This window comes from Paraburkholderia sp. RAU6.4a, from assembly GCF_050435625.1.
GTDB lineage: Bacteria > Pseudomonadota > Gammaproteobacteria > Burkholderiales > Burkholderiaceae > Paraburkholderia > Paraburkholderia tuberum.
The window spans coordinates 57672-519044 of the sequence record NZ_JBNDKQ010000002.1 but is presented as its reverse complement, the minus strand read 5'-3'; the positions used below and the strand labels follow the sequence as shown (position 1 = coordinate 519044).

Genomic DNA, 461373 nt, shown 5'->3' with positions numbered 1-461373 from the left:
GGGCGAGCGACTCGCGAACGAGGCCTCGCAGAGAGGGCTGATTTTCCGCAGCGCGCGCTTAAGACAGCCTTAACGTCGAATCGCGCGACCCGGGCCGTGCGAAATCGACGCGTCGTCCGTACCCCCGTAAGGGTTCGTTAAGCTGCGACGGCCGATAATGCGGCGGCCAAAACCGCACCAAGGAGAGGAGAGGCCATGCGCCTGCTACTGGTCGAAGACGACGACATGATCGCGGAATCGGTGCTGGGCGCGATGCGCCGCGCCGGCTACGCGATCGACTGGGCCGAGGACGGCCGCGCGGCGGAACTGTCGCTCGATAACGGCGTGTACGACCTCGTGCTGCTCGACCTCGGCCTGCCGAAAAAAGACGGCATCGACGTGCTGAACGCGTATCGCCGCAACGGCGGCGCGGCGCCCGTGATCATCCTGACCGCGCGCGACGCGGTCGACGAGCGCATCCGCGGTCTCGACGCCGGCGCCGACGACTACCTGATCAAGCCGTTCGATCTCGACGAACTGGCCGCGCGCATTCGCGCGCTGCTGCGCCGGCGCACCGGCCAGAAGCAGCCGGTCTACAGTCACGGCGAACTGACGCTCGACCCCGCCGCGCATGAAGTGACCAAGGACGGCATGCCGCTGCCGCTGGTACCGCGCGAATTCGCGTTGCTGCAGGCGCTGATCGAGGAGCCGACCCGCGTGTTCACGAAGGCCGAGCTCGAAGAAAAGCTGTACGGCTGGGGCGAGGAAGTCGGCAGCAATACGATCGAAGTGCATGTGCACAGTCTGCGGCGCAAGATCGGCGCGGACCAGGTCGTGACCGTGCGCGGGGTCGGCTACCGCCTGAAGAGGTGCGGATGACGTCGATTCGCCGCTGGCTACTCGGCTGGCTGATCTTCGGCATGGCGGCGGCGTCGATGATCGCGGCTTTCGCGATCTTCCATACCGCGCGGCGCGAGGCGAGCGAGCTGTTCGACTACGAACTGCGCACCGTCGCGCTGTCGCTGCCGTCGGCGCTGAGCGGCGCGGGCAGCCGCGAGCGGCGGGAACCCGACCTCGGCGATCTCGCCGACGACCGCATCGTCATCGAAATCTGGGACCGCGGCGGTACGCTCGTCTATCGCTCCGCGCGGGCGCCGGTGTTCGAGCGTCTGCCGCCGGGCTTTCACACAGTGCCGCGCGGCGAATACCACTGGCGCATCTTCGGCGTCGCGCAGACAGACCGCTACGTGCAGGTCGCGCAACCGGTCTCGGTGCGCGAAGAACTCGCGTTGCAGCTCGCGCTGCACACGCTGTGGCCGCTCGGCGTGCTGCTGCCGGTGACGATCGCGCTGGTGCTGCTGGTGGTCGCGCGCGGGCTCGCGCCGATCGGCGGGCTGTCGCGCGCGCTCGCGACGCGTTCGATCGATTCGCTCGAACCGCTGCGGCTCGACGGCAACCTGCCGGTCGAAATCCGGCCGCTCGTCGAAGCGCTGAACGATCTGCTGCAACGGTTGCATACGGCGTCGCAGGCGCAGCGCACGTTCATCGCCGATGCCGCGCACGAGTTGCGCTCGCCGCTCGCGGCGCTGAAGCTGCAACTGCAGGCGGCGTCGCGCGATGGATCGCTGAGAGGCGAGGGGCAGACGCTCGAGCGCGTCGAAAATCGGGTGAACCGGATCATCCACCTCGTGCAGCAACTGCTGACGCTCGCACGCGAAGACGCGCAGCCGGTCACGTCGACGGTGCCGGTCAGCCTGCGCCGCATCGGCGAGCAGGCGGTCAGCGACTGTTCCGTGCTCGCGGAGTTGCGCGAGATCGATCTCGGCCTCGAATGCGAACACGCGCGCACGCCGAACGACGCCTATACGGTGCTCGCGGAGCCGCACAGTATCAGCGTGTTGTTAGGGAACCTGATCAATAACGCAATCCGTCATACGCCGGCGGGCGGCCGTGTCGACGTGGTGCTGCGACGCACGGGCGAGCGCGTGGGCTTCGAGGTCGTCGACAGCGGCTCGGGAATTCCCGAGGCGGAACTCGAACGCGTGTTCGACCCTTTCTATCGCGGCGAGGAGTCGAAGGGCGAGGGCAGCGGGCTCGGTCTCGCGATCGTCGCGCGGATCGCCGAGCGGCATCAGCTCGGCCTGTCGCTGAGCAACAATGTCGGGGCGCCCGGTTTGCGGGTGTCGGTCACGGGGCTGCGCGCGCCCGCCGCCCACGCGCCCGTCACGGCCGCGAATTGACGATCGTCACTGCGGTTCGGGGTTGTCACAAGCACGTGAGCGCACGCTGCTACAATCTCGTTTTTACAGATCGACAGATTGGTTGTGCACTATGGGTTTCGAACAACTCGCTGAACTGAAGAAGCAACTGGCCGCGGCGCGCGCCGCCGCAGAGTCCGCCGGCAAGCCCGATCGCAAATCGGCCGCGCGCCCCGCTTCGAAGTCCGCTGGCAAGCCCGCTTCAAATTCAGCGGCACATCCTGGTTCACATGCCGAGCGTGGCGCCAATCCGGGCACGAAGCCCGGAGGCCGGCCCGGCGCGAAGCCGGCCGCAAAGGCCGGCGCTCGCCCGGACGGCAAGCCGGGTACCCGAGCCGGCGGCCCGCAGCCGGCGCGCCACACCGCGCCCGCCAAGCCGGCGGTGGACGCCAAGCCGGTGGACCCGGTGGTGCGCTCGATCGGTCGTCTGCAAAAACGTTTCCCGGTTGCTTTCCCGAAGAATCCGGCCCCGAAGCTGCCGCTGAAGATCGGCATTTTCGAAGACCTCGTCGTGCATGCGAAGGAGCTGTCGCTGAGCGAAGCCGAACTGCGCGACGCGATCAAGACGTGGTGCCGTGGCGGACGCTACTGGAAGAGCCTCGTCGAAGGCGCGGCGCGCGTCGACCTGGCGGGCGTCGAAGCCGGCAAGGTCACGGCGCAGGAAGCGGCGGGTGCTCAGCGCCTGCTTGCGCATCGCGCGGCGAAGGGCGCGCAGAAGGCCGCCACCGCGACGGCAAGCGCGAATGCGCCGACCGATGCAGGTACACCGGCCGAGGGCGCGGCCGCTGAAGCGCCGCAGGCCGAAGCAGCGGTAGCGGCAGTCGCGGAACAAGCGGCCCGCCAGGCGGATGCCGCTGCTGCGTCGCCGGAAGCCGTAGCGGCGGATGCCGCCGGGAGCGCGGACACCCAGGCGCAGACCAGCGCGCAACACGAACCGCAAGCCACCGCTCCCGCCTCGCCCCCCTCCCAAGCCTAACCTTGGCACAGCCCGTCATGGCCTCGATCACGAGGCCATGACGGGCGGCGCAGCCGTCAACCGGCTGCGCACGAATCCCACATGCTCGCGCAGCACGTAAAACGCATCCGCATACGCGAGCGGCATGCGCAGGTGGCTCAGCGCCGCCTCGATCTCGTCCAGTTGCCCCAGTAGCTGGGTGCGCTCCTCGTCGGTTGCGCCCGCGAGCGCGTGCCGCTCGATCGCGATCAGCGAACCGTAATAACGATAGATGCGCGAGCGCACCCGCCACCGGTACAGCGCCGGAATCACGCGCATGGCGGGCAACAGCAGCACGGCGACCGGCAATAGCAGGAAGAGCGTACGATCGCCGATGCTCGCGAGCCAGAAAGGCAGCGTCCGATACAACAAGCCCTTGCCGGTCCGGTAATAGCGCTGCGCGTCGTCGCTGATCGGATATTCGTGCTCGACCGGGTTCGGGAACTGGCCGGCGTGCTGCAACAGGCCCGCGGCGCCGTGCACTTCCTGCGCCGCCTCGATCAATAGATCCGAAATCGCCGGATGCAGCGTGCTGCGCGCGACGAGTTCGACCGTCGGACTAATCAGGTGAACGGTCTCGGGCGGAATGCGCCGCTTCAGATCGAGCACGCCGGGCGGCAAGTCGATCTGGTCGAGAAACGGAAAGACGCGTGTATAGGCGCTCGCTTCGTCGAAATTCATCACCGAGATGCCGGGTACGCGCAATAGCCGCAGCATCAGGCCGCGCGTGGCCGAATCGCCGCTCAGAATCGCCGCGTCGACCTCGCCGGCAACCAGCTGCGTGGCGGCCTGCAGGCCGTCGCTCGGCACTAGCGTCGTGGCGCCGCCCGGCTCGATGCCGTTCGCCGCGAGCAGTTGCAGCGCGAGCAGCCGCGTGCCGCTGCCTTCGCGGCCGACCGCGATCCGCTTGCCTTCGAGCTGCGCCAGTTGCGTGAGCGCCGTGCCGCGATAGAACACGACGATCGGCACATAGAACACGCTGCCGAGCGAGACCAGCGACGAAGTATCGAGCCCTTCGGCCACCCCGCCCTGCACGAGAGCGATATCGACGTGCTGCTTCGGATCCAGCAGCCGCTGCAGGTTCTGCACGGAACCTTCGGATTCGAGCACGTTCAGGCGGATGCCGTTGCGCGCGAGGATCTTGCGGTACTGGTTCGCGGTGACGACGAACGAGCTGTCGCGCGGGCCGGCGCTGATCGTGATCGTGCGCGGCGGCGCCGGATTGGCGATCCAGACGATCAGCACGATCGCGAACGCGATCAGCAGCGCCGTGACGAAGTAGGGCAGCAGGTGCTCGCGCCATTCGGCGCGCGTAGGTTCGGCGGGAAAGTGCGGAGGCCGCGGACGCTGCGCTTTCATGAAGACTCCGTGCGGGAAGCCAGGTGAAGGCATTGTCGCCTGTGCGGGGCGGCTTTGCCGTCGACGGTTCGCTCTATTGACCGGGCGCGCGGCGCCGCGTCGCCGTGCTCACGCACGCGGCGCTCAAACGCGCTTGAACAACTGCCGCGCGAGCGAGCACATCAGCAGCGTCGCCGGCGATTCGTCCTGCAGGCGCCGGCTCATGATGATCGGCGACGCGGCGCTTGCCGACGGAATCGGCCGGTACGCGACGCCATGCGCGCGCAAGCCCTCGACGCTCTCCGGCACGAGACACACGCCGACCTGCGCGGCGACCAGCCCTAGCGCGGTCTGCAACTCCCGCACTTCATGGATTGCTTTCGGCTCCAGCGCCTGATCGTGCATTGCCGAGATCTGCTGGTCAGCATAGCTCGGCCGCGGCGTGCTCGGATAGACGATCAGCGTTTCCTCGGCGAGCGCGGCAAGCGTCAGCGGCTTCTTTTGCCGCGCGAGTGGATGGTCCTGCGGCAACGCGGCGATCATCCGTTCCTCGACCAGCACTTCGCGTGCGAGTTGCGCATCGTCGAAGCGCAGCCGGCCGAAGCCGACGTCGATGCGGCCACCTTTGAGCGCGGCCAACTGCTCGATCGTGAACATCTCGATCAGCGACAGCTCGATGTGCGGCGCGGCCTCGCGAAACGAGCGGATCACCGCGGGCAGCGCGCCATACAGCGTCGACGGTACGAAACCGATCACGATGCGTTCCGCGAGTTGCGCGAGCCGGCGCGTGAGCGGCGCGAGCTCGTCGGCTTCATCGACCAGACGTTTCGCCTGCGTGTAGAAAATGCGGCCGGCTTCGGTGAGCCGCAACGGCCGCGAGCCGCGCTCGAACAGCGGCAGGCCGACACTTTCCTCGATCTGCTGGATCTGCCGCGACAGCGGCGGCTGTGTCATATGCAGACGATTGGCCGCCCGCGTGATGTTCATCTCCTCGGCGACCGCGATGAAGTAGCGAAGTTGGCGAAATTCCATGCATGCCTCTGAGATGTGATGCGTCGGCGATTGGTGTTGCGTTGGTCTGCTGCGCCTTGGGCGCTGCCGGTTGCGGTACGGTGCTGCCGCCGCGGCGCTGCGCGAGGGCAACGAATGATAGCAACAGCGCCGCTAAATACCGGCCAGATGGCGCACGAGCGCCTTTTCCGCGCGCGGCAGCGCATTCAGCTCGCGCATGCTGTTGCCGTCGTTCGTCACCAACGGGTGGCAGCTGTTTGCGGGATCGGGCGTGCGCGCGCTCGTCGGACGCTTATGGCCGATGCTGGCGGGCATCGTACTCGGCACGCTGGTTGCGGCAGCTCGGTCAGCGCGTGCGCGGGCGTATCAGTGCGGCGAGTTTTCGTCGCTGGTTCTTTATCTGTCTGCTCGGCCCCGGCGTTCAATCGATGGCGCGCGCATCCGTTTAAAAGACGTTGGGAGCAGCGGATCGCGGAGGAGGGAGATCGTGTGGCCCATTATTCTCGATACGCTCGGCGCGCTCGCGGTGCTCGCGAGCGTGGCCGCGCACATCGCGCTGCTGCTCAGCAGCGAACAAAAGCGCGATGAATAAAAGCGCTTTGAGTGTGTAGCGCCTGATCGTGGCGTCTGCCCGTAGGAGTCTTGAGCGGTTGCACGTCTCTGCTGCCGCGTGCCGCTCTTGCAGTCGGTCAGCGCGCGCTTGCGCGACGCCGACGCCGACGCCGACGCCGACGCCGACGCCGCGGCGCAAGCCAAACAGCGTCAATCGTCGTAAGCCACGCGGAAACGGGGCCATCGAGGTCTGATGCGAATCGATTGTTCGTCGGAAGCGGCGTATCAATTCGTCTCGAGCCGCTTTATCCGGCCTCGCGCCATGCCTAAATTAACGACCAGTGACAGCGCCACTGCATTTCCGGCTTTTATTGGCGTGGACCCCGCGGCTTCTCGCGGGGCATGCCGGCGCGAACCATTGAAAGGACACGATGATGAGCAAGCTCACAGGCAAGGTAGCGGTTGTAACGGGTGCATCGAAAGGCATCGGAGCGGCGATTGCGAAGGCATTGGCGGCGCAAGGCGCGTCGGTCGTGGTGAACTATGCGTCGAGCCGCGCGGGCGCCGACAAGGTGGTCGCCGATATCACGGCGGCGGGCGGCAAGGCGGTCGCGGTTGGCGGTGACGTGTCGAAGGCCGCGGACGCGAACGGCATTATCGATACGGCGATCGAAACGTACGGGCGGCTCGACGCTCTCATCAACAACTCGGGTGTCTATGAATTCGCGGCGCTCGAAGAGATCACCGAAGCGCACTTCCATAAGCACTTCGATGTCAACGTGCTCGGGCTGCTGCTCGTGTCGCAGGCGGCGGCCAGGCATCTGGGCGAAGGCGGCAGCATCGTCAACGTGAGCTCGGTCGTGACCCGCATCACGCCGGCGACCACCGCGGTCTACACGGCGACCAAGGGCGCGGTCGATGCGATCACCGGCGTGCTCGCGAAGGAACTCGGACCGCGCAAGATCCGCGTGAATTCGGTGAATCCGGGCATGGTCGAGACCGAGGGCACCCACAGCGCCGGCGTGATCGGCTCGGACTTCGAAACGTGGGCGATCAGCACGACGCCGCTCGGCCGTATCGGCCAACCCGACGATATCGCGGATGTCGTCGCGTTCCTCGCGTCGGATGACGCGCGCTGGTTGACGGGCGAGAGCCTGATCGCGAGCGGTGGGTCGCGTTAAGTCTGAAGGGGTTGCCAACGCTGGTGGCAACCCGCGCAACAATTCGAGCGCGCTCGCGGGCGGCGGGGCCGACAGCATGAAGGCCACGCCGCTCCTCGCAGCGACGGCGCGCGAGCTACGCGCGTTGAACATCGCCCCCCAAGACCTCTGTTTCGGCTCCCGGCAACTCCACCGCAAAAAACGCGTCGAGCAGATTCGAACCCGGCCGCTCGGCGAGCCGCGTCAGCGATTCGATCATCTGCACGCGGCAATCGAGCAGCGGCACCATCCGGATCCGCCGCGACTCGTTGAACTCTGCGCGCGCAATGACGCCGACGCCGATTCCCTGCGCGACCGCTTCCTCCAGCGCCTCGCGGCCATCCACGTACATGACCGGCTCGACTTGCAACGACTCGCGCACGAGCTCGATTTCGAGCAGTTGTTGGGTGACCGATTGCGGCTCGCGGAAGATCATCGGCTGGTCGACGAGCTCAGCGTAACTCAGCCGGCGCTTCTTCGCGGCCGGGTAGCTCGCCGGCACCATCGCGACCAGCGGATCGCGCCGCAACACGCGCGACTGCAAGCGGCTATGCACCTGCGGCGCGGCCGTGATCGCCGCGTCGACCGCGCTCGACAGCACGCGCTGCATGCACTCTGCCGCATTGGCGATCGACAGCGTGACGACGATGCCCGGGTGCCGCTGGCGAAACGCGCCGATCAGCGCGACGGCGAGATCGGGCGCATCGGCCGCGAGCGATAGCGAACCCGACTCCAGCCCGCCCGCTGATTCGAGCAGTTGGCGCGCCTCCCGCTCGCAACTGAGCATGTGCCGCGTCACGCTGAACAGGCGCAGCCCGAGTTCGGTCGCCGCCACGCCGCGCGGCCCGCGCTCGAACAGCTTGACGCCGTAATCCTGTTCGAGCCGCCGCACGTGATCCGACACCGCCGGCTGCGTCAGCGACAACGCCTGCGCCGCTTTCGAAAAGCCGCCATGTTCCGCGACCGCATGGAACGCCCGCAATTGCGCGTATTGCACGTGTGCCTCGCCAGCAAATAAGTTTTTGCGATACCGTCATCGATTATATCGATTTTGCCGATGGACAACGCTTCTGTATCGTGTGAGCTATCGACATAGCGATATCGGAGTGGCGGACATGGAAAGCGCGATCGGCGGTTCGGCGGCGACATTGGCCGTGGCAGCCGCGGCAACATCGACCCGTTGCACCACACCCTGCGCCGCGCCGGCTGGCGGCGAGCCTTATCTGCTGACGCCGGGCCCGCTGACCACGGCACTATCGACGAAACAGGCGATGCTGCGCGACTGGGGCTCGTGGGACGGCGACTTCCGCGCGATGACCGCCGAGTTGCGCGCGAGCCTGCTGGCGATCGCCGGCGACACCGCGGGCGACTACGACTGCGTGCCGCTGCAGGGCAGCGGCAGCTACTGCGTCGAAGCGATGCTCGGCAGCCTGATTCCGCGCGACAGCCACGCGCTCGTGCTCGCGAACGGCGCGTACGGCAAGCGCGCGGCGATCACGCTTGGCTATCTCGGCCGCGCCTGCACACTGCTCGACAAGGGCGACTACCTGCCGCCGCGCGGCCTCGAAGTCGAGCGCATGCTTGCCGCCGATCCATCGATCACGCACGTGGTCGCGATCCATTGCGAAACGAGCTCGGGCATCCTCAATCCGCTCGATGAGATTGCAGCCGCGGTCGCGAGGCACGGCCGCAAACTGCTGATCGATTCGATGAGCGCCTTCGGCGCGGTGCCGCTCGACGTGCGGCAGATCGCGTGCGAGGCGTTCGTGTCGTCGGCGAACAAGTGCATCGAGGGCGTGCCGGGTTTCGGCTTCGTGATCGCGCGCAAGAGCGCCCTGCGCGAGGCGAAAGGCCGCAGCCATTCGCTCGCGCTCGATCTCTACGATCAATGGGACGTGATGAATCGCACGGGCCAGTGGCGCTTCACGCCGCCCACGCATACGGTGGCCGCGTTCCTCGAGGCGCTGCGTCTCTACCAGCTCGAAGGCGGGCAGCCCGCGCGGCTCGCGCGCTACGCCAACAATCGCGACGTGCTGGTGGCCGGCATGCACGAGCTTGGCTTCGAGCCGCTGCTCAACGGGCGCTGGCGCTCGCCGATCATCGTGACGTTTTTTTCGCCGGCGCATCCGTCGTTCGAGTTCGCGCGCTTCTATGAACTGATGAAGGAGCAGGGCTTCATCATCTATCCGGGCAAGCTGACGGTGGTCGACAGTTTCCGCATCGGCTGCATCGGTCAGGTCGACGAGCAGGTGATGCGACGCGTGGTCGATGCCTGCGCGCAAGCGCTGCGCACGATGGGCGTCACGCACGCGGGGCCGCCGCCCGCCGCGCTCGACGAACGCAAGGCGCTCGCGCAGGCGGCCTGAGCCGCGACAGCAAACCCGCGACGGCAAACCCAATACATTCGGATTCCTGGGGAGTCAAGCAGATGAAATACGTGAAGGCAGTGATTTTCGATTGGGCCGGCACGGTGGTCGACTACGGTTCACGCGCGCCGATGGGCGCCTTCGTCGAGACCTTCGAGCAGTTCGGCGTGCCGATCACGATCGACGAAGCGCGCGGCCCGATGGGCATGGCCAAGCGGCCGCACATCGCGGCGCTGATGGCGCTGCCGCGCGTCGCGCAGGCTTGGGCCGAGCGCCACGGCCATACGCCGACCGACGCCGATATCGACGCCGTGTACGACGTGTTCGTGCCGAAGAACATCGCGGTCGCGGCGAGCTATAGCGCGGTGATCCCGGGCGTCGCCGAAGTCGCGAGCGCCTTGCGTCAGAACGATATCCGCATCGGCACGACGACCGGCTATACCCGCGAGATCATCGACGAAATCGTACCGGGCGCGGCCGCGCAAGGCTTTGCGCCGGACAGCATCGTGTGCACCGGCGATACGCCGGAAGGGCGGCCGTCACCGTACATGATCTACCGGACGCTGCCGCTGCTCGGCGTGTGGCGCGCGAAAGAGGCGATCAAGGTCGACGACACCGAGGTCGGCATCGAAGAAGGCATCAACGCCGGCACGTGGGCGGTCGGTGTCGCGGTGAGCGGCAACGCGTTCGGCATGAGCGAGGCGGAGGTGAAGGCGTTGCCGGCCGACGAATTCGCCGCGCGCCGCAACGCCGCGATGGCCAGGCTGAAGGCGGCGGGCGCGCATTACGTGATCGATAGCGTCGCGGATCTGATGCCGGTCGTGTACGACATCGACGCACGGCTCGCGCGCGGCGAGCGGCCTTGAAGCGTCACTTGAAGAAACCGACTGCGAGATCGATGAACTCGCGCACCTTGCGCGGCACGAACTCGCGGCTCGGATACACCAGCGACACGGCCACGTCGCCATTGAGCACCGCATAGCCGTCGAGCACGCGCACCAGCGTGCCGGCGCGCAACTCGTCCTCGACCATTTCGAGCGGCAGCAGCGCGATGCCCATCGCGCCCAGCGCGGCCTGCTTCTGCATGATCATGCTGTTGACCGTGAACGATGCATCGATGGCGATGCTCTCGCCGCTATCGTCGCCGTCCTCGCTCGCGCTTTCGGCATCGCCGTCACCCTTGCGGAAGATCCACATCGGGCCGGTCGTGTCGAACGGCGCGGCAATCAGCCGATGCGCGTCCAGTTCGGCCGGCGTTTGCGGATGACCGGCCTGCGCGAGATACGCGCCCGCTGCCACCGGCACCGCGTGCGAGTTGATCAGACGCCGCGCCACCAGCGACTCCGAGCGGATCATATGCTCGGTCACGATGCCGACATCGAAGCCGCCTTCGAGCAGATCGACCCGTTTTTCCGTCAGCGTGACGCGCAGGTTGACTTGCGGAAAGCGCGCCTGATATTCGGCGAACAGCGGCGTTAGCCGAAACAGCGAAAAACTGCCGAGCGCGACGATGCGCAGGTCGCCGGCCACGTCGCGCGAGGCCGTGGTCGCGCGCGACTCCACTTCCTCCAGTTCGGCGAGCAGCACGCGGCAACCGTCCGCGTATTGCGCGCCGGCCTCGGTCAGCACGACCTTGCGCGTGGTGCGCTGAAACAGGCGAATGCCGAGATGCTGTTCGAGGCTCGACACATGACGCGTGACGACCGACGTCGACACGTTCAGTTGCCCGGCGGCCTGCGCGAAGCTGCCGACATCGGCCACCTTGACAAAGGCCTGCATGGCCTGAAAAAGATTGATCATTCGAGTCCAAAAAACGTCTTTGTTGTAGCGGACGGCGTGGCGCATGCGCGCGCGGCGGTGCCGCTTTCGGCTCGCCAGCGGCGCTCGTTTTCGATGCGATCGGTCAGCTTCGGCCCGACTTCGTTGCGATACCAGCGCAAGCCCCAGTTGGTCTTGTCCAGATGCGTATGCCCTTCGACGAAACCGGGCAGCAGCAGCGCGTCGCCGCCGTCCTCGACCGGCACACCGGGCTCGCATGGCAGAGCGGCGCCGAGCGCGGCGATCCGGCCATCGACGATCGACACCTCGGCGCGCTTGCCGTCGGCGAGCCGCACGTGGGTGACCAGCGAGGCGTTCGTCGTGGGTCGCGGGGCGGTCGTGGTCATGGGCGGCGGGCAAGGGGAATGAACGGGATGAAAGGGGTGAACGGCCGGTGCGTTGACGCAACCGGCGATGCTACCCTTAGACGATAATAAATCCGCCCCCGTTACGGCAAATACAGCGTGAATTAATCCGGAAATTCGGCGCGGCGAGATTGCGGCGCGAGGCCGCGCCGACCGGCATAAATCCAAGGCCGGACGGCGGTTCACGGTATACTCCCGCGTAACTTGCCTGATCGCCAGGCTTGCCCGATACTCAGCTGTTACCCCCAAATCTCCCCGTACGTCGAGTTTAACGCTACTGCTTATGAGTACAATCCTTGAAAGTCTTCCGATCGGCCAGAAGGTCGGTATCGCGTTTTCCGGCGGCCTCGACACTAGCGCTGCGCTGCACTGGATGCGCAAGAAGGGCGCCGTGCCGTACGCCTACACGGCCAACCTCGGTCAGCCCGACGAAGACGATTACGATTCGATCCCGCGTCGCGCCACGCAATATGGCGCCGAAGGCGCGCGCCTGATCGACTGCCGCGCGCAGCTGGTCGCGGAAGGCATCGCGGCGCTGCAGTGCGGCGCGTTTCATATCTCGACGGCGGGCGTCACCTACTTCAACACGACGCCGATCGGCCGCGCCGTGACCGGCACGATGCTGGTCGCCGCGATGAAGGACGACGGCGTCAACATCTGGGGCGACGGCAGCACGTACAAGGGTAACGACATCGAGCGTTTCTACCGCTACGGTCTGCTCGTGAATCCGGACCTGAAGATCTACAAGCCGTGGCTCGACCAGCTGTTCATCGACGAACTCGGCGGCCGCTCGGAAATGTCCGAGTTCATGCGCCAGTCGGGCTTCGACTACAAGATGTCGGCGGAAAAGGCGTATTCGACCGACTCGAACCTGCTCGGCGCGACGCACGAAGCGAAGGACCTCGAAAGCCTCGAGTCCGGCATCAAGATCGTGAACCCGATCATGGGCGTCGCGTTCTGGCGCGACGACGTGCAGATCGCGAAGGAAGAAGTGACGATCCGCTTCGAGGAAGGCCAGCCGGTCGCGCTGAACGGCCAGACGTTCCCGAACGCGGTCGAGCTGCTGCTCGAAGCGAACCGGATCGGCGGCCGTCACGGTCTCGGCATGAGCGACCAGATCGAAAACCGCATCATCGAGGCGAAGAGCCGCGGCATCTATGAAGCCCCGGGCCTCGCGCTGCTCAACATCGCATACGAGCGTCTGGTCACTGGCATCCACAACGAAGACACGATCGAGCAGTTCCGCGAGAACGGCCGCCGCCTCGGCCGTCTGCTGTACCAGGGCCGCTGGTTCGATCCGCAGGCGATCATGCTGCGCGAAACCGCGCAGCGCTGGGTCGCGCGCGCGATCACCGGCGAAGTGAGCGTCGAGCTGCGCCGCGGCAACGACTACTCGATCCTCAGCACGAAGTCGCCGAACCTCACGTATCAGCCCGAGCGTCTGTCGATGGAAAAGGTCGCATCGACGTTCTCGCCGCGCGACCGCATCGGCCAGCTGACGATGCGCAACCTCGACATCACCGACACGCGCGACAAGCTGCGCATCTACTCGCAGGTGGGCCTGCTGTCGTCGAACGAGACGTCGGCGCTGCCGCAGGTGAAGGGCGACAAGGAGTAAAGCGGCGCGTCTGATTACCTGAACGTCGCATCGATGGATGGGCCGGCTCGCGAGAGCCGGCCCATTTTCTTTGGGGCTCCCGGATGCGCTCCGGCGCCTGGGCGCGATCCCACATTCTGTGCTCAAGTTTCGCGTGCCTATGCCGTTGACATAAGCTAAGCCCATTCTGGAACCCTTCCGTGCAACTCGCTTACAGTAACGACCGCCTCGCCAGCCGGATGCCAGTCGACTCGACCGCCGCCGGCGAACCCGAGGTCGAGTCTTCGGTCATCGAGTGGCTGTTGCACGACGACCAGGTGATGCGCGAGTGCTTCACGCATGCGGCGGAGATTCTGAAGAGCGTGACCGGCGCGGCAATTACCGCGATCGTGCTGCTCGACGAGGAGCATCAGCACTATCGCGCCGAAGTCGGCATGGCGATGCCGCTCGTCACGCGTGCGCGCTCGCTCGCCGACTACGCGGTGCGCGATGCCGACCTGTTCGTGATCGAGGATGCGCACAACGACAGCCGCTTCGGCGAATGCATGCTCGTCAAGCGTCATCCGTTCGTGCGCTTTTACGCGGCGATCGCATTGCGCGCGCCGAACGGCGAGATCGTCGGCGCGCTGTGCGCGATGGACCCGGCGCCGGGCCGGCTCGACGCGGGCCGGCGCGGCGTGTTTTACCACCTGCGCGCGATGATCGAAAACGATCTGAAGATGCGCACGGCCACCGCGATCGATCCGCTCACCCAGTTGTACAACCGGCGCTTTCTGCTCGAAACCATCGCGCGCCGCTGGAAGGAGGCGCGCGACGGCGACGTGATGGGCTCGGTGGTCGTCGACGTCGACTGGTTCAAGCAGTACAACGACACCTACGGTCATCAGGCCGGTGATCACTGTCTGAGTCTGGTCGCCTCCGTGATGCAGGCCGCCGCCGACAGCGAGCGCATCGTGGTCGGGCGCATGGGCGGCGAGGAGTTCGGAATGCTGGTGCTCGAAGCGCAACCATCGATGCTCGAAGACACGCTCGAAACGCTGCGCCAGCGCGTGGCGGACCTCGCGATCGAGCATCGCGCGTCGCCGCTTGGGGTGGTGACGGTCAGCATTGGCGCGTCGCTCACGCGTATTAGCGACCTGTCGCGACCCGCGCATCGCGACGGTTTCGCGAGCGCTGACCGTGCGTTGTATCGCTCGAAGCATCAAGGACGAAATCGCGTGACGATGGCGTAGCGGGCGTTGGCGATTGCGTCGGTACGGCTCTATCTTCAGTCATGGCGCATTGCTTATAGGACCATCGTCCCATTTTCACCCGTTGCCAGCGTGGCAATATGGATGCGCGTAGTGAACGTCGACGCAGTCGCCGGGTGCGACAGCAGGGTGTTTTACGATGCGCATCATTCAAACGTTGCTGTCCATCGCGGCGTTCTGCTCAGGCATGATCGTCGGCCCCGCGGCGTGCGTCGCCGCCCAAAGTGCCGCCGCGCAGCCGGCCGCCTCGTCGGCCCTCCCGTCATCCCCAACCGCCGCGGCGTCGGCTCCCGCAGCGCGCCGTATCGATCTCCGGCAATCAACCGTTCACGGGCGATTTCGACGCCATGCTCGACCGGCGTCTGATCCGCGTGCTGGTTCCCTACAGTCGAACGCTCTATCTGAATGAGCAAGGTCACGAACGTGGGCTGACCGCCGGTCTCATGCGGGACTTCGAGCGTTATGTGAACAAGAAGTACCGGGCGACGCTCGGCAAGCGTCCGCTCACCCTGGTCATCATTCCGACGACTCGCGACCAGTTGCTCCCGGGGCTGATAGCGGGCCGGGGCGACATCGCCGCGGGCAATCTGACGGTCACGGAGGTCCGCCTGAAGCAGGTCGACTTCGTGGCGCCGCGTGACCGGACAGCAGTACGCGAAGTGGTCGTGACCGGGCCGAAGTCGCCGGCCCTCGCGAAGCTCGACGATCTCAGCGGTAAGACGGTCCATGTGCGGCCCAGCAGCAGCTATTACGAGAGCCTGAACGCGTTGAACGCGCGTTTTGGCAAGGAAGGCAAAGCTCCGGTGAAACTCGTGCCGCTGCCCGACGCGCTCGAGGACGAGGACGCAATGGAGATGCTCAATGTCGGGCTGCTCCAGATCCTCGTCGTGGACGACTGGAAGGCAAAGGTATGGGCGCCGGTACTGGCTGGAATCGTCGTGCATAACGATATTTCGGTGCGCGACGCAGGCTACATCGGCTGGGCGGTGCGCTTCAAGAGCCCCAAACTGCGGGACGCGATCAACGACTTCTACCTGAATTACGTGAAGAAGCAGAGTGTCGCGGAAGTCCGTCTGCAGCAGGAAATGAAGCGCATCAAGCAGATCTCCAACAATACGGAGTCAGCGGAGCTGAAGCGGTTCGGGCAGACGGTCGGTCTTTTCGAAAAATACGGTGCGCAGTACCGCTTCGATCCGCTTTTGCTGGCGGCTCAAGGCTATCAGGAATCCCAGCTGAACCAGAGCGCCCGCAGTCATGTTGGCGCAATCGGGATCATGCAGTTGATGCCAGCCACGGGGAAGGAACTTGCGGTTGGCGACATCAGGGTGGCGGAGTCCAACATACATGCGGGAGCGAAATATCTCGATGTGCTGATGGCCCGTTACTTTCCCGATGCTCACTTCTCGGAACGGGACCGCTCGCTGTTCGCATTCGCAAGCTACAACGCAGGACCCGCAAAGATCGCCAGAATGCGCAAGGAAGCGGCGGCGCGCGGTCTCGATCCTAACAAGTGGTTCAACAATGTCGAAATCGTAGTCGCCGAGAAAATCGGTATCGAGCCGACGACGTACGTGCGCAATGTCTTCAAATATTACGTTGCGTACCGGCTCGTCCGGGAGGCCGAGGCTGCACGCGCTCGCGCTATCGGGCAGATGCGCAAGCAGGGCGGAGCGTGAGGGAAGCGGGCATCTGAAAGCGCTGTCACCGCAGCGACGTGCCGCAGCCACGCCGCTGCGCGATTATCGAGGCGCGCGCGCGAATAAACGCCGTCGGGCGTTCACGTGGAGTCTGAATATGTCGACCGTTGAAGATCGCTTGGACGCACTTGGCTACGTCTTGCCGGAACCGTTGCGGCTTCCTCCCGGCCTGACGCTTCCGTTCCCATGGGTGCGGATAGTCGGCCACAGGGCTTGCATCTCGGGCCATGGACCGACCAACGCGGACGGCTCGCTGGCCGAGCCACTTGGCAAGGTGGGCAGTCAGGTCTCGCAGGAGCAGGCCTTCGTGGCGGCTCGTCTCACCGCGCTCGCTATTCTGGGCAGCCTCAAGCGCGAGCTCGGAAGTCTGGAGCGCATCGCCTGTTGGACGAGGGTGTTCGGCATGGTCAACTCGGCACCCGGGTTCAACCGACAGCCCGCGGTGATCAACGGCTTTTCGGAACTGATACTCGCTGTCTTTGGCGAGGAGCGCGGCGGTCACGCTCGCAGCGCGGTGGGACTGGCCGAGCTTCCCTTCAACATTCCCGTGGAGATCGAGGCTGAAGTCGAACTTTTTCCACGAGACACTCGAGCGCTTGCATCGAGCGAGGCGTGAGCTCGTGCCGCCACCGCTGTCGCGAGCGATCGTCTGAGGCCAGCGTCGATGCAATTCGCGTGAATGCGAATCTGCATGGCAAGCCGACCATCACCGTGCAAGGATGCGCGGATGCGCTGGTGCCGATCAATCACGCGTCGCGGCCGTATCTCGGATTGAATCAGGTGGCCGAGGGCGGCGCGAGCAAGCTGGCGCTGTACGAAGTCACGAACGGACAGCACTTTGACGCGTTCCTCGGCGTCGCCGGTTTCGATACGCGTTTCGTGCCGTTGCATTACTACGATCTTCAGGCGCTCAATCTGATGTGGGCTCATCTGAAGAACGGCACGCCGTTGCCGCCGTCGCAGGTGATCCACACGATACCGCGCGGCGGCGTGCCCGGAGCCGCACCGGCGCTGACCACGGCCAACCTGCCGGCGATCGCGGCGACCCCGGGTGTCAATGCGATTTCCGCAACGAATGGCGCCGTGAACGTGCCGAATTGAGCGGCGCGTGCTGAAGCAATGCGCGCACACGGGTATCCGCCTGGGTGCGCGTTGCTGTGCATCTGGACGCCGCACGAGCGGTGCTGAGCTTCGCGCCGCGCAAAACGCTTTAGCCGCCGATCAGCTTCAACCCGACCGGCAGCGATTCGCCGAACACGCGACCTTCGTCGGCGTTATCGAGCGCGACGACTTCGCTGACCATCGTGACCCAGGCGCGCGGCGCGCTCGCCGCTTCGAGGCGTCGCACGACGCTCGCGCGCAGCGCGTCGGGCAGATCGCGCGAGCGGTCGCCGCTCATGCGGGCGATCTGGACGGCCGCGAAGGCGGCGGGGTCGACCTTCTTCCAGTCGAGCGCGAGGATCGCATCGAGCCATTGCGCGGCGACCTCGGGCGGCACGACGCTATGCGCGCTGCCGTAAAACGGCTGGCGCGCGCCGATCCGTCCGACCGCCCACCAGCTTTGATGGTTTTCCGCAGGCTTTTTCAGGCGAGCGAGCACCGCCTCGCCGAGTTCGATCTTGCGTTCGGCCGGAATCCGTTCGAGCGATGCGCACAGGCGCACCATATCGGCGAAGCCGGTCTTCGCGACATCGAACGGCAGCTTGTGACGCGATTGCGCGGCCTTCTGCAGATAGTCCATCGCGTCGAGCACGCGCAGCTGCGCATCTTCGCCGAGGCCGCCGGCCGCGCGGCGCCACAGCGTCCACCATTCCGACCATACCTGGCTGTCGGTCACGTACTGGATGCCATCGTCGAACAGCGTCCACAGTTGCTCGACGCGCCATTCGTCGAGCGGATAACCGAAGCCGGGCCGCACGCAATAGCCGGCCAGATTCAGCCACAGCCGTTCGTGATCGGCCGAGCGGCGGCGGCGGCGCGCGCGCTCCCACAGCGCGCCGAACAGTTCGCGCAGCAACGCGCTGTTCCAGCTGTCGCGCGGGCCGAGCAGATGTTCGAGCTGCGCGCGCAGTCGTTTGATCTCCTTCGGGTCGACGTTTTGCGCGCGGGCGCCGAAGCAACGGTCGATCAGTTCGATCGCGCGATCGAGCGCCGGGTGGCGTTGCGGTGCGCCCTCGGCGGATAGCTCCACTTGCGCGTCGGCGTGGCGCAGCTGGAATTCGAGCAGCCAGCGTTGCAATGGCTCGTCGAGTTCGATGCAATGGACGTCGAGCGTGCCGACCTCGGTCAGCGACGTCGCGATGCGCACGGCGGTTTCGCGAGCGCGATGGCCGTCGCGTGGCTGGACGATCGTCGCGATCGGCGGCAGACGCACGAAGTCGCCGCCCGCGAGGTCGACCAGTTCGCCGGGCTGATACGCGGTGTCCGCGCTCGACGACACCAGGTGAAAGCGCACCGGATGCCCGAGCCGCAGCGCGAACGTGCGCTCCGCGATCAGAATCTCGTGACCTTCCTCGGTGCCGCGCGGCAGCAGGCAGATGCCGCGTTGCGCCGGCGCCGCGTCCGGCTCGGCGTCGTCTTTGCCGGCCGGCGTTTCGTCGAGCACCAGAAAATAGCTGCGCGGCGAACCGCCGCCGATTTTCGGCGCGAAGCCTGCGCGCGCGAGCGTATAGGCGACCGCGCCGCGCGCGACCGCGACGTCGGGGTTGTCGTTGTGCAGCACGTTGAGCGGCGCGCCGCGCCACCCGCCGAGCGTGTCGGCCAGACGCCGCGACAGCGCGTCGGCGCGGAACACGCCGCCGTTGAGCAGCAGCGTGTCGGGTACGGGCAGGGCGGCTGTGCCGGATGCGTCCGGCGTGCTGGAATCCGCGCCCAGGGCCTTGCGCGACTGCGCGGCGAAACGTTCGAGAAATGCCGCGATATGCCGCGTGACCGCCGCATCGGTCGCGTACGGCAGGCCGAATTCGACGATCGCGCCGCGCGGCCGGCCCGGACGCTCATCGGCGGCCACCCGCGGCAAGAAACCATCGACGATGATCTTCTCGACCTCGTCGCGCGTGACCTGCGTCGTGCGCGCGCCGCCGATCAGCTTCGAGCCCGCGCCGAGCAAGGTGACCGGCGCCGACTCGGGCGCCTGCGCGCCGAGCAATTGCTCCTTCGCGACGCGGCATCGCTCGACCAGCTGCGACAGGCTTGCCGCCGATAGCCGTTGCGGCGCCTGCGCACCGCCGCCGGCACCACCCAACAGCCGCGCCTCGACCAGATGCGCGAGCGCGAGGTCCATGTTGTCGCCGCCGAGCATCAGATGATTGCCGACACCGACGCGCGTCAGGCGCGGCTCGCCGTCGTCGGACAGGCCGACTTCGATCAGCGTCAGATCGGTGGTGCCGCCGCCGACGTCGCAGATCAGCACGAGCCGGGTGTCCGCCAACTCGTCGGCAAGCGTGTCGCGATGCCGGAACAGCCAGTCGTAGAACGCGGCCTGCGGCTCTTCGAGCAGCCGCAGCGACGGCAGCCCCGCGAGCCGCGCCGCTTCGACGGTCAACGCGCGCGCGCCTTCGTCGAACGATGCGGGCACCGTCAGCACGACGTCCTGCTGTTCGAGCGGCGCCTTCGGGAAGTGCTGGTTCCATGCGGCGCGCACGTGCGCGAGGTAGCTCGCGCTCGCCTCGAGCGGCGAAATCTTGCGGACGTCGTCGGGCGCGCCCCACGGCAGGATCGGCGCGACGCGATCGACCGACGCGTGCGACAGCCAGCTTTTCGCGCTCGCGACGAGCCGCCCCGGCACCTGTGCGCCGAGCAGCCGCGCGAGCCGGCCGACCACGACCGGCTGCGTCGCGTCCTTACCGTGGCCCGACGCCGCACGCGCACCGGACCACGGCAACTGCAGATCGGCCGCGCTCAGTTCGCCGTCGGCCGCCTGATAGCGCACCGACGGCAACAGCGGCCGCGCGGCGACTTCGCCGGGGCTCACGAGTTGCTCGATCTCGAACACACGAATCTGCTGCGATCCGGCTTGCGCGTACGCGAGCACCGTGTTGCTGGTGCCCAGATCGATGCCGACGCTGTACCGCTTCATGTCAATCACGCATTCGCGTTGCCGCGCACGTCGAATTCGACTTTCCAGCGCTCGTCGGAGCCGCGCGGGATCGCTTCGAGTTCGAGCGTGCCCGCTTCGGTCACACGCGCGTGCAGCTTCACCGGCACGACTTCGCCGGCGGTGCGGCCGGCCGCCGGCAGCGTCGCCTCGATTTCCTCGAGTTCCTGCAACTCCTCGGGGCCCCAGTAATCGAGCAGCGTGCCGACCTGATCCTGACGACGCACCGACGAGCCGAAGAAGCGGAAATGCACGGGCTCGCCGACGACCAGCCCGAACTCCTGCGCGGGCAGCTCGGCGTCGGTGCCTTCTTCCATGCCGAACGGCGCGACGCACAGCGCCTGCACCGGCGGCTCGAGCCCGGGCACGGCCGGCATCGCCGATTCGATCGCGATGTAGTACGCGCGCGCGGTGCCGCCGCGAATCCGCACGCCGCGGCCGCGCCGCACGTAGCCGTAGTAGGCCGCGCCGCGCGCGACCGCCAGATCGAGGTCCGCGCCTTCGAGCAGACGGGCCGGCGCCGCGCCTTCGGTCGCGAGCCAGCCGTTCAGCGTGCCCATGATCCGTTCGACCAGCAGCGTCGACTTGAACACGCCGCCGTTGAACAGCACCGCGGTCGGATGCAGGAAGCTCGCGTTGGGCGCGACATGCTCGCGCAGCCCTTCGAGTTCCGCCAGCGCGCCGACCTGACGCCCGAGGAACGCCGCCAGATGCCGCGTGATGCCCGCGTCCTGCGCATACGGCAGGCCGAGCTGCGTCAGACCGACCCGCGCGCGGCTCACCGGACGCGCGGCGCTGTCGACCTGCGGGAAGAAGCCGTCGAGGATCGTCTGCGTCAGTTCGGCGCGCGTCAGCTCGGTGCGGATCGAGCCGCCGATCAGCTTCGAGCCGCGGCTCGGCACGACGAGCGGCACGGTGTCGGTGGCGGGGTCGCTGAGCAGCGTTTCCTTCGCCGCGCGGCACGCGTAGGTGAGCGCGCGCAGTTGCCACGCGTCGGCCTGGGTACCCTGCGCGGCGAGCTTGCGCGCGACCACGTGCGCGAGCGCGAGGTCCATGTTGTCGCCGCCGAGCAGGATGTGATCGCCGACCGCGACGCGATGCAGTTCGAGATTGCCGTCGCGCTCGATCACCGCGATCAGCGACAGGTCGGTCGTGCCGCCGCCGACGTCGACGACGAGGATGATGTCGCCGATCTTGACCTGCTTGCGCCACTGGCCGCCGCTCTTCTGGATCCAGCTATAGAGCGCCGCCTGCGGCTCTTCGAGCAGCGTCATGCGCGTGAAGCCGGCGGCCTCGGCGGCCTCCGCCGTCAGCTCGCGCGCCGCGGGGTCGAACGACGCGGGGATCGTCACCGTGACGTCCTGCTCGCCGAACGGCGCGTCCGGATGCGCGTGGTCCCACGCCTCGCGCAGGTGCGTCAGGTAGCGCACCGAGCTTTCCAGCGGCGACACGCGCGCGACTTCGGGCGGCGCATCGTTCGGCAGAATGCCCGCGCGCCGGTCGACGCCCGGATGGCACAGCCAGCTTTTCGCGCTCGACACGAGCCGGATCGGCGTGCCGGCGCCGCGGCTGCGCGCGAATTCGCCGACCGCGAATTCGCGCTGGCCGGTCCACGGCAGGTAGAGGTCGCCGGAGGCCAGTTCGTCGGGATGCGGCAGGTACAGGAACGAGGGTAGCAGCGGCAGATTATCGATTGCGCCGGGGCCCGTGAGCTGGGCGATCGACAGCACGTCCTGGGTAGTTTTCTCGCCGTCGCTCGCGTGCGTGTCCACGTAGGACAACGCGCAGTGCGTGGTGCCGAGATCGATGCCGATCGAATAGCGTGCGTCGCTCATAGCTCCACCTCCGCCGGTGCGATGACTTTTGCGTTATGACCGTCCGCCAGCTTCGGCAGACGCACATCCTCGACGCGCCAGCCGCGATGGCTGATGCTGCCGTTGAACGGCGCACTGCCGACCACGTTGCCGGTCAAACGGACCGAGCTCGCGTCGAAGCCTGCGGGCAGCGTCACGCGGCTGCCTTCGGCTTCGTCGCGCACCGGGCGGATCGTGAAGTGCTCGCGCAGCGTCGCGCGGCAGCCTTCGTGCACGAGGCGCGCGGCCGCGCCGATGTCGGCGTCGCTATAGGCCTTGATGTCTTCCTCGACGAAATCGATGAAGCGCGCGTCGCGTTGCAGCAGACCGAGCAGTTGCAGCGCGGCGTCGGGGGAGGCCTCCTTCAGCACCGGCGCGGGTTGCGGCTTCGGTTGCGGGGCGGCGGCGGGGGCCGGGGTTGGCGTGGCGGCGGGGGCGGCTGCCGGGGCCGCGCCGATCTTTTCGCCGTTGCGCAGGCGCAGGACGTCGGCGGCGAAGTCGCCATTGCCGAGAATGCTGAAAAACGTCCCGACGGCCAGCGAAATGCGGCCGAGGAAGGATGGATTCGAATCGCTCATAAAGGCTCCTGATCTGCTCTGTTGGGGACGAGCGGTCCTCGCCGCGCCGCGTGCGCCGGGCAGCGAAGCTGACGGGCCGGGCGGGGCTGTGATGTTGCGGGTCGGCGCGCGGCCCGGGGCGACGATGCAACCGCCGGGCCCGAAAACGGCTTGGGGACGCTTCGCGACCGGGTCGGCCGCGCGTGCGGCGCGCGCAAAACCCGTATTTTGCCTTGCGGCGCGCCCGACGCGGGCAAAGCCGGCAATTCTAGCGGGCAATGGGGTGGGATTGGCGGGGAGTTGGGGGAAGCGGGCGATGCAGGAAGGCGCTTTGGCAGCGCGCCTATCAGCGACGTTACGACTTCTTCGGATCCTTCGACACCCGCTTTGCCGATGGTGCGGGCGCGGGCCTGACCGGCCCGGCGACGTGCATGTCGGCGCGGCGCGGTTGTCCGTGCGCGGCCGTCGCGGGCGCAGACCTGACCGGTCCGGCGGCGTGCCTGTCGGCTCGCGGCGGCTGTCCGTGCGCGGCCATCGCCGGCGCGGGGCCGCCCGGGTGCCCGAGCGGCGGATGCTCGCCGCCCGGATGCGCACCGCCCGGATGCGCGCCGCCGCCCGGATGCTCCGGCAGATGACCGTCATGGCTCGCCATCACACGATGCAGTTCCTCACGGCGATGGAAAACCTCGGCGCGATGATCGCCATGAGAATAGAACTGGCGATGCCGGACGCCGTCCCGGCCGACGACCCAGATATACGTATCGCCGCCGACGATCACCACATCGCGATCGACCACATTGGCGACGTACCCATCGGTCGGCAACGGCTGATACGCGGTCACGCTCACTTCGTTGACCCGGTTCGGGGCGCTGACGAGCCGGCCTTGCCCACTGGTCACGCAGCCCGCGAGAAAGGTAGCGCACGCAGCCGACGCCAACAGCGCGTTGGTGATGGTTTTCAAGTTCATTCCCCGGTTTGTATTGGTTATTTGTCGAGCGACGCCCGTTTAACGGTCGGCGTTTTGCATTCTTGAGATATGAATCGACGACCAGGGAAACGAGCGGGGAAATGAGCGGTGAAACGCGCAGGCGCAAACGCATGCCCGGCGCGCATCGCCTGATGAATTGAGCCAACTGGGAAATAGAAAGAAATAACGCAAAAATTCCGGCGCGTTTCACCCGCCCGATCCGCGCTTAATTGCCGCCCTCATTGCCGTCTTCAGACTTCGCGTCGTCCCAGTTCATCCGGTGTCGATTAACGGTCTCGGTATGCCGCGCGTCGTCCTCGGTGTGGAGGTAAAGAGTGGTCGTATTCAGCGAAACGTGGCCGAGGTTGTCGCGGATCGTGCGCAGATCGACGCCGCCGTCCGCCTGATGCGAACCGGCCGTATGCCGCAGCCAGTGCGCCGACGCGCGCTCGAGCTCGTCGGCGCGATCGGCGAATTCGGGACCGCGCGCACGCAGCCACTTGGCCGCGCCCGCGAAGATGCCCTTGATCGCGTCGTGAATCGCCGAGCGCGACAGGCAGCGGTTGCGGCCCTTGAACGGCAGCACGAGCGGCGTTTCCTCGGCGCGGGTCGGCAGGGCGGCGAGGCCATGGAGCGTGCGGTAGCCGCGCAGCTCCTGAACCAGTTCGGCCGACACCGGCACGATCCGCTCCTTGTCGCCCTTGCCGAGCGTCTCGAGCCACCACTGGTCCTGACCATCGGCGCTGAGCCTTCTGAAGAACTGGCCCATCTGCCCGCCGGCCACCTCGGAAATGCGCATGCCCTGCAAATAGAACAGCGTGGTCAGCCAGCGGCAACGCGCGTAGTACGCGCGTTGCGCATCGGTATCTTGCGGCAGCTGCTCGACGAACAGCTTCACTTCGTCCCACAGCGAGGTCGACAGATAGCGGGTGACGCGCGGCGCCGAGCGCTTCGCGCGTTGTCGCAGGAGCGCCATCGGATTGCCGCGCAGATAGCCGGCATTGACGAGCCACGTGAACATCGCGTTCAGGATGATCAGCGCCTGGCGCTGGCTGGCCGGCGACAGCGGGCCGTTGAACGGCCGCCAGCGTGCGTCGCCGCGCGCGTACTTGCCGCCGTTCGCCGACACCCAGCGCGCGGCCGGCTGCGGATCGGCGATGAACGCCTTGAACAGCAGCAGATCCTCGTGCGTCAGCGACGACAGCGGCTTGCCGAGCTGCACGACGGCCCACAGCAGCAGCCGCTCCGCTTCCTTGCGGTAGTTGTCGAAGGTGGTCTTGGTGTCCGCGTAATTGGACAGCCAGGCGCGCACGGCGTCGAGGTCGTTGCGCGCCGATAGCTGCGAGTTTTCCGCCGCGCCGCGATTGGTGCCGTCGCGGCCATCGAGCAGTTCCGGCACGACGAGCGATTCGACGGGCTGGACGGTGGCGAGCTCAGCGTTCGGGGCAGCTTTCGGCACGGCTTTGGACACGGTTCGGGACACTCCTCGGGCGCACGCCGGTTGGCGTCATTCTGCTCCGCTCAGGTGCTCTCAGAAGCGCTTGCCTGAAAAGAAAGCAGTGCCCACTCTGTTGCGGACGAAACGCGAAACCCTATCACACAGTCGGCTGCGCCTGGCGCAAAACAGCCGGGTGCGCTCAAGCTTCGACGCGGTGACGATCGATCGGCATATAGTGATGCAGGGCGGCGCTCGTTTTGCGCCCGCTATAGTCGCCGTCTATTAGTGGCATTGCCGTATTCGAATTCTATTGAACTTTGTCCTCGCCTATATTCGAATAGGAGTGGAGCGCCGACCGGAGTCAGCCGTTACGGACATCGGCTGCGTTGCCCTCGACCCTGGATTTCATGAGTGCACTGCCGAGCCATTCGGCCGACTGTCGGGTTTTCGGGTCGTCAAATTGCCACGCAAGCCTGACACGATGACAAACGCATAACAAGTACCTTGCATGGGATTGGAGAAAGTACCCAGGCACCGACTCCGATCGACAACGGAGACATCCTCCAAAGGAGAGAACGCATGTCAAACGAAGCAAAGTGCCCGTTCATCCATACCGCCGGCGGCGGGACGACCAATCGGGACTGGTGGCCGAAGCAATTGCGCCTCGACCTGCTCAACCAGCATTCGAACCGCTCCAATCCGCTAGACAAAGACTTCAACTATGCCGAGGCATTCAAGAGCCTCGACTACGCCGCGGTCAAGAAAGACCTCGCCGCGCTGATGACCGATTCGCAGCCCTGGTGGCCCGCGGATTTCGGCCACTACGGCCCGCTGTTTATCCGTATGGCATGGCATGCCGCCGGCACGTACCGCATCGGCGACGGCCGCGGCGGCGCAGGGCGCGGCCAGCAGCGTTTCGCGCCGCTCAATAGCTGGCCGGACAACGTGAGCCTCGACAAGGCGCGCCGGCTGCTATGGCCGATCAAGCAGAAATACGGCCAGAAAATTTCGTGGGCCGACCTGCTGATCCTGACCGGCAACGTCGCGCTCGAAACGATGGGCTTCAAGACTTTTGGTTTTGGCGGCGGCCGCGCGGACACATGGGAACCGGATCAGGACGTCTACTGGGGCAATGAAAAGACCTGGCTCGGCGGCGACGTGCGCTACGGCAAGGGAGCGGCCGGCAGGGAAGACGACGAAGGCGTGCTGGTCGCCGACGAGGAGCTGCACGGCACCGAAAAGAGCCGTACCGATCCGCCCGGCCGCAACCTCGAAAACCCGCTCGGCGCGGTGCAGATGGGCCTGATCTACGTGAATCCGGAAGGCCCGGACGGCAATCCCGATCCGCTCGCCGCGGCAGTCGACATCCGCGAAACGTTCGGCCGCATGGCGATGAACGACGAGGAAACGGTCGCGCTGATCGCCGGCGGCCACACGTTCGGCAAGACGCACGGCGCGGCGCCGGCCGATAACGTCGGTCCGGAACCGGAAAGTGCCGGTCTCGAGGCCCAGGGGCTCGGCTGGCGCAACAGCTTCGGCACCGGCCGGGGCGGCGACACGATCACGAGCGGTATCGAAGTCACGTGGACCGGGACGCCGACGCAGTGGGACATGAGCTACTTCCAGAGCCTGTTCGGCCACGAGTGGGAGCTGACGAAGAGCCCGGCGGGTGCGAACCAGTGGGTCGCGAAGGACGCGCAGGCCACGTATCCGCACGCGCACGACCCATCGAAGAAAGTGCTGCCGACGATGCTGACGACCGACCTGTCGCTCCGCCTCGACCCGATCTACGAAAAGATCTCGCGCCGCTTCATGGCCAACCCCGACGAGTTCGCCGACGCGTTCGCGCGTGCGTGGTTCAAGCTGACGCACCGCGACATGGGTCCGCGCGCCCGCTATCTTGGCCCGGAAGTGCCGTCGGAGCAACTGCTGTGGCAGGACCCGATTCCGGCCGTCGATCACCCGCTCGTCGACGACAAGGACGTCGCGGCGCTGAAGCAGAAGATCCTCGCGTCGGGGCTGTCGGTGTCGCAGCTGGTCACGACCGCGTGGGCCTCGGCCTCGACGTTCCGCGGCTCGGACAAGCGCGGCGGCGCCAACGGCGCGCGCATCCGGCTCGCACCGCAGAAGGACTGGGCCGTCAACCAACCCGCTGAGCTCGCGAAGGTGCTGAAGGTGCTCGAAGGCATCCAGAGCGAGTTCAACGGTGCGCAGTCCGGCGGCAAGAAGATTTCGCTTGCCGACCTGATCGTGCTGGCGGGTGGCGCCGGCATCGAGCAGGCCGCGAAGAACGCCGGCCAGCAGGTGACGGTGCCGTTCTCGCCGGGTCGGATGGATGCGTCGCAGGAGCAAACCGACGTCGTATCGGTCGGGATGCTCGAGCCGGTCCACGACGGCTTCCGCAACTATCTGGGCGGCAAGTTCCCGGTGGCGGCCGAGAAGCTGCTGATCGACAAGGCGCAACTTCTAACGTTGACGGCGCCAGAGATGACGGTGCTGATCGGCGGCCTGCGCGTGCTGAAGGTGGGCGCTGGCAAAGAAGGTGTGCTGACGAGCAAGCCGGAAACGCTGTCCAACGACTTCTTCCGTAACCTGCTCGACATGGGCACGGAATGGACGCCGGTGTCGGAGGCCGCGGAAACGTTCGAAGGTGCCGACACGAAGAGCGGCGAGGTCAAGTGGACCGGTACGCGCGTCGATCTGGTGTTCGGCTCGAACTCGGTGCTGCGCGCCTTGGGCGAGGTCTACGCGAGCGAGGACGGCAAGGAGAAATTCGTGCGCGACTTCGTTGCCGCGTGGGTCAAGGTGATGAATCTGGATCGTTTCGATCTGGCTTGATCCAGCCGGTGCTGGCGAGTGGTTCTTTGCCACGTCGACGCAGTTTTTGACGGTGGATTTGCGAAGTCATCGAGCGCGCTTGCCGGGATGCCGGCAAGCGCGCTTTTTCTTCGCCTCGTCACTGCTTCTGCGCCGCCGCCTTTCAGATGTGCGAGCACCGGGTGCCGATGACACCCGTGCTGCCCGTAACCAGAATGGTCATGCAATTTCCATTGCCCCACCGGAGGCTGCCACTCAGACCATCTTCAACACCACCCTGAAACGCGCGTGACCGCTCATCATCCGGTCGAAGGCCTGCGCTGCCTCGGCGAGCGGATACTCTTCGATCATCGGCTTGACACCGGTGAGCGCGCTGAACGCGAGCGTGTCCTGCGAATCGGCCGAGGTGCCGGAGGGCCAGCCTTGCACCGAGTTGCGTCCCATGATGAACTGCACGATCGGCACTTCGACCGGCTCTTCGGACACGCCGACCATCACGAGCTTGCCGTTCAGGCCGAGACCGCCGAGCGTCGCGGTCATCGCCTTGCCGCTCGTCACCGTGGCGAGTATCAGCTTCGCGCCGCCCAGTGCCTGCAGCTTCTCGGCGACGTTTTCCGTTTTGCTGTCGATGTAGTGATGCGCGCCCAGTTGCTGCGCGAGCGGGGCCTTGTCCTGACCCCGCGCGATCGCCACCGTGCGAAAGCCCATCTTGCGCGCGAACTGCACGCCGAGATGACCGAGGCCGCCGATCCCGAGAATCGCGACCACGTCACCAGCGCGCGCGCCGCTATTGCGTATCGCGTTGAACGTCGTGATGCCCGCGCAGAGCAGCGGCGCGGCATCGACGTCGGACAGATCGTCGGGAATGCGCGCCAGGGCTTCGACCGGGGCCACCATGTATTCGGCGTAGCCGCCGTCGTAGCTGATGCCGGGGATGAGGGCGAACTTGCACAGCACGAAATCGCCCTGGCGGCAGTGTTCGCATTTGCCGCAATGCCCGCCGTGCCAGCCGACCCCGACACGCTGTCCGACCTGCCAGCCCTCGACACCCGCACCGACCGAATCGATCACGCCCGCGATCTCGTGACCGGGCACACGCGGATAGGCCAGGCCCGGCCACAGGCCTTCCTTGGTCATCGCATCGCTATGGCAGATGCCGCAAGCCTGAATCCTGATACGCACGTGACCCGCGCCCGCCTCGGGCACTTCGCGTTCGACCAGTTCGAGCGGGCCGCCGGCCTGCTTCACTTCGACTGCTTTCATTGTGGGCATGATGTTCTTCCTTTCCAGTGACGAACGGGACAAGAGGGGAACAAACTCCAACATGATATTCCGCGTCCAGGCGGCTCGCCAGAAAGAAGCCGCCGCCGCATGGCTGATGGCGATGACATCCGATGTAATTGGCGAGCCGCGCGGCTGCCTCTACTCTTCGACTACCGCGCCGTCGCTCCGATGGCGCACACGTCAAGGAGATACCATGTCCAGCTATCCCGTTCACACGATCGAGTCCGCTCCCGAGCAATCGAAACCCGTGCTCCGCAAACTGCAACAGGCGTTCGGCCTGATTCCGAACATCGCGGCCAAGATGGCGGCTTCACCGGTGCTGATCAACGGCTTCATCGGCCTGTTCGAGCGCGTGCATGCGAGCAGTCTGACCGAACCGGAGATCCAGACGCTGCTGCTCACCAACGCCGTGACGAACGCGAGCGAATGGGCGGTTGCGTTTCATACCGCGCTCGGCTTGAACGCGGGCCTGCGTCGCGCCGATGTCGAGGCGATCCGCCACGGCGGTCTGCCCGACGACACGAAGCTCGCGGCGCTGTCGACGCTTGCGCGCACGCTGATCGAAAAACGCGGCCGCCTCGCCGATGAGGACCGGCAACGCTTCCTCGCGGCAGGTTTCAGCGCGGAGCAGATTCTCGAGGTGGTTGCGGCGGTCGCCGCGTCGACGATCACGAACTACACCGGCAGCGTGACCGAGCCGCCGCTCGAAACGCAGTTCGCCGAATTCGCGTGGCACGCGCCCGCGCGTTGAAGCGATCCCGTTCAGGCATCAACCGGAGGGCAACACCATGAACGTCACGAGTCACGATCCGAAAGTGCAGCCAGGCGATCTCGGCAGTCTGTTGCGCTATTGGCGTGACGTGCGTGGCGTGAGTCAGCTCGATCTGTCGCTCGAGGCCGGCATCTCGCAGCGGCAGATCAGCTTCATCGAAAGCGGGCGCAGCGTGCCGGGCCGCGACACGCTGCTGACGCTTGCGCAGACCCTCGACGTGCCGCTGCGCGAGCGCAATGCGCTGCTGCTTGCCGCGGGTTATGCACCGATCTATTCGGAAGCACCGTGGAATGCGCAGGAAATGCACGGCGTGGTTCGCGCGCTCGAACGGGTCGTGCGTCAGCATGAGCCGTTTCCGGCGCTCGTGATGGACCGCGACTGGAATGTGCTGATGTCCAACGACGCGGCCCCGCGCTTCTTCAACTGCTTCATCGACATGACCGCGCGCGAAGGCCCGCGCAACATGCTGCATCTGATCTTCGATCCACATGGCATGCGTCCGTTCGTCGCCGATTGGCAGGAGGTCGCGCGAAGTCTGCTGCAACGCGTGTATCGCGAGTCGGTCGGTCATGTAATCGGCGCCAACACGAAGCGTCTACTCGATGAACTGCTTGCGTATCCCGACGTGCCGCGCGACTGGAAGACGCATCATGGCTCGTCCGCGACACCCGCGACGCTGCCGATGGTTCCGCTCGGCTTCATCAGCGAGGGCGTGGTGCTGCGCTATTTCTCGATGGTCACGACCGTGGGCACACCGCAAAACGTGGCCGCGCAGGAGTTGCGCATCGAATGCATGTTCCCCGCCGACGACGCCACCGAAGCACGTCATCAGCAGCTGCTCGCGGCGCACGCGTCCCCGCAACCTCCAATATCGGCAAACCGTATGCCGTGATATAGCGATGTCTTCGGTTTTTGGGCAATCATCCGAGCCGATCAGGTCGAGCGATCCGACGCCACTCTGGTTCCGCCGCGCGCCCAGTTCGCACGCGGCCATCATCTCCGACTTCGGCGACGTGACCGAGGTGCTCGCGCGTGCAGCTTCTTCGCGGCCGATGTGCAGGCAGGCGCGGGCCCCTTTCCCGGCCTCTATCTGCAAGAACTCGAGAAAATGGCCGACATCGACGCGTCGGCGTTGTTTTCGTAGTGCTTGACCCAGATCAAGCCGCCCGCCACGCTGGGGCTCATGATGCAAGCGCGTGACGCATTACGTTCCCGCCGGCGCTAGCCGACGCATGACACGACCAGGTTCAGGCGCGAACACGTTTGCCGCCACGCATCGTGTCTCATTCCGGCCATAGGAGAAGTCCGTCATGAAAGCACTCGTTTATCACGGTCCCGGCGAAAAGTCGCTCGACGAACGGCCGATACCCGAACTCACGGCGCCCACCGATGCAATCGTCAAAGTCACCCGCACGACGATCTGCGGCACCGATCTGCACATTCTCAAAGGCGACGTGCCGACCTGCGAACCGGGCCGCATTCTCGGCCACGAAGGCGTCGGTGTCGTGCACCAGGTCGGCGAGGCGGTGAGCGGGCTCGCGGCCGGCGATCACGTGCTGATCTCGTGCATCACCTCGTGCGGCCGCTGCGACTACTGCCGGCGCGGCATGTATTCGCATTGCACGACGGGCGGCTGGATTCTCGGTAACCGGATCGACGGCACGCAGGCCGAATATGTGCGCATTCCGCATGCGCAGAGCAGTCTGTACCGCATTCCGGCTGGCCTCGACGAAGAGGCGCTCGTGATGCTGTCCGACATTCTGCCGACCGGCTTCGAGTGCGGCGTGCTCAACGGCAAGGTTCAGCCGGGCTGCACCGTGGCGATCGTCGGCGCCGGGCCGATCGGTCTCGCTGCGCTGTTGACCGCGCAGTTCTACTCGCCGGCGCAGATCATCATGATCGATCCCGACGCGAACCGGCTCGAGGTCGCGCAACGCTTCGGCGCGACCGCTTGCATCGACAACGCGCGTGCCGATGCGGTCGCGCAAGTGCTGAAGCTGACCGAATCGGTAGGCGCCGACTGCGTGATCGAGGCGGTCGGCATCCCGCCGACGTTCGAGCTTTGCCAGCAACTGGTCGCGCCGGGTGGAACGATCGCGAACATCGGCGTGCACGGCGTCAAGTGCGATCTGCATCTGGAAAAACTGTGGCACCGTTTCGGCGAGGCGGCTCGAAACGACACGCAGTTTGCCGAGAGCCAATAGCGCAATGGCAGGCATCGATGCGGGCGTTGACAATGACACACAAAGAAAGCGGCCCGCATGAGAGTGGACCGATTCAACTCTTTTGAGGCGCGCTCTGCGTTGCGTCGGGGCCTTCGGAACGCTGGCCATTGAGCTGGGACGTGTGTGCGCTGCACGCGGTATCCGTCCGGGGGACGTCAATACAGAGGGGTTTTTTGGGATGGTGTCCTGTTGCAAAATCGGGCCTCTTGAATTGACTGTGAGGCACGATGACTTCGCTTTTTCTCGACGCTTACCACAATGCCCGTGAGGGGTCACACGGACATTTCTTCTCGCGCAGCGTTCGCAAGTCGCAATACCTTCACATCCAGTCTCCCTGGATGTTCGATGTGATACGGTGGTTTCATTTTGCACTGCCGGCCAGCGCGCCTCGCGAGGGACGCGGCGATCTGGAGCAAGGCATGAAGGAGGCCCTAGCCGCGTGGTTGCGGTACGCCCCGTCCATATTGCTGTCCCACCAGTCGCACGAACTGCGCGATATGCTCGGTCGAAGTGACATCCGCGTTCATATGTACAGGATGAAGAATCATGAGGTTGCCAAAGCCCTGTACAACGAAGTGAAGGACGGTAGGCTGATCTTCGTCCCTGAGCGTGACGAGATGCGCGAGTGCGTGCAGGCGATACGGGAGCAGCGGGAAAAGGCTTCCCAGTCAGGCCTCGCGCGCGTGCAACAACCGGCCGACACGGACATGGCAAGCTCGCTATATGGCAACAGCCCGCGCGTGCCGCAGAATCTCGGCAATGCACAGCCGTTCGAGTACCAGCCAAATGCAATAAGTGATGATGTGCAAGACATCGCGGCGCGCGGAGTGAATGAAGTGCAGGAGGCGCAATGCTTCGCGGAGTATGAGCGAAATCTCGCCGAATGCAATCTCTACAAGGCAATGACTAACGTTGCCTATACCTTCATCGCTTGCAAGCAAAACGCCTTCACCCTCTATAACCAGTGCCGAGGATACTAAGAATGGTCGCCCCAAAATCGTTTGTTGTTTCGTATAACTCTGAATTGCAGCAATTCGAAGTATTCTCGGTCAAGGATGAGGACCTCGCCGCACTACGCGACAAAAATGTCATCGCGCCTTGGCGCCTCGAAGACATTCCCGGAGGTGAATTGACAGAAAACGTCGCAAATCGGCTCGGTGCGACAGCGCTCGGCATCCTCGCGATATTTCACCCCGAAGTGAAGCGGCGTTTGCGTGTGAAGCCGGATCAGTTCCCTCTGCCATAAGCCGCAAGGCATCAGCGCAGCGGGCTTTCTTACGGTCGCTTGGCGCGACCGGCTCGCTATCTGATCGAACGCTTGGCGCTACCGTGACCGGATTTGCCCGAACTGCTCAGACGCACTGGTGCGCAGATGCGTTTTTTTTGCTATTGGGATAACGAGAGCGGCGACCGGGTGCCGGATATCCCGAATGATATCCGCACGATGATGGAAGCCCTTGGCGGGACTATCTAGATTGACGAATACCGCGATTAGCGACGCGGGTGAAAATGCATTCGAACACGCGCAAATGATGGTGCCCAGTGTGTTGCAGCAAGCAAGGGGCACGATTGACTCAGATCAATCGCGGGTGCGGCGCGTGGTCGCGCCGTAGGCCTCTATACTGTGCGTCGTCAAACACGAAGCCCGCCGGCTCTCGAAATCGGCAGCGCTCGAACCCGCACATCCATGGATACTGATTTGTCGTCGCCGCGCCGCTCACGGCTCACGCGCGTGATCGAGGTTTTCATCGTCTTTCTGAAACTCGGGCTGACCAGTTTCGGCGGTCCGATCGCTCACATCGGCTACTTCCGGCGCGAGTTCGTCGAGCGGCGCCGCTGGCTCGACGATGAAGCCTTCACCGACCTGATCGGCCTGTGCCAATTTCTGCCGGGACCCGCGAGCAGCCAGGCGGGGTTTTCGATCGGGCTGCTGCGGGCCGGGTGGGGTGGGGGGCTAGCGGCCTGGTGCGGCTTCACGCTGCCGTCGGTACTCGTGATGCTGGCCTTTGCCGCGATCGCGCCGGACCTGGGCGGCGCGCTCGGCACGGGCGTGATTCACGGCCTGAAGCTCGTCGCGGTGGCCGTCGTCGCGCAGGCCGTCTGGGACATGGCGCGGCGTCTGTGTCCGGATCGCCGCCGCGCGGCGATCGCGCTCGCATCGCTCGGATTGCTCAGCGTGCCTGGCACCGTCTACGCCCAACTGATCGTGATCGGCGCCGGCGCCGTGCTCGGTGTCGCGCTGTGCCGGACCACGGTGGTGCAAGCGCCACGCGCCATTCCTCTGCGGGCCGGCGATTTTCAGGTGTCGCGTACGGCAGGCATCGTCGCGCTAGTGCTCTTCTGCGCGTTGCTGTTCGCGTTGCCGCTATGGGCGGCAAGCGGGACCTTGCAAGGCATCCGCGTGTTCGATGCGTTCTATCGCTCCGGCGCGCTCGTGTTCGGAGGCGGCCACGTGGTGCTGCCGTTGTTGCAGCGGGCAACCGTCGCGACCGGATGGGTCGCGCCCAACGACTTCCTGGCCGGCTATGGCGCGGCCCAGGCCGTACCCGGACCGCTGTTCACGTTCGCGGCGTTTCTCGGCTGGATGATGGCGCTGCCACCCAGACACTGGAGCGGCGCACTGCTGGCGACAGTGGGCATCTTTCTGCCGGGTCTGCTGCTCGTTCTCGCCGCATTGCCGTGGTGGCAGGCGCTGCGCGCGCGTGCGGCGATGGCGGCGGCGCTTGCCGGCGTCAATGCCGCGGTGGTCGGCCTGCTGGCCGCCGCGCTCTATTCGCCGGTGTGGACGAGCGCGGTCCTGTCGGCGACGGATTTCGCCGTGGCGTGCATCGGCTTTTTGCTGTTGCTGCGCTGGAAGGTGCCCCCGCTTGCGGTCGTCGTGCTGTGTGTGGCGGCCGGCGTCGCGCAAGCGGTGCTGCACCCGCTCTGACAGGCTGATCGCATTGCACCAGCACTGATCTGCATCAAGGCTGACAGCCGGGGGTCGGTTAGCCTGCAACGATGATCGCGCGGCCTCGGTGCGTTTGCGGCACCACGACGGTATCGCGCGAAACCCGAAACCCGACAGGCCGGAAGCCATTCGCGCGATGACGGACCACATGATCGACCACGGCCTCGGCGGCTACGGATTGGGCGGTGCCAGCGCACACGACGGTCCTCGCGCCGTGCGGGCATGGCGCCAACTGCGCTGGGGGTTGTGCGCGCTGAGCTTTTGCGCGATCCCCGCGTTCTACGTCGAACTGACGGTGCCCACCCCGCTGGCGCTGAGCCTGTCGCGGACACTATACGTCGGCATGTTCGCCGGCTTCGCGTTGTCGTTCACCTGGCTGGCCCATCTGAGCAGACGGCCGAAGACGCTGCTCGCGAACAACTGGCTCGATCTGCTCATCGCGTTGGGCGCGGCGCTCAGCACCGGTTTCGGAACGCCGCCGTGGCAGCCCGTCGAATGGCTGCTGCGGCTGTCGTTCATGGGTGTCGTCGCGTTGCGCATCGTGCTGTCGCTGCGCGAATTCGTCACGCCGAACCGATTGATGTGGCTGCTGCTCGCCGGCGCGCTCGTGCTCGCGATGGCCGGCGCCGGATTTTACTGGCTCGAACCACACGTGCACTCGTACTCCGAAGGGCTGTGGCTTGCGTTCGAAAGCAGCGCGACCGTGGGCTATGGCGACATCGCGCCGACGACGCCCGCATCGCGTGTGTTCGCGGCATTTGTCGTGCTGCTCGGCTACGGCATGTTGTCGCTGGTCTTCGCGAGCATCGCCGCGGCATTCATCGGCAAGGAAGAGAGGGCGTTGCGACGCGAGATGCATCGGGATATCAAGCATCTGAACGATGAAATCGTGCGCCTGCACGCTGAACTGAAGGCGTTGCGGCAGACGATCGACGCCGCCGCGCGACGCAGCGACGCCGCTGCGGGTTCCGTGACGCGCACGGGCGAATGACCCGTTCGCGCTGACAGGGCCGCGGCAAACGGGGCCTGCGCGGACCGTCCGCGACTCCGCCTTGACGTACGTCAAATCCGCCGTGGATTGCGTGATTAAGCTGGAGACGTCGCGGCGGGTCCGCTACCTCGCATCCGCCGATGCGGCACTTCATGCCCGTGGGGGGCGTCACCATGCACATTTCCTTTCCGTCCTGCATGCCCGAATACTGCGCCCGCGATCTGGTGCTGGCGTTTGCGGCGCTCGTCGACGATCGGCCCGTGCAGTGCGCGATCACGGCCGAGGCGCTCGAAGACCATTTCGGCGCGCGCTCGCTGCGGGAAGACGATCTGCTCCAGGCGTTCCTCGCGCACCGTTCCCAGATCGAACAGGCCGCCCGGCGTCTGCTCGACGAGATCGGCGCCAGGCCCGTGCTGCTGCATAGCGGGTTTTTCAGGTTTTGCGCGTGACGGGTCGGGCGGGCACGCTTGACGTGGATCAACGACGCGTCGTCGCGGCGGGTGATCCGCCGCGAGCGCTACGCCGGCACCTTCAGCCGCTCGTTCGCGCTCGGCGGCGAGGTCGAGGAGGCGAACGCGAAGCCGAGTACAGGGATGGCGTGCTGTCGCTCAGCTTGCCGAAAAAGGCGTCGGGCGATCGCAAGCGGCTGACCATCGACTGACACGCGAGGATGGCGCGCTGTCACGGGCGCGCCTTTTTGTTGCGGCGAAGGTCCGGCTGAAGCGCGCGCCAGTCTGCAGGAAAGCGCTCGCGCACCTTCGCACCCGAATGGGTGTGCTTCAGCGCGAGCAAGCCGATTGTTTCGTTATCGGTCGAGCGCCGGGCGGGCAAGTGAGCGGCTTACGCGTCGCCCGCTTTGCGCGGCAGCATGCGCTTGAGCACGTCGTCGCGCAGCACATAGTGATGAAACAGCGCGGCGGCGGCATGTCCCGCCGCGATGACGATGATGGCCCAGCCGACGAAATCATGAGCCTCACCAATGGCGTGATGCGTCGCCTTACTGGTCGGCGCGAAAGGAGAGGGCATCAGCAGCCCGAAAAAGCTCATCGATTCGTTGCCGGACCATCGCAGTACGAAACCCAGTACCGCTTCGCCGACCAGCAGCGCGTACAGAACATAGTGGACGCCTTTCGCGGCCCGCTCGACCCATCCCGCGGCAGACACGGGAGTTTGATGTCCGGGCATCAGACGCCACCCAATGCGCACGATCAACACGGCCGAAAGCAATATTCCAAACGACATGTGGGAAACGATCATCAGGTGACGCGTGGGTTTAGGCGCAAACCCCCAGGTTTGGGCGAGTCCAAATTGGGCCAACACCAGAATCACCGTGATCCAATGCAACAGGATCGAGAAAGAGTCGTATTGCGTGCGGTCATCGCCGGCTGCGATTCGCGTCGCCGTCGCGGTCGCGGATGAATGTTTGAGGTTGGTCATCGGGTCGAGCGAACGGGATGGAAACGTTGAGGCTGAGACGCCACAAAAAACGCTGGCTGAGCTTGCACGCGGAGTGCCATCACCAAGGGCGCAGCAAGCTCGCGGTGCTCGCGACATTTGACGTACCCAGCCCGCTAGCGGCAGCGGAGCGTACCAGGATCTGCTGAACAACTTCTTCAGGGTATGCCAAGCGCCGCACTAGCGCCACATTCAGTCTTACGATTGTGCAGCCGTGCATGCCACGCTGTCGCTTCTCGTATTCCGCTAAGATCGTGCCGGAACTCACCGCCCTAAAAGACTGCGGCGCCACCTAGGCCCAATCTCAAGCTCAAACACGCAATGGACCGTATCGACGCCATGAAGGTATTCGTCGCCACGCTCGACGAGGGCAGTCTGGCGGGCGCAGGCCGTCGGCTGGGCCGCTCGCCCGCGGCTGTGAGCCGGGCCATCGCGTTTCTGGAGACGCACACGGGCACGCCGCTGCTACACCGCACCACGCGCACGATCCGGCTCAGCGAGGCGGGCGAGCGCTATGCGCTGGCGTGCCGGCGCATCCTCGGGGATCTGGAGGAGGCGGACCTGCTCGCAGCCGACGAGCGCTCCGCGCCGCGCGGACTGCTAGGCGTGACGGCGGCGGTGGCGGTGGGCGAGGAGGTGCTGCGCCCGATTGTCGATTCGTTTCTCGATCGCCATCCCCAGGCGTCGATCCGCCTGCACCTGCTCGACCGGCCCGTGAGCCTCGTCGACGAGGGCATCGACGTGGCGTTGCGCATCGCTCATCTACAGGACTCCACGCTCGTCGCCATTCCGGTGGGCGAGGTGAGGCGGGTGGTGGTCGCTTCGCCCGACTATCTCGCCACGCACCCGGCCATCGATGTCCCCGCCGATCTGGCCAGCCATCCGATCATCTCGATGACGCATTTCGGGCTCGATTCGTGGAGCTTTCCGGCGGCCCGTCTAACGGCGCTGCCGCAGGTCGTGCGGTTCACGCCGCGCTTCATCGTCAACACGATTCGCGCTGCGCTGTCTTCGGCCGTGGCCGGGCATGGCGTCACGCGGCTTTTCTCCTATCACGTGGCCGAGCAGGTCAAGGCCGGCGCGCTGAAAATCGTGCTGCGCGACAGCGAGCATGCGCCGTTGCCCGTCAACCTGGTGACGCCGCACGGGCGCCTTGCGGTCCCGAAGGTGCGCGGTTTCGTCGATTTCGCCACGCCGCTGCTGCGCGAGTATTTCGAGCGGGCTCAGCAAATCACCGACGCCGATCGACGCTGATTCGATCGCCGCGCGGAAGAATCACTTACGCAGTGCGGTGATTCTCCCGAGATGCGAGTCGTTCTAGACTGGCTCCCATATTCATCGGGTGCTTAACAGCACCGGTCCATGGGAGTCGTCATGCAGCAAGCCATCTCGAATCCGGCCGCTCCGGCCGGCTACAACGTCTGGCGGGGCACGCTCGCCGGGGCCAGCGCGAGCCTGATCGGCATCGGTCTCGCGCGCTTTGCCTATACGCCGCTTTTGCCGGCTATCATCGGCGCGCACTGGTTTCCCGCCTCGAGCGCGACCTATCTCGGCGCGGCGAACCTCGGCGGCTATCTGGCCGGCGCACTGCTGGCGGGCGCGATGGTACGCGTGGCGAAACCCGCCACCGTGCTGCGCGCGATGATGCTGCTCGCGACCATCGCCTTCGTGGCCTGCGCGGTGCCCGTGTCGTTCCTGTGGTTTTTCATCTGGCGCCTGGCCTCGGGGCTCTCGGGCGGCGCGTTGATGGTGCTCGCCGCACCCACGATCCTCGCGCACGTGCCGGCGGCGCGCCGGGGCTTCGCGAGCGGTGGCATCTTCACGGGGATCGGGCTCGGCATCGCGGCCTCGGGCACGATCGTGCCGATTCTGTTGCGTCAGGGGCTCACGTGGACGTGGCTCGGGCTCGCGGCCGTTTCGCTCGTGTTGACCGCCGTGGCGTGGAACGGCTGGCCCGAGCACGCGGCGCCCGCGCACGCCGGTGCTCATTCGCGCTTCGAAACAGCGCCTGCGTATCCCCGCGCCGGCCTGCGCGCGCTCTATGTCGAATATGGCCTGAACGCCGTGGGGCTCGTGCCGCACATGCTGTTCCTCGTCGATTTCGTGGCGCGCGGGCTGGGCCGCGGCGTCGATGCGGGCGCCGAGTTCTGGGTGCTGTACGGCTTGGGCGCGATCGTCGGGCCGCTCGCGGCAGGGCATCTCGCCGATCGCGCGGGTTTCGGCCGCGCGCTGCGCGTCGCGTATCTGGTGCAGGCCGCTGCGGTCGCGATTCTGGCCGCGGGCTTATTCGGGTCGACGGGGCTGATGGTCTCCGCATTTGTCGTGGGCGCGTTCACGCCGGGCATCGTGCCGCTGGCGCTCGGTCGCGTGAACGAGCTGCTCGCGCACCATCCGTCCGCCGTCAAGGACGCATGGAGCCGCGCGACGACGAGCTTCGCCGTGATGCAGGCGTTGGCGGCCTACGGTCTTTCGTTCGTATTCGCTTCGAGCGGCGGCAATTATCGCGCGCTCTACGCGATTGGCGCGGTGGCGCTTCTGCTCGCACTCGCCGTCGAGCTGTTTTCCGCGCGGAGCGCGAAATGAATACCACGCATTCTTCTGCACCGGCGGCGCTCGCGCGGCCGTATGCGCAGCACGACGCGCGGCCGCGCGGCTATGCGGAGCGCAACGTCCAGTACTGGCGTCGCAATCTCGTCGTCTGCGTGTTCGGCTCGTTCACGACGCTCGTGAGCCTGAGCATGCTGCTGCCGTTCCTGCCGCTCTATGTGCGGCAACTCGGTGTCGGTTCGCCGTCCGCGGTGATCCAGTGGTCGGGCATCGCCTTCGGCGCGACCTTCCTCGGCACCGCTCTTACCGCGCCACTGTGGGGGCGTCTGGCCGACCGTTTCGGCCGCAAACCCATGCTCGTTCGCGCGGCGATCGGTATGGCCCTGGTGATGTCGTTGATCGGCGTGGCGCACAATGTCTACGAACTGGTCGCGCTGCGTCTGATCGCAGGTCTGGTGGGCGGCTATGCATCGGCTTCCACGGTGATGGTGGGCACCCAGGCGCCGCGCGAGCGCGCGGGTTGGGCGCTCGGCATACTTTCGACGGGCGCGCTCGCGGGCAATCTGGTCGGGCCGCTCATCGGCGGCGTGCTGCCAGACTGGATCGGCGTTCGCGGCACGTTCTTCGCGGGCGGCGCGATGATCGCGGCGGCGGCGCTGCTCACCATCTTCGTGGTGAAGGAAGAGTTTCACCCGGATAGCGACGCGAAAGCTCATGCGCGCGGCACCGCCGACGCGCCCGCCCGACGCACCAATTACGCGGTGGTGGCCGCGCTGCTCGTGACCGCGATGATGGTGCTGCTCGCCAACATGTCGATCGAGCCGATCATCACCGTGTATATCGGCGGCCTTGGCGTGAATGCCACGCATCTTGCGCGCGTGGCCGGCGTGGTTATGGCATGCTCGGCGCTCGGAAGCATGCTGACGGCCGCGCGCCTCGGCGCGCTGGCCGACCGGTTCGGGAGCTGGCGCGTGATCGTTGTCTGCCTCGTGCTCACGGGGCTGGCGATGGTGCCGCAAGCCTTCGTCACGCACTGGTGGCAGCTCGCGGCTTTGCGCGTGCTGATGGGGATGACGCTCGCGGGCCTGTTGCCCTCGATCGGCAAGCTGGCGCGGCAATCGGTGGATGAAAGCAGGACCGGCCGCATGCTCGGTTATCTGCAATCGGCGCAATTCAGCGGCCAGGTGGTGGGACCGGTGATCGGCGGCGTGATCGGCGTTCATCTCGGGCTGCACGCGGTGTTCTTCGTGACCGGCGCGCTGCTGATCGCTTGCGGCGGCCTCGCGGGCTGGGCGCACCGCCGCGCTGGGGCCTGACATGCTGGCAAGCTGGCAAGCTGGCAGGCACATCGAATCGTTTAACGCATCCGGTGGGAAGGGAACATGAGCACACAAGCGGATAATCGCGCGTTACTGCGCACGCTCGGCATCGACAAGCCGATCATTCAGGCGCCCATGGCCGGCGTCACCACGCCGGCGCTGGCCGCCGCGGTGTCGAACGCGGGCGGCCTCGGCTCGCTCGGCGTTGCCGCGATGAACGCGGAGAACGCGCGCCGCGCGATCCAACAGACTCGCGAGCTAACGACGAAGCCTTTCAACATCAACGTGTTCTGCCATCGCCCGGCGACACCCGATGCGGCCGTCGAGCGTGCATGGCTCGACTGGCTCGAACCGGTGTTCCGGCAATACGGCGCGACGCCGCCGCAGGCGCTCTGCGAGATCTACACGAGCTTCGTCGCCGACACCGCGATGCAGGCGATGCTGCTCGCGGAGAAGCCGGCCGTCGTGAGCTTCCATTTCGGCTTGCCGCCCGATGCGGTGATCGCGCAACTGAAGCACGCGGGCATCCGTTTGCTGGCGAGCGCGACCAATCTCGACGAAGCGGCGGCGGCCGTCGAGGCGGGTGTCGATGCGATCGTCGCGCAGGGCATCGAAGCGGGCGGTCATCGCGGCGTGTTCGACACGACCGGGCGCGACGAACGCCTCGGCACGTTCGCGCTGACGCGCCTGCTCGCGAGCGAGTTCGACCTGCCCGTGATCGCGGCGGGCGGCATCATGGACGGCGCCGGCATCGCGGCCGCGCTCGCGCTGGGCGCGCAGGCTGCGCAATTGGGCACGGCGTTCGTCGCGTGCCCGGAAACCTCGATCGACGACGGCTATCGCCGCGCGCTGCTCAGCGATGCAGCACGCTCGACGACGTTCACGTCGGTCATTTCGGGGCGGCTCGCGCGCAGCATCGTCAATCGCTTCACCGCGCTCGGCGAGGACCCGCAAGCCCCGCGCACGCCGTCCTATCCGATCACCTATGACGCGGGCAAGGCGCTCAATGCAGCCGCCAAGGCCAAGGGTGAATTCGGCTACGGCGCGCAATGGGCGGGCCAGGCCGCGCCGCTTGCGCGCTCGTTGCCGGCCGGCGAACTGATGGCGCAACTGGAACGCGAAACGCGAGAAAGTATCGAGCGGTTGCAATCGGTGTGGAACTAGCAGTCCAGCTTCAATACCAGCGCACAGATGGAACACATCGGCACGCGTGGGCATGCGCGGGCCGATGTCCGATTAGCTTCCCGCCTCAGTTCCGCACCCCATGCATTCGGTCCAGCACGGCCGCGATCGACGGGTTCTCAAGCCAACAAAACAAAGGCGGACAGGCATGCAACGCAAATTCGACGATCTCCTGCTGGGCAGCATCGAGCTCTTCTGCCTCGCGGCGGAGCTGGGCAGCTTCACGCTGGCGGCCAACGCCGCGAGTGTCACACCGGCGGCGGTGAGCCGCTCGGTGGCGCGGCTCGAGGAACGGCTCGGCGTGCGCCTGTTCGTGCGCACTACACGCCAGATCCGTCTGACCGACGCGGGGCGGCGCTACTTCGAGCAGTGCCGGCAAGCCCTGTCGCAACTGATGGACGCCGAGCGCGAAGTGACGGGCGAGCAGACCACGCCGGCCGGCGTGCTGCGCATCAGCATGCCGACGCCGTATGGACACTATCGCGTGTTGCCGCTGCTGCCGGCGTTTCGCGAGCGCTATCCGCAAGTCCAGGTCGAGACGCACCTGAGCAATCGCAACATCGACTTTGCGGAACAAGGTTTCGATCTCGCGATACGCGGTCGCGCGCCGGCCGATTCAAATCTCGTCGCGCGCAAGCTCGAAGACGCGGAAATGGTCGTGGTGGCGGCGCCCGCCTATCTGAAGCGCGCGGGCGTGCCGAAAACCGTCGAGGACCTGCGGGCGCACGAGTGCATCCAGTTCGAACTGCCGAGCAGCGGGCGCCATCTCGCCTGGACCTTCGAGGGTTCGCCTGAAGATGGCGACGTGCTGACGCAGGGCAGCTATGGAACCTCGGGCGACGCGCTCGCCGGCGTGACGCTCGCGCGTGCCGGCGCGGGCCTGTTTCAGACGTATCGCTTCGTCGTGGAGGACGACCTCCGCGAAGGTCGGCTCGTGGAAGTGTTGCGCGAAGCGGGCGGACGCACGCGGCCATTCATCCTGCTTTATCCGCACGCGCGCTACCTGACCTCGCGCGTGCGGGCTTTCGTCGAATTTCTCGTCGAGCAGTTGGCCAAACCCGCTACGCCCGCGCCGAGCACGCGCGCGCATTGAGCGGCGCGCGCCGCTTCATCGCATGGCCCGCTCAGTGGCCGGCGCTCTGGCCGCCGTCCACATGCAGGATCTCGCCGGTCACGAACGGCGCCGAGTCGAGATAGAGGATCGCATTCACGATGTCGCTCATCTCGCCCATATGACCTACTGGATGCAATGCGCCAAGCGCCGCATGCGTTTCGGGCGCGTGCATCGGTGACTTGATGATGCCGGGCGAAACCGCGTTGGCGCGAATTCCGCGCTTCGCATACTCGATCGCGAGCGAGCGGGTCGCGGCGGCGAGGCCCCCCTTGGTCAGCGAGGTCAACACGGACGGTACGCCGTCAATCGCGTGATCCACGAGGCTCGTCGTGATGCTGACCACGTGCCCGCGCTCATGCTTCTCCATCTCGGCGATCGCGAACTGCGTGATGTGGAAGAAGCCCGCGAGATTGATGCCGGTGATCGTCGCGTAATCTTCCGCGGTGTATTGGGTGAACGGCTTGGCCACGAAAATGCCCGCATTGTTGACGAGCGTGTCGACACGACCGAAGCGCGCCACGGCCGTCTCGATCACCCGTCGAGCCGTGGCCGGATCGGCGATGTCACCGGCCACGGTGACGAGGTTGGGATCGTCGGACGGCTTGATGCCGCGCGATGTCGCGACCACGTTATGGCCGAGCTTGCGAAATGCCTTGACGGTTTCAGCACCGATGCCTTGCGATGCACCGGTGACCACGATGACTTTGGGAGACTGACTCATAGTGAACCTCGAAGTAGGTTGGATCAGCAATCTGTGATCGGACTGATGGCTCCAATGGCTACTAATTTATGCGGTCGTGCTCCGCTTTTGCACACAAGGCACGGACAAACAGTTGTGAGCCGCAGGAACAAGCGGTGAGTGATGGCGCGTAGCGGCAGTGGTCCTGTTGGTGTCGGCCGGTCTGTCGCGCGCATCCGCGTTCACGATGCCTGCGTTCGCGGGTCGTGATCGAATTCGAGTCTGATGCCGCCCGGCTCGTACACCATCGTGTGGCGTTTGGGCCCGCCGCCGAGGTCTTCGGGCGCGAATTCGACTTTGACGCCCGGCCAGGCGGACACGCGCGCGAAGATGTCCTGCAGTGCTGCCTCGCTGCCCACGCGCAGCGCAAGATGATGCAGTCCGACATGGACCTTGCGATCGAATTCGACGAGGCGGCTTGAATCGGTGACCTGCCAGAGCGTCACCACCACGTGTCCGTCCGACACGAACGCAGCCGGATAGGCAGGCCTTTCTCCCACCTGCTGCCAGCCCAGACACTTCACGAAGAAGTCGCGTGTGAGGTTCAGATCGCGGACGGTGAGTCCGACGTGATCGATACCCAGCGTAAGCGGTTTGTCAGTCATCCTTCTGTCACTCCTGAAGTGAGAGCGGGCAGCGCCCGAATCCGCGCCGGAAAGATTTTCGCCCCAAGGAATCGCGACAATAGTCGCCGGCAGTTCAATTCAGTTTTTACACCATGTAGCGCATACGGCGAGGAAATCCGCTTGCATCAATCTGCATAGTCAAATATATTAAAGTCAGATATCGAGGAGGCGACCGATGGATGATTCGATCAACGAAGACTTTGAGCGCACGCAGAAGCTGGTGTCCGTGCTGGGTCAGGCGCGTCAGCTGATTGCAAGCGAACTCGAGGCGGGGCTCGCGGATGCAGGACTGAATCTGCAGGAGCGCGGCGTTCTGCTTACGCTAGCGCGCGGGAGAGTGAAAACACCGGCCGCACTGTCGAAATTGGCGGGCGTCCACCCGGCTCGGATGACCCGAGTGCTGGACAAGCTCGAAAACAGCGGACTGATCGAGCGCGCCCGCAACGGCAGGGATCGTCGTCTCGTGGATGTGTCGTTGACGCAGGAAGGGCAGACCGTCGCCGCCCGGAACACACGGGTTATCCAGGGAGCATGGAGCGAGCGGCTTTCGCATTTCTCGAAGTCCGATTTCGACGCGTTGAGCCTGCTGCTTTCAAGACTGCTCGACCGCTGAGGCGGCATTTTTTTAACCATTTATCTGACATTGCAGATAATCGCCCGCGACTGACGGGCGCTTCGAACCGAGACGAGGACGCAACATGAATCCATCGAGCAACCCAGCCGCGCCGGCCCAGCTGACTGGCGCAAAATTTGCACTCGGCACGTTTGCGGTGGCGCTCGCCACCTTCATGAATGTGCTGGATTCGTCGATCGCCAACGTCGCGATTCCTACGCTCTCCGGCAACCTCGGTGTGTCGATCGACGAAGGCACATGGGTCATCACGCTGTTTGCCGCGGCCAACGCGGTGTCGATTCCGTTGACGGGGTGGCTCACGCAGCGCGTCGGCCAGGTCAAGCTGTTCGTCTGGGCAATCCTGCTGTTCGTGCTGTCATCGGCGGCGTGCGGTCTCGCTCCGAACCTGATGGTGCTGCTCGCCGCCCGCGTCGTGCAGGGCGCCGTGGCGGGGCCGCTGGTGCCGCTTTCTCAGGCTTTGCTGCTCGGCTCGTTTCCGAAGGAAAAAAGCTCGAGCGCGCTCGCGCTGTGGGCGATGACGGCGACGGTCGGGCCGATTGCGGGCCCGGCGCTCGGCGGCTGGATCACCGACAGCTACAGCTGGTCGTGGATCTTCTACATCAACGTGCCGGTCGGCCTGTTCGCCGCGGGCGCGATCTGGGCGATCTACCGCGACCGCGAGACGCCGGCCCGCAAGCTCCCGATCGACAAGGTCGGCCTGATCTCGCTGATCGCATGGGTCGCACCGCTGCAGATCATGCTCGACAAGGGCCGCGACCTCGACTGGTTCAGCTCGCCGGTGATCTGGGCGCTGACGATCGTCGCCGTGGTGAGCTTCCTGTTCTTCCTGATCTGGGAATTGACGGAGGAAAAGCCGATCGTCAACCTGCGGCTTTTCGCCAGACGTAACTTCCTCGGCGGCACGATTGCGATTTCGGTCGCCTACGCGATCTTCTTCGCCAACCTCGTGATCCTGCCGCAGTGGATTCAGGGCTTCCTCGGCTACCGAGCGGTGGACGCGGGGCTCGTGACCGCGCCGCTCGGCATTTTCGCCGTGATCCTCGCCCCGGTGATGGGCAAGATCATGCCGCGCTCGGACATGCGAGTGCTTGCCACGCTTGCGTTCGTCGGATTCGCCGGCGTGTTCTTCATGCGCTCGAACTACACGACCAGCGTCGACGCCTGGACGCTCGTGCTGCCCACCTTGCTGCAGGGCATTCCGACCGCGCTGTTCTTCACGCCGCTCACCGCGATCATCCTGTCGGGTCTGAAGCCGGAGGAGATTCCAGCGGCAGCGGGTCTGTCCAACTTCGTGCGCATTTTTGCGGGAGCGGTGGGCACGTCACTGATGAGCACCGCGTGGAACGACCGCACGATTCTGCACCATGCGCGACTTGCCGAACAATCGAGCGTGGACGATCCTGGCTTTACCGGCGCGATCGCGCACCTGCAGGCGGCGCTGGACGCGGGCGTTCCCAAGGCCACGGCCTTTTACGAAGCCTCGCTGAACGCGCAGGCGACGATGCTCGGCCTGAACGACATCTTCTGGATCTCGGCGGTGATCTTTGTCGTCATCATCCCGCTGATCTGGGTGACGAAGCCGGCCAAGGGTGGTGCCGCGGGCGCGGCAGCCGCCGGCGGACATTGAATCCAATTTGGCAACCCGGTTCGGACGGAAAATGAAACAGACCATCCTCTCCTTGACATTATCTGATAATGCAGATATTGTTCAAATCAACGAGGAGGACACCGCCATGGACCATTACACGACGAAGAACTTCATGCTTACGAACAGTATCGGCTTCAGGCTCGTCAAGGCCCGTAACGTCGTCGTCGCGGAAATGGACGCGGCGCTCAAGGACCTCGAAATCAACGGCCAGCAGATGGGCATCCTGCTTTCGCTGAAGCAGGGTGTGGCAACCACGCCTTTCGAGCTGTCGAAGCTGCTCGGAATCGACACCGGCCTGATGACGCGGATGCTGGACAAGCTGGAATCGAAGGGGCTGCTGGTACGATCGCGCGACCCGCAAGATCGCCGCGTGGTCAATCTGACCTTGACCGCGGAGGGGCAGAAAGTCGCCGCACGGATTCCGGAAGTCGCGCCGCATGTGTTGAACGCCCGCTTGCGCAAATTCACGAAGGCCGAGTTTGCCGAGCTGGACCGCCTGCTTCGCAAGTTCACAGGCGATTGAACGGCGCGGCCGTGTGCCGCGCTTTTTTTCACCATTAATCTGATTTGTCAGAAAATGAAAACGCAGACTTCTAGAGCAAACACCGTCGCCCGTTCGCTGAAGCTCGGTGTTTCGGTGATCTCCTTCGCGGTGCTGGCGGCATGTGCAAACTATGCGGGCATCCACAGCGACAAGCAGATCGATCAACCACGGCAGCTGGAAACGTCCCAGAGCCTCCCGCAAGAGCAGGGGCACTGGCCATCCGCCGACTGGGTCGACCAGTTCGGCGACGCGCAACTGAAAGCATTGATCGCCGAGGCACTGCAAGGTAGCCCGACGCTCGGCCAGGCGCGCGCGCGAGTCGAGCAGGCGCAAGCCTATAGCGAAACGGCGAAGGCGAACACGCTGCCGCGCGTCGATGCGTCGTACACGCTGACGCGCCAGCAGTACAGCAGCACCGCGTTGATTCCGCCGCCGTACGCCGGCTCCTGGCAGACGGAGAACAAGGGGCTGCTGAGCGCTTCTTACGATCTCGACCTGTGGGGCAAGAACCGCGAGGCGCTGCGCGCGGCTGTCTCGGAGGCGTCCGCGAGCGAGGCCGACGTGGAAGTCGTCAGGCTCACGCTCGACACCTCGATCGCCCGCACTTACAACGAGCTGGCGCGGCTCTACGCATTGCGCGACATCGCGCAGCAGGAAGTCGCGCGGCGCGAGCAGATCGACCGCATCACCGCGAGCCGCATCGCAAACGGCCTCGATACCGAAGTGGAGCGCAAGACGGCCGAGGCGAATCTGTTCACGAGCCGTGCGCGCGTCAGCGCGCTCGACGGCAGCATCCTGACCACCCGGTATCAACTGGCGGCGCTGCTTGGCAAGGGTCCCGACCGTGGACTCGCGATCACGCGGCCGACGCTCGGCGTCGGCGACGACGTGCGTCTGCCGGACAACCTGCCGGCTGATCTGCTGGGCCGCCGGCCCGACATCGTCGCGGCGCGCTGGCGCGTCGATGCGATCACGCACGAGGTGAAGGAAGCGAAGGCCGAGTTCTATCCCGACATCAACCTGAGCGCCGCGATCGGTTTCGACGCGTTCGGCTTCGGCCGCCTTTTGAGCGCCGCGAGTCGCACGGCCTCGGTGGGCTCGGCGATCCATCTGCCGATCTTCGATGGGGGTGAGTTGCGCGCGCAGTTGAAGGGCCGCTACGCCGAGTTCGACTATGCGGTGGCGACCTACAACCAGACGCTGATCGGCGCGCTGAGCGGCGTGGCCACGCAGATCGCGCAGATCCGCTCGAGCGACGCGCAGCTCGGCGATGCGCAGGCCGCGCAGCAGGCCGCGAGCGATGCCGATCGACTGGCGACCACGCAATACAAGGCCGGCCTCACCAACCAGCTGACCGTACTCAATGCCGACGTCACCGCGCTGAACGCCGACGAGGCGATCGCCAATCTGAAGATGAACCGCCGCGACCAGCAGATCGAGCTCGCGTCGGCGTTGGGCGGCGGCTATGTCGATACGTCGGCGAGCACCGTCCATCACGCCGACGTCGCCGCCGTCCCCACCAGTCAAGCCAATCCCGCGGTTGCCGCACGTTGAACGGCACGTCGCGAACCCTATCAGGAGAATTGCAATGAGCGATTCGATCACGACCGACCGCGAACTGGCGGATCAGGAAGACGAACAGAAGACCGGCGCGCAAGCGTCCGCCACGCCCCAAGGCGACAACAAGGCCACGCCCCCGGCACGCCGCAAGCGCCTGATCGCGCTGCTCGGCGCCACGGTCGTGGTCATGAGCGCGGCTTACGGCGCGTACTACTTCACCGAGGGCCGTTATCACCAGGAGACCGACGACGCGTACGTCAGCGGTAATCTCGTGCAACTGACGCCGCAGGTCACCGGCACGGTGATCGCCGTCAACACCGACGACACGCAGATCGTGAAGCAGGGCGACCCCGTCGTCACGCTCGATCCGGCCGATGCGAAACTTGCGCTCGCCGATGCCGAAGCGCAGCTCGGCCAGACCGTGCGACGCGTGAGCGGCCTGTATGTCAACAACGACTTCTACGCGGCGAACGTCGCTCAGCGCGAAGCGGATCTGGGCCGCGCCCGCGACGACCTGCATCGTCGCGAGGCCGTCGCGGACACGGGCGCCGTGTCCGCCGAAGACATCGCGCACGCCCGCGACGCGGTCAGCGTCGCGCGGGCAGCGCTCGACGCCGCGCGCCAGCAGGGCGAAGCCAACCACGCGCTGACCGACCGCACCACGGTCGAACAGCATCCGGACGTGCAGGCCGCCGCCGCGAAAGTGCGGACCGCGTGGCTCGCCTATGCGCGCGATACGTTGCCGGCTCCGGTGACCGGCTACGTCGCGCAGCGCCGGGTTCAGGTCGGCCAGCGCGTCGCGCCCGGCACGCCGCTGATGGCGATCGTGCCGCTCGACGGCGTATGGGTCGACGCGAACTTCAAGGAAGTGCAGCTCAAGCACATGCGGATCGGCCAGCGGGTCACGCTGACATCGGACGTCTACGGTAGCGGCGCGCGATATCACGGGCGTATCGAGGGCTTTTCGGCCGGCACCGGCAGCGCGTTCGCGACACTGCCGGCGCAGAACGCCACCGGCAACTGGATCAAGATCGTGCAGCGGCTGCCGGTTCGCATCGCGCTCGACCCGGCCGAGCTGGCCGCGCATCCGCTGCGTATCGGCCTGTCGATGGCGGTCGACGCCGACACGCGCGACGAATCCGGTTCGCAGTTGGGCGCGGCGCAGAACACGCGTTATCGCACCGATGTTTTCGCGCACTACGATGCGCAGGCCGACGCCGAGATCGACAAGATCATCAAGCAAAACGAAATGATCTCCCGCGCGATGGCCGCGCAACCGCAATCGCCATCGCCATCGCAATCGCAACGCGTGGCGTCGCACGAACACAAGGCAAATGCGGGTTGAAGCGCGTCGAGCGCAGCCTGTCGCGACACAGCGTGAAGCGGCAGGTCACCGAGGCGGGGCTCAACGGCCGAGCGCCGCCTCGTCCTCGGCCAATGCCGTCGGTACGGCCTCGCGCAGGAAATCCACGAAAGTCCTGATTTTGGCGTCCAGATACTGGCGCGACGCATGGACCGTGAAGGCCGTCAGTTTCTGCAGCCGATACTGCGGCAGCACGCGCACCAGTGCGCCGCTGTCGAGCGAGGGCAGCGCGCTCGACATCGGCAGCGCTCCGATACCCACCTCTTCGCGCAGCGCGACACCGAGCGCGTCAGGAAGGTTGATTTCGACCGCCGCCTTCGGAAGCTCGACCGTTTCACGGCCGTCGGGTCCGTCCAGATGCCAGCGATCGCGCGGGAAAATCGACATAACGAACTGTAGGCAAGTGTGACCCCGAATGTCCTGTACCGTGTGCGGCGTACCGCGCGCGTGCAGATAAGCGGGCGCTGCACAGAGCACGCTGTGGACCTCTCCGAGCCGATGCGAAACGAGCCCCGAGTCGGGCAGCTGCGTCGCACTCAATCGAAGCATCAGGTCGTAGCCATCGTCGAGAAGATCCGGCGTGCCTGACGATAACGTCAGCTCGACCGACACGGCAGGATAGCGCTCCTGATACCGGACCGCTGCCGGCACCAGACAGGTCGTGCCAAAGCCTGGCGACGCATGCACGCGCAGCCGCCCCGAGGGTCTGACTTGCGCATTGGCTGCCTCGGCTTCGGCCTCGTCGACAGAGGTGAGTATCTGTTGGCAGCGGTCCAGATATCGCTCGCCCGCCTCGGTCAGCGCGACGCGCCGGGTACTTCGGTGCAGCAGACGCGTGCGCAAATGCGTCTCGAGTTGCGCGACCGCCCGCGACGCGTTGGCTGTCGGAATGTTCAGGCGCGAGGCCGCTGCCGTGAAGCTTCCTTCTTCGGTGATGCGGACGAATATCCGCATCATGTTGAGCTTGTCCATTACAAATGCACGCGAACCTGTTCCGTAAATGTCCGTATCGCTTCTTCATTGCGCGACAGGAAAATCCATTGGCCGACTCGCTTCGGAACCAGAAGTCCCGCTTCGACGAGCACGGCGATATGCATTGATACCGTCGACTGGGCCAGACCGCTGCGTGCCTGGATGACGTGCACGGGTACGCCGCGGCCATGGTTGAGATAGCCGTTCGGAAAGGTCTCGGCGGGGGCTCTCAACCACGCGAGGATGTCGCGCCGCAGCGGATTCGCGAGAGCCTTGTGAATCAGGTTCGTGTCGATCATCAATTATTTCGTGTGTGCCCGGCGCTTCGTGCCGGCGGCGTCAGCAACGCCGTGGCGATCGTTCCCGCGGCATGTTCGCCGAGGTCTTCCCGCACCAGCGACAGGGCGAGATGGATGCCCGCACTCGCGCCGCCCGACGAGTACAGGTTGCCATCCTTCAGGCAGCCAAGATTCGACATCACATGGACCAGCGGATATTCGGCCGCGAGGCGGTCAGCGTCGCGCCAATGCGTGGTCAGCCAGCGGCGATCGGCGAGACCGGCTCTTGCAAGCAGAAACGCGCCGTTCGAAATGCAGGCGAGCCTGTGGGTCCTTGGTCCCGCATCGCTCAACCAGTTCACGAGTTTGCGATGCTCACGGGCAGAACCGACCACCGGGGAGCCAGGCACCACGACAATATCGAAGGGCGGGCGCGTATCGAACAGGCACTCGGTCGTACCCACGGCCGTCCCGTTCGACGAAAACACCGGCCCCGGCGACGGCCCGATCAGATGCGCCTCATAGAGGACGCCGCCATACAGGCGGTTGGCCTGATGAAACACATCCATCGGACCACTGACCTCGAGCAGCTGAAATCCCGCATAGAGCATCATCGCGACACGCATGCGCACTCAGCCGGTGAACGCTCGCGACACGAGCGCGGATTGTGTCGCCACATGCGCCGCATGCGATCCCGGCGCGGTCGATGCGCAAGCATCAGGTCCCGCGTACAGCAGCGTCGTGCCGGCAGGCAGAATCTCGCGTAGCAGCGGCTCGACGAAACTCCATGCGCCCTGATTGCGCGCTTGCTCCTGGCACCAGACCACGCTCTTCAGGTTCGGATAGCGAGCGAGCTCGGCGGCCAGTTGTTGCGCCGGAAACGGATAGAGCTGCTCGACGCGGATGATCGGGGTGTCGGTCATACCGGCGCTGCGGCGATGCGCGAGCAATTCGAAGTAGACCTTGCCGCTCGTCACGATCACACGCTCCACATCAGTCGCGCGCGACGCGTCGATCTGGGTGTCCGGCAGAACCTCCCGGAATTCGCCGTGACTCAACTCGTCGAACGTGCTGGTCGCTTCCGGGTGGCGCAGCAGCGACTTGGGCGTCATCACGACGAGCGGGCGCCGTTCAGAGGCGCGGGCCTGCATCAGCAGCAAATGGAACAGTTGCGCGGGCGTGGTCGGTTCCGCAACCCGCATATTGTTTTGCGCACTCAATTGCAGGTAGCGCTCGAGCCTCGCCGACGCGTGCTCGGGACCCTGGCCTTCCTGCCCGTGAGGCAGGAACAGCGTCAGGCCGCTGTGTTGTCCCCACTTGGCCGCGCCCGCCGCGATGAACTGGTCGATCACGACCTGCGCGCCATTGGCGAAATCACCGAATTGCGCTTCCCAGATCACCAGCGCATTGCGATTCACCGTCGAATAGCCATACTCGAATGCCAGCACGGCGGCCTCGGAGAGAATCGAGTTCGTCACGGTGAACCGGCCCTGGGTTGCGCCGAGATGATCGAGTGGAACATAGACCCCATCGGGACGATGTATCCGTGTCTGATCGTGCAGAACGGCGTGCCGGTGGTTGAACGTCCCGCGTGCGCTGTCCTGCCCGCTCAGTCGGATACCGACCCCGGCCGCGAGTAACGATGCGAATGCCAGATGTTCGCCCATGCCCCAGTCGAGCAGGCGTTTTCCGGATGCCATCTCCTGACGCCCGTTCATCATCTTCCTGACGAGCGCATGCAGCGTCAGGTCCGCGCGGACGGTCGAGATCCGCTGCGCGAGGCCGCGCAGATCGTCGGCCGACGGGGCGAGGTGGCGGGCCGGGCCGGTTTGCGCGGCTGAGCGCGAGCGCTCGCCGGCTTCCTCGTGTAGCGGCGAAGCATAGGAACCCACGGTCTCGTGCGCGCGCTCGAGAAGTTCGCGACGCGCGCTGACGTAGCGTTGCGCCTCGTCGGCCGTCAGCACGCCTTGCTGGATCAGCCGGTTCGCGTAGCGTGTCCTCACGCCCGGATGACCCGCGATCGAGCGATACATCAGCGGTTGTGTGATGCCGGGCGTGTCCTGTTCCTGATGCCCGTACCTGCGAAAGCAGACGAGATCGATCACGACGCTGCGCTTGAACTTGCTGCGATAGTCGAGGGCGAGCCGCGCCGCCATCGCGACCGCTTCAGGGTCGTCGCCATTGACGTGCAGGATCGGCGCCTCGATCATCTTCGCGACGTCCGTCGTATAGAACGACGAACGCGTGTCGCGCGGATCGGAAGTCGTAAAACCGATCTGGTTGTTGACGACGACGTGGACGGTGCCGCCCGTGCCGTGTCCGCGCGTGTAGGAAAGGCTCAGCGTTTCCATGACCACGCCCTGTCCACTCATCGCCGCGTCGCCGTGGATTTCGACCGGCAGCACGTCGTCGCCGTCGGCGCTGCCGGCGAGATCCGCCTTCGCGCGCGCCATGCCTTGCACGACCGGGTTGACGACTTCCAGATGCGACGGGTTGAACGCGAGCGTCACCTCGACCGGTCCGGCGTCGGTCTCGACCGAACTGGCAAAGCCCTTGTGATACTTGACATCGCCGGCCGTCAGTTTTTCGGCGTCCTTGCCGTCGAATTCGTCGAACAGCGCGCGCAGCGGCTTGCCGACGACATTCACGAGCACATTCAGGCGGCCGCGGTGCGCCATGCCCATCACGAGCGCGCGCAGCTTCTTCGACGCGCCATACCGGACCAGTTCGTCGAGCAGCACGATCAACGACTCGCCGCCTTCGAGCGAGAAGCGCGTTTGTCCGACATAGCGCGCGTGCAGGTGTTTTTCGAGCCCTTCGGCTGCGCTCAAACGCTCCAGCAGCCGCAGTTTCTCAGCGGCCTGCAGCGACGGCGTGGCGCGGGAGGATTCGAGCCGTAGCTGCCACCAGCGCCGCTGCTGCGCGTCGGCGAGGTGCATGAACTCGGCGCCGAGTGTGCCGGTGTACGTTTGCTCGAGCGCGGCAACGATATCCTTCAGCGTCGCGTCGTCCTCGAAGAGAAACGTGTCGGCGGTGCTGAACGTGGTCGACATGTCGGCGGCCGTCAGGCCGTAGTAGGCCGGCGTCAATTCGGCGTAGGAGCGTGGCGGCGTCCACGCCAGCGGGTCGAGATCGGCCACGCGCGTGCCGATCATCCGGAACGCGGCAATCAGCGTTTGCACCGCCACCTGCTTTCTCGCGAGGCCCAGCGCGTCGGCGGCCTCCTTGTTGGCCTGCTTATTGGGTTGCTTATTGGCCTGCTTATCGGGCTCGCTACCGGCTTCGTTGCTGGCCGCGACGACGGCACGCGGCGTTCGTTTAGCCAGCTCGACGAAGCTGGAGATCACCGGTGCGTGCGGCTGGTCGTCACGATCGCTGCCATCGATGGCGGGGGTGTCGCGCAACGCGTCGAACCACGTCCGCCACTCGGCTGTGACCGCATTCGGGTCAGCCAGGTAAAGTTCATATTGCTCTTCGACGTAGGGGGCGTTGCTCCCGAACAGGAAAGAGCTCTGACGTTCCTTCAACATGATGAATCTGCCCTTGCTCGCTGTGCGGCCGTGAGCCGGCCGCAACATATGGAGTGACGACTATCGTTGCTTGTAGCCACCCACCGAACAGCCAGGCATCGACGCGCGTCACAAGCGCCGTCCTTGGCGGGAGACCTCCCGGCACGCCCGGGTGATATCCCCAGTCGCAGTCGTGTAGACAGTCTAGTTAATCGATGCTGTGGCGGAAATGCGCGGATGGTGCGTTCGTCTGCCAACTAGTCGAAGTTTTGGGCCACGCGCGCAGTGCTGGCTTACCTCGTGTCGGGCATCGTTGCGGCGAGAGATTTGTTACGCCCAGACACAATAGTTTTTCCGGGCGCTGACGGCATCAGCGGCCGATGATGCGGTAAGCTGCGCCACGGCATCGCAAACATAGTTTCCACCATGAAGGTCACGGCATGAAAGTCGCCATTGTTGTATTCGATGGTGTGCAGGCGCTGGATGTAGCAGGCCCACTCGATGTGTTCGCCGAGGCGAACACGTTTCTTCCCGAGCATCAGCGCTACGAGGTCTCGCTGGTCGGACGCGAAGCGGGCACCGTGACGTGCTCGAATGGCATGCAACTGGCGGTTTCGTTTGGCTATGCCGACCGTGACATTCAATGGGACCTGCTGCTGGTCGCGGGCGGACCTCAGTTGCCCGATGCGCAGCCTTCGAATGAATTCCTGACCTGGTTGCAGAATCAGGCGCGCAGCGCGAGCCGCTTCGGCTCCGTATGCAATGGTGCATTCGTGCTCGCGCATGCGGGGCTGCTCGATGGCAAGGAAGTCACGACGCACTGGTCGGACGCGAATCGGCTGTCCAATGAATTTCCGCAAGCCAACGTGCGGCCGGACAGGATCTTCGTTCGCGACGGTCGGCTTTTCACGTCAGCCGGCGTGACCGCGGGCATCGATCTGTGTCTGGCGCTCGTCGCCGAGGACTGGGGGCACGAGCTCGCGGTGCGGGTCGCGAAGCGTCTGGTCGTGTATATCCAGCGGGAAGGCGGTCAGTCGCAGTACAGCCCCTATATCGGCGCGGGCAAGGACGAAGATCCGATCCTCCACAAGGTCTATCGATATGTGAGCGAGCATATTACCGGGACGCTGTCGATCGAGGAGCTCGCGAGCGCGGCCTCGGTGAGCCGCCGTACATTGTCGCGGGTATTCGCGAAGCACGCGAAGGTGACGCCCTCGGTATTCGTCGAGCAGGTGCGCGTCGATACGGCGAGAAAACTGCTCGAGGATACCGATGCTCCGCTGAAGACGGTCGCGTTCAAATGCGGCTTTCACAACGCCACGCATATGCGCACGACATTCTCGCGGCGGCTCAACGTCACGCCGAAGCAATATCGGATGCGATTCAGAGGGGAGGCAAGTACACAAGAGTGAGCCCACCGCGGCGCTGGCGGACGTGTCGTCGTTGACCAACGACGATTCGGCGCAATTGCTTCCCGACATCATTCAGTCCGGCTTGTCGATCCTCTTCTGCGGCATCAACCCGGGATTACGCGCGGCGTCGACAGGGCACCACTTCGAAGGCAGGGGTAACCGGTTCTGGAGAGTTCTCCATCGCGCCGGTTTCACGGACGAGGAGTTTCGCCCCGAGAACGACCGGCAACTGTTGAATCGTGGATACGGTCTTACCACGGCGGTCTTACGTCCCACGGCTCGTGCGGACCAACTGTCGAAGGCGGAGATTCAAGCCGCCGCGGCGCAGTTCGAACTGAAGATTCGACACTACGCGCCGCGCTTCATCGCGTTTCTTGGCAAGGTGGCGCTCGCCGAAATGTCCGGCCAGCGTGATATCGAATGGGGCTTGCAAGCCCGTGATTTCGCCGGTGCGCGCGCATGGGTCCTGCCAAACCCAAGCGGACTGAACCGATCGTTCAGCCTCGATGCACTCGTGAGCGCCTACCGTGAGCTCCGGTTGGCTGCGAAACTGGCGCTTCCCGACTAGACGGCGATTGCCGCCATAGGCGGGCGTTGCTGCCTTTTGCGGCGCGCTAAGCCGCGTCTCACGCTTTTGCCCGAGCCCATGCGGGTCGGTTCCACGCAGCCTGTAACGGCTGGTCGCGCATCAGCGTTCCGCTTGACTCAAACCAGCGCCTGAATCGCATGGCCCGTGACGAACCACCATGGTTCGTCACGACGCACGCTTTTCCGCCCATGCCGCGCGAGCGGCGCACAGCCGGTCGACACAGCACGGCCTGGCCAATTTTCCGTACTGGATGGCCCAAAACCCGCCTAGCCGAAGCTTTAAGAAATCGGTCCGATCTCTGACAATTAAGCAATCGGTGAACAGCAACGAAGAGCGGTGAGCCGACAGCTGACTGTCCGCGTCGGGCAGTACAGCTAACTAAACCAGAGCGGGTTGAAACCTATGACGACTGAAACGGAAGCGCCGAGTCTCCCGCGATCGCTGGAGAGCGGTCCTGTACGCGTGGTAGCGGCGCCGCCCCGGACGGCTCCTGCGCAGTTGGCTTTTACCAGGCGTATTGCGCTCGGGCTCGTCGGCATGCTGTTCGCGTCGTTGCTGGCGATCCTGAACGAGCAGGTCACCGCGGCCGCGCTGGCCGATATCCAGGGCGCGTTCCTGATCGGACATGACGACGGCACCTGGCTCACTTCGCTGTTCGAAGCAGCGAACGTCGCGACGATGGTGTTTGCGCCGTGGTTCGGCATCACGTTCACGCTGAAGCGGTTCACGATCGGCGCCGTACTCGCGACGATGTTCTTCGGCTTGCTGTGCCCGTTCGCTCCCAATCTGCCGACGCTTTACGTGCTGCGCATTCTTCAGGGAATCGCGGGCGGATGTCTTCCGCCGATGCTGATCATCGTGGCGCTGCGCTATCTGCCGCCCAATCTCAAGCTGTATGGCCTCGCCGGCTATGCGCTGACAGCGACCTTCGGGCCGGCGCTGGGCACGCCGCTCGCCGCGGTGTGGACGGAGTTCGTCAGCTGGCGCATGGCGTTCTGGCAGATCGTTCCGCTCGGCGTGCTGTGCTGCATCGCGATTCAGCGGGGGCTTCCCGCGGACCCGATGAAGCTCGAGCGGTTTCGCTCGTTCGACTGGATCGGCTTCGTGACCGGATTTCCCGCCGTCGCGATGCTGGTGACCGGTCTTTTGCAGGGCGATCGTCTCGACTGGTTCGATTCGGGGTTCATTTGCGTGATGTTCGGCGCGGGGGTGCCGCTGCTCGTTGCATTTCTCGTCAACGAATGGTGTCAGCCGGTGCCGTTTTTCAAGCTTCAACTGCTTGCGCGCAGGAATTTCACACATGGACTATCGACCTTGCTCGGCACCGTGATCCTGCTGGTGGGCATGGCGGCAATACCGGCCCAGTATCTCGCGATAGTCCATACGTACCGCCCGTTGCAGACCGCGCCGCTGTCGTTGTTTCTGGCCGTGCCGCTGTTGATCACGCTGCCGCTGACGGCCGCTTTGCTGAACACACGCCGCGCCGATCACCGCTGGGTAATCGCCACGGGTCTCGCGCTGATGTTCGTGACCTGCGCGATGGGAAGCTTCATCACGACCGAGTGGATTCGCGACAATTTCTACCTGCTGCAATCGTTGCAGATTGTCGCGCAGCCGATGGTGATCATGTCGATCCTGATGGGCGTGACGACGGGGCTGCCGCCCACCGAGGGTCCGTTTGCTTCGGCGATGTTCAATTCCCTGAAGACGTTTTCCGCGGCGGTGGCGAGCGGGCTCATCGAAAGTGTGGGGACCGCGCGCGAGCATTTCCATTCGAGCATGCTGGTCGACCAACTGGGCAACCGCCCACTGATAGCGAATCAGGGCGTCGACGCGAACTACGGTCTGGGTCAGCTCGCGCACCGGATCCACGAACAGGCGGTCGTTCTGACTTCCGCCGATCTGTACCGCCTGATGGCGTGTGTCGCCGTTGCGCTTCTTCTGCTGGTTCCAGTGCTGCCGGTGCGCATCTATCCGCCGTGGAGCACGACGCCGCCTGCTTCGCATTGAGGAACGATTCCCATGTCATCGACTATGCCATCCCCATTGAAGATCTTTCGTGCTGCCGCGGTCATCGGCGTCGTCGGCCTCGCTGCATGGGGCTGCACGAGGCTGCTCGCGAGCCCGAATACCGAGTCCACCAACGACGCCTACGTCACCGCGGACTTCACGCTCGTCGCGCCGCGCGTCCCGGGTCAGATCACGGACGTACTGGTCAATGACAATGAGGACGTGAAAGCGGGCCAACTGCTCGTGCGCATCGATGACCGCGACTTTCGCGCGGCGTTGATGAGCGCCGAGGCGGAAGTGGTCGCGGCGAAGGCATCGGTGGCGAACTTCGATGCGGAAATTGCGCGTCAGCCGTCGCTGGTGGAGCAGGCGCGCGCGACGCTGCGCGCCGACGACGCATCGATCGGTTTTGCGCGGGCCAACGCGTCGCGCTACCAGAACCTGTCCGACGCCGGCGCGGGGACGGCGCAGGAACAACAACGCGCTTCGAGCACGCTCGCGCAGCAGCTTGCGCAGCAGTCGCACGACCAGGCGGCGTTGCTGGCCACCGAGCAGAATCTGGACGTGCTGCGCACGCAGCGCGACAAGGCCGCGGGCGCGCTGGAACACGCCGAGGCGGCGCTCGAGCAGGCGAAGCTCAACCTGTCGTACACGGAGATCCGCGCACCCGTCGACGGCAAGGTCGGCCGCCGTTCGGCGCGGGTCGGCGCATTCGTGACGCCCGGCGCGCCAGTCCTGGCGATCGTGCCGCTGTCGGACGCGTACGTGGTCGCCAACTTCCAGGAGAGCCAGATCACCAATATGCGACCGGGTGAAGGCGTACGCGTGACGGTGGATAGCCTGCCCGGCATCGTGATCCGCGGCCGTGTCGATAGCCTCGCGCCGGCGACCGGCGTGAGCTTTGCGCCGATCGCGCCCGACAACGCCACCGGCAACTTCACGAAGGTCGTGCAGCGGGTGCCCGTCAAGATCACGATCGATCGCGGCCAGGCGAGTGCAGCGGCATTGAGCGTGGGGCTCTCGGTCGAAGCGGACGTCGTGGTGGGCCACAGTGGCGAGGCGACGGCCGAGGGAGCGCAAAGAGAATGAACACGAGCAACTACTCTGCGCGCGCGATCGTCGCAGCGCTTCTGACCTGTGTCGCGCTGACGGCATGCACGGTGGGTCCGAATTTCGAACGTCCACAGACGGCCACGCCGCAGGTCTTCGAGCGTACGCAAACCGCGCAGTCGCCGAGCCGGGCGGTGGAATCCCAGTTCGGTCCGGATTGGTGGACGCTGTTCAACGATCCGGTACTCAACCAGCTGGAAAAGCAGCTGGCCGACGCCAACCTCGACGTGGCCGCGGCCTCCGCGCGTTTGCTGCAAAGCCGGGCCGAGCGGCGCGTTGCCGGCGCCGCCGAATACCCGACGCTCGACGGCGCCGCCTCGTACAACCGCGAACGCGGCAGCCAGAACGGCATCCTGTCGCTGCTCGGCGTCACGCCGACGCAAAGCCAACCGCAATCGGCTTCCGGCAGCGCGCCGCTGGGCGTGGCTCCGTTGCCCGGCTCGGCGGGCTCGCCCGCCTATAACCTGTATCAGGCCGGGTTCGATGCGTCGTGGGAGATCGATCTGTGGGGGCACGTGCGACGCAGCGTCGAAGCGGCGAGCGCGCTGTCCCAGGCGTCATACGAGGACCGCAACGCGGTGCTGTTGAGAGCGCGCGCGGAACTGGCGCGCGACTATATCGAGCTGCGCGACACGCAGGATCTGCTGCAGATCGCGAGACAGAACCTCGACATCGCCAACGATGTGCTGAAGCTCACGCGGGTTCGCGCGCATGAAGGCGTCACGACCGATCTCGACGTGTCGAACGCTGCCGCACAGGTGGAAAACATCGAAAGCCTGATTCCGACGCTGGAGTCGCACTGCGAGACCACGATCAACGCGATCGGGCTGCTGCTCGGGCAGGAACCCGGTGCGCTGCGGCAGACGCTTGCCGAACCGCGCGAGGTGCCGGTGCTGCCCGCGCAGGTGCCGATCGGCTTCCCGTCCGAGCTCGTGCAGCGCCGGCCCGATATCCGCAAGGCGGAGGCGGACCTGCATGCGGCAACCGCGACCGTCGGCGTCGCGAAGGCCGATTTCTATCCACGCATCACGCTGAACGGCAGCGCGGGGTTTCAGAGTCTTCAACTGTCGAATCTCGCCAGCTGGGCGTCCGGGCAGTTCGTCGTCGGGCCTTCGATTACGTTGCCGATATTCGAGGGAGGCCGTCTGAAGGGCACGCTGCAACTGCGTGAAGCACAACAACAGGAAGCCGCCATCGTCTACCGGCAGACGGTGCTGCGCGCGTGGCGGGAAGTCGACGATTCGCTCGTCACCTACGACGCCGAACAACGCCGCCGCGATCGGCTCGCCACGGCCGTCAGCATGAACGAGCGCGCGCTGGCCGTTGCGCGGGAACGCTACAAGGCGGGCGCGCTCGACTATCTCGACGTGCTGAACGTGCAGCGGCAATTGCTCGAAGCGCAGAGCAATCTGCAGAAGAGCAAAGCCACCGCCGCGACCAATCTGATCACGCTCTGTAAAGCGCTGGGAGGGGGATGGGAGTCGACCTACGGCGGATAACGGGCAACGTGCCGCCCGCCGTTCAATACTGGAACCGGATCGCGGCATGTCGCTGCGGAATACCGGAGCGAACGAACAACAAGGAGCTTGTCATGCGCGATTCAACCCATTCAGCCGATAGTGCCGCCACGCCCGCATTCGCATCGCGCGGCAAGATCGTCATGATGGCGATCATCGCCGGCGCGGTGATCACCAACATTTACTGCACGCAGCCGATCCTTCCGCTGATCGCCGCGGGTCTGCGCGTCGACGTGACGACGGTCGATCTCGTCGCCGCCGCGGCACTGCTCGGTTTTTCGAGCGGGCTCGCGTTGCTGCTGCCGCTCGGCGACCGGTTCGATCGCCGCAAGCTGGTGCTGATCCAGATCGCGCTCGCCTGCGTGTTCGGCGTCGCCGCGGCCGTCGCGCCTGGCATCCGGGCGCTCGTCGCGGCGTCGTTCGGCCTCGGCATCGTGAGCTGCGTTCCGCAGCAGCTGGTGCCGTTCGCCGCCGTGATGTCGTTGCCAAGCGAGCGCGGGCGTAACGTCGGCACCGTCGTGAGCGGGATCATGGTCGGCATCCTGAGCGGCCGTACCATCGCCGGCGTGATCGGCGCGGCGTATGGATGGCGCGCGGTGTACGTCGCCGAAGCGGCCTTCATGGTGCCGGTCTGGATCGCGGCCGCGGCGCTGCTGCCGCGCGGCGTGCCGTCGACGAATCTCTCCTATGGGCGCCTGCTCGCTTCGCTGTGGCCGCTCGCGCGGGACAATCGGCCGATCCGCGAATCGATGCTGATCCAGGCCCTGCTGTGGGCCTGCTTCAACGGGTTCTGGGTCAATCTCGCCGCGCTTCTCGCGAGCGGACCGTGGCATCTCGGCAGCGCATGGGCAGGCGGCTTCGGCGTGATCGGCGCGGCCGGCGCGTTCGCCGCTTCACTGGGCGGCAATGCGACCGATCGGGTCGGGTTCCGCAAGGTGATCGGCGCTAGCATCGGCATCGTCACGCTCGCGTATCTGCTGCTGTCGGGCGCGGCGAACTCGCTGACGCTGTTGATCGTGGGCGTGATCGTGCTCGATATCGGCGTGCAGTCCGGTCTCGTATCGAACCAGACGCGCGCGTTCGCGGTCGATCCGAAAGCGCAGGGCCGCATCAATAGTCTTTATATGACGGCCACCTTTTTCGGCGGTGCTGTCGGCGCGACGGTCAGCGGCTGGTTGATGACACGCTATGGCTGGACGGGCATCGTCGCGTTCGGTATCGCGCTCGGCATTCTCGCCGCCGCGATTCACTGGATCGGCACGCCTCGCGGGATGGTGGTCGAGGTTCAGGCGAGCCGGGATTGATCGCGAGCCGCCGCCTGGTTCGAACGTTGCTGACTGGGGAGGTGAAACATGAAGTTCTCGATGAAAACTGAAATCCGTGCAGATGATGTGACCAAGCTCGAGCATGCGATGAAGTCGGTCGATCCCGACGCGAAAGTCGAGGTCGACGTTGGCACGCAAAGCGTGAGCGTCGACTCGTGGCTGATGCCCGAGGAGTTTCTCGTCGCGTTCTACGACGATAACTACGAGGTGGCCGTCAAGGAGTGGTGACTCCAACGACGCCCGCGCGCGTATCGCGGCGGGCGGATCGCTGACGCCAGGCATGGGCCGCGGCGCGATTGCCGCCGCCATCCGAAGCCGCTTCGTCGTAACCGACCGCCGCGCCGACGAATCGCTCGCTGAACTGGAACAGAAACTCAGGCGTTCATCGAATTCGCCGGACCGGCGTTCCTCGAAGTCATGATCGACCAGAACGCCGATGTGTTTCCCATGGTCGGGCCGGGACAAAGCTATGCGGAGATGATCACCGGGCCTTTCATCCCGTCTCGCGATCAGCGGGAGGCTGGCGGCAAGCACGTTTGGAGGCGTTTCGAGGCCCGCGCCGCCAAGCGGGAAGGGCGTGCGTCACGCCTGGCGCGCGTCGATCAGGCGGGCAGGAATTCGGCGATGACGACGATCACGACAGCGGCGTCGGCGGGACCCTGGCTATGCGAGAACGCTGAACGCGCATGTCCCGCTTTGTCGCCGAGCACGGCAGCGAACAGATCCGAAGCGCCGTCGACCACGGCGGGCTGCCCGTAGAATCCATCGGCGGAACTGACGTGCCCCTCGACGCGAACGATGTGATGCAGGCGCTCGAAACCGCCGAGATGACGCGAGATCTGCGCGAGTACGTTGAGCGCGGCGAGTTGGGCAGCCTTGCGGCCCTCTTCGAGCGTCAGGTTCTCGCCGACACGCCCCGAATAGACCATTTTGCCGTCGGACAGCGGCACCTGTCCCGAGATGAAAAGCAGGTTTCCGGCTTCGCTGACAGCCGTATAGCTGCCCAGCGGTTGCGCAGGAGAGGGCAGTTCGAGACCGAGTTCTGCGAGTTTCTGTTGGACGGACATGGTGGGCTCCTTGAGTGGGGCGTCGAGCGCGCGAATCAGATCATGCGCGCAATGTGCGGACACCCGCACTGACGATGAATCGCGTCATGGGTGCGGTGTGGGTCGGCTTGCCGGGCGAGTGCGGGTGACGCCAGACCATTTACTGGCCTGCGCTCTGGCCGCCGTCCACATGCAGGATCTCGCCGGTCACGAACGGTGCCGAGTCGAGATAGAGGATCGCATTGACGATGTCGCTCATGTCGCCCATGCGCCCGACCGGATGCATCCCGGCGAGCGTCGCGTGTGATTCGGCGGGATGCATCGGCGACTTGATGATGCCGGGCGACACCGCGTTGGCGCGGATACCGGCGCGCGCATATTCGATGGCGAGCGAACGCGTCGCGGCATTCAGGCCGCCCTTCGTCAATGACGCGAGCACCGACGGAACCTTGCTGTTCGCCTTTTCGGCGAGCGTCGTGGTAATGCTGACCACGTGACCGCTGCCGTGCTTCTGCATCGCGTCGATCGCGTACTGGGTAATGTAAAAGAAGCCGTTCAGGTTGACGTTCAGGACCGCCGCGTAGTCTTCGGCGGTGTACTGCGTGAACGGCTTCGCGATGAAGATGCCCGCGTTGTTGACGAGCGTATCGACGCGTCCGAAGTGCTCGATGGCAGCGTCGACGACGCGGCGGGCGGTAGCGGCGTCGCCGATGTCGCCGGCCACGGCGACATAGTCGGCCTCGACGGCCGGTGCGATGGAACGAGCCGTGGCGACGACGCGATGACCCTGCGCGCGGAAGGCTTTGACGGTTTCAGCGCCGATGCCTTGCGATGCGCCGGTGACGATGACGACTTTGGAAGTGCTCATGGTTTGTCTCACAGTGTGATTGATCTGGCCTGCTGGCCGTTCGAATCGATGGACCCGATGGAGGGCACTGTAGGCGCATCCGCCGCGAATTCGAACACACACCGTGGACAAAGAGTCTTGCGCCACGAGAACAAATCTCGTGGAACCGTGCGGCTAGAGCCAGCGCCAGATGCCCGCCGGCCAACCGGAGAGCGGGATATGAGCCCACGTCGCCACGAGCCAGAAAACGACGCCGCCCACCAGCGCGTGCATGCCGAACCCGCCCAGCCGCGCGCGGCCGGCGGCGATCGCCGCGAACGGCAGATAGCTCGTCTTCGATTCCCATGCGGGCCACAGATCGGGTTGCAGCCGCCGTTTCTTGCGGTCCTGTAGCGCGGCACCGACCAGCGCGAGGATGATGATCGCCCCGGCAAGCACGATGTTCCGGGTGACCGGGAACACGGCGATATGGCACAGTCCCCAAAGCGCGAACGACCACATCATCGGGTGACGGGTCACTGCGTACACGCCGCGCGCCGCGTCGGGAAACGCGGTGGGCCGGCCGCCGGTGGGCAACGCCGGGTTGCGGATCAGGGAGCCCATCAGAAGGATCGACGCGATCAGCATGAGCACGGTCACAACTGCCCACAGCGCGTTGCCTGCCGGCCATAGCGGCGCGGAGACGGGCGTCCTGTCGTAAGCCATGACCATCCAGCCGAACGTCAGTATCGCAATCAGCGAATAGACGCCCATGGCACCCCGTTCGCCGATTACCCGGACCATACCCGCCCGCAGCGGATGGGACAGGAGAAAGTGGCTGCCGACAAAAGCGAATGCCGCCACGACGAGTGTGTCGATGCTTCCCATTGGCCCGGCTCCTCAAGTCAGATGATCGGTCGACCGCGTGCATTGCGAGAATACTACTTCGCGCGCCACAAGGAATGCAGCGATCGCTTCGCGAGTTTCGATTGCCGCGCGCCGCAAAACCTTGATTGGCAGTGTCGTCGTCGCGATGGCCGGGACACTCGCCATCGCATCGACTGCGCAAGCGGGGCAATGGGCCGCCAACCATCCCCGGCGCGTCGAAGTGAACAACCGTCTTGCCAACCAGAACAATCGCATCCGTCGAGAGGTTCAGGATCGGCAAATGTCGAGAGGCGAGGGCGGGCGCGCGTGGTGCGGTCTTCCGCAAGCGGCGAAGAGCGGCCCCTTGGCGGCGGAGTTAAGGTCTGCGTTGAAATTTGACTCGCACAACAACTCGTCGCAAGGCGTAGCGGCGGGTAGAGCCGTTAGGCGGCAACGGTCCTGGAAGGCATTGTCGACCGGTTCTGGTGCGCCGTCGTTGGCTACAGAGCGGTATCCTGCCTCGACGACAAGCGATCGCATGCTCGGCCTCGCGCAACCCTGCAACGGGAGGACAACCACTCGCCAGATCGGCCCAGCTGCGCCTTAAGAACACCGAATAAAACTCGTCCGTGTTGTACTCCACCTTCGTGGCGCGCCCCTGCTGTTGGCCCCGCGCTTTGATGTAAAGCTGGTCGGCATAACCCCGGACGTAGGAGGAGGTATGCGAGATGGAAAACGCGAAGTCTCGCTGATCCTCCGCTGTCGATGGATACAGGTAACCCGTTTCAACCACGCCGATTTGTCCCGCAGCGTTTCGGCACGTGAACACGGCTTGCTCCTCGACGGTCACATCAGGTCGATACGTTCGCATCTGCGCCGAGACGTGGGTGATGGGGCTGTTTGTGAGGGATGAGATCAGGTCAATGAAATGAACCCCGACATTCAACGTGGACCCTCCACCTGCGTGCCGTTTATCCAGCATCCAGCTGCACCCGCCGCGCTCATACCGAGCTATCGGCCAACGATGAACCTGAACGCGAGATGCTGGAATCCCTCCGGCGTAAATCCATTCGCGGGACGCTTCCATTCGTCCCGCTGCGCCTCTGTGGCGCAACGGGCCTTGGCGCCAGTTCGCTTGATCCACGAGCGGCAGAAACGAGCACCGCAGCGACAACACCATCGGGCGGACGCTCAAGGCGGACGCGAGGGCAGCGTATGCGTCACATCCCGCTGCCGCACGGCGACAGCAACAGCCCATCGCCGAACGGAACATGGTCGTTGCTCGAAAGACATGTTGTGTAGGTCCAGCTCAATAGCGAGGCGCCGGACGAAGGGGCGCCGTATTGTCCGGGCAGCATCACCTGGAGGCGCGGCGTGGGGCTGATTGCAGCAGTTCCTGCAACTCGGCTTTGTAGAAACGCGCCAGGCCGTTGGTACCGTGGCCGCACGTATCCTCGCTGGCAGGGATCAAAAGCAGCCGGCCGTGGCGCACATGCTGCATCGCGTGCTCCATCAGACCGGTCTCGGGCGGATAGCGTTCGTCATCGGCCGCGTTGATGGCGAGCACCATAGCCCGGATCTGCTCCAGGCCGGGTGCCGGGTTATAGCCGCGCGAGGCACCCCATTGATATAAGAAGTCGTTGGCATCCAACGTGAAAGGCTGGGCCAACAGGGTGTCCAGGAAGTTGTCGGCCAACTCCATTGTCGGAGCTGCTTTCTGGTAGGCCAGCGTTCCGCCGTTGGTGGCCAGCGCGAAGAACGCGCTAGCAATGCGCAAGGAGCGGGGCGGGCTGGCGTAATTGCCATCCAGGTACTCCGGGTCGTCGCGGACCATCTCGGTGAGCATGCGGCGCAGCATCCAGTTGCGGCCGGACATCTCGGTCGGTTGCGACGCCATTGGCACCAGCGCGTCCATGAAGTCCGGATATCGCACCGCCCAGATCCACGCGTGCATGCCGCCCATCGAGTTGCCGATCAGCAGGCGCAAGTGCCTGATGCTCAGGCCCTCGGTCAGGAGCCTGTACTGCGCGAGCACCATGTCGTCGTAGTTGTAAGCCGGGAACCGCGTGCGCAGCCCGTCCGACGGCCTGGACGATCCGCCGGCTCCAATTCCGTCCGGGAGGACGATGAAATAATTGTTGGCATCAAGCGGCTGTCCGGGCCCGAACAGCTCTCCCGCGAACGCGGGCGTCAGCATGCTGGCGCCTGTGCCCGTCGTGCCGTGCAGGACCAGGACCGGCTCGCCGGACGGGTCGCCGATGGTTCGGTAGTGTAGCCGCACCTCCGGCATCACCTCCCCGGTGTGGAAACGGAAGTCTCGCGCGATCCAGTCGCCTTCCTTCGGTGCAGGATAATCGGCCAAATTGCAATATCTCGTTAGCGGCATAGGCGTGCGACGCAATCCGATGGCCTGGATTACCCGGAAATCGGTTCAAGAGTCTGAAGCGCACCACCCTGCCGAGCAGAAGCGTAGGCCGCATCCATGACCTGCATCATCGCCTCGGCGTCGCGCAAGGACGCGATCGGCCTTGCACCTGTGCGGCATTCACCAAGCACTCGCTTGACGAACAGTGGGTAGTAAATGTCGGTCTCTAACTGGAGACGGCGACTGCGAGTGCCGGCGGCAAGATTGTTCCGGTCCCGAATCTCGATGCGGTCGGGGCCCGATTTTGCGTACATGCGATCGGATGAAAGGGTGAAGGAGAATTCGCGCTGCTCGTCTTGAGTACTGGGAAAGCTGTATCCGGTCTCCACGAGCCCGATCACGCCGTCTTCGGTTTGCATTGTCAGCAACGAGTAGTCCTCGACGGCGCCTCGATGCGTTCGGGAGTTCATGGTGGCGGAGACTCGCGCGACTTCTTTGCCGGTCAGTAATCTGAAGAGATCGATGAAGTGGGTTGCGACATTGATCGTGGATCCGCCTCCGGAAAACACAGGATCGAGTGCCCAACCTGCGCCTGCAGCTTCGTAACGACCAGGCGCACCTACAATGAAACGGAAAGACATGTAGTTAAAGTCCGACGGTATGCAATCCTCCGCATCTTCCAGTGCGCCGAGCAACTCGCTCATCCGGAAGATCAACGGTACGGCGCAATAAAGATTGGCTTCCTCGGTCAGTTTGCGCAGCCGCGTGACCTGCGACATGTTTACGCCGCAGGGTTTCTCCAGCGCGAACGGAATTTTTCGTTCGATCACCGCCTCCGCGAGCGTCGGCATTTCGGAATGCCGCCCAAACACAAACGCGAAATCGACATCCTCGCGCTCGAGCAACTCATACGCCGAAGAGTACAACGTGCTCCCAAAGCGCGCGGCAATTGCCTGTCCTTTTACTTGCTCCGCATCTGAAACGGCTACCACCTGGATACCGGGCGCCTCAAGCGCATCGAGATAGAGTGGGACATGCCAATGGCTGGCCTCCAGCAATGCGACTTTCATGCGTGTTCTCCCTTCGCACCGTCGACGAATCGACTCCGTGCTTGCGCGATGCGCGCATTAAAGCTGGCCGCACATACCAATGTGGAAACGTTGAAACTGTTCATCGCATCTTCCCTCCATTCAAACTGGTAAAACTGTCGATTCCGGGCGCTTTCCCAGAGGCGTTAGGGCATTAACGACTTGCGTTCGTTGCAGGCGCGAAAAGCACGCCGTCGTCTGGTGCTGACCTGCCAGCAGGGTGGTAATCGAACCCAAGGAAGCGTAGGGCATGCACTGCCTGCCCTTCATGCATCGGCCCCCCGTCCTGGGTACGACAGCCGCGCGCATGCGCGGCGCGGCGAAGCTGCGTCGGCTCTGGCGCATTGATGATGTCTACGACGATGGTGCCGGGTGCGAGCCGCTCGGGATTTACCGGCATGGCGTCATTCGCGTTCATGCCGAGCGGTGTGGCATTGATCACGACTTCGAAACCGTGCGGGTCGGGAGGTCCGGAATGCGTGATGCAACCGGTTTCGGCAGCAACGGATTCCGCGAGCTCGCCAGCCCGCTGCTCGTCGACGTCGGATATGGTTAACGTTCGGGCGCCCGCCGCCGCGACTGCAAATGCGATAGCCCTGCCCGCGCCTCCGGCACCGACGAGAAGAACGGACTTATTCGCCGGATGATTGCCTTCCCATTGCATGCCAAGCACACAGCCCACGCCATCGAATATGGCGCCGACCCAGCGTCCATCTTCGTTGCAACGTATCACGTTGAGTGCGCCGACCCTGGAAGCAGTGGGATGGAGTTCGTCGACAAAATCCAGCATCCGTTGCTTATGAGGCATTGTGACCAGCAGGCCGGAAAGATTGCGTAACGCTCGTGCGCCGGCGACGAATGCGGACAGGTCTTCCGCTTTGACCCAAAACGGAACGCAGACCGCGTCCGCGCGCTGTTCGATAAAAAGCTGGTTCAGCAGTTGCGGCGACCTGGCTGCCGTCAGCGGATCGCCCACTAACCCGTAAAGTCGCGTTCTTCCCGTGATATGTGGATGCATTGCGGCCTCATGTCCGATGTTGACGGAAGGTGCAGTCATAGCTTACTGCTCACTTCCAGGGTGCCGGGGCTTCGGCGAGATCCCATGTTCCGTAGACAGCGGGCTCGTTAATCTCGATGACTTCAAGGTCATCGGAGCGCCAGATCACATTGTGCGGAACGCCGGCGGGTTGCGAGAGGTCGTCCCCGGCATTGAGAGTCACATCGCCCTCGACGCCGGCGAAACGGAACGTCACCGATCCGCGCAGCACATACAGATAGTGCGCAGTCATGTCGTGCCAATGCCAGCCCGTGGCATCGGTGAACGGGGTCAGTGCGCGAATGTGCTTGGCGCCGATGCGACCGTTGGTCACCGCGGCGAGTCCGAGGTCGCGATACTCGGAGTCCGCGCGCAGCCCTTCCTTGTTCCAGACCGCTGCGGATGCGCTCACACGTGCGAACGGAGTCAGGGATTGCGCGAGTTCGCGCGGGCCATCGTAACGTGGCGTACCTTGGTTGTGCATGTGTCTTTCTCCTGTGTGGCATCAGATATTGGCGAGTGCCGCGGCCGCGTGTTCCTGCCCGGCTCGTCCGAACAGCGCAAGTTGCGCCGGGCGGTCGCTGCCGAGATGGCCCTTGCTTTCGGCTACGAGCGCAGTTGGTTCGTCAGATCCTGTGAGTCGGCTGTTCCGGTCGCCTCACGCAACATCTCGGCGCGCAGACGATCGTATTCGCCTTTGGGTACAGGGACCGCGTTGCGGTCGCCGAGATCGTGGAGCCGGACCCGGTACGTCTCGCGCGTGGTAAAGGCGGCGATCGCGGCCACGACACAGATGCCGAATGTCAGGGCTCCGATCTTCAGTGGAATATTGGCGGAGCCGGGGGGCGCGACCGCGACGAAGAATGCCGGGAGCAGCGCGGAAAGCGTCGTCCCGACGTTCTGTCCAATGGCCATCCCGGACACGCGCACGCGCGTGTGGAACAGTTCGGAGAACAGGCTCGGGAATACGCCGTTGAAGCCCTGATAGGCGATGCCCCACATGAGCACCGAGAGAACCATCGCCAGCCACACGTTATGGATGCTGATAGCGTACAGATACACGAACGAGAGCAGTCCGGCGCTGAGGGTGCCGACAAGGACTGGCGGCCTGCGACCAATCCTGTCTGAGAGGTTGCCGACGAAGGGAATCAGGATCACTGCGCAGATATTGCCCAGAACAGGGATCCACAGATACATGCCGGGAGGGAAGCCGATGCCGTACGCCGGCTGAACCGCGTAGGCGGTGCCGAAGACCGCGGCGACAAGGGCGATTACGGCGGTAAGCGCCATGCAGACCACGCGCACGACATCGTCCCAGCTCTGCCGGAGCACTTCGACGACTGGCGAGGCGGGAATTTCGCCGTGCACGCGCTCCTCGGCGAACGCCGGGGTCTCATCGACTTTGCGGCGAATGACGTAGCCCGCGATGAGAACGACAATGCTGAGCAGGAACGGAATCCGCCAGCCCCAGGAGGTGAACTGGTCCCTGGGCATGAAATGCGCGAGAGGCAGGAAGATCGCTGCCGCCATGAGCTGTCCGGCCTGCACCCCCTGGAGGGTAAAGCTCGCGAAGTAGCCGCGCCGACCGAACGGTGCGTGCTCGAGAATCATTGAACTGGCGCCGGAGAGCTCCCCGGCGACCGCGAAGCCCTGGATGAGGCGAAGAACCACGAGCAGCACCGGCGCCCAGATGCCGACCTGCTTATAGGTTGGCAGGACCCCGACGGCCATCGTTGAAAAGCCCATGAGGAACATGCAGAGGAGCAGCACCGTCTTGCGGCCGTGGCGGTCGCCCCAGTGGCCGAGGACGACGGCGCCCACCGGGCGGGCGATATAGCCGACACCGAAGGTTGCCAGTGAGGCGATGATGGCGACCGTTGGATTATCAGACGGAAAGAAGAGCTGCGGGAACACCAGCGACGCCGCAGTCGCGTAAATGAAGAAGTCGTAGTACTCCAGCGCCGAGCCGATCCAGCCGCTGGCCGCGGCGATCTTCGACTGGCGCTTGCCGTGAGGCTTAACCCGGGTGTTCCGATTCATGCTTGTCTCCATCGTGATTGACTTTCCGGTGCTGTTTGTCTATTGTTGTAACACCGTTCCATTAAGAATCATGTTACGTCAATTATGAGAGTTGTCAAGGGAGCAGTTGACCGGTCGCTGCAGGCGATCGAGTTGCTCGCACGTGAGGCGCGCTGGATGCGCATCTCCGATATCGCCGCCGAACTCGGGCTGGAGAAGGGCCCCGCGCATCGCGTACTCGCGCAACTGTGCGAGCAGGGCTGGGCGGAACAGGATGAACAGACCTCCCAGTACCGTCTGACCTTGAAGCTGTCCCTGCTCGGTCAGCGGTACCTGCATGGGCTTGGTCTGCCGGGTCTGGTGCAGCCGATCCTCGATGAGGTCGCGGGTCAGTGCCGCGAGCTGGTCCGGCTGACGGTGGTCAACGAAGGAACACTCGCATGGCTGGCAGCGTCCCAGGGCGCGGCACCGGGCCTGATGTATTCGCCGTCCATGCATAGTCCCATCGTCTTGCATGCCACATCGGTTGGCAAGGCGTGGCTGGCTGGAATGCCGAACGACCAGGCGATCGAATACGCCCTGCGTGGTGGACTCGGAAAAGCGACCGCCGCGGGCGCATGGACGCCGAAGGCCATTACCAGCGTCGAGCAGCTGATTCCGGAGTTGGAGCGGACCAGGCAGCGTGGCTATGGCCTTGTCGTCGAAGAGGCCGAGCCGGGTGTCGTCGCATTGGCGGTGCTGGTGCGCGCGCTGCCTGACGGTGCGGTGGTCGGCACCATGAGCATTGCCGGGCCGGTCACACGGGTTCAGCCGGAGCGTTACGAGGCCTTTTACGCGCTATTGCAGCAAGCGTCCGCGAAGCTGGGTGCCGTATGGCCGCGCCAGAGCGTCGGTGCACATGCGAGCGAGGCGGCATGAACGCGCCGGGCGCAGCTCAGGCTCTCGAGCGACTCACCGCGTTGGATGAGCAGGCAGCACGTGTCCTCGTCGCGGCGCGCCGGCAAGGCACGCTCGTGGAGCGCCTTCCCATCGAGCTGCGGCCCGCGAATCTGGACGAGGGTTTCGCGATCCAGCAACAGGTGGGCGATCAGCTCGGCCGGCAGGCTGGCGCGTGGAAATGTGCGCTGCCGCCGGCGGGCAAACTCATCGCTGCGCCAATCTACGACGCCGTCATCCATCGAGGCGCCCAATGCCGCATTCGCGCCATGCCTGGGCAGTCCTTGGTAAGGGCAGAGCCTGAACTCGCCTGTTTGCTGGCTCGCGATCTGCCGCCACGGCGCGAATCGTATGGCGAAGCCGAGGTGCTCGACGCTCTCGGGAATGTTCACCTCGCGCTCGAACTGCTGGGCAGTCGCTATGCGCATCCAGAATCGCTGACGTTTCCTGAATTGCTGGCAGACGGTCTGTTCAACGCCGGTCTTGTCATGGGGCCGCGCGTTCAATTGCGCGAGGGCGCGACGCCGGCCGATCTCCCGGTCGAATTCACCGTCAGTCTGACTCGCGCCGGACACGACACGGTCAGTTTTGCTGGCCGCCACCCTGATCGCAGCGTGCTCGCGCCGATCGTTTGGCTCGTCAATTTTCTCCGCGTCCGCGGCCTTGGATTGCATGCCGGCCAGGCAGTGATCACGGGCTCTTACGCGGGCGTGCTCGAGTTACCGATTGGTTGTGAGTTGCATATCGGCTTCGGTGATCTCGGCACGTTGCCGATACTTTTTTTGTCTTGATAGGAGTCTTCAATGCGTCTCGTCCGTTTCGGCCAGCCTGGTCAGGAGCATCCCGGTGTCATCGATTCGAGCGGCGTGATCCGCGATCTGACCGGCGTCGTCGACGACATCGACGGAACGACTGTTTCGCCTGCCGCCCTTGCGAAGCTGAGCGAACTCGATCTGAATCGCCTGCCCGTCGTGGAAGCGGGCACGCGCCTCGGCGCCTGTATCGGCAATGTCCGTAACCTCGTGTGCATTGGTCTGAACTACACCGACCATGCCGCTGAAACCGATACGCCCATCCCGCGGGAACCTGTCGTATTCAACAAGCATACGGGTTCGATCAGCGGTCCGAACGATCCGGTTATCTTGCCGGCAGACGCGCAAAAGCTGGATTGGGAGGTTGAACTGGGCGTGGTGATCGGCAAACCCGCCTGGCAGATCGATGAAGCCACCGCGCTCGATCATGTGGCGGGTTACTGCCTTGCCAATGACGTTTCCGAACGCGCGTATCAGCTCGAACGCGAAGGCCAATGGACCAAGGGCAAAAGCGGCTTCTCTTTTGCGCCGCTCGGCCCGTGGCTCGTAACGCGCGATGAAGTGCCCGACCCGCAGGTGCTCGACCTGTGGCTCGACGTCAACGGCACACGTCGTCAGACGGGCAACACACGCACGATGATCTTTAACGTCGCGCATATCGTGGCGTATCTCAGCCGCTTCATGCCACTGATGGCTGGCGACGTCATTATTACCGGGACGCCTCCCGGTGTCGGCCTCGGTCAGAAGCCGCCCGTCTTTCTGAAAGCGGGCGACACCATGACCCTCGGCGGCAGCGGACTCGGCGAGCAGAGCCAGAAGGTCGTGCGGTATGCGGATTCGCTTGGCACGGCATGGGGCCGTGGCGAATATCCGTTGGCACGATAAAACGATTCGATCTGTAGAAGGAGGAGATATGAGCCTTGCTGGAACGGGCGTCGTCGCAATCTGGCATGACCTGCTGCCGGAAGCGAAGGATGAATTCTACGAGTGGCACAACCGCGAGCACATGCCGGAACGCGCCGGGATTCCGGGGTTCAGGCGCGGGCGGCGCTACATTGCGCTGGATGCGGGCCCCGAGTACTTCAATCTGTACGAAGCCGACACCGTGGAGGTGCTCGGCGCGCAGGACTACCTGCTTCGGCTCAATTCGCCGACGTCGTGGACGAAGCAGGTCGTCGCCTCGTTTCGCAGCGTGGCCCGCTCGATCTGCCATGTGGCGTATTCGGAAGGTGTTGGGCAGGGAGTCAATTTCATGACGGTGCGCTTCGACGTGCCTTCCGCGGCGCGGGCCGATGTCGTGAAGGGATTGCGTCAACGGGTCTTGCCGCCGCTCGTCGACCGGCCAGGGATCACGGGCGTGCACCTGTGTCTGGCCGATGAGGCCGTCAGCAAGGTCGAAACTGCTGAGAAGAAGGCGCGTTCGGAAGGCACCCAGGTGCCGACATGGATCGTGATGATCGAAGGATGCCGTGCCGACTACGTCCGCACAACAGTGGACGCTTTCCTTGCCGGGCTCACTGCTTTGCCAGGGGCCGCTGCGGTTGCGCCGGACTCCACGCTCTATCAACTCGAGTACACGCGCTGCAAGACGCCGTGGAGCGCTGGCTGAAACGTCGTTTGAACACGGCTGCACCGCGCGTAATGCGACGTCGTGCAGCCGATCCTGAAACCGTCGTTACGCATTGAGAAACGAAGGAGTAGTTCCATGTCGTCCCCTGTTGCGGGCAAGTCTGTCGCATCGACCGCGGTCGGACCGGTTCGCGTCATTCGACTCAATCCCGCTGACGATGTCGTCATCGCCCTCGATCAGCTCATGTCCGGCACGGTGCTGGATGAGGAAGCGGTGACGGTCTCGGGATTGATCCCGCCCGGTCACAAAGTGGCGACACGCGACATCGGTGAAGGTGACGCGGTGCACCGTTATGGCCAGATCATCGGCTTTGCGAGTCAGCCGATCCGCGCGGGGCAGCACGTTCACACCCATAATCTCGCGATGGGCGAATTCGCCCGTGACTACGCATTCAGTCAGGGCGTACGTGCCACTGTCCCGTCAACTGAATCGGCGACATTTCGCGGCATTGTGCGTGAAGACGGCCGTGTGGCAACGCGCAATTACATCGGCATCCTTACCTCGGTGAACTGCTCCGCCACGGTCGCGCGAGCCATTTCCGACTATTTCCGCCGTGACATTCGTCCTGAAGCGTTGGCCGCGTTTCCGAACGTCGATGGCGTCGTCGCGCTCACCCATGGTTCGGGTTGCGCTATCGACTCCGAAGGCGACGGCCTCGCGATCCTCCAGCGCACACTTGGCGGCTATGCGTGCCATCCCAACTTCGCGAGCGTGCTGGTTATCGGCCTGGGCTGTGAAACGAATCAGATTTCGCGGCTGCTCGAAACCCAGGGGCTCAGGGAACACGACCGCTTGCGAACCTTCACGATTCAGGACACCGGTGGCACGACCCTGACAATTGCAAAAGGTATCGAACTGGTTCGGCAGATGTTGCCCGACGCGAATGACGTTAAGCGGGAAACGGTTTCGGCAAGTCATCTCACGATTGGCCTTCAATGCGGTGGGTCGGACGGATATTCGGGCGTCACGGCCAATCCTGTGCTGGGTGCAGCCGTCGATTTGCTCGTGCGGCGCGGCGGTACTGCGATTCTCTCGGAGACGCCGGAGATTTATGGCGCCGAGCACTTATTGACCCGCCGCGCGGTAACGCCCCAAGTGGGACAGAAACTGGTCGATCGCATCAGGTGGTGGGAAGCATACGCGCAGCGGCAAGGCGCGCAGATCAACAACAATCCGTCGGCGGGCAATAAGGCCGGCGGTTTGACGACCGTCCTCGAGAAATCGTTGGGCGGCATCGCAAAGGCAGGCTCCACGAACCTGGTCGAGGTGTACGAATACGCTCAGCCGGTCAAGGCGCGCGGTCTCGTGTTCATGGACACGCCTGGCTACGATCCGGTGTCGGCGACCGGCCAGGTTGCCGGCGGTGCGAACCTGATCTGCTTTACGACGGGACGCGGTTCGGCTTACGGCTGCGCGCCCTCGCCATCGGTAAAGCTCGCGACAAACACCGCACTGTGGCAACGGCAGTCCGACGATATGGACCTGAACTGCGGAGAAGTGCTGGAAGGCAGCACAACGATCGAGCAACTTGGCGCGGTGCTGTTCCAACTGCTGCTCGACGTAGCATCCGGGAAACGCTCTCGTAGCGAGCAGCACGGTTACGGGCAAAACGAATTCGTGCCTTGGCAAATCAGCGCAATCATGTGAGCCGCTGTTGTCCGGCACAAGTACAGCGTGCTCCGCACTGATGCTCAGCAATAACCCATACCAGGTTGGAAAAAGATTAGATGCCATTGAATGACCGATCCGCGTTGCCTGACGATCTGGAGCAGGCGGTGCTCGTGGGGCGCGCGTGGTGCCCCGATATCGGCGCGCCGTGTCCTGTTGCCGTTATCGGTGGCGAACTGGTGGATGTGTCGTCGTTCGCGCTGACGACCAGCACGCTGCTTGAGCAGCCAGGAATCGGCCTTCGGCTGAAGGAGGCCGCTGCGAACCTGCCGAGACTTGCGACACTGGACCTGGTTCTTGCCAATTCCGCCTTCGATCGGCGCGATCCGTCGACTCCTTGGCTCATCGCGCCATGTGACCTTCAGGCGGTCAAGGCGAGCGGTGTGACGTTCGTCGAAAGCCTTCTGGAGCGGGTGATCGAGGAGCGCTCGGGAGGCGACGCGAGCCGGGCCGACGAAGTGCGCGCGCGTGTCATGTCAGTACTGGGCGATCGGCTCGCAAGCGTTCGCCCGGGGTCTGCCGAAGCCGAAGCGGTGCGCCAGGTACTTGTTCAGGAAGGAATGTGGTCGCAGTATCTGGAAGTCGGCATCGGTCCCGATGCGGAAATTTTCACGAAAGCGCAGCCCATGTCCGTTGTCGGTACCGGCAGCGAAATCGGAATTCATGAAAATTCGCAGTGGAATAACCCGGAGCCTGAAATCGTGCTGGCGGTGACCAGCCGGGCGGAAATCGTCGGCGCCGCGCTTGGGAACGACGTCAATCTCCGGGATTTCGAAGGCCGGAGTGCGCTGCTGCTCGGTAAGGCGAAGGACAACAACGCGTCGGCCTCGATTGGCCCGTTCATTCGCCTCTTCGACAGTAGATTCGGTCTCGATGATGTTCGGGCTGCGGAGCTTTCGCTACGCGTAGAAGGAACAGATGGATATGTTCTGACAGGGGCGAGCTCCATGAAACGCATCAGCCGGGACCCGACAGAACTCGTTGCGCAAGCGATGGGCTCTCACCATCAATACCCGGACGGAATGATGCTTTATCTCGGGACGTTGTTTGCACCGACCGCGGATCGTAGCGTGCCAGGGCAAGGATTCACGCATCAGATCGGCGATACGGTGACGATATCGAGCCCGCGATTCGGTGCGCTCATCAACACGGTCAACCATTCGCATCGCATTGCGCCCTGGGAGTTTGGGGTCGGCGCACTGCTCGCCAGCATTCTTCGTGGGCATACCGGGAAAGCGGAGTCGTAGTCGCTCCATTGCCCGTTGGTGCGCTGATATTTCATTGACTATCAGCGGACCGGCGGCTGTCAACGCAGTTGTCGCGTCACTTCAAGCAATCTGCTTTAAACGCATCCTCAAACTGGACCGTTTGCGGCTGCGTGGTCCAAGCGGTGCCCATATCGGATCTTGCCCGCGCGCGATGCGGCCAGGGATCTATATGAAGCTTGCGCCTCCGTTGACGGGGATCGTTTGGCCCGTGACGAATGCGTTGCCGACGACCATCAGCACGACCTCCGCGACCTCGCTCGCTTCGCCCAAGCGCCCGACGGGCAGCCTTTCTGCGACGTTGGACGCCTTGAGCGGTCCAGCCATTTCGGTGTCGATCGGTCCCGGTGCAACGGCGTTGACGGTGATCCCTTCGCGGGCGAGCCGTGCCGCATAGCCGCGCGTCAAGCCTTCGAGCCCGGCTTTCGATGCGTTGTAGTGAACGCCAACCAAGCCGGGGCCGCGGGCGGCGGCCGACGAGACGTTGACGATGCGGCCCCAGCGCCTCGCGCGCATGCCGGGCAGCACTGCCTGCGTGCAGAGAAACGCCGATTTCAGATTGACGGCGAGCGTTCGATCGAACTCCGCTTCCGCGAGATCGTCGATGTCGACGATCGTCGCGGTGCCCGCGTTGTTCACGAGCACGTCGATCAGGCCGAGGCGGTTTTCCACCTCGGCGATCATCGCTTCGACGTCGTCTGCGACCGATACATCGGCGCATACCGCGATCGCGCGGCCTCCGGCGCGTTCGATTTCCGCGACGACGTCGGCCGCGTCGTTCTCGCGTTGCCGATAGTTGACGGCGACTGCTGCGCCGGCTGAGGCAAGCGCGATCGAAATGGCGCGTCCGATTCCGCGCGAGCCGCCGGTCACCAAGGCGACACGATCGTTTAAGTTGAGCGAATGAGCTGGCATCGTGGAACTCCTCGGTTGCGGGGGGTCGAACCGGTTGTGGCCTCGTCTGCGAGGCGTGGTGTCGCCGAGCGAGGCGTTGCCGGAAAGCATCCTGGTTTGCCCCCTCCAAAGCGTCTTCGCCGGAAAGTCGCCCTCATGCTTTCATCGATCTTTCGGCCGTTCTGGCTTGCGGATTCAACCGGTCGATGCAACAGTTTGATGAAATCGCTCAGCTGGTGTGTCGAAGTTTAATGTTTTCCGGGGGCGTTCATTGAGCCGCCTTGCTACTGCATTAAGCCGCGCCCGTGAGTAGACGGAGAGAGCGGCAAGAAGCATTGGTCGCCGGCAAAAGCGATAGAATGCCCGCTCTGCAAAAGACAATATTGACGGGGTACACGGCATGGAGCGGCCGGGCGCGCAGCGTTGGCATGAGCAAACGTTTCTAGGTGTCTTTCGCGGACAACCTGAGAAGGAGCAGGCGCTCCTCCGGATATGCCTGGGCATGGTCGTGTTGATCGGCTATATCGCCGTCGCCGCGCTCCAACGCACGGCCGCCGCGTATGACACTCTGGGCGTGGTTTTCGCATACGTGGTATTCGGCGTGGCGACATACATAGCCGCGACCGCCGCGACAGTTCGGCCGCGCCTTCGATTGACGGTCACCACCATTGCAGACCAGGCGCTTGTCATGACTGCCTTGGCGCTCGGCGGGCGCGTGGCGCTGCCCTTGCTCTGGGTCGTGTTCTGGTTCCTTGTGGGTGCCGGTTGCCGCCACGGCAAGCGGCCGTTGCTACTTTCATGTGCAGTTGCGCTTGCAGGCGTCGTGATTTTGATGCGCGTCGAGCCGTGGTGGAGAGAAAACCTCGCGGTGGGATTGGGCATCATGCTCAGCATCGCGGCGACTTCCGTGTACTTGATGGCCCTCGTGCATCGGCTCGAACGGCAGGCTGCGACGGACCCTCTGACAGGACTCAGCAACCGCATTCGCCTCGAGCAGGCGATCGCTAAAGCGACTGCGGCGCGAGACGACGATAAAGGACAGTCTGTCTTGATGTTCATCGATCTCGACGGCTTCAAGTACGTCAATGACGCTTATGGGCATGCGGTGGGTGATGAACTGTTGCAGTGCTTCGCCAACGGTCTGCAGACACGCATTCGCCGCGGCGATACGGTTGCCCGCCTGGGAGGCGACGAGTTCGCGGTGCTCGCCCGCCACGTGCATGGCGACGCCGGCGCGCGCGCGATTGCCGACGGTATTCACGACATCCTTCATGGGCTTCGAGAGATCGGCGGTCATCCCGTCGCCGTATCGGCCAGCATTGGCGTGCGCATGCTCGGTAGCAATAACGCGGACGAACGTCTTGATGTACACGCCCTGATGCGCCAGGCCGATAGCGCGATGTATCGCGCCAAAGCGAACGGGACGGACAAAACCTCATTCTTCGATGAGACGGGTGCCGGCGTGTAAGCGGACAGGGTTCCCGGCGGTGTCCTGCTCGTGTTGGCGAGCGCATTTGATGCAGGTGCCGGGCCGCGGACGCGGCCGGGCGCGCGTTGCACGACGAAGTGCGCGAAGCGGCCAGCGGGACCGTCGCGCACTTCGCGGTCGGCTTGACGGATGGCATTTCGAAGCTGGCCGTCCATGCCATTCTTGCTCCTTTGACGCAAAAGGTGTTGAGTGCGGCGCATGCGTGAGCGCGTTCGTGATCACGAAAAAGAAGGTTCGGTTTTTCCGAAGCTGCATTTCCGTTATTTCTGCTTTTTCCTCGACGCCTTCTCACCGTACTCTTGAGCCGTACCCACGAAGGAGGTGTCTCATGCAAGTCCTGTTCAAGTCCCGCGACCGTGAAGCCGTCCGTCTGCGCAGCTTCGCGCGCCAACGCATCCGGTTCGTGTTTCGCCGCATGGACTGGCTGATTTCGAAGGCGACCGTCAGCATGTCGGACATCAACGGCCCGCGCGGCGGACTCGACAAACGCTGCCAGGTGCAGGTGCAGACGCCCGATGCGACGCCTGTCGTCGTGACGTCGATCGCAAGAGACTGGCGCGGCGCACTCGATCTCGCGCTGGCCCGCGCGGCGCGTTCGATCATCCGCAGGCAGCAGGCGCGCATTGCGACTCGGGGTCCCCGTGATTTCGATGCCGTTTACCGGGGTAGCGGCCTCTAGGCGCGACAAGGCCTAGCGGACTGCCCCTAAAACAATGCCGCTCGATTCGTTCTGGAAGGCTCGGATAGCAACGCACCGCTGGGCGCTACCTATCACCGGAGCTTGGTGGCCGCCGGGTAATTCGCTTCCTGGCATTGCCATATCGGGCCCCTCAGTCGGTTGCAACCGGCGAACGCGGCGACGAATTGCCGGGACGTCGCCGCGATAAAGGCGAGATCGATTGTGCGACTGCAGTCAATATCCGCGAAACAGCGTACTGCCGGCTTTCCACCAACATCCGTTGGTAAAGTAGTGAACGAACGACCGCAGTACTTCAGAAAGAGACGGTGGCAAGCGCTGTTGTCGAATGACATAAAGGGTCGATGGGCGACCTTTGCACGGTTCCATTTCTCGGCTCGCAAGGCGCGATCGGCCCAATGGAACTATCGCATTGCGATCATCGTCAGCGCAGCCGTATCGCGGACGCCGCCGGCGCCTTAGTCGGGTTCCGCCTGCTGGCATTCCGCCTGATACCAACGCCACCGTTTTGCTGGAGCCTATTCATTTATCGCCGCTGCTCAATTCGTGGTGCTCATGCGAGTGCGTGGCCATCCGGCCGGGTGCGGCCATCGCCACCCACCGGCACGTGCTCTCACGAGGACATTCGAACGTCGCGTTCACATCGGAAACGGCCCCGCTAAACGTTGAACAGTTCGCTACGCGCCGCGTCCATGATCATCGCCACAGCCGGGTGGCTGACGTGGCGCTCGATAGAGATTGCAAAAAATTCCTCGACGATCGAATTGATCTGCCCGACTATCGTCAGGTTGTGCTCTGTCTGCAACTGGCTTTCGAGCACGGTTGGCGCGAACAGCAGGCCGCGGCCTTCGCGGCCGAATGCCATGGTCATCGCTCCGTCGTCGAACTCGCCGACGATGCGCGGCGAAATGGCGTGCGAGGCGAGCCAGTGATCCAGCTTGCGCCGCACGGCGGATTCCGTGCCGGGCAGTAGCACAGGCAGCTTGTCGAGCGACATCGGGAAGCGTTTTTTGCTGCTTTGAATCAACGCCTGGGTTCCGAAGCAGCTTAGCGTCGAACGTCCGAGGCGGTGATTGAACGCCTTGATGTTGACGTCGACGGGAATGGGGGCGTCCGCGATGATCAGATCGAGGCGGTGCACGGCCAGTTGCGCGAGCAGCGCGTGCAGTTTGCCTTCGTGACAGATCATGCGCAGCGACGCCGACGCGCTCAGCGCGGGTTCCAGCAGCCGGTACGCAATCGCCTTGGGGACCGAATCCGCGATCCCGACGCGAAACCGCGTTTGCGCACCGGATTCGCTTTCGCGCCGCACAGCGCTTTCGAGTTCCGAACCTAACGAAAATATCTCGTCGGCGTAGTCGAGCGCGAGGCGCCCCGCATCGGTCAGTTCGAGCGTGCGGCCGGTTTTCCTGAACAGCTTCTTATCCAGCGCCTCTTCGAGAAGCTTGATCTGGCCACTGAGCGTTTGCGGCGTGATGTGCAACTGCTCGCCCGCGCGCACGATGCCGCCCGCGCGAGCCGCGACCCAAAAGTAATAGAGATGCTTGAAATTCACGAACCCTCCACCGATTACGGAAAGATACGTTTTTCTCGAAGTATCAACAATAAAAATACGAATTTTATGTTGGCATGAGCTCAGTTAGATTAAAACCTCGCCCCGAAGCGTCGGCGGGCGTTTCATGACAGCTGACAGAGGTGACATATGGCATCGGTTGCAGAATTGCTGCGTGCGAAAGCTTCCCGGACAGTGTGGTCGATCGAGGCATCCGCTTCGGTTTGCAACGCGATATCGATCATGGCTCACAGGGAGGTTGGAGCGCTCATCGCCACGCACGACGGGCGCATAGCCGGCATCGTGACGGAGCGCGATTACGCCCGGAAGATCGTTCTGATGGAACGCTCGTCAACGAATACGCCTGTGCGCGACATCATGTCGACGGCGGTGCGTTATGTCAGTCCGGAGCAGACGACGGACGAGTGCATGGCGATCATGACAGAACATCGGATTCGCCATCTGCCTGTGCTCAGCGCAGGGCAGGTGACAGGAATGGTGTCGATCGGCGACCTGATCAAGAACCTGATTTCCGAGCAGGAACACACCATCCGGCAACTGGTGCACTACATCCACGGCAACGGTTTTCACGCCGCTTTTGATGGATCGAAGGCACCACCGGCGGCGAGCTTGCGTAGCTAAAAATATTACTGTTCGTAATGTACTTGCGCGCGCAAATGGAGCGCGTTGCGGGCAGTTTCGCGACTCATCGAAAGAGGTTTTTATGTACACGCAAATCATCAGCAAATTACGACTTGCTGCCGGTGCAGTCACGCGCGGGACGGCCGCGCTGGGTCTGGCGGGACTGCTGGCGCTGGGCGCCGTGGCGTCGAACGACGCCGAGGCGAAGCGCGTAGGCGGGAGTCAAAGCATCGGGCGGCAGTCGCAGACGGCGTCGCCGTCTGGACAAGCGCAGCAAAGCCAACAGGCACAACAGGCACAGCCGGCACAACAGGCCGCGCAGGCGCCTGCTGCGGCAGCGGGTAACCGCTGGATGGGCCCGCTGGCGGGTCTCGCTGCGGGCCTTGGGATTGCAGCATTACTGTCGTCGTTTGGCCTGGGCGAAGGGCTGGCGCAGATGCTGTCGAATGCGTTGCTGATCGGAGCGGTGATTTTCGCCGGCGTGATGCTATTCCGCTTTATCGCCAACCGGCGTCGTCCGGATCTTGCCTATGGACACGGTCCCGTGAACCGCCAGCAAACGAACGGCTCACGGTTTCTGAATCAGATCCCGCAAGCGCGGCCTGAAGCGAACTTGCGGGGCTGGCCGAACGCGGCGATGGGTTCGACGGGAGCAGCGGACACGGAGAGGACAACGGGACTACCACTCGAGCAAGATCAGGCGGCGTTTCTTGTATCGGCAAAGACCTTGTTCATGCGCCTTCAAGGTGCATGGGACCGGAACGAGCAGGGTGACCTGTTCGAATTGACGACGCCGGAGATGTTCGCGCAAATCAAGCGGGACCTCGAAGCTCGGGGTCGCCAGGTGAGTCATACGGAAGTCACGCAACTTGACGCGGAAGTGCTTGGCACAGAACGCAATGCGGATGAAACGCTGGTTAGCGTTCGCTTTTACGGTCAAATGCGGGAAGACGATGCGCCGACTGCCCAGCCGTTCCAGGAAGTCTGGAACATGGTCAGCGACGCACGTGGCAACCAGGCGTGGCGACTGGCCGGCATTCAGCAAATTGACGGATGAGAGTGTAGTTGAAACCGGCAGCGGCCTGCTGCCGGTTACTCGTGAGGGTGGCGCGCGCTGCGGAACTACCTGAGACCAACCTGAGACCAACCTTTCGCCAGCGACCGTGCGTGAGAAAGTCGAGCGCCACTTGCGGAGTGGCAAACGCTGGGCGCATGAGGCGATAGTCGGCCAATTGCGGACCGTCCTCTGCGGCTCGGTGCGGACATTTGACGGTCGCCTACAATTCTGTAGCGGCCACTCGGGGATGGACTTGGTCAACCTTTCCATCGTGTGCATGTCGGTGTTGTTTGTCCCGTATCAGGTCGCCGTGCCTCGCAAATCTCTAATATGCTGATAGACAGTGGCACGTCCCATCCCCAACACATTCGCGACGTAGTTGGCAGCGCTCTTCCCCTTGAACGCCCCTTCGGCCCACAGCGCTTCGACGATCTCGCGACGATGGTCGCGAGTCAGCGAATTCAGCGCCAACTGACGTTCCTGGAGCCACGTGTGAAGGAACGTGTTGATGCGTTCCTGCCAGTCGTCCTTGAACAGCTCTTCGGGCTGCTTAACCACGCCGGCGCCGGAGATCACACGATCGATCACATGTTTGATGTCTTCGAACACGGCGATGTTGTAGTTCACGCACATCACGCCGACAGCGCTACCGGCATCGTCGAACAACACCGTGCTGACGCACCGCATCCGCCTCCCATCCCAATTGATTTTCTCATACGGCCCGACCGTACCGGACTCCGCGGAATGGTCGATCTCTTCCAGCGCGGAGTCGTCGCCGAGTTCGCGCTTCGACAGATTATTGGCGATATAGGCGATCGTTTGACTTTGCAGGTCATGAATGACGATTTCGACGTACGGGAAAAACAGCAGCGCAATGCCATCGGCGACACGGCTGTAGCGATCCAGAAGTAGCCGACGTGCGGCCGTTGTCTTGGGCTTTCGCATAGGGATGGGTGCTTGCAGGTTTCTGAAAGTCCACTCGGGTGGGCGGGCGGTATTGCAGGTCCGAAAATGTCCCGCATTTTGCCATGAGCGATACGGTACTTCTGCTCGATAGCACGACGGCCCGGAGGCGAAGCGACTGAATCGGCCGGCTTGGATGAGTCATGCAGCAGTTTTCCTTCAATGCGTTCGGGAAGTACGGCATTGCGGGCGATCATCGCGATACGCTGGCCCGGTGTCGCGAGATGAAGGTGCGCCCGTGCGATAAGAACACCGGGGGTCGAGCACGATGTCATGTTGGATCGCCAGCTTCGCGAGTTCCAGCTTCAGTGCTTGCGACGGACTGGTCGCCGTGGACCGGACCAGCATGTCGGCGAACAGCCTTTGCCATTGCTCCGGCGACTTGGCGCGATCTGGCGCTTCGGCAAGATCGTGGCGATCACTTCCATGCCCGCTCGAGCAGTCAGATATTTGAACAGTTCATAGGCAATCGCCACGTCTTCAAGACCCAGCCCGATCGAGCGAAAAAACGTATGCTTTTTTCGATAGGATGGCTTGATCGCTTCGCCGCACATGAGTTCAGCGAGATCGCCCAGCACGGCTTCGGGGCGCCAGCCATGGTGTTCCGAAGCCAGCTTCATCTCGCCCGCACTGGCTGGGGTGGTACGGCGGTAGTCGCAATAGACGTCCATGTCGGCAAGCCATGCGGGCGGAATCTCGTGAGCGTTCGCCACGTTGGTGCTGATAGACGTGATGAGCGCTGGCTTGCCGAGCATGTTTTCGTGCAGCACCGGGGTGCCCGACGAGGTACACAGCGCAACGACGTCGGCGTCGGCGACACAGTCTTCGATCCTTGTGCAGATGGAGACTCTTTCATCGAGCGCCGCGAGCTGCGCACGTTTTTCGGTGTCGTTCGCAAGTCCGGGCGAAGACACCCGAATCGATTGCCACGGCCGCACCGACGCCAGATGGCGCAAATGAGCCTGTCCCACCGCACCCGCGCCGACAATCGCGAGCCGGCTCGCATGATCAGCGGCGAGTTGCTCTACCGCGAGTGCGGTCGCCCCGGCGGTGCGCTCGATCGTCAGCAGACCTGAATCACACCACATCAGCGGTTGTCCCGTTTCCATCGACATCAATGCCGTCCACGCGGTAATGATCGGCTTCGCCTGCGTGACGATGTATGGCGACAGCTTCGCGCCGAACACCTTCGCGTCCGCCATCACGCCCAGATATGTGATGAAGTCGCCTGCGCCCTCCGGAAAAAGAGTCAGCGTCTGTGGCGGTTGCGCCGCCATGTGGCTTCCCAGCGCGCGAAACATCTGCGCCAACACGCTGCGCACGTCGAGGTGAGGTAGTGCCTCGCGAACGCCTTGCTGGTCGACGATCAGGGGCAATGCGTTTTCTGACTGGCTCATTGAACTGCGCTCCAAAACGTTGCCGGGGTTCGGCGGTGAGGCGATTCTAAGCAAAAATGTCCAGTCTGGACATTAATTTTGAAAATGGCTTGCTTTTCTATCTGTCCAGAATAGACTGTCAATCCAGAGCAGGAGTGAGCCCGGCGCGTCAGCCGCCTCATGCGATGTCTCGGAGCGGGTCGGTCAACCGTCGCGCATGCCTTCAATTGTCGTCGCCCAAACACACAGGGAACCTCTTATGTTTCGGAAGCTTCAACTTTCACTTTTCGTCGCTGCTGCGTTGGTGGGCTCGCTCGGGACCGTCGGCGCGCAGGCTCAGGACACCTTGCGCTTCGGCATCGAGGCAGCCTACCCGCCGTTCGAAAGCAAGTCGCCGAGCGGGCAGTTGCAGGGCTTCGACGTCGACGTCGGCAATGCGGTCTGCACGAAGCTGGGCGTGAAGTGCGTGTGGGTCGAAAATGCGTTCGATGGACTGATTCCCGCGTTGGAAGCCCGCAAATTCGACGTGATCAATTCCGCGATGAACATCACGGACAAGCGCAAGCAATCGATTGAATTCACGAAGCCGATCTATATCGTGCCGATCGTGATGGTGGCCCGACGTGGCTCCGGCCTGTTGCCCGACGTGAAAAGTCTGCAGGGCAAACGGGTGGGCGTGTTGCAGGGGTCGTCGCAGGAGGATTTCCTCAAAGCTCACTGGGCGAATGCCGGCGTAACGGTCGTCTCGTACCAGGACCAGGATCAGGTCTACGCCGACCTGATTGGTGGGCGCCTCGACGCTGCCGTTCAGGAAGCGCAAACTGCTGAGGACGGTTTCCTCGGCAAGCCCGCGGGCCACGAGTATGCGATCGTCGGCAAGCCGCTGAGCGATCCGGCAACGCTCGGCGAGGGCACCGGCTGGGGCTTGCGCAAGACCGACAAGGCGCTGGTCGCGAAAGTCGATGCCGCGCTCGACGCGCTGAAGAAAGACGGCACGTTGAGCAGTCTTTCGCAGAAGTATTTCAACCGCGACATCATCGCGAAGTAACGGATCCACGAGCCGGCGCCAGAGGTTTCGCACCGGCTTGCTGCGCAGAACGCGGCAGTCCGGCGTCCAGTCCCGACGGAAAGAAGAGCGAAGCGAGCTTATGGATTTCGATGTGATAGTGCTGGGTGCCGGGATCGTCGGCGTGTCGTCCGCGCTGCAGTTGCAGGATCGATGCCGCCGGGTGGCACTGGTGGACCGGCGCGCTCCCGGCGAAGAGACCAGCTTCGGCAACGCGGGGCTGATTGAAAGCTCTGCGGTCGTTCCCTACGGTTTCCCGCGCGATTTCGGCACGTTGCTGCGCTATGCAAAGAATCGTTCGACCGACCTGTACTGGGACTATCGGGCGTTGCCGCACTTTGCGAGCTGGCTGGCGCGCTTCTGGTGGGAATCGTCCCCCGAGCGATTGATGGCCGCCGCGCGCGACATGTTGCCGTTGATCCAGCAAAGCGTTGCGGAACATGATCGGCTTATCGAGCGCGCGCAACTCGGCCATCTCGTTCGCGACAGCGGCTGGATCGACACCTATCGCACCCCAGCGGAATTTTCGCGGCAGGCGGCGGCCGCCGCGATGACTGCCAAGACCTATGGCTTGCGGGTCGTGGTGCTGGATTCGGCGGCGCTGGCCGCGCGCGAGCCGGGCCTCGCGGACGGCTTTTGTGGCGCGTTGCATTGGCAGGACCCGAAGAGCATCGTCAATCCCGGGGCACTGACCAAAGGTTATGCAGATCTTTTCGAAGCAGGCGGCGGGACGGTGTTCACCGGCGACGCCACCACGCTAACGGCGCAAGCGGGGGCCTGGACGGTTCAGACGTCATCGGGCAGGATCAGCGCAAAAGAAGTCGTGGTGGCGCTCGGTTCATGGTCTGACCGCGTTTTCGCGCCGCTTGGCTACCGCATTCCTTTGCGCGCGAAGCGCGGTTATCACATGCACTACCGTCCCACCCGGCAGATGCTGTCGATGCCGTTCGTCGACGCGGAGCAGGGCTACGTGGTAGCGCCGATGGAAGGGCGCTTGCGGCTGACCACGGGGGTCGAGATCGCACGGCGCGACGCCAGGCCCACGGGCATCCAACTCGACCGCGCGGAGCGCACCGCCCGGCCGAGCTTCGGTCTGGGTGAGCGACTCGACGCGAGTCCGTGGCTCGGCCTGCGTCCTTGCACACCCGACATGCGGCCCGTCATTGGGCGCGCGCCGCGCCATCCCGGGTTGTGGTTCGCATTCGGTCACAACCACCATGGCTTGACCCTGGGTCCTGTGACCGGGCGACTGCTGGCGGAGATGATGACAGGGACACCGACCTGTGCGGATGCGCGTCCGTTTCGCGTTGAACGGTTCCGTAGTTAGCGACAGGAACGGCCCGGCCCTAAAGATCTAGTTGGGTGGACTACGATCAACTTTTGTGCACGTCGAGGAGCCGCGCAAATGCTGGGATTCCGATGCTCCTCCCTATTTGCGTTCTTTTCCTGATCGGGACCGTGACAGACATTGTGACCGCCGGTACTGTCAACGGCTGTTGAGCATTCAGCAGCAGTCAACCACGGTATAACTGACGACCGTCCGGCATGGGTCGATGCCGGCCTCTCGTTGCCACGCACGCCGCTCGCTCAACATACGCAATCACCGATCCGGGCACGACGCCGACAGCCACGTCGGTCCCGATGATGCCCCACCTTTCTGGCCTAAAATATCTCAAAAGAGCATCCGCCCGGGGGCATCATGAAAGCACTTATCGTTGCTGCGACATTGACGGCTGGCTGTTCCCTCGCCTACGCGCAGACTTACCCGCAGGAAGCGCTGGCTGACCAAAGCACGGGGGCCTATAGAGCGCAATTGGAAGCGCAGAAGCAACAGATCGAACTCCAGAACGAACAACTCCAATTACTGAAACAACAGCGCGACCTGGATTTGGTGAGGCAGCAGCGCGAACTGAATTCGCTGAGACAACAGCGCCAATTCGACTTGCTGAGACAGCGGCGCTAGATCGCTGTGAGGCGCGGCACCCGCCTCAAGATCCGGCTTGGCAACGGCCATTGCAGCGCCGAACGCTCTGCTCGCACCAGCCGAACGTCGCGACCGACATCGTGTTCGAAGCGGAGAAGAACTGCTTGTAATATCGATCGAGGGCGGCGGGGCGGATCAGCGCAGATGTCCCCGCCGTAGGTCGCTCTCGCGCGCGGCGACCGCTCACATGACGTGGACGAGATCAATGTAACTGCTTCTTCAGATCGCTCAGTTCGGCGGGGACGGGCAAAAATAGCCTTCCACCTCGCCCCGACGGCCATAGCCATAAGTAAAGCGGACCCATCATCGGCTTTTTTATTGCTTTACCCGCTCCTCGTTCTAACCGACAGTAACCTCAGCGCGCCGCCACGGCAGCTTGCAGCCGAAACGCGATTGATCAGTGCTGACGGCTACCGACGACAATGATGACCTGCATTGCAGCAAATCTGCGGGTCCGGGAGACGAGACGATGAGTCATGTGGAAGCTTAATCAACTATCGGCTTACGAAGTCAGGGCCATTCACTTCGGGCAACGCACGGTCGGCCCGGCCATGGGCATATCACTTTGCCGCTATCTCTGTTAATGACGCTGGATTTATTGCGTCATCGCGATGCACGCCTGCAGGGACCTCTCGAAAAGGTGATGCCTAACTGGGAATTAACGAACACCGAAAACCATACCGCTCCGGCAAGTTTCACCATTCCCAATAGCAAAGATATCGATGTCTGGTTATCTAAATTATCAGAAAAACAAGGCATCGAGATGAAGACTTCAATTAATGATTAGATCCCGGATTGCTTTTTATTTTTAACCGACATTCATACTGGATTCGATATGTCTAACCATGTGATTTTGCCGCGCATCCTCCAGGTCGGCGCCAACGCCAGCGAGACAGTTCCCACGGTTCTGGCGACTCTCGGCTGCAGTCGACCTCTGATCATCACCGACAAGATGATGGTGCAGTTGGGCTATGCCGGGCGCATTCAGGAAAATCTCGCCGCCAATGGCATGACAGCCGAAATTTTCGCTGATACGGTCCCCGAGCCCACGGTTGACTCGATTCGAGCTGGCGTGGAGAAGGCTCGCGCAGGAGACTACGACAGTATCATTGCACTGGGCGGCGGCAGTCCGATCGACAGCGCCAAGGCGATTGGCATTCTTGCCAAGCATGGCGGAGAAATGCGCGACTATAAATTTCCGCGCATTGTTACCGAAGTTGGGTTGCCCATTATCGCGGTGCCCACCACTGCGGGAACCGGCTCGGAAGTGACCCGTTTCACGATCATCACTGACCAGCAGAACGACGAAAAAATGCTCTGTGTGGGCATCGGCTTCATGCCCGTGGCAGCCTTGGTCGACTATAACCTGACCCTCAGCCTGCCGCCGCGCGTCACCGCCGATACGGGTATTGATGCGCTGACCCACGCGATCGAAGCCTACGTCAGCCAGAAAGCCAACCTGTACAGCGACAGTCAGGCCCTGGCGGCCATGCGCTTGATTGGCCCCAATCTGCGTAAAGCCTATCGATCCGGCCAGGATACAGCCGCCCGCGAAGCCCTGATGCTCGGTTCGACGCTCGCCGGCGTGGCGTTTTCCGCTGCGTCCGTGGCGCTGGTACACGGCATGAGTCGACCGATCGGCGCCTTTTTCCACGTTCCCCATGGGCTGTCCAACGCCATGCTGCTGCCCAGTGTGACCGCGTTCTCGATCCCGGCGGCGGAAGAACGCTACGCTGATTGCGCTCGTGCCATGGGCGTGGCCGACAGGCAGGACAGTACGCAGACCGCCAATGCCAGGTTGCTCGCTGAATTGCGGTCGATCAACGCTGACCTTCAGGTGCCGATGCCCGAACAATTTGGTATCGACCGCGAGCGCTTCTTCAGCTTGATGCCGACCATGGCACGGCAGGCTCTGGCCTCCGGCTCGCCTGGCAATAACCCACGCGTGCCCTCGGTCGAGGAAATGGTCGAGCTCTACCGCGGTCTCTGGTAAGCAAATTCCCCCCTCAAAAAAATCGCATCTGAGCGATCGAAGTGAAGGTCATTCAGATGCGACAACAACTCTTGGCATCGGGAAGCAGAACCCTATTCCCATCGCCAATTTTGTGGCCCTTAGAGCCTGTTCCGATCCCAGCAAGGAGTATGAAATGCAGCCCTTCAACGACGACGCAGACGTGGTTCACTTCATCAACGGTCGCCGCGTGCCAGGCACCGGCACTCGAAAGCAGCCGATATTCAACCCCGCGACCGGTTCTCCGGCACGCATGCTGCACCTCGGCGACGCGTCCGACGTAAGTGCCGCCGTAGCGTCGGGGAAACAGGCGTTCCAGGGATGGAGTAATACGCCACCCATCCGTCGCGCGCGCGTCATGCGCCGCTTTCTCGAACTGATGAACCAGCACAAGGACGAACTGGCAGCGATCATGACCGCCGAGCACGGAAAAGTGTTCAGCGATGCGCAAGGCGAAGTGGCACGGGGCATCGATGTGATCGAGTTTGCCTGCGGCATTCCGCAATTGCTGAAGGGTGACCATACGGAACAGGTGTCGACCGACATCGACAACTGGACGACCCGCCAACCACTCGGCGTTGTCGCGGGAATCACGCCTTTCAACTTTCCGTGCATGGTGCCTTGCTGGATGTTTCCGATCGCGATTGCCGCAGGCAATGCGTTCATTCTGAAGCCCAGCGAGCGTGATCCCTCAGCGTCGCTCTACATGGCCCGCTTGCTGCAGGAAGCCGGGTTGCCTGACGGAGTGTTCAACGTCGTGCAAGGGGACAAGATAGTCGTGGATGCTCTGCTCGAACATCCTGACGTAAAAGCGATCAGTTTCGTCGGTTCGACGCCGATTGCCAACTACATCTACGAGACGGGGGCAAAGCACGGAAAACGGATCCAGGCGCTCGGCGGAGCGAAGAATCACATGGTTGTGATGCCCGACGCTGACATTGATCAAGCCGTCGACGCTTTGGTCGGCGCAGGCTACGGCTCCGCGGGTGAACGGTGCATGGCGATCTCGGTCGCAGTCCTCGTAGGCGACGTTGCGGACAAGCTGATTCCGCGACTCGCTGATCGAGCACGCTCCGTAATAGTAAAGAACGGCACGGAGCCCGACGCCGAGATGGGGCCGATCGTCACGCGTCAGGCGCTGGAACGCATTGAAAACTACATCGCGATTGGCGTCGAAGAGGGCGCGTCGCTGGTTGTCGATGGACGTGGCCTCAAAGTTCCGGGGCACGAGGAAGGCTTTTTTACCGGTGCCACGTTGTTCGACCACGTCACGCCCGAGATGCGAATCTATCAAGAGGAAATCTTCGGACCGGTGCTGTCCTGCGTCCGTGCGAAGGACTTTACAGAGGCCGTCGACCTGGTCAACGCGCACGAATTCGGCAATGGCGTCGCCTGTTACACTCGCGATGGACACATCGCGCGCGAGTTTGGCCGGAGAATTGAGGTTGGAATGGTTGGCATCAACGTACCGATTCCGGTACCGATGGCGTGGCACGGATTTGGCGGCTGGAAGCGTAGCTTGTTCGGTGACACGCACGCGTATGGCGAAGAAGGCGTCCGGTTCTATACGCGTCAGAAGTCAATCATGCAACGCTGGCCGGAGAGTATCGAGCAAGGTGCCGAATTCGCGATGCCGACGGCGAGGTAGTCTTTCCACTGCAAAACCCGCTACAGCTCCCGTGCTGCCACATCCCGGCACGGGAGAGCACACCACCGGTCCTGAAGTCGCAGACCTTCAAATCCGAACGGATGCGCCCGACATCATGCGCTGCGGCAAATGTCGACAACCGTGCGACCGCTCAGCTTTCCATCCATCATTTGCACGGCTGCCTCCGGCACGTCGTGCAACGCTATTCGGTGCGTGAGTTCGGCGAGCTTTGCTCGATCCAGGTCCGCAGCGAGCCGATTCCACGCTATCTGACGATGAGCGATCGGACACATAACCGAGTCGATGCCCAACAGTTTTATACCGCGCAGAATGAAAGGCGCAACGTTCGCCGGGAACTCCATGCCTTGCGCGAGACCACATGCCGTTACGGCGCCGCCATATTTCGTCTGTGCGCATGCGTTGGCAAGCGTATGCGAGCCGACAGAATCCACCACCGCCGCCCAGCGCTCTTTCTGCAACGGCTTGCCGGCTGCCGACAGCGAGTCCCGATCGACCACATCGGCGGCGCCGATACGCTTCAGAAAATGCGCCTGCTCCGGCTTGCCCGTCGATGCCACGACCGTAAATCCCCAACTGCTCAATAGCGAGATTGCCACGCTGCCCACACCGCCGCTCGCGCCGGTCACGAGGACTTCACCGTCGGCCGGCTTGACACCGGCCTGTTCCAGCGCAAGGCAGGATAGCATCGCCGTGTAACCGGCCGTCCCGATTGCCATGCTTTCGGCCGTTGATAGTCCCGGCGGTACCGCAATCAGCCAGTCGGCCTTCAGGCGGGCTTTCTCTGCGAGGCACCCCCAGTGTGTCTCGCCGAGGCCCCATCCGTTGACGAGGACTATATCTCCCGCTTTCCAGCGAGAATCTGTCGATGTCACCACCTCGCCGGCGCCATCGATACCCGCGACCATTGGCCAGGCGCGTACGACCGGACCGCGGTTCGTGACCGCTAGCGCGTCCTTGTAGTTAAGCGTCGAGTGCGCGATACGAATGAGCACTTCGCCGGCTGCGAGGGGATGCTCGTCGAGGGTTCGGTCATCGAGGCTGGTAACCCCGGCCGAAAAACCGCTGTCATTCTGCTGCAGATAAAGGGCTGAAAAAGCCATGCTTGACCTCCTTGACGGTAAACGCAGGCGATCAGGCATGGCGAAGTGATACATCCGGACAACATAAACCATGCAAGGATGTACCACTGCGCCATGCCTGACGGCTTCCACGGGCATAAGGCGACCGGTGCCGCGGCAAGCAATGTCACGTCGCTATCTGTCGCGCCGCGCTTCTGGACCTCAGCCACTCCATCGTCACCAGAAGCAGGCTCGAAAATACAATCAGAATTGTCGCAAGGGCAGCAATCGTCGGCGTAATGTTTTCCCGGAGGCCGATGAACATCTGCAACGGCAATGTACCTTGTGTCGGACCCGCGATGAACATCGTGATGACGACATCATCGAGCGACGTGGCGAATGCAAACAGGGCTCCAGAAATAACGCCCGGCGCAATGATCGGCAGGGTGACGGAGAAGAACGTCCTGACGGGCGACGCACCGAGGCTCAGGCTCGCGCGCACGTAATTCTGGTTGAACCCGGCAAGGGTGGCGTTGACAGTGACCACCACGAATGGAGCAGCGATAGCGGTATGACCCAAAATCAGACCAAGGTACGACCCGGCTAAGCCCCACTTCGCAAAGAACAGATACATCCCGACGGCAGTGACGATCACCGGCACGATCATCGGCGAAATCAAAATGCCGATCAGCGCGCCCTTGCCTTTGAACGTCGCCTTGTTGAGGCCCAACGCGGCCAACGTCCCGAGGACAGTGGCCAGGATCGTGGCAAGCGGGGTTACGATGAAGCTGTTTTTTCCGGCACGAAGCCAGTCAATGGACGTAAACAGATTGTGGTACCACTTGAACGAGAACTTGTGTATCGGATAGACCAGGAATGTATTGTCCGTGAAAGAAAGCGGGATGATCACCAGTATCGGCAAGACCAGAAAAAGCAGGATCATGACATTGGTCGATCGCAAAAAGTAGTGCCACGCGATCTCGGGAGCCGATGTATAAGGTGCAAAACGCAATACGGTCGTTTTCATGGTCCTAACCTACCTTCAGTTCGTTGCCAACGATCTTTCGATAAACAGCGAAGAGTATCAACGTCACGAGAAGCAGAACCGCTCCCAGTGCGCACGCCATGCCCCAGTTCAAGGCCACATTCGTGAAATAGGCGATGTAGTAGCTCACCATCTGGTCGCCGGCTCCGCCCAGCAATGCCGGAGTGATGTAGTAGCCCAAAGCCGTGATGAATACCAGCAGTCCGCCGGCGCCGACTCCTGGCAGCGTTTGCGGAAAGTAGACCTTCCAGAACGCGCCGAACGGGTGACTACCCAGCGAGATCGCTGCCTTCGTATAGCTGGCTGGCACTGATTTCATGACGCTGTACAGCGGCAGAATCATGAAGGGCAGGAGGATATGAGTCATCGAGATCAGCACCCCCGTCCGGTTGAACAGCAGTGTCAATGGAGACGATATCAGGTGCAGCGACAGCAACGCCTTGTTGACGAGGCCCGATCCTTGAAGGATGACGATCCAGGCGGAGATCCGCACGAGGATCGAAGTCCAGAAGGGAAGGAGCACCAGGATCATCAGCAGATTTGCCTTACCCGCCGGCAGACTGGAGATCCAATATGCCAGGGGGTAGCCGAGGAGCAGCGCGGCGAGCGTTACCAGGCCGCTAATCACGAACGTTCGCTTGAATACCTCCCGATATGCCGAGGCGCCTGGATCAACCGGAACGATGTCACCGGCAGAATTGCGACGGAAGTCCATCGTCGCGAGGAGATACTGGCTTGTGTATCGGGATGAATCTTTAGCGATTACCTGCCAGTAACCGGGATCTTCCCAACGCCGGTCGATTTCGATCAGCTTTTGTCGCACCTCGTGCGCAGGCAGCGCTGAATCATCGTCGCCGAACGGAAGTGCGCTGGAAGTCTTGTAAAACAGCGAACGGAAACCCTCCTTCTGCCCGTTCAGTCGACCGGCAGCGGTACCCGAACTGTTGTTCCCGCCGTTGCGCTCGATATCCAGCATCAGCCCGCGAAAAGCGTCATCCGGAACTGCCGATTTCCGATCCCAGTTTCGCAGCGCCGCCGTCGTGTCTGGCAACGCGTCAACGACTTCCGGACTCTGAATCGACCGCGAAATCATGGATGCAACGGGCATCACGAATACCAGAAAAATGAAAATAGCAAGAGGAGCGACCAGCGCCAGCGCCGCCATCTGTTTACGTAAATTCACGTTCCTAAGCGATCGCTTGAGCTCACGCAAATGCCAATCCTGCTGCTGAGTAGTTACCGCGCTCATGTCTCTCTCCTTCGCGTACCCATGTGTTCGAGCGATGGGTACGCGATTCGCGTTATTGCGCTGCCCACGCGGTGAAACGCTGTTCTAGCGCATCACCATGGTCGGTCCAGAACCCTACGTCGTTGGGGATAGCATCTTTGCCATTCTTCGGCGAGTTAGGCAGGTTTGCAAGAGTGGTTGCATCAAGCAACTTTAAGGCGCCCTTGTTGGTTGGCCCGTACGGAATGTGCTGCGCGAACGCAGCTTGGGACTGCGGTTCGAGCACGTAGGCAAGGTACTTCTCGGCTGCGTCCTTATTTTTCGAGCCCTTCGGAATTACGAAATAGTCCAGCTCATAGATGCTTTGGTACCACGAAATACCCAGGTTCTTGTTCCCCGCCCGCATTGCGGCATCGATGCGGCCGTTATACGCGGTGGACATCGAAACATCACCGGCGACCAGGAACTGGGGCGGCTGCGCGCCAGCCTCCCACCACTGAATGTATGGCTTGAGCTCGGCCATCTTCTTGAACGCCCGATTGACGCCAGCCTCCGTGCCCAGCACGGTGTACACGTCTTTCGCCGGAACGCCATCTGCCATCAGTGCGAATTCGAGGTTATAACGCGCCTCCTTTTTCATGCCACGCTTGCCAGGAAATTTCTTGACGTCCCAAAAATCCTTCCAGCCCTGTGGCGTGCCCTTCGTCAGCGTCGGGTTGTATGCCAGCACGGTCGACCACACGAATGTACCGGCAGCGCAGGGAGTCACCGATCCAGGCACCAGATCACCCTTTTTCGCGATCTTCGACCAGTCGAGCTTCTCGAAGAGTCCGTCCTGACAGCCGCGTCCGATGTCTGCCGACTCGACTTCAACGACATCCCACGTGACATCTTTGGCGTCGACCATCGCTTTGACTTTGGCCATTTCGCCCGTGTACTCAATCGCATTCGTCGCAATACCGCTCGCTTTCGAGAACGGTTCAACCCAGGCAGCCTTCTCGGCGTTCCCCACGGCGCCACCGTAATTGACCGTCGTAAGGCCGTCGGCCAATGCGAAAGCGGAACAACACATCATGGCAGCCACGCCGACCGTATTTCTAAAGAACCTCATTTCGTTCTCCTTGGCACAAGGTGATTTCGCTACGCGTGGTCAATTGAAAACTCTCAGATGATCTTCATGAAACGACAACGCGATTCGATTTCCCGGTTGGACATGGGCCGCGCCGTCCTGCCCGAGCGGAACCTTCACGAAACACTCTGTTTCTCCGGGGCAGCGGCAGCGTAGCCGGACGTGATCGCCGAAGTAGATCATCCCAAGCGTTTCGCTGTTGATGACATTGCGCTGCTGTTCGGATTGCCGTCCAATCGAGAGCCGCTCGGGACGGATCACCCCTGTGGCGTGGCTACCGACATTGAGCCCGGCAACATTCAGCGCGCGTACGGTCGTACCGTCTGCAATGCGCAATTCGCAATAATTACCATCCCGGCTTACGACGGTGCCTTCCACCCGGTTACTGTCACCAATGAAGTTGGCTACAAACAGATTCCTCGGCGATTCGTAGAGCGAGTCGACCTGGTCGAGCTGTTGGATCACCCCCTGATCAAAGACCGCTACTCGATCAGACATCGTGAGCGCCTCACCTTGATCGTGTGTGACGTACACAAAGGTCAGGCCAAGAGATTCGTGCAATGCCTTGAGCTCTATCTGCATGTGCTCGCGCAGCTGTTTGTCCAGCGCGCCAAGCGGTTCGTCCATCAGCACAAGCTTTGGGTTGAACACCAACGCACGCGCAAGCGCCACTCGCTGTTGCTGACCGCCTGAGAGCTGACCTGGCATTCGCTTACCCAGCTTTTCCATGTGGACCATCTCGAGCGCCCGCTTGACGCGCGCGGCCCGCTCGTCTGGCGGCATCTTGCGAACCTTGAGGGGATACTCGAGGTTCTGTCCGACGGTCAGGTGTGGAAAGAGTGCATAGTTCTGAAATACCATTCCAATGTCGCGTTTATGCGGCGGAATACGATTAAGTAACTGACCATCCAGCCAGATTTCGCCATCGGTTGGGTATTCAAACCCGGCGAGCATCATGAGACAGGTGGTCTTTCCCGAGCCAGACGGACCAAGCAAAGTGAGAAACTCCCCCTTCTGGATGTCGAGATTCAGGTCTTTGACGACGAGTGTTTCTCCGTCGTATGTCTTCCGAACATTGCGGAAGCTCACAAATGTGTTGCCCTGGTCTTGCATGATCGTTACCCTCAATGTCTTTCGGTGCGGAAGGCACCTGGCAGCGCAGGCGGTAGTGCTGTGTCTGCAGATCGGCTGCGGCGACAGGGCGGCGCACAGGGTACCTCCTTCCCCGTGCCTCGCCATGGGCGTTTTCGCGCCATGTGCTGCGTAGCTCGATTGAGGTTCTCGATAACGATTTCTGCGCCTCGCCGGGTGTTTTCGGTACCCGGGAGCTTGCGGTGTCGTACGTGCATCTTCGTCTCCAATCTTATAAATATTCGAACACCCCTTCGCTACAGCCTTTTTTCTTCCAGGGTGCTTGCTGCTATCGGCCGCGCCCACACATCAGCGGAGCGGTCGCGATTTGTTCCGGCTTGCCCGCAACGGTGACGTGTTCAGCTGGGCAAGTACTCCTCGCTCCAGCTTTCGCCGACTGCCCCTCGCGCAATCAACGTCGCAATCTGGGTATCGCTGTAGCCCATCTTGCGCAGCACCCCTCGGGTCGAGGCACCAAACTTTTCTGCTGGCGCCAGTGCGCGGATCGGAGCAACGTGAGGGCGAATCGCAAAAGGATCGAGTTGGATGACGCGTCGTCCACTCGGATGCTCGGCATACACACTGAATGAATAGCTGGCGTTATCGATACCCGGACGATTGTCTGCAGGGCGGCTGTAGCGTTGGCGCAAGTTGTCGATATTGTCCGGAATGGCTGCCGCCACATTGGCCGCTTGCAACCGCGTCTGCCAGGTTTCGGCGGAGGCCGTGGCGAACGCGGAGCTGAGAAACGCTGCGGGATCTGCCGCGTCGCGGATGCCCGTCAGCCCCTCTACGGCGTTTAGCTTGTCCAGTTCCTTTTCGCTGGCGTCCACATACAACCAGTCATCCGCGGCCCGAAAGAAGCGTGACAGGTTGCCAAAGCCCTGGGCGCTACGGCCGGAAGGCTCATCGAACGGGGCCCGCCGTGGGTAGTCGTAGCAGAAGGGAATCTGCACCAGGTTGCCGAGCGATGCCAGGGAGGTCCGGGCACGGCTGATCTGGCCGGTTCTGGCTTTGCGATATAACGCGGCGGCAACGCCGAGCGCTGCAGCGAACCCGCAATTCACGTCGATGGTTCCGACGTGAGCGTGTTCCTCTGGCGTTGCCATGCCGCCGCCGAAGCGCAGCATGATGCCGGTGCTGGCCTGGATCAAGTCGTCGTAACCGAGATAATCGGTCCGCGGGCCGCGACGCGGTCCCCCAAAGCAATCCAGTTGACAGAAAATCACGCCAGGGTTGACGGCCTGGAGACTGGCTTCGTCAAGACCCAAAGGTGCCAGTTGACGATCCGGTGCATTCATCACGATCACATCAACCGAACGAACCAATTGGTTAAACACCTCGCGTCCGTCAGGGTGGTTCAGGTCGACCAGGACGCTTTGCTTGCCGCGGCCCGAAGACATGCCAAAGACCACTGTGTTCCAGGGATCATAGTTGGGCGTTACGGGGTCGAGCTTGATAACCTCGGCGCCGAACCGGCCGAGGTAGGAGGTCGAATGCGGACCCGCGATGACATTGGTCAGATCGAGGACACGCACACCGTCAAGCCAGCCGCCAACATGCTGTTCAGATGGGGGCGGCAGTGCCGTGGGCGCGCACTTATCCAGGATGGCCAGGGCTTCTTCGAGACTCACCGTGCGGCGTGAGTCGGGCGAGAGCATCAAGTCGGCACTGTCTTCCAGCCAGGCGATCGCGCCGGGCTGTTTCATGTTGCCGTACTGGTGGTCGTCGACATCGACCACCAGACCCGCGGCGTTGGCGTGTTCGTCATGCAACCATTCTTGAGTCGATCGGTGGGGCGCACCGGGAAACCGGCCTTCGCCGAAAATTTTTTCCCACTCGGTCGCTGTCCTGGTCAGGAACACCTCCTTCATGCGTGCCGAAATGCGCCGGGCCCAATGGTCAGGCAACGGGTAGACACCGAGCGAGGCGTCCCCCTCCCACTGAGAGATAGGAAGGTAGGGGTCGCTCACTGTCGGCAGCCCGGCAGATAGCATTTCCTCGTACAACCCCATCGCCTGAAGGCAACGCCTGGCGTGCGAGCGGTGTGACGGGCATACCGCATAGAACTTGCGACCGTCCGCGCACTCGTAGGTGCGGTAAAAGGGGTCGAGATATTCTTGCAGTTCTTCGTAGCTGAGGTTCATCGGAAGATTTTCCGAGCGCCGCCGCTCAATTTCCTTTTCGCGCAAGGTCTTGTAGCGTTCGGGATAACCGTCGATCTTGATCGAGTTGTAAGACAGCCCCTCCATCACCGCCGCGGCCAGAGCCACCTCGATTTGATCACCCACTCCCGTGCGCTCCCGCGCTTGCAGAGCGAGTGCCACCGCGGAGACAGCCAGCATGGTGCCGTAGGACGAGGCAAGCGGCAGCGGCGAAAAGCTCGGGTTTATCCCCATCAGTACGCGGTTCTGACCCATATCGGTGAATACCCCGGAGGCCGACGCAATAATCGGCTCGAGGGCGCGCCAGTGACGACGCAACTCGTCGTTGCTGGCGAAGCCAGGGATGGACAGCGTAATGAGCTCGGGTCTTTGACGACGCAGCTCGGCGAAGTCCAGGCCCAACCGGGTCATGACGCCCGGCCGGAAGTTCTCGATCACGATATCGGCACGCGCGATGAATGCCATGGCCGCCTCGAGCCCCTGCGCGGACTTCAGGTCAAGCTGCAAGCAATACTTGTTGCGGTTCAGTACGGCATTGGCCGGGCTGTCCCAAAGCGGCCCAGCAGGGGGATCGATGTGAATGACGGTGGCGCCGAGATCCGCCAGGATCATCGCCACGGCCGGGCCGGCGATGTACTGGCCAAAGTCGATGACTTTCACGCCGCTAAAAGGCAGTTGATCATGCTTTCCCATGGCTCACCGACTCATCTCCAGGACCTGCGGATCTTCCGAAACGCAGGTCATCATTGTGGTGGGTCGCCGCCAGCACCAATCAACCGCATTTCGAATGCGAGGCGAGGGGCCTTGGCGACGAACTGGGGATCACTGTCGGATACAACGGGGAGCCGGTAAAGCAATAAAAAAACCGAGGATGGGGCTATTTTATTTATGGCTGAGGCCGGCGGAGTGAATGCGCCGGAAAATGACCAGTCGATCACTGGCAGCCCGGCGAAATGGACGTGCGATGTCCACCTGCCTGATCAGTTCCGCGCACGCCCCTCCTGAACCTTCGCACTCAGCCAGGCCACGAACGCCGCGGCATCAGGGTTGACGATGCTGTGCGGAGAATAGACCAGGTAGAAAGCTTCACTGGTCGTAAGCCGGGATTCGAAAGGCGCTATCAGTTGCCCGGTGTCCAGCATCGACTGGACCAGCGACGAGCGCGCCAAGGCCACCCCTTGACCAAGTTCGGCCATTCTCAAAGCAGAGATCAAGGTATCGAACTGCATTCCCTTCGAAGAGTCGACCTGTCCCGCGCCTGCTTTCTTCAACCAGTATCCCCAGCCCTCCTCGTAGCCGAGGACGTGGAGTAGTTCGTGGTAACGGAGATCCTTCGGCGTAGCCAGTGGCGCCTGTTCGGAGGGCAAGAATGGGGCGCAGACCGGCAGCAACGTATCCCAGGTCAGCCGCTCGGCCTTGAGTCCCGTCCATTCTCCATGTCCATAGCGGATTTCCATATCGGCTTCGACGTCGGTCACGCTCGAATCGCCCCCCCATATGTTGCTGGTGATACGCAGATTGACCTCGGGGTGGCGTTCACGAAAGTCGGGTAAGCGCATTGCCAGCCAATGGGTAAAAAACACCAGGCTGACCCGAACGGTAAGGACTCTGCCGTGACCTTGCCCGAAGATCTCTTCAGTTGCGGCCGCCAGTCGCTCTACGGCCTCGTGGACAACCGGCAAATAGGCTAGCCCGGCCTCAGTGAGCTCGAGTCCTCTTGGCAAGCGCTTAAAGAGGACTGCCCCCAACTGCGACTCGAGTCCCTTCACCTGTTGGCTTACCGCCGCCTGGGTCAGGCTCAACTCGGTCGCCGCATGGGTGAAACTGAGATGCCGGGCAGAGGATTCAAATGCGCGCAACCAGTTAAGCGGAGGTAATCGTTTTCTCATTCTGCAGACCGTTTGACTAAAGCTGTCCGACTTCGTGGATTAGTTGCGTGTTGCGGCAACTCAGGATCCACCAGACCCGCGGACGCGGCGGCGTTCCCAGGCGTCGACGAGTGCGTACGCACTCCAATTGGGCAATCGAACATATGTTAGCGCGGAATTTCGAACACTCTGAAATGACAAGCCTGGTGGGGCGGTTTCAAGAGCGTTCTCACAGGCACTCGCACGCCCGCGAGCATAAAAAAACCTTGAGCTTGCAACAAGAATCTTTGGCTTTGACGGGCGGCGCGCGCCCCTTAGACTGGCTTCGCAATCATTCGAACCTCAACGGTCACGATGCGAACCACTCCCCCGCAACTCAAGGTCGACGTCTGGCGCGGTAACGACGAAGGCAGCTTTCAGCGCTTCGACGTGCCGCGCATGGAAAGTCAGACCGTGCTCGACGTCGTGATCCACATCCAGCGCCATCTGGATGCGACGCTGTCCTATCGCTTTGCGTGCCGGGTCGGCATGTGCGGTTCATGCGCAATGACCGTCAACGGCCGCGCGCGATGGACCTGCCGCACGCACGTCACCAAAGTCATGAAGCACGCCGGTGACGTGCTCGAAATCGCGCCTCTCAATCACCTGCCCGTCATCAAGGATCTGGCGACGGATATGACCGCCTTCTTCGACAAATGGCGCGACGCGAAGGGCTATTTCAAGGGCGAGCACACGCGTAACGAACCTGCCGCTTGCGTCGATCCCGCCTCCGCCGAACGCAAGGCGGCCGACGCGGGGATGGAATGCATTGGCTGCGGCGTCTGTTATGCGAGCTGCGACGTCGTCGCATGGAACCCCGACTATCTCGGACCCGCCGCGCTCAACCGTGCGTGGACGCTCGTCAACGACGTACGCGACATCCAGCAGCAAACCCGCGTCGCAGCCGTCTCCAACGACGCAGGCTGTCATTCGTGCCATACGCTCGGCTCGTGTACCGAACGGTGTCCCAAGTCGCTGCAGCCGACGGCCAGCATTGCTGGCCTGAAGCGGCTTCGCGGCCATGCGCCGAAAGGAGAACCGCGATGATGAGCGGCTGGCAGTTGCAGCGCCTGTCGGCGATGGTGCTGACCTTATGCGTGGCCGTCCATCTTGTCACCATGATTATCGTCGTGCATGGCGGGCTGAGCGCGGCGAACGTGATCGCGCGTCTGCACGGCAATACGGCGTGGGCGGTGTTCTATTCAGTGTTCGTGCTTGCGTCGTCCGCGCATGTGCCTGTCGGCTTGAGAAGGATCGCCGAGGAGTGGCTCGGCTGGCGCGGGCGCAGCGTCGGGGTGGCGAGCGTGATCGTCGGCATTGCGTTGGCGATTGCCGGTCTGCGCGCGGTCTTCGCGCTGGTAGGAGGGCCGCAATGAGCGACATGGCACGCGCAGCGAAACCGGCAACAGACACGAACCACGCCGGACACCGCACCCCTGGCCGGCGCGCCGACTCGCGCGCGCGCAACCATCCCGCGTGGTGGGCCTTTCTTGTGCACCGTCTGTCCGGACTCGCGCTCGCCTTCTTTCTGCCGCTGCACTTCTGGGCGCTCGGCACCGCTTTGCACGGCGCAGCATCGTTCGAGTCGTTTCTCGCCGTGACGAGGCAACCCGCCTTCGTATTCGCCGAGTGGGGCCTCGTCACGTTGCTGGCCGCGCATCTGTTCGGCGGCGTGCGCATTCTGCTCATCGAATACCGGCCATGGAGCGGTTTGCGCAAGAACCTGATCGCGGCGACAGCGGGCGGCGCATTGGTCATCGGGCTGGCGTTTGCGCTGTCGCTCACGTCGTGAACGCACGGTCCCCCGACGGAGATTCATCAATGGACATGCAGCAGATCGAAGAGGTCGCGAAGCAGTTGTACATACGCGCGCTGAAGCATTTGCCGCCCGACATCAAGGACGGTATCGCGCGCCTCGAACGCGCTGAAACCGACGACACCGCGCGCCGCGTGCTGGGCACAATGCGCACCAATATCGCGATTGCCGAAGATCAGGACAACCTGCTGTGCCAGGACACCGGGCTGCCGATCTACAACGTGACGATCGGCACGGGCCTCGCGCTCGACGGCGTCGCGTTGAAAGCAGCGATCCGGCGCGGCTGCGAACGGGCCACGCGCGAGCATCCATTGCGCTCGTCGGTCGTGCATCCGTTGACGCGGAACAACGAACATTCGTCTTGCGGCGTGCTGATGCCCGCGATCCATATCGACTTCGACTCGACAGCCGACACGCTCGTGATCGAAATGATTCCGAAGGGCAGCGGTTCGGAAAACAACTCGTTTCTGAAAATGGCGATTCCGGCGGAAGGTGTCGACGCGATCAAACGCTTCGTGATCGACTGCGTGGTCGATGCGGGCGGCAAGACGTGTCCGCCGACGATTGTAGGCGTGGGCATCGGCGGAACATCGGATCTGTGCGTGTGGCTCGCCAAGCGTGCCGCGACGCGCGCGCTCGGTACGCATTGCGACGATCCGGCGGCGGCCGCGCTGGAGGAGGAACTGTCGGCCGCGGTGAACCGCCTGGGCGTCGGCCCGCAGGGGCTCGGCGGCGACGCGACATCGTTCGCGGTCCACCTCGAACTGGCGGCGACGCATATCACGATGAATCCGGTTGCCGTGAACATGCAGTGTCATTCGGCCCGCCGCGCGCGCGCCACGCTGACGCCGGCGGGCGTCGAGTACGGCTACTGACACGCGGGCTGTCCGCATCGGCACGCACACCGTCAAGGAACGATCGATGACTCATCACACCCTGTCCATGCCCGCTAGCGAAGCGCAGATTCGCGCGTTGCGCACGGGCGACACCGTTACGTTGACAGGCACGCTGTTCGGCATCCGCGACGCCACGCAGATCCACATGTTCGACCGTGGCCGCACGACTCGCTTCGATCTGCGCGGCCATGCGGTGATTCACACCGCGCCGAACGTGCGCAAGGTGCCACGCTCGGACGCACATCCGGCGGGCTACGAGCCTGTCTGCGTCGGCACGACGACGTCCGCACGCATGGAGCGCTTCACCGCGGCGCTGATGGCGCAATACGGCGTGCGCATCGTGATCGGCAAGGGCGGGCTCGGGCAGGCGTCGAGCGATGCGTTCGCAAAATACGGCGGCGTGTATCTCGCGATCGTCGGCGGCACGGCGGCGCTGGAGACGACATGGATCGAACAGATCGAAGACGTCGATCTCGACGACCTGAACCCCGAATCGCTATGGCGCTTCAGGATCGGCGAATTCGGCCCGCTGCTCGTCGCGATGGATAGTCACGGCGGCAGCGTCTACACGAAGGTCCAGCAGAGCACGCGTGAGCGGCGCGAAGCGGTGCTCGCGTCGCTGGGCATCAGAAGCTGAACGAACGCAGCGTCGTTCATCACGGGAACCGACCATGAAGCACGTGGATACCGACATCCTGATTCTCGGCAGCGGCGGCGCAGGCCTGTTTGCCGCGCTGCATGCGCAGGCCGACGCGCCGCAGTTGCGCATCACGATCGCCGTGAAAGGATTGCTCGGCAAATGCGGCTGTACGCGCATGGTGCAGGGCGGCTATAACGTCGCGCTGGCACAGGGCGATTCGATCGAACGTCACTTCATGGATACGATCGAAGGCGGCAAATGGCTGTCGAACCAGGAACTCGCGTGGACGCTGGTGACACGCGCGGTCGAGCGGATCAACGAACTCGAAAACGAACTGGGCTGCTTCTTCGACCGCAACCCGGACGGCACGCTGAAGCAGAAGGCATTCGCCGGGCAAACCTTCGACCGCACGGTGCACAAGGGCGATCAGACTGGCATCGAGATCATCAGCCGGCTTGCCGAACAGGTGTGGGCGCGCGGGATCGAGCGGCTCGAAGAACATCGCGCGGTGGAATTCATCGAGTCCGAAGACGGCAGCGCACTGGCCGGCGTGCTGATGATCGACATTCGCAGCGGCGAATTCGTCTTCGTGCGCGCGAAGGCCGTGCTGCTCGCGACGGGCGGCGGCCCCACGATGTACAAGTACCACACGCCGAGCGCAGACAAGAGTTGCGACGGCATGGCGATGGCGCTGCGTGCCGGCCTCACGTTGCGCGACATGGAGATGGTGCAGTTCCACCCGACGGGCTTGCTGGCGGGCACTCATACGCGCATGACGGGCACCGTGCTCGAAGAAGGGCTGCGCGGCGCGGGCGGCTATCTGCTGACGGGCGACGGCGAGCGCTTCATGCACCGCTACGATCCGCGCGGCGAGCGCGCGACGCGCGACATCGTCTCGCGCAGCATTTACCGTGAACTGCGCGCGGGCAACACGACGCCGAACGGCGGCGTCTATCTGCGCATGGATCATCTCGGGCCCGACAGCGTGCGCCAGCGTTTCAAGGGCATGGTCGAACGCTGCGCGGATTGCGGCTTCGATCTGGCGGGCGGCCAGGTCGAAGTGGTGCCGACCGCGCACTACATGATGGGCGGCGTGTTGTTCGAGACCGACTGTTCGACGACGCTGCCGGGCCTCTTCGTCGCGGGCGAGGATGCGGGCGGCGTGCACGGCGCGAACCGGCTGGGCGGCAACGGCGTCGCGAATTCGACGGTGTTCGGCGGCATTGCGGGTGAGACGCTCGCGCGCTGGGTGCCGCGCCATGGGCGCCTCGCCACCGCCGATGCCAGCCAGATCGAGCGCGCCATCGAACGTTGCACGCGGCCGCTCGGCCAGCCTGCGGGCGAGCTCGAATCGATACGCGACGACCTGTACGAGTTGATGTGGCGCGACGTCGGCATTCTGCGCGACGAGCAGGGCTTGCTGCGCGCGAGAAGCGCATTGATCGACATCGGCGAACGGCTGGACCGCACGGGTGTCGATGGACGCGATCTGCGCTTCAACCTGTCGTGGCACGACTGGATGAACCTGCACAACCTGATGCTCGTTAGCCGCGCGATCACCGAGTCGGCCTTGCTGCGCGAGAATTCGCGCGGCGCGCATTTCCGCGAAGACTTTCCCGACGCCGGAGATCTGGACACATCCGAGTATGTATGCCTGCGGCTTGAGCAGAACGCCTTCGAAACCAGCCGCCGGCGCGTGCAGTTCACGCGCGTGAAGCCTGGTCAGTCGCTGCTCGACGAATCATTGCCACTGGCGGAAACGTCGGCCGCCGTCGTGAAGTGACGCTTCACGGCGGCCGTGAACGCTTCGCGTCCGTGTTCGCGCCGTTCCAGCAGGCCGACGCGGCGCGGCGCGATCCGCTCGGGCAACTCGGTCACGCGCAGCCCTGATTCGTGATTCCAGTTCGCATTCGCGAGGCGCGGCACTACCGAAACGCCGAAACCGCGCTTCACCATTTCGCAGATCGATTCGAGCGAGTTCAGCTCCATGATGTCGTGCACGGAAGCGTCGAGGCCGCGCAGCGCGTCGTCGATCAGCATGCCTGTCCACGTCTGCCGGTCGAAACGGATGAACGGCTCACGCAGCAGCATGTCGACGTGCGCGCGCGGATTGTCAGCCGACGAGATCAGCACCATCGGCTCGTGATACAGCACCGTCCACTTCAACGCGGCGGGAAAGCCGGTGGGCGACTGCGTGACGATGGCGGCGTCGAGTTCTCCGTTCTCCACGCGTAGCGTGAAGTCACTCGACAGGCCCGTGAAAAGCTTCAGTTCGAGGCGCGGGTAGCGGCGTTTCAGATTCAGCATCGCATCGGCGAACGCGCCCATCAGCGACGACACCAGCGCGCCGACCCGCACGACGCCCGCCAGTTCGTCGCGGCCCGCCGTGGCCAGAATCCGCCGATAGTTGGCGACCAGCGTTTCGGCGAGCGGCACGATCGTGCGTCCCTGTTCGCTCAATGCGACCGAGCGCGCGCCCCGTTCGAACAGCACCATGTCGAGATCGCGTTCCAGTGAACGCATCTGCAGGCTCACGGCGGCCTGCGTGAGACACACTTCGTCGGCGGCTGCGGCGAACGAGCCGTGGCGCGCGACGGACAGAAACGTGACGAAATAGCGAATCGCACTCATGACGCTCACTCCGCTTGACGTTGCCGCATCGGCATTACTTTATCGCGTGAACAAGCGATGAGCCCAGCAGCGCCACGCCCGAAGCGAACAGCAGCGCAAGCAGCACCCGGCGAAACGCGGTGTCCGACAGACGCCGATAAAGCCGTGAGCCGAGCCACGCAAACAGCAGCGACGACGGCAGCATCCAGCCGAAGAGTACTAACGTCTGCTTGCCGATCAGGCCCGTCAGTGCATACGTGACGAGCGTCAGCGATTGCATCGCGATGAAAAAGCTTTGGCAGATCGCGCGCTGCGTATCTTTGTTGTGACCGCGCAGCATGCACCATATGGTCGGTGCCGGACCGACGAGCCCCGCAATGCCGCCCAGAATGCCCCCGACCACACCGACGCCGCCGTCCGCCCAGGCACCGCCTGCCGTCACCGTCGGCAGATCTTTCGCGGCGAGCATCACGCCGCAATAGACGATCATCAGCAGACCGGCGCCGATCCGAAAGCCGACGGGATCGATGAACGGCAGCAGCATCGCGCCGATCGGCACGCCGACGATGCCTCCTGCGATGAACGGACCGATGATCTTCGGCCGTATCTGCGAGCGCACCGTATGCACGGTTAGCATCTGTCCGACCAGCGAGCCGACCACGAGCATCGGCCCGATCGCTTGCGGCGGCAGCGCCCATGCCCAGAACACCATCGCGACGAGACCGAACGCAAATCCCGCCAGCCCCGACACGAAGCCCGCGACCGCGCTGCCTCCAATCACCAGCAGCGCGATGTCGGCGCTTAGCAACGAGCCTCCCGTGCGTGCACGTCATGCTTCACGACTGCATGCCCCAGCGTTGCACGGTATGGCGTTCGAGTACGCGGAAGATCAGGTTTTCGACGGCGAGGCCAATCAGAATCACCGTGAACAGACCCGCGAACACGTTCGCGATGTCGAGCAGGTTCTTGTTTTCGTAGATGAACCAGCCGAGGCCGCCGGAACCCGAACTCACGCCGAACACGAGTTCCGCCGCGATCAGTGTGCGCCACGCGAAGGCCCAGCCGATCTTCAGGCCGGTCAGAATGCTCGGGAACGCAGCGGGCACCAGAATCGCGGCGACGTAGCGCCCGCCGCGCAACCCATAGTTGCGCCCGACCATTTTCAGCGTGTTGCTCACCGACAGAAAGCCCGAGTGCGTATTCAACGCGACCGACCATGTCACCGAATGCACGAGCACGAAGATCAGGCTGCCGTTGCCGAGCCCGAACCAGATCAGCGCGAGCGGCAGCAGCGCGATGGCGGGCAGCGGGTTGAGCATCGAGGTCATCGTTTCGAGAAAGTCCGTGCCGATGCGCGAGGTGATCGCGGCGGCCGTCAGCAACGCGGCCAGCAGCAGACCGCAGCCGTAGCCGAGCAGCAATACGTGGATCGACGCCCATGCCTTGCCGGGCAGTTCGCCGTTTGCGATGCTCGTGCAGAACGCGTCGACGGTCGCGCTGAAAGTGGGAAACAGCAACGGATTGTTGAGCCAGCGTCCGTAGACTTCCCAGACCAGCGCGAGCAGCGCGAGGATCAGGAACTTGCGCAGCCAGCTCTGGTTGTACAGGCGCTCGAACAGTGACAGCGGCTTTTCGACGACGCTGAAATGCTGTGCATCGCTGGGTTCGCGAATGATCTCGCCGCGCGGCGCGCGCGTGATCATGTCGTCACGGGGCGGATGGACGGATGCGGAACCGTGTGCGGTAGCGTCAGACATTTTCTGCCTCGTGGATTTCGTCTTCGAACAGCATGTGCTGGATGCGTTTTTCGAGCGTGGCAGCGGATTCACCTGCCGCCGCCGTATCGAGTTCTGCCTTGACCTGCCCCGGGTGCGGCGACAGCAACAGAATCCGGCTGCCGACCTTGATCGCTTCCGGAATCGAATGCGTGACGAATAGCACGGTGAAGCGCGTTTCCTGCCATAGCGTCAGCAGTTCGTCCTGCATCTTGCGGCGCGTGAGCGCATCGAGTGCGGCGAACGGCTCGTCCATCAGCAGGATGTCCGGTTCCATCGCCATGCCGCGCGCAATCGCCACGCGCTGCTTCATGCCGCCCGATAACGTATGCGGGTGGCTGTCCGAGAATTTCGTGAGGTTGACCTTGTCGATGTAATGCATCGCGCGCTGTTCCGCTTCGCGCGGCGACAGCCGGTGCGAAGCGAGCAGCGGAAACATCACGTTCTGCTTGACCGTCTTCCACGGCAGCAACTGGTCGAATTCCTGAAAGACCATCATCCGGTCGGGGCCCGGCTTCGTCACCGTCTTGCCCTTCAGCGTGATCGAACCTTCCGTCGGCAGCAGATAGCCGCCGACGCTCTTGAGCAACGTCGACTTGCCGCAACCCGATGGCCCAAGCAAAACGAAACGGTCGCCTTCGAATACCTGAAAGTCGACGCGATACGTTGCCATCACGAGATGCCGCGGCGTCTTGTATTGCAGCGTTACGCCGGCGACATCCAGTAACGGCATGCCGCTCGGCGAGGATGTGGCGCGGGTGGCTCCAGCACGCGTGCGATGCATGATCAACTCCCTTGAAGCGATTGGGCGGTCGGAAAGAACATGTCCTTCCACGAGGCGGGTTTGGTCTTGATCAGGCCCGTGCGTGCCATGAAATCCGCGTATTTGAGCGTGTTTTCGGGCGTGGTCGTGAAGGCGACATCGGGCGACGAAATCATCTTTTCGATGTCGGCGACATTGCTCTTGTCCTTGCTGATGCGCAGGTAGGCGAGTGCGGCCGCGTGCTTGTCCCTGGTGATCTGCGCTTCGGCATCGTCGAGCGCGGCCATGAAGGCTTGCACGAGTTTCGGATTCTGTTGATAGAACTTCGTCATGCACCAGACCAGATTGAATGTCGACTTGCCGCCCAGAACGTCGTACGAATTCACAACGGTGCGCACGCCAGGGTGGGCCAATTCCTGTTCCTGAAACGGCGGCGAGCCGAAATGCGCGGTCACTTCGCTATTGCCCGACAGCAGCGCCTGCTGCGCATCGGGATGAGCCAGCGAGACAGTGTATTTATCGAGCTGCCCCTGGTTGCCGGCGCCGAAGGCCTTTTCCGCGGCCATTTGCAACGTGATTGCCTGGATCGACACCTTCGCTGCGGGCAGCGCGATCTTGTCCTTGCCGGTGAAGTCTTTCAACGTTTTCACCGTCGGATTGTTGGTGTTCAACAGCAGCGGCATCGAATTGATCGCCGACAGCGCCTTGACCTCGACGGGCGTGCCGCGCGTACGCGCCCACAGCAGCACGAGCGGCGCGACGCCGCCTGACGCGATCTGCAACGAATCGGACAGCAGCGCGTCGTTCATCACGTTGCCGCCCGCGAATTCGACCCATGACACTTTCAGATTCGGCACGCCCAGTTGCGCGGCGTGCTTTTCGACCAGCTTCTGATCCTGCATCAGCATCAGCGGCAAATAGCTGACGCCGTATTGGCGCGCGATCCGGATCTCCGACAGTTCGGCGCGGGCGGGCGCACTGGTGAGAGCTGCGCCGAGAGCGAGCAGCGTTGAGAGAAATACGGCAACTTTACGAAGGCTCATCGCTGGACACTCCTTGCGACAGGAACGGCACGGCCAATCTGTTGAAATGCGACACCGGATAAACCGGATGGGTGGGGGCTGCGTGTGCTTATTCGGTCTCGCGTGGCTGCGGCCGACGCAACGCATGCGTCACGCGGCAAGGCGCGACATGAAGGACATGAGCGGGATGACGATGAGGCGGGGTACGCATCGTGAGTGTCTCCTTGTTGCCGGCCTGCTCGCGACAAAACGGTTTGCGCGACGCGGCCGGAATCAGGTTCACAGATGGTGTGTTGTGGGCAACCGGATTGCGCGTGAAATGCCTTGCTTCGGTGACGGTGGCATTCAGCGAATTCAGCGCCGTGTGATTTAACTCATCTGTATGAGTAGCGAGTGTAGGTGATCGTACTGTTGATTGCAAATGCGGGAAAACGTGACATATGCGGCGCGCGGCCGGCGGCTTTTGGCGCTGCGCACCGCGCTTGGCTTCTGGCCTTGTCAGAGCGGCTCTTCGTGCGATGCCGAAGCACCGACGTATTCGTAGCGTGCGGTATTCGCATGCGAGATCCGCACTTCGACGGGCGCCTGATGGTACGAATACGCGACGCGCCGCACTTCAAGAAGCGGCGTGCCGTGCGGCACTTCCAGCAGCTTGCTTTCGAGTTCATTGGCTACCGCGACGCGCACGCGTTCCTCGGTGCCGAGCACGTTGATGTTGAACGCATCCTGATAGAAGTTGTACAGCGTGCTCGGCCGGCTGCGCAGCGCGGCTTCCGTCAGGCCCGGAAAACGCGCCTCGGGTACGGTGATGTTGTCGATCATCACCGTTTCGCCATGCAGCGCCAGACGGTTGATGAACGTGAACACGCGCGCGCCCGTTTCGACTTTCAGCAGCGTCGCGATATCGCGCGTAGCCTTGGCCTTCCTGAACTGCACGAGCGTTACGCTCGGGTAGGTCTTGTCGCCGTCCTGGCGGACGATGCGGAAGAAGCGGAAGAAATGACGATCACGCTGGTGTTGCGCGACGAAAGTACCGAGCCCCTGATGCCGCACCAGAATATTGTCGGCCACCAGTTCGTCGATTGCCTTGCGCAGCGTGCCGATCGATACGCCGAAGCGTTCGGCCAGCCGCTTTTCCGAAGGAATCGTTTCGCCGCCCTTCCATTCGTGCGCGGCCAGCGCGGCCAGCATCGCATTCTTCACTTCCTTGTAACGCGTGCCGCCGATTGCCGGCGTGGCGGCCACGCCGTTCGGTAGATTGATACCCGTCGTCAACGTATTCATCGATCTCATCCTGTCGTTGCATCTTCATTGCTGCTGTCTTTCAATTGATTCTACTTCATACGGTTCATCAAACACATATAGATGATCTGGTTGACATATGCAAATGTGCCGCCTAAGATGGGTTCACGCAGGCGAACCAAACCGTACCAACAGACTGGAGACAACTGATGAGCCACACCGCAGCAGGTGCACCGCGACAATCCGGTGAAGGATCTTCCGCCAGCCCTTCGTCAGACCGAAAAACGATTCATATCGTGCTGCACGAAGCGAAAGACACCGTCGGTGTGGCGGTTGTCGAAGGCATCAAGGCGGGGACCCAATTGAACGCGTGGATCATGGACGACGACGAGCTCGTGACGATCTCGGCGAAACAGAACATTCCGATCGGTCACAAGGTGGCGCTAAAAGACATGGCGGTCGGCGACACGGTGTTCAAGTACGGCGTGGACATCGGCAAGGTCGTTGCGCCGATCCGCGCGGGTGAACATGCGCATGTTCACAACATCAAGACGAAGCGCTGGTAGCCGGCGCGAGGATCGACCAGCTCGCGCATCGACATTGCGAGCGAGCTTCCCCACTCAACAGAGCCAGATCGAAGAGAGCCACCATGAGCGTGATTGACCAGAACACCACTTTCCGCGGGTTTCGCCGTTCCAATGGACGCGTCGGCGTGCGTAACCATGTGATCATCCTGCCCGTCGACGATTTGTCGAACGCCGCCGCGCTGGCCGTCGAAACGGCCATCAAAGGCACGATGGCGCTACCGCATCCGTACGGCCGCCTGCAGTTCGGCGCCGACCTCGATCTGCATTTCCGCACGCTGATCGGCGCCGGCTGCAACCCGAATGTCGCGGCGGTCGTCGTGATCGGGATCGAGGAAGGCTGGACCAAACGCGTCGTAGACGGCATTGCGAAGTCAGGCAAGCCGGTGATGGGCTTCGGCATCGAACTGCATGGCGATCACGATACGATCATGCGTGCCTCGAAAACCGCGAAAGAGATGGTGCAGTACGCCACGTCGCTCGATCGCGAAGAATGCCCGATTTCGGACCTGTGGGTATCCACGAAGTGCGGCGAATCCGATACCACGTCCGGCTGCGGCGCGAACCCGACTGTCGGCAATGCGTTCGACAAGCTCTACGGGTTGGGCACGACGCTCGTCTTCGGCGAGACGTCCGAACTCACGGGCGGCGAGCAGATCGTTGCCGCGCGTTGCGCGAACGACCAGGTGCGCGAGCGCTTCCAGTTCATGTTCGACCGCTATCAGGACATGATCAACCGCTGGAAGACCGACGATCTGTCGGAGTCGCAGCCGACCAAAGGCAACATCGCGGGCGGCCTGACGACCATCGAAGAAAAAGCGCTGGGCAATATCCAGAAGATCGGCAAGAAGTGCAGAGTCGACGGCGTGCTCGACAAGGCCGAGGAACCGACGGGGCCGGGCCTGTGGTTCATGGATTCGTCGTCAGCCGCGGCCGAGATGGTTACGCTGTGCGCCGCGTCGGGCTTTGCCGTGCATTTCTTCCCGACCGGGCAGGGCAACGTGATCGGCAATCCGATCGTGCCTGTCATCAAGATTTGCGCGAACCCGCGTACGGTGCGCACGATGAGCGAGCATATCGACGTGGATGTGTCGGGACTGTTGCAGCGCGAACAGAATCTCGATCAGGCTGGAGACAAACTGCTGGAATCGATGCTGCGCACCGCGAACGGGCGCTTTACGTCGGCGGAAGCGCTGGGCCACCGCGAGTTCGTGTTGACGCGCCTGTTCGAAAGCGCGTAATTTCTCCGGGCCCGTCCTCGCGACGGGCCGCGCTGCATAGCGCACGAATCCTGATCGCGCAGGCGGCTGCGATGACAGTTAGCTTCGGGTCAGCTTCGGATCCCCTGTATTCAATGGAGTTTTCGCAGCAGCGCGCACACGCGTGACGTCTCGGGCCCGAGAAGCCCGGCACGCGCCGCACGGCGCTGTTCCATTTTCCAGCAGCAGCGAGTGGAGGAGACACCATCTTGCGCGTGCTAAAACATCTTTACGTGCAGGTTCTGATCGGACTTGCGGCAGGCATTCTCGTCGGTTATTTCTGGCCGGATCTCGGCGTCCAGATGAAGCCGTTCGGTGATACCTTTATCCGGCTCATCAAGATGCTGATCACGCTGGTGATCTTCTGTACCGTCTCCGTCGGCATCGCGCGGATGGAGAATCTCAAGCAGGTCGGGCGCGTCGGCCTCAAAACCATCGTGTACTTCGAAGCGGTGACGACGGTGGCGCTCGTCATCGGCCTTGTCGTCGCCAATCTGCTGCACCCCGGCTCCGGGCTGAACATCGATCCGAAGACGCTCGATACGCATGCAGTCAGCCATTACGTGACGGAAGTTCACGCGCAGTCGAACACCAGCTTCCTCGAAGAGATCGTGCCGAATTCGGTCGTGGGCGCGTTCGCGCGGGGCGATCTGTTGCAGGTGTTGCTGTTCTCGGTGTTGTTCGGCATCGCGCTATCGATTATGTCGCGGCGCAGCCGCTTCCTGTCGCGCGTGATCGAACAGAGCGGCGAAGCGCTGATGCGGATCGTCGAAATGATCATGCGCCTGGCTCCCCTTGGCGCGTTCGGCGCGATGGCGTTCACAGTCGGAAAATATGGCATTTCGACGTTGCAGCAACTCGGTCTGTTGATCGTGTGCTTCTATCTGACGAGCTTTCTCTTCATCGCCCTGGTGCTGGGCACGATCTGCCGCTGGGCGGGCGTGGGGTTGTGGCCGCTGCTCAAGTATCTGCGTGAGGAACTGCTGATCGTATTGGGCACGTCTACAACGGAATCGGTGTTGCCTCGTTTGATGGAAAAGCTCGAACGGCTTGGGTGTCCGAAGCCGGTAGTCGGGCTCGTGCTGCCGACGGGCTATTCGTTCAACCTCGACGGCGCCGCGATCTATCTGACCATGACCTCGCTCTTCATCGCGCAGGCCACCAATACCCATCTCACGCTACTGCAACAGATCGGGCTGCTGGCGATATTGATGGTGACGTCAAAGGGCGGCGCGGGCGTGGCGGGTGCGGCGCTGGTCGCACTGACGGCGACACTGTCGACGCACAACATCATTCCGGTTGCGGGCATTACGCTGATACTCGGTATCGATCGTGTGCTCAACGAGATTCGCGCGATCGTGAACATGATCGGCAATGCGGTGGCGACGATTGTCGTCGCCCGCTGGGAAGGCGCATTCGATGTGCAGGCCGCGCGCAAACTGCTGGCCGCGCCGCCGGAAGTTCAACGCGGCGAGCCGCAAGCGAACGCAAGCGATGTCAACGACATGGCGCCGCCCGCGTATCTACAGGAGCGCTCGAATTGAGCACGAACCTGAGTACGAATCCGCGCGCGACGCGCAAGAAGATCGTCATCAGCGAATTCATCGACGCTTGCGCAGTCGCAGCGCTCAGCGAGCACTTCGACGTGCATGCCGATGCGTCGCTCGTCGATCAACCCGTTGCGTTGAACGCGTTGCTGGCCGATGCCGACGCGCTGATCGTGCGCAATCGCACGCAGGTAAGGGCCGCGCTGCTCGATGCCGCGCCGCGTCTGAGCGTAGTCGGGCGTCTGGGCGTCGGGCTCGACAACATCGATCTGGACGCATGCGCGCAACGCAACGTATCGGTGTTCCCGGCGACGGGTGCGAATGCACGCGCGGTGGCCGAGTACGTGCTCGCCACGGCACTGATGCTGCTGCGCGGTGCATACCGTTCGAGCATGGAGGTCGCGGCGGGCAAATGGCCGCGCGCGGCACTTTCGAATGGCCGCGAAGCGGCGGGTAGCACGCTTGCCGTCATCGGCTTCGGCGGCATCGGGCAACTCGTTGCACAGCTCGCGCGCGCGCTGGGCATGCAGGTGCTCGCCTACGATCCGCTGCAGCCGGCCGACGCGGCGTGCTGGGCCGCGACCGGCGTACGCCGCGTGAGCATCGACGAAGCGTTGCGTGCCGCCGATGTGATCACGCTGCATGTGCCGCTCGTCGACAGCACGCGCAATCTGCTCGGCGCATCGCAACTCGCGGCGCTGAAGCGCCACGCGATTATCGTCAACACGTCGCGCGGCGGGATCGTCGATGAAGCGGCGCTTGCCTTGGCGTTGCGCGAAGGCCGCATTGGCGGCGCGGCGCTCGACGTTTTCAACGATGAGCCGCTCGCCGCCCGTTCCCCGCTGGCCGACGCACCAAACCTCATTCTCACGCCGCACATTGCGGGGCTGACCATGCAGTCGAACGAACGTGTCAGCACGCTCGTTGCGGCGCGCGTGACGGAGGCCCTGCTTGCGCAGCGTGATTCACACGTAACCGAAGGAATCTCACGATGACGCGAGTCTCAGCCGACGAACTGCTCGAACTCGCGACGCGCGCCGTCCGCAACGCGGGCGCAACGCCGGAGACCGCGACGGCCACGGCCCGCGCGTTGGTGTATGCGGACTCGTGCGGGTTGTCGTCGCACGGTGTTTCGCGTTTGCCGATGTACGTCGCGCAGTTGCGCAACGGGCGCGTCGATCCGCAGGCGAAGCCCTCCATTGTTGCGACGCGCAACGCCGCCGTGCTCGTCGATGCCGCCGATGGCATGGCGTTTCCCGCCTGCGCGCTTGCTGTCGAGACCTTGATCGGCCGTGCGCGCGAACACGGCAGCGCAGTGGCGAGCGTGACCCGCAGCCATCATTTCGGCGTCGGCGCATATCACCTGGAGGCGATCGGCGCGGCGGGCATGGTGGGCCTTGCGTTCAGCAATTCACCGGCGGCGATGCCCGCGTGGGGCGGGCGTCATGCGCTATTCGGCACCAATCCCATTGCCGCCGTGTTTCCGCGCCGCAATGGCGACGCATTGATAGTCGACCTGTCGCTGTCGCAAGTGGCGCGCGGCAAGATCATGGTTGCGGCGCGCGAAGGCAAGCCCATACCGTCCGGCTGGGCGACCGCCCGCGACGGTACGCCGACCACCGACGCCAAGGCGGCGCTCGACGGCATGATGCTGCCGTTCGGCGGCGCGAAAGGCGCGATGCTCGCGCTGATGGTCGAACTGCTGGCGGCGGCGCTGGCGGGCGCGAACTTCGGCTATGAAGCGGGATCGTTCCTGACCGAGGAGGGGGCACGCTCGCGGATCGGCCATCTGTTCTGGGCCATCGATCCGGGCGCGCTGGCGGGCAATGAGATGTACGTAGAACGGGTCGAGGCGCTTGTCGCGGCGATGTTGCAGGATGCGGATGTCCGTTTGCCAGGGCAACGGCGGCATGCGTTGGCCGACGCGGCAAGCCGCGATGGAATCGAGATTCCCGATGCGTTGCTCACACAGTTGCAGACCTTGGTCGCGTGATGCGCGAATGCGCCGAAAGGAACCAGGCGCACTTCACGCGGGCGCCGGGCCGCTCGTGCCACGCACGATCAGTTCGATCGGCAGACACTCGCGCTGCGGCGGCACGCCGTCCGAGAGCCAGCGCAGCAGTGCGCGGGCGACGCGTTCGCCGAGTTCGTAAGTGGGCAACAGCACGGTAGTGAGACCTGGTGTGATCTGCGAGACGATGGGCAGATTGTCGCAACCGACAATCGATAACTGCTGCGGCACGGCGATACCGGCCGATTGCGCTTCGAACAGGCAACCCAGCGCGAGCACGTCATTGCCGCAGAAAATGGCGCTTGGAGCAGGGCGCAATTGCGTCAGTAGCTTGAGCCCGGCGCGACCGCCTTCGAAGCCGAACGGCTGTTCGATGATGTTCGCATCAGGCAGGCGGATATCGTGCTGTGCAAGGGTTCGCCGGAAGCCTTCGATCCGCTGACGCGCGCGGTCGTTATGGCGCGTGAAGCCCGAGATCACGCCGAAGCGGCGATGACCGAGTTCGAGCAGATGTTCAGCGGCCAGTTGCCCGATCAACTGGTTGTCGAAGCCAATCGACGGCGGTGTATCTGCGTCGCCGCTGCCGGCTGCGCCGGGGCGCTCGGCGTGCGACCAGGTCAGCAGCAGCGCGACGTGGCTCGCGCGAATCAGTTCATAGGTTTGCGGCGCATGGTCGGTGCCGACCAGAACGATTGCGTCGACAGCACGTTCCAGCAGCGCGCGCACGACTTCGATTTCCGCGGACAGGTTGTACTCGTGCGCGGAGATCAGCAACTGATAGCCGGAATTCGACAGTGTGGTTTGCAAGCCTTGCACCGCACGCGCGAAGATCGCGTTGTCGAGCGTCGGCACGATTGCGCCGACCATTCGCGCACGGCCCAGCGCAAGCGCGCGCGCCGCGCCGTCGGGCACATATCCCAGCGTGGCGATCGCATCACGGATGCGCGCGCGCGTGTCCGCTTTCACCACGTCGGGGTTGGAGAGAGCGCGCGACACAGTTGCCGTCGAGACGCCGGCGAGTGTGGCGACATCGCTGATACGGGCGCGTGGCAAGGTATTCATTGCGGCAGATCAGACCGGTTTGGATAGGCTCAATTGATTGTAGTGCCCGATTGCAAGCGAACGACAGTACAACATCATTCGAATCGGTATAAATCCCGATGTGACCCGTGATCATAGCGTCTATATTCAAATGCAAGCGGTTACATTTCATTGCGCGGCGCGTTGCATTTCACGCCGCTGAACAGGCAGGAGACAATGTGTTCCCCGCAATCCGTTCACCGCGCTTCCTGTGCAGCATCGGCACGCTCGCAGCAACGCTCGCCGCGTGGTACGTGCTGACGGCTCTCACAGGCATCGTCGCAGCGTCGAGATTCCCCACTCCGTTCGATACCTGGCAGGCGCTTGCCCAGGTGGTGACGGTCGGTTATGCCGACGGCCGTCTCGACCAGCACATCGTGCAGAGCGTGAAGCTCGTTCTATACGGCTTCGCGACGGCGGCGGTGACGGGCGTGCCGCTCGGCCTATGGATGGGCTACTCGGCGCGTGCGCAAGCGTTCTTCAACCCGATCTTTCTGCTGTTGCGACCCATTCCGCCGCTCGCGTGGATTCCGCTCGCGATCGTCTGGCTTGGACTCGGCGACTCCGCGAAGGTGATGGTGATCTGGTTCGCGGCGTTCGTGCCATGCGTGATCAACAGTTTCGCGGGCGTGCGCAATCTCGACGTGCCGATGCTCGAAGCCGCCGAGATGCTGGGTTTGCGGCGTTCGCGCTTCGTGCTGGAAGTGATGATTCCCGGCGCGCTGCCGATGATTTTCACAGGCTTGCGCCTGTCATTGCAGGCTTCATGGACGACGCTCGTGGCGGGCGAACTGATCGGTGCGGTCAGAGGTCTCGGGCATCTGCTGACGCAAGGCTCGCTCGACATCTATCCGGCGATGATCGTCGTTGCAATGCTGACGGTCGCGCTGTGTGGATGGTTGATGACGCTCGCGCTTGGGCAAATCGAACGGCAACTCATGCCTTGGAGAGCGAACAGATGAAACCGGGTCATCTGCGCGGTGTCGCGCATCCTGACATCGAGCCCGTCGGCGTCAATCGCGAGTCCGGCAGTGCGGCACGCACGTTGCGCCAGCGCAAGATGGTCAGCGAGCCTGGGCGTGCTGTGGCTCGACGCAACGTGCCGCTCTGGACGCTGAATGCCGCGGGGCTGATCGCATTCTTCGGCATCTGGTGGCTGGCATCGGCAGCAGAACTCGTCCCCGCGATCTTTCTACCGACGCCGCTTGCAGTCGTTCACAAGTTTGCCCATCTGCTCACGCATCCGTTTGTCGGTTACACGCTCGAAGTGCATCTGTGGGCGAGCTTGCAGCGCTATCTGATGGGCTTTTTGCTGGCCGTCGCGCTGGGTGTGCCGCTCGGTCTGATGATGGGCTGGTTCCGCTGGCTCGACTACTGCGTGACGCCGCTCTTCGAAACCGTGCGTTTCATCGCGCCGATTGCATGGGTGCCGTTTGCCGCGTTGTGGTTCGGCACGGGCATCGGTGGCCCGGTGCTGATCATTTTTGCGGGTGCGTTTCCGCCGTGCGTCGTCAATGCTTATCGCGGTGCGCAGCAGGTCGACGTCAGGTTGCTCGAAGCGGCGCGCATGCTCGGCGCGTCGAACCGGATGATCGTCTGCGAAGTGCTGCTGCCAGGCGCGTTGCCGTCGGTGATCGCAGGTGTGCGCGTCGCGGCGGGACTGGGCTGGATGTCGCTGGTCGGCGCCGAACTGATCGTCGCGTCGAGCGGCATTGGCTACATGATGGTCAAGGGACAAGCGGCAATCGACACGGCGACGGTGATGAGCGCGATGATCGCAATCGGTATGGTGGGCGCGGCAATCGACCTGCTGCTTGGACGCATCGAAGCGTACGCGATGCGCAACCGGCGCGTGGCCCGGCACTAGCACCGTGGCTTCACTCTCTCAACCGTGACGGAGCGCACGATGAGCATGATTCGTTTCAATGACGTGTCCCGCATGTTCAGGCGCGACAAGGCGAGCGTCGTCGCGCTGGAACACGTCGAACTGGAAATCGCCGACAAGGAATTCGTTGCGATCGTCGGGCCGTCGGGCTGTGGCAAGACGACGTGTCTGCGGATGGTCGCGGGTCTCGAGTTTCCGACTTCGGGCAGCGTGACGGTGGCGGGCCGCAAGGTGACACGGCCAGGACCCGATCGCGCGGTCGTCTTTCAGCAGTTCGCGCTGTTCCCGTGGAAGACAGCGTGGGACAACATCGATCTCGGCTTGCGCGCGAAGGGCATGGCCGCCGACGCAAGACGCGAAACGATCGAACGCTATCTGTCGCTGATGAATCTGCGCGGCTACGAGCAGGCGTATCCGCATCAACTATCGGGCGGCATGCAGCAGCGCGTCGCGATCGCGCGCGCGTATGCGCTCGACCCCGGCGTGCTGCTGATGGACGAGCCGTTCGGCGCGCTCGATGCCCAAACCCGGGTCGTCATGCAGGAAGAACTGGTGCGGCTCACGCGCGTGAATCCGCGCACGGTGCTGTTCATCACGCACGCGGTCGAAGAGTCGGTGTATCTCGCGGATCGCGTCGTCGTGATGACGGGCCGGCCGGGGCGCGTGAAAGAAGTGATCGATGTGAAGTCCGTGCGCGAGCAGCATGGCTGGGACGCGTGCAAGCGGATCGAAGACGTGATGGATCTCGAATCGTTCGTCCGGTTGCGCACGCATATCTGGAAGTCGTTGCGCGACGAACACGGCGCTGTCGAACGTGTCGCTGCATGAAGCTGCATAAAACTGCCACCGGTTCCAACGGCTGAGCGCAATACCCCATAAAACAGGAGACCAGCATGAAACGTCTGCGTGCGATCCCTTTCATCGCGTTGCTCTGCGCGGGCAGTGCGGCGTTGCCGGGCACGGTGTGGTCCGCCGATCTCACTCTGATCAGGGTCAGCTATCAGCCCGCGCTGTATTGGGCGTTGCCGTTCTATGTCGCAACCGAAAAAGGGTGGTGGGCAGAGGTCGGATTGAAGCCCGAGTTTTCGGTGTTTCCCGCCGGCGTGCCGCAGATTGCGGCGGCGGCGTCGAAATCCTGGGACGTGGGCGGCACGGGTTCCGTGCCGGCCGTGCTCGGCTACAAGCGCTTCGGCATTCAGGTGATCGGCCTGACAAACGACGAATCGCAGGGCAACGTTCTGATGGCGAGCAAGGCGCGTTATGACGCGGTGCGCCGCAATCCGGCGTCGCTGAAAGGCCAAACCATCGTGTTGACGTCCAACTCGACGGGTGATTACGCGGTACAGGCATGCCTGAAAAAGTATGGGCTGACGAAGGCTGACGTGACGCTCAAGAACATGGGCCAGGCCGAGATCATTTCCGCTGTGTCGTCGGGCAATGCTGATTACGCGGGCGTGTGGGCGCCGTATGACTATACGCTCGAAGAGAAGGCGGGCGCGCGCGTGTTGTGCTCCGGTAAGGACGGCGGCGCATCGGTGCCCGGCGCGCTCGTCACGCGTGGCGAATTCGAGAAGCAGCATCCCGATCAGGTGGCAAAGTTTCTCGCCGTCTATCTGCATGCATGGGCGTGGATGAAGGCGCACCCTGACCAGGCCGTCGCGATGATGAAGAAGTTTTACCAGGAGGGCGGCGTCAACATCAGCGACGATTCGATGCGCAAGGAATTCGCTACGCGCCCGACCTTCGACCTGAAGCAGCAACTCGCCGCGATGGACCGCACGAAAGGCGCATCGCAGGCCGACGATTCGTTCACGAAGATCGCGCAGTTCATGCATGCATCGGGCGCGCTCGCGTCCGTCCCCGAAGCAAAAGACTATATCGACGACAGCGCGATGAAGCGTGTGTTGGGCGACCCTAAACTCGCGGCGTTCGCAATGGACGGCAGCAAATAACGCGCGGTCGCGATCGCGCAAAAAGGCCACGGTGTGGCCTTTTAAAAGCCCCTCGCTGCAAGCGCTTGCATTATTTTTAACATCGATGAAGGAGAAGGCGATGAGCGTGACTTACCTGAAGAAAGCAGCCAAGACGCCGGAAACCGAGACCGCGACGGCGCAACAGGTCGTCGGTGAAATGCTTGCGCAGATTCAGGCGCATGGCGAAGACGCCGCGCGTGCGTATGCGAAGAAACTCGATAACTGGGACGGTCCGATCATCGTCTGCGCCGATGAGATCGAACGGCGTGCGCTCGAAGTGCCCGCGCACGTGAAGGCCGATATCGATTTCGCCGCGCAACAGGTATTCGACTTCGCGCTCGCACAGCGGCGCTCGATTGGGGATTTCTCGGTCGAACTGTATCCAGGCGTGACGGCAGGGCAAAAAGTGGTGCCGGTCAACGTGGTCGGCTGTTATGCGCCTGCTGGCAGGTACGCGCATATCGCGTCGGCATACATGGGCGTTGCGACTGCCAAGGCAGCGGGCGTGAAAACGGTGATTGCCTGTTCGAGCCCGTTTCGCGGAGGCGGCATCCATCCGTATGTGCTGTATGCGTTCAAGGCGGCAGGCGCCGATGTCGTGATGACGCTGGGAGGCGTGCAGGCGATTGCGTCGATGGCGTATGGGCTTTTTACCGGCAAGCAGGCGGACGTTGTGGTGGGGCCGGGCAACAAGTTCGTCGCGGAGGCGAAGCGCGCGCTCTTTGGCAAGGTTGGGATCGACGTCTTCGCGGGGCCGTCGGAAGTTGCGGTGATCGCCGACGCCAGTGCCGACCCGGCGATGGTCGCGAGCGATCTGGTCGGCCAGGCCGAGCATGGCCACGAGTCGCCGGCATGGTTGTTCACGACGTCGAAGGCGCTCGCCGACGAGGTCATTGAGCGGGTTCCGCAACTCATCGATGCGTTGCCGCCGACCGCACACGATGCCGCAGGCGCCGCGTGGCGCGATTACGGCGAAGTGATCCTGTGCGACACGCGAGAGGAAGTGGTGGACGTGTCTGACCGCTATGCATCGGAACACCTCGAAGTGCAGGCTGCCGATCTGGACTGGTGGCTCGAACATCTGACGTGCTACGGCTCGCTCTTTCTCGGCGAAGAAACGACGGTCGCATTCGGCGACAAGGCGAGCGGTCCGAATCATGTTCTGCCCACCAACGGCGCAGCGCGCTATTCAGGGGGGCTCTCGGTGCACAAGTTCGTGAAGACGCTGACGTGGCAGCGCATGACGCGCGATGCGGCGAAGCGCATCGGCGAAGTGACGGCGCGTATCTCGCGGCTCGAAGGCATGGAAGCCCACGCCCGTACCGCTGACGACCGCCTGCAGAAGTACTTTCCCGACGAAGCATTCGTGCGTGGCGAACCGGTACAGGTATGAACGCCATCGGCATGTGCAATCGGTACGACGAAGGAGGACACCGTTGAATATCGCTCGACTATTCGACCTGAATGGCAGAACCGCGCTCGTGACCGGCGGCAACTCGGGCGTCGGCGAAGCGATGGCGCGCGCGTTGGGCGGGGCGGGTGCGCGCGTCGTGCTGGTGGCGCGGCGAAGTGATGCGCTCGACGAAGCGGCAATGCGGCTGCGGGATGACGGTATTGATGCTCACATGCACGCATGCGATCTGAGCGACGCGCATGCGGCGCGCGCCTGCGCGCTCGATGCAGCGGCACAGCACGGCCAGATTGACATTCTCGTCAACGCGGCGGGCGTCAATCTGCGTCAACCATTCGATGAAGTGACGCCGCAAGCGTGGCAACAGCAGCTCGCACTGCATCTTGGCGCGCCGTTCTTCATGACGCAGGCGCTCGCACCCTCGATGAAGGCGCGCGGACATGGTCGCATCATCAACATCGCGTCGCTGCAGTCATACCGTGCATTCAACGATAGCGCGCCATACGGCGCGGCGAAGGGCGGTGTCGTGCAATTGACGCGTGCTATCGCGCAGGCGTGGTCACGCTACGGCATCACGTGCAACGCGATTGGGCCGGGCTTTTTCCCCACTGCGCTGACGGCTCCCGTTTTCAACGACGCGCGCGTCGCGGATATGCACGCGCAGAACACGTGCATCGGACGCAATGGACAACTCGACGATCTGTATGGCGTCACGGTGTTTCTTGCGAGTGACGCGTCCGCGTACGTCACGGGCCAGACCATCATGGTCGACGGCGGGTACACCGCGCGGTAGGCGGTAACGCAATTGCACGACGGAGAACGCTTGTGAAAGCACTTGTCTACACGCAGCCCAATGAGCTCCAGTTGCTGGATCGGCCCGAACCGCTGGCAGCCGACGGCGAGGTGATACTCAGGATCGATGCGGTCGGTATTTGCGGCTCCGATATGCATGCATTCCACGGCCACGATCCGCGACGCAAACCCGGCCTCATTCTCGGTCATGAGTTCGCCGGCACGATCGTGGAGACGCGCGCACCGCATCTGATGAAAGGCTTGCGCGTCACGGGCAATCCGTTGATCACCTGCGGGCACTGTGAATATTGTGTGCAGGGGCGCGACAATCTGTGCGCGAACCGGACGATGGTCGGCATGACGCGTCCGGGTGCATTCGCACAATATATGTCGTTGCCTGCGGGATGCGTTGTCGAAATTCCGGAGGAGATGCCCGCAACGCACGCCGCGCTGACCGAGCCGGCTGCTACGGCGCTGCATGCGCTGAATCTGTCGATGCGCGCGCTGCAAAGACCGTTGCCGGAAACCCGCGCGCTGGTCATTGGCGGCGGGGCGATTGGATTGCTGTCGGCGTTGTTACTGAAATCGTACGGCTGCCGGTCGGTTGAAATGGCGGAGGTCAATCCGCTGCGTCGACGATCGGCGGAGCAGCATGCGCAGTGCGAGACATGGGATCCGTTGGACGCGCCGGCGCCTGAAAGCCGGTTTGAGTTCGTGATCGATGCCGTGGGCGCAAAGCCGACACGCGCGCTCGCGTTATCGTCGGTGAAGCCTGGCGGCGTCGTGATGCACATCGGCCTCCAGGACTGGGCAAGCGAAATCGATATGCGCAAGCTGACGCTCGCTGAAATCACGCTGCTGGGTACGTACACCTATACGATGGCGGATCTTCGCGCGACGGTTTCGGCGTTGCACGAAGGCGCGTTCGGTTCGCTGGATTGGCTCGACGTGCGGCCGCTCGATGCCGGAAGCCAGGCGTTCGACGATTTGCAGAACGGCAGGACGGCGTCAGGGAAAGTCGTCCTGACGCCGGGCTTCTAAATTTAGTATCCCGTTCCGCTGATAACGATTGAACAATCCGCACGCCAATCATAAACACGACATTATAGTACTAATGTCGTGTTGAGGATTGAATTGTGTAGTATATGGTACGTTTTACGTTGTATTATCAACACATCCATATTCCCCAAAGCCGCTTCCACATGACCCTCGAAGCCGACATCGAAGTCGTCCGTCAAAACGCGTCCGACACGCAGACGCTTTATCGCGAGGTCTGCGCGTTGCTGTTTTTCCGTTACGGCGAAACACCGACCGCGAACCGCCTGTACCAGCTGGTGCGCAAAGGCAGCATGAGCGCGCCGGCCAAGGCGTTGCGCGATTTCTGGACCGACGTGCGCGACAAGACGCGTGTGGACGTCGGCCGTCCGGACTTGCCGCCCGAGGTCGCAGCGGCTGCCGGCGAATTGGCGGCCCAGCTGTGGCGTCTGTCGAGCGACGCCGCGAACGCCGCGCTCGACGTGTTCAGGCAGGACGCGGACGCGCAAATCGCCGCCGCGCAAGAACAGGCCAAGCAACACGACAGGCAGCGTCAGGACGCCGTCGAGAAAGCCGAACAGGCGGCCAACGATGTCGCGACCCTGCGCGCGCGGATTGCCGGACTCGACGCGCGCATCGTCGAGCTGCAGACGGCCAACGACATGCTGACGGCGCAACTGGCGACATCGAAGGAAGAAATCGCGGCAGGAGCCGCCGCGCTCGCCGATGCCCGCCGCGATTTCGCCGACGAACTCGCGAAGCTGCGCCGCTCGCACGAGCAGAACGAGCAGCGGCTCGCCGCGGCGGAAAAGCGCGCCTTGCTCGAAATCGACGGTGAACGAGCGGCGGCGCAACGTCTGCGCAAGGAGCTCCAGGCGAGTCACGAGCGGGCGGCGACGCTCGAAGCCGAATCGCGGGCCGAGCGGGACGCGATTCGGGACGAGTTGGCCGCATCAAAGGCAGAACTGGCTGCCTCCGCTGCGCGGCATGCCGCGACCCGCGGGCAGCTTGCGGAAAAGGATGCGTTGCTGGCTGAACGGGTGGCGGCGACCGACCTGTTGCGCCAGCGTATCGACACGCTTTCGCGGCAGATCGAGACGGCGCGAACAGAAAAAACGTCCGCGCGCCCTGCCCGCCGCGCCCGCGAAACATCGCCCGTGCAGGGCCGCGCGATGGCGGGCTTCTCGGGCGCACCGTTCGTCAAACGTTCGACCAACGCCAAACCACGCGAAGACTGAGAAGTGGTTACACCTGGTGACGTTCGATAAAAAGTGATCTTCATGGGGCGGCGGCACCCGCCGCCCGCGCGCAACGCTGCGTCAGAACCGCGGATGACACTCGAAACTGACCGACGACCCGTGCTCGGTCATCGCGCTGACGCCGCTGACCGTCTCCGTCTTCACGCTGCTTTGCATACCGAGACGATCGCAGTAGTCGCGCGCCTCGTTCATCGCGAGTTCGTGCGCGCGCGCCCAGGCCATGCGTCCTCCGGTCGCGCTGGCGGCGACCGTGTAGCTGCCGGGCTTGCCGCTCGCGACCACATCCGTGCTCGACGCGCACCCGACGAGACTCGCGCACGCGAGCGCCACCGCCGCCACCGCGCGCATGCGCGTGGGCAGCGGCGCCCTCTTCCTGTGCGTGCTTTCCGCTCGCGCGACGGACGCGACTTCGCGTACCCGCACCGTTTTGCGCGCCTCAGCGAGCATGTCCGAACCCTGATTCGACATCGTGGATCACCTGCATTTTTAACTGATTAGTCAGGCAGCAATTATCCGGAATCGTTCGCCCAAGATCAGCCGATACAACCGAAAACACTGTTGCGCGAGTCCTAACAATGGACGCGAGCGCCACGCCGCGACGGCGTCGGCAATGAGCGGACCACATGGTTCACAAAAGACCTTCCGGAATCCCTTTTGAGCGTCTAGTCTGTAACGATGCCTGTTCGACGGACAGGCATTTCGAACCGCAGACGGACCCCACCACATAGCGGCATACACCGGTCGCCGAACCGGAGGAGACATATATGGATCTCGAGGCACGTACCCTTCAGCGCGTCACGGTTCGGCTCGTGCCGTTCCTGATCCTGTGCTATTTCATCGCCTATCTCGATCGCGTCAACGTCGGCTTCGCGGCCTTGCAGATGAACAAGGCGCTCGATCTGTCCGCGAGCGCGTTCGGCTTCGGCGCGGGCGTGTTCTTTATCGCGTACTTCTTTTTCGAAGTGCCGTCGAACCTGCTGCTCGAACGATTCGGCGCGCGCCGCTGGATCGCGCGGATCATGTTTACGTGGGGTATTCTCGCGGGCGCGATGGCGTTTATCCCGGACATCGCGCGCTTCACCGGGCTCTCGCCCGCGCACGTGTTTTTCGGCCTGCGCATTTTGCTTGGCGTCGCCGAGGCCGGCTTTTTCCCGGGCATCATTTTTCTGCTGACCTTGTGGTTTCCGGCCGCGTATCGCGGGCGCGTGGTCGGCTATTTCATGGCGGCGATTCCGCTGTCGACGGTGATCGGCGGCCCGATCTCCGGCGCGCTGCTATCGCTCGACGGCCGCGGCGGACTCGGCGGCTGGCAGTGGCTGTATCTGATCGAGGCGGTGCCGGCGGTATTGCTGTCGGTCGCGGTGCTGTTGTATCTGACCGACAAGCCCGCCGACGCCACCTGGCTCAGCGCCGAGGAGCGCGACTGGCTGATCGCGCGGCAGAAGCAGGAGCGCGAGCATCGCGAGGCGGTGCGCCACTTCAGCGTGAAGGAGGCGCTGATCAATCCGCGCGTGCTCGCCATCGCGCTGATCTATTTCGGGGCGAACGCGACCAACTACGGCCTGAGCTTCTTCCTGCCGCAGATCGTGAAGTCGTTCGGCCTCACTAATCTGCAGACGGGTTTCGTGACGTCGCTGCCGTACGTGGTCGGCCTCGTCAGCATGATTTTGTGGGGACGGCATTCGGATCGCCACCTCGAACGCCGCTGGCACGTCGCGATTGCGCTGTTCGTCGCGGCGGCCGGCATCGCAGCCGCGGCCGGGCTCGACAATCCGGTGCAGAAGATGATCGCGCTATCGATTGCCGGCTTCGGCATCTTCGGTTGCCTGCCGGTAATCTGGACTTTGCCGGCCGCGTTCCTGTCGGGCGCGGCGGCCGCGGGCGGCATCGCCGCGATCAACTCACTGGGCAACCTGGCGGGTTTCTTCGGGCCGTTCGCGATGGGCTGGATCAAGGACAGCACCGGCGGCTTCGGCGCCGGGCTGCTATGCCTGTCGGGCGCGGGACTCATCGGCATGGCGGCGGTGTTGCTGCTGCATCACGACACGTCGCTCGAGACGACGCATGGCAATCCGCATGCGCGACCGCCGGGTGAAGCGGGGGTCGCGAGGTCTTAGCGCTAGTCCCACGCGCCGTTCAATACGCACCCGGGCAGCCTGCCCGGGTCGCCTTCAATTCGCCCCGCTGCCGTTATTCGACCCTTCTGTGCCCTGACCGCCCGCATCGGGCGGCACGATGTCGTCCGGCGTCGGGGTTGGCGCGAGCGCTGCCGCACCGCCGCCGTGCGCTTCACCGTCGACGGTATTACCCGGCGCCGGCGCGGGAGCCGACCCCGCCCCCGGCGCCGGCAGCAACGGCGGCAACGCGCGCGCTTCGCCCTGCACCGCGGACGCGCCCGCTGCCTCTGACGCCGCCGCCGGTGCCGCCACGGCAGACGTCGGCGGCTGCACCGACGCCACCGGCGCGCGCCGCGCCGGAGCACGCGCCACGATCTGCTTGTCCGGCTGCGCCGGCGTGCGCGTGAACAGGTGCCCGATCCAGTCGCGCAAGCGTTCGGCGCGCTCGGCGAACCAGCCCGGCTGCTGCGCGGTATCGAACTTCATGTGGCTGTCGACGAGCCGCGAGCGCTGCGCGCGCTGGAAGAAATCGCCGACGATCGGCAGCGCGCTATGCGCACCCTGCCCCCAGTAATCGCTGCGCAGCGTCACACGGCTGTCGTTGAAGCCGACCCACGCCCCCGCCACCAGTTGCGGCTGCATCAGGATGAACCAGCCATCCGCGTTGCCCTGGGTCGTGCCGGTCTTGCCCGCGACATCGCCGCGCACGCCGAAGCGCGTGCGGATGCTCGCGCCGGTGCCGCGGCTGATCACGTCGCGCATCACGTCGACGAGTGTGCGTGCCGTGTCGGCGGGCAGCTCGCGACTCGGCGTGGCCGGCTTGAATTCGGCGAGCAGGTTGCCGTTGCGGTCCTCGATGCGCGTGACCATCAGCGGCTCGACGTAGCCGCCGAGGTTCGCGATCGTGCCGTACGCCGACACCATTTCCTTGAGCGTGACCGGGCTCGTGCCGAGCGCGAGCGACGGCACCGGGTCGAGCTGGCTGTCGCGCACACCCATCGCGCGCGCGAGCCTGGCGACCCTGTTCGGACCCACCGACTCCATCACCTGCGCGGTGATGCGGTTGCGCGAATAGGCGAGCGCGTCGCGCAGGCTGATCATGCGGCCGCTCGGCTCGTCCTCGTCGTTCGGCTTCCAGATTTCGCCGCCGGCGAGTTCGATCTGAACCGGATTGTCCGGCAGTTTGTCGTCCGGTTTCGCGCCGGCCTCGAAGGCCGCCGCGTAGACGAACGGCTTGAAGGTCGAGCCCGGCTGACGGCGCGCCTGCTGCACGTGATCGAACGGATCAACGCCAAAGTCGCGGCTGCCGACCCACGCCTTGATCTCGCCGGTACGTGGGTCCATTGCGAGGAAGTCGGCCTGCACGCGCGTCTTCGTGTCGCACACGCTCTGCACGAGCTTGCGATCGGCGAGCAGGCGTTTCAGCGCGTCGTCGTCGGCGAGGCCCGTGTCTTTGGCCGCGCGGAAGTCAGGCGTTTCGCGCAGGAACGTGCGCAGCAGGTCCTTGTCCGCCGAGCAGCCCGCGCGCGTGCCCCACGCGGAGTTCGCGATGTTCTGCAACTGATTGCCCTGCAGCGTGACCGCCTGGGTCGCCATCGTCTGCAGACGCGAGTCGATGGTCGTGCGCACGACGAGTCCATCGGAATAGATGTTGTAGTCGTTGCGATCGGCCCACGCGACGAGCCATTTGCGCAGTTGCTGCGTGAAGTGCGGCGCGGGTCCGGGCGGCTCGATCTGGCGCTCGAAGTCGAGACGCAGCGGCTTGCGGGCGAGCGTGTCGTACTGGGCGGGTGTCAGCTTGCCGTACTTGACCAGCTGCGCGAGCACCGTATTGCGCCGCTGCAAGGCGCGCTCGGGGTTCAGCACCGGGTTGTAGTACGCGTTGCCCTTCAGCATGCCGGTCAGCGTCGCCGCTTCGAGCACGTTCAGGTCGGATGCGGACTTGTCGAAATAGGTGCGCGCAGCCATCTCGATGCCGTACGCGTTGTACAGGAACGGGACCGTATTCAGGTAGGTTTCGAGGATCTCGTCCTTCGTGTAGAACGCCTCGATCTTCAGTGCGGTGATCGCTTCCTTCAGCTTGCGCGTCAACGTCGGCGCGCGGCCGATTTCGTCGGGATACAGATTGCGCGCGAGCTGCTGCGTGATCGTCGAGCCGCCCTGGCGGTCGCCGGAGAACGTGTGCAGCGCGGCCGAAGCGGTGCGCCGCCAGTCGAGCCCGAAATGCTGATAGAAGCGGTGATCCTCGGTGGCGATCAGCGCGTTCACGACGTTCGGCGAGATGTCCTTCAGCTTGACCCACTCGCGGTTCGACGGCTTGAACTCGGCGAGCAGCTTGCCGTCCGCCGACAGGATCTGCGCGGGCTGCTCGATCTTGGCCTTGCGGATGTCGCCGATGCTCGGCGTGAACGGAATCAGCAACAGCACGTACAGTACGAATAGCACCGGCAGCGCGGCGAGCCCCCACGCGAACGTGCGGCGGGTCGGATGGCGCAGATGCCATGCGGCCTTCGCGAACAGCGGGTTCGCGAGCGTCAGCCCTTTGTCGAGGGCCGCCAGAAAGGAGGAAAAGAGGCGCTTCACTTGCTGTCGTCGGCTGGGAAAGGCGCAATCGTACCAAGATGTGGGGGGTGCGCCGGTTTTTGCCTCGTTCGCGGCATGGAGTGCGGCTCCGGCGGGGCCACTATAATGTCGCCAATTCCGACAAGAGGTGCTTCATGATCATCAAACCACGTGTGCGTGGCTTCATCTGTGTATCGACCCATCCGACCGGCTGCGAAGCCAACGTCAAGGAACAGATCGAGTATGTGAAGGCACGCGGCCCCATCGCCAACGGCCCGAAGAAGGTGCTCGTGATCGGCGCGTCGACCGGCTATGGCCTCGCCGCCCGCATTAGCGCAGCGTTCGGCTCGGGCGCGTCGACCCTCGGCGTGTTCTTCGAGCGCGCCGGCAGCGAAACCAAGGCTGGCACGGCCGGCTGGTACAACACCGCGGCGTTCGAGAAGTTCGCCACCGCCGAAGGCCTGTACGCGACCAGCATCAACGGCGACGCGTTCTCCGACGAAGTGAAGGCGCGCACGATCGAAGTGATCAAGCGCGATCTCGGCCAGGTCGATCTGGTCGTCTATAGCCTCGCGGCGCCGAAGCGCCAGCACCCGAAGACCGGTGAAGTGTTCAGCTCGGTGCTCAAGCCGATCGGCAAGGCTGTCAATTTGCGCGGCATCGACACCGACAAGGAAGTGATCAAGGAAACCGTGCTCGAACCGGCGACGCCGGAAGAAATCGCGCACACGGTCGCGGTGATGGGCGGCGAGGACTGGCAGATGTGGATGGACGCGTTGGGCGAAGCCGGCGTGCTCGCCGACGGCGCCAGGACCACCGCGTTCACCTACCTCGGCGAGAAGATCACCCACGACATCTACTGGAACGGCTCGATCGGCGCGGCCAAGAAAGATCTCGACCAGAAAGTGCTCGGCATCCGCTCAAAGCTCGCGGCCAAGGGCGGCGATGCGCGCGTCGCGGTGCTGAAGGCAGTCGTCACGCAGGCAAGCTCGGCAATTCCGATGATGCCGCTCTATCTGTCGCTGCTCTTCAAGGTGATGAAGGAAAAAGGCACGCACGAAGGCTGTATCGAGCAGGTCTACGGCCTGTACAAGGACAGCCTCTATGGCAGCCAGCCGCATCTGGACGACGAAGGCCGTCTGCGCGCCGACTACAAGGAACTCGATCCGCAGGTGCAAGGCCGCGTGCAGGAGCTGTGGAACCAGGTGAGCAACGACAACATCTACGAACTCACCGATTTCGCGGGCTACAAGACCGATTTCCTGCGCCTGTTCGGTTTTGAAATGAAGGGCGTCGATTACGACGCGGACGTCGATCCGGACGTGCAGATTCCGAATCTCGTGCAGGTTTGATCCACCGGGGGGCGGGCCCGCTTCGCGAGTTCGCCCCTGAGGTTGCCCCTCCTCGCCTCCCTCCCCTCACTCCTTCAACACGTCAGCACGGATACGCGCCCTGCAACGCGCGCAGAATCGCGAGCCCGATTGGAAAATCCTCGGAAATGCCCGGATGGTTCGCGAAGAACGCGTCGAGCAACGGATAGACCGTCTGGTTGCCGATCGCGAGCGTTGGTGGCGGACAGAACAGCTGCGGCTGTTTCCTCGCGACCAGATCGCCGTTCGCCCAGCCGAACGCGTTGATCGTGCCGGTGATGTACGCCGCATAGATCGAGTTGTTGTCGGCGTGTGCCCAGCGCTTGTATTGCGCGGCCGTCATTTCCGCGCTCGCGTTCAGAGTGAAGCACGCCGCCAGCAAAGCCAGCGCGAATTTCGTTAACCGCATCGTTGAACCTTCAATGTCGCTAGATGGCCGCCATTGTAGGCGACGCGGGGTGCACCGCGCAGAAGCCGTCGAGCGCGGGAATTCACAAGCAGAGCGTAAGCATTGAAGGCGGATTCTGTAAGCACCGACAGATTGCAGAAGCGCGCGAATCAACGATCACGGTGTGCCGTTTCGGCAATGCTTGCGATACCCGTCGCGCCCGGCCAGGCGCGCAATATAAGCGGCCAGCGCCGGCAAATCGTCGTGCTGCTGCGGCGTTTCGAGCCAGCGGTTCGCGGACAGCGCGATCGGAATATCGGCGAGCGAAAACGCGTCGCCCGCGATATACGCACCGGTGCGCGCGAGTTGCTGCTCGACGATCGCCATATGCTTGGACCAGTTCGCGCACGACGCGGCGATCTGGCGCGGGTCCTGATGCTCGGGCGAGTGCCGCACGAGCGCGAGAAACGCGTAGCTCCACGAGCGGTTCAATTCGCTCGCCTGCCAGTCGATCCATTGATCACAGCGCGCGCGCTCGACCGGATCGGCCGGATACAGCCCGTCACCGCGATAACGGTTCGCGAGGTAACGGATGATCGCGTTCGATTCCCACAACACGAAGTCGCCGTCGCGGATCACGGGGACCATCGCGTTCGGGTTCAGCGCGCGGAATTCGGCGACCTCGGTCGAGCGAAAGCCCGAGCCCCAGTCTTCCTGTTCGAACGCAAGCCCAAGTTCCGCGCAGGTCCACAACACCTTGCGCACGTTGATCGAGGGGGTCTTGCCGAGTATCTGCAGCATAAGTAGTTGGGCACCGCGTGGATCGAACGGGTTGAAGGAATGAAACTCGGAAGCCAGCCAGTTTGCCTTGCGCGCGGCGCGCCGTCATCCGGTTTTCAGCGTCGCCTGTTCGCGGATCATGTCGTACAGCGCCTGCGCGGCCGGTGACAACTGCGCGGTCTTGCGCGCGACGAGCACCAGCGTGCGCGACACGGTGGGGTGCGTGAGCTCGACGGTGCGCACGCTCGGATACGCGCCGTTCTGCAGCGCGAGCGCGGGCACCACGGCCGCGCCGACGCGTTGCGCGACGAGTCCGACGGCGGTCGAACTGCGCTGCACCTCGTAGAACGAACGCAGCGCGAGCTCGCTCGATTCCAGCGCGACGTCGAGCAGCGCGCGATTACCGCTGACCTCGCCGGCGAAAATCAGCGGGAACGGCTGCAACTGCCGCCATGCGATGCGCCGCCGCTTCGCGAGCGGATGGTCCTCGTGGCAGATCAGCACGTAGCGGTCTTCGGTGAGCGGCACGGTGGCGAGATCGGGATGATGCTCGCGCGCGATGTTGATGCCGAACTCGACCTCTCTGCGCAACACGGCCTCCTCCACCGCCGACGACGCGTGATCGAGAATCTTGATGCGATTGTGCGGATAGCGCGCCGAATACGCCTGCAGGATGCGCGGCAGATACTGCACGCCGACGGTCGGCACGCACGCGATCGACACGTCGCCACGTCGCGCGATGCCCGTTTCGCGGATCTCGACGAGCGCGTCCGCCAGCTCGCCGAGCAGCCGACGCGCCTGCGGCAGAAAATTGCGACCGATTTCGGTGAGCGCCATCGAACGCGTGGTGCGCTCGATCAGCGTGACGCCGAGATAGCTTTCGAGCTTGCGCAGCCGCTGCGTGATCGCGGTTTGCGTGACGTGCAGCGAATCCGCCGCGCTCTGGAAGCTGCCGCGATCGGCAATCGCGACGAAAGCCTGCACGCCGAGCGTGTCGATTTTCATTAGAAAAATGAAGTAATCGGGATCATAAATTCATTTTACTCCGGGCTGTCAGCGGCCGAGAATGGCCGCAACGAACCCCGCGAAGGAGCAAAAGATGACCGACAAAACCACGAACGAGCATAGCGATTGGCACGCGAAGCAGTACATGCTGTTCGAGAACGAGCGCACGCGGCCGGTCCGCGATCTGCTCGCGGCGGTGCCCTTGAACGGCGCGCGGCTCGCGGTCGACATCGGCTGCGGCCCGGGCAACTCGACCGAGGTGCTGGCCGAGCGGTTGCCGGGCGCGTCGGTCAGCGGCATCGACAGCTCCGCCGACATGATCGCGGCGGCCCGTCGGCGGCTGCCGCAATGTCGCTTCGACATCAGCGACGTTTCGACGTGGGACGCGCACGGCCCCTTCGATGTGATCCTCGCGAACGCGGTGCTGCAATGGGTGCCGGACCACGAGCGGCTGTTCCCCGCGCTGGTGGCAAAACTTGCCAGGGGCGGCAGCCTCGCCGTGCAGATGCCCGACAATCTCGACGAACCGGCGCACCGGCTGCTGCGCGAAATCGCCATCGACGGGCCTTGGGCGACGAAGCTGAACGGTATCGAGCGCACCATGCGCTACGACGCAAACTGGTACTACGCGCTGCTCAAGCCGCTGTGTGCGCGCGTCGACGTGTGGCGCACGGTCTATCACCACCCGCTCGCGGGCGCCGACGCGGTGGTCGAATGGTTCAAGGGCAGCGCGCTGCGGCCGTTTCTCGCCGCGCTCGACGACGCCGAACGCGGCGCGTTTGTGCAACGCTATCGCGACGAAATCGTCAGAGCCTACCCGGCGCTCGCCGATGGCACGGTGCTGCTGCCGTTTCCGCGGTTTTTCATCGTCGCGACGCGCGGCGAACGTTGAAGCCGCGCCGGGAACCGCTGCGAGCCGGTAAATGCCGGCGCTTCGGCTGCGGCGGGTCGTCCCGGGGCGATCAGATCGCCGGCGCACCACGCTGACGCACCGCCCGAAAACCGCACCTGTGGCGGCGCCGCACGCTAAGGGTGGTCAGGAATTGCCGCCCGGGAATTCCGCATGCTACTGTTTGTAAAAAGCGTGTGTAAAAAGCGGAGGACGGCGCCCGCCGGCCTCACCGGGAAGCCATTTACTGCAGCGAGCGTCGCCATGAGTGATGTACGCCAACATCTGAGTCCCCGTGACCGCCTGGAGCTGTTGTGCTGGCTCACATGCGGAAGCCTCGGCGCTTATTATCTGAACGAAGACTGGCCCGACGCGGCGTTTCACGTGCAGTCCGCGCACAAGTGGCTCGACCGCCGCGCGCGCGAAGCCGACTGGCTGTGCGTCGCGAAGCTGTCGGCCACCGCGGTCGAAATCGCGCGGCGCCACGCGCGCTTCGTCGATACCGACTGGGCGCGCGACGCGGTTGAAGAAATTCTCGATACCGACGAACTCGACCCGCAAGCCCGGCTCGTCCGGCAGGTTCTGGCCGACTGCCAGAACGCGCTGGCCGACAAGCGGATCGCCGATTAGTCGCGGGCTCGTTTTTCTTCCTTTTTTTCAGCGGATTGGGGGCCAATTTTTTGGCCCCTTTTTGCGTTGTTCCGCGCTTCCGCGCACGATGTGCCGCTCGCAGTCGGTAAAAAATGCGGCACCCGCCCTCGCGTACCGCCTACCGGCAGGCGGCCAATCCGCGTGCCGGCTCGGTTCGTGCAATCACCACGGACGCCCGCCCTTCATTCTTCGACCATCGTCTTCAGCTTCAGCAGCGCCTGATCCCACTGCCGCGAAATCGCGTCGAGCGCGCGGCGTGCCGCGTCGAGATGCGCGGGCTCGAACGCCCACAGGCGCTCGCGTCCGACCTTCACGTCGTGAACGAGGCCCGCGTCGGCCAGCACCTGCAGATGCTGCGTGACCGACTGCCGCGTGATGTCGGTGCCGGCCGTCAGTTGCGCGATCGACATCGCGCTGCCCGCGCACAACGCCGCGACAAGCCGCAGACGCGTCTCGTCACCGAGCGCCGCGAACACCGCCGCCGAACTGCGCAGTGTCGCCGCCTTGAGGCCCGCCCTCGCGGGGGCCGCCCTAGCTCGCGCCGACATATCGCTCGACGTTGACCATCTGCTGCTCCCAGCCGCCGTCGTTCAGCCGGAACGCTTGCGCGCGGCGCCCGATCGGCAACTGGTCGAAGCCCGATTCGACGACGCGCAGCAGCGTGCCCGACTCGACGTCGCTCAGATCGAATTCCACGAGCGTGGTCGGCTCAGGCGTGTAGTCGATCGTGATGTCGATCGCGGCCGGATGCCAGCGCCACGACAGATGATGCTCGGGCTCGACACGCTCGACCAGCACGTTCATCAGCAGATGCTCATAGCCTGGATAGGTGATGTGCCCCTGCGTGGATTGCCCCGGGACGAACTGCTTGCCGGTGAGATTCACGCCGAACCATTTGCCGAATTCCTCGGCGTTGGACAGCGCACGCCAGACGCGCGAGCGCGGCGCCTTCAACAGAACCTGCTTTTCGATGCGATCGGTCGATGAGTTCATATGCAGCCTCCTGACTGCATATTAGAAGCACCGCCTCCGATATGCAAGCATTCGACTGCGCTTTGTTCAGAGCGTGATGCGTGCGGCGCCGGCACGACCGGACGCCGCGCGCCGCGCCTTACTCCGTCGCATGCGCGTGCATGACGCCGGTTTGCATCGACCACGCCATCCACGGCCGGCGCAGCGCGACGATCGCAAGGAACGCGCAAGCCGACAGTGTGCCGAACGTCGCGAAGCCCATTTGATAGCTGCCGGTGCTCTCCTTCGCGATGCCCATCACGACCGGCAGATAGAAGCCGCCGATGCCGCCCGCCGCGCCGACGATGCCGGACATCAGCCCGGTGCGGCCGGCCCAGCGATGCGGCACGAGCTGGAACGTCGCGCCATTGCCGAGTCCGAACGCGACATAGAGGCACAGCAGCAACGCAATGCCGCCCGCGAGCGACGGCATCGCCGCCGCGAACAGGAAATCGCAAACCGCGATGATCGCCAGCAGCACGGTCAGCGCGCGCACGCCCGACACGCGGTCGGCAATCAGGCCGCCGAGCGGGCGCACCATCGCGCCGGTCGCGGCGAGCAGCGCCATGAACAGGCCCGCGTCGATTTTCGACAGTTGATACAGGTTGGTCAGCAGCAGCGACACATACGAGGACATACCGACGAAACCGCCGAACGTGATGCTATAGACGAGCATGATGACCCACGTATCGCGCTCGGCGAGCACCGAGCGGTAGCGTTGCGGCAGCACCGCGATCGCCAGCAGCGCACCGATCACCGGCAGCAGCAGCACGCCGGTCTTGCCCGCGCCGAATAGCCCCGCTTCGACGAGCAGCACGAGCGCGATCAGGCCGACCAGCGTCGTCGCGAAACTGCCGAAGGCGCGCAGCACGCTGCCGGTTTTGACGCCCGCGTCGTTGGCCCAGAAGTACAGCGTGATCGCGGCGATCGCGAGCAGCGGCAAGGCGCCGCCCGCGGCGAGCTGCCAACCGTAGCGCGTCGCCAGTTGCGGGAACAGGAAGCCGTCGAGCACCGCGCCGATGTTGCCGGCCGCGGCCAGCCCCAAGACGAGGCCCTGCACTTTCGGCGGATAGTTACTGCCGGCCATCGGCAGCGCGACCGCGAAGCTGGCGCCGCCGACGCCAAGGAACACGCCGAGCACCAGCAGCATTTCGTACGACGGCACCGATTGCAGCAACGGCAGCACGATCGTCGGCACCGCCGACAGCAGCACGCCCATCAACGCAATGCGTTTGCCGTGCGCGGACTGATACAGATTGCCGAGCGTCACGCGCAGAATCGCCGCGGACAACACCGGCACCGCGACGAGCAGACCCTGCTGCGCGGGCGTCATCGCGATGCTCTTGCTGATGAACGGCGCGAGCGGCCCATACAGCACCCAGACGGTGAAGCCCGTGTCGAAATACAGAAAGCAGGCGACCAGTGCGCGCCAATCACCGCTTCGCAGGGAGTGCATCACGTTTTTCATCAGAGATCCTCAGTAAATAAAATGACGGGTAGTCCAGTTGCTGCGTTACTTGTGTTTTGCGCCGGCATGTCGCCCAGAGTCTTCACTGGGACTCGACACGCAAGCGTCATGCCATCGGGCTGTCTGTTACGAGGCCTTTTTAAAGGCATCTTCTGCAACGCATCGGCGGCTCAATACACGTCGCGTGCATAACGCTTTTCGCGCGTCAGACGGCTCACGTATTCGAGTGCTTTCTCTTCGCTCATGCCACCGTGAGTCGTGATGACGTCCTTCAGCGCCGCATCGACATCGCGCGCCATCCGGTTCGCGTCGCCGCATACATAGAAATGCGCACCGTCTTCGAGCCATGCCCACAGTTGCGCACCGTGTTCGCGCATGCGGTCCTGCACATAGATCTTGTCGGCCTGGTCACGCGAGAACGCGACGTCGAGCCGGGTCAGCAGACCGCTCGCGCGCATCGCTTCGAGTTCGTCGCGATAGTAGAAGTCGGTCGCGGCATGCTGTTCGCCGAAGAACAACCAGTTGCGTCCGCGCTCGCCGCGTGCCTGCCGTTCGTGCAGAAAGCCGCGAAACGGTGCGATGCCGGTGCCCGGTCCGACCATGATCATCGGCGTGTCCGATTGATGAGGAGGACGAAAGTGCGCAGACTTCTGCACGAACACGGGCACGTCGGTGTCGCTTGCGCGATCCGCGAGAAACGTCGACGACACGCCCTTGCGGTGTCGCCGCCCGTTGCTGTAACGCACCGCCGATACCGTCAGATGCACTTCGCCCGGATGCGCCTTCGGGCTCGATGCGATCGAATACAGACGCGGCTGCAGGCGTTTCAGCATGCCGGTCAGCTCGGCGGCTGAGAGGCTCACCGGAAACTCGTGCAATACGTCGGCGAGCTGCTGTCCCCATAGCCATTGCTTCAGATCCGCCTTGCGTTCGGGCGCGAGCAGATCGCCCAGCGCGCCATTGCCGCTGCGCGCCGCGACGAACGCGAGCGCCTCGGCGCTCGGCCGCGCGATCTCGTAGTGCTTGCCGAGCGCATCGGCGAGCCGCATGTCGCCGATACCCGCGACGTGCACCGATGCCTCCGCGTGCAAACCGCTCAGCGTGATCAGTTCGTCGACGAGTTCGGGGCAGTTGCTCGGCCACACGCCGAGCGCATCGCCCGCTTCGTATTCGAGGTTCGTCCCGCCCGTTTGCAGCGACACGTAGCGCGTATCCTTCGCGGCGCCCTGCCGGTTCAGGCGCAGATTGCCGACGACGCGCGACGCGGCCGGCCGCGCCTTGGTCGGCACCGCGCCTACCACCGCGTTGATCATGCCGCCCGGCGGCACCGCGTACAGCGCGGCATCCGCCTGCTTGATGCAGACGATCACGCGTTCGAGCCATGCATCGGCGCCCTGCTGATATTCAATATCGCAATCGACGCGCTCGCTCAGACGCAGCGCACCCTGCGCGGCGAGCCGCTCGTCCAGACGGCGGCCGTGACCGCAGAACTGATCGTAGTTGCGATCGCCGAGCGCGAGCACCGCGAAACGCACGCCGTCGAGGCGCGGCGCCGTGGCGGCGTTCAGTTGCGTCCAGAAGTCCTGCGCGTTGTCGGGCGCATCGCCGTCGCCGAACGTGCTCGTCATCAGCAACACGTATTGCGCCTTCGCGAGCGTCGCGAACGAATAGTCGGCCATGCACGCGGTGCGGATTTCGAAGCCCGATTCCATCAGACGCGTCGCGTAACGCTCGGTCAGCGACTCGGTGTTGCCGGTTTGCGAGGCCCACAACAGCGTGACCTTCGGCCGCACGCGCACGATGCGCACGCCCGATTCGCGTGGCTCTTCCTGTGCGAGATTCGGCCGCAAGGCAGCGGTCGACGTCTGGGCTGTCGTCGCGCTGCGGCTATACAGTCCCGCAAGCAGACCATCGACATAGAGCCGCTTCACCGCATCGAACGGTGCGCTGTGCGGCAGCACCGGCACGTTGACGAGACCTTGCGCTTCGGCCGAACGCAGGCCACTGACGAAACCCGCCAGATACGCGCGCTCCGCGTCGCTGAGCGACGGCACGGGCGCGGGCTCGGGCGGCAGTTGCAGCAAAGTGGTGAGGGCTTCGATACGAGGCATGGGTTGATCCTTGGCGCTGGGCGCTAAAACCGCTGCGTCGGCGGGGGTAGAGAGCGCATCGTCGTCATTGCGAGTGCTCGCGTCGCGATCCGCCGTCACCGGACTCAGCGCGACCGCGCAGACTTTCAGTTCGGGCTGCAGAGAAACCGGATCGACCGCGTCGTTGGTCACCGCATTGATGCACAGTTCGTCGCCGAACACGTCGTTCCAGTGCATCGGCGCGAAGCACTGACCCGCGCTCACACGATCGGTGACGACGGCGGGCAGGACCGCGCGGCCGCGCCGCGAACGGATCTCGACCGCGTCCTTCGCGCGAATCCCGAGTTCGGCCGCGTCGTCCGGATGAATTTCGACGAAGGGTCCGGGGTTCAGCTTGTTCAGCATCGCGACCTTGCCGGTCTTGGTCATCGTGTGCCACTGATGCTGCAGACGGCCCGTGTTCAACACGATCGGAAACTCGCGATCGGGCAACTCGGCCGCGGGCTGATACGCACGCGCGAAAAACTTCGCCCTGCCGCTCGCGGTCGGAAAAGCAATGCGCGGGTGGCCGCCATCTTCCGACTCCCTGAGTGTCTGGCTCACGCCGTCATTCAGATAGCGAAGCGGATTGCGCTCGGACGAATCGGCCGACGCGATCGGCCACTGCAGTGGCGCGTCCTTCAAGCGGCGATGGCTCGCGCCGCGCAGGTCGTAGCCGGTCGCCGGATTCGCCGCGCGCGTGAGTTCGGCGAACACTTCGTCGGCGCTCGCATAACTGAACGCATCGGCAAAGCCCATTTCACACGCGATGCGCGCGATGATCTGCCAGTCGGGCAGCGCCGCGCCGGGCGGTTCGATGGCCTGCTGCATCAGCGTCAGATTGCGCTCCGAGTTGACCATCACGCCTTCGGCTTCGGCCCACAACGCGCCGGGCAGCAACACGTCGGCGTAGCGGTTTGTTTCGGTATCGAGGAACGCGTCCTGCGCGATCACGAGTTCGGCCGCGCGCAAACCGGCGATCGCGGTCTGCCGGTTCGCGACGGTCGCGACCGGATTCGTGCAGATGATCCAGCACGCCTTGATGTCGCCCGCGGCCATGCGCGCGAACATGTCGATCGTGCCGTGGCCCGCGTCCGCTTTGAGCGTGCCCGGTGCGATGCCCCACAGTGCTTCGACGAACGCGCGATCTGCGGCGACCAGCGCCGAACGCTGCCCCGGCAGACCATGGCCCAGATAGCCCATTTCGCGGCCGCCCATCGCGTTCGGTTGGCCCGTCAGCGAGAACGGTCCACTGCCGCGCCGGCAGATGCGGCCCGTCGCCAGATGCAGATTGCACAGCGCGTTGGTGTGCCACGTGCCGTGCGTGCTCTGGTTCAGGCCCATCGTCCAGCAACTCATCCAGTCTTTGGCCGACGCGATCATCTGCGCGGCGCGACGGATGTCGTCGGCGGCGAGGCCCGTAATGCGGGCGACGTTCTCCGGCGTGTACCCGGCCAGAAACGCGGGCATCGCGTCCCAGCCTTCGGTGTGTTCGGCGATAAAAGCCGCATCCGTTGCGCCGTTTTCGTGCAGCAGATGCAGCAGACCGTTCAGCAGCGCGAGATCGGTGCCGGGTTTGATCTGCAGGAACAGATCGGCTTTCCCGGCGGTCGTATTGCGGCGCGGATCGACGACGATCAGCTTCGCGCCCGCCTTCACGCGATCCATCATGCGCAGGAACAGGATCGGGTGGCAGTCGGCCATATTCGCGCCGCTGACGAAAAACAGATCCGCGTGATCGAAGTCTTCGTACGAGCCGGGCGGACCGTCCGCGCCGAGCGACAGCTTGTAGCCGCTCGCCGCGCTCGCCATGCACAGGCGCGAATTCGCTTCGATATTGTTCGTGCCGATAAAGCCCTTCGCGAGCTTGTTGACCAGATACTGCGCTTCGAGCGACATCTGCCCCGACACGTAAAACGACAGCGCATCGGGACCATGCTCGTCGAGCACGCGCCGCAGACGCGCGGCGGTATCGCTCAGCGCCTGCGCCATCGGCAGCGGCACCGGGTCTTCGTCGCGCGCACGACGCACGAACGCGCCTTCGAGACGACCCGACTTGCGCAGCGCGACGTGGGCCGACTGCCCTTTGGTGCAGAGCCGGCCCAGGTTGGCCGGATGCTCCTTGTCGCCAGCGATCTTCACGACCTGGCCGTCCTCGACGTGCAGCACCATGCCGCAGCCGACGCCGCAATACGGACACACGCTCTTTACGCTGGTAGCAGACATGCGCGAATGATCGGGTTGAAACATCAGAACCGTGGACAAAGGCCGCTACCTCAAACGGCGACCCACACCTGGCCGTTTTCGACGCGCGTGGCAAATGCGCTGACCGAATACGACGGCGTTTCGAGGCATTCGCCGGTGCGCAGATCGAAGTGATGCTTGTAGATCGGCGAAGCGACCACGATGCGCTTGCCGAGGCTGCCGACGAGTCCGCGCGACAGCACCGCCGCGTGCGAACCCGGATCGAAGTTTTCGATCGCGTAGACCGTGGGCTCGGCCGCCGACTCGACCTGGCCGCCATCGACGTGAAACACGGCCACCTGTTCGCCATTGACGAGCGCGCAAACGCCGGTGTTCGGCACGATGTCGTCGAGTGCGCAGATCGCGGTCCAGGCGCGGGGCAAGCGTTCGTTCTTCATGACTGGGCTCCTTTTGAGTTAAGCGGGAATCGGATGAGGTCAAACCGTCTCGACGACAACGGGAATCTCGATGCGCTGCACCTGCCGCTCAGCGAGCGTTGCCGGCCGGATCTGTCCGCGCTCCTCGACGAACGCGACGTTGCTATCGGACTCGCCGCTGTTGACGAAATGGCGGAAGCGCTTGCGCGTTTCGGGATCGGTGACGGCCTTTTTCCATTCGCACTCATACGTGTCGACCACATGCTGCATCTCCACTTCGAGCTCGGTGGCGACGCCAAGGCGATCGTCGACGATCACGTCGATCAGATAGTCGAGCCCGCCTTCGAGGTTGTCGCGCCACACGCTGGTGCGTTGCAGTCGGTCGGCGGTGCGCACGTAGAACATCAGGAAGCGGTCGATATAGCGCACGAGCGTCGCCTTATCGAGGTCCGCGGCGAGCAGTTCCGCGTGACGCGGCTTCATGCCGCCGTTGCCGCACACGTACAGATTCCAGCCCTTCTCGGTCGCGATTACGCCGACGTCCTTGCCCTGCGCTTCCGCGCATTCGCGGGTGCATCCCGACACGCCGAATTTGATCTTGTGCGGCGTGCGCAGGCCCTTGTAGCGATTCTCGAGTTCGACCGCGAGACCGACCGAATCGCCGACGCCATAGCGGCACCACGTCGAGCCGACGCACGACTTCACCGTACGCAGCGATTTGCCGTACGCGTGACCCGATTCGAAGCCGGCCGCGATCAGCTCTTCCCAGATCGACGGCAATTGCTCGACGCGCGCGCCGAACAGATCGACACGCTGGCCGCCGGTGATCTTCGTGTAGAGGCCATATTTCTTCGCGACCTGCGCGACCGCGATCAGGCCGTCGGGCGTCACTTCGCCGCCCGGCATGCGCGGCACGACCGAATAGGTGCCGTCGCGCTGGATGTTCGCGAGGTAGTAGTCGTTGGTGTCCTGCAGCGACGCGTGCTCCTTCTTCAGCACGAATTCGTTCCAGCACGACGCGAGAATGCTCGCGACCGCCGGCTTGCAGATGTCGCAACCGAGTCCGCGGCCATGCTTGGCGAGCAGCGCGCCGAAACTGCGCACTCCCTCGACGCGCACGAGGTGATACAGATCCTGGCGCGAATACGGGAAGTGCTCGCAGACGTGGTTGTTCACCGCGAGGCCCTGCTTCTTCATCTCGGCCTTCATCACCTGCGTGACGAGCGGCACGCAGCCGCCGCACGAGGTGCCCGCGCCGGTCGCGCTCTTCAACGCGCCGATGTCGGTCGCGCCCGCGCGTACGGCTGCGCACAGCTCGCCCTTCGACACGTTGTTGCACGAGCAGATCTGCGCGGCCGCGGGCAACGCCTCGACGCCGAGCGCCGGCTTCGCGCTGCCGTCCGCTTGCGGCAGGATCAGGAATTCGGGGGACGCTGGCAGCTCGATGCGGTTCAGCATCATCTGCAGCAGCGTGCCGTATTCGCTCGCGTCGCCGACCATCACGCCGCCGAGCAGATGCTTGCCGCAATCGGACACGACGAGCTTCTTGTAGATCTGCTTGCGTTCGTCGCTGAACTGGTAGGTGCGGCTGCCCGGCGTATTGCCGTGCGCGTCGCCGATGCTGGCGACGTCGACGCCCATCAGCTTGAGCTTCGTGCTCATGTCGGCGCCGGCGAATTCGGCCGGGTCGCCGAGCAACTGCTTCGCGACCACGCGCGCCATCTCGTAGCCGGGCGCGACGAGCCCGAACAGCTGGCCGTGCCACAGCGCGCATTCGCCGATCGCATAGATGTGCGGATCGCTGGTGCGGCACGCGTCGTCGATGGCGATGCCGCCGCGCGCGCCGAGTTCGAGGCCGCATGCGCGCGCGAGATCGTCGCGCGGACGGATGCCGGCGGAGAACACGATCATGTCGGTGTCGAGATGGCTGCCGTCGGCGAACTGCATGCGGTGCGTGCCCGCTTCGCCGTCGACGATCGCCGTCGTGTTCTTCTGCGTGTGCACCGTGACGCCAAGCTCTTCGATCCGGCCGCGCAATACGCGGCCGCCGCCGTCGTCGACCTGCACCGCCATCAGGCGCGGCGCGAATTCGACCACGTGCGTTTGCAGACCCATGTCGCGCAGCGCCTTCGCGCATTCGAGACCGAGCAGGCCCCCGCCCACGACCGTGCCCGTTTTCGAGCGGGCGCCGCATTCGCGCATCGCTTCGAGATCGTCGATCGTTCGATAGACGAAGCAGTCGCCGCGCTCGCGGCCCGGCACCGGCGGCACGAACGGATAGGAGCCGGTCGCGAACACGAGGCGGTCGTACGGCAGCGTTTCGCCGGTCGCGACCGTCACCGTGCGCGCGTCGCGATCGACCGCGACCGCCCGCGCGTTCAGCTTCAGTTGCACGCCGTGGCGCTCGAAGAAGCCCGGCTCGACGAGCGACAGGTCATCGGCGGTCTTGCCCGAGAAGAACGCGGACAGATGCACGCGATCGTAGGCCGGTCGCGATTCTTCGCCCAGCACCGTGATGTCGAGATCGTGCGCGGCCCGTTGCGCCAGGCATTCGACCAGTTTGTGGCCGACCATCCCGTGGCCGATAACGATGATTTTCATGAGCGCGCTGTCCTCTGGTGTCTGGCGAAAGCGATTGCGGAAATAAAAACGGCGTCCCGCGAATCCAGCCGAGGGGCCGAATTCGGGGGACGCCGTTGTCCTGTTGGGTGCTGCGGGGCGCGTGCAGTTGTGCTGCAAGCGCGACGAACCCACGTTGGTCCGATGGCAACGCTTATCGCAAGGGCTGTGCCAATTTCGATAAATGCGCCCGAAAGCGCGGTGTGGCGGGGATTTGCGGCAAGTCGCGCGGCTTCGGACCGGATCCCGCGCGCGACGCGTTTTGAGGCGGCCAGGCACAGGGATGGTGCGACGCAGCACTGTCGACGTGCGAAACGAAGGCGCACGGGCGTGCGATCGCCGTCATGTTTTCCGCGTGAATCGCAATGTGTGGCAACGGCTTGCGCGCCTTGATCGGATCGATGGCGTGGTCCTTGCATTGCTCTTGCGCAACCTCATCGCGACAACGTCGTCGCGACGCGCAGACTCAACCGTCGACAGGCAATGCAATGGACAACGGCGTCCCCTCGTGATCTTCACGGGCGGGCGCCGTTTTCGTTTCGGGCCAACGGAAACCAACGGCATAAGGACACCGACATGAACACCAACACCGGCAAGGTCACGCTGCTGAGCGCCGGCCCGGGCGACCTCGACTTGCTGACGCTGAAGGCCGTCAAGGCGCTCGCGGCCGCCGACGTCGTGCTGCTCGACGACCTCGCGAATCCCGACATCGTGACCCTCGCGCCGCAGGCGCGCGTGATTCGCGTCGGCAAACGCGGCGGCTGCCGCTCGACGCCGCAGGCGTTCATCGAGCGGCTGATGCGGCGTTATGCGCTGAAGGGTCTGCACGTGGTGCGCGTCAAAGGCGGCGAAGCGCTGCTGTTCGGTCGCGCGGGCGAGGAACTCGCGGTGCTGCGCGATGCGGGCCTCGCGGTCGAGATCGTCAACGGCATCTCGTCGAGCTTCGCGGCCGCCGCGGGTCTCGGCATGTCGCTCACGCATCGGCGGCATTGTCACGGCGTGAGCTTCGTCACCGCGCACACCGAAGATCACGGCGAGCCGGACTGGGCCGCGCTCGCCGCGACGCGCACGACGCTCGCGATCTATATGGGCATGCGGCGCATCGACGGCATCGCCGCTGCGTTGCTCGCGCACCTGCCGGCCGAAACGCCGGCCGCGGTCGTGCAGTGGGCCGGCGGCGGCGACGAGCGGCGCCTGTTGACGCGGCTCGATCGGCTCGCCGCCGATGCGCTCGGCGCCGGCTTCGGCAGTCCGGCGGTGATTCTGGTGGGCAATGCGGTTGGCGAGAGCGCCGAAGCGCCTTGCTGGGAACGCGAAGCTCGCGGCAATCGAGATGGGCAAACACTACCCGCGTCGGCCATGGCGCGGGCAGCCTGATCGGCGCTCGAAGCGGGCCTCGCCCGCCTTTCATCCCATCAATCGCCGAACCCGAGTTCCGCGTCGAGCTGCTGCCCGACGCGCAGCCAGGCCCCCGCCCCGCTCGCGACCAGCGCGTTGTTGCCGAACGTGACCGCGCCGTCGAAGCGTTCGCTGACTCGGTAACCGAGCATCGTGTCGGTCGGTTCGTTCGGCCAGTCGGGATCGGGCGCGCCGCGCGCCTGATCGATGGTCGGCATCGGACAGCGCGTGCACAGCTTGACGAGCCGTAACTCGACGCGCGCGCTCGAGTCCGCATTCGCGCCGACGGCGAGTGTCTCGACATAGTCCTCTTCATAGGCATCGAGGCCGCTGAGCACGATATTGGGCCTGAAGCGATCGATTCCGATCGACGGTGCGCCTTTGCCGTTCAGGCGCGCGTTCAGATCGTCGAGCGAGGCCTGGCCGACCACCAGCAGCGGAAAGCCATCGGCAAAAAAAGTCGTGGCGCCCCCCGTGCTGTCCGTATAGTCCGGATCGACGACGCGTTCCCGCTCGGGATCGAAGCGCAGCAAGCGCGCGGGCAGACCGAGGAACTCCGTGAACCAGGCCGCCGTTTCTGCGCCGGTGTCGAGCCCGTAGGCCGCGTCGCGCCACACCGCGGTAGCGACCCTGGGTGCCGCGGCGAGCCGCGCGGCATCGAGCGGCGTGCGCAGCTCACGCATGCCCGGCGCGCTGACGATCAGATCCTCTGCGCCGAGTTCGACCTTGATCAGCGCCATGCGTGGATACGCGCGCTGCGTGAACATCGCGCCTTCGGGATCGACGATCATCCAGTTGCGGTCGTATTCGAGGCCCGTCGCCAACAGCCGCGCCTCGGTGAGCGCGATGCCCGCGCAGGATTTGATCGGATAGACGAACAGTTCGTTGATGGTAGGCATGGTTGCACGCGCGTCGGGAGCGCAGTTCCGGCGAAAATCGGGGACTGAAAGTAGATCCGTATAGTACCGAAATTAGCGTTGACGGGGACGTGCGAGCCGGACCCTCTCATCGGGCTTTTTTAAGCTTGTTTTAAAAGTGGCGACCTAGAGTCGAATCACAGCAGCATGGAGAACGCATCGGACAGACGCGTTACTCCGACTCAACCGACTCAACTGCTCGTGTCGGGGGGCATGTGATGCGACGCGACAACCTCAAGTACTTCCTGATCGTGGAATGCCTGACCGTGGCGGTGTCCGCGGGCTGCATGGCGCAATCCCCTCCGAACAACGTAAGCTCCGGCGCGAATGTGCCGGCTGCCAGGCTTCCAGGCCACGACACGGCGCCCGCGATAGTGACGGACTTCTCGCGCCTCGTCAGCGAAGAAGGCAAAGCAGTCGTCAATATCAGCGTGACAGCGGCTCAACCCGTCGCCACCTTCACTCCCCTCTGGCCGCCGGCCGGCAGCGAAGACGATCCTTTTACCCGGCAGTTCCAGCAGTTCGCCTACGCCCCTCCTGGCGCGCCAGGCCTGGCATCGCAACGCAGCGGCTCTGGATTCATCATCGCCGCCGATGGTTACATTCTCACCGACTCCAGCCTGATAACCAAAGCAACCCGAATCAGCGTGACGCTAAAGGACGGTCGCAAGTTCAAGGCCAAAGTGGTCGGCGACGACCCAGCGAGCGGTATCGCGCTGCTCAAGATTCCCGCCACCAAACTGCCGACAGTCAAAATTGGCTCACCGTCCGCGAACAAGGCCGGTCAGTGGGTCGTCTCGATCGGTTCCCCTTATGGACTGAACGACACGGTGACGGCAGGCATCATCAGCAACATGTCGCGGGCTTTGCCAGGCGAGTCGTATGTACCGCTTATCCAGACTGACGTGACCGAAAATGCGGGCGATGCAGGCAGCCCGGTGTTCAGTCTGAACGGCAACGTCATTGGGATCGAAATGCCTGTCACGAAAGAGATCGGCGACGTTGAAGGAGCCGCTTTCGTGCTGCCGATCGATGAAGCGATGAAAGTTGCCCGACAGTTGCAACTGCACCACGAGGCGGAACACGGACGCCTCGGCATCACGATTCAGGATGTCAGCTGGCCGCTTGCGCAATCTTTCGGTCTGAACAGGCCGCAAGGGGCGCTCGTCAGCTCGGTCGACCCGCGAGGACCGGCTGCCAGGTCCGGTCTCAGACCAGGCGACGTCATCATGAAGGTCAATGGCGTTGATATTCCAGATTCGACCCAGTTGCCCGTCACAGTAGCCGATCTCAAACCGGGCACGTCCGTCCATCTCGTGTACTGGCGCGATAACGCCACGCACGATACGACAGTCGCGCTTGGCAGTCTGAATGCCACTCCTGCCGAGATCCCGGCCATTGCGCACGTCGCAGCTCCCGATGGGTTGACCGTGCGCGGTTTGACCGCACAGGAGCGACACGACGCAGGTGTCGAAGGTGGTGTCCTGGTCGAAAAAAGCACGGGGGCCGGCGCGCTCGCCGGCATCGAACCGGGAGACATCATCCTGATGGTCGACAGCACTCATGTAGCAAGTCCCGCCCAGTTCCGGCGGAAAGCGGCGAACAGCGGTAACGCGGTCGCGCTATTGGTCCAACGCGACGGACAGCGCATGTTCGTCACCATCGACATGGGCTAGGGTCTGTTTATATATGTAAATAGACCCTGGCAGCGCAGTGGCGGCGCGTACCTCATCGCCACACCTTACGAGGAGCTCGAAATGAACCAGCACGCAATCGTCAAAGTTGGCTTGACGGCACTCGCACTGAGTGCAAGCGTCCAATACGCGTTCGCGGCAACTCAGCCTTTACCCGCGGTACAGCACGAGGGTGAGGTTACGTTCCTGAGCGGCGGGATCGGCCTTGGCCAATCCACCGCTATCAAGGAGGTCATGCCAAGGTATCCACTCACGCTCGAGTTTGCGGGCAAGGCGGCTAGCGGCAACGAATACCTTGCGAATATCCCGGTGACGCTATCCGACATGCACGGCAATACGATATTGCAGACCACCGCAAAGGGTCCTTTCCTGTTGGCGTCGCTGCCTCACGGCCGGTATAGCGTAAGCGCCACATATAACGGCAAGACGGAGCGCAGGGACGTGAATATCGCTCCGTCGTCACATGTGCATGAAGTGTTCCTGTGGTCGATGTAGATCGGCGTTTCGCCTTTCTGGCCGCACGCGATCCGATTCGCCGGCTTTCCGGCTCGCGACGACCGCGGCGGTGCATTCGGTAACCGGTACTCGTGAAAAGTCGCGATGGGCAACCGAACCGACTCGGAGCTTGCCATGAAAAACGGTTCCAGCGAGCCTCTCGACGAAACCCGCCGCAGATGGCTCATCGCCACATCGGCCGTCGGCGCCATAGGAGGCGTGGCGGTCGTCGTTCCTTTTGTCGACTCGTTTGCGCCGCCAGCGAGTGCGAGGGCAGCCGGGGCGCCAGTCAGCGCCGACATCAGCAGACTCGAGCCTGGCAGCATGATGACCGTGGCGTGGCGCGGCAAGCCGATTTTCATCGTCAACAGAACCAACGAGATGCTGGCGGCCGTGCTCAAGGCCAACCCGATGGTCGCCGACCCGCATACCGTGCATCCGTTCTCGATACCGCTGCCGGCCTACTGCAACAACGAATACCGGTCGCGCCCGGATCATCGCAACATACTGGTTGTGATCGGCGTGTGCACCCATCTCGGCTGCACCCCGCTGCCCCGCTTCCAGCCCGGGCCGCAACCCAGTCTGCCCGACGATTGGCCCGGGGGCTTTCTGTGCCCTTGTCACGGCTCGACTTACGACCTGGCCGGTCGAGTGTTCAAAGACAAACCCGCGCCCCAGAATCTGGATGTGCCGCGTTACATGTTTGCGTCGTCGACGAGCGTCGTGATCGGACAGGATGAAAAAGGCGAGGAGGCATAGCCGCGGCATACGGTCGAGGACGCGGGAAGTTCCTGCTACGGTCACGCAATACCAGGTAGCAAAGTGAAGCAAACATCACCGCACATCCGGGTCGGCATGCCCAACAAGCAGGATCTCGAAGCCATGTCGGCATTCCGTTACCAGTTACGCAGGTTCCTGCGGTATTCGGAAGAAATTACTCACGCGGAAGGAGTCACGCCTCTGCAATATCAGATGCTGCTTCACGTCAGGGGATTTCCCGACCGCTCCTGGGGCAGTATCGGCGAACTGGCTGAGCGGTTGCAGGCAGCGCCCAACGGCACCGCGGCGCTCGTGTCCCGCTGCGAAGCCGCCGGGCTCGTCGAGCGTCGCCCCGACGCTTCCGACCGGCGACTCGTGCAGGTCCACCTGACGGAAAAAGGCGAGCGGTGCCTGTTGAAGCTCGCGATGCTGCACAAGCGGGAAATCGAGTCATTCGGTTGGGCGCTGGGGCAGTTCCAGGTTCAACAGACACCCCTTTTCGGCGGGACTGCTGGATCGTCCGATTGATATTGACGCCGCGGCCCTGCAATGCGGGTCGGCCATCGGCGCTCACATCCGCGAGATTCTTCGTTTGCCGGGCCTTCAGCGTATGGATAGCAGGAACCTGCCACAAGGCGTCCCCGCACAGTGGAGAGAACGGGCGATCATCATCGTGCCGGCACGGGGAAAGCCTTTAAGCCTGCTTTAATCGCCACTGCATAGATTGAAAGCGTACCAGGCCTGTCGTGCCCTCAACGAGCCAACGATCGATCCGCCACTGCCGACGCGGAGCAAGGTTGATCGCTGCAGAGCCCCACCGATCGAAGCTGACAGACAGTTGACTGGCACTCTACTGGTTCTCTCGCACAAGGAGGACACACCATGCGTACGCTGCCTGCACTATGCGCTGGAATATGTTTGGGCTTCGCCCACCTTGCCATCGCGCACCCGACCTCGGACGTCGCCCTGAAAACTGGCTGCAAGGATTTCTCCGCGATCGCCATTCATCAACGCGCCCCGATCGCTGACTGGGTCGCACCGCCGAGCCGTCATCGTGTGGTCCGGACTGACAGCGCGATCATAGTCAATGCTGCTGCCCCGGTTGGCCTCATTGTCGGCGAGTGCGGGAAACCGACCTGATAGAGGTCGAACGCAGATCGAACGTTTCTTCGGGCGTATCAGCCAGTTTCGGCTGCCTTCCACTGGTTTCGACTGGTTCGGGGGCGGCTAAGCGGTGTTCGCGTCGCCCATGCGCGGGTCTGGATCACTCGTGAAAGGGTGAACCGGGCCTCGTTCGCTTGCCGCTGTCATCCAACGATGAACCGAAGCCGTCGCCCCCGCTACGGCTTGCGGCGCGACCATTGTCTGGCCGCAATGAATGCTTCGAAAACCAGCTCATCTGCTGGTCTACCTCTTTATTTCTGAACCAGGCCGCGCTTGTGGACCGCCCCGCGCGTGGCGTTGCGGCGGCACTGTCGAGCGCACGGGCAGAGCTGCCTGGCGAGGCCGCCGTTTCGCGCTGCCTCGCGCGGAAGTAAAATCGTCGGATCAGCCGCGCGCCGGAGAGCCGCAAGAAGCTTGCAACGGAGCCCCGAGGATCTCCTGAAGCGCCGCATCGCCGGTTACCGAAAGAAGCTGTAGACGCCACCTTCCCATCACCGAGACAGGAAATTCATTATGCTGAGCAAACCCGTGTTGACCGTCGCCGAGACGACCCGCATTGTCGATGCCGCCCGTGCGGAAGCCGAGAAGAACAAATGGCCTGTCGCGATCGTCGTCGCGGACGACGGCGGCCATCCGCTCGCGGTGCTGCGTCTCGACGGCGCGGCGCCCTCCACCTCGTATATCGCGACCGAAAAAGCGCGCACCGCGGCGCTCGGCCGGCGCGAAACCAAGGTCTATGAAGACATGATCAACAACGGCCGCACCGCGTTCCTCAGCGCACCGCTGCAGGGCACGCTCGAAGGCGGGGTGCCGGTGATCGTCGACGGCCACGTGGTAGGCGCGGTCGGCGTGTCGGGCGTCAAGTCGGAGCAGGATGCGCAGATCGCGAAAGCCGGCATTCAGGCGCTCGGCGTGTAAAGCGCCGAGCGCCAAAGCAATCCCGAGACACAACGCGGACCGATGCCCCCTCGTCGGTCCCATAACAGATGGAGCAGTCGATGACTCAGATGAACCCGCGCGGCGGACTGCAGGTCGCCGCCAACCTCGACCAGTTCGTCGAATCCGAAGCCCTGCCCGGCACCGGAATCGACAGCGCCGCCTTCTGGTCGGGATTCGACGCCCTCGTGCACGAGCTGGCGCCCAAAAATCGGGCGTTGCTCGCCGAGCGCGACCGCCTGCAAAGCGAACTCGACAACTGGCATCGGGCCAATCCCGGCCCGGTGCGGGATCTGCGCGCGTATCGTGCGTTTCTCGAAGGCATCGGCTACATCGTGCCCGTGCCCACAAGCGTCCAGGCCACGACCGACCACGTGGACAGCGAAATCTCCGGACAGGCCGGCCCGCAGCTCGTCGTGCCGCTGTCGAACCAGCGCTACGCGCTGAACGCCGCAAACGCGCGCTGGGGCAGCCTGTACGACGCGCTGTACGGCACCGACGCGATCCCCGAAACGGACGGCGCGGAAAAGCAGAAGGGCTTCAACCCGGTGCGCGGCGCAGCCGTGATCGCGTACGCGCGCAAGTTCCTCGATCAGGCCGCGCCGCTCGCGAACGGCTCGCACGCGGACGCAACGCGCTATAGCGTCGAGAACGGCCAACTGGTCGTCGCGCTGAAGAGCGGCACCACGGCGCTGAAGACACCCGCGCAGTTGGTCGGCTATCAGGGCGACGCGAGCACGCCGTCGGCGGTGCTGCTCAAGCACAACGGCCTGCACGTCGAGATCCAGATCGATGCGAACGATTCGATCGGCAAGACCGATGCCGCCCATGTCAAGGACGTCGTCGTCGAAGCGGCCGTCACCACGATCATCGATTGCGAAGACTCGGTCGCAGCCGTCGACGCCGACGACAAGGTGCAGCTCTATCGCAACTGGCTCGGCCTCATGAACGGCGACCTGACCGAACAGGTCACGAAGAACGGCAAGACCTTCACGCGCCGGCTCAACGCCGATCGCGAATACATCGGCGCCGACGGCAAGTCGCAGGTCCAGCTGCATGGCCGCTCGCTGCTGTTCATCCGCAACGTCGGCCATCTGATGACGAACCCGGCCGTGTTGACAAAAGACGGCCACGAGATTCCGGAAGGCATTCTCGACGCGGTGATCACCACGCTGTGCGCGCTGCGCGACCGCCAGAACAAGCTGAACTCGCGCACCGGCTCGATCTATATCGTGAAGCCGAAGATGCACGGACCGGCCGAAGTCGCGTTCGCGAGCGAACTGTTCGCGCGCGTCGAAGACCTGCTGAAGCTGCCGCGCAACACGATCAAGATGGGCATCATGGACGAGGAGCGCCGCACCAGCGTGAACCTGCTCGCCTGTATCGCCGAAGCGTCGGCGCGCGTCGCGTTCGTCAACACGGGCTTCCTCGATCGCACCGGCGACGAGATGCACTCGGCGATGGAAGCGGGCCCGATGATGCGCAAGGGCGACATGAAGTCGAGCAAGTGGATCACGTCGTACGAGCGCAGCAACGTGCTGGTCGGTTTGAGCGCGGGCCTGCGCGGCCGCTCGCAGATCGGCAAGGGCATGTGGGCGATGCCCGACCTGATGCACGCAATGCTGGAGCAGAAGATCGGCCATCCGAAGGCCGGCGCGAACACCGCGTGGGTGCCCTCGCCGAGCGCGGCGACGCTGCACGCGCTGCACTATCACCAGGTCGACGTGCAGGCGGTCCAGCAGGAACTCGAACGCACCGACTATGCGACGGTGCGCGACGAACTGCTCGACGGCCTGCTGACGATTCCGGTCGTCGAAAAGGCGCCATGGAGCGACGACGAAATCCGCGCCGAGGTCGACAACAACGCGCAGGGCATTCTCGGCTATGTGGTGCGCTGGATCGACCAGGGCGTCGGCTGCTCGAAAGTGCCGGACATTCACAACGTCGGCCTGATGGAAGACCGCGCGACGCTGCGTATTTCGAGCCAGCACATCGCCAACTGGCTGTATCACGGTGTGATCAAGCGCGAGCTCGTCGAGGAGACGTTCAAGCGCATGGCCAAGGTGGTGGACGCGCAAAACGCCGGTGATCCGCTTTACCAGTCGATGGCGCCCGGCTTCGACACGATCGCGTTCAAGGCCGCGCAGGCGCTCGTCTTCGAGGGGCGCCAGCAGCCGAGCGGATATACCGAGCCGTTGCTGCACAAGTTCCGGCTCGAGGTGAAGAAGCAGGGTTGAGGCCGTCCGGCCGAAACGACGACGGGCGCCGTGCAATGCGGCGCCCGTTTTTTCTTCCAGGTCGTGTCACTTCACGCGGCTTCTGCCGTCAATTGCGCCGCCTCGCCACCCGACGCTTCGTTCTTCATAAAGGCTTGCAGATACGCCTCGAATTCAGCCTTCACCTCGGGATGGCGCAGTGCGAATTCGACGGTCGCCTTCAGATAGCCGAGCTTGCTGCCGCAATCGAAGCGCGTGCCGAAGTAGCGATACGCTAGCACCTGCTCCTCGGTCAGCAACGACTGCACCGCGTCGGTCAGTTGCAGCTCGCCGCCCGCGCCCGGCTTCAGCGCGCGGATATGTTTGAAGATCGTCGGCATCAGCACGTAGCGGCCCACCACGCCGAGATTCGACGGCGCCTCATCCGGCGCTGGCTTCTCGACGATGCCCGACAGCTTGATCACGTTGTCTTCCCACTCGCGGCCGTCGACGACGCCGTACGAGCGGCTGTCCTCGCGCGCGATCGTTTCGACGCCGATCACCGAGCTGTGATAGTGGTTGAAGGTATCGACGAGCTGACTCATCACGGGCTTCGCGCTATGCAGCAGGTCGTCGGCGAGAATCACCGCGAACGGGCTGTCGCCCACCAGTTTTTCGGCGCACAGCACCGCATGGCCGAGACCGAGCGCTTCGGCCTGGCGCACGTAAAAGCAGTCGACGTTGGCCGGCTTGATGCTACGCACGAGGTCGAGCAGCTTCTGCTTGTTGCGCGCTTCGAGTTCGGACTCGATCTCATAGGATTTATCGAAGTGATCTTCGATCGCGCGCTTGCTGCGTCCCGTCACGAAGATCATCTCGGTGATGCCGGCATCGATCGCTTCTTCGACCGCGTACTGGATCAGCGGCTTGTCGACGATCGGCAGCATTTCCTTCGGACTTGCTTTGGTAGCCGGCAGGAATCGTGTCCCGAGGCCCGCTACGGGAAACACGGCTTTGGTGACTTTCAGCATGGTAGGCATTCCCACATCGGTTAGAAATTGGTGTGTTCGCGGACCTGGCGGCCAATCAATGCCGGCGCAAGACTAGCAGAAAAACCGCGAGGTTCACGCAAGCGTTTTTCTCCGATTTAATTCGGATAATTCACGCATTAATCGCAATGCGATATTGTGAGGAATTGAGGAAATTATTACGTATCTATTGCCAGTTGGTGATCGAGCAAATCCGAAAGTCTTACCTTTCGGACGACCCCTGGCACGGGTCGCCTGGCGACCCGATGACCGGCTTCGGCAGCACGTCATTCCTGTTCGTCGACCGGTGGCAGCTTGCCTGGGTTCATCCGGTAACGACGGATCGGCTCGTTGCGCAAGGCATCGCGGTAGGCGGAGGCGGCCACCAGGATCAGCAGGACGGCCACGCCGGCCAGTAAATGCAGGTTCATGACTTCACCTCGGGGTCAGAAAATCCTTGCTTTAAATTAGCACGACAAAAGCGATAAATAATTCGATACCCCATACGTCGACGCGAAATTACAATTCGTCACAAAATCAATATCGGATTCAATGCGAAATGGAATTTTTTAATCATTTTTCAGGATTGCGGTGCTCTAGGATGGATGCGTCGCGGGTGCGCAAGACGCCCGCTCGAAGGCTTGTTCCGCGCAATTTTTTCTTTTTTCCGCTTCAGATAAGGACCGCGTATGAGCGACCCAGCACTGGATGCCGCCGGCTCATCCCTGCCCCTCTCCCCGCTGCCGCGCCCGGAGAAAAACCCGGCCGCGGCGCATGCGCGCAGCGACGCGCGTGTCGATAGCGCCGGCAAGGAGCACGCGATCGACGCGATGCGAGGCTTCGCCGCGCTGCTGGTCGCCTACTTTCATTGCCGCCAGATCGTGTGGGTCGGCATGCAGGCGTTTCATCAGAGCGTCGGACATTCATTGAGTCCCAGTAGTCTCGCCGCGTATCTGACGTTTCCGATCGCATGGGGCTCGGCCGGTGTGCCGATGTTCTTCGTCATCAGTGGCTACTGCATCCATCGCGGCGGCGCGCTGCGGCTCGCGGGCAATCCCGCTTACCGGCTCGATGCAGGCAACTTCTGGCTGCGGCGCTTCGCGCGCATCTACCCGGTGCTGCTCGCGGCGCTCGTACTGACCTTCGCGCTCGATTCGTTGAGCCTGCAATTGCCGCCCGTCAGTCACAAGATTCGCGACATCGGCTGGCATCCGTTTCTGGTCAACCTGTTTTCGCTGCAGGGTGTGGCGGGTAAAACGTATGGCTCGAACGGCGCGCTGTGGACGCTGTCGCTCGAAGTGCAGTTCTATGCGATCTATCCGCTGCTGTTCGCGCTACGCAGACGCATCGGCATGAACGCCGTGCTCGCGCTCGTCGGCGCGATCAACGTTGCGTCCGCGTACGGGTTGGAGCGCCACGATCTGCAGTTCTTCACGTCGTACTGGTTCTCCTGGACGCTCGGTGCGTGGATCGCCGACGCCAAAGCGCGCAGCGTGCAAGCGGCGCGTGCGCCGGCATCGCTGTACGTGCTCGCGGCGGTATTGATCGCGGCAGGCTGCGTCGCGTTTCATTTCGGCCAGTACGGCGCGTTCCAGATATGGGCTCTCGGCTTCGCGTGCTATCTGTACAAGGCGCTCGATGGACGTCATGCCCCCCGGCGTGAAACGGGCGGCGTGCGCGCGCTGCTTCGTGCCGGGTCGGATGCAGTAGCGCGCCTGCTGTCGCGCGTCGGCGACTTCAGCTTCTCGCTGTATCTGATCCATCTGCCGATCTTCGTACTGCTGTCGGCGTGGCTGTTTCGTTCGTCACTGCAGATGTCGATCTGGCCGTCGTTCGGCTATATGCTGGTCGCGGTGCCGGCCGCCTATGTGTTCTATCGGCTCGTTGAGTTGCCTGCGATGAGGTGGTCGGCGAGTTTTAAGCCTGGAAGGCGCTAGCAGAACAAGAGCATCGGGTCATCTCACCGTATTCATGGCGGCATGGCCAGACGGAAAATCAATCGCGGCTTGAGCAAGTTTTGAACACCATCGCTAACGGCTTCATGCTTACCGGCATCGAGTTCATCGGCGATGTCGCCTATGCCCAGTCGTGATGGTGCCGCTTGCCTGCCTGACCTGTCTATGAATGGGCCCCGCTTCGGCGGAGCCCTGTTCGTGTGCTTACGGGTTGATAACCTTGCTGCGCGGCGTCACCCTTGGATCGTCGCACATCCACGCACAGCTACCGTTACAGATCGGCTTGAACTCTACGAAGACCTGACGGTAACTAAGTGTGCCATCAGGACGCTTCACCACCATTTCATCCGTGAAAGTATGCTTCTCGATCAAAATATTTTCACTTCTTATACCAAGCTGTTGCAAATACACCTTGACGTTTCTAGCCCGGTCTTCTTTCAACTGATCCAGATTACGCTCTACAGTATATGCGCCAGCCATAATAACCGCCTGAATCTGAACGTCGGGCCATTTTTTCGCCTCAATGACAGCATCCGTAATTGCGAGCCTGTTTGCATTGGTCAGCGCAGTTGTATTGACTGGCAATTCAATCTCTGCTTCTTCCCCGATGGTACATGCGCCAGCCGATCCATAAGAACAAGCCGAAATGGCAAGCGCTACGATCACAACACTGCCCCTCACTTTCAGCTTCTTACTCATCTGATATTTCGCCCATCGAATGTTGCAATATAGCCGGTTATGTTGTCGGCATTTCTGATTGCGAGGTCAGGATGATTTTTCGCAAAGTATTTCGCTCCTGACTCGGTATCTGCATATACCTCATCGATCGAATTAAAAGTATCCGTATAATGGGTGCACTCGTGAATCAACGTCTTGATCTTGCACTCGTGAAACAACTCGCCATGTGAGATATTGCAAAACTTCGAGTAGATAGCGATAACGCGCTTTTGGGAATCGGGTTTGCACACTGCGGCGTGATTGTCGCCGCTATCTAGCGCAACTGTGCATGTAAGGCTCCTGTTCAGTACGCTGTCCCATCGAACAATCTTTTCTGGTACAAGCTCCTGCATCGCAGCTAGCAGGCGCGGCAGACCAACAGCCAAAGTGCTTCGGATTTCTTCATCTGCGCGAGCGAAATAAATTTCGGCACGGTCCCGCTCTTTTGCGTCCCAACGTGCCACTGCTGCAGTGCGCTCCTTAATCAACGAAACGCCAGCATCGCGTGCCCGCATGACCTCCTTTCTGAATTCCTTGTTGCTCATGTTTGGACAGATAGGCGTCGTATTGATTATGACATTGGATATTGACCCGGGAGTTGTATTGGTAATGGCAGTGCCGACCTCGGTCCACTCTTCATTCTCGTCGGTCTTGAGATATTGGCTGTTTTTGTTAAAGAAGTCGTTTGTCATCTGTTCTCCCATAATAAAAGACTTACCTGCTGTCCGCCGCTATGACCCGGCAACATCGATAAAAACCTGCTTTGCGTTACCTGTTGAAACACGCTGGGTGCGCCCCTGGGCATCCGTGATACCTTTCGCGAGGACCCTCGAACCGACGCGTATCCGGTAACGCACCCGCGCTTGTCGCTTGCCAGTGGAGTCTCTTAGCTCGAACTGCTCATTGAACCGTTTGGCGGCACGCTCGCGACAATCGCACGCCCATGAGTAACCCAGGGCTTCGGCCATGTCGTAACCGTTTGAATACGACTTCAGCGTATCGAACGGAAACCATTCGCCGGTTTCGGCGTTCAGCGCCATTGCGGACGGCATTGGCGGGAAGTTTGAGTAGATTGAATAGGTGATACGGCAGAGCTGGCACTCTTCCTTGACGCCGGTTTCATCCTGTTTCTGCTGTTCCATTTGACCTCTGCTGATCTTCCAGAAAAAACACCCGGCGAATTAATCATCTAAACGAGTCACGGTCAAGGACTTTAATTTGAGATAAAGCCGCTTTGACACATATTTACAATGACTCCGGAAATCTCATGTTCATGCGCATCTTTCCCGTATCGTGACTCGACAAAGAAAGCGGTTCAATACCGCATTTTTGTTGGCTCTCGCCTTCGGTGGCCATAGGCTCCAGCAAGAACTATTGTCAATGTTTGTCAAAACCGTCCTATTTCGAATTAAATTTATTGACCGCAATCCGTTTAGATGATCAATTCGTCCGGTGCTTCCTGACAGTTCAGAAAACGGCCAATCGAGCCCCAGAAACGTGAAGGTACCGGAACGCCTGTGGCGAGCCGGGAGACTTGGCGGCTTTACCGGATCACATATTCGATTTCTCACCACTTCCAGGCACGAACATGGGACTGCATGACCCGAATAACAAAAAACAGGCATGATCATCTGATCAGGTCTGGTACAGACAACTAACGGCCGCTGACCCACCACCCGCACAGCACGAAAAAAAAACGGAGCGAAAGTCGTTCGAGACTTTCGCTCCGCTACGCCAAGCAAGGACTGGCCAAGCCCTCGTCTATCCTCGCGTAAAAATCACCTCGTCACCGCGCTGCCACGCCGGTCAGAATCTGCGCAACCCCATCCACATAGCTGCGCGTGCCGAAGCGCTCCTGCGCGGTCCGATAGCCGTTCCTGACCAGTTTGTCGCGCAAGTCGCCGTTCGAGCGCAATTCGGCGAGCGTATCGGCTAGCGCATGCGCGTCTCCCGGCGTACACAGCACGCCGTTCTCGTAGTCGTCGATGATTTCGAGCACGCCGCCTGCGCGCGACGCCACGACCGGCCGCTGCGCGAGCATCCCCTCGACGATCACGCGACCGAACGGCTCCGGGGTGATCGACGTATGCACGACTGCATCGACCGCGCACATGCAGGCCGGAATATCGTGCTGGAAGCCGAGAAAATGCACGCGCTCGCCAAGCTTGTGCGCGGCGACGAAGGCGCGCAGTTCGCTCTCGTACTGGTCCTCGCCGAACAGCGCCGCGCCGACCAGCACCGCATGCATCTGCGGATTGAGCACCATCGCTTCAAGCAGCACATGTTGCCCCTTCCAACGCGCAAGCCGGCTGAACGAGCCGACGAGAAACGCGTCGCGCGGCAGACTCAGGCGCTCGCGCAGCACCGCTTGCGGCACCGTGCGCAATGCGTCGAACGGTTCCGCGGCAATCCCGTTGAACACGACGTCGATGCGCTTGCTGTCGAACCGCGTGAGCTTCGCAAACGCCTGCGCCGACGCAGCCGAATTGGCGATCACGTGCGTGAGGCCGAGCCGCGCGCACCACTTGATGATCGCAAGCTGCTTGCCGCCGAAATGCTCGGCGCTGACGATGTCGCGCAAATGCCAGACCACCGGCCGTCTCGCGAGCTTGCCGGCCACGGCGCCGATCACCATCGCACGCTGGGTGTTCGCGTAGATCACATCCACCTTGCGCGCGCGTTTCGCGGTGGCACGCACGAGTGAGATGAGTCCCTTCAACGCCTGACCTTTCGGCATCGAACCGCCCTGCTTGCGCACATTTTTGAGCGCGCCGGCATCGAGTACAGTGACCTCGACGCCGGCTTTCGCGAGTGCGGTGTTGAACGGCCCGTCGTCGAACAGCACGACCTCGATGCGCGAGCGCAGCGCCTTGACGATTTCGAGCAGCGACAGTTCGGCGCCGCCGAGCACGCCGCTCTGATCGACGGCAAGAATGCGCGGCACGTTCGCGGCGCCCTGCACGGCCGGCCGATACGGCGTATAGGCCGGCAGCGTCGCCGTGCGCAACGCGGGCACCGCCGCGCGCACCTGCGAGAAAAAGCGCTCGCGGAAATGCGCGGCCGAAAACTGCTCGGCGTTGCCGCGGCAATTCTCCGGCAGGAACCGGTGCCGAAGCTCGTCGAAACGATTCACGGCAGCGATGATCGAGTCGGTATCCTGTTCATCGAAGAACATGCCGGTCGGCTTCGGCTCCGACAGATCGCGCACCGTTTCGAGCGCCCCGCCCTTGCCGTACGCGATCACCGGCGTGCCGCAAGCCTGCGCCTCGACCACCGAAATGCCGAAGTCCTCTTCGGCCGCGAACACGAATGCCTTCGCGCGGCTCATGCGGTCCTTCAGCACCTCGAACGGTTGATAGCCCATGATCTCGACGTTCGGCCCCGCCTTCGCGCGGATCTTCGCCATGTCGGGTCCGTCGCCGATCACGACGAGCTTGCGCTCGGGCATCCGCGCGAACGCCTCGACGATCAGATCGATTTTCTTGTACGGCACCATGCGCGAGGCGGTCAGATAAAAGTCTTGCTTCTGCGTGCACAGCGTGAACGCCTCGACATCGACCGGCGGGAAGATCACCTGCGCGTCGCGCTGATACACCTTCTTGATGCGTCGCGCGATGAACGCCGAGTTCGCGACGAAGCCGTCGACCGAGTTGGACGTGCGGATATCCCAGTTGCGCATGTAATGCAGAATCAGCCGCGCCAGCGCCGACTTCGGGCCGTTGGTCAGCTTCGACTGCTGCAGATACTGATGCTGCAAATCCCACGCATAGCGGATCGGCGAATGCACGTAGCTGATATGCACCTGATCGGGACCGGTCAGAATGCCCTTGGCGACCGCGTGACTGCTCGAGATCACGACGTCGTACGCCGACACGTCGAGTTGCTCGATCGCGAGCGGCATCAGCGGCAGATACGAGCGGTACTTGCTGCGCGCGAGCGGCAACTTCTGGATGAACGACGTCGTCACCGGCTTGCCGCGCAGGAAGCTGCGATCGTCGAGAAAGTCCACGAGGCTGAACAGGTCCGCATCGGGAAAGCACGCGATGATCTGCTCGAGCACTTTCTCCGCGCCCGCGTAGGTGACGAGCCAGTCGTGCACGATCGCGATGCGCACGCTTTTGCTCGCGCGCGGCGCGGTACGGCGCGGTGCCGGCTGGATGCCGGGCACGCTCGTCAGTTCGTCGAGCGCGCTGCGCGTCGCGGGCCTCAACAGTTTTTTTTCAAGGACGTCATGATTCATGCGCTTTTCCTCGGATTCAGTCGCAATAGCAGTGAACGCGCAAGATTGCGCAAGGCGGGCGTCATCGTGATCGACCACGCGACGTTCGCGCCGACCATCAGCACACCGGCGGCGATCGCGAGCGCGAGGCTCGGCAGGAAGCTGGCGAGCCACAGGCTGGCGAGCAGGAAGGCGAGATGAGCGAGCATGTCGAGCACGATCTGGCGCGCGCGGATCGCGGCGAAACGCAGCAGCACCGCGTAGTCGAACAGCGCGCGGGCAGCGACCGCGACCGCCGCGCCCGTCAGCCCGAAATGCGTGATACCGAGCCACAACGCGCCGGCGAAAAGCGGCAACTCGACGAGGCCGATGCGCGCGGCGGTGGCTGGATTGACCTGCGACTGAATCAGGATGCGCGTCACGTTCGCCTGGCCGACGAGCCACACGGCGACGATCATGATGCGGCCCACGGGCGCCGCGACCGTCGCTATCTCGTTGCCGACCCACAGATGCAGGAACGGTTCGAGCACCAGCATCGCGACGAGCGCGACCGGCGTGAACACGCCGTTCAGAAATTCGAGCGATTGCTGTGTGATCGTGTCGGCGTCGGCGCGGCCGACTGCGGAAAGCCGCGGAAACAGCGTGCGTACCAGCGCGGTCGGCACGATGTTCAGACGCGTGACGAGGTTCTGCGGCACCGTGTAGTACGTGACGAAACGCGCGCCGAGCCGCGAACCGAGCATGACGCGATCGAGCGAATCGGCGACCATCGTCGTCACGCTCGCGATCAGCATCCAGCCGCCGAAGTTGAACAGCCCCTTTGCGACGCCGAGCCGCGGCGGCTGAATGCTGCGTATTTCAAGCACTTTCAGCGCGTAGCGGCCGAGCAGCAACGCCGCGAGAATCCGCGCGACGACTGCCGCGGCGAGTACGTTCTGCAAAGTCGCGCCGAGCCACCACGCGGCACCGAGCGGCAGCAGCTGGAACAGGAACGTGCCGATCGTCTGGTTCGTGTTGTAGACGCCGAAGCGTTCCGCGCCATTGATCGCGCCCGCGAACACCCACGACACGTTCGCGATCGGAATCGCAACCGCGAGCCACGGCAGCGCCATATAGACTTCGTGCTGCAACTCGGGCGATACCTTCGTGAAATACGCGGTGTACAGGAACGCGCCGAAGTAGATGATCAGACCGCCGACAACCCCGGTCGTCAGATTGAGCCAGGTTGCGCTCCAGAACACGCGCGCGCTTTCCTGCTGATCGCCCGACGCGCGCGCCTTCGAAATATGGTTCTGCGCGGCCATGCTCATGCCGAGATCGAGAATCCCGAAGTAGCCGATCAGCGTCCACACGAGACTGATCACACCGTAGCGCTCCACGCCGAGCAGCCGGATATACGACGGCACGGTCACGAGCGACACGAACGTCGGCAGCACGAGCCCGAAAAAGTTGATCGCCACGTTCCTGAGAATGCCTTTGTCCATCGAATCCCTTCGGTTTTGCGGTTAGATTGCGTGCGGGGCTGCGTCAGCGAGGCCAACGCACCTCAAGGCTTCCAGCGATACATCAGCACCTTGCCGCGCGCGTCTTCCTCGACGAAGACGAGGTACTCGCCATCGCCGCGCTTCGTCGCGCTGATACCGTTCGGCACGTCGACCCAACCCGACGCGCGGCCCACTTCGGGGCCCGGCCGGATCACGCCGAGTTCCTTGCCGCTGTCCTTGTCCCACACGTGCACCGCGCCGACCGGCTCGACGCCGAACACGTATTGCCCCTCGACCGTGACGCCGATGATCGTCGCGATGGGCTTGCTCTGCGTCTGCCACGGCAGCGTGATCGCGTAGCGCTGCACCGGCTTGCCGCTCGACCACTTGTCATAGCGCACCAGCACGCGCCCCACTTCCTTCCAGAAGCCCTGCGCGGTCGGCATATCGGCCGTATAGCCGCTCACGTACATCGTGTCCGTGTCCGATTCATAGATCGCGCGATGCAGTTCGCTGAACGGTGCCGGCACCGGGTACTGCGTCAGGTTCGAGTACGAGTAGACCGGGTTGCCCTTCGCATCGAGTCCGCCGAAACGGAAGCGATAGATGCCCTTCGTATCCCGGGTACGCCAGATGTCGCCGGCCATGTCGACCCACCAGCCCCAGCCGCCGGCGAGCTTCGTGCCGCTCGTGTTCAGCGTGTATTCGTCGCGATCGAAGCGCCCGTCGCCATTCGTGTCGCGCCAGATCCAGTCACCGCCCGGCGGTGCATTCGGCACCTTCGCGACCGCGCGCTCGCGACCTGCGATAAATCCCGAGGGAATCGCGGTCTCGCCGTCATGCTGCGGATCGAAGCGATAGATCTTCAGATGATCCGCATACATGTCGGTCAGATAGAGGAACGTGTGCCCCTTCAACCGCCGCGCGATCGGCAGACCCGGATACTGGTCGGTATGGAACACCGGATCGTCCGGGTACTTGAACCGATTCGACAGGAACCCCGCGTATTTCCAGTCCTGTCCGGACGGCTTCGACAAATCGAGTTCGAAGCGCTTGTTGCCGGTATAGACGCTGTCGGGCCGGGCCGGATCGATCCACGCGCCGTCGACGAACAGCAGCCCCTCGACCTGCCAGTTGCGCTTGCCGTTCGGCGCATAACTTTCGAGCGTCGCGCCGAGGCCCGCGCCGATCGGCTCGTAACGCGGACCGATGCCATTGGTCGACACGTACACGTTGCCGCGCGCATCGACACCCACGCCGGTCAACCCGTTGAATCGCAACGGTCCGGGCTTGCCCGCGACGCCGCTGAAAATGCCGCCGCGCTCGCCGAGCGTGCCCGACTCCGTGTAGCGGCCGTCGCGCTTCGTGAAGAACAGCACCTGCTGGCGCGGACCGTTATCGGCGATCAGGAGGCGGCCTTGCGCATCGACGGCGAGGCCGACCGCGACCGTATCGGCCGGCAGCGTGATGGTCTCGTCGATGCGCTGACCGGTCGCCGTGTAATGCCCGATACCCGGCGCGCGATCGCCGCGCGTGCCGCTGAGCACCCATAGCGTGCCGTCGGGCGCGAGCGCGATTCGTCCAGGCTCGTGCACGTTCCACGTTGCTTTCTGCTGCATCGATTCGGCATCGTAGACTTCGATGCGATTGCGCGCGGTATTGGCCGCGAACAGCGTCGTGTCGTTCGCGGCGAGCCCGCCGATCTCGGCGTTCGTGCCGGTCGGCACTTCGTTCATCATCAGAAAGCCGGCCGCGAGCTGCGCGTGCGGGTCCGCGTTTTTAGCCGCGGGCTGAAACGGTGCCACGCGCTTCGGCTCGTCGATCAGGCGCCGCGAGATACCAAACCATTGCTTACCCTTGTCCGGCCACACGCCCGGCTCGACCAGACGCCCCTTCTCATTGCCGACCGCGATCGCAACGAATCCATATTTGCGGTTGACCGCGATCGCATTGCCGCCGGCGTTGCCCCAGCCATGCGTGCCGCCCGCGAAGCCGAGCATCTTGCCGTCCTGATAGACGCTCGCTTCGGCGCCGCTTTCGTCCCACGGCGCGTTCGTATAGACCTTGCCGTCGGGCGTGACCGCGATCGCGGTGATATCGATCTGCGTCCATGTGCCATCGCCAAAGCCGAAGCTGTTGCCGATCCATGAGGTCTTCGCGTTCAAAGCGGTTTCGGCGCGAGCCGGCAGACTGGCCAATGCGGCGACGACGCCGGCAGCGCAGGCTGTCAGGGCGAACCAGCTTTTGAACGTGATACGGCGCAAGGCGGAACCTCCAGTCGATGTCCGGTCAACGCGATGCACGCGGACCTGCGCCCGCTCGGGGCGAAATTCAGTGATGTGGCAAAGCGAAACGAAGCGCAACCGATTGAAGCGCGGCGCCTGAAGGCAGCCGTCCGCACGGCTAAGTTACGCGGAAAAAATGCGGTGACGAAAATCGAAAATAATTCAAAAATATTCGTCCGCTTATACGTCGCAAAAGAAACGATTTTTAAAATCGATAAAAGCGCAAGCCTCGCCGTCAGTCGCCTCTGTCGCGACGATCCCCCGTTCCTACCGATGTGATATCACGCAATGCGCATTTATTACGGATTGCCCGATGCTCACCACATAAACATATAAATCTTTCGAGAATGGCCAAAGAAATACCCTGTTTCAATCTGATTCAATTAGCCCATTCCAACGGGTTTTTTCTCGAGTTTCTTTTCCCTAGAATCGATTGCACTTCAGTTGCGACGCGAAGCGCGCGCCTGTTCGCTGGCAATCCGTGGCGAACCGCGCGGCGCTTCGCCCGGCTCATCCGCTTTACACCATGGACGGTTCATGACAGCCAGCGCATTGCCCCTCGCGCCCTCCCATTCCCGCATCGTGCAGCTCGACGGTCTGCGCGCGATCGCCGTGCTCGCGGTGTTCGCGCAGCACGCGTTGAAAGCGCCGCTATGGATGGGCGTCGATCTGTTCTTCGTTTTGAGCGGCTTTCTGATCAGCGGCATCCTGCTCGATCGCAAATCGCGCCAGCAGTCGTATTTCAGCTATTTCTATGCGCGGCGCGCGCGCCGCATCCTGCCGCCGTACCTGCTGCTGATGGCCGTGTCGTCGCTGCTGTTCGGCCTCGGGTGGGCGCGGCACTGGTACTGGTACGCGTTCTTCGCGACCAATATCGGCGATGCGCTCAATCAAAGCGGTCATGACAGCCTCAACGTGCTGTGGTCGCTCGCGGTCGAGGAGCAGTTTTATATCTTCTGGCCGTTCGTGATCCTGCTCGTGCCCGAGCGTCTGCTTGGGCTGGTGGCGGCCGCGCTGATCGTTCTGGTGCCGCTGCTGCGCGCGCTCGCGACGCCGTGGTTCGATTCGTTCTGGCCGATCTACTACCTGACGCCGTTCCGCATGGATCTGCTCGCGGCCGGCGCGCTGCTCGCGGTTGCCGTGCGGCGCGATCGCAATGCGCTCGAACCGTTCAAGGGACTCGCGGTGCTCGGCGCTCTGGCCGCGCTCGCGGTGCTGGCATGGCTGCATCTGCACTACCCGCGTTTTCGCGCAGCGAATACGCCGTTGTCGAATGCCGGGCTGTATAGCGTGTCGCTGGTGCTGTGCACATCGATCGTCGTGATCGCGCTGCAGAGCAAGGGCATCGTGAAGCGGCTGTTGTGCAATCGCGTGCTCGTTTATATCGGCACCATCAGCTACACGATCTATCTGATCCACCTGAGCGTGCTGTACATGGTGTGGCCGCTGCATCTGAATCGCTATCTGAGCGCCGCGATCGCGCTCGCTATCACGCTCGTGTACGCAAGCATCACGTGGTTCGCATTCGAGAAGCGCCTGATTTTCGGCGCGCGCGGGTCGAGAGCGACGACCCGCGCCGGCGCCAACGTTGCGCGGCAAGCACCGCAAGGCCGCGCATGAGCCGCCAGGCCGTTGTTGCTGCCCACGTGCTGGGTATCGTGTCGGCGCTGATGCTGATCGCGCCGGCAACGCGCGCGGCCGTGGCCGAGCCGGCAGTGTCATCGCCGACGCAACTGCTGATCGACGCGTACGGCGACTCGACCACGCTCGGCATCACCTGCAGCGATGGCCACTGCGGCCCGCAAGCCCGCAACGCCGTCACGTATCTGCAGCAAGCGTTGCAGGCGCATGACGGCGAGCGCGTGCGCGTCACGAACTACGGCGTCGGCGGCACGATGGCCTGGCAGTTGCGCGACGGCACCGGCAATCGTCGCGCGGGGCCGACGGCGGGACTGCCGTGGCGCGAACGTCTCGCCGCCTCGCCCGCGCGGATCGTGTTGATCAACTACGGCATCAACGAAGTGATGCACAACCAGACGCCCGAGCAGTTTTACGCGGCCGAGACGTCGCTCGTGCAAACCGCGCGAGCGCTCGGCAAGGAGCCTGTTTTGCAGACCTCGAACCCGATGCCCGATGACCGGCTCAACGCCCGGCTCGCCGCGATGATAGCGATGACGCGACGCGTGGCCGCCGAACAGCAGGTGCCGCTCGTCGATCAATACGCGTATGTGAGCAGCCTGCCCGACTGGAAGTCGCTGATGTCGGACGGCGCGCATCCAAAGCCGGAGTTGTACCGGCTGAAGGCCGAACAGGATTATCGGGTCGTCGAACCGGTGGTGCGGCGGCTGCTGGACAACGCGCATTGAGCCAGGCCCTTACGCGCGTTCCGTTCTCTTTTCTCCCACAAACTAGAAGGCAAGCTATGAGCCAACCACGCAAAGCGATCATCACCGGCGTATCCGGACAGGACGGCGCCTATCTGACCCGGCTGCTGCTCGACAAGGGCTATCACGTGACCGGCACCTACCGGCGCACGAGTTCGGTCAACTTCTGGCGCATGCGTGAGCTTGGCGTGCTCGATCATCCGAATCTGCGTCTCGTCGAACACGACCTCACCGACCTCGGCTCGACGCTGCGCCTGCTCGACGGCACGCAGGCCGACGAGCTGTACAACCTCGCCGCGCAGAGCTTCGTCGGCGTGTCGTTCGACCAGCCGGTGACCACCGCCGAAGTGACCGGCGTCGGTGCGCTGAATCTGCTCGAAGGCCTGCGTATCCTGAGCCCGAAGACACGCTTCTACCAGGCGTCGACCTCCGAGATGTTCGGCCTCGTGCAGGCGGTGCCGCAACGCGAAAGCACGCCGTTCTATCCGCGCAGCCCGTATGGCGTCGCGAAGCTGTTCGCGCACTGGTCGACGATCAACTATCGCGAGTCGTACGACCTGTTCGCGAGCAGCGGCATTCTGTTCAATCACGAATCGCCGCTACGTGGCCGCGAATTCGTCACGCGCAAGATCTCGGACACGGTCGCGAAGATCAAGCTCGGCAAGCAGGACGTGCTCGAACTCGGCAACCTGAGCGCGCAGCGCGACTGGGGCTTCGCACTCGAATACGTCGAGGGCATGTGGCGCATGCTGCAGGCCGACGCGCCCGACACCTTCGTGCTCGCGACCGGCCGCACCGAAACGGTTCGCGATTTCGTGCGCATGGCGTTCACGGCGGCCGGCTATCAGCTGGAATGGTCGGGCAAGGACGAGCGCGAGACCGGCATCGACGTCGCGACCGGCAAGACGCTCGTGCGCGTCAATCCGAAGTTCTATCGGCCGGCCGAAGTGGACCTGCTGATCGGCTGCGCGGACAAGGCGCGCGACACGCTCGGCTGGCAACCGCAAACCTCGCTCGAACAGCTTTGCCAGATGATGGTGCAGGCGGACATCGCGCGCAACGAGCACCACGAGACGTTCTAACACGGCATCCGTGTGCGGCGGGGCTCGCCGCACACTGCCCCGTCAACCCGCCAGTTTCCGGAACGTCTCCAGCACCGCATCGCCCTTGAACGGCTTGACGATCCAGCCCTTCACGCCGGCGGCCTTGCCGCGCTCCTTCATCGCGGGGCTGCTTTCGGTCGTCAGCATGATCACGTTGACGGTCTTGTTCGCGAGTTCGCCGCGGATTTTTTCGACCATCGTCAGGCCGTCCATATTCGGCATGTTCACGTCGCTGACGATCAGGCGGATATTCGAATCCGTTTTCAGCTTCGCAAGGCCATCCTTGCCGTCGATGGCCGTCGCGACGTCGAGACCGTTTTTCGCCAGAAAACCCGCGACTTCATCGCGTACCGTGCTCGAATCGTCCACCACCAGAATCTTTGCCATAACCATTCCCTTGCGTCACCGACGCGTCGTATCAAAACAGATCGAGTTCGCCGGACTCGACGAGATCGTCGACATCCACCGCGTTTTCAGAAAAATCTTCGGGTGACCAGCTCAGGTTGAAAACGAAGCGCTGGTCGATCGACACCGACTGTCCGCTCGCGGCGTCGCTCAATCGATATTGAAACCGCAACTGCGGATTGTCCGAGCCGAACGAGATGTAGCGATGCTTGTGATTGACCAGCAGTGGCACCTGCACCTGACTTGCATCGCGAGCGTTCTGCTGACCGAGGAAGCGGTTTTTGAATGCCCCCCAGATCAGATTGGTCAATTCGCCGAGCACGTCGTTCAGATCGCGAAAGCCCGGTTGCCCCGCGCCCATGCAGGGCTCGCGTGCCGCGCGATCGCGATCGATCATGCCGAGCAGCGGCTCCTCTTCGGCCTGCATCAACATATAGCCGCGACACCAGCTGCCTTCGAGCGGAATCAGGCTGAAGACCTCGCCGAAGATGATTCGATCGCGCACGATACTGGGCGTGTCGCGTTGCACCGTGACGCCGTCGAACAACGTGGCGAGCCGCGCTTCAGTGATCTCCGCGATACCGCGCACGAGCGCGTTCGGGAAGTCGAGGCTGAAGATGTATCGATCGACGGCTTCACGCAGCGCCGTCAGATCGGCGGCATTGAAATGCGCGCATGCCGCGTTGGTCAACGGCTTCGGAAGCCGTTCGAGCGGCGCGTTGCCGCTCGAACGCAGGATCACCGGCAGTTCGGGGCGCAAGGCATTGATGCGCGCGGCGGTCGTAGCCGCCTGCTCGACCGATCCGCCGTAGTGATCCGCCAGCAGAACGCCGCCGAGATCGATATTGGTGGCCAGCACCGAGCCGAGGCGGTTGCTGTCGCGCACCTTCAGTGCGATCAGGTTGTGTTCGTCGAAAAAGAGCTTCAGCGCTTGCGCGTGTGCCGGACAGTCGTCGAGCACGAGCACCTTGCTGACGGGCTTGCTGGTATTCATCGTGTTTCAGTCTGCGAACGCAGTGTTGAGGGGCTAGAACAGTTCGAGCTCGCCTTCGGCCTCGTCGGCCGTGGCGAGTTCAGCCTTGAAATCGAGGGGCGCCTGCGCGCATAGACATAACGTGACACCCAGCCGGGCCGCACCGCCGATCGTCAGCTCGTACGCCCACACGTGATCGGGCCGCAACTCGTCGAGATACTCGACACAGGCGCTGTTCAATTCATACGGCGTCGACATGCCAAGATCGGGGAAATGATTGACCAGTTGCTGGTTCATGTAGCCGCAGCACAGGTTGCCGAGTTCCATCAGCGTTTCCGACAGCGAACGCGTCGTGTCGCCGCTGGCGTAGTAGGCGTGCGTCGCGTCGTCCTTGCCGAAATGCAGCACGAACAGCAGACGAAAGCCGATCGACGAGATCGTCAACGCCATCGCGCAAGGTCCGGCCGGATGATCGCGATCCCACCTCGGCACCGCCGTGATCTCGCACGAATCGCCCGGCGTCGCGGGCAATCTCGCGCGCGCCGCGTGACAGAAGATGTCCGCGATGCTTTGCTTCGCCTGATCGGTAATCACGCCGCGGCCTGCTCGAGCCGGGATTGGAACTGGGTCGCCAGCACTTCGACGCCGCCGAGCGACGCCGTGATCATCTTGCCGCCGGCCTGGATGTCCTGGAACGTCGCCGCCGTCGTCAGGTCGTTGCGATGCAGGCTCTCGCGATAGCTCTTCGACAACTCCTGCGAGCGCGACGCCAGCGAGCGCACTTCGCCCGCGACGATCGAAAAGCCGCGACCCGCGCTGCCGGCGCGCGCCGCTTCGATCGACGCATTCAGCGAAACGATCAGCACGTGCTGCACGATCGCCGACAGCTCCTGGTTCTTCTTGTGCATGTCGCGGTTCTGCGACATCAGCGAAATCATCTGCTCGTGCCAACGCTCGAACGTGATGGTCAGCGTCTTCAGACGGCCCGCCTCGTGCGCGATCCGCGTCGCATGCTGCAGCCATTCGTCGCTTCGCGAACTCGCGGCGTCGAGCGACGCCTGCAACGCTTCGCGATCGTGCGCGCACTGCCCGGCTTGCGCGCGCAGATCGGCGAGCACCGACTCCAGTGCGGCGCGCTCGCTGTTGGCCTGCTCGCCGAGCCGGACCGCCGCGTCGAGTTGCTGCTCGAGGGCCTGCCGCGCGAGCGCGTCGACACGCTGCGCCTGCGCACCCGCGCGAAGCTTCCGACCATAAAAAGTTCTTGTCGCGAGTGCGCAGAGGATACCGCCAGCGCCTGCGGCCAAAAGATAACTTTCAAGCACAACCTGCTCCCATCGCTTCGTTTAATCCATCAGGCCGTCAGCCTGCTACCGCATCCGCGTCACGCTCGCGCGCCGCATCGGCGGACGCGTCGAGACTGTCCACCGCCCAGTCCTCGGGGAACGACACGACGGTCTGAAAGCGGCGATAGTCCGCGCCGCGACGATCGTCGGTGAAACGCAATTCGATGCGGCCATGCTCGCGCCGCACGAAATCGCGCACGGCATCCATGCCGACGCCGCGGCCTGAAATCTCGCTGACGGTCTGCGCGGTCGAGAAGCCGGAACGGAAAATCATCTCGGCAATCGCTTCGTCGCTGAGCGCGGCATCGGCGTCGATCCAGCCGCGTTCGATCGCGGCCCCACGGATTTTCGCGAGCGCGAGACCGCGGCCGTCGTCGCTGATGGTGATCTGCAGCGCGTGATGGTCGACGCCCACTTCCAGTTCGATGACGCCGGCCGGGTCCTTGCCGTTCGCGATACGCTCGGCGGCAGGCTCGATGCCGTGGTCGACCGAGTTGCGCAGCAGGTGCGTGAACACATTGCGCAGCGTATGGCTGACCTCGCTGCGCACGCGGTAGCCGTTGTTGTCGATGCTGACGACCGGCGCCTCCTTGCCGAGTTCGGCCGCCAGAGACGGCAGCGAGTCGAGCACGCCCGCGAGCGCTTCGTAGATCGATTCGGTGCCCAACAGACGCAGTTCGCGCTGCAACGATTCGCGCATCGACACGAGCGCGTCCCGGTCGGCCGGATCGGCGCTTTCGAGCAGATCCAGCTGCTTCTGGATCAACTCGCGATCGACCATCAGGTAGCGATCCACCGCGCCGCTCTGGCCCGGCCCCTTGCGGCCGAGGCTCACTTCGTTGATCGTCGCGTAGGTTTCGAGCGCGGCCTTCACGCGCTGCAGATCCTCGATCAGAAGCTGCTGGTCCCACGCTTCGCTGCTGTCAGCGCGGCGCAATGCGTCGTAGCGCTGTTCGGTTTCGTGGACGATGCCGGTCAGATGCTGAAGGCTGTACGTGCGCGCATTGCCCTTGACGGTGTGCATGTTGCGGAACAGCTCGGCGACGGCTTCGTGACTTGGCTCGTGATGCTGACGGATGATCCGTTCGTTCTCGCTGATGAAGCCCGTCGCGCTTTCGACGAAGTGATGGAACTTCTCCTGACTCACCGCGAGAATCTCGCCGATCATTTCCAGCCGGCGCTTCTGTTCGCCGGCCTCGGCGGCGAGCGCGCGCAGTTCGGTCACGTCGCGCACGCACAGCATCAAACGCAGCACGACGTCGTGTTCGTCGGTGATGGCCGACCAGCTCAGGTCGAGCGTCTTCACACGGCCATCGGCCATCGGCTTGGCGATCTCGTTGACGAGCAGGTGCTGATTGAACTCGAAGTTCATGCTGTCTTCACCGATGCATGCCTGCAGCGCCGCTTCGATCTGTGAGAGCGCATCGCTGTTGATCTCGGTGCCGCCGAACACGAGATCGAGCAACGGACGGCCCGCAATCTCGCGCGTCTCGAAGATGGCCTCGAGATAGGCGGAGTACTCCGGATGCACGACCACGCCTTCGACCACCGTCAGAATCCCCTGCTGCATGTTTTGCAGCATCGCCTGGATATCGGCGGTCTTCTGCTTCAGTTGCAGCGAGCTTTGCTGGATCTTCTCGATCATGCCGTTGAACGCGACGATCGAATGACCGATCTCGTCCATGCGTCCGACCGGCACGCGGCGCGTGAAGTCCTGGCTCGCCGCGATCTCGCTCATCTCCACCTGCATGCGGCTCAGCGGCCGGGTGATCTGGCGATACAGCAGCGCGCTGATCAGCAACAGCACGACGATGGCCGCGCCGGTCGCGGCGCCGATCGCCGTCGTCGTGGTGGCGAGCGCGCTGTTCAGTTCGTCGATCGCGGCATCTTTCTGGCGGTTCTTTTCGATTCGCAGCGTCTCGACGATGCCTTCGAGTTCATCGCGGTATTGCGCGACGTTCGCGAACAGATAGGCCTGCGCCAGTTCGTTCTTGCCGTCGGCCTTCATCTTCGCGGTGTCGTTGACCGCGTTGAAATAATTCGCGAGGCTGTCGCGCGCCTGGCTCACGAGCCCGGTTTGGGCCTGACCTTGCGCGGCCTTCGCCTGCACGTCGAGCGCCGCCTGCAACGACGCTTCCTTGCTCTTCAGCAGGTCTTGAGCCTGCGAGACCATGTTCGCGTCAGGCGCATAGACGAGCGTCATCATCGCGAGCTGCACGTCCTTGACCTGCGATACGAGGTCTGCCGACGCGAGCGCGCTCGGCACGACGCCCTGGGTGACCTGCCTGACGTTGGCGGCGCTGTTGCGGGTCTGAAGCACGGCGTATCCGCCAATGGCGGATAGCGCGACAAGCATCAGAATGACGAGAAGCGTGATGCGGTGGCGGATGGTCATCTGAAAATCCCCGAGATCTGAAAATACAAGGTCCCCGCTTTCTGGCGGGACGCCCGTGTGTTTTTGTACTTTCGGGCGCGGGGATTATCGTCGCGGATGTGTGACGTAAACGTGACGAAGTCGACGCCGGGCGCCACGTTTCAGGGATTTGAAAAATAAGGTCGGAAAATCGCGGCCAAGGGCTGATCCGGGCTCAAGTTCAACAGGAAAGTGCCGTTATTTGCAGCCTATTTTTTTTGCCGGTCTTGCGGCGACATGAACGCGAGGCCCGAACGCAGCGATCCGAGCCTCGCCCCTTTTTTCATTCGATTGAACCGCCGCCGCTGCGCTTCAATGCAGCACGCTCCCCGCAATCGCTTCGGCATACACGGCCGCGACCCGCTTCGCGATCACCGCGTTATCGAAGCGTTCGCGCGCATAGCGGCGGCATGCATCCGCATCGGGCAACTTCAGCGTACCGTTCAGCGCGCCGGCGAGACCCGCGGCGATCGCAGCTGCGCCGGTCTCCGGCAACACCAGATCGGGCGACAATCCCGCCACCGCCTCGGGCAATCCGCCGACCGGCGTCACCAGCACCGGCGTGCCCGACGCAAGCGATTCGACCGTGATGAGGCCGAAGCCTTCCAGCGCGACGGTCGGCACGACGCTGATGTTGGCCGCGCGATACAGCGCCGCCAGATGCTGATCGGGCACGAAGCCGAGCAGCTTCACGTTGTGTTCGAGCCCCGCGTCGGCGATGCGCGCCTCTAGTTCACCTTCGAGCCGACCCTTGCCCGCGATCAGCAGCAGCACGTCGGGCGAGCTGCGTTTGAGCAGCTTCACCGCATCGATCAGATCTTCGAGACCCATGCGCCGCACCAGCCGTCGCACCGCCAGCACGATCGGTCGATCCTGCGGCAATTGCAGACGCAGACGCGCCTCGGCCTGCGTGATCGGCAGATTGAACTGCTCGACATCGACGCAGCCCGGCACCACGCGCACGCGCTCCGGCGAGATGCCGTAGCGCGTCGTGAGAATCTTGCCGAACGCGTCGGACAGTACGATCAACCGCGACGAACGCGCGTATACCGACTGCTCCAGATAACGCTTCGCGCGCTGGCCGAACGAATCGGCGCCTTCGACGTGGCTCTCGTCGGCCCACGGTCCCTGAAAATGCGACACCTGCGGAATGCCGCGCGTCACGTCGAGCCCCGGAAACGTATAGAGCGCGAAGTGCGACGAAATCACATCGGGCCGCGACGTGCGGATTTCGTGGCGTAGCGCGCGGCGTGCCGCCATTAGCCGCAGCGGCAGCGATTGCGCGGCGGGGCCGAAGCCGTTGATCGCGCCACCGGTATCGGCCGCGACTTTCGGCGAGCCGGCGACGACGCCGCGCACCGCGACGCCCGCGCCCGGCAGCGCGCCGACCAGCGAGTAGTACATGCGGTCGAGGCCGCCCGCGCGTTCGGGAAACCAGTGCATCCCGATCTGCAGTGATTTGATTGAGCCAGTCGTCATGATGGTGTGCCCCTGTGTGTTGCTTGCGGTGAGTTGCTATGTGTAGACGTGGATGGCCCGCTTCGCGCGGTCATTCCACGCTCTTCTGTCCGGCGAGATGGTTCAGCGTCAGCGCATCGTTCTGCGCGACGACCGTCGCTTCCGTCTGGCTGCGCCGGCGGTTTTCCTGCTGCCCGGCCAGCTGCCGGTACAGCGCGATGTATTGCGCGGCCATGCGCGCCCAGCCGAAGCCGGTCGCGAGTTCGCTCGCGGCTTTGCCCATCGCGTGGCGCGCGCCGTCGTCGCCGGCGAGTTGCGCGACCGCGCGAGCGAGCGCTTGCGGGTCGTCGGGATCGTCCAGCACGATGCCGCACTCGGGCGTGATGATCTCGGCGCCGCCGGCCGTGCGCGCGGTCACGACGGGCAGCCCCGCCGCCATCGCTTCGAGCAGCGACAGACTCATCGCTTCGTAGCGCGACGGGAACACGAACGCGTCGACCGAATGCATCAGCACCGGCATCTCCTTCACGAGCCCGAGAAAATGCACGCGATGCGCGATGCCGAGCGCCTTCGCCTCGTCCGGATACGGGCTGCCCGGCAGAAAGCCGGCCACCGCGATCTGCACATGCTCGGGCAGATGCTTCAACGCGGCGAGCACGGTGCCGAGATTCTTGCGCGGCGTGCGCAGGTCGCCGACGAACAGCAGCAGGAACACATCGTCTGGTAGCCGGAACTTTGCGCGATCGCCGCTCGCCGCCGCGAAGCCCTGCGTGTCGACGCCGTTGTAGATGACGTCCACGCGGTTGCGCGGCGTGAGACCGATCGCGCGGATTTCGTCGGCGACCTTCTGCGACACCGCGGTGATCACCTTCGAGCGCCGGTACGCCCAGCGCTCGAGCAACGCGTTGCAGCGCGTATAGACCGACTGGTACGCGGACCACACGCCCTTCGTGAGACCGAACGGGTAGTACTTGCTCGCGAACCAGCCGCTATGCACGAAATGCGAGGTATTGACGTCGGCGCGCATCCAGGTGATGAAGCCGTTCACGTGCAGCACGTCGTAGTCGCGGCGATGCGCGCGCAGCCACAGTGCGCTCTTCGCCGCGAACACCTGCTGGCGCAGCAGATTGGTGGGCCACCAGCGGCTGATCTTCACGGGCGCCCAGCGCACGTTAGGATGCGCGAGCAGCTCGGGCGCCACGTGCGACGCGACCAGCGTCACGCGGATGTTCTCGTCGAGCGCCGCGCGCGCGATCTCGTGGTTGACGCGCCCCTGGCCGTCGTTATGGCGCACTACGTGCGTGACAATGGCGACTCTCAATCCGTGCCTCCGTGGAGAAATAGCGTGCGTGCGCGGTTCATTTTTTCGTGGTGAACCGCGGAAAGAATCGAAAAAGCGCCCATGAAAAGCAGCAGGCCGCCGGTGCCGACCAGCGAGTTCGTGAACACGAGCATCGCGAAGGTCGCAAGACACAGGCTCAGGCACGCGGAGACGAACTTGTCGTCGCGCAGCCTGAACGAGCCGAGCACCGCGCGGGTCAGCAGCCACACGATGCCGGACATGTACAGCAAGGTGCCGGGCCAGCCGAGCACGAACGGAATGTTCATCACGCCGCTGTCGAAGTTGCCGTACTGGCCGAGCTGGCCGCCGTCGTTGGACAGTTTCGTCGAGGTGCCGGTCGCGCCCATGCCCTCGCCCGAGACGTCGGTAAACGCGGTCTTCGCGAAGGTCGCGTAGAACTCGTTACGCGCCGCGTAGCTCTGGTCGTCGTGCAGATTGACGATCGTGTTTAGCCGCGCCTGCATCCGCTCGGCCACCGGGCCGACCGCCAGCAGCGGCACGCACAAGCCGGCGAGCAGTACCGCGCTCGCGACGATGCGCACGCGCACCTTGTTGTTCGACTTCACGAGCTGGATCAAGAGCGCGATGACCCAGCCTCCCCACGTCGAGCGCACGAGGCTCAGCGCGAACGAGAAGAAGCCGAGCGCGGCGGCGATCCAGCGCACGCGATGCTGCGCGGCCATCACGAACACCATCGCGCCCATCATCGCGAACGCGAACGGGCCCGACGAGTTCATCGTGCTGAACACGCGTACGCCCATCGGCACGGGGTCGCCCTGCGAGTTCATCTGCGAGCCGAGCATCCACAGCGCGTCCCACGGCGGCATGATGAAAAACTGGATCAGGCCGTAGCCGCCCATCACCAGCATCCCCCAGATGAACGTGTTGATGATCGTGTCGCGATACTGCGGATACTGGCGCGTGTGCGCCATGATGTGAAAGCCGATCAGGATCGGGTAGAGCCAGTTCGCGAGGTCGTAGGTGGCCGCGAGCGGGCCGCTCGACATCACGCCGATCAGGAACGCGTAGATCAGGCCGAGCAGGATCAGCAGCACCGGCAAACCGCGGCGCTGCGCGAGCAGCCGGTAGTAGCGCAGCAGCGACAGCCCGCTGATCATCGTGACGGCGAGCGGCGCGACCTGGATCAGGCTCGTCGGCGTGAACGCGCCCTTTGACCAGTCGGCGAGACGCCGCACTTCGGGGCTCAGGAACCACAGCCACCACATGAAGCCGATGTAGCGCGCCGGGCTCTTGAAGTAGAGCCACAGACCCGTGAGGATCGCCAGCACCGGGAACGCCAGCGTGAGCACCGTGCCCTGATGCGCGACGATCAGCACCGCGGCGATCAGCCACAGCAGGAGCGGCGGCAGCCATTCTCGCGGGCCGCCTGACAGCATCCCGCTCGCGGCGTGTTTTGCAGGGCCGGCGTTGGCCGCGCCTGTCGGCGGCAACGGGTTCGCGCGCGGAATCGTCGACATCGCTTATAGGCCTCCGCGCGATTCGCGCCCGGGTGCGGCGGGCTGCGCGTGCGTGGCCGCGCCGGCATGCGCGCTCGCCTGCCCGCGCGCGCTCAGCATCTCGCGCGTGATCCGCACGTGCTGCATCGCGTAGTGCTGGGTGGTCAGATCGCGCGCGAGCAGACCGGCCGCGGCTGCCTGCGCCTGGCGCAGCGCCTCGTCAGGCTCGCCGGCGAGCCGGTCGAGCGCATCGCGCAGTGCTTGCGGATTGAACGGCGGCACGTAGGCGGCTTCGTCGGCGGGGAAATAGTCGCGCAGCGCGCCGACGTCGGTCGCGACCATCGGCTTGCCGACCGCCGCCGCTTCGAGCATCACCGTGATACCCGACGCGTGCGAGTTCGGCCGCAGCGGCACGACGATCACGTCGGCCCAGTCGTACAGCTCGTGCTGCTTTTTGATGCCGGAAAACAGCGCGATCTCGACATTCGACGCGCGCAGCGACGCGGGAATGCGCCGCCGCGTCGCGAGCTTCACCGTGTAGCGCGGATCGTTGCCGACCGCCTTGATCAGCGTCTCCCAGTCGCGGTCGCGATCGTTGCCGATCGCCGCGATGCGCAGCGGCGTGCGAGGCGTCCACTGCGTCGGCGGAGTGACCGGGAAGTCGCGCGTGTTCAGGCCGTACAGCAGCGGCGTCGCGTCGCGATGGAAATAGCGTTGGCACAACCCGGCGTTTTCGCTAGCGAGTGTGGTCAAGCGATCCGCCCGCGTCAACAGCTTGCGATACAACCAGCTGCGCACGATGCCGTACGACGGCCACTTGTCGAGCAGCCACACGCTTTGCGCGAGCAGCAACGGCGACGCACCCGGCCCCGCCTTGCGCCCGCACAGCAGCAGCATCAGCGCGGCGGCCAGCCACTCCTGCTCGGTATGCGTCCAGATCACGTCCGAGCGCAGCATCTGCGCGCGATTGCGCCACGTATGGATGAAATCGAAGCCGAGCGCGGCCTTCAGCGCGCGCCGTACGAGCCGCACGGGCCGGCTTTCGCGCGCGTCTTGCGAATAAGTCAGCGCGAATGCTTCGGACTGCGCATGGTGATAACCGTACAGACAGCCGATATCGTCGCCCTTGCGATAAAAACGCGGATCGGCGCCGTAAAAGAGATGAACGTGAACCTTCGTACTCATGCGGACACTCCGCTCTTCGACAGCGCGCGCCGCGCCTCATGGGCGCCTGCACGAACCTCGCGCCAGCGCGACAGCTTCAACTGCGCCTGCTTCGACAGCAGCGCGAGCGCCGCATGCGTGAGGCCCGGATAAAGCCGTGTGCCGACCAGCGTCCACCACCACCACGCGGCTTCGCGGCGCAGCGGCGGCAACTGGTCGCGCAGGATCAGATGGAAGTTGAACGCGGCGTTGCGCAGCGCGGCCATCGTCTGCGCGTCGCGTTTGTCGTCGTCGAAACGCTCGGCCGGGAAATGATCGACCGCGATCTGCGGGTCGTACACGAGCTTCCAGCCCGCGTTTTTCACCGCGAGGCTGAACGCCATGTCGTTGTGCACCTGCGCGCCCGCGCCGCGCAGACGCGCGTCGAAGCGGATCGTGCGCACCGCTTCGCGCCGGTAGCTCATGTTGGCGCCCTTCAGGATGTCGACCTCGCGCGCCGCACCGACACCCAGATGATGATTGCCGATGATCTTCCCGTGCGCGGTCACCTTGCCGACCAGCGGCCGCTCGCCGTCGAGCACGCGGCCTTTCTCGTGCACCCAGTCGCGCCCGCCCAGCGCGCCGAGGCGCGCATCGGCTTCGAACGCGGCCGCGATGCGCTCGACCCAGTCGTGGCGCGGCGCGGCGTCGTCGTCGGTGATCGCGATCACGTCGCCGCTCGCGGCGTCGAGCCCGCGATTCAGGGCCGCGACCTGGCCGGGTATGTCCACCGGCGCGATCACGAGCGGCAGGCGGCCGCCCGTAGACGGATCGCGCAGGCACGCATGCGTCGCGTCGTCGTCGACGCGCGCGACCACGATCACTTCGTCGGGCGCGCGCGATTGCCGCTCGAGCGCCGCGAGGCAGCGCGCCAGATCGGCCGGGCGGCGATAAGTCGGTACCAGTACCGTCAGTTTCATCGTGATGTCCTCTGTTCCTGTCGTGCAGAAGTCGGTGCTCGAGTGCGGAGCCCGCGTCACGTGCTCAGGTATGCCTGAGTCGCCGCGTAGCCGCGGTCGTAGCCGACCCGCGAGCGCGCCGGCATGCCGTTGAAGATGCCGCCCTGCACGTGGACGCCCGCCGAGCGCAGGCGTTTCAGCGCATCGGCCAGCTCGAGCTCGCTGTGCATGCCCGAGCGCATCACGAAGAACGTCGAGCCCGCATACGCGCCGATGATCGACGCATCGGTCACCGCGAGCACCGGCGGCGTGTCGATCAGGATCACGTCGTAGCGCTTCGCGAGGCCGTCGAGATACTGCGGCAGACGCGGCGACATCAGCAGCTCGGACGGATTCGGCGGACGGCGGCCGCACGAAATGAAGCTCAGGCCCTCGATGCTCGAACCGCGAATCGCTTCCTCCAGCGAGATCTGGCCGCTCAACAGCTCGGACAGGCCGTTTTCCTGCAAGCCGCCCACGTAACGTTCGAGCGTGCCGCGCCGCATGTCGCCGTCGATCAGCAACACGCGCTTGCCCGAATGGGCGAGCAGCATCGCCAGGTTCACGCTGAGGAAGCTCTTGCCGACGCCGGCCATCGGCCCCGTCAGCATCACGATGCGGTTGCGCGCGTCCATCAGCGTGAACTGCATCGCGGTGCGCAGGCTGCGCAGACTTTCGATCGTCACGTCCTTCGGCCGCGCGTTCGCAAGCACCGGACGCAGCCGTTCGCCGCCCCGCGCATAGCTGTTTTCGAGCTGCACCTGCTCGGCGCTTTGCGGCACGAGGCCGAACACCGGCAGATGGAACGCGCGCTCGACGTGATCGGGGTCGTCGATGCCCTTGAACAGATTGCGGCGCAGGAACACGAAACCGGTGCCCGCGATCAGCCCGAGAATTACGGCCGCCGAGATGATCAGCATCTTCTTCGGCTTGACCGGCGCGCCGGGGCGCAGCGCGGCGTCGACGATATGGACGTTGCCGCCGGTGCCCGCCTTCTGCACCGACAGCTCCTGCACACGATTGAGCAGCAGCACGTAAATGTCTTCGGCCACCTTCGCGTCGCGCTGCAACTGCACGGCCTTCACTTCGGTGGCCGGCAGATTGCGGAAGCGGTCCGCGTATTTGGTGCGCTGCGCCTGCAATTCGGCCATCTGCTGACGCGCGGCGACGAGCGTCGGATGGTCGTCGCCGTAGCGCTCGGCGAGCTGCGTCATCTGCAGACGCAACGCGGCGATCTGCTGCTCGTATTGCACGCTGCCTTCGAGGTAGACCTTCGCCTCGTCGCTCGCGTTGATCGAGCCGGACTGACGTTGATAAGCGGTCAGCGCGGCCTCCGCGCGTTCGAGATCGGCCTTCAGGCGCGGCTCCTCGCTCTTCAGGAAGTCGAGCATCCTGCTCGCGTCGGCCTGCTTGTTCGACACGTGCTCGCGCAGATACGACTGCGCGAGCGCATTGGCGACGAGCGCCGCATGCTCGGGACTCTTGTCCTCCAGCGAGATCTGGATCACGCCGGTCTGCTTGCCCTGCTCCTGCACCGTGATCGCCGACTGGAACGCGGTGATCGCATCGAGATCGTTCGAGCGCACGACGGTGAACTCCTGCCCGGGGCGCGCGATCAGCGTGTTGACGACCATCGTCACGCCCCCGCCCTGTGCCTGCTGCCCGACCTGGCCGCGCAGCAGCAGCGAGCCGTTCGGCGCGAACAGTTCATAGTGCTGCGCGTCGATCACGCGCAGCAGCAGCTTCTCGCCTTCGAGCGACGGCGTCACGTCGATCGAATCGACGTCGACTTTTTCTCCGCCCCATGCGTAGGACGTGAGCCCCAGCCACGCGCGCGCGGGCTGGCCCGGCGTCGCGAGGCGCGCGGCGATGCTGCCGAGCAGCGGGATCGTCTTCGGCGTAACGCTGAAGTTCAGCTTGAGCTGCTGCACGACCGGCGCGACCACGCCACGGCTCTTGATGATTTCGATCTCGGCGTCGGTCGGCAGCGACGTCGAGCCGCTGGTGATCGCGGCGCCGGTCTGCGTTTGCGTGAGCGCCTGCGACATGCTGTCGGACTGCTCGACGCGCACGTGCGCATCGGCCGAATAAGTCGGCTTGGCGAGGTAGCAGTACGCGACCGCCATCGCGACGATGATCGCGGTGATCGCGAGCAGCCACCAGATGTCGTCGAGGATCACCTGCACCAGTTGTCCGAGGACGACGTCTTCTTCTTCGGTCTTGATCGGACCAGCCATGTGTGGAGAGAGTTGATTGCTCACTGTTCCATCCCGTGTCGTTGGCTTCGGCTTTCGCGTCAGCGGTACTTCTGCTTTCGTTGCACGTCCCGCACCGCCCGGACAACAGCGGCGCGGGACGTTACAGGCCAAACGTTCAGCGCGTCAGCTGCTTCAGATAGAACAGCGTCTGCACGCTCGGCAGCACCTGCTGCAACACACGGTTGAACGTGGTCGACGCGGCGGTGCCCACGTACACGACGTCGAGCGGCTGCAACTGGAACTGCGAGGACAGCATGATCGAGTCCGGCTGCGTCATGTCGAGGCGGAACACCTCGGGCGTGGTCGGATGCTCGCGCATGCCGCGCATCACGTAGATCTGGCGCGGATTGGCGTCGGTGTTGAGGATGCCGCCCCCTTGCGTGAGCGCGTCGGCGATCGTCATGCGGCCGCGCGCGATCGGCACCTGGATCGGCGTCTTCACTTCGCCCAACACGAAGATGCGGCTGTCGGTGCGGTCCGGCACGTTGACCACGTCGCCGTTCTGCAGCATCACGTCCTGGGTGGTATCGCCCTGATCGAGCATGCGATCGGCATTGAGCACATAGAGCTTGTGGTTGCGCGTGAGTCGCACGCGCTGGATGTCGGCGTCCGGGTTCGTGCCGCCCGAGCGCGTGATCGCGTCGACCAGCTTCAGCGGCACGTCGCTGACCGCGAGCGGTCCCGGCTGCTTCACTTCGCCCGTGACCTGCACCTTCTGGCCGCGATACGACAGCACGCGCACGTCGACCTGCGGATTGCGGATATAAGGCACGAGGCGGGCGGCGAGCTGATCGCGCAGCTCGGTCGTGGTCTTGCCCGCGGCCTGGATGCGGCCGACGAACGGGAAAAAGATCGTGCCGTCGGCGGCGATGGTCTGGCCGTACGGATCGGCCTGGCCCGGCAGCGCGGCCGTATACGGTTGCTGCAACGCACCCGCGATCGTCTGCGTGGTATTGCCGCCCGAGGACAAGGTACTGCCCTGCGGCGTGGTCAGCTCGGGGTGATCCCACACGGTGATGCCGAGAATGTCCTGCGGCGCGAGGTGGTACACGTACAGCGACGGATCGGACAGCGCCGATGGTGGCAACGGCTGGATTTTCGCGGCGGCGGCTTGCGCCTGCGCCATGATCAGGTTCGCGTCGATCAGATGGACCGGATAGGTTTCGCTCGGCGCATGATCGTTGTCCTTGAGCCGCGACGTGTCGAGGTAATTGCCCGGTGCGGTCGCGCAAGCCGACAAAAAGGACGTCAGCAGAAGTGAGGCGGCGAGCTTCGTGCGCAAGCTCGCGAATGAGTTTTCGATGCGGGGTTTCTTCAGCATATTTTTTTCAGCCATCCCATGACCAGATGTTCGATGAGCACGAGACTCTCCCTGTATTCGTCTTCCGCGCCGCCGTGCGGATCGGCGACGTCCGAATCGGCTTCCCACTTGCCGAGCGGATAGACCTTGCCGCGCGCGGACGGATCGAGCGCTTCGACCTCGCTCACCTGCGCGCGCTCGGTCACCAGCACGAGATCGGCCGCGCGCACGAGCGAGCGCTCGAGGCGCCGCGCGTGGTGAACGCCGGCCGCGACGCCGCGCTCTTCGAGCAGGCGCCGCATCACCGGGTCCATGCCGTGGCCGTTCACCGCACGAATGCCCGCCGAATGAAACGCGATAGGTGCGGCCCCCGAGCGCGGCGCGCGCGCCTGGCTCGCCTTGAACAGCATCTCGGCGGCGGGCGAGCGGCACACGTTGGCGTGGCACACGATCAGAACGTTGTCGAACATGGCGGACTCTCTCGCGCGGCGATCGCGGCGGCTTCAGCGGCCGGAGGCTGCCGTCGCGGCGAGGTCCGCCGCCTGCATCGAACCTTTCGCGCCGACACGCGCCGGCGCGTTGCGCAACGCATGCCGCCGGCCGATCGCGTGATACTCGATGCCGAGTTCGAGCAGCACGTCCGGCTCGTACAGATTGCGGCCATCGAAAATCAGCGGCGTCTTCAGGATGCGCTTCAGCGCATCGAAATCTGGACTCTTGAAGACCTTCCATTCGGTCAGGATCACGAGCGCATCGACGCCGCTCGCCGCTTCCATCTCTTCACTCACGAACGAAAGTCGCGCATGCTGCTGCGGCACGTCCTTCAGATCGAGCGCGAGCACGCGCCTCGCTTCGTCGATCGAGACCGGGTCGTAGGCCTTCACGCGCGCGCCGCGGCCCAGCAGCCCGGCGATCAGCTCGCGGCTCGGCGCCGCGCGCATGTCGTCGGTGTTCGGCTTGAATGCGAGCCCCCAGACGCCGAACGTGCGGTCCGACAGATCCTCGCCGAGACGCGCGACGATCTTCTGCGCGAGGATCTGCTTCTGCGCATCGTTGACCGCTTCCACCGCTTCGAGAATGCGCAGGTTCGCATTGTGGTCGGCCGCGGTGCGGATCAGCGCCTGCACGTCCTTCGGAAAACAGGAGCCGCCATAGCCGCAACCCGCGTAGAGGAAGTCATAGCCGATGCGCGGATCGGAACCGATGCCGCGGCGCACCGCCTCGATATCCGCGCCGACGCGATCGGCCAGATTCGCGAGCTCGTTCATGTACGAGATACGTGTCGCGAGCATTGCGTTGGCCGCGTACTTGGTGAATTCGGCTGAACGCACGTCCATATACAGTGTGCGCTCGCGATTGCGGTTGAACGGCGCATACAGGCGCTTCATCAGTTCGCGCGCCTTTTCGCCGGGCACGTCCTCGTCGCAGCCGAGCACGATGCGATCGGGCCGCGTGAAGTCTTCGACGGCCGCGCCCTCCTTCAGGAACTCCGGATTCGACACGACCGAGAACATCGGCTCGACGCCGCGCGCGGCCAGCTCGGCGGCCACCACTTCGCGCACGCGCGATGCGGTGCCGACCGGCACCGTCGATTTGTCGACGATCACCTTGAAGCCGCTCATATAACGGCCGATGTTGCGCGCGGCCGCGAGCACGTATTGCAGATCGGCGGAACCGTCCTCGTCGGCCGGCGTGCCGACCGCGATGAACTGGATGTCGCCGTGCGCGACCGCGGCCTCGACGTCGGTGGAGAACGTCAGGCGCTTCGCGCGGCGATTGCGCGCGATGATCTCCTGCAGCCCCGGCTCGTGGATCGGCACGCCGCCGTTGTTGAGCACGTCGATCTTGCGCGCGTCGACGTCGAGACAGCACACGTCGTGGCCAATGTCGGCCAGACACGCGCCGGTCACGAGGCCGACATAGCCGCTACCGATGATCGTCAGGTTCATGGATTGCACCTCGGTAAAAAAGTTGATTCAGGAATGCGCTCGCGCGATGCGTGGCATCGGCGCGGCCCGGCACCCCGCGTTCAATAGGCGTTGCTGCCCGCGAAGCCCTTCCACAGCGTCAGCACGACGATCTTGATGTCGAGCCAGAAGGTCCAGTGCTGCATGTAGTACAGATCGAGCTTTACGCGGCCCATCATCTTTTCGATGCGATCGGTTTCGCCGCGATAACCGTTGATCTGCGCCCAGCCGGTAATGCCCGGCTTGATCCGGTAGCGGTGCATGTAGCCCTTCACCAGATCCTTGTAGATGTCGTCGTGTTCGAGCGCATGCGGACGGGGACCTACCACCGACATCTCGCCGCGCAGCACGTTGATGAATTGCGGCAGCTCGTCGAGGCTGGTGCGGCGCAGGAACGCGCCGACCGCGGTAATGCGCGGATCGCGCCGCGTCGCCTGGGTGATCTTGCCGGCCGCTTCCGTGTGGACCTTCATCGAGCGGAACTTGAAGATCTCGAACTCGCGGCCGTCGATGCCCTTGCGCCGCTGGCGGAAAAACACCGGCCCCGGCGAGCTGAGCTTCACCATCAGCGCGATCGCGAGCATCAGCGGCGACAGCGCGAGCAACGCGCCGAACGCGAACAGGCTGTCGAACACGCGCTTGGGCAGCACGCGCAGATCGGTGATCGGCGAGGCGGCCAGATTGATCGCGGGCACGCCGAGCAACTCGACCATCGGCTGATTGAACAGCGTCAGGCTGCCGACGTCGGGGATGAAGCGGATGTTCACGAAGTCGTTGCGCAGATCCATCACGAAGCGATGAATCGCCTTCTCCTTCGAGATCGGCAGCGCGAGCCACAACTCGCGGATCGCGCGCTGCCGTACCAGTTCGATCATGCGCTGATAGTCGCGCTCGACCGGCACACCCGCGACCGCGTGCGCCGCGTCCGGGTCTTCGTAGGGATTGATCGTGCCGTCCTCGTCGAACACGACGACGGGCTTGAAGCCAGCTTCGGGACGGCCGCGCATCTGTTCGATCAGGAAGCGGCCGTACGGCGCGCCGCCGACGATCGCGACCGCGCGCTGATTGAAGCCCTCGCGGCGCAGCCCGCGCAGGATCGAATAGACGATCACCTTCGTGACGACCAGCAGCACGATCGACGCGAGCGCCCAGTAAACGAGCCACAGCCGCGACAGGCTGTCGGCGCGGTGCACGCTGAAGCTGATCAGCACGCCGGTCACTTCGACCATCAGCCAGCCGCCCGTGACGCGCGACAGCAGATCGTAGAGCGGCTTGCCGCGCCACGACTGATAGATGCCGAGCGGCGGGAAGAACACCACCACGAGCAGGCAGCCGAACGCAAGCGACACGCTTTGCATATCGTCGAGCCATACCACTCTGCCGCTGTGCACGCCCGCCGCCAGCACCGCGGCGAGCGCGACCATGGCGATGTCGATGATTCTTGCTAGAACGCTCAGCATGCGCCGCCCCTCTGTTCGTCAGTCAAGTGCGATCCGTCGGTTGGTTGAAATGGCTGTTGCATGCGGGTCTCATCGTTGGGCTTTTTTATTTCCGATCTGCCTGGCGGCGCGACTGGACTGAATGAGCCTGAATGGCCAGACCGCAAATTCCGAATGCGAATGAGTGAATACCCTTGTTCATACCTCAATAAAGCGGTATTAAAATTCCCACGACAAGACCGCAAAAAATCTCAAATTGTATCGGTCAAAATTTCGCCATTTTTTATGCATTTTGTGCGGCAATTGTTGCCGCAATGCGGCCCGACATAACATTCCGGGCAGCCCATTCGAGCGCTTTCATGTAGAAGCTTTCGCTTTGCCAACAGTTCTGGCGCGAAGCTCTGGCGCCACTCGCGCTGTCATTCTTGCGCATCATTAAGCGAAAAAAATGCTTGCTGATTTTTTTCAGGTAATTTTTATTTATAAATAAATCGACGAGACATTTTTTGGTGAATTTCGAATAAATTTGATGCGCCGTTTATCGGAATTGTATTTAACGCGCTTTTATTGATTCGTGACTTCGTGATAAAACTCGACGCATTCATCCAGCCTCGAGGAGAGTTCACCATGACAGCTCCGGCCCCGGTCACGCCTGCCGGCACCCGGCCCACCCCCGCCCAATCGCCCATGCCCTCAACCGCAACCAGCGTCAAGCTCAAGGTTCATCCCGTGATTCTCGCGGGCGGCTCGGGCACCCGGCTGTGGCCGATGTCGCGCGAGCAGCATCCGAAGCAGCTGATCGGCCTGCTCGGCGAAGAGTCGCTGCTGCAATCGACGACCCGCCGTCTCGATGGGCTCGAAGCCGGTTATCCGCTTGCCGGCCAGCTCGTGGTCGTTGCCAATGAAGAACAGCGCTTCACGACGGCCGAACAATTGCGCACGAGCGCCAGGCCGAGCCGGCTGATACTCGAACCCGTGGGCCGTGACACCGCGCCCGCGTTGACGGTGGCCGCGTTGTCCGTCGCCGCGCAGGATGAAGACGGCATCATGGTCGTGATGCCCGCCGATCACGCGGTCACCGACAGCGCAGGATTTCACGCGGCGCTCGCCGCCGGCGTACAGCATGCGGCCGCTGGCCATATCGTCACCATGGGAATCGTGCCGACGCGTGCCGAAACCGGCTACGGCTATATCCGCATCGGCGCGCCGCTCGGTTCTGACGATGCGCAGACCGCAGCAGCGGCTCGCCCGGTCGCGCATCGCCTCGACCGTTTCGTCGAAAAGCCGCATCTGGAACTCGCGCAGCGCTATGTCGAATCACGCGAATACTGGTGGAACAGCGGTATTTTCATCGTGCGCGCATCGACGTGGCTCAAAGCGATCCGCCATTTTCAGCCGGCCATTTACGCAGCATGCGAATCGGCCTTCGCGGGCAGCACGGCGGACGGCGACTTCTTCCGGCTGCAACGCGATGCGTTCAGCGGCTCGCCGTCGAATTCGATCGACTACGCGGTGATGGAAAAGCTCGGCGCCGATCAGAGCATCGCGTCGGGCGTGGTCGTGCCGCTTGCGGCCGGCTGGTCCGACGTCGGTTCGTGGGACGCGATCTGGGACATCAGCGAGAAGGACCCCGATCGCAACGTGAGCCGCGGCCGCGTGATGTTCGAAGGCGCGAACTCCACCTTCGCGCATTCCGAAGGACGACTGATTGCCTGCGTCGGCACGCAGGATCTCGTCGTCGTCGAGACCGCCGATGCGATTCTGGTCGCCGACAAATCACGCGTGCAGGACGTCAAGAAGATCGTCAACCGGATTCGCGAGAATGGCGGGCTCGAAGCGGCCAATCATCGCAAGGTGCATCGGCCGTGGGGCAACTACGATTCCGTCGACACCGGCGAGCGCTTCCAGGTCAAGCGGATCGTCGTGAAGCCGGGCGCGCGGTTGTCGCTGCAGATGCATCATCACCGCGCGGAGCACTGGATCGTCGTGCGCGGCACCGCGCTCGTCACGCGCGGCGACGAACGCTTTATCGTGTCCGAAAACGAGTCGGCCTATATTCCGCTCGGCGTTACGCATCGCCTCGAAAACCCGGGCAAGATGCCGCTCGAAATGATCGAGGTGCAGTCGGGTTCGTACCTCGGCGAAGACGATATCGTGCGCTTCGACGATACGTACGGAAGGCAATGAGGCGCGACCGGTCGCAATGACGAAGCGGGAACCTGCGGCGGCGCAAAGCGGCCGCGGGGACCGCCGGGCTCATCCCACGTATGAGATGAGTTCTTTGTAGGTTGCGGATAAGCGCTCCGCGGTGCCGCTGTCGGTCGTCACCGTGGGCGTGCTTGCCCCGCCCGCGGTCGCGGTGTCCGACGGATAGCGGCGCAGCGTCCCGCGCAATGCATTCAGTGATGGCTTCAGCGGCCCGTGCAACGGCGCGCCGTGATTGCCCGGGTGATTCGCGATGCCATTGACCGATGCCGGTTCCGGCGCATGACGCAGGCCTGACAACGAACGCTCCGCGGACCGCTGCGCAAGGTTCGCCGACGCGGGCGCGGCCGTTGCGTGGACCATCGTCGTGGCCGCCGCGTCGGTCGCGCATTCGCGATCGATCCACTGACGCGCCCAGTCGAGCGCGAACTGCTGCGCGTGCTGCGCATCCGCGAAGCGCGGGCCGACGAGGCCAGAGCGCTCGACGCGCTTGCCGTCCCTGATGATCTCGGCCCACCCGCGATACATCGCATTCGGCACTTCCTCGACCACCACGTAGATCAGATAACCGCGCGAATCGGCGACCTGCATGCCGCGCGGGGCGAGGCCCATCGTCAGCGACGGGCGCGGGTCGTCGACCGCGACGGGCTCGGCCGTGCCGGATGCGGCCGGTTCGACGCGCATCTGCGCCGCCATCGCGGACGTCGCCACTGCGGACGTCGCGAACGCCGATGTCGCCACCGCGCTCGCTGGGGCAAGCCCCGACAATTGCCGCGTGATGTCGCCGATCGGATCGGCCGTACGCCATTGGCTCAACGCGCTCGCGACGCCGGGCGCCTGCCACGACTCGGGACTCTTCCACGACACGCCGCGCAGATTATTGTCTTCGCGCGGGCTCGGGGTTTGCGCAACCGGTGCCGCAGGTCTGGCCGTAACGGGCGGCGCCGGTTGGGGAATGTATGCGAAGGTACGCCCGCTCTGCGACAGCAGACGGACCATTTCCAGCAGTGTGCCGTTCAGTTGCCACTCTTCGAAGCGGCGGCGGCAGGTGGGACCGGACGGATAGCGGCCCGGCAGCTTCGACCACGGCTCGCCGGTCGTCATGATCCACAGCACGGCATTCGTCACGATGCGCGGTTCGGCGCGCGGCCGGCCGCGCCGGTTCAGACGGACGGCCGGCTCGTCGGAGACGAGCGGCGCGAGCAGCGCCCATTCGTCGTTGTTTAGCTCATCGAAAAACATTGGATTTTCTCCACGCGGCCTGGCCTGGCCGCGGCGTTGGGCCTGCCACGGATTCTCAGCGTTCACGACCCGTGTGCGGCCCTCGGTTGCACAAATTTGTTTGGTCCGTTCGGCTCGCTGGAGCAGCCCGCCCACACGTGGTGCGGCTCTTCCCTATTACGAAGCACAAAACGCGGTCTCACTCGTGCGTGGGAAAATTTGTGCACGAAGCATACCATTCCAATCTTTGCATGAGTACAGTTGAGACAAGTGTTACGGATAGAAACAATCTTGTCGGTTTCGCTGCGTCGATTCTCGTATTGCCGTAACAGAAGCCGCTGCTTATCCGGCATCGGATCTGTCTATTGCAAAGCACAATACCGCATCACCGAACAGAATGGGCTTTAGAAATGTAATTGCCGATCCAGCATGCATTTCTATGCGCTTTGATGGTTGATGTGACATCGGTTTCGAGCGTCGGCGAACGGACTGCGACGCGCCCGCGCGGTGACATGGAGGCAACCGGAGGCGCACACGCGGCGGCCGCGCATGCGCGGAGTTCGAGGCGTGACAGAAGCGACGAAGTCGCTTCGAACGACGTTACGGGCGCACTGGTTTCGATGCGTGCTCGCCGACGACCGTGGTCCATTCGCGCACGCGCCAGCGCGTAACCAGTCCGGAGAGTACGTACGGATCGGCGGTAGCAAAGGCCTCCGCCACCGCAGGCGACGCGCCGGTGAAGAGCAGCACCGCACCGTCCGTCGGCTCCGCGAGCGCGCCGGCGAGCAGCAGTTCGCCGCGCTCGGCGGCGGCCCATGCGAGTTTCAGATGCGCGTCGCGATGCTCGCCGCGCCGCTCCAGATAGTCGGGTACCAACTCGTACATCAACAGGTAATGCATGGTGAGTCTCCTCGCGAGGTTGAGGGTTGGCAGGGAGCGGCATGCACCGGAGCGCAGTTGAGGATAACGGCGACTACCGAATTTCATGCCTATTTTCTATTCAGTTGCATTCGCAGCAATATGAAAATTCTCATTGCCTGTTAACCATAGATCAAAATGGCGGAAACCGTAATTTCGTTTCAATAAGCTTGAAATAAACGTCACGAGCAATCTGCATTGCATGACAAAATTCGCGCTCTCGTTCATTCGATTGTTTCAAACGCCGCGGCGCCAGTTGCGCCACGCTGCTCAGGGAAAACGAGCGCGGACCGCTGTCAACCGGAATGCATTTTGAGCCGTTCTCGCAGACGGCATTTGCCATAATGGATGCGCCGATGGGCCCATGAATGCCGTCGTCGCCCGCGCGCATGAACGATCAGAAACGTTTTCACCACCGATGGAGTGTCCCATGAAAATTCAATCCGCTATCGCTACGCTGGTGTTGGGCGCGGTACTCGTATCGCCGGCGTTTGCGCAGAACAGCCAGCAAACCAAGATGGCCGACTGCAACAAGCAGGCCGGCGAAAAGAAAGGCGACGAGCGCAAGGCGTTCATGCAAACCTGTCTTTCCGCGAAGCCGGCCGCCGCCGCGCCGATGAGCCAGCAGGACAAGATGAAGGTGTGCAACAAGAAGGCGGCCGACAAGAAAGGCGACGACCGCAAGGCCTTCATGAAGACCTGCCTGTCCTCCTCGGCGCCGGCCAACTGAGCGAAAGGCGGAGCCGTCCCCCACGCCGGCGCCCTCCGATCGACGCCGCGCCGGCGCATCGTTGCGCCCACGCGGCGCTCCGATCGAGTCCCCCCGCTTCGTCGTCCACCCGCCGCAACGCGCCGTTTTCTTCTATGATGGCTGCGGAGACGGCCCACCCTCACTCATATAGAACCAAACAACTACGCGGGCCGCCATCTTGTCGTTGGTGCTACTGAGCATCGATTGGAGGCAAGGATGGTATCGAAGCACAAAAACCGCTGGTTAAGGCGGTGGTTGCTGGTCATCATATTCTGGGCCGTGCCTGTGGCGATCGTGGCGGTCAACGAGATTCGCGAGGAAATGTCGTACAACGCGGTCGATCTCGACCGCGCGCTGACCACCTGGAATTTCACCCAGGCGCAGCGCACCGCCGGGGCGCCCGCGCATTGCCATGGCAAGCCCGACGAGGCCAAGGCGGCCGGCTGCCCGGCCGACGTGCTGGCCGCCAACGCGCCGCGCCAGCAGGACGCGATCAACGAATACAGCGTGCGCCGCTCGACGCTATTGGCCTATCTGTGGCACGCATTCGTCGGCTATTGGATCGTGCCGGCGGCTATGCTGTTCGCGATCGGCGCGATCATCGGCATGGTGCGCCGCGCGCTGCGGCGCCCGCCCGCGGTCAAGAGTCCGGCGAATCACGGGTGAGCGGCGGCCGCGCCGCTTACACTTCGCCGCAATTTGCTGCGCCGAAACAACACTCTCATTGCCATGTCGATGGGCCGCCGCGCAACGCGAAAATCGGTAAAAACCGGCGCATCGTGCGGCCACGCCGAAGCGTCCCCACAATCGCCGCGACTCGGGCGCTGTTTAGCGTCGCCCCTCGGATCGTCGCTCGACGCGTGCTCGGAAGTCGCGCGCAAGGCCGGTCAAATTTACTGGGAAGACTTTTTGCGATCAGGCTCAAACCCTTGTCCCATAAGGCTTTTCGCGTTGTCACGCAACGCGCCTTTTGCACCAGCCTGTGTTATAACTCAAAGGCAACCAGGCGACACCACCACGGTTGCGCCCCGGATCCATGACGGAGAAAAACGATGCAAAGACGACACTTCATGTTGAAGACGACCGCTGCGCTTGCTTTCGGAGGCCTTGCACTCGCCGGCTGCACGACGACGGGCAACACGCCGGAAAATGCTCATGTCGACGCCTCGAAACGACAGTCGATCGACGCCAGCGTCGATGGCACGCTGTCCAAGCTGTTCACGACCGTGCCGGGCTCGCGCGAGCTGGTGTCGAAGGCGCGCGGCGTGCTGGTGTTCCCGTCGGTGCTGCAGGCGGGCTTGATCGTCGGCGGCCAGTATGGCGAAGGCGCATTGCGGGTGGGCGGCGCGACGGTCGGCTATTACAGCACCGCGTCGGGCTCGTTCGGCCTGCAGGCGGGCGCGCAGTCGAAGGCGATCATCTTCCTGTTCATGACGCAGGATTCGCTCGACAAATTCCGCAACGCGGAGGGCTGGTCGGCCGGCGTCGATGCATCGGTCGCGCTCGTGAAGATCGGCGCGAATGGCGCCGTCGACACGACCACGGCCACTGCGCCGGTGCAGGTTTTCGTGTTGACGAACGCGGGCCTGATGGGCGACGTCTCGCTGCAAGGCACGAAGGTCACGCGGCTGAAGATCTGAGCGCGCTCATCGGCGCGCTTCACTGATCACTTGCGCGCGCATCGCGGCGAAGGCCGCGCGGTGGACCCTGTGCGGGTCGTCGCGCGGCCTTTTTGTTATGGATGCCGATGCCGACGCTCGGGAACGGAAAAACTCGCGCGCAAAAAAAACGGCGCCGCGCATCGCGCACCGCCGTCCTTCGCTTCGACACGTCCCAACGATCCCGCGTCAACGGCCCGACGAATCGACCACCTTGAACCTCGAGCGCTTCTGTGCGCGAATCACCAACTGATAGGCCTCCACATACTCACGCGCCATCCGGTGCGACGTGAAGCGCTCCTCGAAACGCCGCCGCACGCCCGCGCGCGACACCTTGTGCAGCCGGTTCACGGCCGCCACCGCGCCGATCTCGTCCTCGACGATGAACCCGGTCACGCCCTCTTCGAGCACTTCGGGCACCGAGCCGCGGTTGAACGCGATCACCGGCGTGCCGCAAGCCATCGCCTCGATCATCACGAGACCGAACGGCTCCGGCCAGTCGATCGGAAACAGCAGCGCATGCGCGCCCGACAGAAACTCGGCCTTCTGATGATCGGCAATCTCGCCGATGTACTCGACGTACGGCAGGTCGAGCAACGGCCGGATATCGCGCTCGAAGTACTCGCGATCGGCCGCATCCACCTTGGCGGCGATACGGATCGGCATGCCGCAGCGGCCGGCGATGCGGATCGCCGTATCGACGCGCTTTTCCGGCGAAATCCGGCCGAGAAACGCGAGGTACTTCTGCTCGACCGGTTGCGGCGTATAGAGCTGCGCCGGCAGGCCGTGATAGACCGTGGTGAGCCAGCGCGCCTGCGGCAGCGGATGACGCTGCGCGTTCGAAATGGAGATCACGGGGGCGGTGTTGAATGTGTCGAACACCGGCTGCTGCTCGGGCAGATCGAGCCGGCCGTGCATCGTCGTGACGAACGGCGTGTCCTGCCGCTTGAATACCGAGAACGAGTAGTAGTCGAGGTGGAAATGCAGCACGTCGAACTCTTCGGCCTGGCGGCGCACGAGTTCCATCAACAGCATATGCGGTGCGACGCGGTCGCGAATGCCCGGATCGAGCCGCAGCGCGCGCGGCCACACCGCTTCGAGCTTCGCGCTCGTGACGGAGTCGCCGCTCGCGAACAGCGTCACGTCGTGGCCTTGCTCGACCAGCGCTTCGGTGATGTACGACACGACGCGCTCCGTGCCGCCGTAGAGCTTCGGCGGCACCGATTCGGTCAGCGGGGCGATCTGCGCAATCTTCATATTGTGTCTCCGTGAGCCGGCGGCTGGCGCGCAATCGCGATGCCGTCGGCGACGCCGAGTATGACAGCGCCATGACGTCGGAACAATGCGCGCGGTCCCTAACGCGGTCCCTAAGCGTCGCATGCATCGTCGCTACGGGGAATTATTCCCTGACATCGGTCGAAAAGCCGCAGGTCTTGCAATTGCTCGGTGCTGTTACAAGCGGCTTACATCCGGTGACACGCGGCCACGCGCCGGGTTTGCGCGGGCTTTGGGCCGTCGCCGCGCCGTCATTTGTGGCCGCCGCCCTCGCCCGACCCGCGCACTGGCATGCTGCGCAAATCCCTGAGGAAGCTGTCGCGCCACACTCCGAGATCGTTCTTACGCAGCGCGGCCATGTCGATCTCGTGACGCCGCTGGCGCGCGTCGAGCGGCATTTGCAGCGCGCGTTGCAAGGCCTCGCACACGCCGATCGCATCGTGCGGATTGACGAGCAGCGCGCCAGAGAGCTCGGCGGCCGCGCCCGCGAAAATCGACAGCACGAGCACGCCGGGATCGTCGGGATTCTGCGCGGCCACGTACTCCTTCGCGACGAGGTTCATGCCGTCGTGCAGCGGCGTGACGAAGCCGATCTGCGACTCCCGAAACAGCGACATCAGCTTCCAGCGGTCGTACTGCTGGTTCAGATAGCGGATCGGCGTGTAGTCGAGCCCCGAGTAGCGGCCGTTGATGCGCCCTGCCTCGTATTCGAGATCCTGGCGGATCTTCTGATAGGTCGCGACGTCCGAGCGCGTAGGCGGCGCGATCTGCACGAGCGTGACGTTGCCGCGCCATTCGGGCGAGCGTTCGAGCAGCAACTCGAACGCGCGAAAGCGCTCGACCAGTCCCTTCGAATAGTCGAGCCGGTCGACGCTCATGACCAGCTTGCGCCCCTCGAGGCTTTGCTTCAGCTCGAGCACGTGCTGGCGGCTTTCGTAGCGCTTGGCCTGCTCGGCGATTTCGTCGGGGAACACGCCGATCCGGTAAACGCCGGTGCGCAGCTTGCGCCCGAACGCCTCGACGAGGCCGTCCGCGCTCACCGTGCCGCGCGCGTGACGCGTCACGTAGTCGTGGAATGCCTGCTGGTCGGTGGCGGTCTGGAAGCCGAGCAGGTCGTAGCACGACATCGACTTCACCAGTTCCTCGTGCGGCGGAATGTTGAGCAGGATCTGCGGCGCGGGAAACGGAATATGCAGGAAGAAACCGATGCGGTTCGTCACGCCCTCGCTGCGCAGCGCCTCGGCAAACGGGATCAGATGGTAGTCGTGAATCCAGATGATGTCGTCGGGTTCGAGCAGCTTGACCAGCTTGTGAGCGAGCCATGCGTTGACGCGCCGGTAGCCCGCGTACTCCTCGCGCTCGTAGCGCGCGAGGTCGTTGCGGTAGTGGAATACCGGCCACAGCGTCGCGTTCGAGAAGCCGCGGTAGTACTGGTCGTAGTCCTTGCGCGTGAGGCCGACGGTTGCGAAGGTCACCGCGCCGTCCTGCTCGAGCATCGGCCCCGCGTTGGCGACCGTTTCGCTGACTACGTCGCCGCTCCAGCCGAACCAGACGCCGCCTGCATCCTTCAGCGCGCCGAATACGCCGACCGCGAGTCCACCCGCCGATCCCTTGGTCTCCGTCGGCGTCGCGACGCGATTCGACACGACGATCAATCGGCCCATAGTGCATGTCCTCCGTCATTCTTGCGATGCGCCGCGACGCCTGAGCAGGCGTGGCGCGCCCGTTAGTAGCAATCGGCGTGCCCGCGCATCGCCGGGCTTGCCGAGGGCGGTCGCCGCACGCCACGGGCGATTCGCGATCCGCAACGCCCGCCTAAGCCTGCTCCTTAGCCTTCTGCGCGACCTCGCCCGCGCCAGTGCGGTCGATGCGGCTCGCCACCGGATCGGCTTCGGTATGCGCGGCGGTGCTGCCGGCTGGCGCCTGCCGGCTGCGCGGCAGCCAGTCGCTCGGGCCAGCGCCACCGGTCTCCAGCTCCGCCGACACCTCGGCACGCGCCCGCGGCAGGTATTCCGGGTAATGCCGATGAACGAAATCGAGCAGCCCTTCGCGCACGCGGCAGCGCAGATCCCACGCAAGGCCGGAATCGGGCGCGCTGACGAGCGCGCGCAACTGCATCGCGCGCTCGGTGCAGTCCGTCACCTGCAGCACCTGCACGCGACGGTCCCACTCGGGCGCGTTCTCGACGATGCGCGCAAGCTCCTCGCGCAGCGGCGCGAGCGGCATCCGGTAATCGACGAACAGGAACACGGTGCCAATGATCTGCGAGCTGCTGCGGGTCCAGTTCGAGAACGGATTTTCGATAAACCATTGCAGCGGCACGATCAGACGGCGCTGGTCCCACAGCCGCACCGACACGTACGTGCCGGTGATCTCCTCGATGCGTCCCCACTCGTCCTGGATCACGACGACGTCGTCGAGGCGGATCGGTTGCGACAGCGCGATCTGCAAACCGGCGATCAGGTTGCCGAGCACCGGCCGCGCCGCGATGCCGGCGACCAGACCGGCGACACCCGCCGACGCCAGCAGGCTCGCGCCGATCTGCCGCACGTTGGGCAAGGTCATCAGCGCACCGCCGACACCGATGATCACGATCACGATCATCACCGAGCGCGCGAGTACGCGCGCCTGCGTATGGATGCGGCGCGCCTGCAGGTTATCGGCGGAATCGAGCGGATGGGCGCGGATGATCGCTTCGCCGATCGCCGCGGCCGAGCGCACCGACAGCCACGTCAGCGCGGCGATCAGCGCGATGCCGGTGATGTCGCGCACCGGTTCGATGAAGTTGAGGGTGTCGGGTGCCTCGGACCAGACCCACGCGAACGCGAGGATCACGAGGGCGAACAGCGACGGCTTGTCGATGTAGCGCAGCACGACGCTCGTCAGCGCGTGCGGCCGCGCGAGACGCTTCACGACGCGCGCGCCGAAGCGGTGAATGCCGCTCGCCACGATCGCCACGATGGCCGTCACGATCAGCGTGCCGAGCCACGTATGCAGCGGCGCGGCCGCCACGCGGTAGAAGTCGTCGATAGTAGGCATAACGGGCATCTTCCTCCGGGCTCGATGAGCGGCGGCGCGCCTGCGCGACTACTGACATCCGGGGGGCACGACCGCGCCTGGGCGTTACAACGGGTTCTTCGATGCGCCGCGGTTATCGATCAGCCGCCGCTCTTGCAGGGAAACGCCTTGCCGAGACCCAGCGAAATCGCCGTGCTCGCGTTGTAGCCCGCGGCGTTCGGGTTCTCGGCGATGTACTTGCGCACCGCGTCGGTCAACTGCGCCGAGCGCGCATCCGGCGGCAGGCAGAAGTACTGGCCGACGCGCGGACCGGTGGTGCCGCCGATCGCGTCGATCGTGTTGAAGATGCCGTCGGCCGCGCCTTCGATGTAGGCCGCGCAGGCGCTACGCGAAGCCACGTCCGTCTTGGTGCACAGCTTGTTGAGGTCGCCTCCCGTAAACGCGGCTGCCGAAAGCGGCAAGGCAAGCGCGCCGGCGAAAATCAAAGCCCGCAGCATGGTGTTCCTTTCCAGGGTTGTTTATTCACGCGGTCTTTCTGCCGCGTCCGGACGGCGCGCTACGCGGCGCGCCGAAGTCGTCATTCTGCACTGTTTTACGCGGCGGCAGCAGGCCGGCAGGCGCGCAGCTCGGGCAAAACGGCTGCAAAGCGGCACGGCATGGCGAGGCGCCTGACGCTTCGCGGGCGCACCGCGCCGCCTGCCGACAAAACGTCATTGCTTCTGCTGCTGCGTCTGCTGCATGCGCGCCGTGAGCCCTTCGACGACGTCCGGCTCCTTGTAGGTCTTGGCGAAATCGAGCGCGGTCATGCCGATCTGGTTTTTCACCGACAGGTCCGCGCCGTTGTCGAGCAGCAGCTTGACGGTGGAAACGTGGCCGCCGCGCGCGGCCATCATCAGCGGCGTGGTGCCGTTCGGCGAGCCCGCGTCGACGTAGGCCGAGTGGTCGAGCAGCACCTTGACGATGTCGTCGTGGCCGTTCGCGGCCGCGTAGTGCAGCGGCGCCCAGCCCTTCTTGTTGACCTCGGCGCCCTTCGCGATCAGCAGATTCACGAAGTTCAGGTCGCCGACCAGCGACGCCATCATCAGCGAGTTTTCGCCGGCCTTGTCCTGAATCTCGATATCGGTCTTTGGATTCGCCAGCAACGCGGCCGCGACCTTGTCGGATTTCTCGCGCGCGGCGATCACGAGCAGCGGGATGCCCTGATTGTCGACGCTGTTCGGGTCCATGCCCTTCGCGAGCAGCTTGTTGACGCCGTCGACGTCGTCGAACTTGACCGACTTGATCAGCGAGTCGATCGGCGCCGCATGCGCGGGCACCGCGACGAGCGCCGCGCACGCGAGCGCGGCGGCGCACGCGAGACGGCGCGCCGGCGCGAAAGCCCGGGCGGCCGACCCGGCGGACAGCGGTTGGAAATCAGCGGACGACGTCGAAATATTTTTCATATGGTACTTTAGGAAATCTTCCTATCCCTTTGATGTTACGCGGCTTTTTGGCTCAGATTCCGGCCGGCGCGGCGAGTCCGAACAGTCTGAAGAAGTTTTGCGTGGTGACGGCGGCCAGCGCCTCGTCCGGCATCTCGAGTTGCTGCGCGATGAAGCGTCCGACATAACTGACGTACGCAGGTTCATTCGGTTTGCCGCGATACGGCACCGGCGCCAGGTACGGCGAGTCGGTTTCGATCAGCAGACGGTCGAGCGGCACGCGGCGCGCGACGTCCTGCACATCGGTCGCGCTCTTGAACGTGACGATGCCCGACAGCGAAATGTAAAAATTCTGCGCGAGCGCCTGCTCGGCGATGGCCCACGGTTCGGTGAAGCAATGCATGACGCCGCCCGGCACGCCGGCGCGCTCCTCGGCCATGATGCGCAACGTATCTTCCGACGCCGAGCGGGTGTGGATGATCAGCGGTTTGCTGGTCGCGTGCGCGGCGCGGATGTGCGTGCGAAAGCGCTCGCGCTGCCACTCCATGTCGGCGATCGAGCGGCCTTCGAGGCGGTAGTAATCGAGCCCGGTTTCGCCGATCGCGACGACCTTCGGGTGCCCGGCAAGCTCAACCAGCTCGGCTACGCTCGGCTCGCGCATGTGCTCGTGATCGGGATGCACGCCGACCGACGCGTACACGTTGTCATAGCGGCTGGCGATGTCCAGTACCGACGGCAGTGTTTCAAGATCCACCGACACGCACAACGCGTGCGAGACCGAATGGCTGCGCATGTTTTCGAGCACTTGCGGCAGACGGTCCGCGAGTCCTTCGAAGTTGATGTGGCAGTGTGAATCGACAAACATGGTCAGGTCCTGCGAAAAAGGGGCTTGCGGCTGGGCGATGGCGTGGCCGGGGCCGCTTGGGACAGCTCAGGTGGCGCTGCTTGCGCAGCGTGCTCAACCGGCGTGCGCAAGACGCTTGCCAAGAATCACCAGATCGCGCTCGACGCCATCCAGCACCGCGACGCGCGGTAACGTGCCCCATGCATCGAAGCCGAAGCCGCGGAACAGCCGCACGCTCGCTTCATTGTGACCGAACACGAAGCCGAGCACCGTATCGATGCCAAGACCCGGTGCCGCATCGAGCGACGCCGCCAGCAGTTGCTTGCCGAGTCCCTGGCCGCGCGCGCTTTCGTCGAGATAGATGCTGACTTCGGCGGTGCGCTGATAAGCCGGCCGGCCATAAAAATCGGAAAAGCTGAGCCACGCGATCACGCGGCCCGCCTGCTTCGGATCTTCGACCACCCACAGCGGCCGCTTCTGCGGGCTGTGCGCATGAAACCACCCATGCCGGCTCTCGACGCTGACCGGCTCGAGGTCCGCGGTGACCTGGCGCGACGGGATCGTCGAATTGTAGATGGCGACGATCGCGGGCAGATCGTCGAGCGTGGCGTCGCGGTAGGAAAGGCTCATGGCGGTTGGCTTGAATGAAAAAAAGACGGAAGGCTGTCCGGCTGCGGGCTCACGCAAACAGCGCGCGATAGCCGATGAACAGTTCCTCGAACACGAGCCGCGCGTTCAACGGATGGTTCTCGACCGCGCGCTGGCGCGTGACGGTGCGCAGAAAACGCGCGAATGCATTGGCGTCGGCCTGGGTGGCGCAGCGGGTGAGCGCGGCCGACGCCTGCGGGAAATAGCGCGGCGCGCCGGCGGTGCGCTGCGCGAGCAGATCGTACATCCACCGCTGCAGCCAGCCGAGCACGAGCGGCACTGGGAGCTTCTGCAGCGCCTCGCCGCACGCGAATGCGTCGCACCCGGCGCCGGCCGCGAGCTGCTTGAGCGTCCAGTCGCGCAGCGGACGGTTTTCGTCGCTGGCGAGCGCGAGCGCGGCGAGCGGCGCGCCACCCGCTTCGGCGAGCAGCGCGCGGGCGTCGTCAACGCCTTGCGCGGCCAGCCACTGCGCGGCGGTGTCCGGCGCGGGCACGCTCATCGGCCACTGACGGCAGCGGCTAATGATGGTCGGCAGCAATCGGTCGACGCGCGCCGACACCATCAGGAACACGACGCCCGCGGGCGGCTCTTCCAGCGTCTTGAGCAACGCGTTGGCGGCCGCGACGTTGAGCGCCTCGGCCGGATACAGCACGACGACGCGCGCGCCGCCGCGATGCGAACCGATGCCGACGAAGTCGAGCAGACCGCGGATCTGCTCGATCTTGATTTCCTTGCTCGGCGTGCGGGTCTTCTTGCCTTCGTCGCCATCGGCTTTTTCGGCCTTGTCGTCGGCGCCGTTCGCGGCGTTCGCGAGGCCGGCTTCGGCGGCGAGTGCCTCCGGCACGACGATGCGGTAGTCGGGATGATTGCCCTGCCCGAACCAGTTGCAGGCCACGCACGCGCCGCACGGCTCGCCGTTCGGTTGCGGCGCCTCGCACAGCAGACCCTGCGCAAGGTGCTGCGCGAAACGCAGCTTGCCGATGCCCGCCTGGCCGTGCAGCAACAATGCGTGCGGCCAGTGGCCGTGCAGCTGCTGCAGGCGATTCCAGTCATCGGCTTGCCACGGATAGATCATCGTTTGTCTTTTTGAATCAATCGGTTGTAGGCGCTACTTCAGATGTCGAGTGAACTTCGCACGAGATTATAAGAAGCAGTTATATCTATTTCGAATCAGAGGGTTGCAATCAACTCCTCAAGCTGCTTCTGAATTCGAACGATGCTCTGCGAAGAGTCGATGATAGCGAACCGATATGGCGCTTCTTCGGCGCGGCGCATGTATTCGGCGCGCGTGCGCTCGAAAAACGCCGCCGACTCGCTCTCGAAACGATCCGGATTGCGCACCGCGCTGCGCCGCTCGTTGGCGACGGCGGGCGGCAAATCGAACAGCACGGTCAAATCCGGCTGGAAACCGCCCTGCACCCAGCGCTCGAGCGTCTCCAGCTTGTCGCGCGGCAAGCCGCGGCCGCCGCCCTGGTAGGCGAAAGTGGCATCGGTAAAACGGTCGGACAGCACCCAGTCGCCGCGCGCGAGCGCCGGCTCGATCACCTCGGCCAGATGCTGACGGCGCAGCGCGAACATCAACAGCGCCTCGGTTTCGAGATCCATCTTCTGATGCAGCACGATATCGCGGATCTGCTCACCGAGCGGCGTGCCGCCCGGCTCGCGTGTCATCACGACCGAGCGGCCGCTCGGCGCGAGCTTCGCCTCGAGCCGTTCGCGGAACCAGCCCAGATGGGTGGTCTTGCCCGCGCCGTCGATGCCTTCAAACGTAATGAATTTGCCGCGCGCCATCATTGCCCTCGAATGTATTTGTCCACGGCCTTGTTGTGTTCGCCGAGGGTGTCAGAAAAGATGCTGCTGCCGTCGCCGCGCGACACGAAGTACAGCGCGTTGCTTTGCGCCGGGTTCATCGCCGCCTGCAGCGACGCGACGCTCGGCAGCGAGATTGGCGTCGGCGGTAGGCCCATCCGCGTGTAGGTATTGTATGGAGTGTCGGTCTGCAGGTCTTTCTTCCTGATGTGGCCGGCGTAGCTGTCGCCCATTCCGTAGATCACGGTCGGGTCGGTCTGTAGCGGCATGCCGGCGCGCAGACGGTTGGCGAACACCGCGGCGACGAGCGCCCGGTCGGACGCCTTGCCGGTTTCCTTTTCGACGATCGACGCCATCGTCAGCGCGTCGTACGGGGACTTGTACGGCAGGTTCGGCGCGCGCGAGAGCCACGCCTCGTCGAGACGCACGCGCATCAGACGGTAAGCGCGGCGATAGATGTCGAGGTCGCTGGTGCCCTTGTCGAACAGGTAGGTATCCGGGAAAAACAGCCCTTCGCCGTTGCCGATCGACGCCTCGGGCGCGCCGATTGCGCTCATCAGATCGGCGTCGCTCATGCCGAGCGTGTCGTGCTTCAGCGCGGGATTGGCGTCGAGTTCAGCGCGCATATGTTTGAAGGTCCAGCCTTCGATGACCGTCGCCACATATTCGTTGACGTCGCCGCGCGCGATTTTCTGCAGCACCTCGTAGGGCGTGATGCCGCTCTTGAACTCGTAATTGCCGGACTTCAGCTCGCTTTGCAGCCCGAGCAACCGCGTCATCGCGATGAACAGCTCGGGCTCGACCGGCACGCCGCCGCGATTGAGCTGCAGCGCGACGCTGCGCAGGCTGCTGTGCGGCTTGACGGTGACGTCGAGTTGCGCCGGGGTCAATTCGAGTGGGCGGGTGGCCCAGTAGTATCCAGCGGCGATGGCCGCCGCGGCCAGCACAACGACGAGCGCGCCGGCGACGAAACATTTCTTCAGAAGGGACACGACAGGAAAGAATTAGCGTTTAGATGGCAACGAACTGATTTTTAACGGGAAAGTCTTGCGTCGGTCAACATTGAGACTGTGCCGTATTGCAGCCCTTTCGGCCTTTTGCGACCTGTATTGTATAGATGCGGGCACCAGATGGTCACGGCCGGAAAAAACAATATGAAATCCGCTGGCGTCGGTCTGATGCTACTCGAGTCGTACGCTGTCGCAACATAGGTCAGAGTTTCAAAGGTTCGACAATTCCCGACCAAACGCCTTTTCGGCTCCTGCCGCTTTTGACCGTTATTGACAGTTTCAAACGACGGTTCAAGGGCGACCTGCACGCCGCCGCGAAAGACCCGAGCACGAGCTGCGGCAATTGGGAGACTCCACGCCCCGTTCCGAGATGGATGAGGCTGAGTGTTTCGCGGACTACCATTCAGACATGGAGCAGTGTCAGGTGGCCCGAGCAATGTATCAAGATCCACGCACCTATGCGCTCTGCACACAGCGAGCATTCGATAAATTCCAGGCATGCAGGGGATATTGAGATGACTAAACCGGATCGGGCTAGCGTCATTTTTTATGACGCCGATACTCAGCAGTTAAAGATGTGCACAGTTTCACGGGTTCACGTGCAAGCGGCGATTGATCGAGCGCTGGCAATCACTATCCCACCGGATGCTCCGGAAAATTCAATGTTGCCAGTGACAGACGAAGACGCTCGGAAGCTTGGAGGAATGGCGATTCTGATTCAGGCAATCGCGCATCCCGAATTGCGCGAACGGCTGAAAATCACGACTGAGCAGCCGATGGACTGGGCACCGGCCAAGCCGCCCACGGAATGACGGTGGCTCGTCCGCCTTACTCAGTGGCCCCGCCGCAGCCACCCCGGCGGCGGCTCGTCTGTGACCGCGGCAGCGGACAGCAGATCCGGCACGTCGGGTGCCCGCCCATCTTGCGCCGGACCCTCTGGCAGAACACCCCAACATGGTCACAACATGGGCACAGCCGGAGGGTGATAACGTGCAATCCCCTGCTGCGCCAGGCTCTCGGAAAGCCTTCATTCGCCAGGGACTTGCGAAACGCGACAGGGCTGGACTGAATATAATGACTGTTTGCCTTAGCCAAAGTCAGAATTGACTGTTCCCGGAATCCATGAACACACCGCTCGTGAACGCCTCAGGTAACGCTTCCGGTCTCACTCCCGCCGCGGCGGCGCCCGCCGCCCTGCCCATCCTGCCGCGCCCGTCGGCCGAAGAATTCACCGCCGTGCTCGAGCATGGCGCGTACATGCCGCTGCCGCAGTTCGGCGTGATCGACACGACCGGCGACGACGCGGCGAGCTTCCTGCACGCCCAGTTGACCAACGACGTCCAGCATCTCGACGCCGCGAACGCGCGCCTCTGCGGCTACTGCTCGGCCAAGGGCCGGCTGCTCGCGTCGCTCCTCAGCTGGCGCAGCGGCGATACGATCCGCCTGCTGGTATCGAAAGACGTGCAGGCCGCGGTGCAAAAGCGGTTGTCGATGTTCGTGCTGCGCGCCAAGGCCAAGCTCGCCGACGCGAGCGGCGAGCTCGCGGTGGTCGGCCTCGCGGGCGACGTGCGCGGCGCGCTGTCCGGCGTGTTCGACGCGCTGCCCGACGGTGTGCACGTGCAGGTCGACGGCACAGCGGGCACGCTGATCCGCGTGCCTGATGCGTTGGCGCGCCTGCGCTATCTGTGGATCGGCCCGAAAGCGCAGATCGAAGCGCTGCTGCCGTCGCTCGACGGCAGGCTAAAGCGCGTGTCGCCGGCCGTGTGGGACTGGCTCGACATCCGCGCGGGCGAGCCGCGCATCACGCAGCCGGTCGTCGAGCAGTTCGTGCCGCAAATGGTCAACTTCGACGTGCTCGGCGCGGTCAATTTCCGCAAGGGCTGCTATCCGGGTCAGGAAGTGGTCGCGCGCAGCCAGTATCGCGGCACGATCAAGCGGCGCACGTCGCTCGCCAACGTCGCCGGCGAGCTGGACACGGTGCGGCCCGGCACCGAGCTGTTCCACTCGGACGATCCGGGCCAGCCGTGCGGGATGATCGTCAACGCGGCATCGGCGCAAGGCGGCGGCGTCGATCTGCTGGTCGAGACCAAGCTCACGGCGCTCGACAGCGGCAGCGTACATGTCGGCGCGGCCGACGGCCCCGCGCTGCGCTTCCTGACGCTGCCTTACGGGCTGCCTGCCGAAGTCTGATCGTTGGAGAGGGTAAAAAGCGGCGCAATCGGGCGCCGTTTTTTATTGACTGCTTTATTCTCGTCTGTTTTTTGCCGCTTTCGTTTGCCGCCTGCGTCGCTGCATCAGGCGGCCGCCCCATGCTCTGAACGGGAGATGCTCCCCGATGTGCCTGATCGTTTTCGACTGGCGACCTGATGCGCTCGATGGTCCGCTGTTCACGCTCGCCGCGAATCGCGACGAGTTCTTCCGCCGCACGGCCGAGCCGATCGGCTGGTGGCGCGACGCGCCGGAGGTGCTGGGGGGCCGCGACCTCGTGGGCGGCGGCACGTGGCTCGGCTTGTCGCGCGACGGCCGCTTCGCCGCGCTGACCAATTACCGCGCGCCGGGCGAAATGCGCGCCGATGCGCCGACCCGCGGCACGCTCGTCAGCGACTGGCTCACGAGCGCCGCGCGCGACGCCGACGGCAATCCGCACGAGACGCCGCTCGCGTATCTGCGGCACGTCGCGCAATCCGGCGACATCTACAACGGCTTCAATCTGCTGGTCGGCGACTGGACGCGTCGCGAGCTCGCGTGGTACTGCAATCGCGGCGCCGTCGACGCAAACAGCGGCCCCGCGCTGCTCGCGCCGGGCACGCACGGCATCTCGAACGCGGTGCTCGATACCGCGTGGCCGAAGCTGGTCAAAAAGCGCGGCGAGCTCGGCGCGCTGCTCGCGCGCGATCCGATGCCGCCGCTCGAACGCCTGATCGATCTGATGCGCGATCCGCGGCTCGCGCGCGACGACGAATTGCCGTCGACCGGTATTCCGCTCGAACGCGAACGCGTGCTGTCGGCGGCGTTCATCGAATCGCCGGACTATGGCACGCGCAGCACCACCGCGCTGCGCGTCGCCGCCTATGGCGACGTGATCGGCGTCGCGGTCGCCGAGCGCAGCGACGACAACGGCTCGCACCGAATCGTGCGGCCCGGCGATTTCGAACGCAGCTTCGCGTTCAATGTCGAGCGCGACCGGATGAGCGTGGCGTGATCGTTTGAGCACCGCCTGGCCGGCGCATTCGCTGCCGGCCGCTCATCGCTTCGCGATCACCGCCCTCACCCGATGCCGAATGCCGCGCGCAACGCCGCCGCGGCGTCCGCATGCGCCTGCGCGACTTCGGGCACGAAGCCGCCCATCTTGAAGAACTCGTGGATCATGCCGGCGTAGCGTTTGAGCGTGACCGGATTGCCGAGCGCACGGAGTTTCTCCGCATACGCATCGCCCTCGTCGCTGAGCGGATCGTATTCGGCGGTCGCGATCCACGCGGGCGCGACGCCGCGAAAATCCGGCGCACCGCGCTCGCCGTCGAGCGGCGCGAAACGCCAGTCGTCGCGATCGCCGCTATCTCGCACGTAGTGCTCGAAGAACCACTGGATCGTGTCGCCCGACAGCAGGAAGCCGTCGGCGAGGCGCGAGTGCGAGTCGGTCTGCTGATGGCCGGTCGTGCCCGGATAAATCAGCAATTGCAGCGCGAGCGCGAGGCCGGCGTCGCGCGCGAGCACCGCGCAAACCGTCGCGAGCGTGCCGCCCGCGCTATCGCCGCCCACCGCGAGCCGCGTGCCGTCGATGCCGAATTCGGCCGCGTGCGCGTGTAGCCAGCTGAGGGCGTCGAAGGCGTCGTCGACAGCGGTCGGAAACTTGTGCTCGGGCGCGAGCCGGTAATCGACCGACAGCACCGCGCACTGGCCGTCGCGCGCGAACATCCGGCACAGCGCATCGTGCGTATCGACGCTGCCGACCGTAAAGCCGCCGCCGTGGTAGTACACGAAGGCCGGCAGCGGCTCGGCCCAGCCCGGCTCGACCGGGAAGTAGAAGCGCGCGCGGATCGTCGCGCCGTCGCGCGTCGGCACGCGCAGATCTTCGACGGAGAACATCGGCGCGCTCGCGATCTCGAGGATCGGCGCGCTTTTCTCGTACGACGCGCGCGCCGCTTGCGCGCTCATCTGGTGGTACTGCGGGCGTTTGGCCCGCGCGATCATGTCGAGCACCTGCTCGATCGTGGGATTCAGCGGCATGGTTTCGGCAACGTGGTGCGCAGTGCGCCAAGGGTTGACAAAAGCCGGCGCACCGGCCGCGCAGCCGGCCGCTACTGCGCGTTCTTCACCTCAGGCTTCAGCGACATCGGATCGGACGGCTCGCGCAACTGCTCGATATCCTCGTGACGCAGCTTCACGGTCGCCATGATGCCCGGATGCGTGATGATATAGAAACGCCGCGCGGCGATCGCCTCGAACGCGATGTCGGCGACATCGTCGGCCGTGAGCTTGCCCGACTGCACCGCGCGCTGCAACTGCTTGCCGGCCGCGATCTGCGAGCGCGTCGGCCGGTCCGCGTTGCGCAACTCGTCGGGACGCGCGCGCTCGGCCTCCGCGATGCCGGTCGGCACGAAGGCGGGACACAGCAGCGAACAGCCGACCTCGCCGCCCGTGCCGGCCTGCGCGAGCTTCAGGTCGTGATACAGCGTCTCGGTCAGCGCCACCACCGCATGCTTCGACGCGTTGTAGATGCCCATTGCCGGCGGCGCCAGCAGCCCCGCCACCGACGCCGTATTGACGATATGCGCGGGCTCCTTCTGCGCGAGCATGATCGGCGCGAACGCGCGCACGCCGTGCGCGACACCCATCACGTTGACGCCGAACACCCACGACCAGTCGTTCGCCGAGCTTTCCCACAGGAAGCCGCCGGTGCCGACGCCCGCGTTGTTGAACAGCACGTGGACCTTGCCGAACGCGGCGAGCGCCGCCTGCGCGAGCGCCTCGACCTGCGCGGCGTTCGATACGTCGGTCGGCACGCCGATCGCCTCGGCGCCGGTTTCGCGCAAGGCGTCGACGGTTTGCGCGAGCTGGTCGGCGTTGACGTCCGCGAGTACGAGCTTCATGCCGAGCGCCGCGCCCTTGTGCGCGAACGCGCGGCCGAAGCCGCTGCCCGCGCCGGTGATCACCGCCACCTTGCCCGCGAATTCGAACATTCTGTGACTCCCTGGTTGAGCGGCGGCTTGCCGTTGCACGATGACGTCGCGCTCAGATCAGCTTGACCAGTTGCTTGCCGAAGTTACGGCCCTTCAGCAAGCCGATGAATGCCTCGGGCGCGGCTTCGAGCCCTTGCGCGATCGTCTCGCGATAGTGCAGCTTCTTCTGCGCGACGAGCGAGCCGAGTTGCTTGAGCGCCTCGGGCCACACGTCCATGTGTTCGCTGACGATGAAGCCCTGCACGAGCAGCCGCTGCGTCAGCATCAGCGACGGATGCTTGAGCGGCAGCGGCTGGCCGTCATAGCCCGCGATGAAGCCGCACAATGCGATGCGCCCGAACGCGTTCATGCGCGCGAGCGTCGCGTCGAGCACCTCGCCGCCGACGTTCTCGAAGCAGCCGTCGACACCGTCGGGCGTGACGGCCTTCAGGTCCTGGTACAGGTTACCGGCCTTGTAGTCGACGCACGCGTCGAAGCCGAGCGTCTCGACCACATAGCGGCACTTGTCCGCGCCGCCCGCGATGCCGACCGCGCGCGCGCCCGCCGCCTTCGCGAGCTGACCGACCACGCTGCCCACCGCGCCGCTCGCCGCGCTGACGACCACCGTCTCGCCGGCCTTCGGCGCGATGATGCGGTTCAGCCCGTACCATGCGGTGACGCCCGGCATGCCGACCGGCCCGAGATACGCCGACAGCGGCACATGCGTGTCGTCGACCTTCTGCATGCCCGTGCCATTGGAGGTGCCGTACTCCTGCCAGCCGAACATCGCGACGACCTTGTCGCCGACCGCGAACTTCGGATTCCTCGTCTCGACGACCTCGCCGACCGTGCCGCCGATCATCACTTCGTTCAGCGGCTGCGGCGCCGCGTATGACTTGCTGTCGTTCATGCGTCCGCGCATATACGGATCGAGCGACAGATAGTGGTTGCGCACCCGTACTTCGCCGTCGGCGAGCGGCGCGAGCGGCGTTTCGACGAGCTTGAAGTTATCGGGCGTGGCTTCGCCTTGGGGGCGCGAAACCAGCAGCAATTGGCGATTGATCTGGGCCATGCGGTCGTCTCCTTGGGTTGTTGGGTGCTCAGTCGCTCGGACCGGGCTTCGCCGCCGGGTCGCTGCGCAGACGCTGCCGCGTGACGTCGCGGCCCACCGCGAGGCGGCGCATGTATTTGAAGGTGCCGAGCGCTTTCGCGACGAAGTGGCCTTCGCTGTCGCGGATCTCGCCTTCGCAATAGGCCATCGTCGTCGAGCGATGCAGCACGCGGCCGGTCGCGCGCAACTCGCCGCGTCCCGGCTGCATGAAGTTGACCTTCATCTCGACGGTGACGACGCCGACGCCGTCGCCGGCGAGACTGCGCGCGGCCATCGCGAGCGCGACGTCGGCGAGCGTCATCGTGACGCCGCCATGCGCGACGTCCCACGTGTTCATATGATCGCGTTGCAACGGCAGCACGACTTCGCTGACGCCGTCGGCGGCCGACAATAACTGTGCGCCGAGACGGTCGATGAAGGGACTTTCGGGCAACGATGCATGGCCCGTTCTGGATGAGGTGGATGGATCGGTCATGGCTCAGATATCAGATTTCGTAGCCGACGGCGCGTGTCGAGCGTACGGCGGGAAATGATACCCGCTATCGCGTTGGCGCATGAGCTGCCATCCGTGCCGCGAGGCGCCCGAGTCTGCGCACCGCTTCGTCGGTCAGATCCAGATCCGCACTCGGACAGCTGAGCCGAATGAAGTGATCGAAACGCCCGGCGTTCGAAAATACCGTGCCCGGCATGATGCGAATACCGTCATGCAACGCGGCGTCGAATAAAGCCGACGACGATACGTGACGCGGCAATTCGATCCAGAAAAACATCCCGCCGCGCGGCGGCGTGAACCGCGTGCCGTCGGGAAACGATGCCGCCACCGCCGCGGCCATCCGCTCGCGCCGCAGTTGCAAGCTCTCGCGCAAACGCCGCAAATGGCGCTCGTATGCGCTCGTCTCCAGGAACCCGGCGAGCACGACTTGCGACAACTGCTCGTTGTGGCGCGACTGCGCGAACTTCAGCATACCGATGCGCGGATGCCACCGGCCGCCGTTGATCCAGCCGACGCGCATGCCAGGCGCCAGCGTCTTGTTGAACGATGTGCAATGGATCACGGTGCCATCGGTGTCCCACGCCTTCAGCGAGCGGGGCGGCGGCGCGGCATCGACGAGCTCGCGGTAGGGATCGTCCTCGATCAGCGCGATGCCGGCGCGCGCGCACAGTTCGACGAGTCTCGCCTTGTGCGCGTCGGGCATCACGCTGCCGAGCGGGTTTTGCAGATTCGGCACCACCACGACCGCCTTGATGTCGGGATGCGTGTGCAGCGCGAACGCCAGCGCCTCGATCGCGAGGCCGGTGCTCGGGCTGGTCGGAATTTCGAGCGCGCGCAGGCCGAGACTTTCGAGCGCCTGCAGCAAACCGAAGAAGCACGGCGATTCGACCGCGACCGTTTCGCCCGGCTGCGTCACCGCGCGCAACGCGAGGTTCATCGCTTCGACGCCGCCGTGCGTCATGATGATGTCGTCCGCGCCGATCTGGCTGCCGGCCTCGAGTGCGCGCCGGGCGATGATCGCGCGCAACGCCGGATCACCCTGATCGGGCCCGACGGCGGTCAGCAAGGTGGGCCGCCGACGCAACGCGCGCACCGCGGCCTTTTGCAACGCATCGGTCGGATAGAGATCGGGCGACGCGGTCGCGCCGCCGAGATTCAGCGCGTGCGGATAGCGCTGAAATTTCGACACGAGCGCCGAAATCTCCGAGTGAATGCCGACGAACTGCGCGGCGGCGCCGGGCTGCATCGCGAGATCGGGCTCGGCGGCGCAGGGCAACGCAGCCGTCGGCGGCACGCGCACGAAATAGCCGGCGCGCGGCCGCGCGTCGATCAGCGCGGCGCGTTCCAGTTCGCGATAGCTCTCGGTCGCCGTCGCGAGGCTCACGCCGTGGCGCTGCATGAACGCGCGCATCGACGGCATGCGGTCGCCCGGGCGCAGCGCGCCGTTGCCGATCGCGCGGCGGTATTGGTCGGCCAGTTGCCGGTAAAGCGGCTGGCGCTCGGCTGGCCGGTCCGTCGAGGGACCTTGCGGTGTGAAGAGGGGTTCGCTCATGAACCGATGGTGCGGATAGTCCGCGCGCGGCAACAGATACACATCGACGTGATTCGGACCGATACAGCGTGACGAAACGCACCACTGTACCGGTTCAGATTGTCGACAGCTGCGCCTGTTTTCATCCGGACGGATTCCCTAAGCTGTGTGACACGAAGACGGTTTAAAGGAATCGGTCATGCCTGTGCGTCCATACCACGATCGCTTGTTACCCGGTGCCGAACTGGATTGCACCGCGGCGTCGCATCTTGCCGCCGGTCAGATGGCCCTGCACGACTTGCGCGCCCGCAGTTCGATCATCGCGGTCGAAGGTGCATTGCAACTCGTCTTCCGCGATCATTCGCTGGCCTGGCTCGGCAACGACGCCCCGCTCACGTCGCTCACGTTGCACGAAGGCGAGCGGTTCATGACCTCGCAACGTGGCGTCGTGTCGATCCGCGCGACGCAGGCCGATCGCGCTGCGTTCATCGTGCTGCCTGCACACGCTGAACACAGCGCACGCGGTTTCGTTCTGCAAGCCGCTCGGCGTCTCGCTTGCGTCATGCGCACACGGTGGCGCGGCGCGCCGCCTGAAACGTCGCTGCGCGCGCCACGTGGCCCGTTACAATGCATGACCAACCCGCTTCGTTCGAGGTGCAGGTCATGTCATTCTTTCGCGCGCTGCTGCCGGGCCTGGTCTCACGGGTGTGGCGCCTGTTCGCCGCCGGCGTCGCTGTCACGCTGACACTCGCTGGCTGCGCGGGCCTGTTCGGCGCCGACCCGTTGCGCGTCAATGTGGCGGGCATCGAGCCGATCGCTGGCCAGGGCATGGAGATGCGCTTCAACGTCAAGCTGCGCGTGCAGAATCCCAACGACTCCGCGGTCAGCTTCAACGGCGTGTCGCTCGATCTGGAACTGAACGGCAAGCCGTTCGCCTCCGGCGTCAGCGACCAGAGCGGCACCGTGCCGCGCTTCGGTGAAACCGTCGTCACCGTGCCGCTGACCGTGCCGGCTTTCGCCGCGGTTCGTCAAGCCTTTGCGCTAGCCGGCGCCGCGCAGTCGGGACAGGTTCCGTACGTTCTGCGCGGCAAGCTCGCGGGTGGCGTGACCGGTACGACGCGATTCACCGATCAGGGGACGCTGAGCCTGCCGTCGTCGGACACGGGCTGGTAATGACGCCGGCCCACGCCCGCTCAAACCACTTCGAACAAACCCGCCGCGCCCTGCCCGCCGCCGATGCACATCGTCACGACGACGAACTTCACGCCGCGCCGCTTGCCTTCGATCAGCGCATGGCCGACGAGCCGCGCTCCCGACACGCCGTACGGATGGCCCACCGCGATAGCGCCGCCGTTCACGTTCAGGCGGTCGTGCGCAATGCCGAGCTGGTCAGCGCAATAGAGCACCTGCACCGCGAACGCTTCGTTCAGCTCCCACAGGCCGATGTCCTCGACCTTGAGGCCGGCCTTCTTCAACAGCTTCGGCACCGCGAACACCGGCCCGATGCCCATTTCGTCGGGCTCGCAGCCGGCCACCGCGAAGCCGCGGAAGATGCCGAGCGGCTGCAGCCCTTCGCGTTCGGCCAGCGTCGCGTTCATCACGACGCAAGCGGATGCGCCGTCCGAGAACTGGCTCGCATTGCCCGCGGTGACCACGCCGCCCGGCTGCGCGGTGCGAATCTTCGACACGCCTTCGAGCGTCGTGTCGGCGCGAATGCCTTCGTCGCTGCTGACTGTCACTTCCTTCGTGTAGAGACGGCCGCTGGCCTTGTCGGCGACGCCGGCGAGCACCGTCAACGGCACGATTTCGTCCTTGAATTTACCGGCTTCGAGCGCGGCCGCCGCGCGTTGCTGCGAGCGCACGCCGTATTCGTCCTGGCGTTCCTTCGAGATCGAGTAGCGCTTCGCGACGTTCTCGGCGGTCTGCAGCATCGACCAGTAGATTTCCGGCTTGTGCTCGGTGAGCCAGCCGTCGGTCATCATGTGGCGGTTCATCTCGTTCTGCACGCACGAGATCGACTCGACGCCACCCGCGACGTACACGTCGCCCTCGCCGGCGATCACGCGTTGCGACGCAAGCGCGATCGTCTGCAATCCCGACGAGCAGAAACGGTTCACGGTCATGCCCGGCACGCTGACCGGCAAGCCCGCGCGCAATGCGATCTGCCGCGCGATATTGCCGCCCGTCGCGCCTTCCGGATTCGCGCAACCCATGATCACGTCCTCGACGCGCGCCGGATCGAGCTTCGCGCGCTCGACCGCGGCCTGCGTCACGTGGCCGCCGAGCGTCGCGCCGTGCGTCATGTTGAAACCGCCGCGCCACGATTTGGCGAGACCCGTGCGGGCGGTGGATACGATTACGGCGTCAGTCATGCATGTCTCCAATTGCAGTGTCAAAAGTGGCGCGCCGGCTCACTGCCGTGCGTTCATAAGCGCATCACCGCGCCGCCTCTGTCGTTTGACGCGAGCGATGCGGAGGGAACCCGCACCGCTCAATTCGTGGGCTGAAGCCAGCCGCGCTCAGCCGTTGAACCCGCGACCTTCGGCCGCGAGCTTCGCGATGCTCGGCGCGAGCTTCCACGCGTCGCCGTTCGGCCACGCCGCATAGCGGCGAATCGCGCGCTCGACGTTGTAGAGCCCCACCGTGTCCGCGTACAGCATCGGGCCGCCGCGATGCAACGGGAAGCCGTAGCCGGTCAGATAGACCATGTCGATATCCGACGCCTTCGACGCGATGCCTTCCTCGAGAATCTTCGCGCCTTCGTTGACGAGCGCGAACACCAGACGCTCGACGATTTCCTCGTCGCTGATCTTGCGGCGCTCAGAGTGGGTTTCCTTCGAGTACTCGCCGATCATTTCGTTGACCACGCCCGAAGGGTATGCGGTGCGATCGCCCGCCTTGTAGTCGTACCAGCCGCCGCCGGTCTTCTGGCCGAAGCGGCCCATCTCGCACAGACGGTCGGCGATCTTCGAGTAGTGCATGTCGGGGTGTTCGAGATAGCGGCGCTTGCGGATCGCCCAGCCGATGTCGTTGCCGGCGAGGTCGCTCATGCGGAACGGCCCCATCGCGAAGCCGAACTTCTCGATGGCCTTGTCTACCTGCGCTGGCAACGCGCCCTCTTCGAGCAAGAAGAGCGCCTGACGAATGTATTGCTCGATCATCCGGTTGCCGATAAAGCCGTCGCACACGCCCGACACCACCGCGGTCTTCCTGATCTTCTTCGCGAGCTTCATCACGGTGGCGAGCACGTCTTTTGCGGTCTCCTTGCCACGCACGACTTCGAGCAGCTTCATCACGTTGGCCGGGCTGAAGAAGTGCATGCCGACCACATCCTGCGGACGTTTCGTGAACGCGGCGATCTTGTCGACGTCGAGCGTCGACGTGTTCGACGCGAGGATCGCACCGGGCTTCGCGACTTCATCGAGCCGGCGGAACACCTGCTCCTTCACGCCCAGCTCTTCGAACACGGCTTCGACGATCATGTCGGCGTGCTTCAGGTCGTCGTAGGAGAGCGTCGAGCTCAGCAGCGCGAGGCGCTGTTCCATCACCTCGGGCTTCAGCTTGCCTTTCCTGACGGTCGCCTCGTAGTTCTTGCGGATCGTCGCGAGACCGCGGTCGAGCGCTTCCTGCTTCGTTTCCAGCAGCGTGACCGGAATGCCCGCGTTCAGGAAGTTCATCGCGATGCCGCCGCCCATCGTGCCGGCGCCGATCACGGCCACCCGCTCGATGTCACGCACCGAAGTATCTGCCGGCACGTCGGGAATCTTGCTCGCCGCCCGCTCACCGAAGAACGCGTGACGCAGCGCGCGGCTCTCCGGCGTCTGCACGAGCGCGATGAAGCATTCGCGCTCGAATGCGAGGCCCTTGTCGAAGCCGTCCTTCACACCGGCTTCGACCGCGTCGATGCATTTATGCGGCGCCGGGAAGTTCTTCGCGATTGCCGCGACGCTATTGCGCGCGAACTGGATGAAACCGGCCGCATTCGGATGTTCGATCTTGCGCTCGCGCACCTTCGGATGCGGGCCGGCCGCGGCGCCGACCTTGCGCGCGAACGCGAGCGCGGCTTCGGCCAGTTCAGCGGGATTCGCGACGACTTCGTCGAACAGCCCCGAATCGGCGAGCTTTTCCGAGAGCACCGGCGCGCCCGACACGATCATGTTCAGCGACGCTTCCAGACCGATGGCGCGCGGCAGACGCTGCGTGCCGCCCGCGCCCGGCAGGATGCCGAGCTTCACTTCGGGCAGCGCGATCTGCGCGCCGGCCGCGGCGACGCGGTAATGCGCGCCGAGGGCAAGTTCGAGGCCGCCGCCCATCGCGACGCTGTGGATCGCCGCGACGACCGGCTTCGCGCTGCCTTCGACGGCCTTGATGACGGTCGCGAGCGTCGGCTCCTGGGTCGCCTTCGGCGTATTGAATTCGGTGATGTCGGCGCCGCCCGAAAAGGCCTTGCCCGCGCCCGTCAGCACGATGGCCTTGATGGCCGGATCGTTCTGCGCGCGCTCGAGCCCTTCGACGATACCCGCGCGCGTCGACAGACCGAGCCCATTGACGGGCGGATTGTTCAGCGTGAGGACGGCCACGCCGTCATGAGTTATGTAGTCCACTGCCATCTGCGTGCCTCCGTGCGATCCATGCATTGAGGCGGCGCATGATGCGCCGCCCGTCCGGTTCATCGAGCCTGCTTATGGTCAGACTTTTTCAAGCGACGGTTCCGGGTCAGCAGGCACGATACACCAAAAAAAGAACGAACGTTCAATTTATTCCAGAGTGGGGTTTCCCCTGGGACTCGGGGGTCAGCGGACAGCTGCGGCCGTCTTCGAGCGCGGACGGCAGCACGTGGTCGCGGAACAGATCGCGCAGCTTCAGCTTCTGCAGCTTGCCGGTCGCCGTGTGCGGCAGGTCGTCGACGAACACGACGTCGTCGGGGATCCACCATTTCGCGACCTTGCCGTCGTAGTGCGCGAGCAGTTCGTCGCGGGTGACGTCTTGCCCCGCGCGTTTGACGACGACGAGCAACGGGCGCTCGGTCCACTTCGGATGCGCGCACGCGATGCACGCGGCTTCCGCGACCGCCGGATGCGCGAGCGCGACGTTCTCGACGTCGATCGAGCTGATCCATTCGCCGCCCGACTTGATCACGTCCTTCGAGCGATCGGTGATGTGCAGGAAGCTGTCGGGGTCGATCGTCGCGACGTCGCCGGTTGGGAACCAGCCGTCGATGAGCGGCGAGTCTTCCTTGCGGAAATACCGGTCGATGACCCACGGCCCGCGCACGTGCAGATCGCCGAACGCGACGCCATCCCAAGGCAGCTCGCGGCCATCCTCGCCGACGATCTTCATGTCGACGCCGTAGATCGCATGACCCTGCTTTTCGAGCAGTTTGCGCTGATCGGCGAGCGGCCGCTGGCTCTGCTCCCAGGTCAGCTTCGACAAGGTACCGAGCGGCGACATCTCCGTCATGCCCCATGCATGGATCACCTGCACGCCGTAGTCGTCCTCGAGTATCCGCAGCATCGCGGGCGGACAGGCGGAACCGCCGATCACCGTGCGCTCGAGCGACGAAAACCTCGCGCCCGTTTCGCGCAGGTGGTTCAGCAGACCGAGCCACACGGTCGGCACGCCGGCCGAGAACGTGACGCGTTCGCTCTCCATCAGTTCGTACAGCGACTTGCCGTCGAGATCCTTGCCGGGGAACACGAGCTTCGCGCCGGTCAGCGGCCCCGCGTGCGCGAGGCCCCATGCGTTGACATGGAACATCGGCACGATGGGCAGCACCGAGTCGCGCGCCGACAGGTTCATTGCGTCGGGCAACGCCGCGCCGAACGCGTGCAGCACCGTCGAGCGATGGCTATACAGCGCGCCTTTCGGATTGCCGGTCGTGCCCGACGTATAGCAGAGATACGACGCCTGGCGCTCGTCGAGCGCGGGCCAGTTGAAGCGGCCGTCCAGCCCGTCCATCAGCGTTTCGTAGCACAGCACCGACGTTTGCATCGGCGGCCGATGCGCTTCATCGCATAGTGCGATCCAGCCGCGCACGCGCGGGCACTGCGGCGCGAGCGTGTCGACCAGCGCGGCGAACGTCGTGTCGAACAGCACGTACGCGTCGTCGGCATGATTGACGATGTAGGCGATCTGGTCGGGGAAAAGCCGCGGGTTGATCGTATGACACACGGCGCCGAACCCGGTGGTGCCGTAATACGCTTCGAGATGCCGGTAGCCGTTCCACGCGAGCGTCGCGACGCGTTCGCCCGGTTCGACACCGAGCGCGATGAGCGCCTGCGCGAGCTGCTTCGCGCGCTGCTCGCAATCGCGATAGGTGTAGCGATGCAGGTCGCCTTCGATGCGCCGCGACACGATCCCGGTGCTGCCGAAATGCCGCGCGGCATGCGCGAGCAACGATGACACGGTGAGCGGCACGTCCATCATCTGGCCCAGCAGCGGCGTCGTCATAAGGCGGGGTCTCCTCGGCTTGTTAGTGGGTCGATGGGTTGGCGCAAGATCGTGGCGGCGTCGAGCGCAGCAGCATGGTTCGAACGATGAAGGCGGCGGCCCAGCAGCGCCGCGGGCGCGGACTTACAATATCGGCTAATCCAGAGGCGCTCAACATGTCGTTTTCCCCAAGCTTTGCAGGGCTATCCGCAGCTTTGACGGATCTTTCCAACACACTCGCCACTCCCCCAGCCAACGCGTTCGCGCGGCTCGGCGGCACGTTCCTCACGCGCCTGCCCGCCGCGCCGCTCGACGCACCCTATCTCGTCGGCTTCTCGGCCGAGACCGCCGCGCGGCTCGGGATGCCCGAGGGCATCGAGCGCGATCCGGGCTTTATCGAGCTGTTCTGCGGCAACGCGACGCGCGACTGGCCGGCCGACACGCTGCCTTATGCGTCGGTGTACTCGGGGCATCAGTTCGGCGTGTGGGCCGGCCAGCTCGGCGACGGCCGCGCGCTCGGTCTGGGCGAGCTCGAACACGACGGCGAGCGCAACGAACTGCAGCTCAAAGGCGCGGGCCGCACGCCCTATTCGCGCATGGGCGACGGCCGCGCGGTGCTGCGCTCGTCGATCCGCGAATATCTGTGCTCGGAGGCGATGCATCATCTCGGCATTCCGACCACGCGCGCATTGTCCGTGATCGGCTCCGACCAGCCGGTGCGGCGCGAGACGATCGAAACCGCCGCGGTGGTCACGCGCGTCGCGCCGAGCTTCGTGCGCTTCGGCCACTTCGAGCACTTCTACGCGAACGATCGTGTCGACGCGTTGCGCGCGCTCGCCGATCACGTCATCGAGCGCTTCTATCCGCATTGCAAGGAGGCCGACGATCCGTATCTGGCGCTGCTCGCCGAGGCGGTGCGCTCCACCGCGGATCTGATGGTCGACTGGCAGGCGGTCGGTTTCTGTCACGGCGTGATGAATACCGACAACATGTCGATCCTGGGCCTGACGATCGACTACGGCCCGTTCGGTTTCATGGATGGCTTCGATGCCGGCCATATCTGCAATCACTCCGATACGCAGGGCCGCTACGCCTACCGGCTGCAGCCGCAAATCGCGTACTGGAACCTGTTCTGCCTCGCGCAGGGACTGCTGCCGTTGTTCGGCGAGAAGCACGACGAAAGCGTGCGCGCCGACAAGGCGGTCGAAGATGCGCAGCACGTGCTCGCCGGCTTCAAGGACCGTTTCGCGCCGGCGCTCGAAAACCGCATGCGCGCGAAGCTCGGCCTCGAACAGGCGCGCGACGGCGACGACGCGCTGGTCAACCGGCTGTTCGAAGTGATGCACGCGAACCGCGCCGATTTCACGCTGACGTTCCGCAATCTCGCGCGCCTGTCGAAACACGATGCGAGCGGCGACACGCCGGTGCGCGACCTGTTCCTCGATCGCGTCGCCTTCGACGCATGGGCGAACGACTATCGCGCGCGGCTCGCCGAAGAGTCACGCGACGACGTTGCGCGCGCCATTGCAATGAATCGCGTGAACCCCAAATTCGTACTTCGCAACCATCTGGCGGAAACGGCGATCCAACGCGCGAAGGAGAAGGATTTCTCCGAGGTGGAACGGCTCGCGGCCGTGTTGCGTCACCCGTTCGACGAGCAGCCCGAATACGCGTCGTATGCGGGCCTGCCGCCCGACTGGGCGAACTCACTGGAAGTGAGCTGTTCGTCATGACGCGCCGGCGCGGTTGAATCGCCACGGCCGTGCCTCCAGAAAATACCGGCACGAACCAGCACAAACCCGCGAGACAAACCCGAGACAGGAACCCGACCATGAGCAACCCCGACGATCTCAAGCATGACGCCCCAGCCGTACAGAAAAGCGACGCCGAGTGGCGCAAGCAGCTGACCGACATGGAATACCAGGTGACGCGCCATGCGGCCACCGAGCGCCCGTTCACGGGCCGCTACGACGATCACTGGGAACGCGGCGTCTACGACTGCGTGTGCTGCGGCGCGCCGCTGTTCGAATCGGACACCAAGTTCGACGCCGGCTGCGGCTGGCCGAGCTATTTCCGCCCCATCAACGGCGAGGTGATCGCCGAGAAGACCGACCGCTCACACGGCATGCTGCGCATCGAGGTGCAGTGCAAGAACTGCGGCGCGCATCTGGGCCACGTGTTCGAGGACGGACCGGCGCCGACCGGTCTGCGTTACTGCATCAATTCAGCTGCGTTACAATTCGAGCCCAAGTAACGCGGCGCGGCAGCATCCCTGCCCGCCTTCGGCGCCGCATTGGAAGTGCGCGCGGCGCCCTTCCAATGCGGCAGTCCCGCTCGCCAGCGGGCACCGCGCACCTTGCACGCCAGGCGGGCGCGCTTCAACGTTCGACTCACTCTCCGACTTCCCGATCAGATAATGAAATTCCTGTTCGATCTGTTCCCGATCATCCTGTTCTTCGTCGCCTTCAAGATCTGGGGCATTTTCACGGCGACGGCAGTGGCGATCGTCGCCACGCTGGTGCAGATCGCGTGGGTGGCGTTCCGCCACCGCAAGGTCGACCCGATGCTGTGGGTGAGCCTCGGCGTCGTCGTCGTATTTGGCGGCGCGACGCTCGTGCTGCACAACGACACCTTTATCAAATGGAAGCCGACCGTGCTGTACTGGGCGTTTTCCGTCGCGCTGATCGTGTCGCAGCTCGGCTTCAACAAGAACCTGATCGAAGCGATGATGGGCAAGCAGATCACGCTGCCGCACGCGATCTGGGGCAAGCTGAACCTGATCTGGGCGGCGTTTTTCGTGCTGCTCGGTCTGCTGAACCTGTTCGTCGCGTATCACTACACGACCGATCAGTGGGTCAATTTCAAGCTGTTCGGCGCGACCGGCTGCCTGCTCGTGTTCATCGTCGGGCAGAGCCTGTGGCTGTCGAAGTACATGAAGGAGGAATGACATGAGCGACCTGTTCATGCACGCCACCACCGCCGAGCGCGCCGCGCTGATCGAGGCGCGCCTCGCGGCCGCGCTCGCGCCCGTCGAATCGATCCGCATCACCGACGACAGCGCGCAGCACGCGGGCCACGCTGGTGCCGCCGCCGGCGGTCATTTCAGTGTCACGATCGTGGCCGTCGCGTTTGCCGGCAAGCCCCGCGTGGCGCGGCATCGCATGGTGTATGATGCGCTGGCCGATGCCATGCAGCGCGGCATTCATGCCCTTGCCATCACGGCGTATACGCCCGAAGAATTTGCTTTGTTGCCCCGCTAGGAACCTTTCGATGACCTTGAAGAAAACCCGCCACTGGGTATTGCTGGCTGCGTTCGCGGCCGCACCTGCATTCGCACAGAACATCGCCGTGGTGAACGGCACGCCGATTCCGAAGTCGCGCGCCGATGCATTGATCCAGCAACTGGTTCACCAGGGACAGCAGGACACGCCGCAACTGCAGCAGGCCGTGCGCGAAGAGCTCGTGAATCGCGAAATCCTGATGCAGGAAGCGCTGCGTCGCGGGCTGCCGAACCGTCCGGACGTCAAGGCGCAAATCGCGGTCGCGCAGCAAACTGTCGTGCTGCGCGCGCTGATCGAAGACTTCGTAAAGAACAATCAGCCGACCGACGCCGAAATCACCGCGCGCTACAACGCGCTCGTCAAGGATGCGGGCGGCAAGGAATATCACCTGCACCATATCCTCGTCGACAACGAGCAACAGGCGAAGGACCTGATCGCGAAGATCAAGGCCGGCGCAAGCTTCGAGGCCCTGGCCAAGCAGTACTCGAAGGACCCGGGATCGGGCAAGAACGGCGGCGATCTCGACTGGTCGGACCCGAAGGCCTACGTGCCTGAATTCGCAGACGCGGCCACGCATCTGCAGAAAGGCCAGATGACCGACACGCCGGTGCATACGCAATTCGGCTGGCACATCATCCGTGTCGACGACATCCGCGCCGTCACGCCGCCGCCGCTTGAGCAGGTGCGCGCGCAGATCGTGCAGCAGATCCAGCAGGAAAAGCTGCAGGCGTTCGAAGAGAATCTGCGCAAGAACGCGAAGATTCAGTAAGGGTCGGCGGGCAGATTGTCTTCGGATAGTCCGCCTGGCTCTGAAGCCTGAATGCGATAAAGCCGCCCGTGGGCGGCTTTTTTGTTGCTGCAAGATTTGCAGCGGCGGCGTGCGTGGCTGCCGCAACCAGGAGCCGCCGCACGCGGGCGGCAGCCCCTCGACTCATCAACCGAGCCAGCGACGCGCGTTCTGGAACGCGCGCAGCCACGGGCTCGCGTCCGTGCCGATCTCGCCCCAGCCCTGCGGATGCCAGCTCATCTGCACCGCGCGATGCACGCGCTCCATGTGCGGCATCAGCACCGTGAAGCGGCCGTCGGCCGTCGTGACCGACGTGATGCCCTCGGGCGAACCGTTCGGGTTGAACGGATACTGCTCGGTCGCCTGACCACGGTGATCGACATAGCGCATCGCGACCGCGACCTTCGACTTGTCGCCCTGCTGCGAGAAGTCCGCAAAGCCTTCGCCGTGCGCGACCGCGACCGGAATGCGCGAGCCTTCCATGCCGGCGAAAAAGAGCGACGGCGATGCCTGCACCTCGACGAGCGAGAAGCGTGCCTCGAACTGCTCCGACTTGTTGCGCGTGAACTTCGGCCATGCTTCGGCGCCGGGGATCATCGACGCGAGGCTGCTCATCATCTGGCAGCCGTTGCAGATGCCGAGCGCGAACGTGTCGCCACGACTGAAGAACGCGGCGAACATGTCGGCCAGTTGCGCGTTGAAGCGGATCGTCTTGGCCCAGCCTTCGCCGGCGCCCAGCGTATCGCCGTACGAGAAGCCGCCGCACGCGACCGCACCCGCGAAATCGGCGAGGTTCGCGCGGCCCGCGAGCAGGTCGCTCATGTGCACGTCGTGCGCGTCGAAGCCGGCGCGATCGAATGCATAGGCCGTCTCCAGATGCGAGTTCACGCCCTGCTCGCGCAGGATCGCGACGCGCGGACGCGCGCCCTTGCCAACGCCCCGAAGGAAGTCCCCCTGGGGGACGCCCCGAAGGAAGTCCCCTTGGGGGACGAACGGGGCGGCGACATCGTCGGCCGGATCGAAGCTCAGCACCGGCGTGATGCCAGGGTCGGCCGCGTCGAGCAGCGCGTCGTATTCGGCGTCGGCGCACGCCGGGTTGTCGCGCAGACGCGCGATGCGCCAGCTCACTTCGCTCCACGTGCGATGCAGTTCGGCACGCGGCGCCTCGTAGAGCTTCTTCGCGTCGCGATAGATTTCGATCACGTCGCGCTCGTTGGTCTTGCCGATCACGTGCGAGCACGCCGACAGATCATGCTCGCGCAGCGCGGCGAGCACCGCGTCGCGATCGGCCGCGCGCACTTGCACGACGGCGCCGAGCTCTTCGTTGAAAAGCGCGCGCAGCGTGCGGTCGTCGCGGCGGCCGCTGGTCTGCTTCACCCAGTCCTTCGCGTCGCCGTAATCGGATTCGTGATGCGCGTCGAGCACGAGCATGTCGACGTTCAGCGACACGCCCGCGTGACCCGCGAACGCCATTTCGCAAACCGTCGCCCACAGGCCGCCGTCCGAGCGGTCGTGGTACGCGAGCAGCTTGCCGTCGCTATTGAGCGCCTGGATCGCGTTGAAAAAGCGCTTCAGATCTTCCGGATCGTCGACGTCCGGCACCGTGTCGCCGACCTGCTGCGTGACCTGCGCGAGAATGCTGCCGCCCAGACGCTGCTTGCCGCGGCCGAGATCGATCGCGATCAGCACCGACTCGCCGACTTCGCTCACGCGCTGCAGTTGCGGCGTCAGATGCTTGCGGACGTCTTCAACCGGCGCGAACGCGGAGATGATCAGCGACACCGGCGCGACCACTTCCTTCGCGACGCCGCTCTCTTCCCAGCGGGTGCGCATCGACAGCGAATCCTTGCCGACCGGAATGCCGATACCGAGCGCCGGGCACAGTTCCATACCGATCGCCTTGACCGTGTCATAGAGCGCGGCGTCTTCGCCAGGCGCGCCGCACGCGGCCATCCAGTTGGCCGACAGCTTGAGTTTGTCGAGCGACGCGATCGGCGCCGCCGCGATGTTGGTGATCGCCTCGCCGACTGCCATACGGCCAGAGGCCGGTGCGTTGATGACGGCGAGCGGCGTGCGCTCGGACATCGTCATCGCTTCGCCGCTGAAGCCTGCGTAATCCATTGTCGTGATCGCGACGTCGGCCACCGGCACCTGCCACGGACCGACCATCTGATCGCGCGCGGTCGTGCCGCCGACCGAGCGGTCGCCGATCGTGATCAGAAACGACTTGCTCGCGACCGTCGGATGACGCAGCACGCTCTGCGCGACGTCCTGCAGCGCGAGGCCGGTCACGTCGACCGGTTCGAGCCTGCGCTCGGCACGCTTTACGTCGCGGTGCATACGCGGCGCCTTGCCGAGCAGCACTTCCATCGGCATATCGACTGGCTGGTGCGCGCCTTCCTGCAGTTCGGAATCAATGAGCTTCAGCTGACGCTCGGCGGTGGCCGTGCCGATCACCGCGAACGGGCAGCGCTCGCGCTTGCACATCGCCTCGAACACCGGCAGATCCGCCGGCGCGATCGCCAGCACGTAGCGCTCCTGCGCTTCGTTCGACCAGATTTCGCGCGGCGACAGACCACTTTCTTCGAGCTGGATCTTGCGCAGTTCGAACAGTGCGCCCTTGCCCGCACCGTCCACCACTTCGGGGAACGCGTTCGACAGACCGCCCGCGCCAACGTCGTGAATACTGAGGATCGGGTTCTTGTCGCCGAGTTGCCAGCACGCGTTGATCACTTCCTGCGCGCGACGCTCGATTTCCGGGTTGCCGCGCTGCACCGAGTCGAAGTCTAGCTCGGCGGTGTTGGTGCCGGTCGCCATCGAGCTCGCGGCGCCGCCGCCCATGCCGATGCGCATGCCCGGGCCGCCGATCTGGATCAGCAGCGAGCCTTCCGGCAGATCGTGCTTGTGCGTGTGCTGGTCAGAGATATTGCCGATGCCGCCCGCGATCATGATCGGCTTGTGATAGCCGCGCACGAGACCCGCGACGTTCTGCTCGTAGGTGCGGAAATAGCCGCCGAGGTTCGGCCGGCCGAATTCGTTGTTGAACGCGGCGGCGCCGAGCGGGCCGTCGATCATGATCTGCAGCGGCGAGGCGATGCGGTCCGGGCGGCCGTACGCTTCGTGCTGGTCGGCCGGATTGCGCTGCGCGAGCGGCTGAGCGGTGTCGCGGGCGTTTTCCCACGCCTCGACGCCGTCCGGCAGTTCGAGGTTCGATACCGTGAAGCCCGCGAGGCCCGCCTTCGGACGCGCGCCGCGGCCGGTCGCGCCTTCGTCGCGGATTTCGCCACCTGCGCCGGTCGCGGCGCCCGGGAACGGCGAGATCGCGGTCGGATGATTGTGCGTTTCCACCTTCATCAGCGTGTGCGTGAGCTCGACGCTGCGGCCATAGTGCTCGGGCAATTCGCTCGCGCCGAGGTCGGCCGGCGTGCGCGGGAACCAGCGCTCGGCCATGCCGCCGACCATGATCGCCGAGTTGTCCGAATACGCGACGATCGTGCCCTGCGGGTTCAGCTTCTCGGTGTTGCGGATCATGTTGAACAGCGACATGTCCTGCTTCTCGCCGTCGATCGTCCAGTCCGCGTTGAAGATCTTGTGGCGGCAGTGTTCGCTGTTGGCCTGCGCGAACATCATCAGCTCGACGTCGGTCGGATTGCGGCCGAGCTTCGTGAATGCGTCGACCAGGTAATCGATTTCGTCGTCGGCGAGCGCGAGGCCCAGTTCCGCGTTGGCGGTTTCGAGCGCGGCGCGGCCGCTCGCGAGCACGTCGACGGTTTGCAGAAGCTTGGCTGGCAATTCGTCGAACAGATGCAACGCATGGTCACGCGACGGCGCGACGCTCTCGGTCATGCGATCGTGCAGCGCGGCAGCGACGGCCGCGCGCGCTTCGTCCGACAGCGTCTTCTTGCCGCCGAGCAGGCCGCTTTTCAGCGTCACCGAGTACTCGACGCCGCGCTCGATGCGGCGCACCCGCGTGAGCCCGCACAGATGCGCGATGTCGGTTGCCTTGCTGGCCCACGGCGACACGGTGCCAAAGCGCGGCACGACGAGGAAGGTCTCGACCGCGCCACGCTCCTTGCCCTCTTCGAACGGATTGCCGTAGTGCATCAGCGCCTCGATCTTCGCGCTGTCTTCAGCGGACAGTTCGGTCTGGGCATTGACGAAGTGCAGATACTGCCCGCGCACGCCGGTGATATTCGGGTCGATGCGCGTGAGCGTGTCGAGCAGGCGGGTTTGACGGAAATCGGAGAGGGCCGAAGCGCCGGGGAAACACGAGAAGTGGGCCATGGGACTTGACGTTGCGTCGCTCATTGATGCCGGGGAGCCGCGCATGCAGGCGACGTGAGGCGGAAAGGAAGTCCGGGATTATACCCCGGGAACGGGCTTCCAGCGGGCTCCGGGGTGCGTGGGCGGCGGGCCGCGCCTGCCCGCGCGAGGCGTCGCCGCGGTGCCCGTCGCGTCGCCGCGCGGGTGTTTTGACTGCTATCATTCGCGTTTCACCAGATCGGCGCACGCGGCCCGGGTTTCACCCGGCGGCGCGCCGCATGTCACAGCCAGCGGGACCGCGCGCGAGCCGCCCGTCGGCACATCGAATCAGAGCATGGATGTCATCGTCATTGGCGGCGGGATAGCGGGCGTCGCCACCGCTTATCACCTGCGCGCGGCCGGCCACCGGGTATGCGTCGTCGAGCGTCACGCGACCGTCGCGCAAGGCGCCACCTACGGACAAGGCGGCAACGTGCTGCCGACGCCGCTCGACGTCTGGTTCGGCCCGACCTTCATGGCGAGCCGCTACAACGCGAAAAATGGCGTGATCAGCAAGACCGGCTTCAACGGCGCCGCGCGGCAGTTCATCAAGCAGCTCGGAGCATGGCAGGAACCCGAGGCGTTCGCGCGCCAGTACGCGCTGCTGCGGCCGCTGATCGAATCCTCGCGCGATGCGATGGCCGACGTCGAAGCCCGCTTCGGCCTCGAATTCGAACAGGCGAGCGGTCTGCTGAACCTCGTGCGCAGCGCGCACGAATGGGAGCTGAACGCAGCCGCGCTCGATCTGCTGCACCGGTTCGAGGTACCGCATCACGTGCTGAGCCCGGCCGAATGCGCGGCGTTCGAGCATGCGGTCCCCACAGATCCTGAATTCGCCGGCGGCGTGCTGTTCGAGCACGAGCGCACCGCGAACTGTCCGCTTTTTACCAAGCTCGTCAAACAGGTGCTCGATACCCAAGGCGGCGTGCAGTTCATGCCGAACTGCGAGGTGACCGGCATTCGTCTCGACAGTCAGCGCGCGGCGGTCGAGCTGGCGCCGCGCGACAGCGCGCCCCGCTCGCGCGAGATCGACGTGGTCCAGGCCGACGCCGTCGTGGTCGCCGCCGGTTACGGCAGCCTCGCGCTGCTCGAACGCGCGGGGCTCAGGCTGCCGCTGCATCCGCTGCGGCTGCACTCTCTGGTCGCGCCGATCGCGCACGAGGAATGCGCGCCGCACGTCGCGATCGTCGATGCGGTCAAGCGCATCGGCATCAGCCGGATGAACCATCGGCTGCGGATCGCGGGCGGCGCGGTGCTGCAAAGCGCGAGCCAGATCGACAAGCCGCTCGGCGACGCGCTGACCAAGGAGGCGCTCGCGTTGCTCGGCCAGGCGACGCACGACTGGATTCCGGGCGCCGCGCGCATTTCGGCGGCGCTGCCGTGGGAAGGCGTGAAACTGCTGTCGCCCGATGGCTTGCCGGTGATCGGCAACGCGCTGCATCCGCGGCTGTTCATCAACGTCGGGCATGGCCCGGCCGGCTGGGGTCTCGCCTGCGGCGCGGGCAAGCTCGTTGCACAGCTGATGTCGGGACAGACGCCGACGTTGCCGCAAGACACGCTCGCTGCATTGAGGCCGGAGCGGTTCCAGTAAGGTTTCGTGCGGTTCCAGGCGGGTATGGCGGGCTGACAGCCCGCTGTCGATACCCCGCGTTCATCGCGCCGCTTCCGCCGCGCGCACCGAAACAGCCGCACGCCGTGCGCCTATCGGCACTAACATAGCGATTCCAAAGTCTGCCCGCCGCGCCGCGGGCGCACCGCCAGGTTTCGCCATGACAGACGCAGAAAATTCGCTGCTCTCCCTTTTCGATCCGCTGACCGACTCGCAGCCGCTTGCGCTGCCGCTGCTGACACTGACCGACTTGCGGATCGCCGAATCCCAGGCCGCCGCGGCCCTGCCCGAGCACACGCTGATGGCGCGCGCCGGTCACGCGGCCGCGCGCTGGCTGCTCGAACGGATCGCCGCGGATACGTCGGTGACGAAGTCGCAGCAGCGCGCGTGGCTGGTCGCCGGCCCCGGCAACAATGGCGGCGACGCGCTGGTCGTCGCGACGGAACTGCACAAGGCCGGCATCGCAGTAGAAGTCTGTATGCCGCTTGAAGTGAAGCCCGCCGACGCGCGCTGGGCGCTCGACGCCGCGCGCGCCGCCGGCGTGCCGATCGACGCGGCGCCGCCCGCCTCGCTCGACGGCTATGGCTGGCTCGTCGACGGTATGTTCGGCATCGGTCTCGCGCGGCCGCTCGACGGCGTCTTCGCGACGCTCGCGCGGCAGGTGTCGCAGCGCACGAAGGCGCGCCCGACACAAGGCGCCGTGCTCGCGCTCGATGTGCCCAGCGGGCTCGACAGCGACACCGGCGCGGTGATCGGCGGCAACGGCGCGGCGGCGGTCCATGCGACGCACACGATCACGTTCATCGGCGCGAAGCCGGGGCTTTTCACCGCGCAAGGCCGTGATCTCGCCGGGCGAGTGACCGTCGCACCGATCGGGCTCGTGGCAGGGATCAACGACGGGGGCAGCCAGGACGCTGCCACCAGCGCCTCACGTGCGGCGATCCAGCTCAGCGCGCCCGATCTCTTCGGCCCCTTCATGCCCCCACGCAACTTCGCGACCAACAAGGGCACCTTCGGCAGCCTCGCGGTGGTCGGCGGCGACACCGGCATGTGCGGCGCGCCGATTCTCGCGGCACGCGCGGCGCTCTACACCGGCGCGGGCAAGGTCCACGTCGCGCTGCTCGGCGAAGGCGCCCCGCCCTACGATCCGCCGCACCCCGAACTGATGCTGCATCCGATCGACACGCTGCCGCTCGATTCGATGGACGCACTCGCGATCGGCTGCGGCATGGGGCACGGCGAACGCGCGACGCGGGTACTGCACGACGTGCTGCAACTCGACGTGCCCAAGCTGTTCGATGCCGACGCGCTGAACCTGGTCGCCAAGGATCCCGCGCTCGCCGCGGAAGTCACCGCGCGCGGCGTGCAAGGCGATCCGTGCATTTTCACTCCGCATCCGCTCGAAGCGGCGCGCCTGCTTGGCAGCGATGCGGCGAGCGTGCAACGCGACCGTCTCGCGGCCGCACGCGCGCTCGCGGCGCGTTTTGCGAGCGTCGTCGTGCTGAAGGGCGTCGGCACGATCATCGCCGCGCCCGACGGCCGCCTCGCGCTGAACCCGACCGGCAACGCCGCGCTCGCGACGGGCGGCACCGGCGACGTGCTCGGCGGCATCATCGGCGCGCTGCTCGCGCAGCATCTGCCACGCTTCGAGGCGGCGCTCGCGGGCGTCTATCTGCACGGCCTCGCCGCCGATACGCTGACCGCGCAGGGCCACGGCCCCGCCGGGCTGACGGCCGGCGAGCTGGCACCGATGGTGCGTACCTTGTTGAACCGGCTGTTCTATTCAGCGCCGCTTGCTTGACGCGCGCGATTGCTCTGAATACGAATCGCGTTCGCGGCGCTCGTCACACCGATGAAACATCGCGATCCCAATCATTGCGAGCGCGCGCAACGCCCTGCTGCCCGTCGCGCATCCCCGCTATACTGATTGCCTGCGCCGCGCGTCGGATCGATCGCGGGTCGCGGCGATACTCCAGCGGGCGCGGGCGCCGCCTCGCGTGTTCGCGAAGTTCGCCCGCTTCGCGAAGTATCGTCGGCACCTGTCCCGATCCGGGCCGCGTGGCATCGCTCCGACTGCATCGCCGCATCATTCTCGGCCACGCTTCATGCGCGCGCCTTCCTTCGTGCCCCTTGGTTAGACGGACGCTATGACCCAGAACTCGCTCCCCTCCTGGTCCTCGCTGCAGACGCATTACGACACGATTCGCGATGCGCATCTGCGCGACTGGTTCGCCCCCGAGAACGATCCCGCTCCCACGCGCGCCGAACGCTTCACGTTCGCGGGCGGCGGTCTCTCAGCCGATTTCTCGAAGCACCGCATCACCGACGAAACCCTGCAACTGCTCGTGCAACTCGCCCGCGAAGCCGGCGTCGAGAAGCGCCGCGACGCGATGTTCGCGGGCGAGGTCGTCAACCCGACCGAAGGCCGCGCCGCGCTGCACACGGCCTTGCGCGCAACCGACCCGAAGGCGCCGTTCTTCGCCGAAGTGCAGGCCGAGCGCAAGAAAATGGCCGCGTTCGCCGAGCAGGTCCGCAGCGGCGCATGGACCGGCTACACCGGCAAGCGGATCCGTCATGTCGTCAACATCGGCATCGGCGGCTCGGATCTAGGGCCGAAGATGGTCGTGCACGCATTGCATCATCTCGCGACGCCCGAGATCTCGACGCACTTCGTGTCGAACGTGGACGGCGCCGATCTGTACAACGTGATGCAGCAGATCGATCCCGAAGAGACGCTCGCGATCATCGTGTCGAAGACTTTCACGACGCTGGAGACGATGACCAACGCGCGCTCGCTGCGCGACTTTTTCATCCAGAAAGGCTGCCCGGAAAGCGCGCTGGCGAAGCACTTCGTCGGTGTGTCGGCCAATACCGCCGAAGTCGTCAAGTTCGGCATCGCGCAAGAGAACGTGTTCTCGATGTGGGACTGGGTCGGCGGACGCTACTCGCTGTGGTCGGCCGTCGGTCTATCGATCATGATCGCGGTAGGTCCGCAACAGTTCGACGAGCTGCTCGCCGGCGCCAACGAGATGGACCAGCACTTCCGCACCGCGCCGCTCGACAGGAACCTGCCGGTGCTGCTCGGCATGATCGGCATCTGGTATCGCAACTTCTTCGGCTCGCAGAGCTATCTGGTCGCGCCGTATTCGCAGGCGCTGCATTTCCTGCCGTCGTATCTGCAGCAGCTCGAAATGGAGAGCAACGGCAAGTCCGCGCGTCTCGACAGCGCGTTCGTCGACTATGCGACTTCCGCAGTCACGTGGGGCGAGCCGGGCACGAACGGTCAGCACGCGTTTTTCCAGATGCTGCACCAGGGCCCGACGATCGTGCCGATCGATTTCATCGCGCTGCTGACGCCCGAGCATCCGCTCGCGAGCCATCATCCGAAGCTGCTCGCGAACTGCTTCGCGCAGAGCGAAGCGTTGATGCTCGGTCGCACGCTCGAGGAAGCGAAGAAAGTGGCCGGCCCCGACAAGCCGGAACTCGCACCGCACCTGACGTTCCCCGGCAACCGCCCCACCGCGACGCTGCTGCTCGACGCGTTGACCGCGCGCACGCTCGGCGCGTTGATCGCGCTTTATGAGCACAAGGTGCTGGTGCAGGCGTCGGTGTGGAACATCAACCCGTTCGATCAGTGGGGCGTCGAACTCGGCAAGATTCTCGGCAAGGTGGTCGAGGCCGATCTGGGCGCGGCGAGTGCCGACGTGAAGAAGCATGACTCGTCGACGTCGGCGCTGATCGCGCGGGCCCGGGCTGCGTTGAAGCGCTGAATGGAAGTCTGGAGCGCACGATAGCGGGCGATAACGCGCCACAAACAGAACGAAGCGGGCTACGGCCCGCTTTGTTTTTGCTTCGACGACGACATGCTCGAGGTACGCGCGTGCAAGCCCGCGATCGGCCGGGCCATCAAGCGAGCCGCCCCGCTTCGATCGTCACCGTCGTATCGCAACGCCGCGCGAGTTCGATGTCGTGTGTCACGAGCACGAGCGTCGCGCCGTGCGCGCGATTCATCTCGAACATCAGATCGATCACCGCGTGGCCGGTGGCCGCGTCGAGACTGCCGGTGGGTTCGTCGGCGAACAGGATCGCCGGGCGCGTGACGAACGCGCGCGCGAGCGCGACGCGCTGCTGCTCGCCGCCCGACAGCAGCTTCGGATAATGACCGGTACGCTGCCCGAGCCCAACCTGTTCGAGCAGTTCACGCGCACGCGCGGCGGCCTCGCGTGTGCCGATGCCGCCTTGCAGTTCGAGCGGCAACGTGACGTTTTCGAGCGCGGTCAGATGCGGCATCAACTGAAACGACTGGAACACGAAGCCGACCGCGCCGCTGCGCAACGCGGCGCGGCCGTCTTCGTCGAGCTCGCCGAGTTCGCGCCCGAGCAGCCGAACCGAGCCCGCGCTGGCACTGTCCAATCCCGCGAGCAAGCCGAGCAGCGTAGACTTGCCCGACCCGGATGCACCGACGATCGCGACGCTGCTGCCGGCATCGATGGCAAGATCGATGTCATCGAGAATCGTCAGTTCGCCCGCAGCATCCTTAACCCTCTTGCACAAGCCCCGCACTTCAATGACTGGATCAGTTCTGTTTGGCATGGTGAAGCGTAGGTTGAAAGTGCGCGCCATCGCCCCTCGCGCCGCGGCGCTGTCTGCGGCATTCGGCGCGACCATGATGGAGGGCCGCCGCGCTGGTTTCGTTACCGTTGCGGGCTCACGCGGCGAATACGCCCGAACCCGCAAAGCCGGTGATCGTCGTGCTCGGCGACAGCATCTCCGCTGAGTACGGGCTGCCCCGCGATACGGGCTGGGTCGCGTTGATGCGTCAGCGTCTGGCCGAAGAGCGCATCGATTATAGCGTCGCCAATGCGAGCATCAGCGGCGACACGACGAGCGGCGGACGCGCGCGTCTGCCCGCGCTGATGGAACGGCTCAAACCGAGCATCGTGATCGTCGAGCTCGGCGCCAACGACGCGTTGCGCGGCGTGCCGCTCTCGACGACCGAGGACAACCTGCGCACGATCATCGAACAGGCGCAGCAAGGCCACGCGAAGGTCGTGCTCGTCGGCATGTACGTGCCGCCCAATTACGGCCCCGACTATACGCAAAAGTTCCACGGCCTCTACGGCCAGCTGTCGAAGGAGTTCCATGTGCCGCTCGTGCCGTTTCTTCTCGCCGGCATCGCGGATAAACCGGACATGTTCCAGGCCGATCAGCTCCACCCAACGCAGCAGGCACAGCCGCTGCTACTCAACAACGTGTGGCCCGCTGTCAAGCCACTTCTTCGCACAAGTTCGCCGCACTGAAAGACCTGCTAACGACTTGTTTCCGGAACCTGGGGGAACATGGATCGCCGAGCCGTTCGACATATGGGCAATCCCTGCCACCCGGCTCATTCTTGAGCGACTTCTGAGGAGATAACGTTGAAATATTTACCGTTAATCGCTTTGACCATTGCCATCTCGGCCTGCGCGGCTCAACCGCCGGCCGGCGTTCAGTCGGTGGGTCAAAGCCAGCAGCCGCCTCGCGCCGTCGCAACCTGCATCGCGCAGAAATGGGCGGATAGTTCGCAACAACAGGTGATCTCGCAAAACATCCTCGCCAACGATCAGGCCATGGACGTCTACGTCCCGGGCCAGCAGCCGCCCAACGGCGCGGCCGCGGTGGTCCGTCCTTCGTATAGCGGTAAGGGCACGTGGGTCGGCTTTCGCGCCGGCGGCGCTGGCGGTGGCAACGCCACCGGCGCGATCAGCGGCTGTCTGTAAAGCTGCCACCTGGCTGTAGATAAAAAAAGCCCCGCAAATGCGGGGCTTGCTTTTGGACGAGCAGGTAATGCTTACTGCGGCTTACTGATCGGCCGGCTGGGTGGCGCTGTCGAGCGTACCGTAGAACTTCACCTTCGAGCGCTCGCGCAGCGCTTTCAGATAGGCTTCGGTCTCCGACTGCGCGTCCACCTGCGCGATCTGCTGCTGCGCGGCAGCGAGATGCTGCGCGTCGGTGGCCGCGGGCTGCACGATCTGGTTCACGCGATAGATCGCATAGCCGTCGTCGCCGAGATCGACACCGACGTAGGCCGGCAACTTTTGCGCATCGACCTTGTAGATTGCGCTCAGTGCGGCAGGTGGCACGCCCTGCGCGTCATTGCGCGACACCTTCAGCGGCGACGAGAAACCGGCAGTCGCCTTCGACTTCTCGAACTCGGCCAGTTTCGCGACGCCGTCCTTGTGCGCTGCTTCGTTCGCCTGCACGGCGATCACCTTCTGACGCACCGCGTCCTTCACCGCGTCGAATGCGGGCACGGCAGCGGGCTTGTAGTCGGTCACGCGCGCAGCGATCAGCGTGTTGTTGCCGACGTCGATGGCCTGCGTATTGTTGTGCGCCGATACCGAGTCGTTCGCGAACACGGCTGCGAGGAACTTCGGGTTGTTCAGCGGGCTGTCGGGCGGCAGCTTCGGATCCGGCTGCGGCGTGACCGTCGCGGTCTGGATCTGCAGCTTGAATTTGTCAGCAGCCGGCTGCAGGCTCTTGGCCTTTTCATAGACGAGCGACGTGAAACCTTCCGAACTGTCGGTGAATGCCTTGCTCGCCAGTTGCGTCTTCAGCTCCCTGGCGATCTGGTCCTTCACTTCGTCGAACGACTTCGTGACCGCCGGCTTTACATCGGTGACCTTGATGATGTGGAAACCGAAGTCGGTCTGGACGATGCCGCTGATTTCGTCCTTCTTCAGCGCGAACACCGCGTCGTCGAACGCCTGGCCGCCCGCGATCATGCCGCGGCCGAAGTAACCGAGATCGCCACCCTTCGATGCCGAACCCGGATCCTGCGAGTTCTGCCGCGCGATCTGCGCGAACTGGTCCGGATGCGCCTTGAGCTGCGCGAGCAACTCCTCGGCCTTCTGCTTCGCTTTGGCCTTGTCGGCCGCGCTCGCGTCCTTCGGTGCCGCGATCAGGATATGGCTCGCGCGCACTTCGCCTTCGGTGCGGAAGTGGGCGATGTTGTCGTCGTAGTACTTCTTCAGGTCCGCGTCGCTCGGCTGCACCGATGCGCTCAGCGCGGCCGGCGACATCACCAGGTACTGGATCGTCGCCGTAGCGGGCGTCGCGAAGTCGTTGCGATGCGCGTCGTAGTACGCTTGCAGTTGCGCATCGGTCGGCTGGATCTTCGCCGCGTAATCGTGCGGATGGAACGCGATGCCCTGCACTTCACGCTGCTGCTGCGCGAGCTCGGTCAAGTGCTGCGCGAGCGTCTTCGACGTGAACGCGCTCGCCTCGATGCTCGCGGGCAGTTGTTGCATAGCGAGGTTGTAGCGCACGCGCTCGTCGTACTGATCGGGCGTCATGCCCTGCATCGCGAGCAGTTGCTTGTAGCGGTCGAGGTCGATCGACCCGTCGGGATTCTTCAGCGACGAGATCACCGGATCGGACAGCAGCGCGCGGCGCACCGCTTCGTCCGATGCGCTCAGATGCAGACGCTGCGTTTCGTCGGCAAGCACACGCTGCTCGATCATGCCGTCGAGCATCTGGCGACGGCGCTCCGGCGTGTCGAACGACTTCATGTCGAACTTCGCGCCGAGCATCTGACGCCCGCGGTCGATCTGCTGGCGCATCGCGTCGTCGTATTCGACACGGGTGATCTTGTGACCGTTGACACTCGCGACGTTTGCACTTTCGTCAAAGAAGCCGCGGAAACCCTGAATACCCACGAAACCCAACCCCGGCAAAATGACGAGGATGAGCATGAACATCATCAGGCGTTGGTGATTGCGGAAAAAATCGAGCATGCGTGAGGGGTGCCAAAAACAGAACGCCCGATCTTACAACAGCGGGCAACAAAAAAGGCGAACCGGAGTTCGCCTTTCGTGGATACTGGCGGAGTGGACGGGACTCGAACCCGCGACCCCCGGCGTGACAGGCCGGTATTCTAACCGACTGAACTACCACTCCTTATACTGCACTTTTGCGACTGGAAACACTGCAGCCGAACCTGAAACTGGTGGGTGCTGAGAGGCTCGAACTCCCGACCTACGCCTTGTAAGGGCGCCGCTCTACCAACTGAGCTAAGCACCCGTTTCGTGATTCAGTGCTTGATGTGTTTTCTGCGTTGCCGCTGCCCTCCCCGTGAATCGTTCATGCAGTCGGGTTAAGCAATTCTCAAGCAGCAAGCGCACTAGTTTAGCGCATCCTTCAGAGCTTTGCCAGGCCTAAATTTAGGAACTTTTGCTGCCTTGATTTTGATCGCGGCGCCCGTGCGCGGATTGCGTCCGGTGCGCGCGGTGCGCTTGCCGACCGCGAACGTGCCAAAGCCGACCAACGTCACAGATCCGCCCTTCTTCAACGTGTTTTTGACGCCCGCGATGACTGCATCGAGCGCACGGCCCGCCGCGGCCTTCGAAATGTCGGCTTGCTGTGCGATGTGATCGATCAATTCCGTCTTGTTCATTCAAACCCCCGTGAATATTTATTGGCAATCGTGACAGTGCTTTCCAGCACCTCCCGCCACGCGGCCGGCGCGAACGCCAGGCCGCCTCATTAGAAGCGGCCGAAACCCTTGTGTCAACCGGGGTTGAGCCTGATCGGCGTTATTTTAGAGGGGCGCTTTTGTCACAGTATGTTGCAGCGGAAAGACTGGCGATGCGGCCTGGCGACGAAGCCGCGCGGGCAAAAAAAACCCGCGGCTCTTGACCGCGGGTTTTTTGCTGCAGCGAACGACACCGCTGCAGAATGCTTTGGCGTCAGCGCATTCTGATGCGCATCGAACCTTAGTGCTTGACGACGTCCGTCGCTGCATCCTTGCCCGGCTCAGCCCCAACCGGCGCCGAGGGCTTCGGTTCTTCTTCCGGTAACGCCTGCGGTACACGCTCGAGCGCAAGTTCGAGCACCTTGTCGATCCAGCGGACCGGCACGATTTCGATCGCGTTCTTCACGTTGTCCGGAATCTCCGTCAAGTCCTTGACGTTTTCTTCCGGAATCAGCACCAGCTTGATGCCACCGCGATGCGCCGCCAGCAGCTTTTCCTTCAGGCCGCCGATCGGCAGAACTTCGCCACGCAGCGTGATTTCGCCCGTCATCGCGACATCGGCGCGCACCGGAATACCGGTCAACACCGACACCAGCGCGGTCGTCATCGCGATACCAGCCGAAGGACCATCTTTCGGCGTTGCGCCTTCCGGCACGTGGATGTGAATGTCCTGCTTCTCGAACGCTTCGTCCTTGATGCCAAGACGACGCGAACGCGAACGCACGACCGAGCGCGCCGCTTCGACGGATTCCTTCATCACGTCGCCGAGCGAACCCGTGCGGATCACATTGCCCTTGCCCGGCATCACCGCGGCTTCGATGGTCAGCAGATCGCCGCCCACTTCCGTCCACGCGAGACCCGTGACCTGGCCCACCTGATTTTCCTTCGCGGCCAGACCGAAGTCGTACTTGCGCACGCCGAGGAACGTGTCGAGGTTGCTGCCGTCGACCTTCACCGCGCCTTCCGCCTTCTTCAGCAGAAGCATCTTCACGACCTTGCGGCAGATCTTCGAAATTTCACGCTCGAGCGAGCGGACGCCCGCTTCGCGCGTGTAGTAGCGAATGATGTCGCGGATCGCAGTTTCCGTCACATCGACCTCGCCATCCTTGAGGCCGTTGTTCTTCTTCTGCTTCGGCAGCAGATAACGCTGCGCGATGCTGACCTTCTCGTCTTCGGTATAACCGGACAGACGAATCACTTCCATCCGGTCGAGCAGCGGCGGCGGAATGTTCAGCGAGTTCGACGTCGCCACGAACATCACGTCCGACAGATCGAAGTCGACTTCGACGTAGTGGTCGGCGAACGTGTGGTTCTGTTCCGGATCGAGCACTTCCAGCAGGGCCGACGACGGATCGCCGCGGAAATCCTGACCCATCTTGTCGACTTCGTCGAGCAGGAAGAGCGGATTGCGCACGCCGACCTTGGTCAGGCTTTGCAGGATCTTGCCCGGCATCGAACCGATGTACGTGCGACGGTGGCCACGAATCTCGGCTTCGTCACGCACGCCGCCCAATGCCATGCGCACGAACTTGCGGTTCGTCGCGCGCGCGATCGACTGACCGAGCGAAGTCTTACCGACGCCCGGAGGCCCCACCAGGCACAGGATCGGCGCCTTGACCTTGTCGACACGTTGCTGGACCGCGAGATACTCGAGAATGCGTTCCTTCACTTTCTCGAGACCGAAGTGGTCTTCGTCGAGCACGCGCTCCGCATTCGACAGGTCGTTGTTGACCTTGCTCTTCTTGCGCCACGGCAAGCCGATCAGCGTGTCGATGTAGTTGCGCACGACCGTCGCTTCCGCCGACATCGGCGACATCAGCTTGAGCTTCTTCAGCTCGGCGTCGGCCTTCTTCTTCGCTTCCTTCGGCATGCGGGCGGCCGTGATCCGCTTCTCGAGTTCTTCGAGATCCGCACCTTCTTCGCCTTCGCCGAGTTCCTTCTGGATCGCTTTGACCTGTTCGTTCAGGTAGTACTCGCGCTGACTCTTCTCCATCTGACGCTTCACGCGCCCGCGGATACGCTTTTCGACCTGCAGGATGTCGATCTCGGCTTCGAGTTGCGCGAGCAGATGCTCGAGCCGCTCGATCACCGGGAACATCTCGAGGATGTGTTGCTTCTGGTCGAGCTTGAGCGGCAAATGCGCCGCGATCGTGTCGGCGAGACGCCCTGCCTCGTCGATACCCGACAGCGAGGTCAGGATCTCCGGCGGGATCTTCTTGTTCAGCTTCACATACTGGTCGAACTGCGACACGATCGCGCGACGCAGCGCTTCGGTTTCAGCGCTGTCGGCGTGGTCAGGTTCGAGCGGCATGACTTCGCACGAGAACTGCGTTTCCTGTTCTTCGATGGAAAGCGTCTTCGCGCGCTGCAAGCCTTCGACGAGCACCTTCACGGTACCGTCGGGCAGCTTCAGCATCTGCAGGATGTTGGCGATACACCCTACTTCGTACATGTCCTTTTCGGTCGGCTCATCTTTCGCAGCCGTCTTCTGGGCGACGAGCATGATGTGCTTGCCGCCTTCCATCGCTGCTTCGAGAGCCTTGATCGACTTCGGGCGGCCTACGAAGAGCGGAATCACCATGTGCGGGAAAACGACTACGTCGCGCAGCGGGAGCAGCGGCAGCGTAATGCGTTCCGGCGGGAGGAGTTGGGTTCCTGACATTTCATTTCCCCATGAGTGGAATCAGTTCGTTCGATAGGTGAGGCCAGCAGAAAATATTGCAAGCCTCCGCGTGTGGGAAAAGTTCAGTGACTCCGAAGGTTCAGTGACTCCATAGTTGAGAACAACCAGCCTGACCACACGATAAACGAAAAAGCCGTTCACGTCGCCATGAACGGCCTTTTTGCAGAACTCGAAAGCCGATCAGTTCGAACCCGCGACCTTCGGCGCGTCTTCGTAGATCAGCAGCGGTTTGCCGTCGCCGTCGATAACGTTGTCGTCGATGATGACCTTGCTGACACCTTTCATTTGCGGAAGGTCGTACATGACATCAAGCAACGCCTGTTCCAGAATCGAACGCAGGCCCCGCGCGCCCGTCTTGCGGCGGATCGCCTTGCGCGCCACGGCCTGCAACGCGGCCGGACGGATTTCGAGTTCGACGCGCTCCATGCTGAACAGCTTGTGATACTGCTTGACCAGCGCATTCTTCGGTTCGACGAGAATCTTCATCAGCGCCGCTTCGTCGAGCTTGCCGAGCGTGGCGACCACCGGCAGACGGCCGATCAGCTCCGGAATCAGGCCGAATTTGATCAGATCTTCCGGCTCCACTTCGCGCAGCACTTCGCCGGCGTCGCGGTCCTGCTTGCTCTTCACGCTCGCGCCGAAACCGATGCCGGTCTTCTCGGTGCGATCGACGATGACCTTCTCGAGGCCGTCGAACGCACCGCCGCAGATGAACAGGATGTTCGTCGTATCGACCTGGATGAAGTCCTGGTTCGGATGCTTACGGCCACCTTGCGGCGGCACCGACGCCATCGTGCCTTCGACCAGCTTCAGCAGAGCCTGCTGCACACCCTCGCCCGACACGTCGCGTGTGATGGACGGGTTGTCGGACTTGCGACTGATCTTGTCGATTTCGTCGATGTAGACGATACCGCGCTGGGCCTTGTCCACCTCGTAATTACAATTCTGCAGCAGCTTCTGAATGATGTTCTCGACGTCTTCGCCGACATAGCCGGCTTCCGTCAGCGTGGTCGCGTCGGCAATCACGAATGGCACGTTCAGAAGGCGCGCGAGCGTCTGCGCAAGCAGCGTCTTGCCGGAGCCGGTCGGGCCGATCAGCAGGATGTTGCTCTTGGACAGCTCGATTTCGTCCTTCTTGTCGAGATGCTTGAGGCGCTTGTAGTGGTTGTAGACCGCGACCGCGAGGATCTTTTTCGCGCGCTCCTGACCGATCACGTACTGGTCGAGAATTTCGCGGATTTCCTGCGGGGTCGGCAGATCCGACTTGGACAAGCCGGCCTCGATGCCCGCGCCTGCAGCCTCGTCACGAATGATTTCGTTGCACAGATCGATACATTCATCGCAGATGAATACCGACGGGCCAGCAATCAGTTTCTTGACCTCATGCTGGCTCTTGCCGCAAAACGAGCAATACAACAGCTTTTCGCTGTTAGAACCTTTCTTGTCCGCCATAGATGTGTGAGCCTCCGGACACCGGATTAGATAATACGCCGTTTGCCCCCGCCACGCAGTTTGGGTGCGGCAGGGCTAGTGAGCACGATAACGGCGCTTGCCGCAGACGCCCGGACGGAAGTTGAACATTCACAACCGACCCGATGACGGTTTTGCCGCAACAGTGGGCAAAACAGCATGGCAAAACCGTACCAGATCAGGGACGCTTGTGCGCCACCTGGTCGACGAGGCCGTACGCCTGCGCGTCATCGCCGGACATGAAATTGTCACGGTCGGTGTCACGCGCGATACGTTCGACCGGCTGACCGGTGTGGTGCGCGAGCAGATGATTCAGCCGATCCTTCAGGTACAGGATTTCACGCGCCTGGATTTCAATGTCCGATGCCTGGCCGCGCGCGCCGCCGAGCGGCTGATGAATCATCACGCGCGAATTCGGCAGCGCGAAACGCTTGCCCTTAGCACCGGCCGCGAGCAGGAACGCGCCCATGCTCGCCGCAAGCCCCATGCACAGCGTCGAGACGTCCGGCTTGATGAACTGCATCGTATCGTAGATCGCCATACCAGCAGACACGGAGCCGCCCGGACTGTTGATGTAGAAGTAGATGTCCTTGTCCGGATTCTCGCTTTCCAGAAACAGCATCTGCGCAACCACCAAATTGGCCGTCTGGTCGTTCACTTCGCCCACGAGGAACACGATGCGTTCCTTCAGCAGACGCGAATAAATATCATAGGAGCGCTCGCCCCGACCGCTCGTTTCCACGACGATCGGCACCAGACCGAGTGCCTGCGCTTCGAGATCCCGGGACGACTGGGAGGTCAACGTGTCCAGCATTTGGGCGCGAAAGGTCATGCAATGGATCCTTGTCTGGAAATATTCTGAATATTAGCTGCTGGACACAGGTTGGTGCGACGAGCCCGTATTCAAGTGCCGTCTTCGTGTGGGCCGCACGACCGGATCCGGTACGTCACACAGATTCATGGCACAAAAAAACGGCGTGCCGGCCGTCGGTCGCTCCGACAGCCGGCACGCCGTTGCAGCGACGCTTACGCTTGCGCCGTTGCGCTTGCCAGTTCCTCGAAGCTCACTTCCTTGTCCGTCACCTTGGCCTTGCTGAGAACGAAGTCGACGACGTTGGCTTCAACGACATACGCTTCCATTTCAGCAAGACGTTGCTGGTTGGAATAATACCAGCGGACGACTTCCTTCGGGTCTTCGTAGCTTTTCGCGAATTCATCGACTTCGGCACGGATCTGCTCCGGCTTCGCCTGCAGTTCGTTCGACTTCACCAGTTCGGCCAGCACGAGACCCAGCTTGACGCGGCGCTCGGCCTGCTCCTTGAACATCGCGGCCGGGATCGGCGCGTCCTTCGCGTTCGGCACGCCGCGCTGTTCCAGATCCTGGCGAGCCATCGCGACGAGGCGCTCCTGATCCTGCTCGATCAGCGCGTTCGGGACGTCGAGCTCCGAGATTTTCAGCAGTGCGTCCATCACCTGGTTCTTGACGATGGCTTGCGTGCGGCGCTTCGCTTCGCGCTCGAGGTTGTCCTTGATTTCAGCGCGCATCTTGGTCAGATCGCCGTCTTCGATGCCGAGCGATTTCGCGAATTCGCCGTCGACTTCCGGCAGATGCGGCCATTCGATCTTCTTCATCGTGATCGTGAATTGCGCCGTCTTGCCCGCCACTTCCTTGCCGTGGTAGTCGTCCGGGAACGTCAGGTCGAATTCCTTCGCTTCGCCGACCTTCAAGCCGAGCGCCGCTTTTTCGAATTCCGGCAGCATGCGGCCTTCGCCGAGGATGAAGCCGAAGTCTTCGGCGCTACCGCCCTGGAATGCTTCACCGTCGATCTTGCCGACGAAGTCGACCGTCACGCGGTCGCCGTCTTTGGCGGCCGTGTCCGCGCCGCCGTCGCCGTGCTCGCCTGCCTCGCCGCGAGCGTGGAAGTGCACACGCTGTTTGCGCAGGATGTCCAGCGTGCGGTCGATTTCCGCTTCGCTGATGCTGGTCATGGTGCGCTCGATTTCAGCCGTGGCGACGTCGCCCAGCTTCACTTCCGGATACACCTCGAAGGTCGCGTCGAACGCGTAGCTGCCTTCACCAGCGTCGGTCTTCGGCGCGAAGCTCGGCTGACCCGCGACACGCAGGTTTTCGGTGCGGCTGATGTCGAAAAATTCCTTGCCGACCTTGTCGCTCAGCACTTCGGCTTCCACCTGGCCCGAATACTGTTGCGTCACCATCTTGAGCGGCACCTTGCCCGGGCGGAAACCCGGCATGCGCACGTTCTTCGCGAGTTGACGGATACGCGAATCCACTTCCTTCTGCACGGCATCCTTCGGCAGGGAAATCGTCACGCGGCGTTCGAGCTTGCCGAGGTTTTCAACAACGTTAGCCATGGCTTCAATCGTCCTAAAATTATTCGAGCGAATCAGTTATCTTCTCCGTGCTGCCCGTCGATGTCGCTTCGCATCGATTTGCGCCGATTGCATCGATCACGCACCTGCGCCGCGGGCTTGCAGGCCGTCGGCAGCACGGTTGAGTCCAAAGAGCCGAATATTTTAGCAAACTATTTGCGCGCCTAGCCGGGATTCGATGATTGCATCGAGCTTTCCCTGCATTCCGGGCGTTTTGAGGGCCATTTTCGGTTAGTTTTGACACAGCGAGCGCGATTTGCCGCTGGCATCGCTATCCGGTTAGCGTCATGCGTTCCTCGGCGCTCTTTAGTCATGCAACAGAACGTTCGCGTGGACGCTCGCACCCGCTCGCGGCCGACGCGTCGTGCCCGCGATCCCGCCTATGCCTTTCGACATATTCAGCCGACGCCCCCATGCTGATAAGCTAACGCACTCGGTCGGGCCGCCACCGCCGGTCACCAGCAGCCGGTCGCTTCATCCGCTCCAGCAACCGCTTACAACGACTCAAACCTCTCAGAGACACCATGCCGAATTCGTCGTCCTCGCCTGTCGTCGTCGTCGCTCCCGATTCATTCAAAGGCTCGCTCAGCGCGGAACAGGTCGCGCAAGCGATCGCATCCGGCGTCCAGCGCGCACGCCCCGACGCGAGCGTGCGCATCTGCCCGATGGCCGACGGCGGCGAAGGCACGCTCGACGCAATGCTCACGAGCGGCGGCGAGCGCCGCACGCTTAGCGTGCGCGGCGCGGCCGGTCCGACGCGCGCAGCGCTGACGGGCCTGCTCACGGACGGCAGCGCCATCATCGAAACGGCGGAAATCGTCGGCATTACGGACCCCGTCGGCATGGGCGTGCCGGTCGAGGCGCGCAGCACGCGCGGCGTGGGCGAAGCGATTCGCGCGCTGCTTGATGCCGGCGTGCGGCGCTTTTTCGTCGCGCTCGGCGGCAGCAGCACGAACGACGGCGGCGCCGGCCTGCTGACTGGCCTCGGCTTGCAACTGTTCGACGCGCAAGGCAACGTACTCGAAGGCACACCCGAGCAGCTTGCGGGCGTCGCGCGGGTCGATGCGTCGCTGCTCGACGCGCGGCTTGCCGACACGCAGTTCGTCGGCATGTCGGACGTCGACAATCCGTTGACCGGCGCGCACGGTGCGACCGCGATCTTCGGTCCGCAAAAAGGCGTGAAGCCAGAACAGGTCGCGCCGATCGACGCGGCGCTCGCGCGCTTCGCCGATCTGCTCGAAGCCGCGCTCGGCCGCACGGCGCGTGACCTGCCGGGCGCGGGCGCGGCGGGCGGCCTCGGCTTCGCATTGCACATGCTCGGCGCGCAGTTCGAGCCGGGCGCGGAAACCGTCGCGCGGCAAATCGGCCTCGACGCCGCGCTCACGGGCGCCAACTGGCTGATCACCGGTGAAGGCCGTTCCGACGTACAGACGCTGCACGGCAAGGCGCCGTTCATCGCCTGCGCGCATGCGCGTGCCGCGGGCGTGCCCGCCACGCTGCTGTCCGGCGCGATCGACCCCGCCGCGCTGCCGCGTCTTGCCGAATACTTCGGCGGCTGCTTTTCTCCGGCGCCGGGGCCGATCACGCTCGACGTCGCGATTCGCGATGCGGCGCGCCTGCTCGCCAACGAAGCCGAGCAGCTGACGCGCCTGAAATACGGCGTGCGTTGACCCGCGAAACGGTTGCCGCAACAATCACAGCGCCACGACCGTTCCACTCATCACGGGGTGACCATGAAGGACTCCGCCAAAGCCGGGCTCGAGCAGTTCCTCACGTATCGTCTGCATGTACTGAACAAACTGGCCGAGCGCGGCATCAGCGCGCGCTACGCGGCGAAGCTCGACGTGACGCTGCCCGAAGCGCGGGTGATTGCGACGGTGGGATCGTTCGGACCGTTCTCGATCATGGAGTTGGCACGCCATGCCAATCTCGACAAAAGCCAGGCGAGTCGCGCGGCCGAAGCGCTGATCCGGCAGGGACTCGTGCAGCGCGAAGCGAGCGCCGCGGACGGCCGCGTCGTGCTGGTCTCGCTGACGCAGGAAGGCCGCGCGCTCTATCGCAAAGTGATGCCGATCGCGCGCAAGTGGAACGGCGATATGTTCGAGTGCCTCGACGAAGAGGAAAGGGCCGCGTTCGGCGCGGCGCTCGACAAGGTGATCCGTGCCATGAACGCGCGGGAGTGATAGCGCGCGGCGAACCGGCCGTGTTTGAAAAGCGCCGTTTCACGGCATTGGGCGGCGCGTGTCAAAATTGAGCCTCGGCCAACGCGCCTTCACCCTCTTTTTCATCCAGGGACGCTTCAGTGGACATCAACAAACAGGTCGCGGCACTCACCGCGTCGGAACTCCAGACCGCCGGCGCGAGCCAGGCGAGCGCGATCGCGGTCAGCGTCGTACTGCGTCATCTTCGTTCGCCGGAACTGGCGAAACTGCTGTCGTCGGCATTTGAAAATCATCAGGCGGTGATGCTGCAAACGCCATGGCCGGACCAGATGCTGCAGGCGTTCGAGTCGACGCGCCGTTTCCTCGAAGGCGCCGCGCAAGCGGAATTGCCGGGCTCGCAGGAAGCGCCGGGAACGCCGGGTGCCTGAGTCGCGCGGTCGCGATGAAAGGCAGCGGAGCAACACTGAGGCCTTTCAGAAGACCGCGCAAAAAAGAAAAAACCCCGTCGGTCCAAAGACTTGACGGGGTTTTTCTTGACTACCAATAAGTGGTGCGAGGGAGGGGACTCGAACCCCTACACCCTTGCGGGCGTCAGGACCTAAACCTGGTGCGTCTACCAATTTCGCCACCCTCGCAGCCGGGTACGCCGCAATGCGTCGCGCCCGATTGTCCTGTGCACTCCCAAGCGCGCTGAACACGTGCCCGAAAGCGTAAGCGCGAGATTCTAACCGATTGATTCGCGCTTGTCTGCACCCGGCGGTATCTGCGCGCGCGACGCCGATGCTACAATTTTCGGCTCGTCGAGACGGGCGCCGCGACGGACGTCGGCGCCCTTCTCGCCAGTCCTTCCCCACACTCTCATCCCGTGAATTTCGACGACTATTGCCAGCAGAAAGCGGCGCCCCCAGGATCGAGCACCTACTATGCGCTTCGCCAGGCGCGCGCCGCCAGTCAGCCGCTGTTGACGGCGCTCTTCGCATTGCGTCGCGAGTTCGAGGAAACGGTCAAGGAGACGAGCGATCCGGCGGTCGGCCGCACGAAGCTCGCGTGGTGGCAGAAAGAAATTGCCGCGCTGGCCGCCGGCTCGCCGTCGCATCCGGTGTCCAAGGCACTCGCGGCCTATCTGCCCGACGCGCAGGCCGAATGTCGGGCTCTGCAGGAACTGCTCGCGGGCTTCGAGATGGATCTCGACCAGGCACGCTATCTCGACTATCCGAACCTGCGGCGCTATGTGCAGGGTGTCGGTGGCAATTTTGCTTCGCTGGTGTCGCGCGCGGCTGCAACCGGATCGGCCGACGATGCCGCGCATGCGTCGGCGTGGGCCGCTCCGCTCGGCGAGGCGCTGATGCTCGCGCAGTTCGTCGCCGAAACCGGCAACGATGCCCGGCACGGCCGCATCTACGTTCCGATCGACGAGATGCAACGCTACAACGTCACCGCCGCCGATCTGATCAACCGCAAATACACCGACGCTTTCACCGAGCTGATGCGGTTCGAAACGAATCGCGCGCGCGACGCGGTGCAGACCGCGCTCGCCGCGGTGCCCGCCAGCGCGCGGCGCGCGCAGCGCACGCTGCTCGCGCTCGCGGCGCTCGCGTTGGCGTTGCTCGATGAAATCGAGCACGACGGTTATCACGTGCTGCATCAACGCATCGCGTTGACGCCGATCCGCAAGCTATGGATCGCGTGGCGCGCGAAGTAGCCTGAGCGCCGGGCGCGTCGATTCGCGCCCAGCGCCCAGCGCTCACGCCCGCAGCAACGGCAGCGGCTCGAACCGCTGCTGCAGAATCGCAGGCGCGTCCAACCCCCGCCAGGGCCCGAGCACCGTCGCATAAAGCTGGCGAAAATCCACGCCGACCGGCAGGTTGCCATTCCCATCGAGCCGCGCAAGCATCGGCGGCACGCCAAACAAACCGCCCTGCACGCGACCGCCCGTCACGAAGTGCGGCGCCACCGTGCTGTGATCGGTGCCGCTACTCTGGTTCTCGCGCGGACGGCGCGCGAATTCCGCGTACGTCATCACGAGCGTATCGTTCCACCGGCCCAACTCGACGAGCGCGGCCTGCATCGCCACCATCCCTTGCGCGAACTGTTTGAGCAACTCGGCCTGTTGTCCCGGCTGGTTCTGGTGCGTATCGAAACCGTTCAGCGTTAGCCGTGTCACGGCCACGCCCTGCCCGCTCAACGGCTGCTCCAGTGGCGCGCGTCCGGCGCCAGCCATCTTCAGCGTGTCCGAAGCGGCCAGCACCTGCATTGCCGTTTTGATCGAACTGCCGAACGCGCCGCCCGGAAACGCGGTCTTCAACTGAGGCTGCCCTTGCGTCGCACGCAGCCGACCGGCCGGTTTCACGATGTCGTTTTCGACGTCGAGAAGAGGCGCGAGCGCGGGATTGCGCTCGTGCAAGGACACTGACATCGCGAGTCGAGAGGCCCTGACGAACTGCGCGGGATTGACCAGCGCGATCGCGCGCGCCGTTTGCGAGCGGCCCGATTTCGGCGCTGCCGATCACGACGCTGTCGGCCGCGAAACCGATGGGCACCGGCCTCATCGCGAACGCGCGCGTGAGCCAGCCGTCGCGCAGATATCGGTCGGAGCGTGACGCGGTATCCCAGATCTCGATCGAACGGAAATGCGACAGGTTCGGCGGATAGAACAGGTTCTCGCCGAGCGCGCGTATCTGCGCGGCGAACGGCGCCGTGTCGTCGTAGCCGACAGCGAATGCGCGCAGCGCGCCGATCACGAACTCGACCGGCGACTTCACCAGCACCGCGCGATTGCCATCGCTCCAGAACGCATCGCTGAGAAAAGAGCGCGCGTAGCGTCACCTCGATGTCATAACCGCTCGCGCGAAACTGCATGGCGATCGGCTCGACGCGTGCCGGGTCCTGCGTGTCGGAGATGTGACGCTGATCCGGCGTCCATGCGTTGCGCTCGGCGCGCGTTGGGATCGGCTCCAATACAGTCGGGAGGTCGCGATATCGCTTCGCGGCGCGCTCGTGAGTAGCGTGACATCGTGAGCCGAGGCGCCTGTATGCACGAAGACGCGCACAAAAACGCGCCGGCGCTGGCGACTCAACGGAGCAGCGGAGCAGCGGATCAGAAAGTGGACGCTGAAGATGCAACGGGATTTTTCACGCGGCAATGCGCGCGCTGGGATTAACGCTTGTACAACTCGCGCACGGCGTCTTCGATGTGCTGCCGCAACAGCCGACGCTCTTCGGGCGTCATATGCCCGTCGCGGCGACGTTGATCGAGATCGGGGGGAACCGCGGTGCGCAGCATCGCGTCAGAGGCAGGGCGATCGATGCTCGGGTTGTGGCGGCTGGTTCTGCCATTGCCCAAGCGGGGCGCATGCTCGCTCGCCGCTCTATCCGCGGACGGCTGCGCATGAGCGAGCGTCGGGCCCAGTGTGCCTGCCAGCGTACCGGCAACCGCCAGTGCAATCACGCTCAGGCGCACGTTTGGCCAAACCCCTCCCTTCATGTTGTTCCCTTCGTGGCGCGGCAACCGGCTACCTCAGATGCGTATACAAACCCCGGTAACAGCCGGGTGCGAGAGTTTTGTCGAGTGAAGTATCCACCGAACAGCCGCATTCAGTAAAGCAGTCTAAACGCGCATACTTTACGTCGCGCCACACCGCGGGTAAATTTTGTAACCGACTGTAACCCCAGAAATGGTGTAACCGCGCACCACTTTCTAATCGCGCTAAGATGCCGACCATGGAAACCAAAAACCCTTCGAAAATCCTCGTCGTCGACGACGATCCACGCCTGCGCGATCTTCTGCGCCGCTACCTCGGCGAACAAGGCTTCAACGTCTACGTCGCCGAAAATGCGCCGTCAATGAACAAGCTCTGGGTGCGCGAGCGCTTCGATCTGCTGGTGCTCGATCTGATGCTGCCCGGTGAGGACGGCCTGTCGATCTGCCGGCGACTGCGCGGCAGCAACGACCGCACGCCGATCATCATGCTGACGGCCAAGGGTGAGGATGTCGATCGCATCGTCGGCCTCGAGATGGGTGCCGACGACTATCTGCCCAAGCCGTTCAATCCGCGCGAACTGGTCGCGCGCATTCACGCGGTGCTGCGTCGCCAGTCGCCGTCCGAGTTGCCCGGCGCTCCGTCCGAGACCACCGAGGTCTTCGAGTTCGGCGAGTTCGCGCTGAATCTCGCCACCCGCACGCTGACCAAGGCCGGCCAGGAAATTCCGCTCACCACCGGTGAGTTCTCGGTGCTGAAGGTATTCGCGCGTCATCCGCGTCAGCCGCTGTCGCGCGAAAAGCTGATGGAACTCGCACGCGGCCGTGAATACGAGGTCTTCGACCGCAGCCTCGACGTGCAGATCTCGCGTCTGCGCAAGCTGATCGAGCCGGATCCGGGCAGCCCGCGCTTCATTCAGACCGTGTGGGGCCTCGGCTACGTCTTCATCCCCGACGGTGCAGCCTGAGTTTGTGCTCCGTTTTCGTTTCTGTGTCACATAAGAAGGGCCCATGCGGATCGACCGGCGCCTCCTGACGCTCGCGTTCGGCGGCCTTTTCTGGCGGACCTTTCTGCTGATCGCGCTGTTGATCGCAGTCAGTCTCGCCGCGTGGTTCCAGAGCTTTCGCGTGATCGAGCGTGAGCCGCGCGCGCAGCGCGTGGCTCTGCAACTCGTCGCGATCGTCAAGCTCACGCGCACCGCACTCCTCTATTCCGATCCCGACCTGCGGCGCGCGCTGCTGCAGGATCTGGAGAGCAACGAAGGGGTGCGCGTGTACCCGCGCGAAGCCACCGACAAATACAAACTCCAGCCCGACGAATCGTTGAATCGCCTGATCGAGCACGACATCCGCGGCCGTCTCGGCGACGACACCATAATCGCGCAGAGCGTCAACGATATCAACGGCGTATGGATCAGCTTCAAGATCGACGACGACGATTACTGGGTCGCGCTCGACCGCGATCAGCTCGACAACGCCACCGGCCTGCAATGGGCCGGCTGGGGCGTGTTCGCGCTCGCGCTGTCGCTGTTCGGCGCGGCGTTCATCACGAGTCTGGTGAACCGGCCGTTCGCGCGTCTGGCGATGGCCGCGCGCCGGGTCGGCTCGGGGCAATCGCCCGAGCCGCTGCCCGAGCGCGGCATGGGTGTGGCCGCCGAAACCAATCGAAGCTTCAACCAGATGGTGCGCGACCTCGAACAGCTCGAGGCGGACCGCGCGCTGATGCTCGCGGGCATCTCGCACGATCTGCGCACGCCGCTCGCACGGCTGCGGCTCGAGACCGAAATGAGCCCGTCCGATCAGGCCACCAAGGACGCGATGGTCGACGACATCGAGCAAATGGACATGATCATCGGCCGCTTCCTCGACTACGCGCGTCCCGTGCAGCGTGTGCCGGAACCGGTGGACCTCTCGGTGATCGCGAGCGAACTCGCCGCACGCATGCAAAGCGAGGACAGCATGCGGCTGATCACGCGGCTCGCTCCGTCGGCGGTGATCGAGGCCGATGAAACCGACATGCGTCGCGTGGTCGGCAATCTGCTCGAGAACGCGCGCAAATATGGCCTCAGCGACGGCGACGGTGTGCCGCGCGTCATTCTCGAAACGCGCGTGTCGCACTCGCGCGTCGAACTCTCGGTGGTCGACGAAGGCCCCGGCATTCCCGAAGACCAGCTCGCGCTCGTCACGCGGCCGTTCTATCGTGTGAATTCGGCGCGCACCCAGGCCAACGGCACGGGCCTCGGCATGGCGATCGTGCAGCGGCTCGTCGCCCGTTATCGCGGCGCGCTACGGCTGCGCAACCGCTCGCCCGGACCCGGGCTTGAAGTGACGATCGAGTTTCCGCTCGCGAAAAGCGCGTGAGCCGACGACGCGCGGCACCGCGCGCCGTCGCCATTCGAAACACGCCGCTTGTTGCGACTTCCGAAGGAGCCTTTGCATGAAAACCGTTGGCGATAAACTCGAAGCGTTCACCGTCATTGCCGCCAAGCCGGGCTTCAACCATCACGAAGAACACGGCGTCTCGGCGTTCGAATACATCACCGAGCAGTCGTTTCCAGGCAAATGGAAAATCATTTACTTCTATCCGAAGGATTTTTCGTTGGTCTGCCCGACGGAAATCGTCGAATTCAGCAAGCTCGTCAAGGAGTTCGAGGACCGCGAGGCCGTGCTGCTCGGCGGCAGCGTCGACAATGAATACGTGAAGCTCGCATGGCGCCGCGAGTACAAGGAGCTCGACAGGCTCAACCACTACTCGTTCGGCGACGTGAAAGGCGAACTGATCGACCAGCTCGGCGTGCGCGACAAGGAAGCGGGCGTCGCGCTGCGCGCGACCTATATCGTCGATCCGGACAACACGATCCAGCACGTGTCGGTCAACAATCTGTACGTGGGCCGTAATCCCGAAGAAGTGCTGCGCATCCTCGACGGCCTGCAAACGGACGAGCTGTGTCCGAGCAATCGGACGATTGGCGGCGCGACGCTGTAAGCGGCACCGCCCGTCACCCAAACAAAAATCCCGTTCAGCTCCTGACCAACAACACCGCGGCCTGCGCCTCGATGCCCTCGCCGCGGCCGAGATAACCGAGCTTCTCGTTCGTCTTCGCCTTGACGTTCACGCGCTCGATCGGCAGACCGAGGTCCGCCGCGATATTGGCGCGCATCCCTTCGATATGCGGTGCGAGCTTCGGCGCCTGCGCGATCACGCTGCTGTCGACGTTGCCGATCGCAAAGCCGGCCGCCTTCACGCGCGCCACGCATTCGCGCAGCAGCACGCGGCTGTCGGCGCCGGCGAACTTCGCGTCGGTATCGGAGAAGTGGCGGCCGATATCGCCCAACGCGGCCGCGCCAAACAGTGCGTCGGTGATCGCGTGCAGCAGCACATCCGCATCCGAGTGACCGAGCAGCCCACGCTCGTACGGAATCGTTACGCCACCGATGATCAACGCGCGCCCCGGCACCAGCGCATGCACGTCGTAGCCCTGCCCAATTCTGAAATCCATGTGCGTCACGTCCTCAAGTGCTGAAGCTTTTAAAGCTTCTTTAAAGCCTTTCTAAATCTTTCCAATGTGCCCAGGCGCGGTTTCACGAACCGGCGGGGCGGCTCAGAATCGCCTCGGCCAGATCGAAATCTTCCGGATACGTGACCTTGAAGTTACGCAGGCTGCCTTGCACGAGCTTCGGCGCGTGGCCCGACCATTCGATCGCGCTCGCCTCGTCGGTCAGATCGTGGCCGTCGGCCTGCGCGCGCAGGATCGCCTCGCGCAGCATGCCGATGCGGAACATCTGGGGCGTCTGCGCCTGCCACAAGCCGTCACGCGCTTCGGTTTGGGCGATGCGGCCATCGGCCGACGCGCTGTCGATACGCTTCAAGGTATCGGCGACCGGCAACGCCATGATGCCGCCGACCGCATCGTCCTTGAGCGAACCGATCAGCGTACGGATCAGCGCCGCCGTGATGCCCGGCCGCGCCGCGTCGTGCACGAGCACCCAGTCGGCGTCGTGGGCGCCGAACTCGGCGAGCGCGTGCAGACCGTTGAGCACCGACGCCTGGCGCGACGCGCCGCCCACGCGACGCACCGCGAAGCGCAGATTGCCGAAGCGGCGGGCGTCGAAGTGCTGGTCGTCGGGCGCGATGACGACGAGCGTCTGCGTGAATTCGCTGCACGCGTCGAACGCGGCGAGCGAGTAATGCAGCATGTCGCGGCCGGCGACGGTGCGGTATTGCTTGGGCATCGCGGCGCCGGAACGGCTGCCGGTGCCTGCGCACGGGATCAGGGCAAAGAGACGGGAAGTCACGAGTGCGGATGCCGCCAGGTCAAAGTAAAGGACGGATTTTATAATAGGTCCTTCGCATCCACGCCCGTACACGCGTAAACTTGGCCGTCGCGTGAACCCCGAGCCGCCCCTTTTTCTCCTTTATGCCAGACATCGCCGCATCCTCGCAGTCCACCCCGCCCGTCGCGCTCGTCAAGGCCGGCCAGCGTTTCGCCTTCGACGGCACGCGCGGTTCGTCCGACGCGCTGCTGATCGCCCGCTACCATCTCGCGTATCGCGAGAAGATGCCGCTGCTTGCGGTGGTCTGCGAAAACGCGCTCGACGCGCAGCGGCTGTCGCAGGAAATCGGCTTCTTCGCGCCGGACGCGCGCGTGCGCCTCCTGCCCGACTGGGAGACGCTGCCTTACGACACGTTTTCGCCGCACCAGGACCTCGTCTCCGAGCGTCTCGCGACGCTGCACGACCTCGGCGAAGGCCGCTGCGACATCCTGCTCGTGCCGGCCACGACGGCCTTGTACCGGATGCCGCCCGCGTCGTTTCTGGCCGCCTACACGTTCTCGTTCTCGCAAGGCGAGCGGCTCGACGAAGCGAAGCTGAAGGCGCAGCTGACGCTCGCCGGCTACGAGCACGTGAGCCAGGTGGTGCGTCCCGGCGAATATTGCGTTCGCGGCTCGCTGCTCGATCTGTTCCCAATGGGCTCGCCGCTGCCCTACCGGATCGACCTGTTCGACGACCAGGTCGACTCGATCCGCGCGTTCGACCCCGACACGCAGCGCAGCCTCTATCCGGTCAAGGACGTGCGCCTGCTGCCGGGCCGCGAATTCCCGTTCGACGAGGCCGCGCGCACCGCATTCCGCAGCCGCTGGCGCGAGACTTTCGAGGGCGATCCGAGCCGCGCGTCGATCTATAAAGACATCGGCAACGGCGTGCCGTCGGCGGGTATCGAATACTATCTGCCGCTGTTCTTCGAGGAGACGGCCACCCTCTTCCATTACCTGCCCGACGGTTCGCAACTCGCGTTCGTCGGCGATCTGGACGCGGCGATCCGGCGCTTCACCAACGACACGAAGCAGCGCTTCAATTTCCTGTCGCACGACCGCGACCGGCCGATTCTCGAACCGCAGAAGCTGTTCCTGTCGGACGAGGATTTCTTCACGTTCGCGAAACCGTTCGCACGGCTCGTGCTGCCCAGCAACGGCGACGGCGCCTGGTCGATCGCGCTGCCGAACCTCGCGATCGATCGTCACGCCGACGATCCCGTCTCGGCGCTGCGCGCGTATCTGAGCACGACGCCGAACCGGGTGCTGTTCGCCGCCGAATCGGCGGGCCGCCGCGAGACGCTGCTGCAACTGCTCGCCGACAACCAGCTGAAGCCCGCCTCGGCCGACAGCTTCGCCGACTGGCTCAAGAGCGACGCGCGTTTCTCGCTCGGCGTCGCGCCGCTCGCGAACGGCTTCGCGCTGCCGGGCGACGGCATCGCGATCATCACCGAAACCGAGCTGTACGGGCCGCTCGCGCGCCGCGCGGGACGCCGCCGCCAGGAACAGGCGAGCAACGTCGATTCGATGGTGCGCGATCTGTCCGAGCTGAAGCCCGGCGACCCGGTCGTGCATTCGCAGCACGGTATCGGCCGCTACATGGGTCTCGTGACGATGGATCTCGGCGAAGGCGAAACCGAGTTCCTGCACCTCGAATACGCGGGCGACAGCAAGCTCTACGTGCCGGTCGCGCAATTGCACGTGATCTCGCGCTATAGCGGCGCCGATCCGGAAAGCGCGCCGCTGCATTCGCTCGGCTCGGGCCAATGGGAAAAGGCCAAGCGCAAGGCCGCGCAGCAGATCCGCGACACCGCTGCCGAGCTGCTCAACCTGTACGCCCGCCGTGCCGCCCGCGAGGGCCACGCGTTCGCGCTCGAACCGAAGGACTACGTGAAGTTCGCCGAGAGCTTCGGTTTCGAGGAAACGCCGGACCAGGCCGCCGCGATCGCGGCCGTGATCGGCGACATGACGAGCGGCAAGCCGATGGACCGGCTCGTGTGCGGCGACGTCGGCTTCGGCAAGACCGAGGTCGCATTGCGCGCGGCGTTCATCGCGGTGATGGGCGGCAAGCAGGTCGCGCTGTTGTCGCCGACCACGCTGCTCGCCGAGCAGCACACGCAAACCTTCAGCGACCGCTTCTCCGACTGGCCGGTGCGCATCGCCGAGCTGTCGCGCTTCAAGTCGACCAAAGAAGCCAACGCGGCGATCCGGCAGATCAACGAAGGCACGGTCGACATCGTGATCGGCACGCACAAGCTGCTGTCGTCCGATGTGCAGTTCAAACGGCTCGGGCTCGTGGTCATCGACGAGGAGCATCGCTTCGGCGTGCGTCAGAAGGAGGCGCTGAAAGCGCTGCGCGCGGAAGTCGACGTGCTGACGCTGACCGCGACGCCGATTCCCCGTACGCTCGGCATGGCGCTCGAAGGCCTGCGCGATTTTTCGGTGATCGCAACGGCGCCGCAAAAGCGCCTCGCGATCAAGACCTTCGTGCGGCGCGAGGAAGACAGCGTGATTCGCGAAGCAATGCTGCGCGAGTTGAAGCGCGGCGGCCAGGTCTACTTCCTGCACAACGAAGTCGAGACGATCCAGAATCGCCGGCAGATGCTCGAAGAGCTGGTGCCCGAAGCGCGCATCGCGGTCGCGCATGGACAGATGCACGAGCGGGAACTGGAGCGGGTGATGCGCGACTTCGTCGCGCAACGCGCGAACGTGCTGCTGTGCACGACGATCATCGAAACCGGCATCGACGTGCCGAGCGCGAACACGATCCTGATCCACCGCTCCGACAAGTTCGGCCTCGCGCAATTGCATCAGCTGCGTGGCCGGGTCGGCCGCTCGCATCACCAGGCGTACTCGTATCTGCTCGTGCACGATCCGCAGGGGCTCACCAAGCAGGCGCAACGGCGGCTCGAAGCGATCCAGCAGATGGAGGAACTCGGCTCGGGCTTCTATCTCGCGATGCACGACCTCGAAATTCGCGGCACCGGCGAGGTGCTCGGTGACAAGCAGTCGGGCGAGATTCACGAGATCGGCTTCCAGCTTTATACCGACATGCTCAACGACGCAGTGAGGGCGCTCAAGAACGGCAAGGAGCCAGACCTCACCGCGCCGCTCGCCGCGACCACCGAGATCAACCTGCATTCGCCGGCGATCCTGCCGTCGGACTATTGCGGCGACGTGCAGGAACGTCTGTCGCTGTACAAGCGCCTCGCGAACTGCGAACACAACGATTCGATCGACGGCATCCAGGAAGAGCTGATCGACCGCTTCGGCAAGCTGCCGCCGCAGGCGCATGCGCTGGTGGAGACGCATCGACTGCGGCTCGCCGCGAAGCCGCTCGGCATTTCGAAGATCGATGCCGGTGAAGCGGTGATCGGCCTGCAGTTCATCCCCAATCCGCCCGTCGACGCGATGCGGATCATCGAGATGGTGCAGAAGCACAAGCACATCAAGCTCGCGGGTCAGGACAAGCTGCGAATCGAAACGCGCAGCCCGGATCTCGCGGTGCGCGTCGCGACCGTCAAGGAGACCTTGCGCGCGCTCGGTTCGCCGAGCCGCGGCACGGCGGCGGCGCCGGCTCGCTGAGCGCGGCACGCTGGGCGCACAGGCTCGTGAAAACCGCAAAAAACGGGGGGACGTCCCCCGTTTTTTTGCGTCGATGCTGCACTGCGCCAACGCGTGCCCGGCTTTTTGGACATCCTGACGAAAATGCAATTTGGGATATGATCGATAGACACAAAACGCTGGAGTCACGTCATGTCTCACGTCGCTGAAACAGCGCAATCGTTGCAGTCGTCCGCCTCCTCCACGTCCCCCGCTTCTCCGATATCTCTGCCCTGGGTCACCCGTCTCGTGTCGATGGACACGGTGAGCCGCAATCCAAACCTCGGCCTGATCGAAACCGTGCGCGACGAGCTGCGCGCGGTCGGTATCGACGCGACGCTGACGCACGGCAAGGGCGGCAAATGGGCGAACCTGTTCGCGACCATTCCCGCGCACGACGGCGAAACGAACGGCGGCGTCGTGCTGTCGGGCCACACCGACGTCGTGCCGGTGGACGGCCAGCAATGGGACAGCGATCCGTTCAAGCCGGAGATTCGCGGTGACAAGCTCTATGGCCGCGGCACCTGCGACATGAAGGGCTTCATCGGCGCGGCGCTCGCGCTCGTGCCGGACATGCAGCGCACGAAGCTCGCGAAGCCGATCCACTTCGCGCTGTCGTTCGACGAGGAAGTGGGCTGCGTGGGCGCGCCGCTTCTGATCGCCGATCTGCTGAAGCGCGGCGTGAAGCCGGACGGCTGCATCGTCGGCGAGCCGACCAGCATGCGCCCGATCATCGCGCACAAGGGCATCAACGCGTATCAGTGCTGCGTACGCGGCCAGGCCGCGCATTCGTCGCTGACGCCGAAGGGCTTGAACGCGATCGAGTACGCGGCTCGCCTGATCTGCTACATCCGCGACATGGCCGACCAGTTCCGCGCGCAAGGCCCCTTCGACGAACTGTACGACGTGCCGTTCAGCACCGCGCAGACCAGCACGATCACGGGCGGCAACGCAATCAACACGGTGCCGGCCGAATGCCAGTTCCAGTTCGAGTTCCGCAATCTGCCGACGCTCGATCCCGAGCAGATCTTCGCGCGCATCGACAGCTACGCGCGCGAAACGCTGCTGCCGAAAATGCTGCGCGAGCATCCGACGGCCGCGATCGAGATCACGAAGATCGCCGCGGCGCCCGGACTCGATTCGTCTGAACAGGCCGCGATCACGCAGCTCGTACGCGCGCTGACGGCCGACCAGGACAAGCGAAAGGTCGCATACGGCACCGAGGCCGGCCTGTTTTCGAACGCGGGGATTCCGAGCATCGTCTGCGGCCCCGGCGACATCCAGCAGGCGCATAAGGCGAACGAATTCGTCGAGCTCGCGCAGCTCGTCGCGTGCGAGCGCTTCTTGCGCAAGTTCATCCACAGCATGTCGGTCGAGGCCGCTTAGCCCGTTTCGTTGCAGCGGCGCGCAGCCGCAGTGAACCTGCGCGCCGAGCCACGGGCCTCAGCGACATCGACGACTCCGGAGCGACCGCCATGTCCAGCGCCATGCCGCAGCACACGGATCACACGATCGACGGTGAGCCGATCCCCACGCTCGACGACATCGCCGCGCAGCACTTCGCGTTGACGCCCTGGGTCGCGCGCACGCCGGTGTTCGACCGGCTCGACTTCTCGTCGCTGCGCGGCACCGTCGTCAATTTCAAGTTCGAGCTGCTGCAGGCGGGCGGCAGCTTCAAGGCACGCGGCGCCTTCACGAACCTGCTCGCGCTCGACGACGCGCAAAAGAGCGCGGGTGTCACCTGCGTGTCGGGCGGCAATCACGCGGTGGCGGTCGCCTATGCGGCGATGCGGCTCGGCGTCAGCGCCAAGGTCGTGCTGTTCAGCGCGGCGAATCCGGCCCGCGTCGCGTTGTGCCGCGAGTACGGCGCCGACATCGTCTATGCGGAAGATCTCGCCGAAGCGTTCGAACTGGTGCGCCGCGTCGAGGCCGAGGAAGGCCGCTATTTCGTGCATCCGTTCAACGGCTATCGCACGGTGCTCGGCTCGGCGACGCTCGGCTACGAATGGGCCACGCAAACGCCCGACCTCGAAGCGGTGATCGTGCCGATCGGCGGCGGCGGACTCGCGGCCGGGGTCTCCACCGCGCTGCGGCTCGCGAATCCGAACGTGCACGTGTACGGCGTCGAACCCGAAGGCTCGGACGTGATGAGCAAGAGTTTTGCCGCCAACCATACGGTCAGAATGGGCCACATGCACAGCATCGCCGATTCGCTGATGTCGCCGCATACCGAGCAATACAGCTACGAGCTGTGCCGCCGCCATGTCGATCGGATCGTCACCGTGTCCGACGACCAGTTGCGCGAGGCGATGCTGATCCTGTTCAATCAGCTGAAGCTCGCGGTCGAGCCGGCTTGCGCGGCCGCCACGGCCGGCTTGCTCGGACCGCTGCGCGAACAGTTGCAGGGCAAACGCGTGGGCGTGCTGCTGTGCGGCGCCAATATCGACCCGGTCAGTTTTGCCGCGCATCTGGAGCGCGCGCGCCATAGCGAGTCACAGTTTCCTCATTAGCGACGCGCAGCAGATGCGCTTGTTGCCTTGCGGCCAAAGCACTAGCCTATCCGCTTCAGGTTGGTATGATTCGGCTATTCACATCAGGGAGGTGTAGGTATGAGCATGATCCAGGAATTTAAAGAATTTGCCCTCAAAGGCAACGTGATGGATCTGGCAGTCGGTGTGATTATCGGCGGCGCGTTTTCCACCATTGTCAATTCCGTGGTTAAAGACCTGATCATGCCGGTTGTCGGGGTCGCTACCGGCGGCCTCGATTTCTCCAATCTGTTCGTTCGCCTTGGCCATATTCCGGCCACTTACAAAGGCAACCCCGAATCGTATAAAGACCTGCAGACGGGTGGCGTGGCGGTGTTCGGTTACGGTTCGTTCATTACCGCGACGATCAACTTCATCATTCTCGCGTTCATCATCTTTCTGATGGTCAAGTTCATCAACAAACTGCGCAAGGAGCCGCAAGCCGCGCCGGCGGAGCCGCCGCCGCCGCCGGAAGACGTGCTGCTGCTGCGCGAGATCCGCGATTCGCTGAAGAACCCGCAGCGTTAATCGTCGAATCAAGCTCGGGTTGGACGGCCTGAGCCAGTGAAATCAAAAGGCCTGTTGCGATCGGCGTCGCAACAGGCCTTTGTGTTTTCACGCTGCCTTCAGCGCGCTGCGCTTTATCGAGCCTTACCCTTCCTGTTGCGCCTTCAATTGCGCCGCGCTTTCGATCATCGCTTCGAGCTGGCCGAAATTGACAGGCTTCGTCAGATGCGATGTAAAGCCCGCGCTCAAACAGCGGCGCACGTCCTCGTCGGTGCCGAAGCCGGTCAGCGCGACGGCTGGCACGTCGGAATGTTCGCGAAACGCCTTGACGAAATCAAGACCGGTGCCATCGGGCAATCCGACATCGCTGACAACCAGATCGAACCTGTGCAACTGCGTCGCGGCAAGCGCATCGTCGACGCGCCCGACCACCGTCACCTGATGACCCAAGCCGCGCATCAATTGGGCCATCACGTCGGCGGTGTCGGCATGGTCCTCGATCAGCAGCACGGACAGCGAACTCGCCGGCTGCACGTTGCTCGGCACGATGACCGGCGGCGCGGTGGCCCGCGCGGCGGCGGTCGGCAGCGTGATCGTGAAGGTCGCGCCGCAATGCGGACCGGGACTCCGCGCGGTCACAGTGCCGCCGTGCACGTCCGTCAAAGCCTTCGTGATCGCGAGACCGAGACCCAGGCCGCCGAACTGCCGCGTCATGCTTTGGTCGCCCTGCTCGAACGCATTGAACAGCTTGCCGATCTGCTCCGGCTCGATGCCGATGCCGGTGTCTTCGACCGAGATCTGCACCTGCATGCGTTCGTCGCGTGTGCGCACATAGATATGGCCGCCGTCCGGCGTGAACTTCGCGGCATTGCGAATCAGGTTCCACAGCATCTGTTGCAGCCGCGCGCGATCGGCGAGCACGTAGTGATGCGTCGCGTGCTTCTCGACATGCACGTCCTGCTGCTTGACCTGGATTTCGCTGCGAAAGAGTTCGAGCACGCTGTCGATCACCTCGTGTACGTCGACGGTCTCCAGCGACAGCCGCAGCTTGCCGTTCGCGACGCGCGTCAGATCGAGCAGATCGTCGATCAGCCGCGCCTCCAGTTCGACGTTGCGGCGGATCATGCGCACGCTCGCACGCGCCTGCTCCGGCAGTTCCGGGATCATCTCGAGTACGCTCGCGCCCGCGAGCACCGGCGTGAGCGGTGTGCGCAATTCGTGCGACAGCATCGCGAGAAAACGGTCCTTCGCGCGATTCGCTTCTTCGGCGGCCTGGCGCGCGGCCTGCTCGGACTCGAGCAGTCGCTCGCGCTCCTCGATCGCCTCGCGCTGCGAGTGGATGTCGGTGCAGCTACCGAACCATTTGCTGACGTTGCCATCGGCATCGCGCATCGCGACCACGCGCACGTCGAACCAGCGGTACTCGCCGTCGTGGCGGCGAATCCGCATCTCGTGCCGATAGTCGCCGCTGCGGCTCGCGACGGCCTTCAGCCAGCTTTGCCGGATCTGCTCGCAATCGTCGCGATGCACGGCCTCTAGCCACGCGAGACCATGCGAGCCATGTTCGGGCAAGCCGGTGTAGTCGTACCACTGCTTCGACAGGAAGTCGCAATCGCCGGCCGCGTCGCAGGTCAGCACGAGATGCGGCAACGTCTCCGACAGCGTGCGGTAATGCAGCTCGCGATCGCGCAGCAGCAGCGCTTCGTCGGACGCGCGTTGCAGCCGCACCTGCGACAACACGCGCTCCACGGCCTCTGGCAGATAGTCGAGATAGTCGCCGGACTTCGGCACCACGTCAGACACGCCCGCGCGCAGCGCTTCGATCACGCGCGACTCGTCGGTGAAGCCGGTCACGAGGATCGCCGGAATGCGCACGCCCTCCGCGCGCAGACGCCGGAAGAAATCGAGCCCGGTCTCCGGTCCGCTCAGCTGATAATCGAGCACGAGCAGATCGGGGGCGCGGCTCGCGAGCCGCTCGCGGGCCGCCTCGACGCCGGCGCAGATCGTCACCCGGCAGCCGGCGCGTTCGAGCGACTTGCGCGCGAGCCGCAAGATGCCCTCGTCGTCATCGACGACGAGCACATAGGCGGCGTGCGGCGTGGACACTTCTTCGATCATGCAGGTGCTCTCCGGCTCGGTACGGTGCTCATCTTGTCATGAACGGCTTTCGGACAGCTTCAAGGCGGCGCGAGCCGATGCCCCGGCGGCAGTTTGACCACTTGCAGGAAAAAGCCGAGCCGACGCACGGCCTCGATGAACGCATCGTATTCGACCGGCTTGCAGAGATAGACGTTGCAACCGAGTTCGTAGCAGCGCGCGATTTCGCGCGGATCGTCGGTCGTGGTCAGCACGATCACGGGCACGGCGGCGGTCTCGGGGGCCTCCTTCAGACGCCGCAACACCTCGAAGCCGTCGACGCGCGGCATCTTCAGATCGAGCAGCACGACGAAATTCGCCAGATTCTCGCGCGGCGGATAGGGATGGCCGTCGGCGTCGGTCAACGGCTCAGCGGCCGCGGGGCCGAAGAAGTAATCGAGCGCCTGCTGGCCGTCGCGAAAGCGCACGAAGCCGTTCGAAATGCCGGCGCGGCGCAGATTCCGCTCGACGAGCGTCGCGAGGCCGTCGTCGTCTTCGATCAGAACGATGCTGACCGCTTGCGCGTGATTCATAGGCTCTCCGTGCCAACGATTCGTCATCCATGCCGCCGGTAGAATGACAGCGACGGTGCCCGCGCCGGCGTGCGCCGCGCTCAGAGGCGCGCCGGCTGCTCGGGCAGCACCACGAAAAAGGTCGATCCGGCGCCTTCGGCCGATTCGACCCAGACGCGCCCGCCGTGCCGCTCGACCGCGCGCCGCACCACCGCGAGGCCGATCCCCTCGCCGCTTGCGACGTCCCCGTGCAGACGCTGGAACGCGCGAAACACCTTCGACAGATACACGGCCGGAATGCCGAGCCCATTATCGCGGACGTAATAGATGCGCATACGGACCGCGCGCGGCTCGCTTTCGTCGACGGGTTCGGGCGCGAGCGCGCCGACCTCGATGCGCCCGCGGCGCGCCGGATCGAGGAAAGTCAGCGCATTGCCGATCAGGTTGCCGAAGATCTGCTCGACCGCCGCCGGATCGCCCCATGCGGGCGGCAGCTCGCGCACCGTGACGCTCGCGGCGCGCTGGTCGATCGTGCCTTGCAGCCCATCGACGACTCGCGCCACCGCGCGCTCGACGCTGACCCGCTGCCACTGATATTCGAGCCGTCCCGCGCGCGAGATGCGCAACAGCGCGTCGATGATCGCCGCCGCGCGCGCGACCGCGGTGCGCAAATAGTGCAACGACTCGCGCACGTCGCCATCGAGGATCTGCGTCATGCGCCGTGCTTCGTTCTCCGGCAGACGAGCCTGTCCGACGAGCACGTCGAGTTCGTCGCACGACACGCGCAGCTCTTTCGAAAACCCCTGCAGATTGACGAGCGGCGAGCGCAGATCGTGCGACACGCTGTAGATGAACATCTCGTTGTCCTGCGTTTCCTGGCGCAATTCCTCATTGACGGCCGCCAGTTCGCGCGCGCGCGCTTCGAGCTCCGTCTTCAGCGCTTCCTGCCCGGCTTCCGCCTCGCGCAGACGCGCATCGGTCTGATGTAGCACCGTGTCGAGCGCGGCGATTTCGTCGCTGCCCGACAACGGCGCCGCGAGCGGCCGGCCGCTGCCGAGCCGCTCGGCGTTATCGGTCAGCACTTCGAGGCGTTGGCCGATGCCGCGCGCGAACACGAAGGCGGTGACCGCCCAGATCAGCATCGAGCCGAACACCGCGGCGATCAGCGCGCGCTGCTGAAGCTCGCGCCGCTCGCCGAGCGCGCTCGAGCGCTCGACGTCGAGCTCCGACGCCGCCGCGCCGAACTGGGCCAACTCGTCGCGGAACGCGGCGATCTGCTCCGGCAACTCGCCGGTTTCGAGCGCGATATAGGGGCGTAGACTGCGCCCCTCGTGCAACGCCTGCGAGATAGCGACACTCTGTTCGCGATACGCGTCGATCGCGTGCCGCATGCTGCGCACGCGCTCGGCCTGGGCCGGCGTTTCAGCGACGAGCGCATCGAGCTTCGCGAGCCGGTCATTCAGGTCGACCCACACCGCATGGCGGTCGATCAGCGAGGCGCTGCCCGTCACCATCGCCGTGCGCACGCGCGCGGCCTGACGCAGCAGCGGATCGACGATGGCCGACGACTCGTAGAGGATCTGCTTGCTGTTGTCGACCCATCGCGCGGCCTGCGCGGTCCGCTCCTGGGTATCGAAGACGACCCCGAGCAGCGCGAGTTCGACCACGCTCGGTATCGCGATCAGCAGCAGACCTTTGGTGAATAGTTTCATGGTTCCGTCAGGGCGTTCAGGCTGTGGTTCAGGCTGTCACTCGAACGGCGGGGCTCGCGCGCACCCGTCGCGCCCTGCAAGGCGGGCGCCGCGCGGCTGGACGGGCCATTATCGACGTGAATCAGAGATATTTCAACGACGCGCCAGCAGGCGCTCGACCACACAAAAATGACTTTTTTATTGGGATGGGATGTTTTTTCCGCGCCGCCTGCGTCTATGATGGAGACAAGGTGTGCTGGGATGCGAATGCGCGCGGCGAGGCGGTTCGGCATGATTCGTGCGGGAGGCGGTGGGGCGATGCGGTAGCGTCGAATCATCGTGAATCCGGCCTTGTCGTATGCTATAAAACATCGACGTGCGGCGCGCGAAAGCCGGGAGTGGTCGCATGAGGACGCAGCGATTCTTGCAATTCTTTTTCAGGCGAATTTTTATGTCCTTCCCGAAAAAGCGTAGACGCGCGAAGGTGGACGGCGACGAGTCGTTCCTCGCGGTTCTGCGGCATTTCAAGCCGTTCGGTCAACTCGACACCAAGATTGCGCGGGCTCGCGCGCAGGACGAACCGGTGCTCTATGCACACGTGCTGCCCGGACTCGACGTGCTTCTATGCAGTGTGCGCGGCGCACAGCCGCCCTACCCCGCACCAGCCGAATTGCGGCGGCGCTGCCTCGAATCCATTACCAACGCGCTGGAGCAGCCGCTCGATGGTCTCGAGAACGGCGGCTACTGGTACGAGGCCGACGGCTTCGGCTTCCTCGTGTTCGCGAGCCGTGCGCGCGGCAAGATTCTGACGGAGTTCGGCGCGACACGAATCGGTACCCGGCGCGGCGTGCGTCGCCAGGATGCGTCGGGCGATGCAACACCACGTTCGCTCAGATAGGCCAATCGGGCACCCTGAAGTTCAGGGCTGCTGACAGGTCGCTCTCTTCGCTTCATCGAAACCCTGGCTCGACGGCAACCGCGCGCAGCTCCTCACGCGGCATCATGCCGTTGATTCGGCGATCGCATCATCGATGCGCTCGCCGCGTATCAGCTGCCCTTGTATTCGGCCGCGCTCGCCGGCGACTGCGTCGCGGGCTTACGATCCACCGCGGCTGGCGACGACGCGCCGCCCGAAGACTTGTTGACCGGCGCGCCCTCGAGCGATATCGGCGCCTTCGGCTGTTGCTTGACGCCCGGCGGCGGCGCCTTCGGCATCTGCCGCGCTTGCGCGAGCAATTGCGCGCACGGCAGCGGCTTGTTGTTGCTCGGCGCGAGCAGCGGGATCAGCGCCGCGAACGGATTGATCAGCCCGAGCCCGACCGCCGCGCCGCCGCGCAACGCGAGCGCGGCCGCATTGACGCCGACGTGCGGATCCTTGAAGGTGCCCTTCACGTACAGCGGCGAGCGCAACGAAAAAACCCGGAAGCCCTTCGTATGCGGATGCACGCCGAGGTCCATCGTCTCGTCGCGCAGATTCACGTGACCGTCGATGTTGATCACCGCGTCGCCGGTATCGAGCGCGAACACGCGCGCTTCGAGCACGCCCTCGGTCGCGACGAAATCGGCGGCCGCGCAGTTGATCTTCACGTCGCGCGCGCCGAACAGCTTTTCATAGACGACGTTCGCGACGTTCAGCCCCGCCGCCTCCATCAGCAGACGGCTCACGGTGCCGTCGGTCACGAGCGCCTTCAACTCGCCGTTCGATGTCGCCGCGAGCGCCGCCGGCGAATTTCCGGTCGCGGACAGCGACGCATCGCCGTTGATCTCGCCGAGCGCGTTCTGCATCGTCTTGAAGCTCGGGAACAATTGCTTCAGCTTGACGTGCCGCGCCGACATCGCGAAGCGGCCCTTCAGCGGCGCCGCGCTGCCATCGAGATGAATGTCCGACGCGAGCGAGCCGCCCGCGACGCCGAACTTCAGCGGCACGAGCGACAGCACGCCGTCGGTCATCACGACGTGCGTGTACAGATCCGTGATCGGCAGGTTCGCGTTCTTGATGATGCGCCGGCCGGTGAACTTGACGTCGGCGTCGATCGCCTTCCAGCGCTCGGTGCGGAACTCCTCGACCGGCAGTGCGCGGTTGCTCGGCTGCGCGGCGGCGTCGCCGCGCCTCGCCTTGCTCGCGTTCGAATCGGCGCCGATCACCGGCGCGAGATCCGAGAACTGCAACAGATGCGACTCGAGTTCGCCCTGCAGCAGCGGACGTGGCTCGCGCCCGGTATAGGTCAACGAACCGTTCAGATCGCTGCCGCCGACCCGGCCTGTAAAGTTTTCATACGTGAACACGTTGCCGCTCGCTTTGAACTGACCGATCAGACGACCCTCGGTCGCGTACGGCGGGGTCTCGGGCAAGGTCACGCCGGTCAGCGAATAGAGGCGCGCCATGCTGTTGCCCTGCAGCCAGAGACGCAGATCGAGCGCCCCGAGATGCGCCGGATCGGTGAGCGTGCCGACGAAGGCGATATGCAGATCGCCGGCTTTGACATCGGCCTGCACCGGGAACGGCCGGTTCGCGTCCTGCAGCGCGAGCACGCCGCCGAGCTTGCCGTTGCCCGACACCGGCGTGCGGTTGTAGGTGCCCTTGACGGTCCAGCCGATCGCATAAAGCGGCGTCGCGCGCCGGGCGCCAGCTGCGGTGCCGCTCGCCCCCGAGACAGCCGCGGCCGGGCTGGCGCTCCCGCTGGTGGTTTCGGCTGGGGCGGCGGCGCCGCTCGTCGCGAGCGCGCCGGAACTCGCGGCCACGCCCGACGTTGCGGACGCGCCCGATGCGCCCGACGCCTGCGCCGCCGCTTCATAAGCCGCCGCTGCGGAAGCCGCCTTCGCCTCCGAGGCCGCCTGTGCCTCGGCCTGCGCGGCGAGTTGGCGCGCGCCCGCCCGGCCGACGGCCTGAGCCGACGCGCTGCGCGAGGCCGCTTCCTGCTGCTTCAGCGCGTCGCCGATCGGGATCGGCTGCCCGAGCGTATCCACGACCATCTGCACCTCGACCTTCTTCTGCTGATCCGACAGCGCGATGTTGCCCTTCGCGAACGCGATATCGTGCAGATCGAGCTTCCACTCGGTGGGTCCGCTCGACGACGGCAGCTTGAAGGTCCAGTTATTGCGCCCGTCGACAAGACGTTCCAGATCGACCGACGGATTCACGAGGTTGATCGCCGGAATCACGATGTCGTGCGCGAGCAGCGGCAGCACCTCGACCTCGAAGTCGATTTCGTCGAGCGTCGCGAACTGCGGCTGTTTGGTCCAGTCGGGATTGCCGATCGCGATGTTGGCCGCCGAAAAGCGCGGCCAGGGCACCCAGCCGCGCCAGCCGGTCTCGCCGACCGCATGACGCCAGCCCACCTTCAGGTCGCCGTTGATCGCAAACGGCCGGCCGATCGCCTGGCTGACCTTGTCGTCGATGTAAGGCCGCGCGCGGTTCCAGTCGAAGCTCAGGATGAAGATGACGAGCGCGACAACCAGGATCACGAGCGCCGCCAGCAGCCATGCAAAGATTTTTCCGACCCGTCGTCCGGTGCCGCTCGACCCTGCCATTGAAAAGCTCCGCGTGTTGTTCCACGTTGTGCACCGTGCAGCAGTTATCGTACCTGGCGCGCGAGCATGAATCGCCGCGTCGGTCGTGCGCTGTTGCGCCTCGTCGCTTTATCATGGCGCACGCTTTACCGACAGCCCCACCGGCACACCCTCCCTCCCCACGGCGTTCCAACCATGACCGATGTTCCCTTCGTCCTCGCCGACGGCATCGTACGGCGCGATGCGCAGCGCGGCCAGACGCTGTTGCAGCCGACCACCTTCGCCCTGCGCGCCGGCGAGCGCGTCGCGATTACCGGACCGTCCGGCTCCGGCAAGAGCGTGTTTCTGCGCGCGCTCGCGCTGCTCGATCCGGTCGATGCGGGTCGCATCCTGTGGCATGGCGCGCCGCTCGAGCGTGCGCGGATTCCGCGCTACCGGCGCGCAATCGCGTATATCCGGCAGCGGCCCGCGCTGATCGACGGCAGCGTCGAAGACAATCTGCGCTATCCGTTTGAGCTGCGGGCATATCGCGACGCGCGCTTCGATCGCACGCGCGCAGCCAGGCTCGCGATGCAGGCCGGCCGCGGCGAGGACTTTCTCGGCAAGCGCGCAAGCGAATTATCGGGTGGCGAAGCGCAGATCGCCGCGCTGATCCGCGTGCTGCAACTCGCGCCCGAAGTGCTGTTGCTCGACGAGCCGACCGCCTCGCTCGATCCGGCGTCGTCGCGCGCGATCGAAGCGCTCGTGCAGGCGTGGTTCGATGCCGCGCCGGGCGCTCACGCATCGATGTGGGTGTCGCACGATGTCGAGCAGGCGGCACGCATGAGCGAACGGCATCTGACGATGCGCGCCGGCGTACTGGCCGAACACACTTGCGTGCGGCGCGATGCGGACCAACGCGCTCCCGCGGACCAGCGTCGGGAGCCTCGCCAATGAGCCTGCAGAATCTGAGCTTGTGGGACGTCGCGATCGCGACGCTGCTGATCGTCGTGAATGGCGCGGTGTCGGTCGCGCTGAAGCTCGATCTCGAGCGCAAGCTCGCATGGGCGGCGCTGCGCACCGTGGTCCAGTTGCTCGCGATCGGCTATGTGCTCGGCTGGGTATTCAGTTTCGCTCGCTGGTACGTGGTGCTGCCGCTGATGATCGTGATGACGCTGATCGCCGGTTTCGCCGGCGCGCAGCGCGGCAGCCACACCTATGCCGGACAACGCGCCGACAGCGTGCTGTCGATCTGGCTCAGCTCGTGGCTCGTGGCCGCGGTGGGACTGTTCGTCGTGATCCGCATCCATCCGTGGTACGCGCCGCAATATGCGATTCCGATTCTCGGCATGATCCTCGGCAACACGCTGACCGGTGTATCGCTCGGCATCGAGCGGATGACCGAGGAGCTGACCGCGCGGCGCGACCGCGTCGACATGGCGCTCGCGCTCGGCGCGACACGCTGGGAGGCCGCCCAGGCGCCGGCGCGCCAGGCGGTGCGCGCCGGCATGATGCCGACGTTGAACCAGATGGCGGTGGTCGGCGTCGTCAGTTTGCCGGGCATGATGACCGGTCAGGTGCTGGCCGGGCAGTCGCCATTGCAGGCGGTGCGCTATCAGATCGTCATCATGTTTCTGATCGCGGCGGCGTCGGCGCTGGGGACCGTGGGCGCGGTGCTGCTCACGTACCGGCGGCTCTTTTCGGCCGAGCATCAGTTCTTGCCGACGCGGCTCGTCGAGCGTGAGGCACGCAAAGGATGACGCGCTAGCGCGTGCTACGGCGGCGCACGCGGCCATCACGCCGCGCGCTCGAACCTTCAACGCTTCGCGGTGACGGCGATCTCCGTGCCGTCGGTCAGTGTCAGCGTTTTCGTCGTGCCGTTGACCGGCATCGTGAAACGCACGATCTGACTCACGCTCACATCGTTCGGACACTTGAGCGTCTTGCCGCCGCTCGTCACGGTTTTCACGCCATGCGGCGTCTGCGCCTGGAAGCTCAGTTGGACGGCCGCGGTGCCGTCGCTCGACACCACCGGCGAGAAGCGGATCTGCGTCTGGCGGATCATCGCGCCATTCTCGTCGACCGGCAGCGACGCATAGTCCGGGCATGCGTCCGTCGCGGCCACCGGACCGCCGGGCGGCACGGTCTTCCACGTGAAGTCGTCCGATTCGCCCGAGCGGATCGTGCGGGTCTCCTGGGAATTGCCGAACTGTTTCGACGTGACGCGGACGGTGTAGCGGATCGGACCGTCGAGCGGGGCCTTGTTGGTCACCGTGATCGGCGTGGCTGCGCGAGCAGCCGGCACGAGCGCGCAGGCGAGAGAAGCGACAACGGAAACGGCGGAGAGTTTGAAGCTGAAGCTCATACTGTCACCTCGTTGTTGTGCCGCTGCGCGCTCGCGTCGACGCGACTGCCTGTGCACTGTTCACGCACTGCCGAGGGCCGGCCGGTTCATACCGGCTGGCCTCGCCGCAAGACACGCAACCGTTTTGGCATGCTGCGTCGTCAGTCTAACGCCAAGCGTGCTGCCGCGCGTGTCGTGTCGGCCCGGGTGTTAACCCGCTTGCGGCGACGCGCTTTCTGCGCGTCGATTTCATCTCAGAAGCCGGTCAGCACCAGCTTGCCGATCGCGCGTCCTGCTTCGAGCAACCCATGCGCGCGACGCAGATTCTCCGCGCTGATGCGGCCGAGGTCCTGGCCGAGCGTCGTGCGCAACGTGCCGGCATCGACGAGCCGCGCGACCTCGGTCAGCAGCTTGTGCTGCTCGATCATGTCGGTCGTGCCGAACATCGAGCGGGTGAACATGAACTCCCAGTGAAACGCGGCGCTCTTCGCCTTCAGCAATTCGACGGGCACGGCGGCGCTGTTCTCGACGATCGTGCAGATGCCGCCTTGCGGCTTGATCAGTTGCGCGGCGGCCGGGAAATTACGGTCGGTGTCGTTGAAGATCAGCACGTAGTCGACCTGCTCGATGCCGATCTCCTTCATCTGCGCGGGCAGATCGCCGAAATGATCGACGATGTGATCCGCGCCCAGCTCCCGTGCCCATTTCGCCGATTCCGGCCGCGACGCGGTCGCGATCACCTGCAGCTTGCCGAGCTGCTTCGCGAGCTGGATGCCGATCGAGCCGACCCCGCCCGCGCCGCCGAAAATCAGCACCGTACGGCCGGCGTCGGCGCCCTGAGGGGATACGCCGAGGCGATCGAACAATGCTTCCCACGCAGTGATCGCGGTCAGTGGCAGCGCGGCCGCGTGCGTGAAATCGAGCGACGCCGGCTTGTGTCCGACGATCCGTTCGTCCACCAGATGAAACTCGCTATTGGCCCCGGGCCGGGTAATGCTGCCCGCATAGAACACCGGATCGCCGACCTTGAACAGCGTGACCTCGGGGCCAGCTGCGACGACAGTGCCGGCCGCATCCCAGCCGAGCACGCGCGGCGTCTTTTCGACGGTGTCTTTCGGCGCGCGCACCTTGGTGTCGACCGGGTTCACGGAAATGGCTTCGACCTTGACCAGCAGATCGCGGCCGGTCGCTTCGGGTTTCGGGATCTCGACGTCGACGAGCGCTTCGGCGTGATCGATGGGCAGATAACGGTAGAGTCCGACGGCTTTCATGGCTGCTCCTTGTGGGTTCGGTTGATGTGCACGCATGACTCGTATCGTAGGATGGTTCTTATTCTGATAAAACAGTCATAATCACTGAAACATTTTTTGGTTTTTCAGAATAATGGACGATTCAAGCCCGGCCGGCCGGTCCGTGCCCAGCGAACGCGAACGGCTCGATCTGCTCGACGTCGCGTTGTTCGTGCGTGCCGCGCTGCTCGCCAACGTGTCGGCGGCCGGGCGCGAGTTCGGTTTGTCGGCGGCGGTCGCGAGCGCGCGGATCGCACAACTCGAAAAGATCCTCGGCGCGCGTTTGTTGCATCGGACCACGCGCCGCATCAGCCTCACCCAGGACGGTGAAGTGTTCATGACGCGCGCCGAGGCGCTGCTCGACGCGGCCGCCGCAGCGCGCGCATCGGTCGGCCGCGCGCAGGCCGCACCGCAGGGACGGCTGCGCGTGTCGATGCCGTCGTCGTTCGGGCGTCAGCATGTGTCGCCGGTGATCAGCGAGTTTCTGCGCCGCTATCCGGGGGTCAGCGTCGATCTGCGCCTGACCGATCAGGTGGTCGATCTGGTCGACGCGGGAATCGATGTCGCGATTCGCGTCGGCGTGCTGAAGGATTCGTCGCTGGTCGCGCGGCGGCTCGCGGTCAACCGCCGCGTGCTGTGCGCGGCCCCCGCCTATCTGGCCGCGCGCGGCACGCCGCATCATCCGTCGGATCTCGCGCGGCACGAGTGCATCATCCTGTCGGAGCAGCGCGACTGGCGCTTCGTGACGCCCGCCGGTCCCCTCGACGTGCGCGTGAGCGGCCGCCTCGTCACCGACAACGGCGAGGTGATTCGCGATGCGCTGCTCGCGGGCTTCGGCATCGCGCTGAAATCGACATGGGACGTGGCGCCCTATCTGCGCAGCGGCAAACTCGTCAGCGTGCTCGACAGCTATCCTCTCGCGGACGACGTCGCGATCTGGGCCGTGTACCCAAGCCGCGCGTTCGTGCCGCCGAAGATGCTCGCCTTCATCGACTTCGTCGCCGCGCATTTCGGCGATCCGCCGTACTGGGATCGCGAGCCGGTTGGCCTGGCGGGCGCGTAGACGCGATGCCGGCTACGCCGCGTCAGCGCTTGCCGACCTTTGCGCCGCCCTGCTTGCGATCCGAGTTCACATCGGCATGCGCGTCGTTCTGCGTGCGTTGCTGATACTCGCCGCCGCCGCGGCGGTCGGTATCCTGCTGCCCATGCGCGATGTCGTCATGTGCCTGCTTGCCGACATGGCGCGGCTCGTCCTCGTGCTGCGACTCGGGATGCTGGTCGGCTTCATGCGGCAGCGGCGCCGCGGCTTCCTGCAACGACTTCGGATCCTTGTTCGCGTGCGGGTCGGCTTGCGGGTCGCCATCGGTCGATTGCGGCAGGGTCTTCATTGCATTGCTCCTTCGCGAAGCGCGTTCGCGCGCCAAGTACGCACGGCGAATTCGCGGGTTGGATTCAGCTCCCCGGACGCGCGCTCATCACGCGACGCCCAGACGTTTTTTCATCGCCGCGGTGATGCGCTGACGCGTCTTTGCGTAGTCGGCCCACGGGCCGTTTCCGAGGCCGTCCACGCGCTCGTGGACGTTGCGGATGCCCCATTGATCGCCGCTCGTCGTGCTCTCCAGTTCGTCCCACGCGAGCGGCACCGACACCCCGAGCCCCGGCCGCGCGCGCGCCGAGAATGCGGCCACCGTGCTCGAGCCACGGTTGTTGCGCAGATAGTCGATGAAAATCTTTTTCTTGCGATTCTGCGCGCCCATCTTCGCGCTGAAGAACTGCGGCAGCGTCGTCGCCATGTGCTGCGCGACCGCCTGCGAGAAATCCTTCACTTCGTCCCAGCCGGCCTGCTTCGCGAGCGGCACGACCACGTGCAAGCCCTTGCCGCCGCTCGTCTTGCAGAACGACTTCAGGCCCAGTTCGTCGAGCAGCGAGCGGGTCAGTTGCGCGGCCTCGACCATGCGTTCCCAGCCGAGCGACGGGTCCGGGTCGAGATCGAACACCATGCGATCGGGCTTTTCGATATTCGACGCGACCGCATTCCACGTATGAAACTCGACGGTGCCCATCTGCGCGGCGCCGACCAGCGCGGCGAGCGTGTCGATCGTGATCAGCGGAGGATGGCCCGGATCGAGTCCCTCGTGCTGCGTGACGTGCGGAATCGACAGCTTCTGGCTGTGCTTCTGGAAGAACAGCTCACCGCCGATATCCTCCGGCGCGCGCACCAGCGCGACGGGCCGCTCGCGCAGATGCGGCAGCATCCATTCGGCGATTGATTCGTAGTACTGCACCAGTTCGAGCTTGCTTGCGCCGCTGCTCTTGTCGATCACGCGATCGGGATGCGAGATGCGCACGCCGGCGATTTCGCTCTGTGCACGCGAGCGTGTTGCCGTGGTTCGGGCGGGCGCGCTTTCCTTGGCGGCGGGCCTGGCGGCACTGGCGGTCTTGCTGGTTGCGCGCTTTTTCGGCGCGCCTGTTTGCGGCGTATCGGCGGTGGCGGTTTCGGTTTGCTGTTGCACGTCGACTCCTTGTCGGGCGGTTTCCCTGACGATCTGGCGCGCCGGCTTGTCGTCGCGCAGGCTGACGAACGACGCCTGGCGCACGATGCCGTCGCCCGTCCATTCGGCGAAGTTGCATTCGGCAACGAGCACCGGCTCGACCCAATGCACGGGCGTGCGGCTGCGCTCGCGCGGTGTGCTCGCGAACGGCATGCGCTTGCTCGCGTGCGCGTCGAGCGCCTGTTTGACCGAGCGCAGCAGCGCGGCGTCGAAGCCGGTGCCGACGCGGCCCGCGTACTGCAGCCGGCCATCGGCGTCGTAGACGCCGAGCAGCAGCGCGCCGAACGCCGAGCGGCTGCCGCCCGGCTCCGAATAGCCGCCGATCACGAACTCCTGGCGGCGCCGGCACTTCAGCTTGATCCACGACGGCGAGCGGCCCGACACATAGCTGCTGTCGCGCCGCTTGCCGATGATGCCTTCGAGCGCCATGTCGCACGCGCTCTTGAGCAGCTCGTCGGCGCTGAACGCGAAGTCGTTCGAAAAGCGCAGCACGCGATCGTCGACGCCTTCGAGCAGCGCCCGCAAAATCGCGCGGCGCTGTTCGAGCGGCACGTCGCGCAGGTCGTAGCCGTTCAGAAACGGCAGATCGAACAGATAGATCACGATGTCCTGCGGGCGATGCGCATCGAACGCGTTTTGCAGCAACTGGAAATTCGGCACGTCGCGTTCATCGAGCACGACCGCTTCGCCGTCGAGCCACGCGCTTTGCACATCGAGTGCCGCGAGAGCCTCGATCTGCTTGCTGAACTTTGCGGTCCAATCGTTGCCGTTGCGCGTGAAAACGCTGACGGCATCGCCCTTCGCTTTCGAGGCGTGGTCGATGCGCGCGAGCACACGGTAGCCGTCGAACTTGATTTCGTAGAGCCAGTCATCGCCTGGAGGCGCGCTGTCGACGAGCGTCGCCAGCTCCGGCTTCAGGCTCGCGGGCAAGGCCGCTGCGACCGCGCCTTCGATCGATGGCGACGCGGCGAGTTCGCGTAGCGACTGCGCGCTGCGCGTCGCGACGATGTCGGGGCGTTTGGGATCGGCTGCGCGGCGCAAGGATGCGGATTTCGCCGGCTTGCCCGCGCTCGTGGCCTTGCCGTTGCGCGAGGTTTTCGTCTGCGCTTTCGATTGCTTCGTTTTCCTGCCTTTCGAAGCCCCGTCGGCCAGCACGCTGCCCGGCAGCTTCTTCAGCACGTCGTAGTGGCTTTCGTCGCGCGCTTCCTCGTCGCGCTCCTTGATCAGCAGCCATTGCTCCTTGTCGCCGCTGCCGCGCATGTGGCTCCGTACGAGCGTCCAGCCGCCATGCAGCTTCTCGCCGTGCAAATGAAACTTGAGCTTGCCGGCCGCGTACGACCGCGCGGCTTCGGCCGCGCCGCCCGCCGGCTCCCACGTGCCGCGATCCCACACGATCACGGTTCCCGCGCCGTAGTTGCCGGGCGGAATCTCGCCCTCGAAGGTACCGTATTCGACCGGATGGTCCTCGACGTGCACCGCGAGCCGCTTGACCGACGGGTCGAGGCTCGGCCCCTTCGGAACCGCCCACGACAGCAGCGCGCCGTTCAGTTCGAGCCGGAAATCGTAGTGCAGACGCCGCGCGTCGTGCTCCTGGATCACGTAGGAGAGCGTATCGGGCGCAGCACGCGTTGCGCGCTTGCCGGTCTTGCTCGCGGCGCGCTTGCGGGTCGTCGCGCCGGCCGGCTCCGGCGTGTCCTCGAAGCGGCGCTTGCGATGATAGTGCTCGAGCCGGTCGTTCATGGCGATGACTCCGGTGCGTTTGGTGCCATAGACGGCTCGGCCGCGCGCTCAGGCCGCCGCGCGCCGTTTGCGGGAAGTTGCGGCGGTTTTCGACGTCGCGCGCCCGCTGCCGCCGCTACCGCTGCGACTACGCGCCGTGCTTGCCGCGCGCGGCTTTTTGCGCGCGGGCGCGGCCGCCTCTTCATCGGACTCGGCCTCGCTATCGCTCTGATCCTCGTCCTCGTCGGCCGCGCGCTTGCGGCCCGTGGTGGCCTGCTTGCCCTTGCCGCGGCCAAGACTGCGGCGCAGCAGATCGGACAGGTCGAGAATGTCGGCGGACTTGCGCGACTCGTGCGGCGTTTCGACCTCGACGACCTCCTCGGTCTTGCCCGCCTGGATCTTGCGCTCGACGAGCGCCATGATGTCGTCGCGAAACGTATCGTGATACTGCATCGGGTCCCACGTCTCGCTCATGTCGTCGATCAGCTTTTTCGCCATGTCGAGTTCTTTCGCCGACACGCCGGCGGCCTTCATGCCTTCGGGCGGCACGTTGAATTCGTCGAAATTGCGCACCTCGTCGGCCCACCGCAGTGTGTTCAGCGCGAGCATCGGACCGAGCGGAATCAGCGCCGCCAGATGCTGCTTGTTGTGCAGCACGACACTCGCGACGCCGATCTTGCCCGACGCCGTCATCGCCTCGCGCAACAGCGCATAGACTTTTTCACCCTTGCGGTCGGGCGTCAGGAAATACGGCGTATCGAGATAGAGAAACGAGATGTCGGGGGCGTCGACGAACGCGAGGATGTCGACCGTCTGCGTCGACTCGGGGTTCGCCGAGCGGATTTCGTCGTCCGACAGCACGACGTAGTGATCCTTCTCGTACTCGAAGCCCCGCACGATGTTGTCGCGGGTCACGTCCTTGCCGGTCCGCTTGTTGAACTGCTTGTAGCCGATCGGATCGATCGTGCGCTTGTCGAGCAGATTGAAGCCGACCTTCTCCGACTGCGTCGCCGGATAAAGCTGCACCGGTACGTGGACGAGCCCGAAACTGATTGCGCCCTTCCAGATCATGTGTGCCATCGCGCGCTCCCCTGTCCCATGGCCTGAGATATGAGGCGAAGCAGCAAGCGTGCCCGCGTTTCGGCGCGCTCGACACTGCTGCCACGCGTAAAGCAGGAGCGGGTCGGCTCGGCGGCGTGCTGTCATGGGGTTGTAAGTCTTGCGACGAGGCGGCAAAACCTACGGTTTTCCTGGTGCGCGCGGTCTACGCGGCGCCCGCATCAAGGCTCGAGCAGGACCGGTACCGACGCAAACCCGCGAAACCGCACGCGAGCGCCCCGCGTCGACTCACCATCGACGCGATACGCCGGGAAGCGCTGCACGAAGCGCCCGATCGCAATCCGCGCCTCCAGCCGCGCCAGCGACAGACCCGCGCACTGATGAATCCCGAACCCGAACGCGAGATGCCGGTTCGGGTCGCGGCGGATATCGAAGCGGTCCGGCTCGGCAAACTGCTCGGGATCGCGATTGGCCGCGCCGATGCACAGCGTGACCGGCGTGCCGCGCGCGAGCGCGACGCCGCCGATCTCGGTATCGACGGTGGCCATGCGATTGCCGAGCTGGTTCGAACTCTCGAAGCGCAAGCACTCCTCGACCGCGGTGCCGATCAACTCCGGCTCGCGCAGCAGCGCGGCACGCTCGTCAGGCCACTCGCTCAGCGTGACGAGACCGTTGCCGATCAGGTTGGTGGTCGTTTCGTGCCCGGCGTTCAGGATGAAAATGCAGTTCTGCAGCAGTTCGGCTTCAGATAGCTGCTCGTGCGGCCCCTCCCCCTGGATCAGCCGCGTCAGCACGTCGTGCTGCGGATCGCCCGGCTCGCGGCGGCGCCGTGCGACGAGGCCGCGCAGATAGTCGACGAATTCGCTGACCGCGCGATTGCCGCGCTCGAACTGCGCGTCGGTCAGCGACGGCTCGAGCGCACCCAGTATCGCGAGCGACCAGTCGCGCAGCGGCGCGCGTTCATCGTGCGGCACGTCGAGCAGATTGCCGATGACCTCGACCGGAATCGCCGCCGCGAATTCGCCGATCAGATCGATACGCCCGCGCTGCGCGGCCGCATCGAGCAAGCCGTCGACGAGCCGGATCAGCGCGGACTCCATCGCCGCGATCGCGCGCGCGGTCAGCGCGCCGGCGATCAGCTTGCGCACCCGCGTATGGCGCGGTGGATCGTTGAACACGAGACTCGTGGTGTGATGCGCGTAGAGGAGAGAGTCACCGTATTTCGGGCGGAACTCGACGGTCTTGTCGGAGCTGAAGGTCTTGGGGTCGCGGTAGACCGCCTGCACGTCGCGAAAGCGCGTCAGGAACAGCGAGCCGTCGGGCATGCGCCGGATTGGCTCATAGCTGCGCAGGGCGTGATAGACCGGATAGGGATCGGCGTAGAACGCCGGGCTCAGATGACGCAGATCGAAGTCGCGGGCAAGGGAGGATGCCTCGCTGGCGGTTGCCGGGGTCATGCGTTGTCTCCGTGGGGCGTCTTGTTGCGCCAGTGTGGGGGGGTGGGTTCGTGTGACCGTATTCGTTCGGCCCGTTCCGTTACGGCGATGCGCCGATCGCCGGCTTCAGCCGACGCGACGACTAGCACGGCGATGCGCCGATCGCCGGCTTCAGCCGACGCGACGACTAGCCGCCTGCGACGGGCCAACGCACAGAACCGATACAATAGCGGGATTTTCCGCGCGCCACGCGCCTCTTTCTTCCCGCGTCACCGGTCGTCCATGAACCTCGTCATTCAAAGCGTCGCCCCCCTTTCCGCCGACCACCACAAAACGCTCGTCGCACTCGCACGCGGCTCGCACGCCGCCGTCATCGACGAGCACGCGATTCGCATCGCCGACGCGAACCTCGCGCAACGCGCCGACGTCGAAGCGTATTGCTATGCGCATCGACTCGACTACGCGTTTGTCGAAACCGGCCGCCAGTTGAGCGACTTCGGCCTCATCGCGATGGACATGGATTCGACGCTGATCACGATCGAGTGCATCGACGAAATCGCCGATTTCTGCGGGCTCAAAGCCGAAGTCGCGGCGATCACCGAGGCTGCGATGCGCGGCGAGATCAAGGACTTCAACGAGAGCCTGATTCGTCGGGTCGCGCTGCTGAAAGGGCTCGACGCCAGCGCGCTCGAGCGCGTGTACGAGGAGCGGCTGCGGTTGTCGCCGGGCGCCGAACGCATGCTGGCCGGCGCGAAACAGGCGGGCCTGAAAACGCTGCTCGTGTCGGGCGGCTTCACGTTCTTCACCGCGAAGCTGAAGACGCGCCTTGGGCTCGATTTCACGCGCGCGAACACGCTTGAAATCATCGACGGCAAGCTGACCGGCAATGTGGTGGGCGAGATCGTCAATGCCGACGTGAAAGCGCGCACGCTGCGCGAAACCTGCGCGACGCTCGGCATCGAACCGTCGCGCGCAATTGCGATGGGCGACGGCTCGAACGACCTGAAAATGATGGCCGAAGCGGGACTCTCCGTTGCATTCCGGGCGAAGCCGGTGGTGCGTGAAGCAGCCAGCGTGTCGTTCAATTTCGTTGGACTGGACGGTTTGTTGCGGTTGGTTTGAGGCTGGCGCTCGAGGGATCCGTTAGCGCTCGCGCCGGCACAACGACCGACGCGCTAGCGAGCCGCGCGAACCGTTGCGTTATCTGTTGAAAATGGCCGGCAGGAACAGCGCGAACATGCCGATGGAAATCAGGATGCTGAAGATCAACACGCCCTTCATGATGCGATCGTGATTTTTGCCTATTTCCAATGACAGGATAAATTGTTTCATAAGCTCCTCCACAAGACAGAACAAGTATAAGAGCTGCACTATCCAATAAAACTAATTGAGGTAAATGGTGCAGGGCCGCGGATAGAAGCGCCGCCAGGCAGCTCATGAAAATTGACGTGCCTATCGCCCCACGTGATAGCGCGCCAACCACGGATTCGGTCTGCCGGTGATCGATAACGGCGGCAATCGGCACCGCAAGGTTCAGCAACAGCCAGAAGAAAAGATTCATCCAAGCCCCTCCCCCGAGCGCCGCAACGTTATCCGGCAAGCACACGATCGTAGCGTCGCGCCGCGGCATCGAACATTCGGCCGAACGGTCGGGTCTGCCTGATACTCAGGGCAACAAAAAAGCCCGCCGGGAACACATCCCGGCGGGCTTCTCGAACAACGTGTCGAACAGGGCTAACGCGTGTTAAGCCAGCTTGGCCAGGCTCTGCTCGATATCCGCACGCAGGTCCGCCTCGTCTTCCAGACCGATATAGAAGCGCACCAACGTGCCGCGACGCGGCCACTGCGCCGCAGTGCGCATCGACGCGATGTCGTACGGCATCGCGAGGCTATGCGCGCCGCCCCAGCTCCAGCCGAGCGAAAACAGTTCGAGTGACTCGCAAAACGTGTCGATCCGCGCCGCGCTGTACCGTTCGTCGAACACCACCGAGAACAGTCCGCCCGCGCCGCTGAAATCGCGCTTGTACACTTCGTGCCCCGGACAGTCACCGAGCGCCGGATGCAACACCGCGACGATTTCCGGCCGGCTCTTCAACCACGTCGCGAGCGACAGCGCCACGCGATCGTGCTGCGCGAAACGCAACTGCATGCTCGGCAGGCTGCGCAGGATCAGCGAGCAGTCGTCCGAGGACACGCCGATGCCCATGCGCATGCGCGCCGCCTTCAGCTTCACATGCACGTCGCGCTCGACCGTGATCGTCGCGCCCATCAGCACGTCGCCGCCGCCCGACTGGTATTTGGTCAGCGCCTGCACCGAGATGTCGACGCCGTGGTCGAACGGCCGGAACGCGAGGCCCGCGGACCACGTGTTGTCGATCGCGGTGACGACCTTGCGCGCGCGCGCCGCCGCCGTGATGGCCGGTACGTCGGGCACTTCCATCGTCACCGAGCCGGGCGCCTCGATCCAGATCAGGCGCGTGTTCGGCTGGATCAGACTGGCGATGCCCGCGCCGATCAGCGGATCGTAGTAGCGCGCCGTGATACCAAAATCGCGCGCGAGCCAGTCGCCGTGGTCGCGGTTCGGCGAGTACACGTTATCGGGAATCAGCACGTCGTCGCCGGCCTTCACGAGCCCGAAGTAGACGTTCGAGATCGACGACAGCCCCGACGGCTGCAGCAGCGCATGATTGCCGCCCTCGATCGCGGCGAGGCGCTGAGCGAGCGCGATCTGCGTCGGCGTCGCATGCAGGCCGTAGCGCCATTGCGCGTCGTTTTTCCAGTCCAGCGCGCGCATCGCGGCGAGGTCGGGAAACACCACCGTCGACGCGCGTGTGACGGGCGTCGAGAACGATTCGAAGCCCGGCGTGATCTGGTCCTCGGCACGCACGATGCGAGTCTGCAGGCCGTGTTTGAATTTGGATTCAGTCATGTGAAGCTCGGTGAAAAACATAGTGAAGCGAGCCTGAAGCAATGGCCGCGCTGCGCGATTCCGGATGCCCGGCGCGCGTGCGCATCAGTAGCCCGTTTGCAGGTTGCTGACGCCGCCCACTGGGTGCCCCCCGGCAGCGGATGCCGGCGCGGGAGCCGCCGCTGCGCCGTTGGCCGCGGCCGGTTGCGGTGAGGGGGCTGCAGGCCTCGCCGCCGCACCGCCGGCCGAACCGGTCACCGGCACCGCCTGCCCTGCCGCCAGCGGCTTCAGGTTGAATTCCTGCGGGTTCGAATCGTCGACGTTCATGCGATCGCCTTCGAGCGAGCCGTCCGCCGCGAACTTGCCGACCCAGTTGCCGGTGATATGCGTGCCGTCGTTCGATTCCTCGACTTCGAGCGTATCGCCGTCGCGATCGCCGGCGATCAGAATCACCTCGCCGCTATCCGTGTACTGATACTCGCCGTGCACGCCAGATGGATCGTCGGTCTTGGGCCCGAGCCGCAGCACGATCGGCCGCGCGCCGAGCGTGCCCACGTAGCGCGGAAACTTCGCGAACTCGGGGCTCGGTTTCAGCGGCAGCTGGATCGGCGGCGGCGCGGCCAGTGCCTTGACCGCATCGCTTTCGGCCCACGCCTGCGACGGCATCCACAGCACCGTGCCCGTGCACAACAGCGCGGCGGCACTCACCACCACGCCGGCGCGCCGGCGCAACGTGCGCGTTGCCGAACCCTTCGTCACTTTCGCTTCCTGCATCCCGTCGATCCTTGTTGCTGGTTCCTGCTTGCTACCTATGTCGCGCCGGCCTGCCGTGCGCGGTCACAGACGCTCGAAAACCGCCGCGATCCCCTGCCCGCCGCCGATGCACATCGTGACGAGCGCATAGCGCCCGCCGATGCGCTGCAGCTCGTACAGCGCCTTCACGGTGATCAGCGCGCCGGTCGCGCCGATCGGATGGCCGAGCGAAATGCCCGAGCCGTTCGGATTGACCTTGGCCGGATCGAAGCCGAGCTCCTTGCTGACCGCGCAGGCCTGCGCGGCGAATGCCTCGTTGGCCTCGATCACGTCGAGATCGGCGACCGTGAGACCCGCCCGCTCGAGCGCCTTGCGACTCGCCGGCACCGGGCCGATGCCCATATACGCCGGATCGACGCCCGCATGCGCGTACGACACGAGTCGCGCCAACGGCTTCACGCCGCGCCGCTCGGCGACGCTACGCTCCATCAGTACGACGGCCGCGGCCGCGTCGTTGATGCCCGACGCGTTGCCCGCCGTCACCGTGCCGTTGTCCTTTACGAACACCGGCTTCAGCTTCGCGAAGTCGTCCGCGGTTGCGTTCAGCCTCGCGTGCTCGTCGGTGTCGAACACGACGTCGCCCTTCTTCGACGCAATCGTGATCGGCAGAATCTGTTCCTTGAAGTAGCCGCTCGTGATCGCGTGGGCCGCGCGACGATGCGACTCGAGCGCGAGCGCGTCCTGGGCGTCGCGCGAGATCTCGTACTTGCGCGCGACGTTCTCGGCGGTCACGCCCATGTGGATCGACTGGAAAGGATCGTTGAGCGCGCCGACCATCATGTCGACGAGACGCGCGTCGCCCATGCGCTGTCCGAAGCGCGCGGCCGGCATCGAGTAAGGCGCGCGGCTCATGTTTTCAGCGCCTCCGCCGATCGCGATATCGGCATCGCCGAGCAGCACGCTTTGCGCGGCCGACACGATGGCCTGCAAGCCCGAGCCGCACAGCCGGTTCACGGTCAGCGCGGGCGTATGCTGCGCGACCCCGCCGTTGATTGCCGCGACGCGCGCGAGATACATGTCTTTCGGCTCGGTGTGCACGACGTTGCCGAACACGACGTGTTCGACTTCGTCGCCCGACACGCTCGCGCGCTCGAGCACTTCGCGCACCACGCGCGCGCCGAGATCGGTCGGCGCGAAATCCTTCAGGCTGCCGCCGAACGTGCCGATTGCCGTGCGCACACCACTTACCACCACTACGTCCCGTTGCATCGCCTGTCCCTCCTGTTGTCTCTCCAGTCTGCCTGGATGATTGCACCAGCGCGGGCCATGCTGCGCCGCGCGCGGCTTACGTAAAACCTAGTTCGCCAGCCGCCGCTCGACGGTCTCGCGCGACGGAATCGGCGCGACCGCGCCATAACCTTGCGTGGACAGCGCGGCGGCAACGTTCGCGTAGCGCGCGGCGGCAAATGGATCGTCGCCCGCGACGATGCGCGCGATGAAGGCGCCGCCGAAGCAGTCGCCGGCGCCGGTCGCATCGACCGCGTCGACGACGTGGCCCGGCACGACGCGCCGCTCGTTCGGCGTCGCGATATACGAGCCGTCCTTGCCGAGCTTCAGCGCGACCACGCCCGGCCCATGCGACAGCAGAAAATCGACGATCTCGTCACGGCCGGTCAGCCCCGTCAGTTCGGTCACATCGTCCCAGCTCGGCAGGCAGATGTCAGTCTGGCGGATCGCCTCGAGCATCACCGCGCGCGCCCGCGCCAGCGGCCACAGCTTAAGACGCAGATTGGTGTCGAAGCTCACGCGCGCGCCATTCGCGCGCGCATGCGCGATCGCTTCGAGCGCGGCGTCGCAGGCGCTGACGCTGATCGCGAGACTGATGCCGGACAGATGGACGACCTTCGCCGCCGCGAGCGCGTCGCGCGGCAGATCAGCGGGTGCATAGCGGCTCGCCGCCGAGCCCGCGCGCAGATAGTCGAACGCGTGGCCGTTGGGGCCGTGAGACACGAAATAGACGCCGGTCGACGCTTGCGCATCGATGCGCACGAACGACGTGTCGACCTGCTCGCGCTCCCACAGATCGACCAGCAGGCGTCCGAAATGATCGGCGCCGACCGCCGACACAAAGCCGGTCCTCGCACCCTGGCGCGCGGCCGCGATGCAGAAGTTCGACGTGTCGCCGCCGAAGCCTTGCAGGTAGTTCGGTTGATCCTTCGCCGACTGGTTGAATTCGATCATCGCCTCGCCTAGCGCGAGGATGTCCGGTGTGTGAGCTTCAGGCTGTGCGGCCGCGCTGTGCGTCATCGCTTAGACCTCGCCCCACAAATCGTGGCCGTCCGCGCCGGTGATCTTCACCGATACGAAATCGCCGACCTTGTAGCGCTTCGACGCCTTGGCGGACGGCGCGATATAGACGACGCCGTCGATCTCCGGCGCATCCGCCGCGGTGCGGCCGATGCCGCCGTCCTCGTTGATTTCGTCGACGAGCACCTTCAGCGTCTTGCCGACCTTCCTCGCGATGCGCTTGGCCGACACCTGTTCGGCCACTTCCATGAAGCGCGCGCGACGTTCCTCACGCACTTCATCGGGCAGCGCGCCGTCGAGTTCATTCGCGCTCGCGCCTTCGACCGGCGAATACGCGAAACAGCCGACGCGATCGAGCTCCGCCTCGCGGATGAAATCGAGCAGTGTGTCGAACTGCCCTTCGGTCTCGCCCGGAAAGCCGGCGATGAACGTGCTGCGGATCGTCAGATCGGGGCAGATCTCGCGCCAGGCCTTGACGCGCTCCATCACCTTCTCGGCATTGGCCGGGCGCTTCATGCGCTTCAGCACTTCCGGATGCGCGTGCTGGAACGGCACGTCGAGATACGGCAGCACGTGGCCCTTGTACGGGCCCTCGGCCATCATCGGAATCACTTCGTCGACGCTCGGATACGGATACACGTAATGCAGACGCACCCACGCACCGTATTGCGCGGCGAGTTCGCCGAGCGCGGCGACCAGATCCGTCATGCGCGTCTTGATCGGCTTGCCGTTCCAGAAACCGGTGCGGTATTTGACGTCGACGCCATATGCGCTCGTGTCCTGCGAGATCACGAGCAGTTCCTTCACGCCGGACTTGAACAGGTTCTCCGCCTCGAGCATCACTTCCGCGACCGGGCGCGACACCAGATCGCCGCGCATCGACGGGATGATGCAGAACGTGCAGCGGTGATTGCAGCCTTCGGAAATCTTCAGGTACGCGTAGTGGCGCGGCGTGAGCTTGACGCCCGCGGCGGGCACCAGATCGACGAACGGATCGTGCGGCTTCGGCAGATGGCTGTGCACCGCCTGCATCACCTCGCCGAGCGCGTGCGGGCCGGTCACCGCGAGCACCTTCGGATGCACTTCCTCGATCAGCCCCGAACCGCTCGCGCTCTTCTTCGCGCCGAGGCAACCGGTGACGATCACCTTGCCGTTTTCATTGAGCGCTTCGCCGATCGCGTCGAGGCTTTCCTGCACGGCTTCGTCGATGAAGCCGCAGGTGTTGACGACCACGAGGTCCGCGCCGTCATAGGTGCCGGAGATTTCGTAGCCTTCGGCGCGCAACTGGGTGATGATCTGCTCGGAATCGACGAGGGCCTTGGGGCAGCCGAGAGAGACGAAGCCGACTTTCGGCGTGGCGCCCGGCACGGCCGGAGCGTTCGAGGGGGTGGAAGACATGGGGAACCGCTTGAAGACGTTAAACCCTGAATTGTAGCGGTTCGCCACCGCCACCGCTCGTAAGTCTTTGAATTCTAGTCTTCAAACGGGGATGGGTTCGGCAGGACCAGGTTGATTCAGCTCGCTATTTTCGTCGCTGGAAACGTGCTGACGCGTCGGCGCCGACGCGTCTCCGGCCGCCAGCGCCTGGCCGATTACAGTAAGAATTTCGTCAGAGTCCTGCACTCGCCGGATCGCCGCATGCAGTTCGGCGGCTTGCGGCCAGGTCCGCTGCAGGTAGCTGAGCCACTTCTTGACGCGGCCGTGCTCATGGGTCAGCGTGCCATGCGCCCGCAGTTTGTTCATGTAGCCGACGATCGAACCCAGCACCTGCTGCCATTCGTCGGCAGATGGACACGGGTCGAGGAGCCCGCGGATTCGCTGCGCGAGGAACGGATCCGACACGGCGCCGCGCCCGATCATCACGTCCGCGCAGCCGCTGACCGAGCGGCAACGCTGCCAGTCCGCCACCGTCCAGACTTCGCCGTTCGCGATGACGGGCACGTCGACGGCGTCGTCGATGCGCGCGATCCACTCCCAGTGCGCCGGCGGCCGATAGCGGTCGTCGCGCGTGCGCGCATGCACGACGAGCGAGGCCGCGCCGCCGTCCGCGAGCGCCTGCGCGCATTCGATCGCCCGCGACGTGTCGGACACGCCGAGGCGCATTTTTGCCGTCACCGCGATATCGGCAGGCACCGCGGCGCGCACGGCCGAGACGATCTGGTTCAGCAACTTCGGGTTCGCGAGCAGCATCGCGCCGCCGCCGTGCTGATTGACGACTTTGGCGGGACAGCCGAAGTTCAGGTCGATACCGTAGGGCGACAGCATGGCCGCGTACGCGGCATTGCGTGCCATCCACTCGGGATCGCTGCCGAGCAACTGGATCACCATCGGCGTGCCGCTGGCGGTCACGCTCGCGTGCAGGATTTCGGGCGCCTCGCGCTCGTAGACGCGGGTTGGCAGCAGCGAGCCTGTGATGCGGATGAACTCGGACACGCAGCCGTCGAAAGCGCCCGCGCTCGTCAGCACGTCGCGCAGCACATAGTCAGCGAGCCCTTCCATTGGGGCGAGAAACAGCCGGCTCATGAGCGGTGTGGGTGAACGGCGGGTCAGAGCAGAATGAGCCGCGCGGCCTTCGCAACGGAAGACGCTGACGCGATCAGGGAGACGGTCTGAAACATAGGACGGGTCCAGCGGAAGAAAAACGGTAACGGCGCAAGCAGCGGTGTGCCGGCAGTGGACGCAACGGACATCGAGCCGCGGCCGGAATCCGGTTCCGACGGAAAAGCGTCCCCACGCGCGGGCCGCCATTGTAGCGCGTCGGCGGCTGCACTCCCGCGAGCTCGCCGCCATTCACTCCTTCACTTCTTCTCCGTCTCCGGATTGGCCTGCGGCGTGGCCGGCGCATTGCTCACATTGCTCGCATTGCTCGCAGTGACCGCGCCGCCCGGCGTAAACGGGAACGTGGCGAACATGGTCTTCGCCTGATTCTGCATCTGCTCCTGCATCTGCACGAACATGTTCTTCGATTGCTCGATGTAGCTGGTCATCATGCCCTGCATCATCGGCGCCTGCATGTTCATGAACTGCGACCAGACTTCGGGGTTCATCGCCTTGCCTTCATAGAGATTCTTCGACTGGTCGGCAAGCTTCGCCTGAATGTCGATGAAGGCCTGGATGTTCTTTTCCAGATACGTGCCCATCATGCCTTGCATCGCATGACCGTAGAACCGGATGATCTGCGACAGCATCGACGACGAGAACATCGGCAGGCCGCCGCTCTCTTCTTCGAGAATGATCTGCAGCAGGATCGAGCGCGTCAGGTCCTCGTTGCTTTTGGCATCGATCACCTTGAAATCTTCCTGATCGAGCACGAGTTGCTTCACATCAGTCAGCGTGATGTAGGTACTCGTCTCGGTGTCGTAGAGCCGACGATTCGGATATTTCTTGATCAGTCGTTCGGCCGTTTTCTTTGTAGTAGTAGTCATGTAACGCCTTTAAGCTCGAGTTAAGCAAACGCGGAAACGGCGTCCGGGCTGTGCAACGGGATCCATTGCGCAGCCGGGACGCCGGCGAAACCATCTGAGCCGAAGCGCGCCGCCTTCCGGTCCGGCGCGCCGATGGCTCAGCCCATATGCAAGCCGCCGTTCAGCGAAAAATCGGCGCCCGTGGCGAAGCCCGATTCTTCCGACGCAAGCCACGCGACGATCGAGCCGATTTCGCCCGGCTGACCGAGGCGGCGCACCGGAATCGTCGCGACGATTTTTTCCAGCACGTCGGGGCGGATCGCCTTGACCATGTCGGTGCCGATGTAGCCCGGCGACACGGTGTTGACCGTCACGCCCTTGGTCGCCACTTCCTGCGCGAGCGACATCGTAAAGCCATGAATGCCGGCCTTCGCGGTCGAATAATTGGTCTGGCCGAACTGGCCCTTCTGGCCGTTCACCGACGAAATGTTGATCACCCGGCCAAAGCCACGCTCGACCATGCCGTCGATCACCTGCTTGGTGACGTTGAACAGGCTGGTCAGATTGGTGTCGATCACCGCCGTCCAGTCTTCGTGCGTCATCTTGCGGAACACGACGTCGCGCGTGATGCCGGCATTGTTGACCAGCACGTCGATCTCGCCGACTTCGGCCTTGACCTTGTCGAATGCGTCCTTGGTCGATTGCCAGTCACCGACGTTACCCTCGGAGGCGACGAAGTCGTAGCCGAGTACCTTCTGCTCGTCGAGCCACTTCGCACGGCGCGGCGAATTCGGGCCGCAGCCGGCGATCACCCTGAAGCCTTCCTTGTGCAGACGCTGGCAGATGCTGGTGCCGATGCCGCCCATGCCGCCCGTTACGTACGCAATTCGCTGTGTCATAAACCACACTCCGTTATCGTTGTCGAGGCGCCTGCCGGCGGCCTCGTGCCTCGCCTGATGCTGGTTCGCGTTGCCGCCGGGCGACCGTATGGCAACGCGCACTGCCGACACGAGTCACCTGTTGCAACGCGCCGCACCGCCAGTTGGTGTGCCGCGCGGCCAGATGCCTGTGCTGGCGAAGGCCGCGCGCGACCGGTCGCGAATGCGCGCGGCGTACCCAGCGTACTTTAAACGCGCTCGACCGCGAGCGCGACACCCATGCCGCCGCCGATACACAGCGACGCCAGACCCTTCTTCGCATCGCGCTTCTGCATTTCGTGCAGCAGCGTGACGAGAATCCGGCAACCGGACGCGCCGATCGGGTGGCCGATCGCGATCGCGCCGCCGTTCACGTTGATCTTCGACGTGTCCCAGCCCATCTGCTTGTGCACGGCGAGCGCCTGCGCGGCAAACGCTTCGTTGATTTCCATCAGGTCGAGGTCGGCCGGCGTCCAGCCCGCGCGCTCGAGGCAACGGCGCGAAGCCGGTACCGGGCCCATACCCATCACCTTCGGATCGACACCCGCGTTCGCGTATGCCTTGATGCGCGCGAGCGGCGTGAGGCCGAGCGCTTCCGCTTTTTTCAGCGACATCACGAGCACCGCGGCTGCGCCGTCGTTCAGACCCGATGCGTTGGCCGCCGTGACCGTGCCTTCCTTCGAGAACGCCGGCTTCAGGCTCGCGAGTGATTCGGCCGTCACGCCATGACGCACGAATTCGTCGGTGGTGAAGCGCAGCGGCTCGCCCTTGCGTTGCGGAATCTCGACCGGCACGATTTCGTCGTTGAAGCGCCCCGCCTTCTGCGCGGCTTCCGCCTTGTTCTGCGACAGCGCCGCGAACGCGTCCTGCTGTTCGCGCGTGATGCCGTGCTCCTTCGCGACGTTTTCGGCCGTCACGCCCATGTGGTACTGGTTGTAGACGTCCCACAGGCCGTCGACGATCATCGAGTCGATCAGCTTCGCGTCGCCCATGCGGAAACCGTCGCGCGAACCCGGCAGCACGTGCGGCGCGGCGCTCATGTTTTCCTGGCCGCCTGCCACGACGATGTCCGCGTCACCGGCGATGATCGCGTTGGCCGCGAGCATCACGGCCTTCAGACCTGAGCCGCAGACCTTGTTGATCGTCATGCCCGGCACGGCCGCCGGCAAACCCGCCTTGATCAGCGCCTGACGCGCGGGGTTCTGACCGGAGCCCGCCGTCAGCACCTGGCCCAGAATAACTTCGCTCACCTGTTCCGGCTTCACGCCTGCCCGTTCGAGCACGGCGCGCACCGCGAGCGCGCCGAGTTCAGGTGCGGCAATCTTCGCCAGCGACCCACCAAACTTGCCCACTGCAGTACGAGCGGCCGATACGATCACAACATCAGTCATTTCCATATCCTCCGGGCATCCCGGCCAACTGCGCCACAGCCCGTTACGTTAAAAATTGCGTTGCAACTTGCGTTGCTCTCACGCCTTCATCAACCAGACGCTCATTCACCTGCCAAACACCTATGCACCGGCCGACTGCGCACTATGCCGACGTCGACAGCAATGCCGTACGCGCGCGTCGAGCCTGTGCGTGAACCTACTCCCGTTGCCGCACGTAGCGGCCCGGCGCCGGCTCGATGACCGGGAATTCGTCGGAGCCCAAATTGGCGCGCGGCTTCACTTTCTTGCCGCCGTACTGATCGAGCCAGTCGGTCCATTCCGGCCACCAGCTGCCGGGCACTTCGGTCGCCGCGTCGAACCATTCGTCCGCGCTTTCGGGCAGCGTGTTCGCGTCGGTATCGAGCTTCCAGAAGCTGCGCTTTTTCTTCGCGGGCGGATTGATCACGCCGGCGATATGGCCCGACGCGCCGAGCACGAACTTTAGCGGCCCGGTGAGCAGCGGCGCCGACGCATACGCGGTTTGCCACGGCACGATATGGTCTTCGCGCGAACCGTAGATGAAGGTCGGCACGTCGATCTTCGACAGATCGATCGGCTCGCCGCAGGTGGTCAGCGCACCGGGCTCGCGCAGCTTGTTCTCGAGATACGTGTTGCGCAGATACCAGACGTACATCGGCCCAGGCAGACTGGTCGAGTCGCTGTTCCAGTACAGCAGGTCGAACGGTACCGGCGTGCGGCCCTTCAGGTAACTGTCGACGACGTAGTTCCACACGAGGTCGTTCGGGCGCAGGAACGAGAACGTGTTCGCGAACTCGACGCCGCGCATCAGTCCCGGCGGCGCGCCGTTCTTGCCGCCGATGCTCTGCTCGCGCATCTGCACGTGCGCCTCGTCGACGAACACGTCGAGCACGCCCGTGTCGGAGAAGTCGAGCATCGCGGTGAGCAGCGTCATCGACGCGGCCGGATGTTCGCCGCGCGCCGCAGCCACCGCGAGCGCGGTGGCGAGCATCGTGCCGCCGACGCAAAAGCCGAGCGTATTGATCTGCTCGCGGCCGCTGATCTTGCGCACGGTGTCGATCGAGGTGAGCACACCCTCGCCGATGTAGTCGTCCCACGTCTTGTGCGCGATGGACTGATCCGCGTTGCGCCACGAAATCAGGAACACCTGATGGCCCGAATCAAGCCCGTGCGCGACGAGCGAGTTTTCGGGTTGCAGGTCGAGAATGTAGTACTTGTTGATGCACGGCGGCACGATCAGGAGCGGCCGCTCGCGCACGGTCGCCGTGCGCGGCTTGTACTGGATCAGCTGCAGCAGATCGTTCTCGAACACGACCGAGCCTTCGGTGTTCGCGAGGTTCTCGCCGACCGCGAAACGCGATTCGTCGGTTTGGGAAATCTTGCCGCGCTGCATGTCGGCGAGCAGGTTCATCACGCCCTGGCGCAAGCTCTCGCCTTTGCTGTCGAGCAGCGTTTTCTGCGCTTCGGGATTCAGCGCGAAGAAGTTGCTCGGCGAGGCCGCCGCGGTCCACTGCTGGACCGCGAAGCGAATGCGCTCGCGGGTTTTCGGCTGGGTGTCGAGCGCGTCGACCATCTGCTGCAGATAGCGCGCGTTCAGCAGATACCACGCGGCGGTGAACGCGTAGGCGGGCGCCGCGCTCCAGGCGTCCGCGCTAAAGCGCCGGTCCTTGAGCTCGGGCGCCTTGATCGCCGACGTGGTGGCCTGCTGGATCAGCTCCATCGCCTCGCGCGAATAGTCGGTCTGCAGCTTCTGCAAACGCTCGGGCGGAATCGCGGCGGTGGGAATGCTCAGCCCCGGCAACGACGGCAACGCACCGGCGGCCAGCTTGCTGAAGTCGGGCATGCCGGGAAACGCCGGTATTTGCGGGAAGCCCGCCGTTATCTGCGCGAGGTCCGGCATCTGCGGCATTGAGGGCATCTGAAATGCCGTGCCATTGGGCTGCGCGCCGAACGAACGCCAGGCGTTCATCCAGGCGTCGAGAAATTGCTGCATGCCTGCGGCTGACGATGCACCGCTCGTACCGGCCTGCTGCGTCTGCTCCTTCGAGGAGTCGGTGCTGGGGGAAGCTGAGGAATGAGATGCTGCCATACCTGCTTTTGACCGGTAAGTCCTTGCGGACGGGTTGAGAGGCAGTTCCGTGCGCACGTGGCGATTGCTCGCGACTTCGTCACGCCCTGTCCCATGAACGACGAGGAGCTAAGAAGGAACATTCTTGCTCCCCATCACAAGGCATGTCAATGCTTGCTCCCGATTTTGCCGCAGTGCGATAGTTTTTTAATTATCGTTTTCCCTGTATGGCAAATCGCGCTTTAACGAATCAAATGATGCTTGCCGCGGGTAAATCCGAAAAACTCCTATGGCGCATGGCACTTAAGCATATTTATTCGTTCGGTCGCCCACACAGCTGGCGGGCGATTCGCGCTATCGGCGGGCCTTCGGGCAGCGCAACAAAAAATGCGTGTGAAGGCCGGGGAACGGGCCGTCAGCGACGGTCGGCAGTGGGATTCGCGAATAACGACCCGGTGCGCATTCACGCGAAATAAAACCTCGGCTCGATTTTAAAAGTATGACAAGATGCGCCCGCGCGCCATCCCGAATTAATCGGCAATTGATTGCGCCTGTTCGTCGATCCAGATCAACGCGGCCATGCGACCGGTCTCGCGATCACGGCGATACGAATAAAAACGCTCGCGCAACGTGACCGTGCACAGATCGCCGCCGCTGATGCGCGTAAGGCCGAGCCGCTGCAGGCGCAGGCGCGCCAGCGCCGGCAGATCGGCGAGATATTTGCCGGCATTCGCGGGATGCGCGACGAACGCCTGCGCGGTCGCGTCGCGTTGTGCATCGTCGGCACCGGTCATGAAGGCGTCACGCACGTCTGCGCCGACTTCGAATGCGGTGGGCCCGATCGACGGGCCGAGGTACGCATGCAGTTCGCTCGCCCGCACACCCGCCAGCGCCGCAACCCGCGCGGCGGTCTGCTCGACGATGCCCGCCGCGAGTCCGCGCCACCCGGCATGCGCGGCGCCGACCGCGCGCCCCGCTTCGTCGCACAACAGCACCGGCATGCAATCGGCGACCATGACGACGCACGCGATGCCCGCGCCATCGGTGACGCTCGCGTCGGCGCGCGCCGGCGCACCATGCTCGCGCGCGTACGCGATCGCATCCTCGGCGCGGACGATGCCGGCGCCATGGATCTGTTCGAGCCACGCGGCCTCGCGAACTCCGGCAAGCGCGACGAGCCGTGCGCGATTGCTCGCGACCGCGGCGGGATCGTCGCCGGTCTTCATGCCCAGATTCAGGCCGCCGGGCTGGTCGGCGCCATCGCGCCAGCGGCCGAACGGCGCGTCGCTGACGCCGCCGTCGCGGGTGGTCACGAGCGCGCGCACGCGCGGCGACACGTTCCATGCGGGTTGCACGACATCGGCAAAACCCAGCTCCGGCAGATTGGTGCTCATGCGTGATCGTCCTCGTCGTGGTCGCTGTCTTCATCGTACGCGCCGTCGTCGACCGATGCATCGTAGTCCTCATCCTCGCCATACGCATCGTCGAACTCGCCCGCGTCGTCGCGACCCAGACCGAGCGCGGCCGACAACGCCTCGATGTCGGCCGGCACCTCGGCGCGCCATTGCATCGAGCGGCCGGTCTTCGGATGAATCAGGCCGAGCCGCCACGCGTGCAGCGCCTGGCGCGCGAAGCCGTCTGGCAGCGGCGCGACCGAGCGCTTGCCGCGCGCGCGTCCGTACACGGGATCGCCGAGCAACGGATGACCGATGTGCGCGCAATGCACGCGAATCTGATGCGTGCGCCCCGTCTCCAGATCGCAGTGAATCGCCGTGACCGGCTGACGCTGCCAGATCGCCGAGGCCACGCGCCGGAAATGCGTGCGCGCCGGCTTGCCGGCCGCGCCCGTCACCACGGCCATGCGCGTGCGCTCGCGCGGATCGCGGCCGATCGGCGCGTCGATCGTGCCTTCGTCGGGCAGGTTGCCCCACACGAGCGCGAGGTAGCGGCGCTTGACCGTGCGCGCCTGCAACTGGCGCACGAGGTCGGTTTGCGCCTCGAGCGTGCGCGCGACCACCATCAGCCCCGAGGTCTCCATTGTCGAGCCGATGCACGATGCCCGCGCGCGGCAGACCCGCCGCGGACTCGCCATAGCGGTAGAGCAACCCGTTCAGCACGGTGCCGCTCCAGTTGCCAGCCGCCGGATGCACGACCATGCCGGCCGGCTTGTTGATCACGACGAGCGTGTCGTCCTCGTAGACGATGTCGAGCGGCACCGGCTCGGGCGTGAAGGCGAGTTGCTCGGGCAGCAGATCGGGCACGAGCTCGATCGTCGCGCCAAGCGGCACCGGCTGGCGGATCTTCGCCGCCTTGCCGTCGACGCGCACCCGCTGCGCCTCGATCCAGCTTTGCAGACGGCTGCGCGAGAACTCCGGGAATACTTTGGCGAGCACCTTGTCGAGGCGCTCGCCGGCCAGTTCGTCGGGTACCACGACGCTGCGCGGCGCTTCGTCGGCCGCGCGCACGGGCACGGGTGCCGCCGCGGCCGCAGAGCCTTGCGGGCTGCTTGCGGCGAGCGCGTCGCCGGAGAAATCGTCGTCGAGGGAATCGACGCCCAACGCGTCGGCCGGGTCGGCGCTTACGCTATAATCTTCGTTGCTATTCCCGGCGCCTGCGGCGCCTGGAGTATTTGAGCGGGTCATTGAATCTGGGTCACCTGGACGTAAAGCTAGACTGGAAAATGCGAGCCTTGAACACCATCACTGAAGCGGCGATCAATTTGGCGGCCATCAAGAAGGCGGCCCGGAAAGTGGCCGGATACATTGCGTGCGCCGCGGCCGTCGTCGCTGTTGCGGCTTGCCACGGCCTGCCGGAGAAGACCGACGAAACGGCAGCGTGGAACAACAACAAATTATATACGGAGGCGAACGACGCACTGACCGGTGGTGACTGGGGCAAGTGCGCGAAGTATTTCGAGCTGCTCGAGGGCCGCGACCCGTTCGGCCACTTCGCCCAGCAGGCGCAGATCAACGTCGCGTACTGCAACTGGAAAGACAACGAAAACGCCGCCGCCGACCAGGCCATCGACCGCTTCATCCAGCTGCACCCGGATCATCCGGACATCGCCTACGCGTATTACCTGAAGGGCATGATCCACTTCAACGACGACCTCGGTCTGTTCGGCCGCTTCTCGGGCCAGGATATGAGCGAGCGCGATCCGAAGTCGCTGCGCGAGTCGTATGACGCGTTCAAGGTCGTGGTGGACCGCTTCCCGAACAGCAAGTACGCGGCGGACGCCGCGCAGCGCATGCGCTACATCGTGAATGCGCTCGCATCGCACGAAGTCCACGCCGCGGACTACTACTATCGCCGCGGCGCCTATGTCGCCGCCATCAACCGTGCGCAGCTCGCATTGCGCGAGTACAAGAACGCGCCGGCCATCGAAGACGCGCTGCACATCATGATCCTGTCGTACGAGAAGCTGAACAACCAGCAACTCGCCGACGACACTCGTCGCGTGCTGGCCGGCACCTTCCCCGACAGCCCGTACGTGACCGGCCACGCACGGCCCGGCACGGCGAAGTCGTGGTGGCAGTTCTGAGCCCTCACGCGCCGACGGCACACTGACCTTCGTCTGAAAACGAAAACGCCACGACCTCGGTCGTGGCGTTTTCGTTTATGCGCGCCGCGAGACTCAATCGCGCTCGAACAGCGCAATCGATTCCACGTGCGACGTATGCGGGAACATATTGACGACGCCCGCGCCCACCAGCCGATAGCCGGCCTCATGCACGAGCAGCCCGGCATCGCGCGCGAGCGTGGCTGGCGCGCACGACACATAGACGATGCGCGTCGGCAGCGGCCCGTTGCCGCTCTGCGCGATCTCCGCGAGCGCCTTCGCGATCGCGAGCGCGCCTTCGCGCGGCGGATCGACGAGGAACTTGTCGAACTGGCCGAGGGCGCGCAAGTCGTCGGCGGTGACTTCGAACAGGTTGCGGCACGCGAACGACGTATGCCCGGCGACGCCATTCAGCTCCGCATTCGCGAGCGCGCGCTGGGTCAGCACTTCGCTACCCTCGATGCCGACCACTTCCCGCGAGATTCGCGCGAGCGGCAGCGTGAAGTTGCCGATCCCGCAGAACAGGTCGAGCACGCGGTCGGTGCGTGCCGGCGCCAGCAGGCGCAGCGCGCGGCTCACCAGCACGCGGTTGATCGCGTGATTGACCTGGGTGAAATCGGTTGGCTTGAATGGCATACGGATGCCGTATTCGGGCAGCGTGTAGTCGAGCTGCACGTCGAGAGGATAAAGCGGCGTGACCGTGTCGGGACCGCCCGGCTGGATCCAGAACTGCACCTTGTGCTCGTCCGCGAACTCGCGCAGCACCTGCTCGTCCCCGGCCGTCAGCGGTTCGAGGTTGCGCACGACGAGCGCCGTGACCGACGAGCCGACCGCGAGCTCGAGCTGCGGCACGCGGTCGTAGATAGACAGCTTGCGGACCATGAAACGCAGCGGCATCAGCATCGCCGACACGTGCGGCGGCAGCACCTCGCAGGTCTTCATGTCGGCGATATAGCTGCTCTTTTTCTCGTGAAAGCCGATGCGCATGCCGCCGCGCTCCGGCAGGTAGCGCACCGCGAGCCGCGCGCGATAGCGATAACCCCAGGACGGCCCGTGAATCGGCCGGAACACCGTTTCGGGGCGCAGCTTCGCCAGATGCTGCAGGCTGTCCTCGAGCACGCGCTGCTTGACCGCCACCTGCGCGCGCATGTCGAGATGCTGCATCGAGCAGCCGCCGCAGATGTTGAAGTACGTGCATTTCGGCGTCGTGCGGAGCACGCTTTCGCGGAACACCTGGACGACCTCGGCCTGCTCGAATTTCGGCTTGCTGCGATGCGTCGAATAACTGACGAGTTCACCCGGCAGCGCGCCTTCGACGAACACGACCTTGCCCGGCGTGCCGTCTTCGCTCGTGGTGCGGCCCACGCCACGCGCTTCCATATCGAGCGAAACGATTTCGATCAGCGGTTCGTTGCCGGTAATGACGGGCGCCGGCGCCGGGGCGTGCGCCCTGGCATGCTTCGATGAGCGCCGCGGCGAGCGACGTTGGGGGGCAGTTCGGGACACCTGCGGACTTCCTGACAAACTATGGGGAAAGGCGGGATTGTAGACGAAGCGCCGGGCTTGCCTGCGATGCGGTGCGGACCACACGCGGAGCGAGTGCGGATCGCGGCCCGGATTGCGGCTCCCCGGCGGAGGCTCTGCTCGCGCGCGCTTACTGCTCGAACGCCGCCAGATACTCGGCCCACTGCGGCGCGCTTTCCAGCGCGAGCGCGTTCTTCACGAGGTTGATCTCGTCAGCATACTCCGACGGCGAAAAACCACCGCGCATCAGTTGGAAGCGGCAATACAGCAGGTACGTATTGACGACGTCGGTCTCGCAGTAATTGCGGATTTCCTCGATACGCCCTTGCTGGAACGCCTGCCACACCTGACTGCCGTCCATGCCCATCTTGCCCGGAAAGCCGCACATCTTCGCGAGCGCGTCGAGCGGCGCGTTCGCGCGCGCCTGGTACATCGCGAGCACGTCCATCAGATCGGTGTGTCGCGCGTGGTAGCGGCTGATGTAGTTGTTCCACTTGAAGTCGCGGTCGTCCTCGCCGAGATCCCAGAACCGGTAGGCGGGGATGCCGTTGACGAGCGCGCGGTAGTTGAGCACCGGCAGATCGAAACCGCCGCCGTTCCACGACACGAGTTGCGGCGTGTACTTTTCGATCACGCGATAGAACGACTGCACGAGCGTCGCCTCGCCGTCCTCGGGCGTACCGAGCGAGCGCACGCGAAAACCGTTGTTGTCACGGAACACGCAGGAAATCGCCGCGACCCGCTGGAGGTGATGCGGCAGAAAATCGCTGCCAGTTTTTTCGCGGCGTGCGGCGAACGCGTGCTCGGCGACATCGGCGTCGCTCATCGACGCGGGCAAATCTTCAAGCCGGCGGATGCCGGCGACATCGGGAATCGTCTCGATGTCGAAAACAAGAATCGGTGTCATCAGGTCAGAGAACGGCGTCTTTGCGGACACCGTTTGAGGCAAAGAAGCGCTTCAGTCGCACCAGCGCTTCCTGTTGGATCTGGCGCACACGCTCGCGCGTGAGGCCCATTTCGTCGGCCAGCTCCTCGAGCGTGGCGGGCTCGATGTGATTCAGACCGAAGCGCCGCTCGATCACATGGCGGTGCTTGTCCGACAAACGCGCGAGCCATGCGCGTGTCAGTGTTTCGAGTTCGCGATGCTGCACTTCGGCGTCTGGCGACTGGCTCTGGTCGTCCGACAGCAGATCGAGCAGGCTGCTCGCCGGATCGAGATCGAGCGGCGCATCGAGCGAGGCGGTGTGCTCGTTCAGAGCGAGGATGTCGGTGACTTCGTCGGTGGTCTTGCCGGTCAGATAAGCGATGTCGTCGATGCTCGCGTCGCGGCGCTCGGCCGCCTCCCCCGAATTCATCGAGTTCTTTTCCAGATGGCGCTTCGCGCGCAACACCTGGTTGAGCTCACGAATCACATGGACGGGCAATCGCACCGTACGCGCCTGGTTCATGATCGCGCGCTCGATGCTCTGGCGGATCCACCACGTCGCGTAGGTCGAGAAACGGAAGCCGCGCGTCGGATCGAATTTTTCGATTGCGTGCATGAGGCCGAGGTTGCCCTCCTCGATCAGATCGAGCAGCGGCACGCCGCGATTCAGATAACCCTTGGCAATGCTGACGACCAGCCGCAGATTGCGCTCGATCATCACCTGCCGCGCTTCGAACTCGCCGGCCTTGGCAAGGCGCGAATATTTCTGCTCTTCCTCGACGGTGAGCAACGGCTTCACGCTGATGCGATTCAGATAATGCTGGATCGTGTCGGCCGTGAGCTCGGCCTGCAGCAGTGCGCGGAAATCGTCTGCGTCGGGCGGCGCCTCGCCGGTGGTTTCGCGCGCGTCAGCGCTCTCGCTGTCGTCGAGGCCGCTCTGGCGTTCGTCGAGTTCGCGCTCCTCCGCGACCTCTTCTTCCACTTCCGAAGCGCCGCTTTCGTCCACTGCGGCAGACGTGACTTCGCTGATCGTCTCAGACTCGGCTTGCGGCGGGCGGCGCTTCGATTTCGGCATGGTCGTATCGCTTATTGCGGCGGCAAATACTTCAGTGGGTCGACTGGTTTACCCTGTCGGCGAACTTCGAAATGCAACATCACACGGTCGGAATCGCTATTGCCCATCTCCGCGATCTTCTGCCCCTTCGTAACCGCGTCCCCCTCTTTTACCATCAAAGCGCGGTTGTGTGCATACGCGGTGAGATAAGTTGCATCATGCTTGATGATAATGAGATTGCCGTAACCACGCAGCCCATTTCCGGCATAGACGACGCGACCATCGGCTGACGCTTTAACCGGCTCGCCCGCCGAGCCGCCGATATTGACGCCCTTGTTGGTCGAGTCGTTGAACGTGTTGAGCAGCGGACCGCGCACCGGCCATGCAAATGCTACGTTGCCTGCCGCGGCGCTGCCGATGTCGGCGCTCGCCGCAGAGGGATTGGCCGGAGGCGCAGCTACCGCACCATTCGCGGGCGTACCGTTCGTCGCGCCGCCGTAGAGCGGCGGCATCGCGGCGCCGACCACGGCCGGCGCGTTGTTGTTCAGCGGTGCGCTTTGCACCGCGCCCGTGCTGCCGATCGGCGCGGTCGACACGCCCGGCGTCATGGCCGCGGTATTCGCGCCCGGCGGCACGACGCGCAGCAGCTGGTCGACTTCGATCTGATTCGGGTTGGTCAGGTTGTTCCACGTCGAGATGTCGCGGTAATTCTGGCCGTTTTCGAGCGCAATGCGGTACAGCGTATCGCCCGGCTTCACGCGATAGTAGCCGGGCGGCGGCGGGCCGAGCGGCACCGCCGGTTGCGCCGCGCCCTGCGCGGTGGCGAGCGTGCCGCCGCCGGAGCGGTCGACGACGGGCGCCTGGTCGAGCCGGGATGCACAGGCCGTCATCAACAGGGACAAGGCGAGCACGCACACGCTGCGCTGGGTTACGGTCAGGGGGGTATTCGGGGTGGTTCTCTGCATCGCGCGCAACATACTCATCGGTGTCAAATCACTCCGGATTTTAAGGGTACAAAGAAAACGCGATCAAGCCGCGACTCGCGCCATTGCGCGGGGCCGAGGCGTTCGATCAGCGTCAGCACCTGGCTCTGTCCTTCCTGCGAGCCGACCGGCGCAACCAGACGTCCGCCGATCGCAAGCTGCTCGAGCAACGCCTGCGGCACGTCGAGCCCGGCCGCCGCGATCACGATCGCGTCGAACGGGGCCGCCGACGGCAAACCGAGCCGCCCGTCGCCGTAATGCAGCCGGATATTCGGAATGCGCAGCGGACGCAGATTCGTCTTCGCGCGCTCGGACAGCGGCTTGATGCGTTCGATCGAATAAACCTCGCGCGCGACCTGGCTCAGCACCGCCGCCTGATAGCCGCAACCGGTGCCGATTTCGAGCACCGTGTTCAGCGCGCGCCCGGCCGCCGCGAGTTCGATCATTCGCGCAACCACCGACGGCTTCGAGATAGTCTGGTGATGACCGATCGGCAGCGCGGCATCTTCGTACGCCTGGGCCGCAAGACCCGGATCGACGAACATGTGGCGCGGCACCGCCGCCATCGCGTTCAGCACACGCTGATCGCTGACGCCATTGGCTCGCACGCGTTCGACCATGCGTTCGCGAACCCGTTCCGAGGTCAGCGCCAAGGCGTTGTTCATCGCGCCGCTGGTCGCGCCGCCGAATGCGCCGCTCATTGCACCGGCCAACGCGGCGTTCGGCGCGGGTTTCGCGCTTTGCTGCAGTTGCGACTGGAGTGGCGATGGCGTCGCGCGTGCGCTGTGGCCAGGCGCATGCGTCGAGTTTTTGCCCGGCTTGACCGACGACTTTGGTGCTTGCTTGACAGGCTGCCCCGCCAATGCACCAGCCAACGAGTTCGCCGTTGTCTTTGCGACTGGCGCGGCCAGCGGCTTTGGCGGCATTACACCGGTCGCCGCCGTTGACGTACCAAACGGAGAGCTTTGCGTCTTCGCCTGGGGAATCACCTGGGGTCGCGTCGCCGGCGTAGCTTGCGCAGCAGCTGAGGTCCTCGCTTGCGCCCGTGCGGCCGCGCCGCCCTGCGTCGGTTTCGCCGACTGCTGCCGTGCGTTCAACGCCGCGCTCGCCGCGAGCGCCGCCGCGCGCATCTCACCCGGACGTCCCTCGGGCCGGCGCGGTTCGCGCACCAGGTCCTCGAGACCTAACGGAAAGCGCTTCGCGCGCTCGCCGGTCATGAACTGCCGCTCCCGGCGCGCAGCCAGTCGCGCGCCGCAGGCAGCATTTGCGTGTAGGTCAGATCGAGCTGCAGCGGCGTGATCGACACGGCGCCGTTGGCCACCGCATGGAAGTCCGTGCCTTCGCTCGCGTCGCGCGCCTGGCCCGAGGCGCCGATCCAATAGATCGGTTCGCCGCGCGGATTGGTCTGGCGGATCACCGGCTGCGACGGATGACGTTTGCCGAGCCGCGTGATCTGCCAGCCGCGCAGTTCGTCATACGGCAGGTTAGGGATATTGACGTTCAGCAGCGGATGTCCCGGCAACGGCCGCGCGAGATAATGCGCGACGATTTCGGCGGCAACGCGGGCCGCGTCTTCGAGATGCGCCCAGTCCTTGTCGACGAGCGAGAACGCGATGGCCGGCACCCCGAACATGATGCCTTCGGTGGCGGCTGCGACGGTGCCGGAATACAGCGTGTCGTCGCCCATGTTCTGGCCGTTGTTGATACCCGACACGACCAGGTCCGGTGTATGGTCGAGCATGCCGGTCAGTGCGATGTGCACCGAGTCGGTCGGCGTGCCGTTCACGTAGTAGAAACCGTTCGCCGAACGCAGGACCGACAGCGGCCGCCACAGCGTCAGGGAATTCGACGCGGCGCTGCAGTTCTGTTCGGGAGCCATCACGGTGACGTTGGCGATCGGCTTCAGCGCTTCGTAAAGCGCGGCGAGGCCCGGCGCCAGATAACCGTCGTCGTTGCTGAGTAGGATTCGCATGCGCCGATTGTAACCGAGGAAAGATGGCACGCGAACGACATGGACGGCGTGTCTGCGTGGCGTGCACAAGCGTCGTGCGAGCCAGTATTTTCCAGGTGCGCGAATGCTTGTATCGAACGCAAAGATGCAGCTTCGCACTCAACGCGCGGCCGTGCGCGCTCGTCGATGAAATCGGATCCTGTGCGTGCTTCGCGCTGTGCAATGCAATACGGCTTGCGCGAGAAGCGCGCGCGACGCATCGAAAGCGCGCTGCAAGTTGTAACCCGCAGCGCAATAAATCGCACGGTCGTGCGCTTTGTTTTACACTCGAAAACGGTGCCAACCCTGAACGATACGGAGACACGATGCGCGCGATTCGCTGCAAGCAGTACGGGCCGCCCGAGAGCCTGGTCGTCGACAACCTGGCGGATCTCGAAGCGCCGCCTGGCCACGTCGTGATCGACGTGAAGGCCGCGGCCGTCAATTTTCCCGACGTGCTGATCATCGAGAACAAATACCAGTTCAAGCCGCCGCTGCCGTTCACGCCCGGTTCGGAAGCCGCGGGCATCGTGCGCGCGGTGGGCGAAGGCGTCACGCAGTTCAAACCCGGTTCGCGCGTGGCCGCGTTCACCGGCTCCGGCGGTTTTGCCGAGCAGGCGCTTGCGCCCGCCGCGGCCTGCGTGCCGCTCGACGATGACGTGTCGTTCGAACTCGCGGCCGCGTTCACGCTCGCGTATGGCACCTCGCATCACGCGGTGGTCGATCGCGGCGCGCTGCAGTCGGGCGAGACGATGCTCGTGCTCGGCGCGGCCGGCGGAGTCGGGCTGGCGGCGGTCGAAATCGGCAAGGCGCTCGGCGCGCGCGTGATCGCGGCGGCATCGAGCGACGAAAAGCTCGCGACCTGCGTGAAGCACGGCGCGGACGCGACGATCAACTACAACACCGAGGATCTGCGCGAGCGCATCAAGGCGCTCACCGATGGCAAAGGTCCGGACGTGATCTACGACCCGGTCGGCGGCGTGTATGCGGAGCCGGCGTTTCGCAGCATCGGCTGGAGGGGGCGTTATCTGGTGGTCGGCTTTGCGAATGGCGAGATTCCAAGGCTGCCGCTGAACCTGATGTTGCTCAAGGGCGCAAGCGTGGTCGGCGTGTTCTGGGGCGACTTCGCAAAGCGTGAGCCGCAGCGCAATCGCGCGGCATTCGAGCAGATGACCGGCTGGATTCGTGAAGGCAAGCTCAAGCCCTACGTGTCGGCCCGCTACTCGCTCGACGACACCGGCCGCGCGTTGCGCGACATGGCCGAGCGCCGCGTGATCGGCAAGGTGGTCATCACGCCGTAGCACGACCAATAAAGCAGCATCAAAAACGGCGCGGCGGCCGACTGCGATTTCGGCCGCCGGACCGCTTGCGATCCACGTTCACAGCTTCTCGGTATCCCCGGTGCGCGGCTGCCACTTCATCAAACGCCGCTCCGCGGTCCCGACGATCGCATCGAGAATCAGCGCGAACGCGGTCAACACCAGAATCCCCGCGAACACCGTGTTGATATCGAAGGTGCCCTCGGCCTGCAGGATCAGATAGCCGACGCCGCGCGCCGAGCCCAGATACTCGCCCACCACCGAGCCGACGAACGCAAGCCCCACCGACGTATGCAGGCTCGAAAACACCCAGCTCATCGCGCTCGGCAGATAGACGAAACGCAGCAGCTGTTTGCGGTTCGCGCCAAGCATGCGCGCGTTCGCGAGCACGACCGGGCTCACTTCCTTCACGCCCTGGTAGACGTTGAAGAACACGATGAAGAACACCAGCGTGACGCCGAGTGCGACCTTCGACCAGATGCCGAGACCGAACCACACGCCGAAGATCGGCGCGAGAATCACGCGCGGCATCGAGTTCGCGGCCTTCACGTACGGATCGAACAGCGCGCTCGCCGTCGGCGCGAGCGCGAGCCACAGGCCGACGCCGAGCCCGATCGTGGTGCCAAAGACGAACGCGAGCACGGTCTCGACGAGCGTGATCCACAGATGCAGATAGATCTCGCCGCCCGTGAACCATTCCCAGATCCGCTGCAGTACTTTCTGCGGCTCGCCAAAGAAAAACGCCGCCTTGTTCGGATCGTCGAAATAGAACGGCGGTATCAGCGTCGGGCTCGTCAGCACGTACCACAGCACGAAGCACAGCACGAGCAGCAGCCACTGCCAGATCACCAGATTCGCCCGGCTCGGGCGCAACGTCTTCCACATGACTTGGTTTGCCTTGGACGATTATTGAACACGTCTTCTTTTCGATGCGCAGGCGGGGATGCGCGGCACATTTAAACAGCGGTCAGTTGCTGCTGATAGCCCTTGAGCACCTCATCGCGCAGCACACCCCAGAGCTGCGCATGCAACTCGACGAAGCGCGGATGCGAACGGATTTCGGCGACATCGCGCGGCCGCGGCAGATCGATCCGGAACTCGCCGATCGGATGCGTCGCAGGCCCGGCCGACAGTACCACCACGCGGTCCGACATCGCGATCGCTTCGTCGAGATCGTGCGTAATGAACAGCACGGCCTTGCGCTTCGCGGCCCAGAGATCGAGCAGCTCGTTTTCCATCAGCTGCCGCGTTTGAATATCCAGCGCGGAAAACGGCTCGTCCATGAGGATGATGTCGGGGTCGAGGATCAGCGTCTGCGCCATCGCGACGCGCTTGCGCATGCCGCCCGACAGCTGATGCGGATAGCGGTCGCCGAAGCCGCCGAGGCCGACACGCTTCAACCACTCTTCGGCCTTCGCGCGCGCTTCCGAGGCCGGCACGCGGTGAAACGACAGGCCGGCCATCACGTTGTCGAGCGCCGAGCGCCACGGCATCAGCGCATCTGCCTGGAACATATAGCCCGCTCGGCGATTCAGGCCACTGAGCTGTTCGCCGAACACGCTGACGCCGCCCGCCGACGGCTGGAGCAGCCCCGCGCCGATGTTCAGCAGCGTGGACTTGCCGCAGCCAGTCGGCCCGACGACCGACACGAACTCGCCGGGCTCGATACGCAGCGTCGTGTCCTTAACTGCTGTGTAGCGCTGTGCGCGGTTGTCACGCGCGGCGAACGTGCAGGTGATGTTTTCGAGCGCCAGGGCAGCAACGGTCATCGTACGGCTCGCTTCGGGAATCGGGTTAGCGGGGAGTTGTCGCGGCGACGCTGGGGCGACGGCTGTGGACGCGGCGAATCGCCCTGTCCACGTCCCATTCGATGCGCCTGTGCGCGCGCCGCGTCGTTTATGCCTTGACGGTCGCGAGCGCCTTCTTCACGAAGTCGTTGGTCCACGTCTTCGACAGATCGATCTGCGCGTTCTGGATCACCGGATCGAACGCTTTCAGCGTCTTCAGCGACGTCGCGGGACCGTCGGCGGGCATCAGGCCGTCGGGCGACATCGCTTCGCGCACGTGCTGCCACGCGTCGAGATAGAGCGCGCGGTCGCCGAGCAGATAGCTCTCCGGCACCGTGTTGATCAGTTCGCTGCCGCTCGCGTTCTGCAGCCACTTGAGCGCGCGCACCATCGCATTGGTCAGCGCCTGCGTGGTGTTCGGGTTCTTCGTGATGAACGACTGCGACGCGTACAGACAGCCCGCCGGCATGTCGCCGCCGAACACGATGTGCGTATCGGTGAGCGTGCGGGTATCCGACACGACGCGCACGTCGCCGGCGCGCTCGAGGCGCGTGACGACCGGATCGAGATTGGCGATCGCGTCGATCTGCCCGGACTGCAGCGCGGCGATCGCGCCGGCACCGGCGCCCACGCCGATGAACGCGACGTCCTTCGGACTGAGCCCTGCTTTCGCGAGGACGAAGCTCGCCATGATCGACGTCGACGAACCCGGCGCGGTCACGCCGATCTTCTTGCCCTTCAGATCGGCGATCGACTTGTAGTTCGGCATCGTCTTCTTCGACACCGCCAGCGCGATCTGCGGCGCGCGGCCCTGCAGCACGAATTCGCGGAACATCTGCTTTTGCGCCTGCAACAGCAGCGTGTGTTCGAACGCGCCGGAGACCACGTCGGCGCTTCCGCCGACTGCCGCCTTCAACGCCTGCGAGCCGCCCGCGAAGTCGGAAATCTCGACTTCGAGCCCCTCGTCCCTGAAGTAGTTGCGGCGCTCGGCGATCGTCAGCGGCAGGTAGTAGAACAGGTTCTTGCCGCCGACCGCGATGGCGACCTTGGTGGTCTCGGGCTTGCCCTGCGCGAAAGCGAACGGCGTGGCAGCGAGCGAGGCGCCCGCGAGCGCCGCACCGCCGGCGAGGAAGGTTCTGCGTTGCATGGTCCGTTGTCTCCAGATTTTTTGTCGTCCGGCTTTTTGACCGCCCGTGTGCGCGTTGCGCAAGCGCTTGGCCACGGTGTGGGGCTGTGCCGGTCGCAAGGCGCGAATCGTGCGTCAGCGCCGCGCTTTACGCGCCTTTCTCTATGCGTTGCGCTGTGCGCATCAGACGATCTGTTGCGCCCGCAACCGCGCGATGCCGTCAGCATCATAACCTAGCGATTGCAGGACTTCATCGGTATGTTCACCCAGTTCTGGCCCCAGCCAGCGCGTCTCACCGGGCGTCGCCGACAGCTTCGGCGTAACCGTGGGCAGCGTGATTTCCTTGCCGTCCTGCCACTTGAACCGCTGGATCATCTGCCGCGCGATGAACTGCGGATCGGTGAACATATCGGCGACGCTGTAGATGCGGCCCACCGGCACGTCGGCCGCGTTCAGCACCGCGAGCGCTTCGTCGATCGTGCGCGTGGACAGCCACGCGCCGATCGCCGCGTCGATTTCCTGCGTGCGCAGCACGCGGCCATCGTTATGCGCGAGCGCCGGATCGTTGGCGAGATCGTCGCGTTCGATCGCGATCATCAGGCGCCTGAAGATCGGATCGCTATTGCCGCCGATCACGATGCTGCCGTCGCGGCACGGATACGTGTTCGACGGCACGATGCCCGGCAGAGACGCGCCGGTACGCTCGCGCACCATGCCGTAGACGCCGTATTCGGGCACCACGCTTTCCATCATGTTGAAGACGGCCTCGTACAGCGCGACGTCGACCACCTGCCCCTTGCCGCCGTTCATCTGCTTGTGATGCAGCGCCATCAGCGCGCCGATCACACCGTGCAGCGCGGCGATCGAATCGCCGATCGAAATGCCGATGCGCGGCGGCGGCAGATCCGGATAGCCGGTGATATGGCGCAGACCGCCCATCGACTCGGCGATCGCGCCGAAGCCGGGCCGGTCGCGATACGGGCCCGTCTGGCCGTAGCCCGACAGACGCACCATCACGAGGCCGGGGTTCTCGGCGGACAGCACGTCGTAGCCGAGCCCGAGCTTTTCGAGCAAACCGGGCCGAAAATTCTCGACGACGATATCGGCCTCTTTCGCGAGGCGCCGCACGATCTCCTTGCCCTCTTCGGCTTTCAGGTTGATCGTGACGGACTTCTTGTTGCGCGCCTGCACGGCCCACCACAGCGACGTACCGCCGACTTCCGGGTACAGCTTGCGCCATTTGCGCAGCGGGTCGCCGCCTTTGGGGTCTTCGATCTTGACGACGTCGGCGCCGAACTCGCCGAGAAAACGCGCGGCGAACGGCCCGGCGATCAGCGTGCCGAGTTCCAGCACCTTGACGCCGGCGAGCGGACCGCACGCGTCATGCGGCGCGGCGCTCGCGCCTGATTCGGGGGTGGCGCTCATGAGTCTCCTTGGTTCTGCATCGTTGTGTACCCGGTCTGTCTGGTTTGCAACGACTTGCGACGATGCGTGCCTGGACGGATATGGCGGCGGCCAACGAAAGCCGCGCGGCTACATCGAACGACGGTCGAGCATCGCGCGCGCGATCGTGCCCGCGTCGACATACTCGAGCTCGCCGCCCACCGGCACGCCGCGCGCGAGACGCGTCACGGCAAGGCCGCGCGCCTTCAGCGTCTGTCCGAGGTAATGCGCGGTGGCCTCACCCTCGTTGGTGAAATTGGTGGCCAGCACGACTTCCTTGACGACGCCATCCGACGCGCGCTTCACGAGCCGGTCGAAATGGATTTCCTTCGGGCCGATGCCGTCGAGCGGACTCAACCGCCCCATCAGCACGAAATAGAGGCCGCGATAGGTCATCGTCTGTTCGAGCATGATCTGGTCGGCCGGCGTTTCGACGACGCACAGCAGCGACGGATCGCGCTCCTCGTCGAGGCAGACCTCGCAGATCTGCGCTTCGGTAAATGTGTTGCACTTTTCGCAGTGACGCAGATGCTCGGTCGCGAACAACAGCGAGCGCCCGAGCTTTTCGGCGCCTTCGCGATCGTGCTGCATCAGGTGATACGCCATGCGCTGCGCGGACTTCGGCCCGACACCGGGCAGCGCGCGCAGCGCTTCGACGAGCGCCGACAGGGCGGAAGGTTGTTTCATGCGGATCGGCGTCGACGTGGGTGGTGCTCGGGTGGGCGAATTGGGATGCGGGGGTGTTGCTCGAACCGGGCCGCGCTTTCACGCCGTGACGACGCTTTCACGCGCGGCTGCAGGTTCGATGTTTCCAGCCTGCGCGCGGCGCGCGGCGGCGAGCGTCTGGGTTCGCACCGCGGCAATGAACCGCCGCGGCGCTCACCCGCTTCAGCCCGTTCTCAATCAGAACAGGTTCAGAACGGCAGCTTGAAACCCGGCGGCAGCGGCAGGCCGGCGGTCATGCCGCCCATCTTTTCCTGCGCGGTCGCCTCGGCCTTGCGCACGGCGTCGTTGAACGCGGCGGCGACGAGATCTTCCAGCATGTCCTTGTCGTCGGCGAGCAGGCTCGGGTCGATCGACACGCGGCGCACGTCGTTCTTGCAGGTCATCGTCACCTTGACGAGACCGGCACCCGACTGCCCCTCGACTTCGATCTGCGCGAGTTGCTCCTGCATCTTCTTCATGTTTTCCTGCATCTGCTGGGCTTGCTTCATCAGCCCGGCGAGTTGGCCTTTCATCATGGACGTGCTCCTTCTAGATAGCGTGGAATCTGGCATTCCGGCGCCGCGCTGCGACGACGCCGCGAACGATGGATCAGTGGGCCGGCGACGCGCCGTTCGGGGCGGCGTCCGGGGTAATCGGGCGGATCGAGCCCGGCACGATGCTCGCACCGAACTCGCGAATCAGCGACTGCACGAACGGATCGGCGCTGATCTCGCGCTCGGCTTCCTGCTGGCGCTGCGCGCGCAGCTTCGCGTCGTGAGCGGCGGCGGTACGGCGCGCCGGGCCGACTTCGACCTGCACGTCGACGTTCTGGCCGAGCCGCTCGACGAGCGCTGCCTTCAGTTTAGCGACCTGCGACGCTTCTGCGTATTGCGGCACCGGCACGTTGAGCTTCAGCGTGCTGCCGTCGAGCGCCATGAGTTCGCTGTTGAACGCAAGCTGATACGAGATGCCCTTCAGCGGCAGATCGACGGCGAGCGCCGGCCAGTCGCCGGTGAAACCTAGCGGATCGAGCGGCACGGCAGGCGGCAGCGGGCGCGTATCGGCGACCGGCGCCGGCGCGGCGGCCTGCGCGGCCGCGCCGTCCATGCGGACGTCGTCGGGGCCGCGGTCGAACACCGGCACGAAGTCGTCGTCTGGCGGAATGAAGTACGCGTCGTCCGCGGCCGACAACGGCAGGTAGTCGTCGGGCGGCATGTCGTCCCATGGCGAGATCGACGGGCTGTTCTGCTGCGCATTGCTGCTCGCGCCGCTGTTTGCGTCGCGAGCGGGTGCAGCCTGCGCGGCGGTGTCCTGCGACACGCGGCGTGACGCACCGGGCGTCGGCGCCGGCACGACCACACGCGGCGCGGCCGGCTTCGGTGTGGCGGGTGCGGCCGGTTTCGCGGACACGTCCGTGTTAGCACGGCCACGGTCGGACGATACTTTCATGCCGGCGTTGCGCAGCACGTCGAGCGCGGCGCTGGCGCCGCCCGCGCGGCGCGGCGCGGAGTCGGCTGCGGCCGCCGGTGCCGCCGTTGAAGCGGGCGCCGCCAATTCCGGCCGCGCTTCCGGTTCCGGTGACGTGGCCTCTTCCGCGCGACCAGGCGCGGCAGTTGCAAGCGCGCTCGGTGCGGACGAAGGTGCGATGTCGGAAACTTCGTTCGAGACCGGCGCGCTTGAGTTGTCGATCGTGGCGACGGCCTTCGCGGGCGCGTCTTCCCACGGCGCCAGCGGGGCTGCCGTAATGGCAGGCGCTTCTGTCACGCGGGCGACTTCGGCGTTGGGCGATTGCGGTGCTTCTTCAGATTGCGCGGAGTCGGCTGCGGGCTTCGCGATCGGCTTTGCAGTCGGCGCGGTCGATTTCATCGCGTCGCCCTGCTCCTCGCCGGCAACGCCTACCTGAGGTCCACGAACGGGCGCAGCAGCTGCCATGGCCGTCGCGGACGACGGTGACAGCGCGCGCAGCGCGGCAACCGTCGGTGCACCCGAGCGCTGCGCACCGGCGCCGGCGCCGCCCGCACCGCTCTGCGTGCCAGCGGCTCCCGCCGCTCCGCCACCGCCGCCTGTCGGCGCCGGCTCGAACGCGAGCATGCGCAGCAGCGTCATCGTGAAGCCCGCGTATTCGTCGGGCGCGAGGCCCAGTTCGCTTCGGCCGATCGTGGCGATCTGATAGAACAGTTGCACCTGCTCGGCGCTCAACGCGTCGGCGAAACGGCGCAAGTCGGCCGCCTCCGGCCATTCGTCGAGCACCGACGAAGGCGCGAACTGCGTCCACGCGATCCGATGCAGCAGGCTCGCCAGGTCTTGCAGCGCCGTCGAGAACGACAGGCTGCGCAAGGCCATCTCGTCGGCGACCGCCAGCACCGCCGCGCCGTCGCCCTGCGCGAGCGCGTCGAGCAGGCGGATCAGATAGCTTTGGTCGAGCGCGCCGAGCATGCCGCGCACCGCGTCTTCACTGACCTGGTTCGCCGAATAGGCGATCGCCTGATCGGTCAGCGATAGCGCGTCGCGCATCGAACCGTCGGCCGCGCGCGCGAGCAGGCGCAACGCCTGCGCCTCGTGAGGCACGCTCTCTTCGCCGAGAATGCGTTCGAGATGCGACACGATATGGCCGGCCGGCATCTGCTTCAGATTGAACTGCAGACAGCGCGACAGCACGGTGACCGGAATCTTCTGCGGGTCGGTGGTCGCGAGGATGAACTTGACGTGCGGCGGCGGCTCTTCGAGCGTCTTCAGCATCGCGTTGAACGCGTGGTTCGTCAGCATGTGCACTTCGTCGATCATGTAGACCTTGAAGCGCGCATCGACGGGCGCGTACACCGCGCGCTCGAGCAGCGCGGCCATTTCATCGACGCCACGATTACTCGCCGCGTCCATTTCGACGTAATCGACAAAGCGCCCTTCGTCGATCTCGCGACACGCACGGCATACGCCGCACGGCGTCGACGTCACGCCGGTCTCGCAATTGAGCGCCTTCGCGAAGATGCGCGACAGCGTGGTCTTGCCGACGCCGCGCGTACCTGTAAACAAATAGGCATGGTGCAGACGGCCGCCGTCGAGCGCATGGGTGAGCGCGCGCACCACGTGCTCCTGTCCGACGAGCGAAGCGAAATCCTTCGGCCGCCATTTGCGTGCGAGAACTTGATAGGTCATCCGGAAATTGTATCAGTAACAATGGCGCGCAAAACCGATTCGGGAAGACGCGTGAAATGCGCGAAACGGCCACGACGACGCTCCATCCGAAGACGGCGAACGATCAATACAAAAGCTGGGAATGACTGAGGACAGACTGCGCAGAAGCCGTGAAAACGGTCGCGGAGAAAAAAGCAAGGAAAGGTGACGAGCCCGACCCTCGGCACTGGTGGAAAACGGCTGTGGCTGCTTCGTTCCCGACCTGACCAGGTTGACCATCCCTCCATGCGAGGAGGCCCGTCACGAAGGATTCTATCATTGCCGCGCGCATTGTGCGACTGTTGGCATGAGCAAAACGCGAACGACGCTCCGCTTCGAACGGCTTCGCGCGGTTTGCGGCCGCTTTCTGCACGCCGCCAGACGCCCTCCCGGCCACCGCGGCGACGCCCGCCACGCGCGGCACTTGAGTTCGCCGCGCGCGACTCCATTTAGATTGCAACGCGGCCGCCGTGAGCCGCAGAAACCGGCCGACGCTGCGGCGGCGGCCTATTAGCCCCACTGCCTTGATGAGTACTATCGCCATCGGCAACGCATAGCGAATTAAGCTACACTGCCAGTTGAAAGACCCGCATACGCGACTCTTTCCGTGCATTGCGTGAAAATCCGGCGGTTTTTCTGATTTTCACAGGCATGCGCGGCGAGGCTCCGGATGCGGCAAAGCGAACAGAAGTTTTCCCAGTTTTTGACGTATCGTGGCGAGCAATTCAGGCGGGCCTCGAACCGACAGAGGTATTCATAAATGAGCGAACAAATCAAGCATATTAGCGACGCATCGTTCGAACAGGACGTCGTGAAATCCGATAAACCCGTGCTGCTCGATTTCTGGGCCGAATGGTGCGGTCCGTGCAAGATGATCGCGCCGATCCTCGACGAGGTCGCGAAGGACTACGCCGATCGCCTGCAAGTCGCGAAGATCAATGTCGACGAGCATCAGTCCACGCCGGTCAAGTTTGGCGTGCGCGGCATCCCCACATTGATCCTGTTCAAGAACGGCGCCGTTGCCGCTCAGAAGGTCGGAGCTCTGTCGAAGTCGCAACTCACCGCGTTCCTCGACGGCAACCTGTAAAGCAAGCAGTACGCCGCGGCGCTCGCGGGTCCATCGCGCGCCGCAGGCAGTTGGAGAATCGGGCGCATCGGGTGAGCAAACCACCGCGCCCGCCGGTCAAGCGTGTTGTCAGCTGGCAACACGCTTTGCAACAAAGATGCCACGCTGCCGCACTGGCTTAAATTGGCGTGTGCTATGCTAGAATCCACAAAACGTCGAAAAGACGTGTAAGTCTTTGAGCGGTTCCGCTCACCCTCCTCCCAGATTTCATTTCGTCGCACCTTCTCCTGCGGGTTCTCCGTATGCATTTATCCGAGCTTAAGACTCTGCACGTGTCCCAATTGATCGAGATGGCCAATGGCCTCGAGATCGAAAGCGCGAACCGCCTGCGCAAGCAGGAATTGATGTTCGCCATTCTAAAAAAACGAGCCAAAGCGGGCGACACGATCTTCGGCGACGGCACCCTCGAAGTGCTGCCGGACGGTTTCGGCTTCCTGCGTTCGCCGGAAACCTCCTACCTCGCCAGCACGGATGACATCTACATCAGCCCGTCGCAAATCCGCCGCTTCAATCTGCATACGGGCGACACGATCGAAGGCGAAGTGCGCACGCCGAAAGACGGCGAACGCTATTTCGCGCTGGTGAAGGTGGACAAGGTCAACGGCCAGCCGCCGGAGGCCTCGAAGCACAAGATCATGTTCGAAAACCTGACGCCGCTGCACCCGAACAAGGTGCTGCTGCTCGAACGTGAAATGCGTGGCGAAGAGAATGTGACCGGCCGCATCATCGACATGATCGCGCCGATCGGCAAGGGCCAGCGCGGCCTGCTCGTCGCGTCGCCGAAGTCGGGCAAGACCGTGATGCTTCAGCACATCGCGCACGCGATCAAGCAGAACCATCCCGACGTCGTGCTGTTCGTGCTGCTGATCGACGAGCGTCCGGAGGAAGTGACGGAAATGCAGCGTTCGGTGGCCGGCGAAGTGATCGCCTCAACGTTCGACGAACCCGCCGCGCGTCACGTGCAGGTCGCCGAAATGGTGATCGAGAAGGCCAAGCGCCTCGTCGAAATGAAGAACGACGTCGTGATTCTGCTCGACTCGATCACGCGTCTCGCGCGCGCTTACAACACGGTGGTACCGGCCTCGGGCAAGGTGCTGACGGGTGGTGTCGACGCGAACGCGCTGCAGCGCCCGAAGCGGTTCTTCGGCGCGGCGCGCAACATCGAGGAAGGCGGATCGCTGACCATCATCGGCACGGCGCTGATCGAAACCGGCAGCCGCATGGATGATGTGATCTACGAAGAGTTCAAGGGCACCGGCAACATGGAAGTGCACCTCGAACGCCGTCTCGCCGAGAAGCGCGTCTACCCGTCAATCAACCTGAACAAGTCGGGCACGCGCCGCGAAGAGCTGCTGATCAAGCCCGAAGCGCTGCAGAAGATCTGGGTACTGCGCAAGTTCATTCACGACATGGACGAAGTCGAGTCGATGGAATTCCTGCTCGACAAGATCCGCCAGACGAAGAGCAATTCCGAGTTCTTCGACATGATGCGTCGTGGCGGCGGCAGCTAACGCGCGACGTTCGTGCTGGCCGTATTAGTCGGCAACTGCAACGCATGAAAAACCGCTCGCAAACTGCGAGCGGTTTTTTTTCGTCCATCGTCCGCAGAGACAATGCGCCGTCTCAACATCAGCGTGAACGTACACGCGGTTTCTCGGAGGGGCCTCGGCTATCCCGTCGAGAACACCGGGCGGCTCGTCGGCGCCACGTCGCTGATTTCGGCGAGCGCGCTGTTCGTCTATCTGCGTTTTGCGAAGCTGCTGCCGCGCAAGAAGTGGATCATCGTGCCGGGCCTCGGGGTGGCCGCGTTCGCCGCCGGGTGGATCACACGCATGTCACCGGACGTCGGCGAGGCGGCGCTCGCCCTGCCGCTGCTGCTGCGCGGCCTGCTGTTGCCGTTCATCGTGCCGCCGGTCGCGAATCTGACGTGCCGCATCTTCTTGATCGAGGAGGAGTTCACGCACGGCTACCGGCTGAAAAACATCGTCCGGCAGTTGACCATCTCCTTCGCGACCGCCTCGGTGATCATCGTCGAGCAGCACCGGCTCGCGCTGCATCAAAGTCGCCTCGCGGAGTCCGTGAATCCGTACAATCCGGTCTACCAGAACACGCTCGCGACGCTGGCGCGCGGCTCCCCCGCCGCCGGTCATGCGGCGAGCGAAGCGCACGCGCTCGCGAGCGCTTCGATCAGCCGGTCGATTGCGCAGCAGGCCAGTTTGCTCGCGTCGCTCGACGGTCTCTATTTTCTGATCGGCGTCGCCATATGCGGCGGCCCGTTCGCCGCGTAGCAAAAACAGATCGACTGAAGGTGGGCTCCAAGCATGCTGTCGAAACTCACGAACTGGCTGGGCGCACGGCGTCGCGAGCGCGCGCTGCGCGACTACGCGATCGACGATTCCTTGTGGCAGACGATACTCGCCGGCCTACCCTTTCTCACGCATCTGGAAGCGCCGGATCTCGCGCGGCTGCGCGAGATGACGACTCTCTTCCTCGCGCAGAAGGAGTTCTCGACCGCGCACGAGCTCGAGCTGACCGATGCGATGACGGTCGGCATCGCCGCGCAGGCGTGCCTGCCGGTGCTGAACCTGAGCCTTGATCTGTATCGCGGCTGGGTCGGCGTGATCGTCTATCCGGGCGAGTTCGTGATCCGCAAGACCGTTGAGGACGAAGATGGCGTCGTGCACGAGATCGAACACGACGCCAGCGGCGAGGCGTGGGAAGGCGGCCCGGTGGTGCTGTCATGGGAAGACGCGCAGATGACCGATGGCAGCGACGCATACAACGTCGTGATCCACGAGTTCGCGCACAAAATCGACATGCTCAACGGCGAAGCGGATGGCCACCCGCCGCTGATGCGCCGCTGGCACGCGCCGCTCGATGCGCAGGCATGGGCCGATGTGTTCGACCATGCATACGATCACTTCTGTGCGAAAGTCGACGCGGTGCCCGAGCGACGCTGGGCGCGTTTCGAACGCGAGTCGCTGATCGATCCGTATGCGGCGGACCATCCGTCGGAATTTTTTGCCGTATGCAGCGAGGCGCTGTTCGTGCGGCCCCAAGCGTTCGAGGCGGAGTATCCGGAACTGTACCGACTGCTCGCGCGCTACTACCGGCAAGATCCAGCGCGCGTCGGTTTGACGTTCATGCCCATTTGAGACGCCGCGAATGTGGGCGCCGCTTGCGCCGCAATAGAATCCGCTGGCAGAAAAATCGCCAAGCGACTGATTTTCTGGCATAATCGCGGTTTTTCGACCGTAGGCAAGTGGCTCGCGCCTGAAGGCAGTCCCATTCGAGGCTGCACGCGGGTTGGCTACCGCCAGATTACAAGGAAAGACCATGAAAGAAGGCATTCACCCGAATTACCGCGAAGTCCTGTTCGTCGACATGTCGAACGACTTCAGGTTCGTGACGCGCTCGACCATCCAGACGCGCGAAACCGCGGAATTCAACGGCAAGACCTACCCGCTCGCGAAGATCGAAGTGTCGTCGGAATCACATCCGTTCTACACCGGCCAGCAAAAGATCATGGACACGGCCGGCCGCGTCGAGAAGTTCAACAAGAAGTTCGGCGCACGTGCTTCGGGCAAGGCAGTAAAGTAATACCGCAACGTTGCCGGCTGCCGGCCGGCAACGGAGCAAACAGAAAGGGCAGCGCGAGCTGCCCTTTTTTGTCGCCTGCGCTTGTGCGCCCGCTGGGTCGCACGCCGCGCGAAGCCTTCAGCCGGAAGGAGCACGCCGCGCTTTCGCGACACTGTGTTACAGCTTGTCCATTGACGTTGCCGGGCGTTACCGGCCGTGACGTGCATCGCACGGCACGACTACAATGCCGGATGCTCGAAACGGGCCCTCGCGCCCTGACCTGCCGGGCCGCTCCGGCTGCATCGTTTATCCAGACTCCACACACCGCATGAGACCTGTCGTTCGCCTCACCGCCTCTGCGACCAGTGCGTTGCCGCGCTGGCTGCTGCTGGCCATCTGTATCGTCTACGCCTCGTTCGGCCTGTTCGGCCGCGATCCGTGGAAGAACGAGGACGCAGCCGGCTTTGGTGTGATGTGGACGATGGCGAACGGCGGCGCGCACGACTGGCTACTGCCAAATCTGGTCGGCAAATATCTGACCGAGGACGGCCCGCTCGGCTACTGGCTCGGCGCGAGCGCGATCCGCGTCCTCGCACCGTGGGTCGACGCGAGCAACGCGTCGCGCGTGTTCACGGGCCTGCTGTTCTGCGCGGGCTGTGCGTTCGTCTGGTACGCGGCGTATCTGCTCGGCCGGCGTGCCGAAGTGCAGCCATTCAAATATGCGTTCGGCGGCGAGCCGGAACCGCGCGACTATGGCCGCACGCTCGCCGATGGCGCACTGCTGATCCTGCTCGCGTGCTTCGGCCTCGCCGAGCGCGGTCACGAGACCACGCCGCAGCTCGCGCAGTTCGTCTGCATCGCGATGCTCGTGTACGGCCTCGTGCGCATGATCGACAAGCCGATTCAGGGCGCGCTGATCTGGGGTCTCGCGATCGGCCTCGTCACACTCGCGAGCAGCCCGGTGCTGGTCGGCGCGCTGCTGCTCGGCACGCTCGCGATGACGCTGATCGTACGCGAAACGCGATCGCGCTGGCTGCTGCTCGCGGGTCTGCCCGTGGCGCTCGTGCTCGCGGTGTCGTGGCCGATCATCGCGCTCACCGCGTTCCCGGACGACGCTGTCTGGTATCTGAACCAGTGGCTGCACGTGAGCCTGAGTTCGTTCGCGGGCCCGCCCGGCTCGGTCGCCGCGTATGCGCTGAAAAACCTGCCGCTCTTCACATGGCCCGCCTGGCCACTCGCGCTGTGGTCGTGGTTCAGTTGGCAGGGACTGCGGCGCGCGCCGCACGTGGCGATTCCGCTGTCGGTGATCGGGCCGCTGTTCGTGCTCGTCGTGCTGCAAAGCCATCAGTCGAACCGACTCTACATGCTGCTGCTGCCGCCGCTCGCGGTGCTCGCCACTTTCGCGCTGCCGACGCTCAAGCGCGGCGCGATCAACGCGATCGACTGGTTCGCGCTGCTGAGCTTCACGATCCTCGGCAGCTTCGTATGGCTCGTGTATGTGGCAGGCCTGACCGGCTTTCCGCATCCGCTCGCGCGCAATCTCGCGCGACTCGCGCCCGGCTTCGTGCCGCAGTTCAAGATTCTGTCGTTCGTGTGCGCGGTCGCGGTGACCGTGTGCTGGTTCCTGCTGGTGCGCTGGCGCCTCGCGCGTCATCCGAAGGTGCTGTGGCGCAGCGTCGTGCTGTCGAGCGCCGGCACCACGCTGATGTGGGTGTTGCTGATGACGCTGTGGCTGCCGGTCGTCAACTACAGCCGGACCTATCGCGACGTCGCGCAGCAGATCGCCGCCCACTTGCCCGATGACTACACGTGCATCGCGCCGGTGCGCCTGGGCAATGCGCAGATCGCGACATTCGCGTATTTCGGCGACATGCATTTCTCGTTCGACCAGGACTGCGACGTAATCCTGCGTCAGGACTCGCAGGACTACGGCAACCCGAGCGCGATGCCCGACTACATCTGGAAGCTCGTGTGGGAAGGCCGCCGCGCCGCCGACCGCGACGAGCGCTTCCGCCTGTACGTGCGCATCGACCGTCCCAAGCCGCCGCCCGGCAAGCGCCGCAACTGGCACAAGAAGCGCGACTGACCATGTTCGCCGACGTACGGAAGATCGCCGCGCTCGCGTGGCCCGTATTGATCGGCCAGTTGGCCATCATCGCGTTCGGCGTGATCGACACGGCGATGGTCGGGCGCTACTCGGCCGTCGATCTGGCCGCGCTCGGCCTCGGCTCGTCGATCTACGTCTCGGTCTATATCGGCCTGACCGGCATCCTGACCGCGCTGCAGCCGATCACCGCGCAGCTGTACGGCGCGCGTCGCTACGGCGAGATCGGCGAAGAGGTCCGCCAGTCATGGTGGCTTGCCGCCGCGCTGACCGTGATCGGCTTTCTGATCCTGTTCTTCCCCGGACCGCTGCTGGCGTTGTCGCGGGTGCCCGACGCGCTGCACGAGCGCACGCTCGCGTACCTGCGGATTCTCGCGTTCGGGCTGCCCGCCGGCCTCGCCTTCCGGGTCTACGGCTCCGTTGCCAACGCGCTCGCCAAACCGCGGCTCGTGATGTTCCTGCAGATCGCCGCGCTGCTGCTGAAAATTCCGCTCAATACCTGGTTCATTTTCGGCGGCCTCGGCGTGCCCGCGCTGGGCGGTCCGGGCTGCGCGCTCGCGAGCACGCTGCTCAACTGGGCACTCGCGGCGCTCGGCATGCTGCTGCTCGCGCGCGTCGACGATTTCAAGGCACTCGGCATCTTCACGCACTTCTGCTGGCCGGTCTGGAAGCGCCAGGCCGCGCAACTGCGGCTCGGTATTCCAATGGGGCTGTCGTATCTGATCGAGGTCACGTCGTACACCTTCATGGCGCTTTTCATCGCGCGTTTCGGCACGACGACACTCGCCTGGCACCAGATCGCCGGCAACGTCGGCGCGGTGCTCTATATGACGCCACTGTCGATCGGCATCGCGTCGTCGACGCTGGTCGCGCAGGCGCTCGGCGCGCATCGGCCGCAGGCGGCGCGCACGCTGTCGCGTCACGGCATCGCGATGGCGGTTGCGATCGCGTGCTGCTATGGCGCGCTCGTGCTCGTGCTGCGGCCGTATATCGTCGACGGCTATACGACGAACGCGCAGGTGGCGGCGAAGGCGTTGCCGCTGGTGCTGATCGTCGCCTGCTACCACCTGTTCGACGCGTTGCAGATCTCGACCGCGTTCGTGCTGCGCGCCTACAAGGTCGCGGTCGTGCCGACCATCATCTATGCGGTGGCGCTGTGGGGAGTCGGGCTCGGCGGCGGCTATGCACTCGGCTTCGATACGACCGGCCTCACGCCGCCCTGGCTGACCGGCGCGCGCGGCTTCTGGGTCGCGAATACCGCAAGTCTCGCGATTGCCGGGCTCGGCTTGCTCGTGTACTGGCGATTCGTGAGCCAGCGCTATTTGCGCGAGGCTGCGGCGGCGCTGGTTGATTCGGCTGTTTGAGGGGATGGAGGGTTGGGAAGGCCACGAATAGCACCGACCGGACCGTCAGTTGCGCCCAAGCCGGGGTGAGAGACGACCTGTTCTGCATCCGCCTTTCCTTCCCCACGCAGCTCAGCCCGCTCACGCCGCGTATGCGCCTGCCCCTCCCGATCCTTGGCCTCGAAAATTTCCCGCGCCGCGAACAGCGCATTGAGCGCGGCCGGGAAGCCCGCATAAAGCGCCATCTGCATGAACACCTCGACGATCTGCTCGCGCGTGCAGCCGACGTTCAGCGCCGCCTCGATATGTACCTTCAGCTGCGGCTGCGCGCAGCCGAGGGTCGCGAGCGACGCGATCGTCGCAATCTCACGCGTGCGCAGATCGAGCTGCGGCCGGCTGTAGATGTCGCCGAAGCCGAATTCAATCAACAGGCGTCCGAATTCCGGCGCGACGGGCGCGAGCGCGGCGATTACCTGCTCGCCCGCCGAACCGTCGATTTCCCTGAGCTTGTCCCAGCCCCGCGCGTAGCGGTCGTTGTGTGCGTAGTCCATTGCGAGTCCTTATCGGGGTGTGAGGGCGACGAGGCTTCGTCGTCCTGTCGTGCCGGATCGGGCTCAAGCGCGCCGCTCGTGGCCGCCTCGTAGTACGCGATCTTGTCGTCGATCGCGCCGAGGTTGCTCTGCAGATCGGCGATCCGCGCGAGCAGCGCGGTGCGATGCGCAACCAGCAGGTCGCGGCGTGCGCGCATCGTCGGATGGCCTTGCGCGCGCAGCGCGGCGATCTGCTGCATGCCGGAGATCGACATGCCCGTTGCCTTCAGACGCATCACGAAGCGCAACCAGTCGAGATCGGCCGGCGAGTACAGCCGGTGCCCCGTCTGCGTGCGTCCGACCGGCCGGATCAGGCCGGCCTGTTCGTAATAGCGCAGCGTGTGCGTGGACACGCCGATCGTTTCGGCGACCTGACCGATGGTGAGCGCGGTTGAGTGTTTCGACATGACGGACTCAGGTTAGGACTTCGAGTGCACTCTAAGTCAAGCGTCGGACGCTGTCATTCCTTTGCGTTGCTCATTCTTTATCGCAGACGAGTTATCGCGATCGATATCGACCGATAAATTCACCGGCACTGCATGCCGCCAAAAGCTTTAAATATTGTGTGGTGGATTTACTTGTCATCAATCGATCGGTATAAATCGTCCGCTATCTCAAATCGGGCCTGCGATTTGTCCTATGCTTAAACGCAGCGCCCGCTGACAGGATAGGTCGTCCGTTCCCGGCTAACTTTTTGCCCTCAATGGAGTGCTTGCCATGCTGAAGAAGCTTTTCATGCTTTGCGTCGCTGTGGCTTTGTCGCTGTCGGCCGGATTTGCCGCGGCCGTGGAAGTGAATACCGCCGATCAGGCCGCGCTCGAATCGGTCAAGGGCATCGGCCCCGTGCATGCGAAAGCGATTGTCGACGAACGCGCCAAAAACGGCCCGTTCAAGAACGCCGACGATCTCGCCGCGCGTGTGAAGGGCATCGGCCAGAAATCGGTCGAGAACCTCGAAGCGGCCGGACTGACGATCAACGGCTCGTCGGCACCGCCGACCGGCGCGAAGACGTCCACCAAGCCGGCCACGAAGACCACACCGGCGGCTCCCGCGGCAACCACCGCCGCCGCGCCCGCTGCCACGACGGCAGCGCCGGCCGCGGCTGCCCCCGCCTCGGCCGCGAAGCCGTCGAAGTCGAAGAAGAAGGACAAGGCCGCAGCATCCGAAGCGGCAGCCGCTTCGGCTCCGGCCGTCGCGGCTAGCGCACCGGCCGACGCGTCCGGCACCAAGGCTTCGAAGAAGAAAGCGAAGAAGAGCAAGGCGGCATCCGCCGCGGCTGCGTCCGGCGCTTGAGCCCGGCGGGGCTGCCGCCCTTGCGTTTCACCGCGACGCGCAACCGCGCGTCGACGTCACCCGCCCGGCCGTCATACGCGCCGGCATTGAAGAGAGACCGTCATGAGCCTACTCGACACCATCGGTTCCCTGCTTGGCAAATCGCCAGAAGGCGGCGGCCAGCAAGCGCTGATCGCCGCCGCGCTCGAATTCGTCAACAACCAGCCTGGTGGCCTGAACGGCCTGATCCAGCGCTTCCAGGAAAAGGGCCTCGGCGACGTCGTGTCATCGTGGGTCGGCAATGGCGAAAACCAGCCGATCGCACCCGACGCGCTGCATAACGTGCTGGGCTCGGAAGCCGTGACCGGTCTCGCCGCCAAGGCCGGCGTCCAGCCGGATCAGGTGACGGGTCTGCTGTCGCAGATCCTGCCGCACGTCGTCAACGCGGCCACGCCGGAAGGCGAAGTGCCGGCCGATGGCAAGCTGAACGCGACCACGGTGCTCGGCGCGCTCGGCGGCCTGTCGGCGCTGCTCGGCAACAAGGGCAACGCTTGAGCACGCTGTGCGCCATGCGCTGGCGGCTTGCAGAGACCTTCGCTCCACGGTGATGCCACCGGTTTGAAATCGGCGGGCAAAAGAAAACCGGCAACGAAGTCACCTTCGTTGCCGGTTTCTTAACGTTGGCGGGAACGACTCGCCTGCTATCGTCCCTTCGCATCATCAAGCCATCGCCTTCAGTGCACGACGCGCTCGAACAGCAGCTTGCCGTCGTCCACTTCGACCGGAATTACATCCTTCGGACCGAACTTGCCGGCCAGAATCAGCTTCGCGATCGGGTTCTCGATCTCCTGCTGGATCGCGCGCTTCAGCGGCCGCGCACCGAACAGCGGGTCGTAGCCGACCTTGCCGATGTGCTCGAGCGCCGCGTCCGACACCACCAGCTGCATGTCGAGCTTCGCGAGCCGCTCGTGCAGACGCTGCAGCTGGATCCGCGCGATCGACTGGATGTTCGAGCGATCGAGCGCATGGAACACGACGACGTCGTCGATCCGGTTCAGGAACTCGGGCCGGAAGTGCAGCTTCACCTCTTCCCACACAGCGTCCTTCACGGCTTCCTGCGGCTCGCCGACCATCGCCTGGATGACCTGCGAACCAAGGTTCGAGGTCATCACGATCACCGTGTTCTTGAAGTCGACGGTGCGGCCCTGGCCATCGGTCATGCGGCCGTCGTCGAGCACCTGCAGCAGCACGTTGAACACGTCCGGATGCGCCTTCTCGATTTCGTCGAGCAGGATCACGCTATACGGCTTGCGGCGCACGGCCTCGGTTAGATAACCGCCCTCCTCGTAGCCGACGTAACCCGGCGGCGCGCCGATCAGACGCGCGACGCTGTGCTTCTCCATGAACTCGCTCATGTCGATACGGATGAGATGCTCTTCCGAATCGAACAGGAACGACGCCAACGCCTTGCACAGCTCGGTCTTGCCGACGCCGGTCGGCCCGAGGAACAGGAACGAGCCATACGGACGGTTCGGGTCCGACAGACCCGCGCGCGAGCGGCGAATCGCATCGGCGACCGCGCTGATCGCCTCGTCCTGGCCGACCACGCGCTCATGCAGCTTCGACTCGATCTGCAGCAGCTTTTCGCGCTCGCCCTGCATCATGCGCGACACCGGAATGCCGGTGGCCCGCGACACGACCTCGGCGATTTCTTCCGCGCCGACCTGCGTGCGCAACAGACGCGGACGCTTCGGACTGTTCTGCTCCTCGGCCTCGGCGCGCGTGACTTCCTTCAGCTGCGCCTCGAGACCCGGCAGCTTGCCGTACTGCAATTCGGCCACCTTCTCGAGCTTGCCCTCACGCTGCAGACGCACGATTTCCGCACGCGTCTTCTCGATCTCTTCCTTCAGCTGCGCGCTGCCTTGCACCGCCGCTTTTTCCGCGGTCCAGATTTCATCGAGGTCCGAATATTCGCGGTTGAGCCGCTCGATTTCCTCTTCGATCAGCTGCAGACGCTTCTGCGACGCTTCGTCCTTCTCCTTCTTCACCGCTTCGCGTTCGATCTTCAGCTGGATCAGACGACGGTCGAGCCGATCCATCTCCTCCGGCTTCGAGTCGATTTCCATCTTGATCTTCGACGCGGCTTCGTCGATCAGATCGATCGCCTTGTCGGGCAGGAAGCGGTCCGTGATGTAACGATGCGACAGCTCGGCGGCCGCGACGATCGCCGGGTCGGTGATGTCGACGCCGTGGTGCAGCTCATAGCGCTCCTGCAGTCCGCGCAGGATCGCGATGGTCGCCTCGACCGACGGCTCGTCCACCAGTACCTTCTGGAAACGGCGCTCGAGCGCGGCATCCTTTTCGATGTACTTGCGGTATTCGTCGAGCGTGGTCGCGCCGACGCAATGCAGCTCGCCACGCGAGAGCGCCGGCTTCAGCATGTTGCCCGCGTCCATCGCGCCTTCGGCCTTGCCGGCGCCGACCATCGTGTGAATCTCGTCGATGAAGACGATGGTTTGCCCTTCGTCCTTCGCGATGTCGTTGAGCACTGCCTTCAGGCGCTCCTCGAACTCGCCGCGATACTTGGCGCCCGCGAGCAGCGCGGCCATGTCGAGCGACAGCACGCGCTTGTTCTTCAGCGTTTCCGGCACTTCGCCGTTGACGATGCGCTGCGCGAGCCCCTCGACGATCGCGGTCTTGCCGACGCCCGGCTCGCCGATCAGCACCGGGTTGTTCTTGGTGCGGCGCTGCAGGATCTGAATGGAACGGCGGATTTCGTCGTCGCGGCCGATCACGGGGTCGAGCTTGCCTGCGCGGGCGCGCTCGGTCAGGTCGATCGTGTATTTCTTCAGCGCTTCGCGCTGGCTTTCGGCGTCCTGGCTATGCACCTGCGAGCCGCCGCGCACCGCGGCGATCGCGGTTTCGAGGGCCTTGCGCGACAACCCATGCTCGCGCGCGAGACGGCCGGCCTCGCCTTTGTCGTCGGCGACCGCGAGCAGGAACATTTCGCTCGCGACAAACGTGTCGTTGAGCTTCTGCGCCTCCTTGTCGGCCTGGTTCAACAGACCGGTCAGTTCGCGGCCGATCTGCACGTTGCCATCGGTGCCTTGCACTTGGGGCAGCCGCGTGACCGCGTCGTTCAGTGCGGTTTGTAGAGGTTGTACATGCACGCCGGCGCGCGACAGCAGCGAGCGAGCGGAGCCGTCCTGCTGCGCGACGAGTGCCGCGAGCACGTGGACGGGTTCGATGTACTGATTGTCGTGGCCAACCGCCAGACTCTGGGCGTCCGCGAGCGCTTCCTGGAATTTAGTGGTGAGTTTGTCGATTCTCATCAAGAGACCTCCAATTTCGATTACCACCAAAATGAGGCGTTTTATTAGGGTTTCAAGCGCTTTTTTGGCCTCGGCCGCAACTATTTGACATTTGAGCGCAAGAACTGCCGCGATCCTTCCCCTGTGATGCGGCCGGGCGGGTTTGCGCACCCGGGAGCCGGCCGGATGTTCTAGTTCTTGCGGCCCAGCGTCGCCGGACTGCCGCCGCGCGTGCTATCCGATACCACCGTAATCGGCAGCGGCACCATCTGAATCGTGGAGCCTAACCCGAGCAACGCCGCGAGCGGACTTTTCGGTTGCGCGACTTCGCCGATCGTAAAACGATCGAGCTCGGCGAGAAAAGCGAGGTTCGCCGCCTGCAACGCGCCACGCAGCCGGCACTGCGTCGTGATGACGCAAGGCCGCTGTTGGCCCTGCCGGTCCGGCAGACAGCCGACCAGCGCAAAGTCGCTTTCCGTGACCCGCACCACGTCGCCGACGCTCAGCGATAGCGATTGCGCGCCAAGCCGCAAGCCGCCGTTGCGGCCGCGCACGGTTTCGACCCAGCCGAGCTCGCCCAGCTGCTGCACGACCTTCATCAGATGGTTCTTCGAGATGCCGTAGGCTTGCGAAATGTCCTGAATCGTCGATAATCCGTCGCCCCGCACCGCGAGGTACAGCAGCACGCGCAGCGCGTAATCCGTATAGTCGGTAAGTCTCATAGGTCCCGGTATAGCTTGAAAGGCTGCGAGCAAGCGCCTTGAACGTCCCGATAACCGCGTCGAGGCAAGGGTTGCCGGGAACGAACGCTACGCCCTAGCATGACTGGCTGGCATGACTGGCCGGCGGGCGTCGTTCCCCGAATCGCGCTGCAATACTGTTTCGGATAGCAATAGTAGCTTTTTCCGCATCAACCGTTTGTTAGAAAAACGGGGGGGTCAAGGTTCAGTTCAGCCGTCATCGGCAACCGCAATTTTCTGGAATCCGCATGAATCCGTCTTTCCCCGCCGCGCCGCCGGTCGAACGCGCGGCCGAACCCACCGACGCCAATATCGGCGACCTCGTCTATGGCTTTTACGATCGCGTGCGTGCCGACCCGCTGCTCGGTCCGGTCTTCGACGCGAAGCTCGCGGGCCGCTGGGACGACCATCTGCCGAAGATGTGCGCATTCTGGAGCAGCCTCGTGCTCGGCGCGAAGCAGTATCGCGGCAACGTGCAGCAGGCGCATCAGCCGCTCGAAGGCATCGAGCCGCAGCATTTCAGCCGCTGGCTGTATCTGTTCCTCGATACGGTCGAATCGCGCTATCAGCCGGCCGCGGCGGTCCGTTTCATGGAGCCGGCGCTGCGGATTGCGCAGAGTCTGCAACTGAGCCGTTTCGGCTGGGATTACAAGATCCCGCCGGAGCAGCAGGCGCTGCTCGAGCGGGTGGCGCCGAAGCGTCGGCCGCGAGTTGGCGACGTTGACGACGATGGCGAGCATCCGTCGCGGCCGGCTGGGGAGCCGTTCCCGGTGCCGATCATCGGACGCTCGCGGGACGAGTGAACGTCGGCCGGCGCCGACGCCCCTCACACAAAGACGCCGCGTGCGCCGTCGCAACTCCGCGGCCCGCGACTCGTTTACTCCGGAGTCCGATTTCCCGAATCGATTCCCCAGCGCGCGAGCGCGGCATCGTCGGTCACGCGCGCGTCGACCCAGCGCTCGCCCGCGTCGGTTTTCTCCTTCTTCCAGAATGGCGCTTCGGTCTTCAGATAGTCCATCACGAATTCACACGACGCAAACGCGTCGCCGCGATGCGCGGCCGTCGTCGCAACGAGCACGATCTGATCGAGCGGATACAGCTTGCCGACGCGATGCACGATCAGCACCTCGATGCCCGGCCAGCGTTCGCGCGCACGCTCGACGATCGCCTCGAGCGACTTCTCCGTCATGCCCGGATAATGCTCGAGCTCCATCGTCTCGACCGCGCTGCCCTCGTTGAGATCGCGCACGGTGCCGACGAAGCACACGAGCGCGCCGATCCTCGGATTGCGCGCGCGCAGCGCGGCCACCTCGGCGCTGAGGTCGAAGTCTTCGGTCTGGACGCGAACGGGCATGGACGGCTCCTGAGGGCTTTTGTCGCTGGCGTGAACGTGATGTGCGAGAGTGCGGTTCAGCCGCCGGTGACGGGCGGAAAGAACGCGACCTCGCAGCCCTCGGTGATGCGGGTGCTCGCGCCGGTCATCACGTGGTTGCAGGCCATGCGCAGCGCGCGGCCTTCGGCGAGCGTCTCGGCCCAGATGCCGCCACGCACGCGCAGCCACGCGCGCACATCGCCGACGGTCGCGATGCCGTCGGGCACCTCGACGCTTTCGTCGGACGTATTGAGCGCTTCACGCACGCTCGCAAAATATCGGAGTTCGATCTTCATCGGGATACCGCCGGTCTACGCCGCGCATGCCGCGCACGACCGGCCTCAGTTCAACAGTTCGGAAAACTGAATGAAGCGCACGGTTTCGCCGGCGCTGATCGCGTGGTTCGGCGGATTGTCGATCAGACCGTCACCCCACACGGTCGACGTCAACACGGCCGAACTCTGATTGGCAAACAGATCGAGCCCTCCCGCCACGTTGACGCGCGCGCGCAGGAACTCGTTGCGGCGATCGGCCTTGCCCTGCGTGAAGTCCGCGCGCAGCGACAGCGCGCGCGGCGCGACCGCCTGCACGCCGGCCAGCCGCAGTACGAACGGACGCACGAACAGCAGGAACGTCACGAAGCTCGACACCGGATTGCCGGGCAGGCCGATGAAAAACGTTTCGGCCGGCTCGCCCCCATTTGCACCACCCGCACCACCCGCACCACGCCGCACCGCGCCGAACGCGAGCGGCTTGCCCGGCTTCATGGCGATCTGCCACATCGACAGACGCCCTTCGGCCTCCACCGCCGGCTTCACGTGATCCTCCTCGCCGACCGACACGCCGCCGCAGGTGAGAATCAGATCGTGCGCCTCGGCGGCTTCGCGCAGCGTCGCGCGGGTCGCGTCGAGTTGATCGGCGACGATGCCATAGTCGGTCACGTCGCAGCCGAGCTTCTCGAGCAGGCCGCGCAGCGTGAATCGATTCGAGTTGTAGATCGCGCCGGGCTTCAGCGGCTCACCGGGCATCGTCAGTTCGTCGCCGGTGAAGAATACGGCGACCTTCACGCGGCGGCGCACCTCGAGCCGCGCGCATCCGACCGACGCGGCAAGCCCCAACGCCTGCGGCGTGAGCCGCGTGCCGGCCGGCAGGATCACCGAGCCCGCGCGAATATCGGCGCCCTGTGCGGTGATCCATTCGCCCGCCTGCGGACGATGCACGATCGTCACCTCGTCGCCAGCCGCCTCGGTCTGCTCCTGCATCACGACCGCGTCCGCGCCGGCGGGCACCGTCGCGCCGGTGAAGATGCGTGCCGCGCTATTGGGCGCGAGCGGCGTCGGCGCATGGCCGGCCGGAATGCGTTGCGAGACCGGCAGGCGGCTACCGTGCGCGAGATCGGCGATGCGGACCGCGTAGCCGTCCATCGCGCTCGTGTTCATCGGCGGCACGTCGAGCGGCGACGTCACGTCGGTGGCGAGCACGCGATTCAGCGCGTCGAGCGTCGGCAGCGTTTTCGATACCGTCGAGCGCGCGCGCGGCGTCGAGCAGGATCGCCAGCGCATCGGCAGTGGCGAGCATCGGGGCGCGGGGCGTGGGTGTGGACATCTGGAGGGGGGAAGCCGCAGGTTAAAAGAACATTGTAGCGGCCGATGCCGTTAGCCTGGGCGGCCGGGCGTTATGGGGAGCTTTTGGTGTTTTTTCGATGCGTGGCCGCCGAGGGTGCGGCCAGCGTTTTCTCGTAGTGCGGGCGTGGGCGTCGATCAACGTGAAGCGACGCGGCATCCCGCGTGAGCCGTAAAACGGCTCACGCGGCCCGCTCGCCCTTATTCGCCGGCATTCGCGACGATGAAGTCCTTCACCCGCTGCGCATCCGCGGGCACGACCTCGAAGCGCTGCGGCAGCGACTCGAGCCCCGAGAACGCCGCCGGCCGCTCCGGCTCGCGCAGCAGCGCCTCGCGGATCGTCTCGCCGAACTTGATCGGCTGCGCGGTCTCGAGCACGATCATCGGAATGCCGGGCTGCAGATGCTCGCGCGCGACCTTCACGCCGTCGGCCGTGTGCGTGTCGATCATCGTGTCGTAACGCTGGAACACGTCGCGGATCGTGTCGACGCGGGTGTCGTGGCTGCTGCTGCCCGACACGAAACCGAACTCCCTTACGCGCGCGAAGTCGCCACTTGCCGCGAGATCGAAACCGCCCTTCTCCTCGACGTCGCGGAACAATTGCAGCACGCGCGCCGGATCGCGGCCGAGCAGGTCGTACACGAAGCGCTCGAAGTTCGATGCCTTCGAGATGTCCATGCTCGGGCTGCTCGTGTGATACGTCTCGGCCGCCTTGCGTACGCGGTAAATACCAGTGCGGAAGAACTCGTCGAGCACGTCGTTCTCGTTGGTCGCGACGACGAGCTTCTCGATCGGTAGACCCATCATGCGCGCGATATGACCCGCGCACACGTTGCCGAAGTTGCCCGACGGCACCGTGAACGACACGCGCTCGGCGTTCGACTTCGTCGCGGCAAAGTAGCCCTTGAAGTAATAGACGACCTGCGCGACGACACGCGCCCAGTTGATCGAATTGACCGTGCCGATCTTGTACTTCGCCTTGAACGCGTGATCGTTCGACACCGCCTTCACGATGTCCTGCGCGTCGTCGAACACGCCTTGCACCGCGAGGTTGAAGATGTTCGGGTCTTGCAGGCTGTACATCTGCGCGGTCTGGAACGCGCTCATCTTTTTGTGCGGCGACAGCATGAACACGCGGATGCCCTTCTTGCCGCGCATCGCGTATTCAGCGGCGCTGCCGGTGTCGCCCGACGTCGCACCGAGAATGTTCAGCGTTTCGCCATGCTTCGCGAGCGCGTACTCGAACAGGTTGCCGATCAGCTGCATTGCCATGTCCTTGAACGCGAGCGTCGGACCGTTCGACAGTTCGAGCAGCGACAGCGGCGCGCCGTCTTCGACGCCAAGCGTCTTCAGCGGCGTGATCTGCGCGGCGCTTTCGTCGTCGCGCACGTTGCAGTAGGTCGCGGCCGTATAGGTCTTGCGCGTCAGTGCGCGCAGGTGGTCGGCGGGAATGTCGTCGCAGAACTTCGACAGGATCTCGAAGGCGAGATCCGCGTACGGCAGCGTGCGCCAGCGCGTGAGTTCGTCGGCGGTGACGCGCGGATAGTCGGCCGGCAGATACAGGCCGCCGTCTTTCGCGAGACCGCCGAGCAGGATCTCGGAGAAGGTATGGCGCTCGCCGGCTCCGGCGCCGCGCGTGGAGAGGTAGTTCATAGTTCGGCCTAGTTCAGCGCTTCCATGCGCAGCTTCGTGACTTGCGAGACGACGGTCTCGAGCGCCTCGATCGACCTGATCGCGGCATTGACCTGCTTTTCGACCGTCTCGTGCGTGATCAGCAGAATGTCGGTTTCGCCCTTGCCGTTCGCGTCGACGAGCTCCGATTCCTTTTGCAGCAGCGCGTCGATCGAAATGCCGGTGTCCGCCAGAATGCGCGTGATGTCGGCGAGCACGCCGGTCACGTCGGCGACGCGCAGGCGCAGGTAGTAGCCGCTCGTGACTTCTTCGATCGGCAGGATCGGGGTGTTCGACAGGCTGTCCGGCTGGAATGCCAGATGCGGCACGCGGTGCTCGGGGTCGGCCGTGTGCAGACGCGTCACGTCGACGAGATCGGCGACCACGGCGGAAGCCGTCGGCTCGGCGCCCGCGCCCTTGCCGTAGTACAGCGTCGTGCCGACCGCGTCGCCATGCACGACGACCGCGTTCATCGCGCCTTCCACATTCGCGAGCAGGCGCTTTTCCGGAATCAACGTGGGGTGCACGCGCAGCTCGATGCCCTTGTCGGTGCGGCGCGTGATGCCGAGCAGCTTGATGCGGTAGCCGAGCTCCTCAGCGTATCTGATGTCGATCGCGGCGAGCTTGCTGATGCCTTCGACGTACGCGCGGTCGAACTGCACCGGCACGCCGAACGCGATCGCGCTCATGATCGTCGCTTTGTGCGCCGCGTCGACGCCCTCGATGTCGAAGGTCGGGTCGGCTTCCGCGTAGCCGAGCTCCTGCGCGGCCTTCAGCGCGGTCGCGAAATCGAGCCCGCGGTCACGCATCTCCGACAGGATGTAGTTCGTCGTGCCGTTGATGATGCCCGCGATGTACTGGATGCGGTTCGCCGTCAGCCCTTCGCGCAGTGCCTTGATGATCGGAATGCCACCCGCCACCGCCGACTCGAACGCGACCATCACGCCGTTCGCGCGCGCCGCCTCGAAAATCTCCGTGCCATGCACCGCGAGCAGCGCCTTGTTGGCGGTGACCACGTGCTTGCCGTTGTTGATCGCGCGCAGCACGAGGTCGCGCGCGATGCCGGTGCCGCCGATCATTTCCGCGACGATCGCGATCGAAGGATCGTCGACGAGCGCGTTGAAGTCATCGGTCAGCGCCACGCTGCCGGCTTCGCCGCCGAGCGCCGCGGTCGCCTTGGCCGGGTTGCGCACGGCAATGCGCGCAATCTCGATGCCGCGACCCGCGCGACGTTTGATTTCTTCCTGATTGCGGCGCAGTACCGTGAAGGTCCCGCTGCCTACCGTGCCGAAGCCCAGCAGTCCAACTTTGATCGGTTCCATGCAGCGTGTGTTTCTAGTAGAGGTTTGAAAAGGGTGTCGGGGGTGGCACGAGCGGCGCGCCTCATTTGACACATCAGGCGCCACATCGTACGCGACCCCGGCTCAGGCTGTGTGACGTTTGCGGTAGCCGTCGAGGAAGCGCGCGATCCGGTTGATCGAATCCGCGAGGTCGTCGACGTTCGGCAGGAACACGACACGGAAGTGATCCGGCGTCTTCCAGTTGAAGCCAGTGCCCTGCACGAGCAGCACGCGCTCTTCGAGCAGCAGGTCGAGGATGAACTGCTGGTCGTTCTGGATCGGATACACCTTCGGGTCGAGGCGCGGGAACATGTACAGCGCCGCCTCGGGCTTCACGCAGCTCACGCCGGGGATCGCCGTCAGCATGTCGTAGGCGAGCTCGCGCTGCTTGTACAGGCGCCCGCCCGGCACGATCAGGTCGTTGATGCTCTGATAGCCGCCGAGCGCGGTCTGGATCGCGTACTGGCCGGGCACGTTCGGACACAGCCGCATCGACGCGAGAATGCCGAGCCCCTCCAGATAGTCTTTCGCGAGCCGGCGGTTCTCGCCGGTCAGGCCCGAAATGGCCATCCAGCCGGCGCGATAGCCGCACGAGCGGTAGCTCTTCGACAGGCTGTTGAACGTGACGGTCAGCACGTCTTCGGACAGCGACGCCATCGACGTGTGCGTCTTGCCGTCGTAGACGATCTTGTCGTACACCTCGTCGGCGAAGATCACGAGGCCGTGCTGGCGCGCGATCTCGATCAGGCCGAGCAGCAGTTCGTCCGAGTACAGCGCGCCGGTCGGGTTGTTCGGGTTGATCACGACCAGCGCGCGCGTGTTCGGCGTGATTTTCGCGCGGATGTCATCGAGGTCGGGCATCCAGCTATTCGACTCGTCGCAGATGTAGTGCACCGGCGTGCCGCCCGCGAGGCTCACGCCGGCGGTCCACAGCGGGTAATCGGGCGCGGGCAGCAGCACTTCGTCGCCGTCGTTGATGAGGCCCTGGAGCGCCATCACGATCAGCTCGGACGCGCCGTTGCCGATGTAGACGTCGTCCAGTTCGACGCCGTGCACGCCCTTTTTCTGCGTGTAGTGCATGATCGCCTTGCGCGCGGCGAACACGCCCTTCGAGTCGGAGTAGCCCGACGAGCTGGGCAGGTTCAGGATCATGTCCTGAATGATCTCGTCCGGCGCCTCGAAGCCGAACGGTGCCAGATTGCCGATGTTCAGCTTGATGATGCGGTGACCCTCTTCTTCGAGCCGCTTCGCATGTTCGAGGACGGGCCCGCGAATGTCGTAGCAGACATTCAGCAACTTGTTGGATTTGAGAATTGGTTTCACGGCGGGCACTTCATCCTGGTTGATGGCTGGGGCAAACCTTGGGCAAACGGGGCCTGGCTGACGACGCCGGGCCGCTCGGATTCACCGCTACGGGGAATTCGGACGCGGCGGCGCCGGCGGCCAGTCGCGAAATGGGGTCGAACTGTCGAGCGGCCGCGGCTTTCCGGGTTCCGGCGTGGAAAAAAACGCAGCGAAAGCGGGCGATGCCAACCCAGGTGGCCGGTGGGCCACGCCGATGCGCCCAGCGCGGCTTGTGGCGGCACTTGAGCGAGGGGCGCCGCAAGGCGGCTAAAAAGTTATAATTTAGCGGATTTTGGCAGACTTCCGCAATGCACCACCCGCATCGGCAAGCCTTTTCGGCCTTCTCGTGTGCCACACGCGTCGAACCGCGCGGCCTGTGCGACGTGCAGCCAGGCCGGCAACACGCATGACGTCTCACGACGACTTCGGAAAACCAATTTGAAATTACATCAGGATTCCAGCGGCGCGCTCAATACCGTTACCGGCTACGGCGCCGACTACGTCGAAATCAATCTGGTGCGTCACGCGGGCAGTATTCTCGTGCTGCCGGACGCGCCGGTCATTCCCTGGCCCGTCTCGTCGTTCGAGCAGTTGAGCGCCGAGCATTTCGCGATGCTGGTCGACGCCGCGCCCGAAGTGGTCGTGTTCGGCAGCGGCGAGCGGCTGCGCTTCCCGCACCCGCGCCTGACCGCCGCGCTGACCGCGAAACGCATCGGCGTAGAAACGATGGACTTCAAGGCCGCCTGCCGCACCTACAACATTCTGATGGCCGAGGGCCGCAAGGTCGCGGCCGCGTTGCTGATCGAGGCCTGAGCGTGCCTGGCGCCGGCGCACCCGGCCGGCCCGGTTCTGGCCCCCCGCGGCGCGCCCGTGCGCGCGCCGTCGATAACAAGAAGGGTTGATATTTCATGAACGATACGCCGTCGAGGCTACCGCTCAATCGCACCGCGATCCTGTTGCTGGTGCTGGTTCTCGCCGTGATCTGGTTCGTGCCGCTCGGTTGGCGCCATCTGCTGCCGAGCGACGAAGGCCGCTACGCCGAAATGGCGCGCGAAATGTTTCTGACCGGCGACTGGATCACGCCGCGCTACAACGGCTACAAGTACTTCGAGAAGCCGCCGCTGCAAACCTGGGCGAACGCGCTGACGTTCGCGTGGTTCGGCATCGGCGAATGGCAGGCGCGCCTCTACACCGCGCTGACGGGCTTCGCCGGCGTGCTGCTGATCGGCTTTACCGGCGCCCGCGTGTTCAACGCGGCGACCGGCGTGTTCGCGGCACTCGTGCTCGCCTGTTCGCCGTACTGGAACCTGATGGGCCACTTCAATACGCTCGACATGGGCCTGTCGCTCTGGATGGCGCTCACGCTGTGCGCGCTGCTGCTCGCCCAGCGCCCGAACCTGCGGCCCCCATGCGTGCGCGGCTGGATGTGGGTGTGCTGGGCGTCGATGGCGCTGGCGGTGCTCTCCAAGGGCCTGGTCGGGCTGATCCTGCCGGGCGCGGTGCTGGTGCTCTATACGCTGATCGCGCGCGACTGGGCGCTGTGGAAGCGTCTGCATCTGGTGAGCGGGCTGATCGTTTTTCTCGCGATCGTGACGCCGTGGTTCGTCCTCGTGCAGCAGCGCAATCCGGAATTCCTGAACTTCTTCTTCGTCGTTCAGCAGTTCAAGCGCTATCTGACGCCCGAGCAGAATCGCCCCGGCGCGTTCTACTACTTCGTGCCAGTACTGCTGGTGGGCTTCCTGCCGTGGCTGTCGGTAACCGTGCAAAGCGTGCGCCACGCGTGGCGCCAGCCGCGTCAGCCGAACGGCTTCGCGCCGGTCACGCTGATGCTCACGTGGATCGTCTTCATTTTCCTGTTCTTCAGCGCGTCGCACTCGAAGCTGCTGTCCTACACGCTGCCGATCGCGCCGCCGATCGCGATGCTGATCGGCATGTATCTGCCGCTCGTCACGCGCGAGCAGCTGCGCCGGCATCTGGCGGGCTACGCGCTGTTTTTCGTGGTCGCCGCGTTCGCGGCGCTGTTCCTGCCGCGCTTCGGCACTGCGCGCAATCCGGCCGAGCTGTATGCCGAATACCGCGTGTGGGTGCTCGCCGCGCTAGCCGTCGCGTTCGTGCTCACGCTGTTCGCGCTGTGGCTGAACCGCCGCGGCCAGGGCGGCGTGGGCGCCAACGCGCGAGTCGGTCTCGGCAGCCTCGCCGCGTTCGGCGCGGGCTGGCTGCTGCTCGGCACCATCGCGGGCACCGGCCACGACGTGTTCGGGCGCCTGAGTTCCGGCGCGCCGCTCGCGCCCGCGATCAAGGCCGAGCTCGCGAAGCTGCCGCCCGACACGCCGTTCTACTCGGTCGGCGTGCTCGACCACACGCTGCCGTTCTACGTCGGCCACACGATGATCATGGTCGCGCACCCGGACGAGCTCGCATTCGGCGTGTCCGTCGAGCCGCAAAAATGGGTGCCGACGGTCGACGCGTGGATCGAGCGCTGGAAGGCCGATCGCTACGCGCTCGCGCTGATCCCGCCGCCGACCTACGACCGCCTCGTCAAGCAAGGCGTGCCGATGCAGGTGATCGCGCGCGATCCGCGCCGCGTGGTGGTGATGAAGCCGCTCGCCGACGCGGCTCCCGCCGCCGCCCCGGCCGCAGCGGCGGCAGCAGCGCCCGCTACCCCCGCTAACGCCGCCTCGGCAGTCGCGGAAGTGAGGCCCGCGGCATCGGCCACGCCGGCCCCCGTCTCCGCACCCGCGGCAAAGCCCTAACCCTTTCGAGAACCAGACCGTTCGATGAACCCGATTTCCCTGTTCTGCATCCTGGCCGGCGTCACGCTGAATGCCGGCGCGCAGCTGCTGCTCAAGGCCGGCACGAATGCCGTTGGACACTTCGAATTCACCCGTGCGAACATCCTGCCCATCGGCTTCAAGCTGGCAACCCAGCCGCCGATCATCGGCGGACTCGCCTGCTACGTGATCAGCGTGGCGGTGTGGATCATCGGGCTCTCGCGCGTGGACGTGTCGATCGCCTATCCGATGCTGTCACTTGGCTACGTCGTCAACGCGATCGCCGCGTGGTACCTGTTCGGCGAAGTGATGTCGGTGCAGAAGCTGGTCGGCATCGGCATCATTCTCGTCGGCGTGGTCGTGCTCGCGCGCAGCTAGGCGCGGCGCCCCGCGTGGGAACCGGCGCGGCACACGCGCCGCCTAAGCGTGACGTAAGGTAGGCCGCGGTAAGCTGAGCGGTTGCGTTTTTTAAGCCGCGGCCTTGGGTTTGCGGGTAGTTTGTGGTTTACTTCGCGCCCGTCGGGCCGCGCCCCTTTCAATCGAGCGATGCATTCATGAGCCAGTCACAAGTCCCGTTTTTGCCGTTTGTCAAACCCGAGATCGACGAGGAAACGATCCAGGGCGTCGCCGACGTGCTGCGTTCCGGCTGGATCACCACCGGCCCGCAGAACCAGAAGTTCGAGGCCGCGCTGTCCGAGTTCTGCGGCGGCCGCCCGGTGCGCACCTTCAATTCCGGTACCGCGACGCTCGAAATCGGCCTGCGCATCGCCGGCGTCGGTCCCGGCGACGAAGTGATCACGACGCCGGCCACCTGGGTGTCGACCTGCAACGTGATCCTCGAAACCGGCGCGACGCCAGTGTTCGCCGACATCGACCCGATCACGCGCAACATCGATCTCGACCTGCTCGAAAAAGCGATCACGCCGCGCACCAAGGCGTTGCTGCCGGTGTTCCTGTCGGGCCTGCCGGTCGACATGGACCGTCTGTACGGGATCGCCCGCGCGCACGAGCTGCGCGTGATCGAAGACGCCGCGCAGGCATTCGGCTCCACCTGGAACGGCGAGCGCATCGGCAAGCTCGGCGACATCGTGTCGTTCAGCTTCCACGCGAACAAGAACCTGACCTCCGTCGAAGGCGGCGCGCTGGTGCTGAACAACGAGGAAGAAGCGGTGCTCGCGCAGAAGTACCGGCTGCAGGGCATCACGCGCACCGGCTTCGACGGCATGGACTGCGACGTGCTCGGCGGCAAGTACAACCTGACCGACGTCGCCGCGCGTGTCGGCCTCGGCCAGCTGCCGCATCTCGAGCGCTTCATCGCGCAGCGCAAGAAGCTCGTGCGCGCATACTTCGCGGAACTCGAAGGCGGCGCGGCCGTTCAGCTCGGCGTCGGCCTACCGCCCGCGGACTTCGAAAACAGCAACTGGCACATGTTCCAGATCACGCTGCCGCTCGAAAAGCTGTCGATCGACCGCGCCGGCTTCATGGGCGAGCTGAAGGAGCGCGGCATCGGCTCGGGCGTGCACTACCCGGCGCTGCACCTGTTTTCCCTGTACCGCGCGCGCGGCTTCAAGGAAGGCATGTTCCCGCACGCGGAGCGCTTCGGCGCCACCACCGTCACGCTGCCACTCTTCACGCTGATGAACGAGGGCGACGTCGAGCGCGTGTGCCGCGCGGTCAACGAAATTTGCGAACACTACGGAAAATAAGCGGACATGACTTATTCGGAACATCGCGCCGTCGCACCGGAAGTGTCGATCATCATTCCGGGTGTACAACGAGGAAGCCGGACTGGCCGCGCTGTTCGCGCGCCTCTATCCGGCGCTCGACGCGCTCGGCACCGGTTATGAAGTGATCTTCATCAACGACGGCAGCCGCGACAAATCCGCGGCGCTGCTCGCCGGGCAGTTCCGCGCGCGCCCCGACACCACGCGCGTGATCCTGCTGAACGGTAACTACGGCCAGCACATGGCGATTCTCGCGGGCTTCGAGCAGTCGCGCGGCGACATCGTGATCACGCTCGACGCCGACCTGCAGAATCCGCCCGAGGAAATCGGCAAGCTCGTCGCGAAGATGCGCGAAGGTTTCGACTACGTCGGCACGATCCGTCGGCAGCGCCAGGACAGCCTGTGGCGCCGCAAGGCGTCGCGCGCGATGAATCATCTGCGCGAGCGCATCACGCGCATCAAGATGACCGACCAGGGCTGCATGCTGCGCGCGTACAGCCGCCATATCGTCGATACGATCAACCGCTGCGGCGAAATCAACACGTTCATCCCGGCGCTCGCGTACACGTTCGCGCAGAATCCGGTGGAAATCGAGGTCGCGCACGAGGAACGCTTCGCCGGTGAGTCGAAGTACTCGCTGTACTCGCTGATCCGTCTGAATTTCGACCTCGTCACCGGCTTCTCGGTGGTGCCGCTGCAATGGCTGTCGTTCATCGGCGTGATCCTGTCGCTAGGGTCCGCGGCGCTGTTCGTCCTGCTGCTGATTCGCCGTTTCATCATCGGCGCGGAAGTGCAAGGTGTGTTCACGCTGTTCGCCATCACGTTCTTCCTGCTCGGCGTGATCATCTTCGCGCTCGGCCTGCTCGGTGAATACATCGGCCGGATCTATCAGCAGGTGCGTGCGCGGCCGCGTTATCTGGTGCAGACCATTCTCGAGCAACGCGACGGCGGGGCCGTCGCCGAAGCGCCGCGTCAGACCGTCGTGCAAGGCGTGCAGCCGGTGCCGGTCGCCGACCAGGGACACCATCCATGAAGCCGCGCGCCGTCGTATTCGCGTATCACAACGTCGGCGTGCGCTGCCTGCAGGTGCTGCTCGCGCGCGGCGTCGAGGTCGCGCTCGTCGTGACCCACGAAGACAACCCGAGCGAGAACATCTGGTTCGGCAGCGTCGCGTCGGTGGCAGCCGGGCACGGCATTGCCGTCGTCACGCCGGCCGATCCGAAGAGCCCCGAACTGCGCGCCGCGGTGAGCGCCGCGCGGCCGGACTTCATCTTCTCGTTCTACTACCGCCACATGTTGCCGCTCGACCTGCTCGCGATCGCCGCACGGGGCGCTTACAACATGCACGGCTCGCTGTTGCCGAAGTATCGCGGCCGCGTGCCGACCAACTGGGCGGTGCTCAACGGCGAAAGCGAAACCGGCGCAACGCTGCACGAAATGGCCGCGAAGCCCGACGCCGGCGCGATCATTGCGCAAACACCGGTGCCGATCCTGCCCGACGACACCGCCGCGCAGGTCTTCGACAAGGTCACGGTCGCCGCCGAGCAAACGCTGTGGCGCGTGCTGCCGGCGCTGCTCGCGGGCGAGGCGCCGCATCTGCCGAACGATCTCGCGCATGGCAGCTACTACGGCGGGCGCAAACCGGAAGACGGCCGCATCGACTGGAATCAGTCCGCGCAACAGGTCTACAACCTGATCCGCGCGGTCGCGCCGCCGTATCCGGGCGCTTTCGCCGAGCTGAACGGGCGCCGTTTCATCGTCGCGCGCGCGCGTCTGGCCGCGCCCGGCGCGCTCCGCTCGGATTTGCCCCCGGGCCTGCACGTAAGCGATAATGCCGTTTTCGCGATCTGCGGCGACGGCCGCGCGATCAACATCCACGAATTGCGGCACCAGCACGACGGCGGCGAGTCTGCCGTCAGTCCGGCGGAGTTCGCCCAGCTCATCCAATCTCATTCATGAAAAAAGTCCTGATTCTGGGTGTGAATGGCTTCATCGGCCATCACCTGTCCAAACGCATTCTCGAAACCACCGACTGGGAAGTGTTCGGGATGGACATGCAGACCGAACGTCTCGGCGACCTCGTCAATCATGAGCGGATGCACTTCTTCGAAGGCGACATCACGATCAACAAGGAATGGGTCGAATATCACGTCAAGAAGTGCGATGTGATTCTGCCGCTCGTCGCGATCGCCACGCCCGCAACGTATGTGAAGCAGCCGCTGCGCGTGTTCGAACTCGACTTCGAGGCGAACCTGCCGATCGTGCGTTCAGCCGTCAAGTACGGCAAGCATCTGGTGTTTCCGTCGACCTCCGAGGTCTACGGCATGTGCACGGACGAGCAGTTCGATCCGGAAGAATCGCAGCTGTCGTACGGCCCGATCAACAAGCCGCGCTGGATCTACGCGTGCTCGAAGCAGCTGATGGACCGCGTGATCTGGGGCTACGGCATGGAAGGCCTGAACTTCACGCTGTTCCGTCCGTTCAACTGGATCGGCCCGGGCCTCGACTCGATCTACACGCCGAAGGAAGGTAGCTCGCGCGTGGTCACGCAGTTCCTCGGCCACATCGTGCGCGGCGAGAACATCAGCCTCGTCGATGGCGGCGCGCAGAAGCGCGCGTTCACGGACATCGACGACGGCATCAGCGCGCTGATGAAGATCATCGAGAACAGGAACGGCGTCGCCACCGGCAAGATCTACAACATCGGCAACCCGATCAACAACTTCTCGGTGCGTGAGCTCGCGCACAAGATGCTGGCACTCGCGGCCGAATTCCCCGAATACGCGGACTTGGCCAGGAAGGTGCAACTGGTCGAAACGTCGTCGGGCGCGTACTACGGCAACGGCTATCAGGACGTGCAGAACCGCGTGCCGAAGATCGACAACACGAAGCAGGAACTCAGCTGGGCACCCACGTCGACTTTCGACGAAGCGCTGCGCAAGATTTTCGAAGCGTATCGCGGCCACGTCGCGGAAGCCCGCGCACTCGTCGAACAGCAATAAGGGCGCGTCCTTGGCTCGCATCGTCTTGAAGATCGACGTCGACACGCTGCGCGGCACCCGCGAAGGCGTGCCGAATCTCGCGCGCATCTTCGACCGCTTCAAGGCGCGCGCCACCTTCCTGTTCAGCCTCGGGCCCGACCACACCGGTTGGGCGATGCGCCGCGTGCTGCGGCCGGGCTTTCTGAAGAAGGTGTCGCGCACGTCGGTGGTCGAGCATTACGGCGTCAGGCAGTTGATGTACGGCGTGCTGCTGCCCGGTCCGGACATCGGCGCGAAGGCCGCGGCCGAGATGCGCGCGATCCACGAAGCCGGCTTCGAGTGCGGCATCCATACGTGGGATCACGTGTACTGGCAGGACAACGTGCGCGCCAAAGATCGCGCGTGGACCGTCGCGCAGATGCAGCGGAGCCACGCGCGGTTCATCGAGATATTCGGCGCGCCGCCCGTCACGCACGGCGCCGCGGGCTGGCAGATGAACGGCCACGCGTTCGAGCAGATCGACGCGTGGGGCATGCGCTACGCTTCCGACGGCCGTGGCCACTCGCCATATCTGCCGGTGGTCGACGGCAGGACGCTGAAGCACGTGCAGATGCCGACCACGCTCCCGACGCTCGACGAAGTGCTCGGTGTCGATGGTGTCGATACGCACAACGTCGCCGCGTGGATGCTGAAACAAACTGAAAAAAATCCGCACGACCAGGTGTTCACGCTGCACGCGGAACTCGAAGGACAGAAACTCGCGCCGGTTTTCGAACAGTTGCTCGAAGGCTGGCGCGCCCAGGGCCACACGTTCGCGACGATGGGCGATTACTACGCCACGCTAGACCGCGACACGCTGCCATCGTACCCTGTCGCGTGGGGCGAGATTCCGGGACGCTCCGGCGAACTGATCGTCCAGCCCTGAAGGCCCGCGACGCAGGAGTCGTTGGAAGGCGCGCCGCTTGTTGCCCGCCCGTTGCCCGCCTGTTGCCCGCCTGTTACCCGCTTCCTTGCCGGGTCTGACGATCGGACAACCGCGCGCCGACCGTATTCCCGAACAACAACAACCTCAACGACAGACCGGCCGACGCCGCGGCACCTAGCGACGCCAGCCCCAACAACCGGAGAACCTCGTGTCCATCGCAGTCGACCAACCCATCCCCGACTTCACCGCCACCGCGACGGGCGGCGAAATCACGCTGTCAAAGCTGCGGGGCAAGAAGGTGGTGCTGTATTTCTATCCGAAGGACAACACGCCGGGCTGCACGACCGAAGGGTTGCAGTTCCGCGATCTGTATCCGAAGTTCAAGAAAGCCGGCGCGGAAGTGATCGGCGTGTCGCGCGACAGCCTGCGTTCGCATGACAACTTCAAGGCTAAGCTCGAACTACCCTTCCCGCTGATTTCCGACCCGGAAGAAACGCTGTGCGCCCTCTTCGCCGTCATTAAAATGAAGAAAATGTATGGCAAAGAGGTACGGGGAATCGAGCGCTCCACGTTCCTCATCGACGCCGATGGCGTGCTGCGCCACGAGTGGCGCGGCGTTAAAGTGCCGGGCCACGTCGACGACATTCTGGAGGCTGTACAAGCGCTTTGATGCGCGTTATATTGGCCCGCAATGAGTGCCTGTCCACCCCACATTGTTCTCCGCTGCGCCAGCCCTGACGGCCGCCTGACCGGATCCACCGGTGCCGTTCGGAGCGTGAGGCGCAACGTGAGCATCATCGTCGAGCCGCTTGCCCCGAATGCCGGGGCGGCGGCTTTTTTAATTGCGCGCGACCGTTCGTTCATTGGTTCGCGCGCTTCCGTCAAGGAGCCTATCGAAAACCAGGCGAACCGGCATCTCTAGACCGAATGCGCGCCTCCTCGCGCAGACTCGATGTCCCGTGAGGGCATCGTCAGAATGCGACGGGCGGCGCACGATATGTGACCCGATCATTTCGAGGGAAACCATGCCTTTGCCTACTCCCCCCAACAAGCTCGGCAATCTTTTGTCGCCTGACGAATACAAGGCCAAAGCCGTCACGCCCGCGCGCTCCGCCGCGAAAAAACAGGCGCGTGAAGGGGAATCCGCAGAGTCGGCCGATTACGGCCGCGTCAATGTCGCGACACCGATGGCGCACGCTGCCAACGCCGCCACCACGTTGTGGCCCGTGCCCGCCGTCGAGTCGCCGCCCGCCGCGCAACCCGCGCCCGCGCGCGGCCGCAAGACCAGGCAGACCGCCGCGCTGTTGCAGCCGGTTCCGTCCGCACGCCCGCAGTTCGAAGCCGACGCGACAGAAGCGCAGCCGGTCGTCGCACGCGCGCCTGCCGCGAAGCAGCGCACGGACGAAACAGCCGCCGCGCCCGCCGCAGCGAGCCCTGCCGCCACGCGCAAGAAACGTGGCACGGGCGCCACGCCAGCCGAGGTGCAGAAGCTTTTCGTGCTCGACACCAACGTGCTGATGCACGATCCGAGCTGCCTGTTTCGCTTCGAGGAGCACGACGTCTATCTGCCGATGATGACGTTGGAAGAGCTCGACAACCACAAGAAGGGAATGTCGGAAGTCGCGCGTAACGCGCGTCAGGTGAGCCGCACGCTCGACGCGCTCGTCGCGAACGCGGGCGACATGGCCGACGGCATTTCGCTCGCGCGTCTGGGCAGCCGCGAGGCGTCCGGGCGGCTGTACTTCCAGACCCGACTGACCGCGATCGAGCCGGTCGAAGGTCTGCCCGAAGGCAAGGCCGACAACCAGATCCTCGGCGTCGTGCGCGCGCTGCAGCGCGATCGCGCGGATCGCCAGGTCGTGCTGGTGTCGAAAGACATCAACATGCGCATCAAGGCGCATGCGCTCGGTCTGCCCGCCGAAGACTACTTCAACGACCAGGTGCTCGAGGACAGCGACCTGCTGTACACGGGCATCCGCGCCCTGCCGCAAGACTTCTGGACCAGGCACGCGAAGGGCATGGAAAGCTGGCAGGACACGAAAACCGGCACCACGTACTACCGCGTGACGGGTCCGCTGTGCGCGTCGATGCTGGTCAACGAGTTCGTTTATCTGGAGCCGCAGAACGGCGAGCCCGCGTTTCATGCGCTGGTGCGCGAACTGAACGGCAAGACCGCGCTGCTGCAAACGCTGCGTGACTATGGCCACCACAAGAACAACGTGTGGGGCATCACGGCGCGCAATCGCGAGCAGAACTTCGCGCTGAACCTGCTGATGAATCCGGACATCGACTTCGTCACGCTGCTCGGCCAGGCCGGCACCGGCAAGACGCTGGTCGCACTCGCGGCGGGTCTCGCGCAGGTGCTCGACGACAAGCGCTACAACGAGATCATCGTGACGCGCGCGACGGTGCCGGTCGGCGAAGACATCGGCTTTCTGCCGGGCACCGAAGAGGAAAAGATGCAGCCGTGGATGGGTGCGTTCGACGACAACCTCGAAGTGCTGCAGAAAACCGACGACGCCGCCGGCGAATGGGGCCGCGCCGCGACCCAGGAGCTGATCCGCTCGCGCCTGAAGATCAAGAGCATGAACTTCATGCGCGGCCGCACGTTCGTCGACAAGTATCTGATCATCGACGAGGCGCAGAACCTGACGCCGAAACAGATGAAGACGCTCGTCACGCGCGCGGGTCCGGGCACGAAGATCATCTGCCTTGGCAACATCGCGCAGATCGATACGCCTTACCTGACCGAGGGCAGTTCGGGCCTGACCTACGTGGTCGATCGCTTCAAGGGCTGGGCGCACAGCGGACACGTAACGCTGGCGCGCGGCGAGCGCTCGCGCCTCGCTGACTACGCGTCGGAGATTCTCTAGACGTCGTTCGCCGGTTTTTTTTCCGGCTTTTGATCGCAGGCCGCGTCCGGTTCGTTCCGGACGCGGCCTTTTTATTGCGCCGGCGTTCCACGCGGGCAACACTTAGCGCACAAACTTCAAGTAATTTATCAACAATTCTTGCCGCAGCCTTGTTGGGCGGCTACCATCCCGACATCCTCAGTGAGTAAATGGGCGCTTACCGCCCGTGCCGTCTTCATGCGCCGACTCGCCTTATCGCTGCTGCCCGTCCTGCTGCTCGCCGCCTGTGCCGGCGCGCCGCAGAAGACGTCGCGCGGGTCAGGCGGCAGCGTCGTCGCGAACGGCGCCTATCGCGCGCCGCCGCCCGGCTTTCCCCACTTCGTCGATCACAGCATCGGCCGCGAGGAAATCTCCATTCAGGCGATGAGTCTCGTCGGCGTGCCCTACCGTTGGGGCGGCAATACGCCCGACAGCGGCTTCGATTGCAGCGGGCTCGTGCGGTACGTCGTGCTGCGCGCGGCGTCGGTGAACCTGCCGCGCACGACGGCCGAGATGAGCGGGCGTGGCGAGTCGATCGAACCGGACGAAATCGCGCCAGGCGATCTGATCTTTTTCAACACGACGGGGCGCGCGCATTCGCACGTCGGCATCTACGTGGGCAAGCTGCGCTTCGTCAACGCGCCATCGACGGGCGGCACCGTGCGGCTCGACTATCTGACCAATCCCTACTGGGCGAAGCGCTTCGACGGCATCCGCCGGATGGCGGGACCGGCGGCAACGCCGGCGCCGTTCGATACGCCGAGCTATCAGGCTGCGGCGCCGCAAACCGAGCGAGGTGCTGCGGCCGCGGCGACGGGCACGGCAACTACCGTGGCAGTTCCGGCAGCGTCGACCTACGCGGGCCCGACGGCGCTGTCCAGCCCGGCGTCGATGGCAACGGCCCGGCCGGTCGCGAGCGCGACGCCGGCGACCCGTGCAGGCGGCGGCACGCCCGTCGTGCAAGCCGATCAATTCGAGCCGCCGCCGTCGGGCCTCGGCGCCGCGCAGCTGCAGGCACGCTCAGCAGGCGCCGTGGCAGCGACGATGGTCCCCGCGGCTCAGACGAGCACGTTTGAAAGCGGCGCTCGTTCGCCCGCTCAACCGATGCAGTCCGCGACGACCGCCCGCACCCTTGCCCAACCTTCGCCCGACCCGATCGACGCCGCCGCCGATGCATTCGAACCGCCGCCACCCGCCTCCATCGCGGAACGCCAGGCCCGGCAGATGCAGCAGACCGAAGGCACTGGATCCGTGCAGCTCATGCGTGCGTCGACGGCTTCCCACGGCGTGCCCGCACCGACGCAAAGCAGCGACGACCCGATCGCCCGTTTCGCGAACGGCAACTTCTGACGCCGTGATCTGCTATCGTCATCGATATTCTTTCGACGGCGGGTAACGACCATGGAACTCGGGCTCAGAAATAAGGTAGTGCTCATCACCGGCGGCAGCAAAGGCATCGGTTTCGCCTGCGCGCGCGCCTTTGCACAGGAAGGCGCGAGGGTCGCGATCGTGTCGCGCGATCCCGCCAACCTTGCGCGCGCCTACGAACAGCTGAAACAGGAAGGATTCCACGTGCACCGCACGCGCGCCGACCTGCACGAAGCGCACAGCGCCGCCGATATCGTCGAGGAAGTCAGCACCGCCGTGGGCCCGATCGACGTGCTGATCAACAGTGCCGGCGCCGCGCGCCGGTACGACCCCGAGACGCTCGATGCCGACGCATTCCGCGCGACGATGGAAGCGAAGTATTTCCCGTATATCTATCCGCAGCAGGAAGTGCTGCGCCGTATGGCCGAGCGCGCGAAAGCCAACGGCGGTGCCGAGCCGGGCACGATCGTCAATATCATCGGCATGGGCGGCAAGGTCGCGAGCGACATCCATATCGCAGGCGGCGCGGCCAACGCGGCGCTGATGCTCGCGACCGTCGGCCTCGCGCACTACTACGCGCGCTATGGCATCCGCATCAACGCGATCAATCCGGGCGCGACGCTGACCGAGCGCGTCGAGGAAGCGGTCCGGCTGGAAGCGGCGCAGCAAGGCATCGGCAATGACGAAGCGCTGGCGCGCGGCCAGGCCCGGATGCCGCTCGGGCGCTATGCAAAGCCGGAGGAAATCGCCGACGTGGCGCTGTTCCTCGCGAGCCGCCGCGCGAGCTATGTGACGGGCGCGATCATTCCGATGGATGGTGCGAATGCGCCGCTGATCTGAACGCGTCGTGCAACGCGCTTTTTAGTCGAACTGCGTAGGGACACCGGTGCGATGCCATGGGCGGCATGTAGCCGAAGGCCCGCGCGTGCTGTTCAGCCAAACTCAGCCGAACCCGGCAGCGCAGGCCATGCATCGCATGGTGATTACAGGAAGTGGTGGCCCAGCCACCAGGCCCCGCCGGACAGCACCGCGGAAGCCGGGATCGTCAGAATCCAGGCCCAGACGATGTTGCCGGCGACACCCCAGCGCACCGCGCTCAGCTTCTGCGTCGCGCCGACTCCGACGATCGCGCCGGTGATCGTATGCGTGGTAGAGACGGGAATGCCAAGCGCCGAGGCGGTAAAAAGCGTGATCGCTCCGCCCGCCTCCGCGCAGAAGCCGCCGACCGGCTTCAACTTCGTGATTTTCTGGCCCATCGTGCGCACGATGCGCCAGCCACCGAACAGCGTACCGAGACCCATCGACAGATAGCAGCCGCCGATCACCCACAGCGGCGGTGCGTCCGCCTTCATCGACGCGAAGCCGGTGGCGATCAGTAACATCCAGATGATGCCGATGGTTTTCTGCGCGTCGTTGCCACCGTGACCCAGGCTGTACAGGCCAGCGGAGAACAATTGCAGACGCCTGAAGCGACGGTCGACCTTGCTAGGCGGCGTGCGGAAATACAGCCACGACACCAGCAGCATGAAAAACGAGCCGAGCACGAAGCCGAGCAGCGGTGAAATGAAGATAAACGCGACGGTCTTCATCAGGCCATCCCAGTTCAGCGATCCCCAGCCCGACTTCGCGAGCGCCGCACCCACGAGGCCGCCGATCAACGCGTGCGACGAACTGGACGGAATGCCGTAGACCCAGGTGATCACGTTCCATGCGATCGCGCCGACCAACGCGCCGAAGATCACGTAGTGGTCGACGATGTCCGGGTCGATCGTGCCCTTGCCGACGGTCGTGGCCACCTTCAGGTGAAACACGAAATACGCGATGACGTTGAACGCCGCCGCGAACGCCACCGCCTGCTGTGGCTTCAGCACGCCGGTCGACACGACCGTGGCGATCGAATTCGCCGCGTCGTGAAAGCCGTTCATGAAGTCGAACACCAAAGCAATGGCAACCAGGCCGGTGACGACCCAGATAGCGAGTTGTATCGATTGCATTATGCGTTTTCCAGCACGATGCCTTCGATGATGTTGGCCACATCCTCACACTTGTCCGTGATCGTTTCGAGCAGCTCGTAGATCGCCTTGAGCTTGATCAGGACCTTGACGTCGTCTTCCTCGCGGAACAGCTTCGACATCGCCGCGCGCAGCACGCTGTCGGCTTCCGATTCGAGCCGGTCGATGTCCTCGCAGGCCTTCAGGATCTGGCTCGCCTGCTTCATGTCCGACAGCAGGCTGACCGCGAACTGCACGCGCTCGCAGGTCGCCGTGCAGATATGCGCGAGCTGGCTCGCCTCCGACGTGACCGCTTGCACGTCATACAGCGAGATCGCGGTGGCGACGTCCTCCATCAGGTCGAGGATGTCGTCCATCGTCGTGATCAGCTTGTGGATCTCGTCGCGGTCGAGCGGCGTGATGAAGGTCTTGTGCAGCAGGTCGATGGCTTCGTGCGTGAGCTTGTCGGCCGCTTTCTCGGCCTTTTGTACGTTCTGCTTGTGGGTTTCGGCGTCCTGCAGATTGTCGATCAGGAGCTCGAGTTCGCGGCTTGCCGAAATGATGCACGTTGCGTGCGAATTGAAGATTTCAAAGAACTTGCCCTCGGTGGGCATGAATCGACCGAACATTGGGATCCTGGAAATGGGTCACGTTATGGCTGACATAAAAGCGCCATATTGTACCGTTCCGCCATCATTGCCGCACTCGCGACAGCGCCGTTACAACAGCCCACGGCGCCTTGCGTCACTCGCCGCCGTAAAAGTTCTGCGCGCCCGCAAAGTTGTCGAACTTCGTGTATTGGCCGTGGAACGTGAGCCGAACGGGACCGATCGGACCGTTCCGCTGCTTGCCAATGATGATCTCCGCGGTGCCCTTGTCGGGGCTGTCCGGGTTGTACACTTCGTCGCGGTAGATGAACAGGATCACGTCGGCGTCCTGTTCGATAGCGCCCGATTCGCGCAGGTCCGACATGATTGGCCGCTTGTTGGGCCGCTGCTCGAGGCCGCGATTCAGCTGCGACAACGCGATCACCGGCACGTCGAGCTCCTTCGCGAGGCTCTTCAGCGAACGCGAGATTTCCGAGATTTCGGTCGCGCGGTTTTCGCCCGACGACGAGCCGCTCATCAGCTGCAGATAGTCGATGATGATCAGTCCGAGCTTGCCGCACTGGCGCGATAGCCGGCGCGCGCGCGAGCGCAGTTCCATCGGGTTCAGACCGCCGGTTTCGTCGATGAAGATCTGTGCCTCGCTCATTTTCTGCACCGCATGCGTGAGCTTCGGCCAATCCTCGTCGGTCAGGCGCCCGGTTCGCATGCGATGCTGGTCGAGCCGGCCGACCGAGCCCAGCATACGCATCGTGAGCTGCGTGCCCGGCATTTCCATCGAGAACACCGCGACGGGTAGTCCGTACTCGACCGCGACGTATTCGCCGACGTTCATCGAAAACGCCGTCTTACCCATCGACGGACGGCCCGCGACGATGATCAGCTCGCCGCCGTGCATGCCCGAGGTCATACGATCCAGATCGACGAAGCCGGTCGGCGTGCCGGTCACGTCGCTCGGATTGGCGGTGTGATAGAGCGTGTCGATCCGCTCGACCACCTGGGTCAGCAGCGGCCCGATCTCGAGAAAGCCCTGGGTGCCGCGCGCGCCGTCTTCGGCGATCGAGAACACCTTCGATTCCGCTTCGTCCAGCAATTGCCGGACTTCCTTGCCTTGCGGGTTGAACGCGTCGGCGGAGATTTCATCGGCGACCGACACGAGCCGGCGCAGCACCGCGCGGTCGCGCACGATTTCCGCATAGCGGCGGATGTTGGCCGCGCTCGGCGTGTTCTGCGCGAGCGCGTTCAGGTAAGCGAGGCCGCCGACCTCTTCCGCCTTGCCCGAAGTGCCGAGCGCTTCGTAGACGGTGACCACGTCGGCCGGCCGCGTGGCCGCAATCAGCTTGCCGATGTGCTCGAAGATGATGCGGTGGTCGTAGCGGTAGAAGTCGCTTTTCGCGAGGAAGTCGGCGATGCGGTCCCAGGCCGCGTTATCGAGCAGCAGGCCGCCCAGCACCGATTGCTCGGCTTCGATCGAATGCGGCGGGACTTTCAGCGACTCGAGTTGGGGATCTTTGGACGGTGCGTTCATGGGGAGGAATTATCGGGCAATCCGGCGACGGCTGCGAGCGGAAAAAACGCAAATACGGTGATATACGAGAGATAGTCGGGCACAAAAAAAGCAGGGGCCGGTTTCCCGGCCCCTGCTCTTCACCAGCAATACGCTGGCTGATCCTGCCTGATGCTTGGTGCGGTCGGCTTAGACGTGCTCGCCGATCACGGCCACCGTCACATCGACGAGAACGTCGGTGTGCAGCGAAACCTGAACCGGGTGCTCGCCAACCATCTTCAGCGGGCCTTCCGGCAGACGCACTTGCGCCTTTTCCACTGCGAAGCCTTGCTTGCCGAGCGCTTCGGCGATGTCAGCGTTCGTCACCGAGCCGAACAGACGGCCGTCGACGCCAGCCTTCTGTTTGATCTGAACGGTCTGGCCTGCCAGCTTTTCGCCTTGAGCCTGAGCGGCTGCCAGCTTTTCAGCGGCGTGCTTTTCGAGTTCTGCGCGGCGCACTTCGAATTCAGCGAGGGCTTCCTTCGTTGCACGGCGAGCCTTCTTGTTCGGGATCAGGAAGTTACGTGCGTAACCGTCCTTGACCTTCACGATGTCGCCGAGGTTACCCAGATTGACGACTTTTTCCAGAAGAATGATTTGCATTCGGATGCTCCTTATCGCGTCGTCGGGTTAGGCCTTGTGCTGGTCGGTGTACGGCACCAGCGCGAGGAAACGTGCGCGCTTGATAGCCGTGTCCAGCTGGCGTTGATAATGCGCCTTGGTACCCGTGAGACGTGCCGGCGTGATCTTGCCGTTCTCGCCGATGAAGTCCTTCAGCGTTTCGATGTCTTTGTAGTCGATGTACTCGACGCCAGCAGCCGTGAAACGGCAGAACTTCTTGCGCTTGAAGAGCGGGTTCTGTTGCTGACGACGCTTGTCGAATTTCTTACCAGTCGGGCGGGGCATGATTAGTCCTTTCCAATGTCCTGCAATGCTGTGATGTGAAATACCAGAGTTCGCGCGTTACGGTGCTTTTTAGCCAGAAAACCTGTGAAGAGCGTTTCGACGCCCATCTGACAGTTTTCGAGCTCACCGCTCGCTTCGCCCGCGGCGACCGCCTGCATGGTCAGTTCGACCTGACGGGCAATGCCCGCCTCGACGACTTCCGTGCGGTGGTGCAACGTGCAGCTGGCAATCGGAACGCCGGCGGGGGTGTACCGCACCGGTTCGCGTTCGACGACGCTCGCCGTAAGTTGCAGCCGGTTCATGTACCTGTTTATGTCTTCGTGTACGTGAGCGGAGCGACGCTGCGTGTCTGGCAGCTTAATAACGAGTCTTAAGCCTGCGCTTCGGTCGGCTGAGCTGCTGCCGACTTCTTGGCTTCTTCGCGCTGCACTTCCTTCATCATCGGCGACGGGCCGGTTTCGGCCTTCTTCATCTTGACGATGAGGTGACGCAGAACGGCGTCGTTGAACTTGAATGCGTGTTCCAGCTCGTCGAGCGTGGTCTGGTCGCACTCGATGTTCATGCAGACGTAGTGAGCCTTCGCGAGTTTCTCGATCATGTAGGCCAGTTGGCGACGGCCCCAGTCTTCGACGCGGTGGATCTGACCACCGTGCGACGTGATCGTGCCCTTGTAACGCTCGATCATGGCGGGCACCTGCTCGCTTTGATCGGGATGCACGATAAAGACGATTTCGTAATGACGCATTACACACTCCTTGTGCTGACTTTTGGATAGAAGCCGCCCGGGCGTCGGAACCGGTGCGGCAAGTGAGAAGCCCAAGAGTCTAACCCGAATGGGGACGGGTTGCAAGGAATTCCGCCGATTCGGCGGCGGAATCGGATGTGTTTTCAAGAGCTTAGGGTGGGGGGTCGCGGAAGTCGGGCCGTCCTTGCCCCTCAACCCGCTTCCGTGCGCTGGCTGCCGCTCTGCAAACGCGCTCTGAGCGCCGCTTCGAGTCCCTTGAGCGCATCGGGTGCGGCGTCCGAGATCGCCCACCAGGTCATGCCCGCCGCGTCCCAGTGCGCGATCGAATAGCCGTCGTGGGCGAGCGATGCCGGCGCCGCGCCGTCAATGCCACGCATCGTGGACTGCGGAAACACATACACGTCGATCACGTGCTTGCCGTAGCGGTACACGAGCACCGCGACCCGCTGGTGCGCGAGGTAGTCGAGCCGGCCCCCCTCCAGCGCGAAGCCGGCCGCCGCGAGGTCCTCGACCGGCGGCGAATAGTCGAGCCGACCGTTGAACCATGGCTTGACCGTGTGACGGTCGGTCGAAATTACGTCGATGTCGCGGCCGGAAACCTGCGCGCGCACATGGCTTTCGATGAGTTCGTCGGTGAATGGCGTGAGTTCGGCGGGACCGCGCAGCGTCAGCGTCAGGACAGCGGTGGCCACACACAGCGCAATCACGAGCACCGCGAAACCGCCGCGCGCGACCACGCGGTTGGCGCCGCCGGCGGCATGCGGTCCGTTGAAGCCGATTAGCCGGCCGCGTGAATCGCCCGAGCGACCCGGACCGCTGGAGCCACCGAGCCACCGGTCGAGCCACGCGGGCCGCCGCGCCCAACGATGCTGACGCTGAGGTTGGTACGTCGCCATGTCGGTCAGCCCGGCGCTAGCGCTGCCGGTAGACTCCTCCTCCGCATCTTCAGGCGCCGCCGTCGTGGCCAACCCCGCACTTCCTCCCTCGACCGCGCCGGTCAAGCCCGCCACGATCCGCGCCCGCAACGACTGCGGCGCCCGATGATACGGCGCCGCGCGCAGCGCGCCGCTCAGCGCGCGCAGGTTGTCGCTCGCGCGCCGACAGTCGTCGCAGCTCTCGATATGCTGCTGGACCCGGCGCGCATCGGGTGCCGGCAGTTCGTGATCGGCATTCGCCTCGAGGAGCGGCCGAGCTTCGTTACAGTCCATCCGGCGTCTCCTGAGCGGGGTCGGCGGCAGCGCCGGGAATGTTGAGGGGCCGGCCGTCGGCAAACGCCCAAAGTTGCGTCACTGTTGCGGTGGCGGGCACGACCGCCGATGATGCCGCGCGGCCGTCGCCGGAACTTCGCGGTGGCCGGTCGGACGGCGCGCAGGGCGTGGACGACCCCGAGGGCGCGACTGCCGCCGACTGCACGACCCGCCCGGACTGCGCCCCCTGCTCCAGCGGCGCTTGCGTCGACCCGCGCCGGTCACCCTGCCCGCCTTTGCGTCCCCCGCCAACCGACTCCCCCCCGCCTCGCTGCAGCGCCATCAACACCTCCGCCAGCTTGCGCCGCCCACGCGCGAGCCGCGACATCACCGTACCGATCGGCACATCGGCCACCACCGCGATCTCCCGATATCCCATCTCCTCGAGCTCGCGCAAGATCAGCACCTCGCGATACTCGACCGGCAAACGCGCCAACGCGTCGTGTACCTGGCGTGCATCCTCGTCGCGGATCAGCAGCGTCTGCGGATCGTCGCCGCCCGCGCTCCAGCCGTCGAGGGTCGCGTCGTCCATCGTTTCGTCGAATTCGAGCATGTCGTGCGACGGCGCGCGACGGCGCCATTCCGTGTACCAGGTTCGGCGCACGATCGCGAGCAGCCACGGCCGCGCGGAGTCGCCGCGAAACGTCTCGAAGAAGCGGAACGCGCGCATGAACGCTTCCTGCACGACGTCCTCGGCATCGTTCGGATTGCCGCACAGCCAGCGCGCGAGGTTGTACGCGGCGTCGAGATGCGGCAACGCCAGCTGCTGGAAGCGGCGGCTTTTCGCTGCATCGGCATCGGCGTCTGAATCGGTCTGGACCACGTGGGCCCCTCCAAGGGCATGGCGGCTGCGTCCTGCGGGTCGCTGTTGCGCGTCCCGCGTGGTGTCGTTCCTGACGTGTCTTTCACAGCAGAACTGGCCATAGACCGAGTTTATTCCCGACTCAGGCGAGCTTTCGCAAGAAAGACCGCGATCGCCTGCGCGCCCCGCTCGCCAGCTAGTACGATGGCCGGTTCCAGTAGTCGTCGCTCGCGTACACGTCTTTCAGATAGTCGATGAAATAGCGCACGCGCGCCGGCACGAAGCGCTGCTGCGGATAGACCGCAAGAATGTCGTAATCGGGCAGCGCATATTCGTCGAGCACGGTTTCGAGCTCGCCGCGCGCGAGCTGCCGCTGGATTTCCCACGTCGAACGCCAGCCGAGTCCGAGCCCCTCCGAAACCCAGCGATGCAGCAGTTCGCCATCGTTGCAGTCCAGCGAGCCGCCCACCCGCACCGTCGCGAGCTTGCCGTTGCGGCGGAAATACCAGCCGCGGTTCTGCCCGCCTTGCAGATTGAACGCGAGGCAGTTGTGGGCCGGCAGATCCTCGAGCGTCTTCGGCTTGCCGTGACGGCGAAAATAGTCGGGCGTACCGCACACCACGCGCCGGTTCGACGCGAGCTTCACCGCGACGAAGTTCGGATCGACCGCGCCGCCGATGCGGATCGACAGATCGTAGCCCTCGCGCACCAGATCGACGACCCGGTCGGTCAGATTGAACGACATCTGCAACTCGGGTTTGTCGTGCAGAAATGCAGGCGCGAGCGGCGCGACGTGCTTACGCCCGAACGCGGCGGGCGCCGATACGATCAGATGGCCGTTCACCGCGCGGCGCCCCGCGCTCAGTTCGTTTTCCGCCTGATCCCATTCGCTGAGAAGCCCGCGGCAGCGTTCGAGAAACGCGGCGCCGTCCTCGCTGACGACGAGCCGCCGTGTCGTGCGATACATCAGCTTCACGCCGAGGCGCTTCTCGAGCGCATCGATGCGCCGCCCGAGAATCACCGGCGACACGCCTTCCTCAAGCGCCGCCGCCGCGAGACTGCCCGCATCGGCGACCCGCACGAAGGTTTCGATCTGTTTGAAGCGGTCCATGTTCGTCTCCCACCTGTCTCTTGCCGGGCTGATGCCGGCCGTGCGCCGGGCTTCACGTCATTCCATACTTTTTGTTTCGGAATAAGCGACCCGGACTGATCTTATCAAACCTTTGGCGCAGGCCTACAGTGTCCCTCAACCGACGTAATTCCCGACCTTGAGGAGACATTCATGGCCAAAATGAGAGCCGTCGACGCCGCCGTTCTGGTGCTCGAAAAAGAAGGCATCGATACCGCGTTCGGCGTGCCGGGCGCCGCGATCAACCCGTTCTACTCGGCGATGCGCAAAGCCGGCGGCATCAGCCACGTGCTCGCGCGCCATGTGGAGGGCGCATCGCACATGGCCGAGGGCTACACCCGCGCGCAGCCGGGCAACATCGGCGTGTGCATCGGCACCTCGGGCCCCGCCGGCACCGACATGATCACCGGTTTGTACTCCGCGCAGGCCGACTCGATTCCTATTCTGGCTATCACAGGCCAGGCGCCGCGCGCGCGTCTGTACAAGGAAGACTTCCAGGCCGTCGATATCGAATCGATCGCCAAGCCCGTCACCAAGTGGGCCGTGACCGTGCGCGAGCCGGCGCTGGTGCCGCGTGTGTTCCAGCAGGCGTTCCATCTGATGCGCTCGGGCCGCCCGGGCCCGGTGCTGGTCGATCTGCCGATCGACGTGCAGCTCGCCGAAATCGAATTCGACATCGACACGTACGAGCCGCTGCCGGTCTACAAGCCGAAGGCGACCCGCAAGCAGATCGAGGCAGCGCTGACGCTGCTCAACGATGCCGACAAGCCGTTGATCGTGTCGGGCGGCGGCGTGCTGAACGCCGTAGCCGAAGACCTGCTCGTGAGGTTCGCCGAAACGCTCGGCGTGCCGGTGATCCCAACGTTGATGTCGTGGGGCGCGATTCCCGACGACCATCCGCTGATGGTCGGCATGGTCGGTCTGCAGACCTCGCATCGCTACGGCAACGCGACGATGCTCGCGTCCGACTTCGTGCTCGGCATCGGCAACCGCTGGGCCAACCGTCACACCGGCAGCGTCGATGTCTATACGAAGGGGCGCAAGTTCGTGCACGTCGATATCGAACCGACGCAGATCGGCCGCGTGTTCGGCCCGGATCTCGGCATCGTGTCGGACGCGAAGGCCGCGCTCGAACTGTTCGTCGAAGTGGCCAGCGAATGGAAGGCCGCGGGCAAGCTGAAGGATCGCGCCGCGTGGGTTGCCGATTGCCAGCAACGCAAGCGCACGATGCTGCGCAAGACGCACTTCGACAACGTGCCGATGAAGCCGCAGCGCGTCTACGAAGAGATGAACCAGGTGTTCGGCCGCGACACGTGCTACGTGAGCACGATCGGCCTGTCGCAGATCGCCGCCGCGCAATTCCTGCACGTCTACAAGGCGCGCAACTGGATCAACTGCGGCCAGGCCGGCCCGCTCGGCTGGACGATTCCGGCGGCGCTCGGCGTGCGCGCGGCCGACCCGCAACGGCCGATCGTCGCGCTGTCGGGCGACTACGACTTCCAGTTCATGATCGAGGAGCTCGCGGCCGGCGCGCAATTCAAGCTGCCGTACGTGCATGTCGTCGTGAACAACTCGTACCTCGGGCTGATTCGCCAGGCGCAGCGCGCGTTCGAAATGGACTACTGCGTGCAGCTCGGCTTCGAGAACATCAACTCGCCGGAGATGAACGGCTATGGCGTCGATCACGTCGCCGTCGCCGAAGGTCTCGGCTGCAAGGCGATTCGCGTGTTCAAGCCGGAAGAGTTGAAGCCGGCGCTGCAAAAAGCGCAGTCGATGCTGGCCGAGTTCAACGTGCCGGTGATCGTCGAAGTGATTCTCGAACGCGTGACCAACATCTCGATGGGCACCGAGATCGACGCGATCAACGAGTTCGAGGAACTCGCGGAAAAGCGCGAGGACGCGCCGACGGCGATCAGCCTGCTCGATTGAGCGTTGCGTCTTCGCGGTATTCGCAGCATTCAGCGCGCTCGATGCGAGAGGGCCGAGCCCATGCTCCGCGCCCTCGCCTCATCACGACCAGCGCGCCATTCCCTGACCGACCTGAGAGACAAAAGCACCATGCCTAAATTCGCAGCGAACCTGACGATGCTGTTCAACGAAGTGCCGTTCCTCGACCGTTTCGCGGCGGCGGCCAACGCCGGCTTTCATGCCGTCGAATTCCTGTTTCCCTATCCGTATTCGATCGCCGAATTGAGCGCACGTCTGCAACAGAACCGCCTCAAGCTGGTGCTGCACAACCTGCCGGCCGGCAACTGGGAAGCCGGCGAACGCGGCATCGCGTGCCTGCCCGATCGGGTCGCCGAGTTTCAGGAAGGCGTGGGCCGCGCGATCGAATACGCAAGCGCGTTGAAGGTGCCGCAACTGAACTGCCTCGTTGGCATTCCGGGCGCGAACGTCGACGCCGACACCGCCCGCGCAACGATCGTCGACAACCTGCGCTTTGCCGCGCGCGAGCTCAAGAAGGCCGGCATCCGGCTGCTCGTCGAGCCATGCAACTCGTACGACATTCCGGGCTTCGCGCTGAACCGTTCGCGCGATGGACTCGACGTGATTCGCGAGGTCGGCTCGGACAATCTGTTCCTGCAATACGACATCTATCACATGCAGCGGATGGAAGGCGAACTCGCGGCGACGATCGAAAAGAACCTCGCGCAGATCGCGCATATCCAGCTCGCGGACAACCCCGGGCGGCACGAACCGGGCACCGGCGAGATCAACTATCCGTATCTGTTCGCGCTGCTCGACTCGCTCGGCTACGACGGCTACGTCGGTTGCGAATACAAGCCGCGCACGACGACCGATGCCGGCCTCGGCTGGGTGCAAAGCGTGGCAGGTCAGGTGCGCGGCGCGGCGCATGCGGCGGCTTGAGGCGGCTTGAGGCGGCTTGAGGCGCCTTGGGGTTCCTGATGGAACCCTGAAGCCTCAACGCACGCCCCCTATAACCCTGGAGATTCACACACATGGCAAAGATCGGCTTCATCGGACTCGGCATCATGGGCGCGCACATGGCGCGCAACCTCATCAAGGGCGGTCACTCGCTGTTCGTGAACGGCGCGTATCCGGTACCGGACGACATCGCGAAGAGCACGAGCGTGGTCGCCAGTTCGACCGCGGTCGCGCAGGCCGCCGACATCGTCATCATCATGGTGCCGGACACGCCGGACGTCGCCAACGTGCTGTTCGCCGACGACGGCGTCGCCGCCGGCCTCACCAAAGGCAAGCTCGTCATCGACATGAGCTCGATCTCGCCGCTCGACACCCAGGCGTTCGCGAAGAAGATCAACGCGCTCGGCGTCGACTATCTCGATGCGCCGGTGTCCGGCGGCGAAATCGGCGCGCGGGATGCGTCGCTGACGATCATGGTCGGCGGCCCCGAGAAAGCCTTTGCGCTGGCCAAGCCGTTGTTCGAACTGATGGGCAAGAACATCTCGCTGATCGGCGACAACGGCGCGGGTCAGACCTGCAAGGTCGCGAACCAGATCATCGTCGCGCTGAACATCGAAGCGGTCGCGGAAGCGCTGCTGTTCGCGTCGCGCTCGGGCGCCGACCCAGAGCGCGTCCGGCGCGCGTTGATGGGGGGCTTCGCGTCGTCGCGGATTCTCGAAGTGCATGGCGAGCGCATGACGAAGCGCAGGTTCAATCCGGGCTTTCGCATCGAGCTGCATCAGAAGGACTTGAATCTCGCGCTCGATGGCGCGCGTAAGCTCGGCATCGCGCTGCCGCATACCGCGAGCGCGCAGCAGCTGTTCAGCGTCTGCGCCGCGAACGGCGGCAAGGCGTGGGATCACTCGGCGATGGTGCGCGCGCTCGAAATCATGGCGAATCATGAGGTCGCGCAGGCGCCGGACAGTGAAGAAGCGAAGGCGGCTTGAGGTCTTCGTGCTTCCTCTTCAGTTCAGCTCGCCGTTGATTCCGCCGGTTGCCGCTTCGGCATCGGCGAGCTCACGGTGAACACAGGTGGGGCGCCCGTTCGTTGCACGGCAGCTTGGGTTGCCGGCGCGGCGCAACGGGCAAATCGCGCCGCTCTGGGCTGAGAGCGGCAAGTGGGGTCCGCAGCGGCACCCGTCGGTGACGGGGAAGCCTTGGTCGGTCAGACGTCGTCGTCGGGTGTCCGGCTGTCGGATTCGCCAATCAATACGTATCGAACACCTTCTGCAACGCCGCCGGCGCAGTGTGGCCCGCGGCCAGCGCCAGCATCAGCAGCACCCTCGCCTTGTACGGATTCAGCGAACCCGCGCTGACGAAACCGAGCGCATCGTCGGCCGCCGCGCCGTTGCGCATCACATGCCCCGAACCCACGCGCGACGAGCGCACCACCGCCACGCCGCGCAACGCGGCATCCGCCAGTGCCTGCTGCAACGACTGGTGGATCGAGCCATTGCCCGTTCCCGCCACGACGATGCCGCGCACATCCGCGGCCACCAGCGCATCGATGGCGACCCGCGACACGCCCGCATAGCTCGTGACGATCTCCACCTGCGGCCACGCCGCATCGATTGCGAATTCGCTCGCGACCGTATGCGCGCGCACCACGCCGCGCTGGAACTCGACGCGGCCATCCTGCACCCAGCCGAGCGCGCCAATCTCAGGCGACTGGAACGCATCGACCGCATAGGTGCTCGTTTTCACGACGTCGCGCGCGCTATGAATCCGGTTGTTGAACGCGACCAGCACGCCCTGCCCTCGTGCCGCCGCGTGCGCGGCGACCGTCACCGCATTTAGCAGGTTCAGCGGACCGTCGGCGGAGAGCGCCGACGCTGGGCGCATCGCCGCGGTCAGCACGACCGGCTTGTCCGACTTGACGGTCAGATGCAGCAGGTAGGCGGTTTCCTCGAGTGTATCGGTGCCGTGCGTGACCACCACGCCGTCTACGTCGTCCGTCGCGAGCAGCGTGTTGATGCGTTGCGCGAGTGTGGTCCAAAGCGGCAGCGACATGTCCTTGCTGTCGACGCTGGCGATCTGCTCGGGCGCGATTCGCGCGACCGTAGACAACGCCGGCACCGCCGCGAGCAGTTGATCGACGCCGACGACGCCCGCCTGATAGCCCGACGTATTGGCCGCATCCGGGGCCGCGCCGGCGATCGTGCCGCCGGTCGCGAGCACCGCGATGCGCGGCAGCGTCGGCGCGGTGCTATGGCCGGGGGGAATCGGGAGAGAGGGAGAAGTCGAGGTATTCATGGCGGCGATTGTAAGCGATGCGCTTCGCGTCGCCATGCGTGGAAGACCGGACGCGGGTTCGGCTTGCGCGAGCGTGCGCAACGCGCGAGCGGGCTTAAATCTCATGCGGTGCCCAACTGCACTCATCACCACAAGTATTGACGACGGGTGCAAGTCCCACCCTAAGCTGCTCGCAGCCCTAAGCCGCCTCGCGCAACTGCGCCGCGATGTCTGCCTCGCTCAACTGCGGCGCGAACATCTCGATCAACCGATAGGCGTACGCGCGCAGGAACGCCCCCTTGCGCAGGCCGACACGCGTCGTGCTCGCCTCGAACAGATGCTGCGTGTCGAGCGCGACGAGTTCGCTGTCGCGCTTCGGGTCGTAGGCCATTGCCGCGACCACGCCGATGCCCATGCCGAGTTCGACGTAGGTCTTGATCACGTCGGCGTCGATCGCGGTCAGCACGACGTCGGGCAACGCACCCACTTTCGCGAACGCCTGATCGATATGCGAGCGGCCGGTGAAGTCCTGGTCGTAGGTGACGATCGGGAATTCGGCGATCTCGTCGAGCGTCAGATTCGCACGGCCGACGAGCGGATGATCCTTCGGCACCACCACGACGTGATGCCACGAATAGCACGGGAACGTGACGATGTCGGGAAAACGGTCGAGCGCCTCGGTCGAGATGCCGATATCCGCCTCGCCGTTGATGATCATCTGCGCGATCTGCTGCGGGCTGCCCTGGCGCAGCGCCAGATGCACTTTCGGGAACACCGACGTGAACTGCCGAATCACTTTCGGCAATGCGTAGCGTGCCTGCGTGTGGGTGGTCGCGACGACGAGGTGGCCGCTGTCCTGATCCGCGTACTGACGCGCGACGCGGCGCAGATTCTCCGCATCGAGCAGCATCCGCTCGATCAACTGATGCACGGCCTTGCCCGGTTCGGTGAGCCCGGTCAGACGCTTGCCGCGGCGGATGAAGATGTCGACCCCGAGTTCGTCCTCGAGATCCTTGATCTGCTTCGATACGCCCGACTGCGAGGTGTAGAGCACGTTCGCCACTTCGGTCAGGTTCATGTTCTGCCGCACGGCTTCGCGCACGAAGCGCAATTGCTGGAAATTCATCGTTGTGTCTCCGGTTCCGCCAGAGTTGAGTTATTGGAGCCGCACATGCCAGGCGAACCACGCGGTACGGCTGATACGTTCTCTCCTGTCCACAGCGCCGCACAGCGGCGCCGCCATCTCACTGCGCCGGAAACACCCGCAGCGCGCGCGGCACCGCGGTGACGCCGTCGCCGATCGCGAGTTGCAGATCACGCCACGTTTCGCGATCGAGCTCGGCTTCGAGCAGATTGCCCTCGCGACCGGCGAGCTCGACGCGCACCGAACCGCCGAGCGTCACCACGCGCCGCACGTCGACGACAATGCCCTCGCGATGCCCCGCCGCCTGCGGATACAACTGCAGATCGTGCGGCCGCACATAGGCGAACGCCGGGCCCCTAAAACCCGCCGCGATAGCGACCGGCAGCGCCGCGGTATCGACGACGAAGCCTTGCGCATCGACGCTGCCGTGCAGGCGGTTCGCCGCGCCGAGAAACTCGTAGACGAACGGCGTCTGCGGATGGTCGTACACCTCCTGTGGGCTGCCTACCTGCTCGACATGCCCGCGATTGAGCACGACGATGCGGTCCGCCACTTCGAGCGCTTCTTCCTGATCGTGCGTGACGAAGATCGTCGAAATATGCAGATCGTCGTGCAGGCGACGCAACCAGCTGCGCAGTTCCTTGCGCACCTTCGCGTCGAGCGCGCCGAACGGCTCGTCGAGCAACAGCACCTTCGGCTCCACGGCCAACGCACGTGCGAGCGCGATGCGCTGGCGCTGGCCGCCGGACAGCTCCGACGGATAGCGCTGCGCGAGCCAGTCGAGCTGCACGAGCTTCAGCAACTCATGCACCTTCTCACGAATCACCTTCTCGGACGGACGTTCCTTGCGCGGCTTCACGCGCAGCCCGAACGCGACGTTTTCGAACACCGTCATATGCCGGAACAGCGCGTAGTGCTGGAACACGAAACCCACCTCGCGCTCACGCGCGCCGACCGCCGCGACATCCTGGCCTTGCAGCTCGACCCGGCCGCCATCCGCGTATTCGAGGCCGGCGATCACACGCAGCAACGTCGTCTTGCCGCAACCCGACGGCCCGAGCAGCGCGACGAGTTCGCCCGGTGGAAAGTCGAGCGACAGGTTGTCGAGCGCGACGAAATCGCCGAAGCGCTTTTGCAGGTTACGAACGGTGATACCCATTTACAGCTCTCCTTGCTTGAGCGGATGTCGCTGCGACGCAGGCGTGGCGTTGACGAAAAACGAATGCGAAGCGGACTGCGCGCTATTGGCCTGCGAAGCGCCGGACGGCGACACGGGCCCCGCATACGCAGGCACTTCGCGCGCCGCCGACAGTTCCGCCGACATATGACGCTCGGCCAGCAGCTTGAGCCCCAGCGTGACCAGCGCCAGCAGCGCGAGCAGCGAGGCCACGGCGAACGCGGCCGAGAAGTTGTACTCGTTGTAGAGGATTTCGACGTGCAGCGGCATCGTGTCGGTCTGCCCCCGAATATGGCCCGACACGACCGACACCGCGCCGAACTCGCCCATTGCGCGCGCATTGCACAGAATCACGCCGTACAGCAGACCCCACTTGACGTTCGGCAGCGTGACGCGACGAAACGTCTGCCAGCCCGATGCGCCGAGCACGTGCGCGGCTTCTTCCTCGTCGTTGCCCTGCGCCTGCATCAGCGGAATCAGCTCGCGCGCGACGAACGGGAACGTGACGAAGATCGTCGCGAGCACGATGCCCGGCACCGCGAAGATGATCTGCACGTTGTGATCTTCGAGCCACGGGCCGAACCAGCCCTGCGCGCCGAACATCAGCACGTAGATCAGACCGGAGATCACCGGCGACACCGAAAACGGCAGGTCGATCAACGTGGTCAGCAGCGCCTTGCCGCGGAATTCGAACTTCGCGATACACCACGACGCCGCGAGGCCGAACACGAGGTTCAGCGGCACCGCGATTGCCGCGGTGAGCAGCGTCAGTTTGATCGCCGACAGCGCATCCGGATCGGCGAGCGCTTCGAAGTAAAAACGCAGCCCCTTGTTCAGCGCCTGGTAGAACACCGCGGCGAGCGGCACGGCCAGAAACAGCGCGAGAAACAGCAGTGCGAGGCCGATCAGCAGCCAGCGCACGAGCGCCGGCTCGCTGACCGGATCGGGGCGACGCGCCACGCTCGCCGGGTAGGTCGGAACGCGGCTCATTGCACACCTCCACCGATAGCGGCGACGCTCGTGGCCACTGGCGCCGATCCCGTCTTGCCGCGGCTCGTGCGCCGCTGCAGATACCACTGCAGCGTGTTGATCGACAGCAGCATCAGGAACGACACGACCAGCATCACGACCGCGAGCGCCGTCGCGCCCGCATAGTCGTATTGCTCGAGCTTCGTGATGATCAGGAGCGACGTGATCTCCGACTTCATCGGCACATTGCCGGCGATGAAGATTACCGAGCCGTATTCGCCGAGCGCGCGCGCAAAGGCGAGCGCGAAGCCGGTCAGCAGCGCCGGCAACACGGCCGGCAGCACGACGCGGCGAAACGTGAGCCAGCGCGACGCGCCGAGACACGCGGCCGCCTCCTCCTGCTCGCGCTCGAACTCCTCGAGCACCGGTTGCACCGTGCGCACGACGAACGGCAGGCCGATGAACGTCAGCGCGACCAGCACGCCCGCCGGCGTGAACGCGATCTTGATGCCGAGCGGCGCGAGGAACTGGCCGATCCAGCCGTTGCCCGCATACACGGCCGCGAGCGAAATGCCCGCCACCGAGGTGGGCAACGCGAATGGCAGATCGACGACCGCATCGACGATACGCTTGAACGGAAACGTGTAGCGCACCAGCACCCACGCGACGAGAAAGCCGAACACCGCGTTGATCAGCGCGCCGCCTAGCGCCGAGAAAAACGTCAGCCGATACGACGCGAGCACACGCGGCGACGTGACCGCGCGCACGAACTGATCCCAGTCGAGCGTCGCGGTTTTCAGAAAGGTCGCCGCCAATGGAATCAGCACCACGAGGCTCAGATAAGCCACCGTGATGCCGAGTGTCAGGCCAAAACCGGGCAATGCGCTCGGCTTGCGGAAGGTCAACGTGGTCATGCTGGATACTCGTTCATGGTTGATGCTCGCGCGGTTGTTCGTTTTGCCGTGCTGCCGTACTGCGGGACTGCTGCACTGCTGGCCACCGGACCCCGGTTAGCCGAAAGCGCGCCCATTGGGCGCGCCCTTTTTCCCCTGGCTGTGATTCGGGCGGTAGTTCTTACTGCGGCTGATAAATCGAATCGAACACGCCGCCGTCCGCGAAATGGGTCTTCTGCGCGTTGGTCCAACCGCCGAACGAATCGTCGATCGTGTACAGCTTCAGCTTCGGAAACTTCGCGGTCAGATCGGCGGGCACCTTGCTGGAACGCGGACGATAGAAATTGCGCGCGGCGATCTCCTGACCTTGCTCGCTATACAGGAAGTTCAGATACGCCTCGGCCAGCTTGCGCGTGCCGTGTTTGTCGACGACCTTGTCGACCACCGCGACCGGCGGCTCGGCCAGAATGCTCACCGACGGCACCACGATCTCGAACCTGTCCGGACCAAACTCCTTCAGCGACAGGAACGCCTCGTTTTCCCACGCGATCAGCACGTCGCCGATACCGCGCTGCACGAAGCTCGTGGTCGCGCCGCGCGCGCCCGAATCGAGCACGCCGGCGTTCCTGTACAGCTTGCCGACGAACTCCCTGGCCTTCTGGTCGTTGCCGCCCGGTTGATGCTCGGCGTACGCCCACGCGGCCAGGTAGTTCCAGCGCGCGCCGCCCGAGGTCTTCGGATTCGGCGTCACGATCGACACGCCCGGTTTCACCAGATCGTCCCAATCCTTGATGTGCTTCGGGTTGCCCTTGCGCACCAGAAACACGATCGTCGACGTGTACGGAGATGCGTTGTCCGGCAGACGCTTTTGCCAGTTCCTGTCGACGAGCCCCTTGTTCGCGAGCGCGTCGATGTCATAGGCGAGCGCAAGCGTCACGACGTCGGCCTGCAGTCCGTCGAGCACCGAGCGAGCCTGCGCGCCCGAGCCGCCGTGCGACTGCCTGAAGGCGACGGCTTCGCCGGTCCTGGCCTTCCATTCCTTGCCGAATGCCTGATTGATGTCCTGATACAGCTCGCGCGTCGGATCGTAGGACACGTTCAACAGCGTGGTGTCGGCGTGCGCGACGCCGCTTGCGCCCAACATGCCGAACGCACCGGCCGCGCCGACGGCGAGCGCCGCGATCAGTTTTCTGGTTCGAGCCGCAAGCCCCATATGCCGATGGTTCATTTCAATTTTTCTCCGCGTGATGGTCCGCTGATGAGCGTCTGGTGTTGTTCTGCGTCGCGGTCACGTGCACATGAGCGCCAACCGGAGGCCAGTCTATCGAAGCGCTTTCATTATTAAAAATAATGTTTCTTCATTTTTTAATGCTCAAAAGTGGTAACGACAGATGCGCCGGCGGTTGGGACGCCGACAACGCCGTCATGTCGCCGATAAACGACGCCCCAGCGCGACCCTTGCGCCGAACTTAAAGTAAAGCTTGAAATGCGCCGAATACTGTATAAAAATACAGTCACCTGTTCATACATACAGTGGCCATGACAAAACTCACCGCACGACAGCAGCAGGTTTTCGATCTGATCCGCCGCGCGATCGAACGCACCGGCTTTCCGCCCACTCGCGCGGAAATTGCCGCCGAACTCGGCTTCAGTTCGGCCAATTCCGCGGAAGAACATCTGCGCGCGCTGGCGCGCAAGGGCGTGATCGAACTCGCGGCCGGCGCGTCGCGCGGCATCCGCCTGCTGTCCGGGCAGGAGGACGCGCCGTATCAGTTCACCCTGCCGCATGCGGGCCTGATGCAGTTGTCGTTGCCGCTGATCGGCCGGGTCGCGGCGGGTAGCCCGATCCTCGCGCAGGAACATATCTCGCAGCACTACGCGTGTGACCCGGCGCTGTTCTCGAGCAAGCCCGACTACCTGCTGAAGGTGCGCGGCCTGTCGATGCGCGACGCGGGCATTCTCGACGGCGACCTGCTCGCGGTGCAAAAGCGCACCGAAGCGAAGGACGGCCAGATCATCATCGCGCGGCTTGGCGACGACGTGACGGTCAAGCGTCTGAAGCGCCGGGCCGAATGGCATCGAACTGATCGCCGAAAACCCCGATTACGACAACATCTTCGTGGAAACCGGCAGCGCCGATTTCGCGCTCGAAGGGATCGCGGTCGGGCTGATCCGCCCCAGCGAGTTCTGATCTTTCGCTGTCGCCAGAACGCTTGCGCCGGTTTGTCCGACCCAAGCCGCATTTACGCCTGCATCTACGCCCGCATCTACGCCGAATCGCCTGGAGAGACTCATGGAACGCCTTGCCCGCCTGTTGCCCTTTCGCCAGTTCGGCCGTCTGCGCCATCTGCGCAAGCTCACGCCCTGCGCGCTAATCGAGGCGCCCGCTGCGCGCACGCCGTCGCTGTTCGACGCGGCTGCCGAAGCTTCCGGTCTGCCGTCGTCGTTGCCGGCGTTCGCGCGCGTGTCGCTGAATTCGGCGCTGAACATCGCCGAGCCCGCGCGTCGGGCGCCGGTGCGGGTCTATCATGGACCGTCGCGACTGATCATGGTCGGCACGGTCGACGCCGTATGCCGTATGATCGATCGCTGCATAGCCGACGAAGCCAACGTGCACGGCGCGGTGTTCGAAGCGTGAGCGAATCCTGAGTACGCATGCAACAAGCACTTCGGATGTTCAGAGATTCGCGTGGGATGGGATCGTTTCGTCCTCGCCGTGGTCGACGTTAGATCATCACTGACGTGGAGTCCCATTCGATGACAATTCGGAAACGCATACAGGGCAGCGCCACCCGGCCGCTGCTGATCACGCTGATCGTGGTGATCGTGATTGCCGCGCTGGGCTTTATTTATGCGTCACCGTATCTCGCGGTGAACAATCTCAAACGCGCCGCCGATGCGCGCGACGTGCAAACCGTCAATCAGTACGTGGACTTTCCCGCGCTACGCGATAGCTTGAAGCAACAGGTGGGCGCCATGCTGACACGCCGGCTCGAGGCGGATGCCGGCAACAAGATGGCCACGATCGGCGCGGTGATCGGCGTGACGCTGATCGGCCCGCTCGTCGATGCCTATGCGACACCCGACGGCGTCGCGGCGCTGCTGAACGGCATGCCGCCGCGTGGCACGCCGGGCGAGCAACCGTCCGCGCCGCCAGCCGCGGGCGGCGAAGCGCCGGCCGCACCAGCCGCGGGCGACACCACCACGCAGGCGAGCGCACCGCCGCCCGGGCGTCAAAGCACGGCCGGCTATCGCAGTCTCAACGAGTTTGTCATCACGTACCGGCGTGGCGAAGGTAACGCGAATTATTCGGCAATCTTTCGTCGCGAAGGTCTGGTCACGTGGAAACTCGCGGCGATCAATCTGAACGAGTGAGATCGAAGCCTGGCCGGATGGGATGCGTGGCTGGCCATCGGGGCCGGCCACTCGACAGGGCCTATTCACATCTGGACTAGATAACGGGGCGCGCGGCTTCGCGTCCCTCACTAGCCCATTACGCCGCAGCCGCCTGCTGCTGCTCCTGCGCGGACGAGCACGCCACCAGAATGCTGCACGACACGCGGTCGAGCAGCGGCGTGTTGCCCGCCCCCATCCACCACCGCGACAAACCAGTCCTGCAGCGATGACCCACCACCACGAGGTCGACCTGCAACTCGTTGGCAAGATTGGCGATCTCGTCGATCGGATGACCGAATGCGAAATGCCCTTGCGCGCTCACGCCTCGCTCGGTCAGCCAGTTCACGCCCTCCTGCAGAATCTCGCGGGCCGTTTTTTCGAAGCTGCTGCAGGCGACGTCCGTCAACAGGCCCGCGCTCTGCGCGATGCTCGAACGCATGTCGACGACCGACAGCAGATGCGTTTCCGCCTTCAGTTCCAACGCCAGATCGGCACCGCAACGCAGGGCTTTCCGGCCTTCGCGCGAGCCGTCGTAGCACAACAGGATTTTCTGGTAGCTCGCCATCTGTTTTCTCCATTCGCGCGGAAAGCGCGGTCTGAATCAATCATGGTGCGCCGCAATTCGGCTTGCAAGGGATGGAAAACGCTAAGTGCATACTCGGTGCATGCCGATCCAGTCTGCACAAGCGTTGGGCGACCCGACGCAGCGTTTGCACACGGATGCCGCAATGCAAAACTTCGTTTGCGAACGCTGCGTCGACACACTGCGGGCCGGTTGACGTGCCAGTCGTGCCACCGCCAATCAGCGGCGCGAATCGACACCGACGAGCGCATCGCACCCTGCGCATGACGCGTTCCCGGACACCCGCTCGCATCAGCGATCCGATACCTGGAGTAAGCGGCTTCGCGTGCGCAATGCGTGCATCGCAGGTATGTTGTGTGTCGTGCGCGTACGTTGTGTCTTTTTCCGGAGCCTTGCTCGAGCCATGCCCACCGCCCCCATCGAATTCCATCAGGTCAGGAAAAGCTACGGCGAAAAAACGGTCGTCGACGGATTGTCGTTTCATGTGAACACCGGCGAATGCTTCGGGCTGCTCGGCCCCAACGGCGCCGGTAAGACCACGACATTGCGCATGCTGCTCGGCATTGCGGCGCCCGACGCCGGCGCGATCCGGCTGTGCGACGAGCCGATCCCGGGCCGCGCGCGCCTCGCGCGCTCGCGCGTCGGCGTGGTGCCGCAGTTCGACAACCTCGATCCCGATTTCACGGTGCGCGAAAATCTGCTCGTATTCGGTCGCTACTTCGGTATGAGCGCCGCGCAGTGTCGCGCGGCGGTGCCGGGTCTGCTCGAATTCGCTCGCCTCGAGAACAAGGCGGACGCGCGCGTGAGCGAACTGTCGGGCGGCATGAAGCGGCGCCTCACGCTCGCGCGCGCGCTGATCAACGATCCCGACGTGCTGATCATGGACGAGCCGACCACCGGTCTCGATCCGCAAGCACGCCATCTGATCTGGGAGCGGCTGCGCTCGCTGCTCGCGCGCGGCAAGACCATTCTGCTGACCACGCACTTCATGGAAGAAGCCGAACGGCTCTGTCATCGACTGTGCGTGATCGAGGAAGGCCGCAAGATCGCCGAAGGCGCGCCGCGCGAGTTGATCGAGTCCGAAATCGGCTGCGACGTGATCGAGATCTACGGCCCCGATCCGTTTGCGTTGCGCGACGAACTCGCGCCGCTCGCCGAGCGCACCGAGATCAGCGGCGAGACGCTGTTCTGTTATGTGAACGACGCGCAGCCCGTGCATATGCGCCTCAAGCAGCGCGCCGATTTGCGCTATCTGCATCGGCCGGCGAATCTCGAGGATGTGTTTCTGCGGCTCACCGGTCGCGAAATGCAGGACTGAACCCATAGCGAGACACTTGATGGACGCACGTACTTACGAAACCCACGACGGCACGCCATCGGCGCAAGAACCGTTCGGTGCCTTCCCCGCCAATGCCACGAACTGGATCGCGGTGTGGCGCCGCAATTACCTGGTGTGGAAAAAGCTCGCGATCGCGTCGATGTTCGGCAACTTCGCCGATCCGATGATCTATCTGTTCGGTCTCGGCCTCGGACTCGGGCTGATGGTCGGGCACGTCGACGGCGTGTCGTATATCTCGTTCCTCGCGGCGGGCACGGTGGCGTCGAGCGTGATGATGTCGGCGAGCTTCGAGTCGATGTATTCGGGCTTTTCGCGCATGCACGTGCAGCGCACGTGGGAGGCGATCATGCATACGCCGCTCACGCTCGGCGATATCGTGCTCGGCGAGGTGGTGTGGGCCGCCAGCAAATCGGTGTTGTCGGGTGTGGCGATCATGCTGGTGGCGGGCGCACTCGGCTATGCGAGTTTTCCGTCGATGCTGCTCGCGCTGCCGGTCATCGTGCTGGCCGGTCTCGCGTTCGCGAGCCTCGCGATGATCGTGACGGCGCTCGCGCCGTCATACGACTTTTTCATGTTCTATCAGACGCTCGTGCTCACGCCGATGCTGCTGCTCTCCGGCGTGTTCTTTCCGATCTCGCAACTGCCCGGCGCCGCGCAAGCGGTGACTGTCGCGCTGCCGCTCGCCAATGCGGTCGATCTGATGCGCCCGGCGATGCTCGGTCGGCCGATGGAGCACGCGGCGCTCCATGTGAGCGTGCTGGCCGCTTATGCAGTCGGCGGCTTCATCGTGTCGGCGATCCTGTTTCGGCGTCGCATGATGAAGTAAGCCGAACGCGCGGGCGGCGCGTTGCGCCTGCACCCGCGCAAGACGACGCCGCGTCGGTCGTCGCACGGCGTGTTTGCTATCGCTATCGTTGTGCGCGCTCAGTCCTCGTCATCGGTCCACGGAATGTCGACGTCGGAGATGAACGCGACCGTCGCGAACGGGCCGCCCTCGTGACGCCCGATCTTGCCATCGGCGCGCTGCCATTCCACCCGGAACACGGTGACCGGATCATCCGCGATCAGCCGCACCGTGCGCAATTCGTCGGGATCGGCGTCCTCGACCGGACCGTCGAGCGAAATCAGCAGCGCCTGTGGCCATAGACCATCGGCGGGATCGTAGATCTTGTCGCCGTCGTGAATCAGCGTGAAGGCTTCCACGCCGATGGTCGCCGACGCATCGACGATCATCTTGGCAAGCGCACGCAACAAGGCGGTCGCTCGCGCCGAGTTCGCCTGACGGATCGCGAGATCACCGCGCGTGAGAGCCTGCTCGAGTTTTGGATTGGTTTTCTGTTGCGCCATGGCTGTGTTGGTCCTATCGCTCTGTCGTGGGCAACGCGCCATCGGGACGACGCGCCGCCTTTCTATTTGGGTCCATCTTTCTATTTGGGTCCATCTGTTGCCGCTTGTGTGCATTGCAGCATCGCGGGCTGGGCGGCAGGTCCGCGGTTCGACTGTCATTGTTCCGCGTTTCCCCTGATCGTGGCGCGCACCCTCAGGGTCGTTTTCTCAGGGCCGTCCTTGCCGTCCACCACAGTTTAGGTCGTGATTCGGATTCCGGGAGAACATTTGCCGCTTAGTGCGTGGCATGTGTCGCATTTCATGCATCGGCTCGCGGGCGCCGCGGCGTACGTTTACCGCGTCCACCGGTGACCTTCGACGCCTGCGCCCCAGCCGGCTTCGCATCCGCGATCCGCGCGATCAGATGGTCGCGAAACGTGCGCACCGACGGGGGCAACTCGCGCCCCGCCATCGTCTGCACCTGGATGCTGCGCTGGCGCATCTGCGGGTCGGTGAGCGGAATCACGACGAAGCCGTCGTCGGCATAGCGGTCGCGCACCGACAGCAGCCCCGTGAACATGATCGCTCCGGACCGCTGCGCGTAGCGATAACTCGCGCCGCTGTTGTTGCAGATCAGGTCCGGCTCGAGGAGGATGCCTTCGAGCGCGCACGCGATGTCGATCAACTGGCGAATCGTGGTGCCCGTCTCCGACAACACGAGCGGATAGCGACTCACCTCGGCGAGCGACAGTTTCGCGCGCGCCGCAAGGGGATGATCGGCGCGCAGCAGCACGAACACCGGCGCGCGTTCGGTGTGCTCGACCTTCACGCCCTTCTCCGGCGCGAGGCTGAACGACAGCGCGATATCGACGTCGCCGTCGCGCACGTGGCGAGTGGCGTCGGCCGGCGACATCACGGTCAGCGTGAAATCGATGCCGGGGTGCTCGGCGCGGAAATCCGCAATCGCGGCGGGCAGGAAGTCGACCGCAAAGCCCTCGGCGGTCGCGATCTTGATCCGGCTGCCGTGCAAGCTCGCGAGGCCGCTAATCTCTTTCATCACGTGCTCGGCTTCGAGCAGGCTGCGTTGCGCGTACGCAAGCAGCCGCTCACCGGCCTCGGACAGCGTCATGCCGCGCGGACGCCGCTCGAACAGCGTCACGCCGAGCTCGCTTTCGAGCCGCACGATTTGCCGGCTGATCGCCGATACCGCGACGTGCAGCCGCTCGGACGCGTCGCTCAGCGAGCCGCCGCGCGCGACTTCGACGAAATAACGCAACGCGATGCCATGCAGTGAACGTGCCATCCTGGACGCCTCGATCGAATCAGTTGCAACGGTGCCATGGGTGGGCGGGTGCCGCGGTTCGAGCCGACGCGCGACGCTTTGCTTTTCCGGCAAGGCAAGCTTCGAAACATGATCATTGTGACAAAAATGGCACGCTTCTAGAATCGGTCGCAATGACGTTGCAGGCGATTCGCCTGAACGCCGCGCCGAGCATCGAGCCATCGAGCCTCGCGGCCCTCCGCCCCTTCACCCATCCCCCGCATCGGAGACATCGACATGAGCCGCAACCAGGCCATCGAGCTTGCCACCCGGCACTTCGAATCCGGCGCTTTTCTCGCCGATCTGAACCGTCGCGTCGGTTTTCGCACCGAAAGCCAGGAAAGCGATCGCGGCGCACTGCTGCTGTCCTATCTGACCGACGAAATCCAGCCCGAAGCGGAGCGCCTCGGCTTCAGCACGCGCATCGTCGATAACCCGGTCGATGGCTTCGGTCCGTTCCTGATCGCCAACCGTCACGAAGGCCATCATCTGCCGACCGTGCTGATCTACGGCCACGGCGACGTCGTGCGCGGCTACGACAGCCAGTGGCGCGCGCCGCTGACGCCGTGGGCGGTGACCGTGGAAGGCGAGCGCTGGTTCGGTCGCGGCACCGCCGACAACAAAGGCCAGCACTCGATCAACCTCGCCGCGCTCGCGAGCACGCTCGCCGCGCGCGACGGCAAACTCGGCTTCAACACGAAGCTGTTGATCGAGATGGGCGAGGAAACCGGCTCGCCGGGGCTCGACGCGATCTGCCATGCGCATCGCGACGAACTCGCCGCCGACGTGCTGATCGCCTCCGACGGTCCGCGTCTCGCAGCGCGTCGTCCGACCGTGTTTCTCGGCTCGCGCGGCGCGGTCAATTTCAGGCTGTCGCTGAACCTGCGCGACGGCGCGCATCACTCGGGCAACTGGGGCGGCTTGCTGCGCAATCCGGCGACGATGCTCGCCAACGCGCTCGCGAGTCTCGTCGATGCGCGCGGCGTGATCGCAGTCGACGGCCTGCGTCCGCCGCCGATCCCCGAGGCCGTGCGCCGCGCACTTGCCGACATCACGGTGGGCAACGGTCCGGGCGACCCCACCGTCGACGATAACTGGGGCGAGCCGGGTCTTTCCGCGCCCGAGCGCGTGTTCGGCTGGAACAGCTTCGAAGTGCTGGCTTTCAAGGCGGGCAATCCGGAGAACCCGGTCAACGCGATTCCGCCGTCGGCGTTCGCGGTCTGCCAGTTGCGTTTCGTGGTCGGCACCGATTGGGAAAACCTCGGCGAGCACCTGCGCGCGCATCTCGATGCGCACGGTTTTCAGCTGGTCGAAATCGACGTCGAACGCGGCGCGCCAGCCACGCGGCTGGATCCCGACGATCCGTGGGTCACGTGGGCGATCGCGTCGCTCGAAGCAACCACCGGCAAGAAGACCGCGCTGCTGCCGAATCTCGGCGGCACGCTGCCGAACGAGGTATTCGCCGACACGCTCGGTCTGCCGACGATCTGGGTACCGCATTCTTATCCGGCCTGCTCGCAGCATGCGCCGAACGAGCACCTTCTGGCTCCGGTGGTGCGCGAGGGCCTGCAGATGATGGCGGGACTGTTCTGGGATCTCGGCGAGAATTCGCCGCTTGCGGCGAAGCGCGAGACGGTGGATACGGCAAAGGCCGCGGGTTGAGTTCGGCCGACGCCGAGTGATTCGCTGCGCCTTGCGCGGCCGCCCCGGTAATCGACCCGGGCCACCGCGGCAAGCGCGTCGCGCTTACCTCGACATCAAGGCGCCGGATTCGGCTGCAGCTCGTGCAGCCTGTCGATTTCCGCCAGCACTTCCGGCGACAGCTTCACGTCCGCGCTGGCGATGTTTTCCTTCAATTGTTCGAGCGAGGTCGCGCCGATCAGATTGCTGGTCACGAACGGCCGGCTATTGACGAACGCGAGCGCGAATTGCGCGGGGGTCATGCCGTGGCGCTTCGCGAGCTCGACGTAACGCGTGGTCGCCTGCACGGCTTGCGGCTTGCTATAGCGCTGGAAGCGCTCGAACAGCGTGATGCGCGCGCCGGCAGGACGCGCGCCGCCTTCGTACTTGCCCGACAGCCAGCCGAACGCGAGCGGTGAATACGCGAGCAGACCGATGTTGTCGCGATGCGCGTACTCGGACAGACCCACTTCGTACGTGCGGTTCAACAGGCTGTACGGATTCTGGATGCTGACGATGCGCGGCAAGCCGAGTCTTTCGGCCGCGCGCAGAAACTGCGCGACGCCCCACGGCGTTTCGTTCGACACGCCGATACGGCGCACCTTGCCAGCCTTCACGAATTCGGCGAGTACCGTCAGCGTTTCCTCGATCGGCACCGTGTACGCGTCGTCGACCCACGGATACGACGGACGGCCGAACGTCATCGTGCTGCGATCGGGCCAGTGCAGCTGATACAGATCGACGTAGTCCGTTTGCAGACGTTCGAGGCTGTCGTTGAGCGCCTCGGTCAGGTTCTTGCGATCGAACTGGTTGCCCTCGCCGCGAATATGACGCGGATTGTGCGGCTGACGCGCGGGGCCCGCGATCTTGGTGGCGAGCACGATCTTCTCGCGCGCGCTCTTGTGCTGCGCGAGCCACGTGCCGATGTAGCGCTCCGTCGAGCCTTGCGTTTCGGCGCGCGGCGGCACCGGATACATTTCCGCGGTGTCGATCAGGTTCACGCCGTGATCGAGCGCGTAGTCGATCTGCGCGTGCGCTTCCTGCTCGGTGTTCTGCTCGCCCCACGTCATCGTGCCGAGACCAATCAGGCTAACCTGCACGTCGGAGTCGCCGAGTCTGCGGTATTCCATCTAACTTGTCCTGTTGAAGAGGTGAACGGAAAGCGCAGACGTTATCACGCCGGCGCATTACCTGCAGCAAGGCTAGAATGCGGGGCCATGCGTTGCAGCGCGCCGCCTGGTGCTTGCGCGTTGCGCGCTTTGCGCTCTCGATGCGCGTTTCATCATGACTTCGTTGCCATGAATCACGAACACCTCGAATTGCTGGTCACGCGCGTGATGCCCTACGGGAAATATAAAGGCCGCGTGATCGCCGACCTGCCCGGCCACTATCTGAACTGGTTCGCGAGCCAGGGCTTTCCGCCCGGCGAGATTGGCCGTCTGCTCGCGTTGATGCACGAGATCGATCACAACGGCTTGAAACCGCTGCTCGCCCCCTTGCGCAAACCGAAGCCCCTGGAGCGTTGAGACCGTGGCCGTGAAAGCGTTGCCAGGCCGGCTGAAAGTCGCGGCGCAGGCAAACTGCAAGCAATGTAGGACAGTACAAATTCATACAGGTTTTTTCTTGCGGATCGCGTTTGCGTGGCCTTTAATCGGCATAGGTCGTCGCGCTGTGAAACGTCGAGAGTGAAGCGGATCAGTCGTCATTCGCTGAACAATTTCGATGTGTTCCGGCGCCGTGCGATCCCCCGCCTTCGTGACTCCCTGCATGTCCATGTCGCAATTCAGCCTGTCGGCGTTGCTCGAATTCATTGGCCACGATCTGTCGCCGGTGCGCGCGGTCATCCTGTTCTTCGTGATCGGCTACGTCGTGGTCGGACTGCCTGTGCATTTTCGCCAGGGCGCGGCCTCGCGCGACATCTGGGGCACGGCCGCCGGCGTAACGATGGCCGTGATCTACGCGGCGTTCATTGCCGGCGTGTACCCGTGGCTGCATCACGTATCGGTGATCGCGCGTTGAGCGTCGGCCGCCGTCAGGTCGGGGCCGAGACCTTCCCATAGCGGTTCACGCAATTCGCCTCGCGGCTGCCAGCGCCGCATCGACGTTCGATACGACGGTCGGCGCATCTGTGCGGAACTCGCGGTACTGACACGCCGCATCGTCTCGCGAAATGCGAGGCAATGTTCGTCTCACTCGAGCCCGCAATGCGCGAGCATGCGACGCACGTTCGTTTCGCAAGCGTCGACCAGCTCCTCGTGCTCGATCTCGATCATCACGCCCGCGAGTAGAACGCGCCGCCAGCGCGTTATCAACGCATCGTACGCGCGCTGACAGCGGCCCAGCTCGCCGAGGTGGCAGCCGAACGGCACGTCGTAAAAATGCGCGAGAAAATCGATAGACAGAATGTAATCGCGAGCGGCGGCCATGATCGATGCGCGCGTTCGGCAGCGCGAGATGAATGAGGCCGACGTTGATGGAGTTGAACGGGTATTTGTCGGCAAAGCGCGCGAGGGCGCCAAGCGATTCCGCCTCGTTGTCGCGCATGCCCTGGCGATACAGCACGTTGCCTTTGAGCAGATGATCGAACGGGGCGGGCACGCGAATCGCTTCCGACTTAAACGACGAATCGTCCGATGGAAGTTAGCAGCCACGCCCGTCAGTAACGTATCAGATCGTTAACGAAGTGTTACCGCAACACCGCTCGGTAATACGCGAGAAGATTGGCGAAACGGTCGAACGTCGCGGCAACGGCTCGCGTGGTCGAAGCCCCGAGCGCGCACCGCCGCGCCGGCGCGGGTAACGCTCGGACACAAACGCGGCTGAACTCCGTTGCGCGCGGTTTTTCTGAGGTTTACGTGAAGGAGAAAATCGTGACCAGGCTCATTGCATCGATGACGCTGCTAGCGGCCGCGGCAGCGAGCATCACTGGATGCGTCGTCGCGCAGCCAGCGGACTACGGCTATGCGCAACCCTACTATCCCTACGCGTATGGACCGCCTTACTACGGACCGGCGTACGGCTCGGTTGGTATCTATGGCGGTTTCGGAGGGTCGTGCTGCTATTACGGACATGGGTATTGGCACGGGCGCGGCGGATGGCATGGCGGTGGCGGGCACGGCGGGCACGGCGGATGGCATGGCGGGGACGGCGGATGGCACGGTGGCGGATACGGCGGCATGCACGGCGGCAGCAGCTCGTGGAGCAGTGGCGGCGGGACGGGGGGACATGGACATTAAAGCATTGACGCATTGACGCATTGACGAACCGGTGCCCGCCTCTGTCGCGACAGTGATATGGCTCCAGCGCCCGGCGGTTTCTGGCCTTGCGGTAAGATTATCGTTTTGATTCAAGCCGCCTGGCCGCTCCATGTCTTTACCTCGCACTCCCAGCCCCCGCCGCATGTCCGTTGCCCCGATGATGGATTGGACGGATCGCCATTGCCGCTCGCTGCATCGAATGATTTCGCGCCATACCTGGCTTTACACGGAAATGGTGACGACCGGCGCGCTGCTGCACGGCGACGTGCCGCGTCATCTCGCATTCACGCCCGACGAAGCGCCAGTCGCGCTGCAACTCGGCGGCAGCGAGCCCGACGATCTCGCGCGTTCGGCCAAGCTCGGCGAGCAATGGGGCTATGACGAAATCAACCTGAATTGCGGCTGCCCATCCGAGCGCGTGCAACGCGGTGCGTTCGGCGCATGCCTGATGAACGAGCCGCAACTCGTCGCCGACTGCGTGAAGGCGATGCGCGACGTCGTATCGGTGCCAGTCACGGTCAAGCACCGCATCGGCGTCGATACGGTCGAGGAATACGGCTTCGTCCGCGATTTTGTCGGCACGATCGCGCAAGCCGGCTGTGAGGTCTTCATCGTTCATGCGCGCAACGCGATACTGAAGGGCCTGAGCCCGAAGGAAAACCGCGAGATTCCGCCGCTCAAGTACGACTACGCGTATCAGTTGAAGCGCGATTTTCCGCAGCTGGAAATCGTCATCAATGGCGGTATCAAGACGCTCGACGAAGTCGACGCGCATCTTCAGCACGTCGACGGCGTGATGCTCGGGCGCGAGGCGTATCACAACCCCTACCTGCTCGCCGATGTCGACGCGCGCTTCTACGGCTCTGCGCAGGCGCCACTGACGCGCGAGCAGGTCGAAGCGAAACTGATCGAGTATTGCGCGACCGAAATGGCGCGCGGCACCTATCTCGGCGCGATCATGCGCCATGCGCTTGGGCTGTATCGCGGCGAAGCGGGTGCGCGTGGTTGGCGTCGAGTTTTGTCCGACAGCAAGCGACTTGCGGCCCGTGATCTGACCATCTTCGACGAAGCAAGACAGCATCTGCGCGAGCCCATCGAAATTTTTGAATAAAGGACTAGGCAAACCACCATCTAGTCCCTATAATCTCGTTTCTTCGTCGGCGAGACAGGTTTTTAGAGCAAGTCAAGCGGATGTTAGTGGTGGCTGTAGCTCAGTTGGTAGAGTCCAGGATTGTGATTCCTGTCGTCGTGGGTTCGAGTCCCATCAGCCACCCCACAGAATTCTTTCAAATCAAGCGTGTTCGGACGATTTGAAATTTCACATAGCAAAATTCGGAACGAAAAACCGAATTTCGGAATAGAGCCCGCAGCCACTGCGGGCTTTTTTGCGTTCAGTCCCAGCCGGGGTACTCATGCCGTCGTGGTTGGTTACGTGGTTCGAGAGCGCAGCACCGCTTCTGAAAGATCACCTTCCCGTTGTCCTAACAACACTTGCCGTGGGCGCCATAGCTGGCTTCACTTTCGGGAAACGCTTGGCGAATGCTCAGCTTGCAGCTAAGGACGATCGTCTCGTCGGTTACAAGGAGGAAGTGGAGCGTCAGACCGCAAGGGTAAAATCGCTTGAAGAAAAAATCGCGGATCAAGACCGCCGACTGGGCGTCGCCGAGCCCGGCGTGAGTCGTTTTAAAGCGCTGACCAATCAAGAATTGGGCCAATGCGCTCGAAACAGAGCCAAAAGCATTACAGATTTGTTGTCGCAGTTTCAACAAAGCCAGCGGCGCGCGCTAGAGGCCGATGACCTTAGACAATGCAAGACCGAAGATCAGCGCCACGCTGTCTGGGCACGTGGTGTGAGGGAGCTCACACGTGCTCAGGACGCTCTCGGGGAGTCTTACGTTCGTCAACACACCGTGGTGAGGTCTTTGCGCTGTTCGAAGAAATGGCGAACCGCGGTTCGCCCATCCCACCGACTCATGTTCCTATGACCGGGATTGGCCTAATAATGAATCCAGTGAACACATTCGGCTTTTCTGCGATCGTCGCAACGCTGGAAGCAATGGCAGATAGCTTGCCCGCTTAACGTCCGCAGAAGGAAGTGCTCCGTCGCTTGCTATCGATGCACTGTGTCGCCCGACCGCGATACTGTATATACAGCGATTGCCGGACCCATGTCGCATATCCGATACCCTGACGCCGCGACCGACCGCGCCTGTCGTTGTTGCGAGCATTGGGGCGGCGATGTTGCGGGCGGATCGCACGCGTTGTGCGTGCGCGGCGGCGGCCGACAAGTCCAAGCGAACCCAGACAGCGGCTGCGTCTATGGGTCAGAGCCGTCGGCGCCAATGACGACTCGACTCAAGATGATCAAGCGAGCAGGAAAAAGGCATGGCGCTAGCCCACTTCGGGGCAGCCGGCTTCCAGGTGCACCGCCATCTTGCGAATACCTCTTTCCGTCGATAGAATCGTTTCCCGTTACAAATTGTAACAACCATAAAATCCACAATACGGGAAGCAAAATGAAAAAAGCGACATTGGGGACTCTCGCATGCATCGCCGCGCTCAGCGGCTGCGCATCTATCGTCGGCGGAACGAATCAAGTCGTCTCCGTGCAGACAGTAAAGGGGGGAGACGAATTCGCCGGCGCTGCCTGCAAACTGGAAAACGACAAGGGAACGTGGTTCATCAAGACGCCCGGATCGGTGACCATCCACCGAGCCTACGGAGATCTGAGTGTGAAGTGCGAAAAGGATGGCGCTGATCCGGGCATCGCAACCGTGAAGTCGAGCACGAAGGGCATGGCCTTCGGCAACATCCTTTTCGGTGGATTGATCGGCGCTGGCGTTGACATGAGCACCGGCGCCGCATATGACTACCCAGCGCTCATTACCGTAAGCATGGGATTGACCACGATTATTGAGCCGCCGAAGAAGGCCGACGATCAGAAGGTTGCCGCGAGCGATGCATCGCCGGCCGCTGGCCCGACCCTTGCCGCAGCGAAAGACCTGAAGCCAATCACTAACACTACGAAGTGATCACGTCGCCGGCGCGAGACTCAGATCGCCAATAGCCTCCCGCCGGCTCTGCATTCGCGGCGACGGGAAGCAGGCGCAGGCCCAGTCAGAGCCGGATGCGTGCATTGGCTGAGAGCGATCGGGGCAGATGATGACCCGAGGAGCATCCATGTCGACGGTAGCTCAGCGCGGAATCTGTGCCTGGCGAGTCAGGCCGCGCGACGATTTGAGAGTTGTCCGACCGCTCACCACGGACAAAGATAGGAAACTTTATTGACGGGTTGCCTCCGCTGCGACCCGTTTTGCTGCCAGCCTTCCGCCGCACCCTGCCCGGGCGGCGGTTCTTTCATTTTTCTCGCGGAATTACGGGGCCGAACGATAACGACCCTGCAGAGGGTATTAGATCTGCCAACAGTGGACATTCGGTGCCAATGCTGCGGACATCCCGCCTCAGTGCCGTTCGAAGTCACCGTCGGAAAATTGTTGTGGGACTTCGCGTGCCAGCAGGCCGCCTAACTGATCTCCGACCCATGCGTCTTTCAGCAAATCGGCGAATGCGGCCTCCAGCGCTCCTCGATCATGGCATCGCACTTCTTGACCGGCGTAAGCGAGAACGCACGGGAAGCCCTCATGCGGGACGGTCCAACCGGCGATCCGAATGCTGCTCTTGTCGACAGCCAACAAATTCTTGGCCCAAATCGACCGCTCTTTAACTGGCGCGGGGTCAGTCTTGCCGCTCAGTCGATTGGCAAGCTGAGCTGTCGCCCAAAGCGACCCCGCAAAGGAATTGGACTCAGCCTCGAAAATAGTCAGCTTTCCATCAGTGGCCGTCTGCAGACCGGCCGCAACTGCACCGATCACGTCCGCGATCTGCTTCTTGGCAATCTCGGCGCTTTTCGCGGCAGCTTGGCCAGCTTTGAAAGCGGCTGCAAAGTCGGTCATGAAGGTGCCCTCATTCTAAATTTCACGGTACTTGTCACAGGGAAATGATCGCAAACGTTTCTGCTGCGCAGCCGCGCTGCAAGCTCGGGAGTTACGACGATCTGAGTCAGTTCCTCTTCAAGGACGACATCCGGTCGGTTCAGAAACGCCGATGTAAATATTATTTGGTCGTACGTAAACCATTCCGTATGATCCCCTCCCCTATAGTAATGCGTTCCGCAGATACTGCTACCGTCAGTCGCTACTGGCGACGGCAATGACTCGCCCAGCCAACGCCAGAACGGATTGTAGAAAAACCGATGGTCCCGCTTGGCAAGTTCTCTATCACGTGTCGCAAGTAGGTATTCAGATAGCGACGGTGAACATGGGTCATCGTTGTAGTCTCCCATGAGCACCAGAAACGTCTCTGGGTCTTCGCGCACTTTAGCTAAGGAGTCACAGAGCAGCGATCCCAACCGAGTTCGATTCGGGTCTTTTTCGTGCAAAGTGCGCCTGCTCGGCCAATGGGACAACACGACACGAACTACGACGTTTGTTCCCGTTGTGACGAACGTCATCATTTCGCCCAGCTTGAATTTGTGCTTGCCGAATCGTTCGACAAACGAACACGACTCGACGTGAGTCACCCGCGTCTCGTCATAGATAAGGGCAATATCGAATTTTTGCTTTCCTGACCGGTCCGTCTTGTCAATAACACGCAGATTGGGATCGTCCAAACCGTCCATGATCGCGTCCAAATCACTTGTTTGCACCTCACATAAGCCCAAAATGCCAAAATCCAAAACACGTCGCATGTCTGTGATCTGAGCGACAGCGAATTCCCTGTCTTCAGAGGTAGCTTTTAGCTTTATAACCGGTGGGGTCAGCCCGGTGTTCCACCAAAGGAAACCCAAGCGGCTTACGGACACCAGATCCATAGGCGTTTATCCATCGTAGCTTAGTGTTTAAGGGTCGATAACGTACCCCAATTTTACATGCGGCGCTGACGTTGCAGGACTGTCGAGCGTGTCGACGAAATGAGCGGCTCGCCCTGGCCAGACGCCGGCGGAGCCAAGCCACATGAGGCCGGCCATGTTCCAAAGTGCCCCCAGCCAAACGATGCCGACCGCCCGCCGCTGACCAGCCTCACCCCGGACGCGGATTTCGACGTACAACGGTCGCTCGCGTTGTCGTCCGTCACCAGAACGTGTGATCGTCAAGGATGTGCGGCAGCGAGTTCCAAGGCTTGTAGTCAACGCTCGACTACGTGGTGCGACTGAACACCTCGTGCAAGTGCTTCTTCAACCCCTCCTCAACCTGACCTTTCCCGTCGATGGTGTTGTCGTAGAAAATAGTCCTGAAGCCCGAGATGTCGAAGGGGAGCTTCGTGCCCTTCTGTGCGAGTAAGATCGTCGGCTTCTTCAGTGCGTGCGAGTAGCCCACCTCATAAAACACATTCGCATTGACCGGACTGATGTCTGCGATGACTACATTGGACTCTCGAATCTGCCGCTCGATGTCCGCTAGAATGATTCCGGGGCCGTGGCGTTCGTCTGCACGTACCGGCGCGATTTTCAAGGCGGCACAGACCGGCTTGATGACGTGCGTGTAAAGGTCATTGAATACCTGTGAAAATTCCATGACGACAAAGGCGGACGTCTCTTGCGATTCCACGGAGAAGTCCCTGACCTCAATGTCCCCCTGCGACATGAACCAAACACCGGGTCGAAGCGCACTGAGGGTTTCGTTCAAGTCAAATTTGATAATAGGAACGCCGTCGAGTGCGACCTTGACGAAAGACCCACGCATTTCAACCTGTAGGTCATAGTCACGATCGGCAACCAAGTTTTGTGAGGCTCCAACTGTAACGTGCTCTACCCACCGGCCCGACGCTACTCCCGATCCCGTCTCCTGGCTTCCGGTCCACGTACGAAGGCTGCAAAGCCCCCATATCCCGAGCACAACACTCAAGTGTGCTCCACTCATTGCATTTGCACCGATGGTTACGCCCGCACCGTATTTGAGTCCAACCGACTTGAAGTTAAAAGTGGCCTTAATTGTTCCGCCGTTAAAACCCGCATTAGATAGGGCCATACCTACGGCCGCCCCGTCGCGCTTGATTTCAGAAGTCGATGATTCGACGTAGTCGACTTCCTTCCCGCGGAAGGACAAGCTGGTGGGAGTGATCACCGTGACAGGCTCAAGCAACGATACCCAGCGGTATGACATTTGTGGCAATCCATCGAAATGAGATGGCTTAAATGTATCACGTTCCGATTTGGTAAGACTTACAATAATATCTCGGCCACTCTTTTGACTAAGAGGTGAAAATCTTGGCGCGTCGTCGCTCATTCGATGCGTCTCCCCTTGGATTCGAACTTTCTCTCGTGAGTGCGGAAAATTATGTCCTCAAAAAATCTAATAATAATAGCGACTACGGTGGTGCTGGCTTCGATTGTCGGTACGGCGAGCATTTATGTCATGCAGTTCGGCACACATCTAGCGAATCAACAGGAGACGTGGGCACAGTTCGGCGATTACTTCGGCGGAGTACTTAATCCCATCTTTGCGTTGCTCGCATTCTTCGGGCTCTTATGGTCCATCCAACGCCAAGGTGTCGAATTCCGAGCTTCGCTCGAAATACTTCAGCGGCAAACGAGATCGTCGGAGGAGCAGGTCGAAATGTTGCGGAAAGAGCGCGCACTTACCGATCTACTGCAAGTAATCAAAGAAATTGACTCCCGTATCGAGCAAATCTTAGACATTGTCATTTCCGATCCAGGATCTCAGCGTGTGGATATCCGGCAAATGAAATCGGAAGCTCAACGACTGCGTCGAAGTGCTGGCGAGTCTCCGGCCTACAAACAGTTCCTCAAGGTCGGCAACACGCAAGGGAGTGTCGTCGAAGCTCCAGTTCGGGAGCTCATACACCTTGTCAAGACGATGCGAGAGTTTCTCGATGGATATTGGGAAGTACAGCCGATTTCGCGCTCGTCCACCCTTACCTACTACGCCGACAAATGTAGCTCGCTGATGGACATGCTCGAAGACTTGGGCGGATTGCCTGCCGATACGCGTGCGTTTTTCGCGGAGATGTCGGAACGCTCAAGCGCTCCTTAGTGGCCTAGTCGACGTCGTTTGCCACGTAGCACCGAGCGGAAAGCGTTTTTTTTGGCAATCAACGAAAGACTTTTTCGCTGCGAAGGAGGTAGCCGCTAGCAAAATACAAGAGATGGCAGAACGGCCGGTTTGCGGGGGACAGTGGAATGTCACTTCATGGCCTGGCACCGGCCGCACCATCGGCCATCGACCCCAAAACGTGCGACGTACCGTTTTTTATCGGCTGCTGCTGTCTGCCGTTCTTCCCAAACCAGCATGCCGCCTCGTCACAAGCGGCGTCTTGAAAAACACGAGTCCCAGAAAGGCGAGACAGAAGCCGACAGTAATGAACGGCTCCCCGGGCCAGACGCTCGTATAGCCAAGCCAGATGAGGCTGGCCATATTCCACAGTGCTCCCAGCCAGACAATGCCAAGCGCGCAGCGCCACGCGAATGACTGGGGCAGTGTGAACAGCCAGCCGACTGTTGCGAAAAGCACCAGATGCAATACCAAGTAGATGACGACCATCGGGTTCATGATTTCTTATCCTCAGTTCCGGCAGCGCGATCGATGAGGCGATCCGCCACCCCGTCGCCCCGCCGCTCAATTGCACGAATGGCGATTTCCGCGACGACCGGGCCGAGCATGCCGATCAAAAAAGCGACGCCACGCTGCACGTCGATGCTGCTGCCCGTCAGCCAGTGCTCGACCACGGCCGGCGCGACGAATACCGCCATCAGGCCGCCAAGCACGATATGTGTAACCTTCAGCCGCAGGCTCGCCGGTGGCATGACGATCATGCGCAGCGTCCCACCCACCGCACCCGATGCCAGCACCGACAGCGGCCCCGTGAAGTGCTCCAGTGAGTTCAATGGCTCCCCCGATCACGCAAGGCCGTTGGTGTAGGCCGTGGCACCCGGCCCAAAGTTGGCGGTCAGGATCTGCTGACGCGCCTTCGCGCCCGCCGACGCTAGGCCAATGTGCACCCACGTGCCCTCCTGAATGAGTTGGTCGAACGCAATGTTCGAGGCTGCGATCTTGTGGCAGATTTCGAGCGGCGTGCCGAAGCCGGGACAGATGAAGTCGGCGGCTAGTCCTGTCATGTGTGCGCTGTTGGCCGCGCCGCCGACCGCCGCGTTGAGCGCGGGCGAGCGATAGCCTGACGACACCAGCACAGGTCGCGAGCCGAGCAGCGCGCGCACCTGCTCGAGTGTTTGCGCGGTGCGAGTCAGGTGTTCGACGACCGCCGGTGACGGCGTGTTATCGATCCGGCGCCGCGCCGCGGTCTCGCTCTGCGTCAGTTTATCCAGCGAGAAATGATCGGTAAGTCGTGTCATGCAGATATCCACTTCTAGCATTCCTGCCATGAAGCCGGAAATCGCGTCGTCATTCACCAATACCGAAAAGAATCGATTCTCTGCGCCAGCTGCGACGGAGGAGATACCTTGTGCGACCAGCATCTCGTTGCCCCTCGTTCGGCCTGCCTCGGCGATCGCATCAGGCAAGAGCTTGAGTACCTGCTGCAGGTGTCCGAACGACAATTCCTTTTGCGTGTAGATTTTCGTGGTCAATGCCGACTCCAGAAAATGAAAAACCCGCCGAAGCGGGTTGCCTTGTAAGAACGTGGGAGGTACTACCAGCATCCAAATGCTTGCGATGCCAGTTCATGAAGTCGCGTTCGATCTTGCATCATCCCGACTTCCCAGCCTGCATCCCCTTGGGCATGCCGCATTTGCGCAGGCACCGCGATCATTCTTGCCAACGCGCATCCATTCTGCACAGCCTCCTCCGCGGCTCCACCGGGCGGCGCAATCTTCGCGGTCGTATCTGTCTTCTGAGGAATAAGCCCAGCGGAGGCCATTTCGTAGCGTTGGCGTACCTGATAGCCACGAACGTCGCATTTCAAAGCCATCAATTCAACTGATCCTCCAATCGTTGGCCCACTCCGTACCCACACGGTCGCAGCGTGTGCATCATTGTCGTAGCTTGATTCGACGATGCGATCGGTATCTACGAAATAGCAGACCGTCCCGCCCTTTGCTACTGGAGTCCAGGTTACTGCATTGGCCACGCACGGCACTAGGACCAAGCAGGCAAGTATTCTCATAGTTCGCACCGCGACTTTTCCTCGAAAAATCCTAAACAGTCAACGAGGCTCGACCCGACGTCTATAGGACACCTCTTAAATTCACACGGCCAATTCGCGCACGCTGCTCGCAAACTTGATTTCACGGACGCGCTCGACGCCCGAAACCTCGACAGCGAAATCCACACCGCGCCGGTTTGGTGGAAGCCTGAAGGGTTGCCTTCCTTCGTCACCTGAACGCCAGCGTATGCAACACGCGCGGCGCCGGTCAGAAGGCGCGTGTCCGGGATGTAGACGTCCGTGACACCCTCAACCGCGGCGACGCGCCTGACGTGCGCACCGTTACACGCGCCGAAATCGTGCCGTTCTATCTGTGGGCGATTCACCAGCAGCAGGCGTACCGCACGATAGGCGTCGCCGCCATGTTCGCCTACCTGACGGGATTTCGCGCCGCCGAGGTGAGACCCTTTCATATGTCAGGGCTCACCGATGCCGGCGTGCGCGTCGCATCAGCGAAGCGGAAAAAAGGTGAAGTCAAGACGATCAAGCTGCGCGAGTGGTCGCCGCGCCTGCGTGTGGTGGTCGAGCGCGCGAAGCGCGAGCGCAAGGTCGCCAGCATCTACCTTTTCCCGAATAGACGCGGCCAGGCTTATTCGAAGAGCGGCTGGGCCTCCGTTTGGCAAGATGCCATGTATGCGTATATCGGTGAATTCGATGCGGCGATTGCGCGGGAGTTTGAGGCAAAGTGCAAGCGTGAGGCGGCGCAGCGTCGCGGCGCCAAAGGCGACGAGGTGCTGCTCAAACTCGTCGAGCACCCGGCGTACTTCGCGCTCTCGGACGTGCGTCCGGCCGCCATCACGGCGAAGCTCGACGCACGCGACGCGGACGCCTATGATTTCGCTGCGCACGCAAACACCGCAACAACGCACAAGCACTACGACCGGCGTAAGGTTAGACGCGCAAGCGCCACCGAGTAGCTGGTCAATTCTCAATAATTGGACAGTCGGTGCCGGGCGGCCGGAAATCGCCAAAATCCGACGGCTGCCTCCGCCTTTTTCGACCCGCAAAAACGGTGTGGCTAAAGCATCAGCCCCTGCTGTCAAACCTCTGCATCTATTTTTAACTCCCCCGTGACTTTGGTAACCCTTAACGCCACCGCGATAGCGATAAAAAACGGGGCCAGTATATGCAATACGTCTTCCAATTCGCTTGTCTTTCCTTGGCCATTCAAATACTCAAGCTCTTTATAACGGGCATTAAAATCAGCAATATAAATGTCACCCTCTTTCAAATTATCAATCAGTGCCGGGTCATCAATTTTTGGTTTCGTGACCCAAGCCTTGTTGAGAGCAATCACTTCGTCTGGATCTTGCGGTGTCACGCTTGGGATTTTGGTCCGAAGGTCTTTTAGCCAGTCGCAAGCCAGATCGTACTGGCGCTTAGTTTCCGAGAGGTTCGGAGGAGACAATTCGGACGGAACAAACTTTCTGCAGATTATAAGTGGCAAGTCTGTCGAAATGCTTTCCACCACCTGTCGGTAAGCAAATTCCTCTCTATCATTGGCCAGTGACAACATATTTTTTGCAATGTCAACCCTGTTTGTGGCGATCGATCCCAAGAGACCCAGCGAGCCTGCGCCTAAATAGAAGTAGTCAATTATTTTTAGGCCTCTTTTTCCGAGTCGCGTTGGCGGCGCATACACGAAAATTATGTGAAATAGCAGTAGAGATATGAAAAACACCGCACATAGAACCACTTTACTAGCAACCCAAGGGAACTCATAGTCGTTCATTTTTTCATGTACCACTTCGAATGGATCGATGGATAACGTAGTCTTGGCTACCACTCTACAAGCTAGCTACTGGCCGTTTTTGTTTTGCTGACGGCCTTCTGCATTTTCCATGATGTCTGTGCGGTTTTCCGCACCGCAATCACCCCTTCCCGCCTTCTTCCGCCTCTCAAAAACCGCTTGGCCAACAGGGCCGGATCACCGGTCCGCCTTGCGGCGCGTACGTCTGAACGATTGTTTCTTCGTCGGGAATAGTAATTTCAGATTATCGGCACAAATTTTCAATAGTAGGGGTATACACTGGCTTCCATCGACGTTGCAGACACCTGGTTCACTGGCTCCTGCAACATCTTCCTGAAATGCAGTCGAAACGTTATCGGAGTCCTACCATGAAGACCAAGTTTATCGCCGCCCTGCTGGTTGCCGCTTCCGCCTCTATCGCCGCTCCCGCTTTCGCCAGCGGCTATGGTCCGGCACCGTACTACCGTCCGTCGGTTGGCGCGCCGGCTTCGCAACAAGGCCAGAACGCGCAGACCGTCGCTGCCGAACGCGCCAACGCGCAATCGAATGCATACGGCGGCGTGAATAGCGTGTCGACGCAATCGGGCACGCGCAGCGAACCCACGTCGGGTCCGCAATCGGTGTTCTTCGGCCACTAAGCCGCCAGCAGTACCGTCAGATCCGCTGCCTCTGAAGGCAGCGATCAAACTGGGCGCCGCGCATGCAGTATCGATGCCGGCGCCCAGTTGCATTTACGGCAGCCGTGGTACCCGGTACGTTGCCCGGGTAGCCTTCGGTTTGCAACCGTTGTCTCGTGCGCCTGCCGCTTCCTTGCCTCATCCGAACACGACGTCCCCTTCCGTCGCGAGGCGACTATCCGCGTCTAACTCGCCAGCCCCGCATCGATCAACTCGCGCGCCGCGCGAAAAGCCGCCTCGGCGGCCGCATGCTCGGTGGACCACAAGCTATCGATATGCACGAGCTGCCAGTCGACCACCGTCGAATCGTCGCGCAGCACCCGGAAATGCGCCTTGACGCCGGTCAGTACCTGTTCCACCGCCACCTCGATGTCGTAGTCGCCATAGCGCGCCTGATAGTCGCCCATGTCGACGCCCTTCGGCTCCATGCTCGTCTCCGTGGTTTCGCTGATCGCGGGTAGACGGACGCGCGCGTCCAGCTGGCGTCGCGCTGGCCAATCACCTGCTCGCGACTCAGCCGCGACGCGCCGCCTCGCTCTACACACCGGCCGTGTGGCCGGCCGCCGATCAGCGGATCAGTTGCAATCGCCGGAAAGATACTGCCGGCCGTTGCAGTTGATTTCGACCCCACCGCTGCCCGCTTCGGCAACCAGGTCGCATGCCAGCAACTCCGCCGCAACGGACTGCGCGACTTCGGGCGCCGTCTGTCCGACGCCGACGTCGTTCAGACGCCGCAACGCTTCCACCGCTTCAGGACTCAAGGACTTCGACATGGCCGTCTCCGTCGGAATGCTCAATTCATCGTAGCAAGTTTCATCGGCGGATGCAGGTGTGCGCCTGACGAGCCCGCTCCCCGGAGCGTCGAGCCCGGCAATTGGCGTCTGAAACCGGCATGACCGTTAGGAGCACGCCTCAACGCGCCAGCAGCGGCCCCGGAACGCGGCCTGCTACTAGCTAATTGTGCACACAGCCGCGTGTCTGCAGACGGCACGCGACATCGAAGGAGAACGACATGAAGCGAGGCAATTGGGCCACGTTGACGGCCACCGCCGCCGCGCTGGCAGCGCTCTTTGCGAGCGGCGCGAGCGCCGTCGCGCAGACGGCGCCCAGCGCGCCGCCGGACAGCCATGCGCCGATGGCCAAACCGCCCGAGGCGGCATCGGGCGCCGGCAGTTCGAGCAACCCGGACAACATGCCGATCAAGCGGCCGGCGAAGCCAACCAACGACCACATGTCGCACGAGCCGCCCGCAAGCGGCGCAAACGCGAAATAGCCGCTGCGCACGCCGCTCGCATTGGCGGAGCGTCATCAAAGCCGCGCGATCGACACCTCGGTCGACTTCACGAGCGCGACCACCTCCGAGCCGACTTTCAGTTCGAGTTCGTCGACCGAGCGCGTCGTGATCACCGACGTGACGATGCCGAACGGCGTCTCTACGTCGACCTCGGACACCACCGAGCCGCGGATGATTTCCTTGACCTTGCCTTTGAACTGATTGCGCACGTTGATGGCGGAAATGCTCATTTCAGATCACTCCACAGAAGCAGGTGATAACGGATCGGATCGATTTGCCAGGAAAACTCAGACGGCCCAGCGCACTTCGGTCGGCCGCGTGAGACGACCGGGTTCGGGCAAGCCATCCGGGTCATAGGGCTGATACGCGCGATGCGCCAGCGTGTCGTCGTTCGGCGCGTTGTTCAGCACGCGTTGCAGCACGTGGTCTTCGAGTGCGGCGAAGCCCGCCGACGCCCGCGCGCGCGGACGTGCGAGCGCGACCGGCTGATCGAGCGCGATGCGGCCTTCCTCGATCAGCAGAATCCGCTCGCCGAGCGCGACGGCTTCGTGCACGTCGTGCGTGACGAGCAGCGCGGTGAAGCGATGCTCGCGCCACAGCCTTTCGATCAGCGCGTGCATTTCGATGCGCGTCAACGCATCGAGCGCGCCGAGCGGCTCGTCGAGCAGCAGCAATTGCGGACGATGCACGAGCGCCCGCGCGAGCGCGACTCGCTGCCGCTGACCGCCCGATAGTTGCGCGGGCCAGTCGTTCGCGCGTTCGAGCAGGCCGACTTCGGCGAGCACCGCGCGCGCATCGTCGCGCGCGCCGCGGCCGAGGCCGAGCATCACGTTTTGCAGCACGCTTTTCCACGGCAGCAGACGCGCATCCTGAAACATGATGCGGGTGTCGAGCGGACCGCCGTTCCCGGCGCGCTTTTCGAGCACACCCGAGCTGGCTTCCTCGAGACCCGCGACGAGCCGCAACAAGGTCGACTTGCCGCAACCGCTGCGGCCGACGATCGCGACGAAGCTGCCCCGCTCGATCGACAGATCGAAGCCCGACAGCACCTCGCGCTCGCCATAGCGCTTGCCGACGCCGCGCAATTGCACCGCGTAGTCGCTCGCGGGGCGCGCGTCGCTGCGGGCCAGCACGGGAGCGGGTTGCAAGCCGGCTTGCGAGCCGTGATGAGTCCCGGCCGCCCCGTCCCGCTCAACCAGCGCAGCCTCGTTCGCGTCGTGATCCGCGAGCCGCGGCTGCGCGAGTTCGGTCTCGAGATCGCTGCCCGCGATACCGCCGAACGTCGTCGATAGCGTCGTTGCGCTCATGCTTTTGCTCCTCGCTGATAGGCCGGATGCCAGCGCAGCGACACGCGCTCGAGGCTCTTCGCGAGCATGTCCGCGAGTTTGCCGAGCGCCGCGTACAGCAGAATGCCGACCACCACCACATCGGTTTGCAGGAATTCGCGCGCGTTCATCGTCATGTAGCCGATGCCCGATTGCGCGGAAATGGTCTCGGCGACGATCAGCGTGACCCACATCAGACCGAACGCGAAACGCACGCCGACCAGAATCGACGGCAGCGCACCCGGCAGAATCACGTGGCGGTACAGCGCGAAACCTTTGACGCCATAGCTGCGCGCCATCTCGATCAGGTTCGCGTCGACCGAACGGATGCCGTGAAACGTGTTCACATAGACCGGGAAGAACACGCCGAGCGCGACGAGGAACACCTTCGCTTGTTCCTCGATGCCGAACCACAGGATCACGAGCGGAATCATCGCGAGCGCGGGAATGTTGCGGATCATCTGTACGGTCGAATCGAGCACGATTTCCGCGGGTTTGAAGAGACCCGTCGCCAGTCCGAGCACGAAACCGATGCCGCCGCCGATCGCGAAGCCCGACACCGCGCGCCAGGTGCTGACCTTCACGTCGGCCCACATTTCGCCGGACTGGATCAGCGACCATGCGGCCTTCACGACCGCGAGCGGCTCGGGCAGCACGCGCGTCGACAGCGCTCCGCTGCGCGCGGCGATTTCCCACGCGAGCAGGATCGCGATCGGCGCGAGCCACGGCAGCAGATGCGCGCCGAAACGGCGCAGCGCGGCAGCGCGCGCCGTGGACGCGGGCTGCGGGGTTACCGCCGTTCCCGCGCTCAAAGTGGTATCACTCATGTTGGCTTTTCTCCTTGCCTGTCGATCGTCGCGTGCGTGTCGCGCAAGCCGCGCGACCCACGCTATGCGCGCGCTCAACTCGCGCTCGCCGCCTTCGGCAGATAGCTGGTGCCGACGATTTCGCCGAACGGCCCCGACAACGGCCCGTTGGCAACCTTGCTGAAGCGTTGCGGCAGCAGCGGAAGCACGAGTTCGGCGAAGCGGTAGGATTCCTCGAGATGCGGATAGCCCGACAGGATGAACGTCTCGATGCCGAGCGCCGCGTACTCCTTCATACGCGCGGCCACCTGCTCCGGATTGCCGACCAGCGCGGTGCCCGCGCCGCCGCGCACGAGCCCCACGCCCGCCCACAGGTTCGGATAGACCTCGAGCTGCTCGCGCCCGCCGCGCCTGCCGCCGTGCAGCGCGGCCATGCGGCGCTGCCCTTCCGAATCCATCTTCGCGAACGACGCCTGCGCACGCGAGACCGTGTCGTCGTCGAGCTTGCTGATCAGTTGGTCGGCCGCGGCCCACGCTTCCTCCTCGGTCTCGCGCACGATCACGTGCAGACGGATGCCGAAGCGGATCTGCCGGCCGCGCGCCGCGGCGCGTGCGCGAATGTCGGCGATCTTCTTCGCGACCGCTTCGGGCGGCTCGCCCCACGTCAGATAGGTGTCGATGTGCTCGGCCGCGATATCGTGCGCGGCCGCCGACGAGCCGCCGAACCACAGCGGCGGATGCGGGTTTTGCACCGGCGGATATAGCGCCTTGCCGCCCTTCGACCGCAAATGCTTGCCGTCGAAATCGATCGCTTCGTTGCTGTGCGACGCGGCGAGCAGCTTGCGCCAGATATGCAGGAATTCGTCGGTGATTTCGTAGCGCGTGTCGTGATCGACGAACACGCCGTCGCCGGCCAGTTCGGCCGCGTCGCCGCCCGTCACCACGTTGATCAACAGACGCCCGTTCGACAGCCGGTCGAACGTCGCCGCCATACGCGCGGCGAGTCCCGGCGACGACAGCCCCGGGCGAATCGCGACGAGGAACTTCAGCCGCTGCGTCGCGGCAATCAGGCTCGACGCGACGACCCAGGCGTCCTCGCACGAGCGGCCGGTCGGCAGCAGCACGCCCTCGTAGCCGAGCGTGTCGGCGGCGACGGCGATCTGCCGGAAGTAGTCGTAGTCGGCTGCGCGTGCGCCGTGGGACGTACCGAGATAGCGGCTGTCGCCGTGAGTCGGAATGAACCAGAACACATTCATGTTGTTACTCCTGTCTGTCCCTGACGTAATGAAAACGGTGAGCGCGAGCGCCGGCCGCGCGCATCGAGCCGGCAACCGGCAAGGCGCTGCGACGCGTTGAAGGATTGAGAAACGGACGATGGACTCAGGCCATCGGCAACTGCGTCAAATCGATGAAGGCTATGCGCCTGGCGGACGACACCGCGAACACGACCGCGCGCGGGCCCTGCGACAACGGAGATTCGGTGTGAGGCTCGACATTGCGACGGCTTTCCTCGACCAACGTGCGCGTGATGCGCTCGATTTATCGGATGACGGCGACACCCGAGCCGTCTGCATGAGGAAACAGTCTATGAAGCGGTCCGCGGCTTTTGAACGATTTTATTGAGCTTAGGATTTCCGCTTTCGTGATTAGCCCGGTTCTACCGCATACGGTTGTTGCGCTTTATACACGCGGCCCCGGCCGCCCAACCCCGGTCGATATAATGGCGCTCGTTTCCAATCACCCGGTACAGGTCTTGCGAGTTGCCTGTACGTTGCCGGTGCAATGCATGCAAAAAATTATTCTGCCGTTCGTCGCCGGTTTTCTGGCTTCTTTGTTCTTTCGCGAATCGACGCTGGCGCTGATGCACGCTGCCGGCATGATCGACCCCAGCGGTTTTTCGACCGCGCCGTTTTTGCCGCTCGGCCTGCCTGAGTTCATCGCGAACGCAATCTGGAGCGCGTGCTGGGCCGTGCTGATGGCCTGGCTGCTGCGCGTTGCGCCGCATCGGCGCGCGCCGTGGGTACCCGCGTTCGTGTTCGGCGGCATCGTGCTGACGGCGGCGGGCGTGTTCGTCGTCGATCCGCTGCGCGGCATCTGGCCGAGCGGCAATATGCTGCCGCGCCTCGCGGTGGGCTTCACGGCGAACGCGATGTGGGGCTGGGGTGCGCTCGTGTTCATGCGCGCGTTCATGGCGAGCGAGGCAGAGGAATAAGCGCGGCGAACATGAATTCGCGCAACGCGTAGATTCGCGCGGGCGGGTTCGCGAGGCCGCGCGTTCAGCCGCGCAGAGCGCCCAGCGGGTGCTCGTTCGCCGGCCACGGGCTGTCGAACATCTGCTCGACATCGGCCCGGTTGACGTCCTCGATGCGCGCGAAACGCCAGCGCGGCGCGTTGTCCTTATCGATGATGCGTGCGCGAATGCCTTCCACCGTATCGCCGCGCAGAAAGCTCGAGCGCGTCAGATCGAGATCAGTGCGCAGCACGTCGGCCATCGACCCTTCCGCGCGCGTGACCACTTCGAGCGAGACCGCCATCGACAGCGGCGAGCGCTCGCGCAGCACCGCGATCGTCTGCTCGGCCCACTCCGCCGCGTCGCCACCGCGCTCGCGTTCCTGTTCGAGCGACTTGAGTATCCGCGCGACGTCGGGCAGCGCGAAATGCCGGTCGATCAACGTCCGCGCCTTCGCGAGCGCGCTCTCCTCGGGCCGCGGCGCGACCTGATACGCGAGCGTCTCGCGCTCGACGCACGCAACCACATCAGCACCGCGCTCGAACGGTTCGCGGCTCAACCTATCGACGAGCGCGGGCAGCGCCGCGTCGTCGATGTAGGCATCGGCGAGGCCCGCGTACAGCGCGTCGGCCGCGCCGATCGTCGCGCCGGTCACCGCCAGATAGCGGCCGATCGCGCCGGGCGTGCGCGCGAGAAACCAGCTCGCGCCGACATCCGGAAAGAGGCCGATACGGGTTTCGGGCATCGCCATCTTCGTCGATGGCGTGACGACGCGCAGGCCGCCGGTGCGATGTGCGCCCTGCGAAATGCCCACGCCGCCGCCCATCACGATGCCGTTCATCAACGCGATATACGGCTTCGGATACACGAAGATCGCGTGATTGAGCCGGTATTCCTCGCTGAAGAACGTATCGCGCGCCGCCTGGTCGCCGGTTTGCGCCGCTTCATACATGAAGCGGATGTCGCCGCCCGCGCAGAACGCGCGCTCGTGCCGGCTGCGCACGACGACGGCCAGCACCTCGGGGTCCTCGCGCCACTGGTCGAGCGCCGCGTGGATCGCGCGGATCATGCCGGTCGACAGCGCGTTCAGCGCTTTCGGCCGCTCCAGTTCGATGAGACCGATGCGGTTGGCTACGTGGGTCGCGATTTCGTCGCTAGTGGCGGGCAAGGCGGACGTGGACATGGAGAACTGGGCGCGGCGGCGCGGCATGAGGTGGAACCGAACGTTATCACGGGCCTGCCGCTTTGCGTCTGGTGGGGAGCTCGGGGGCCGGGTCCGTGGAGCCGGCCGACTTGGCGTGGCGCCGCGCGACGGTTTTTTTGCCGCGGACTGCGGCGCTGTTCGATGCGCCCGCCGCCACGGCCTGCGGCACACCGAGCCATGCGTCGAGCGTCACGCCGACGAGCGTCTCGAGCGGCACGCTCGGAAACACCGGGCACGTGAGATTCAGCGCGACGATGCCATGCAGACTCGCCCACAACGCCTCGGCCCAGATGGCCGGCTCCATCGATGCGACCGACGCCGACAGACGCCCCGCTGCTCGCAACTCGTCGAGCGCGTCGATCATGATGTGCAGCGCGGCGTCGCCGGGATCGTCGTCGGCAACGCCGCCGGCGGCGTTGCCCAGGGAGGCGATTGAACCAGCGGTCCCGGCGTTCGCGCTTGTGTCGCCCGTGTTGCCGTCGTGTTTGCCAGGGCCCACCCCGCCACCGAGCGCCGCGCCGGTATAGCTCGGGTCCTCCATGAAAATCAGCCGGTACGTTTCAGGATGCTCGACGCCAAACGCGACGTACGCGCGCCCGAGCGCCTTCAGCCGTTCGGCGGGGTCCGCGATCTGCACGAGCGGCACGAAGGTCGCGAGCAACTGCGCGTAGCCTTCGGCGCACAAGGCCCGCGCGATGTCGTCGCGACTCGCGAAATGCAGATACAACGTGGCGGGCGAATATTCGATCGCGTCAGCGATCTTGCGCATCGACAGCGCGGCAAAGCCCTCGCCCACGACGATGCGCCGCGCGGCATCGAGGATGCGTTCGCGCAGTGCCTGCTTCTGGCGGTTTTTTCGTTCGGCGATTCCCATGAGTCGCAATTTTCAGATTGACAAACTGAAAAGTCAATTTAAACTGAACATCGTTTACTGAACAATGTTCAGTAAATTTTCATCTGTCAAATCGAGCAGCCACGAGCGCGCGACGATGTCGCGCCGCCATCTGAGGGAATCGTCATGCAAGCCACGGGAAAGGTCGGTTTATTCGGTGCAGCGGGCGCTGCGGGTCAAAGCATCGCGACGGCGCTTGGCGCGGCGGGCCGCGATTACCGGGTGGTCGGCCGCTCGCGCGAGGTATTGCAACGGACTTTCGGTGACGACCCGCACGCGGAGATTGTCACCTGGAACCCCGACGACCCCGCCTCGATCCGCGCCGCGGCCGCCGGTCTGCAGACCGTGATCTACCTCGTCGGCGTGCCCTACGACCAGTTCGCCCAGCACCCGCCGTTGATGGAGAGAACGCTGGCTGGCGTGACGGCCGCCGGTGTCGAGCGCTTCATTCTGATCGGCACCGTGTATCCGTATGGCCGCGCGCGCGGCAACCCGGTCCGAGAAGATCATCCGCGCGAGCCGCACACGTTCAAGGGCCGCATGCGGCTTGAACAGGAAAAGCTCGTGCTGGCCGCGCATGGCCAGAAAGGTCTCGAAACGCTGGTATTGCGACTGCCCGATTTCTACGGACCGGGGGTCGAGCGCAGCCTGTTGCACGGTGTCTTCGTTGGCGCCGCTACCGGCAAGCGCGCGCAGGTGCTCGGTCCCGTCGACGTACCGCACGAATTCATCTATCTGCCGGATGTCGGTCCCGTGATCGAACGACTTACGCGCACGCCCGAAGCCTACGGTCGCTGGTGGCATCTCGCGGGCGCCGGCACGATCACGCAGCGCGAGGTGGCTCGCGAGGCCTACGCGCTTGCGGGCTCCGGGCCGAAGCTGATGGTGGCCGGCAAGGGCATGCTGCGCGTGCTCGGGCTATTCAATCCGCTGATGCGCGAGTTGGTCGAGATGAACTATCTGATGACCGAGCCGGTCGTGCTCGATGATTCGGCGCTCGCGACGTTGATCGGGCCGCTCAGGAAGACGTCGTATCAGGAAGGGATCAGGCGGTGCTTCGAAGCGGCGCGCGAGGTAGTGCCGGCACGCGACATGAATTAGCGGCAAGGCGTTGGCGATGCGTAGGTGAAGTGAAAACCGCAGAGATGGACCTGCACCCGGCCTCTGGCGCCGACGGTCCGTCGGCAGGTCCGCTTAGCCTGCCATCTGCCCCGGCGGAAAGTGGCCACTCTTGAGCAGCACGGGTGTGCCGTTACTGATCTGCAGATGCTCACGCGCAACGGCCTCGATGCGCGGCCGGCCCGCATCGAACGCGCGCAGCCAGCCGTCGAGGTTCTCGCTGTAAGCGCCGAAATGATCCTCGAGCGCTTCCACCGAGATCGCGCACGGCACCGGCTCACCGTCCACCAGCGCGGAAAACACGACGGTCAGGTTGGAGTCGCGGTAAGCAGGCGCGTCTTCGGGAAAACGGATCTTCATGGTCGCCTCGTCAGAAGTTGGCGGCGGGAACGTAGCTTGCGCGGAAGGCCCTGCGCGCCGCCGATCCTCGCAAGTCCCGCTATGGTACTCGCGCCGCCGGATCACGGTCCAGCGCGCGCGGGCGCCTGATTCAGGGCATCGCGCGCTGCCTTGGCGAGCCCTTTGCACGGAAATCGCCGACACGCTCACGGCCCATCCAGCAATCGGTCGACATACTCGCGGGCCGCCCGTTCGACGAACGCGAGCGCCTCTTCTTCACTGTCGAAGCGTTGCCGGTCGCCGAGCTCGAGCAGCGTTTCCATCCGGTGCGGATCGTCCGGGCCGAGCTCGGCGAGGCTGACCGTGCCGACGTAGGTACCGTCCGCTTTGGTGTGCGCGTCGCCCGACGGGCCCGACGTGCTGCCCCCTGGCACGAGGCGCGCGGCGGCGCTGATGTAATAGCCGCGATAAGGGCCACTGACCCGTTCAGCCATCTTCGTCCTCCTGTTGCGGTTGCAGAGCTGGCGCCAGTCGCAACGGCGCCGCCCTGATGCTTCAGCATGCGGCGCGCCGCTGCACTGGGTGTGTGCGGGCAGCCCGTCCCATAACGATAAGGCGCGTTGCAGCGCGATAAGTTCTGCTCGCGAGACGCGCCCCCGCGCCGCACTTCAGCCGCGCGCGCTGGTCGAACGGTCCATACCGGCATGCTCCATGCTGTCGCACGGTACCTGTTACGACGCCATTTCGAGGCCAGCGAGCGCAATATGGGAAAATATTTTCTGCAGGATCATGAACTGCCCGAGCCGGATGCGGCGAACCGCTGGTTCGAGTACGCCGAAAGTCACGGCATCGACATCCCGAAAGCGATCGGCATCTGGGAAGACGCAGCCACTGAAGAAGGCGCGGAAGCCCGGCGGCTCCTCAACGCGGCGGGCATCACGGTCGAAATGACCTGAGCCGTGACGCGCGCCCTCGCGCTCCACAGCGGCCGACCCGACCCGGCAGCCCCCTCTATCTGAATGAAAGGACACAACACGATGCAATTCACGACGCAACCGCGACGCGCCGGCCGATTCCACCGCCTCCGATCCAGCGCCGCGCTTGCCCTCGTGCGTCGCGCGTCGCTGTCGGCCGCCTTGCCCGCCGCGCTGCTGCTCGCCGCGGGACTGGGCGGCTGCGCGTCGTCGAACACGACCACGCTGATCAATCTGCCCAACGGCCAGACCGGCTTCGCGGTCAACTGCAGCGGCGCCGACGCCGGCTCGAGTTGGGCCTCGTGCTACGTGCAAGCGGGTAAGGCCTGCGGCGCGACCGGCTACGACATCGTGTCGAAGGATAACGACGAAGGCGGCACTGCCGGCGGCAGCGTCACGAACGTGGCGTCGGCGAACGTGAAGGGCCGCTCGATGATCGTGCGCTGCAAGTAAGCCGATTTACGTGCCTGGCGGCAATCGCGGCGGCTGGCGCGGGCGCTCAATGCGCCTGCATCTTCGAGAAGAGATTCAACACCGCGACGCCAGCGACGATCAATCCCAGCCCGATGATCGCCGGTACGTCGGGTACCTGCCGGTACAGCACTAGCGCGACCAGCGTGATCAGCACGATGCCCGCGCCGGACCAGATCGCGTAGACGATGCCAACTGGAATGCTTCGGAGAGTCAACGACAGGCAATAGAACGCGATGCCGTAGCCGAGCACGACGACCATCGACGGCAGCAGGCGTGAAAAGCCGTCCGAGGCCCGCATCGCGGAAGTCGCGATCACTTCGGCGACGATCGCGATCGCGAGCAGCGCATACGGGGGTACGCGCATCGCGTCAGTTTTTCGCGAGCGCGAGCTTGCCGTAGTCGTGACCGAGATGCGCGCACAGCGCTTCGACCACGAGTTCATGATCGGCGCGCTGCGGCAGACCGGACACCGTGATCGAACCGATCACGCCCGCCCCTTCCACCGCCAGCGGAAACGCGCCGCCGTGCGACGCGTACTCGGTGGCCGGCAGTCCGTGCTTGTCGGCGAGCGTCGCGCCCGCGAGCTGCATTTTCAGACCGATCGCGTACGAGCTACGGCGAAATTGCGCGACGGTGTTGCCCTTGCGGCGCGCCCAGTCGACGTTGTCGGGCGTCGCGCCGTCGAGCAGGCTGAAGAATAGCGGCTGGCCGAACGTTCGCACGTCGATTGCAGCGGCAATGCCGCGCGCTTTCGCGACTTCGTGCAGATACGCGCCGACTTGCCACGCGCGGTCGGCATCGAAGCGGGGAAACACGAGGGTTTTTTCCTGAATGGCGATGACCTGCAGGTCGTGAGCGATATCCATGGGGTTCAGAACGGGTCGGGGCATCAGAGTCAAAGGGGCCGCCGTCGTGAAGATCCGGCGAGCCGCGTGGAGAATCTGAATTCTAGCGCAGCGTCCGCGCACGGCTTTCCAGAGCCTTTCCGATAGGCGACGCCGCGCGGGCAGAGCGAAGCGCAATGAAGCCAATTCTTACATGGCTATTGCGCTGGCCGTCTGGCTAGTCTATAATCTTTTCTTCGACGGACGCGGGGTGGAGCAGTCTGGCAGCTCGTCGGGCTCATAACCCGAAGGTCGTAGGTTCAAATCCTACCCCCGCAACCAACCGAAATCATTGAAGGGTTACAACGCATTGGCGTGTAACCCTTTTTTGTTTTTGTGGCCTTGGTCTGGCGATCCCCTTGACCGCCCCACCCTCAGGCGAAAAAAAGCGCGTCAACTGAATGACGCGCCAAGCTACAGGGCAATGTACAAGAGAGAAAAGATGACTGCGGTGGACGCGGTGGCCTCCATCTCAACCATCAGGACCGATGCGATCAGCGCATCCAAAAATCGACTGTCAATCAATGTCGGACACGACGGCGCTCGCCGCCTTGGACGTCGTCTCGCGCAGCCCCTGTCGGCGCCTCAGTAATCCCTCGCCCCGGTGATAAACTCCTATCACCCTTTCTCGTCCCCTTTCCAATGAAATTCTGTTCTGTCTGCGGCCACGGCGTCAGTCTGAGCATTCCGCCGGGCGACAATCGCGAGCGCTTCGTATGCGGCAGTTGCGGCACCGTGCATTATCAGAATCCGCGTAACGTGGTCGGCACCGTTCCCGTGTGGGACGACAAGGTGCTGCTGTGCCGTCGCGCGATCGAGCCGCGCTACGGTTACTGGACACTGCCCGCCGGCTTCATGGAAATGGGAGAAACGACGGCCGAAGCCGCCTCGCGCGAAACGCTCGAGGAAGCCGGCGCCCGCGTCGAGGTGCAGAACCTGTTTTCGCTGCTGAATGTGCCGCACGTGCATCAGGTACATCTGTTCTACATGGCGCGGCTGCTCGATCTCGACGTCGTCGCCGGCGAGGAAAGCCTCGAAGTGAAGCTGTTCGAGGAGCACGAGATTCCGTGGGATGAGATCGCGTTTCCGACCGTCGGCCAGACGCTGCGCTTTTTTTTCGCCGACCGCGCGGCCGGCAGTTTCGGCCTGCATACCGGCGACATCTTCCGCTCCCTGCGCGAAGGCTGAGCGGCGCGCATGGTTCCCTGGCTCGGAGCTGACGACCCGTTTCCGCCCGTCGAGCGCGCGCTCGGCGCCGCGAGCGGCGCGCCCGGTCTGCTGGCGGCAAGCGGCGATCTGCTGCCGTCGCGCCTCATCGACGCGTATCGGCGCGGCATCTTCCCATGGTATTCGGACGGCCAGCCGGTGTTGTGGTGGAGCCCCGATCCGCGCATGATCCTGCGCCCCGCCGAGTTCAAGGTGTCGCCATCGCTGCGCAAGACGCTCAAGCGCGTGTTGCGCGACGACGCGTGGGAAATCCGCGTCGATCACGATTTCGCCGCCGTGATGCGCGCCTGCGCGCAGGCGCCGCGCCACGGTCAGCGCGGCACGTGGATCACCGCCGACGTCGTCGAAGCCTATTCGTCGCTGCACCGCCTGGGCGACGCGCACAGCATCGAAACCTGGCTCGAGGGCAAGCGTGTAGCGGGATTGTATGGCGTGTCGCTCGGGCGGATGTTCTTCGGCGAATCGATGTACACCGACGTCACCGACGGCTCGAAAATGGCGCTGGCCGCGCTGGTCGGCCACTTGCGACGTCACGAAATAGAAATGATAGACTGCCAGCAGAACACGTCGCATCTGGCGTCGCTCGGCGGCCGCGAGATAGCGCGCAAGGCGTTTGTCGCGCATGTTCGCGCGTCTGTCGGCGCGCCGGCTATCCCGTGGCGCTTCGACAAGACCGCCCTGCTCGACATCCTCGCGCAGGCGGCGTAGGAAAAATCAGGCCGAATCCGGTCCGCCGCCCATCGAATAGCGGCATCAACCGCCGGGCGTGCCGGGTTTGCATTACCAGAGACGCTTCGAGAGCTGCCAACGTGACTCATCCCAACGAGCTGCCTCTTTCTCCGCTTTCCGCGCTGCAATTTTATGCAACGGCGCCCTATCCCTGCAGTTACCTCGACGGCCGCATCGCGCGCTCGCAGGTCGCCACACCCAGTCACCTGATCAATTCGGACGTCTACACCGACCTCGTCAAGGCGGGCTTCCGGCGCTCGGGCGTGTTCACGTATCGCCCGTATTGCGACGGCTGCCGCGCGTGCGTGCCGGTGCGCGTGCCGGTCGAGCGTTTTCAGCCGAACCGCACGCAGCGGCGTGTATGGAGAAAGCACGGCGACCTGATTGCGACCGTCGCGCCGCTGCACTACGACGAGGAGCATTACGCGCTGTATATGTGCTACCAGTCGGCGCGCCACGCGGGCGGCGGCATGGATCGCGACAGCCGCGACCAGTACGAGCAGTTCCTGCTGCAAAGCCGGATCAACTCGCGGCTCGTCGAGTTTCGTGAGCCACCGCCGCTGCAGCCCGATGGGCGACCTGACGGGCGACCTGACGCGCGGGGCGCGCTGCGCATGATCAGCATGATCGATATCCTCGGCGACGGGTTGTCGTCGGTGTACACGTTCTTCGAGCCGAGCCTGCCGCACGCGAGCTTCGGCACCTACAACATCTTCTGGCAGATCGAGCAGGCGCGCAGCCTGAACCTGCCCTACGTGTATCTCGGCTACTGGATTCGCGAAAGCCCGAAAATGGCGTACAAGGCGAATTTCCGGCCGCTCGAAGGCTTGATCGACGGCGCGTGGCGCGTGCTCGATCCGGCCAGCATCGACCTGCCGCCGGTCGATTTCGCGATGCATGGACGACGCGGGCCGCTCAGGCCGTAGTCGAGGCGCCGTCCGTCGAGTCGTTGCCGGGTCCTGCTCGTCGCCGGCAACGCCCCACCAGTCTCATCCAAGCCCAAAGCCGGTAAAATAGCGGGTTCCCATTTTCCGGCCGTCCGGCTTCATCCCGTGCTCAGCTCCCTTTATCCGCTCGTTCGCGCCCAACTCTTTCGCATGGACGCGGAAGACGCTCACCATCTGACTTTGCGCATGCTCGGCGCCGCCGGTCGCACCGGCCTCGCCGGCGCGCTCGCGTCGCGCGTGCCGGATTCGCCGCGCACCCTGATGGGCCTGACGTTCCGAAACCCGGTCGGACTCGCGGCGGGCCTCGACAAAGACGGCGCGTGCATCGACGGTCTGGCGGCGCTCGGCTTCGGCTTCATCGAAGTGGGCACCGTGACACCGCGCGCGCAGCCGGGCAATCCGCGTCCGCGCATGTTCCGGCTGCCGCAGGCGAACGCGGTGATCAACCGGATGGGCTTTAACAACGCCGGCGTCGACCAGTTCGTGAAGAACGTCCAGGCCGCGCGCTATCGCGGCATCCTCGGTCTTAATATCGGCAAGAACGCCGACACGCCGATCGAGCGCGCCGCTGAAGACTATCTGTACTGCCTCGAGCGCGTGTACCCGTTCGCGAGCTACGTGACGGTCAACATTTCGTCGCCGAATACGAAGAACCTGCGCCAGCTGCAGGGCGCCGACGAACTCGACGCGCTGCTCGCCGCGCTGAAGGACAAGCAGCAAAGACTCGCCGACATGCACGGCAAGCTCGTGCCGCTCGCACTGAAGATCGCGCCCGACCTCGACGACGAGCAGGTCAAGTCGATCGCCGACACCTTGCTGCGCCACAAATTCGAAGGCGTCATCGCGACCAACACTACGCTGTCGCGCACCGCCGTCGCCGGCATGCGGCATGCTGACGAAGCCGGCGGCCTGTCGGGCAAGCCGGTGTTCGACGCGTCGAACGAGGTGATCCGCAAGCTGCGCGCCGAAGTCGGCGAGGCGGTGCCGATCATCGGCGTCGGCGGCATTTTCTCGGGCGACGATGCGCGCGCGAAGCTCGCGGCCGGCGCGTCGCTGGTGCAGCTTTATACTGGTTTCATCTACCGCGGTCCGGCGCTCGTCGCCGAATGCGCGCAGGCGTTGCGCTAGGCATCCGCGCCGCCGCATATAGACATAAACAAACGGTATTTAGGTTGCGATAGGCTCGTTTGCTATGCTCTCGACCGTCAAAACATCAGACGTACAAGGAACACGATGAAATTCGGCCTATTGAAGAAGCTCCTCGCCACCGCGCTGATCGGCGCGTCGCTGAGCGCCGTTACCGCGCACGCGGAAGACCTGCTCGACCAGGTCAAGCAGCGCGGCACGCTGCGCATCGGTCTCGAAGGCACCTTCCCGCCGTTCAACTCGAAAGCGCCGTCGGGCGAGCTGGTCGGCTATGACGTCGACATCGCCAAGGCGGTCGCGGCCAGGCTCGGCGTGAAGCCCGAGTTCGTCACGACCGAGTGGAGCGGCATCATCGCCGGTCTGCAGGCGGGCAAGTTCGATGTGATCGTCAACCAGGTCGGCATCACCGACGCGCGCAAGCAGACGCTCGACTTCTCCCCGGCGTACACGTACTCGGCGGCGCAACTGATCCAGCGCAAGAACGACACGCGCCAGTTCACCTCGCTCGAAGACCTGAAGGGCAAGAAGCTCGGCGTCGGTCTCGGCACGAACTACATGGACATGGCGAAGGCAGTGCCGGGCATCGACGTGAAGACCTACCCGGGCGCACCCGAATACCTGCGTGATCTGGCCGCCGGCCGGCTCGACGCGGCGTTGAACGACCGTCTGATGCTCGCGTACCTGCTGAAGAACTCGAACCTGCCGCTGCGCACCGGCGCGAACGTCGGCCCGGGCAACCCGTCGGGCATTCCGTTCAGAAAGGGCAACCCGAAGTTCGCGCAGGCGATCGACGACGCAATGACCCAGCTCGAAGCGGACGGCACCTTCACGAAGATCTCGGACAAGTGGTTCGGCATCGACGTCAGCAAGCCGATCAAGTAACACGCGTGGAGTCGAACGAAGGGCGGCATCGATCACGATGCCGCCCTTCGCGCTTTTTGCGGCCCACGCGAACTGCGGGAGCCCCGGGAGCCAAACCGCGCGCCGCGTATACCCCGAGCCGCATCGCGCGGCCCACGCCTGAACGCGCGCCAAAGTTTATGATGTGCGCTTTGTGCGTCAATAAGAACACTGCCCATGTCCATCACATCCCTGCTGCTCCAATCGGTGCCGGTGCTCGCACAAGGCGCGCTGCTGACGATCAAGTTCGCGATCCTGTCGATGATCTTCGGCCTGATCGGCGGCGCCATGCTCGCGCTGATGGGCATCAGCCACAGCCGTCCGCTGAACTGGATCGCGCGCGTCTATGTGAGCGTGATGCGCGGCACGCCGCTGCTCGTGCAGATCTTCGTGATTTACTACGGTCTGCCGAGCTTCGGCATTTCGCTCGATCCGACGCCGGCCGGCGTGATCGCGCTGTCGGCGAACGTCGCCGCGTATCTGTCCGAGAGCATGCGCGGCGCGATTCTGGGCATCCACCAGGGCCAGTGGCTCGCCTCGTACAGCCTCGGGCTGTCGCGGCGTCAGACGCTGCGCTACGTGATCGCGCCGCAGGCGCTGCGCATCGCGGTGCCGAGTCTGTCGAACAGCCTGATCAGCCTGATCAAGGACACCTCGCTCGTGTCCGTCATCACGGTGACCGAGTTGCTGCGCAGCGCGCAGGAAATCATCGCGTCGACCTACCAGCCGCTGCCGCTTTATCTTGCGGCCGCGGCCGTGTACTGGGTGCTGTGTCAGGTGCTCGAGTGGGCGCAGCGCTGGTACGAGCGGCGGCTGTCGCTGCCGACGCGGCACTGAGCGCCGCCCACTCCCTTTCGTTGTCCCCAGCGGCTCATTCCCCAGCGAACTTGAGCCCCAACGCCGCGCGCGCCGCGTCGGCCATCGCGATCATCTGTCGCGACGTGTCGTGCGGCATCAGCGGACTCTCCAGCACACCCGCGCGAATCAGCTCGCAAAAGTGCGCGGTCTCGTAGTTCAAGCCGCCGCCTTCGAACGGTTCGTCGAGTTCGACGACGCGGCCATCCGCATAACGGATCGTCGCGCGCGACGGGTTCCACCACGGCTCGTGCAGCGTCACGTGACCGCCTTGGGCCATCAGCAGCGCATCGCCCTTGCCATGCAGATCGAGCCCGCAGAATAGCTGCGCGATACCGCCGCGCTCGTGCTGGCTGTTCAGACTCGCGAACGTATCGACGCCGGTCGCGCCAAGCCGGCCGAAGGTCTGCACGTCGCGTGGCGCGCCGAGCCAGTCGACCGCGAGAAACATCTCGTAGATGCCGATATCGAGCAGCGCGCCGCCCGCATGCTCGAACGACAGCGACGGATGATCGGCCGGCACGCCCGGCACCGAGCAGCCCGCGCGCACGAGCCCGACCTCGCCGATCGGCTCGGTCGCGAGGTGCTCGCGCAACCTTCTGTAGAGCGGATAGAACGGCGGCTTCATCGCTTCCATGAAGAGCCGTTGCGAAGCGCGCGCGGAGTCGAGCACGCGCTCGAGCTGCGGACGATTGATACACGCGGGTTTCTCGCACAGCACGTGCAGCCCCACTTGCAACGCGGCGATCGCATAGTCGGCGTGACTGTCCTGCAGCGTCGCGATATAGAGCGCGTCGATGCCGCTCGCGAGCAGCGTGTCGAAACTGTCGCAGACGGCGCCGCCGAATTCATCGGCGAACGCCTGGGCCGGTTCCACGCGACGCGACCACAGCGCCGCGAGCCGCGTCCGCGGCACGAACGCGAGCCCTTGCGCGAAGCGGCGCGCAATCCGGCCGGTGCCGACGATCCCCCAGCGGATCTCGCGCGATGAAGTGGTGTCCTGCGCTGCCCGATCGGTCGGTTGGGTGCTGGCAGCGTGCGGTGCCGCTGTCGTATCTGTCATCGTGTGTGCAAAGGTCCATGCGGTTCGGAACAGCCGCTATTGTCACCGATGCCGCTTGCGAACGCGGCGAACCCGGCCAATCGAACCATGCGGCATCACTGCCGCGCACCGACCTTCGACACCCCACCCCGCCGCTCCCGCCGGACATTGACATACGCTCGGTCCGCGCTCGCAATCACGCTCAAACCCGCGCCGGCGGCTCCGCGGAAAACCGCCCGCCGACCTCCTCGGCCGCGTAATCGATCATCGCGAGCGCAGCGATCTCGGCCTCCTTCGGATCGCGCCGCTCGATCGCTTCGATGACGCGCTGATGCGATGCGATCGCACTCTCCCACAGCCCTTCCCGGTCGTGCACGATCGGATTGAGGGTCGACAGCGCGCCGCGAATGATCGCCGCCATCTGCTTGAAGAACTGGTTGCCGCTCGCGATCACGATGCGCGTATGGAACAGCTCGTCGGCTTCCTGATAGCCGGCCTCGCCCGGACGGATCATGCGAAACGCCTCGAACGCCTCGCGAATCGCCGCGACTTCCGCGGCACTGCCGCGCGCGGCCGCCTGCGCCGACGCGCGCGGTTCGATCAGCATGCGAAACTCGATCACGTCACGCAGAAACATCGGATCGGGCTTTGCGCGGAAACGCCAATTGACGACGTCCTCGTCGATCATGCGCCAGTCGCTCATCGGCCGGATGCGCGTGCCGATCTTCGGCCGCACGTCGAGCATGTCGCGCGCGAGCAGCATCGATAGCGCCTCGCGCATCACGGTGCGGCTCACATCGAATTCCTTCGACAGCACATCCTGCGGCGGCAGAATCGCGCCGTATTTTTCCTCGACGATGCCGCTGACGAGCCCGTCCATGACTTTGCTCACCAACGAGCGATCCTTGTTTGCGTGTTCCATGACATATCCCCGAAGCGGTGTTGACCCCGCGTGGCCTGTTGATTGAAGGGCCCGTACGTATCTGTTATGCCAATAGAATCGTTTTTCGATACGTTGCAAGCTTCGAAACGGATGCGCCAGTGGGACACTTCCTGACAGGGTTATCCCTCTGAAGATTTGTTTCGTTCGTGTAACGCCATCTGTTTCGCCAGGCACAAAGCTCGCTCGTCAAAGCGTGCCTGCGTTGTGGGGTTTGAATTGTGCGCATTCGCACGTTGGCGTGATGAAATTGTCTGATTTGCACGGACGTGGTCGGACGCCTGCGTGTTCCGGCGAACAAAGATCGGCTCCTGCGCCTCCGACAGCACGCTGACGCCGAACAGCTCGGCGTCCATCAGCCGTGCAAGCGCACGATGTCGTCTTCGCCGGGAGCGCCGCCCGACTGCACCTCGATGATTTCCAGCGGCGTCTTGCCAGCATTTTCGAGCCGATGCCTGACGCCCAGCGGAATCAACGTCGACTGATTCTCCGACAGCAGGAAGCGCTCGTCGCCGTCCTTGCTCGACGCGTCCCACACCGAGTCCCAGGCGCCGGTGTCCGACCAGCCCGCGTCGAGCGGCACCGTCACGCCGACGAGACGCGCGTCGGTGCCGATGCGCTCCATCACCGCATAGTCGACTGAGTCGGACGGACACGCGGCGAACGCGTCGCGCGCGAGATGCAGCGCGCCGGCCTCGTCGATGCTCGCGCCTGCGAATGCGTCCTCGCAGGCCGCCGCGATCAGCGGACGGCACAGGCCGATCGCGTCGAGCCACACCGACGCGCGCACCACGAACATGCCGCTGTTCCACCAGTACTCGCCCGACGCGAAGTAGCGCTCGGCCAGCTCGGCATCGGGCTTCTCGACGAAACGCTCGATCGTCCGCGCGCCCCGGTTTCCCAAGGCCGCGGCGGTGCGGATATAGCTGTAGCCGGTCGCCGCGCGCTGCGGCGGCACGCCGAGCGTGACGATCGCGCCCCGCGAAGCATGCGCGAGCGCTTCGTTGAGCGCCGCGCCGAACGCCGCTTGATCGACGATCGGATGATCGGCGGGCAGCGCGACCAGCATCGGATCGTCGCCGGCCGCGGCCGACGCGCGCGCGGCGAGCGCCGCGACAGTCAGCGCCGGAGCGGTGTTGCGCGCCATCGGTTCGAGCAGTATGCGCACCGGCTTGCGGTACTGCTCGAGGCGCTCGAGCGTCGGCAGCCGCAGTTCCTCGCAGCAGACCACCAGCGGCGCGGCGGGCGGCGTGGTGCGGGCCGCGTCGGGCGCGGCCGGGTCGAACGCATCGTCGAGCCGGCGCAGCGTCGCTTCGAGCAGCGACTGGTCGCCCATCAGCCCGATCCGCTGCTTCGGATTGCGTTCGCGCGACAGCGGCCACAGCCTCGCGCCGGAGCCGCTCGCGAGAATCACCGGTTGCACGGTCAGTTCGCGCAGCGCGGCGGCGGTCCCAGCCTGCGGCGCGGGCGAATTACCTGGTTCTACCATTCGATTCATTTGCGATCCTGTCGAATCCAGATCCTGTTCACGGGCCGGCATGACGCCAGCAAGTGCCTCGTGGTCGCAAGCGTGTTCAGTCGTATGCGCGCGACACACACTGCGGCCTGGGCGCCCCTGTCTGTCCGCGTGCTCCCTATGCTTCTCCGAACGGACGCAACGCCCCCGCGGCGCGATGTTCATCGTGCCTGTGCAGCTCGCCGTCGAGCGCCGCGCTGTCGGGCTGACGCAGCTTCGTGAAGCCGCCGCGATAGACGTTCTCGACGTAGGACATGATGTTTTCCTGCGCCACCGACGACAGGATCGCGTGATCGGTGTGCTTGCAGAAGGCCACGTGAATGCGCGTGAAGCGCGCGAGCCGCGTGCCGCGCACGCCGAAGTAGCGCTCGAGCTCCTCGACGCCTTCGTCCAGCACACCGAACACCAGGTGCGTGTCGACGCCCCGTGCTTCGAGGTTCGCGAACAGATGCCGCTCGTCACGCGCGCCGAATTCGAGGCCACACAGTTGCTCGATCCGGTCGGCCAGCGTTTCGCCGGTCCGCGCGAGCTGGCGTACCACCAGCTCGCGCACGAGGCCCCAGCCGCCCGTCTCGCCCTTGAGCACGCGCAGCCATTTGCCCGGCTGCTTCATCGAGCGCATGTAGTTGCGCGTCGAGCCGAACGCGGACACCGGGATCATCGGCTTGCCGTGTTCGTCGCAGACGTTACGCCATCTGAACTTCTGCACGTTGACGATCACCGCGCCCACCACCGCCGCTTCGCGCATCGCCGCATGCAGGCCGGTGTAGGCGCCCGAGCAGATGCCGAGCAGCAGCGCGCCCGCATGACCGCGCGCGGCAAGCCAGCGCGACGCGTACGCGGCGTCGCCGACACTCGACTGAGAGTACAGCGCGTCGAGGCTCAACGTGTCGCACGACGGCATGCTGTCGCCGACACCACGGACGTCGATGCGCAGCGACGCGATCCCCTGGCGTGCGAGACGCCGCGCGAAATGTACGCCGAAACGCCCATTGCCGATCCGCGACACCGCGCCGGTATTGAGCAGCAGCACCGCCGGGGCGCGCGCCGCCGCGGCGCCGTCGGGCCGGCAGTAGATGCCGAACACCTTGCCCTCGTTCAGCCACACCGGCGTCTCGTGCAGCCTCGGCGCGACATAGTGGCCGCCCGCCGGCTCTTCCCCTCGCTCGGGCACGCGCGCCACCGTTTGGGCCGTTTGGGCCGTTTGCGCGCTCCCCGCCAGCAGCCAGTTCTCGATGGTCTCGAACGCGGCGTGCGGTATTTCGCTTTCGAGCGGTTCCATCATGAAGCGGCTGTATTCGTCGAACGGGTGACGCTCGAGCTCGACGCCATGTTCGCTGTAATGCGCGGCGAGCGCACCGGCGCGAGCCGGGTTCAGTGAATCGAGCAGCAGCACGCGCGCAGCCGGCCGGCTCGTCGCGCGATACAGATCCGCCGCGTGCAGGCTTTGCAGCGTGTCGCGATACATGCGAAAGCCATACGCTTCGACGAACTCGTCGGTATCGGGCTCGACCACGCAATCCATCGCGGCCGGATCGTTCAACCACTGCCGGTAATGCGCGCGCAATTCACGCTGGTAAGTCTTGCCCGACAGCACCGGCGACATCAGCACGAGACCGTGCACATCCCCAAGTTCCTGCGCGGCAAGCGCGGCCAGCATGCCGCCGAGACGCAGACCGCACACGCTGACACGCTCGACGCCGGTCGCCTCGCGCAGCTGCGCGACCGCCTGCTTGACGCTGTCGATCCATGCGCGCCACAGGCCGGCGTCGGTCGGGTCGCCGGCTGAATCGCCGGTCGCCGGGTAGTCGAAGCGCAGCACCGGCATGCCGCGCGCGGCGAGGCGCTCGGCGAGCCGGCGCATGCCGCGATACGTGCACAGCGTGTCGTAGCCAAACGGGGAACACATCACAACGCCATCCGGGCCGTTGGCTGGATGCAACCAGCCGAATTTGCCGTCGAAGACGATGGGTCTCACGGTCCGCTCCTTACTCTTCCTTTTCAAATGATTACAACAAAGGTGCTCTCGCGCATATGTGCGTCGCGCCACATTAGTTTGGGTTCCGAATCGCGCTGCGCTGGCGTGTGTCGATGAGCGTGCTGTGCAGTGCAGCATGCCCCGCGCGTGGACCGACGCGCGGCGGATCGCGTCGGTCATGCGCTGTGGTCGATGCCGGCGGCTGCGTGCAGCGTGCCGCGAGCATTACGTGATGGAGACGGCGCGGGCGCGCTTAGGAATGCTCCGCAATGCGGTGCGCGCGGCCGGCTCGTGGCTAACCACTGCGCTACCCACCCTATGAGCTTTGCCATTTAACCCCCTCCCGATCGCGGCTATCTGTACGGCCACCCACACAGTCACGCGGCGCCCGGGGGCAAGATGCAAGACCTGCGACGCGTTGATGCCGCCGCGTATGTCCGCGCGGCCCTTCTCACCGGCCCGGCAATGGAACATGGAACGAAGCATCGTCAGGAACATCTTCATCAACCTTGCCGGCGCCGTCGCGCCGACCTTCGTTTCCCTCGTGACCGTGCCCACCTACATTCATCTGCTGGGCGCCGAGCGTTACGGGGTGATCAATCTGGTGTGGGCGCTGATCGGCTACTTCAGCGTCCTCGATCTGGGCACCAGTCTGGCGACCGAAAACCAGATCGCCAAGGCTCGCGCGGCCAGCGACGATTCGATCGAACCGATTTTCTGGAGTGCGTGGTTCATGAATCTCGGTACCGGCATCATCGGCGGCGCGCTGATTTATGCCGGAGCCATCGTCTACATCACCTACGGCGTGAAAATCGAGCCGACGTTCCAGCATGAAGTGATGGCGAGCCTGCCGTGGATCGCGGTCTCTGTGCCGATCGCGAACGTGACCTGGGTGTTCGCGGGCGCGATTACCGGCGTCGAGTGCTTCACGAGCTACAACATCAACCAGACGCTCGGCACCGCGCTGTTCCAGTTGCTGCCGATCGCGGCGGTCCTCTGCTTTTCGCCGTCACTGGCGATCGCGATTCCAGCCGCCGTGATCGCGCGTTTCGTCGGCGGCCTGATGCTGGGCGTGGCCGCCATTCGCGCGCTCGGCATTCGCCGTATGCGGATGCCGCAATGGCGCTTGATGATCGGGCTGTTCCGCAACGGCCGCTGGCTGCTGATGTTTTCCGGCGCCAACATGATCGCGTCGACGCTCGACCGCGTGTTCATCGGCGGACTGCTCGGCGCGCGCTTCGTCACTTACTACGCGACGCCGCAAAACCTGATCAATCGATTGAACCTGCTGCCGCTCGCGATGGTGCGCACCCTGTTTCCGCGACTGTCGGCGGCGTCGCGCGAGGATGCGGATGCGCTCGCGCACAACGCGCTCGCGTTTCTCAATGGAGCATTTACGCCATGCGTGATCATCGCGCTGTTCGCCCTGAAGCCGTTTTTGCTGCTGTGGCTCGGACCGCAGCTCGCCGCCGCGGCGCCGGTCGCGAGCGTGCTGATCCTCGGCGTGTGGCTGAGCGGCCAGTCGAGCATCCTCGGCAGCCTGTTGCAGGCGCAGACCCATCCCGTGGCAGTGGCGAGCGTCAGCTGGCTTCAGTTGCCGTTCTTTACCGGCGCGTTATGGTGCGGCATCCACTGGTTCGGCATCATGGGCGCGGCGGTCGTCGTCGTGCTGAAGGTGCTGCTCGATTACTCGGTGTTGCTCGCGTTCTCACGGCTGCATGCATGGACGATCGTGCGCAACATGCTCGCGCATCTCGCGTTTCTGCTCGTCGCGCTCGCGCTTGCGGATTCAATCAGCGCGTTGCTGCTGGCGATCGTCGTCGCGCTCGCGTTGAGCGCGGCGAACTTCGGCATGTCGCTGCGCGGGTCGAGCGAGTTGCGCGACGCGCTTTACAGGCTCTGGCTGCGTTGCGCGCCGTCGTCGGGACGGGCACGAGGCTGAGTCCCGGCGCGCGCAATCAATGACGCCGGTCCACCGCTCGTTCACGGTCGGTGGACCTGGATGCCAAGGCTGAAAACACGTACCCAGCCGACGCGGCATCACAACAGTTCGAACGTATTGACGAACGATGCGCCGTCGCGCTCGCGGCGCCTCAGACCGAAGCGCGCCTGAGCGCCGCGCACCTGACGCGTGAGACCGATGAACGGCATGCCGTGTTCGAGGTACGGTCCCTCCGTCTTGCGAAAGCCGAACTGCTCGTAGAACCCGCGCAAACCAAGCGGTGCGCTCACGCGCGTGGCGCGGCCCGGCCAGCGTTGGGCGACCGCTTCGAGCACACGCTCGATCAGCATCTCGGCGGTGCCGTCGCCGCGCCGCAGCGGACTCGTCAGCACCTTGTCGATCGTCACTTCCGGATCTTCGGAATCGCCGGGCTGCACCCGCGCATAGGCGAGCACCGGCATCGGCCGCGCCATGTCTTCGACCGCGAACACATGCAAGGCCTGTTCGTCGCGACCGTCCGCGTCGAGGCACACATGCGACTGCTCGACGACGAATACCGCACTGCGCGCACGCAGTACGACATACAACTCACGTGCAGATAGCTGATCGAACTCCAGCGTTTTCCAGTTCATCACGCCCCCGGCTGTCAAAATTTTCGGCGGGTCCGGCGATGCCTGCCGTGCGCGACGGCAGGCCGATCCATGACGGTCCCTCATCATCGACTACACGGTAACGTGCGCTAAAGATGTGCTTCCGTGCGCCATCGCACTGACGCTCGGGGTTGACGATCCTTAAATACGAGCCAACGAAGCGCAGCCTTGCCACGTTCGCCCGGTATCGCAGATGGCTTCACGCAGGCCCGCCTGCAACACTGCACTGCACCATCGCGAACGCACGCCGCGGTCTTCGCACCGCACGAAACTACACACGAAAATCAGGTGCCGACGTCATTCGACCTCGGTACCCATCGGCAGACCTTTGACCATAAGGGAGCACTGCATGAAAACTGCATTGAGACGCATCCTTTCCGAATCCGCACGCCTGGATGTCCCGCTGGAAAGCCTCGCCGACGACGCCGACCTCTATGCTGCCGGACTCTCATCGCTCGCGACCGTGCATCTGATGCTTGCGATGGAAGACGAATTCAACGTCGAAATTCCTGACCGTATGCTGACGCGCCGCCTGTTCTCGAGCCTCGACTCGATGGCCGCCGCGATGACGGAGTTGCAGCAGGCCAAGGCGGCAGCATGAGTGCGCCGCTGCTGGATCAGGCCGCCGCAGCGGCCTGCGGGGCGGCCTCGAACTCGACTACTGACGCCCGGACCGGCGACGGCCGGGGCGCTGCCACCGGGACGCTGAGCGCGCTCGATACCGGTCCCGAATGGCGTGCTGCAGCGCATCGTTGCGCGGCGATCGCCGCGCAGTACGCGGACGCCGTGGACCGCGAGGCGCGCTTTCCGGTCGAGGCGTTCGACGCGCTCAAGGCCGAGCGTTTGCTGTCGGCGATGGTGCCGACCGCTTTCGGCGGCGCGGGCCTGTCGCTTGCCGATATCGGTGCGATCTGCGAAACGCTGGCGCAGGGCTGCGCATCGACCGCGATGATCTATGCGATGCATCAGATCCAGGTCGCGTGCATCGACTCTCATCGCGGCGCCTGCGCCTGGCAAGCGAGCCTGCTTGCACAACTGGCCGAGCAGCAATGGCTGCTCGCGTCGGCGACGTCGGAAGAGACGATCGGCGGCAACATGCGCACGAGCGCGTGCTCGGTGGAGCTCGATGGCGCGCGTTTTCGGATCGAAAAGCTCGCACCGACGATCTCGTACGGCGCGCACGCCGACGGCATCCTCGTGACCGCGCGGCGCACCGCCGACGCGGCCGCGTCCGACCAGGTGCTGATCGTCGCGCTGCGCGCCGATACGCAGCTCGAGCGGCGTGGCGGCTGGGACGCGATGGGCATGCGCGGCACCTGCAGCGAGGGCTTCCGGCTGGTCGCGACGGGACTGGCCGAACAGATCCTCGCGACGCCGTTCGCCGACATCGCCGATCAGACCATGCTGCCCGTGTCGCACACGCTGTGGGCGTCGGTATGGACCGGCATCGCCGTCGACGCGGTCAATCGCGCGAAAGCGTTCTTCCGCGCGCAGGCGCGCGCGAAGCCCGGCACGATGCCGCCGGCGGGCCTGCGGCTCGCCGAAGCGGTCGGGCTGCTGCAGATGATGCAGGCGCGTCTATCGGTGGCGCTGGAGGCCGCCCGCGCCGCGCATCAGGCACGCGAGGGCGCGACCCAGGCGGACGCCCCGCTCGCGGCGATGCTCGGTTTCGCGTCGGACATGAACACGCTGAAGACCAGCATTTCGACCACCGCACTGCAGGTCGTACAGGAAGTGCTGATGATCTGCGGCATGGCGGGCTACAAGAACGGCACGCCCTATAGCGTCGGCCGCCATCTGCGCGACCTGCACTCGGCGCCCTTGATGATCAATAACGACCGTATCGCGCAGAACACCGCGAGTCTGCTGCTCGCGCAACGTCCTGCCGCGCCGGGGAGACCCTGAATGAAGCTGATGACCGATACCGCCGCTATCGCCGCGGCCGCCGCCGCCACGGACGTGGGGCCTTCGCTCACGCTGCGCGACGAGATGCTGGCCGCCGGCCTGCTGATCGATACCGGTGAAAACGGACTGTATGGCCGCAGCCAGGTTTTCGAGGACGTGATCGACCGGCTGAACCTCGCGATTACGCAGCTGGGTAAAGATCAGCAAGCCGAAGTATTGCGTTTTCCGCCCGCGATGCGCCGCACCGACTTCGAGGATAGTGAATACCTGAAAAGCTTTCCGAATCTCGCGGGCACCATCCATTCGTTTCGCGGCGACGACATGGGCCACCACCGTCTGCTGCGCGCGCTCGACGATGCAATGGCCGATAGCGACGACGACCGCGGCGACGCGTGGCTCGCGCAACAGAAACCGACGCGCGTCGTGCTGACGCCGGCCGCCTGCTATCCGATCTATCCGGTGATGGCGCGGCGCGGCGCGCTGCCCGCCGACGGCCGCACCGTCGACGTGCTGTCGTACTGCTTCCGTCATGAGCCGTCGCTCGATCCGGGCCGCATGCAGATGTTCCGTCAACGGGAATACGTGCGTCTCGGCAGCCCCGAGCAGGTGATGGCGTTCCGGCAGATGTGGATCGAGCGCGGCTCGCTGCTTGTGAAGCTGCTAGGCTTGCCGGTCGAAGTCGATCTCGCGAACGATCCGTTCTTCGGCCGCGGCGGCAAGATCGTCGCCGATAGTCAGCGCGCGCAGGCGCTCAAGTTCGAGTTGCTGATCGCGGTCGCCGATCCGCGCGGCAAGACGGCCTGCCTGTCGTTCAACTATCACATGGACCACTTCGGCGCGATCTGGAAGATCGCCTGCGAAGACGGCGCGACCGCGCATACGGGCTGTGTCGGCTTCGGCATGGAACGCATCACGCTCGCGCTGTTCCGTCATCATGGGCTCGACGTCGACGCGTGGCCCGACGAGGTGCGCGCGCTGCTGTGGGGCGATACCGAGACCCGCGTCGCGGATGCGCTGCAGGCGGCGCAATCTACGCAAACCGCGACCGTCGCCGGGGAGCGCGCATGAATCCATCGCCGACTTCGGCGCTTGCCGGCGCGCTCGCCAACTCGTCGCTGCCGCGACGCGCAGGCGATCCGCCGACGCATCAGCAGACCCACGCGTTGCCCGGTGCCGGCACGCAGTTGCGCGAGCACGTAGCGCACGCGCTGCATCAGGGCGAACGCGTGTGGCAGGAGACCAACTGCTATGTCGATCTGTGGATCGAGCTGCTGCACGGCTTCGGGCTCGATCCGCGCGCGGCGCTCGCGTTCACGGTCACGCAGGATTTCGAAGGCGATCAGTTCACGTTCTTCAAGTTTCCGCTCGATGATCTCGAACGTCTGTATGGCACCCAGGTGCAGGAGCTCGCGATCTACGACTCGCTCGAAGAACGCGTGCTCGCGCAGACGCTGCGCGGCCACACCGTGCTCGTCGAGGTCGACGGCTACTACCTCCCCGATACGCGCGCGACCTCGTATCGCCGCGAGCATCCGAAGACCACGATCGGCATCGACTTCGTCGACACCGCCGCGCGCCGCCTCGGCTATTTCCACAACACCGGCTACCACCGGCTCGAGGGCGACGACTACGACGGCGTGTTTCGCAAGCTGCCGCATTTCGCCGCGCAGCCCGATCTGCTGTTTCCCTACGTCGAGTTCGCCAAGCAGGCGCGGCCCGCGCTCGAAGGCACCGCGCTCGCGGAGGCGTCGGCGGAACTGCTGTGCGCGCATCTGGAACGGCGTCCGTTGACCAATCCGATTTCGCAATGGCGTGCCGCGTTTCCCGCGCATCTCGATACGCTGTTCGAGCGCGACGAGGCGTACTTCCATCTGTACTCGTTCAATCTGATGCGGCAGCTCGGCGCGAACTTCGAGTTCCTGTCGAAGTATCTGCAGTGGCTGTTCGCGCAAGGCTTCGAGATCCCGCCGACGATACCGGCCGCCGCGCAAAGCATCGCGTCGGAGTCGATGGTGATGCAGTTCCGGCTCATTCGCGCGATCGCGCGCGGCCGTCTCGATACCTGCGAAGACTGCTTCGACGTGCTTGAAAGCGCTTATGAAAAAACGCTGCCGCCGCTGGCCGCTCTGGTGCGCTAATACGGTGATGCGTGGTTGCGCGCACTTCGTGCCGCGCGGTTTTTCCGGGAATTGACCGTGGATGTATCGACACTCGATCCGCCCGCTGACGAGGGCGATGCTGGCCGTGCGCGCGCGACCGGCGCGATCGCGCAAGCGCATGATGCAGGCACTGCCCGCGCCGCGCCCTCGCTATGGCCGCAACGGCTCGACACCGGCTGGGCCTGTCTGAGCACCGCGCCGCACGCCTATGAGTCGCCGGCCGATCTGCCCGCGCAAGGCTGGCTCGCCGCGCAGGTGCCCGGCACCGTCGCGAGCGCGCGGCTCGCCGCCGGTCTGCTCGATGTCGATCACCCGCCACCGCTCGCATTCGACGATCACTGGTATCGCGTCACGCTGATCGGTACGGGGCGGCGCCGCTTGCGTTTTCATGGACTCGCGACGCTCGCGCAAGTGTGGCTCGACGATGTGAAGCGGCTCGAGTCCGCATCGATGTTCATCGCCCATGATCTGGATATCGAACTGGATGGCCGCGCGACGCTCGTGCTGTGCTTTCGCTCACTGACGCCAGCGTTGGCGGCCAAACGCTCGCGTGCGCGCTGGCGGCCGCGGCTCGTGTCGCCGCCGACGCTTCGCAATGTGCGCACCACGCTGCTCGGCCATATGCCCGGCTGGTGTCCGTCGATTCAGACGGTCGGCCCGTGGCGTCCGATCGAAATGCTCGGCGACGCGCCGCACGCATTCGACACGATTGATCTGACCAGCCGGCTCGAGCAAGAGGATGGGGTTGTTTCGTTGACTTTACGTTTCGTACGCCCCCACGACATCGCGGCCTGCCGCGCGACACTTTCTTGCGGCGACCATGTTTCGTCTTTGCAATGGCACGATGCATATACACTCACCGGCGACGTGCGCGTGCCCCACGCGAAACGCTGGTGGCCGCATACGCATGGAGAGCCCACTTTATATCCTCTGACGTTGCAGTTCGTCGACGGCAACGTGACCTCTCAGTCTCTGGGCTCGATCGGCTTTCGTCGTATCGAAGTGGACCGCGGCGCCGATGCTGCGGGTTTCGCCTTGCGCGTGAATGAAGTGCCCGTATTCTGTCGCGGCGCATGCTGGACCAGCGCCGATCTCGTCACGCTAGCAGGCACCGAAACGCAATTGCGCCATACGTTCGAGCTCGCGCGCGCCGCTGGCATGAACATGCTGCGCGTCGGCGGCACGATGCTCTATGAGTCCGATCTGTTTTATGCGCTCGCCGACGAGTACGGCCTGTTGATCTGGCAGGACTTCGCGCTGGCGAATTTCGACTACCCGAACGATGCCGCGTTCAGCGCATTGATCGAGCGCGAAGCGAGCCAGTTCCTGAGCCGCACGCGTCGCTTTGCCTCGCTCGCGGTGCTGTGCGGCGGCAGCGAGGTCGACCAGCAGGCGGCGATGTTCGGACTGCCCGCGGCGCAGCGCGCGCAAGCGTTGTTTACCGAGCTGCTGCCCGCGCTCGTCGCGCGCGAACGTGAGGACGTGCCCTATGTCAGCAATTCGCCATCGGGCGGCGCGTGGCCGTTCTCGACCAACGAGGGCGTCACGCACTACTACGGCGTCGGCGCGTATCAGCGCCCGCTCGCCGACGTGCGCCGCGCGCAGGTGCGCTTCGCGGCCGAATGCCTGGCATTCGCCAACGTCCCCGACGAGGCGACGCTGCACGACGCGCTCGGCACGATCCACACGCACGATCCGCGCTGGAAAGCCGCCGTGCCGCGCGATCCTGGCGCAGGCTGGGATTTCGACGACGTGCGCGATCATTATTTGCAGGCGCTTTACGGCGTCGAGCCGGCGCGCTTGCGCTATGAAGATGCGGCGCGTTATCTGGATCTGTCGCGCGCGGTGGTTGCCGAGCTGATCGGCGACGTGTTCGCCGAGTGGCGGCGCGCGGGCTCCTCGTGCGGCGGCGGCCTCGTGTGGCAGTTGCAGGATCTGCGCGCGGGCGCGGGCTGGGGCGTGATCGACGCGACGGGACGGCCGAAAAGCGCGCTGCACGGCTTCGCGCAGACACTGCAGCCGTTGCAGATCACGCTCACCGACGAAGGCCTGAACGGCCTCGATATTCATCTGATCAACGAGCGCGCACAAACGTTTTGCGGCGAACTCGAACTGGTCTGTCTGCGCGACGGCAGCGTGAAGGTCACTTCCGCGCGACGCGCGCTGACGCTTGCCCCGCGCAGCCTGCAACGCATCAGTGCGGCCGCGCATCTGGGCCAGTTCTTCGATTTCACGCATGCGTACCGCTTCGGCCCACGCGCGCACGATGTCACGATTGCAACGCTCTACGATGCCGCGAGTGGCGAGATCGTGTCCGAAGCGTTTCATCTGCCCGAGCGTAGCGTGCACGCGCGTGATGACCTCGGTATGACCGTCGAGGTCGAACGTCGTGACGACGGCAGCGGCTGGCAGCTTGCGATCGAAACGAAGCGCTTTGCGCGCTTCGTTCATATCATTGACCCTCGTTATCGCGCGGTGCGCGACTGGTTCCATCTCGCGCCGAACCGGCGCTGTATCGTGCCGCTGCATGCGCTCGAACCGCTGCTGCCGACCGCCTTCGCGGCGTCGCCGCAAGAACTCGTTGCTCCTGCATCAAACGCGGCCTTTAAAGTGGATGAAACATGCGGGGCACCCCAGGGGGAAGTCCGCGCGATCAATGCGCTATCCGCCATCTTCTACGGCTAGTGGTCATTCCGAACTAGTCGCACGTACGCGAAGCGCCCCAAAGCTCGCTTCGCAGGTCTCGAACTGTCTGCCCGGCTCGCTCACTGTTGGCTCGAACGCGACTGTTGCCTGCTTTGAGAGGCCTTACGTGCGACAGCGCACGCACTCCATTTAACACTTCTGAATCATTTCCGGCACTTCACGAGGAGCGCTTCAAAACGTGCATGCGGCGCCAGGTTCAAATCTGAGACAGCTTCGACAGCACCCAGTTTTTGGCCGTGAAGCCTTTGATATCAAGGGATTCGCCCAAACCCGAAGCTTTCATACGATGCATTCCCCATCCGGCAGGGGTGTGCAGAACTGAAACAAAAAGCCGCTTTTACTCTCCCGACGCGCTCCGGGTTTCTTCGCTGCGCCGCATCAGCAGGCGTTTTCCCTAACGTTGGCACGGTCCTCGCTACTACCTCCACGCAACAGAGTGTCACCGCACACGAGCGCAACAACAGAGGCGGTGGCAGACAGGCCTAAAACGGGGCCGATGTGTTCATCCAGGCTGCTCGCCGGGCAGCCCACTCCCGAGGATGCGGGCATCGGATCAAATAAACGGAGAGAGTCGCGCGAGGCGCGACTTTCATGCGAGGACCGATCATGTTGACACTTCAATCCGATTTGCACGGTAACCATCTGCTGGGCGCAATGCCGTCGCACGAATGGCAGGCACTAGCTCCCCACCTCGAACTGGTTCATTTGCGCACCGAGCAACTGCTATGCGACTCGGGTCAACGGATCCATCATGTGTACTTCCCCACCACCGCGATCATCTCGATGCTCTCGACGATGGAAGACGGCAGCTCCGTCGAGATCGCCGCGGTCGGCCGCGAAGGCATGACCGGCGTGCCGGTCCTCACGGGCGGCGAAACCATGCCCAACCGCGTACAGGTGCAATGCGCGGGCTTCGCCTACCGGATGAGCGCACAGGCGCTCAAGCAGCAGTTCGCGCGGTCCGACTTTCTGCGCCGCCTGATGCTGCTGTATATGCACGCTCTTCTGACCCAGGTCGCGCAGACCGCCGCGTGCAACCGCCATCACTCGCTCAACAAGCAACTGTGCCGCTGGCTGCTGATCGAGGTGGACCGCGTGGCGTCGAACGATCTGATCGTCACGCAGCAGCTGATTGCCGACATGCTCGGCGTGCGCCGCGAAGGCATCACCGAAGCGGCCGGCAAGCTGCACGACGAAGGCCTGATTCATCATAGCCGCGGTCATATCAAGGTGCTCGACCGCAAGGGCCTCGAAGCCCGCGCGTGCGAATGCTACGGCCTCGTGAAACGCGAATTCGATCGTCTGCTGCCGCGACTGCGCCAGGCCGAGACCGTCGAATAAGCGGCACGCGGCTCGATGACCGGGGTCGATTTGCCTATGTTCAGGATTACTGCTCGATGTCTCGACGCACTGTTCGTGATTGCAGGCGGTCTGCTCGCCCACTGGATGCGCTTTTCCGCGCCGATCGCGTTCGCCGATACCGAGCGTCTTCTGATCGCGTTCAAGTGTGTGCTGGTTCTGTTGCTGTTTCCGGGCTTCGGGGTCTATGAGACGTGGCGCGGCAAGGCGCTCGCGCCGGTGCTCGCGCGAATCGCCGCCGCGTGGCTCACGGTGGTCGCGACCGCGCTCCTGCTCGCGTTCACGCTGCATCGGACGGATGCGGTATCGCGCCTGTGGCTCGGCTACTCGACGCTGATCTCCGGCGCGTTGATCATCGCGACACGCTGCATCATGCACGTGGTGCTGCGCTTCGTACGTCGCCGCGGCATGAACGCGCGCACCGTCGCGATCGTCGGCGCACCGGGGTTTGCGCGCACGCTGCTCGCGCATCTCGAGCATGCGCCGCAAGCGGGCTTCAAACCGGTGTGCGTGTTCGACACCAGCGTGCAAGGCCACGACGCGTATGGCGCGCGTCTGACCCGCCTACCCGTGCTGACGGATCTGGAAGCGTTCGCGACGAAGGTACGCAATGACCGCGTGAACGAAGTGTGGCTCGCGTTGCCGCTTTCCGAGGAACACACGATCTACCGCTTCACGCGCACCTTCAGACACGACTTCGTCAATCTGCGCTTCATTCCCGACGTGCGCAGTCTGTCGCTGTTCAATCAAGCGATCGTCGATGTCGTCGGTTTGCCGACGCTGAATCTGAGCGCGACGCCATTCTCGTCGCCGCAGATGTGGCCCAAGCTGATGTTCGACCGCCTGTTCGCCGTGCTCGCGCTCATCGTGCTCGCGCCGGTGTTCGCCGTGCTCGCGATCGGCATCAAGCTCACGTCGCCGGGGCCGGTGTTTTTCCGGCAGATCCGCAAGGGCGTCGACGGCCAGCCGTTCGGCATCTACAAGTTCCGCTCGATGACCGTGCACCAGGAAGAGCACGGCCAGATCACGCAGGCGACCCGCAACGACTCGCGCGTGACGAAGCTCGGCAGCTTCATGCGCCGCACGAGTCTCGACGAGCTGCCGCAGTTTCTGAACGTGCTGCTCGGTCAGATGTCGGTGGTGGGTCCGCGTCCGCATGCGGTCGAACACGATGATCTGTACAAGGACCAGGTATACGGCTACATGCACCGTTACCGCATCAAGCCCGGCATCACCGGCTGGGCCCAGGTCAACGGCTATCGCGGCGCGACCACCAAGGTCGAGAAGATGGAAGCGCGCGTGAAGTTCGATCTCTTCTATATCCAGAACTGGTCGTTCTGGTTCGACATGAAGATCGTCTTCATCACGATTTTCAAGGGCTTTGTCGGCCGCAACGCGTTCTGACCATGCCATCGAGGGAATCGCATCCGGGAGTGTCGGTCATCGTGCCGGCACTGCGGCGCATGCGAAGTGCGGGTACTGAAGGCGGTGCGCTGAAGGATCGCCGGAATGCGCCTGCGTTCCATTCGAGAAAAACACCCAACCGAGCAACAACGCGTACACGCCGCTGCGAATAGAAGCGCCAACGCCGGCGGCCCGATCGACAGCCGCCGTGGTTGACGCAAGATGAGCAGCCGCGACGGACCACGTCATGGACGGGTCCGCCGCGCGACACCGCCTCTACAGGAACGCGCTGACATCGGTCTGAAACCGTACCGCGAGCGCCTTGGCGACTTTCTTGCTGATCGCGCGGCGCCCCGCGAGAATATCGCTGACCACGGTCGGCGACGCGATGCCGGCCAGATCCTTCTGCTTGAGACCATGCGTGATCAGCAGATGGCGCAGGACCTCGCGCGGCTCCGCTTTTGGAATCGTCAGGTTGCGCGCTTGCCAATGACCGACCAGTTCCGTCACGATCGCGTGCAGATCGGCGAGCGGATCGTTGTCGTTGCCGCTTAGATGATCGGACAGCGAATTGGCGACTCGCACCATCTGGTGATAATCCTCTTCGGTGCGAATCGGCGTGATCGGCAACTGGCTCTTCAGCGCAGCCCACGTTGCGGAGATGTCGGGAAAGGGTCCCGGAAGGCGATCGGCATTCATGAGTTTTAATTCGTCCTCGTCCAAAAGCCGTCGGCGCGTTAATCGGTGACGCGCGAATGACGACTGCCTGTTGTAGTGAATCGCCGTGACACGCCGAATTGCCGGCACGGCGAACTTCGCAGTGAGGAAATTCAGCGATCACGATAGCGAACGTCTGCTTCAGGTCGTTATGGCCACGCGAGGCATGCCGCGCCAGCGAATATCTCGCCCATAGCGCGTGGCGCGCACCCCGATGTGGTTTTTTGAAGTCCAATACTGCTTGCTTGACAATGACCCGCCGCGGCTGGCCTTGCACCCGCGGCGCCTATCGCGCGATACGCGATACGCGCTGCCGACACAAAGCGCGAAGCGGACGCGCCCACACCAAGAGCCGCCCGGACGCGTTGGTCAGAACGGCTCGTTACTGCCCGTTGCGAAATCACTGCATGACGACGAAAACCTCTTTCTCTCCTATCGAAAACTCCACGAGGCGAGAACAGCGAAAGATCCTCACCTCATTGCCTCCACCTGCTTTTCGGCGCCGTGTCGCTGGCGATGCCGAGTTCCCGGGTCGCGAGATCGGGCTGCGCCCACCTCACCGGCTCCCCCAGCTCCATCGCCGGCAGACCCTGAGCGACCGCCGCAATCGTGCGCGTGACCTCGGCCATGAACGCCCGCCGGAACACCTGAGGCGAAAACCGCTCGGCATTCGCGCGACAGGCCGCCGGCGTGATGTACGCGCTCAGCCGCTCGAAGCGGTCGATCGCGTCGAGCATTGACACCGCCGTCTGACGCGCGAAGAAAACGCCGGTCGGGTGCGGGTCGCCGACCGGCACTACCGTTTCGAGCGCCCCGCCCCGGGCGAACGCAATGACCGGCGTGCCGCAGGCCTGCGCTTCGAGCGGCACGATGCCGAAATCTTCCTCGGCGGCGCACACGAAGGCTCGCGCACACGCCAGATACTCCTTCAGTACGCCGAATGGCTGATAGCCGAGGACCGTCACGTTCGGTCCTGCCTTCGCGCGGATCGACGCCATTTGCGGCCCGTCGCCGATCGCGATCAGCTTGCGCTGCGGCGTGGCGTTGAACGTCTCGACGATCAGATCGATGCGTTGGTGCGGCACCATCCGCGACACGGTCAGATAGAAATCGTCTTTTTCGGTGCGCAGTTCGAATTCGTTCACGTCGACGGGCGGCGGAATCACCGCGGCATCGCGCCGATAGGTTTTCATCATGCGCCGCGCGACCGATTGCGAATTCGCGATCAGACGATCGACACCATTCGTCGACTGCGCGTCCCAGCCGCGCAGGTAATGCAGCAATACCCGCGCGGCCCACGACTTCGGCCCGCGCAGCAGATTCGCTTCGCGCAGATACTGATACTGCAGATCCCACGCATATCGCATCAGCGAGTGCACGTAACTGATGTGCGTCTGATGAGGGCCGACCAATACGCCCTTCGCGACTGCGCAAGAACTGGTGATGATCAGGTCATAGCTCGACAGATCGAACCGTTCGACGGCGAGCGGCATCAAGGGCAAATAGGCGCGATAACGGCTGCGCGCAAACGGCAGGCCTTGAATGAACGACGTGGTGACCGGCTTACCGGCAAGCGGCGTGCGATCTTCGAGAAAATCGACGACGCTGAAAACGTCGGCGTCGGGAAAGCACTCGATGATCTGCCCGAGCACTTTCTCGGCGCCGCCGGGAGCGACCAGCCAATCGTGCACGATCGCTACTTTCATATCCCGTCCTATCTGTCACGAATCGCCACCTGGCCTCAGAGAAGAGTGTATGTGCCACGTTCCTGACTGTGCGTGCGCGTGCCCACATTCGACGTGCGACAGTAAGCGAGTAATTCGCAGACTCCGTTCGCGTCTGCAAAAACACGGCTTCATTCCGGCGCTTTCGTATGTGCACTACGCCTGACGTATCGCCTCACGCCTGCTCGCCAGTCCTGCCCACACCTTTACGATCGGAGCGCTGCGCGAACGACGGGCTAGCGACCTCGACGGCCGCAGTGCCTCGCGTGCCTCGCGTGCCGTTTGGCGATCGGAGCAGTCAGTTGGGAGGGCCGGGTTCGGCCCTGGGGGAATTCGCCGTGCGCTGCACGGCGCGCGACGCAGTGGTGCTGCTGTCGGACGGTCCATTGCGCGTGCGCTTCGAAGCGCCTGGCGCGCGGATGATCGGCGACGCGCGCGTGTCGGGCATCGCGCGGCGGGCATCGGCGGCTAATTGTCTGCGCACGGTGCCAGACATTTTCCGCCAGGTGCGCGCGATTGCCGCCGCGGCGGGCGGTATAAGCGGGATCGTGCGGCACGACCGCAACAAAAAACGCGTGTGAACCGTTGGAGCGGCTCACACGCGTCAGAGCGAACAGAAACGCTTCGCTTAATTCTGGCCGTACGTGATCGTTTGCACGCCGGTGTCCGTGCCGAGCAGGCACAGGTTCGCGCCGCGGCCCGCGAACAGGCCGACCGTGACGACGCCGGGCCATGCGTTGATATGCGCCTCGAGCGTGCGCGGGTCGCTGATCCTCAAGCCCTTCACGTCGATGATCTCGTTGCCGTTGTCAGTGATGAACGGCACACCCTCTTTCGTCACACGCACGACGGGCACGCCGCCGAGCGCCGTCACGCGCCGGCCGATCGCGGTGCGCGCCATCGGCACGACTTCGATCGGCAGCGGGAAATGGCCCAGCGTCTCGACGACCTTGCTCGCATCCGCGATGCAGACGAATACTTCCGACACCGACGCGACGATCTTCTCGCGCGTGAGCGCGCCGCCGCCGCCCTTGATCATCGCGCCGCTGTGATCGATTTCGTCGGCGCCGTCGACGTACACCGGCAGCGAGTCGATCTCATTCAGGTCGAGCACCTTGAAGCCGTGCAATTGCAGACGCGCGGTGGTGGCGAGCGAACTCGACACCGCGCCGCGATAGCGGGATTTGGTGGCGGCCAGCGCGTCGATGAAGCAGTTCGCGGTGGAGCCCGTGCCGACGCCGATCACCGAGCCTTGCGGCACGTTGGCATTCACGTAATCGGCGGCGGCCTGGCCGACCAGTTGCTTGAGTTCGTCTTGAGTCATGGGAGAGGCGGGAAAAGCGTGAGAAACCCGTAGTTTACCGGAGTGGCGCGGAGAAGGCCGGGTTTGGGTGGCTTTGTGCCGCGGACCACGCTTGTTTGCCGGACACGATTGGACACATTGAGACACAGGAATCATCCATCGCCATCACGAATTGATCGGCGAAATTGATCTATTCATGAATGCGCACCCGATGGACCTTGATCCCGCTTTCGAAAGGGAATACGACACTGGCTTTTGCGCCAAATGTGGGGCTACACCAAAGCGCCTCCTGCGCAAATAGCTGTATTTTCCGCACTCAAAGCAAAACGCCCGGAACCACCACCGCGTTCCGGGCGCCCACAATCGGCCAACAACAAGAACGACGACAGAAAAACTACTTCTTCACCGCCCGCTGCCGCACAGCCTCGAACAGACACACTCCGCTAGCCACGGATACATTCAAACTCTCCACCGTTCCCGCCATCGGAATGTTCATGACGACATCGCAGGTTTCACGCGTCAGGCGTCGCATGCCCTCGCCTTCGGCTCCCATCACGAGCGCCACCGGCCCGTCGAGTTCCGTTTCGTAAACGCTCTTCTGCGCGTCGTCGGCCGTGCCGACCACCCAGACACCCGCGTCCTTCAGTTCGCGCAGCGCGCGCGCCAGATTCGTGACCGTGATGTACGGGACCGTGTCGGCCGCGCCGCTCGCGACTTTCGCGGCGGTCGCGTTCAGTCCCACCGCGCGATCGCGCGGCGCGATCACCGCGTGGGCGCCGGCCGCGTCGGCGACGCGCAGGCAGGCGCCGAGATTGTGCGGATCGGTCACGCCGTCGAGCACGAGGATCAGCGGCGAACCGCTGATGCCGTCGAGCAGTTCGGCGAGATTCTGCGCAAGCGGCAGATCGCCCGCGCGCGCGACCACGCCCTGATGACGTTCCGTGCGCGCGAGGCCCCACAGACGCGTTTCGTCGGCGGCGATCAGACGCACGCCCGCGTCTTTCGCGGCGTGCAGGAATTCGGTCATACGACGGTCCTTGCGCGTCGCGTCGTAATAGACATCCTCGACCGTCGACGCATCGTGCCGGATACGCGCGGTCACTGCGTGGAAACCGTATAAGACCTTATGACGTGCCATGACTGAACAACCTTTGATGGGGCGCGCATTCAACGCGCGCCACTGTGATGAATATGAAACCAAAAGGCAGACCGCGCGCAACCGGCACGTGCTCACGTGCCCGCTGCGCGCGGTCCCGGCGCTGTGAAAGCCTCAGCGCTTCTTGCGTGCCTGCTTCGACGCCGCCTTGGTCGCGACACCGTGCTTCCTCGCCACGCGCGCTTCCTTGACCGCCGCGCTCTGCGCGGGCGCGCGCCTTCTTGCGCCGCGGACCCGGCACCGACGCGCCACTTTCCACCGGCGGCATCACGCGCACGCGCGGGCCAGCGCCTTCTGCCTTGTCCGCCGCGATACCGCGTGCCAAAGGCGGCTTGATCGGCGTATCGCGCACAAGGCGGAAGTCGATCTTGCGCGCGTCGAGATCGACGCGGCTCACCTGCACGCGCACGCGATCCGACAGCCGGTAGCGAATGCCGGTTCGCTCGCCGCGCAGCTCGTTCTTGATCTCGTCGTACTGGAAGTAGTCGGAGCCGAGTTCGGTCACATGCACGAGGCCTTCGATGAACAGCGAATCGAGCTGCACGAAAATACCAAACGACGTGACGCCGTTGACCATGCCGCCATACTCTTCGCCGAGCTTGTCGCGCATGAAATAGCACTTGAGCCACGCTTCGACATCGCGCGATGCTTCGTCCGCGCGGCGCTCGTTCGCCGAGCAGTGCAGCCCAAGTTCTTCCCAGATCGCCACATTGTTCGCGCGCCCGCGGGCGCCCCGCTTTTCCTCGTCGGCCTGTTGCATCGCGCGGGCGCGCGGCGACAGTGCGGTATTGAGCTCGACGCCGTGCGGCGGCTGCGGCTGATACTTACGGCCCTGCAGGATCGCGTAGATCGCGCGATGCGTGAGCAGGTCGGGGTAACGGCGGATCGGGCTCGTGAAGTGCGCGTAGGCCTCGTAGGCGAGGCCAAAGTGGCCGATGTTGTCGGGGCTGTAGACCGCCTGCTGCATCGAGCGCAGCAGCATCGTTTGCAGCATCGAGGCGTCGGGCCGGTCGCGGATTTGCGCCATCAGTGCGGCGTAGTCGCTCGCGTGCGGCGTGTCGCCGCCGCCGAGCGTCAGGCCCATGCCGCGCAGGAAGGTACGCAGGTTCTCGAGCTTTTCCGCGCTCGGGCCCGCATGCACGCGGAACAGGCCCGGATGCTTGTTGCGCTTGAGGAAGTCCGCCGCGCACACGTTCGCGGCCAGCATGCATTCCTCGATCAGCTTGTGCGCATCGTTGCGCGTGCGCGGCACGATCTGCTCGATCTTGCCCTGCGCGTTGCAGACGATGTACGTCTCCGTCGTATCGAAGTCGATCGCGCCGCGCTTCTGACGCGCCGCGAACAGCGCCTTGTAGACGCCATACAGATTCTGCAGTTGCGGCAGCAACGCGGCGCGGCGGGTCGCTTCCGGGCCTTTGGTGTTTTTCAGCACCGCGGCGACTTCGGTGTAGGTGAGCCGCGCGGCCGAATGCATGACGCCCGGATAGAACTGATACGCCTTCACGTCGCCACGCGCGGTGACGATCATGTCGCACACGAGCACGCAGCGGTCGACTTGCGGATTCAGCGAGCACAGTCCGTTCGACAGCTTCTCCGGCAGCATCGGGATCACGCGGCGCGGAAAATACACCGACGTGCTGCGCTCGATCGCGTCGGTATCGAGCCCGCTTTGCGCAAGCACGTAATGCGACACGTCCGCGATCGCGACGATCAGGCGGAAGCCGTCGCCGCGGCCCACCTGCACCGGCTCGCAATAGACGGCGTCGTCGAAGTCGCGCGCGTCCTCGCCGTCGATCGTGACGAGCGGCACGTCGCGCAGGTCGACGCGATGGCGAATGTCGGCCGGGCGCACTTCGTCGGGCAGCTTCGCCGCTTCGGCCAGCGCGGCCTCGCCGAACTCGTGCGGCACGCCGTACTTGCGCACCGCGATTTCGATTTCCATGCCGGGGTCGTCGATATCGCCCAGCACTTCGACCACACGGCCGAGCGGCTGCGAATGACGGCTCGGAAAATCGGTCAGCTCGACCACCACGACCTGGCCAACTTTCGCCTTGCGGGTGTTCTGCGTGATCAGAATGTCGTGGCCGATGCGCTTGTCTTCGGGCGCGACGATCAGCGCGCCGTTCTCGTTGAGCAGACGGCCGATCACGCGCTTGTTCGCGCGGTCGGTGACCTCGACGATGTGCCCTTCGGGCCGCCCACGCCGGTCATAGCCGACGATGCGCGCGAGCACGCGGTCGTTGTGCATGACCTTCTGCATCTCGCCGTTGGGCAGGAACAGGTCGTCCTGGCCGTCGTCGCGAATCAGGAAACCGTAGCCGTCGCGATGGCCCTGGACGCGGCCCGCGACGAAGTTCGACGGATGGGTCAGTTGATAGAGATTGCGCTGATCGAGCCGGATCTGGCCGTCGCGCTCCATTGCGCCGAGACGCTTGAAAAATCCTTCGCGCTCCTGGCGCTTGATCGACAGGGCTTCGGCGATGTCGTTCGCGGCAAGCGGCATTTCACTCGTGCGCAGCACGCCGAGGATTTCTTCGCGGCTTGGAATCGGATACGGAAATTTGCTCAAGGGCTTGTCGATGATTTTTTCTCGTTGCATGGACGTCGGTCGGCGATGTGATCCGGCCTGGAAGGCGTTTGCGTAATGCGCGCAGTCGCGCTCGGCTGCATCTGCACGGCGGCTGCGCTGGCTCGGTCATTGCACCTGCTGCTTTCTGCTCTTCTGCTCCCACTGCGATTTGCACCGGAAACTGCCTGGGTCCGGCTCGTTCGACGCCAGCCGACGCGCGTCTGCCTGATCGCAAGTGACACTCGCGTCGGGACGCCGGATGTGCATCGTGCCAACGAACTACTGCGAGGCATTCTAACACCCGTGTCGGGCGCCACGCGGGCCTGCGGCGGTGGTTGGGACGCATAGTGCGCCGGGCTCGCCGCGAGGTTGAATCGCGTTCGGCAAATCGCTTGACAGGTCGGAATCTGTCGCTATAATTGCGGTCTTTGCTGTTCATCACCTGCCCAGGTGGCGAAATTGGTAGACGCACTAGGTTCAGGTCCTAGCGGTGGCAACACTGTGGAGGTTCGAGTCCTCTCCTGGGCACCATCAGTTGTTCCGGCGTAAGCCGTAGTGGTCCGAGAAACCCCGTAAGATCAAGGTCTTACGGGGTTTTTTGTTGCCTGCAGTTCCGTTACGTTCCGCTGACGTCGATCATTTTTACGTATACTGTTGCGTATACCAGATTCGGGGGCTTTCTCATGCCCAGACGCGTCGATTCGAAGTCGGAATTGGTCTTTCGCGCCGCCAAGCCGCGCGCGCAGCCTTACCTGCTCGCTGATGGAAATGGTCTTGCACTGAGGGTCCGGCCAAACGGTACCCGGACGTGGCTGTTGCGATATCGGCGACCGGGCACCAGCAAGGAAAACTTCCTCAGCCTTGGTCCCTACCCTGACGTCTCGCTCGTGGATGCGCGTAAAGCAGCCACCATCGCGCGCAACCTCGTCCGCGATGGCACCGATCCCGTCGAGCACCGGAGAGCCGAGTCAGCGGCGCGCAAGCGCGCAGCCGAAGGCGCATTTCAGCTTGTGGCTCAGAAGTGGCTCGCATTCAAGCGCAAGGAGTGGGCCGATGAGACGTACCGGAAGGCCGAGTTCGTGGTGCGCGAGTACCTGAGTCCGGCGCTTGGCAATAAGCCGATTTCGACCTTGGCTACGTCCGAGGTCAAACCCGTGCTGGAAGCGATTGCGGCGCACGCGCCGAACCTCGCCACGAAAGCGCGCCAGTACGTCGGCGGCATCGTGACCTACGCAATACAACACGGTCTAAGAGAAGACGGTATTCCGCTGTCGCTGCGCGGCGTCATCCCACGGCATAAGAAAGGGCATATTCCGGCAATCACGAAACCCGCCGAGATCGCGCCGCTCGTGCAAGCCATTAACACCTATAAATCGCCGATCACGCGGGCCGCCCTGAAACTGACCATGCTTACCGGTCTGCGTCCGGGGATGGTCGCAGCCGCACCCTGGGACGAAGTGGATCTCGATGTGGCCGAATGGCACGTCCCGGCCGGCCGGATGAAGATGCAGCACGAGCACATCGTGCCACTGCCGAAGCAAGCGGTTGAGTTGCTCGAGGAGCTCGAGGCTCTGACCGGCCGCGGACACTACGTCTTCCCCTCACCGGCGCGCCAGAAGACGCCGCATTTGCACCGGGATGCCCTAAGCAAGGCATTGCGCGAATTGGGCTTCCAGGGAAAGCATGCAACTCACGGATTCCGCGGCATGCTACGCACCGTGGGGAGGGAGCGGCTAGGCATCGACATCGACATTTTGGAGGCGCAACTCGCGCACGCAAAACGAGGGGACGTGCAGAAGGCGTATGACAGGACAACCTTCGACGATGACCGTCGCCGCGTTATGCAAGAGTGGGCTGATTACATTGACCGGCTCTGCAGCGCGAAGCCGTAATTGAGCCGACCGATGACGACGCCCTCGCTACTTGGAGCACCGCCCATTCTCATTCAACGCCTTCTCGCTCGTCTTGGGCACCCTCCCCACTCGATTGTCAATCCCAAGGCGGGAGCCCAGTCGGGACAGCGTTTCCGCCTTGTCACGCTGGATCGATACCGTCAGTGATACCGGAAACTCCAAGCAGCAGTTGTCAGCTTTGACGAGACTGTATCGGAGAATCGACCCGTGCTTCCATTGAAAGATCGCAGACACGAAGCATTCGAGGACGGCTTCTGTCGAAATACCGTCGTCGATACCGTCAGGCACGTTCCAACACGGTCCCGGCAGAGCCTGCGGAAGCTATGCTACGCCCCTCAGAAGCGGGGAAGCTTCTCTGCGACAAAGCAAACGCTCTGGAAGCGCTACAGCCGCCGCAATCAAAATAATAGTGGCAAATTCTTGCACCGCCACGCTCAATTCCACGATTCCGGGCTGCGCCTCACCGATGTCGATCTCATATTGGCCGGCTGCTATTTCGACGTCTACATCTCATTTGCGCGGGCCCACCCGGTCTCAGCACCACCAGCGGTCAGAAAACCGACCTGGGATCCGACTCCGCTAACGGCACGTCGCTGATCCAGCGGTTCTTATTGACCCAGCGAGACTCGCCTCCTCCACCGTCAAGGCCGATCGTCAGCGATTTCTTCGCCCGTGACCTCGGCTAGGCGCAATGTCAGCATATTTTACACATAAGTTGACATTGTCAGATTTAAATCGTACATTGCTGACATTGGAGGGCGCTATGTCTGACGGACCATTCAGAAATGTCGCATTAACTAGTCGTTGGAAGGTATACGGCCAAAAGCTGGTTAGCGACGCCACGAGCGCTGAAGAGCGCATGGCGCAGGCTTGCCACAGCATGATTCGCGACGTAGACATGAAGACCTTCCATCCCCTTTTCGGCGAACTCAGAGCACATGCCCAGCGCCCCCAAATGGTGAACCGCCCCGGATTTTGTCTCAGGATTACCCACAAGTAATGTGATGGTGCTATTCGTTTTGCCTGAATATTCGGTACATCATCGTGATTTCGTGCAGGACAAGAAATCCACGCCAGATAACGGTAGGACCAGGTGGACGATCATGCTTTCGAGCGAGATATCCGCCGAGTCTGGCGATCCACAAGATGACCTGCGCGAGCGACGGCGGTTTATCAGGTATTTCAGTACTGCCATGCGTACGACAGTAGAGGGCTCGCCACTCGATTGGCTGCAGCAATACTTCGCATGGCAGGTTGCCATCAAGCCTGGCAAGCAACATGGAGTACAGGATCCTCCAGCTTACGACGGCGAACAATGCCGTGGCGCGGACGAATCGATCGAGATTGCCAAATTGGCGGGCTTCAATGCGACAGCCACTTTTAAGCACACGATGCCACGATTCAATCGTCCATCGGCGCGCATACCATGCCAGACGCTCGAGGGCCTCTGCGTGTGTTTGCGTAGGCACCGAAGTCAGTAGAAGCCATTCCAATGGCTCTGCTCCTTCGTCTAAGTTCGTTTCCTGTGCATGAATTGCAAACACTTCAATTTCGGGAAGCTTCTCGCGACGACGATTTTGCGGCGGACGAAGGCGTACGGGCATGCAGCGCACAACCAGCCGTGCGGTGCGTGCCTGGCGGTTTTCGCGTGCAGGCACTTGCAGTTGCGCCTCTCCAAGCACTGGCGAGGCCAGCACGGTTTCCCACAAATATCGATCGGGGTGAGCAACGCGTCGGTTCCACGACGCGCGCACCAACCAGTCGACACCGGCAGGCCGCTGCGCCAGGAAAACGTCATAGACATCGCCTTCACGGTCGCTCACGCCGATGACATGCGTGCACGGACAGTGCGTCTTGAGTACGCCCAGTTGCTCGATGCCTTCGAGCCATTTCGCGCTCTCTTTCTGTTGTACGGTTCGTTGCCCGCGCAGATGTTTCTTGCCCAACTCCTCGTGCCTACGTATCCAGGTCTTCATCCCGATTACCCCGAGTGGCAGCCCCTCTGGCGTGAGCGCAAGCAGACTGTGTATCAGGAAACCACGCACATGTGGATCGGAGCCATATCCCAGACCTTCGGTTGCCCGCAGATGAGACAAATTGAACTCGGTGGTGTCCTGAACGGCAAGGACGACTGGCACCTGTTGCATACGACACAGCGTTTGACCGATGTGCCCACCCAGCACGCCATCGACATCCACGTGCGGGTTGTCGAAAAAACGATATGCCGCCTTCAGCTCCGAACCATTGAACGACTGCGGAAAAGAGCAATGTGGGCCCAACGAAAGCTTGCGTGCCAGCGTCACTAGCCGTCTGGTCAGGCGAGCGTCGCCGAGCTCGGCGGCGCCAAACTCTTCATTTGCCCAATCATCAAGGTCAGAGGTGTCCGACAATGCCCGGCATCACAGATCACGAACCGGATCAAAGTTAACATCGGTCGTCACCGTTTACAAGCCATCGCCCTTCAATCGCACAGTCGCGAGTGACTTATGGGTAATCCTGAGGGATTTTGTGGAGGCTCCAACTCTTGAGAGAATGGAGCCATGAACAAGAAGGTAACCAAGTTTTCCCCGGAAGTCCGGGAGCGCGCAGTGCGCCTGGTGCGCGAGCAGCGTAGCAAACATCCGTCGATGTGGGCGGCGGTCGAATCGATTGCGCCCATGATCGGCTGCACACCGCAGACACTGCACGAGTGGATCAAGCGCGACCAGGTCGACCACGGTGAGCGCGATGGCGTGACCACAGACGAGCGCGAGCGCCTCAAGGCCTTGGAGCGCGAAGTCAAGGAGTTGCGTCGTGCCAACGAGATTCTCAAGGTCGCGAGCGCGTTTTTCGCCCAGGCGGAGCTCGACCGCCGTTTCAAGTCCTGAAGGCCTTCATCGATCAGCATCGCGACACCTTCGGGGTCGAGCCGATCTGCAAGGTCTTGCGGATTGCCCCGTCGGGTTACCGACGCCATGCCGCGCAGCTTCGTGATCCGTCGCGGCGCTCTGTTCGCGCAATCCGCGATGAACGTCTGCGGCCGGAGATCAAGCGTGTGTGGCAGGCCAACATACAGGTCTACGGCGCGGATAAAGTCTGGAAGCAGATGAACCGGGAGCGTATCGCGGTGGCGCGCTGCACGGTCGAACGGTTGATGAAGCAACTGGGTTTGCGCGGCGTGATGCGAGGCAAGCGTGTTCGCACGACTGTTCCTGATGCCATAGCCCCGCGCCCGCTGGATCGGGTCAATCGCCAGTTCAAGGCGGCACGGCCGAACCAGCCCTGGGTTTCGGATTTCACCTACGTTTCGACGTGGCAGGGCTGGCTGTATGTGGCTTTCGTGATCGATGTGTTCGCTCGCCGTATCGTCGGCTGGCGAGTCAGCAGCTCGATGACCACGGACTTCGTTCTGGATGCACTTGAACAGGCGCTTTACGCGCGGCGTCCGGGCGACGACGGAACCTTGATACACCATTCGGACAGAGGGTCCCAATACGTCAGCATTCGCTACAGCGAACGGCTGGCCGAAGCGGGCATCGAACCGTCGGTCGGCAGCCGGGGCGACAGCTATGACAACGCCCTGGCTGAAACGATCAACGGTTTGTACAAGGCTGAACTGATTCATCGCCGCACCTGGAAAACGCGGGAATCCGTTGAACTAGCAACGCTGGAGTGGGTGGCCTGGTTCAATCATCATCGATTGATGGAACCCCTCGGCTATATCCCGCCCGCCGAAGCTGAGGCAAACTACCATCGGCAACTTGAAACAGCTGCCGCAGAACCCGCATCAACTTAAACCAACCAGCCTCCACGATTCCCGGGGCGGTTCATGGATCTGGACCCTGCGGCAGCGATCGAGACGATCTTTGATCGCCACCCCAGGTCGTTTCTGTCCGAGTCTCTGAACAGGCATTTGATCGCCAATCTCAGGGATCAGATTTCGACGAAGCAAGCACTTGATCAAGCGTTGGGGAACACGGCAAGAGAATGGATCGGCACCACTAAGAATCGGCTCGACGAACACTGCATTCGTGCCCGCGATCTTGGAGACATGAAGCGCGAGGATTATCGAAAGGGCCTTGAGCGAAACCACGAAACCTTTTCTGCCATGAAGCCTGATGAGCTCTGCGCTGCTTTGGCCTCCGGTAACAAGCGCGCATTTGGCGAAGCGCTCCATAAGAAAAGCGGCGTAGATGAGGGCCCTGAAGAATGAGCACTAGCGTCAAAAAACCAGCTAGATCGGAAAAGCGTCTGGTTGTCCTCGAGAATGGGCAGAAGCGCGGTCGTGCCGTCCCGAAGGATGCCGAAATCGCGGAAATCGGCCAGCACATCCGCTTTGATCCGTCAGCTCTCGATAGCTTCGACGTTGAGGGGTGCAAGCCAATTCACTACGATATGCTCGTTCTCTGTGCCGCCGTGGAGTTCGCTGATCGTCGCTGGAAGCGGCCGCTGGGCTGGCGGCGCATCTTACATGTGACTCTTCCCGTTGCCGCCCCCGAGAGTTGGCAGCAGCCGGAGGTTCTGAACAGCCTCCAGGGCGTCTTGAACCATCTGACCGGCGACACGTGGCAATTCACCTTTGTGAAAACGAAGGCGCCCTCGCCAATCGGCTCGCGACAGATACCTTTGGACTTTGGTAAGACCAAGACCTTTGCTGTTGCCTACAGCAATGGTTTGGACTCGCGCGCAGTATCGGCCTTGAGCGGCGCAAGGGACGAAGCCCTTTGTATCCGGGTCGCTGGAAATTACCAGCGCCCCAAGGACGGCGATAGCTACTTCACTCAGATTCCCTTCGAGACCAAGGAATACCGTGGCAGCGAGAGTAGCTTCCGCTCACGCGGATTTCAGTTCGCAGCGGTAACAGCGATTGCCACGCAGCTCTCGAACGTGACTCGGATTGTCGTTCCAGAGAGCGGACAGGGAGCGCTTGGACCGGTGCTGCTTCCGCTGTACAACGTTTACCCTGACTATCGCAACCATCCGACGTTCTTTCGAAAGATGGAGCAGTTCATCAGGGCATTGCAAAACTACCAGGTCAGTTTTGAGCAACCGCGCCTTTGGTTCACGAAAGGCCAAACACTAAGCGCATTCTTGCACATACCTGGAAAGTCTAAAGAGCATCTGACGAATACTCGATCCTGCTGGCAAACACGCCGAGTAGTTAATGTAGGTGAGAAGAAACAGTGTGGCCTGTGCGCTGCCTGCCTGCTGAGGCGCTTGAGTCTGCATGCCGCCGGAGTCACAGAGACTCGCGACACCTATATTGTGTTCGATCTTGCCGCCTCCGATGTGGGAGATGCTTTGTCGGTCATCCCTCAGAAGGCCGATAGAGACATCATGATCGAATATGGAAGCGTCGGTGCGCGCCATCTGCAGCATCTTGCGGACATGGCCGGTCGACCCGACGACGGTCTTCGCGCGTACGCTTCGCAAATCGCGATCGCGACCGGGGAAACCTATGAGGAAACTTTGAAAAAACTGAAATGGATGTTGGCATCACATGCCAAAGAATGGCGAGCATTTCTGTGCGCTCAAGGGCAACAAAGCTTCCTGAACAACTGGATGGATGGAGGACGCTATGGCTGATCTAAATGAGCTGACCTCACAGGAAATTGGACGCCGCCTGCGAATAGCACGAGAGAACGCAGCCATTCGGCAAGAGGATGCAGCCAAAATCATCGGCGTTTCCCGCCCCACTCTCGTATCCATCGAGAAGGGCGTACGCCGCGTGCGTATTCAGGAAATCCAGTTGCTCGGCCGCCACTACGGCGTATCAGTGAACGCTCTGCTCCGCCGGGAAGCCGTTCACGTCGACTTATTGCCTCGCTTTCGAAAATTGCGTGAAACAGAAGACGCGCAAACCGCTGATGCTATCCGGCTATTCAACGACTTGATTAAAGCGGATGTTGAAATGGAGAATATACTGGGCATTCAGCGCCGACGAAATTATCCGCCGGAGCGCGGCCTCAATGAGGGCGACGTCACGGCACTTGCCGAAAAGCATGCCAAGGAATTGCGCGACTGGCTTGGTCTTGGCTCTGGACCGATTGCCGACATTTTCTCGGTAATCGAGCTGGATCTTGGCATCCGCCTGTATCAGCGTCGCCTTGCTTCCAACTCGAAGATTGCGGGCCTCTTCAACTACGATGAAAGCATTGGTGCCTGCATTCTTCTCAACGCTAGTCATCCGTTACCCCGGCGCATCCAGTCCGCGGCGCATGAGCTCGGCCACTTCTATGGGACGCGTCAGACTCCGGAGGTGCTCGAAGAAGATGAGAAATTCCTGTCACGCGACGAGCGCTATGCCAACGCTTTTGGTCGTACTTTCCTGACGCCGGCCGAGAGTTTCTCGGAAAGCTTCCGCCAATTGAAGCAGATCACTGGCAAGACGACCCGCCGTCTAATAATTCTCCTCGCCCAACAGTACAACATATCGCGACAGGCGTGCTGCCTCCGGCTCGAGGAATTAGGGCTTGCCAAGAAAGGTACCTGGGTCTGGTTCGAGAACAATGGCGGCATCACCGATGAGCACGCTCGGGAGGTTCTCGGCGAAATGACTGAACGCCGAGATCCGGCGAAAAGCGATGCCGACCGTCCCATCTCCCACCGCCTGAGCTTGATGGCACATGCCGCCTGGAAGCGCGAATTAATGTCGGAAGGACAATTGGCGGAGTTACTAAAGTTAGGCCGAGTGGAAGTACGCGGCATTATCGATCAAATCGAGCTTGAGGAAAGGGATACGGATGAACTGCTCAAGCTCCCGGATTGATATCGTGAACCAATGGGTTCTCGACACCAGCGTACTGATTAACCTTCACGCGTGCAAATATGGTGAACGAATCCTCTCGGCCATCCCGAACGACATTCTCGTTCCCGAAATCGTCGCGGGAGAACTGGAACATGAGAGAAGCCGTAAAAATGGCGAGTACACCTTTCTGCAGGCGCTTGTGGCAGATCGAATCGTTACTGTCGTCGGTCTAACCGACGCTGAGTATCTGATTTTCCACGAACTTACTTCGACGTCTCCGTCGCTGGATGATGGTGAGGCCGCGACGATTGCCATCGCCGCCTCCAGGCAACTTCGACCGGTTATTGATGAACGAAGGGGGCGAATACGCGCCGGCACACTGCTGCCAGCGTTAGTGCCGCACTGGTCGCTAGACCTTCTTTGGCATCCGACGGTCATCGCCACACTTGGTGTCCAACATGCTGTAGACGCGCTATATCACGCCCTACGCGATGGCCGCATGCGGATTCCCTCGGAAAATGCGGATGAAGTTATTGCACTCATAGGCGTAGAGCGGTCGCGCGACTGCACTTGTCTCCCCGGGTATCGCGAACGATTTTCTGGCAGTCAAAACCATCAAGATGGTGACGTCACCGCGTTGACGGAGCGCTAAAAATAACTACTGCGCCAACTCTTCACCCACGTCGATCGGCCTTTGCAAGCGCATACGGCGGGAAGGCAGATGTCGAGGTCGAGGGAAAGCAAGGTGATTATCTGTACGCGATCCATTGACGACACCCCTCAGAGTAAGGGCGCGGTTCTCATGAGATGTGGTACAGGGCTCAGTCAGCGGAGATCGATGGGCATCTTCCAGGGCAAGAGCGCGTCGTAGTCGTCGACGGTCTGTGCCAGCGGGAGACGCTGTAACAGCCAGGTGAGATAGCGATACGGATCAATGCTGTTCGCCTTGCAGGTTTCGACCAGTGAGTAGAGATTGGCGCTCGCGTTTGCGCCATCGACGGTGTCAGCAAACAACCAGCCGCGGCGTCCCAGGCAGAACGGGCGAATGGAATTTTCGCAAGGGTTGTTCGATATGGGCCAGTTGCCGTCTTCAACGTAACGGATCAGCTTCGGCCACTGCCCGTGCAGATAGGTCAGCGCCTTGCCGAGCAGACTGTTGGGGACGACGCCAGGCGAGTGCTCAAGCATCAGCTTTTCGATAACATCGAGTACGCACGCGCTGTATCGTCGCCGCAATCGCTGTCGTCGCCCAGCCGTCCACGTCTGGCTTCGCGCTTCGGCCGCGAACAGTTTTCCGATCAGGCTGATGAAGCGTGTCGCGAGCAGATCGGGCGGGCGCGCTGCTTTGGGGACATTGTCTTCCGCCTTCACAAAGTACCGTCTTGCGTGCGTCCAGCATCCGAGGTGCACGAGCTGGTACTGTTCAGCGATGCCGTTGTAGGGTTCGTATCCATCGGTCATCAGGGCGGCACCTTTACGGACACCGGCAAACAGCCTGTCAGCCAGCCTGGCGCCACGACCAGGCGTATAGGTGAAGCAACGGATGGGGATGCCCGAACCGGTCATCTGCGCCCACAGATAGCTTTTCGTTTGCGGCTTTCGCCCTTGCTCCTTCAGGACCTGGAACGTCGTCTCGTCGCCGTAGATCAGTTCGGCATCGAGCAGCGCATCGCGCATCAGGTTGATGACGGGTTGCGTCGCAAGACCGACGCGGACCATGCTCGCGGCAATCGTGTTCGACGAGATGTCGCCGCCGAAGCGACGCAGCAGACCGGCCAGGCGATAGAGCGGCATGCCGAACTGGTACTTGCCGGTGGCGATCCACGCGAGCGCCGATTCACTCAGCAGCCCACGCGGGATGATACGGGGCGGTGCCGGCGTAACCTTGATGCCGAGATCGCAACATGGGCAGGCGTACTTGATACGCTGATGCTGGGTGACTCGCAACTGCTCGGGAATGACATTGAGCTGCTCACTGATCTCGACGCCGATCTCGACGAGCGCGTGTCCGTCGTGATCGCAGAAGCGCTCTGCCTCAGGGAGTTCGTGTCGCACGACATCACGCGGCAGATTGGGATCGAGAGGCTTGCGGTGGCCGCGCTTCTTGCGCTTGTGGGCCGCGACCTCGGTTCCGGGGGTATCTTCCTGCGCGGGAGTGGCGTTCGCGCCGAGCGCTTCGGCTTCGTTGAACAGGCCGAACTGGTCCGAGGCGCGCGCTTCGCTTTTCGCGCCAAACAGTTCGCGACGGTAAGCGCGCAGTCGTTCCTCGGCGAGATCGCGCTCAGCTGTCACGAGGCGCAGTGCGCTGCGAACCTCCTCATGATCGCGCTGAAGCGAACCATAGGCCTCTCGCATCGCGAGCAGTGCCTTGAGTTCGTCGGCGTCGATGATCACGTTGATCGGCATACCGCTTAGACCGGCACGCCGGTGACGTGTTCAGCTCACGCGTGCGTAATCTCGACTGGGATGTCGCTGGACTGCGGCAATGTCGATGCCCTCGATAAGCCAGTGCAGCTGCTCGACGCTCAGTGTCGCGACCCGGTTCGCGCTGTCAGGCCACACGAAGCGATCGTTTGCCTCGAGTCTCTTGAGCATGAGCCAGAAACCGTTGCCTTGCCAGCCCAGGATCTTGATGCGATCGCATCTCCGGTTGGTAAACACATAGAGCGAGGAATCCATCGGGTTCAAATGCATGGCCTGCTCCACGAGAATCGACAGGCTGTTCATGCCATACCGGAAGTCGACGGGTTCCCGATGCAGGTAGACCTTCAGGCCTTCGTCGAACCGGAACACGGCATCCTCCCCAGCATCTGGACCACGGTGGTCAGTTCGTCGATGCTCGCCTCGCCGAGATCAAACTCGACGCCGTTGGACAGTCGCACATGCAGTGCGAGCGTCAGCGATGGCGATGGTGACGGTGACGGTGACGGCGGTGCGGTTGGCCGTGCTGGTGGTGCTGCAACGACAGGCACGAATGCCGTGGGCGAGGCGACAGGTGGGGAGCGTTTGCGCGAACCCGGGATGTCAATGGGCGCGCCATCAATCACCGCGAGCGCGCCCTCCAGTACGATTTCCTCCGGGGCATGTGGACGTTCCTGTTCGCCGGTAGCATCATCCTGCGATGCCGGCGAGATGCCTTTCTCGCGCTCCAGCAGGTACTTCGTGATCCACTTGCGTAGCAGGTTGGCGTTGATCCCGTGCTCCTGCGCCAGGCGGGCAACCGACACGCCAGAACGCAGCGCTTCCTCAACGAGCGCACGCTTGCCTTTATCGTCGTAACGACGGCGACCGTCGCTGCTGCGTCGAACTACTCTTACTCATAAGTCAGGAATTTTGCGGACAAATGGACTATTCTTGAGCGATAGCTAATGAGAGCATTCGCCCATGAAACGAGATGGCCGCATCCTGGCTCACAACACGCTCGAAGAGATGCGTATTCTTGCAGTTCAGCGTATGGCTGAAGGCGAGCATCCAAATGATGTTGCTGCGTCATTTGGGATGCATCGCTCGTGGGCGTACAAGATCAGGGCGCAGGCGCGGGGGCGTGGTCATGGTGTGCGAGCGCTGCGATCGACCAAAGGCACGGGTCGCCCACGTACGCTCACTGCGACGCAGGAGCAACGGGTAATGCGCTGGGTTAATGGCAAGAATCCAATGCAGTACGGGTTTGATTTTGGTCTGTGGACGCGCAACCTGGTTCGTGAACTGGTACGACAGAGATTCGACGTCACGCTCAGTCTGGCTTCGATCGGCGCGATGCTCGCGCGTCTGAACCTGACGCCGCAAAAGCCGTTGCAGCGTGCTTATCAGCGTGACCCGGAAGCTATCGAGCGTTGGCAGCGAGACACCTATCCGAGCATTGCCAGGCAGGCTCGTGAGCAGAAGGCAGACATCTTCTTCTGGGACGAATCGGGCTTCCGTGCTGACTCGGTGCATGGCAGGACGTGGGCGCCGCGCGGTGAGACGCCGGTGGTCGAGCGGCCCGGCGAACGGCAAAGCATGAGCGCCGCGTCCGCTGTTAATTCGAAGGGTGCGTTTTGGTTTGCAACCTATGAAGGGGCACTTAGCGGTGAGCTGTTCGTGGAACTGCTCAGGAAGTTGATGTTCAACCGGAAAAGAGCGGTTCATCTGATCGTTGACGGATTGCCAGCACATAAGAAAGCCATCGTTAAGGACTATGTCGCCAGTACGCAGGGCAAGTTGACTTTGCATTTCCTGCCCGGTTACGCACCGGACCTGAATCCAGATGAACTGGTGTGGAGTCACGTCAAGCGCACCGGCGTCGCGCGGCGCCCACTTCGAAAAGGTGAAAAGTTGGGCTCAAAAATTCACGAGCAGCTTTCACAAATTCGCCGCGATCCGTGCCTTGTTCGCTCATTTTTTAGGCATCAATCTGTCCGCTATATTATTGACCTGTGAGTAACTCTGGATCTTTGTCAGCCATAGGTGTCCACCTCCGAATAGGTGGACACCTATGCTCCTCGCTCCTGTCCCCAGCGGCTAGACGCCGAAAATGGATCGCTTACGATTATCTTCGCGCTCAGGCAGTTGAAAGACGCCTCAGGAAGTACGCTGCGCACTCCTTCTCGAAGTCTTTGCTGTTCCGTCCCTGTGGCACAATGAATTTGTCTGGAAAATATATCTTGTCCCCAATGTCGCTCGATACACCCGCCGAAACTACCAAAGCCAGTCCGCCCGTTGAGCATCGTCCTCCCAGTGGGGCAATCGTCTTGCGACCGGTCTCCGGAAATGTCAGACCTAGTGAGGATCTCCGCGCGATACAGGGGAAAGTCGTGGTTTGGTGGTTCGGCGGCATAGTTCAGAACCGCCGCGATGAAAGCGTGCCCAAAGTCGCAGTGTTCCTCCGAACGCTCGACAAGGACAATGTACCCCGACCATGGCAGCAAATTAGCGTGGCGTTGACCCACTTGGGCATTCTGCGCATTGGGACGGTTTGGCAAAATGGAGTTTGTATTGGCAAAGCTGAACAAGACGATCTGCGTGCCGAGATCGAGTTTACTCCAGGGGAATGGAGTTTTACCTCTCCTGACGAGTGTTTGTATAAAGGTGAACCGAGCCCCCTGTCCGGCTCCGACTACCCGCTCCGGTATCAACGCGACAGGAATTGGTTGATTAGCTTCCGCTTGCCCAATGGAGGCAATCTTCTTGTCCCATGCATCGAGTTTTTGACCCGATGTTATGGCCGCTCCCAGGAAGTGCCTCGCATACTTACAACGTATCGTTGGGAAGAAGCTGCGAACCGCTTTTTCGCTCCATTCGACGCGACAGCGGTCGAGCCAGGGTACTGGCCGATCAGATTACGCAAGCGTCTGCACAACGGAGACACGGTATTCCTCGCCCATGCATTGCACGACGATTTCGCGCGAAACGCAGCAAAGAGCATTTTCACTCAGATCAGCACTGCATTCAACCGCGGCGACTCGTACGCTTTCCCCAAAATAGGCCCGTGGTTCTCGGGCACAGCAACGATCAAGGTCCGTGGCCACTGGATAAACAATGGCCGGACGTTTTTGGCTCTTCGCGTCGATGGCTTGACAGAACCAAGCGGCATTCCACTACAGCGCGATAGGGAAAATTCGAACAAAGTGGAAAATCCGGCGACAGGCAGCGGCATCGGAGAAGCGTGGAAAGGAGCACCGGGCCGTCACATCGTTCGCCCCCCAGAGATCGTGGACCTCACTGATGCTAATGCCCCGCAGTTCGGGGCCGCGTCGACCGACGTGGTCGAAGACGACTTCGAAGTATTGGGAGAAAAGCGGGCAGTTAAGGATTATCGCCGCTACCAAGCGGAAACATCCGCAGGGAAACGCAGCGATGGGCGCAATCCAGACTCGTTCTCAAGTGGAGAAGTCCGCGGTGCCGGGACTGACACCGGCCATGCTTCCATTCACGCGCATGTGGCAATGGAATCCGAAGGCACACTACGTGACATGTGGAATGCTCTCCGAAAACTCCCAACGTCACATCCCGATCAGGTTCGCAGCGTTGAATGGTACACGCACGAGAATGGTTTCAGAAGCAGCGAGCCACCACAACTCGTCGCGCTTACACCGTTTGACAAAGACGACAAGGACATTACAACGAAGAAGCGCAACTGGCTTTTCTTCGATGTCGAACACCGCCTTCCTCGCGGCATACTTGTAGCGCGCGTTGTTAGCCCCAAAAAGGTAATTTACATCGTTGAAATTCAGAGGCGTCCGCGAATTGCGAAAGGAGATGATGGCACGGAAACTGGTGCGGAAGAAAGTTTCCAAGGTCTGGTTTTCGAACTTCACGATGAACTTACGTTTCTCGACTGGCTGAATTACTTGCTGTCCGAGATTAGGCACGTCGTCGGTATCGTAAAAAATCTGACAGCTCCATGCCCTGGCAATGCTTTTTCGTTCAGGCACGTACGGTCCGGCGACAAGCATCCAGGTCAAGCTGCAGTGAGAAATGCTCTCGAGAAACTCGACATCAAAGTCTGACAACAAATCAATCCTTGCATTGTGCAAGTCAGCGTAACATTGGACCGGCTGACTCCAGACTCATTTTTTTCCAAAAAGCATCCAACGGGTCCTGCATGTGCCAAGCGACGGACACAGAGGTCAACTTTCAACGCGAACTGCTGGAGCAGGTAGAAACTGAGAATCCCTGCCGTAAGCGTCATTTGAAGGCCGTATCGACATCGACGTTGAGAGTGTCCAAAGTGATGCCCATCACTTCGAGTAGTGGGGACCACTTTGATGACAGAGATCGACTGTGCCGGGAGCCGCAAGGGGCGGCCGAATTACGCGCCTGAATTCAGGCGTGAAGTTGCGATGGCAGCGTGCGAGCCGGGCATCTCGGTGGCAAAGCTCGCGCAGTCGCACGGTCTGAATCCGAACATGGTGTTCAAGTGGCGCAGGCAGTACCGTGCTGGTCTGCTGGACAACAGGGCGGTGAGCGAGACGGCAGTGTTCGTTCCGGTGGCGATGTCGCCGGATGATTCGATGGCGGTTTCGTCGCTACCGGTGCCGACAGCGCAATTGCCATTGCGCGCACAGGAAGCCGCGACTTCAGGTATCGAGATCGAGCTCGATGGCGCACGCGTGCGAGTGAGCGGGAAGGTAGACCCAGCCCAGCTGCGACTGGTGCTGCATTGCCTGAGGCCGGCATGATCGCGCTGCCGACCGGCACCCGCATCTGGCTCGCCGCAGGCGTCACCGACATGCGCCGTGGCATGGATGGTCTGGCTGCACTGGCGCAGGTGGCCCTTGAGCAAGACCCGTTCTCGGGCCACGTGTTTGCCTTCCGTGGTCGCCGGGGCGATCTGGTGAAACTGCTGTGGTGGAGTGGCGATGGAATGAACCTGTACGTCAAGCGCCTGGAGCGAGGCCGTTTTATCTGGCCGCAGGCCGACGCGGGATGCATCCATCTGTCGGCGGCACAACTGTCGATGCTGCTCGAAGGCATCGACTGGCGACGCCCCGAACGGACGTGGAAGCCCACATGCGCCGCGTAAATTTGCTCCCACTTCTGAACGTGCCTGGTAAACTCCCAGACATGCCAGTCAACCGACTCCCCGACGACATCGACACACTCAAGCGCATGCTTGTTTCGCGCGAAGAAACCATCGCGCGCCTGCTCGCCGAGATCTCGCGTCTGAAGCGCTGGCAGTACGGGCGCTCGTCGGAACGCATGGCAGAACTGACGGGACAATTGCAGCTCGCACTGGGTGACGGGACACTGCCGCAACAGGGTGCCGTGCCGGCATCGGCGCCAGAAGCGGCGTCGGATGAACCCGCAGACACGACAGCGCCGGTGGTTCCACTGCGCCGCCGCTCGCGCGAATTCCCTGCGCACCTGCCACGCGAGGTGGTGGAGCACAGGCCACAGGGCTGCGACTGCCCCGAATGCGGTGGCCGGCTGCGCAAGCTGGGTGAAGACGCCTCCGAGATGCTGGACTACGTGCCGGGGTACTTCCGGGTGATTCGCCATGTGCGCCCCCGGCTGAGCTGCAGCCGTTGTGCGAAGGTCGTCCAGGAGGCGGCGCCGTCGCGCCCGATCGCACGCGGCATGGCCGCAGCCGGCCTGCTGGCGCAGGTGGTGGTTGCCAAGTACGCTGACCATATGCCGTTATACCGGCAGGCAGGAATCTATCGCCGTACCGGCATTGAACTCGACCGTGCCACGCTGGCCTCGTGGGTTCGCGAGTCCGCCGCACTGCTGCAGCCGCTGGCGGATGCCGTTGGCCGGTATGTGCGTGAGGCGCAAAAAATCCATACGGATGACACGCCCGTCCCGGTGCTGGAACCCGGACGCGGCAAGACGCGTACGGCGCGGTTGTGGACGTACGTACGCGATGACCGGCCGGCGGGCAGCCGGGCACCCCCGGCGGTCTGGTACCAGTACTCGCCCGACCGCAAGGGAGAGCGACCCCGTACGCATCTGCAGGGATGGTCAGGCATCCTGCAGGCGGATGCCTATAGTGGCTACGATGCGCTGTACCGCGATGGCTCGATCATCGAGGCAGCGTGCTGGGCGCATGTGCGGCGTAAGTTCTACGACCTGTACGAACTGGAGCGTTCGCCAGTGGCGCAGGAGGCACTCAGCCGCATCGCAGCCCTGTATGCCATCGAGCGCGAGGTGCGCGGCCGCAAGCCGGAGGTCCGGCGGTCGGTGCGCATGGCGCGGGCATTGCCGCTCGCAGGTGCACTGAAGGACTGGCTGGAACATACGCTCGCGCAGGTCTCGGCGAAGTCAGGCCTTGGCAAGGCGATCCGGTATGCGCTGGGGAACTGGCCGGTGCTGGTGCGCTACTGTGAAGACGGACGCATCGAGATAGATAACAACACCGCGGAGCGATCGATCAGGCCGCTGGTTCTCGGCAGGCGCAACTATCTGTTCGCCGGTTCTGACGGCGGTGGACAGAGTGCGGCGGTCATCTACAGCCTGATCGGCACGGCACGCCTGAATGGCATCGAACCGTATGCATATCTGCGTACGGTGTTCGAGCGCATTGCCGATCATCCCATCAACCGGATTGACGAGTTGCTGCCGTGGCATTTGATGCCGGTGGAGCAGCCGGTCCAGCAGGCTGCGTGACGATGGCATCGACTCGCAAACCCGCGTTGCGCGCGGTCAATTCACAGGTCCCGGTCTACCAGCTGCACATCGAGCTGAAGTATCTGAAGCCGGCGGTCTGGAGGCGGGTGCTGGTCCCTGCCTCGATCAGGCTGCCGAAGCTGCATGTCGTGCTGCTGTGGGCGATGGGCTGGGATGGCGGCCACCTGCACGAATTCGTGTTCGGCGACACCAACTACGGGGTGCCCGATCCGGACTTCCCGAGTGACCCGCCGATGCTCAACGAGGCGCGGGTGAACCTGGGCCGTGCGCTCGGTGCGCTGAAGTCATTCACCTACATCTACGATTACGGTGACAACTGGCAGCATCGCCTGAAGGTCGAGAAGGTCTTGCCACCTGACCCTCAGCTGCGCTCGCCCCTCTGCCTGGACGGCCGCAATGCCTGTCCACCGGAAGATGTTGGCGGCGTACCCGGCTACATCGAGTTCCTCGACGCGATCATCGATCCGGCTCATGACGAACACCAGCGGTTGCTCGACTGGTGCGGCGGTAGTTTCGATCCTGCTGCCTTTGACCTCCAGAGCGTCAACGAACGCCTCTTCGAAATCAAATTCTGATCGTCAAGGCGGCCTTCAAATGTCGCTTACTCCCTGCCCCGTTTGATCGCGAATTGTTTCGCTCCACGTACTACTGCATAGCCCGGTCATTATCTTCCCCTGCCCGACGTGCATGCTGGCCGGGAGCGACCGATTTCACGCCTCTATTAGGTCTGTCCGTCGCGCGAGCACACGCCACCGTCCGCGTGTCTTCGATCCTCTCGCCACGCACGTAAAGCGTTCAATGGCTCAACAACAAGCAAAGCCGTCAGTCATAACGTACTCCACACTGCCGCCGCGATGACGAGAAAGTACATTTCCGGGTTTGTTGTCAATACCGATTCCCGTGCATTCGCGCTTGAGCCATATGCTCATAGCTTGCAAACCCGCTAGCAGGCCATACGGATCGCCAACTGGCGCGCTCGCTCCCGGAGCTCCATGTACAAAAAGCAACACGGATTGTATCCAATCATAAATCTGCCTTTGGGTCGCCGCATCGAGGTCTTTCAACAGTTCAGTTTCCGTTACAGTGTATGGATCATTCGATCCTGAGATGAAAGGTCCGAGCGGCGCTCGATGACAATCGATTCTCGGAAAGCAAGGTAATGACTGGGTATGGACGAATCGGACAAACTGATCGTAGGCTTCGTCTTGAGAGATCTTGACCGCTTTCTCCGCTGCATAGTTCAGAAGGACGAATGACCCCGTTCCAGAATGTGTCGAGATTTCTTCGTACCCGGCGGATGTGTAGTGGGTTCGTTCGCTTGTTAGATACATAGTTTGCATTTCTGACGTGACCTCTTGATACGAGAACCGCTACCCCCAAACAAGACAGCACAAGACCATCTGGCAATCCGCTTGCATTTATTGCGGGTGAAGCTATCAAACCGAAGCGGAAGACTCGACCTTTAGTGGTTTCGACGTATACGCCACCGCGTCAATATGAAAGAACTGCGGCCTGTCGTGAAGCTTCACTGGGAACGTCGGCTCGTGAGTAAGATCGTCCAGCAGCGCCGAAACCGCACTATCGCTGAAAACAACAAAGTTGGTACCACCCGCATGCTGAACGGAGGAGAAAATCACACCACCGAAATCGCCCGCGAGTTTGTGACGAATAAACTCGACCATCGCTCGTGTCGTGATATAACCGGTTTCGCCTTCGCGCACTGGCTTAGCGATGACCTCCGGCAGATGGAGCAACAATTCACGGCAGATCTGTCGCTCTTCATAGTCCTCGTACCGGTAGCCCAGCTTCGTTGGAGCCCTGAAGTTCTTAAAATTTCGGAAATCAAAGAACCTGATGGGACGTGTAGTCTCGAATAGACCAACCGCTACCGTCACGTCAAGGCGCCCAGTCGTCGCGTCCCTCAAACCCGCGTCGCGTCCGGGTTTCGCATTTCTTTCGGAAACGAAAAAACGAAAATAACGGGATCGTATGCGATATGGATACGACAACGTCGTCACCAGCACTACGGGCTCTGCCGGGCAGCACACTCGCACGACTGTGGAATGCTGCGCCGGATTGCTTGGCATCTCCCCTGGAATCGTTGCCGCATTTGCTTGTTTCCTGATACTGTTCTGCGCGAGAGCGATGAGGTTTACCCCAATCCAAAGATAGAATTCCCATGGGACCGAGCGGCGAGGCCAAATCAACAGTGCGTGCACCGAGCGCGCCCAACCCTGCAACGAAACGCAATACCAGCGACCCCGGCGACGCCACGGAGCGCAATTTCCGGTATCAGCATGCGTACGGGGTCATGCTTATGGTTGCGGCCCGGCTTGGGACGCGACCGTACACCGCGCTGTGGTGCGAACATCATGAGGACTTTCTCGCCGAGAACGGCCAGGGCATCTTCGATGCATACCAGATCAAGACATCACGCCCGGAACGCGGCGCCTGGGACTTGGCCGATAGCGAACTGACAAGGTCGATCGGGCGCTTCGTTGATCTCATAGCGGAATTCGGCGACCGGATTGGTCACGTCTACTTCGTCTCCAATACAGAGTTCGACGAGCCAACGCCGGCGAGTACAGACCAGAAACGACGCGGGCGCAGTCCACGTCTATTCCTCGAGCATATCCGCCAGTGTCCCAGCAGGGCCGAAATATCATCGCCCTTTGACGGCGCTTTCGACGAACTACTGGCCACCTGTGGCTGTGAGGTCGACGAATTGCTGCTCACCCTGCACCGCATGGATCTGATTCTCGGTCCGTCGCGTGGCGAGTTCGATGCCGCGTTGTCACACGAACACATTGCCCGGCTGCCGATCTGCCGCGAGTTCATTGCTGAACAGCCCGATACATTCAGGGACAGCCTGGTTGCACTCGTCCATCGGGCCGCATCCCTTCAGGTGAGCGACCCCATCAGGCATCTGCGTGCACTCATCGATCCTGTGGATCCCGATCCAGTCCTGCTGGCCAAGCGTGTCGACATCGCACAGGCGCTGCTGGCTGTACCTTCGTCAGCCGGGAAACCCTCCTTCCGGTTTCCGGGCAAACCGACGATCGATCTCAATGCGGGCCTGAAGACCAGCGTGCTGGAACAGAAGCTCGTTGCAGCTGGATTGTCAGAGGATGTTGACTACATGCTTGCGCGTGCACGTGCGGCCGAATATAACCTTCTCGAAGAAGCAACCCGATACCCGAAAAGTTCCCCGAGCGACTCCAGCAGATTGAGCAGCGCGTGCATGGGGAACTGTCTGAAGCCAATCTTCGCGCGCGCCAGCGAGACGCACCCTACGGCCCCTCGATGCTGATTGACGTCCAGGATCGTCTTCGAGATCTTGCCTCGCAGCACGCGGGACAAGTCTTCAACCAGAGCTATGAATGTCTAGTCGGCGTCGCAGGCCTGCTAACCGGGGAATGCCGGGCATGGTGGGGTCCACGGTTTTGGACTTGCCCCTGCATAACCGGACATGCAGTCACGCTTAGGTTGGTGAATTTGCTCGCTGGCGAAACTCGCGTGGTGAGCAGTATTTCAGGGCGCTGTGCGGATGCGACTCGTTGTAGTGGTCAAACGCGATGGCCAGGTTCTGCAACGCCGTTCTCGCGTCCGGCTTGGGCATCCACGAGACGTAGTCTCTCTTCATCGTTTTGACGAAGCTTTCGGCCATCCCGTTGCTCTGCGGACTTCTGACCGGAGTCGTGATAGGTTTCAGGCCCACTTTTTTCGAGAAGGTGAGCGTCTCCTCGGCAATGTAGCAGGAACCGTTGTCGCTGAGCCATTCGATTTCGTTGTCGGCCTTCAGTGCACCATCGAAACGGTTTTCCACAGCCTGAAGCATAACGTCACGCACCATGTCTCCGGTGTAGCCCCCGGTGGTCGCAGCCCAGCTCATGGCCTCCCGGTCGCAGCAGTCCAGTGCAAAGATAACGCGCAGCGGCGAGCCGTCATCACAACGGAACTCGAAGCCGTCCGAGCACCAGCGCGCATTGCTCTGGTCCACCGCGACCCTGCCGTCGTGCCGGCGAGTTGACTGGGGATGGCGCGGCCGGCGTTCGAGCAGCAGACCATGGATATGCATGACCCGATAAACCCGTTTTGCATTAACGCGAGGCTGCCCATGTGCGTCCCGATTTCGCCGTAGCAGGGCCCAGGCGCGTCGGTAGTCGTAAGTAGGCAAATCAGCAACCAGCCCTTGAAGTTCCGCCACGAGCGGCATGTCGTCGCGGGCGGGCGTCTTGCGCCTGTCGACCCATTCAGCGTCGCGCTTTGATTTCACCGCGAGATTAGAGCGCGACACACCCAGGACTTCACAGACCGTCTTCATCGGTCGTCCCCCGGCGGCAATGGTGAGCGCGCAATCAATTTTTTTGCCCGGCCGTACTCCCCTGCTTCGCGGAGGATTTCCACTTCCATCGTCCTCTTGCCCAGCAGCCGCTGGAGTTCACGAATCTGCTTCATCGCTTCGGCCAGCTCCGACGCCGGCACCACCTGCTCGCCGGCACTGACTGCTGACAGGCTTCCGTCCTGATAGAGCTTGCGCCAGGCGAATACCTGGTTTGCATTCACCTGATGACGACGGGCGACTCCGGAAACGGTTGCTCCGGGCTCGAAGGTCTCGCGCACTATCGCGAGCTTCTCCTCGACAGAGCGCCGACGGCGCTGTTCGGGTTGGGTCAGAACTTCAATGGGTTCCACGTTAGAGCTGGGCTTAAACATAGGCGTAAGACTACCTCAAAGTTTAAGCGTTACCTTGTGTCCGGTTTTCGCGGGGGCCGGCCCACCTACTTCGTGCACGTACTCACCGAACTACCGCAACGCGAACCGCGTGCCGACGTGACTGACCTCCTGCCGTTCAACTACGCAAAGCTCACCGCAGCCGCTCGTTGAGCTTGATCTGGCCGACGCATTCGAAGCGCCTTGCCGATCGATGCGCTGCCGTATTGCATGTCGCCTTCCGTATACCCCTATGAACTCGGTGTGCTAAATCGCGCGCTTACCATTGATCACGCGCGAGCGTGAACTTTACGCCCTGTTCGATTTCTCGCGCTTCACCTCGCGGCGTCTCCTGCAGTTCGGTTTCTTGATGGGCCACGCGCCGGTCGTAAAATTCCAGGTCGAAACCACCGAAGTGATTTGCAAGGTCTTGACCGTAGTCATTTGAACCGGGATGTGTGTTGGACTGTGATTTAAAAGAATAGCTCATATCATTTACCGTAACTGAGTGCGCCCTCTTCGTCAGACACTTGAAGGAATGCCTGCAATCGCGCGAAGTCGCCCAAGTCCCGACGCTGCGCCGATATCGCCTGCACAGACGCGGACAGGACCATGATCGGCTTGAATCCGAACTTCGTTATTGCACGATCAACAGCATGGCAAATAATGCACCCCGAATGTCGCTACAAACTCGGCTGAATGACAAACCGATTTAAGAAGTAGTAACCTTTTTGTCGTTTGTTCGGGAATATCGCGAGATACTTACACAAAAAAAGAGCTACGTTGCCGAAGCAGCATAGCTAAATCCCTCACTTCAAAATCCGAATTCAGACCAGATCAGCAGCATCTGGTTTGAAAATTTTGGACAACTTCTTCCAGTCGCTGATGCGGCCGATCGTCGTCTTGAACGTCATCATCGGCAGGTAGTAGCGGATATACCAGACCAACAGCACCAGGTTGATGTAGAGACACCCGACGCCCATGTATGGCGTGAACATCTTATCGAAACGATGGTTCAGGATGATTGCGTTGTACCAGACCACAAACGACACCGGCAGCAGGACCAGTAGGCCGATCGGCACGAAGAGGCCAAGCACGAGAGACAGGCCGCCCAAGATCTCAAGCGTCTTCACGATGTGGAAGAAGTGCGTGTGAACCATCGTGACAAGCAATTCATTCGACGCATGGAGCGTGCCGAACGGCTGCGGAAAGATTGGTCCCATCCCGAGTACGGTGCGCCAATAGCTGGTGCCGCTCACCACCATCCAACCGCCGAGATACAGGCGACAGAAGGTCAGAATAATTTTGCCGACGAGTTGAGCCGTCGTCCTACGATCATCGTTAGACATATATGCTTTCACCGTTTTGTTTACGACCCGCTTATTTGGAGCCCCGCTTTTGCGCGGCAACCTCAGTGTTCGCCGCCTGTTCTTGCACCGGAGCCGTGAGACGATCACGTCGAATGATCCAGCCCGACCCGTCGAGCTGGAATACATCAACGACGTCTTGTGCGGCCTGACCGCGCGCGGCGCCAATCGTGTGGTAGACAGCGACGTCAAAGCCTTCAACGATTACCTTCTTCACGTGATCAGGGATCGGCTCGCCATCCCGGTGATCGACGGTCTGGGGCGCGGTATCAATCGCTTTAGCCGAGAAGTATTCCTTGTAGGCCTCGCTCCCATGGCCCTGCGCATAGGCCATGTCCATAAATTCGTGAACGACCTCATGGGGAAGTTTGCCGGTGCCTGCGTGCCACTTCCAACGTGGATCCGAATGGAGATCGTGCGCAATCCAGCCGACGAAAATGAATCCGACAAGCATTGCTGCTACACGTCCCGTCCAACTATCGAGCCATCCATCTGCTTGCGCGATGAACTCGGGCGACGAAAGACCACCCTGAATGTTTGACATCCTTTCTCCTTGACACATTGCAATAGGAACCTTGAGCCCGCTGCCCCGGTCCGCGTTTTGTATTCAATTTAGCATATCTAATGCTATAGGCAAACAAGAAGC

411 protein-coding genes, 6 tRNA genes, 1 other RNA gene, 17 pseudogenes and 1 other annotated feature are annotated in these 461373 nt (G+C 63.9%); of the genes and pseudogenes, 205 read left to right on the top strand and 230 right to left on the bottom strand.

Features of this window, described 5'->3' with window-relative positions:
* The first annotated feature begins 195 nt into the window (after nt 1-195).
* The 3 genes from OKW40_RS07140 (at nt 196) to OKW40_RS07130 (ending at nt 3213) form a co-directional block, all read left to right on the top strand.
* The gene (locus OKW40_RS07140) at nt 196-858 is read left to right on the top strand and encodes a response regulator (RefSeq protein ID WP_429355643.1); all 663 of its coding nucleotides are present in this window, start codon (nt 196-198) and stop codon (nt 856-858) included.
* On the top strand, nt 855-2219 hold the full coding sequence (locus OKW40_RS07135; protein ID WP_184067694.1) for an ATP-binding protein: 1365 nt from the start codon (nt 855-857) through the stop codon (nt 2217-2219). The genes OKW40_RS07140 and OKW40_RS07135 overlap by 4 nt, the downstream gene beginning before the upstream one ends.
* A 91-nt stretch (nt 2220-2310) precedes the next feature.
* A complete protein-coding gene (locus tag OKW40_RS07130; protein ID WP_429488949.1) occupies nt 2311-3213 on the top strand; it encodes a ProQ/FinO family protein in 903 nt (300 codons plus the stop codon).
* Nucleotides 3214-3240: 27 nt separating this feature from the next.
* Here OKW40_RS07130 and OKW40_RS07125 read toward each other — a convergent pair whose 3' ends face one another.
* From OKW40_RS07125 to OKW40_RS07115, 3 genes are all read right to left on the bottom strand, one after another.
* Complete coding sequence (locus tag OKW40_RS07125; RefSeq protein WP_429488947.1) at nt 3241-4590, bottom strand: TAXI family TRAP transporter solute-binding subunit; 1350 nt, start codon at nt 4588-4590, stop codon at nt 3241-3243.
* Nucleotides 4591-4713: 123 nt separating this feature from the next.
* Complete coding sequence (locus OKW40_RS07120; RefSeq protein ID WP_187612768.1) at nt 4714-5601, bottom strand: LysR family transcriptional regulator; 888 nt, start codon at nt 5599-5601, stop codon at nt 4714-4716.
* Nucleotides 5602-5733: 132 nt separating this feature from the next.
* On the bottom strand, nt 5734-5895 hold the full coding sequence (locus tag OKW40_RS07115; protein WP_184044524.1) for a hypothetical protein: 162 nt from the start codon (nt 5893-5895) through the stop codon (nt 5734-5736).
* A gap of 671 nt (nt 5896-6566) precedes the next feature.
* On the opposite strand from OKW40_RS07115, the gene OKW40_RS07110 reads away from it, so the two are divergent.
* Entirely contained in the window at nt 6567-7313 is a 747-nt protein-coding gene (locus OKW40_RS07110; protein WP_429488945.1) for a glucose 1-dehydrogenase, read from the top strand.
* 115 nt (nt 7314-7428) lie between these two features.
* Here the strand turns inward: OKW40_RS07110 and OKW40_RS07105 are convergent, their stop codons facing one another.
* Nucleotides 7429-8328 (bottom strand): LysR substrate-binding domain-containing protein, encoded by a 900-nt coding sequence (locus OKW40_RS07105; RefSeq protein ID WP_429488943.1) that lies wholly within the window; start codon nt 8326-8328, stop codon nt 7429-7431.
* 118 nt (nt 8329-8446) lie between these two features.
* Here OKW40_RS07105 and OKW40_RS07100 point away from each other — a divergent pair, with 118 nt between their 5' ends.
* Both OKW40_RS07100 and phnX read left to right on the top strand, forming a co-directional pair.
* Entirely contained in the window at nt 8447-9697 is a 1251-nt protein-coding gene (locus tag OKW40_RS07100) for a 2-aminoethylphosphonate--pyruvate transaminase (RefSeq protein WP_429488941.1), read from the top strand.
* Nucleotides 9698-9759: 62 nt separating this feature from the next.
* Nucleotides 9760-10563, top strand: a complete 804-nt coding sequence (gene phnX / locus OKW40_RS07095; protein WP_429488939.1) for a phosphonoacetaldehyde hydrolase — start codon at nt 9760-9762, stop codon at nt 10561-10563.
* 4 nt (nt 10564-10567) lie between these two features.
* Here the strand turns inward: phnX and OKW40_RS07090 are convergent, their stop codons facing one another.
* Nucleotides 10568-11497 (bottom strand): LysR substrate-binding domain-containing protein, encoded by a 930-nt coding sequence (locus OKW40_RS07090; protein ID WP_429405719.1) that lies wholly within the window; start codon nt 11495-11497, stop codon nt 10568-10570.
* Nucleotides 11498-11556: 59 nt separating this feature from the next.
* A pseudogene (locus OKW40_RS07085) lies at nt 11557-11862 on the bottom strand (cytosine deaminase); the annotation flags it as partial.
* A gap of 301 nt (nt 11863-12163) precedes the next feature.
* On the opposite strand from OKW40_RS07085, the gene argG reads away from it, so the two are divergent.
* From argG to OKW40_RS07060, 5 genes and pseudogenes are all read left to right on the top strand, one after another.
* Entirely contained in the window at nt 12164-13498 is a 1335-nt protein-coding gene (gene argG, locus OKW40_RS07080) for an argininosuccinate synthase (RefSeq protein ID WP_429355637.1), read from the top strand.
* A gap of 179 nt (nt 13499-13677) precedes the next feature.
* On the top strand, nt 13678-14709 hold the full coding sequence (locus tag OKW40_RS07075) for a diguanylate cyclase (protein ID WP_311540826.1): 1032 nt from the start codon (nt 13678-13680) through the stop codon (nt 14707-14709).
* A 157-nt stretch (nt 14710-14866) separates the two neighbouring features.
* Nucleotides 14867-16403 (top strand): annotated as a pseudogene (locus OKW40_RS07070) (transglycosylase SLT domain-containing protein).
* Between the two features lie 118 nt (nt 16404-16521).
* Nucleotides 16522-17040: a RidA family protein gene (locus tag OKW40_RS07065; protein WP_429488937.1), complete on the top strand. Its 519-nt coding sequence runs from the start codon at nt 16522-16524 to the stop codon at nt 17038-17040.
* Between the two features lie 38 nt (nt 17041-17078).
* Nucleotides 17079-17525: pseudogene (locus OKW40_RS07060) on the top strand (3-hydroxybutyrate oligomer hydrolase family protein); the annotation flags it as partial.
* Between the two features lie 109 nt (nt 17526-17634).
* Here the strand turns inward: OKW40_RS07060 and OKW40_RS07055 are convergent.
* From OKW40_RS07055 to OKW40_RS07035, 5 genes are all read right to left on the bottom strand, one after another.
* Nucleotides 17635-20502 carry an Hsp70 family protein gene (locus OKW40_RS07055; RefSeq protein WP_429488936.1) on the bottom strand — a complete coding sequence of 956 codons (2868 nt, stop codon included), beginning with the start codon at nt 20500-20502 and terminating at the stop codon, nt 17635-17637.
* Nucleotides 20503-20507: 5 nt separating this feature from the next.
* A complete protein-coding gene (locus OKW40_RS07050; protein ID WP_429488934.1) occupies nt 20508-22355 on the bottom strand; it encodes an Hsp70 family protein in 1848 nt (615 codons plus the stop codon).
* On the bottom strand, nt 22352-22951 hold the full coding sequence (locus tag OKW40_RS07045) for a DUF2760 domain-containing protein (RefSeq protein ID WP_184022779.1): 600 nt from the start codon (nt 22949-22951) through the stop codon (nt 22352-22354). Before OKW40_RS07045 ends, OKW40_RS07050 begins: the two co-directional genes overlap by 4 nt.
* 334 nt (nt 22952-23285) lie before the next feature.
* Nucleotides 23286-23897 (bottom strand): hypothetical protein, encoded by a 612-nt coding sequence (locus OKW40_RS07040; RefSeq protein ID WP_429488932.1) that lies wholly within the window; start codon nt 23895-23897, stop codon nt 23286-23288.
* A gap of 226 nt (nt 23898-24123) precedes the next feature.
* Entirely contained in the window at nt 24124-25368 is a 1245-nt protein-coding gene (locus tag OKW40_RS07035; RefSeq protein WP_429488930.1) for a tyrosine-type recombinase/integrase, read from the bottom strand.
* Nucleotides 25369-25914: 546 nt separating this feature from the next.
* Here OKW40_RS07035 and katG point away from each other — a divergent pair.
* Entirely contained in the window at nt 25915-28173 is a 2259-nt protein-coding gene (katG, locus tag OKW40_RS07030) for a catalase/peroxidase HPI (protein WP_429488928.1), read from the top strand.
* Nucleotides 28174-28407: 234 nt separating this feature from the next.
* On the opposite strand, the gene OKW40_RS07025 is transcribed toward katG, so the two are convergent.
* Nucleotides 28408-29424 (bottom strand): alcohol dehydrogenase, encoded by a 1017-nt coding sequence (locus OKW40_RS07025; RefSeq protein ID WP_184022783.1) that lies wholly within the window; start codon nt 29422-29424, stop codon nt 28408-28410.
* A 205-nt stretch (nt 29425-29629) separates the two neighbouring features.
* Between OKW40_RS07025 and OKW40_RS07020 the strand changes: the two genes are divergently transcribed.
* From OKW40_RS07020 to OKW40_RS06975, 10 genes and pseudogenes are all read left to right on the top strand, one after another.
* A complete protein-coding gene (locus OKW40_RS07020) occupies nt 29630-30187 on the top strand; it encodes a carboxymuconolactone decarboxylase family protein (protein WP_429488926.1) in 558 nt (185 codons plus the stop codon).
* Between the two features lie 37 nt (nt 30188-30224).
* Nucleotides 30225-31100 (top strand): helix-turn-helix domain-containing protein, encoded by an 876-nt coding sequence (locus tag OKW40_RS07015; protein ID WP_184067639.1) that lies wholly within the window; start codon nt 30225-30227, stop codon nt 31098-31100.
* Between the two features lie 418 nt (nt 31101-31518).
* A pseudogene (locus OKW40_RS07010) lies at nt 31519-32364 on the top strand (zinc-dependent alcohol dehydrogenase family protein); the annotation flags it as partial.
* A gap of 296 nt (nt 32365-32660) precedes the next feature.
* Nucleotides 32661-33413: a hypothetical protein gene (locus OKW40_RS07005; RefSeq protein ID WP_429488924.1), complete on the top strand. Its 753-nt coding sequence runs from the start codon at nt 32661-32663 to the stop codon at nt 33411-33413.
* Between the two features lie 2 nt (nt 33414-33415).
* The gene (locus OKW40_RS07000; RefSeq protein WP_187631709.1) at nt 33416-33679 is read left to right on the top strand and encodes a hypothetical protein; all 264 of its coding nucleotides are present in this window, start codon (nt 33416-33418) and stop codon (nt 33677-33679) included.
* Between the two features lie 48 nt (nt 33680-33727).
* Nucleotides 33728-33907, top strand: a pseudogene (locus OKW40_RS06995) (DUF4279 domain-containing protein); the annotation flags it as partial.
* A 213-nt stretch (nt 33908-34120) separates the two neighbouring features.
* Complete coding sequence (gene chrA / locus OKW40_RS06990) at nt 34121-35362, top strand: chromate efflux transporter (RefSeq protein WP_429488922.1); 1242 nt, start codon at nt 34121-34123, stop codon at nt 35360-35362.
* 157 nt (nt 35363-35519) lie between these two features.
* Nucleotides 35520-36374 (top strand): potassium channel family protein, encoded by an 855-nt coding sequence (locus tag OKW40_RS06985; protein ID WP_429488920.1) that lies wholly within the window; start codon nt 35520-35522, stop codon nt 36372-36374.
* A 173-nt stretch (nt 36375-36547) separates the two neighbouring features.
* The gene (locus tag OKW40_RS06980; RefSeq protein WP_429488918.1) at nt 36548-36823 is read left to right on the top strand and encodes a DUF1488 domain-containing protein; all 276 of its coding nucleotides are present in this window, start codon (nt 36548-36550) and stop codon (nt 36821-36823) included.
* Nucleotides 36824-36871: 48 nt separating this feature from the next.
* Nucleotides 36872-37035 (top strand): annotated as a pseudogene (locus OKW40_RS06975) (Hsp20/alpha crystallin family protein); the annotation flags it as partial.
* A gap of 179 nt (nt 37036-37214) precedes the next feature.
* On the opposite strand, the gene OKW40_RS06970 reads toward OKW40_RS06975, so the two are convergent.
* A complete protein-coding gene (locus OKW40_RS06970) occupies nt 37215-37928 on the bottom strand; it encodes a cytochrome b (RefSeq protein WP_429488916.1) in 714 nt (237 codons plus the stop codon).
* 222 nt (nt 37929-38150) lie between these two features.
* Here OKW40_RS06970 and OKW40_RS06965 point away from each other — a divergent pair, with 222 nt between their 5' ends.
* From OKW40_RS06965 to OKW40_RS06945, 5 genes are all read left to right on the top strand, one after another.
* Nucleotides 38151-39083 (top strand): LysR family transcriptional regulator, encoded by a 933-nt coding sequence (locus OKW40_RS06965; RefSeq protein ID WP_429488914.1) that lies wholly within the window; start codon nt 38151-38153, stop codon nt 39081-39083.
* Nucleotides 39084-39203: 120 nt separating this feature from the next.
* Entirely contained in the window at nt 39204-40412 is a 1209-nt protein-coding gene (locus OKW40_RS06960) for a YbfB/YjiJ family MFS transporter (protein ID WP_429488912.1), read from the top strand.
* A complete protein-coding gene (locus OKW40_RS06955; RefSeq protein WP_429488910.1) occupies nt 40409-41692 on the top strand; it encodes an MFS transporter in 1284 nt (427 codons plus the stop codon). Before OKW40_RS06960 ends, OKW40_RS06955 begins: the two co-directional genes overlap by 4 nt.
* A gap of 66 nt (nt 41693-41758) precedes the next feature.
* A complete protein-coding gene (locus OKW40_RS06950) occupies nt 41759-42859 on the top strand; it encodes an NAD(P)H-dependent flavin oxidoreductase (protein ID WP_429488908.1) in 1101 nt (366 codons plus the stop codon).
* Nucleotides 42860-43025: 166 nt separating this feature from the next.
* Nucleotides 43026-43970 carry a LysR family transcriptional regulator gene (locus OKW40_RS06945; protein ID WP_429488906.1) on the top strand — a complete coding sequence of 315 codons (945 nt, stop codon included), beginning with the start codon at nt 43026-43028 and terminating at the stop codon, nt 43968-43970.
* Nucleotides 43971-44001: 31 nt separating this feature from the next.
* On the opposite strand, the gene OKW40_RS06940 is transcribed toward OKW40_RS06945, so the two are convergent.
* Both OKW40_RS06940 and OKW40_RS06935 read right to left on the bottom strand, forming a co-directional pair.
* Nucleotides 44002-44712 carry an SDR family NAD(P)-dependent oxidoreductase gene (locus OKW40_RS06940; RefSeq protein WP_429488904.1) on the bottom strand — a complete coding sequence of 237 codons (711 nt, stop codon included), beginning with the start codon at nt 44710-44712 and terminating at the stop codon, nt 44002-44004.
* A gap of 200 nt (nt 44713-44912) precedes the next feature.
* Nucleotides 44913-45335 (bottom strand): VOC family protein, encoded by a 423-nt coding sequence (locus tag OKW40_RS06935; protein ID WP_429488902.1) that lies wholly within the window; start codon nt 45333-45335, stop codon nt 44913-44915.
* Nucleotides 45336-45531: 196 nt separating this feature from the next.
* Between OKW40_RS06935 and OKW40_RS06930 the strand changes: the two genes are divergently transcribed.
* The 5 genes from OKW40_RS06930 to OKW40_RS06910 all read left to right on the top strand — a co-directional run bounded on the left by OKW40_RS06930 (nt 45532) and on the right by OKW40_RS06910 (nt 51087).
* Nucleotides 45532-45969, top strand: coding sequence for a MarR family winged helix-turn-helix transcriptional regulator (locus OKW40_RS06930; protein ID WP_184043427.1), 438 nt, complete (start codon nt 45532-45534; stop codon nt 45967-45969).
* 85 nt (nt 45970-46054) lie between these two features.
* Complete coding sequence (locus OKW40_RS06925) at nt 46055-47617, top strand: DHA2 family efflux MFS transporter permease subunit (protein ID WP_429488901.1); 1563 nt, start codon at nt 46055-46057, stop codon at nt 47615-47617.
* Between the two features lie 106 nt (nt 47618-47723).
* Nucleotides 47724-48161: a MarR family winged helix-turn-helix transcriptional regulator gene (locus OKW40_RS06920; protein ID WP_184067764.1), complete on the top strand. Its 438-nt coding sequence runs from the start codon at nt 47724-47726 to the stop codon at nt 48159-48161.
* A 54-nt stretch (nt 48162-48215) separates the two neighbouring features.
* A complete protein-coding gene (locus OKW40_RS06915; RefSeq protein WP_429488899.1) occupies nt 48216-49736 on the top strand; it encodes an efflux transporter outer membrane subunit in 1521 nt (506 codons plus the stop codon).
* Nucleotides 49737-49770: 34 nt separating this feature from the next.
* Complete coding sequence (locus OKW40_RS06910; RefSeq protein ID WP_429488898.1) at nt 49771-51087, top strand: HlyD family efflux transporter periplasmic adaptor subunit; 1317 nt, start codon at nt 49771-49773, stop codon at nt 51085-51087.
* A 60-nt stretch (nt 51088-51147) separates the two neighbouring features.
* Here OKW40_RS06910 and OKW40_RS06905 read toward each other — a convergent pair whose 3' ends face one another.
* Genes OKW40_RS06905 through OKW40_RS06890 form a run of 4 tightly spaced genes read right to left on the bottom strand, consistent with a single transcriptional unit; the run spans nt 51148 to nt 55885 of the window.
* On the bottom strand, nt 51148-52077 hold the full coding sequence (locus OKW40_RS06905) for a LysR family transcriptional regulator (protein WP_184067600.1): 930 nt from the start codon (nt 52075-52077) through the stop codon (nt 51148-51150).
* A complete protein-coding gene (locus tag OKW40_RS06900) occupies nt 52077-52376 on the bottom strand; it encodes an ArsR/SmtB family transcription factor (protein ID WP_184067597.1) in 300 nt (99 codons plus the stop codon). Before OKW40_RS06900 ends, OKW40_RS06905 begins: the two co-directional genes overlap by 1 nt.
* A complete protein-coding gene (locus OKW40_RS06895; protein WP_429488895.1) occupies nt 52376-52981 on the bottom strand; it encodes a GlxA family transcriptional regulator in 606 nt (201 codons plus the stop codon). Before OKW40_RS06895 ends, OKW40_RS06900 begins: the two co-directional genes overlap by 1 nt.
* 6 nt (nt 52982-52987) lie before the next feature.
* Nucleotides 52988-55885 (bottom strand): 2-oxoglutarate dehydrogenase E1 component, encoded by a 2898-nt coding sequence (locus OKW40_RS06890; RefSeq protein WP_429488893.1) that lies wholly within the window; start codon nt 55883-55885, stop codon nt 52988-52990.
* Nucleotides 55886-56304: 419 nt separating this feature from the next.
* On the opposite strand from OKW40_RS06890, the gene OKW40_RS06885 reads away from it, so the two are divergent.
* The 7 genes from OKW40_RS06885 to OKW40_RS06855 all read left to right on the top strand — a co-directional run bounded on the left by OKW40_RS06885 (nt 56305) and on the right by OKW40_RS06855 (nt 64055).
* The gene (locus OKW40_RS06885) at nt 56305-57276 is read left to right on the top strand and encodes a GlxA family transcriptional regulator (RefSeq protein ID WP_429488891.1); all 972 of its coding nucleotides are present in this window, start codon (nt 56305-56307) and stop codon (nt 57274-57276) included.
* A gap of 31 nt (nt 57277-57307) precedes the next feature.
* Nucleotides 57308-57844: a G/U mismatch-specific DNA glycosylase gene (gene mug, locus OKW40_RS06880; RefSeq protein ID WP_429488890.1), complete on the top strand. Its 537-nt coding sequence runs from the start codon at nt 57308-57310 to the stop codon at nt 57842-57844.
* 558 nt (nt 57845-58402) lie between these two features.
* Nucleotides 58403-59875, top strand: coding sequence for an MFS transporter (locus OKW40_RS06875; protein WP_429491928.1), 1473 nt, complete (start codon nt 58403-58405; stop codon nt 59873-59875).
* A 12-nt stretch (nt 59876-59887) separates the two neighbouring features.
* Nucleotides 59888-60964, top strand: coding sequence for an HlyD family secretion protein (locus tag OKW40_RS06870; RefSeq protein WP_184067578.1), 1077 nt, complete (start codon nt 59888-59890; stop codon nt 60962-60964).
* A complete protein-coding gene (locus OKW40_RS06865) occupies nt 60961-62484 on the top strand; it encodes an efflux transporter outer membrane subunit (RefSeq protein ID WP_187612804.1) in 1524 nt (507 codons plus the stop codon). The genes OKW40_RS06870 and OKW40_RS06865 overlap by 4 nt, the downstream gene beginning before the upstream one ends.
* A gap of 92 nt (nt 62485-62576) precedes the next feature.
* Nucleotides 62577-63806, top strand: coding sequence for an MFS transporter (locus OKW40_RS06860; RefSeq protein WP_429488887.1), 1230 nt, complete (start codon nt 62577-62579; stop codon nt 63804-63806).
* A gap of 48 nt (nt 63807-63854) precedes the next feature.
* The gene (locus tag OKW40_RS06855) at nt 63855-64055 is read left to right on the top strand and encodes a copper chaperone (RefSeq protein WP_429361047.1); all 201 of its coding nucleotides are present in this window, start codon (nt 63855-63857) and stop codon (nt 64053-64055) included.
* Between the two features lie 374 nt (nt 64056-64429).
* Here the strand turns inward: OKW40_RS06855 and OKW40_RS06850 are convergent, their stop codons facing one another.
* The 9 genes from OKW40_RS06850 to OKW40_RS06810 form a co-directional block, all read right to left on the bottom strand.
* The gene (locus tag OKW40_RS06850) at nt 64430-64894 is read right to left on the bottom strand and encodes a RidA family protein (protein ID WP_429355600.1); all 465 of its coding nucleotides are present in this window, start codon (nt 64892-64894) and stop codon (nt 64430-64432) included.
* A gap of 139 nt (nt 64895-65033) precedes the next feature.
* The gene (locus OKW40_RS06845) at nt 65034-65741 is read right to left on the bottom strand and encodes an SDR family NAD(P)-dependent oxidoreductase (protein WP_429488885.1); all 708 of its coding nucleotides are present in this window, start codon (nt 65739-65741) and stop codon (nt 65034-65036) included.
* A 153-nt stretch (nt 65742-65894) separates the two neighbouring features.
* The gene (locus tag OKW40_RS06840) at nt 65895-66587 is read right to left on the bottom strand and encodes an NnrU family protein (RefSeq protein WP_429488883.1); all 693 of its coding nucleotides are present in this window, start codon (nt 66585-66587) and stop codon (nt 65895-65897) included.
* Nucleotides 66588-66942: 355 nt separating this feature from the next.
* Entirely contained in the window at nt 66943-67653 is a 711-nt protein-coding gene (locus tag OKW40_RS06835) for a Gfo/Idh/MocA family protein (protein ID WP_429488881.1), read from the bottom strand.
* A 270-nt stretch (nt 67654-67923) separates the two neighbouring features.
* Nucleotides 67924-68952, bottom strand: a complete 1029-nt coding sequence (locus OKW40_RS06830) for an alpha/beta fold hydrolase (RefSeq protein WP_429488879.1) — start codon at nt 68950-68952, stop codon at nt 67924-67926.
* Between the two features lie 29 nt (nt 68953-68981).
* Nucleotides 68982-70001 carry a Gfo/Idh/MocA family protein gene (locus tag OKW40_RS06825; RefSeq protein ID WP_184003693.1) on the bottom strand — a complete coding sequence of 340 codons (1020 nt, stop codon included), beginning with the start codon at nt 69999-70001 and terminating at the stop codon, nt 68982-68984.
* Between the two features lie 172 nt (nt 70002-70173).
* The gene (locus OKW40_RS06820; protein ID WP_262419986.1) at nt 70174-71076 is read right to left on the bottom strand and encodes a shikimate dehydrogenase family protein; all 903 of its coding nucleotides are present in this window, start codon (nt 71074-71076) and stop codon (nt 70174-70176) included.
* Nucleotides 71077-71086: 10 nt separating this feature from the next.
* Nucleotides 71087-71539: a cupin domain-containing protein gene (locus OKW40_RS06815; protein WP_090805074.1), complete on the bottom strand. Its 453-nt coding sequence runs from the start codon at nt 71537-71539 to the stop codon at nt 71087-71089.
* Nucleotides 71540-71661: 122 nt separating this feature from the next.
* Nucleotides 71662-73095 carry an MFS transporter gene (locus OKW40_RS06810; protein WP_429488877.1) on the bottom strand — a complete coding sequence of 478 codons (1434 nt, stop codon included), beginning with the start codon at nt 73093-73095 and terminating at the stop codon, nt 71662-71664.
* Nucleotides 73096-73179: 84 nt separating this feature from the next.
* Between OKW40_RS06810 and OKW40_RS06805 the strand changes: the two genes are divergently transcribed.
* The 6 genes from OKW40_RS06805 (at nt 73180) to OKW40_RS06780 (ending at nt 79367) form a co-directional block, all read left to right on the top strand.
* The gene (locus OKW40_RS06805) at nt 73180-73992 is read left to right on the top strand and encodes an IclR family transcriptional regulator (RefSeq protein WP_429488876.1); all 813 of its coding nucleotides are present in this window, start codon (nt 73180-73182) and stop codon (nt 73990-73992) included.
* Nucleotides 73989-74801, top strand: a complete 813-nt coding sequence (locus tag OKW40_RS06800) for a 2-keto-4-pentenoate hydratase (RefSeq protein ID WP_429488874.1) — start codon at nt 73989-73991, stop codon at nt 74799-74801. The genes OKW40_RS06805 and OKW40_RS06800 overlap by 4 nt, the downstream gene beginning before the upstream one ends.
* Before the next feature lie 12 nt (nt 74802-74813).
* On the top strand, nt 74814-75707 hold the full coding sequence (locus tag OKW40_RS06795) for a fumarylacetoacetate hydrolase family protein (protein WP_184067538.1): 894 nt from the start codon (nt 74814-74816) through the stop codon (nt 75705-75707).
* A gap of 28 nt (nt 75708-75735) precedes the next feature.
* A complete protein-coding gene (locus OKW40_RS06790) occupies nt 75736-76431 on the top strand; it encodes a hypothetical protein (protein WP_429488872.1) in 696 nt (231 codons plus the stop codon).
* 96 nt (nt 76432-76527) lie between these two features.
* Nucleotides 76528-78099: a UxaA family hydrolase gene (locus tag OKW40_RS06785; protein WP_429488870.1), complete on the top strand. Its 1572-nt coding sequence runs from the start codon at nt 76528-76530 to the stop codon at nt 78097-78099.
* 80 nt (nt 78100-78179) lie between these two features.
* Nucleotides 78180-79367, top strand: coding sequence for a fumarylacetoacetate hydrolase family protein (locus OKW40_RS06780; protein WP_429488869.1), 1188 nt, complete (start codon nt 78180-78182; stop codon nt 79365-79367).
* 186 nt (nt 79368-79553) lie between these two features.
* Here OKW40_RS06780 and OKW40_RS06775 read toward each other — a convergent pair whose 3' ends face one another.
* Together OKW40_RS06775 and OKW40_RS06770 are read right to left on the bottom strand one after the other, a co-directional pair.
* Entirely contained in the window at nt 79554-80300 is a 747-nt protein-coding gene (locus tag OKW40_RS06775) for an SDR family NAD(P)-dependent oxidoreductase (protein ID WP_429488867.1), read from the bottom strand.
* A gap of 174 nt (nt 80301-80474) precedes the next feature.
* Nucleotides 80475-80600: pseudogene (locus OKW40_RS06770) on the bottom strand (IS30 family transposase); the annotation flags it as partial.
* Between the two features lie 79 nt (nt 80601-80679).
* Between OKW40_RS06770 and OKW40_RS06765 the strand changes: the two are divergent.
* The 3 genes and pseudogenes from OKW40_RS06765 (at nt 80680) to OKW40_RS06755 (ending at nt 82447) form a co-directional block, all read left to right on the top strand.
* A complete protein-coding gene (locus tag OKW40_RS06765) occupies nt 80680-81747 on the top strand; it encodes a diguanylate cyclase domain-containing protein (protein ID WP_429488865.1) in 1068 nt (355 codons plus the stop codon).
* Nucleotides 81748-81824: 77 nt separating this feature from the next.
* Nucleotides 81825-81935 (top strand): annotated as a pseudogene (locus OKW40_RS06760) (LysR family transcriptional regulator); the annotation flags it as partial.
* A gap of 161 nt (nt 81936-82096) precedes the next feature.
* A complete protein-coding gene (locus tag OKW40_RS06755; RefSeq protein WP_184066411.1) occupies nt 82097-82447 on the top strand; it encodes an HPF/RaiA family ribosome-associated protein in 351 nt (116 codons plus the stop codon).
* 676 nt (nt 82448-83123) lie between these two features.
* On the opposite strand, the gene nhaR is transcribed toward OKW40_RS06755, so the two are convergent.
* Nucleotides 83124-84020, bottom strand: a complete 897-nt coding sequence (nhaR, locus tag OKW40_RS06750) for a transcriptional activator NhaR (RefSeq protein ID WP_429488863.1) — start codon at nt 84018-84020, stop codon at nt 83124-83126.
* A 147-nt stretch (nt 84021-84167) separates the two neighbouring features.
* Between nhaR and OKW40_RS06745 the strand changes: the two genes are divergently transcribed.
* Nucleotides 84168-84659, top strand: a complete 492-nt coding sequence (locus OKW40_RS06745) for a CBS domain-containing protein (protein ID WP_429488861.1) — start codon at nt 84168-84170, stop codon at nt 84657-84659.
* 82 nt (nt 84660-84741) lie between these two features.
* Nucleotides 84742-85716: a Tim44 domain-containing protein gene (locus OKW40_RS06740; protein ID WP_429488860.1), complete on the top strand. Its 975-nt coding sequence runs from the start codon at nt 84742-84744 to the stop codon at nt 85714-85716.
* Between the two features lie 300 nt (nt 85717-86016).
* Here OKW40_RS06740 and OKW40_RS06735 read toward each other — a convergent pair whose 3' ends face one another.
* On the bottom strand, nt 86017-86661 hold the full coding sequence (locus OKW40_RS06735; protein WP_008923557.1) for a helix-turn-helix transcriptional regulator: 645 nt from the start codon (nt 86659-86661) through the stop codon (nt 86017-86019).
* 323 nt (nt 86662-86984) lie between these two features.
* Entirely contained in the window at nt 86985-88076 is a 1092-nt protein-coding gene (locus OKW40_RS06730) for an ornithine cyclodeaminase family protein (RefSeq protein WP_429488858.1), read from the bottom strand.
* A 238-nt stretch (nt 88077-88314) separates the two neighbouring features.
* Between OKW40_RS06730 and OKW40_RS06725 the strand changes: the two genes are divergently transcribed.
* From OKW40_RS06725 to OKW40_RS06700, 6 genes are all read left to right on the top strand, one after another.
* The gene (locus tag OKW40_RS06725; RefSeq protein ID WP_184066415.1) at nt 88315-89103 is read left to right on the top strand and encodes an ABC transporter substrate-binding protein; all 789 of its coding nucleotides are present in this window, start codon (nt 88315-88317) and stop codon (nt 89101-89103) included.
* Between the two features lie 100 nt (nt 89104-89203).
* On the top strand, nt 89204-90448 hold the full coding sequence (locus OKW40_RS06720; protein ID WP_184066419.1) for an NAD(P)/FAD-dependent oxidoreductase: 1245 nt from the start codon (nt 89204-89206) through the stop codon (nt 90446-90448).
* A gap of 372 nt (nt 90449-90820) precedes the next feature.
* Complete coding sequence (locus OKW40_RS06715; RefSeq protein WP_429488856.1) at nt 90821-91084, top strand: hypothetical protein; 264 nt, start codon at nt 90821-90823, stop codon at nt 91082-91084.
* 604 nt (nt 91085-91688) lie between these two features.
* Entirely contained in the window at nt 91689-91892 is a 204-nt protein-coding gene (locus OKW40_RS06710) for a hypothetical protein (protein WP_429355577.1), read from the top strand.
* A gap of 48 nt (nt 91893-91940) precedes the next feature.
* The gene (locus OKW40_RS06705) at nt 91941-93098 is read left to right on the top strand and encodes an iron-containing alcohol dehydrogenase (protein WP_429488854.1); all 1158 of its coding nucleotides are present in this window, start codon (nt 91941-91943) and stop codon (nt 93096-93098) included.
* 154 nt (nt 93099-93252) lie between these two features.
* A complete protein-coding gene (locus OKW40_RS06700; protein ID WP_184066426.1) occupies nt 93253-94764 on the top strand; it encodes a CoA-acylating methylmalonate-semialdehyde dehydrogenase in 1512 nt (503 codons plus the stop codon).
* Nucleotides 94765-94877: 113 nt separating this feature from the next.
* Here the strand turns inward: OKW40_RS06700 and OKW40_RS06695 are convergent, their stop codons facing one another.
* From OKW40_RS06695 to gcvA, 7 genes are all read right to left on the bottom strand, one after another.
* Nucleotides 94878-95885, bottom strand: a complete 1008-nt coding sequence (locus OKW40_RS06695; RefSeq protein ID WP_429408406.1) for an MDR family oxidoreductase — start codon at nt 95883-95885, stop codon at nt 94878-94880.
* A gap of 145 nt (nt 95886-96030) precedes the next feature.
* Nucleotides 96031-96870, bottom strand: a complete 840-nt coding sequence (locus OKW40_RS06690; RefSeq protein ID WP_184043501.1) for an ABC transporter permease — start codon at nt 96868-96870, stop codon at nt 96031-96033.
* A 4-nt stretch (nt 96871-96874) separates the two neighbouring features.
* Nucleotides 96875-98137: an ABC transporter permease gene (locus OKW40_RS06685; RefSeq protein ID WP_429488852.1), complete on the bottom strand. Its 1263-nt coding sequence runs from the start codon at nt 98135-98137 to the stop codon at nt 96875-96877.
* A gap of 52 nt (nt 98138-98189) precedes the next feature.
* Nucleotides 98190-99227 carry an ABC transporter substrate-binding protein gene (locus OKW40_RS06680; protein ID WP_429488850.1) on the bottom strand — a complete coding sequence of 346 codons (1038 nt, stop codon included), beginning with the start codon at nt 99225-99227 and terminating at the stop codon, nt 98190-98192.
* Nucleotides 99228-99266: 39 nt separating this feature from the next.
* Nucleotides 99267-100358 (bottom strand): ABC transporter ATP-binding protein, encoded by a 1092-nt coding sequence (locus OKW40_RS06675; RefSeq protein WP_018419956.1) that lies wholly within the window; start codon nt 100356-100358, stop codon nt 99267-99269.
* Nucleotides 100359-100735: 377 nt separating this feature from the next.
* Complete coding sequence (locus OKW40_RS06670; protein ID WP_429488848.1) at nt 100736-103234, bottom strand: CoA transferase; 2499 nt, start codon at nt 103232-103234, stop codon at nt 100736-100738.
* 287 nt (nt 103235-103521) lie between these two features.
* A complete protein-coding gene (gene gcvA, locus OKW40_RS06665) occupies nt 103522-104430 on the bottom strand; it encodes a transcriptional regulator GcvA (RefSeq protein WP_429488847.1) in 909 nt (302 codons plus the stop codon).
* 333 nt (nt 104431-104763) lie between these two features.
* On the opposite strand from gcvA, the gene OKW40_RS06660 reads away from it, so the two are divergent.
* The 6 genes from OKW40_RS06660 to OKW40_RS06635 are packed head-to-tail and all read left to right on the top strand — an operon-like array spanning nt 104764 to nt 109583.
* Complete coding sequence (locus OKW40_RS06660; protein ID WP_429488845.1) at nt 104764-105495, top strand: succinate dehydrogenase/fumarate reductase iron-sulfur subunit; 732 nt, start codon at nt 104764-104766, stop codon at nt 105493-105495.
* A complete protein-coding gene (locus OKW40_RS06655; RefSeq protein ID WP_018422881.1) occupies nt 105492-105824 on the top strand; it encodes a hypothetical protein in 333 nt (110 codons plus the stop codon). Before OKW40_RS06660 ends, OKW40_RS06655 begins: the two co-directional genes overlap by 4 nt.
* Nucleotides 105821-106240: a succinate dehydrogenase, cytochrome b556 subunit gene (sdhC, locus tag OKW40_RS06650; protein WP_090805014.1), complete on the top strand. Its 420-nt coding sequence runs from the start codon at nt 105821-105823 to the stop codon at nt 106238-106240. Before OKW40_RS06655 ends, sdhC begins: the two co-directional genes overlap by 4 nt.
* A 29-nt stretch (nt 106241-106269) precedes the next feature.
* Nucleotides 106270-107139, top strand: coding sequence for a fumarate hydratase (locus tag OKW40_RS06645; protein ID WP_184040191.1), 870 nt, complete (start codon nt 106270-106272; stop codon nt 107137-107139).
* A gap of 46 nt (nt 107140-107185) precedes the next feature.
* Nucleotides 107186-107797, top strand: coding sequence for a FumA C-terminus/TtdB family hydratase beta subunit (locus OKW40_RS06640; RefSeq protein ID WP_184043520.1), 612 nt, complete (start codon nt 107186-107188; stop codon nt 107795-107797).
* Nucleotides 107798-107831: 34 nt separating this feature from the next.
* A complete protein-coding gene (locus OKW40_RS06635) occupies nt 107832-109583 on the top strand; it encodes an L-aspartate oxidase (protein ID WP_429488843.1) in 1752 nt (583 codons plus the stop codon).
* On the opposite strand, the gene OKW40_RS06630 is transcribed toward OKW40_RS06635, so the two are convergent.
* The 6 genes from OKW40_RS06630 to OKW40_RS06605 all read right to left on the bottom strand — a co-directional run bounded on the left by OKW40_RS06630 (nt 109523) and on the right by OKW40_RS06605 (nt 115254).
* The gene (locus OKW40_RS06630; RefSeq protein ID WP_429405868.1) at nt 109523-110431 is read right to left on the bottom strand and encodes a LysR substrate-binding domain-containing protein; all 909 of its coding nucleotides are present in this window, start codon (nt 110429-110431) and stop codon (nt 109523-109525) included. The two genes, OKW40_RS06635 and OKW40_RS06630, sit on opposite strands and share 61 nt — an antisense overlap.
* Nucleotides 110432-110465: 34 nt before the next feature.
* Nucleotides 110466-111218: a sulfite exporter TauE/SafE family protein gene (locus tag OKW40_RS06625; RefSeq protein WP_429488842.1), complete on the bottom strand. Its 753-nt coding sequence runs from the start codon at nt 111216-111218 to the stop codon at nt 110466-110468.
* A gap of 28 nt (nt 111219-111246) precedes the next feature.
* Entirely contained in the window at nt 111247-112167 is a 921-nt protein-coding gene (locus OKW40_RS06620) for an ABC transporter permease (protein WP_429488840.1), read from the bottom strand.
* Nucleotides 112160-112969, bottom strand: a complete 810-nt coding sequence (locus OKW40_RS06615) for an ABC transporter ATP-binding protein (protein ID WP_429488838.1) — start codon at nt 112967-112969, stop codon at nt 112160-112162. Before OKW40_RS06615 ends, OKW40_RS06620 begins: the two co-directional genes overlap by 8 nt.
* A 2-nt stretch (nt 112970-112971) precedes the next feature.
* Nucleotides 112972-113991, bottom strand: coding sequence for an ABC transporter substrate-binding protein (locus OKW40_RS06610; protein WP_184066444.1), 1020 nt, complete (start codon nt 113989-113991; stop codon nt 112972-112974).
* A gap of 477 nt (nt 113992-114468) precedes the next feature.
* On the bottom strand, nt 114469-115254 hold the full coding sequence (locus OKW40_RS06605) for a GntR family transcriptional regulator (protein ID WP_429355567.1): 786 nt from the start codon (nt 115252-115254) through the stop codon (nt 114469-114471).
* Nucleotides 115255-115508: 254 nt separating this feature from the next.
* Between OKW40_RS06605 and OKW40_RS06600 the strand changes: the two genes are divergently transcribed.
* The 5 genes from OKW40_RS06600 to OKW40_RS06580 all read left to right on the top strand — a co-directional run bounded on the left by OKW40_RS06600 (nt 115509) and on the right by OKW40_RS06580 (nt 120595).
* A complete protein-coding gene (locus OKW40_RS06600; protein WP_018422892.1) occupies nt 115509-115778 on the top strand; it encodes a UxaA family hydrolase in 270 nt (89 codons plus the stop codon).
* A gap of 83 nt (nt 115779-115861) precedes the next feature.
* Nucleotides 115862-117037 (top strand): UxaA family hydrolase, encoded by a 1176-nt coding sequence (locus OKW40_RS06595; protein ID WP_018422893.1) that lies wholly within the window; start codon nt 115862-115864, stop codon nt 117035-117037.
* 227 nt (nt 117038-117264) lie between these two features.
* Entirely contained in the window at nt 117265-118599 is a 1335-nt protein-coding gene (gene dctA / locus OKW40_RS06590; RefSeq protein WP_429488836.1) for a C4-dicarboxylate transporter DctA, read from the top strand.
* Nucleotides 118596-119597, top strand: a complete 1002-nt coding sequence (locus OKW40_RS06585; RefSeq protein ID WP_429488835.1) for a hydroxyacid dehydrogenase — start codon at nt 118596-118598, stop codon at nt 119595-119597. Before dctA ends, OKW40_RS06585 begins: the two co-directional genes overlap by 4 nt.
* Entirely contained in the window at nt 119594-120595 is a 1002-nt protein-coding gene (locus tag OKW40_RS06580; RefSeq protein ID WP_429488833.1) for an Ldh family oxidoreductase, read from the top strand. The genes OKW40_RS06585 and OKW40_RS06580 overlap by 4 nt, the downstream gene beginning before the upstream one ends.
* Before the next feature lie 33 nt (nt 120596-120628).
* Here the strand turns inward: OKW40_RS06580 and OKW40_RS06575 are convergent, their stop codons facing one another.
* Complete coding sequence (locus tag OKW40_RS06575) at nt 120629-121675, bottom strand: LacI family DNA-binding transcriptional regulator (RefSeq protein ID WP_429488831.1); 1047 nt, start codon at nt 121673-121675, stop codon at nt 120629-120631.
* Between the two features lie 197 nt (nt 121676-121872).
* On the opposite strand from OKW40_RS06575, the gene OKW40_RS06570 reads away from it, so the two are divergent.
* The 8 genes from OKW40_RS06570 to OKW40_RS06535 all read left to right on the top strand — a co-directional run bounded on the left by OKW40_RS06570 (nt 121873) and on the right by OKW40_RS06535 (nt 130027).
* A complete protein-coding gene (locus OKW40_RS06570; RefSeq protein WP_429488829.1) occupies nt 121873-122655 on the top strand; it encodes an ABC transporter permease in 783 nt (260 codons plus the stop codon).
* The gene (locus OKW40_RS06565) at nt 122652-123560 is read left to right on the top strand and encodes an ABC transporter permease (RefSeq protein WP_429488827.1); all 909 of its coding nucleotides are present in this window, start codon (nt 122652-122654) and stop codon (nt 123558-123560) included. Before OKW40_RS06570 ends, OKW40_RS06565 begins: the two co-directional genes overlap by 4 nt.
* Before the next feature lie 39 nt (nt 123561-123599).
* The gene (locus OKW40_RS06560) at nt 123600-124406 is read left to right on the top strand and encodes an ABC transporter ATP-binding protein (RefSeq protein ID WP_429488825.1); all 807 of its coding nucleotides are present in this window, start codon (nt 123600-123602) and stop codon (nt 124404-124406) included.
* A gap of 65 nt (nt 124407-124471) precedes the next feature.
* Nucleotides 124472-125530 carry an ABC transporter substrate-binding protein gene (locus tag OKW40_RS06555; protein ID WP_184066466.1) on the top strand — a complete coding sequence of 353 codons (1059 nt, stop codon included), beginning with the start codon at nt 124472-124474 and terminating at the stop codon, nt 125528-125530.
* Nucleotides 125531-125630: 100 nt separating this feature from the next.
* Nucleotides 125631-126944: a histidinol dehydrogenase gene (gene hisD, locus OKW40_RS06550; protein WP_429488822.1), complete on the top strand. Its 1314-nt coding sequence runs from the start codon at nt 125631-125633 to the stop codon at nt 126942-126944.
* 43 nt (nt 126945-126987) lie between these two features.
* A complete protein-coding gene (locus tag OKW40_RS06545) occupies nt 126988-127755 on the top strand; it encodes an SDR family oxidoreductase (RefSeq protein ID WP_184066472.1) in 768 nt (255 codons plus the stop codon).
* A gap of 32 nt (nt 127756-127787) precedes the next feature.
* Nucleotides 127788-128795 (top strand): galactitol-1-phosphate 5-dehydrogenase, encoded by a 1008-nt coding sequence (locus tag OKW40_RS06540; protein WP_429488820.1) that lies wholly within the window; start codon nt 127788-127790, stop codon nt 128793-128795.
* Nucleotides 128796-128956: 161 nt separating this feature from the next.
* The gene (locus OKW40_RS06535) at nt 128957-130027 is read left to right on the top strand and encodes a DNA-binding protein (RefSeq protein WP_429488818.1); all 1071 of its coding nucleotides are present in this window, start codon (nt 128957-128959) and stop codon (nt 130025-130027) included.
* 81 nt (nt 130028-130108) lie between these two features.
* On the opposite strand, the gene OKW40_RS06530 is transcribed toward OKW40_RS06535, so the two are convergent.
* Nucleotides 130109-130516, bottom strand: a complete 408-nt coding sequence (locus OKW40_RS06530) for a hypothetical protein (protein ID WP_429488816.1) — start codon at nt 130514-130516, stop codon at nt 130109-130111.
* A 296-nt stretch (nt 130517-130812) separates the two neighbouring features.
* On the opposite strand from OKW40_RS06530, the gene OKW40_RS06525 reads away from it, so the two are divergent.
* Nucleotides 130813-132165, top strand: a complete 1353-nt coding sequence (locus OKW40_RS06525) for an MFS transporter (RefSeq protein ID WP_429355550.1) — start codon at nt 130813-130815, stop codon at nt 132163-132165.
* 54 nt (nt 132166-132219) lie between these two features.
* Here the strand turns inward: OKW40_RS06525 and OKW40_RS06520 are convergent, their stop codons facing one another.
* Nucleotides 132220-134748 carry a penicillin-binding protein 1A gene (locus OKW40_RS06520; RefSeq protein WP_429488814.1) on the bottom strand — a complete coding sequence of 843 codons (2529 nt, stop codon included), beginning with the start codon at nt 134746-134748 and terminating at the stop codon, nt 132220-132222.
* Nucleotides 134749-134882: 134 nt separating this feature from the next.
* Here OKW40_RS06520 and fabV point away from each other — a divergent pair, with 134 nt between their 5' ends.
* Nucleotides 134883-136079 (top strand): enoyl-ACP reductase FabV, encoded by a 1197-nt coding sequence (gene fabV / locus OKW40_RS06515; protein WP_429488812.1) that lies wholly within the window; start codon nt 134883-134885, stop codon nt 136077-136079.
* Between the two features lie 82 nt (nt 136080-136161).
* Here the strand turns inward: fabV and OKW40_RS06510 are convergent, their stop codons facing one another.
* The 3 genes from OKW40_RS06510 to OKW40_RS06500 all read right to left on the bottom strand — a co-directional run bounded on the left by OKW40_RS06510 (nt 136162) and on the right by OKW40_RS06500 (nt 138270).
* Complete coding sequence (locus OKW40_RS06510) at nt 136162-136506, bottom strand: hypothetical protein (RefSeq protein WP_090804882.1); 345 nt, start codon at nt 136504-136506, stop codon at nt 136162-136164.
* 156 nt (nt 136507-136662) lie between these two features.
* Nucleotides 136663-137286 (bottom strand): glutathione S-transferase family protein, encoded by a 624-nt coding sequence (locus tag OKW40_RS06505; protein ID WP_429488810.1) that lies wholly within the window; start codon nt 137284-137286, stop codon nt 136663-136665.
* A gap of 84 nt (nt 137287-137370) precedes the next feature.
* A complete protein-coding gene (locus tag OKW40_RS06500) occupies nt 137371-138270 on the bottom strand; it encodes a LysR substrate-binding domain-containing protein (RefSeq protein WP_429488808.1) in 900 nt (299 codons plus the stop codon).
* A gap of 94 nt (nt 138271-138364) precedes the next feature.
* Here OKW40_RS06500 and tam point away from each other — a divergent pair, with 94 nt between their 5' ends.
* Entirely contained in the window at nt 138365-139162 is a 798-nt protein-coding gene (tam, locus tag OKW40_RS06495; protein ID WP_429488806.1) for a trans-aconitate 2-methyltransferase, read from the top strand.
* Nucleotides 139163-139423: 261 nt separating this feature from the next.
* A complete protein-coding gene (locus OKW40_RS06490) occupies nt 139424-139789 on the top strand; it encodes a hypothetical protein (protein ID WP_184074050.1) in 366 nt (121 codons plus the stop codon).
* 203 nt (nt 139790-139992) lie between these two features.
* On the opposite strand, the gene OKW40_RS06485 is transcribed toward OKW40_RS06490, so the two are convergent.
* The 6 genes from OKW40_RS06485 to nirB form a co-directional block, all read right to left on the bottom strand.
* Complete coding sequence (locus OKW40_RS06485) at nt 139993-140358, bottom strand: ArsR/SmtB family transcription factor (protein WP_184033686.1); 366 nt, start codon at nt 140356-140358, stop codon at nt 139993-139995.
* Entirely contained in the window at nt 140342-140803 is a 462-nt protein-coding gene (locus OKW40_RS06480) for an SRPBCC family protein (RefSeq protein ID WP_429488804.1), read from the bottom strand. The genes OKW40_RS06485 and OKW40_RS06480 overlap by 17 nt, the downstream gene beginning before the upstream one ends.
* Before the next feature lie 118 nt (nt 140804-140921).
* Nucleotides 140922-142289, bottom strand: a complete 1368-nt coding sequence (locus OKW40_RS06475) for an MFS transporter (protein ID WP_187610065.1) — start codon at nt 142287-142289, stop codon at nt 140922-140924.
* Nucleotides 142290-142459: 170 nt separating this feature from the next.
* Entirely contained in the window at nt 142460-146644 is a 4185-nt protein-coding gene (locus OKW40_RS06470) for a molybdopterin-dependent oxidoreductase (RefSeq protein WP_429488801.1), read from the bottom strand.
* Between the two features lie 50 nt (nt 146645-146694).
* Complete coding sequence (gene nirD, locus OKW40_RS06465) at nt 146695-147060, bottom strand: nitrite reductase small subunit NirD (protein ID WP_429488799.1); 366 nt, start codon at nt 147058-147060, stop codon at nt 146695-146697.
* Nucleotides 147061-147099: 39 nt separating this feature from the next.
* A complete protein-coding gene (nirB, locus tag OKW40_RS06460; RefSeq protein WP_429488797.1) occupies nt 147100-149640 on the bottom strand; it encodes a nitrite reductase large subunit NirB in 2541 nt (846 codons plus the stop codon).
* A 594-nt stretch (nt 149641-150234) separates the two neighbouring features.
* On the opposite strand from nirB, the gene cobA reads away from it, so the two are divergent.
* Nucleotides 150235-151035: a uroporphyrinogen-III C-methyltransferase gene (gene cobA, locus OKW40_RS06455; protein ID WP_429488795.1), complete on the top strand. Its 801-nt coding sequence runs from the start codon at nt 150235-150237 to the stop codon at nt 151033-151035.
* Nucleotides 151036-151073: 38 nt separating this feature from the next.
* On the opposite strand, the gene OKW40_RS06450 is transcribed toward cobA, so the two are convergent.
* A complete protein-coding gene (locus OKW40_RS06450) occupies nt 151074-151955 on the bottom strand; it encodes an MOSC domain-containing protein (protein WP_429488793.1) in 882 nt (293 codons plus the stop codon).
* A 236-nt stretch (nt 151956-152191) separates the two neighbouring features.
* Here OKW40_RS06450 and OKW40_RS06445 point away from each other — a divergent pair, with 236 nt between their 5' ends.
* From OKW40_RS06445 to OKW40_RS06415, 7 genes are all read left to right on the top strand, one after another.
* The gene (locus tag OKW40_RS06445; RefSeq protein WP_429488791.1) at nt 152192-153649 is read left to right on the top strand and encodes a trypsin-like peptidase domain-containing protein; all 1458 of its coding nucleotides are present in this window, start codon (nt 152192-152194) and stop codon (nt 153647-153649) included.
* Between the two features lie 81 nt (nt 153650-153730).
* Nucleotides 153731-154162: a carboxypeptidase regulatory-like domain-containing protein gene (locus OKW40_RS06440; RefSeq protein ID WP_090804862.1), complete on the top strand. Its 432-nt coding sequence runs from the start codon at nt 153731-153733 to the stop codon at nt 154160-154162.
* A gap of 135 nt (nt 154163-154297) precedes the next feature.
* Nucleotides 154298-154921 (top strand): ubiquinol-cytochrome c reductase iron-sulfur subunit, encoded by a 624-nt coding sequence (gene petA, locus OKW40_RS06435; protein WP_187610070.1) that lies wholly within the window; start codon nt 154298-154300, stop codon nt 154919-154921.
* A gap of 96 nt (nt 154922-155017) precedes the next feature.
* On the top strand, nt 155018-155449 hold the full coding sequence (locus OKW40_RS06430) for a MarR family winged helix-turn-helix transcriptional regulator (RefSeq protein WP_429491926.1): 432 nt from the start codon (nt 155018-155020) through the stop codon (nt 155447-155449).
* 354 nt (nt 155450-155803) lie between these two features.
* Nucleotides 155804-156061: a hypothetical protein gene (locus tag OKW40_RS06425; protein ID WP_184066578.1), complete on the top strand. Its 258-nt coding sequence runs from the start codon at nt 155804-155806 to the stop codon at nt 156059-156061.
* Nucleotides 156062-156598: 537 nt separating this feature from the next.
* On the top strand, nt 156599-157003 hold the full coding sequence (locus OKW40_RS06420; protein ID WP_184003617.1) for a heme-binding protein: 405 nt from the start codon (nt 156599-156601) through the stop codon (nt 157001-157003).
* Nucleotides 157004-157083: 80 nt separating this feature from the next.
* Nucleotides 157084-159258, top strand: coding sequence for a malate synthase G (locus OKW40_RS06415; protein WP_429488789.1), 2175 nt, complete (start codon nt 157084-157086; stop codon nt 159256-159258).
* Nucleotides 159259-159329: 71 nt separating this feature from the next.
* On the opposite strand, the gene galU is transcribed toward OKW40_RS06415, so the two are convergent.
* Together galU and OKW40_RS06405 are read right to left on the bottom strand one after the other, a co-directional pair.
* Nucleotides 159330-160247 carry a UTP--glucose-1-phosphate uridylyltransferase GalU gene (galU, locus tag OKW40_RS06410; RefSeq protein WP_184066584.1) on the bottom strand — a complete coding sequence of 306 codons (918 nt, stop codon included), beginning with the start codon at nt 160245-160247 and terminating at the stop codon, nt 159330-159332.
* A 284-nt stretch (nt 160248-160531) separates the two neighbouring features.
* Nucleotides 160532-160675, bottom strand: coding sequence for a hypothetical protein (locus OKW40_RS06405; protein ID WP_008921966.1), 144 nt, complete (start codon nt 160673-160675; stop codon nt 160532-160534).
* 258 nt (nt 160676-160933) lie between these two features.
* Between OKW40_RS06405 and OKW40_RS06400 the strand changes: the two genes are divergently transcribed.
* Complete coding sequence (locus OKW40_RS06400; RefSeq protein ID WP_429488787.1) at nt 160934-162181, top strand: acyltransferase family protein; 1248 nt, start codon at nt 160934-160936, stop codon at nt 162179-162181.
* Nucleotides 162182-162403: 222 nt separating this feature from the next.
* Here the strand turns inward: OKW40_RS06400 and OKW40_RS06395 are convergent, their stop codons facing one another.
* The 6 genes from OKW40_RS06395 to OKW40_RS06370 form a co-directional block, all read right to left on the bottom strand.
* Complete coding sequence (locus tag OKW40_RS06395) at nt 162404-162898, bottom strand: hypothetical protein (protein ID WP_167368654.1); 495 nt, start codon at nt 162896-162898, stop codon at nt 162404-162406.
* Entirely contained in the window at nt 162895-163608 is a 714-nt protein-coding gene (locus tag OKW40_RS06390) for a M35 family metallo-endopeptidase (RefSeq protein WP_429488785.1), read from the bottom strand. The genes OKW40_RS06395 and OKW40_RS06390 overlap by 4 nt, the downstream gene beginning before the upstream one ends.
* A gap of 39 nt (nt 163609-163647) precedes the next feature.
* Entirely contained in the window at nt 163648-164058 is a 411-nt protein-coding gene (locus OKW40_RS06385; protein WP_090804852.1) for a hypothetical protein, read from the bottom strand.
* A 644-nt stretch (nt 164059-164702) separates the two neighbouring features.
* Nucleotides 164703-167156: a glycosyltransferase family 4 protein gene (locus tag OKW40_RS06380; RefSeq protein ID WP_429488783.1), complete on the bottom strand. Its 2454-nt coding sequence runs from the start codon at nt 167154-167156 to the stop codon at nt 164703-164705.
* Nucleotides 167153-168619, bottom strand: coding sequence for a flippase (locus OKW40_RS06375; RefSeq protein WP_090804848.1), 1467 nt, complete (start codon nt 168617-168619; stop codon nt 167153-167155). The genes OKW40_RS06380 and OKW40_RS06375 overlap by 4 nt, the downstream gene beginning before the upstream one ends.
* Before the next feature lie 62 nt (nt 168620-168681).
* Nucleotides 168682-170883, bottom strand: a complete 2202-nt coding sequence (locus OKW40_RS06370; protein WP_429488781.1) for a hypothetical protein — start codon at nt 170881-170883, stop codon at nt 168682-168684.
* Between the two features lie 33 nt (nt 170884-170916).
* Between OKW40_RS06370 and OKW40_RS06365 the strand changes: the two genes are divergently transcribed.
* The 4 genes from OKW40_RS06365 (at nt 170917) to gmd (ending at nt 174370) form a co-directional block, all read left to right on the top strand.
* Nucleotides 170917-171183, top strand: coding sequence for a hypothetical protein (locus OKW40_RS06365; RefSeq protein ID WP_429488779.1), 267 nt, complete (start codon nt 170917-170919; stop codon nt 171181-171183).
* Between the two features lie 258 nt (nt 171184-171441).
* Complete coding sequence (locus tag OKW40_RS06360; protein WP_429488778.1) at nt 171442-172524, top strand: acyltransferase family protein; 1083 nt, start codon at nt 171442-171444, stop codon at nt 172522-172524.
* Entirely contained in the window at nt 172521-173270 is a 750-nt protein-coding gene (locus tag OKW40_RS06355; protein WP_429488776.1) for an SGNH/GDSL hydrolase family protein, read from the top strand. The genes OKW40_RS06360 and OKW40_RS06355 overlap by 4 nt, the downstream gene beginning before the upstream one ends.
* 56 nt (nt 173271-173326) lie before the next feature.
* On the top strand, nt 173327-174370 hold the full coding sequence (gmd, locus tag OKW40_RS06350) for a GDP-mannose 4,6-dehydratase (RefSeq protein WP_090804840.1): 1044 nt from the start codon (nt 173327-173329) through the stop codon (nt 174368-174370).
* Between the two features lie 42 nt (nt 174371-174412).
* Here the strand turns inward: gmd and OKW40_RS06345 are convergent, their stop codons facing one another.
* From OKW40_RS06345 to OKW40_RS06275, 15 genes are all read right to left on the bottom strand, one after another.
* Nucleotides 174413-174778: a response regulator gene (locus OKW40_RS06345; RefSeq protein WP_018418019.1), complete on the bottom strand. Its 366-nt coding sequence runs from the start codon at nt 174776-174778 to the stop codon at nt 174413-174415.
* 31 nt (nt 174779-174809) lie between these two features.
* A complete protein-coding gene (locus tag OKW40_RS06340) occupies nt 174810-175790 on the bottom strand; it encodes a chemotaxis protein CheX (RefSeq protein ID WP_429488774.1) in 981 nt (326 codons plus the stop codon).
* Nucleotides 175791-175823: 33 nt separating this feature from the next.
* On the bottom strand, nt 175824-176363 hold the full coding sequence (locus OKW40_RS06335; protein WP_090804836.1) for a hypothetical protein: 540 nt from the start codon (nt 176361-176363) through the stop codon (nt 175824-175826).
* Nucleotides 176360-177091 (bottom strand): methyl-accepting chemotaxis protein, encoded by a 732-nt coding sequence (locus tag OKW40_RS06330; RefSeq protein ID WP_429488772.1) that lies wholly within the window; start codon nt 177089-177091, stop codon nt 176360-176362. The genes OKW40_RS06335 and OKW40_RS06330 overlap by 4 nt, the downstream gene beginning before the upstream one ends.
* A gap of 37 nt (nt 177092-177128) precedes the next feature.
* Nucleotides 177129-179507 (bottom strand): ATP-binding protein, encoded by a 2379-nt coding sequence (locus tag OKW40_RS06325; protein ID WP_429488771.1) that lies wholly within the window; start codon nt 179505-179507, stop codon nt 177129-177131.
* 330 nt (nt 179508-179837) lie between these two features.
* Entirely contained in the window at nt 179838-181004 is a 1167-nt protein-coding gene (locus tag OKW40_RS06320) for a glycosyltransferase family 4 protein (protein WP_429488769.1), read from the bottom strand.
* Nucleotides 181005-181074: 70 nt separating this feature from the next.
* Nucleotides 181075-182304, bottom strand: coding sequence for a glycosyltransferase family 4 protein (locus tag OKW40_RS06315; RefSeq protein ID WP_429488767.1), 1230 nt, complete (start codon nt 182302-182304; stop codon nt 181075-181077).
* Complete coding sequence (locus OKW40_RS06310) at nt 182301-183722, bottom strand: glucose-6-phosphate isomerase (protein ID WP_260321418.1); 1422 nt, start codon at nt 183720-183722, stop codon at nt 182301-182303. Before OKW40_RS06310 ends, OKW40_RS06315 begins: the two co-directional genes overlap by 4 nt.
* A gap of 84 nt (nt 183723-183806) precedes the next feature.
* Nucleotides 183807-184967 carry a glycosyltransferase family 4 protein gene (locus tag OKW40_RS06305; RefSeq protein ID WP_429488765.1) on the bottom strand — a complete coding sequence of 387 codons (1161 nt, stop codon included), beginning with the start codon at nt 184965-184967 and terminating at the stop codon, nt 183807-183809.
* Nucleotides 184964-185905: a glycosyltransferase family 2 protein gene (locus tag OKW40_RS06300; RefSeq protein WP_184066634.1), complete on the bottom strand. Its 942-nt coding sequence runs from the start codon at nt 185903-185905 to the stop codon at nt 184964-184966. Before OKW40_RS06300 ends, OKW40_RS06305 begins: the two co-directional genes overlap by 4 nt.
* Before the next feature lie 56 nt (nt 185906-185961).
* Nucleotides 185962-188160: a polysaccharide biosynthesis tyrosine autokinase gene (locus tag OKW40_RS06295; protein WP_184066711.1), complete on the bottom strand. Its 2199-nt coding sequence runs from the start codon at nt 188158-188160 to the stop codon at nt 185962-185964.
* Between the two features lie 136 nt (nt 188161-188296).
* Entirely contained in the window at nt 188297-189502 is a 1206-nt protein-coding gene (locus OKW40_RS06290) for a polysaccharide biosynthesis/export family protein (protein ID WP_429488763.1), read from the bottom strand.
* Nucleotides 189496-189951, bottom strand: a complete 456-nt coding sequence (locus OKW40_RS06285) for an exopolysaccharide biosynthesis protein (RefSeq protein WP_090804816.1) — start codon at nt 189949-189951, stop codon at nt 189496-189498. The genes OKW40_RS06290 and OKW40_RS06285 overlap by 7 nt, the downstream gene beginning before the upstream one ends.
* A gap of 33 nt (nt 189952-189984) precedes the next feature.
* Entirely contained in the window at nt 189985-191430 is a 1446-nt protein-coding gene (locus OKW40_RS06280) for a UDP-glucose dehydrogenase family protein (RefSeq protein WP_429488761.1), read from the bottom strand.
* A gap of 80 nt (nt 191431-191510) precedes the next feature.
* The gene (locus OKW40_RS06275; protein ID WP_184066658.1) at nt 191511-192908 is read right to left on the bottom strand and encodes an undecaprenyl-phosphate glucose phosphotransferase; all 1398 of its coding nucleotides are present in this window, start codon (nt 192906-192908) and stop codon (nt 191511-191513) included.
* A gap of 606 nt (nt 192909-193514) precedes the next feature.
* Between OKW40_RS06275 and OKW40_RS06270 the strand changes: the two genes are divergently transcribed.
* Entirely contained in the window at nt 193515-195074 is a 1560-nt protein-coding gene (locus tag OKW40_RS06270) for a mannose-1-phosphate guanylyltransferase/mannose-6-phosphate isomerase (RefSeq protein WP_429488759.1), read from the top strand.
* Between the two features lie 69 nt (nt 195075-195143).
* On the opposite strand, the gene OKW40_RS06265 is transcribed toward OKW40_RS06270, so the two are convergent.
* The 3 genes from OKW40_RS06265 to OKW40_RS06255 all read right to left on the bottom strand — a co-directional run bounded on the left by OKW40_RS06265 (nt 195144) and on the right by OKW40_RS06255 (nt 197622).
* Nucleotides 195144-196334 (bottom strand): transposase, encoded by a 1191-nt coding sequence (locus tag OKW40_RS06265; RefSeq protein WP_429488757.1) that lies wholly within the window; start codon nt 196332-196334, stop codon nt 195144-195146.
* Between the two features lie 579 nt (nt 196335-196913).
* Entirely contained in the window at nt 196914-197213 is a 300-nt protein-coding gene (locus tag OKW40_RS06260) for a YciI-like protein (RefSeq protein ID WP_018418036.1), read from the bottom strand.
* 151 nt (nt 197214-197364) lie between these two features.
* Nucleotides 197365-197622 (bottom strand): hypothetical protein, encoded by a 258-nt coding sequence (locus OKW40_RS06255; RefSeq protein ID WP_429488755.1) that lies wholly within the window; start codon nt 197620-197622, stop codon nt 197365-197367.
* 39 nt (nt 197623-197661) lie between these two features.
* Here OKW40_RS06255 and OKW40_RS06250 point away from each other — a divergent pair, with 39 nt between their 5' ends.
* The 3 genes from OKW40_RS06250 to OKW40_RS06240 all read left to right on the top strand — a co-directional run bounded on the left by OKW40_RS06250 (nt 197662) and on the right by OKW40_RS06240 (nt 199622).
* A complete protein-coding gene (locus tag OKW40_RS06250; RefSeq protein WP_184066667.1) occupies nt 197662-197961 on the top strand; it encodes a PsiF family protein in 300 nt (99 codons plus the stop codon).
* Nucleotides 197962-198198: 237 nt separating this feature from the next.
* Nucleotides 198199-198648 (top strand): hypothetical protein, encoded by a 450-nt coding sequence (locus tag OKW40_RS06245; RefSeq protein ID WP_184033559.1) that lies wholly within the window; start codon nt 198199-198201, stop codon nt 198646-198648.
* Between the two features lie 386 nt (nt 198649-199034).
* Complete coding sequence (locus OKW40_RS06240; protein ID WP_184066672.1) at nt 199035-199622, top strand: BPSL1445 family SYLF domain-containing lipoprotein; 588 nt, start codon at nt 199035-199037, stop codon at nt 199620-199622.
* 207 nt (nt 199623-199829) lie between these two features.
* Here the strand turns inward: OKW40_RS06240 and OKW40_RS06235 are convergent, their stop codons facing one another.
* The 10 genes from OKW40_RS06235 to mltG form a co-directional block, all read right to left on the bottom strand.
* Entirely contained in the window at nt 199830-200897 is a 1068-nt protein-coding gene (locus tag OKW40_RS06235; protein ID WP_184066675.1) for a glycosyltransferase family 4 protein, read from the bottom strand.
* A gap of 269 nt (nt 200898-201166) precedes the next feature.
* Nucleotides 201167-202579 (bottom strand): alpha,alpha-trehalose-phosphate synthase (UDP-forming), encoded by a 1413-nt coding sequence (gene otsA / locus OKW40_RS06230; RefSeq protein ID WP_429488754.1) that lies wholly within the window; start codon nt 202577-202579, stop codon nt 201167-201169.
* A 151-nt stretch (nt 202580-202730) separates the two neighbouring features.
* Nucleotides 202731-203954 carry a mechanosensitive ion channel family protein gene (locus OKW40_RS06225; RefSeq protein ID WP_429355515.1) on the bottom strand — a complete coding sequence of 408 codons (1224 nt, stop codon included), beginning with the start codon at nt 203952-203954 and terminating at the stop codon, nt 202731-202733.
* Between the two features lie 119 nt (nt 203955-204073).
* Nucleotides 204074-204430, bottom strand: coding sequence for a Rap1a/Tai family immunity protein (locus OKW40_RS06220; RefSeq protein WP_090804794.1), 357 nt, complete (start codon nt 204428-204430; stop codon nt 204074-204076).
* A gap of 213 nt (nt 204431-204643) precedes the next feature.
* On the bottom strand, nt 204644-205375 hold the full coding sequence (locus OKW40_RS06215) for an ankyrin repeat domain-containing protein (RefSeq protein WP_429488752.1): 732 nt from the start codon (nt 205373-205375) through the stop codon (nt 204644-204646).
* Between the two features lie 52 nt (nt 205376-205427).
* Nucleotides 205428-206219, bottom strand: a complete 792-nt coding sequence (locus OKW40_RS06210; protein WP_429488750.1) for a TatD family hydrolase — start codon at nt 206217-206219, stop codon at nt 205428-205430.
* A 93-nt stretch (nt 206220-206312) separates the two neighbouring features.
* Nucleotides 206313-206828, bottom strand: coding sequence for a GNAT family N-acetyltransferase (locus OKW40_RS06205; protein WP_090804789.1), 516 nt, complete (start codon nt 206826-206828; stop codon nt 206313-206315).
* A gap of 49 nt (nt 206829-206877) precedes the next feature.
* Nucleotides 206878-207921, bottom strand: a complete 1044-nt coding sequence (locus OKW40_RS06200; RefSeq protein WP_429488748.1) for a DNA polymerase III subunit delta' — start codon at nt 207919-207921, stop codon at nt 206878-206880.
* A 95-nt stretch (nt 207922-208016) separates the two neighbouring features.
* Entirely contained in the window at nt 208017-208637 is a 621-nt protein-coding gene (gene tmk / locus OKW40_RS06195) for a dTMP kinase (protein WP_090804781.1), read from the bottom strand.
* On the bottom strand, nt 208637-209647 hold the full coding sequence (gene mltG / locus OKW40_RS06190; protein ID WP_184063529.1) for an endolytic transglycosylase MltG: 1011 nt from the start codon (nt 209645-209647) through the stop codon (nt 208637-208639). Before mltG ends, tmk begins: the two co-directional genes overlap by 1 nt.
* 533 nt (nt 209648-210180) lie before the next feature.
* Between mltG and OKW40_RS06185 the strand changes: the two genes are divergently transcribed.
* From OKW40_RS06185 to OKW40_RS06175, 3 genes are all read left to right on the top strand, one after another.
* The gene (locus OKW40_RS06185) at nt 210181-210477 is read left to right on the top strand and encodes a hypothetical protein (protein ID WP_090804775.1); all 297 of its coding nucleotides are present in this window, start codon (nt 210181-210183) and stop codon (nt 210475-210477) included.
* A 310-nt stretch (nt 210478-210787) separates the two neighbouring features.
* A complete protein-coding gene (locus OKW40_RS06180) occupies nt 210788-211855 on the top strand; it encodes a YgfZ/GcvT domain-containing protein (protein ID WP_429488746.1) in 1068 nt (355 codons plus the stop codon).
* A 145-nt stretch (nt 211856-212000) separates the two neighbouring features.
* A complete protein-coding gene (locus OKW40_RS06175; RefSeq protein ID WP_429488745.1) occupies nt 212001-212867 on the top strand; it encodes an NRDE family protein in 867 nt (288 codons plus the stop codon).
* A gap of 65 nt (nt 212868-212932) precedes the next feature.
* Here the strand turns inward: OKW40_RS06175 and OKW40_RS06170 are convergent, their stop codons facing one another.
* From OKW40_RS06170 to OKW40_RS06145, 6 genes are all read right to left on the bottom strand, one after another.
* Nucleotides 212933-213892 (bottom strand): alpha/beta hydrolase, encoded by a 960-nt coding sequence (locus OKW40_RS06170; protein WP_184063535.1) that lies wholly within the window; start codon nt 213890-213892, stop codon nt 212933-212935.
* A gap of 71 nt (nt 213893-213963) precedes the next feature.
* Nucleotides 213964-214845, bottom strand: a complete 882-nt coding sequence (locus OKW40_RS06165; RefSeq protein WP_429355509.1) for an SDR family oxidoreductase — start codon at nt 214843-214845, stop codon at nt 213964-213966.
* Nucleotides 214846-214897: 52 nt separating this feature from the next.
* Complete coding sequence (locus tag OKW40_RS06160; protein WP_429488744.1) at nt 214898-215896, bottom strand: NADP-dependent oxidoreductase; 999 nt, start codon at nt 215894-215896, stop codon at nt 214898-214900.
* Between the two features lie 28 nt (nt 215897-215924).
* Nucleotides 215925-216410: a PaaI family thioesterase gene (locus OKW40_RS06155; RefSeq protein WP_026225390.1), complete on the bottom strand. Its 486-nt coding sequence runs from the start codon at nt 216408-216410 to the stop codon at nt 215925-215927.
* 64 nt (nt 216411-216474) lie between these two features.
* Entirely contained in the window at nt 216475-217980 is a 1506-nt protein-coding gene (locus OKW40_RS06150; RefSeq protein WP_429488742.1) for a PLP-dependent aminotransferase family protein, read from the bottom strand.
* A gap of 208 nt (nt 217981-218188) precedes the next feature.
* Nucleotides 218189-218497, bottom strand: a complete 309-nt coding sequence (locus tag OKW40_RS06145) for a hypothetical protein (protein ID WP_429488740.1) — start codon at nt 218495-218497, stop codon at nt 218189-218191.
* A gap of 125 nt (nt 218498-218622) precedes the next feature.
* Here OKW40_RS06145 and OKW40_RS06140 point away from each other — a divergent pair, with 125 nt between their 5' ends.
* A complete protein-coding gene (locus OKW40_RS06140; RefSeq protein ID WP_429488738.1) occupies nt 218623-219132 on the top strand; it encodes an LEA type 2 family protein in 510 nt (169 codons plus the stop codon).
* A gap of 20 nt (nt 219133-219152) precedes the next feature.
* Here OKW40_RS06140 and OKW40_RS06135 read toward each other — a convergent pair whose 3' ends face one another.
* The 3 genes from OKW40_RS06135 to OKW40_RS06125 form a co-directional block, all read right to left on the bottom strand.
* A complete protein-coding gene (locus OKW40_RS06135; RefSeq protein WP_429336422.1) occupies nt 219153-220331 on the bottom strand; it encodes an acetyl-CoA C-acyltransferase in 1179 nt (392 codons plus the stop codon).
* Between the two features lie 147 nt (nt 220332-220478).
* A complete protein-coding gene (locus tag OKW40_RS06130; RefSeq protein ID WP_429488736.1) occupies nt 220479-222569 on the bottom strand; it encodes a 3-hydroxyacyl-CoA dehydrogenase NAD-binding domain-containing protein in 2091 nt (696 codons plus the stop codon).
* A 142-nt stretch (nt 222570-222711) separates the two neighbouring features.
* Nucleotides 222712-224409, bottom strand: a complete 1698-nt coding sequence (locus OKW40_RS06125) for a 3-(methylthio)propionyl-CoA ligase (RefSeq protein ID WP_429488734.1) — start codon at nt 224407-224409, stop codon at nt 222712-222714.
* 155 nt (nt 224410-224564) lie between these two features.
* Between OKW40_RS06125 and OKW40_RS06120 the strand changes: the two genes are divergently transcribed.
* The 5 genes from OKW40_RS06120 (at nt 224565) to OKW40_RS06100 (ending at nt 228438) form a co-directional block, all read left to right on the top strand.
* Nucleotides 224565-226121, top strand: a complete 1557-nt coding sequence (locus OKW40_RS06120) for a protein adenylyltransferase SelO (protein WP_429488732.1) — start codon at nt 224565-224567, stop codon at nt 226119-226121.
* 98 nt (nt 226122-226219) lie between these two features.
* Nucleotides 226220-226642 carry a peptide-methionine (R)-S-oxide reductase MsrB gene (msrB, locus tag OKW40_RS06115; protein ID WP_090804758.1) on the top strand — a complete coding sequence of 141 codons (423 nt, stop codon included), beginning with the start codon at nt 226220-226222 and terminating at the stop codon, nt 226640-226642.
* A gap of 162 nt (nt 226643-226804) precedes the next feature.
* On the top strand, nt 226805-227335 hold the full coding sequence (locus OKW40_RS06110) for a septation protein A (RefSeq protein WP_090804756.1): 531 nt from the start codon (nt 226805-226807) through the stop codon (nt 227333-227335).
* A 1-nt stretch (nt 227336) separates the two neighbouring features.
* On the top strand, nt 227337-227648 hold the full coding sequence (locus tag OKW40_RS06105; RefSeq protein WP_013089413.1) for a BolA family protein: 312 nt from the start codon (nt 227337-227339) through the stop codon (nt 227646-227648).
* 10 nt (nt 227649-227658) lie between these two features.
* Nucleotides 227659-228438: a peptidylprolyl isomerase gene (locus OKW40_RS06100; protein ID WP_184065044.1), complete on the top strand. Its 780-nt coding sequence runs from the start codon at nt 227659-227661 to the stop codon at nt 228436-228438.
* A gap of 165 nt (nt 228439-228603) precedes the next feature.
* On the opposite strand, the gene purL is transcribed toward OKW40_RS06100, so the two are convergent.
* Nucleotides 228604-232740, bottom strand: coding sequence for a phosphoribosylformylglycinamidine synthase (gene purL, locus OKW40_RS06095; RefSeq protein WP_429488731.1), 4137 nt, complete (start codon nt 232738-232740; stop codon nt 228604-228606).
* Between the two features lie 313 nt (nt 232741-233053).
* Here purL and OKW40_RS06090 point away from each other — a divergent pair, with 313 nt between their 5' ends.
* From OKW40_RS06090 to pgi, 3 genes are all read left to right on the top strand, one after another.
* On the top strand, nt 233054-234349 hold the full coding sequence (locus tag OKW40_RS06090; protein WP_429488729.1) for an FAD-dependent oxidoreductase: 1296 nt from the start codon (nt 233054-233056) through the stop codon (nt 234347-234349).
* Between the two features lie 178 nt (nt 234350-234527).
* A complete protein-coding gene (locus OKW40_RS06085; RefSeq protein ID WP_429488727.1) occupies nt 234528-236168 on the top strand; it encodes an NAD(P)H-hydrate dehydratase in 1641 nt (546 codons plus the stop codon).
* Between the two features lie 346 nt (nt 236169-236514).
* Nucleotides 236515-238137 (top strand): glucose-6-phosphate isomerase, encoded by a 1623-nt coding sequence (gene pgi, locus OKW40_RS06080; RefSeq protein ID WP_429488725.1) that lies wholly within the window; start codon nt 236515-236517, stop codon nt 238135-238137.
* A gap of 136 nt (nt 238138-238273) precedes the next feature.
* Here pgi and OKW40_RS06075 read toward each other — a convergent pair whose 3' ends face one another.
* Nucleotides 238274-238960 carry an ABC transporter ATP-binding protein gene (locus OKW40_RS06075; protein WP_026225394.1) on the bottom strand — a complete coding sequence of 229 codons (687 nt, stop codon included), beginning with the start codon at nt 238958-238960 and terminating at the stop codon, nt 238274-238276.
* 107 nt (nt 238961-239067) lie between these two features.
* On the opposite strand from OKW40_RS06075, the gene OKW40_RS06070 reads away from it, so the two are divergent.
* Together OKW40_RS06070 and OKW40_RS06065 are read left to right on the top strand one after the other, a co-directional pair.
* Nucleotides 239068-239667, top strand: coding sequence for an arylesterase (locus tag OKW40_RS06070; RefSeq protein WP_429488723.1), 600 nt, complete (start codon nt 239068-239070; stop codon nt 239665-239667).
* A 117-nt stretch (nt 239668-239784) separates the two neighbouring features.
* Nucleotides 239785-240126, top strand: a complete 342-nt coding sequence (locus OKW40_RS06065) for a hypothetical protein (protein ID WP_090804745.1) — start codon at nt 239785-239787, stop codon at nt 240124-240126.
* 81 nt (nt 240127-240207) lie between these two features.
* Here OKW40_RS06065 and OKW40_RS06060 read toward each other — a convergent pair whose 3' ends face one another.
* The 8 genes from OKW40_RS06060 to tig form a co-directional block, all read right to left on the bottom strand.
* Nucleotides 240208-242142 (bottom strand): SurA N-terminal domain-containing protein, encoded by a 1935-nt coding sequence (locus OKW40_RS06060; protein WP_429488721.1) that lies wholly within the window; start codon nt 242140-242142, stop codon nt 240208-240210.
* 86 nt (nt 242143-242228) lie between these two features.
* Nucleotides 242229-242305: transfer RNA gene (locus OKW40_RS06055), tRNA-Asp, on the bottom strand.
* 47 nt (nt 242306-242352) lie between these two features.
* A tRNA-Val gene (locus OKW40_RS06050) sits at nt 242353-242428 on the bottom strand.
* A 100-nt stretch (nt 242429-242528) separates the two neighbouring features.
* Nucleotides 242529-242801: an HU family DNA-binding protein gene (locus OKW40_RS06045; protein WP_018418077.1), complete on the bottom strand. Its 273-nt coding sequence runs from the start codon at nt 242799-242801 to the stop codon at nt 242529-242531.
* Between the two features lie 319 nt (nt 242802-243120).
* The gene (gene lon, locus OKW40_RS06040; RefSeq protein ID WP_018418078.1) at nt 243121-245541 is read right to left on the bottom strand and encodes an endopeptidase La; all 2421 of its coding nucleotides are present in this window, start codon (nt 245539-245541) and stop codon (nt 243121-243123) included.
* A 201-nt stretch (nt 245542-245742) separates the two neighbouring features.
* Nucleotides 245743-247014 (bottom strand): ATP-dependent Clp protease ATP-binding subunit ClpX, encoded by a 1272-nt coding sequence (gene clpX / locus OKW40_RS06035; protein WP_013089402.1) that lies wholly within the window; start codon nt 247012-247014, stop codon nt 245743-245745.
* Nucleotides 247015-247210: 196 nt separating this feature from the next.
* Nucleotides 247211-247864, bottom strand: a complete 654-nt coding sequence (gene clpP, locus OKW40_RS06030; protein WP_013089401.1) for an ATP-dependent Clp endopeptidase proteolytic subunit ClpP — start codon at nt 247862-247864, stop codon at nt 247211-247213.
* 194 nt (nt 247865-248058) lie between these two features.
* Nucleotides 248059-249405 carry a trigger factor gene (tig, locus tag OKW40_RS06025; protein WP_429355495.1) on the bottom strand — a complete coding sequence of 449 codons (1347 nt, stop codon included), beginning with the start codon at nt 249403-249405 and terminating at the stop codon, nt 248059-248061.
* A gap of 542 nt (nt 249406-249947) precedes the next feature.
* Between tig and OKW40_RS06020 the strand changes: the two genes are divergently transcribed.
* The 3 genes from OKW40_RS06020 to OKW40_RS06010 all read left to right on the top strand — a co-directional run bounded on the left by OKW40_RS06020 (nt 249948) and on the right by OKW40_RS06010 (nt 252013).
* The gene (locus tag OKW40_RS06020; RefSeq protein WP_429488719.1) at nt 249948-251093 is read left to right on the top strand and encodes a glycerate kinase; all 1146 of its coding nucleotides are present in this window, start codon (nt 249948-249950) and stop codon (nt 251091-251093) included.
* 63 nt (nt 251094-251156) lie between these two features.
* A complete protein-coding gene (locus OKW40_RS06015) occupies nt 251157-251606 on the top strand; it encodes a MarR family winged helix-turn-helix transcriptional regulator (protein WP_184063596.1) in 450 nt (149 codons plus the stop codon).
* A 119-nt stretch (nt 251607-251725) separates the two neighbouring features.
* Nucleotides 251726-252013 (top strand): hypothetical protein, encoded by a 288-nt coding sequence (locus tag OKW40_RS06010; protein ID WP_184065023.1) that lies wholly within the window; start codon nt 251726-251728, stop codon nt 252011-252013.
* A gap of 120 nt (nt 252014-252133) precedes the next feature.
* Here OKW40_RS06010 and OKW40_RS06005 read toward each other — a convergent pair.
* Nucleotides 252134-252220 (bottom strand) — tRNA-Leu (locus OKW40_RS06005).
* Nucleotides 252221-252450: 230 nt separating this feature from the next.
* Here OKW40_RS06005 and OKW40_RS06000 point away from each other — a divergent pair.
* On the top strand, nt 252451-253287 hold the full coding sequence (locus OKW40_RS06000) for a squalene/phytoene synthase family protein (protein WP_429488717.1): 837 nt from the start codon (nt 252451-252453) through the stop codon (nt 253285-253287).
* 42 nt (nt 253288-253329) lie between these two features.
* On the opposite strand, the gene OKW40_RS05995 is transcribed toward OKW40_RS06000, so the two are convergent.
* From OKW40_RS05995 to OKW40_RS05985, 3 genes and pseudogenes are all read right to left on the bottom strand, one after another.
* Nucleotides 253330-254001, bottom strand: coding sequence for a DUF1501 domain-containing protein (locus tag OKW40_RS05995; RefSeq protein WP_429488715.1), 672 nt, complete (start codon nt 253999-254001; stop codon nt 253330-253332).
* A gap of 16 nt (nt 254002-254017) precedes the next feature.
* Nucleotides 254018-254347: pseudogene (locus tag OKW40_RS05990) on the bottom strand (hypothetical protein); the annotation flags it as partial.
* A gap of 395 nt (nt 254348-254742) precedes the next feature.
* On the bottom strand, nt 254743-255069 hold the full coding sequence (locus OKW40_RS05985; protein WP_184065017.1) for a hypothetical protein: 327 nt from the start codon (nt 255067-255069) through the stop codon (nt 254743-254745).
* A 227-nt stretch (nt 255070-255296) separates the two neighbouring features.
* Here OKW40_RS05985 and ompR point away from each other — a divergent pair, with 227 nt between their 5' ends.
* The 3 genes from ompR to OKW40_RS05970 all read left to right on the top strand — a co-directional run bounded on the left by ompR (nt 255297) and on the right by OKW40_RS05970 (nt 258049).
* Entirely contained in the window at nt 255297-256031 is a 735-nt protein-coding gene (gene ompR, locus OKW40_RS05980; RefSeq protein ID WP_006048917.1) for a two-component system response regulator OmpR, read from the top strand.
* 43 nt (nt 256032-256074) lie between these two features.
* Entirely contained in the window at nt 256075-257424 is a 1350-nt protein-coding gene (locus OKW40_RS05975; RefSeq protein WP_090804732.1) for an ATP-binding protein, read from the top strand.
* A gap of 76 nt (nt 257425-257500) precedes the next feature.
* Nucleotides 257501-258049: a peroxiredoxin gene (locus OKW40_RS05970; RefSeq protein ID WP_090804730.1), complete on the top strand. Its 549-nt coding sequence runs from the start codon at nt 257501-257503 to the stop codon at nt 258047-258049.
* A gap of 34 nt (nt 258050-258083) precedes the next feature.
* Here OKW40_RS05970 and ispF read toward each other — a convergent pair whose 3' ends face one another.
* Nucleotides 258084-258563, bottom strand: coding sequence for a 2-C-methyl-D-erythritol 2,4-cyclodiphosphate synthase (ispF, locus tag OKW40_RS05965; protein WP_018432029.1), 480 nt, complete (start codon nt 258561-258563; stop codon nt 258084-258086).
* Nucleotides 258564-258645: 82 nt separating this feature from the next.
* The gene (ispD, locus tag OKW40_RS05960) at nt 258646-259359 is read right to left on the bottom strand and encodes a 2-C-methyl-D-erythritol 4-phosphate cytidylyltransferase (RefSeq protein ID WP_429488714.1); all 714 of its coding nucleotides are present in this window, start codon (nt 259357-259359) and stop codon (nt 258646-258648) included.
* A gap of 122 nt (nt 259360-259481) precedes the next feature.
* Between ispD and mfd the strand changes: the two genes are divergently transcribed.
* From mfd to mscL, 4 genes are all read left to right on the top strand, one after another.
* Nucleotides 259482-262961, top strand: a complete 3480-nt coding sequence (gene mfd / locus OKW40_RS05955) for a transcription-repair coupling factor (RefSeq protein ID WP_429488712.1) — start codon at nt 259482-259484, stop codon at nt 262959-262961.
* 171 nt (nt 262962-263132) lie between these two features.
* Nucleotides 263133-264365: an acetylornithine deacetylase gene (gene argE, locus OKW40_RS05950; protein WP_429488710.1), complete on the top strand. Its 1233-nt coding sequence runs from the start codon at nt 263133-263135 to the stop codon at nt 264363-264365.
* A gap of 89 nt (nt 264366-264454) precedes the next feature.
* Nucleotides 264455-265489, top strand: coding sequence for a threonine ammonia-lyase (locus tag OKW40_RS05945; protein WP_090804696.1), 1035 nt, complete (start codon nt 264455-264457; stop codon nt 265487-265489).
* A 99-nt stretch (nt 265490-265588) separates the two neighbouring features.
* Nucleotides 265589-266035, top strand: coding sequence for a large conductance mechanosensitive channel protein MscL (gene mscL / locus OKW40_RS05940; protein WP_184033430.1), 447 nt, complete (start codon nt 265589-265591; stop codon nt 266033-266035).
* Nucleotides 266036-266158: 123 nt separating this feature from the next.
* Here the strand turns inward: mscL and OKW40_RS05935 are convergent, their stop codons facing one another.
* From OKW40_RS05935 to OKW40_RS05920, 4 genes are all read right to left on the bottom strand, one after another.
* Complete coding sequence (locus tag OKW40_RS05935; RefSeq protein ID WP_429488707.1) at nt 266159-268132, bottom strand: response regulator; 1974 nt, start codon at nt 268130-268132, stop codon at nt 266159-266161.
* A gap of 59 nt (nt 268133-268191) precedes the next feature.
* Nucleotides 268192-268683, bottom strand: coding sequence for a response regulator (locus OKW40_RS05930; protein ID WP_429488705.1), 492 nt, complete (start codon nt 268681-268683; stop codon nt 268192-268194).
* A gap of 80 nt (nt 268684-268763) precedes the next feature.
* Nucleotides 268764-270374 (bottom strand): sensor histidine kinase, encoded by a 1611-nt coding sequence (locus OKW40_RS05925; RefSeq protein WP_429488704.1) that lies wholly within the window; start codon nt 270372-270374, stop codon nt 268764-268766.
* Nucleotides 270371-270691, bottom strand: a complete 321-nt coding sequence (locus OKW40_RS05920) for a hypothetical protein (RefSeq protein ID WP_184063630.1) — start codon at nt 270689-270691, stop codon at nt 270371-270373. The genes OKW40_RS05925 and OKW40_RS05920 overlap by 4 nt, the downstream gene beginning before the upstream one ends.
* A gap of 68 nt (nt 270692-270759) precedes the next feature.
* Here OKW40_RS05920 and OKW40_RS05915 point away from each other — a divergent pair, with 68 nt between their 5' ends.
* Entirely contained in the window at nt 270760-271251 is a 492-nt protein-coding gene (locus tag OKW40_RS05915) for a hypothetical protein (protein WP_184033415.1), read from the top strand.
* 149 nt (nt 271252-271400) lie between these two features.
* Here OKW40_RS05915 and OKW40_RS05910 read toward each other — a convergent pair whose 3' ends face one another.
* Nucleotides 271401-273884, bottom strand: coding sequence for an AsmA family protein (locus tag OKW40_RS05910; protein ID WP_429488702.1), 2484 nt, complete (start codon nt 273882-273884; stop codon nt 271401-271403).
* Nucleotides 273885-274058: 174 nt separating this feature from the next.
* Here OKW40_RS05910 and OKW40_RS05905 point away from each other — a divergent pair, with 174 nt between their 5' ends.
* Both OKW40_RS05905 and OKW40_RS05900 read left to right on the top strand, forming a co-directional pair.
* Entirely contained in the window at nt 274059-274799 is a 741-nt protein-coding gene (locus OKW40_RS05905; protein WP_184064988.1) for an ABC transporter ATP-binding protein, read from the top strand.
* Complete coding sequence (locus OKW40_RS05900) at nt 274796-275602, top strand: ABC transporter permease (RefSeq protein ID WP_429488700.1); 807 nt, start codon at nt 274796-274798, stop codon at nt 275600-275602. The genes OKW40_RS05905 and OKW40_RS05900 overlap by 4 nt, the downstream gene beginning before the upstream one ends.
* Nucleotides 275603-275658: 56 nt before the next feature.
* Here the strand turns inward: OKW40_RS05900 and OKW40_RS05895 are convergent, their stop codons facing one another.
* Together OKW40_RS05895 and OKW40_RS05890 are read right to left on the bottom strand one after the other, a co-directional pair.
* Nucleotides 275659-276207, bottom strand: coding sequence for a DUF6013 family protein (locus OKW40_RS05895; protein WP_184064982.1), 549 nt, complete (start codon nt 276205-276207; stop codon nt 275659-275661).
* A gap of 233 nt (nt 276208-276440) precedes the next feature.
* Nucleotides 276441-277457, bottom strand: coding sequence for a zinc-binding alcohol dehydrogenase family protein (locus OKW40_RS05890; RefSeq protein WP_429488698.1), 1017 nt, complete (start codon nt 277455-277457; stop codon nt 276441-276443).
* A 112-nt stretch (nt 277458-277569) separates the two neighbouring features.
* Here OKW40_RS05890 and OKW40_RS05885 point away from each other — a divergent pair, with 112 nt between their 5' ends.
* Entirely contained in the window at nt 277570-278538 is a 969-nt protein-coding gene (locus tag OKW40_RS05885; RefSeq protein WP_429488696.1) for a LysR substrate-binding domain-containing protein, read from the top strand.
* A 22-nt stretch (nt 278539-278560) separates the two neighbouring features.
* On the opposite strand, the gene OKW40_RS05880 is transcribed toward OKW40_RS05885, so the two are convergent.
* The 4 genes from OKW40_RS05880 to OKW40_RS05865 all read right to left on the bottom strand — a co-directional run bounded on the left by OKW40_RS05880 (nt 278561) and on the right by OKW40_RS05865 (nt 284262).
* The gene (locus OKW40_RS05880; RefSeq protein WP_429488694.1) at nt 278561-278863 is read right to left on the bottom strand and encodes a hypothetical protein; all 303 of its coding nucleotides are present in this window, start codon (nt 278861-278863) and stop codon (nt 278561-278563) included.
* Nucleotides 278864-278950: 87 nt separating this feature from the next.
* Nucleotides 278951-281767, bottom strand: a complete 2817-nt coding sequence (gene ligD, locus OKW40_RS05875) for a DNA ligase D (RefSeq protein ID WP_429488693.1) — start codon at nt 281765-281767, stop codon at nt 278951-278953.
* A 48-nt stretch (nt 281768-281815) separates the two neighbouring features.
* Nucleotides 281816-282826 carry a Ku protein gene (locus OKW40_RS05870; protein WP_184064967.1) on the bottom strand — a complete coding sequence of 337 codons (1011 nt, stop codon included), beginning with the start codon at nt 282824-282826 and terminating at the stop codon, nt 281816-281818.
* A 200-nt stretch (nt 282827-283026) separates the two neighbouring features.
* Nucleotides 283027-284262, bottom strand: a complete 1236-nt coding sequence (locus OKW40_RS05865) for a cytochrome P450 (RefSeq protein WP_429488690.1) — start codon at nt 284260-284262, stop codon at nt 283027-283029.
* A 261-nt stretch (nt 284263-284523) separates the two neighbouring features.
* Between OKW40_RS05865 and serB the strand changes: the two genes are divergently transcribed.
* The gene (gene serB / locus OKW40_RS05860) at nt 284524-285363 is read left to right on the top strand and encodes a phosphoserine phosphatase SerB (protein WP_429488688.1); all 840 of its coding nucleotides are present in this window, start codon (nt 284524-284526) and stop codon (nt 285361-285363) included.
* A gap of 78 nt (nt 285364-285441) precedes the next feature.
* Here the strand turns inward: serB and OKW40_RS05855 are convergent, their stop codons facing one another.
* The 13 genes and pseudogenes from OKW40_RS05855 to OKW40_RS05795 all read right to left on the bottom strand — a co-directional run bounded on the left by OKW40_RS05855 (nt 285442) and on the right by OKW40_RS05795 (nt 300649).
* Nucleotides 285442-285573 (bottom strand): hypothetical protein, encoded by a 132-nt coding sequence (locus OKW40_RS05855; RefSeq protein ID WP_260321381.1) that lies wholly within the window; start codon nt 285571-285573, stop codon nt 285442-285444.
* 412 nt (nt 285574-285985) lie between these two features.
* Nucleotides 285986-287170 carry a cystathionine beta-lyase gene (locus tag OKW40_RS05850; RefSeq protein WP_184064958.1) on the bottom strand — a complete coding sequence of 395 codons (1185 nt, stop codon included), beginning with the start codon at nt 287168-287170 and terminating at the stop codon, nt 285986-285988.
* A gap of 84 nt (nt 287171-287254) precedes the next feature.
* Nucleotides 287255-287923 carry a hypothetical protein gene (locus OKW40_RS05845; RefSeq protein ID WP_429488686.1) on the bottom strand — a complete coding sequence of 223 codons (669 nt, stop codon included), beginning with the start codon at nt 287921-287923 and terminating at the stop codon, nt 287255-287257.
* A gap of 63 nt (nt 287924-287986) precedes the next feature.
* A complete protein-coding gene (gene bktB / locus OKW40_RS05840) occupies nt 287987-289171 on the bottom strand; it encodes a beta-ketothiolase BktB (RefSeq protein WP_429488684.1) in 1185 nt (394 codons plus the stop codon).
* A gap of 87 nt (nt 289172-289258) precedes the next feature.
* Nucleotides 289259-290209: a sugar kinase gene (locus OKW40_RS05835; protein ID WP_090804664.1), complete on the bottom strand. Its 951-nt coding sequence runs from the start codon at nt 290207-290209 to the stop codon at nt 289259-289261.
* 3 nt (nt 290210-290212) lie between these two features.
* Nucleotides 290213-291607, bottom strand: a complete 1395-nt coding sequence (rimO, locus tag OKW40_RS05830) for a 30S ribosomal protein S12 methylthiotransferase RimO (RefSeq protein ID WP_429488682.1) — start codon at nt 291605-291607, stop codon at nt 290213-290215.
* A gap of 81 nt (nt 291608-291688) precedes the next feature.
* Nucleotides 291689-292732 carry a tRNA dihydrouridine synthase gene (locus tag OKW40_RS05825; RefSeq protein ID WP_429355474.1) on the bottom strand — a complete coding sequence of 348 codons (1044 nt, stop codon included), beginning with the start codon at nt 292730-292732 and terminating at the stop codon, nt 291689-291691.
* A gap of 275 nt (nt 292733-293007) precedes the next feature.
* On the bottom strand, nt 293008-293634 hold the full coding sequence (phaR, locus tag OKW40_RS05820; RefSeq protein ID WP_187610146.1) for a polyhydroxyalkanoate synthesis repressor PhaR: 627 nt from the start codon (nt 293632-293634) through the stop codon (nt 293008-293010).
* Between the two features lie 137 nt (nt 293635-293771).
* Nucleotides 293772-294512 carry a 3-ketoacyl-ACP reductase gene (locus OKW40_RS05815; RefSeq protein WP_184003457.1) on the bottom strand — a complete coding sequence of 247 codons (741 nt, stop codon included), beginning with the start codon at nt 294510-294512 and terminating at the stop codon, nt 293772-293774.
* A 227-nt stretch (nt 294513-294739) separates the two neighbouring features.
* Entirely contained in the window at nt 294740-295921 is a 1182-nt protein-coding gene (locus OKW40_RS05810) for an acetyl-CoA C-acetyltransferase (protein WP_184043870.1), read from the bottom strand.
* A 196-nt stretch (nt 295922-296117) separates the two neighbouring features.
* Complete coding sequence (phaC, locus tag OKW40_RS05805; protein ID WP_429491924.1) at nt 296118-297932, bottom strand: class I poly(R)-hydroxyalkanoic acid synthase; 1815 nt, start codon at nt 297930-297932, stop codon at nt 296118-296120.
* A 605-nt stretch (nt 297933-298537) separates the two neighbouring features.
* Nucleotides 298538-299401 (bottom strand): peptidoglycan editing factor PgeF, encoded by an 864-nt coding sequence (pgeF, locus tag OKW40_RS05800; RefSeq protein WP_429488679.1) that lies wholly within the window; start codon nt 299399-299401, stop codon nt 298538-298540.
* Nucleotides 299398-300649 (bottom strand): annotated as a pseudogene (locus OKW40_RS05795) (RluA family pseudouridine synthase). Before OKW40_RS05795 ends, pgeF begins: the two are co-directional and overlap by 4 nt.
* A 38-nt stretch (nt 300650-300687) precedes the next feature.
* On the opposite strand from OKW40_RS05795, the gene OKW40_RS05790 reads away from it, so the two are divergent.
* Nucleotides 300688-301548, top strand: a complete 861-nt coding sequence (locus OKW40_RS05790; protein WP_090804648.1) for an outer membrane protein assembly factor BamD — start codon at nt 300688-300690, stop codon at nt 301546-301548.
* Nucleotides 301549-301641: 93 nt separating this feature from the next.
* Here the strand turns inward: OKW40_RS05790 and rlmD are convergent, their stop codons facing one another.
* The 6 genes from rlmD to surE all read right to left on the bottom strand — a co-directional run bounded on the left by rlmD (nt 301642) and on the right by surE (nt 308024).
* The gene (gene rlmD / locus OKW40_RS05785) at nt 301642-303072 is read right to left on the bottom strand and encodes a 23S rRNA (uracil(1939)-C(5))-methyltransferase RlmD (protein WP_184064933.1); all 1431 of its coding nucleotides are present in this window, start codon (nt 303070-303072) and stop codon (nt 301642-301644) included.
* Between the two features lie 148 nt (nt 303073-303220).
* On the bottom strand, nt 303221-303997 hold the full coding sequence (locus OKW40_RS05780; protein WP_184064915.1) for a 3'-5' exonuclease: 777 nt from the start codon (nt 303995-303997) through the stop codon (nt 303221-303223).
* Between the two features lie 4 nt (nt 303998-304001).
* On the bottom strand, nt 304002-305090 hold the full coding sequence (gene rpoS / locus OKW40_RS05775; protein ID WP_429488676.1) for an RNA polymerase sigma factor RpoS: 1089 nt from the start codon (nt 305088-305090) through the stop codon (nt 304002-304004).
* A gap of 11 nt (nt 305091-305101) precedes the next feature.
* Nucleotides 305102-306052 (bottom strand): peptidoglycan DD-metalloendopeptidase family protein, encoded by a 951-nt coding sequence (locus OKW40_RS05770; RefSeq protein WP_184028933.1) that lies wholly within the window; start codon nt 306050-306052, stop codon nt 305102-305104.
* Between the two features lie 5 nt (nt 306053-306057).
* On the bottom strand, nt 306058-307269 hold the full coding sequence (locus OKW40_RS05765; protein WP_429488674.1) for a protein-L-isoaspartate(D-aspartate) O-methyltransferase: 1212 nt from the start codon (nt 307267-307269) through the stop codon (nt 306058-306060).
* Nucleotides 307266-308024, bottom strand: a complete 759-nt coding sequence (gene surE / locus OKW40_RS05760; protein ID WP_184063695.1) for a 5'/3'-nucleotidase SurE — start codon at nt 308022-308024, stop codon at nt 307266-307268. Before surE ends, OKW40_RS05765 begins: the two co-directional genes overlap by 4 nt.
* Before the next feature lie 344 nt (nt 308025-308368).
* Between surE and OKW40_RS05755 the strand changes: the two genes are divergently transcribed.
* On the top strand, nt 308369-309343 hold the full coding sequence (locus OKW40_RS05755) for an NADPH:quinone oxidoreductase family protein (RefSeq protein WP_187610153.1): 975 nt from the start codon (nt 308369-308371) through the stop codon (nt 309341-309343).
* 78 nt (nt 309344-309421) lie between these two features.
* Here the strand turns inward: OKW40_RS05755 and OKW40_RS05750 are convergent, their stop codons facing one another.
* The 8 genes from OKW40_RS05750 to ffs form a co-directional block, all read right to left on the bottom strand.
* On the bottom strand, nt 309422-310246 hold the full coding sequence (locus OKW40_RS05750) for an ABC transporter permease (RefSeq protein ID WP_090804632.1): 825 nt from the start codon (nt 310244-310246) through the stop codon (nt 309422-309424).
* A 71-nt stretch (nt 310247-310317) separates the two neighbouring features.
* Nucleotides 310318-311130, bottom strand: a complete 813-nt coding sequence (locus OKW40_RS05745) for an ABC transporter ATP-binding protein (protein ID WP_184064908.1) — start codon at nt 311128-311130, stop codon at nt 310318-310320.
* Nucleotides 311131-311257: 127 nt separating this feature from the next.
* A complete protein-coding gene (locus OKW40_RS05740; RefSeq protein ID WP_429488672.1) occupies nt 311258-312295 on the bottom strand; it encodes an ABC transporter substrate-binding protein in 1038 nt (345 codons plus the stop codon).
* A 162-nt stretch (nt 312296-312457) separates the two neighbouring features.
* Entirely contained in the window at nt 312458-313699 is a 1242-nt protein-coding gene (locus OKW40_RS05735; RefSeq protein WP_090804628.1) for a CaiB/BaiF CoA transferase family protein, read from the bottom strand.
* 108 nt (nt 313700-313807) lie between these two features.
* Nucleotides 313808-314404, bottom strand: a complete 597-nt coding sequence (gene recR / locus OKW40_RS05730) for a recombination mediator RecR (protein WP_018418135.1) — start codon at nt 314402-314404, stop codon at nt 313808-313810.
* Nucleotides 314405-314631: 227 nt separating this feature from the next.
* Nucleotides 314632-314958: a YbaB/EbfC family nucleoid-associated protein gene (locus OKW40_RS05725; protein ID WP_008923976.1), complete on the bottom strand. Its 327-nt coding sequence runs from the start codon at nt 314956-314958 to the stop codon at nt 314632-314634.
* A 73-nt stretch (nt 314959-315031) separates the two neighbouring features.
* On the bottom strand, nt 315032-317575 hold the full coding sequence (locus OKW40_RS05720) for a DNA polymerase III subunit gamma/tau (protein ID WP_429488670.1): 2544 nt from the start codon (nt 317573-317575) through the stop codon (nt 315032-315034).
* Nucleotides 317576-317757: 182 nt separating this feature from the next.
* Nucleotides 317758-317856, bottom strand: an RNA gene (ffs, locus tag OKW40_RS05715) — signal recognition particle sRNA small type.
* 497 nt (nt 317857-318353) lie between these two features.
* Here ffs and trxA point away from each other — a divergent pair.
* The 7 genes and pseudogenes from trxA to OKW40_RS05680 all read left to right on the top strand — a co-directional run bounded on the left by trxA (nt 318354) and on the right by OKW40_RS05680 (nt 325766).
* Nucleotides 318354-318680, top strand: coding sequence for a thioredoxin TrxA (gene trxA / locus OKW40_RS05710; RefSeq protein ID WP_013089343.1), 327 nt, complete (start codon nt 318354-318356; stop codon nt 318678-318680).
* 281 nt (nt 318681-318961) lie between these two features.
* Complete coding sequence (gene rho, locus OKW40_RS05705; RefSeq protein WP_026225411.1) at nt 318962-320230, top strand: transcription termination factor Rho; 1269 nt, start codon at nt 318962-318964, stop codon at nt 320228-320230.
* A 150-nt stretch (nt 320231-320380) separates the two neighbouring features.
* Nucleotides 320381-321007 (top strand): annotated as a pseudogene (locus OKW40_RS05700) (MFS transporter); the annotation flags it as partial.
* 33 nt (nt 321008-321040) lie between these two features.
* Nucleotides 321041-321874: a zinc-dependent peptidase gene (locus OKW40_RS05695; protein WP_429406160.1), complete on the top strand. Its 834-nt coding sequence runs from the start codon at nt 321041-321043 to the stop codon at nt 321872-321874.
* 181 nt (nt 321875-322055) lie between these two features.
* Nucleotides 322056-322319 carry a type B 50S ribosomal protein L31 gene (locus OKW40_RS05690; RefSeq protein WP_090804621.1) on the top strand — a complete coding sequence of 88 codons (264 nt, stop codon included), beginning with the start codon at nt 322056-322058 and terminating at the stop codon, nt 322317-322319.
* Nucleotides 322320-322626: 307 nt separating this feature from the next.
* A complete protein-coding gene (locus OKW40_RS05685) occupies nt 322627-324384 on the top strand; it encodes an ArnT family glycosyltransferase (protein ID WP_187618786.1) in 1758 nt (585 codons plus the stop codon).
* A 2-nt stretch (nt 324385-324386) separates the two neighbouring features.
* Nucleotides 324387-325766, top strand: a complete 1380-nt coding sequence (locus OKW40_RS05680; RefSeq protein ID WP_429488667.1) for an MATE family efflux transporter — start codon at nt 324387-324389, stop codon at nt 325764-325766.
* A 140-nt stretch (nt 325767-325906) separates the two neighbouring features.
* Here the strand turns inward: OKW40_RS05680 and OKW40_RS05675 are convergent.
* Nucleotides 325907-326296: pseudogene (locus OKW40_RS05675) on the bottom strand (carboxymuconolactone decarboxylase family protein); the annotation flags it as partial.
* The gene (locus OKW40_RS05670) at nt 326215-326742 is read right to left on the bottom strand and encodes a MerR family transcriptional regulator (protein WP_090804611.1); all 528 of its coding nucleotides are present in this window, start codon (nt 326740-326742) and stop codon (nt 326215-326217) included. The pseudogene OKW40_RS05675 and the gene OKW40_RS05670, both read right to left, overlap by 82 nt.
* A gap of 310 nt (nt 326743-327052) precedes the next feature.
* Between OKW40_RS05670 and OKW40_RS05665 the strand changes: the two genes are divergently transcribed.
* Both OKW40_RS05665 and OKW40_RS05660 read left to right on the top strand, forming a co-directional pair.
* Complete coding sequence (locus OKW40_RS05665; protein ID WP_184064883.1) at nt 327053-327628, top strand: ComEA family DNA-binding protein; 576 nt, start codon at nt 327053-327055, stop codon at nt 327626-327628.
* Nucleotides 327629-327730: 102 nt separating this feature from the next.
* Nucleotides 327731-328162 (top strand): YidB family protein, encoded by a 432-nt coding sequence (locus tag OKW40_RS05660; protein ID WP_018418148.1) that lies wholly within the window; start codon nt 327731-327733, stop codon nt 328160-328162.
* A gap of 179 nt (nt 328163-328341) precedes the next feature.
* Here OKW40_RS05660 and clpB read toward each other — a convergent pair whose 3' ends face one another.
* Nucleotides 328342-330939: an ATP-dependent chaperone ClpB gene (gene clpB, locus OKW40_RS05655; protein WP_090804607.1), complete on the bottom strand. Its 2598-nt coding sequence runs from the start codon at nt 330937-330939 to the stop codon at nt 328342-328344.
* 170 nt (nt 330940-331109) lie between these two features.
* Nucleotides 331110-331640, bottom strand: coding sequence for an Rrf2 family transcriptional regulator (locus tag OKW40_RS05650; RefSeq protein ID WP_090804605.1), 531 nt, complete (start codon nt 331638-331640; stop codon nt 331110-331112).
* Between the two features lie 266 nt (nt 331641-331906).
* On the opposite strand from OKW40_RS05650, the gene OKW40_RS05645 reads away from it, so the two are divergent.
* The gene (locus tag OKW40_RS05645) at nt 331907-332461 is read left to right on the top strand and encodes a group III truncated hemoglobin (RefSeq protein ID WP_429488665.1); all 555 of its coding nucleotides are present in this window, start codon (nt 331907-331909) and stop codon (nt 332459-332461) included.
* A 74-nt stretch (nt 332462-332535) separates the two neighbouring features.
* Here the strand turns inward: OKW40_RS05645 and moaE are convergent, their stop codons facing one another.
* From moaE to OKW40_RS05615, 6 genes and pseudogenes are all read right to left on the bottom strand, one after another.
* Nucleotides 332536-333012 carry a molybdopterin synthase catalytic subunit MoaE gene (gene moaE, locus OKW40_RS05640; protein ID WP_429488663.1) on the bottom strand — a complete coding sequence of 159 codons (477 nt, stop codon included), beginning with the start codon at nt 333010-333012 and terminating at the stop codon, nt 332536-332538.
* 56 nt (nt 333013-333068) lie between these two features.
* The gene (moaD, locus tag OKW40_RS05635) at nt 333069-333326 is read right to left on the bottom strand and encodes a molybdopterin converting factor subunit 1 (RefSeq protein WP_090804599.1); all 258 of its coding nucleotides are present in this window, start codon (nt 333324-333326) and stop codon (nt 333069-333071) included.
* A gap of 45 nt (nt 333327-333371) precedes the next feature.
* Nucleotides 333372-334608 (bottom strand): annotated as a pseudogene (locus OKW40_RS05630) (molybdopterin molybdotransferase MoeA).
* A gap of 245 nt (nt 334609-334853) precedes the next feature.
* Nucleotides 334854-336305, bottom strand: a complete 1452-nt coding sequence (gene thrC / locus OKW40_RS05625) for a threonine synthase (protein ID WP_187618792.1) — start codon at nt 336303-336305, stop codon at nt 334854-334856.
* A gap of 8 nt (nt 336306-336313) precedes the next feature.
* Nucleotides 336314-337645, bottom strand: coding sequence for a homoserine dehydrogenase (locus OKW40_RS05620; protein WP_429488660.1), 1332 nt, complete (start codon nt 337643-337645; stop codon nt 336314-336316).
* A 102-nt stretch (nt 337646-337747) separates the two neighbouring features.
* Nucleotides 337748-338995 (bottom strand): pyridoxal phosphate-dependent aminotransferase, encoded by a 1248-nt coding sequence (locus OKW40_RS05615; protein ID WP_429406179.1) that lies wholly within the window; start codon nt 338993-338995, stop codon nt 337748-337750.
* Between the two features lie 450 nt (nt 338996-339445).
* On the opposite strand from OKW40_RS05615, the gene OKW40_RS05610 reads away from it, so the two are divergent.
* The 13 genes and pseudogenes from OKW40_RS05610 (at nt 339446) to OKW40_RS05550 (ending at nt 352507) form a co-directional block, all read left to right on the top strand.
* A complete protein-coding gene (locus OKW40_RS05610) occupies nt 339446-339820 on the top strand; it encodes an Mth938-like domain-containing protein (protein ID WP_090804589.1) in 375 nt (124 codons plus the stop codon).
* A 95-nt stretch (nt 339821-339915) separates the two neighbouring features.
* The gene (locus OKW40_RS05605; RefSeq protein WP_429488658.1) at nt 339916-341760 is read left to right on the top strand and encodes a glycosyltransferase family 39 protein; all 1845 of its coding nucleotides are present in this window, start codon (nt 339916-339918) and stop codon (nt 341758-341760) included.
* Nucleotides 341761-341784: 24 nt separating this feature from the next.
* Entirely contained in the window at nt 341785-342156 is a 372-nt protein-coding gene (locus tag OKW40_RS05600) for an SMR family transporter (protein WP_013089326.1), read from the top strand.
* Between the two features lie 176 nt (nt 342157-342332).
* Nucleotides 342333-343484: a DegT/DnrJ/EryC1/StrS family aminotransferase gene (locus OKW40_RS05595; RefSeq protein ID WP_429488656.1), complete on the top strand. Its 1152-nt coding sequence runs from the start codon at nt 342333-342335 to the stop codon at nt 343482-343484.
* 6 nt (nt 343485-343490) lie between these two features.
* Nucleotides 343491-344535 (top strand): annotated as a pseudogene (locus tag OKW40_RS05590) (glycosyltransferase).
* On the top strand, nt 344532-345461 hold the full coding sequence (locus tag OKW40_RS05585; RefSeq protein WP_429488654.1) for a formyltransferase: 930 nt from the start codon (nt 344532-344534) through the stop codon (nt 345459-345461). The pseudogene OKW40_RS05590 and the gene OKW40_RS05585 overlap by 4 nt, the downstream one beginning before the upstream one ends.
* Nucleotides 345458-346504 carry a bifunctional UDP-4-keto-pentose/UDP-xylose synthase gene (locus tag OKW40_RS05580; RefSeq protein ID WP_429488652.1) on the top strand — a complete coding sequence of 349 codons (1047 nt, stop codon included), beginning with the start codon at nt 345458-345460 and terminating at the stop codon, nt 346502-346504. The genes OKW40_RS05585 and OKW40_RS05580 overlap by 4 nt, the downstream gene beginning before the upstream one ends.
* A 10-nt stretch (nt 346505-346514) precedes the next feature.
* On the top strand, nt 346515-347408 hold the full coding sequence (locus tag OKW40_RS05575; RefSeq protein ID WP_184029077.1) for a polysaccharide deacetylase family protein: 894 nt from the start codon (nt 346515-346517) through the stop codon (nt 347406-347408).
* 208 nt (nt 347409-347616) lie between these two features.
* Entirely contained in the window at nt 347617-348078 is a 462-nt protein-coding gene (locus OKW40_RS05570; protein ID WP_429488649.1) for a peroxiredoxin, read from the top strand.
* A 117-nt stretch (nt 348079-348195) separates the two neighbouring features.
* Complete coding sequence (locus OKW40_RS05565) at nt 348196-348330, top strand: hypothetical protein (protein WP_260321379.1); 135 nt, start codon at nt 348196-348198, stop codon at nt 348328-348330.
* Nucleotides 348331-348433: 103 nt separating this feature from the next.
* Nucleotides 348434-350281 (top strand): PhoH family protein, encoded by a 1848-nt coding sequence (locus tag OKW40_RS05560; protein WP_429355456.1) that lies wholly within the window; start codon nt 348434-348436, stop codon nt 350279-350281.
* Nucleotides 350282-350497: 216 nt separating this feature from the next.
* Complete coding sequence (locus tag OKW40_RS05555) at nt 350498-351649, top strand: NlpC/P60 family protein (protein ID WP_429488647.1); 1152 nt, start codon at nt 350498-350500, stop codon at nt 351647-351649.
* Nucleotides 351650-351700: 51 nt separating this feature from the next.
* Nucleotides 351701-352507 carry an SDR family oxidoreductase gene (locus OKW40_RS05550; RefSeq protein WP_429488645.1) on the top strand — a complete coding sequence of 269 codons (807 nt, stop codon included), beginning with the start codon at nt 351701-351703 and terminating at the stop codon, nt 352505-352507.
* Between the two features lie 143 nt (nt 352508-352650).
* Here OKW40_RS05550 and OKW40_RS05545 read toward each other — a convergent pair whose 3' ends face one another.
* From OKW40_RS05545 to OKW40_RS05500, 10 genes are all read right to left on the bottom strand, one after another.
* Nucleotides 352651-353661 (bottom strand): inorganic phosphate transporter, encoded by a 1011-nt coding sequence (locus OKW40_RS05545; protein ID WP_184029113.1) that lies wholly within the window; start codon nt 353659-353661, stop codon nt 352651-352653.
* Nucleotides 353661-354287 (bottom strand): DUF47 domain-containing protein, encoded by a 627-nt coding sequence (locus OKW40_RS05540; protein WP_090804567.1) that lies wholly within the window; start codon nt 354285-354287, stop codon nt 353661-353663. The genes OKW40_RS05545 and OKW40_RS05540 overlap by 1 nt, the downstream gene beginning before the upstream one ends.
* Before the next feature lie 115 nt (nt 354288-354402).
* Nucleotides 354403-355791, bottom strand: a complete 1389-nt coding sequence (locus OKW40_RS05535) for a replicative DNA helicase (RefSeq protein ID WP_184064847.1) — start codon at nt 355789-355791, stop codon at nt 354403-354405.
* A gap of 168 nt (nt 355792-355959) precedes the next feature.
* On the bottom strand, nt 355960-356412 hold the full coding sequence (gene rplI / locus OKW40_RS05530) for a 50S ribosomal protein L9 (protein ID WP_090804561.1): 453 nt from the start codon (nt 356410-356412) through the stop codon (nt 355960-355962).
* A gap of 27 nt (nt 356413-356439) precedes the next feature.
* The gene (rpsR, locus tag OKW40_RS05525) at nt 356440-356715 is read right to left on the bottom strand and encodes a 30S ribosomal protein S18 (RefSeq protein ID WP_013588504.1); all 276 of its coding nucleotides are present in this window, start codon (nt 356713-356715) and stop codon (nt 356440-356442) included.
* Nucleotides 356716-356717: 2 nt separating this feature from the next.
* The gene (priB, locus tag OKW40_RS05520) at nt 356718-357017 is read right to left on the bottom strand and encodes a primosomal replication protein N (RefSeq protein WP_429488643.1); all 300 of its coding nucleotides are present in this window, start codon (nt 357015-357017) and stop codon (nt 356718-356720) included.
* Nucleotides 357018-357085: 68 nt separating this feature from the next.
* Entirely contained in the window at nt 357086-357460 is a 375-nt protein-coding gene (gene rpsF, locus OKW40_RS05515) for a 30S ribosomal protein S6 (RefSeq protein ID WP_090804556.1), read from the bottom strand.
* Nucleotides 357461-357651: 191 nt separating this feature from the next.
* The gene (locus OKW40_RS05510) at nt 357652-358668 is read right to left on the bottom strand and encodes an anti-sigma factor family protein (protein ID WP_429488641.1); all 1017 of its coding nucleotides are present in this window, start codon (nt 358666-358668) and stop codon (nt 357652-357654) included.
* Entirely contained in the window at nt 358658-359530 is an 873-nt protein-coding gene (locus OKW40_RS05505; RefSeq protein ID WP_429488639.1) for an RNA polymerase sigma factor, read from the bottom strand. Before OKW40_RS05505 ends, OKW40_RS05510 begins: the two co-directional genes overlap by 11 nt.
* A 175-nt stretch (nt 359531-359705) precedes the next feature.
* Nucleotides 359706-360620 carry a LysR substrate-binding domain-containing protein gene (locus OKW40_RS05500; protein ID WP_429488637.1) on the bottom strand — a complete coding sequence of 305 codons (915 nt, stop codon included), beginning with the start codon at nt 360618-360620 and terminating at the stop codon, nt 359706-359708.
* 171 nt (nt 360621-360791) lie between these two features.
* Here OKW40_RS05500 and gcl point away from each other — a divergent pair, with 171 nt between their 5' ends.
* The 3 genes from gcl to OKW40_RS05485 all read left to right on the top strand — a co-directional run bounded on the left by gcl (nt 360792) and on the right by OKW40_RS05485 (nt 364510).
* Nucleotides 360792-362567 (top strand): glyoxylate carboligase, encoded by a 1776-nt coding sequence (gene gcl / locus OKW40_RS05495; protein ID WP_429488635.1) that lies wholly within the window; start codon nt 360792-360794, stop codon nt 362565-362567.
* A 129-nt stretch (nt 362568-362696) separates the two neighbouring features.
* Nucleotides 362697-363506: a 2-oxo-tetronate isomerase gene (gene otnI, locus OKW40_RS05490; protein ID WP_429488633.1), complete on the top strand. Its 810-nt coding sequence runs from the start codon at nt 362697-362699 to the stop codon at nt 363504-363506.
* Between the two features lie 92 nt (nt 363507-363598).
* Nucleotides 363599-364510 (top strand): 2-hydroxy-3-oxopropionate reductase, encoded by a 912-nt coding sequence (locus OKW40_RS05485; protein ID WP_184064829.1) that lies wholly within the window; start codon nt 363599-363601, stop codon nt 364508-364510.
* 259 nt (nt 364511-364769) lie between these two features.
* Here the strand turns inward: OKW40_RS05485 and OKW40_RS05480 are convergent, their stop codons facing one another.
* From OKW40_RS05480 to OKW40_RS05455, 6 genes are all read right to left on the bottom strand, one after another.
* The gene (locus OKW40_RS05480; RefSeq protein WP_429488630.1) at nt 364770-365816 is read right to left on the bottom strand and encodes an asparaginase; all 1047 of its coding nucleotides are present in this window, start codon (nt 365814-365816) and stop codon (nt 364770-364772) included.
* A gap of 178 nt (nt 365817-365994) precedes the next feature.
* On the bottom strand, nt 365995-366921 hold the full coding sequence (locus tag OKW40_RS05475) for a CysB family HTH-type transcriptional regulator (RefSeq protein WP_184063795.1): 927 nt from the start codon (nt 366919-366921) through the stop codon (nt 365995-365997).
* A 118-nt stretch (nt 366922-367039) separates the two neighbouring features.
* On the bottom strand, nt 367040-368098 hold the full coding sequence (locus OKW40_RS05470) for a sulfate/molybdate ABC transporter ATP-binding protein (protein ID WP_429488628.1): 1059 nt from the start codon (nt 368096-368098) through the stop codon (nt 367040-367042).
* Complete coding sequence (gene cysW, locus OKW40_RS05465) at nt 368099-369106, bottom strand: sulfate ABC transporter permease subunit CysW (RefSeq protein ID WP_429488626.1); 1008 nt, start codon at nt 369104-369106, stop codon at nt 368099-368101. It lies immediately after the preceding gene.
* Nucleotides 369103-369999: a sulfate ABC transporter permease subunit CysT gene (cysT, locus tag OKW40_RS05460; RefSeq protein ID WP_184029216.1), complete on the bottom strand. Its 897-nt coding sequence runs from the start codon at nt 369997-369999 to the stop codon at nt 369103-369105. Before cysT ends, cysW begins: the two co-directional genes overlap by 4 nt.
* 160 nt (nt 370000-370159) lie before the next feature.
* Nucleotides 370160-371206 (bottom strand): sulfate ABC transporter substrate-binding protein, encoded by a 1047-nt coding sequence (locus OKW40_RS05455; protein WP_429488623.1) that lies wholly within the window; start codon nt 371204-371206, stop codon nt 370160-370162.
* Nucleotides 371207-371517: 311 nt separating this feature from the next.
* On the opposite strand from OKW40_RS05455, the pseudogene lexA reads away from it, so the two are divergent.
* The 3 genes and pseudogenes from lexA (at nt 371518) to OKW40_RS05440 (ending at nt 373353) form a co-directional block, all read left to right on the top strand.
* Nucleotides 371518-372169 (top strand): annotated as a pseudogene (lexA, locus tag OKW40_RS05450) (transcriptional repressor LexA).
* 102 nt (nt 372170-372271) lie between these two features.
* A complete protein-coding gene (locus OKW40_RS05445) occupies nt 372272-372616 on the top strand; it encodes a hypothetical protein (RefSeq protein WP_184043952.1) in 345 nt (114 codons plus the stop codon).
* A 119-nt stretch (nt 372617-372735) separates the two neighbouring features.
* Nucleotides 372736-373353 (top strand): DUF2939 domain-containing protein, encoded by a 618-nt coding sequence (locus tag OKW40_RS05440; RefSeq protein WP_184043954.1) that lies wholly within the window; start codon nt 372736-372738, stop codon nt 373351-373353.
* A 118-nt stretch (nt 373354-373471) separates the two neighbouring features.
* Here OKW40_RS05440 and OKW40_RS05435 read toward each other — a convergent pair whose 3' ends face one another.
* Entirely contained in the window at nt 373472-373939 is a 468-nt protein-coding gene (locus OKW40_RS05435) for a universal stress protein (protein WP_090804531.1), read from the bottom strand.
* Between the two features lie 421 nt (nt 373940-374360).
* On the opposite strand from OKW40_RS05435, the gene nodI reads away from it, so the two are divergent.
* Nucleotides 374361-375275, top strand: coding sequence for a nodulation factor ABC transporter ATP-binding protein NodI (nodI, locus tag OKW40_RS05430; RefSeq protein WP_187613683.1), 915 nt, complete (start codon nt 374361-374363; stop codon nt 375273-375275).
* 19 nt (nt 375276-375294) lie between these two features.
* Nucleotides 375295-376122 carry an ABC transporter permease gene (locus tag OKW40_RS05425; RefSeq protein ID WP_429355445.1) on the top strand — a complete coding sequence of 276 codons (828 nt, stop codon included), beginning with the start codon at nt 375295-375297 and terminating at the stop codon, nt 376120-376122.
* A gap of 98 nt (nt 376123-376220) precedes the next feature.
* On the opposite strand, the gene OKW40_RS05420 is transcribed toward OKW40_RS05425, so the two are convergent.
* Nucleotides 376221-376643, bottom strand: a complete 423-nt coding sequence (locus OKW40_RS05420) for a hypothetical protein (protein ID WP_090804526.1) — start codon at nt 376641-376643, stop codon at nt 376221-376223.
* Nucleotides 376644-376941: 298 nt separating this feature from the next.
* Nucleotides 376942-377925, bottom strand: coding sequence for a LysR family transcriptional regulator (locus OKW40_RS05415; protein ID WP_184064810.1), 984 nt, complete (start codon nt 377923-377925; stop codon nt 376942-376944).
* A 255-nt stretch (nt 377926-378180) separates the two neighbouring features.
* Here OKW40_RS05415 and OKW40_RS05410 point away from each other — a divergent pair, with 255 nt between their 5' ends.
* Nucleotides 378181-379605: a M20 family metallopeptidase gene (locus OKW40_RS05410; protein WP_184064809.1), complete on the top strand. Its 1425-nt coding sequence runs from the start codon at nt 378181-378183 to the stop codon at nt 379603-379605.
* Nucleotides 379606-379700: 95 nt separating this feature from the next.
* Here OKW40_RS05410 and OKW40_RS05405 read toward each other — a convergent pair whose 3' ends face one another.
* Entirely contained in the window at nt 379701-380753 is a 1053-nt protein-coding gene (locus OKW40_RS05405; protein WP_429488620.1) for an NADP(H)-dependent aldo-keto reductase, read from the bottom strand.
* Nucleotides 380754-380921: 168 nt separating this feature from the next.
* On the opposite strand from OKW40_RS05405, the gene OKW40_RS05400 reads away from it, so the two are divergent.
* Nucleotides 380922-381149 (top strand): DUF3820 family protein, encoded by a 228-nt coding sequence (locus OKW40_RS05400; protein WP_184029242.1) that lies wholly within the window; start codon nt 380922-380924, stop codon nt 381147-381149.
* 247 nt (nt 381150-381396) lie between these two features.
* Entirely contained in the window at nt 381397-381642 is a 246-nt protein-coding gene (locus OKW40_RS05395) for a hypothetical protein (RefSeq protein WP_429294925.1), read from the top strand.
* A 170-nt stretch (nt 381643-381812) separates the two neighbouring features.
* Here OKW40_RS05395 and OKW40_RS05390 read toward each other — a convergent pair whose 3' ends face one another.
* Entirely contained in the window at nt 381813-382049 is a 237-nt protein-coding gene (locus OKW40_RS05390) for a sulfotransferase (RefSeq protein ID WP_429406219.1), read from the bottom strand.
* Here OKW40_RS05390 and OKW40_RS05385 point away from each other — a divergent pair.
* The 4 genes from OKW40_RS05385 (at nt 382048) to OKW40_RS05370 (ending at nt 384156) form a co-directional block, all read left to right on the top strand.
* Nucleotides 382048-382302 (top strand): hypothetical protein, encoded by a 255-nt coding sequence (locus tag OKW40_RS05385; protein WP_429488618.1) that lies wholly within the window; start codon nt 382048-382050, stop codon nt 382300-382302. The genes OKW40_RS05390 and OKW40_RS05385 overlap by 2 nt on opposite strands.
* 191 nt (nt 382303-382493) lie before the next feature.
* The gene (locus tag OKW40_RS05380; protein WP_429488616.1) at nt 382494-382859 is read left to right on the top strand and encodes a hypothetical protein; all 366 of its coding nucleotides are present in this window, start codon (nt 382494-382496) and stop codon (nt 382857-382859) included.
* A 130-nt stretch (nt 382860-382989) separates the two neighbouring features.
* Complete coding sequence (gene dusA, locus OKW40_RS05375; RefSeq protein WP_429488614.1) at nt 382990-383991, top strand: tRNA dihydrouridine(20/20a) synthase DusA; 1002 nt, start codon at nt 382990-382992, stop codon at nt 383989-383991.
* An 89-nt stretch (nt 383992-384080) separates the two neighbouring features.
* Nucleotides 384081-384156, top strand: a tRNA-His gene (locus tag OKW40_RS05370).
* Between the two features lie 205 nt (nt 384157-384361).
* Here the strand turns inward: OKW40_RS05370 and OKW40_RS05365 are convergent.
* Nucleotides 384362-384646 (bottom strand): hypothetical protein, encoded by a 285-nt coding sequence (locus OKW40_RS05365; protein ID WP_429488613.1) that lies wholly within the window; start codon nt 384644-384646, stop codon nt 384362-384364.
* Between the two features lie 750 nt (nt 384647-385396).
* On the opposite strand from OKW40_RS05365, the gene OKW40_RS05360 reads away from it, so the two are divergent.
* On the top strand, nt 385397-385912 hold the full coding sequence (locus OKW40_RS05360) for a hypothetical protein (RefSeq protein WP_429488611.1): 516 nt from the start codon (nt 385397-385399) through the stop codon (nt 385910-385912).
* A gap of 429 nt (nt 385913-386341) precedes the next feature.
* On the opposite strand, the gene OKW40_RS05355 is transcribed toward OKW40_RS05360, so the two are convergent.
* The 3 genes from OKW40_RS05355 to OKW40_RS05345 all read right to left on the bottom strand — a co-directional run bounded on the left by OKW40_RS05355 (nt 386342) and on the right by OKW40_RS05345 (nt 389164).
* The gene (locus OKW40_RS05355; protein ID WP_429488609.1) at nt 386342-386833 is read right to left on the bottom strand and encodes a hypothetical protein; all 492 of its coding nucleotides are present in this window, start codon (nt 386831-386833) and stop codon (nt 386342-386344) included.
* Complete coding sequence (locus OKW40_RS05350) at nt 386830-387750, bottom strand: hypothetical protein (protein ID WP_429488607.1); 921 nt, start codon at nt 387748-387750, stop codon at nt 386830-386832. Before OKW40_RS05350 ends, OKW40_RS05355 begins: the two co-directional genes overlap by 4 nt.
* Before the next feature lie 325 nt (nt 387751-388075).
* Nucleotides 388076-389164 carry a hypothetical protein gene (locus OKW40_RS05345; RefSeq protein ID WP_429488606.1) on the bottom strand — a complete coding sequence of 363 codons (1089 nt, stop codon included), beginning with the start codon at nt 389162-389164 and terminating at the stop codon, nt 388076-388078.
* A 90-nt stretch (nt 389165-389254) separates the two neighbouring features.
* Between OKW40_RS05345 and OKW40_RS05340 the strand changes: the two genes are divergently transcribed.
* On the top strand, nt 389255-389932 hold the full coding sequence (locus OKW40_RS05340) for a hypothetical protein (RefSeq protein ID WP_429488604.1): 678 nt from the start codon (nt 389255-389257) through the stop codon (nt 389930-389932).
* 216 nt (nt 389933-390148) lie between these two features.
* Here OKW40_RS05340 and OKW40_RS05335 read toward each other — a convergent pair whose 3' ends face one another.
* From OKW40_RS05335 to OKW40_RS05325, 3 genes are read right to left on the bottom strand one after another with little or no spacing between them, the layout of a single operon-like run.
* Nucleotides 390149-390448 carry a hypothetical protein gene (locus OKW40_RS05335; protein ID WP_429488602.1) on the bottom strand — a complete coding sequence of 100 codons (300 nt, stop codon included), beginning with the start codon at nt 390446-390448 and terminating at the stop codon, nt 390149-390151.
* Nucleotides 390445-390783, bottom strand: coding sequence for a hypothetical protein (locus OKW40_RS05330; RefSeq protein ID WP_429488600.1), 339 nt, complete (start codon nt 390781-390783; stop codon nt 390445-390447). The genes OKW40_RS05335 and OKW40_RS05330 overlap by 4 nt, the downstream gene beginning before the upstream one ends.
* 12 nt (nt 390784-390795) lie before the next feature.
* Entirely contained in the window at nt 390796-391554 is a 759-nt protein-coding gene (locus tag OKW40_RS05325) for a D-Ala-D-Ala carboxypeptidase family metallohydrolase (protein WP_429488598.1), read from the bottom strand.
* A 775-nt stretch (nt 391555-392329) separates the two neighbouring features.
* On the opposite strand from OKW40_RS05325, the gene OKW40_RS05320 reads away from it, so the two are divergent.
* Complete coding sequence (locus tag OKW40_RS05320; RefSeq protein WP_429488596.1) at nt 392330-392974, top strand: hypothetical protein; 645 nt, start codon at nt 392330-392332, stop codon at nt 392972-392974.
* 122 nt (nt 392975-393096) lie between these two features.
* Here OKW40_RS05320 and OKW40_RS05315 read toward each other — a convergent pair whose 3' ends face one another.
* Nucleotides 393097-393789 carry a hypothetical protein gene (locus OKW40_RS05315; RefSeq protein WP_429488595.1) on the bottom strand — a complete coding sequence of 231 codons (693 nt, stop codon included), beginning with the start codon at nt 393787-393789 and terminating at the stop codon, nt 393097-393099.
* A gap of 386 nt (nt 393790-394175) precedes the next feature.
* Here OKW40_RS05315 and OKW40_RS05310 point away from each other — a divergent pair, with 386 nt between their 5' ends.
* A complete protein-coding gene (locus OKW40_RS05310; RefSeq protein ID WP_018418204.1) occupies nt 394176-394445 on the top strand; it encodes a hypothetical protein in 270 nt (89 codons plus the stop codon).
* A 224-nt stretch (nt 394446-394669) separates the two neighbouring features.
* Here the strand turns inward: OKW40_RS05310 and OKW40_RS05305 are convergent, their stop codons facing one another.
* Nucleotides 394670-394912 (bottom strand): DUF6566 family protein, encoded by a 243-nt coding sequence (locus OKW40_RS05305; RefSeq protein WP_018418205.1) that lies wholly within the window; start codon nt 394910-394912, stop codon nt 394670-394672.
* Nucleotides 394913-395059: 147 nt separating this feature from the next.
* On the bottom strand, nt 395060-395257 hold the full coding sequence (locus OKW40_RS05300; protein WP_013089281.1) for a hypothetical protein: 198 nt from the start codon (nt 395255-395257) through the stop codon (nt 395060-395062).
* A 239-nt stretch (nt 395258-395496) separates the two neighbouring features.
* Between OKW40_RS05300 and OKW40_RS05295 the strand changes: the two genes are divergently transcribed.
* On the top strand, nt 395497-395757 hold the full coding sequence (locus tag OKW40_RS05295) for a hypothetical protein (RefSeq protein WP_090804375.1): 261 nt from the start codon (nt 395497-395499) through the stop codon (nt 395755-395757).
* A 35-nt stretch (nt 395758-395792) separates the two neighbouring features.
* Here OKW40_RS05295 and OKW40_RS05290 read toward each other — a convergent pair whose 3' ends face one another.
* From OKW40_RS05290 to ssuD, 4 genes are all read right to left on the bottom strand, one after another.
* Nucleotides 395793-396008 carry a TOBE domain-containing protein gene (locus OKW40_RS05290; protein ID WP_008922916.1) on the bottom strand — a complete coding sequence of 72 codons (216 nt, stop codon included), beginning with the start codon at nt 396006-396008 and terminating at the stop codon, nt 395793-395795.
* A gap of 57 nt (nt 396009-396065) precedes the next feature.
* A complete protein-coding gene (locus OKW40_RS05285; protein ID WP_429488593.1) occupies nt 396066-397085 on the bottom strand; it encodes an ATP-binding cassette domain-containing protein in 1020 nt (339 codons plus the stop codon).
* Nucleotides 397082-397930: an aliphatic sulfonate ABC transporter permease SsuC gene (ssuC, locus tag OKW40_RS05280; protein WP_429355437.1), complete on the bottom strand. Its 849-nt coding sequence runs from the start codon at nt 397928-397930 to the stop codon at nt 397082-397084. Before ssuC ends, OKW40_RS05285 begins: the two co-directional genes overlap by 4 nt.
* A 74-nt stretch (nt 397931-398004) precedes the next feature.
* On the bottom strand, nt 398005-399165 hold the full coding sequence (gene ssuD / locus OKW40_RS05275; RefSeq protein WP_429488592.1) for an FMNH2-dependent alkanesulfonate monooxygenase: 1161 nt from the start codon (nt 399163-399165) through the stop codon (nt 398005-398007).
* Nucleotides 399166-399695: 530 nt separating this feature from the next.
* Between ssuD and OKW40_RS05270 the strand changes: the two genes are divergently transcribed.
* Complete coding sequence (locus OKW40_RS05270) at nt 399696-400121, top strand: hypothetical protein (RefSeq protein WP_429406231.1); 426 nt, start codon at nt 399696-399698, stop codon at nt 400119-400121.
* A 64-nt stretch (nt 400122-400185) separates the two neighbouring features.
* Here OKW40_RS05270 and OKW40_RS05265 read toward each other — a convergent pair whose 3' ends face one another.
* On the bottom strand, nt 400186-401322 hold the full coding sequence (locus OKW40_RS05265; RefSeq protein ID WP_429488591.1) for an enoyl-CoA hydratase/isomerase family protein: 1137 nt from the start codon (nt 401320-401322) through the stop codon (nt 400186-400188).
* A 46-nt stretch (nt 401323-401368) separates the two neighbouring features.
* On the bottom strand, nt 401369-402217 hold the full coding sequence (locus OKW40_RS05260) for a TetR/AcrR family transcriptional regulator (RefSeq protein WP_429488589.1): 849 nt from the start codon (nt 402215-402217) through the stop codon (nt 401369-401371).
* Nucleotides 402218-402361: 144 nt separating this feature from the next.
* On the opposite strand from OKW40_RS05260, the gene OKW40_RS05255 reads away from it, so the two are divergent.
* Nucleotides 402362-403336 carry an NAD-dependent epimerase/dehydratase family protein gene (locus OKW40_RS05255; protein ID WP_429488587.1) on the top strand — a complete coding sequence of 325 codons (975 nt, stop codon included), beginning with the start codon at nt 402362-402364 and terminating at the stop codon, nt 403334-403336.
* Nucleotides 403337-403429: 93 nt separating this feature from the next.
* On the opposite strand, the gene OKW40_RS05250 is transcribed toward OKW40_RS05255, so the two are convergent.
* The gene (locus tag OKW40_RS05250; RefSeq protein WP_090804362.1) at nt 403430-403714 is read right to left on the bottom strand and encodes a DUF1488 domain-containing protein; all 285 of its coding nucleotides are present in this window, start codon (nt 403712-403714) and stop codon (nt 403430-403432) included.
* A 185-nt stretch (nt 403715-403899) separates the two neighbouring features.
* A complete protein-coding gene (locus OKW40_RS05245; protein ID WP_090804360.1) occupies nt 403900-404187 on the bottom strand; it encodes a hypothetical protein in 288 nt (95 codons plus the stop codon).
* 270 nt (nt 404188-404457) lie between these two features.
* On the opposite strand from OKW40_RS05245, the gene OKW40_RS05240 reads away from it, so the two are divergent.
* On the top strand, nt 404458-404649 hold the full coding sequence (locus tag OKW40_RS05240; RefSeq protein ID WP_184029291.1) for a hypothetical protein: 192 nt from the start codon (nt 404458-404460) through the stop codon (nt 404647-404649).
* Nucleotides 404650-404730: 81 nt separating this feature from the next.
* Entirely contained in the window at nt 404731-405120 is a 390-nt protein-coding gene (locus tag OKW40_RS05235; RefSeq protein ID WP_090805720.1) for a hypothetical protein, read from the top strand.
* A gap of 46 nt (nt 405121-405166) precedes the next feature.
* Here the strand turns inward: OKW40_RS05235 and OKW40_RS05230 are convergent, their stop codons facing one another.
* Together OKW40_RS05230 and OKW40_RS05225 are read right to left on the bottom strand one after the other, a co-directional pair.
* Nucleotides 405167-405505 carry a DMT family transporter gene (locus OKW40_RS05230; RefSeq protein WP_184068636.1) on the bottom strand — a complete coding sequence of 113 codons (339 nt, stop codon included), beginning with the start codon at nt 405503-405505 and terminating at the stop codon, nt 405167-405169.
* A gap of 4 nt (nt 405506-405509) precedes the next feature.
* Entirely contained in the window at nt 405510-406007 is a 498-nt protein-coding gene (locus OKW40_RS05225) for a heme-degrading domain-containing protein (protein WP_184043993.1), read from the bottom strand.
* 223 nt (nt 406008-406230) lie between these two features.
* On the opposite strand from OKW40_RS05225, the gene OKW40_RS05220 reads away from it, so the two are divergent.
* The 7 genes from OKW40_RS05220 (at nt 406231) to OKW40_RS05190 (ending at nt 411811) form a co-directional block, all read left to right on the top strand.
* Nucleotides 406231-406307, top strand: a tRNA-Met gene (locus OKW40_RS05220).
* A 360-nt stretch (nt 406308-406667) separates the two neighbouring features.
* Complete coding sequence (locus OKW40_RS05215) at nt 406668-407213, top strand: NUDIX hydrolase (protein ID WP_090804352.1); 546 nt, start codon at nt 406668-406670, stop codon at nt 407211-407213.
* 9 nt (nt 407214-407222) lie between these two features.
* Nucleotides 407223-407960, top strand: a complete 738-nt coding sequence (aat, locus tag OKW40_RS05210) for a leucyl/phenylalanyl-tRNA--protein transferase (protein ID WP_429406241.1) — start codon at nt 407223-407225, stop codon at nt 407958-407960.
* Between the two features lie 101 nt (nt 407961-408061).
* Nucleotides 408062-408907, top strand: a complete 846-nt coding sequence (locus OKW40_RS05205) for an arginyltransferase (protein WP_429488585.1) — start codon at nt 408062-408064, stop codon at nt 408905-408907.
* A 126-nt stretch (nt 408908-409033) separates the two neighbouring features.
* Nucleotides 409034-410056 carry a quinone-dependent dihydroorotate dehydrogenase gene (locus tag OKW40_RS05200; RefSeq protein WP_184044001.1) on the top strand — a complete coding sequence of 341 codons (1023 nt, stop codon included), beginning with the start codon at nt 409034-409036 and terminating at the stop codon, nt 410054-410056.
* Between the two features lie 105 nt (nt 410057-410161).
* On the top strand, nt 410162-410956 hold the full coding sequence (locus tag OKW40_RS05195; RefSeq protein WP_090805719.1) for a cystine ABC transporter substrate-binding protein: 795 nt from the start codon (nt 410162-410164) through the stop codon (nt 410954-410956).
* A gap of 195 nt (nt 410957-411151) precedes the next feature.
* Entirely contained in the window at nt 411152-411811 is a 660-nt protein-coding gene (locus OKW40_RS05190) for an amino acid ABC transporter permease (protein ID WP_090804344.1), read from the top strand.
* 34 nt (nt 411812-411845) lie between these two features.
* On the opposite strand, the gene OKW40_RS05185 is transcribed toward OKW40_RS05190, so the two are convergent.
* The 5 genes from OKW40_RS05185 to OKW40_RS05165 form a co-directional block, all read right to left on the bottom strand.
* A complete protein-coding gene (locus tag OKW40_RS05185) occupies nt 411846-412892 on the bottom strand; it encodes a Gfo/Idh/MocA family protein (protein WP_429488584.1) in 1047 nt (348 codons plus the stop codon).
* Between the two features lie 181 nt (nt 412893-413073).
* Nucleotides 413074-413793, bottom strand: a complete 720-nt coding sequence (locus OKW40_RS05180; RefSeq protein ID WP_184068648.1) for a FadR/GntR family transcriptional regulator — start codon at nt 413791-413793, stop codon at nt 413074-413076.
* Between the two features lie 140 nt (nt 413794-413933).
* On the bottom strand, nt 413934-414167 hold the full coding sequence (locus OKW40_RS05175; protein WP_090804338.1) for a hypothetical protein: 234 nt from the start codon (nt 414165-414167) through the stop codon (nt 413934-413936).
* Entirely contained in the window at nt 414167-415309 is a 1143-nt protein-coding gene (locus OKW40_RS05170) for a mannose-1-phosphate guanylyltransferase (protein ID WP_429488582.1), read from the bottom strand. Before OKW40_RS05170 ends, OKW40_RS05175 begins: the two co-directional genes overlap by 1 nt.
* 136 nt (nt 415310-415445) lie before the next feature.
* On the bottom strand, nt 415446-417305 hold the full coding sequence (locus OKW40_RS05165; protein WP_184068654.1) for an alpha/beta fold hydrolase: 1860 nt from the start codon (nt 417303-417305) through the stop codon (nt 415446-415448).
* A gap of 472 nt (nt 417306-417777) precedes the next feature.
* Here OKW40_RS05165 and OKW40_RS05160 point away from each other — a divergent pair, with 472 nt between their 5' ends.
* A complete protein-coding gene (locus tag OKW40_RS05160; RefSeq protein WP_429488581.1) occupies nt 417778-419247 on the top strand; it encodes an oligosaccharide flippase family protein in 1470 nt (489 codons plus the stop codon).
* A gap of 98 nt (nt 419248-419345) precedes the next feature.
* Here OKW40_RS05160 and OKW40_RS05155 read toward each other — a convergent pair whose 3' ends face one another.
* A complete protein-coding gene (locus OKW40_RS05155; RefSeq protein ID WP_184029325.1) occupies nt 419346-419879 on the bottom strand; it encodes a GNAT family N-acetyltransferase in 534 nt (177 codons plus the stop codon).
* A gap of 367 nt (nt 419880-420246) precedes the next feature.
* Here OKW40_RS05155 and OKW40_RS05150 point away from each other — a divergent pair, with 367 nt between their 5' ends.
* From OKW40_RS05150 to OKW40_RS05120, 7 genes are all read left to right on the top strand, one after another.
* The gene (locus OKW40_RS05150; protein WP_429355424.1) at nt 420247-420498 is read left to right on the top strand and encodes an acyl carrier protein; all 252 of its coding nucleotides are present in this window, start codon (nt 420247-420249) and stop codon (nt 420496-420498) included.
* Nucleotides 420495-421802: an acyl-CoA dehydrogenase family protein gene (locus OKW40_RS05145; RefSeq protein ID WP_429488579.1), complete on the top strand. Its 1308-nt coding sequence runs from the start codon at nt 420495-420497 to the stop codon at nt 421800-421802. Before OKW40_RS05150 ends, OKW40_RS05145 begins: the two co-directional genes overlap by 4 nt.
* Nucleotides 421803-422870: an amino acid--[acyl-carrier-protein] ligase gene (locus OKW40_RS05140; protein ID WP_429488577.1), complete on the top strand. Its 1068-nt coding sequence runs from the start codon at nt 421803-421805 to the stop codon at nt 422868-422870. It abuts the gene before it with no gap.
* Nucleotides 422867-423940, top strand: a complete 1074-nt coding sequence (locus tag OKW40_RS05135) for a DUF1839 family protein (RefSeq protein ID WP_429488575.1) — start codon at nt 422867-422869, stop codon at nt 423938-423940. Before OKW40_RS05140 ends, OKW40_RS05135 begins: the two co-directional genes overlap by 4 nt.
* A 15-nt stretch (nt 423941-423955) precedes the next feature.
* Nucleotides 423956-426646 (top strand): glycosyl hydrolase 2 galactose-binding domain-containing protein, encoded by a 2691-nt coding sequence (locus OKW40_RS05130; RefSeq protein WP_429488573.1) that lies wholly within the window; start codon nt 423956-423958, stop codon nt 426644-426646.
* Between the two features lie 627 nt (nt 426647-427273).
* Nucleotides 427274-428008, top strand: a complete 735-nt coding sequence (locus OKW40_RS05125; protein WP_184068676.1) for a Crp/Fnr family transcriptional regulator — start codon at nt 427274-427276, stop codon at nt 428006-428008.
* A gap of 36 nt (nt 428009-428044) precedes the next feature.
* Nucleotides 428045-429430, top strand: a complete 1386-nt coding sequence (locus OKW40_RS05120) for an undecaprenyl-phosphate glucose phosphotransferase (RefSeq protein WP_429488571.1) — start codon at nt 428045-428047, stop codon at nt 429428-429430.
* Between the two features lie 276 nt (nt 429431-429706).
* On the opposite strand, the gene OKW40_RS05115 is transcribed toward OKW40_RS05120, so the two are convergent.
* Complete coding sequence (locus OKW40_RS05115; protein ID WP_026225425.1) at nt 429707-430129, bottom strand: helix-turn-helix domain-containing protein; 423 nt, start codon at nt 430127-430129, stop codon at nt 429707-429709.
* Nucleotides 430130-430623: 494 nt separating this feature from the next.
* Nucleotides 430624-431853 carry a glycosyltransferase family 4 protein gene (locus OKW40_RS05110; protein WP_429488569.1) on the bottom strand — a complete coding sequence of 410 codons (1230 nt, stop codon included), beginning with the start codon at nt 431851-431853 and terminating at the stop codon, nt 430624-430626.
* Between the two features lie 356 nt (nt 431854-432209).
* Here OKW40_RS05110 and OKW40_RS05105 point away from each other — a divergent pair, with 356 nt between their 5' ends.
* Nucleotides 432210-432452, top strand: a complete 243-nt coding sequence (locus tag OKW40_RS05105; protein ID WP_429406261.1) for a hypothetical protein — start codon at nt 432210-432212, stop codon at nt 432450-432452.
* Between the two features lie 47 nt (nt 432453-432499).
* Here OKW40_RS05105 and rpiA read toward each other — a convergent pair whose 3' ends face one another.
* The 3 genes and pseudogenes from rpiA to rnr form a co-directional block, all read right to left on the bottom strand.
* Complete coding sequence (gene rpiA, locus OKW40_RS05100) at nt 432500-433195, bottom strand: ribose-5-phosphate isomerase RpiA (protein WP_429488567.1); 696 nt, start codon at nt 433193-433195, stop codon at nt 432500-432502.
* 373 nt (nt 433196-433568) lie between these two features.
* Entirely contained in the window at nt 433569-434312 is a 744-nt protein-coding gene (gene rlmB, locus OKW40_RS05095; RefSeq protein WP_184029367.1) for a 23S rRNA (guanosine(2251)-2'-O)-methyltransferase RlmB, read from the bottom strand.
* Nucleotides 434313-434444: 132 nt separating this feature from the next.
* Nucleotides 434445-436929 (bottom strand): annotated as a pseudogene (rnr, locus tag OKW40_RS05090) (ribonuclease R).
* Nucleotides 436930-437343: 414 nt separating this feature from the next.
* Between rnr and OKW40_RS05085 the strand changes: the two are divergent.
* Nucleotides 437344-437430: transfer RNA gene (locus OKW40_RS05085), tRNA-Leu, on the top strand.
* A 152-nt stretch (nt 437431-437582) separates the two neighbouring features.
* On the top strand, nt 437583-438791 hold the full coding sequence (locus OKW40_RS05080) for a tyrosine-type recombinase/integrase (protein ID WP_429488565.1): 1209 nt from the start codon (nt 437583-437585) through the stop codon (nt 438789-438791).
* 1031 nt (nt 438792-439822) lie between these two features.
* On the opposite strand, the gene OKW40_RS05075 is transcribed toward OKW40_RS05080, so the two are convergent.
* Nucleotides 439823-441202 (bottom strand): IS4 family transposase, encoded by a 1380-nt coding sequence (locus tag OKW40_RS05075; protein ID WP_429443705.1) that lies wholly within the window; start codon nt 441200-441202, stop codon nt 439823-439825.
* A 150-nt stretch (nt 441203-441352) separates the two neighbouring features.
* On the opposite strand from OKW40_RS05075, the gene OKW40_RS05070 reads away from it, so the two are divergent.
* The 5 genes from OKW40_RS05070 to OKW40_RS05050 all read left to right on the top strand — a co-directional run bounded on the left by OKW40_RS05070 (nt 441353) and on the right by OKW40_RS05050 (nt 446191).
* A protein-coding gene (locus OKW40_RS05070; protein WP_429488563.1) for an IS3 family transposase occupies nt 441353-442587 on the top strand; the annotation gives its coding sequence in 2 pieces (ribosomal slippage) (nt 441353-441644 and nt 441644-442587; 1236 coding nt in all).
* Nucleotides 441634-441750 (top strand) — a sequence feature (AL1L pseudoknot). (Overlaps the previous gene by 117 nt.)
* Before the next feature lie 33 nt (nt 442588-442620).
* Nucleotides 442621-443004: a hypothetical protein gene (locus OKW40_RS05065; protein WP_429488561.1), complete on the top strand. Its 384-nt coding sequence runs from the start codon at nt 442621-442623 to the stop codon at nt 443002-443004.
* Nucleotides 443001-444377, top strand: coding sequence for a 7-cyano-7-deazaguanine synthase (locus OKW40_RS05060; protein ID WP_429488559.1), 1377 nt, complete (start codon nt 443001-443003; stop codon nt 444375-444377). The genes OKW40_RS05065 and OKW40_RS05060 overlap by 4 nt, the downstream gene beginning before the upstream one ends.
* Nucleotides 444370-445560, top strand: coding sequence for an XRE family transcriptional regulator (locus tag OKW40_RS05055; RefSeq protein ID WP_184068700.1), 1191 nt, complete (start codon nt 444370-444372; stop codon nt 445558-445560). Before OKW40_RS05060 ends, OKW40_RS05055 begins: the two co-directional genes overlap by 8 nt.
* A 4-nt stretch (nt 445561-445564) precedes the next feature.
* Nucleotides 445565-446191 carry a DNA-binding protein gene (locus OKW40_RS05050; protein ID WP_429488557.1) on the top strand — a complete coding sequence of 209 codons (627 nt, stop codon included), beginning with the start codon at nt 445565-445567 and terminating at the stop codon, nt 446189-446191.
* A gap of 173 nt (nt 446192-446364) precedes the next feature.
* On the opposite strand, the gene tnpC (OKW40_RS05045) is transcribed toward OKW40_RS05050, so the two are convergent.
* The 3 genes and pseudogenes from tnpC (OKW40_RS05045) to OKW40_RS05035 form a co-directional block, all read right to left on the bottom strand.
* Nucleotides 446365-447945: an IS66 family transposase gene (tnpC, locus tag OKW40_RS05045; RefSeq protein WP_429488555.1), complete on the bottom strand. Its 1581-nt coding sequence runs from the start codon at nt 447943-447945 to the stop codon at nt 446365-446367.
* Nucleotides 447946-447975: 30 nt separating this feature from the next.
* A complete protein-coding gene (tnpB, locus tag OKW40_RS05040) occupies nt 447976-448332 on the bottom strand; it encodes an IS66 family insertion sequence element accessory protein TnpB (RefSeq protein ID WP_090812353.1) in 357 nt (118 codons plus the stop codon).
* Nucleotides 448308-448817: pseudogene (locus OKW40_RS05035) on the bottom strand (transposase); the annotation flags it as partial. The gene tnpB (OKW40_RS05040) and the pseudogene OKW40_RS05035, both read right to left, overlap by 25 nt.
* A 106-nt stretch (nt 448818-448923) precedes the next feature.
* Here OKW40_RS05035 and OKW40_RS05030 point away from each other — a divergent pair.
* The 6 genes from OKW40_RS05030 (at nt 448924) to OKW40_RS05005 (ending at nt 455222) form a co-directional block, all read left to right on the top strand.
* Complete coding sequence (locus OKW40_RS05030) at nt 448924-449958, top strand: IS630 family transposase (RefSeq protein ID WP_429488503.1); 1035 nt, start codon at nt 448924-448926, stop codon at nt 449956-449958.
* Between the two features lie 374 nt (nt 449959-450332).
* A complete protein-coding gene (locus OKW40_RS05025) occupies nt 450333-452027 on the top strand; it encodes a hypothetical protein (protein WP_429488553.1) in 1695 nt (564 codons plus the stop codon).
* A 258-nt stretch (nt 452028-452285) separates the two neighbouring features.
* Nucleotides 452286-452699, top strand: a complete 414-nt coding sequence (tnpA, locus tag OKW40_RS05020) for an IS66-like element accessory protein TnpA (protein ID WP_429488551.1) — start codon at nt 452286-452288, stop codon at nt 452697-452699.
* Complete coding sequence (gene tnpB, locus OKW40_RS05015) at nt 452696-453043, top strand: IS66 family insertion sequence element accessory protein TnpB (RefSeq protein ID WP_090801994.1); 348 nt, start codon at nt 452696-452698, stop codon at nt 453041-453043. Before tnpA ends, tnpB (OKW40_RS05015) begins: the two co-directional genes overlap by 4 nt.
* A 41-nt stretch (nt 453044-453084) precedes the next feature.
* Nucleotides 453085-454626, top strand: coding sequence for an IS66 family transposase (tnpC, locus tag OKW40_RS05010; RefSeq protein ID WP_429488549.1), 1542 nt, complete (start codon nt 453085-453087; stop codon nt 454624-454626).
* 2 nt (nt 454627-454628) lie between these two features.
* Nucleotides 454629-455222 carry a plasmid pRiA4b ORF-3 family protein gene (locus OKW40_RS05005; protein WP_429488547.1) on the top strand — a complete coding sequence of 198 codons (594 nt, stop codon included), beginning with the start codon at nt 454629-454631 and terminating at the stop codon, nt 455220-455222.
* 228 nt (nt 455223-455450) lie between these two features.
* Here the strand turns inward: OKW40_RS05005 and OKW40_RS05000 are convergent, their stop codons facing one another.
* Together OKW40_RS05000 and OKW40_RS04995 are read right to left on the bottom strand one after the other, a co-directional pair.
* Nucleotides 455451-455711, bottom strand: coding sequence for a hypothetical protein (locus OKW40_RS05000; protein WP_429355408.1), 261 nt, complete (start codon nt 455709-455711; stop codon nt 455451-455453).
* A 372-nt stretch (nt 455712-456083) separates the two neighbouring features.
* On the bottom strand, nt 456084-456734 hold the full coding sequence (locus OKW40_RS04995; RefSeq protein WP_429488545.1) for a hypothetical protein: 651 nt from the start codon (nt 456732-456734) through the stop codon (nt 456084-456086).
* A gap of 92 nt (nt 456735-456826) precedes the next feature.
* Here OKW40_RS04995 and OKW40_RS04990 point away from each other — a divergent pair, with 92 nt between their 5' ends.
* Entirely contained in the window at nt 456827-457957 is a 1131-nt protein-coding gene (locus OKW40_RS04990; protein ID WP_429488543.1) for a dsDNA nuclease domain-containing protein, read from the top strand.
* Between the two features lie 171 nt (nt 457958-458128).
* Here OKW40_RS04990 and OKW40_RS04985 read toward each other — a convergent pair.
* The 4 genes from OKW40_RS04985 to OKW40_RS04970 form a co-directional block, all read right to left on the bottom strand.
* A protein-coding gene (locus OKW40_RS04985) for an IS3 family transposase (RefSeq protein ID WP_429488541.1) occupies nt 458129-459363 on the bottom strand; the annotation gives its coding sequence in 2 pieces (ribosomal slippage) (nt 458129-459009 and nt 459009-459363; 1236 coding nt in all).
* Between the two features lie 277 nt (nt 459364-459640).
* Nucleotides 459641-459850, bottom strand: coding sequence for a hypothetical protein (locus OKW40_RS04980; RefSeq protein ID WP_184062782.1), 210 nt, complete (start codon nt 459848-459850; stop codon nt 459641-459643).
* Nucleotides 459851-460187: 337 nt separating this feature from the next.
* Nucleotides 460188-460709 (bottom strand): DoxX family membrane protein, encoded by a 522-nt coding sequence (locus OKW40_RS04975; protein ID WP_027197785.1) that lies wholly within the window; start codon nt 460707-460709, stop codon nt 460188-460190.
* Nucleotides 460710-460740: 31 nt separating this feature from the next.
* Complete coding sequence (locus tag OKW40_RS04970) at nt 460741-461271, bottom strand: hypothetical protein (RefSeq protein WP_429488539.1); 531 nt, start codon at nt 461269-461271, stop codon at nt 460741-460743.
* Nucleotides 461272-461373: the final 102 nt, after the last annotated feature.

Bases quoted from the DNA above. Each gene is read 5' to 3' on its own strand.
- OKW40_RS07140 (WP_429355643.1), top strand. From the start codon at position 196: ATGCGCCTGCTACTGGTCGAAGACGACGACATGATCGCGGAATCGGTG.
- OKW40_RS07135 (WP_184067694.1), top strand. From the start codon at position 855: ATGACGTCGATTCGCCGCTGGCTACTCGGCTGGCTGATCTTCGGCATG.
- OKW40_RS07130 (WP_429488949.1), top strand. From the start codon at position 2,311: ATGGGTTTCGAACAACTCGCTGAACTGAAGAAGCAACTGGCCGCGGCG.
- OKW40_RS07125 (WP_429488947.1), bottom strand. From the start codon at position 4,590: ATGAAAGCGCAGCGTCCGCGGCCTCCGCACTTTCCCGCCGAACCTACG.
- OKW40_RS07120 (WP_187612768.1), bottom strand. From the start codon at position 5,601: ATGGAATTTCGCCAACTTCGCTACTTCATCGCGGTCGCCGAGGAGATG.
- OKW40_RS07115 (WP_184044524.1), bottom strand. From the start codon at position 5,895: ATGCCCGCCAGCATCGGCCATAAGCGTCCGACGAGCGCGCGCACGCCC.
- OKW40_RS07110 (WP_429488945.1), top strand. From the start codon at position 6,567: ATGAGCAAGCTCACAGGCAAGGTAGCGGTTGTAACGGGTGCATCGAAA.
- OKW40_RS07100 (WP_429488941.1), top strand. From the start codon at position 8,447: ATGGAAAGCGCGATCGGCGGTTCGGCGGCGACATTGGCCGTGGCAGCC.
- phnX (WP_429488939.1), top strand. From the start codon at position 9,760: ATGAAATACGTGAAGGCAGTGATTTTCGATTGGGCCGGCACGGTGGTC.
- OKW40_RS07090 (WP_429405719.1), bottom strand. From the start codon at position 11,497: ATGATCAATCTTTTTCAGGCCATGCAGGCCTTTGTCAAGGTGGCCGAT.
- argG (WP_429355637.1), top strand. From the start codon at position 12,164: ATGAGTACAATCCTTGAAAGTCTTCCGATCGGCCAGAAGGTCGGTATC.
- OKW40_RS07065 (WP_429488937.1), top strand. From the start codon at position 16,522: ATGTCGACCGTTGAAGATCGCTTGGACGCACTTGGCTACGTCTTGCCG.
- OKW40_RS07055 (WP_429488936.1), bottom strand. From the start codon at position 20,502: ATGAAGCGGTACAGCGTCGGCATCGATCTGGGCACCAGCAACACGGTG.
- OKW40_RS07050 (WP_429488934.1), bottom strand. From the start codon at position 22,355: ATGAGCGACGCACGCTATTCGATCGGCATCGATCTCGGCACCACGCAC.
- OKW40_RS07045 (WP_184022779.1), bottom strand. From the start codon at position 22,951: ATGAGCGATTCGAATCCATCCTTCCTCGGCCGCATTTCGCTGGCCGTC.
- OKW40_RS07040 (WP_429488932.1), bottom strand. From the start codon at position 23,897: ATGAACTTGAAAACCATCACCAACGCGCTGTTGGCGTCGGCTGCGTGC.
- katG (WP_429488928.1), top strand. From the start codon at position 25,915: ATGTCAAACGAAGCAAAGTGCCCGTTCATCCATACCGCCGGCGGCGGG.
- OKW40_RS07025 (WP_184022783.1), bottom strand. From the start codon at position 29,424: ATGCCCACAATGAAAGCAGTCGAAGTGAAGCAGGCCGGCGGCCCGCTC.
- OKW40_RS07020 (WP_429488926.1), top strand. From the start codon at position 29,630: ATGTCCAGCTATCCCGTTCACACGATCGAGTCCGCTCCCGAGCAATCG.
- OKW40_RS07015 (WP_184067639.1), top strand. From the start codon at position 30,225: ATGAACGTCACGAGTCACGATCCGAAAGTGCAGCCAGGCGATCTCGGC.
- OKW40_RS07005 (WP_429488924.1), top strand. From the start codon at position 32,661: ATGACTTCGCTTTTTCTCGACGCTTACCACAATGCCCGTGAGGGGTCA.
- OKW40_RS07000 (WP_187631709.1), top strand. From the start codon at position 33,416: ATGGTCGCCCCAAAATCGTTTGTTGTTTCGTATAACTCTGAATTGCAG.
- chrA (WP_429488922.1), top strand. From the start codon at position 34,121: ATGGATACTGATTTGTCGTCGCCGCGCCGCTCACGGCTCACGCGCGTG.
- OKW40_RS06985 (WP_429488920.1), top strand. From the start codon at position 35,520: ATGACGGACCACATGATCGACCACGGCCTCGGCGGCTACGGATTGGGC.
- OKW40_RS06980 (WP_429488918.1), top strand. From the start codon at position 36,548: ATGCACATTTCCTTTCCGTCCTGCATGCCCGAATACTGCGCCCGCGAT.
- OKW40_RS06970 (WP_429488916.1), bottom strand. From the start codon at position 37,928: ATGTCGCGAGCACCGCGAGCTTGCTGCGCCCTTGGTGATGGCACTCCG.
- OKW40_RS06965 (WP_429488914.1), top strand. From the start codon at position 38,151: ATGGACCGTATCGACGCCATGAAGGTATTCGTCGCCACGCTCGACGAG.
- OKW40_RS06960 (WP_429488912.1), top strand. From the start codon at position 39,204: ATGCAGCAAGCCATCTCGAATCCGGCCGCTCCGGCCGGCTACAACGTC.
- OKW40_RS06955 (WP_429488910.1), top strand. From the start codon at position 40,409: ATGAATACCACGCATTCTTCTGCACCGGCGGCGCTCGCGCGGCCGTAT.
- OKW40_RS06950 (WP_429488908.1), top strand. From the start codon at position 41,759: ATGAGCACACAAGCGGATAATCGCGCGTTACTGCGCACGCTCGGCATC.
- OKW40_RS06945 (WP_429488906.1), top strand. From the start codon at position 43,026: ATGCAACGCAAATTCGACGATCTCCTGCTGGGCAGCATCGAGCTCTTC.
- OKW40_RS06940 (WP_429488904.1), bottom strand. From the start codon at position 44,712: ATGAGTCAGTCTCCCAAAGTCATCGTGGTCACCGGTGCATCGCAAGGC.
- OKW40_RS06935 (WP_429488902.1), bottom strand. From the start codon at position 45,335: ATGACTGACAAACCGCTTACGCTGGGTATCGATCACGTCGGACTCACC.
- OKW40_RS06930 (WP_184043427.1), top strand. From the start codon at position 45,532: ATGGATGATTCGATCAACGAAGACTTTGAGCGCACGCAGAAGCTGGTG.
- OKW40_RS06925 (WP_429488901.1), top strand. From the start codon at position 46,055: ATGAATCCATCGAGCAACCCAGCCGCGCCGGCCCAGCTGACTGGCGCA.
- OKW40_RS06920 (WP_184067764.1), top strand. From the start codon at position 47,724: ATGGACCATTACACGACGAAGAACTTCATGCTTACGAACAGTATCGGC.
- OKW40_RS06915 (WP_429488899.1), top strand. From the start codon at position 48,216: ATGAAAACGCAGACTTCTAGAGCAAACACCGTCGCCCGTTCGCTGAAG.
- OKW40_RS06910 (WP_429488898.1), top strand. From the start codon at position 49,771: ATGAGCGATTCGATCACGACCGACCGCGAACTGGCGGATCAGGAAGAC.
- OKW40_RS06905 (WP_184067600.1), bottom strand. From the start codon at position 52,077: ATGGACAAGCTCAACATGATGCGGATATTCGTCCGCATCACCGAAGAA.
- OKW40_RS06900 (WP_184067597.1), bottom strand. From the start codon at position 52,376: ATGATCGACACGAACCTGATTCACAAGGCTCTCGCGAATCCGCTGCGG.
- OKW40_RS06895 (WP_429488895.1), bottom strand. From the start codon at position 52,981: ATGCGTGTCGCGATGATGCTCTATGCGGGATTTCAGCTGCTCGAGGTC.
- OKW40_RS06890 (WP_429488893.1), bottom strand. From the start codon at position 55,885: ATGTTGAAGGAACGTCAGAGCTCTTTCCTGTTCGGGAGCAACGCCCCC.
- OKW40_RS06885 (WP_429488891.1), top strand. From the start codon at position 56,305: ATGAAAGTCGCCATTGTTGTATTCGATGGTGTGCAGGCGCTGGATGTA.
- OKW40_RS06875 (WP_429491928.1), top strand. From the start codon at position 58,403: ATGCTGTTCGCGTCGTTGCTGGCGATCCTGAACGAGCAGGTCACCGCG.
- OKW40_RS06870 (WP_184067578.1), top strand. From the start codon at position 59,888: ATGTCATCGACTATGCCATCCCCATTGAAGATCTTTCGTGCTGCCGCG.
- OKW40_RS06865 (WP_187612804.1), top strand. From the start codon at position 60,961: ATGAACACGAGCAACTACTCTGCGCGCGCGATCGTCGCAGCGCTTCTG.
- OKW40_RS06860 (WP_429488887.1), top strand. From the start codon at position 62,577: ATGCGCGATTCAACCCATTCAGCCGATAGTGCCGCCACGCCCGCATTC.
- OKW40_RS06855 (WP_429361047.1), top strand. From the start codon at position 63,855: ATGAAGTTCTCGATGAAAACTGAAATCCGTGCAGATGATGTGACCAAG.
- OKW40_RS06850 (WP_429355600.1), bottom strand. From the start codon at position 64,894: ATGTCCGTCCAACAGAAACTCGCAGAACTCGGTCTCGAACTGCCCTCT.
- OKW40_RS06845 (WP_429488885.1), bottom strand. From the start codon at position 65,741: ATGAGCACTTCCAAAGTCGTCATCGTCACCGGCGCATCGCAAGGCATC.
- OKW40_RS06840 (WP_429488883.1), bottom strand. From the start codon at position 66,587: ATGGGAAGCATCGACACACTCGTCGTGGCGGCATTCGCTTTTGTCGGC.
- OKW40_RS06835 (WP_429488881.1), bottom strand. From the start codon at position 67,653: ATGGAAGCGTCCCGCGAATGGATTTACGCCGGAGGGATTCCAGCATCT.
- OKW40_RS06830 (WP_429488879.1), bottom strand. From the start codon at position 68,952: ATGCCGCTAACGAGATATTGCAATTTGGCCGATTATCCTGCACCGAAG.
- OKW40_RS06825 (WP_184003693.1), bottom strand. From the start codon at position 70,001: ATGAAAGTCGCATTGCTGGAGGCCAGCCATTGGCATGTCCCACTCTAT.
- OKW40_RS06820 (WP_262419986.1), bottom strand. From the start codon at position 71,076: ATGACTGCACCTTCCGTCAACATCGGACATGAGGCCGCAATGCATCCA.
- OKW40_RS06815 (WP_090805074.1), bottom strand. From the start codon at position 71,539: ATGCACAACCAAGGTACGCCACGTTACGATGGCCCGCGCGAACTCGCG.
- OKW40_RS06810 (WP_429488877.1), bottom strand. From the start codon at position 73,095: ATGAATCGGAACACCCGGGTTAAGCCTCACGGCAAGCGCCAGTCGAAG.
- OKW40_RS06805 (WP_429488876.1), top strand. From the start codon at position 73,180: ATGAGAGTTGTCAAGGGAGCAGTTGACCGGTCGCTGCAGGCGATCGAG.
- OKW40_RS06800 (WP_429488874.1), top strand. From the start codon at position 73,989: ATGAACGCGCCGGGCGCAGCTCAGGCTCTCGAGCGACTCACCGCGTTG.
- OKW40_RS06795 (WP_184067538.1), top strand. From the start codon at position 74,814: ATGCGTCTCGTCCGTTTCGGCCAGCCTGGTCAGGAGCATCCCGGTGTC.
- OKW40_RS06790 (WP_429488872.1), top strand. From the start codon at position 75,736: ATGAGCCTTGCTGGAACGGGCGTCGTCGCAATCTGGCATGACCTGCTG.
- OKW40_RS06785 (WP_429488870.1), top strand. From the start codon at position 76,528: ATGTCGTCCCCTGTTGCGGGCAAGTCTGTCGCATCGACCGCGGTCGGA.
- OKW40_RS06780 (WP_429488869.1), top strand. From the start codon at position 78,180: ATGCCATTGAATGACCGATCCGCGTTGCCTGACGATCTGGAGCAGGCG.
- OKW40_RS06775 (WP_429488867.1), bottom strand. From the start codon at position 80,300: ATGCCAGCTCATTCGCTCAACTTAAACGATCGTGTCGCCTTGGTGACC.
- OKW40_RS06765 (WP_429488865.1), top strand. From the start codon at position 80,680: ATGGAGCGGCCGGGCGCGCAGCGTTGGCATGAGCAAACGTTTCTAGGT.
- OKW40_RS06755 (WP_184066411.1), top strand. From the start codon at position 82,097: ATGCAAGTCCTGTTCAAGTCCCGCGACCGTGAAGCCGTCCGTCTGCGC.
- OKW40_RS06745 (WP_429488861.1), top strand. From the start codon at position 84,168: ATGGCATCGGTTGCAGAATTGCTGCGTGCGAAAGCTTCCCGGACAGTG.
- OKW40_RS06740 (WP_429488860.1), top strand. From the start codon at position 84,742: ATGTACACGCAAATCATCAGCAAATTACGACTTGCTGCCGGTGCAGTC.
- OKW40_RS06735 (WP_008923557.1), bottom strand. From the start codon at position 86,661: ATGCGAAAGCCCAAGACAACGGCCGCACGTCGGCTACTTCTGGATCGC.
- OKW40_RS06730 (WP_429488858.1), bottom strand. From the start codon at position 88,076: ATGAGCCAGTCAGAAAACGCATTGCCCCTGATCGTCGACCAGCAAGGC.
- OKW40_RS06725 (WP_184066415.1), top strand. From the start codon at position 88,315: ATGTTTCGGAAGCTTCAACTTTCACTTTTCGTCGCTGCTGCGTTGGTG.
- OKW40_RS06720 (WP_184066419.1), top strand. From the start codon at position 89,204: ATGGATTTCGATGTGATAGTGCTGGGTGCCGGGATCGTCGGCGTGTCG.
- OKW40_RS06715 (WP_429488856.1), top strand. From the start codon at position 90,821: ATGAAAGCACTTATCGTTGCTGCGACATTGACGGCTGGCTGTTCCCTC.
- OKW40_RS06710 (WP_429355577.1), top strand. From the start codon at position 91,689: ATGACGCTGGATTTATTGCGTCATCGCGATGCACGCCTGCAGGGACCT.
- OKW40_RS06705 (WP_429488854.1), top strand. From the start codon at position 91,941: ATGTCTAACCATGTGATTTTGCCGCGCATCCTCCAGGTCGGCGCCAAC.
- OKW40_RS06700 (WP_184066426.1), top strand. From the start codon at position 93,253: ATGCAGCCCTTCAACGACGACGCAGACGTGGTTCACTTCATCAACGGT.
- OKW40_RS06695 (WP_429408406.1), bottom strand. From the start codon at position 95,885: ATGGCTTTTTCAGCCCTTTATCTGCAGCAGAATGACAGCGGTTTTTCG.
- OKW40_RS06690 (WP_184043501.1), bottom strand. From the start codon at position 96,870: ATGAAAACGACCGTATTGCGTTTTGCACCTTATACATCGGCTCCCGAG.
- OKW40_RS06685 (WP_429488852.1), bottom strand. From the start codon at position 98,137: ATGAGCGCGGTAACTACTCAGCAGCAGGATTGGCATTTGCGTGAGCTC.
- OKW40_RS06680 (WP_429488850.1), bottom strand. From the start codon at position 99,227: ATGAGGTTCTTTAGAAATACGGTCGGCGTGGCTGCCATGATGTGTTGT.
- OKW40_RS06675 (WP_018419956.1), bottom strand. From the start codon at position 100,358: ATGCAAGACCAGGGCAACACATTTGTGAGCTTCCGCAATGTTCGGAAG.
- OKW40_RS06670 (WP_429488848.1), bottom strand. From the start codon at position 103,234: ATGGGAAAGCATGATCAACTGCCTTTTAGCGGCGTGAAAGTCATCGAC.
- gcvA (WP_429488847.1), bottom strand. From the start codon at position 104,430: ATGAGAAAACGATTACCTCCGCTTAACTGGTTGCGCGCATTTGAATCC.
- OKW40_RS06660 (WP_429488845.1), top strand. From the start codon at position 104,764: ATGCGAACCACTCCCCCGCAACTCAAGGTCGACGTCTGGCGCGGTAAC.
- OKW40_RS06655 (WP_018422881.1), top strand. From the start codon at position 105,492: ATGATGAGCGGCTGGCAGTTGCAGCGCCTGTCGGCGATGGTGCTGACC.
- sdhC (WP_090805014.1), top strand. From the start codon at position 105,821: ATGAGCGACATGGCACGCGCAGCGAAACCGGCAACAGACACGAACCAC.
- OKW40_RS06645 (WP_184040191.1), top strand. From the start codon at position 106,270: ATGGACATGCAGCAGATCGAAGAGGTCGCGAAGCAGTTGTACATACGC.
- OKW40_RS06640 (WP_184043520.1), top strand. From the start codon at position 107,186: ATGACTCATCACACCCTGTCCATGCCCGCTAGCGAAGCGCAGATTCGC.
- OKW40_RS06635 (WP_429488843.1), top strand. From the start codon at position 107,832: ATGAAGCACGTGGATACCGACATCCTGATTCTCGGCAGCGGCGGCGCA.
- OKW40_RS06630 (WP_429405868.1), bottom strand. From the start codon at position 110,431: ATGAGTGCGATTCGCTATTTCGTCACGTTTCTGTCCGTCGCGCGCCAC.
- OKW40_RS06620 (WP_429488840.1), bottom strand. From the start codon at position 112,167: ATGTCTGACGCTACCGCACACGGTTCCGCATCCGTCCATCCGCCCCGT.
- OKW40_RS06615 (WP_429488838.1), bottom strand. From the start codon at position 112,969: ATGCATCGCACGCGTGCTGGAGCCACCCGCGCCACATCCTCGCCGAGC.
- OKW40_RS06610 (WP_184066444.1), bottom strand. From the start codon at position 113,991: ATGAGCCTTCGTAAAGTTGCCGTATTTCTCTCAACGCTGCTCGCTCTC.
- OKW40_RS06605 (WP_429355567.1), bottom strand. From the start codon at position 115,254: ATGAATACGTTGACGACGGGTATCAATCTACCGAACGGCGTGGCCGCC.
- OKW40_RS06595 (WP_018422893.1), top strand. From the start codon at position 115,862: ATGAGCGTGATTGACCAGAACACCACTTTCCGCGGGTTTCGCCGTTCC.
- OKW40_RS06580 (WP_429488833.1), top strand. From the start codon at position 119,594: ATGACGCGAGTCTCAGCCGACGAACTGCTCGAACTCGCGACGCGCGCC.
- OKW40_RS06575 (WP_429488831.1), bottom strand. From the start codon at position 121,675: ATGAATACCTTGCCACGCGCCCGTATCAGCGATGTCGCCACACTCGCC.
- OKW40_RS06565 (WP_429488827.1), top strand. From the start codon at position 122,652: ATGAAACCGGGTCATCTGCGCGGTGTCGCGCATCCTGACATCGAGCCC.
- OKW40_RS06560 (WP_429488825.1), top strand. From the start codon at position 123,600: ATGAGCATGATTCGTTTCAATGACGTGTCCCGCATGTTCAGGCGCGAC.
- OKW40_RS06555 (WP_184066466.1), top strand. From the start codon at position 124,472: ATGAAACGTCTGCGTGCGATCCCTTTCATCGCGTTGCTCTGCGCGGGC.
- hisD (WP_429488822.1), top strand. From the start codon at position 125,631: ATGAGCGTGACTTACCTGAAGAAAGCAGCCAAGACGCCGGAAACCGAG.
- OKW40_RS06535 (WP_429488818.1), top strand. From the start codon at position 128,957: ATGACCCTCGAAGCCGACATCGAAGTCGTCCGTCAAAACGCGTCCGAC.
- OKW40_RS06530 (WP_429488816.1), bottom strand. From the start codon at position 130,516: ATGTCGAATCAGGGTTCGGACATGCTCGCTGAGGCGCGCAAAACGGTG.
- OKW40_RS06525 (WP_429355550.1), top strand. From the start codon at position 130,813: ATGGATCTCGAGGCACGTACCCTTCAGCGCGTCACGGTTCGGCTCGTG.
- fabV (WP_429488812.1), top strand. From the start codon at position 134,883: ATGATCATCAAACCACGTGTGCGTGGCTTCATCTGTGTATCGACCCAT.
- OKW40_RS06510 (WP_090804882.1), bottom strand. From the start codon at position 136,506: ATGCGGTTAACGAAATTCGCGCTGGCTTTGCTGGCGGCGTGCTTCACT.
- OKW40_RS06505 (WP_429488810.1), bottom strand. From the start codon at position 137,286: ATGCTGCAGATACTCGGCAAGACCCCCTCGATCAACGTGCGCAAGGTG.
- OKW40_RS06500 (WP_429488808.1), bottom strand. From the start codon at position 138,270: ATGAAAATCGACACGCTCGGCGTGCAGGCTTTCGTCGCGATTGCCGAT.
- tam (WP_429488806.1), top strand. From the start codon at position 138,365: ATGACCGACAAAACCACGAACGAGCATAGCGATTGGCACGCGAAGCAG.
- OKW40_RS06490 (WP_184074050.1), top strand. From the start codon at position 139,424: ATGAGTGATGTACGCCAACATCTGAGTCCCCGTGACCGCCTGGAGCTG.
- OKW40_RS06485 (WP_184033686.1), bottom strand. From the start codon at position 140,358: ATGTCGGCGCGAGCTAGGGCGGCCCCCGCGAGGGCGGGCCTCAAGGCG.
- OKW40_RS06480 (WP_429488804.1), bottom strand. From the start codon at position 140,803: ATGAACTCATCGACCGATCGCATCGAAAAGCAGGTTCTGTTGAAGGCG.
- OKW40_RS06475 (WP_187610065.1), bottom strand. From the start codon at position 142,289: ATGAAAAACGTGATGCACTCCCTGCGAAGCGGTGATTGGCGCGCACTG.
- OKW40_RS06470 (WP_429488801.1), bottom strand. From the start codon at position 146,644: ATGTCTGCTACCAGCGTAAAGAGCGTGTGTCCGTATTGCGGCGTCGGC.
- nirD (WP_429488799.1), bottom strand. From the start codon at position 147,060: ATGAAGAACGAACGCTTGCCCCGCGCCTGGACCGCGATCTGCGCACTC.
- nirB (WP_429488797.1), bottom strand. From the start codon at position 149,640: ATGAAAATCATCGTTATCGGCCACGGGATGGTCGGCCACAAACTGGTC.
- cobA (WP_429488795.1), top strand. From the start codon at position 150,235: ATGAACACCAACACCGGCAAGGTCACGCTGCTGAGCGCCGGCCCGGGC.
- OKW40_RS06450 (WP_429488793.1), bottom strand. From the start codon at position 151,955: ATGCCTACCATCAACGAACTGTTCGTCTATCCGATCAAATCCTGCGCG.
- OKW40_RS06445 (WP_429488791.1), top strand. From the start codon at position 152,192: ATGCGACGCGACAACCTCAAGTACTTCCTGATCGTGGAATGCCTGACC.
- OKW40_RS06440 (WP_090804862.1), top strand. From the start codon at position 153,731: ATGAACCAGCACGCAATCGTCAAAGTTGGCTTGACGGCACTCGCACTG.
- petA (WP_187610070.1), top strand. From the start codon at position 154,298: ATGAAAAACGGTTCCAGCGAGCCTCTCGACGAAACCCGCCGCAGATGG.
- OKW40_RS06430 (WP_429491926.1), top strand. From the start codon at position 155,018: ATGCCCAACAAGCAGGATCTCGAAGCCATGTCGGCATTCCGTTACCAG.
- OKW40_RS06425 (WP_184066578.1), top strand. From the start codon at position 155,804: ATGCGTACGCTGCCTGCACTATGCGCTGGAATATGTTTGGGCTTCGCC.
- OKW40_RS06420 (WP_184003617.1), top strand. From the start codon at position 156,599: ATGCTGAGCAAACCCGTGTTGACCGTCGCCGAGACGACCCGCATTGTC.
- OKW40_RS06415 (WP_429488789.1), top strand. From the start codon at position 157,084: ATGACTCAGATGAACCCGCGCGGCGGACTGCAGGTCGCCGCCAACCTC.
- galU (WP_184066584.1), bottom strand. From the start codon at position 160,247: ATGCTGAAAGTCACCAAAGCCGTGTTTCCCGTAGCGGGCCTCGGGACA.
- OKW40_RS06405 (WP_008921966.1), bottom strand. From the start codon at position 160,675: ATGAACCTGCATTTACTGGCCGGCGTGGCCGTCCTGCTGATCCTGGTG.
- OKW40_RS06400 (WP_429488787.1), top strand. From the start codon at position 160,934: ATGAGCGACCCAGCACTGGATGCCGCCGGCTCATCCCTGCCCCTCTCC.
- OKW40_RS06395 (WP_167368654.1), bottom strand. From the start codon at position 162,898: ATGAGTAAGAAGCTGAAAGTGAGGGGCAGTGTTGTGATCGTAGCGCTT.
- OKW40_RS06390 (WP_429488785.1), bottom strand. From the start codon at position 163,608: ATGACAAACGACTTCTTTAACAAAAACAGCCAATATCTCAAGACCGAC.
- OKW40_RS06385 (WP_090804852.1), bottom strand. From the start codon at position 164,058: ATGGAACAGCAGAAACAGGATGAAACCGGCGTCAAGGAAGAGTGCCAG.
- OKW40_RS06380 (WP_429488783.1), bottom strand. From the start codon at position 167,156: ATGAATCATGACGTCCTTGAAAAAAAACTGTTGAGGCCCGCGACGCGC.
- OKW40_RS06375 (WP_090804848.1), bottom strand. From the start codon at position 168,619: ATGGACAAAGGCATTCTCAGGAACGTGGCGATCAACTTTTTCGGGCTC.
- OKW40_RS06365 (WP_429488779.1), top strand. From the start codon at position 170,917: ATGCACGCGGACCTGCGCCCGCTCGGGGCGAAATTCAGTGATGTGGCA.
- OKW40_RS06360 (WP_429488778.1), top strand. From the start codon at position 171,442: ATGACAGCCAGCGCATTGCCCCTCGCGCCCTCCCATTCCCGCATCGTG.
- OKW40_RS06355 (WP_429488776.1), top strand. From the start codon at position 172,521: ATGAGCCGCCAGGCCGTTGTTGCTGCCCACGTGCTGGGTATCGTGTCG.
- gmd (WP_090804840.1), top strand. From the start codon at position 173,327: ATGAGCCAACCACGCAAAGCGATCATCACCGGCGTATCCGGACAGGAC.
- OKW40_RS06345 (WP_018418019.1), bottom strand. From the start codon at position 174,778: ATGGCAAAGATTCTGGTGGTGGACGATTCGAGCACGGTACGCGATGAA.
- OKW40_RS06340 (WP_429488774.1), bottom strand. From the start codon at position 175,790: ATGAATACCAGCAAGCCCGTCAGCAAGGTGCTCGTGCTCGACGACTGT.
- OKW40_RS06325 (WP_429488771.1), bottom strand. From the start codon at position 179,507: ATGACCATCCGCCACCGCATCACGCTTCTCGTCATTCTGATGCTTGTC.
- OKW40_RS06320 (WP_429488769.1), bottom strand. From the start codon at position 181,004: ATGACGACTGGCTCAATCAAATCACTGCAGATCGGGATGCACTGGTTT.
- OKW40_RS06310 (WP_260321418.1), bottom strand. From the start codon at position 183,722: ATGCTGTCAGGCGGCCCGCGAGAATGGCTGCCGCCGCTCCTGCTGTGG.
- OKW40_RS06305 (WP_429488765.1), bottom strand. From the start codon at position 184,967: ATGAGTACGAAGGTTCACGTTCATCTCTTTTACGGCGCCGATCCGCGT.
- OKW40_RS06300 (WP_184066634.1), bottom strand. From the start codon at position 185,905: ATGAAACTGACGGTACTGGTACCGACTTATCGCCGCCCGGCCGATCTG.
- OKW40_RS06295 (WP_184066711.1), bottom strand. From the start codon at position 188,160: ATGGCTGGTCCGATCAAGACCGAAGAAGAAGACGTCGTCCTCGGACAA.
- OKW40_RS06290 (WP_429488763.1), bottom strand. From the start codon at position 189,502: ATGCTGAAGAAACCCCGCATCGAAAACTCATTCGCGAGCTTGCGCACG.
- OKW40_RS06285 (WP_090804816.1), bottom strand. From the start codon at position 189,951: ATGTTCGACAACGTTCTGATCGTGTGCCACGCCAACGTGTGCCGCTCG.
- OKW40_RS06280 (WP_429488761.1), bottom strand. From the start codon at position 191,430: ATGAACCTGACGATCATCGGTAGCGGCTATGTCGGCCTCGTGACCGGC.
- OKW40_RS06275 (WP_184066658.1), bottom strand. From the start codon at position 192,908: ATGCTGAGCGTTCTAGCAAGAATCATCGACATCGCCATGGTCGCGCTC.
- OKW40_RS06270 (WP_429488759.1), top strand. From the start codon at position 193,515: ATGACAGCTCCGGCCCCGGTCACGCCTGCCGGCACCCGGCCCACCCCC.
- OKW40_RS06265 (WP_429488757.1), bottom strand. From the start codon at position 196,334: ATGTTTTTCGATGAGCTAAACAACGACGAATGGGCGCTGCTCGCGCCG.
- OKW40_RS06260 (WP_018418036.1), bottom strand. From the start codon at position 197,213: ATGCATTACCTGTTGATGTACGAGTTGGTACCCGACTATCTGGAGCGG.
- OKW40_RS06255 (WP_429488755.1), bottom strand. From the start codon at position 197,622: ATGCGCGCGGGCGACGACGGCATTCATGGGCCCATCGGCGCATCCATT.
- OKW40_RS06250 (WP_184066667.1), top strand. From the start codon at position 197,662: ATGAAAATTCAATCCGCTATCGCTACGCTGGTGTTGGGCGCGGTACTC.
- OKW40_RS06245 (WP_184033559.1), top strand. From the start codon at position 198,199: ATGGTATCGAAGCACAAAAACCGCTGGTTAAGGCGGTGGTTGCTGGTC.
- OKW40_RS06240 (WP_184066672.1), top strand. From the start codon at position 199,035: ATGCAAAGACGACACTTCATGTTGAAGACGACCGCTGCGCTTGCTTTC.
- OKW40_RS06235 (WP_184066675.1), bottom strand. From the start codon at position 200,897: ATGAAGATTGCGCAGATCGCCCCGCTGACCGAATCGGTGCCGCCGAAG.
- otsA (WP_429488754.1), bottom strand. From the start codon at position 202,579: ATGGGCCGATTGATCGTCGTGTCGAATCGCGTCGCGACGCCGACGGAG.
- OKW40_RS06225 (WP_429355515.1), bottom strand. From the start codon at position 203,954: ATGCCTACTATCGACGACTTCTACCGCGTGGCGGCCGCGCCGCTGCAT.
- OKW40_RS06220 (WP_090804794.1), bottom strand. From the start codon at position 204,430: ATGCTGCGGGCTTTGATTTTCGCCGGCGCGCTTGCCTTGCCGCTTTCG.
- OKW40_RS06215 (WP_429488752.1), bottom strand. From the start codon at position 205,375: ATGAAAAATATTTCGACGTCGTCCGCTGATTTCCAACCGCTGTCCGCC.
- OKW40_RS06210 (WP_429488750.1), bottom strand. From the start codon at position 206,219: ATGTTTGTCGATTCACACTGCCACATCAACTTCGAAGGACTCGCGGAC.
- OKW40_RS06205 (WP_090804789.1), bottom strand. From the start codon at position 206,828: ATGAGCCTTTCCTACCGCGACGCCACGCTCGACGATCTGCCCGCGATC.
- OKW40_RS06200 (WP_429488748.1), bottom strand. From the start codon at position 207,921: ATGATCTATCCGTGGCAAGCCGATGACTGGAATCGCCTGCAGCAGCTG.
- tmk (WP_090804781.1), bottom strand. From the start codon at position 208,637: ATGGCGCGCGGCAAATTCATTACGTTTGAAGGCATCGACGGCGCGGGC.
- OKW40_RS06185 (WP_090804775.1), top strand. From the start codon at position 210,181: ATGACTAAACCGGATCGGGCTAGCGTCATTTTTTATGACGCCGATACT.
- OKW40_RS06180 (WP_429488746.1), top strand. From the start codon at position 210,788: ATGAACACACCGCTCGTGAACGCCTCAGGTAACGCTTCCGGTCTCACT.
- OKW40_RS06175 (WP_429488745.1), top strand. From the start codon at position 212,001: ATGTGCCTGATCGTTTTCGACTGGCGACCTGATGCGCTCGATGGTCCG.
- OKW40_RS06170 (WP_184063535.1), bottom strand. From the start codon at position 213,892: ATGCCGCTGAATCCCACGATCGAGCAGGTGCTCGACATGATCGCGCGG.
- OKW40_RS06165 (WP_429355509.1), bottom strand. From the start codon at position 214,845: ATGTTCGAATTCGCGGGCAAGGTGGCGGTGATCACCGGCGCGGGCAGC.
- OKW40_RS06160 (WP_429488744.1), bottom strand. From the start codon at position 215,896: ATGGCCCAGATCAATCGCCAATTGCTGCTGGTTTCGCGCCCCCAAGGC.
- OKW40_RS06155 (WP_026225390.1), bottom strand. From the start codon at position 216,410: ATGACCGATCCATCCACCTCATCCAGAACGGGCCATGCATCGTTGCCC.
- OKW40_RS06150 (WP_429488742.1), bottom strand. From the start codon at position 217,980: ATGAGCGAACCCCTCTTCACACCGCAAGGTCCCTCGACGGACCGGCCA.
- OKW40_RS06140 (WP_429488738.1), top strand. From the start codon at position 218,623: ATGTCATTCTTTCGCGCGCTGCTGCCGGGCCTGGTCTCACGGGTGTGG.
- OKW40_RS06135 (WP_429336422.1), bottom strand. From the start codon at position 220,331: ATGACTGACGCCGTAATCGTATCCACCGCCCGCACGGGTCTCGCCAAA.
- OKW40_RS06130 (WP_429488736.1), bottom strand. From the start codon at position 222,569: ATGGCAGTGGACTACATAACTCATGACGGCGTGGCCGTCCTCACGCTG.
- OKW40_RS06125 (WP_429488734.1), bottom strand. From the start codon at position 224,409: ATGACGACGCCGCTGCTGGGCCAGATGATGGACGTGCCGCTCACCGTG.
- OKW40_RS06120 (WP_429488732.1), top strand. From the start codon at position 224,565: ATGTCGTTTTCCCCAAGCTTTGCAGGGCTATCCGCAGCTTTGACGGAT.
- msrB (WP_090804758.1), top strand. From the start codon at position 226,220: ATGAGCAACCCCGACGATCTCAAGCATGACGCCCCAGCCGTACAGAAA.
- OKW40_RS06110 (WP_090804756.1), top strand. From the start codon at position 226,805: ATGAAATTCCTGTTCGATCTGTTCCCGATCATCCTGTTCTTCGTCGCC.
- OKW40_RS06105 (WP_013089413.1), top strand. From the start codon at position 227,337: ATGAGCGACCTGTTCATGCACGCCACCACCGCCGAGCGCGCCGCGCTG.
- OKW40_RS06100 (WP_184065044.1), top strand. From the start codon at position 227,659: ATGACCTTGAAGAAAACCCGCCACTGGGTATTGCTGGCTGCGTTCGCG.
- purL (WP_429488731.1), bottom strand. From the start codon at position 232,740: ATGGCCCACTTCTCGTGTTTCCCCGGCGCTTCGGCCCTCTCCGATTTC.
- OKW40_RS06090 (WP_429488729.1), top strand. From the start codon at position 233,054: ATGGATGTCATCGTCATTGGCGGCGGGATAGCGGGCGTCGCCACCGCT.
- OKW40_RS06085 (WP_429488727.1), top strand. From the start codon at position 234,528: ATGACAGACGCAGAAAATTCGCTGCTCTCCCTTTTCGATCCGCTGACC.
- pgi (WP_429488725.1), top strand. From the start codon at position 236,515: ATGACCCAGAACTCGCTCCCCTCCTGGTCCTCGCTGCAGACGCATTAC.
- OKW40_RS06075 (WP_026225394.1), bottom strand. From the start codon at position 238,960: ATGCCAAACAGAACTGATCCAGTCATTGAAGTGCGGGGCTTGTGCAAG.
- OKW40_RS06060 (WP_429488721.1), bottom strand. From the start codon at position 242,142: ATGCTCGATTTTTTCCGCAATCACCAACGCCTGATGATGTTCATGCTC.
- OKW40_RS06045 (WP_018418077.1), bottom strand. From the start codon at position 242,801: ATGAACAAGACGGAATTGATCGATCACATCGCACAGCAAGCCGACATT.
- lon (WP_018418078.1), bottom strand. From the start codon at position 245,541: ATGTCAGGAACCCAACTCCTCCCGCCGGAACGCATTACGCTGCCGCTG.
- clpX (WP_013089402.1), bottom strand. From the start codon at position 247,014: ATGGCGGACAAGAAAGGTTCTAACAGCGAAAAGCTGTTGTATTGCTCG.
- clpP (WP_013089401.1), bottom strand. From the start codon at position 247,864: ATGACCTTTCGCGCCCAAATGCTGGACACGTTGACCTCCCAGTCGTCC.
- tig (WP_429355495.1), bottom strand. From the start codon at position 249,405: ATGGCTAACGTTGTTGAAAACCTCGGCAAGCTCGAACGCCGCGTGACG.
- OKW40_RS06020 (WP_429488719.1), top strand. From the start codon at position 249,948: ATGCCGAATTCGTCGTCCTCGCCTGTCGTCGTCGTCGCTCCCGATTCA.
- OKW40_RS06015 (WP_184063596.1), top strand. From the start codon at position 251,157: ATGAAGGACTCCGCCAAAGCCGGGCTCGAGCAGTTCCTCACGTATCGT.
- OKW40_RS05995 (WP_429488715.1), bottom strand. From the start codon at position 254,001: ATGTCAGTGTCCTTGCACGAGCGCAATCCCGCGCTCGCGCCTCTTCTC.
- OKW40_RS05985 (WP_184065017.1), bottom strand. From the start codon at position 255,069: ATGAAGGGAGGGGTTTGGCCAAACGTGCGCCTGAGCGTGATTGCACTG.
- ompR (WP_006048917.1), top strand. From the start codon at position 255,297: ATGCCGACCATGGAAACCAAAAACCCTTCGAAAATCCTCGTCGTCGAC.
- OKW40_RS05975 (WP_090804732.1), top strand. From the start codon at position 256,075: ATGCGGATCGACCGGCGCCTCCTGACGCTCGCGTTCGGCGGCCTTTTC.
- OKW40_RS05970 (WP_090804730.1), top strand. From the start codon at position 257,501: ATGAAAACCGTTGGCGATAAACTCGAAGCGTTCACCGTCATTGCCGCC.
- ispF (WP_018432029.1), bottom strand. From the start codon at position 258,563: ATGGATTTCAGAATTGGGCAGGGCTACGACGTGCATGCGCTGGTGCCG.
- mfd (WP_429488712.1), top strand. From the start codon at position 259,482: ATGCCAGACATCGCCGCATCCTCGCAGTCCACCCCGCCCGTCGCGCTC.
- argE (WP_429488710.1), top strand. From the start codon at position 263,133: ATGTCTCACGTCGCTGAAACAGCGCAATCGTTGCAGTCGTCCGCCTCC.
- OKW40_RS05945 (WP_090804696.1), top strand. From the start codon at position 264,455: ATGTCCAGCGCCATGCCGCAGCACACGGATCACACGATCGACGGTGAG.
- mscL (WP_184033430.1), top strand. From the start codon at position 265,589: ATGAGCATGATCCAGGAATTTAAAGAATTTGCCCTCAAAGGCAACGTG.
- OKW40_RS05935 (WP_429488707.1), bottom strand. From the start codon at position 268,132: ATGATCGAAGAAGTGTCCACGCCGCACGCCGCCTATGTGCTCGTCGTC.
- OKW40_RS05930 (WP_429488705.1), bottom strand. From the start codon at position 268,683: ATGAATCACGCGCAAGCGGTCAGCATCGTTCTGATCGAAGACGACGAC.
- OKW40_RS05925 (WP_429488704.1), bottom strand. From the start codon at position 270,374: ATGAAACTATTCACCAAAGGTCTGCTGCTGATCGCGATACCGAGCGTG.
- OKW40_RS05920 (WP_184063630.1), bottom strand. From the start codon at position 270,691: ATGATTCGACGCTACCGCATCGCCCCACCGCCTCCCGCACGAATCATG.
- OKW40_RS05915 (WP_184033415.1), top strand. From the start codon at position 270,760: ATGAGGACGCAGCGATTCTTGCAATTCTTTTTCAGGCGAATTTTTATG.
- OKW40_RS05910 (WP_429488702.1), bottom strand. From the start codon at position 273,884: ATGGCAGGGTCGAGCGGCACCGGACGACGGGTCGGAAAAATCTTTGCA.
- OKW40_RS05905 (WP_184064988.1), top strand. From the start codon at position 274,059: ATGACCGATGTTCCCTTCGTCCTCGCCGACGGCATCGTACGGCGCGAT.
- OKW40_RS05900 (WP_429488700.1), top strand. From the start codon at position 274,796: ATGAGCCTGCAGAATCTGAGCTTGTGGGACGTCGCGATCGCGACGCTG.
- OKW40_RS05895 (WP_184064982.1), bottom strand. From the start codon at position 276,207: ATGAGCTTCAGCTTCAAACTCTCCGCCGTTTCCGTTGTCGCTTCTCTC.
- OKW40_RS05890 (WP_429488698.1), bottom strand. From the start codon at position 277,457: ATGAAAGCCGTCGGACTCTACCGTTATCTGCCCATCGATCACGCCGAA.
- OKW40_RS05885 (WP_429488696.1), top strand. From the start codon at position 277,570: ATGGACGATTCAAGCCCGGCCGGCCGGTCCGTGCCCAGCGAACGCGAA.
- OKW40_RS05880 (WP_429488694.1), bottom strand. From the start codon at position 278,863: ATGAAGACCCTGCCGCAATCGACCGATGGCGACCCGCAAGCCGACCCG.
- ligD (WP_429488693.1), bottom strand. From the start codon at position 281,767: ATGAACGACCGGCTCGAGCACTATCATCGCAAGCGCCGCTTCGAGGAC.
- OKW40_RS05870 (WP_184064967.1), bottom strand. From the start codon at position 282,826: ATGGCACACATGATCTGGAAGGGCGCAATCAGTTTCGGGCTCGTCCAC.
- OKW40_RS05865 (WP_429488690.1), bottom strand. From the start codon at position 284,262: ATGACCCCGGCAACCGCCAGCGAGGCATCCTCCCTTGCCCGCGACTTC.
- serB (WP_429488688.1), top strand. From the start codon at position 284,524: ATGAACCTCGTCATTCAAAGCGTCGCCCCCCTTTCCGCCGACCACCAC.
- OKW40_RS05855 (WP_260321381.1), bottom strand. From the start codon at position 285,573: ATGAAACAATTTATCCTGTCATTGGAAATAGGCAAAAATCACGATCGC.
- OKW40_RS05850 (WP_184064958.1), bottom strand. From the start codon at position 287,170: ATGACTGAATCCAAATTCAAACACGGCCTGCAGACTCGCATCGTGCGT.
- OKW40_RS05845 (WP_429488686.1), bottom strand. From the start codon at position 287,923: ATGCAGGAAGCGAAAGTGACGAAGGGTTCGGCAACGCGCACGTTGCGC.
- bktB (WP_429488684.1), bottom strand. From the start codon at position 289,171: ATGCAACGGGACGTAGTGGTGGTAAGTGGTGTGCGCACGGCAATCGGC.
- OKW40_RS05835 (WP_090804664.1), bottom strand. From the start codon at position 290,209: ATGACGCACAGCGCGGCCGCACAGCCTGAAGCTCACACACCGGACATC.
- rimO (WP_429488682.1), bottom strand. From the start codon at position 291,607: ATGTCTTCCACCCCCTCGAACGCTCCGGCCGTGCCGGGCGCCACGCCG.
- OKW40_RS05825 (WP_429355474.1), bottom strand. From the start codon at position 292,732: ATGAGCCGGCTGTTTCTCGCCCCAATGGAAGGGCTCGCTGACTATGTG.
- phaR (WP_187610146.1), bottom strand. From the start codon at position 293,634: ATGACTACTACTACAAAGAAAACGGCCGAACGACTGATCAAGAAATAT.
- OKW40_RS05815 (WP_184003457.1), bottom strand. From the start codon at position 294,512: ATGACACAGCGAATTGCGTACGTAACGGGCGGCATGGGCGGCATCGGC.
- OKW40_RS05810 (WP_184043870.1), bottom strand. From the start codon at position 295,921: ATGACTGATGTTGTGATCGTATCGGCCGCTCGTACTGCAGTGGGCAAG.
- phaC (WP_429491924.1), bottom strand. From the start codon at position 297,932: ATGCAGCAATTTCTCGACGCCTGGATGAACGCCTGGCGTTCGTTCGGC.
- pgeF (WP_429488679.1), bottom strand. From the start codon at position 299,401: ATGAGCACCAATCTGCCGGAGCTGGGTTTTGCCGATGTCGTGCAACCC.
- OKW40_RS05790 (WP_090804648.1), top strand. From the start codon at position 300,688: ATGCGAGCCTTGAACACCATCACTGAAGCGGCGATCAATTTGGCGGCC.
- OKW40_RS05780 (WP_184064915.1), bottom strand. From the start codon at position 303,997: ATGACACCGATTCTTGTTTTCGACATCGAGACGATTCCCGATGTCGCC.
- rpoS (WP_429488676.1), bottom strand. From the start codon at position 305,090: ATGCCGAAATCGAAGCGCCGCCCGCCGCAAGCCGAGTCTGAGACGATC.
- OKW40_RS05770 (WP_184028933.1), bottom strand. From the start codon at position 306,052: ATGAGTATGTTGCGCGCGATGCAGAGAACCACCCCGAATACCCCCCTG.
- OKW40_RS05765 (WP_429488674.1), bottom strand. From the start codon at position 307,269: ATGACCGGCGAGCGCGCGAAGCGCTTTCCGTTAGGTCTCGAGGACCTG.
- surE (WP_184063695.1), bottom strand. From the start codon at position 308,024: ATGCGAATCCTACTCAGCAACGACGACGGTTATCTGGCGCCGGGCCTC.
- OKW40_RS05755 (WP_187610153.1), top strand. From the start codon at position 308,369: ATGCGCGCGATTCGCTGCAAGCAGTACGGGCCGCCCGAGAGCCTGGTC.
- OKW40_RS05750 (WP_090804632.1), bottom strand. From the start codon at position 310,246: ATGTGGAAGACGTTGCGCCCGAGCCGGGCGAATCTGGTGATCTGGCAG.
- OKW40_RS05745 (WP_184064908.1), bottom strand. From the start codon at position 311,130: ATGACCGTTGCTGCCCTGGCGCTCGAAAACATCACCTGCACGTTCGCC.
- OKW40_RS05740 (WP_429488672.1), bottom strand. From the start codon at position 312,295: ATGCAACGCAGAACCTTCCTCGCCGGCGGTGCGGCGCTCGCGGGCGCC.
- OKW40_RS05735 (WP_090804628.1), bottom strand. From the start codon at position 313,699: ATGAGCGCCACCCCCGAATCAGGCGCGAGCGCCGCGCCGCATGACGCG.
- recR (WP_018418135.1), bottom strand. From the start codon at position 314,404: ATGAAACAACCTTCCGCCCTGTCGGCGCTCGTCGAAGCGCTGCGCGCG.
- OKW40_RS05725 (WP_008923976.1), bottom strand. From the start codon at position 314,958: ATGATGAAAGGCCAACTCGCCGGGCTGATGAAGCAAGCCCAGCAGATG.
- OKW40_RS05720 (WP_429488670.1), bottom strand. From the start codon at position 317,575: ATGACCTATCAAGTTCTCGCACGCAAATGGCGGCCGAAGGATTTCGCT.
- trxA (WP_013089343.1), top strand. From the start codon at position 318,354: ATGAGCGAACAAATCAAGCATATTAGCGACGCATCGTTCGAACAGGAC.
- rho (WP_026225411.1), top strand. From the start codon at position 318,962: ATGCATTTATCCGAGCTTAAGACTCTGCACGTGTCCCAATTGATCGAG.
- OKW40_RS05695 (WP_429406160.1), top strand. From the start codon at position 321,041: ATGCTGTCGAAACTCACGAACTGGCTGGGCGCACGGCGTCGCGAGCGC.
- OKW40_RS05690 (WP_090804621.1), top strand. From the start codon at position 322,056: ATGAAAGAAGGCATTCACCCGAATTACCGCGAAGTCCTGTTCGTCGAC.
- OKW40_RS05685 (WP_187618786.1), top strand. From the start codon at position 322,627: ATGAGACCTGTCGTTCGCCTCACCGCCTCTGCGACCAGTGCGTTGCCG.
- OKW40_RS05680 (WP_429488667.1), top strand. From the start codon at position 324,387: ATGTTCGCCGACGTACGGAAGATCGCCGCGCTCGCGTGGCCCGTATTG.
- OKW40_RS05670 (WP_090804611.1), bottom strand. From the start codon at position 326,742: ATGTCGAAACACTCAACCGCGCTCACCATCGGTCAGGTCGCCGAAACG.
- OKW40_RS05665 (WP_184064883.1), top strand. From the start codon at position 327,053: ATGCTGAAGAAGCTTTTCATGCTTTGCGTCGCTGTGGCTTTGTCGCTG.
- OKW40_RS05660 (WP_018418148.1), top strand. From the start codon at position 327,731: ATGAGCCTACTCGACACCATCGGTTCCCTGCTTGGCAAATCGCCAGAA.
- clpB (WP_090804607.1), bottom strand. From the start codon at position 330,939: ATGAGAATCGACAAACTCACCACTAAATTCCAGGAAGCGCTCGCGGAC.
- OKW40_RS05650 (WP_090804605.1), bottom strand. From the start codon at position 331,640: ATGAGACTTACCGACTATACGGATTACGCGCTGCGCGTGCTGCTGTAC.
- OKW40_RS05645 (WP_429488665.1), top strand. From the start codon at position 331,907: ATGAATCCGTCTTTCCCCGCCGCGCCGCCGGTCGAACGCGCGGCCGAA.
- moaE (WP_429488663.1), bottom strand. From the start codon at position 333,012: ATGCCCGTTCGCGTCCAGACCGAAGACTTCGACCTCAGCGCCGAGGTG.
- moaD (WP_090804599.1), bottom strand. From the start codon at position 333,326: ATGAAGATCGAACTCCGATATTTTGCGAGCGTGCGTGAAGCGCTCAAT.
- thrC (WP_187618792.1), bottom strand. From the start codon at position 336,305: ATGAACTACCTCTCCACGCGCGGCGCCGGAGCCGGCGAGCGCCATACC.
- OKW40_RS05620 (WP_429488660.1), bottom strand. From the start codon at position 337,645: ATGGAACCGATCAAAGTTGGACTGCTGGGCTTCGGCACGGTAGGCAGC.
- OKW40_RS05605 (WP_429488658.1), top strand. From the start codon at position 339,916: ATGAACGATACGCCGTCGAGGCTACCGCTCAATCGCACCGCGATCCTG.
- OKW40_RS05600 (WP_013089326.1), top strand. From the start codon at position 341,785: ATGAACCCGATTTCCCTGTTCTGCATCCTGGCCGGCGTCACGCTGAAT.
- OKW40_RS05595 (WP_429488656.1), top strand. From the start codon at position 342,333: ATGAGCCAGTCACAAGTCCCGTTTTTGCCGTTTGTCAAACCCGAGATC.
- OKW40_RS05585 (WP_429488654.1), top strand. From the start codon at position 344,532: ATGAAGCCGCGCGCCGTCGTATTCGCGTATCACAACGTCGGCGTGCGC.
- OKW40_RS05580 (WP_429488652.1), top strand. From the start codon at position 345,458: ATGAAAAAAGTCCTGATTCTGGGTGTGAATGGCTTCATCGGCCATCAC.
- OKW40_RS05560 (WP_429355456.1), top strand. From the start codon at position 348,434: ATGCCTTTGCCTACTCCCCCCAACAAGCTCGGCAATCTTTTGTCGCCT.
- OKW40_RS05555 (WP_429488647.1), top strand. From the start codon at position 350,498: ATGCGCCGACTCGCCTTATCGCTGCTGCCCGTCCTGCTGCTCGCCGCC.
- OKW40_RS05550 (WP_429488645.1), top strand. From the start codon at position 351,701: ATGGAACTCGGGCTCAGAAATAAGGTAGTGCTCATCACCGGCGGCAGC.
- OKW40_RS05545 (WP_184029113.1), bottom strand. From the start codon at position 353,661: ATGCAATCGATACAACTCGCTATCTGGGTCGTCACCGGCCTGGTTGCC.
- OKW40_RS05540 (WP_090804567.1), bottom strand. From the start codon at position 354,287: ATGTTCGGTCGATTCATGCCCACCGAGGGCAAGTTCTTTGAAATCTTC.
- OKW40_RS05535 (WP_184064847.1), bottom strand. From the start codon at position 355,791: ATGAACGCACCGTCCAAAGATCCCCAACTCGAGTCGCTGAAAGTCCCG.
- rplI (WP_090804561.1), bottom strand. From the start codon at position 356,412: ATGCAAATCATTCTTCTGGAAAAAGTCGTCAATCTGGGTAACCTCGGC.
- rpsR (WP_013588504.1), bottom strand. From the start codon at position 356,715: ATGCCCCGCCCGACTGGTAAGAAATTCGACAAGCGTCGTCAGCAACAG.
- priB (WP_429488643.1), bottom strand. From the start codon at position 357,017: ATGAACCGGCTGCAACTTACGGCGAGCGTCGTCGAACGCGAACCGGTG.
- rpsF (WP_090804556.1), bottom strand. From the start codon at position 357,460: ATGCGTCATTACGAAATCGTCTTTATCGTGCATCCCGATCAAAGCGAG.
- OKW40_RS05510 (WP_429488641.1), bottom strand. From the start codon at position 358,668: ATGGACTGTAACGAAGCTCGGCCGCTCCTCGAGGCGAATGCCGATCAC.
- OKW40_RS05500 (WP_429488637.1), bottom strand. From the start codon at position 360,620: ATGGACCGCTTCAAACAGATCGAAACCTTCGTGCGGGTCGCCGATGCG.
- gcl (WP_429488635.1), top strand. From the start codon at position 360,792: ATGGCCAAAATGAGAGCCGTCGACGCCGCCGTTCTGGTGCTCGAAAAA.
- otnI (WP_429488633.1), top strand. From the start codon at position 362,697: ATGCCTAAATTCGCAGCGAACCTGACGATGCTGTTCAACGAAGTGCCG.
- OKW40_RS05485 (WP_184064829.1), top strand. From the start codon at position 363,599: ATGGCAAAGATCGGCTTCATCGGACTCGGCATCATGGGCGCGCACATG.
- OKW40_RS05480 (WP_429488630.1), bottom strand. From the start codon at position 365,816: ATGAATACCTCGACTTCTCCCTCTCTCCCGATTCCCCCCGGCCATAGC.
- OKW40_RS05475 (WP_184063795.1), bottom strand. From the start codon at position 366,921: ATGAATTTCCAGCAATTGCGCTTCGTGCGCGAAGCCGTGCGGCAGAAC.
- OKW40_RS05470 (WP_429488628.1), bottom strand. From the start codon at position 368,098: ATGGGTATCACCGTTCGTAACCTGCAAAAGCGCTTCGGCGATTTCGTC.
- cysW (WP_429488626.1), bottom strand. From the start codon at position 369,106: ATGAGCCGCGTTCCGACCTACCCGGCGAGCGTGGCGCGTCGCCCCGAT.
- cysT (WP_184029216.1), bottom strand. From the start codon at position 369,999: ATGACCACGTTGACCTTCCGCAAGCCGAGCGCATTGCCCGGTTTTGGC.
- OKW40_RS05455 (WP_429488623.1), bottom strand. From the start codon at position 371,206: ATGAACCATCGGCATATGGGGCTTGCGGCTCGAACCAGAAAACTGATC.
- OKW40_RS05445 (WP_184043952.1), top strand. From the start codon at position 372,272: ATGGAACGCCTTGCCCGCCTGTTGCCCTTTCGCCAGTTCGGCCGTCTG.
- OKW40_RS05440 (WP_184043954.1), top strand. From the start codon at position 372,736: ATGACAATTCGGAAACGCATACAGGGCAGCGCCACCCGGCCGCTGCTG.
- OKW40_RS05435 (WP_090804531.1), bottom strand. From the start codon at position 373,939: ATGGCGAGCTACCAGAAAATCCTGTTGTGCTACGACGGCTCGCGCGAA.
- nodI (WP_187613683.1), top strand. From the start codon at position 374,361: ATGCCCACCGCCCCCATCGAATTCCATCAGGTCAGGAAAAGCTACGGC.
- OKW40_RS05425 (WP_429355445.1), top strand. From the start codon at position 375,295: ATGGACGCACGTACTTACGAAACCCACGACGGCACGCCATCGGCGCAA.
- OKW40_RS05420 (WP_090804526.1), bottom strand. From the start codon at position 376,643: ATGGCGCAACAGAAAACCAATCCAAAACTCGAGCAGGCTCTCACGCGC.
- OKW40_RS05415 (WP_184064810.1), bottom strand. From the start codon at position 377,925: ATGGCACGTTCACTGCATGGCATCGCGTTGCGTTATTTCGTCGAAGTC.
- OKW40_RS05410 (WP_184064809.1), top strand. From the start codon at position 378,181: ATGAGCCGCAACCAGGCCATCGAGCTTGCCACCCGGCACTTCGAATCC.
- OKW40_RS05405 (WP_429488620.1), bottom strand. From the start codon at position 380,753: ATGGAATACCGCAGACTCGGCGACTCCGACGTGCAGGTTAGCCTGATT.
- OKW40_RS05400 (WP_184029242.1), top strand. From the start codon at position 380,922: ATGAATCACGAACACCTCGAATTGCTGGTCACGCGCGTGATGCCCTAC.
- OKW40_RS05395 (WP_429294925.1), top strand. From the start codon at position 381,397: ATGTCGCAATTCAGCCTGTCGGCGTTGCTCGAATTCATTGGCCACGAT.
- OKW40_RS05385 (WP_429488618.1), top strand. From the start codon at position 382,048: ATGATCGATGCGCGCGTTCGGCAGCGCGAGATGAATGAGGCCGACGTT.
- OKW40_RS05390 (WP_429406219.1), bottom strand. From the start codon at position 382,049: ATGGCCGCCGCTCGCGATTACATTCTGTCTATCGATTTTCTCGCGCAT.
- dusA (WP_429488614.1), top strand. From the start codon at position 382,990: ATGTCTTTACCTCGCACTCCCAGCCCCCGCCGCATGTCCGTTGCCCCG.
- OKW40_RS05360 (WP_429488611.1), top strand. From the start codon at position 385,397: ATGAAAAAAGCGACATTGGGGACTCTCGCATGCATCGCCGCGCTCAGC.
- OKW40_RS05355 (WP_429488609.1), bottom strand. From the start codon at position 386,833: ATGACCGACTTTGCAGCCGCTTTCAAAGCTGGCCAAGCTGCCGCGAAA.
- OKW40_RS05350 (WP_429488607.1), bottom strand. From the start codon at position 387,750: ATGGATCTGGTGTCCGTAAGCCGCTTGGGTTTCCTTTGGTGGAACACC.
- OKW40_RS05345 (WP_429488606.1), bottom strand. From the start codon at position 389,164: ATGAGCGACGACGCGCCAAGATTTTCACCTCTTAGTCAAAAGAGTGGC.
- OKW40_RS05335 (WP_429488602.1), bottom strand. From the start codon at position 390,448: ATGAACCCGATGGTCGTCATCTACTTGGTATTGCATCTGGTGCTTTTC.
- OKW40_RS05325 (WP_429488598.1), bottom strand. From the start codon at position 391,554: ATGCTGGTAGTACCTCCCACGTTCTTACAAGGCAACCCGCTTCGGCGG.
- OKW40_RS05315 (WP_429488595.1), bottom strand. From the start codon at position 393,789: ATGAACGACTATGAGTTCCCTTGGGTTGCTAGTAAAGTGGTTCTATGT.
- OKW40_RS05310 (WP_018418204.1), top strand. From the start codon at position 394,176: ATGAAGACCAAGTTTATCGCCGCCCTGCTGGTTGCCGCTTCCGCCTCT.
- OKW40_RS05305 (WP_018418205.1), bottom strand. From the start codon at position 394,912: ATGGAGCCGAAGGGCGTCGACATGGGCGACTATCAGGCGCGCTATGGC.
- OKW40_RS05300 (WP_013089281.1), bottom strand. From the start codon at position 395,257: ATGTCGAAGTCCTTGAGTCCTGAAGCGGTGGAAGCGTTGCGGCGTCTG.
- OKW40_RS05295 (WP_090804375.1), top strand. From the start codon at position 395,497: ATGAAGCGAGGCAATTGGGCCACGTTGACGGCCACCGCCGCCGCGCTG.
- OKW40_RS05290 (WP_008922916.1), bottom strand. From the start codon at position 396,008: ATGAGCATTTCCGCCATCAACGTGCGCAATCAGTTCAAAGGCAAGGTC.
- OKW40_RS05285 (WP_429488593.1), bottom strand. From the start codon at position 397,085: ATGAGCGCAACGACGCTATCGACGACGTTCGGCGGTATCGCGGGCAGC.
- ssuC (WP_429355437.1), bottom strand. From the start codon at position 397,930: ATGAGTGATACCACTTTGAGCGCGGGAACGGCGGTAACCCCGCAGCCC.
- ssuD (WP_429488592.1), bottom strand. From the start codon at position 399,165: ATGAATGTGTTCTGGTTCATTCCGACTCACGGCGACAGCCGCTATCTC.
- OKW40_RS05270 (WP_429406231.1), top strand. From the start codon at position 399,696: ATGCAAAAAATTATTCTGCCGTTCGTCGCCGGTTTTCTGGCTTCTTTG.
- OKW40_RS05265 (WP_429488591.1), bottom strand. From the start codon at position 401,322: ATGTCCACGTCCGCCTTGCCCGCCACTAGCGACGAAATCGCGACCCAC.
- OKW40_RS05260 (WP_429488589.1), bottom strand. From the start codon at position 402,217: ATGGGAATCGCCGAACGAAAAAACCGCCAGAAGCAGGCACTGCGCGAA.
- OKW40_RS05255 (WP_429488587.1), top strand. From the start codon at position 402,362: ATGCAAGCCACGGGAAAGGTCGGTTTATTCGGTGCAGCGGGCGCTGCG.
- OKW40_RS05250 (WP_090804362.1), bottom strand. From the start codon at position 403,714: ATGAAGATCCGTTTTCCCGAAGACGCGCCTGCTTACCGCGACTCCAAC.
- OKW40_RS05245 (WP_090804360.1), bottom strand. From the start codon at position 404,187: ATGGCTGAACGGGTCAGTGGCCCTTATCGCGGCTATTACATCAGCGCC.
- OKW40_RS05240 (WP_184029291.1), top strand. From the start codon at position 404,458: ATGGGAAAATATTTTCTGCAGGATCATGAACTGCCCGAGCCGGATGCG.
- OKW40_RS05235 (WP_090805720.1), top strand. From the start codon at position 404,731: ATGCAATTCACGACGCAACCGCGACGCGCCGGCCGATTCCACCGCCTC.
- OKW40_RS05230 (WP_184068636.1), bottom strand. From the start codon at position 405,505: ATGCGCGTACCCCCGTATGCGCTGCTCGCGATCGCGATCGTCGCCGAA.
- OKW40_RS05225 (WP_184043993.1), bottom strand. From the start codon at position 406,007: ATGGATATCGCTCACGACCTGCAGGTCATCGCCATTCAGGAAAAAACC.
- OKW40_RS05215 (WP_090804352.1), top strand. From the start codon at position 406,668: ATGAAATTCTGTTCTGTCTGCGGCCACGGCGTCAGTCTGAGCATTCCG.
- aat (WP_429406241.1), top strand. From the start codon at position 407,223: ATGGTTCCCTGGCTCGGAGCTGACGACCCGTTTCCGCCCGTCGAGCGC.
- OKW40_RS05195 (WP_090805719.1), top strand. From the start codon at position 410,162: ATGAAATTCGGCCTATTGAAGAAGCTCCTCGCCACCGCGCTGATCGGC.
- OKW40_RS05190 (WP_090804344.1), top strand. From the start codon at position 411,152: ATGTCCATCACATCCCTGCTGCTCCAATCGGTGCCGGTGCTCGCACAA.
- OKW40_RS05185 (WP_429488584.1), bottom strand. From the start codon at position 412,892: ATGACAGATACGACAGCGGCACCGCACGCTGCCAGCACCCAACCGACC.
- OKW40_RS05180 (WP_184068648.1), bottom strand. From the start codon at position 413,793: ATGGAACACGCAAACAAGGATCGCTCGTTGGTGAGCAAAGTCATGGAC.
- OKW40_RS05175 (WP_090804338.1), bottom strand. From the start codon at position 414,167: ATGGACGCCGAGCTGTTCGGCGTCAGCGTGCTGTCGGAGGCGCAGGAG.
- OKW40_RS05170 (WP_429488582.1), bottom strand. From the start codon at position 415,309: ATGAATCGAATGGTAGAACCAGGTAATTCGCCCGCGCCGCAGGCTGGG.
- OKW40_RS05160 (WP_429488581.1), top strand. From the start codon at position 417,778: ATGGAACGAAGCATCGTCAGGAACATCTTCATCAACCTTGCCGGCGCC.
- OKW40_RS05155 (WP_184029325.1), bottom strand. From the start codon at position 419,879: ATGAACTGGAAAACGCTGGAGTTCGATCAGCTATCTGCACGTGAGTTG.
- OKW40_RS05150 (WP_429355424.1), top strand. From the start codon at position 420,247: ATGAAAACTGCATTGAGACGCATCCTTTCCGAATCCGCACGCCTGGAT.
- OKW40_RS05145 (WP_429488579.1), top strand. From the start codon at position 420,495: ATGAGTGCGCCGCTGCTGGATCAGGCCGCCGCAGCGGCCTGCGGGGCG.
- OKW40_RS05140 (WP_429488577.1), top strand. From the start codon at position 421,803: ATGAAGCTGATGACCGATACCGCCGCTATCGCCGCGGCCGCCGCCGCC.
- OKW40_RS05135 (WP_429488575.1), top strand. From the start codon at position 422,867: ATGAATCCATCGCCGACTTCGGCGCTTGCCGGCGCGCTCGCCAACTCG.
- OKW40_RS05125 (WP_184068676.1), top strand. From the start codon at position 427,274: ATGTTGACACTTCAATCCGATTTGCACGGTAACCATCTGCTGGGCGCA.
- OKW40_RS05120 (WP_429488571.1), top strand. From the start codon at position 428,045: ATGTTCAGGATTACTGCTCGATGTCTCGACGCACTGTTCGTGATTGCA.
- OKW40_RS05115 (WP_026225425.1), bottom strand. From the start codon at position 430,129: ATGAATGCCGATCGCCTTCCGGGACCCTTTCCCGACATCTCCGCAACG.
- OKW40_RS05110 (WP_429488569.1), bottom strand. From the start codon at position 431,853: ATGAAAGTAGCGATCGTGCACGATTGGCTGGTCGCTCCCGGCGGCGCC.
- rpiA (WP_429488567.1), bottom strand. From the start codon at position 433,195: ATGACTCAAGACGAACTCAAGCAACTGGTCGGCCAGGCCGCCGCCGAT.
- rlmB (WP_184029367.1), bottom strand. From the start codon at position 434,312: ATGGCACGTCATAAGGTCTTATACGGTTTCCACGCAGTGACCGCGCGT.
- OKW40_RS05080 (WP_429488565.1), top strand. From the start codon at position 437,583: ATGCCCAGACGCGTCGATTCGAAGTCGGAATTGGTCTTTCGCGCCGCC.
- OKW40_RS05065 (WP_429488561.1), top strand. From the start codon at position 442,621: ATGGATCTGGACCCTGCGGCAGCGATCGAGACGATCTTTGATCGCCAC.
- OKW40_RS05060 (WP_429488559.1), top strand. From the start codon at position 443,001: ATGAGCACTAGCGTCAAAAAACCAGCTAGATCGGAAAAGCGTCTGGTT.
- OKW40_RS05055 (WP_184068700.1), top strand. From the start codon at position 444,370: ATGGCTGATCTAAATGAGCTGACCTCACAGGAAATTGGACGCCGCCTG.
- tnpC (WP_429488555.1), bottom strand. From the start codon at position 447,945: ATGCCGATCAACGTGATCATCGACGCCGACGAACTCAAGGCACTGCTC.
- OKW40_RS05030 (WP_429488503.1), top strand. From the start codon at position 448,924: ATGAAACGAGATGGCCGCATCCTGGCTCACAACACGCTCGAAGAGATG.
- tnpA (WP_429488551.1), top strand. From the start codon at position 452,286: ATGACAGAGATCGACTGTGCCGGGAGCCGCAAGGGGCGGCCGAATTAC.
- tnpB (WP_090801994.1), top strand. From the start codon at position 452,696: ATGATCGCGCTGCCGACCGGCACCCGCATCTGGCTCGCCGCAGGCGTC.
- tnpC (WP_429488549.1), top strand. From the start codon at position 453,085: ATGCCAGTCAACCGACTCCCCGACGACATCGACACACTCAAGCGCATG.
- OKW40_RS05005 (WP_429488547.1), top strand. From the start codon at position 454,629: ATGGCATCGACTCGCAAACCCGCGTTGCGCGCGGTCAATTCACAGGTC.
- OKW40_RS04995 (WP_429488545.1), bottom strand. From the start codon at position 456,734: ATGCCAAGCAATCCGGCGCAGCATTCCACAGTCGTGCGAGTGTGCTGC.
- OKW40_RS04990 (WP_429488543.1), top strand. From the start codon at position 456,827: ATGGGACCGAGCGGCGAGGCCAAATCAACAGTGCGTGCACCGAGCGCG.
- OKW40_RS04980 (WP_184062782.1), bottom strand. From the start codon at position 459,850: ATGAGCTATTCTTTTAAATCACAGTCCAACACACATCCCGGTTCAAAT.
- OKW40_RS04975 (WP_027197785.1), bottom strand. From the start codon at position 460,709: ATGTCTAACGATGATCGTAGGACGACGGCTCAACTCGTCGGCAAAATT.
- OKW40_RS04970 (WP_429488539.1), bottom strand. From the start codon at position 461,271: ATGTCAAACATTCAGGGTGGTCTTTCGTCGCCCGAGTTCATCGCGCAA.